We start from the raw sequence: 345017 nt of genomic DNA on the forward strand, positions 1-345017 counted from the left end.
TCATCACGGCGAAGCTCCGGCGGCGGGAAAGTTTCGTCTTCTCGTGGACCGACTCGCCGGGCGCCGGCAGCGGTCGCAGTTCGATCTGGGTCGATCCGAGCAGCACCCTCTACTACCGCTTCTACGGCAGCCGGATCCCGTCGATCAACCGTGTGTGGATCGAACGTCTGATGGCGTCCGCGAACAGCGGTGGGGGCCTCTACTTCACTCCGGAGCCGCCCGAGGGGAGATCGTGAGCCCGGTGCGCACCGCGGGAGCGGACACGGTGCTGCCCGGGCCGTAGGCTCGGAACATGGCAGCCCTCCGAACCCTGTACCCCGAGATCGAGCCCGACGAGATCGGCTTCCTGCCGGTCGGTGACGACCAGGAACTCTACTGGGAGACCTCCGGCAACCCCGACGGCAAGCCGGTCGTGTTCCTGCACGGCGGGCCGGGCGGCGGCACCAGCCCCGCGCACCGGCGCCTCTTCGACCCGGCGAAGTACCGCATCGTGCTCTTCGACCAGCGCGGCTGCGGCCAGAGCATCCCGCACGCGTCGACCTCGCCCGACCACCTCGCGTCGAATACGACCTGGCATCTGGTCGAGGACATCGAGAAGCTCCGCTCGCACCTCGGGATCGACCGCTGGATGGTCTTCGGCGGTTCGTGGGGCAGCACGCTCGGGCTCGCCTACGCCCAGACGCACCCTGAGCGCGTCACCGAGCTCGTGCTGCGGGGCATCTTCACGCTCCGGAAGCTCGAACTCGACTGGTTCTACGAAGGCGGGGCGCGGATGATCGTGCCCGACCTGTGGGAGCAGTTCGTGGCGCCCGTGGCGGCGTCGCCGCTTGTTCCGGATGATCGGGGGCACCTGATCCGCGCGTACCACCGGCTGCTGAACGACCCCGACCCGCGGGTGCACGTGCCCGCAGCCGTGGCGTGGTCCACGTGGGAAGCGTCGACGATCACCCTCCTGCCGCGCGCGGAGCTCGTCGCGCGGTTCGCCGAGCCCTCCTACGCGCTCGCGTTCGCGCGCATCGAGAACCACTACTTCCTGAACGGTGGGTGGCTCGACGAGGGGCAGCTGATCGCCGACGCCGGGCGGCTCGCCGGGATCCCCGGGGCGATCATCCAGGGCCGGTACGACCTGTGCACGCCCGCCGTGACGGCGTGGGACCTGCACGAGGCGTGGCCGGAGGCGTCGTTCACGCTGGTGCCCGACGCCGGCCACGCGTTCGACGAGCCGGGCATCCTCGACGCCCTCCTCGAGGCGACGGACCGCTTCGCGGCCTGACGCCGCCGCCCCGCGCCCCGCTCTCGCCGCGCCCCCGCACCCCCGCCCCCTCTCGCCGCGCGCCCTCGCGCCCCCGCGCCCAGCGCCCGCGCGCCCGCCCCGCTACTGTTTGTCGCTTCCGCTACGGCGCGCGCAGGCGCGGAAGCGACAAACGGGCGCGCTTCGACCTGCGCGCGCGAAAGCGGGGGCGGCCCGGGGGAGGGGCCGCCCCCGCGGGGGTGGTGCTGGGATGGTGCTGGGCTGGTGCGCGGGGCGGGTCAGCCGCCGATCGGGGTCGGGTCGACGGGGTTCGGCGGCACCGGCAGGGAGCCGTGGATCTGGTTCTGCGCCTGGCACTGGCTCGTGCAGTTGGTGGCGCCGGCCGAGAGCTCGATGGCGTCCTCGCCGAGCACGCCGCCGAGGCGACCGCCGGGCTGCACGATCCACTTCGTCACGGTGCCGGTCTGCAGGGTCTTCGTCGCGACCTGGGGACTGTCCTTGCCGAGCAGCATCTGGTGCGCGTTCGGGCCGGAGGTGACAGCGTCGACACCGTCGCCGAAGTTCACCTTGCCGGTGAAGGCGTTGACGAAGTAGAAGATGCCCGGGGCGAGGGTGTGCACGAACTCGACGGGGGCGGCGAACTCGGTCTCCATCTGGAAGATGCCGCCCTGCGCGCCATCCTTCGCCTGGATCTTGTACTTGCCGGCCGCGGTGGTGAACGTCACGACGAGCGTGTCGTCCTGCACCTGCAGTTCCTTGATGGTCGCGCCCGCCAACTGGGCGGAGGAGAGCGTGGGAACCTTGGAGGCGAAGATCGTGGTCGGCTTCGTGACCATCCGCTGGGCATCCGGAGCGCCGGTCAGCGTGTAGTTGTAGACGCCGAGGTTGGCGACCCGGATGTCGAAGCCGACGTTGATGCCGCGCACGGCGACCGTCGCACCGGGCTTCAGATCCTTCAGCTTGACGTCTTTGCCGGGAGCCGGGTTGTAGGTGGTGCCGGCGACGGTGACCGCGAAGTCACCGCCGTTCGCGCTCGTCTTGGCCTGGGCGGGAGCGGCGAACGCGAGAGACGAGGCGAGCACGGCGGCCGCGACGATCGCCGCCCTGCCGATGGTGCGCCTGGTGCGGGTGGGAGCCATGGGAGGGGCCTTTCGATCGGGGAGGGTGCGGAGGTGTGCTGTCCTCCGACTCTCCCCGTTCCCACCGGTGCCGGCAATCAGACCATGGTCGTAGTACCTCGCGCGGGGGCGACCCGACAGGGCTTCGGATGCCCGGGGTCGGGCGGCCCCGGGCATCCACCGACCGCGGCTCAGAGCTTCGCGACCCGACCCGACGGGAGCAGCAGGGCGACCAGAGTCGCCGCAGCGAGGGCTGCACCGCCGACGAACACCGCGGGGATCGCCGCGTCGACGTATCCGGTCGGGGTGAGCTGGCCGCCCGCGCCCGTGAAGACGGCGGTCAGCACGGCGATTCCGAGCGCCACGCCGATCTCCCGGAGGGTCGAGTTGGTGCCGGACGCCTTGGCCTGGTCGGCCGGGGCCATGTTGATGAGAACGGCCGACGATGACGGGGCGAAGACGAGCCCCATACCGATCCCGGTGAGCAGGAACGGCCCGACCATCGAGGCGTAGCTCGCATAGGCCGACAGGATGCTCGCAAGCCAGAGAATGCCGGCCGCCTGCAGCGCGAGCCCTGCCACGATCGGCGCACGGGTGCCGATGCGCGGGGTGATCAGGCCGGTGAGGGGGGCGACGACGAGGGGCGCCATCGTCCACGGCATGGTCATCAGGCCGGCTTCGAGCGGGCTGTGTCCCTGCACGATCTGCAGGAACTGGATGAGGATGAACACCGATCCGAAGATGCCGAAACTGAAGACCACGCCGACGATGTTCGCGACGCTGAAGCTGCGGTCGCGGAACAGGCGGAGCGGCAGCAGGGGAGCGGATGTGCGGGACTCCCACACGATGAACGCCGCGAGCAGCACGGCACCGAGCGCGAGCGACCCGACCACCTCGAGGCTCGACCAGCCCGCGTCGTTGCCGCGCACGATCCCGTAGACGATTCCGAGCACGCCGAGCCCGACGAGCGCGAGCCCCAGCACGTCGGCGCGGAGGCGCGCCCCGAAGGTGTTCGGCAGTGCCAGCAGCGCCAGCGGCACCGAGATGATGCCGATCGGAACGTTCAGCCAGAAGATCGCCTCCCAGTTGAACCCTTCGATGACGGCGCCACCGATCAGGGGGCCGAGTGCGACCCCGAGGCCGGAGACTCCACCCCAGATGCCGATCGCGAGCGGGCGGAGCCGCGTGCTGACCGACCCGACGAGCAGCGTGAGCGAGAGGGGCATGAGCGCCGCCGCGCCGACGCCCTGGAACGCGCGGCCGACGATGAGCATCCACGGATCGGTGCTGAGCGCTGAGAACGCACTCGCCGCGGTGAAGAGTGCGATGCCGAAGACGAACACCGACCGGCGGCCGAGCCGGTCGCCGAGGGCCACAGCCATCAGCATGAAGGTGGCGAACGAGAGGGTGTAGGCGTTGACGAACCACTGCAGTTCGCCGATCGAGGCGTTGAGGTCGGTGCGGATGACCGGCAGGGCGCTCGTCATGATGAGGTTGTCGAGCGTCGCCATGAACATCGGCAACGAGGCCGCGACGACCGCGAGCCAGATCGGGATGCGGCGGCGGGTGGTCGGCTGTGCGCCGAGGGGCGTGTCGGGGCGGGGTGCGGGGAGGGTCTGGGTTGTCATTGCCGGGCTCGATTCCGGTGGGAGGTGTGGGCGGGGGAGGTTAACTTATCGATCGATTACTTCGAAACTTTAGCTATCGACTGATAACATGTCAAACATGAATGTTGCAGTCACCGGAGCCGGGCATCCACCGCTCACCCGCATGCGGGGCGAAGACCGGCGGGAATCGATCCTGCAGGCGGCGATGCAGGTGTTCGGGGACCACGGCTACGTCGGGTCGACCACGGCGCAGATCGCCCGCGCGGCCGGTGTGAGCCAGCCCTACGTGGTGCAGACGTTCGGCACGAAGGAGGGGCTCTTCCTGGCGGTGATCGACCGGGCGCTCGACCGGCTGCTCGCAGCTTTCGTCGAGGTGGTGGAGTCGTCGGCTACCGTGTCGGCCGGCGCTGACGGTGCTTCGTCAGCTGACGGCGCGGCGCCCGAGGACGGCATGACGCTCGCCGGCCGGCTCGGCAGCGCGTACATCGACCAACTGAACGACCACGGCCTGCTGCTCTCGCTGATGCACGCCTTCGTGCTCGGAAAGGATCCGGTGATCGGCCCGGTCGGTCGCGCCGGGTTCATGAAGGTCTATCGGTACCTCAGGGATGCGGCAGGATTCAGCCCCGAAGAGGTGCGGATGTTCCTCGCTGAGGGCATGCTGATCAACACGATGGTCGGGCTCAGGATGACCGACGACATCGACTCGGATCCCGACGTGCGGCAACTCCTCGAGTGCTCGTTCGAGGGCAAGCTCGAGCAGGTGCGGGCGCTCTCCGGGGCGTAGGCGGGCCCGGTTTCGGGTGCGGCTTCGGGTGCGGGTGCGGATGTGCGCGGCTTATGAGTCGCCGGTGAGAGCGCTGCGCGCGCTGTCGGCCTGGCGCGACCCTGTCTAGGGTCGGATCAGGGCCGCTCGCGCTCCCGACGGCGGCCCGACTGGAGGAGAACCGATGCTCATCGCCACATGGATGCTGACCGCCCTGCTCTCGCGAGCCGCCTCAGGTGCTGAAGGCGGCGCCGATGCTGGCGCGGGTTCTGCTGCGGTGATCGTGACCCTCATCGCGCTCACCGTCGGCGCTGCACTCGCAGCGGTGGGCGCAGTGGTCGCGGTCGCCGTCTCCGTCGCGGCGGTTGCTGGTCGGTCTGCTGACGCGGCTGCGGTCAGTGCCGCTTCCCCGGCCTCTGGGCGCGCCGCCCTGGCCGCGATCGGCGTCGCCACCACCACCGTGGCCGGCGCCGCCACCGGTTCCGCGGCTGGTTCCGCCATCCCTGTCGGCCCCGCCATCCCCGCCACCGAGGCCGGCCCCGCGGCTGGTTCCGCCATGCTTGTCGGCTCCGCTGCCACCCCTGCCACCGCGGCCGGCCCCGCCACCCTCCCTGCTGCCGAGCCGCCACGCGTCGACATCGAAATGGTTATCGCCGCCATGGAACTGGCGTTCGCCAGCGAACCGAGCGTGAAGCCCGCCCATCTGGTTGCGTAGGCGACTGAGCAGCGACCGCACGGCGCGATACAGCGTCACCGACTACTTCCTCGACCGTCCCTCCGAACCCGGCGCCCGCCGCAGCAGCCAACGCCACCCCGCGTCGAGGGCATCGCTTCGCGGTCCGACCAGAGAGGCTCGGTGGCCGGCGCGCGGATGAGCAGCGCTGGCGATGTGGAGACAGAACGGGCCCCGCGGGAGCCTGCTTGGGCAGACTTCGCGGGGCCCTACCCGCGCCGTTCCTGTTCGGCGCGAGTCGGACGAGAGTGGAAGACCAGGGGCCCCGACCTTCCACTCTCAGATTGTCAGCTGCCGGATGCCGCACGCCGGCGGCGATTCGCGGTCAGGGTGAAGGCTGCGAAGCCGGCTCCCAGCAGAGCGAAGGCGAGGGTGCCCCACGGCACCAGTTGCGACTCCAGCGGTAGTCCTGTGTGGGCGAGTGTCGCAGTCGTTCCGGTGTCGCCGCGGCTCGCCGCTGTTGCTGCAGCCGTGGTGGCGGTCGTGGTCGGAGTGGTCGTCGGCTGCACGATCGGGCCGGCGTTGGGGCCGACCGAAGCACTTGCCAGATCGACCTGGGCGGTGGTGCCGTTCGGCCCGAGACCGATCCGGAGAGCCGTCTCTGTGAACGTTCCGGCCGTCACGTCACGGTGGTTGACGGTGAACTGTGTGAGGTTCCGCAGGGCGATGCCGAGCAGTCCTTGGAAGGCGCTACCCAGGTTCATCACAATGGGGTCGACGATGGCACGGGCGGTCGTGATGGCGAGCGTCAGAGCAGGCCTCATTCCCACAGGCACGCCCGGAATTGCGGCTGTCGCAGTGGCAAGGTAGTCGTTCGCCTCCCGCGTGATCTGGTTCGACACGGCAAGGGGGATGAACTGGGTCAGGTCGGTGTCAGCCGGGAGATCGTTCAGGTCGCTGGGGAGACCCGCCGCCTGAAGGTCCGCCGTCGTCAGCTTCATGGTGAAGTCGGCAGGGAAAGGATTTGAGGGGGCAGGGGCCCCCGCGGCCGCCAGCGCGGCGATGACCGCGTCGAGGGCGGGTCTGATGGTCGAGACGGGCGTCGCTACCAGGGGGCCGCCCACCGTCAGGCCGAGGGCTCCCAGTCGATACCCGCCCGACTGCGCGCCGGCTGCACTCTGGTCGGCGGAAGCCGAGAGCTCGACGAAGTCGGCCTTGAGAGCGACAGGATCGGTCACCGGGTTGCCCACGAGGAGCGTCGCAGCGCTGCCTGTGGTCGGGGTGCCGACGGGTCCGCCCCTCGTGAGGGCAGGCCCCGCGAGCATGACGACAGTGCTGGCGACCGTTCCCGAGAACGCCATCGAAGACCCGTCATTGTTCGCGCGACCGTACTGACCGACTGCGCCGAGCCTGACGACGCCCGCGTCACCGAACAGCATCGCCGTCCCCCCTGCACTGAGGGCCGTCAGCCCGCTGATCGCTCCGGCGTCCAACGGCCTGTCGACGATGACGTCGCCCGCTGCAGTGGTGTTGACGGCATCAGCGCCCTTCAGGGTGGGCAAAGAGTCGAGTATCGAGGTGGTGAGCAGTGACGTGGTGACGAGCCTGCCCGTGCCCTGCGAGACGATCGTCTGCGCGTTGGCCGATGCGGGAACAGCGAGTGCGAGAGTGGTTCCCATCGCGAGTGAGGCGGCGAGCATCCGCCGCCCTACCCGGAACCGTTCTCCGGATATGCGCGAGTGAGTTCGGCCGCGGGGTGGTGCATTCTTCACTGGTGTCCTCCATGTTCACCCCACTGCCGGGGGTTCAGAAGGAAGAGTAGCGCATTAATGACGAATCATCATTAAATACGTCGCTGAGGTCTGCGCGTGATGGTCAGGATGAGGATGCCCGCGACGAGGAGCAGAAGCCCGACGACAATCGAGGCCGTGAACTGCTCGTGCAGCAGCAGTACCCCGAGAACGGTGGCGGTGAGCGGTTCGACGAGGGTGAGGGTGGCGGCGCGCGACGCAGGCAGGCGGCGGAGCCCGCGGGCGAAGAGGGTGTAGGCCAGCGCGACGGTCACGATGGCCAGCCAGGCCGTGCTCGCTAATCCGCCCGGCCGCGCGAGCCAGCCGAGGTCTGTCGTCAGGAGCACCGGTGCCATGATCACGGCTGCGGCGCCGAAGGTCGCGCCCATCGCGGCGGTGGGGGGCCAGCCCCGGTCGAGCAGCAGTTTGCTGCTGAGGGCGTAGACCGCGTACGAGGCGCCGGCTCCGAGCGAGCCGAGCAGGCCCACGACGGTCACGGTTCCGGATGCCCCGCTCCCCGACTGGGCAGGACTCAGGATGCCCGACAGCACGGCCACGCCGGCCGCCGCCACGGCAGTCGCCAGGGCCCAGCGCAGCCCGGGCGCCTTTCTGCGGACGCCCCACTCGAGCAGGCCGGTGAGCACGGGTGCCGATCCGAGTGCGACCAGCGTGCCGACTGCGACACCGTTCTCGTGGGTGCCGGTGAAGAAGGTGGGCTGGTAAGCGGCGACCCCGATGGCGCCGACGATGACGAGTGCCAGGGCCGCGGCCGGAGAGCGTCGTCGCCCTGGCGCTCGCGGCGGTGCCGAGGGGGAATCGTCTGACGGAGCGCAGAGTTCAGTGCCGGTCACGCCGCCGCGACGGGTGCGGGCGGCGATCGCCAGTGCGATCAGGGCGAGAAGTGCCCCGCCGAAGACGATCCGCGCCGCTCCGAGGGAGAGCGCGCTTGCGTCGGCGGCGCCGAGGGCCTGGGCGGTGCCGGTCGTGCCGAAGCAGACTGCGGCTGCGACCACGAGGAGGGTCGCGGCCCGGGTGCCCGTGTTCAGCGAGCGGCCCGGACTGGTCATCCCCCGATTCTGGCACAGGGCGCGGCGCGGTCTGGCGGCCGGGTGTGCCCCGGGCCAGATGGGTTCCGGGACCGTTCAGCCAAGGGGCGCATATCGCGTCAGAACGAGGGGCTTGGAGCGATATGGGACCCTTTGAGCCTCCTCAACGCGCCACGGCGGTCGGGCGCGCGCGGCGCGCCGACACGATCCGCGCGACCAGTGTCACCACCACGACCACCACAGCCGCCACGAGCGCCGCCATGGCCACGGGCCGGGAGGGGAGCGATCCCGAGACGCGGGAGACATCGATCCAGACCAGTCCCCAGGCCAGCGACAGCATCGGGGCGACGCTTCCCCGGCTCCAGACGGCGACGAGCACGCCGACCAGACCCGCCACGGCGACGATCGTGATGCCCCAGGCTTCGGGCGACCATCCGAAGCCCGTGAAACCGGCGAACTGCAGGTACGACGTGAGATTCGCGGCCGTCGCGACGCTCACCCAGCCGAGGTACAGGCCGAGAGTGCCGTCGACGAGCAGGGTGCCGATGAGCGAGCGGCGGCCGAGACCGCGGGTCGCGATGGCGCGCGAGTATGCCCAGCAGAGCGCCACCAGAAGCAGCACGATCACCACCGCGCTGAGGGCGAGGAGGCCCGCCTGCACGCTGAGGATCCAGGCCGCGTTCAACACCAGGGTGAGCAGCACCGGGTAGCCGAGGCGGCGCTGGCGATCATCCGCTCGCTGCGCTGGGAGGAACTGCCAGATCGCGTACGCCACGAGGCCGAGGTAGATGACGCTCCAGATCGAGAAGGCTCCGCCCGCCGGTGCGAGCAGTGTCGCGTCGGCGCTGAGCGCGCCGCCCGCGGCCTCTGCGATCGGGGTGCCGCCGGCGGCACCGGATCCGATGAAGGAGCCGACGAGGGCAACGACCGCACCCACGGCGACGAGCACCTGGCGCAGGCGGTCGGAGGAGGGGGCGTGCTGACCCGATTCGAGGTGTGCCTCGTGTGACGTCATGCTCCTATTCCAGAGGCTTTCCCCAGGGAAAAGCAAGACCGCGCTGCCGGTCGGATCGCTGTGGGAGGATAGGAGTATGGCTGAAAACGGTGAACAGGGCGCGCCCATCATGGCGGGTAGCGACGACGCGACCAACGAGGAGAAGACGGCCGGAATCCTTGCCCAGACCCGGCAGGACTACGCTGGCCAACCCCTGACGGTCGTGCTGCACAACCTCCGTGAGCGGTTCGAGCAGGCGAAAGTCGAGACCGACGACATCACGCTCGCCCGTCTGGCGCACCAGATCTCCGACAGCTAGACCGGCCGGTGGTGGCCAGCCGGTCGCCACACCCCGGCTCCGGGCGTCCTCCCCCCGGAGCCTCGTCCCCCCCTCCGGTTTCGTCCACCCGGGCCCTGTTCCCTCCGGGTTCGGCCATACGTGTGATCACTTCGAGGTGCCCCGTCCCATGCTCAGTCCGTCGACCTGGCCCGGCTGGTTCCGGGGAGCTCTGCTCGTCGCCGCGTTCTTCGCGCTGTTCCTTCCCCATGTGGGGTGGCTCGCGACGCTCGCCCTGGTGGTCGCTGCGCTGATCTCCTTCCGTGCCTCGGCGGCTCTCCGCCAGGGCGACGAGCTTCTGCGAGCCGAGCTGTTCGAGGTTCCGGTGGGGGAGCCGGTCTCCACGATCGAGGTCGCGGTCGATCATCCGTTCGAGGTCTATGCCACCGACTACCACCAGGAGGGCATCCTCGCCGTCGTCGAGGCCCGAACGGCCCTCGCGGAACCCGACGAGCCCCTCTTCGCCTCGCTCGAACTCGAACCGAACAATCCGTTCGACACGAACGCGGTGCGCGTGGAGCTGCTGCTCTACTACGGATCCCAGAAGGTCGGCTACCTGCCGCCCGGACTCAGCCGCGACTGGGCCGCGCAGTTGCGCCCGCACATTCTCGAGGCGCAGCAGGTGATCGTGCCCGCGACGATCCTCGGCAGCGGTTCGAAGGGCGATCCGTGGCGGGTGCGGCTCGGCTGAGCGGCGGCTCCGGATGCCCGGGGCTGGCCGCTTGTGCGGTGCGGAGTGACGGGCCTGGCCGAGACCGGCTCCGGATGCCCGGGGCTGGCGCTTGTGCCGGGCCGATGCCGAGCCGGCCTCGGCCCATGCACCGGATGCCCGGGGCTCAGTCGCGCGCGCCGGCGAGCCGTGCGGGGTCGAGGTCGATCCGCCGCAGCAGCTGGGCGTTCGCGGCCACGATGATCGTCGACGCCGACATCAGGATCGCGCCCACCGCTGGCGACAGCACGAATCCGATCGGAGCCAGCACGCCGGCCGCCAACGGCACCGACAGCAGGTTGTAGCCCGCACCCCAGACGAGATTCTGGATCATCTTGCGGTAGCTCGCCTTCGACAGCTCGATCACCGAGAGCACCGCACGGGGGTCGCTCGAGACCAGCACGACGCCGGCGGACTCGATCGCGACATCCGTGCCCCCGCCGATCGCGATGCCGACATCGGCGCGGGCGAGTGCGGGTGCGTCGTTGACGCCGTCGCCGACCATCGCGACCCGGAGGCCGCGCGCCTGCAGTTCGGCGACCTTCCCGTCTTTGTCTTCGGGGAGCACCTCGGAGAAGACCTCGTCGATGCCGAGCTCTTCCGCGACCGCGTTCGCGACCGTGTGCGAGTCGCCGGTGATCATGGCGACGGTGACGCCGCGGGCGTGCAGTGCGTCGACCGCCTGGCGGGACTCGGGCCGGATGCCGTCCTCCAGCGCGAACGTGCCGAGCACCTGCCCGCCGCGGAGTACGTGCAGCACCGTGGCGCCGCGCTCGGCCCAGGCGGCGGTCTCGCGGGCGAGTCCCTCGGGCAGCTGGGTCCGCTCGGCGCGCAGCAGCGCGGGCCCGCCGACGCTCACCGTCTCCCCGTCGACGCTCGCCTGCACGCCGCGCCCGGTCAGCGAACGGAAGTCGCTCGCCCGGTACGCCGCGCTGTCGCCGGATCCAAACCCCGAAAGTTGTCGGTCTGCGGCGCCGATACCGGCAATTTTCGGGGTTTCGACTGCGGCGGGGGTGGCGGCGGCGCGCACGATGGCGCGGGCGAACGGATGCTCGGAGTCCGCCTCGACGGCGGCCGCGAGGGCGAGCAGCGTCTCGCGCGTCAGACCCGCGCCCGCGGGGGCGGAGTGGGCGGCATCCGGGGTCGGCGCCTGCGGCGCGGTCGGGAGCGCGCCCGCGGAGGCGGACGCGGGGGCGGCGACCGCGACATCCGTGACCGTCGGCTGGCCGAGCGTGAGGGTGCCGGTCTTGTCGAAGAGCACCACGTCGATGGTGCGCATGCGTTCCAGTGCGAGCCGGTTCTTCACCAGCACGCCCGCGCGGGCGGCGCGCTCGGTCGAGATCGCGATCACCAGCGGGATCGCGAGGCCGAGGGCGTGCGGGCAGGCGATCACGAGAACGGTGACGGTGCGGGTGACGGCGTCGTCGAGGTTGCCGACGAAGGCCCACACCACGAAGGTGACGATGCCGGCGGCTGCCGCGTAGTAGAAGAGGAGCGCCGCGGCGCGGTCGGCGAGGGCCTGGGCGCGCGAGGAGGAGTTCTGGGCGTCCGCCACGAGTCGGCGGATGCCCGCCAGCGCGGTATCGTCGCCGATCGCCGTCACGCGCACGCGCAGCGCACTGTCGGTGGCGACGGTTCCCGCGACGACACGGTCACCCGTCGTGCGTCGCACGGCTTTCGACTCGCCGGTGATCATGGATTCGTCGACCGCCGCCGTACCGTCGACGACGGTTCCGTCGGCGGGGATGCGCGCGCCGGAGCGCACGAGCACGACGTCGCCGGTCGCCAGGTCGCCGATGGGAACCTCCTCGGTGGCGGTGGCGGTGGCGGTGGCGGTGGCGGTGGCGGTGGCGGTGGCGGTGGCAGCGCCGGCGGCCGTGGCTGCACTTTCACCCGTCACGCGCTCTGCCGTGTCGGGGAGCAGGGCCGCGAGGGCGTCGAGGGCCCCGGATGCCGCACCCAGAGCCCGCATCTCGACCCAGTGGCCCAGCAGCATGATGACCACGAGCAGGGCCAGTTCCCACCAGAAGTCGAGGTCGAAGGAGCTGATCCTGAGGGTGGTGATCCACGAGGCGACGAAGGCCACGGTGATGGCCATCGCGATGAGGAGCATCATGCCCGGGCGGCGCGAACGCAGTTCGGAGAGGCCGCCGGTGAGGAACGGTGCCCCGCCGTAGACGAAGATGACGGTGCCGAGCACGGGGGAGATGAGGGTGGCGCCCGGGAAGTCGGGCACGGAGTAGCCGAGCAGCTGGCTGAACATCGAACTGAAGAACACGGTCGGCAGCGCGAGCACGAGGGTGATCCAGAACTTGGTGCGGAACTGCGCGGCGTGATCGCCGTGGCCCGCGTGCCCGCCGTGGCCCATGTGGTCGTGCCCGCCGTGACCGGCGTGGGCGTCGTGACTCGCGTGATCCATCTGGTCGTGGTCGTGCCCAGCAGGCGAGACGTGATCGTCGTGCCCAGCGTGTTCGTGCGCACCCGGAATGGTCATGTTCGCCCTTCGACCACTCCAGCATACCCCCCAGGGGTATCCGATGAAGGGCCCAAGACCGGACCCCGTGTGAGTTTCCACATCTTTTTCCCGCCCCGGCTCCGCCTCCGACGCGGGCGAGCCAGCATAATCAGAACGGAGAGGTGATTCGTGAGACTGCTGATTGTCGAAGACGAAGACGAGATGGGGCGCCTGCTGGTCAAGGGGCTCGTGGCCGAAGGCTACGAGGTCGACCGGGTGGCCAATGGTGTCGACGGTCTCATCTCGGTCAGCACCGAGACCTACTCCGCGGCGATCGTCGATGTGATGCTCCCGGGAATGTCCGGTTTCGAGTTCTGCCGCCACATGCGCGAGCAGAGCTCCTCCGTCCCCATCCTGCTGCTCACCGCCCGCGACGACGTCGACGACCGGGTGAAAGGTCTGGATGCCGGGGCCGACGACTATCTCACGAAACCGTTCGCGTTCGTGGAGCTGACGGCGCGCATCCGGGCCCTGCTGAGACGCGAGAGCGTCGGGCCGCAGCTCTCGCTCACGGTCGGTTCGCTCGTCGTCGACAGTCACAACCGCAAGGCGATCGTCGGGAACGCCACACTTTCGCTCAGCCCCAAGGAGTTCGACCTGCTGCGCCTGCTCGCCGGCCGGCCGGGCGTCACCATGAGCCGCACCGAGATCCTCGACGAGGTCTGGGGTCGCACCGAACACATCGACGCGAACGTCGTCGACCAGTACGTGAGCTACCTGCGGCGAAAGCTCGATCCGCTCGGCTCCGACGTGTCGATCGCCACACGCCGCGGTGTCGGCTACGGGCTCGAGGTCGCCGAGTGAGCCGCGTGGGCCGCGCCCGCCGAGTGGGCACAGCGGGCCGGTGACGGCGTGAGGCTCGCCCGACGCCTCTCCATCAGAGTGCGGCTGACCGTCGGCACCCTGGTCATCGCGGGGGTCTTCTTCGCGGGAACGGCCGTGGTCGTGCACCGGCAGGTCGACTCGATCCTCCGCAGCTCCTCGGTGATGCTGCTCGAGGGCGACCTCGCCCAGTACCAGCAGGAGATCGCCGACGGCCGATCGTCGAACCTCGACACCCCCGCCCAGGGCCAGCTCGTCGCGGTCATCGACCCGGTCGGGCGGGTGATGCAGTCGTCGCTGCCCGCCGAACTCGAGCCGCAGCTGTCGGCGCTCGCTGCTGCCGGAACCGCGGTGCAGGATGTTCGGACCCCCGCCGCGCGATACCTCGTCCTGGCCCGCCAGGTGTCGTCGAGCGATGGCGTCTGGAGTGTCGTGACGGCGCGCAATGAGGCGGCGTCGAGTCTCTCGCTCGACAACCTCACCCGCGCGCTGGCGTGGGGACTGGTCATCCTGACACTGCTCTTCGGGGTCGGGTCGTGGCTTCTCGCCTCTGCGGCACTCCGGCCCGTGTCGGCCATGCGGCGCACTGCCGAGCGGCTGACCGGCAGCGCCTCGGTGGAGCTTCTGCCCGTCGGCCCCGCGCACGACGAGCTGTTCTACCTCGCCAGCACGCTGAACGACCTGATCACGCAGCTGCGAGCGTCGGCCGACCGCGAGAAACAGCTCGTCTCGGATGCCAGCCACGAACTCCGCACGCCGCTCGCCATTCTGCAGACCCAGCTGGAACTCGCCCACCTCAGCACGGGTGACGCCGACGCGCTGCTCGGCGAGATCGAGTCGGCCGAACGCACGGTGCAGCGGCTCTCCGCGCTCGCGGCGAGCCTGCTCGAACTCACCCGGATCGAGGGGATGACCGCCCAGGAGACGACGACGTTCGACGATCTCGCCGAAGAACTCGCCGACGCGATCGACAGGGCCAGGCTGATCAGCATCGGCTCGGAGATCGTGGTGGACTACGAGGTGCTTCCGGATGGCACGGATGGCGGCGGCGAACGGGAGTCCGCTGCCGAGACTGTCACGGGGCCATCGCCGAGCGCTTCGCCCTGGCCGCCACCATCCCTTTCGCCGCCGACCGTGCCGCCAGCGACATCCACGCCCCCGGCCACACCCATGCCGCCGGCGGGGCGGTCGCGAAACGAGGTCTTCGACCTCTCCGGCCGGAGCTTCGGCCGGGTCGCGGACAACCTGCTCGGCAACGCCATCGTCGCTGTGAACGAGGCGGCAGGCCCGGGAACCGGATCCGTGCGGGCCACCCTCGCCCGCACCGCCGACGGCATCCGCCTCGAGATCAGCGACACGGGCCCCGGGATGTCGCCCGACTTCATTCCGCTGGCCTTCGACCGGTTCGCGCGCGAAGACGAGTCGAGGGGCGGAACCCGGCCGGGGTCCCGGGGGGCAGGCCTCGGACTCTCGATCGTGCTCGCCCTCGTCGCCTCGGCAGGCGGCACTGTTACGATGACGAACCGGCGACCACGAGGGCTGAGTGCCGTCGTCACCCTGCCCGCGTCGCGCGATCCCGCTCACCCGCCGGCGCCCGCAGCCGCCCCTTCCCCGCCCCCGCCCCCGCCCAGTCAGGACCAGAACGCGTGACCTTCGAATCGGCCCTGGCCGCAGTCCCCGGTGTGACGAACGCGCTCGGTGCGCTCACCGGAGTGAACCCGATCGACCCCAACACGGTCATCCAGAACACCGGGCCCTGGGCGCTCGTGGTGGTCTGCGCGATCATCTTCGCCGAGACCGGGTTGCTGATCGGTTTCGTGCTGCCGGGCGACACCCTGCTGTTCTTCACCGGGCTGCTGACTTTCACCGGCGTGATTCCCGTGCCGATCTGGCTCGTGGTAATCGTGATCTCGATCGCGGCCGTGCTCGGCGACCAACTCGGGTACCTGATCGGCTATCGAACGGGACCGCGCATCTTCGAGCGCAAGAGCTCCGGCATCTTCAGCACGAAGAGCGTCGAACGCACCCAGGCGTTCTTCACGAAGTACGGCGGGGTCGCCGTCATCCTCGCCCGCTTCATCGCAGTGGTGCGCACGTTCGCGCCCGTCGCAGCGGGTGTGGGCCGGATGCACTACCGGAAGTTCCTCCTCTACAACGCGATCGGCGGGGTGGGCTGGACCCTGCTGATCGTGCTGCTCGGTTACTTCCTCGGGCACATCCCCGGGGTCGCCGACGTCGTCACCCGGTACATCGACGTCGTTATCGGCGGAATCCTCGTGATCACGCTGGTCTCCGTGCTTGTCTCTGTGCTCCGCGCCCGCAGGGCGAACCGGGCGGAGAGCTGACACGATCTAAGCTCGTTCCATGGCCTCTTCTCCCTTCACTGTCTCCCAGGAACGCAAGATCGTCACCGAGCTCCCCGGCCCGAAGTCGAAAGAGCTGCACGCCCGCCGTCTGAAGACGGTCTCGCGCGGTGCGGGCACGCTCGCCGACATCTACATGGACCACGGATCGGGCGCCATCCTGGTCGACGTCGACGGCAACCAGATCATCGACCTGGGCTGCGGGATCGGCGTCACCACCATCGGCCACGCGCACCCGGCCATAGCCGCTGCTGCCGCCGCCCAGGCCAACAAGCTGACGCACACGCTGTTCACCGTGACGCCCTACGAGAACTACCTGCTGGTCGCCGAGAAGCTCGCCGAGATCACTCCCGGCGACTTCGAGAAGCGGTCGATCCTCGTGAACTCGGGAGCGGAGGCCGTCGAGAACGCGGTGAAGATCGCCCGCAAGTACACCGGTCGCCGGGCGATCGCCGCCCTCGACCACGCCTTCCACGGCCGCACCAACCTCACAATGGCGATGACCTACCGGCCGTGGCCGGAGCGTGCGGGGATGGGGCCGTTCCCCGGTGAGATCTACAGCGTTCCGACGAGCTACCCGTTCCGCGACCCTCAGGGCATGACGGGCGTCGAGGCGGCGGAGCGCACGATCGACTACATCAACACGCACATCGGGGCCACCGAACTGGCGGCGCTCTTCGTCGAGCCGATCCAGGGCGACGGGGGCATCGTCATCCCGGCCGAGGGCTTCTTCGAGACGCTCAGTGCCTTCTGCACCGAGAACGGCATCGTGTTCGTCTCCGACGAGATCCAGGCCGGCATCGCCCGGTCGGGCGCCTGGTACGCGATCGAGCACCACAACGTCGTCCCCGACCTGGTCACGAGCGCCAAGGGCATCGCCGGCGGCTTCCCGCTGGCCGCGGTCACGGGCCGCGCCGAGATCATGGACGCCGTGCAGCCCGGTGGCATCGGCGGCACCTTCGGCGGCAACCCTGTGAGCACTGCGGCGGCGCTGGCGGTCTTCGATCTCATCGAGAGCGAGAACCTGATCGAGGAGGCGAAGCGCGTCGAGCGGGCCTTCTTCGCTCGCATCGGCGACTGGGCCGAGCGTTTCTCGGTGGTCGGCGAGGTGCGCGGCAAGGGCGCCATGTTCGGCGTGGAGCTCGTGCATCCGGGCACCCGGAAGCCCAACCCCGAAGCGCTATCGGCGGTCATCACGCATGCGACCACGAACGGCGTGATCGTTCTGGATGCGGGCAGCTGGGACAGCGTGCTGCGCTTCCTGCCGAGCGTCGTCATCAGCGAAGCCCTCATCGACGACGCCGCGACCGTCATCGAGCAGGCCCTGCAGGCCCTCGAGCCGTAGGCCGCCGCGCGTCGCCCCGCGCCCCGCGGGCCTAGAAGCGGGCGGCTGAGGCCGCGTCGGTGACCACGAGCAACCCCGCCTGCTCGTATTCCTCGGCCAGGGCATCCGGGGCCGCCGCCGCACCCGTCACCAGCGCGTCGAACTCGCGGAGCGATCCGACGGTGCCGAGGTGCACCTGGCCGAGCTTGCTGCGGTCCGCGATGATCACCGCGCGGCTCGCCGACTCGAGCATCAGACGCTTCACCTGCGCCTCGGGCAGGTTGAGGTTCGTCACGCCGAGGGCCCCGTCGACCCCGTTGCAGCCGATGAACGCGAGGTCGGCGTGCAGCCCCCGGATCATCGACGACGCCAGCGGTTCGACGAGGGAGTGCTGCTGCGGGCGGAGCGTCCCGCCCGAGACGATCACGGTCAGCCGCCCCGCCACCACGCCCGGCTCCAGGGCCAGTGCGATGCGGAGCCCGTTCGTGATCACCACCACGTCGCTGAGGTCGCCCCGCGCCACGAGGGACTCCGCCACGGCGAGGGCGGTCGATCCCACGTCGAGCAGCACGCTCTGGCCGGGGCGCACGAGCGAGGCGGCCAGTGTTCCGATGGTCGTCTTCTCGGCCGTCGACGCCCCGATCGCCTGCTCCAGAGTCGGCTCGGCCTGCAGTTGGCGGCTCCGGATGACCGCCCCACCGTGCACTCGACGGATCGCCTTGAGGCGGTCGAGCTCGTCGAGGTCGGCCCGCACGGTGACGTCGGAGACTCCGAAGGTCTCGCCGAGCTCACCCACGCGGGCGAAGCCGCGCTCGTCGATCACGGCGAGCATCCGTTCCCGACGGAGCGCTGCGGGCAGTTGCTGGTCGTTCTCGGGGTCGGCCACGGTTCCATCGTGCTCAGCACCCGCAGATTTGTCAATAAGAAACCAAACACAACCAAAGACAATTCATAGGGCGATACACTAGCCTGATGACGGCGAAACGGCCGAGCAAGCTTGCGTATTCGAAAGAGGCGACATGCCCCCCTCCACGACAGGACCTGTCGAAGACCTCTCCCTCGTCGAAGGGCGCCCGATCCGCAAACGCCCGCACGTGCTGGCCGACGGTCGTGAGCTGATCTACTACGACGACGCCGACACCACGCTGGCGCCCGAACGCCTGCCCGACGAGCGCGACCTCGACCCGCGACCGCCCGTTGCGACAATGCGCCAGGACGTGCTCACCGGCGAGTGGATCTCCATCGCCGCCGCCCGCAACAACCGCGTCTTCCTGCCGCCCGCGAACCTCGATCCGCTCGCCCCGCAGGCTCCCGACAACCCGTCCGAGGTGCCAAGCCTCTACGACGTCGCCGTGTTCGAGAACCGCTCGCCCTCGTTCGGCCCCAGCCTGCTGGAGGCGGGTGAGACGCCGGTGCCCGAGGATTCCGGGATCGGGCTCGGCCGGTCCCGGGCATCCATCGGCCGCTGCGAGGTCGTCTGCTTCAGCCCTGAGCGCGAGGGCTCGTTCGGCTCGCTGTCGACCTCGCGGGCCCGCACGGTGATCGAGGCGTGGGCTGACCGCACCGCCGTGCTGAGCGCACTGCCGGGCATCGAGCAGGTGTTCCCGTTCGAGAACCGGGGCGAGCAGGTCGGCGTGACGCTCCACCACCCGCACGGCCAGATCTACTCCTACCCCTTCGTCAGCCCGCGCACCCAGCGCCTCGTCGCCTCGATCGAGAGCTACGGCCCGACACTGTTCGCCGACATCCTCGCGAGCGAGCAGTCGGGCGAACGGATGATCGTGCAGGGCGAACACTGGAGCGCCTTTGTTCCGTTCGCCGCCCGCTGGCCCGTCGAGGTGCACATCCTGCCGCACCGCCAGCTGCCCGACCTCGCCGCGACGACCTCCGCCGAGCGTGACGAGCTCGCCGTGCTGTACCCGCGCGTGCTGCGGGCGATCGACGGGCTCTACCCCACGCCGACGCCGTACATCGCGGGCTGGCACCAGGCGCCCGTGAACTCGCACCGCGACGACATCCGCCTGATGATGCAGATCACGTCCCCGCGCCGCGCCGTCGACCGGCTGAAGTTCCTGGCCGGCTCGGAGTCGGCGATGGGCGCCTTCATCGGCGACGTTCCGCCCGAGACCACGGCCCGCAACCTGCGAGAGAGCTTCGAGACCCATGACTGAGCTGCACCCCGACGCCGCGAACTCCGGCGACGCGAACCCCGGCGCCGCGAATTCCGACGCCGCGAACCCCGACGACGCGAACCTCGACGCCGCGCACCCCGACGCCGCCCTCTTCGCCGCCCTCGCCGCCGAGTTCGAGGCGCGCCACGGCAGCCGGCCGGCCGGTTTCTGGTCGGCACCGGGCCGCGTGAACCTGATCGGCGAGCACACCGACTACAACGAGGGCTTCGTGCTCCCGTTCGCGATCGACCGGCGTGCCGTCGTCGCACTCGGCCCGTCGGCTCCGGCCGGCGCATCGGACGTGACGGCCCCGGATGCCCGGCCCACCGCCCGCGTCTCGTCGACCTTCTCCGAGCAGATCGTCGAGCTGCCCCTCGCCGACCTCACCCCGGACGCCCTCGCCGACTGGTCGGCCTACCCCCTCGGCGTGGCGTGGGCGCTCGCCGAGCGCGCAGCCGCGACATCCGGAGCCGCGATATCCGGAACCCCCAGCGGCCCCGTGCTCCCCGGTTTTGCGCTGCACATCCACTCCGACGTGCCCATCGGCGCTGGCCTCTCGTCGTCCGCGGCGATCGAGTGCGCGACCGCCGTCGCCCTCAACGAGTTCTGGCAGCTGGGCCTCGACCCCGTCGAGCTCGCCCGCATCGGCCAGATCGCCGAGAACCAGGCCGTCGGCGCTCCGACCGGCATCATGGACCAGTCCGCCAGCATGCTCGGCCGCGCCGACGCGGCGGTCTTCCTCGACTGCCGCAGCATGAACACCGAGAGCGTCCCCCTCGGGCTCCACGCCGAAGACCTCGAGATCCTCGTGATCGACACCCGGGTCAGCCACGACCACGCCACCGGAGGCTACGCGAGCCGCCGGGCATCCTGCGAGGCCGCCGCAAGCGCGATGGGCGCCCGATCGCTCCGTGACCTGACGGTCGCCGACCTGCCGCGCATGCAGCAGGTGCTCGACGACGAGACCTTCCGCCGTGCACGGCACGTCATCACCGAGAACGAGCGTGTCGAAGAGACCGTTCGCCTGCTCGAAACGGAGGGTCCGCTCGCGATCGGCGCCCTGCTCGACGCCTCACACAGCTCGATGCGCGACGACTTCGAGATCTCCGTCCCCGAGCTCGACCTCGCCGTCGAGGTCTCCCAGGCGAGTGGTGCAGTGGGTGCCCGGATGACCGGCGGAGGCTTCGGCGGGTCGGCTCTCGCGCTCATCCGCCGCGACTCGAGGCCTGCCCTCGAGGCCGCTATTGTTGAAGCGTTCCGGGCCCGCGGCTTCGCGCGGCCGGACCTGTTCGTGGTCCAGCCCTCGGCCGGGGCCACCCTGAAAGGCCACCTCGATGACTGAGAACGACTACCCCACCGGCGAGCAGTTCGACCTGGTCTGGCCCGAGCACGGGGTGCCGAGCGCACACGCCGTCGTCACGTCGGTCGGGGCGATGCTGCGGGTGCTCGAGTTCGGCGGGGTGCCGGTCATCCAGGGCTTCGAGAAGGAGGCCGTGCCGCTGTTCTGCGCGGGCTGGATGCTCGCCCCCTGGCCGAACCGGGTGCGCGACGGGCTCTGGAACGACGAAGGCACGCCGCGGCAGCTGCCCCTCACGGAGCCGGGGCGCGGCAACGCGCTGCACGGCTTCCTGTTCGAGCAGCACCACACGGTGGTGCGTCGCACGGAGTCGTCGATCACCCTCCGGGCGAACATCCGGCCGACCGACGGCTACCCGTTCGCGCTGACCGTCGACACGACGTTCGCGCTGGCCGAGAACGCCCTGACGGTGACGCACGCGCTCGCCAACACGGGTGACCGCCCCGCGCCGGCCGCGCTCGGGGCGCACCCGTACTTCCGCATCGGTGACGTGCCGATCCCCGAGCTCACAGTGACGGTGCGCGCGGCGACCCGGGTGCTGGTGGATGACCGCCTGAACCCCACGGGCGCTGCGCCGGTCGCGGGCACGGCCTTCGACCTCTCTGCGGGCGCCGTCGTCGGAGGTCTCGACCTCGACACCGCCTACTTCGACCTCGAGGCGGGGGCGGACGGGCGCTACGTGCACACGATCGAAGCTCCGGATGCCCGCCGCATCGAGGTCTGGGGCGACGGGAACTACAGCCACGCCCAGGTCTTCACGACGCAGATCTTCCCGGTCGGCTCCGGACTCGGCTGGGCGATCACGGTCGAGCCGACCACGGCACCGCCGGACGCCTTCAACAGCGGTGTCGACCTACACCTGATCGAGCCCGGCGCCAGCTGGACGGCCTCGTGGGGCATCACCTACGTGCCCGCCTCCGGCGCTGCCGGCAGAACCCCTTCCGAGGAGACCGCATGACCTGGCTCGTGACCGGCGGCGCCGGCTACATCGGATCGCACGTCGCCCGCGCCTTCCTCGCCGCCGGCATCGAGGTCGTCGTCATCGACGACCTCTCCAGCGGACGGGCCGGCTTCGTGCCCGACGGCGTGACGCTCGAACAGGGTTCCCTCGTCGACAAGGCCTTCGTCGACGACGTGTTCGCGCGCTGGGCCTCGTCCGAGCATCCGTTGACCGGTGTCGTGCACCTCGCGGGCTACAAGTACGCGGGTGTCTCCGTGCAGAGGCCCCTGCACACCTACACACAGAACATCACCGCCACGGTGAACCTGCTCGAGGCCATGCACGAGACCGGTGTGCCCTCGATCGTGTTCTCGTCGAGTGCCGCGGTGTATGGCAACACGCCCGCCGAGTTCGTCACCGAGGAGACCGGCACCTCGCCCGAGTCGCCCTACGGCGAGACCAAGCTCATCGGTGAGTGGCTGATCGCCGACCAGGCCGTGGCGACGGGGCTCCGGCACACGGCGCTCCGCTACTTCAACGTGGTCGGGTCGGCCACGCCCGAGGTGAGCGACACGAGCCCGCACAACCTCTTCCCGCTCGTGTTCCGTGCCCTGCAGGAGGGGAAGACGCCGAAGATCTTCGGCGACGACTACCCCACGCCCGACGGAACCTGCGTGCGCGACTATGTGCACGTGGCGGATGTCGCGGCGGCGCACGTCGCGGCCGCCCGCAAGCTCGACGCGGGCATCCCGCTCGACGCCGCCTACAACCTCGGCAGCGGCTCGGGCGTCTCGGTGCGAGAGATCATGACGTCGATGGCGTCGGTCACGGGCATCCCGTTCACTCCGGACGTGCTGCCGGCCCGCCCCGGCGACCCCGCCCGCATCGTGGCATCGGGCGAGCGCGCGGCGCGCGACGTCGACTGGATGCCCGCCCACACCCTCGCGGACATGATCTCCTCGGGCTGGGCGGCGGCGCTCGCTGCCTCGCACTCACCCTCGTAACCAAAGGCGTTCGCGTGCCGCGCGGTCTACAGAGTGAGAAAGCGGGCGGGTTTCAGTGACGCTTAAAGTCCTCTCAAGATATTCACTCGATCGAGTCTTGTTTAATGAGTAAATATCGCTAATGATAGGATCATGAACAAATATCAAAAATTAGCAGCATTATTCCTTGTGACGGCGAGCATCGTTGGGGGCGGCCTCCTTCCTCAGGCAGCGAACGCCGAGGCGTCGGATGTTCTCGTCGGATGGGGAAACGGTGACTATGTCGAGTACCTTCCCGGGTACGAAAGGGTGGGTTCCAACGGCGCAAAGTTTGCCTTCCAGACCGACGGAAACGTTGTTCTCTACAGCAGTGCCGGCCGGCCTGTGTGGCAGTCGCGGACATATGGCCGCGGCGCGAGCAAGCTCAGCCTTCAGCTTGACGGAAACATCGTGGTCTATCGAGCGGACAACACTCCACTCTGGTCGGCCGGGGTGAGCAAGCATTTCAGTGGCTACTGGTCGCTTCGCCTGTCTGGAACTGGCGCGTCGCCGAGAATGACTGAGACCAACGAGAGCAGCGGATCCACAACGCATTGGCGTATCCCCTAGTCGGCATCCTGCCGAGGCGCGGCTGCGCGGGGGGTGGGCCGAGCCTGAACGGAGCGGCGGCGGGCTCGGGGTCTGACTGGCCGTAGATTGCTTGAGTGAGATTTGCTCACTATAGTGGACGAATGAAAACAAAACTCCGCGCGCTCCTTGCAGCGCCGCTCATCACCACCGCGCTCGTCGCCAGCGTTCTCGTGCCGCAGGCGGCCCACGCTGACGGAACCCTCGTCGAATACAAGTGGAGCTCCGACAGCGGGTTCGTCGAGTTCCCTGTCGGCGGGTTCTGGATCGAGTCCCGCACCGACAACTCCAAGCTGGTCTTCCAGACCGACGGCAACCTTGTGCTCTACACCGACGCGGGGCGGGCGACCTGGCAGTCTCGCACCTACGGTCGCGGGGCTGCGAAGATCAGCCTGCAGAGTGACGGCAACGTCGTGATCTACCGCGCGGACAACACGCCGCTGTGGGCGTCGGGAGTGAACCGATCCGTGCCGTCGGGCACCTGGGACCTGGTGCTGCTCGGCACCCCCTCGGCGCCCACCATCACCGAGCGCAACCGTCTCACCGGGTCGCGGGACTTCTGGCGCATCCCCTAGCCGTCCGCGCGCCCGCGCCCCGCCCGACCCCTCTTTGGCCGCAGCCCAAGGGACCCAAATCGTCCGCAATCTCAGCGGTTGGGACGATTTGGGTCCCTTGCCGCGAGGTCGGGCCCTGGTATGGGCGCGAGCGGCGCGGCGGCGCGGCGCGGCGCGGCGTCTGGCCGACTGCAAATTGTGTGAGTGAGATTTGCTCACTATAGTGGGCGAATGAAAACAAAACGCCGCGCGCTCCTTGCAGCGCCTCTTGTGTCCCTCGTACTTCTCGCTCCCGCCGTGCTGCCCCAGGCTGCGGATGCGGCCACATTCACGAATGGCCAGTACTCCTGGTCAGCCACCTCGGGCTACTCCGAGTTCACCCCCGGTGACTTCACTCTCGAATCCGGGGATTCGAAGCTCGTCTTCCAGACCGACGGCAATCTCGTGCTCTACAACTGGGATGGCAAGCCGCGCTGGCAGTCAGGCACCTACGGTCGCCACGCCGCCAAAGTGAGCTTCCAGAGCGACGGCAATGTGGTCGTCTATCGCGCGGACAACGTTCCGCTGTGGTCGTCGGGGCACGGTTTCTCGGGCCGTTCGGGCAAGTGGATCATGCAACTCACGGCAGTTGAGACCCCCGCCTTTGCCACCGAACTGAACTCCGAGACGGGTTCGCGTTCCTTCTGGAGAATTCCCTAGCAATAGGCGCAGGCGGGGCGTGGCGCTATCGAGCGGCCCGCGGGAGCGGGCGGGCGGGGGCGGGGCGGGAGGGCGTCAGCCCTCGACGGGGTCGGGGCTGAAGGAGCCCTGCCAGACGGCGTTCGAGCCGGACTCGCCGATCTGCACGACCTTGACGACGGTGCCGGTCGACACCACGAGGGCGACGACGATGGCCGCGATCGAGACCGCGAGCGAAGCGGTACGGCCGGCCCGCGAGCGGGGCGGGGCAGTGGGACGGATGCCCGGGGTGGCCGGCTGGGTGCCGGCTGCCGGGGCGAACGGGTCGTCGCCGTGCAGCAGCACCGAGCCGTCGGCCGCGAGTGGGCCGTCAGTCCCTGCGATGCCCGGGTTTTGGAACCCGGCAGGGACCGAGCCACCGGCGGCGGCTCGCCCCGGAGTTGCAGCCGCCGTGGCGTGTGCGGTGGCTGCCGAGCGCACGGCGTCCCCCGGAGCGGCCACGTGACGCTGCGGCGCCCCGGGCACCGTGCGCACGGCGGCGAACCAGCGGTACCAGACCCAGATCGCAGTCGCCACGACGAACTGGCCGACCGCCCACGGCAGGAGCGTATCGCCGAGCGCGACGTGCGCCTGGATCAGGGGGGTCGAGTTCAGCCGTTCCTCGAGCCACTCGCCGGCGTTCGTCGCGAGGGGCACGCTGATGAGCCCGATGAGGGCGACGACCGGGGTGATGACGCCGAGTTTCCGCCGGAACGCCGGCCAGACGGCACCGAGCACGGTCAGGAGGGCCGCGGCGGGCAGCACGATGACGACGACGTGCACCAGCAGGATGTGGAGGGGGAGTCCGTTGAACATGGGCGGCAGCTTTCTGTCGGCGTGGGGTGGGGAGCCGGGAGTGTGGCGCGGTGGCGTGTCAGCCCGCGACGATGGTGTCGCCCGAGACCGTCAGAGAGACGGGGGTGAGGCCCTTCTGGGCGGGCCCCCTCGTCACGTCACCGGTCGCCAGTTCGAAGGTCGACCCGTGGCAGGGGCACGCGAAGTCCGTCTTCGCGAATGCCACGGCGCAGCCCTGGTGCGGGCAGACCGAGCTGAACGCGACCACGGTGCCGGCGGTGGGCTGCGCGACGAGGATCTCCTGGCCGTCGAACGTGACCGTCGTGGCCTGGCCGACCGGCACGTCGGCGAGCTTTGCGATCTCCGCCCCGCCCCCTGCAGCGGAACCGGATGCCGCACCGCTCGGTGCCGTCGCAGAACCGGTCGTCGACCCCGTGGCAGCGCTGCCGCCCGACGTCGACGCGCCGGAGTCCGCCCCGCCCGTGCTGCAGGCGGCCAGCAGAAGGGTGCCGGCACCGACCACTCCCGTGGTTCCGGCGGTGAGGATGACGCGGCGGGTGACGGTCTTGTTCTCGGTCATGATGCTCCTGTTCGTACTGCGAGACGAGGGTGACTTGAGATACTGCTACCCGTACCTACGAGAACGCCCGGCGATCGGTTCACCATCGGGTGAACTTTTCTGAAGGTCATCTCGTATACAACAGTGCCAGAGGGAAACGGGAGGTGCGGCCATGGACGACCAGGCCACTCTGCTCCGCGAACTCCACGACCAGCACGCCCCCGCACTGCTGCGTTTCGTGGTGCGCCTGACGAACGACCGCCAGCTCGCGGAGGACGTGGTGCAGGAGACCCTGTTCCGTGCCTGGCGGAACCCCCGGGTGCTGCAGAACGCCGGCGTCTCCCCGCAGTCCTGGCTGTTCACCGTGGCGCGCAACCTCGTGATCGACGACTGGCGGAGCGCGCGGTCGCGCAACGAGATCGGCACCGACACCGTTCCGGAACGGGCATCCGCCGACCACACCGACCAGGTGCTCGAGGCGTGGCTGGTCTCCGAGGCGATCAGTGGGCTCTCCACGCCGCACCGGGAGGTTCTCGTGCATTCGTTCTACGGCCAGAAGACGGTCGCCGAGATCGGTGCCCTCCTCGGCATCCCGGAGGGCACGGTGAAGTCGCGGTTGCACTATGCGCTCCGTGCGGTCAGGCTCTCCCTGCAGGAGAAGGGGGTGACGAGATGAGTGCGAACGACGAAGGCTGGGCCGGTGGGGGTCGGGTCGATGAGCCCAGCGATCGCTTCCGCGACTGGGATGCCGCGTACGTGCTCGGCTCCCTCACGCCGGCGGAGCGTCACGAGTACGAGCAGCACCTGGCTGGCTGCGCCGGATGTCGCGCGGCGCTCGCCGACCTCGCCGGCATGCCGGGCCTCCTCGCCACGGTGTCGCCCGCGGAGGCGCTCGGCCTTCTCGACGAACCGGTGAGGGCGACCCCGTCGCCCACGCTCCTGCCCGCTCTGATCGCCCGGGCCGGTCGCGCGCGTCGGCGCCGACGCCTGTTCCAGGCTGTGGGCGCCCTGGCGGTGGCGGCAGCGGTCGCGGTGGCCCTCGTGGTCTCGTTCCAGACGCAGTCGCCCTCCTCGGTGCAGTCGCTCCCCGGGTCGACGGCTCCGTCCGGGCAGTCGGCGGATGACCGGCTGACGTTCACGGCTGAAGTGCAGAGTCCGCTGAGCGCTGTCGCTGTGCTGGGCGAGGAGCCGTGGGGCACCCGCATCGACTGGACCTGCACCTACGAGGGCCAGGCCGGTGACGGCGTCGAACGGAACTACGCGATGCTGGTCACGGACCGCACCGGGCAGGCCACGCAGGTCGCGTCGTGGATGTCGGGCCCGGGTACGACCGCGACGCCGACCGCCACCACGAGCATCCGGCGGTCGGACATCGCGGCCGTCTCGATCGTCTCGGGTGAGACGGGCACGGTGCTGCTGCGGTCGGTGCTGAAGAACGCGGGCTGAAGAACGCGGGCGGAGGAACGCGGGCTGACGCCTCAGGCGGGTTCCGGCACCGGCCAGGCCACACCGTTCACCACGGAGAGCGACCACCGGGCGGCGGCGTCGTCGTCCAGCAGGTGGCTGATGACGCAGTGCCCGGCGTTCGAGATCGATTCGATGGGCCCGCCGCTCAGCACAGAGAGGGTGAGCCGGATGAGCGTGCCGTGCGCCACGACGATGATGCGTGCCCCCGGGTTCCGGGCGACGACCCCGCGGAGTGCGATGGAGGCCCGTGCGGCGACCTCCTCCTCGGTCTCGGCCTCGAGGAATCCGCCCGGGATGCGGAGGGCACGGAGTTCGTCGCCGTCCTGCATGCCCTCGGCCCGGCCGTAGTGGCGCTCGACAAGCTCGGGGATCTGGCCGGTGACTTCGAGGCCGAGCTCGTGAGCGATGATCTCCGCGCTCTCCCGGGCGCGGGACAGCGGTGAGCACACCACGAAATCCCACTCCTGGTCGCGGAGCAGCGCGGCCGTGGCCCGGACCTGTGCCCGGCCGGTGTCGTTCAGGGGAACATCCGATCGACCCTGGATGCGCCGCTCCGCGTTCCAGTCGGTTTCCCCGTGACGGACGAGCGCAAGAGTGGTGGCATTCACCCACCCATTGTCCCACTTCTGGCGCGGACGGTGGAGGGCGTGGGCTCAGAAGAGGCCCCACTCGAGATCGTCCACGACCCGGCCGTACTCCGGGTCGTCGGTGAACGGGAACGCCTGGGCCAGGGGCCGCGCGCGGATCGTCGCCTGCTGCAGATCGTCGGAGCTCTCGGGGAGGTCGGCGGGTGGATCGGGTGTGGCGGACACAGTGCCCCCAGACGGCAGGCTCTTCGGATCCGGTCGGATCCTGGCGGCCGGGGTCTGGGGCGCGCTTTCGCTAGAACGCTAACACCGGGCCGCCAGCAGGGCCAGTGGAGCCGAAGGCCTTGACGGGAGTCAGAGGATGATGTCCCGGTTGACGACCTGCGCCGCCACCTGGCTGAGCGGGAGGCCCCGGGTTCGGGCGTGCGTGCGCAGGCGGGTGAACGCCTCATTCATGTCGATCGAGCGCGACTGGGCGATCACGCCTTTCGCCTGCTCGATCACCACCCTGCTGTCGAGGGCGCGCTGCAGCTGCTCGCGGGCCACCTCGCTCTGGCGGAGCGTACGCTCGTGCACGATGCCGATCGTGGCCATGTCGGCCAGGGCCTGGGCGGCTGCCGCGTCTTCATGGTTCAGCGGGCCGGTGCTCTCACGGAACAGGTTGAGGGCCCCCATGGTGAAGCCCCGCAACCGGAGCGGAACGGCGTGCACCGACAGGAAGCCCTGCTCGAGCGCGCCTTCGCGGAAAACGTTCCACTCCGTGCGCATCTCGCGGATGTCCGGGATGGAGACGACCTTTCCTGTCTCGTAGCAGGTGACGCATGGGCCGAGGCCGGCACGCAGCTGCAGGATCTCGAGCAGCCTGCTGCGCTCACTCGTCGCGGCGACGACTTCGAGCACGTCGTCCTCGTCGGCGAGCAGCAGGCCGGCCGCGGCGGCATCCAGAACGGTGGCGCAGGTGTCGACGAGGTTCTGCAGCAGGTCGACGACGTCGTACCCGACCACGAGAGAGTCGGCCAGCGACACGAAGGTCGAGGCGAGGAGACCTTCCCGCGACGCATCCGTCATCAGCTCTCGGCTCCGAATGCTCCGGGAGAGAAGTCGAGCCGACGGGAGACGACATCATGCGCGACGTCGCGGACGGTGCGCCCCGACGCGAAGGCGTGCGCCCGCAGCAGGAGCAGGGCATCCGGCGCCGGCACGTCGAGCTGGGCGATGATCATCCCCGTCGCCTGGTGCACCTGCTTGCGGGAGAACCCGGGGCTCGGGTCGCCATCGACCTCGAAGGCCTTCGGCGAGTCGTCGGCCAACACCCGGCGGAGCACCTGCCAGGCCGCCAGGCGAGCGAGGGCGGAGACATCGGCGACCTCGGTCTCGGACAGGCCGCGGGGTGTGCTCGAGTACAGATCGACCGAACCGACCTCCAGTTCCCCGAGCGAGAGCGGGAAGGCGAAAAGCGCTCCGATGTCGAACTCGCGGAGGGCCTCCATGAAGGCCGGCCAGCTGGGTCGGGGTTCGGTGGCGACATCCGCGTGGATGACCGGCCGACCGGTCGCGAGGGCGTCCCAGCACGGCCCCTCGCCGAGATCGATCTGCAGTTCGTCGATGCGTGCGACGGCCTCGTCGCTGGCGCAGATCGTGGCTACCCCCAGGCCGCTGCCGATCGTCGAGATGGCGGCACCGGTGACCGGGAGCACGCGGAGGAATGGCCGGCACAGGCTCTTCAGCCCGCCGTGCTCATCCCGCCCCTCATGTGCCGTCGAGATCTCCCGCAGGGCGTCTTCGAAGACTGTACGCTCGACCATCGCTCCCCATCGGCCTGACGCGGTGCCGGGCGCCCGCTTTCCCCCCAGCGTACTCCGCAGCTAGTCTGGAGTCCTACGAGGCATCCGAGGTCGTCTGGCGTCAGGCGGCAGCCGTCTCGGACCCCCGTCCACACCAGAAGCACAGCCAGAGGGAGACCCCATGCCAGAACTCTTGATCGGGCTGCTCGCCTTCATCACCGTGGGAACCGGCATCGTCGGTATCGCGGCCGGGATCGCGATGTTCAAGTCGCCCTACCGCCACTGAGCGACCAGCTTCCCGCGCTCGTGGCGCGGCTGAGGGCCGCGGGGTGCGTCTTCGCCGAAGACGAGGCCGCCCTCCTCCTGGCTGAGGCGCGGGATGCCGACGATCTCGAGGCGATGGTGAGCCGCCGGGTGGAGGGCGATCCGCTCGAGCACATCCTCGGCTGGGCCGAGTTCGCGGGGCTCCGGGTGCGGGTGGATGACCGGGTCTTCGTTCCGCGCCGGCGAACCGGTTTTCTGGCCGCGCTCGCGGTATCGGCGGCGGAGGCGGTGGGTGCGGTTCGCGGCACGGCACCCACCGTGCTCGACCTCTGCTGCGGATCCGGCGCCATCGCGCTCGTCGTGCAGACGCGCCTCCCGGGCGCGCTGGTGTTCGCGGCCGATCTCGATCCCGCAGCCGTGCGAAGCGCGCGCCGGAACCTCGCCCGCCCCGACCGGGTGTTCGAGGGGGACCTGTTCGAGCCGATCCCCCCGGAGCTGGCGGGGCGCTTCGATGTCATCGCCGCGAACACGCCCTACGTTCCCACCGAGGCGCTGGCGCTGATGCCGCCCGAGGCACGCCTGCACGAGGCGCGGCTCGCGCTCGACGGGGGCGGTGACGGGCTCGACGTGCAACGGCGCGTCGCCGCGGACGCCGCCCACTGGCTCGCGCCGGGAGGGCGGTTGCTGGTGGAGGTGAATGCGGCGCAGGTGCCGGAGGCCATCCGCATCTTCACGGCTGCCGGGCTCGACGCTCACGCGGAGAGTTCGGAGGAATTCGAGATCACCGTGGTGGTCGGTAGACTTTCGGACAGTATTTTGCAACACTTCTCAGTGACCACCGCTTTCTGAGAGACTCCTCAGGCAGCTTCCCGGTCGCACATGAATCAACAAGGAAGTTGGTCTCGGATGAGAAGAAAGAATCTGGGCAGGGTGCTCGGCCTCGGGCTGGCTGCGGCTTGCCTCGTCGGTCTGGTGGCGATGCCCGCCACGGCCCAGGCGGCACCCGCCGCAGCGTGGACGCCGAAGGTGGCCCCGCTCAGTACACCGTGGACGGCCGATGTGTCGCCCACGAACGCCCTGCCCGACTATCCTCGCCCGCAGCTCGCCCGGCCGAGCGTCGACAAGCCGAAATGGCTGAGCCTCAACGGTCTCTGGCAGTACGCCGGAACCGACGGCTTCACCCCGCCGGCCTTCGGAAAAGACCTCGCCGGCCAGATCCTGGTGCCGTACCCCACCGAGTCGGCGCTGTCGGGCATCCAGAAGCATGACGAGTTCATGTTCTACCGCAAGACTCTCGACGTTCCGAAGGACTACACGAACCACGACCAGCGCGTGCGGCTGAACTTCGGTGCGGTGAACTACGACGCGACCGTCTACGTGAACGGTACGCAGGTCGCCCGGCACACCGGCGGTTACGACGCCTTCAGTGTCGACATCACGGGCGCGCTCCGCGACAAGGGGCAGCAGGAGATCGTGGTGGCCGTGCATTCGCCGGTCGACGACGCGAACATCCCGGTCGGCAAGCAGCGCAACGACCCCGACGGGATCTTCTACACCGCAGCATCCGGAATCTGGCAGTCGGTCTGGCTCGAGCCGGTGGCGGCGACGAGTGTGGCCAGCTTCACGGCGACACCGGATGTCGCGTCGAGTTCGTTCGCGATCTCCACGACTCTGAACGGCGACCCGTCCCGCGCGAAGCTCACCGTCGATGTCTACGACGGCAAGAAGAAGGTCGCGAGCGGCCGGGCCGACGCCGGTGGCCCGCTGAAGATCACCGTGCCGAAGGCGCACCTCTGGAGCCCCGACGACCCGTTCCTCTACACCTTCAAGGTGAAGCTCGACGGGCAGGGTTCGAACGACGAGTTCGAGAGCTATGCGGGCCTGCGGTCGATCGCGGTCGCGAACGTCGACGGCAAGCAGCGCATCACGCTGAACGGCAAGCCGACCTTCCTGCTCTCGACCCTCGACCAGGGCTACTGGCCCGACGGCATCTACACGGCGCCGACGGATGCTGCGCTGAAGTTCGACATCCAGAAGACGAAGGATCTCGGGTTCAACACGATCCGCAAGCACATCAAGATCGAGCCCGCCCGCTGGTACTACTGGGCCGACAGGCTCGGGCTGATGGTCTGGCAGGACTCGCCGGCACTGCCGACGGGCCGGAACGGCTCGCTCAGCACCGCCGACAAGGCCAACTTCCGCGCCGAGACCGCGACTATGGTCGACCAGCTGAAGAACGTCACGTCGATCATCGGCTGGATCCCGTTCAACGAGGGCTGGGGCCAGTGGAGTGTGCAGGCGGCGTCGGATGTCGGCGCCCAGGTGAAGGCGCAGGATCCGTCCCGGCTCGTGAACGACCGGTCGGGCTCCAACTGCTGCGACACCCCCGGTGACCCGGGAACGGGCGACATCATCGACTGGCACCAGTACCAGGGCCCGGCGCTTCCCGCGCCGGACGCGAAACGGGCATCCATCGACGGTGAGCACGGCGGCCTGACGCTGAGCGTCGAGGGTCACACCTGGCCGACGGCGACCATCAACCCCTACGGGTCGGTCAAGGATGCCGCTGAGCTGAACGACAAGTACGTGGCCAACACGGCCGTGCTTCGCGACCAGGGTGCGCCCTACGGCCTGTCGGGTGCGGTCTACACGCAGATCACGGATGTCGAAGGTGAGCAGAACGGCTTCTTCACCTACGACCGCAAGGTCGAGAAGGTGGACGAGGCGCGCGTTCGCGCCGTGAACCTGCAGGTGATCGCGGCTGGTACCAAGCCGACGCCGCCCGCGCCCCCCGGAACACCCGGGACGGCCGGGGTGGACAACTACCGGTTCAACGAGACGTCGGGCGTGACCGCCGCCGACTCGGTGGGTGCTGCACCGCTCGGCACGAATCCGCTGACGCTCCGGAACGGTGCCGCCTTCGGCCCCGGACTCGACGGCAACGCGCTCGTGCTGAACGGCGTGAACCAGTTCGCCGAGAGCGCGAAGACGCTGATCCCGACCGAGAACACGAACTACAGTGTCTCGGCCTGGGTGAAGCTCAACGCGGCGGGCGATGCGTTCCAGACGGTGGCGAGTGAGGATGGGGACGCGAACAGCGCCTTCTTCCTGCAGTACTCGGGTGCCGACAAACGCTGGGCGTTCAGTTTCGCGAGCGTGCGTGCGCTGGCGAACACGGTCGGCGCACCGGTGCCGGGTAAGTGGTACCACCTGGTGGGCGTGCGGGATGTGACGCACTCGTCGCTGGCGATCTACGTCGACGGGACGCTCTCGGGCAGCGTGGGCATCCTCGGCGGCGGAGACAAGGGAACGGGCAACTTCGAGATCGGCCGCGGCAAGTTCGGCGGCAACCCGGTCGACTACCTCAACGGTTCGGTCGACGGCGCGAAGATCTTCGACCGCGCCCTCTCGGCCCCAGAGGTGGCGGCCCTGACGGCGGCCGGCCCCGGCAAGTAACCGCACCCCCCACCCCACCCCCCACCTCATCGAGTGGGCAGTTTGGGCCTCAAACCTCCGGTTTTAGGGCCCAAACTGCCCACTCGATGGTTTGTGGAGGGGGGGTCAGAGGGGGAGGCGCATGGTGGTGAGGTCGAGCCAGCGGCCGAACTTGATGCCGACCTCGCGCACGGTGCCGCAGTGCTCGAAGCCGAAGGAGGCGTGCAGGCGGATGGATGCCGCGTTCCCGGCTTCGATGTCTGCGACGACCACGTGGTAGTCGCCGGCGCGGGCGCGCTCGATCAGTGCGCCGAGCAGTTCACGGCCGAGGCCCCGGCCGGTCGCGTCTGGGTGGAGATAGATGGAGTCCTCGACAGTGTGACGGAAACCGCTCTTCGTGTGCCACGCGCTGAGGCTGGCATAGCCCAGCAGCTCGTCGCCCTCCACGGCCACCAGCACCGCGAAACCCTGCCGCCGGTGCGACTCCAGCCACCCCGCGCGCTCCGCCAGGTCGACGGGTTCGTCGGTCCAGATCGCGACGGAGTTCTCGATGGCGTCGTTGTGGATCGCGAGGATGGCTGGTAGATCATCCGGAGTCGCGTCTCGAATCTGCATGGTGCCTCCCGCCTGCAACTCTAGGGCGGAGGCCGGCCGAGCGGGATGCGGCCACCCGCCGGGCGGCGGGACGCCGTACATTTGAGGGGCGAGGTCGCGTCGGCCCCGCACGCGAGGAGGTGTGGCGTGGCAGGCAGGAGGTCGAGGCTCGGCGCGCTGTTCCGCCGCAACCGGCTCCCCCTTCTGCCGATCGACTCTGCCGTTGTCGCCCGCGCAGTGGACGAGGGTGTGCTCATCACCCGCCTCGCGCTCACGATGGCCACGAAGAACTTCATCATCGTGGGGTCGATACGGGAGGATCGGGCGTTCGACAGCGAGAGCGCGCGGGTGTTCGTGCGTTCTGAGCTCATCGACCTGGCGCTGGAGCAGGTCAGCTACGCGAGGCGCATGCGCGCAGAGTCCGCGACGCTAGTCGCGAAGAAGCGCAAGTCGGGCACGCAGACCGAGGAGGCGGGTGAGGAGCTGCGGCTGCTGACCCAGCGGCGGGTGACGTATTCGGCGCTGGCCTCTGAACTCACCCGGCTGCGCGGCGTTCCGAGCGTCGTCGACGAGGTCGTCGAGACGGCCAGGGAGAGTGCGTGGAGCGAGGTGCGCGCGAACGTCGAGGGGCGGCTCGACCGGGTGGCGGGTTCTGCGACTGAAGCCGACTACGCGCAGAAGCGGGCGGGGCGAATGATGGCCCTCCGCCACATCGACCTGCAGGCGCTCGGGCGCAACACTCCGGGCCGGGCGGCCCCGAAGCTGCGTTGAGTCGAGTCGACTCAAGTTTTTCGCGAACCCGGGAATGCGGCCCGGGGGTCCTACGTTGACATGAGTCGAGGGCACTCACGTTTCATCAGGAGGACACATGCCTAACACCCCAGACTTCACCGCAGACAACCAGAACGAGGGCAACTCGTTCGACGAGTTCCTGGCGCGCTACCTGCAGGGCGAACGCCAGGCGCAGGCCGGCCGCTCCATCGACATCAGCAGGCTGATGAGCCGCCGCACCCACGAAGTGCTCGCCGAGGCGGGCCGTTTCGCGCTCGAACACGGTCACAGTGAGCTGGATGCCCTGCACATCCTCCGCGTGATCGCGAGCCAGAACCCCGCAGCCGACGCCATCTCGCGCGTGGGAGCTTCGCCGTCGGCGATCGTCGACGCCGCTGAGCAGCGACTGCCGCAGACGACCGGTCGCATCGAGACCGCTCCCGTGCTGACGCAGTCGGCCCAGCGGGCGCTCTTCCACGCATACCAGGTGGCCCGGGCATCCGGCAGCACCTACATCGACCCCGAGCACGTCTTCTTCGCGCTCGTGATCAGCCAGGATTCACCCGCGGGCCAGGTTCTCGCAGCCGCGGGTGTGACGCCTGACGCGCTGCAGGCCGGGATGCGGGAGGGTGTCGGCCAGCCTGCCGACGGCGGAGCAACTGCTCCCGACGCAGGCGGTGCTGAAGCGACATCCGAGACCCCGATGCTCGACCAGTACGGCACCGATCTCACGCAGCTCGCCCGCGACGGCCGGCTCGACCCTGTGATCGGGCGTGCCGACGAGATCGAGCAGACCATCGAGATCCTGTCGCGACGCACCAAGAACAACCCCGTGCTGATCGGCGAGGCCGGCGTCGGCAAGACCGCGATCGTCGAAGGCCTCGCCCAGGCGATCGTGGACGGCGGCGTGCCCGAGGCCCTGCGCGAGAAGCGCGTCGTCTCGCTCGACCTGCCCGCGATGCTCGCCGGTACGCGCTACCGCGGCGACTTCGAGGAACGCCTCACGAAGACGATGGACGAGATCGCGTCGCACCGGGACGAGGTCATCGTGTTCATCGACGAGCTCCACACCGTGGTCGGCGCCGGTGGCGCGGGCGAAGGCGGTATGGATGCCGGCAACATCCTGAAGCCGCGGCTGGCACGCGGAGACCTGCACCTGGTGGGTGCGACCACGCTCAAGGAGTACCGCGGCATCGAGAAGGATGCCGCGCTGGAGCGCCGGTTCCAGCCTGTGCAGGTACCCGAGCCCTCCGTGGAGGACGCGGTGCTGATCCTGTCCGGGCTCCGCGGTGCGTACGAGGAGCACCACGGCGTCACCTACACCGATGAGGCGATCAGGGCATCCGTCGAGCTGTCGGCTCGTTATGTGACCGACCGGTTCCTGCCCGACAAGGCGATCGACCTGATCGACCAGGCCGGCGCGCGGCTGCGGCTCCGCCTCGGCAAGCGGGTGGATGCTTCGGCTCTGCTCGCGCACCTGGCCGAGCTCGAGGGGTCGAAGAACGCGGCCGTCGCCGCCGAGCACTACGAGGAGGCGTCACGGTTGCGTGACGAGATCGAGGGTGTGCACGCAGAGCTCGCGGCCCTCGGATCGCGTGCGAAGGGCTCCGCGGGCGCTGCCGCGTCGTGGGACGTTCCGGAGCTGGCTTCCGAGGCTGACGCCGCGGATGCCGCGGCCGTCGTCGACGAGAAGGAGATCGCTGCCGTGATCTCACGGGCCACGGGCATCCCCGCCTCCCGGCTCACCGAGGTCGATCGCGTGCGGCTCGCAGCCCTCGAAGAGGAGTTGCACGAGCGCGTGATCGGCCAGGACGACGCAGTGACTGTTGTCGCCAAGGCCGTGCGGCGCAATCGGACGGGAATGGGTGACCAGAACCGTCCGGTCGGCAGTTTCCTGTTCCTCGGCCCGACCGGCGTCGGCAAGACCGAACTCGCGAAGACCCTTGCGGGGTCGCTGTTCGGCGACGAGAAGTCGATGCTGCGCTTTGACATGAGCGAGTTCGGCGAGCGGCACACCGTGTCGCGGCTCGTCGGTGCCCCTCCCGGGTACGTCGGCTACGACGAGGCCGGCCAGCTCACGGAGCGCGTGCGCCGGAACCCCTACTCGGTCATCCTGTTCGACGAGATCGAGAAGGCGCACCCCGATGTGTTCAACCTGTTGCTGCAGGTGCTCGACGACGGGCGCCTGACCGACGGGCAGGGACGCACGGTCGACTTCCGCAACACGGTCATCATCATGACGTCGAACCTCGGTTCGGAGTTCCTGGCGAGCCGGGGCGGCGCGATCGGCTTCGTCGCCGACCCGACCGCCGGTGGCGGGTTCGGCAGTGACAAGGCGCTGCGGGATCGGGTCATGGGCAAGCTCCGTGAGGCGATGCGGCCCGAGTTCCTGAACCGGATCGACGAGATCGTGCTGTTCAGGAAGCTCGAGCAGCCGCAGTTGCGTTCGATCGTGCAGCTGCTGCTCGGCGCGACGCGTGCGCGGTTGGCATCGCGTTCGATCATCGTGACGGTGACGGATGCTGCGGTCGACCTGATTGCGGAACACGGCTACGAGCCCGAGTACGGTGCGCGGCCGCTCCGGCGGGTCATCCAGCGCGAGGTCGACGACCAGATCGCGGACCTGCTGGTGACGGGCGCGCTGTCCGACGGCGGCGCGGTGACGGTGGATGCTGTCGCCGGGTCGCTCGTCGCGACGGCTGCCCACGCCGCAGCGGCCGCCCCGCTGGCGGCCTGACCCCCGCGCCGCAGCTCGCCCCTCGCCCCCCTCGCGAAGCCCGGGCCCCCTCACGGGAGCCCGGGCTTCGCTGCGCCCGGTCGCGCCCAGCGGTTGCGCTGCGGTTTGTCGCTTCCGCGGGTGCGCGCGCAGGCGCGGAAGCGACAAACGTGCGCGGAACCGCGCGCGATTCGCCCGCGGCGCCGCGGGGCGGGGTCAGCGCGGAGTGGCGGGCTGCGTCGCCTTGGCGCAGTTGAGCAGGGCGGGGCCGGAGGGGGTGCCGTAGCTGTACTCCCACTGGAGATCCTGGGTGTACCCGGTCGTCGCGACCGTGGCGTCCGCCCCGAGTGAACCGTGCAGCCCCGTGATCTCGGGGGACTGCCGCACCTGCACCAGCAGCGTGTCCGAGGCGCCCGCGGCGATGGCGCTCGAGTTGTAGACGAAGGTCTCGCCTGCTTCGTACGGGTCCGCGGTCGGTTCGAACGACCATCCGTTGCTCGTCGACGACACAGACTCCACGGTGAGCCCGTCGGGCAGGCAGAAGCCGAGCAGGATGCCGACATACTCGCCCGGCGAGCTCGCGGGCAGCTCCGGCAGGCCGGTGAGCGTCAGCACGAACGACAGCACTGACGGATCGGTGCCCTGGATCGGGCCGGACTCCGCGAGCACGAGATCAGCACCGCTTGCGACGGCCGCCGGGGCCGCGACGGCCAGCGCCAGCACGGGCACGCCCCACGCGGCTGTCGCCAGCACGGTGCGTCGGCGGATGTCGCGGGTTGTCGTCGGCTCCATGCGCCAGAGTCTAGCGGGGCACCCCCGCAACCGGTTCCGCTGCGGTTTGTCGCTTCCGCACCCGCGCGCGCACCCGCGCTAGCGACAAACGTGCGCGTAACCGACGAAGTAGGAGCGGGAGGGTGCGCGGCGCGCGAGGGGGAGGCGTAAGCGCGAGGGGGGCGCGGCGGCGCGGCGGGGGTGGCGCGCGCACGGTGGCGGGGCCGGGGTCGCGCGAAGCGCGGCGGTGTCAGCGGGCACAGCGGCGCGGCTCGGGCGGCGCGGCGGGGGTGGTGCGGGCACGGCGGCGCGGCTCGGGCGGCGCGGCGGGGGTGGTGCGGGCACGGCGACGCGGCTCGGGCGGCGCGGGTGGCGCGGGTGGCGCGCGCACGGTGGCGGGGCCGGGGGTGGCGCGGGCTCGGCGGCGTCAGCGGGCACGGCGGAGGGGCACGCCGGCGGGGCGGAGCAGCGCGGCGAGGCGCGACGGGCTGTTCGCCCGCTGCCAGTCCCAGCGTCTCACCGACATCGGGAGTGCCCTCAGGCGGTCCTCCCGCACCTTCTCCTGGTAGACGACCTCGCCCGGGGTGGCCCTTGAGGTATTCGGGCTTGAGGTACTTCTGGCGGCCATCGATCTCCCCGACCAGCCGGATGCCCGGCCAGTGGAAGTCGGTCGCGCCGATGAAACCGTCGGCGTCGGAGAATTCGGACTGGAGTTCGGGCATCACGAGACCCGCAATCTGCATACTCACCCGGCTTGCCGATTCGGCCGGCGAGTCTGCCAGGTCGGTGCAGAAGTCGATGACCATCTCTGCGCGGTGCCTGCCCCGAGTGATGCCCGCGGCGTCGAGGCCAGCGCGCAGATGATCTTTCGTCAGACGGTCTCTCCGTTTGCGATGGAGCACATGGTCTGCCGAGGCGACCGCCGACCCAAAGGATGCGGAGGCGGCGAGATCGGCCGTCGTGCGCGCAACCGAGGTCACGAGCATCCCGTTCACCTCGACGATCTCGGCCGAGTCCAACCGGGTCGGATGGGCCACTGTACCCGCCCGGGAACGCCCACCCGACGTGCGTTCCATCAGTCGGTGGATGTCGCTCGGCCACGATCCGAGGATCGGCATCCCGTGCACGACCGCAGCCGACCAGTGCGACAGTATCGGGCGGGCGCCGGCTGCGATGGACGCTGCGCGGCAGAGCGCGAGGTACTGCTGAGCTTCGTCCATCGCACACCAGCTGCCTTCAGCGATAGACGTGCCGGGCCGGAGCCGACGGAGCGATCCTCGGGTGGCGGCGCGCGCGAGCTCGCGGCGGTGGCCCTCGGCGCGCTCCACCTCGCGAACGGTGGTGAGTTCGGGGTCGTTCGACATCGTCATGTTCCGACACTGGCCGAACGGCACCGCAACGCGGCAGCGCGCAGGGCTATCTGTGGACAACTCGCTGGTTGCTTCGTCCTGTGGACGAGCTCAGTCCTCGGGCAGAGGGGCCGCCAGGGTGATGACCGGAACGGACCAGGGATCGGGCGCGGCGAGGAGCCGACTTTCGACGTCGGAATCAGCCGGAGCGCCCGGGCCTGCCCGGGTCTCCTCGGAGCCCATGGGGCCTGAGTGTAGCCCCCCGCGAACGGGTCCCGAGCAGGCATCACCTCATCTTTCGGCGGACGCTGATCCCGCGACGGCCGGTCCCTGGACTCGGACGAGTGAGCACACTGCGGCAGGGCGCGGCGGGTGGCCCGCACCGGTGCCGTGACACACTGGGAACATGAGCTTCCCCGACGTTCCGCGCCGCGAACTGCTGGGGCAGGCCGTCGCCTCGGTGATCCGCGACCAGATCCTCCGGGGCGAGATCCACCAGGGGGAGCGGCTCGCGCTCGCGCCGCTGTCGATCAAGATGAACATGAGCATCACGCCTGTGCGCGAGGCGCTGCTGCTCCTGGCGCAGGACGGCTGGGTGGCCCACGAAGCCCACCGCGGTTTCAAGGTCTCACCCATCCGTCGGCAGGACGTGATCGACACCTACCTGATGTGGGCCTCCGCCGAGGGTGAGCTCTCGGCGCGCGCGGCCCTCAAACGGTCGGCTGCCGATGTCGAGGTGCTCCGGATGATCGACCAGCGTCTCGGCGAGATGGACGACCACCACACGGAGGCGGCGCTCGCGGTGAACTCCGAACTCCACGGCGCGGTGCACCGGATCGCCGATGCCCCGAAGCTCAGCTGGTTCTCGGATGCCGCTGTGCGCCTCGTGCCGCTGCGCTTCAACGATTCGTTCCCGTCGGTTCCCGGCTGGGCCGAAGTCAACCGCTACGGGCACACGCCCATCATCGATGCGATCGAGTCGGGGGACGAGCAGCGCGCCCGCGAACTGATGCACGCGCACTTCATGACCACGGCCACCCTGCTGCTCGAGCAGCTCGACCAGATCTCGTTCTGGGACGAGCCCCCCGCGGACGCCTGACCCCAGGCCGTCAGGCGGCCGCCACGGCGGCGCGGGAGTAGGCCTTCAGGTCGAAGGCGGGGTCGACGGCCTGGGCGGGGGTGAGGGGAAGGCGGTTGCCGAGGATGCGCCGCGCGGCGAGGTGGTCGGCCGTACTGTTGACGGATTCCACGCCGAGCAGGGTGTCACCGCGGAAGCAGAAGACCGAGAACTTGCCGGAGGCGGGGTCGCCTCGAGTGAAGGTGGTGGCCGCGACATCCACCATGCCGGCGATCTGCAGTTTGTTGGCGCCCTGCTGCGACCAGAACCACGGCAGCTCGACGTACTCGATGGGGGTGCCGGTGAGGGTCTTCGCCAGCACTTTGGCCTGGTCGACCGCGTTCTGCACGGATTCCAGGCGCGTCATCGTGCCGGTGTGGGCGTTGGGATAGCTGCAGCAGTCGCCGATGGCGTAGATGGACGGGTCGCTGGTGCGGAGGAAGGCGTCGACGACGATTCCATTCGTGACGGTGAGGCCCGCGGCATCCGCGAGCTCGGCGTTCGGCAGCACGCCGATGCCGACGACGACGATGTCAGCCGGGTAGACCTCGCCGCCCGCGCCGACGCCGGCGGTGACCCGCCCGCCGCCCGGCCCGCCGCCGCCCTGCAGCGCGACGATGCCCTCGCCCAGGCGGATGTCGATGCGCTCCGCCCCGTGCAGCCCGGCGAAGTGCGAGGACATCGGCGGCGTCAGCACGCGGCCCATGATGCGCTCGCCCTGTTCGAGAACGGTGACGTCGAGGCCGCGGGCGGCGGCTCCGGCCGCGAACTCGAGCCCGATGAATCCGCCGCCGACCACGAGCGCGCTGCGGGCAGAGGCCAGCTCTTCGCGGAGCTCCTGCGCGTCGTCGAGCGTGCGGAGGTAGTGCACTCCGGCCAGGTCCGCCCCCTCGATGGAGAGCCGGCGGTTGCGTGCACCGGTTGCGAAGACGAGCACGTCGTAGGCGAACACCTCGCCGGTGTCGGTGGTGACGGTACGGGCGGATCGATCGAGCGAGCTCACCGTGACCCCGGGGTGGAACGTCACGTCGAGTTCGCTGAAGAACCTGTCCGCCCGGAGCGGCAGAGCACTCGCGTCGGCTCCCTCGGCGATGAAGTCCTTCGAGAGCGGCGGGCGCTGGTAGGGCAGGTGCGTTTCCGAGGCGAACACGTCGATTGCGCCGGGGTATCCCTCGGCGCGCAGCGAGTCGGCGAGTTGGATGCCCGCCTGACCGCCACCCAGAATGACCACGCCCGCTGCGGCACCACGGCCAGCCCCGCCCGAGCCCGCCCCGCTCACGACGCCACCTGCGTCTCGGGCACATCGACCACGATCGCCGGGATGCGCGACCCCATCTTCAGCTGGCAGCCGAGCCGCGACCGCTCTTCGTCCCGCGGCGCGGCCGTCTCTTCGAGCATCTCCTCCTCGTCGTCGTTCGGCTCCGGCAGCTCGTCGAGGAACTCGGAGTGCACGTAGACGTGGCAGGTGGCGCACATGGCCTGCCCGCCGCATTCGCCCACGATGCCGTCGATACCGTTCATGACGGCCCCGCGCATGACGGTGGTGCCGGGTACCACGTCGACGACGTCGCGCGATCCGTTCGGGTGGCAGTAGGTGATCGTGGGCATGATTACTTCCGTCCCGTCAGCACGCGGGCGGCGTTGGTCACCATCATCTGGCTGATGCTCGCCTCGCTGACCCCGCGTTCGCGGATCGCGGGCAGGATGTTGTCGGAGATGTTGGCGTGGTGCCAGTTCGGCGCGACCCGGGAACGCCAGGACGGCGGGGTGTTGATGCTGAACACCCCGGCGTCGTGCGACAGGGTCAGACGGTCTTCGTAGCCCTCCTCGACGAGCTGCACCAGCATGTCGATGCGGTCGGAGTCGCGGAGCACCTGTTCCATGCCGAAGCGGTCGAGCCCGATGGTGGATCCGTTGTCCATGATCTCCTTCAGGTAGTCGAGGTCGGTCGAGTCGCCGCAGTGGCCGATCAGAACGTGTTCGAGCGGCACGCCGGCGTTCCGGAAGAAGGCCTGCTGGTCGCGCCCGGTGAAGTGTTCGACGTGGGTGTGCGTGCTGATCGTGCGTCCGGTCTCGTGGTGCGCGGCGGCGGCCGCGCTCATCACCCGCCCGACGCCCTCGGTGATGCCGTACTCGTCGGTCGCGATCTTGATCAGCTGCGCTTTCACGCCGGTGTCGCCGATGCCCTCGGTGATGTCGCGGATGAAGAACTCGGTGAGCGGTTCCGGCCCGTCGACCATCAGGCCCGGACCATGGGTGTTGAAGAACGTGGGGAGGTCTTTGAACGTGTAGAAGCCGGTTCCGACGACGATGTTGACGTCAGTGGCGGCTGCGACCTTCTGGATGCGCGGGATGTAGCGCCCGAGCCCCGGCACCGTGAGGTCGACGACCGTGTCGATGCCTTTCGCCTTCAGCGTCTGGAAGACCGCGACCGCCTTCGCGATCATCGGCTCCTCGCCCTCCCATTCCGGGTCGGGCCACTGCTGCTCGATCTCGGGGTTCTTCGTGAAGATGTGTTCGTGGGTGAGCGTCACGCCGAGGTCTTCGGCGGCGACGGGGCCGCGCACAGTTTCGATGGTCGTCATGTGAGGAGCACTTTCGTCGGTTCGTGGGAGGCGCTCGTCGGGTCGACGACGCCGTAGCTCTGGGGGGTGGATGTTCTGGCCGTCGCCAACGCGGACCGGATCATGGTCACGTCGCTGGCGACCGTCACCATGCGGAATCCTGCCGCCGACTGCCGGGCGGCGTTGCCGGTGATCGCCGCGACCTTGCCGGCCCGGCCACAGGCATCCTGGATCGAGGCGATCGCCGCGAGTTGTCGCGCATCGCTCGACTGCTCGACGCCGACCGGCAGCCCGCCGAGGCTCACCGCGAGGTCGGCCGGACCGATGTAGACCCCGTCGACGCCCGGGGTGTCGACGATCTCGGCGACGTTCGCCAGGCCCTTCGCCGACTCGATCATGACCAGGCAGAGAACCTGGGCATTGACCGTGGCCGGGTCGGAGCCGAGCCCGTAGACCGCCCGGAGCGGCCCCCAGCTGCGCTCGCCGTCGGGATGGTAGCGGCACGCCCGCACGGCCCGTGCCGCCGAGGCCGCGTCTTCGACCATCGGCACGATGACTCCCTCAGCGCCCGCGTCGAGGGCCTGCCCGATGAGGGCGGGGTCGTTCTGCGCCACGCGCACGAGCGGGGTCGTGGATGATCGTGCCACCGCCCGCAGCATGGTGAGCAGAGTGTCGGCCGAGGTCGTGCCGTGCTGCTGGTCGATGTAGAGGTAGTCGAACCCGGCCAGCGCGAACTCCTCGGCGATCTGGGCGCTGCCGAGCATGCAGGAGAGGCCGACGGCGGTCTCACCCGACGCCAGCACCTCCTTCAGTCGGTTCGTGGTGGTCACGGCAGTAGTCACAGCCGGTACCAGCTCCGGGCGGTCTCCGACATCAGCTTCGGTGCCATCGACGCCGGCACCACCTCGAGCAGCTTCTCCAGCTGGTCGTCGTGGCGGTGCGGGTAGTCCGTCGCGAACATCAGCAGGTCGTCCGACCCCAGCCAGTCGACGATGCGCTTGGACTGCTCGACCGTGCCGAGGTCGGAGGGCGCGACAGAGAACCGGATGTGGTCGCGCACGATCTCGAAGGGCAGGCGGTCCACCCACGGGGTCTCGCGGCGGAGGCCCTTCCACTTCTTGTTCATGCTCCAGCCCCACATCGGCACCCAGGTGAAGCCCCCTTCCATCACGGCGACCCGGAGCGTCGGGAACTTCTGGAACGTCCCCTCGAACACCATGCTCGTGAGCTGCGCCAGGTAGAGCTGCGTCTCGGCCGCGTACTCCTCGGCGTAGTAGGAGGAGTAGCCGGTGGGCGACGGGGCATCTTCGGTGGTGCCGCCCCACTGCAGGCCGACGACCAGGTCGTTGCGGGTCGCGGCCTCGTAGATCGGATAGAAGATGCGCTGGCCGTAGAGCCGTTCAGAGCGCACCGGCAGCATGACCTGCACGAAGCCCGGGTGCGAGCCGACGCGGTCGATCTCGGCGGCAGCCGCGAGAGGGTCCCGGGCCGGGATGACCAGGGAGGCCGAGAGGCGGGGGTCTTTGTCGAGCCACTCGGCGATGATCCAGTCGTTCACGGCGCGGGCGAGTGCGGGCGCCCAGTCGGGGTGACGCAGCGAGTCGATGCCGTAGTAGCAGTTGACGATGGCCTTCTCGACGTTCCACGGGTCGAGCAGGTCGGTCTGCAGCATCCGGAGCTTCGAGGCGGGTTCCTCGCCGTCGTGCCGCCATTCGGGGCGTGCGGTCGTGGTCGCGCCGGGCGGGTACGAGTAGCGCGGGCCGGTCGGGCCGTGCCAGCCGCGTTCCTCGGTGGCCTGCACCCAGACGGGCTCCATGTAGGGGAACAGCGACTCGATCGAGGGGACGTTCGCGTGCACGTCGATGTCGATGACGGAGCCGGTCCAGAGCTTCGTGCGGGGGGTGCCGGAGAGCAGTGCAGTCGTCATGGGGCGCTCATTTCTCGTTGGTGGTGGTGGTGTGTGCGCAGGCGGTCGGCGCCTCAGGGGCGCTGCCGGTGCTGCCGAGATTCTTGGCGCCGGATGCCCGGGGCTGGGCCTTCAGCGAGAGCACGATGTAGTCGGACTCCACCCCGACGTCGATCATCTCGGCCTTGTACGGCCCCTTGATGCGCCCGACCGCGCCGGTGTCGACCTGCTCAGCGACCGCCTCACCGGTCTCGATCGCGATCGCGAACGGGCGGGCGTGCAGGTTGTGCGGGTCCCAGTACGACTGGCCCGAGCGGATGTCGAACTCCCAGTTGTGCCAGGGGCACGTGACGATCGTGGCGCTCGGGTCGAGGCTGACGTTGCCGGGCCCGGTCGAGGTGATCTCGTTCACGATCTGGCCCTTCGCGAGCGGCCCGCCGAGGTGCGGGCAGCGGTTCAGCATCGCGAAGAACTCGTGCTTCACCTTGAAGATGCCGATCTCGCGGCCGTTGATCTCGACGAGCAGCCGGCCGTCGGCGGGGAAGTCGTCGACGCGGCCCACGACGAAGCGCTGCTGGCGCTTGGGTCGGTCCGTCGCGCCTGTCGCGGTGGTCGGAGCTGTTTCGGTGCTCACAGCGGTCGTCCTATCTGGTGAGGAGGTCGGGCAGTTCGGCGGCGGTGGGGGTCGGGGTCGGCGCGGATGCCCCGCTGAGCCACGACGGATCGAGGGCCGACATAGTGGTGCAGCCCATCAGCCGCATCGTGCGGATCATCTCCGCGCGGAGGATCTCGAGCACGTGCGAGACGCCGGACTGCCCGGCGACCGCGAGGCCGTACGACGGCAGCCGCCCGACGAGCACGGCTTTCGCCCCGAGCGCGCGGGCCTTGATCACGTCGCTGCCGCGGCGCACACCGCTGTCGAGGAGGATCTCGACAGCGTGTCCGACTGCGTCCGCGATCTGGGGGAGCACCGTCATCGTGGCGGGGGCTCCGTCGAGCTGGCGCCCGCCGTGGTTCGACACGATGATGCCGTCGGCGCCGAGAGCAACGGCCCGCCGGGCATCCGCCACCGTAAGAATCCCCTTGACGACCAGCGGGCCGTCCCAGTGGGAACGCATCCAGCGGATGTCGTCCCACGAGGGGGAGTGCGAGTCCTTGCCGGTGCGGGTCATCTCGGTGAGCTCCATCGGCTTGCCGTCGCTCGTGAGGTCGGCAGTGTTCGGCAGCTCGAACGGCATGCCGTCGCGCATGAAGCGGTAGACCCAGCCGGGCCGGGTGCTCATCCGCGGGGCCATCCGGGCGATGTTCTGCAGGTTGATGCGCATGTTGTAGCTGAACCCGTTGCGGAAGTCCTTCTCCCGGTTGCCCGCGACCGCCGTGTCGATCGTCGCGACGAGCGCGCCGAAACCGGCTGTCTGGGCCCGGGTGACGAGGGTCTGCATCGCCTGCTCGTTCGAGAACCGGTAGGCCTGGAACCACTGCTCGCCCGGCGTCTTCGCGATCTCCTCGAGCGAGTAGCCCGAAGCGGATGTCGCGACATGCACCGTTCCGGCTTCGAAGGCCGCGCGGGCGATGCCGAGGTCGCCGTCGGGGTGAACGAGCCGCATGCCGCCGCAGGGCGCGGTGAGCACGGGCATCGAGAGGTCGAAGCCGAGAACCGTCGTGCGGAGGTCGGGGTCGGGCACCCAGGTTGCGCCGTGCGGCGCCAGCGAGATGTCGCTGAATGCCTGCCGGTTCCAGTTCAGGGTGATCTCGTCTTCGGCGCCGCCGTCGACGTAGTCGAAGATCGCTTTCGGGAGCTGCCCGCGGGCGACGCGGCGCGCATCCGTGGCGTTCCGCACCGCGTCGAGCCGCCGCGCGGCCAGCCGCGTGGCAAGAGGGTTGATGAAGGGGGGCACAGGGATCAGAACTCCGTCGGGGAGGGCAGCCCGTGGCCGGGCTTCAGGGGCAGGTTGTAGAGCTTCGACGCGTTCTCGCCGAGGATGCGGCGGCGGCGGTCTTCGGGGAAGCTCTCGGGCACCGACTCGTAGGGCGAGTCGAAGTCCCAGTGCGGGTAGTCCGAGGAGAACATCAGACGGTCGGCGAAACCGGCGCTCTCGAACAGTTCGTAGACGCCCTCGGTCTGCTCGGGGTGCTCCGGCTCCTCGAGCGGCTGGGTACTGAACCAGAAGTGCTCCTTGAGGTAGTCGGAGGGCTTCCGTTCGAGATGGGTGAGCTCGTCGCGGAGCTTCTCGTAGGTCGCATCCAGCCGCCAGCTGTAGGGCACCACCCAGTCCCAGCCGAGCTCGAGGGCGGCGATCTTCAGCTTCGGGAAACGGTCGAAGGTGCCCTCGTACACGAAGCTCGGCACCATCGCGAGCGGCAGCACCGCGAACGCGGCGTGCATCTCCGAGTAGAAGTTCTGCCGGCCCGCACCCGTGGGTTGCCGGCCCATGCCGGGTACATGGAAGCCGAGCGGGATGTTGTAACGCTCGCAGGCCTCGAAGATCGGCCAGTAGCGGCGTTTGCCGATCGGGTCGGCGCCGGCCGGTGACATCAGCACCTGCACGTACTTGTCGCCGTTCGGGCCCTCCATGCAGCGCTCGATCTCCTCCGCGGCTCCCGGCAGGTCGCGGGCGACGGTGATGGATGCCCGGAACCGGTCGTCCGCGCCGCACCAGGTGTAGCCGAGCGCGTCGTTGTACGCGCTGTAGAGCGACATCGCCATCTCGTGCGGCATGTTCACGCCGCCGTTGGTGATGATGTACGCCTGCGGACAGGTCAGCACGACGGCGCTCATGTCGAACAGGTCGACGACCTGCTCGACCGCGAGATGCGGATCCACTCCGACCCGGCCGTTCTCGTCGACCGCGTCGAGCCGGTGCGTGAACTCGCGCTGGGCGGGGGAGACGCCGCCGCCGAACGTGCCGAGGCCGTACCGGCTGATGTAGTCCTTCCACTTCTGGGGGAGGTGCTCGGCGACCTGCGGGTCGGTCGGCACGGGCATCGGGTGGAAGTCGACGTCGATGACACCCAGCTTGCTGCCGGGGGCGCCGACCTCGGGTACGGTCTCGCCGGCGGTGGGGCGATCGGTGATGGTCACAGTGGTTCTCCTTACCTTGGGAAAAGCGGTCTAGACGAGCACATCTTTGGAGGTCTCCCGGGCGAACAGCACCGCGACCAGGGCGATCACGTTGACCAGCACGCTGAAGAGCACCACGTAGAGGGTGTTGGGAGCGCCGCCTCCGGCGATGAGCAGGGCGGAACAGATGAGCGGCGTCAGCCCGCCGACCGAGCCGGCGATCTGGTAGCCGAGCGATGCCCCGGTGTAGCGCAGGTGAGTCGGGAACAGTTCGCCGAGCCAGGCCGCCATCGGTGCGTAGCAGATCGCATGACCGACGCCGATGATCCCCATCGTCAGGTAGACGCCCGGGAGGCTGTGCGCGTTCAGCTGCTCGAACATGAAGAACGCACTCACCGCCTGCACGACAAGGCCGATCGTCACGACGAGCTTCCGGCCCCAGTAGTCGGAGAGCGCCCCGAAGATGGGCTGGCAGACGAACCCGATCGCCGCGGTGAAGAGCACGACGGTCGACATCTGCGAGGCGTTGAAGCCGACCAGCAGACCGTAGGAGGCCGCGAAGGTCGAGTAGACCGAGCTGATGGCGAACGGGCCGACGACCAGGCAGATCGCGATGATCAGCGCCTTCGGGTGCCGGAAGACCTGGATGATCGGGGCCTGCTGCTTGACCGTCCCGGTGGCTCCGGCGGCCGCCTTCTGCGCGGCGAGGAAGATCGGGCTCTCGTGGATGCCGAGCCGGATCCAGAGCCCCACGACGATGAGGATCGCCGAGAAGAGGAACGGCAGGCGCCAGCCCCACGAGAGCAGCTGGTCTTCGGGGAGCAGTGCGACCAGGGCGAACACGCCCGTGGCGAGCAGGATGCCGCCGGTCAGCCCCATCTGCGGAAAGCTGCTGGAGAGTCCACGGCGCTTCGGTGAGTGCTCCATGGCGATGAGCACGGCGCCGCCCCATTCGCCGCCGGCGGCGATGCCCTGGAGGAAGCGGAGGATGACGAGGATGACCGGCGCCGCCACTCCGATCTGGGCGTAGGTCGGCAGCATGCCGATGATCGTGGTGCCGATCCCCATCACGATGATCGAGAGCACGAGCATCCGCTTGCGCCCGATCCGGTCACCGAAGTGGCCCCAGATCGCGCCGCCGATCGGACGGGCGAAGAAGCCGACGGCCAATGTGGCGAACGCGGCGAGGGTGCCGACAGCAGGATCGACAGCCGGGAAGAAGATGCGCCCGAAGACGATGGCCGAGGCGATGCCGAAGACGTAGAAGTCGTACCACTCGATGAGGGCACCGACGAAGCTCGAGACGAGGACGCGTCTCACTTCTCTCGGCGAGGCCAGCTGGACGGCCTGTGGATCGGGTTCTGCGACCCCTACCGTTCCGTTCGGTGATTCATTCACAAAGATCCTCCGTTGCATCCGTGAGCGCCGCGTCATCGCGTCTAGGACACGCTACTTTTTATCTTTTATAAAATCAAGCGGACGGGCGGAAACGGTGCATGAGCGCGAAGCGCTAGGTTCGACGTATGCGGCTTGGCGTTCTCGACATCGGCTCGAACACGGTTCACCTCCTCCTCATCGACGCGCACCCGGGGGCCCGGCCGATCCCGTTCGGCTCGTTCAAACGGGCGCTGCAGCTGGTGGCATTCCTCGACGACGACGGGGCGATCGACGAGTCAGGGCAGCGGGAGCTCATCGACTTCATCACGGAGGCGGCCGCCTTCGCCCGCACGCACGACGCCGAAGACCTGCTGGCGTTCGCCACGTCGGCGATCCGCGAGGCGGCGAACGGCGAGGCGGTTCTCGCCCGCGTGTTCGCGGAGACGGGCATCCGGCTCGCCGAGCTGAGCGGGCCGGATGAGGCGGCGGCCACGTTCCTCGCCGTGCGGCGCTGGTACGGCTGGGGTTCGGGCAACATCCTGAACCTCGACATCGGTGGGGGATCGTTCGAGCTCGCCATGGGGGCGGATGAGCATCCGGAGCTCGCGTTGTCGGTGCCGCTCGGCGCCGGCCGGCTCACCTGGGACCACCTGCCGGGCAACCCGCCGACCGCGAAGAGCGTGAAGGCGGCCCGGCGGTACATCCGCGAGACGCTCGAAGAGCCCATCGCCGCGCTGCAGCAACTCGAGCCGGCGACCATCGTGGCGGCGACCTCGAAGTCGTTCCGTTCGCTCGCCCGCATCACGGGGGCGGCGCCGCGCGCGGCGGGTCCCTACGTGAAGCGCGAACTGCACCTGCGCGATCTGACCCTCTGGGCGAACCGACTGGCCGCGATGAGTGCGGCCGACCGGGCTGAGCTGCCGGGGGTCTCGGATGTCCGCGCGAAACAGATGCTCGCTGCGGCCCTCGTGGCGGAGGCCGCGCTCTCGGGACTCGGTATCGCGGTCGCCGAGATCTGCCCCTGGGCTCTCCGGGAGGGCCTCATCCTGCAGCGTTTCGACCAGCTGCGGGCGCTCTGACCGGCGTCTGCCCTGCCGCTGCCGCGCACGGATCGCGCACCGACTCTCCCGCGGAATGTCCGCTGGATTATCTCTTGGAAAGTCCGCTAGATTCTCTCTCGGACGGGGGTTCACCAGGCAACCCTTCCGGGCGTGCCTGACGGTGTCGGCACCCTTCGACCACAACGGAGCGGGGACGCCATGGGCGCGAGCAGGAACACGACCGGTATGAACGACGAGACGGCCGTCGACGGCGAGCGGAGCGGCCTCAGCCGCCGCGGCCTCCTCGGGCTGGCTGCGACCGGCGGGGTCGGCACGGTGCTGTTCTCAGGCGGAGCGGCATCTGCCGCACCGCTCGCGCAGTCGTCGAGCGCTGCATCGGCGTCGGCCGCCGCGGGCGCGGGTGCCCGGGGCGCTGTGGTCGCAGCAGACGTCGCACCGGTGAACGCCGGGCTCGGCTTCGACCCCGGCCTCACCCCCTTCCCCCTGCAGGACGACCTCAACTTCCAGACCCAGTTCAACTACGGCGAGTCCGCGTACGGCGCGGCCGAGGTGGGCGAGGTCGCCTCGGCCGTGGCCGTCGCCACCAAGGCGATGGAGGGTCTCACCTCAGCCGACCTCCCGGTCTACCAGCCCTACAACGACGCCTTCGAGGCTCTCGCGGTGCGCCTGGCGAAGGATGCCGACACCGACCTCGCCGCGGGCCGGTACGTCAGTGCGCGCTCGAAGTACCTGCGGGCCGCGGGGTACTACACGGGGGTGCTCTTCTTCGTGCTCGGCACCGACGCCCCCACTCGCGAGCCCGAGATCTACGCGTCGATGCAGCGCTGCTGGGCCGCCGCCGCAGCCCTGCTCGAACCGGTCTGGACGCGCGTCGAGATCCCGGCTGTCGTGCGGTTCCCGGATGCGGCGGGGAACCCGGTCGCGCAGAACGTCACGATCCCGGCGTACTGGGCCCGGGCATCCGGAACCGGAGCGAAGCCGACCGTCATCATCAACAACGGCAGCGACGCGCAACTGGTCGACACCTACGCCTACGGCGGTGCCGCGGCCCTCGAGCGCGGCTACAACGCGCTGATGTTCGAGGGACCCGGCCAGGGTTCGATGCTCTTCGAGAAAGACCTGCCCTTCACGCCGTACTGGGAGGACGTGGTCAGCCCTCTCGTCGACTTCGTCATCGCCCAGCCGGAGACCGACCCCGCGGCCGTGGCGCTCACCGGGTGGAGTTTCGGCGGCCTGCTCGTCCTGCGCGCCGCCGCCCACGAGCCCCGGCTGAAGGCCGTGGTCGCCGACCCGGTGCTGTACGACTGCACCCAGCCGTACGCGGCGCTGAAGGGGATCCCCGACGAGGACTACGTCTACTACTACAACAGCCTGCCGAAGACAGGTCTGCCCCCGGCTGTTGACCAGTCCCAGGCGCAGCTGCGCTTCCTGCTCAACAAACGGGGCGAGATCATGGGGCAGCAGTTCCACGCCCGCGCGCTCACCGGCCAGCCGATCTTCGATGTCGTCGAGCTTCTCGCCGCCTTCACGCGTTACAACGGCGACCAGGCGTTGTTCGGCCAGATCACGGCCCACGCGCTGCTGCTGACGTACGAGGCCGACACCTTCTTCGAGGGCCAGGCCGGCACGGCGGCCGGGTGGATGACCGGGGCGGCCTCCACGACCTCCTACGACTTCACGCACGAATCGGGCGCGGAGTTCCACGACGCCCCGATGGGACCGCAGGTGCGGAACGAGGTGGTGTTCGACTGGCTCGACGGGATCTTCGGTCACGCGCCGACGCCCCCCACGCCGCCTGCGCCCCCTGTGCCACCCGTTCCGCCGGTCAACCCGGCGGTGCCGGGCCACGGCGGTGCGGGAGCGGGTACCGTCAAGCCGGCGCTCGCCGCGACGGGGCTCGAGGCCGGGCCGGTTGCTGCGATCGCGACCGGGCTGGCGACGGCGGGTGCCGGAGCCGCGGTGCTCGCCTCCCGGTTGGGGGCGAAGCGCCGCTCCTCCTGACGGCCCGGCGCGGGCCGCTCTGCCGCATGTAGAGTGGAAGCCTGCCCGACCACGTGGTCCGGGGACGGTCAGGCGGGCACGCTGTGCAGTGCCGATCCGAGGCTTGAAACCTCCAGCATCTTCGTTTCTTCAGAAGCCTGGGGGTTTCTTCATGTCCGACGCACTCCGCCTGCCGAACAGGTGGCTCTCGCTCGCCGTTCTGGCGCTCACCCAACTCGTGGTGGTACTCGACGCCACCATCGTCACGATCGCGCTGCCGGATGCCCAGGCCGAGCTCGGCCTCAGCGATCTTGAGCGCCAGTGGGTCGTCACCGCCTACGTGCTGGTCTTCGGCGCCCTGCTGCTGCTCGGCGGCCGCATCGCCGACTACTGGGGTCGCAAGCGCGCGTTCCTCGTCGGGCTGCTCGGCTTCGGCATCGCGTCAGCCCTCGGCGGACTGGCGCAGAACGGTACCGAACTCGTGATCGCCCGCGGCCTCCAGGGCCTGTTCGCCGCATTGCTCGCCCCGGCGGCCCTCGCCCTGCTCACCGTCACCTTCGCCTCGGGCCGCGACCGCAACACCGCGTTCGCCGTGTTCGGCATCATCGGCGGCAGCGGTGCGGCCGTCGGACTCATCCTCGGCGGCGTGCTCACCGAGTTCACCAGCTGGCGCTGGTGCCTGCTGGTGAACGTGGTCTTCGTGATCCTCGGATTCATCGGCGGCATCCTGTACCTCCGCGAGAGCCGTGCCGAGGGCGAGAACCGTCTCGACATCTGGGGCGCAATCACCGTCACGCTCGGTCTCGGCTCGCTCGTGTACGGCTTCAGCCTCGCCGAAGACGGCTGGGGGTCCGCCAACACCATCGGCTTCCTCGCGCTCGGCGCGGGTCTGCTCGTGCTCTTCGTCGTCATCGAATCGCGGGTGGCGCAGCCGCTCCTGCCGCTCCGGGTCGTCGCAAACCGGGTTCGTGGTGGGGCGTTCCTCATGCAGGCGGTCGTCGGCAGCGTGCTGATCGGTGCCACGCTCTACCTCACGTTCCACTTCCAGATCGTGCTCGGCATGCGCCCGCTCATGGCCGGCCTCGCCAACGTCGCCATGACGATCGTCATCCTGCTGGTCGTGCCGTTCCTCACGAAGCTGCTGCCGACGGTCGGCCCGCGGCCGCTGCTCATCGCCGGACCGCTGGTCGGCGCGGCCGGCCTCTGGTACCTCAGCGGAATCACCCCCGGCGGCAACTACTTCACCGAAGTGCTGCCCGGGCTCGTGCTGCTCGGCATCGGCCTGTCGATGCTCTTCGTCACGCTGCAGAACCTCGCGCTCACCGGGGTCGCCCCGCATGATGCCGGTGCGGCGTCCGCCACGGTCAACGCGGCCCTGCAGATCGGCGGCTCGATCGGCGTCTCGGTGTTCACGGCGATCTACGCCGGCGTCGAGCAGCGCTCGCTCGAAACGGGCACCGACATGCTGGCCGCCTTCACCGACGGCTACTCCGCGGTGTTCATCGCGGCGGCCATCGCGATGGTGGCGGCATCCGTCATCGCCGTGATCTTCATCCGCGGTTCGAAGAGCGACCTGCTGCCGCAGAACGAGCACCCCGTAGCCGTCCACCTGGGCTGAAGTAACGACCGCCCACCACCCCATCGAGTGGGCAGTTTGGGCCCCAAATCTGCGATTTCAGGGCCCAAACTGCCCACTCGATGAAGGGGTGGTTGCCATCTGGTCGACACCGAGAACACGACACCGTCGATGTTCGTGGCCTTCAGCGTCGCCCACTGCGGATCGGTGAGCTCGTCGATCTCCCCGCCGAAGTACACGCCCGCGTTGGCGACCAGAACGTCGAGGGCGCCGAACCGCTCCACGGCGGCCGTGACGACGGCGTCGACGTCGGCCCGCGAGGAGATGTCAGCCGGCACGACGAGGGTGCGGGCATCCGGGAACCCGCCGACCGTCTCGGCGAGAGCCTCGGCGCGACGCCCGGAGACGACCACGTTGGCCCCGTTGTCACCGTCGGCGCACCCCGGCATGTCCCGGCGTGCGCCGACGGCGGCGGCGACTACTGCTGGATGAAGGCCAGCAGGTCGGGGTTCAAGACGTCGGCGTGCGTGGTCAGCATGCCGTGCGGGTAGCCCTCGTAGATCTTCAGGGTCGAGTTGCTGAGCAGTTCGTGCTGCTTCAGCGCGGCATCCTTGTACGGCACGACCTGGTCATCGTCGCCCTGGGTCACCAGCACCGGCACGGAGATGGCTTTCAGGTCATCGGTCTGGTCGGTCTCGGAGAACGCCTTGATGCCTTCGTAGTGTGCGAGCGCGCTGCCCATCATGCCCTGCCGCCACCAGTTGGCGATGACCGGCTCGGAGGGGGTGACGCCGTCACGGTTGAAGCCGTAGAACGGCCCGGAGGCGACGGCCTGGAAGAACTCGGCACGGTTCGCTGCCAGCGCGCTCCGGAAGTCGTCGAAGACCGAGATCGGGGTACCGTCAGGGTTTGCGTCCGTCTGCACCATCAGGGGCGGCACGGACGACACGAGGATGGCCTTCGCCACGCGCCCCTGCGGTTCGCCGTACTGGGCGACATAGCGGGCAACCTGGCCACCGCCGGTCGAGTGGCCGATGTGCACGGCGTTCCGCAGGTCGAGGTGCTGAACGACGGCATCGACGTCGCTGGCGTAGTGGTCCATGTCGTGGCCCGTGCCGATCTGGGAGGAGCGACCGTGCCCGCGCCGATCGCTGGCGATCACACGGTAGCCCTTCGCCAGGAAGAAGAGCATCTGGGCGTCCCAGTCGTCCGCTGACAGCGGCCAGCCGTGATGGAACATGATGGGCTGCGCGTCAGGGCTGCCCCAGTCCTTGAAGTAGATCTCTGCGCCGTCGTCTGTTGTCACAAATGCCACGATGAATCCTCCGTCGTCATGTCGAACCGAGCTGCCCCCGGAACGCCTGTCAGGTGTCATCGCTCCTCGCTGCGGCGAAGAGCGTGTCTCCAACCTAACGGCTGCGTCAGACTGGGGGAATGCTCCGAGAACTCTCCCTGCCGACCGCGCTCGAGACGCGCGACGGTTCGTTCCTGCTGCGGGATGCCCGGCCGACGGATCTCGCCGCGCTCATCTTCCTGATGTCGGATGACCCAATCAGCGCCGGCCGCGGCGATGTCGCCTCACCCGACGATCTGCAGCTCTACGCAACCGCTCTCGAACGGATCGCTGCTGACCCGTCGAACGCGTTGCTCGTCGTGGTCGACCGGTCGGACACCGTGGTCGGCACGATGCAGCTCACCGTGATTCCCGGCATGGCCCGCCGTGGTTCGACCCGGCTGCTCGTCGAGGCGGTCCGCGTTCAGAGCGCAGAGCGGTCGAAGGGCATCGGCGGGGCGATGATGCGGTGGGTCACCGACACGGCCGCTTCGGAGCTCGGAGCCCGGCTGGTGCAACTGACATCGGATGCCGCCCGAACCGAAGCACACCGGTTCTACGAACGACTCGGTTTCACCGGATCCCACATCGGCTACAAGTACAGCGTCGAAGTGGACGGGATCTGAGAGACCCGTTCTGGCCGCCAGGAGGCGGTCAGTCCTCTGACGGGCGTTGCCGCTGCTGCTTCGTCTCGGAACGTTGGCCTTTCGCGGCGAGCCGCCGGAGTTTCGACCCGCGGGTCGCTTTCGTCGGGCGGCGAGGGGCGGCATCCGGAGCCAGCGCATCAGCGACCATCTCGGCGAGCCGGGCCAGTGCGGTCTCGCGATTGCGCAACTGGGACCGGCGTTCCGAGGCTGTCACCGTCACCGCGCCGCCGACGATCCGACGCCGGAGCTTCGACAGGAGGATCGCCCGCTGGGTGTCGGTGAGGGCGGCCGAGCCGGCGACGTCCCAGATCAGTTCGACCCTGCTGTCGGACGTGTTCACGTGCTGCCCGCCCGGCCCGGACGAGCGCGAGAACCGCCAGCCGAGCTCAGACGACGGGATCGTCAGAGCGGGTGAAACGACGAGGTCCATTCACCCAGCGTGCCACGCACGGTGCCTGCCGTGATCACGGACGGCGGAGAGCCGCCGAAGGCACCTGCCAGAGGCACGCCTGCGCGCGGCACTCCCCCGGGTCAGTTGCCGCGGTAGGGCGAGAAGTCGGGCGGGCGCTTCTCGTTGAACGCGGTGATGCCCTCGAGGGCCTCGGGGGAGTCGCCGAAGAGGCGGAGGCTCGAGTACGCCATCTGCCCGATTCCGGCGAAGTGCTCGGTGTCGGTGTTGAACGACTGCTTCAGTACCTTCAGCGAGGTGGGGGAGAGGTTCAGGATCTCGTCGGCCCACTGCCGCACCTCGGCCTTCAGCTGGTCGGGTGCGACGACCTTGTTGATGAGGCCCCAGTTCTCGGCCTGCTCCGCGGTGTACTTGCGGCAGAGGAACCAGATCTCGCGAGCCCGCTTCTCGCCGATGATGCGGGCCATGTAGCCGGTGCCGAATCCGGCGTCGAAGGATCCCACGCGGGGCCCGTTCTGGCCGAAGATGGCGTTGTCGCTGGCGATCGTCAGGTCGCAGAGCATGTGCAGCACGTGGCCGCCGCCGATGGCGAACCCGTTCACCGCCGCAATCACGGGCTTCGGAACGTCGCGGATCACCCGGTGCAGGGATTCGACCTCGAACAAGCCCGACTCCGAGGGGCCGTAGTCGCCGGTCTCGGCCCGCTGCTTCTGGTCGCCGCCGGTGCAGAACGCCTTCTCTCCGGCGCCCGTCAGAGTGATGGCTCCGACGTCGTCGCTGCCCCAGGCGAGCTTGAAAGCGTGGATGAGTTCATCCACGGTGCGAGCCCGGAACGAGTTGTACCGTTCGGGTCGGTTGATGGTGATCGTGGCGAGGCCGTTGTCGACCTCGTAGAGAACGTCGGTGAATTCCATGTTCGCGGTGTCCTTTCGGGAGAGGGGCAGGTGGGGTGTAGTGAGGTGGGTGGGGCGGATGCCCGGATGGCGGCGTCGCGGTTCAGGCGAAGTCGGGGCGGCGCTTCTCCACGAAGGCGGCGATGCCCTCCCGGCCTTCGCCGTCTGTGAACAGCTTCGCGATCTCCGAGCGCTCGGAGGCGTTGCCTTCGGCCAGTGGCAGGTCGAAGGCAGCATCCACCGTCCGGACGACAGCTGCCTGGGCGGGTGCGGATGCCCGGGTGAGCGTCTTCGCGAGTGTGAGGGCCTCGGCCAGAGCCTGGCCCGGCTCGACGAGACGGTCGACGAGGCCGATGGCATGGGCATCCGGAGCAGTGACCTGCCGCCCGGTGAGCATGATGTCGAGCGCCCGGCCGCGACCGACGAGGCGGGGCAGGCGCTGTGTTCCGCCGGCGCCGGGAATCAGCCCGAGTTTGACTTCGGGCAGGCCGAACTGCGCGTCGCCGCCGGCCACGCGCAGGGTGCAGGCGAGGCTGAGCTCGAGTCCGCCGCCGAGCGCGACGCCCTCGATCGCCGCGATCGCCAGCAGCGGTGCGCCGGCGAGGCGGTCGACGACGGCCCGGAGGCGGTCGCCGTACGCTTCGAAGCCCTCGAAGTCGATGGAAGCCATGAGCTTGATGTCGGCGCCCGCCGCGAAGAAGCCCGGGATCGACGAGGAGATGACGATGACCTTGGCGGGCGCCCCCGCGTCGCCGGGAGCCGGGTCGAGTGCAGCGTCGAGCGCGGCGTCGAGCCCTTCGATGATCGCGGTTCCGAGGGCATTGGCGGGCGCGCTGTGCAGGTCGACCTGCAGGATGCCCGGGACCGCCCACTCCCAGCTGACCGCCTGTGTCGTGGTGTCTGTCATGGTCTGCTTCCCCTCTACGCCATCGTCAGGCCGCCGCTGACGGACAGCGTCTGGCCGGTGATGTAACCGGTGGCGTCGGAGGCGAAGAACACGACGGCTGCCGCGATGTCGCTCGGCTGGCCGAGCCGGCGCATCGGAACGGCGCGGGTCATGCCCGAGATGACCTTCTCGGCGTCGGCGCCCGACTGGTCGGCGAACTTCCGCAGCGCCGGGGTGTCGGTCGGACCCGGGCAGACCGTGTTCGCGGTGACGCCGCTCGTGGCGACCTCACGCGCGAGCGTCTTCGTGAAGGCGATGGTGCCGCCCTTCGCCCCCGAGTAGACGGCTTCGAGCGACGACCCGACCCGGCCCGCGTCGGAGCCGATGTTGATCACACGCCCCCAGCCCCGTTCGATCATGCCCGGTACGACGGCGTGCGTGACGCGCAGCTGGCCCTTGAAGTTGAGGTCGATGATCTTGTCCCAGAAATCCTCTGTGGTGTCGACGAAGTTCATGAAGTCGTCCCAGCCCGCGCAGTTCACGACGACCTCCACGGGGCCGAGCGCATCGGTGACGGCGGTGACCGCGGCGGCCACGGATGCGCTGTCGGTGACGTTCAGCGACACCGGCACGGCCTCGCCGCCGGCCGCGGAGATCTCGTCGGCGACGCCGGTGGCAGCCTCGACGTTCAGGTCGGCGACGGCGACGCGGAAGCCCGCCTCACCGAGTGCCAGGGCGATGCCCTTGCCGATTCCCGAGGCCCCGCCTGTGACGAACGCGACTCTGTTGCTCATTCTGATCTCCATTGATGTGTGGTGCGGGTGGGCGGTGCGGATGGTGCGATTGTGCGGCGGTGCGGTGGTGACTCAGTGGTCGACGAGCGTGCCCGTCCAGTCGACCGGCCCGGCGAGGATCGAGTGGCTGGTGAGCTTCCGCCCGAGCGTACTCTGCGCCTCCCTGGCCGCAGCGATCACCAGGTCGAGGTCGAGCCCGGTGTCGACCCCCATCTCCTCGAACATGCTGACCAGGTCTTCGGTGGCGATGTTTCCGGTCGAACCGGCCGGTACCGGGCATCCACCGAGCTCGCCAAAGCTCGACTCGAAACTCTCGCAGCCCGCTTCGAGGGCGGCGTAGGCGTTGGTGAGGCCCTGGCCACGGGTGTTGTGGAAGTGCGCGGTGAGTTCGACGCCCGGCAGCCGTTCGAAGGCCGCCCCGAAGAAGTCGGAGACGTACGCGGGGTTCGCCATGCCGGTCGTGTCGCCGAAGCCGATCTCGGTGGCGCCCATCTCGGCGAAGCGCTCGGCGAGGCCCAGCACGCGGTCGAGCGGGATCTTTCCTTCGTACGGGCACCCGAACGACGTGGCGATCACAGCGTCGAGCTTGAGCCCGGCATCCAGGATGCGCGTCGCCATCGCCTTGTCGTCGGCCATCGTCTGTTCGACGGCCCTGTTGATGTTCTTCAGGTTGTGCGTCTCCGAGGCACTGACGAAGATCGACGCCTCGTCGAAGTACTCACGAACGGCCAGGGCGTTGTCGAGGCCCCTGCTGTTCGGAATCAGCACCATGCGCGACACTGTCGACGGCAGGTGGATGCCCTTCAGCACCTCCACGCCGTCGGAGAGCTGCGGAATGACGTCGGGCCGCACGAAGCTGGCGACCTCGATGCGGGTGAAGCCGGCGCGGCCGAGCGATTCGATGAGCCGGATCTTGTCGGCGGTGGCGATCACCTCCGGCTCGTTCTGGAAGCCGTCGCGGGGGCCGACCTCGCGGATGACAACGCTGCTGGGTCTCCGACTGCTCATACTTCTGCCTCCTGTAGTCCACTGTTCATGCTGTCATCGCCGCCAGCCGGCCCGCGGCGCGTTCGAGCGACTCCCGGTGTTCGGGTGCCGCGACCTCGATCAGCCGACGGGCGCGTTCGGCGAACCCGCAACCGCGGAGGTGCGCCGCACCGTGTTCGGTGACCACCACGTCGACGTCGGTGCGGGAGGTCGTGACGGTGTCGACCGTGGGAACGATGGTCGAGTGCGACCCGCCGGTGGAGCGCACGGCGATGATCGACCGGGCACCGGAGGCGCTTGCGGCCCGCGAGAAGTCGGACTGGCCGCCCACGGCACCGATGTAGGTTCCGCGCCGCATCTCGGCGTTCACCTGCCCGCTCAGGTCGACTTCGATGGCCGAGTTGATGGAGACGAGCGACCGGAGGTGCGAGAGCGTGCGGGCGCTGTGGGTGTAACTGGCCGCACAGAACCGCACGGGCAGGTCGTCGAGCCGCTCGTAGAAGGCCGTGCTGCCGAGAGCTGCACCGGTCACGATGACCCCGGTGTCGATCTCCTTGCGGGCACCCGTGATGACGCCGCGGTCGACCAGGTCGGCGATGCCGTCGGTGATGAGGCCCGAGTGCACGCCCAACTCGCGGTGCCCGCGGAGGTCGGCGAGTACGGCGGCGGGCAGTGCTCCGACGCCGAGCTGGATGGTGTCGCCGTCCTCGATGAGGCCGGCGATGTGGCCGGCGATCGCGAGGTCGACGGGTGTGGAGACGGTCAGCGGCGCCTCGAGCAGGGGCCGGTCCGTGCGGATCGACGCGGCGAACCGCGACACGTGGATGCCTGCGCTACCGCTGGTGACGGGCATCCGTTCGTTGATCTCGGCGATGATCACGCGCGTGTGCTCGATCGCGTCCGCCGCGTAGTCGACGCCCACCCCGAGAGAGCAGATGCCGTTCTCGTCGGGGGGAGACACCTGCACGAGCGCGACGTCGCCGGGCAGTTCGCCGCGCGCGAACAGGTCGGGCAGGCCCGAGTAGTTCGCCGGAACCACTTCGAGCCGGCCCTCCTTGCTGAGGTGCCGCAGGTCGCCGAGCGCTCCGTAGGAGACGATGCTCAGTTCGGGGGGAGGGTTGCGGGTGATCCGTTTGTCGAAGGTGAGGCCGACGAAGGCGGTGACCGGGCCGATGTCGTGCAGCTGGTCGAGCAGAGCGTGCACGAGCGGCGTCGGTTCGGCGCTCGTCTGGCTCCACCAGATCTCGTCGCCCGCGTGGATCAGGCCGGTCAGGTCGATCATGAGTCGAGCCGCTGGATGAGCGTGGCCGTGCCGAGGCCGCCGCCGCAGCACATCGTGACGAGACCCAGTTCGACGTCGCGCCGTTCCATCTCGGCGAGGATCGTCGCGATCAGGCGCGAGCCGGTCGCCCCCACCGGGTGGCCGAGGGCGATGGCGCCGCCGTTCACGTTCACGCGGCTCATGTCGGGCTGCAGCTCCTGCTGCCAGGCGAGCACGACGGAGCCGAACGCCTCGTTGATCTCGATCAGGTCGATGTCGTCGATCGTGAGGCCGTTGCGTTCGAGGAGCTTGCGGGTGGCCGGGATCGGCCCGGTGAGCATGATGATCGGGTCGACGCCGACGGTGGTCTGGTCGAGGATGCGCGCGCGCACCTTCAGCCCGTGCTTCTCGGAGGCGGCCCGCGAGGCGAGCAGCACGCCGGCCGCGCCATCCGTCAGTGGAGACGACGTGCCCGCCGTTACCCGCCCGTTCTCGGAGCGGAACACCGTCTTCAGGCCGCCGAGCGTCTCGAGCGAGGTTCCGGGGCGCACACTCTGGTCGCTGGTGCGGAGCTGCCCGTCGAGCTCGAGCGGCACCATTTCCGCGTCGAACCGGCCGGCTGCGATCGCCTCGGTCGCGAGGGCGTGCGAACGGACGGCGAACTCGTCCATCTCCTCGCGACTGATGTTCCAGCGTTCGGCGATGAGTTCGGCGCTCTCGCCCTGCGGCACCATGTCGTAGAGGTCGAGCAGTTCGGCCGGCCACGCCTTGCCGTAGAGCTCCTCGATCTTGCCGACCGAGTTCATCGGCACGTGCGTCATGTTCTCGACACCGCCCGCGATGACGAGTTCGTGCATCCCCGAGGCCACGAAAGCGGCGCCCATGGCGACGGATGTCTGTGCCGACCCGCAGCGCCGGTCGACCACCACGGCGGGCACTTCGGGCGGGTAGCCGGCCTGCAGCCAGGCGTTCCGGCCGACGTTCCGCGACTGCTCGCCGAACTGTGCCGTGCACCCGATCACCAGGTCTTCGATGTCGTCTGGGGCCAAGCCGCTGCGGCTGAGCAGATCGGTGTACACCGCGCCGAGCATGACGTTCGGGTGCGTGCCCCGGAACCAGCCCTTCTCGGGGTTCGCCCGCCCCATCGGCGTGCGAACGGCCTCGGCGATGAGCGCTTCGCGGCCGGAGGAGATGAAGGGATTGTCGAAGACCATCAGATGACCGTTCCGCCGTCGACCGGGAGCACTTGCCCGGTGATGTACCCCGCGGCATCCGAGGCGAAGAAGACGAACGACTCGGCGATCTCGTCGGGTTGGGCCCAGCGGCCGAGCGGGATGCGCGCAAGTGTCAGGGCGGCGAGCTTCTCGTTGTCGCGGATGTTCTGGGTCATCGCCGTGGCCGCCAGTGGGGCGATCGCGTTGACCGTGATGGCGCGCCGGGCGAGCTCCTTGGCGAGCGACTTGGTGAGGCCGATGATGCCGGCCTTGGCCGCGCCGTAGTTCGCCTGCCCGATGGTGCCGACGATGCCGGCGGCGGAGGTCACGTTGATGATGCGGCCCGTGCCGTCGTCGGGCAGGTAGCCGAGGGCGGCCTTGCTGCAGACGAAACTACCCATCAGGTGGATGTCGACGACCCGGCGGAAGTCCTCTTCTTCGAGGTTCTTGAACATGGCGGGGGCGATCGCACCGGCATTGTTCACGAGAATGTGCAGCGTGCCGCCGGCCAGCGCCGCTGCGGCTGCGGCGGCCTCGGCGGCCGCAGCACTGTCACGCACGTCGAACGCGAACGACGAGGCGCTGAATCCGTCGGACACGATCGCGTCGGCGACCGCCGCAGCGGCATCAGCGTTCACGTCGGTGACGAGCACAGCGGCCCCGTTGCGGGCCAGAGCCCGCGAGACGGCAGCACCGATGCCACCGCCCGCGCCGGTGACCAGCGCCGAGCGCCCCGAGAGGATGCCCATCAGTAGCTCCGCGGCATGCCGAGCACGTGCTCGCCGATGTAGTTCAGCACCATCTCCTGGCTGAGCGGCGCGATGCGCAGCAGCCGTGCCTCACGGAAGTAGCGGGCCACGTGGTACTCCTCGGAGTAGCCCATGCCGCCGTGTGTCTGCAGGGCGCGGTCGGCGGCCTCGAAGCCGGCGTCGGCGCAGAGGTACTTGGCCATGTTCGCCTCCTTGGCGCACGGCAGGCCCTTGTCGTAGAGCCAGGTGGCCTTCCGCAGCATCAGTTCGGCGGCATCGAGGCGCGCGAGCGACTCGGCGAGCGGGAACTGGATGCCCTGGTTCATGCCGATCGGGCGGCCGAACACATGGCGGTCCTTGCCGTACTGCACCCCGGCGCGAAGGGCCGCGCGGCCGATTCCCAGCGCTTCGGCGGCCACGAGCATCCGTTCGGGGTTCAATCCGTCGAGAATGTATTTGAAGCCCGTGCCCTCGTCGCCGATACGGTCTTCGACCGGGATCTGCAGGTTGTCGATGAACAACTCGTTCGACGAGACGGCGTTCCGTCCCATCTTCTTGATCGGCCGCACATCGATGGCCGACCGGTCGAGGTTCGTGAAGAACAGGGTGAGGCCGTCGGTCTTCTTGGGCGAATCCTCGAACTTCGCGGTGCGCGTCAGCAGCAGGATCTTCTCCGACTCCATCGCCTTCGAGATCCAGACCTTCTTGCCGTTGACGACGTAGTGGTCACCGTCGCGCTTCGCGAACGTCGTGATGCGCGTGGTGTCGAGTCCGGCATCCGGTTCGGTCACACCGAAGCACACATGCAGGTCGCCGTTCACGATGCGTGGCAGGTTCTGCTGCTTCATCTCCTCGGATCCGTGCACGATCACGGGATGCATGCCGAAGATGCTGAGGTGGATGGCGCTCGCCGCGTTCATCCCGCCCCCGGAGGCGGCCACGGCCTCGATCAGCAGGCAGGCCTCCGTGATGCCGAAGCCGTGGCCGCCGTACTCCTCGGGGGTGGTGATGCCGAGCCAGCCGCCCTCTGCCATCGCGTCGTAGAACTCGGTGGGGAACTCCTTGTCGAGGTCTTTGTGCATCCAGTAGTCGTCGTCGAACCGCTTGGCGACATCGGTGACGGCGTCACGAATGGTCACCTGGTCTTCGGTGAGTTCAAAATCCACAATGACTCCGTTTCGCTTACTTGGACCTACCTTATCAAAGGACTGACCATTTAGGGTACCGGCAGAAGACCCAGCTCGTCGGCGATGCGTTCGTTCCACACCGCGGGGCTGCCGAAGAGCTCGTGGTCGAGCTTGGCGCGCTTGTAGAGCAGTTGCAGATCGTGCTCCCAGGTGTAGCCGATGGCCCCGTGCATCGTGAGGGCCGACTCGGCGGAGCGGGAGGCGGTGGCCGTGGCCTGGGCTTTGGCTGTCGCGGCGTGCAGCGATGATTCGGGCAGGCCGTCGTCGACGGATGCCGCTGCGTAGTACACGATCGAGCGCGAGGCCTCCTCGGCGACGAGCATCGTCGCGGCGGCATGTTTCATCGCCTGGAACGACCCGATCGCCGCGCCGAACTGGGTGCGCTGCCTGCTGTACTCCACTGAGAGCGCCAGCATGCGGGTGGCGGCGCCCAGGGCGTCGGCGGCGACCAGAACGGCGGCCCGCAGTCGGGCGTCAGCGAGAAAGGCGTCGGCATCGGCGTCGAGCTTCGTGCCCGCCGCATCCGCCAGGGTGATGTCGCCGGTCGAGCGGCTGCGGTCGAGCAGTTCGCCCGGCTCGATGCTGACTCCGGATGCGCCCACCTCGACGAGGTAGAGGGAGCCGCCGGCGGGCACGACGAGCAGCGTGGCCCGGTCTGCACCCAGCACCGTTCGCACCGTGCCGCTGATCCCGGCCTCTGTGGCGGTGAACGCTGAGGCGAACGCGGCACTGTCGGCCGCGACCGCCAGGGCCGTGGACCGGCCGTTCTCGACGACGTCTGCGGCGGTGGCCGGGTCGAGCGCCGGCAGGGCGAGCACCGTGGCGAGCCAGGCCGACGACGGCGCGGCGCGCATCGCCAGCTGCTCGGCGATCAGCGCGAGTTCGAGCAGCCCGCCGCCCTGCCCGCCCTGCTCCTCGGCCAACCCGACGCCGAGCCAGCCCGCCTCGGCCAGCGAATGCTCGAAGGCCGCCGGATCGGCGCTCTCGAGCGCAGCGCGCACCTGCTCGGGCGCAGCCGTGTCGCCCAGCCAGTCGGCCAGCGCCTCGACGAACATCTTCTGTTCTGCATCGACTTCCCACCGCATGGTGTTCCCTACTTCGTCTTCTGGTCGCCGACAGCGCGGCTGATCTCGTTCACGGCATCCGGGTTCTCGGCCCCTGACAGGTCGCCCTGGGGGAGCCCGAGCGCGGCTGCGCGCACGGCGCGGCGCATGATCTTCTGCGACCGGGTCTTCGGCAGTTGGCTGACGCGGCGCACCAGCGAGGGGGCGAACGGTTTGCCGAGCTCACTGGCCACCAGCGCGCGGAGTTCCTCGGAGACATCCTCGCTCGACGACGCCCGCGGAACCCAGAATGCCCACACGGTCTCACCCTTCGTGGAATCGGGCACGCCCACGGCGGCCGCCTCGACGACGGCGGGGTGCGTGATGAGCACGGACTCGACCTCGGCCGGGGCGAGACGTTTGCCGGCCACGTTCATCACATCGTCGGAGCGACCGAGGATGAACCACTGGTCGTCCTCCACGAGAGCGAAGTCGCCGTGGTGCCACATGCCGGGGAACGTGGTCCAGTACGCCTCGAGGTACCGGTCGTCGTCCTTCCAGACGCCGCGGGTCATCGCCGGCCACGGCTGCCGGCAGACGAGCTCGCCCACCTCGCCGCGCACCGAGTCTCCGTTCGCGTCGACCACATCCACGTCCATGCCGAGCGACGGCCCGCCGAGCGAGCAGCTGCGGATGGTCTCGACGGGGTAGGGCGCGAGGAAGGAGCCGCCGACCTCTGTGCCGCCCGAGAAGTTGATGATCGGAACCCGGTCGCCGAAGACGTCGACGGCCAGCCATTCGTAGGCGCTCGGGTCCCAGGGCTCGCCGGTCGAGCCGAGCACATGCACGCTCGACAGGTCGTAGTCGCGGAAGGTCGTCGAACCCGAAGCACGCAACGTGCGGATCAGTGTGGGCGACACCCCCAGCATCGAGATGCGATGGTTCTGGACGAGCGACCAGAGCCGGTCGATGTCGGGCACATCGGGCGAGCCCTCGTAGAGTACGAGCGTCGCGCCGTTCGCGTGGGTGCCGAAGATCGAGAGGGGCCCCATGATCCAGCCCATGTCGGTGATCCAGCAGAAGACGCCGTCGGCATTCACGTCGAACGAATAGGCGACCTCACTGGCCGTCTTCACGAGGAATCCCGCGTGCGTGTGCACGGCGCCCTTCGGCTTGCCGGTGGTGCCGGAGGTGTAGGCCAGCAGCAGCGTCTCGGTCGCCGGCAGCGCCACCGGTTCGGTGAGGGGCGTGGCGGCCAGGAGTGACTCCCAGGCCACGTCGGTTCCGGATGCAGCGCTGCCACCGCCGACGTTGGTGACGACCACTACGCGCTCGACGGTCGGGCACGAGGCGACGGCCTCGTCGAGCAGCGCTTTCATCTCCACCGTGCGGTGTCGGCGAACCGTTCCGTCGGCCACGATCACAGCGACCGCTCCGGCGTCCCGGATGCGCGCCGCGATCGCCGACGGGGCGAAACCGGAGAACAGCGGCACGATGATCGCGCCGAGCGAGGCGATGGCGTAGCAGGCGACCACGGCCTCGGGGATCATCGGCAGGAACAGCGCGACGGTGTCCCCGCGCTTCACGCCGAGCTCCCGGAGCCCGCCCGCCACCGCCGCAGCGCGTTCGGCTAGTTCGGCGTAAGTCAGGTTCGTGACGGTTCCGTCTTCGGCCTCGTGCGAGACGGCGATCCTTCCCGCGCCCACGTCGTTCTGCCAGCGCGTGAGGCACGCATCGACGATGTTGATCGTCGACCCGGTGAACCATTCGGGCCGCTCGATGCCGGCCGAGATGTCGATGACGCTCTCGTAGGGCGTGCGGAACGGGATTCCCAGGTCGGTCACGACCGCATCCCAGTACCAGCCCACGTCGGCCACCGACCGCGCGCGGAGTTCGGGCAGCGTCCCGATGCCGTGCGACCGGCCCAGGCGGGTGACGTTCGCATTCTCGATGTAGTCGGCGGTGGGCAGCCATTCGTAGACGGCCGGGTCGTGGCTCATTTCGCGCTCCGGGGCATGCTGAGCATCCGTTCGGCCACGATGTTGCGCTGGATGAACGTCGAGCCGCCTGCGATGGCGGTGCCGCGGGACTGGTAGGCGAGGCGCACCCACCGTGCCGTCTCGGGGTCGTCGGACTCCAGCGCGAACTGCCCGCCGAGCGGCGTCATCGAGAGCCGGAAGTCGGCGAGATCCTCCACCAGAGGGCAGAAGAAGAGTTTGCCGATGGAGGTCACCGGGCCGGGGGGCCCGTCATCCGTCGCCAGCGACACCACCCGCTGCCCGATCAGGTAGTGCGTGAGCGCGCGCCCGTAGAGATCGGCGACCGTGTCGCGCACCCGGGCATCCGCACCGAGCGGACGACCGGCACTGTCTGTCGCCTCGCGTACGGCGGTGACGATGTCGCGCACGGCGCGCTGGGTGTTGACCCGGCCGGTGGCGATCGCGACGCGTTCGTAGGCGAGCGTGCCCATGGCGACGGCCCAGCCGCCGTTCACCTCGCCGACCACGAGCTCATCGGGGATGAAGACGCTGTCGAGGAAGACCTCGTTGAACTCGGCCTCGCCCAGCATGTGGCGAAGCGGCCGGATGGTCACGCCCTCGGTGTCGAGGGGGAGGATGAAGAACGTGATGCCCTTGTGCCGCGGTTCGGTTCCCGTGCGGGCGAGCAGAATGGCGAACGAGGCGACGTGGGCGCGGCTCGTCCAGATCTTCTGGCCGGTGATCGACCAGCCGCCGTCGACTTTCGTGGCCTTCGTGCGGAGCGACGCGAGGTCGGAGCCGGCCTCGGGCTCGGAGAACAGCTGGCACCAGATCTCGTCGCCGGTCAGGATCGGGCGGAGGAACCGCTCCTTCTGCGCGTCGGTGCCGTAGTCGATGATGGTCGGGCCGGAGAAGTCCTCGCCGATCGTGTTCAGTCGTTCGGGGGCGCCGGCGAGGTCGAGTTCTTCGGCGAAGATGGCGCGGATGTTCGGGCCCTCGCCGCCCCCGCCGTACTCCTTCGGCCACGACAGTCCGGCGTAGCCGCCGTCGAACAGGGCCTTCTGCCACTGGGTCCAGAACGGGACCTTGGCCACCAGGTCGGCGGGCTCCGGCCAGGGCAGAGTGGGCAGCGTCGCCTCGATGAAGGCTCGGGCTTCGGTGCGGAATCGTGCTTCTTCGGGCGAATCCGACAGGTTCATAGATCATCCTCACGTCGTTCAGGTCCGATGTTACTATTGGTCAGACCAAAAGATCCAGTTCTGGAAGGCAGCGATGACCGGGATTCCTGTAGGCGGCGTCGTCGACACCGTCGAGTTCACCGTGGAGGCGGGCAAGATCCGCGAGTTCGCCCGCGCGACCTTCACCGAAGACCCCCGGCACGCGGCCGGTGAACTAGCCACGGCGACCCACTCGGTGGTGACGGGCCACTACCGCGACCAGCGCGGATTCGTGGCGCGCCTCGGCCTCGCCATCGAGCGCATCGTCGTAGGATCGGTCTCGTGGGAGTACGAACGCCCCCTCATCGCGGGCGACCGACTCGTGGCCACGCGCCGTGTCGAGGCCGACACCGTGCGCGAGGGCCGCACCGGCGCGATGCGTTTCGTGACTCTCGCCACGTCGTTCACGGATGCTGCGGGCGAGACCGCGCTCGTGCAGCGCGAGGTGCTCATCGAGAGGCCAGCGTCGTGACGGCCGGCACTCCGCTGGTGGCTCCGGATGCCCGGCGGATCGGCCCCGTGACGAGAACCGACATCGTGCGCTTCGCCGGTGCGGGCGGGGACTTCAATCCGCTCCACCACGATCCTGACGCCGCTCGCGCCGCCGGCTTCGACGATGTCATTGCCATGGGGCAGTTCCAGGCCGGCCTGCTGGCCGGTTACCTCACCGACTGGGTGGGGGTCGAGAATCTGCGCCGCCTGGAGGTGCGCTTCCGTGCGCCGGTGCGCCTCGGCGACGTGCTCGAGCTCTCGGCGACCGTCGGCGAGGCCGCCGACGGCCTGACGGCCGTCTCGCTCGTGGCGTCGGTCGGCGGCGTCGTCGTCGTCAGCGCCGAGGCATCCGTCGAGGCCCGCTGACCCGTTCGAAACGAGCGGCGCGTCAGCGCAGCGACCAGACCGGGTCGCGCTTCTCGCGGAAGGCCGTGACGCCCTCTTTCATGTCGTCGGTGCCGAAGGCATCGGCGAGCCTGCGCTGCAGAACGTCGAGCGCCTCGCCGAGCGGCAGGTCGCGGGTCGCATCGATCGCCTCCTTGCCGAGCCGCATCAACAGCGGCGATTTCGCAGCGATGCGGCGGGCCCACGCCAGCACCGCCGCGTCGAAGTCGGCATCGGGTACGACGCGGTTCACGAACCCGAAATCCCTGCCCTCCGCGGCCGTCACCAGATCGCCGACCATCATCAGCTCGTTGGCCTTCATGCGGTCGACGTTGCGGTAGATCAGCGCCGAGATCATGAACGGGAAGACGCCGACGTTGATCTCCGGGCATCCGAACCTCGTCGACTCCTTCGCGATCACCAGGTCGCAGGCGAGCGCCAGGCCGAAAGCGCCCGCGAGCACGTCGCCGTTCGCCGCGCAGACCACCGGCTTGCCGAGCGCACCGAGCAGCCGGTAGAGGCGCGGGAACCGGCCGAGCCCCTCGAACTTCTCGTCGGGGGAGCGGTCGTCGGCGAACGCCTTCAGGTCGCCGCCGGCCGAGAAGATCCGGTCGTGCGACGACGTGATCACCACCACCCGCACGGTGTCGTCGTCGCGGGCGGCCTCGAGCGCGGCGAGCAGCTGGTCCATCAGCTCGTCGCTCAGCGCGTTGCGCGTGGCAGGACTGTCGAGGGTCACGACGGCGATGCCCGGATCGGGCCGGTCGGTTCGCACGAGCGGGATGGTCATGGTGCCTCCTTGGTCATCGATTCTCTGGCGTCTCCGGTTCTGCGACGGGCGTCATGCTGCCGAGATGCCGCCGTTCACACTGATCGCCTGGCCGGTCAGCCGCCGCGCCGCCGGCCCGGCCAGGAACGCCACCAGGTCGCCGAGGTCGTCGGCATCCGGCACCCCGAGGTGCGCCGCCCGGGCGGCGCTCGCGAACAGTTTCGCACTGAACCCGTCTTCGGTGATGCGTGCCGTCGACGCCGTGCCGTGCACGAGCGACGGCGTCAGCACGTTCGCGCGGATCCCGTTGCGCTTACCCTCGATCGCGATCGTGCGGGTGAACATGATGATCGCCGCCTTGCAGGCCCCGATGATGGTCTCGCCGGGCGTGGCGGTCTTGCCGGCGTCCGACGCCACCGTGATGATCACGCCGCCGCGACGTTCTGCCATGTGGGGCATCACCTCGCTGACCATCTGCATGGCCGGCAGCAGCATCTGCTGCAGGATGCCGCCGATCGACGCGGTCGGGATGTCGCGGAAGAGCTCCGGCCGATTCTCGGCCACCGTCGAGACGACGAGGATGTCGACCCCGCCGAGCAGTTGCTCTGCCTCGTCGGTGATGCGGGCGGCTTCGGAGGCCGATGTCGCGTCGCCCTGCACGAAGTGGACCGTCGCGCCCGTCGTCCGGGCGAGTTCCGCGCGGGCAGCCTCGCCGCGCGCGGCGTTGCGGGCGACGATCACGATGCGCCGCACCCCGGCGAGCCCGAGCTTCCGGGCCGAGGCGAACCCGATGCCGGCCGAGCCGCCGACCACGAGCGCTCCGCTGTCAGGGAGGGACTTCGGTTCGGGCAGACCCGATCCGTCCCCGCTCACAGCGACACCGTCTTCGTCGCGAGGATCTCCTTCGAGATGATGTTCTTCTGGATCTCGGCCGTGCCGTCGGCCACCAGGTAGGCCATCACATCGCGGAACCGCTGCTGCAGCGGGAACTCCGCCGAGTAGCCGAGGTTGCCGTGGATCTTCATCGACGCCTCGATCGCATCCTTCGCGACCACCGGCGCCCACCACTTGCTCATCGACGCGAGCGACGTGTGCGACCGGTTCTCCTGCCGCAGCCAGAGGGCGCGGTAGCAGACCCACCGCGCGCCCTCGATGTAGGTGGCATGCTCGGCGAGCGGGAAGCTCACCCCCTGGTACTCGGAGATCGGCTTGCCGAACGTCGTGCGGATCAGCGCGTATGCCGCCGCCTCCTCGAGGCTCTGCTCGGCAGCCCCGAGGCACATCAGGCCGATCGCGGCACGCGAGAAGTCGAAGTGGTTCATCGCGACCTGGAACCCGCGGCCCTCCTCCCCGATGAGGTGGCTCTCGGGCACGAAGACGTCGTCGAGGTGGATCGACCCCCAGCCGAGCGGCAGGCAGCCCATGCCCCGCATGTGGTGCACCGACACCCCCGCCGTGCTCATGTCGACGACGAAGCAGCTGACTCCGGATGATCGTGCCGTGCCTTCTTCGCGAGCGTAGACGAGCGACGCGCTAGCCGTCATCGCCCAGCTGATCGCTGTCTTCTCGCCGTTCAGCAGCCACCCGCCCGGCACCCGTTTCGCCGTCGTGCGGAGGGCGCTGGCATCCGAACCGGAACCCGGCTCGGTGAGCGCGATCGCGAGGTTCTCTTCGCCGGCGATCACCGGCGGCAGGTAGCGCTCGCGCACCTCCTCGGTGCCGTGCAGCAGTTGCGCCCCCACGAGGCCGACCTGGATCGGTGCCGAGGCGAGGTTGACGTCACCGTAGGCGAGGGTCTCCGAGGCGATGCCGAGCAGCACGGGGTCGTCTTCGCCCGTTCCGCCGAACTTCTCGGGCAGGCCGATGCCGAGCACACCCAGGTCACCGATCTTCTTCAGCAGCGCGAACGGGAACTCGGTGCTCGCCGAGCGGGCCGTGTAGCCGGGCAGCAGCTCCTGCCGGGAGAACTCGGCGAGGGTCCTGCGGAAGCTCTCGTGCTCATCCGAGAAACTGAAGTCGAGCATCCGGTACCTGTTCCATTCTGCGCGGCACCGTCGCGCGCGCACCTCGATCCTCTCATATTGGTAGAATCATGCAAATGGTCAGTCCAATAAGGAGGCGCCTGTGCCTGTTGTGCGTTCGTATGCCGATTCCGCCGTGGTCATTGCCGGGGCGTCGTCGGGGGTCGGTCTCGCCTCGGCACTGGCGTTCGTCGATGCGGGCGTCACGCGCCTCGCCCTGCTCTCCCGCTCTCCGGAGCGCGGCGAGGCCGCCCGCGAACGGGTGCAGGCCCGGAACCCCGCGGCGACCGTCGAGTTCATTCCGGTCGATGTGGATGATCTCGCGGCCGTCACACGCGCCGTGGCCCTGGCCCACCAGAAGCTCGGCGGCATCGACGTTCTGGTCAGTTCGGTGACCTCGGCGTACCGGCCCGACCTGCTCTCGCGCATCGAGCCGTCGGACATCGCCGGGATCCTGACCGGCCAGGCGTTGCCGCCCATGTACCTCACCCGCACGGTGCTGCCGTACCTGAAGGAGCAGGGCGGCGGTTCGATCGTCCTGGTCGCCTCGGATGCTGCCAAGGTCGCCACCCCCGGAGAGTCGGTGCTCGGCGCCGCCATGGCTGCGATCGTGATGTTCTCGCGCACGGCTGCCATGGAGGCCAAGCGCGACGGCATCCGCATCAACGCCGTCACCCCGTCGCTGATCGCGGGCACGGCCACGGCCGCCCGGGTGCTGACCGACGGCTTCAGCAAGGCGCTCTTCGACAAGGCGGCGACGCTCGCGCACCTCGGTGTGGCCGAGGCGTCGGATCTCGCCGCCCTCATCGTCTTCCTCGGCGGCCCCGCCGCGGCGAAGATCACGGGCCAGGCGATCAGCGTGAACGGCGGCATCTCGGCGGCCTGACCGCCCGGGGGCCCGGCCGGGCTGCCCTCAGCGTCGTCAGCGCAGTTCGGCGATCCGCATCGTGAGCGCTCGCCGCAACGGCGGGATGGTGGTGAGGGCGCGGATGGCGGCATTTCGAAGCTGCCGGCGTCGAGGGCTCCGAATGGTCGCGACGCGGGTCATGCGATCCGTCAGCGCTACGACGCCTGCGGCAACGGGGCGGCGACGAGTCTCGTAGCCGTCGAGGGAGGCGGCGTCTGCGGAGCCGTCGATGACGGCGGCGAGGGTCGCCGCGAGGTCGGTGGCGTCCTGGATGCCCGTGTTCATTCCTTGACCGCCGGCGGGGCTGTGGACGTGCGCTGCGTCGCCGACAAGGAACACCGCACCCGACCGGTAACTCGACGCGAGGCGATGCGCGACGCGGAACCGGGAGGACCAGGCGATGTCGTGGACAGCTGATCCGCGTGGGCCGCGTTCGTCGAGCAGGCGTTGAACGTCGGACGAAGACGGATGCTCGGGCGCCACGTCGACCGTTGCCACGATGCGGTGCCGTCCGCCCGGGAGCGGCGCGACCACGACGAGGCCCTCCTGTGCGAGAAAGAGTTGCACCTCGTCGGCGGGGAGCGGCCAGCTCAGCGTGACGTCGGCGAGCACGAAGGACTGTTCGTAGTCGCTTCCCTCGAACCGGATGTCGGCGGCGTCCCGCACGCGGCTGTGCGATCCGTCGGCACCGACCACGAACCGGGCGCGGATGACCTCGGCCCGGCCGTCGTCGTGCATCACTCCGCACATCACCAGCTCGCTCTCTGTGTCGATGCTCTGCAGCGTCACCGGTCGTCGCACGGTCACGCCGAGCTCAGCCAGCCGGTGCTCGAGCAAGGCCTCGGTGCGCGACTGCGGCAGCATCAGGGTGAACGGGTAGGGCGTGGGCAGGCCGGAGAAATCCAGTCGTGCGAGCACGGCACCTCCGTCGCGCACGGTGAAGGTGGGAACCACGACCCCTTCGGCCATCATCCGCGACGTGACGTCGAGTGATGTGAGCACCTCCAGTGTGCGAGCGTGCACGACGGCCGCCCGGGAGGTGTTGGCACCCGAGGCGAGAGCGTCGATGATGACAACATCGACACCGGCCTGCGCGAGAGCGCATGCCGTGGTGAGCCCAGCGGGTCCCGCGCCGACGATGAGCACCTGCGTTTCGGTTGATTCAGACATCGATCGCTCCTTTCGGTCAACGCTTGTTGGCTGACCCGCAGGCGACTCTACGCCGAGACGAAGCCTTGGTCAACGCGCGTTGGCTAAGATGGCTTCATGCCGTCTCCCCTTCCAAAATCCGAGCAGGCCGCCCGTTCGCGGGCCCGGATTCTCAGCGCGGCCCGTGTGCGGTTCGCCGAGCAGGGATTCGAGGCAACCACGGTCCGGGCGGTCGCAGGAGACGCCAGCATCGATGCCTCGATGGTCATCCGTTACTTCGGCAGCAAGGCGGGCCTGTTCGCGTCGGCGACAGCCGTCGACCTCGGGCTGGCCGACTTCGCGCACGTGCCGCGAGAGGAGCTCGGGGCGACGATCGCGGCTCACTTCTTCGACCTGTGGGAGGAGGGGGGAACGGGCGACCCGCTCCGGGTGCTTCTCGCCTCGGCGCTCCGGGACACAGCCGCCGCGGAGCGGATTCGCAGCGTGTTCCTCGATCAGCTGCTGCCGAGCATCCATCGGCTGGCGCCGGAGGAGGCCGATTCGGCCGACACCCGGGCCGCCCTGATCGCCGCGCAGCTCCTCGGCTTCGCGCTGTGTCGCTACGTGGTGAGGCTCGACCCCATCGTCTCGCTCGATCGCGTCGGCGCCGTCGAGTGGCTCGGCCCCGCGGTGCAGGGGCACCTCGACGGGGTGCACGTCGATTCCTGAGTCGTCGTCAGCGCCCGGTGAACACCGCCGGGCGCTTGGCGAGGAAGGCCGCGAGAGCCTCGGGCATGTCCTCCGTGCGCGTGAGGAGGGCCTGGCCGCGGTTCTCGAGTTCCATGGCGGCGGCGTAGGAGGTGATCTCCGCGTTCGCCTGCATGGCCCGTTTCGACATCGCGATACCGGCCGGTGAATTGGCGCAGATGAGTTCTGTCATGGCGTCGACATCTGCCAGGAGTTCCCCTTCGGCGCTCACCGAGTTGACCAGCCCGATCCGTGCGGCCTCCTCTGCGCCGACGAGCCGGCCCGTGAAGGCGATCTCGGCGGCCAGGGCCGGGCCCACCAGGCGCGGCAGCAGCCACGACACCCCGAGGTCGCCTGCCGAGAGCCCGATCCGCACAAAGGCGGCGTTGAACCGGGCCGACGGGGCGGCGATCCGGATGTCGGCGGCCAGCGCCAGCGAGAGGCCGCCGCCCGCCGCCACCCCGTTCACCGCTGCGATCACCGGCACCTTCACAGAACGGATGCCCGACAACGCCCGCGCCGCACGCTCCTGCAGCTCGAGGAAGTCGAGCCCGGACATGACCGCGAGCTCACGGGCATCCTCGATGTCGTAGCCCGCGCAGAACGCCGATCCTGCTCCCGTCAGCACGAGCACGCGTGCCGTGCGGTCGGCCGTGACCGCTCGCGCCAGCAGTTCCAGCTCGTCGAACATCAGCGAGGTCATCGCGTTCAGCCGGTCGGGCCGGTTCAGTCGAGCGGTGACGACGCCTGCGTCGGATCGGTTCAGGTCAAGGGTCTCGAACTCTGGATAGCTCATGGTCCCCATGATATGGTCCCAGAAATTGTTTGGTCCAACAATTTAGGCCCCGTCACGCGCGGCGAGTGCTGATTTCTGCAGGAGTTGCAGCAGCGTGGCCCGGTCGGCTTCGCCGAGTGAGCTGAAGAGTTCGGTGAGAACGCCGCCCGCGATGGCGTGCCCGTCGTGGAGCACCTGGCGGCCATCGTCGGTGAGGGCGTGCTCGATGCGCCGCCCGCGTCCAGGGGTTCGCGCGATCAACCCTCGGTCATGCAGCCGATTCGCCAGCGTTCCGAATGCCTGATCGCTCTGGAATGTCGCTACAGCGAGGTCGTGACCGGATGCGCCGGGCATCCGATCGATCGCACGAAGGGCATCCCACTGCACGAGGGACACTCCGACGTCCTGCAGGGCGAGATCCATCGTGCGGTGGTTGCGGTACTGGGCACGCTTGATCGCCTGCCCGAGCACTTCCAGATCGGTCGTCATGGTGTTAGTGTATCAACACTCGTACATAAACATATTGAGATAGGTTGACCGTCATGACACCCACTCTCCCCAACGACTTCGAAGTAGTCCAGGCCGGCGACCCCACCACCCGCACCGCGCTCGTGCTGCACGGTGGTGGCGGCCCGCAGACCGTCGCCTCGATCGTGGGCCATCTCGCGCCCCCGTTCCACGTGCTCGCACCGACGCACCCGGGCTGGAACGGCACGTCCCGTCCCGACGACATCGCCTCGGTTGCGGCCCTGGCCTCCGCCTACCTCGACCTGCTCCGCGCGGAGGGCGATCGAGACGTGGTTCTCATCGGCTCCTCCATCGGCGGATGGATCGCCCTCGAGATGGCCGTGCAGGCGGCTTCAGACAGTTCGTACTTGGGCATCATCGGTGCCGTGGTCGACATCGATGGTGTCGGTGTCGTAGTCGACGGCGAACCCATCGCCGATTTCTTCGGCCTCGACGCCCGCGGACTCGCCGAAGTCGCCTGGCACGACCCCGACCGCGGCTACCTGGACCCCGATGGGCTCACAGGCCAGCAGCGCGCTGTGCAGAAGTCCAATGGCCAGACGATGTCCGTCATCGCTGGACGCGGGATGAGCGACCCGACGCTGCTCGCCCGGCTCCGTGCTATCGACGTGCCGACCCTCGTCGTGTTCGGTGAGAGCGACCGCGTCGTCACCCCGGCATACGGCCGCGCTGTCAGCGATTCGATCACGGCCGCGGAGTTCGTCGAGGTGCCCGCCGCCGGGCACCTGCCGCACCTCGAGAACCCCGAAGCGACCTGGGCTCTCATCGACCCGTTCCTGGCCCGGCTGGGTCGTCACTGACACGACGAGGGCGTCGATCTCGGTGTGGAGGGGTGGGGCTCCAAAGTCATCGGTCGCCTTGCAGATGATCTGCGATCAGCCTTTCCGGAGATGAAGGGATTCTCGCCGAGAAATCTGACCTACATGCGGACGTTTGCTGGAGCGTGGCCAGATCGCACAATTGCGCAACAGGCCGTTGCGCATTGCCGTGGGGGCACGTGACCGTTCTACTCGACCGTCTCAGTGATCAGTCTCTTCGTACGTGGTACTCCGAACATGCTATGACTCACGGATGGTCCCGAAACGTTCTCGAGCATCACATCAAAACGAAAGCTCACATTCGGTTCGAGGCAGCCACGACAAACTTTGCGAGTGTCCTAGACCCGGCTGACTCTGAACTGGCTCAGCAGATCACCAAAGACCCGTACGTCCTGGATTTTCTGGCGATCGGCAGTGGGCTGAGGGAACGCGAGATCGAAAAGGCGCTGGTAGAACGAATCATTGACACGCTCCGCGAGCTCGGCGATGGCTTTGCGTTTGTCGGCAAGCAAGTTCATCTCGAAGTCGCTGGCGACGACTTCTTCGTCGATCTGCTTTTCTTCCACGTCGAGCAGTTACGTTATGTCGTCGTCGAGCTCAAAACAGGAACCTTCAAACCCGAGTATCTCGGCCAGCTCGGCTTCTACTCTCTCGGATCTCAACGGACCTCGATCGGAGTAGCGAGCTACGACATGCTTCCGCCAGCTGTGCGAGCGTCGCTGCCCTCCGAAGCTGCTCTCGCCGAAGCGCTGAAGGCTGATTGACGCCGAGCGTTCGGCCATCTCGATGAGGAACATCGGTGGGCGTCGCGAAGAAGACTCCTTGCGAGAGTTCGCCTGGTTGAGCGCGCGCTGAGCGAAGTGGTGGTGGAGCTCGTTCTCCAGCGTGACGACGCCTTCGCCGAACGCGCCCTTGTTGGAGATCACGTAAACGTAGCCAGCGCGGATGTTTGCCGCTCTAAAGTCGTGGACTCTCGCGAGACTGCGCGAGATGAACAATTGTCATTGACGACGGGGCATGCCGCTGTAGTCTTGAAGCATGTCACTGTTGGAACGCATCGTCGTCGACCCAGAGATTGTGCATGGCCGGCCGGCCGTTCGTGGTACTCGGGTTCGTGTGACTGACGTTCTCTCGCTCCTGGCCTCGGGGGCGACCGAAGTCGAAATTCTCGAGGATTACCCGTATCTCGAGGCTGACGACATTCGGGCATGCCTTGAGTACGCCGCTGCGCAGGCTGATCACGCAATCCTGCTTGCTTCGTAGCCTGTGCGGTTTCTCGTTGACGCTCAGCTGCCGCCGGCGCTGGCACGCATGTTGTCTGCGCGCGGGCATCTTGCCGAGCATGTGACCGATATCGGCCCAGCCGACTCACCCGACCGGGATCTTTGGCTTTACGCGTTGGACCACAAGGCCGTGCTCATTACGAAAGACGAAGACTTTTCGAGCATGCTCGTGTTCGGCGGAGAAGCGCCGATCGTTGTCTGGATCCGCGTCGGCAACACGAGCCGCCGCGCGCTGATCGAGTGGTTCGAGCCGCTCGTCGACCGAGTCGTCGAGATGATTGAGGCAGGGAACGACTTCGTCGAACTTCGTTGACGCGGATGTATACCGCCAGCTGTGGAGCGAGACTCGAGTGAACGACGGTATTCCATTCAAAACGATAGAAGCTGATGAGTCTTCGTTATACGGAGGAGATCTCGGGATTGGTGTTGCAATCCTCGATACCGACGACGGGTTCCACGACCGTTGCTTCGTTGAACCTGCAGCTACCGCTTGAAGTCGTTCGAACGCGGTCGCTCTACCGAGGTCGAGCCTGGCTCATGGCATTGATGAGGTGACTCGAGAATGGCCTGCAACGCATCTCCAGTAATGCGTCCGTCAGCGATGAGATTCTTCAGCTCGTTTGCGGGATTCATAGTAGGTCTCCGATGTTCGGGTCGTCGTTCGAATCGCGAGCGTCTTCTCACTGCCGTCGAGGAATTTGCTGCTTCTGAACATCTCGTGCTCCAACGCTCGATGTGTGTGCTCAGGCCCAGATTCCCCCGCTGACCTTGCTTTGGGTTTACGCCCGGTCCGCCGAGGAGTCAAACTGAGGGGACAGGGGTCTGTTGTTGCGCCGTGGTGCGCTCGGCGCGACCGAAGGACGGCCGCGGCGGCGGAGGTGGCACACTGGGGTGATCCGGGCATCCGGCTACAGCACTTCGGACCGCGGCGTTGCACGACGACAGAACGTGTGACGCGGCCCCTCAGGAAGGACGCTCCATGCCTGCACCCTCCGATCTCTACGGTGTGCACTCCGAAGTCGGTCGGCTTCGCAAGGTGCTGGTCTGCGCTCCGGGCCTCGCCCATCGCCGCCTGACGCCGAGCAATGCCGACGATCTGCTCTTCGACGACGTGCTCTGGGTCGAGAACGCCCAGCGCGATCACGCCGCCTTCGTCGCCGACCTGCGGTCGAACGACGTCGACGTGGTCGAACTGCACGAGTTGCTGGCCGCCACGCTGGCCGTGCCGGGGGCCCGCGACTGGTTGCTCGATCGCAAGATCACCGCCAACGAGGTGGGTCTCGGGCTCATCGACGGCACGCGTGCGTTCCTCGAGAGCCTCGAGCCGCGCATCCTCGCCGAGTACCTGATCGGGGGGTTGTCGACGACCGATCTCCCGGGCGAGTACCGGAGCGGCGCCGTCTCGCTGGCGCGCGAGTCGACCGGAGTCGGTGAGTACCTGATGCCGCCGCTGCCGAACACGCTGTACACCCGTGACACGACCTGCTGGTTGTACGGGGGAGTGACGCTGAATCCGCTCTACTGGCCGGCACGGCACGGTGAAACGTTGCTGATGAAGGCGATCTACGACTTCCACCCCGATTTTGTGGGGTCGAGGGTCTGGTGGGGCGACCCGGAGAAGGACTGGAGCCAGGCCACTTTCGAAGGCGGCGACATCATGCCGGTCGGAAACGGTGTCGTGCTGATGGGCATGAGCGAGCGCACCTCCCGCCAGGCCATCACCCAGGTCGCGACGGCCCTGTTCGAAGCGGGGGCGGCCGAGCGGGTGATCGTCGCCGGCATGCCCAGGCTGCGCTCGGCCATGCACCTCGACACGGTGTTCACGTTCGCCGACCGCGACATCGTGACGCTGTTCCCGAACATCATGGATGCCGTGCACACGTTCACACTGCGACCCTCGGATGCCCTGGGGGGCCTCGACGTCACCGATGAGGGTTCGGCGGCCTTCGTCGATGTCGTCGCGGCGAGCCTCGGCCTGCCGAAGCTGCACGTCGTCGCGACGGCGGGCGACGCGTACGCCTCCGAGCGCCAGCAGTGGGACTCCGGCAACAACGCCGTGGCTCTCCGCCCCGGCGTGGTCTACACCTACGACCGCAACACCCAGACCAACGACCTGCTGCAGAAGGCCGGCATCGAGGTGATCCCGATCGTCGGCGCCGAGCTCGGTCGTGGCCGGGGCGGCGGTCACTGCATGACCAGTCCGATCATCCGGGATGCCGTCGACTACTGAGGTCGGGAAAACAGTCCGGCCCTCACTTCTGGGAAGCGAGGGCCGGACTGTTCGGGGTGGTTCTACTTCTTGAAGACGTCTTTGATGTCTTCGACTTTGCCGCGGGTCTGGCCTTTGGCCTGGTCGGCTTTGCCTTCGGCGACGAGCTCGTCGTTGTCGGTGACGTTGCCGACGGCTTCTTTGGCCTTGCCGGCGACGTTCTCGGCGGCGGCCTTGATCTTGTCTGCTGCACTCATGGGTTCTGCTCCTTTTGTGTTGTGGTGACGGGTGTCACCGGTGGGGGTGTTGTGGTGACGGGTGTCACCGGGGTGTGTGGGTCAGGCGACCCGGGTGGTGTTGCCGGCCATGGTGGTGCGGAGTCCGCTGACGATCTGGATGACGACTGGTGTCGTCTGGCCGAGCACGTCGTCCCATTCCGTGACCGCGCTGTCGATGAGTGTGCGGATCCGGACGGGTGAAGCACCCTTCCGGGCGTGGGCGGTGATCCGGAGCACGTTCTCACGGCGGACCCGGAACGCGACGACATCCACCGCGGCGATCTCGGGCTGCCGGGTGAGGGCGTCTTCGAGGACCTGGGCTGCGACTTTCACGTCGACTCGCAGGTCACCGCCGGTCGGGGTGTTCGCGGTGGTGTTCTGCCGGACGGTCAGAAGGGTCGTGGTGCGGCCCCGGCCCTGCCGGAGCACGAACCAGAGCAGCACGACGATCAGGATGACCGCGGCACCGGCGGTGGCCCAGAGGATCCACGGGTTCGCCTGGAAGGTGCCGTCGACCTGGTCGTTCGCAGTTCGGGCGCCGTTGCTGATCGGCTGCTGCAGGTCAGGAAGCAACGCCCCGACGGCCAGCACCGCACCCGCGGCGAGCACCAGCAGACCGATGATGAAGAGGAAGAGCCGGTTCAGGAAACGGTTCGTGGAGTTCATCAGGCGACCTTCCCCTTCTTCGACACGTGCAATGTTGAGCGGAGGGCCGGCCGGTAGTCATACGAGGCGACATCCTCAGCGACGGCGTCCTGGATCGCCTGCCGGTCAACGGCACGCCCCGAGGTGGGGGTGACATCGACCCGCACGGTGCGGGTGCCGACGGTGACGCGGACGTTGTCGGGGTCCACGTCGCCGGCGTAGCTGACGGTGCGGGCGATCGACTGGGCGATGACACGGTCATCGACCACCGCCGCTGTACGGTCAGATGCTGCGCCGCGACGTCCGCGGCGGCCCGGAGCGAACGAGACGACGATCAGCACGAGGCCGATGATCGCTGCGACCGCGCCGATCGCGACGAGCAGGGGTACCGGTGCCGATGCCGCCGACAGGGTCGACGACACGAGGGTCTCGGGTGCGAGGAGCAGCGGGGGCTGCCCGATCGCTGCGAGCACCGACTCCACACCGAGGTACGCGAGGCCGAGCATCAGGATGATCGCGATGGTGATCGCGGCCCCGGACCGCGGGGAATGCGATTCCCGCCTGACGATCCTCTTGTAGAGAGCGGGGGTGGTCATGACACTCTCTTCCGTTGGTTCAGTCGCACACCGGTGATGTGCAGGTCGATCTCCGTGATGGAGGTACCGGTCAGGGTCAGGCTCTGCTCCCGGATCGTGGACTGCGCCCTCGTGAGGCGTTCCACGATCGTGCCGGGCCGGCGCGCCCCGGTGCCGAGGGGTGCGACGTGGATCGGCGCACTCGCCGTCATAGTGAGGTCGCCCTCATGGTCGGAGAGGCTGACGGAGACGTCTTTCTCGTCGACGCCGAGCTGCTCCGCGGTGACGGCCGACACAACACGGCGCACAGCACGAGGAGCGATCACGTTCCGGCCGCCCTGGCCGTGACCGGCCGCCGTGCGACCGGATGCCGTGTTACCGGCCGCCGTGCGGTCGGCCGTCACCGCCGTGCTCACGACGACCGCCGCCCGCGGAGCGCGTCGGTGACGCCGCGGACATCGAGCTTGCCTTCCAGTACCCGGCCCACCGCGTAACCCACGGCCACGAAGAGGGCCACGAGGATCATGGCCCAGAAACCGAACGCCACAGCGGTCAGTCCGAGCACTGCGCCGATGAGCATCCCGCGGGTCGTGGGTGTCACTGGACGCGGCTCTCGGTCTCGGCACCACTCCTGTTGTCGTCGGAGGGGATGTACACGTCGGAGACGGTCACGTTCACCTCGGCGACCTCCATGCCGATCACTGTCTCGATCGCTTCGGTGATGCTGGAGCGCACGTCGTCGGCGAGGTCCTGCAGGGCGACGGGGTAGTCGGCGACGACGATGACGTCGACAGCGACCTGCTTCTCGCCGACCTCGACCCTGATGCCCTGGCCGCGGTCCTGCTGGTTGATCGCGGTACGGATCGCACCGATCGCACGCGCACCCGCGTTACCGAGGTCGTGCACCCCGGCGACCTCGCGGGCCGCGATACCGGCGACCTTCTCGACAACGCCATCGGCGATCGTGTTCTTACCCGTCGACACGCTGCTGTGCGCGGGAGACTTCGGGGCTGCGGTGGGGGTGATGTTCGTCATGCTGCTACTCCTGGATTCTGCGGTGAGCACCGACCGGACGGCCGGAACTGAGGGTGCCGCACCAACCCGGTGCGGGATGGTGTCGGCTACACAATTGAGACGTTCCGAGATTCGACTTCGTCACAAAATCTTTTTCTATTCGAATGCATCGTTCCGCCGGATTGGTGCTTGGACTACCCCAGAACGGGGTCTCCGAGGGACCCTCGATGGGGTCTCGCCGGCGCAAGGGCTACGCACGCCGTCAGGGATCCGGCTATATTCACTGGCACGGTCTCGCTCGCAGAAGCAAAAGCAAAAGCAAAAGCACGACCAGGAGCACGAGCAGGAGCCGGAAGAGGAAATGGGCGGGTGAGCGACACGAACGACAACGATCGGCTCGCGAACGCCGCCGACGCCACGCTCGCCTCCCGTGCCATGGACGGCGATGTCGTTGCCTTCGAGGTGCTCGCGCGGCGCCACGGACCCCTGATGCGCGTTTTCGCCGCCAAGCTGCTGGGCTCCGACATCGAATCCGACGACATCGTGCAGGAGGCATTCCTCACCGGATGGCGGAGCTTCGACGACCTCGGCGAGCCCGCCCGTGTGCGCAACTGGCTCATGCGGATCGTCTCGAACAAGGCGATCGACCGCATCCGGGTGCGGCGGGAACACGCGGATGTCGCAGACTGGGATCCGGCCGCACCGCCCTCCAGCGACCCGAGCCGGATCGTGGAGAACCGGCTCCAGCTGGACGCGGTCTGGGTTGCGCTCGATAAACTGCCCACCATCCAGCGACAGAGCTGGCTGCTGCGGGAGACCGCCGGTTTCACGTACAACGAGATCGCTGAGGCCCTCGACCTCCCCGCAGCGACCGTGCGGGGCCTCCTTGCCCGCACCCGGAAGTTCCTCCTCACCGAATTGGAGGCATGGCGATGACCGATCACGGCGACACACCCCTGCCTCACGACGCAGATGAGCTCATCGACGGTCACACGGTCGACGAGCTCGACGCGTACCTCACTGCCGGCCGCACGCCCTACGACCCGAGCATCGAGAACTCGGCCAGCTGCCTGCTGTACCTCTCCGCCCTGGAGCGTCTCCGCAACCGCTCGTGGCAGGCCCTCACGCGCGAAGCTGCCGACGGGCACGACCGCGACGAGCTGTGGATCACCGGCCTGCTCGACACCATCAAAGACGAGGTGCGCGCCGGTCGCGACATCCCGCTCCGCCACCCGGACCCGACCATCCGGTTGACGGTCACCGAGGCGGCCGTGCAGGGCCTGATCCGTGACGTGGCAGACTCTCTCGACGGTGTCATTCTCGGCCGCATCGTTCTCGTCGGCGACGTCACCCTGCCCGATGAACCTGTCGAGGTGCGGATGACCGTCGCCGCCGAGTACGGCCGGGACCTCGTTGCCCTCGCCGAGCGCTTGCGGCTCGCGGTCGCCCGTGCGCTCGACGAGCACACCGAACTCGTCATCGTCTCCATCGCGGTGACCGTCGAAGACGTGTACCGGGGGAGGGAGGAGGGCCGATGACCACCGATTCGGAGCTCGCGCGCTCTCTCACCGCTGCCGTCACGGCGATCCACGGCGTCACGGCGGTGTTCCCCGTGAGGGCGATCCGTCAGGCTGCGTCAGAGGGCATCGCCAGCGCTCTCGACATCCCGGCGCCCGACGTTGTGGTCGACGTCGCTCGCGGGGCAGACGCTGTGACGATCACCGCTCACATCGGGGCCTCGACCGGGCGGCCGACCCCGGAGACGCTCGCCGCTGCGGCCGATGCGCTCAGGGCTGCGGCCACGGCCGAAGGCGTCGAGAACAGCATGATCTTCGTCAAAGCGCGCCTGATCGCGAAACCCACGCCCCGATGACGGTGCGGATGGCCGTGACCAACGCGATCGGCTGGTCGAGCATCGGCGCGTGGCCCGTCTCGGGCAGCTGCGCGAAGAGCGCGCCGCTCGCCTCGACGATCGCGCGGGCCGACCCGTCCGTCACGCCGGTCTCGGCCCGCAGGTAGGCCAGCGGCCGGCGGAGCGCCCCGAACTGAGCCCTCAGTACCTCGCCGCCGAAGATGTTGCTGTCGAACTTCCAGCTCCAGCCGCCGGGCACCTCGGTGATGGAGTGGGTCGCGATGTGCCGGGCGACGTAGGGGAGCATCGACTGCGCCGGTACGGGGCGGAACCGTTCGATCATCCGCTCGGCGCTCTCGTACACACGCCGACGCACGGGCAGGAGGTCGTGCGACTCGATCGAGGTGAGCTCTCCCGGCGTGCCGACAGGGGAGTCGATCACGATGGCTGACCCGACGCTGGTGTCGGCGCGTGACGCGAGGTGTGTGGTGATCAGGCCGCCGAGGCTGTGCCCGACCAGGGTGAAACCGTCACCGAGGCCGGCGTGCCGCGCGACGGTGAGCACCTCTTCGCCCCAGGTCTCGACGCTGTACGTCGCGCGGTGCTCACTGTCGCCGTGGCCGGAGAGGTCGAGGGCGACGACCCTGCCATCGGTCGCGAGGAGGGGAGCGATGTGGTCCCACCAGCGGGAGTGCGCAGCGCCGCCGTGCACCAGCACTATGTTCCGCCGGCCGCGCTCACCCCAGGTGCGGTACCGGATGCTCGCACCTGCGACGCTCGTCTCGAATACTTCCGGGGCCTGGGCGAGGGCCGCCGTGAACCATCCCGGAACGGTAGTCGTCGCCTCGGTCGTTGTGCTCACTGCGTGCTCCTTCTGGCCGCTCGAATACTCGACACTTATGGTGACAAAATTGCAAAACTTGACAAACATCTGTCCGAGGCCCAGTCTAATGGAAGTTGTATTACGCCACTCTTTCGACGACGAGGCAGGGCTCTCGATGACCGATTTCCGTCTCCGCGGCTTTTCGCGGCTGCAGGCTGCCGCGCAGGACCCGATCGGCTACGCCAGGTCATGGAAGGCGCGCACCGGGCGCCCGGTGATCGGTTCGTTCCCCATGAACTTCCCCTCCGAACTCGTTCACGCGACCGGCGCCCTGCCGCTGATCGTGCAGGAGAGTCGTACGCCCATCACCGAGGGCCGGAGCCTGCTGCCGGAGTTCTACTGCAGCTACACGCGGAGCGTCGCCGACCAGGCCGCGGTCGGCGAACTCGACGTGTTCGACGCCTTCGTGCTGGCCGATCACTGCGTGCAGCTGCTCGGCGCCGCAGACGTCATCCGCTGGGCGAAGCCGGAGACGCCGATGCACTTCGCCCAGTTCATCAGCTCGATGGACGACCCGTGGAGCGGCGCCCAGGTGCGCGACAAGGTCGACGCGCTGCGGGTCGAGGTCGAGGAGATCGTAGGGGTGACGGTGACCCCCGAGGTGCTCGGGGCCAGCATCCGTCTGTTCAACTCCAACCGGCGGCTGCTGCGGGAGTTCTACGACCGGCGAAAGTCGGGGGCACTCCGCATCAGTGCGGGCGAGCTGCAGGTGCTGGTGAAGTCGAGCATGGTCATGGACATCGAAGAGCACACGAGCATCCTGAACGACATGCTAGACGGCCTCGACGTCGACAGCGCCGCCCCGGCCTCGCTGGTGCGGCTGCACCTCTCCGGCCACTTCTGCGCGCCGCCCCGGGTCGAACTGCTCGACCTGATCGAGGAGTGCGGCGTGCTGGTCGTGAACGACGATCTCTACCACGGCACCCGCTACATCTCGACGGATGTTCCCGAGACCGGCGATCCGTTCGACGCGCTGGCAACCTGGTACCTCGACCGCAACGTCTCGGCGCCCTGCGGCACCCGGGTGCAGCGGAACGTCGACTGGGACAGCTACCTCGTCGCCAGTCTCGAAGACAGCCGGGCCGACGGCGTCATCACGCTGATGGCGAAGTTCTGCGAGCCGCTGATGCTGTACTACCCGGAGCTCCGGCGGGTTCTGGATGATCGGGGCATCCCTGTGCTCCTCATCGAGACGGAGCATGAAGGGCTCGCGGCCGAGTCGGTGCGCACCCGCGTCGAGACGTTCGTGGAACGTATCAGCAGAAAGAAGGTAGCCGCATGACCCTCGAACTCCCACCCACCCGGCAGTCGCTCGACCTCTCGGCGACGAAGTTCATCACTCCCGAGAAGCCCGACAAGTCGAACCGTCTCGCCAGCACCAAGGCGGGCGGCAAGATGGTCGCCCAGTACTGGGAGAACATCTTCACGGCCAAGGAGCGCGGCAAGCACGTGGTCTGGTACAACGGCACGGCGCTGAACCCGATCTTCCAGGCGGCGGGGCTCGAATGGTGCCACGGGGAGGCGTTCTCGGCCAGGCTTGCGGCGATGCACCTCGAGGGCCCGGCCCAGGCTGCGGGCGAGGAGTACGGCTACATCGGTGAGCTCTGCTCGTACGCCCGCACCCACCTCGGCTGCGCCGTGATGACGCAGAAGGGCATCACCGAGAAACAGTCCGGCATCGTCGGCATGGTCGACCAGGACGAACTGGCCGCGAAGCTCCCCTCGCCCGACTTCTTCGTGAACGCCTACGCCGGCTGCAGCACGGGCCAGCAGTGGGACGCGATGACGTACCGCGTGTTCGGCAAGGAGTTCCCGCTCTTCAACGTCTCGCTGCCGATGATCTGGGGCAACAAAAAAGACTCCGGATACCTCCGCGGCAGTGAGTGGGAGAAGACGCCGCTGTACGTCGAGGAGCAGCTGAAGAAGCTCATCGAGTTCATCGAGTACCAGACGAAGACACCGTTCGACTGGGACGCGCTGTCAGAGAACATGTACTACATCAAGAAGGCCTCTGAGCTGCGGCTGGAGGCGATGGCGCTCTGCGCGGCCGCCCCGACTCCCGCCACCTACTGGGACTGGGTCGCCAGTATCGCGCCGATCAACTTCCTGCCCGCGAACCAGCTGCTGGTCGACTACTTCCAGGGCGTGAAGGACGAGATCGAGCAGCGCATCCGCGACAACGTCTCGGCCGTGGCGAACGAACGGTACCGGGTCTATTTCGACGGCATCATGAACTGGAACAAGCTCGGCTTCCTGACCCGCAAGTTCGCTGAGTACGACGTGGCGGTCGTCGCCGGCCGCTACACGCACGACTCGTTCTGGCAGGAACCCGACCTCATCGACCTCGACCGTCCGCTGCTCGGCATGGCCCAGCACTACCTGATCTGCCCGATCAACCACGGTCTGAAGATCATGGAGGAGCTGCTGCTGAAGCGCTGCGACGAGTACGGCATCGACGGTATCGCGTTCCATTCGACGCGCACCTGCCGCGCGATGACGAACCCGCAGCACATTCTGGCGCGCACCGCCGAGCGCGACCGCGGCATCAAGTCGTTCTTCTTCGAGGGCGATGTTGCCGACGCCTCCTTCTACAAAGACGAGTCGCTCGAGAGCGGCCTGGTCGCGATGCTCGAGTCGATCGACCAGCAGCGCTCGAAGGCGCGGGTGTGAGATGCGGGCGGTGGATGTCGCGGGCGGTGTGAGCGCGGTGGATGCCGCAGGCGCAGGCGCAGGCGCAGGCGCGGGTGCGGGCGACGGTGAGTGGTTCGTGATGGGCGTCGACCTCGGGTCGACCACGGCGAAGGCCGTCATCGTGGACAGTGGCGGCAGGATGGTCGCGTCGCGCGTCGTGCAGATGGGCGCCGTCAGCCGCGAGGGCGTGCGGGTCGCCATCGAGGCGTGCCTCGAGGATGCCCGGCTCACGCCCGCCGACATCTCGCGCACGATCAGCACAGGCTACGGCCGGCGGCTGGTGCCCTCGGCCGACAAGACCTTCACCGAGATCACCTGCCATGCCCGCGGTGCCGCTGCGCTTTCACCCGGAGTGCGCCTCGTGATCGACATCGGCGGACAGGACAGCAAGGCCATCGCCGTCGACGACGACGGCCTGGTCGACCGGTTCGCGCTGAACGACCGGTGCGCCAGCGGTACGGGCCGGTTCTTCGACGTGCTCTGCCGTGCTCTTGAAGTCGACCTCGACGAGGTGGCGGCGCTCGCGCTCGCGGGAGGAACCGACCTCGAGGTGAGCAGCATGTGCGCGACCTTCGCCGAGACGGAGGTGATCTCGTTGCTCGCGCAGGGTGCCGAGACCGCGGACATCTCGGCCTCGGTGCACCGCGCCGTCGCCGGGCGGACGCTCGGCCTGATCGCCCAGGTCGGCAAGGCCAGCCCCGTGGTGATGACCGGCGGTGTGGCGAAGAACCCGGCGCTGGTCGCGTTCCTCGAGGAGGCGCTCGGGCTTCCGCTCGAGGTGCTCGACGACCCGCAGATCGCCGGGGCGCTCGGCGCGGCCCTCATCGCGCGCGACGAGCACGCCGCGGCGCTGGCCGATGCTGCCGCTGCGCTGGCCGATGCCGCCGCCGCGCCCCTCCGGTTCGTCGCCGTCGCCGATGTCGGCCCCGAGAAGCAGGTGATCCCGGGCAACGCCGTCACGGCCCCGCACTGCGCCGACTGCGACGGCCACCTCGACTCGCACTCCCACCGCCCGGTCTCGGTCATCCTCCAGCTCGGCCCGGTCGGCCGCTGACGCCAGCAGTCAGACCGCCACCCGCCAGGCCGCCACCCGCCAGGCCGCCGCCCGGCCACGAGCCGACCGGGCGAACCGTAGGATCAGAATGTGACCACCGCAGCGAAAGCCGAGACCGCACCGCGGGAGCGCCGCGGCGGTCACGCTGAACTGGCCCGCGGAAGCTCCCGGTCGTTGCTGCTCACGGTGCTCGGCGAGCTGGTCTGGCACTCGGGCGTCCCTGCACGCACATCGTCGCTTCTGTACGTGATGAACGGGCTCGGCTTCGAGGAGAGCGCGGCCCGGCAGGCGATCATCCGCGGCGCGGACTCGGGCTGGATCGAGCCGCACCGGCACGGCCGCGAAGTGAGCTGGACCCTCAGCCCGAGCCTCGTGAAGACCTTCGAGGAGGGGTCGCTGCGGGTGGAGTCGCTCGGCGATCCCTTCGAGAACTGGGACGGTCGCTGGCTCGTGCTGCTGATCACCGTTCCGCAGGCGCTCCGCGCGAACCGCAAGCGGCTCTACAGCGACCTGGAGTGGGCCGGGTTCGGCAACCCCTCAGCCGGCGTTTGGCTGAGCCCGCACACGGAGCGGCGCGAGCAGGTGTCGGCGGTCATCCAGAGACTCGGTCTGACCGACGACACGATGTCGTTCCTCGGAGAGGCCGACAGGGTGGGCATCTCCGAACAGGACATCGTGCGCCGCGGCTGGGACCTCGACGCCGTGGCGCTCGACTACGAAGCCGCCTTCGAGGCTTTTCGCGATGTGCAGCCGAGCGACGGCGACGAGAGGCTGTTCACGCACATCCGCCTGCTGAGCGAGCTGCAGCGCTTTCCGTTCAGCGACCCCCAGCTGCCCGAGGCGCTGCTTCCCGACTGGATCGGCCGCCGCGTCACCCGCCACTTCCAGGCCCTCCGTGCGGCCTGGGCACCGGATGTGGCGGCCCGCTGGGCCGCCCTCAACGCGGCCTGACCCGCCGCGCCGCGCCGCGCGATTCAGCCGCCTGCGGAGACCGACTGCGAAGCGGCGCGTGAGACCGGCACCGCGCCCGTGGCCGGTGCGGCGGGCCGCGCCACGAGCTCGCCCGCGGCGATGCGGTCGAGCAGCACGAACTTCTGCACCTTGCCCGAGGGCGTCATCGGGTAGGCCTCGACGAAGAACCACTGGGTGGGCGTCTTGTGCGCTGAGATGCGCTCGCGGCACCACGCCTTCAGGCTTTCGGGCGTCGGCTCCGTCGACCCTGCCTTCAGTCGGATGACCGCGCCGACCTGCTCGCCCCAGCGCTCGTCGGGGATGCCCACGACGATGGCTTCGGCGACATCCGGGTGCGCGAAGAGCAGTTCCTCGATCTCCTTCGGGAACAGGTTCACCCCGCCGCGGATGATCATGTCCTTCACCCGGCCGGTGATCTTCAGGAACCCCCGGTCATCCATCGTGCCGAGGTCGCCCATGTGCAGCCAGCCGTCGGCTTCGATCGTCTCTGCTGTCTCCGACGGCATGTTGTAGTAGGCCAACATGTTCTGGTAGCCCCGGCACAGAATCTCACCCTGCTGCCCGATGGGAACGACCTCGCCCGTCTCGGTGTCGACGATCTTCACTTCGAGCTCGGGGAGCGGCTGGCCCACCGTGGTCGACTGGTCGGCCGCGGTGTCGCTGATGCGGGTCTGGCTGATGACCCCGTGCATCTCGGTCTGGCCGAACAGGATGCTGAACTGGCAGCCGAGCTCCTCGGTCACCCGCCGCACGAGAGCCTCTGAGACGGTCGCGGCTCCCGACCAGATGGTCTGCACGCTCGACAGGTCACGGGTGACGCGGTCGGGGTGTTCGAGCACGGCCAGCAGCATCGTGGGCACCATCAGCGAGTGCGTGCCGTGGTAGGTCTCGAAGAGTTCCAGTGTCAGGGCGGGGTCGAACGCCGGCATGACCACGTAGGTGCCGTGCACCGAGAGCGTCGCGAGTTCGGTGACCGCGCCACCCCCGATGTGGTACATCGGCATGCCGTTGATGCAGACGCCGCCGTCGGTCATTCCGGCGCGCTCGCCGACGAACGCCGCCTCGTTGACGATGCCCTTGTGGTGGAGGAGTGCGCCCTTCGGGAAGCCGGTGGTGCCCGACGTGTACTGGATCTGTACCGGATCCAGCGGTGCGACGACGGGGAACTCCCGGCCGGGATCGCCCGACTCGAGGAAGTCTGCCCAGTCGGAGAAGCTGATCAGCTCGCGGAGCTCGGGTGCCGCGCCGCGCACCTCGTCGATGATGGCGCGGAGGTCGCTGCCGCGGTACTCGTCGACGAAGAAGATCCCGACGGCACCCGACTGGGCTAGTACATACTCCAGCTCGTGCGCGCGGTACGCCGGGTTGATGGCGACGACGAGCATCCCGGCCATCGCGACGGCCTGCTGGAGGATCACCCAGTCGGCGGAGTTGGGAGCCCAGATGGCGATGCGGTCGCCCGGCTGGAAGCGGGCGAGCAGTCCGCGGGCCGCGCTCTCGGTGTCCCGCAGGTATTCGGCGTAGGTCCAGTGCCGGCGCGCGCCCGGATCGGGCTGGCCGTCGACCAGCGCGAGTCGGTCGGGTACGTGCGAAGTGGCCTCCCGCAGCAGCGCGGGCAGGGTCTGCTCGCGGATCCCGTCGCTCGCCTCGGAGGCCCAGCTGGAGAGAGTCAGGTTCGTGCTCAGGGCGTTCACTGTTCAGGCCTCCACGGGAAGGGACGCCAACTGGCGCAGTTCGAATTTCTTGACTTTGCCGGTCGCCGTCGTCGGCAGTTCATCGATGAAGATGATGCGCTCCGGGCATTTCGGAGGCGCGATGTGCCGCTCGTTCTGCAGATAGGCGGCCAGTTCGCCGATACTCACGCGTTCCTCGCCGGCCGGCACGATGAACGCGCAGACCTTCTCGCCCATCCGCTCGTCGGGCATCGACACCGCGGCGATGGCCTGGATGCCCGGATGGTAGGCCGCGTTCTCTTCGACCTCCCGCGCCGAGATGTTCAGCCCGCCCCGGATGATCAGGTCTTTGATGCGGCCGGTGACGCGGAGGTACCCGCCGTCGACCCGCCCGAGGTCTCCGGAGTGGAAGAAGCCATCGGGCCCGATCGCGGCGTCGGTCTTCTCGGGGTCGTTCCAGTAGCCGAGAAGCATCCCGGGGCTGCGGAAGGTGATCTCGCCCTCCTGGCCCTCGCCGAGTGCGACCCCCGCCTCGTCCCGGATTTCGAGGGTGACTCCGGATGCCGGCCGGCCGTCGGAGGTCAGGGCCTTCTCGCCCGGGTCGTCGTGCTGCATCGCGGTCACGATCAGGGCCTCGCTGTTGCCGTAGACGGGCAGTGCGAGACATCCGGGAAAAAAGGCGTGCCACTCGCGAAGCAGGGCTTCAGGGATCGGCGCCCCGGCGCTCGCCCAGACCCGCATGCTCGACACGTCGTGGGTCGGATCGGCTTTGAGCGCCGCCAACGCCATCTGCAGGAAGGGGGTGGCGCTCATGCTGACGGTCGTCTGGTACTCCGCGATCCGTCGCAGGCCGTCGTTCGGCTCCCACACGTCGACGAGGTGGATGGCCGCGCCGTACAACAACGGCAGCATGACTCCGGCAGCGAGCCCGGTGGCGTGCGTGACGGGCGTCGGCATGAACATGATGTCGTCTTCGGTGAGCTGGAAGACGTCGGTCGCGAGGCGCCGCGCTGTGAAGCTCATGGTGGCGAACGTGTGCTCGCAGCCCTTCGGCCGCGACTCGGTTCCCGAGGTGTAGATGACGGCGTGTGTGTCGTTCGAGGAGGGAAGTGGCCCGAGTTCGGCATCGGTGGGCACGTGGTCGCCGGCGATGAGGTCGTCGTAGGAGAGGGCCGACCCGGTCGTCTCTCCCCGCACGATGACGACATTCTCGAGGGCGGGAGTGGTGGCGCGGATATCCTCGATCATCGTCTGGTAGTCGAAGTGCCGGAAGTTCGCCGTGACGATCGACATCTTCGCGCCGGAGTTGTCGATGACGAACTTCACCTCGTCACCCCGGTAGACCGGCATGGTCGGTACCAGCACCGCGCCGAGCCGGGCGAGCGCGAGGTAGATGACGACGAACTCGTTCCAGTTCGGCAGTTGCACCTGCACGCGGTCGCCGTGGGAGATGCCGAGCTTCTTCAGCGAGAGCGCCAGGCGGCGGGACTGGTCGTGCAGTTCTCCGCGCGTCAGCGTGCTGTTGCGATCGGTGAGGGCGATGCGATCGGGCCCGTTCGTCGCCAGCTCATCGAGGTGGGAGGCGAGGCTGCCGGTGTCCCACTGCCCCGTGCGTTCGAAGTCGTCCACCTGCTCGGCCGTATAGCGGGTGTGCTTCTGAGTCGTGTTGTCTGTTGTCGTCATCGACCTGACCTGAGCCTTTCGTGAGGTGACAGCATTGTGCCTCGAGGGAAGAATAGCGCTTTGGTCAAACCATTGCAATGGTTTACCTTTTCTACACGATGTCGAGAACGACCTTCCCGATCGCCGTACCGCTCTCGAGGTGGGCGTGGGCTTCGGATGCTGCGTCCAGGGGGAAGACGCGATCGACGGGTGGAGGCGCGGCGGCCGTGCGGTCGAGCAGCGACAGGAGCCCCGCGAAGTCCTGCGGGCTACCCATCGAGGTGCCGATGATCTCGTGCTGTGCGAAGTAGAAGGGACGCACGGCGATGGTCGCGACATCCGAGCGCGAGGCGCCCAGGGTGACCAATCGGCCGCCGAGGCGGAGGGCGCGCAAGGACTCGGCCCAGGTGCCGACCGAGTCGAGCACCAGGTCGAACCCCCGGGCATCCGGCGTCAGCTTCCTGGCCTCCTCCGGCCAGGCCGGGTCGGAGTACAGCACCCCGTCGTCGGCGCCGGCCGAGACCGCCCGGGCGATCTTCTCCTCCGACGACGACGTGACGCTCACGTGCGCGCCGATGGCCGCGGCGAGCGAGACGGCCATGGTCGCGACCCCGCCGCCGGCACCCAGCACGAGCAGGTGCTCGCCCGCCTGCAGCCGCCCCCGGCTGAACAGTGCGCGGAACACGGTGACGCCGACGAGAGGCAGCGCCGCCGCCTCGTGCCAGCTGAGGCCGGGGGGCTTCGGCACCAGGCAGTCCTCCGGAACCGAGACGAACTCGGCATAGGTGCCGTGCTGGTGGTCGCCGAGGATCTGCCAGTCGGCCGCCGGTGCGTTCTCGCGCCGACCCCAGTGGAGCGACGGCAGGATCATGACCTCCTCGCCGGTGTCGACGCGGATGCCGGCACCGTCGGCGCCGGGCACGTGGGGGAGCGGCGAGGCGTACTGCCCGCGGCGCACGAGCACGTCGTGCCAGTTCAGCGCGGCGCACGTCAGGCGAACATCCACCCACCCCGGCTGCGGCAGCGGACGTGCCACCTCGCGCAGCTGCAGAACCTCGGGGCCGCCGAACTCGGTCAGCACCGCAGCGCGCATGGTCCCGGTCACACGCTGCGCTGCCCTTTGCTGGCTTCGGATGCGGCGGTGCTGGCCGCTTTCACATCGGCCCAGTCCTGGTCGGAGAGCGAGGTGAGACCCGCGAATGTGGCGGGTCCCGCGAGGCGCTGGCCGCCATCCATCGCGATGGTCTCGCCGGTGAGGTAGTCGCAGGCGTCGGAGAGCAGGAAGATCGTGAGCGCCGCGAGTTCCTCGATCGTGCCGACCCTCTTCATCGGCACGTCGTCGGGCTGGGTCGCGCCGATCGCGCTCGAACCGGTGGGGCTCAGCATCTCCCAGGCGTAGTCGGTGGGGATCGGGCCGGGGGCGAGCGCGTTCAGCCGGATGCCGTAGCGCGCCCATTCGACGGCGAGCGACATCGTCATGGCGTGCACAGCGGCCTTCGCCATGGCGGAGGGCACGACGAACGCCGATCCGGTCCACACCCAGGTGGTGAGCGTCGAGAGCACGGAGCCCGGGAGTCCCTCGGCGATCCAGCGCTTGCCTGCGGCGTGGGTGGTGTTGAACGATCCGTTCATCACGGTGGAGCTGACCGCCTCGAAGGCGCGGGCGCTGAGGCTCGCGGTCGGGGCGATGAAGTTGCCGGCCGCGTTGTTGATCACGCTGGTGAGCGGACCGTGCTCCGACCAGATGGAGCTCATCGCCTCGTCGACGAGCTCGGCCTTCCGAACATCCACCGCCTGGCAGAAGACGAGGCCGTCCCGGCCTCCGGATGCCTCGGCGGCCGACTCCTCGAGCACAGCCAGCCGGCGCCCCCAGAGGTGCACCTCGGCACCGTGATCGACGAGGTGGCGGGCGACGCCCCGGCCGAGCCCCGTGCCGCCTCCGGTGATCAGGATGCGCTTGCCCGCGAGAACGTCGGGGGCGAAGATGGATTTTCGTGCAGGGCTCATTCGTGGCACACCTTCGGGCTCAAGTTGGACATACCATATCAAAGGACCGACCTTTTAGGCCAGCGTTCTGGCTCCGGCCCGGCACAATGGAGGTATGCAGCCGTCTGACCTCATGCCCCAGCCCCACGATGATCTCGAACGCCGGCGGGCTGCCGCGCTCGACCTGGCTGAGGCGCTGAGGCAGGCGAACAGTGCCGCGGTGAGCACGGAGGCGACCGTCGAACAGCTCGAGAGGGCCGCCCTCATCGTGCGGGACGCCACGGCGGCCCTCGGGCAGTCGGTCCGGCCCCTCACGCGGGTCTCCGAGTTCGACGGGTTCCCCAGCAGCTCCCGGTTCTTCAGCCCGGTCAGCGGACCCGGCAGCCCGCTCTCGCCGCCTCTCTCCATTCGGGCGACGGCCGAGGGCGTCGAAGCGAACCGGTCGTTCGACCGGCGTTTCGAGGGCCCGCCCGGCCTCCTGCACGGCGGGATCTCTGCCCTCCTCTTCGACGAACTGATGGGGGTGGCCGTTCTGCAGGCGGGCCACTGGGCCATGACCGGCCAGCTCTCGCTCGACTACCGCCGCGCGCTGCCCCTCGACACCGACCTCACGATGACCGTCGCGGTGACCTCTGTCGAGGGTCGCAAGATCCGGGTCGGCGGAAGCATCGTCGTCTCCTCCGAACCCGACACGGTCTTCGTCACGGCGACCGCGCTCTTCATCAAGCCGCGGGAGTCGACGCTCGAGAGGTATTTTGGTCAAATGGTTTAATGGCCCTTCCATTTACGCGGGTTCGGGAGTTACCCTCATCGTGACCACTCGGGCAACGATGCCCAGGGTGGAGAACTGGAGACCGACAATGTCGTTTGAAACTCCCACCATCGAGTTGCTCGAACCCCGGCATGTGCCGAAAGACGAACTCGAACGAATCCTGGATCTGCAGCGCGCCGCCTTCCTCGCCGAGGGATTCGTCTCCGCCGCCGTGCGCCGCGACCGGGTCAGCCGGGTCGCGCTCACCATCCTCGACAACATCGACGCGATCTCGGACGCGGTGAGCCTCGACTACGGCTACCGGCCTGCGCAGCTCACCAAGGCCTTCGAGGCGACCTCCTGGCTGCCCGATGTGTTCGCGAACTTCGCGAAGCTCGACGACTGGATGAAGGACACCGAGGTTCCGGGCGGCTTCATCCAGCAGAAGCCGAAGGGCGTCGTCGGCGTCATCGGGGCCTGGAACTTTCCGATCATCCTCTCGTTCGAACCGGCCATGGCGGCGCTCCTCGCCGGCAACCGGGTGATGCTGAACTTCTCGGAGTTCCACGTGCGCACGGGCCAGCTGCTCGCAAAGCTCTTCGCCGAGAAGATCGACGAATCGGAGTTCGCCATCGTCACCGGGGATCTCGCCACGGCCCGATCCTTTGCCGAACTGCGCTTCGACCACCTGATGTTCACGGGTTCGCCCGGCGTCGGCAGCCTCGTGGCGCAGGCGGCCGCGAAGAACCTGGTTCCGGTCACCCTCGAGCTCGGCGGCAAGAACCCCGTCGTGATCTCGCACAGTGCCGACCTCGAGCTCGCCGCGCACCGCATCGCGGGCACGCGAGCGCTGAACAGCGGACAGATCTGCCTCTGCCCCGACTACGTGTTCGTACCGCGTGACCAGAAAGACGAACTCGTCGAGGGACTCCGCAAGGAGTTCGCGGCCCTCTATCCCGACTTCCTCGAGAACCCGGGCGTGGTCGCCATCGTGAACGACCGCAACTACGACCGTGTCGTCGGGCTCATCGACGACGCCGTCGACAAGGGTGCGACGAAGATCGTCGTGGCGCCGGAGAGCGAGCTCGGTTCGCTGCCGAACCGCGAATCCCGTCGCATCGCCCCGACCATCCTGCTCGACGTGCCCGATGAAGCGCGCATCTCGGGTGAGGAGATCTTCGGTCCGGTGCTGCCGGTGTACGTCTACGACGACATCGCCGAGGTCTCGCAGTATGTCGCTTCGCGCCCGACTCCGCTCGGCGCGTACTGGTACGGCGAAGACGACGACGAGTTCCGCGGCTTCCTGAACACCACGTCAAGCGGCGGCGTGACGCGCAACGACGGCATCACGCACGCTCTGCTGCTGGATGCGCCGTTCGGTGGGGCGGGCAACTCGGGCTCGGGTTCGTACCACAGCAAAGACGGCTTCGACACGTTCACCCACCGTCGCACGGTCTCGAACGTGACGGCCGAACGCGGTGTCTCCGACGGCCTCATCGGGCGTGCGCTCGACGACGAGCAGTTCAAGGGGATGATCGACCAGGTCATCTCCGATTCGGCCGACGCCTTCCGATCGAACCTTCTCTGAACGCGACGGGGAAAAGGAAGAACATCATGGAGACAACTGCAGCAGTCGTCCGCGCCGTCGACGGCGACCTCGAGTTCGAGACGGTGACGCTCGACGGTCCCCGCGCCGACGAGATCCTCGTCGAGCTCGTGGCCGTCGGGGTGTGCCACACCGACCTCGCCACCATCGCCGGTGCTCTGCCGTTCCCGATGCCCGGAATCCTCGGGCATGAGGGCAGCGGCATCGTGCGGGAGGTCGGTTCAGCCGTGACCAAGGTGAAGCCGGGCGACCGGGTGGCCGTGAGTTTCGCGAGCTGCGGTGAGTGCGCGGCGTGCCTCGCCGGAGAGCCCGCGTACTGCCACAGCTTCATGGCACTGAACTACGCGGGTATGCGGCCCGATGGATCGTCGGTCGCGTCGGACGCAGACGGGACGGTCGGAAGCAGCTTCTTCGGCCAGTCGACGTTCGCGCGGCACGCCATCACGAAGGAGCGGAACGTCGTTCTCGTGCCGGAGGAGTTCCCGCTCGAACTGGCGGGGCCGCTCGGCTGCGGCATCCAGACCGGGGCCGGAGCCGTCATGCGGAGCTTCGCGGCGCCCGCGGGTTCGTCGATCGTCGTGCTGGGCGGCGGGTCTGTCGGGCTCTCCGCTGTGCTGGGTGCGGTCGTGCAGGGCTGCAGCACGATCATCGTGGTGGAGCCGGTCGAGTCGCGGCGACAGCTTGCGTTGTCGATCGGAGCGACGCACGCGATCGATCCGGCTGCAGGCCCGGTGGAGGAGCAGGTGCGGGCCATCGAGGCGAATGGCGTCAACTTCGCGTTCGACACCACGGGCATCCCCGCGGTGCTCAGCTCTGCACTGAACGCGCTGGCGCCGCAGGGCACCCTGGGACTGGTCGCGATCCCGGCTGACCCGACCTCGGTGCTGTCGCTGCCGCTCATCCAGTCGATCATCCTGGGCGTCACGGTGAAGGGCATCGTCGAGGGCGACAGCGACCCCGACGTGTTCATCCCCGAACTGATGGCGCTGCACCTCGCGGGGAAGTTCCCGTTCGACAAGCTCATCACGAAGATGCCGTTCGACCAGATCAACGAGGGCATCGAGGCGCAGCACAATGGGTCGGCCATCAAGGTCGTTCTCGTCCACTAGCGGTCTGAGGGGACCCCTATCGCTCCACCTGCCCATTTGGGAGAGCGATAGGGGTCCCTTCGTCTGTTGTGGGGCGCGTCAGCCGAGCCAGTCCGTGAGGATGTCTGCCGCGTGCTCGCCGGGGCGGGGCGGGAGGGTGCGCCGGGCGGCGGGGGTGCGTCCGAGCAGCGGGGCGGGAGCGGGCTGGTGGAGACCGCCCTCCTGCTCGAAGCCTCCGCGCGCAACGACCTGCGGGTCGGCGCGCGCCTCCTCGAGCGTCAGCACAGGGGTCAGGCACGCGTTCGTGCCTTCCGCCGCGGCAACCCATTCGTCCCGGGTGCGGAGCGCCACGATGGCTGCGAACCGCTTCTTCAGGGCGAACCAGCTCTGGCGGTCATCCTGGGCGGGAACTGTGGCCGGATCGACCCCGAGCACCGCGAGCAACTCCGCGTAGAACGCCGGCTCGAGGGCGCCGACCGAGATCCACTGGCGATCGGCCGTCTCGTAGACCGCGTAGAAGGGGGCGCCGCCGTCGACGAGGTTGTCTTCGCGATCGGAGCTCCAGCCGCCCGTCTGGCGGTAGCCGTGGAACGCTGTCGCCAGCAGGGTCGCACCGCCGAGGATCGAGGCGTCGATCACCTGCCCGCTGCCTGACCGTTCGCGCTCCCAGAGGGCGGCCATGATGCCGAATGCCAGGAAGGTGCCGCCCCCGCCGAAGTCGCCGAGGAGGGCGAGCGGGATGGTCGGGGGTGCACCCTTCGCGCCGATCAGGCTGAGCGTGCCCGATATCGACAGGTAGTTGATGTCGTGCCCCACACGGCCGGCGTACGGTCCCGTCTGGCCCCAGCCGGTCATCCGGGCGTAGACCAGACGGGGATTGTCGGCCATCAGAACCTCGGGTCCCAGCCCCAGGCGCTCCATGACGCCCGGGCGGTTACCCTCGACCAGCACGTCGGCCGCGCCAGCCAGCCGCCGGGCCGTCTCGCGGTCTTCGTCGGTCTTCAGGTCGAGCGCGATCGAGCGGCGGTTGCGGTGCAGCAGCTCCTCCCGCGCGTCTCCGGCCGGGGTGACGGAGGCGAATGCTCCTCGGCGGTCGACGCGTACGACGTCGGCGCCGTGGTCGGCGAGCATCATCACCCCGAACGGCGCCGGCCCGATCGAACCGAACTCGAGCACTTTCAGGCCGTGCAGGGCCCCGGTCATCCCGTCATCACACCGTCTCTGCCGTGAAGCTCGCGACGAGCTGTCGCTTCATCACCTTGCCGCTCGCCGTCAGCGGCAGTGCTTCGACGAAGTTCACCTGCTTAGGCACCTTGTAGCCGGCGATGAGGGTGCGGCAGTGGGCGATGACGGCCTCTTCGGTGAGGTTCGCCGCGGGGTCGGCTACGACGAACGCGACGACACGCTCGCCCCACTTCTCGTCGGGGATGCCGACGACCGCGCTCAGCTGCACTCCGGCGAGCTGCGAGAGTGCCGCCTCGACCTCCGTGGAGTACACGTTCTCGCCGCCGCTCACGATCATGTCCTTCACCCGGTCGACGATGTACAGGTAGCCGTTCGCGTCGCGGTAGCCCGCATCCCCCGAGTGGTACCAGCCGCCGTCGAAGGCCTCGGCCGTGACCTCGGGCTTGTTGAAGTAGCCGGTGGTGAGGGAGGGCGACCGGATCAGGAATTCGCCGACCTCGCCGATCCCCACCTCGCGGCCTTCGGCATCCGTGACCCTGATGTCGATGAGAGGCAGCGGGCTGCCGCAGGACTTCAGCAACGTCTTGTCGTCGAGCTTGTGGTCGGCGGGCCGCAGGAAGGTGATGCCCGCCGCGGTCTCGGTGCCGCCGTAGAACTGCAGGAAGTCGCAGCCCATCTCGGTGATGGCCCGCTGGAGGGTGTGCGGGCTGATCGACGAGCCGGCGTAGACGACGAGTCGCACCGACGAGTAGTCGGCGCTCGCAGCGTCGGGGTGGTCGAGCAGCATCTGGATGACCGTCGGCACGATCGGCAGGAGCGTCGGCCGGTCGCGGGCGATGAGCTCGATGAGCTGCCCGGGGGTCGGCATCGGGTACACCGCGACGGCGGCCCCGTTGTAGATCGCCTGCAGCGACAGCCCGACGCCCATGGCGTGGAAGAGCGGCATCACCGTCAGCATGATGTCGCTCGCGGTGTAGTCGAACGAGGGCTCGAGGTGTTCGCTGAGGCGAAGGAACAGGTAGCCCTGGTGGGACAGCTTCACACCCTTCGGGATGCCCGTGGTGCCCGAGGTGTACATCAGGATCGAGGTCGACCACGGGTCGACCTCGATGCCGGGGTCGTCGGCGCTCGCGGCGGCCATCAGCAGTCCGAGCTCGGCATGCGCCGGGTCGGCGGCATCGAAACCGATGACCCGGCAGTCGAGACCACTCTGTGTGACGACGGTCTCGGCGAGCTCGCCGAACTCCCGGTCGGCGATCAGCACGGTGGGGGTGGCATCGACGAGCACGCTCGAGAGTTCGGGGGCGGCGAGCCGCCAGTTGAGCGGCAGGAGCGCGGCATCGGCCTTGTTCACACCGAAGAGCAGCTCGAAGTAGCGGGCGGTGTTCTTGCCGAGGAACGCGACGCGGTCGCCGCGGGCCACACCGAGCGCGAGCAGGGCGTTCGCCACCCGGTTGCTGGCCTCGTCGAGCTCGCGGAACGTCTGCGGTCCGTCGGCGTCGATGATCGCCGGGGCGTCGGGGGTCGTGCGCGCATAGTGGCGGGGGATGTCACCGAGCGTCTTGATTTCTGCGTACAACCACATGGGGATCTCCTTTGATCGTGGGTCAGTGGGTCAGTGGGTCAGTGGGTCGGTGTGCGGGTTCGTCCCGGTCAGGCGACCGAGATCCCCCCGTTGATGCTGATGGCTTGGCCGGTGATGCGCCGGGCTGCGGGGCTGGCCAGGTAGACCGCCATCGAGGCGAGATCAGACGCATCCGGCACCCCGAGGCTCGCGAGCCGGGCGGCCTTCTCGAACATCTTCGCGCTGAACTCCTCGCCGTCGATGAGGGCGGCGCCGGGCGTTCCGGCGATGAGCGACGGCGTCAGCACGTTGATGCGCACGCCCTCGCGTTTCGCCTCGACCGCCGCGGCCTTGCAGTACATGACGATCGCTGCCATGGCTGCTCCGATCAGGGTCTCGCCGGGAGTGGCCACCTTGGCGGCATCGGAGGCCACGATGACGATCGCGCCCTGCCCGCGCTCACGCATCCCCGGCAGAACGGCATGCATCAGGTGCAGCGGTGGCAGCATGATCTCCTCGATGCGGGGGCGCACCGATTCGATGGCGATCGTGTGCAGCAGGCGCGGCGGGTCGGACGGCCCGGTGGTGCTGACCAGCACATCGATCTCGCCGAGCAGCGCGCGGCAGGATGCTGCGGCAGCCGTCGCCTCGGAAGCGTCAGTGGCATCGACCCGCACGAAGTCGACAGCGGCTCCGGGAACGCGCGAGCGGACAGCCGCGACTGCGGCCTCACCGCGCTCGGCATTCCGGCCGAGCAGCACGAGACGCGCACCCTCTTCGGCGAACTGGCAAGCGGTCTCGAGGCCGACGCCGGCCGTTCCGCCGAGCACGACGACGCCCGCCGATGACGATCCTGGGGGCATCCTCATCTCCTTCGATGAAAGCCGCGATTCGTTTGACGCTATCGGTCAATAATCTTATTATTGGACCAAAGTGTCAAGGGAGACATCAGCCATGAGCAGTGCAGCCAGCAAGACCGACGCGGAGACCCCCGACGCGCAGGCACTCGACGCGCAGGCCGCCGAGTCACCCATCCTCTTCGAGGTCGCCGATGGGCTCGCCACGATCACCCTCAACCGCGCCTCGAAGTACAACGCCATGTCGATGGGCTTTGCGCGCAGCCTGTTCGACGCCGTCAGGCAGATTGCAGATCGGCCGGAAGTCGGCGTGGTCCTCATCGAGGCCCGGGGCCGCGCGTTCTGCGCCGGTGGCGATCTCGACGGCATCGCCGAGGCGACCGATCGAGAGGCCTACCTCACCGAACTGGCCGAGCAGCTGCACGGCGCGTTCGCCCTGCTCGACTCCCTCCCTGTCGTGGTGGTGGTCGCGGCCCACGGCGTGGTCGCCGGGGGAGGGGTCGGCCTGATGCTCGCCGGCGACCTCATCATCGCGGCAGACGACTGCACCTTCATGTCGGCCTACGAACGCCTCGGTTTCACGCCTGACTGCGGTGTGAGCGAGCGGCTCCCGGCCGCTGTCGGGGTGCAGCGTGCCCTGCAGTTCTCGGTGGGTGGCCAGAAGCTGACGGCGGCGGATGCCCTCGCCTGGGGCCTCGTCGGCGAGGTCGTCTCGCTCGCCGACGTCGACACTCGCGCCCGCGAGGTCGCGCACCGCGTTCTTGCGACGGCTCCGAGGGCGTTGGGGCGCACGCGGCAGCTGCTGCGGGCATCCGTCGACCGCCCCTTCGCCGAGAATCTCGACACCGAGGCGCAGACGATCATCGCGCTGAGCGCAGAGGCCGAATCGTCGGCACTCTTCGAGCGCGTGGCTGCAGCCCGCTCGGTGCGTTCGTGAGCGGCTACGGCTTCACCCCCACCGCCGACCAGCAGGAACTCGCCGACAGCGCCCGCGAGTTCGGGGTTCGCCGGCTCGCCCCGTTCTACCGGCAGCGCGAGCGGGAGGGTGCCTTCGACCGTGAGACCCTGCGCGAGATGGGGCGCATGGGCCTGTTCGGTATGGAACTGCCCGAGGAGTTCGGTGGCCTGGGCCTCGACGCGGTGAGCGCAGGGCTCGTGCTCGAGGCGCTCTCGGAGTCGGACTACAACATCGGCCAGCTCTCCGTGACGATGGCGCTCGCCGGCACGATCGTCTCCCGGTATGCCGACCCGTCGATCGCCAAGTACTGGCTCGAGGGCCTGGTCGCGGGAGAGCTGCTGCCCGCCATAGGCCTCACCGAACCGGGCGCAGGCTCCGACGCGGCCACCCTCACCATGCGGGCCGAGCGGGTCGGTGACGAGTGGGTGCTGAGCGGGGAGAAGAACTCCGTGACGTTCGCGAAGCAGGCCGCCTTCGCGGTGGTCTGGGCGCGCACGGGCACCGTGGAGAGCAAAGCGAAGGGCATCAGCGCGTTCCTCGTGCCGCTCGATCGCCCCGGCATCACCGCCACCGAATGGGACGACATGGGCGGCCGGTCGGCCGGCCGCGGCATCCTGCATTTCGACGGCGTGCGCATTCCGGCGAACCATCTGCTGGGCGACGAGGGCCGCGGGTTCATGCAGGTGATGCAGGGCTTCGACTACAGCCGAGCCCTGATCGGGCTCCAGTGCCTGGCGGTTGCGCGCATCTCGCTGGAAGAGACGTGGAAGGCGGCGGCCGAGCGGCAGAGCTTCGGCAAGCCGCTCACCTCCCACCAGGGAGTCTCGTTCCCGCTCGCCGAGGCCGAGGCGCTCGTGCACGCCTGCCGCCTGATGTGCCTCGAGACCCTCTGGCTGAAGGACAACGGGCTGCCGCACACCGAGGAGGCCGCCATGTGCAAGTGGTGGGCACCGAAACTCGCATTCGAGGTGGTGCAGACCTGCCTGCTGACCAACGGCCACGGCGGGTACTCGAGCGAGCTGCCCTACGAGCAGCGGCTGCGGGATGTGCTGGGGCTGCAGATCGGCGACGGCACAGCGCAGATCATGAAGCTCGTCATCGCCCGCCACCACGCCGGCCGCGAGACCAGCTGAGCCCGAGCCGGCCGAGGCCCGCCGGCTCCGCCCGAAACCACTGAACCTCACCCAGACGAGAGAGCGGCATCCGATGAGCAAAGTCCTTTATGAGAAGCGCGACCAGATCGCCTATATCACCCTCAACCGGCCCGAGGTGCACAACGCGATCGACCGGGAGACGGATGATCTGCTCTTCGACGCCTGGAACGAGTTCGACAGCGATCCCGACGTGCGCCTTGCGATCCTCACCGGCTCGGGCGAGAAGTCGTTCTGCGCGGGCGCCGACCTGAAGTCGCACATCGACCCGTGGATCAACGCCGGGCCCGAGCTCGGCCGGAGCGTGCTCGCCCGCGGATTCGCCGGGGGAATCACCCGGGGCCTGCACCACATCAGGAAGCCGATCATTGCGGCGCTGAACGGCTGGGTGATCGGCGGTGGCATCGAGCTGGCGCTGGCCTGCGACATCCGTGTCGCCAGCGACAACGTGCAGTTCGGCTTCTTCCACATGCGGCGCGGGATGCATTTCGCCGACGGCGGCATCGTTCGGCTCGTGAACACCTGCGGGGTCGGCATCGCTATGGAACTGGAGCTCATGGGCGAGCCGATCGACGTGCAGCGGGCCAAGGAGATCCACCTCGTGAACCGCGTGGTTCCTCAGGCGGAGCTGATGTCGACGGCCGAGGACATGGCGCGGAAGATCATCCGCAACCCCCGCGTCGCCGTGGAGTCGGCGAAGGAGACCATTCTCGAGGTCGTCGGCCGGCCGCTGGACGACCAGCTGAAGTTCGAGGCCCTCTACGGTTACTCGACCATGGGCGACCCCGAGATCGCCGCGAAGCGCGACGAGTTCCTCGACCGCCGCGACCAGGACCGAGCGACCAGCTGACCCGCGGGGCGCTGCCGGTGCGAACGGGCGAGCCTCAGCCGACGCGACGCCGAATACGAGGCCAAGCCAGCTGAGGCTCGTCCGTTCGTGCGGGGGGCGTGGGACCCGGGCGCTAGGCGAGGATGTCGGGGGCGGCCGCGCGGTGGAAGCCCGAGAAGGGGGTGTTGTGCGAGACCTCCTGGAGGTCCCACCAGCCCGAGCGGGCGTTCGGTGCGCCGCCGTCGACGCGGACGGTCGAACCGGTGATGAAGCTGGCCGCGGGGGAGAGCAGGAACACGATCGCGGCCGAGACCTCCGACTCGGTTCCGAACCGCTGCAGCGGGATGCCCCGCCAGACCTTGTTCTGGATGAACGCCGTGTGCTCGTCGTCGTAGGTGTCGAGCCCGCTCGACGCGATCGAGCCCGGGGCGACCGCGTTGACGCGCACGCCGGACTCCGCCCATTCGGTGGCGGCCGTCTCGGTGAGGGTGAGCATCCCGCCCCGCGAGGCAGCCGAGTGCGCGAATCCCGGCCAGCCGTTCGAGATGTCCGCGATCATGTTGACGATCGCGCCGCCGTTCTCGATCATCCACCGGTTGTAGACCTCGCGCATCACGATGAAGCCGCCCGTGAGGTTGCTGCGCACCACCGCCTCGAAGCCCTTCGTCGAGATCGTCTTCAGCTCGGCTTTGTACTGGCCGCCCGCATTGTTCACGAGGCCGTCGATGCGGCCGTGCTGCTGGAGGATCTCGTCGATCACGGTGACCACCCCCGCCTCGTCGCGGATGTCGGTGGCGTGCGTCGTGACGCTGCCGCCGTCTTCGGTGACCTCGGCGCGGATGCGGTCGAGCTTCTCCAGGCTCCGGCCGACGACGGCCACCGTCGCTCCGAGAGAGCTGAGTTCGTGCACGACACAGCGACCGATGCCGCTGCCGCCTCCCGTGACGACGACGGTCTGGCCGGCGAAGAGCCCGGGGGCGAAGACGGAGGTGTAGGGCATGGCTGAGCCTTTCTAGCGGTCGAGCGAGGGCTGGTAGGTGTAGGAGGCGCTCCGCGAGTGCGCGAACTCGAGGATGCCGATACCGGTGCGTCCGGCCCACTCGAACACGGTCATCCGGTCGGTCAGGGCGGTGTCGACCGAGCGCGGGGAGACCGATCCGTCGAGCGGGTAGACGTCGAACTCGACGTGGTCCAGGCCTCGCGGATGCCCGTGCTGGCCGCCGTAGCCGCCGCCCGACATGTGGCCGCCCTTCGCCGAGGCGTCGACGCCGATGCGATACATCTCGCCGCTCGCGGTGCGCACCTCGACGGTTCCGCCTTCGAGGTCGAGCTGGTCGGTGAAGCGCAGGTCGTGGCGCACGTCGACGATCTCGTCGAGTGAACCGCCGACGGGCATCACCGCGCCTTCGAGCAGCAGTCGCGCCTGAGCCCGATCCTCGACCAGAAGGAAGCCGATCGACCGATCGTCGAACTGGGCCTGGAACCAGAGGTGCAGCCCCTGGCCGCCCGACATCGTGCGCACCCCGCGCGACCGGTCGCGCTGGCCGTACCAGCCGTCGATGTCGAGGGTGACGCCGTCGAGCGATGCCGTGCCGGTGTAGTGGCCCGACTGGAAGAGGTGCTCGAACGACGAGGTCACCGATCCGTCGTCGCCCCGCACCGTGACGTCGCCCGACCAGGGGAGCGCTCGCGCCTGCCAGCTCGCGTCGAACTCGAAGCCCGTCTCGTTCGGGGCGAGCCGCAGGTGCCAACGCTCGAGCGGTTCGTCTATCGACCAGCTGAGGGGGCCGACTCCGGCGCCGTCCGTGGTGTCGAGTTCTGTGGAGAAGCGGAGGTTGCGCTGTTGTTCGGGCAGGGTGACGAGGGCGAACCCGTCGATGACGTTCCGGCCGGGGTAGAGTCCCGCGCCGACGATCACCGAAGGGGTGAGGGCGTCCCGGGGGTGCAGATTGAACATGAACCGGTCGAAGAACCGTTCCGGCAGACCGGTCTCGCCCGGCGTCACCAGGGCGTCGTGGAATCCGGTCGTGCTGGTGTGATCTTCCGGCATGATGCTCCTTCTCGGGGTGCGGGTCACGGGATGTGGATGCCTGCCGTCTGGTGCGCCGCCCGCAGGAACGACTCGACCTGGGACCGGCCCGCGTAGTAGTCGTCGCCGACACCGCGCTCAGCCCGACGCCGCCCGTACTCGTAGAGCACTGCGAGCTTCCAGAGGGCGAGTGTGGAGTACCAGGCGAGGTCGGTGAGGTCGCGTCCGCTGCGTTCGGCATAGCGTGCCGCCAGCTCGTCGCGGCACAGGTAGCCGGGCTCGAGCATCGCGGTTGCGAACTCCTCCGTGGGGGTGAGCTCGTTCGGCGACTCGGGCACCGACGCGAGGAAGTAGCCGAGGTCGAAGAGCGGGTCGCCGATCGTCGCGAGCTCCCAGTCGAGAACGGCGGCGACTCGGCCCGGGGCATCCGGTGCCAGCACCAGGTTGCCGAGACGAAAGTCGTTGTGCACGATCGCCGCACCCGATTCTGCGGGGGTGTGCTCGGTGAGCCAGAGCTGGATGCCCGCGAATTCGGCCGGCGGCGAGCCATCCGGTGCCGCCACCAACGCGGCCATGCGACGGAGGTGGCGCGCGTTGAATCCCTCGGGGCGGCCGGCGTCGGCGAGGCCCACCGACCGCCAGTCGACGCTGTGCAGGTCGGCCAGGGTGTCGATCATGCTCTCGCAGATGGAGCGGCGGGCTTCCGGTGTGTCGAGCGGCGACGGGGTCAGGGTGGTGACGACCGGGCCGTCGACCGCACTCATCACGTAGAGGGGCACGTCGAGAACGTCGCCGGCGGCCGCCGTCGCGAGCACCCTCGGCACGGGCACGGCAGTGCCGCCGAGAGCGTGCATGAAGCGGGCCTCCCGAAGCATGTCGTGGGCGCCGGGCGGCACCGGTGGAGGTGGAGGGCGCCGTACCACGACCCGCACCGTGCCGTCGGTGACGAGGTAGGTGAGGTTGGAATGGCCGTCGCCGATAGGGGTGCTGCTGACCGGCCCCGCGGTGATGCCTCGCTGTTCGAGGAACGTGGCCAGGGCGGCGAGGGTCTCCGGCGTCCACTGCCAGGCCGAGACGTCTTCGGACATCTTTCCCCCTCTACACCGTCGCAAGGTTTGGTATGACCAAATGAATGGCTGGACCGTAGCCTAGCAGAGCAGGGCGCGGCGGAGATCGAGCGGTCGAAGGGCGATGGTAAATTAGGTCAGACCATCAGGCCAGTCCGCGGCCTGTCTCAGGAGGAATCGTGACCGAAGCAGAGCCGATTGTGCCGGTGAAGCGTTCCCCGATCACCCTTGCGCCGATGAAAGTCTCCAAAGCATCGGATGTTCTTGCCAACGAACTGCGGGAACGCATCCTGACTGGGGAGTTCCCCGAGGGGGTCGGGCTGCCGGCCGAACGCGACCTGGTCACCCAGACGCACATGAGCCGCACGACGGTGCGTGAAGCGCTCCGCATACTCGAAGTGCAGGGGCTCATCCGCATCAAGGCGGGTCGCACCGGCGGTGCGTTCGTGCAGCGACCGGGCGAGGAAGCGATGGCCAGCACGGTCAACCTGTTGATCAGGGGCCAGCAGATCCGCCTCGCCGACCTGCTGGGCATGCGCGAAGCCATCGAGCCGTACTGCGCCCAACTCGCTGCGGCGAACCGCACCGACGCCGAACTGGAGTTGCTCGACGCCGCAGTGGCCGCCCTCACCGACGATGAGGGCCCGCTGTCGACGTTCCTCGAAGCGAACGTCGAATGGCACGTCCTGGTGGCCCGGGCCAGCCACAACAAGCTGCTCTCGGGGATGATGACGGCGCTGTCACAGGCGATCTACGCCGCCACCGACGACGAGCAGTTCGTCGACCTCGAGGTGCGCCACACCACCGCGCGGGCGCACGCCACCATCACGGCTGCCATTCGCGACCACGATGGTGAGGCGGCGGTGCGCCGCATGACGCGCCACGTGCACTCCTACGCCGCCGTGGTGCTCGGGGCAGACGAGGATCGCGAGATCGTCGTTCCCTGAGCCGATAGTTCCCTGAGCCGATAGTTCCCTGAGCCGATCGGGCGAACGGCGCCCGCGCCGGCGTCAGAACTGCCAGGGGTACGGTCCCCAGTCGGCTTCGCGCTTCTCGAGGAACGAATCCCGGCCCTCCACGGCCTCGTCGGTGCCGTAGGCGAGCCGGGTCGCCTCGCCCGCGAACAGCTGCTGGCCCACGAGCCCGTCGTCGACCGCGTTGAACGAGAATTTGAGCATCCGGATCGCCGTCGGCGACTTGCCGAGGATCGTGTTGGCCCAGGCGTACGCCGTCGACTCGAGTTCGGCGTGCGGAACCACCGCATTGATCGCGCCCATCTCATAGGCGCGCTGGGCGCCGTACTCCTGGCCGAGGAAGAAGATCTCGCGGGCGAACTTCTGGCCCACCTGCCGGGCGAGATAGGCGCTGCCGTAGCCACCGTCGAACGAGCCGACATCCGCGTCGGTCTGCTTGAAGTGGGCGTGCTCGGCGCTCGCGATCGTGAGGTCGCAGGTCACATGCAGGGAGTGCCCGCCGCCCGCCGCCCAGCCCGGTACGACAGCGATGACGACCTTCGGCATGAAACGGATGAGCCGCTGCACCTCGAGGATGTGCAGCCGACCGGTCGAATGCGTACCGTCTTTGTACTGGTAGCCGTCGCGGCCGCGGATGCGCTGGTCGCCGCCCGAGCAGAACGCCCACTTGCCGTCCTTCGGGCTGGGGCCGTTGCCGGTGAGCAGAACCACCCCGATGCGGGTGTTCTGGCGGGCATCCTCGAGCACCCGGAACAGTTCGTCGACCGACTGCGGGCGGAACGCGTTCAGCACCTCCGGCCGGTTGAAGGCCACCCGGGCGACTCTGCCGGCGGTGTCGTGGTGGTAGGTGATGTCCGTGAGGTCGGAGAAGCCGTCGACGGGCATCCACACGGATTCGTCGAACAGGTCGGAAACATTGGTCATGACGACAGCTTAGAACCGGCAGTCGGCACCGCGGTCTGGTGTGCGTGCCGCTGGTGCGGTGCCGGTGGTGCGCCAGTGGCGACCGGATGCCCGGCTCAGGTCCAGGCGCGGGCGGTGCGTTCGGCCCAGTACTGCTCGGGCGGTTGGGCCAGCGCGACCAGCGCGTCGTCGTCGGCGGCGGGCGCCCGTGCGGTGAGGTTCTCCCGCAGCTGGGTGCCGGTGACGGCCCCGGTGAGCACGATGTCGGCCCACGGCCGTGCCAGCGCCGCGCCGAGGGCGAGCCCCGCGAGCGGTTGGTCTTCCGCCGCCGCGAGGGCGGCCGCCTCCCCTTCTGCGCCGGCCTCACCTTCTGCGCCGGCCTCACCGGCTGCTGCCGCGGCGGCGGTCGCCGTTCCGCGCCCGACAGCTGCCCCGAGCTCCCCGCCGCGCGCCGTCAGGCGACCGTTCGCCAGCGCCTCCTTCACCACCACGAGCCAGTTCGCGTCGTTTGCTCGCGCCAGCGCGGCCCCCGCAGACTGCTCCAGCAGGTTCCACGTCGACTGCACCGCGCTGAACGGCGAATCGGGCAGGGCGAGGGCCGCGTCGATCACCGCGGACTGGCCCGGTCCGCTCGTCGAGAAACCGACCCGCACCCCGCTCGACGCGATCTCCCGCAGCCGGTCGAGCAGTGCACTGTCGCCGAGCGCGGGGCTGTCAGGCGTGAGCGAATGCACGAGGTACACGTCGGGCGCCCCGCCGAGCGCGTCGAGCGTCTCGGGCCACTGGGCCTCGAGCATCCGGAGGCTGTGGTCTTTGCGTTCCTGCACCGCGGCGTCCATGCGCCAGTCGCCCACGTACTCGTAGCCCCATTTGGAGCCGATCGTGAGCTCGTCGCGGCGCTCCGGATGCTCGGCGAGCCACGATCCGAGGAACTGTTCGGCGAACCCGTACGACCGGGCGGCATCGATGTAGCGGATGCCGAGCATCCACGCGCTCTGGAGCAGTCGGTGGGCGCGGCCGCGCATGGCCTCGACGGAGCGGTCGGCGCCGTCGCCGAGATCATCGCCCCGCCCGACCGTGATGTAGGCGGGCCGGCCGATGGCGGCGAGGCCGAGCCCGAGGCGGGAGGCGTTGACACTCATGCGTCCGACCCTACCCGCCCGCCCCCGCGATCTGCGGCCCGCGAGGGGACGCAGATCGCGCCAACCGGCCGGGGGCGGCACGATCTGGGTCCCTTCGAGCTCTGTTCGGGCATCCGGGGCGCGATCTGCCGCAGGAGCGCGCGAAACGCAACCCCCCTCGACCCGCCCCGCCGCCCGCGTAGCGTCGAAGTATGACCGATGACCAGTACACGTTCCAGGATCCCTCGAAGATGTTCGCCGACATCACCCCGTCGGCCCAGTACCAGGAGGGCGCGGGGCTCGACTCCGAGCTCGATGACCGCGCCGACCACGGCGAGAAGACGTACCGCGGCAGTGGCCGCCTCACCGGCCGCAAGGCCCTCGTCACCGGTGGCGACTCGGGGATCGGCGCCGCCGTCGCGATCGCGTTCGCCCGGGAGGGCGCCGACGTCGCCATCTCGTACCTCCCGGAGGAGCAGGAGGATGCCGCTCGCATCCTCGCCCTCATCGAGGAGACCGGCCAGAAGGGTGTCGGCTTCGCGGGCGACATCACCAGCCCCGACTTCGCGCGTGGCCTAGTCGCGGACGCCGTCTCCGAGCTCGGCGGTCTCGACGTGCTCGTGAACAACGCCGGCAAGCAGCAGTTCGTCGAAGACCTGCTCGATCTCTCCGACGAGCAGTTCGACGAGACCTACAAGACGAACGTCTACGCGATGTTCTGGATCACCAAGGCCGCGCTGCCGCACCTTGCGCCCGGTTCGTCGATCATCAACACGTCGTCGATCCAGGCGTACTCGCCGTCGGAGACGCTGGTCGACTACGCCTCGACCAAGGCTGCGATCAACACGTTCTCGAAGGCGCTCTCGCAGCAGCTCGCGCCGAAGGGCATCCGGGTGAACGTCGTCGCGCCGGGGCCGATCTGGACTCCGCTGCAGACCGCGGGCGGGCAGCCCACCGAGGCGCTGCCGACGGTCGGCGAGGAGACGCCGCTCGGCCGCTGGGGCCAGCCGTCGGAACTCGCGCCGGCCTACGTGTTCCTCGCGTCGGGCGAGTCGAGCTACGTGATCGGCGAAACCTTGCACGTCAACGGCGGCATGCCGACGCCCTGACGACCCCCGCGTCGCGCCCATCGAGTGGGCAGTTTGGGCCCAATAGACACGCTGTTTACGGCCCAAACTGCCCACTCGATCGGGGTGGGACGGCGTTGCGGCTCGCGCCACGGGCTAGGGGACAGGCGGCGCGTCGTACACGCGGATGCCCGCCGCGACCGCGGCCGCGCGGTACGCGGCCGCCAGCGTGTCCACCGTCGCGTGGGCGTTCAGCCCGCTGGGGTTCGGCACGACCCAGAGCGGCACTCCGCCGAGCAGTTCGGGCTGCCGGCCCTCGACCGCCTTCGGCCGCGCGAAGGCCTGGCGGTAGGCCGTGATGCCCAGCATCGCGACGACGGCTGGTGCGATCATCCGCACCCGCTCTTCGAGCCGGGCTGCGCCCTCGACCAGCTCGGCATGCGTGAGTTCGTCGGCGCGAGCGGATGCCGTCGCCACCAGGTTGGTGATGCCGACGCCGCGCTCCTCGAGGTGCGCGAGGTCATCGGGTTCGAACCCGTTCGACGCGATGATGCGGCGGTCGAGGATGCCCGCCCGGTACAGCGCCGGATAGAAACGGTTGCTCCCGCCACCGAAGTGCGCCTGCACAGCGACAGTGCGGAGTCCCGGGTTGATGCCGACGAAGAGCAGGCGCACGTGCGGCCCGATGAGGTCGGGCAGGGTGCCACCGTGGAAGGCGGCAAGGTCGGCGCGGGTGAACGTCACGGTCTCACGCTACGCGCCCGGCCCCGGCGCTGTCGTGCGCGATCGGCGCCGCGCCCATCCGCCCCTGCGCTCAGCCCAGGTCGGCTGCGTGGCTGTTGCCCGCATGATCGCCGTTCACGGCGTCGATCTGTGCCCACGTGTTGTAGCCGACCACGACCGAGAGCACGATGCCGAGCACGCTCAGAGCCGGTCGGATGCCCTGCAGATACCTGTTCATTGCGCCCTCCTTGGTTCCTTCCATCGTGGAGGGCGATCCTATGAGCCCTCGGTGAGCATGCTGGATGCTCGCTGGATGATTCGCAGCCGACTTCGGACGTATTCTGGAGCCATGGCCAGCGAACTCCTGCACGACGCCGAGCGGCACCGCTACTCCCTCCGCGTCGACGGCGCCCTCGTCAGCGCGGCGGACTACGTGCTCCGCGACAACACCATCTCCTTCAACCACACGTTCACCGATCCGAAACTGCGCGGCAAGGGGTACGCCAACGAGGTCGTCACCTACGCCGTCGACGACGTCGAGAAGAACACGAGCTATCGTGTCGTGCCGATGTGCTGGTATGTCGGGCAGTGGTTCGACGAGCATCCGGAGCGGGCCGCGCTGCTCGATCGCTGAGCCGCTCGCACCGGCTGTTCACTTCGCGGTCAACTGCGTGATGCCTGAGGCCGGGATGCTCTCCCAGGGATGACTGTGCGGTCTCCCGAGGAAGAGAGAATCATCGTGCCTGCACCCTGGCGTTTTCCCGTCAGCATCATTCTTGCCGCCGCCGTTCTGGCGTCACCGTTCGTCGGGCTGCAGGCGGCTTCGGCTGTTCCTCTCGCGACCAGCGTCAGAATCAACGAGGTCGAGTCGTCGGGCGGCACGCCGGGCGACTGGGTGGAGCTGGTGAACACGGCTGCTTCTGCGGTCGATCTCTCGGGCTACCTCGTGAAGGACAGCGACGACACGCACATCTTCACGATCCCGGCGAACACATCGATCGCGGCGAACGGGTATCTCGCGCTGGATGTGGAGACCGCCTACGGGCTGGGCGCATTCGATTCGGCCCGTCTCTTCGCCCCCGACGGCACAACTCTCGTCGACAGCTACTCCTGGACGGCGCACGCGGCGACGACCTACGGCCGCTGCCCCGACGGCACCGGCGCCTTCGTGACCACGCTCGCCTCGACGAAGGGCGCCGCCAACAGCTGCACGCCGACGGTCGCGGCCTCGGTCAGGATCAACGAGGTCGAGTCGAGTGGCGGAACCCCGGGCGACTGGGTCGAACTGGCGAACAAGGCGAGCGTCGCCCTCGACCTCTCGGACTACGTGCTGAAGGACAGCGACGACACGCACCTGTACACGATCCCATCGGGAACCTCGATCGCCGCGAATGGGTTCCTCGCGCTCGATGTGGAGACCGCCTACGGGTTGGGCTCCGCCGACTCTGCCCGCTTCTTCACGCCCGGCGCTGCGACGCTGATCGACTCGTACAGCTGGGCCGCCCACGCGGCGACGACCTACGGCCGCTGCCCCGACGGCACCGGCGCCTTCGTGACCACGGTCGCGCCGACGAAGGGCGCCGCCAACAGCTGCACCGTGTCGGCCGCTTCTGCGGTGAAGATCAACGAGGTCGAGTCCAGCGGTGGCACGCCCGGCGACTGGGTGGAGCTCAAGAACACGGCTGCTGCTGCGGTGGATGTCTCGGGGCTGGTCGTCAAGGACAGCGACGACACCCACGTGTTCACGATCCCGTCGGGAACGTCGATCGCCGCGAACGGGTATCTCGCGCTGGATGTGGAGACTGCCTACGGGCTGGGCGCAGCCGATTCGGCCCGCCTGTTCGGCACCGACGGCACGACGCTGATCGACTCGTACACGTGGACGGCGCACGCGTCGACGACGTATGGCCGCTGCCCCGACGGCACAGGCGCCTTCACCACGACCACGACCCCGACCAAGGGTGCGGCGAACGACTGCGCGCCGCCCACCCCGACCGGCCCGACGGCCGAGGCCTGGCCCGGCGCATCGGCGATCACCACGGCCGACCAGAACGGCGTGATCGGCGGCAACCTGAGCGGCCTCGCCTACGACCCGTCGGGCACGAGCGCCCGCGGCACGCTGTGGGCCGTGAAGAACGGGCCGAGCACGCTCTACAAGCTCAGCTACAACGGGTCGGCCTGGGTCTCCGACACCAGCGGCACGGGCGCCTGGTCGGCCGGCAAGGCCCTGCACTACACCGACGGCACGGGCGACCCCGACGCTGAGGGCGTCGCCTTCACCGGCGCCGGCCCCTCGGGCGGGGCGTTCGTCTCGACCGAGCGCAACAACAGCGTCAGCGCGGTCAGCCGCCCCTCGGTGCTGAAGTTCGACGCCACAGGCTCTGCGACCAGCGGTGCCACCAGCCTGAACGCCACCATGGAGTGGAACCTCACCGCCGACCTCCCGGCCGTGGCACCGAACAGCGGGCTCGAGGCGATCTCGTGGGTGTCGGATGCGTTCCTCACCTCGAAGGGTTTCGTCGACGAGCACACGGGCGCCGCCTACAACCCGGCGACCTACGCCGACCACGGCGACGGCCTCTTCTTCGTCGGGCTCGAGGCGAACGGCACCGTCTACGCCTACGCGCTGAACCAGGTGACTGGCGGCTACACCCGCGTCGCGACGATCGCGAGCGGTTTCACCGGCGTGATGGATCTCGAGTTCGAGCAGGAGACGAACCGGCTCTGGGCGGTCTGCGATGACACCTGCAACGGGCAGTCGGCGATTCTCGAGATCGCCTCGTCGGGTGCGAACGCCGGCCACTTCGCAGTGACCCACGTCTACGACCGACCGGCCGGCATGCCGAACTACAACAACGAGGGCTTCGCTCTGGCACCCCGGGCCGAGTGCGTGGCCGGGCAGAAGCCGGCCTTCTGGTCGGACGACACGAACGACGCGGGCTTCGCCCTGCGCAGCGGCTCGGTGAACTGCACCCCGATTCCCGACACGACCCCGCCGACCGTCTCCGGGTCGCTGGCCGGCCGCACCCTCACGCTCACCGCGGCAGACACCGGATCGGGTGTCGCGAGCATCGAATACCAGCTCGACGCCGCCACCGCGTGGGTCGCCTACAGCGCGCCGGTCGTGCTCGACGGCAGCGCCCACAGCGTGCGTTTCCGGGCAACGGATGTCGCGGGGACCGTCAGTTCGGTGCAAACACTCTCGGTTCCCGCGGCTGCTCCTTCGGGCATCCTGAGCATCGAGCCGCAGGGTGTGGCACGCACGATCGCGCCGGGCGGAACTGTCGCCGGGCTCGGCGCGCGTCTCGTGGATTCGACCGGCGCGGTCGTTGCGGGCAAGCCGGTGAAGTTCACGATCGCCGGGCCGGGCACCTTCGCCAGCGGCTCTCTCACGGTCAACGTGGTGACGAATTCGGCGGGTATATCGTTGACGCCCACCATCGTGAGCACGGGGGTCGGAACCATCACGGTGTCGGCCTCGCGAGCCGGATCGGCGACGGTCGCGCTCCCCGCGATCACGGTGGCAGCGCCGGCTCCGACCCTCACGGCGACCGTCTCGGCGACGACCGCGGTGGTCACGGGCAAGGTGTCGGTGACGGTTTCTGCCACGAACACGTCGGCCACCCCGGTGACGATCGTGCTGAAGACGAGCTACGGAACGAAGACCTTCGCGGGGGTCGCGTCCGGGCAGACGGTCACACAGACCTTCAAGTCGTACCTGTCATCCGTGCCGGCCGGGTCGGCGACCGCGGTGGTCTCGTCGGATGCCGGACAACGCAGCCTGTCGGCGGCCTACTCGGCCGCGGCGGCGGGCTGACCGGCGGTCTTCGGCCCGCACCGTCCACTCGCACGCGGCTCACACGGCCACCCGGCCACTCGGTTCACCCGGCCGCTCGGTTCACCCGGCCAGCCGGTTCACCAGAAGAGAGACACCATGAACAACGCACCATCGACCGAACCCGAACAGTTCCCTGGCGGCCGGACGCCCAGCCGCCGCGCGGTGCTCCGTACGGCAGCCTGGAGCGTGCCGGTCGTGGCGATCGCGGTCGGTGCTCCGGCCTTCGCGGCATCGGGTGGTGCTGCGACGATCACCGCGCCCGACCCGATGGCGGCCGACATCGGCGACTCGATCCCGCTGGTCTTCCAGATCTCCGAGAACGGTGCGCCGCTCGCGAGCGGCGTGCTGACGGTCGCCCTGAACGACGCCAGTGTTGTGTCCTTCGACCCGGAGGGTGAGGGCTACTCGAGCGCGACCCTGGCGTCGTACGTCATCACCGACGGCTACGCCCTGCCGCTGGTGATCGTCGGCTCACACGGCACGGTCTTCGGGTCGGCGACCGTCGGCGGCGTGACTACGTCGTTCACGGCGTCGATCCTCCCGAACTGACCGTCGGCGACCGGGAGCGCCGCGCGGCACCCCGAGCAGCACGCCGCCCACCACCAGCGCCGTGCCGATCGCCTCGCGTGGCCCGAACGGCTCCGCGGCGAGCAGGGTGCCGAGCAGCACGCCGGTGACCGGGTTGAGCAGGCCGACGAGGCCGACGGTGCCGGCCGGCAGGTGGCGGAGGCCCGTGAACCAGGCGACGAACGCCAGCGCCGTCGCCACGACGGTGACGTAGCCGAACGCGAGGGCGGCAGTGCCGTCGATCACCGGGGGACCGCCTTCGATGACCAGCGCAAACGGCAGCACGAGCAGCCCGCCGGCGATCAATTGCCAAGAGGTGATGGCCAGTGTCTTCTCGCCCACAGCCCATTTCTTCGTGAGTACGAAGCCGAATGATGACATCACCATCGCGGCCAGGGAGGCGAGCACCCCGGCGGGCTCGATCGCGGTGGTGCCGCCGAGTACCATCGTGCCCACGCCGACGAAGCCGAGCAGGGCTCCGAGCAGCGGGAGCAGGGTGGGCCGGTCCCTGAGCAGCGGCCAGGCGACGAGCATGAGCACGGCGGCGGAGGTCGCCATGATGGTGGACGCCACGCTCGACGGCAGCAGCTGAGACGCGACGTAGACCAGCACGAAGAACGCGCCGACGTTGAGGGTGCCGAGCACGACCGACTTCCACCACCACGAGCCGCGCGGGCGAGACCGGCTCACCGCGAGCAGGAGCAGTCCGGCCGGCAGGGCGCGCAGCACGGCGCCCCAGAGCGGATGATCGAGCGGCAGGAACTGGCGCGTCACGTAGTAGTTCGATCCCCACGCGACCGGCGCGATGGCGGTGATGAGCAACCAGTGCCAGCCGCGGGGGAGGGCGGGCATCCGTGAGCCTATAGCTTCCATGGAAGCCACTATAGCTTCCGGGGAAGTTATAGTGGAGTGTGCAGACGGATCGGGTTTCGGGCATCCAGGCGGAATGGCGGCGCGAGCGCCCCGACCTCGACGTGTCCCCGCAGGGGGTCATCGGCCGGTTGCACCGGCTCGCCGCGCATCTCACGTCCGAGCTGGCCGTCGTGTACGAGCGCCACGGGCTGGGCGAGGGCGAGTTCGACGTGCTCGCGGCACTGCGGCGGGCGGGGCATCCGTTCGAACGGGCCCCGGGGGAGCTCGCCGAGCACACGATGGTGACGACGGGGGCGATGACGAAGCGACTCGACAGGCTTGCTGCGGCAGGCCTCGTGGTACGGCGGGCCGCCGAGGGCGACGGGCGGCGTCGCGTGGTGGCGCTGACTGTTCGCGGCCGGGAGGTGATCGATGCGGCATTCACGGAGCACATGGCGAACGAGCACCGCCTCGTCGACCTCGTGCCCGCCGCCGACCGCCCCGCGCTCGAGGCGCTGCTCGCCGCCTGGCTCGCGCACTTCGAGGCGCCCTGACCCGCCGCGCGCCTCGCTCCTCCCGCGCTCCCGCGCCCGCGTCGAATCGATTCGATAGGACGCCAACTGCTCCAAAAGGTGATCTTCAGAGCAGTTCGGGTCCCATCGAATCGATTCGACGCCGCAGCGCAGCGGGAACGGGCGGGCACGCGACGGGGTCAGATGGCGAGGGCGCGCGGCGGGGGTCAGAGCGCGGCGGGGGCGCGTGACTCCTCGAGCGCGTGGGCGACGGCGGCGCTCACGCGCTCCTCCTCCGCGGCGGCACGCGACGCGGCGAGGCGGCGCCGCAGGCGGATGCCCAGCACGACCAGCGCTGCGAGCACGAGGATGACCAGCAGCAGCATCCACGGCACCGCCCAGCCCGACGCCGACGCCGTCACGGGGTCGAGGTCGGTCGTCGACCCGGAGGCGTCGATGACGACAGGCACGACGCTCGCCGAGGCGCCCAGCCAGAAGGTCCCGGGCACATCCCGCACGGGCACGGTCACGTTCCAGGTCTCTCCGGGGAGCAGCTGCGGGGGAGCATCCAGAGCACCCGCGTCGGAGGCGAACCAGCCGAACGGGCCGGCGACGGTCGCCGACTGCTGGCCGGAGAGCACCGCGTTGCCCGTGTTGTGGAGCGTGTAGCCGACGGTGGCGTCGCCGCCCGCGAACGGGTTGAGGCCGCCGTTCCAGTCGACGTGCATGTTCTCGACGGCCAGCGACGGTGCGAGGTCTCCGCCCACGCGGAGGGTGATCTTGATGCCGAGGCGACGGTCGACGTTGATGCCGTTCTCGGTTCCGGGCTGGGTGAGCGACGTGACGATCCCGCCCGAGTAGTCGCCCGGGGTCGCGTCGGCGGGCACCGTGAGGGTGAAGGGGAAATCGATGGTTGCGCCGGGTGCCACAGTCACGTGGTCGGTCGAGCCGGCCACCCAGGCGCCGACGCCGACCGACGGCGTTCCGGCCACGACCAGGTCGAACTGCCCGCTCTCGGTTGTGAACCCGTCGGCGGCGTACACCCCGAGGTCGACCGCCGTGTCGCCGTGGTTCGCCACGACGAGGGCGTCGTCGATCGAGGAGCCGGGGGTGATCGCGTAGTTGTAGCCGGTGCGCTCTGCTCCGAACTGGTTGGATGCCGTACGCACCGACCACGTCACCTCGTCGCCCTCGGCGTGGGCGATCCCGGCGGGCATCGCGATGACGCCGATGAGGGCGAGAGTGGCGACGGCCAGTGTCGCGAGGATGGCGCTGGGTGATCTGTGCACGTTCATGGTGTCCTTGAGGAGTTAAGAGCGAATGCCCGGTGGGGCGCATGCCGACGGGCACGCACCCCACCGGGGCCGTTCGGGTGCTGCTGCCTAGCTGCTGAGCGCGGTCAGCGTCAGGGTTGCGCGGTAGCTTCCCTTGTCGACCGAACCCGGGATCTTCAGATCCAGGTCGGCGCCGAGCTTCGCGGTACCGCGCTCGTGGCCCTGGTCGGCTGAACCGAGACCGCGGGAGACCGAGAGGCCCGTTCCGCCGTCGTAGCCGGACTGGATCGCGAGACCGGCATTGGCGCCGGCACCGGGCGTGACGACCTTCGGCGTCCAGCCGAGGTTCTTGCCCGAGAAGGTGGCGGTGCCGTCGCGGAAGTCACCGACCGAGGCCGAGATCGACCACGGTGACTGCGTGTGGCGGGTGTCCGTGACGGTGATCGGGTTGATCGAGCCGTTGGCCTCGAAGTACTGGCCGTTCTTCTCAACCGCGGTGCCGAGGTCGACGAGGCGGTTGCCGCCGTCGATGGTCCAGCCGAACTCACCCGGGGCGGCGGTCGGAACCGTCACCTGGATGTCTTCGCCGTTGCCGTGGTTGGGGTGGATGGCGACCGAGTCGACGATCGAGCCGACCGGCTGCGCGGCGGTGGCGCCGTTGTCCGGCCCGCACCACGGCACCTTGCCGAGCTCGACGGCAGCGTTCGGAACGGCGCAGGTGCCGCTTCGAACGGTCTGCACGGTGAGCTGGTCGGCCGCGACCGAGACCTTGACGTACGAGCGCACGTGCTCCTGGTTCTCGACCGAGTTGTACCAGTAGCTCGACGGGTTCAGCGGGTCGGCGCCGTTGCCGGCACCGCTCGTTCCGCTCGAGTCGGGAGCCGTGATGTCGTAGTACTTCGAGCCGGAGGAACTGTTGGCCGTGACGTAGATGACGCCGCCGGGGCCCGGGTAGACATCGTCCTGGCCGGGCTGCTCATCGGGGTTGGCCTTGGCGCCGTTCTTGATCTCGTAGCTCCGCGAGTAGCTGTGGTCGTGGCCCTGCAGAACGAGGTCGACGCCGAGGTTCGAGAACGCGGTCGGGTAGTCGGTGCGACGCACCTTGTTGTCCGAGTCCTTCGCGTGGTCGGCGGGGGAGTAGATCGCGTGGTGGTAGACCAGCACGGTGTACTTCGCCTCGGCCTGGTGCTGGTTGACGACATCCGTCACGTAGCCGATGTGGGCAGCGTCTCCGCCGCCACCCTGCGCAGTGGAGTAGCTGTTGCTGTTCAGGTCGATGAACAGAACATCCTTGTAGATGTACCAGTAGTCGCCACCCGAGGTGTTCGACGTCGGCTGGCCGTTGGAGTAGTACGCGGCCGAGCGGTCGGTGTTCGGCGTCGCGAGGTGCTGCTCGTAGGCCTTGCCGCCCACGTCGTGGTTTCCGATCGTGGCTGCGAAGGGAACCTGGCGCAGCTGGTCGGGCGCGAGGAACGAGTCCCACTGCGCCTCGGTGTTGGCCGTCTCGACCTGGTCGCCGCCCGAGACGAGCAGTTCGGCGTTCGGGTTGGCCGCGGTGGCGACGGCGAGCGTGTCAGCCCAGCCCGCGCCATCCTTCGCCACGTTGCCCGACGAACCGATCTGCGGGTCGCCGAGGAACAGGAAGTCGTAGTCGCCGTCGAAGCTCTGCGTCTTGAATGCGTACGCGCTCGACCAGTTGCCCTCGGAACCGACGCGGTACGAGTACGCGGTGTTCTCGCTGAGGCCCGAGATCGTGGCGTGGCGGTTGAATCCGCCGCTGGTCGCGATGTTCGCTGCACCGATGGCGGCGAACGTCGTCGCGCCGGCCGGGAAGGCGCCGGCGACGAGCGAGGCGGTCGGCGCGAGCTGAATCTGCTGGCTCGTGTCTGCCGAGGAGTACCACGACACGATGCGCTGCGATTCGTTCGCACCGACGCCGAGGACGACGCCGGTGAGGTTCGCGGTCTCGGCGGCCGAGGCGGAGGGGGCGGCGAAGCCGCTGCCGACCGAGACGCAACCCACGAGGGCGGCGGCGGTCAGGATCACGGCGGCGCGGTAGCGGGTGCGCCGCCGCCCTGCTGTGAATGCTGTGGGGGAGGACATGAGTCTTCCGTTCTCTTGGGCTCCCCGAGGGGAGCAGGTGGATGTCTTCACGGTTCCGCCCGGGGGTGAACGGCTGTTGAACGGATGTCGCTGGGGTAGTTGATCAAGCGCAAATACTCTGAGCCGATTCACATGATCGGTGCTGCTGTTTCACAGGTCGAGGAGCCGTTCGACGAACCAGATGAGCCCGAACACAGAAACGGCCACCGCGAGAGCTCCGGTGGCCCACAGCCCGATCCGCGGCTGGCGGCGACGCAGCAGTGCGAGCAGCGGGAACAGGGCGGCGATGATCGCGACCTGCACCGCCTCGATGCCGAGGTTGAAGACGAGCAGCGACCAGAGCAGCGTCCACGACCAGGGTTCGTCGATGCCGAGCGCCGACGCGAAACCGAGCCCGTGCACGAGCCCGAACAGGAACACCACCCCGAGGCGCAGCCAGCCGGCGCGATCGAGCCCGAGCGGTCCGCTCGATGCGTCGAGTTCGTTCGCCGCATCCCCCCGGCGCCAGAGCCTCCACAGGTACCACGACGCGACGACCGCGATCGAGAGGGCGATGATCGGCTCGATGATGCGCGCGGAGACCGAGATGACGCCGGTGGCGGCGAGGATGAACGTGACCGAGTGCGCCACGGTGAAAGTGGTGGCGGCGAGGATCACCTCCCGGAACTTGCGGGAGCCGGCGATGAGGGCGAGCAGGAAGAGGATGTGGTCGATGCCGGAGAGCAGGTGCTCAGCGCCGAGGTGGAAGAACTCCCAGAAGCGCTCGGCCGTGCTCTGCTCGGTCGAGAACGAAGGCTGATTCGAGTCGAGTGCGGCCGTGCCGGAGCGCTCGTCGATCTCGTAGGTGAGGATCGTCTTCGTGCCGGTGACGTAGCCCTCTGAGTCCGGGAACACCGAGCTTTCCACGATGTGGCCGTCACTCGTCGCCGCGCACTCCCGGTCAAAGGTGATCACGGCGTAGGGCACGCCCTGGTCGATGGTCTCGGTGATGTCGCCGACACGGTGCGGGATGCACGTGGTGCCGCCTGCCGTGACGCTGAACCTGCTCGAGAGGTAGTTCTCCACGCTCGCCGTGTGCGCCTCGAGCGCGGCCACCCGGGTCGAGGCGTCACCGTTCTCGAACGCGTCCGTTCCCGCTTGGAAAAGATCATCGTCGTGCTCGGCGTCGGCCGCCGAGACCACCAGGAGGTCGTATTCCAGCTGCAGTTCCGTGCGCACGCTTCCCGAGTCGGTGCGGCTGACATCGGCGTAGACGACCGACGAGAAACCGTGCGCGGAGGCGGCCCCTGCCGTGCCGAAGAGGAGGGCCCCGGCAAGGCCGGTGCCCGCGAGCGCCAGGACAGCGCCGCGGAGCATCGTGGAGGGGATACGGCTGGGCCGGTGTGGCATGGGTCTCCTTCAGTCGACTCTGAAGGCTGGCGTCCGACGGTGAACAACGTGAGGACCGCGAGAGAACGGGGGAGGAACTCTGCCCCGGGCAGGCCCGCCCCGGGCATCCGGTGCCGCAGGATGTGGAGGCACCTGCCTGCCCACACCCCCACCCCACCCGGAGGACGGATCACCTTTGCGCTCCCGCACCCGAGCCGCCGCACTGCTCACCACCTCTGCCCTCGCCGCCGTTCTGCTCGCGGGCTGCGCGGCCGGTGACGACTGGTCGGAACCCCACGACGCACCCACCGCTGTCGGCGCCCTCCGCGACGGATTCCTGCCGACGACGGCCCCGAGCCCGGAGGCGACCATCGCTCCGCTTCGCGATTCGTGGGCCGACGTGCATCCGTCCGCCGGCTACCGGGTCGTGCTGCTGACCGCGGGAGACGACGCACCGGCGGTCGCGTTGGCCGATGCCGTCACGGAGTGGGCGGCCGACGAGAAGGTCGACCTCCGCACCGTGCGGGCCGACGACGACCACGTCGGCGGGATCGTCGAAGCGATGGACCTGCACCCCGACCTCATCGTCTCGGCGGGCAACGACCTCATCGACGCGCTCGCGGCCGTCACGGCGAGCCACCTCGACCAGCAGTTCCTCGTCGTGGGCGCGGAGGTCGCGGAACCGACCGGCAACGTGACCGCCGTAGACTGGACGGGCGCGTCGTTCCGCGGCGAGGGGCTCGGGGCGTCGTCGACGTACGACCCGACGTCGTTCACCCCCGAGCGGTGCGCGTCGGCCGTGCGTGCCGGGGTCGCCTCCGTGCTGCACGACCTCACGGGCATCGTGCTCTGGCTCGACTGACCCGCACCGCGTCCCCGCGCGTCCCCTGCGCCCCCGCGGGTCCCCTCGCGCGCACCGCGCCCCCTGCGCCCCCGCGCGCGCCCTGCAACCCCGCGCGTCCGCGCGCGCCTCCTGCACCCCGCGCGTCCCCGCGCGCGCCTCCTGCACCCCGCGCGTCCCCGCGCGCGCCCTGCACCCCGCGCGTCCCCGCGCGCGCCGGCGCCACCGCGATGGCAAACGAGAGGACGCTAACTGCTCGAATTCGTGCCCGTCGCAGCAGTTGGCGTCCTTTCGAATCGATTCGACGACGCGCGCCGGCGGGTCAGCGGAGCTGGGCGCGCGCCGCGTCCATGGCTTCGAGCACGGCGAGGGTGTGCGCGTGCGGCATGAGCGGCGACTCCTGGAGGCCGGCTGCGACCGAGCGTTCGAGTTCGAGTGCCTGGAACTGCATACCGCGCGTGCCGTTCATGCCGCTGGCGGCATATGGCTCCCACGACTCGACGAGCCGGGCGGGCCGGGAGGCGTCATGGCGCTGGAATGCCGTCCACGCGAAGTACGGTGCGTCGAGATGGATCCACCCCTCGTCGCCCATGATCGACGCATCATTCGGACCCGGGTGCGCCATCGAGAACGACAGCGACGCGCCCGCATCAGGATAGCCGAGCAGCACCTGGGCGCCGAGGTCGACACCGGCGACATCCACCCGCCCCGCGGCCGCGATCGAGTGCGGTGTGCCGAGGAGGTCGAGCGCGAGCGCGAACGCATAGACCCCGAGGTCGAGCAGCGCGCCGCCGGCGAGGGCCGGGTCGCCGTGCCGCCCCGCCCTCGAGAGGTCGAGCTTCTGGTGGTGCGCCGTCGTGATCGCGCGCACCTCGCCGATGTCTCCCCGGGCGATGCGCTCCCGCACCGCGATCATCGTGGGGGTGAACCGCGTCCACATCGCCTCCAGCACGAACACGCCGGCCTCGCAGGCGGCCGCGAACACCCGGCGGGCGGATGCCGCATCCACCGTGAACGCCTTCTCGACGAGCACGTGCTTGCCGGCCGCGATCGCGAGCAGCGCCTGCTCGGCGTGGAAAGCCTGCGGGGTCGCGATGTACACCACGTCGACGCCCGGATCCGCGCAGAGCGCTTCGTACGAACCGTGCGCGCGGCCGATCTCGAAGCGGTCGGCGAAGGCCCGCGCCCGCCCTGTGTCGCGCGCGCCGATCGCGGTGAAGCGGATGCCCGCGGCCTTCGCATCGGCCGCGAAGACGCTCGCGATCTTTCCTGCGCCGAGGATTCCCCACCGCAGCCCTGTCTGCTGTTGAGAGCCCATGGCACCCTGTGTAGCACGATGTGCGCGCGGGGCGACGTGTGCTATCGTCCCTTTCAGGACATGTAACTGGTCACGCAGGCAGGATCCGAACGTCAGGCGAAAGTCGACGATCGGGTCCTTTTTTTGTGCCCGAAATAGCCCGAAATGGCCCGAAATGGCCCGGAATGGCCCGGAATGTCCCGAAGCGCACCGCTGCGCGAACCGGAAAGCGCACAGATGCGCGACCACACGAATCCACGGAAGGACTCCCATGGCCAGCAGCCAGGAAGAGGCGAAGGCGATCATCGCCGGCGTCGGAGGCACCGCGAACATCGCGGGCCTCACGCACTGCAGCACACGACTGCGGTTCACGCTCGTCGACGACAGCCAGGCCGATCTCGAAGCGTTGAAGAACCTTCCCGGCGTGATGAGTGCCGTGCAGAGCGGCGCGCAGACGCAGGTCGTCATCGGCAACGGTGTCGTCGGCGCCTTCAACGCGGTCGAGCGGGAGCGCGGCGGCAAGACCGGCGGCAACGCCGCGAACCGCGTGAAGCAGCCCCTCACCTGGCGCCGCGTCGGCGGCACGCTGATGGATTTCGTGGTGAGCATCTTCTCGCCGATCGTTCCGGCCATCGCCGGCGCGGGCATCTTCAAGTCGCTGCTCGTCGGTGCCGCGGCGCTCGGCTGGTTGCCCGCCGACTCGCAGAACTACAAACTGCTGGCGGTCATCCCGGATGCGGTCTTCGCGTTCCTGCCACTTCTCATCGCGTACACGACGGCCAAGAAGCTGAACGTGAACCGGCCGCTCGCGCTCGGTGTCGTCGCGTTCCTGCTCTTCGCGAACTTCTCCACCCTGATCAACGGGGAGGGTGGCGCAGCCCTCTTCGGCATCAAGGTGCAGGCCGTCGCCTACGCCTCGCAGGTCTTCCCGTCGATCCTCGCCGTGCTGCTGCTGTGGCCGCTCGAACGGTTCTTCACGAAGATCTCTCCCGGCCCGATCCGCGTGTTCTTCGTGCCTTTCATGTGCTACCTGATCGTCGGCCCGCTGCTCATGCTGGTTCTCGGCCCGGTCGGCTTCTGGCTCGGCTCGCTGCTGACCGGCGCGATGATCGGGCTCTACAGCCTGCTCGGCTGGGTCGCCGTCGCTGTTCTCGCCGCCCTCCTGCCGTTCATCATCGCGGTGGGCATGCACAAGGCGTTCATTCCCCCCACGATCGCCACGATGGCGGCCACCGGCCGGGACTCGTTCTACCTCGTCGCCTCGCTCGGCCACAACGCGGCGGAGGCCGGCGCGTGCTTCGCCGTCGCCGTGCGCACCCGCAGCAGTCGCCTCCGCGCCACCGCCATCTCGGCCGGAGTCTCGGCGATCTTCGGCATCACCGAACCCGCGCTCTACGGTGTGACACTCCAGAACCGCAAGGTGCTCCTCTCGGTGATGGCCGGCGCGTTCGCCGGTGGCGCCTACCTCGGCCTCACCGTCGTAGCCGGTTTCGCGGTCGTCGGCCCGGGGCTCGCGAGCTTCACGATGTTCGTGGATGGTGCCAACCCGATGAACCTCCTGAACGCCGCCATCGGCGCCCTCATCTCGGTCGCTGTCGCCTTCGTCATCTCGGCCGTGATCTGGAAGGATTCCACCTCCCCGACCATCCGAAAAGAACTCGAAGACGCTGCCGAGGGTGTCGCCGACGAGGACTTCCCGGCCGAGCTCGCCGAGCACTCGACCGGTACCGCCGCCCGGCACACCACCGCAGGGGCTCCGGATGCCGCACCGGCGTCGCTCGGCAGCTACGGCCTCATTGCGCCGCTGACCGGCACGGTCATCCCGCTCGCCGAGGTGAACGACCCCGTGTTCGCGGGCGGCATCCTCGGTGACGGCGTCGCGATCCGGCCGACCTCGGGCGGCGTGCGCGCCCCCATCGCCGGAACGGTGACCTCGATGCTCAACTCGAAGCACGCCATCGGCATCACCTCCGACGGAGGCGTCGAGGTGCTCGTGCACGTCGGCATCGACACGATGAAGCTGAACGGTGAGCACTTCATCACCCACGTTACCCAGGGCGACCGCGTCGAGGCCGGCCAGCTGGTCATCGAGGCCGACCTCGCCGCCATCGAGGCGGCCGGTTACGACACCACCACCCCGGTCGTCGTCACGAACTCCGACCGGTTCGCCGTCGTCGTGAGCACGCGGGGGAACGCGGCCGGGAGCATCAGCACGGGCGAACCTCTCGTCTCGATCACGGAAAAGGAGCTCGCCAGTGGCGTTGCCTGACGGATTCATGTGGGGCGGCGCGATCGCCGCGAACCAGGCGGAAGGCGCCTGGAAGGAAGGCGGTCGTGGCCCCGCCGTGACCGATGTGAACCGGTACCGGCCCGAGGCCGACCCGAAGCTGTACGCGATCCACCACCAGAACACGGTGGCGAGCATCACGGAGGCCATGAACGATGACGACGAGGTGTACTACCCGAAGCGTCGCGGCATCGACTTCTACCACCGCTACCCCGAGGACCTCGCGCTGTTCGCGGAGATGGGCTTCACGGTTCTTCGCGTCTCCATCGCCTGGACACGGCTCTACCCGACGGGTGAGGAGCTCGAACCGAACGAGGAGGGCGTCGCCTTCTACCTCGCGTTCTTCGAGGAGATGCGCCGCCTCGGCATCGAGCCGCTGGTGACCCTCTCGCACTACGATCCGCCCCTCGCGCTTGCGCTGAAGAACAACTGCTGGCTCGACCGTTCGACGATCGGCCTCTTCGAGCGCTTCGTGAAGACCTGCTACGAGCGCTTCGGGCACCTGATCACGTACTGGCTGAGCTTCAATGAGATCGACGGCATCATCCGCCACCCGTTCACCTCGGGCGGGCTGATCGAGGAGACCGTCGAAGGCAACTTCGAGGAGGCCTGCTACACGGCGCTGCACCACCAGTTCGTCGCCTCGGCCTCGGCGACCCGGATGCTCCGCGAGATGTGGCCCGATTCGAAACTCGGCTGCATGCTCACCATGCTGACCACCTACCCGAACACCTGTCACCCCGACGACGTCGTGGCGACGCAGGAGAAGGAGCGCCTGCTCTACCTCTGCACCGATGTGCAGGCGGGCGGCGCCTACCCGCGCCTCGCGCTGAACCTGCTCGAACGCCGCGGTGTCACCATCCCGTTCGCCGAGGGCGACGCCGAGCTGCTGGCCGAATACCCCGTCGACTTCATCAGTTTCAGCTACTACATGTCGATGACCGAGTCGGTCAGGCCGGATGCCGAGCGCACGCCGGGCAACACGATCCTCGGCGTCAAGAACCCGTTCCTCGAGTCGAGTGAGTGGGGCTGGCAGATCGACCCCATCGGCCTCCGCGTCTCGCTGATCGACCTGTACGACCGCTACGGCAAGCCGTTGTTCATCGTCGAGAACGGGCTCGGCATGCGGGACGAGGTGACCGACGACGGGCGCATCGTCGATCCGTACCGCATCGACTACTTCCGTGCGCACTTCGAGGAGATGATCACGGCGGTGGATGAAGGTGTCGAGCTCCTGGGCTACACCAGCTGGTCGCCGATCGACTTCATCAGTGCATCCACCTCCCAGATCACGAAGCGCTACGGTTTCATCCACGTCGACATGGACGATCTCGGGCGTGGGACAATGGATCGTCGGCGAAAGGACTCGTTCTTCTGGTACCAGAAGGTCATTGCGTCGAACGGAGCCGACCTGTCGTGAACACGCCACGGGTGTCGACGGAGATACCCATGCAGAGCATCAAGAAAGTCCTCAACTCCAGCGTCGTGCTCGTCGTCGACGAGCGCGGCGTGGAGCGGGTCGTGCTCGGCAAGGGCATCGGCTACGGCCGGAAGCCCGGCGAGCTCGTCGCCCCCGATGAGGCGCACCAGGTGTTCGTCTCGCTGCCGGAGGGCGACCACCGCAACCTGGTCGAGCTGTTCGCCGAGGTCCCTGCTGAGTACGCCGACCTGACCCGGTCGATCGTGCAGTTGGCGGAGGCGGCAGGATTCGAACTCGACCCGCACGTCTACCTCACGCTCACCGATCACCTGCACTTCGCCGTCGAACGCCAGCAGAAGGGGCTCGTGACGGTGAACCGGCTGGCCTGGGAGGTGCGCACGATCTACCCGCGGGAGTACGCGATCGGCGAGCGGGCGGTCGTACTGCTGCTCGAGCGTTTCGGAGTGCAGTTGCCGCCGGAGGAGGCGGCGAACGTCGCGTTCCACCTGGTGAATGCCGAGGTCGGCAACTCCGGGGTCGATTCCGTGCGGGTCGTGCAGCTCGTCAGCCAGGTCGCCACGATCGTCACGCACTCCACCGGGGTGCAACTGCACTTCGACGACCTGCACGGGGCCCGGTTCGTCGCCCACCTGCAGTACTTCGCGCAGCGCTTCTTCGCGGGCCGGCTCGCCACCAGCGACGACGACTTCCTCTTCACCAACCTCAGCTCGCGCTACCCCTCAGCCGTGCTCGCCGCCGAGCGGGTGCGGGCGCTCGTGCAGCAGGAGTACGACCAGACCCTGCCGAACGAGGAGATCGCGTTCCTCGCGCTGCACATCGCGCGGGTCGTCGCCGACTGAGCCACGCACCCCGGCCCGCCGGCCGCCGCGCCTCCCGCCTGCCCCCCCACCGACCGACTGCCCGACCATCCGACTTTCTCCCGACCTCCAGGAGTTCCATGACCGACAGCACCCTCCGCATCCACCTCGTGCGCCACGGGGAGACGCTCTTCAACGTGCGGCACCAACTCCAGGGCTGGTGCGACTCCCCGCTGACCCCCCGCGGGCTGCGGCAGGTCGCGGCGCTCGGTGAGTTCTTTCGGGGCATCCCGCTCGTCGCCGCCTTCTCGAGCGACCTCACCCGCACCCGGGCAACGACCGCGGGGGCGCTCGCCGGGCATCCTCACCTCACGGCCGAATGGATGCCCGCCCTCCGTGAATGGAACTTCGGCGGCTGGGAGGGCCAACCGAACCCCTCTCTCTGGACGCCCCTCTTCGAGGCCAGTGGCTACGTCTATGGAAACCGCGGGCACTGGGACGAACTCACCGTCGAGGGTCCCGACGCCGTGATCGACCAGGTCGCCGCGAGCGACCCGTCGGGGATGGCGGAGGACGCGGCGGCGGTCAACGCCCGGATGCGCGAAGCGGTCGCGGCGATCGAGGCGGTCGCGGGTGCCGTCACGAGCAGCGGGACGGATGGCGACATCCTGGTCGTCGCGCACGGGGCGGTGCTGCAGTCCCTCGTGCCGCTGCTCGTACCGGGCGGCCGCATCGCGCCGGGCTACCCGAACTGCGGCGTCACCACGGTCACCGTGTCGGGCGGGGTCGCGGTGCTCAGTGAGGTCGACGCGAGCTGTGCGCTGCTGGATGAGCCGGGGCCGGAGCTGGTGCTGCCGGGGGCGCTCGCGGGCTGACCGGCGGCTCGATCGACGGGCTGTGCCACCGACCAGCCCACCGACCGTGCCACCGACCGGCCCGCAGGTTGCGGCGCCGCTGCGGGCGCGACGAGCGTCTGCGCGAGCGACGCCCACAGGGCGCAGACCAGCACGACCACGATCGCCACCACGATCAAGGCATGCCGCGCCGCCTTCTCCCGCCACATCTCAGACCATCCCGAAACGTTCGGAGCGGATGGCGTCGGGGCGCACACCCTGCTCAGCGAGAACGTGCTCGACAGCATCCATCAGCGAATCGGGACCGCAGATGCAGAACGTCGAACCGGCAGCGACCTCCGGCAGGCGCGAACGGATGAAGTCGGCGTCGATGTGCCCCCTTGCCCCCTCCCAGCCCTCGCCGGGCCGCGAGAGCACGTGCACCACCTCGAGGTTCAGGCGCGGTTCGAGCGCGGTGATCTGGGCGAGGCACGGGATGCTGCCCTCGCTCCGGTTGCCGAGCCAGAGCTCGCACCGGCGAGAGTCGCCGCGGTCGGCGAGGGTCTCGAGCATGCTGAGCAGAGGTGTCACACCGACGCCGGCTCCGATGCAGACGATCGGGCCGGACTCGGGCAGCACGAACGCGCCGAACGGTCCGTCCACGAACATCCGGTCGCCCGGTTCGAGGCCGGCGACGTCGTGGCTGAACCGTTCCTTCGCCTTGATCGAGAAGGAGATGCGGCCGGGCCGCTCGGCGCTCGACGAGATCGAGAACGGGTGGTACGTGATCGCGAACGGGGAGCGTCGGGCCTGCAGCCACGCGAACTGGCCGGGATCGAAGTGGAACGCACCGGCGGTGCCGCGGCCGGGCGCGTCGTCGGCGGCACCCACATCCACTCGCCGGATGGTGATCGTCGTCACCTCGTCGACGTCGTGGTCGATGCTCTCGACCACCCACGGCTTCCGCCGCCGGAGCAGCGGCTTGACCAGCCGCACCCAGACGCCGAGCCCCACGAAGGCGGCGCTCAGAACGATCCAGAGCGTCTGCTCCCACCACTCGCGCACGTAGTACCCGACGAGCAGCACATGCAGCAGGGCGGTGACGACGACCGCCACCGCGAGCACCGCGTGCGTCGCCTGCCAGGCCTCGTAGCTGATGTGGAGCCGCTGGCGGAACACCGACAGCCCGATGATGACGAGAAGCAGCACACACGAGGCGACGGCGAACTTGGCCCGGAGCGGCGAGGTGAACACGTCGAGCAGGCCGAGGAACTGTGTGTCGACGACGAACAGGATGATCGGATGCGCGAACACGAACACCGTCGCCAGGTACGCCATCTGCCGGTGGAAGCCCAGCACGATGTCCATTCCGACCGGATGCACCACGGCGGCCGACCGCGCCGCCATGGCGAACTGCAGCCCGAACATCGACAGGCCCACGAAGCCGAGGGCCACGGAGAAGTTGATCCAGAAGCCGCGCCCCGGGTCGAGCCGGATGAGCGCCAGCGGCAGCGGAAGCACAACGATGAGCGTGTACAGGGCCACCCAGATCGCAAAGGCCCCGCGGGTGCGTCGACGCAGAACGGGTCGGCTCATCGGTCGGCTCTTCCCCTTCGGCCAGGCGACGTGGTGACGAATATTCTAAACCCCGGCAGGAGCGCCCCTAGAATCGGGATCGGGGGGAACGGCTCGAGGGAGGGGCGGCGATGACGACACTCGCAGCGATCGTGGCCCTCGTCGGCGTGGCCGTCGCGCTGGCCGCGCTGATCGTCCTGCACCTCGGGCGCCCCGGGCTCAGCCCCGTGCGCTCGGCCGTCGGCGAGTACGGCATCTCCGCCCGTCGCGGCAGGTACCGGGTCGCCACCATCGCGCTCGGGGTCGCGGCGATCTCCCTGGGGGTCGCGGTCACCTTCTTCCTCGCCGCGCCGAACCTGCTGGCGTTCCTCTTCCTTCTGCTGTCCGGTGTCGCGCGGCTCGTCATCAGCTGGGCCCCGATGGATGCGCCCGGCGCCCCTCGCACCGGCACCGGCCGCGCGCACACCGTGCTGGCGGCCCTCTTCTTCGCCTCGGCCACCGTCGCCGCGTTCCTCTTCACGGGCTCGTTCGTCGGCGATCCCGTCTTCGGATCGATCGCGGGGCTCTCGACGGGGCTCGCCTGGGCGATGGCGGCCCTCGGTGTCTTCGTGGTCGCAGCCGGCCTCATTCCGTCGCTCCGGCGGGTCTTCGGGCTGGCCGAGCGGCTGCTGTCCGCGGCGATCCTGCTCTGGATGACCGTGGTCGCCCTTGCCGTGCTGGTGCGCTGACGCGCCCCGGCCCCCCCGCCCGCATTCCCGGCCACCCCTGTTCCGCGCACTTTCGGGTCATCCGCGCCCTGGCGCGCAGGCGCGGATGACCCGAAAGGGCGCGCTTCCGCCTCGCGGATGCCACGGCGACTCGTCCGCGGGGATGAGATCCGGCCGGAGGGCTCGGCCTGCAGCATCCGGACCCCTAGCGTGAAGGCATGCTCACCGCGCTGAAAGCCCTCCGTCCCGCACTGCTGCCCGCCGTCGCGGCGGTCTTCCTGCTGCTCTGGATCATGGCCGAGGTGGGCCGGATGCACTCCGCCTCGTTCTACGCTGCCCTCGCGGCCTACGCCGTCGCGATCGGCTCCGCCCGCGCCTTCCCCCGGGTCGCGCTCGCGATCCTGCTCGTCGTGCCGGTCGCCCAGGCCGTCGGGTTGCTCGAACGGCCGCAGGCCACGACCTGGCCGATCGCTGGGGCGAGCATCCTCGTCGCCTTCGCCATCGCGACCCACGCCCGGCCGCGGATCCGGCGGGCCGGGCTGCTCGTCGTGGTGCTGCAGGCGGTGCTCCTCGGGTTCCTGCTCGTGTACACGGGGGACTGGCTGGACTGGGCCGGTGGGGGCCAGTCGGTTTCGCCGGACACGTACCTCCGGTACGCATCCACTCTCGCCGTATTGGGCGTGGTGTTCTGCGCGGCCGCCTGGACAGCAGGTTTCGCGCTGACCGTCAGCGCACGCCGGCGCGACGACAGGGCGCTGCTCGACGAGACCGAGGCCGAGCTCACCGCCGCCGGCTTCGAGCTGCGGAGCCTGGAGGAACGGGCGCGCATCGCGCAGGAGGTGCACGACGTGCTCGCCCACTCGCTCGCCGTCGTGGTGGCCGTGGCCGACGGATCCCGGTTCCTCCGCGAGACGAAGCCCGAGACGACCGACCGGGCCCTCCGCGAGATCGCCGACACGGCCCGCGCGGCGCTCGGCGACCTCCGCGGGCTGATCGAGGGGCTCCGCGATGAGACCCCCGACCATCCGCAGCCCGGGCTCGCCGACCTTCCGGCGCTGACGAGCCGTCTCGCCGCCGCGGGGATGCCCGTCGACGTGCAGCAGTTCGGCGCCCCGCAGGCGCTCACTCCCAGCAGGGATCTCGCCGCCTACCGCATCGTGCAGGAGAGCCTCACGAACGCGCTGAGGCACAGCGGCGCGCATCCGGTCGCCGTCGTCACCTTCACGTGGGAGGGGCCGGGGCTCGCTTTGGTGGTGACGAGCACGGGCGACGGGCTGCGCGCCGGGGCGGGCGACGGTGCTGGCGCCGGCGCTGGCGGCGGTGCGGGTGAGGGTGCGGGCGGCGGTGCTGGTGAGGGGGCGGGCGACGGCGCGGCGGATGCGCGGCCGCGCTTCGGGCTGCGCGGCATGGAGGACCGCGCGCGGCTCGCCGGCGGGTGGCTCACCGCCGGACTCGACGGGGGTGCCTCGGATTCCGACCCGGCGTACATCGTGACCGCGTACATTCCTACTGCGGTGCCGTCGGCTGGTGCGGGGGAGGCCGCCGCGTGAACCCGATCCGCGTGCTCGTCGTCGACGACCAGCGACTGTTCGTCTACGGCATCCGGATGCTCATCGAATCCCAGCCCGACCTCGACCTCGACCTCGTCGGCTCGGCGGCAGACGGCGCGGAAGCCGTGCGGTTGGTCGACGATCTTCGTCCCGATGTGGTGCTGATGGACATCCGGATGCCCGTGATGGACGGAATCGAAGCGACTCACCGCATCGCCCGGAGCGCCGGCGGTGTCGGCGGTGTCGGCGGTGTCGGCGGGGGCGCGGTGCCGCGCGTCGTCGTGCTGACGACGTTCCAGCGCGAGGAGGCCGTGTTCCAGGCGATGAAGCACGATGCCAGCGCGTTCCTCACGAAGGACGCGTCGCCGGAGACCGTTCTGGAGACGATCCGCTCCGTGCACGCCGGGGGCGCCGTCGTGCGGCCCGCAGAAACTCTTGGGCCCGTGCGGGAGTTCGGGGTGGCGGGACCCGTCGCGCACCCGGCGCACCCGGTGCATCCGGCGCTGGCCGCTCTCACTCCGCGCGAGCAGGAGATCTTCCTCCTCACCGCCAAAGGCCTCAGCAACAGTGACATCGCGGCGTCGGCGTTCATCAGCGAGACGACGACCAAGACGCACATCCGGAGCATCCTGTCGAAACTCGGCCTGCAGAGCCGTGTGCAGGTCGTCGTCTTCGCCTACGAGAACGGCTTGCTGAAGCTCTGAGCGCATGTGTACGCTGTTCACAAAACGTGACCCCGATCATCCGAGTCCCCGGAGGTTCCCATGTGCCGAAACATCCACACCCTGCACAACTTCGAGCCGGCGGCCACCGGCGACGAAGTGCACGCCGCCGCGCTGCAGTACGTGCGGAAGATCAGCGGCACCACCAAGCCCTCGAAGGCCAACGCCGAGGCGTTCGACCGCGCCGTCGCGGAGATCGCCCACATCACCGGCCACCTGCTCGAAGACCTCGTGAGCGCCGTGCCGCCGAAAGACCGCGAAGTCGAGGCCGCCAAGGCGAAGGAGCGTTCCGCCCGCCGCTTCGCGGCCGCCTGACGCCGCGCTCACGGGCTGCACCAGCGCTGCGCAAACGGCCGAACGGCCAGTGGGCAAAGAAAAAGCCTCACTCCCCGTAGAAGCCGGGAAGCGAGGCAGTGGCTCCGACCGGCATCGATCCGGTGACCTTTCGATTTTCAGTCGAACGCTCTACCAACTGAGCTACAGAGCCGAAGAGGTGAACCCCTCCAGAGGCCGAAAAACCCTTCCCGAGGGAAGGGCATTCGATCCTTTGCGACCCTGACCGGACTTGAACCGGCGACCTCCGCCGTGACAGGGCGGCGCGCTAACCAACTGCGCTACAGGGCCAAACTTATGAAATTGTTCTGTGTTGTAAAACAGTGCCGCAGGTAATACTAGCGGACATCGTTAGCTGGTACTGCGTGACCCCAACGGGATTCGAACCCGTGCTACTGCCGTGAAAGGGCAGCGTCCTAGGCCGCTAAACGATGGGGCCGTTTTGACAACTCAACGAGTATGCCACACGCGAGGCCCCCCTCGCCAATCGTCTGTCCGGAACGCACCGGCTGAGCAGCGTCTGTGCAGATGAAGGCCGTCGGCGTGGGAGCCGAAGCTCCCAGCGGGCCCGATTACTGTGGGCCCAAGCCCGGTGGTCGACGGATGCCCGCCCCCCACCTCACCCGACAGGACGAGTTCGTGACCGATCATCCCGCCACCTCGCACGCAGGCGCCCCGGCTGACCCCGCGAACCGACCTCGCCGCCGGCTCCGGGCGCTCGCGCAGGCCGCGACTGTCGCCTTTGCCCTCGTGCTCGGCGACGGGCTCGCCCCCGAGGCCGCCCGCGCTGTGGACTACCCGAGCTGGGAGGACGTTCTCGCGGCCCGCTCGAACGAGGCGTCGAAGCAGGGTGAGATCACGCGCATCCAGGGCCTGATCTCGGGGCTCGAGGCCGAGACCGTTGCGGCGCAGGCCCTCTCCGAGCAGCGCGGAGCCGAGTACGAGACGGCGCAGATCGCGTTCGACGAGGGTGTGCGGGTGAGCGAGGAGCTCGACGGCCGGGCGGGGGAGGCGACGGCGGAGGCCGCGGCATCCAGCAAGCGTGCGGGGGCTCTTGCCGCGCAACTGGCACGCTCCGGCGGTTCCAGCCTGTCGATCGCCCTGCTCGGCAGCTCTGGTGGCAGCGATACGGATGCTCTGCTCTACCAGCTCGGAGCCCTCAGCAAGCTCACCGAACAGACGTCCCAGATCTACGACCTCGCCGCCCAGAGCCGCAACAGCGCGGATTCGGTGGCGAGCCAGGCGGCGGTGGCGAAGACGGCGCTCGACGGTCTGCGGCTGGCGGCGGAGCAGGCGCTCGCCGAAGCGGCTGCGGCCCAGGCGGCCGTCGAGTCGATGCTCGCCGAGGAGCAGAGCCGCCGGGTGGAGCTGGCCGCGCAGCTCGACGTTCTGGTGTCGAACCGCACCGCGACGGAGGCCGACTACCAGGCGGGTGTCGTCGAGCGCGCGCGCATCGCGGAGGAGCAGGCGCGGGCCGAACGGGAGGCCCGGGCGGCGGCGGAGCGTGAGCGGGCGGCTCGGGGCGGCGGCAGCGGAGGTGGCAGTGGCGGCGGCTCGGGCGGGTCCCCGGCCCCCATCGTCGTCGGCCCCGGCGGGCAGGGTTGGAGCAGCCCGCTCCCGAACGCGCGGGTGTCGAGCGAGTTCGGTAACCGGTTCCATCCGATCGACGCGGTCTGGCGACTGCACGCCGGCATCGACCTCGTGAGCCCCGGCGGAACCTGCGGCGTGAACGTCTACGCGGCATCCGCTGGCACCGTGACCTTCGCCGGCTCGAACGGCGGCCTCGGCAACGCGGTCACCATCAACCACGGCGGCGGACGCACCACCGTCTACGGCCACAACACGTCCCTCGTCGTGCGTTCCGGCTGGAGCGTCGCGGAAGGCCAGCTCATTGCGAAGGCGGGCACGACGGGGGCGTCGACCGGATGCCACGTGCACTTCGAGACGCGCCTGAACGGCACGGCGCAGAACCCGCGCCAGGTGTTGGGGCAGTACGGCGCGGGCTTCTAGCCCCGCCCGCCCGCCCGCCCCGCCTGAGCGCGCGCACCGGTGCCCGAACGGACGAGGTTCAGCCGTCATGCGACCGCATAGCGCTCCGTGTCGGCCGAGGCTCGCCCATGCGGGCTTCTAGCCCCGCCTGGGCGCGCGCACCGGTGCCCGAACGGACGAGGTTCAGCCGTCACGCGACCGCATAGCGCTCCGTGTCGGCTGAGGCTCGCCCGTTGTGCCGTGCCGTGCCGTGCCGATACCGCAGCCACCCGTGAGGCGCGCGGTGGTGGCGCAACAGCGCCCATACGCGAAGGAGGGGACGAGCATCCGGTGCCCGTCCCCTCCTCCACAGGCGCAGCGTGGCGCCCGTTGTGCACAGAACCTAGTGCGCGCCCTCTTCGGCGAGCTTGGTGATGCCATTCTGGATGATCTGCTCAGCGTCAGCGGCCGAACCCCAGCCCTCGGTCTTGACCCACTTGCCGGGCTCGAGGTCTTTGTAGTGCTCGAAGAAGTGCTCGATCTCGCTGCGCAGCTGCGCCGGGATGCTGTCGACGTCGGTGATGTGCGCCCAGCGCGGATCCTTCGCCGGCACAGCGATGACCTTGGAGTCGATGCCGGCCTCGTCCGACATGTTGAACACACCGACCGGGCGCACCTTGACGCCGACACCCGGGTAGACCGGGTACTCGAGCAGCACGAGCACGTCGACCGGGTCGCCGTCGAGCCCGAGGGTGTTCTCGAAGAATCCGTAGTCGGTGGGGTAGACGAAGCTCGTGAAGAGCACGCGGTCGAGGTACACACGGCCGGTGACGTGGTCGACCTCGTACTTGTTGCGGCTCCCCTTGGGGATCTCGATGACGGCGTCGTAGCTGGCCATGGGCGGGTGCTCCTTCTGTGTGGTGTCTGCGTGCGGGTGCTGGTCAGAGTGCTGGTGCGGGTTCAGGTGCGCCGGTGGATGCCCGTCGGGCCGGTGCTCGCGTCGGCGACAGCGCCCAGCACGCTGGCGAAACTGCAATAACGTTACTGGATGCACCCTGCCGCCCGCCGCCCACGCCTCACTCCGGCCATGGCGGACGTTCGCCGGGCCGTGCGCGAGACGCTCCAGGCGCTGCCCGAGTCCCCCGCGGGCGCGGCTCTGGATGTCGCGGCTGCACCCCCGCGAAGCGCCCCTCCTCCCGCCGCTGCCGCTGGCGCCTCCACCGCGCCGCCCGCGCCCACCGCTGCGCCCCCCGCCCCCGCCGCCCCGGCGCCCGTCGCCGCGACCGCCGCCGCGACCGCCGCCGCCGCCACCCCCGCCGCCGCCGCTGCGCCGCCCGCGCCCGCCGCTGCGCCGCCCGCGCCCGCCGCCGCTCCCGATGCGGCGCCCGTCGCCGCCACGCCGCCCACCACGCCCGCGGCGCCGCTCGTGCTCGTCGCCCTCAGCGGCGGCCCGGACTCCCTCGCCCTCGCCATCGCCACCGCCTTCGAGGCGCCCCGGAACGGGTTCCTGGCAGGCGCCGTCGTGGTCGACCACGACCTGCAGGCCGGGTCCGCCGCCGTCGCCGAGTCCGCTGCCGCGCAGGCTCGTGAGCTCGGCCTCGACCCCGTGGTCGTCGTCCGCGTGCGAGTTGATCCTGCGAGCCCCGACGGCCCGGAGGCCGCCGCCCGCGCCGCCCGCTACGCGGCGTTCGACGAGGTACTCGGCGCACCGACCGGCGCCACCCGCATCCTCCTCGGCCACACGCTCGACGACCAGGCCGAGACGGTGCTGCTCGGGCTCGCGCGCGGCTCCGGGCCGTCGAGCCTGTCGGGCATGGCCGCCGTGAACGGAGCCTTCGTGCGGCCGCTGCTGGGCATCCGGCGCCAGACCGTGCACCAGTCGGTGGATGACGCGGGCCTGGTCCCCTGGCGGGACCCGCAGAACCTCGATCCGGCGTACAAAAGGGTTCGGGTGCGCGAGACCGTGCTTCCACTGCTCGAATCCGAGCTCGGGCCTGGCATAACGGAGGCACTCGCCCGCACGGCCGACCAGTTGCGCGAAGACGATCAAGCTCTGGATGCCCTCGCCGCCGAATGGGCGGCCGAGATCGTCGAGCACGCCGAGGCCGGCATCGCGGTCGATGTGCACGGACTGAGGGCGAATCCGCCCGCGCTGGCGCAGCGCATCGTGCGTTTCGTCGTCGCGTCGGAGTTCGGGGTGAACCTCAGTCGCAGCCAGACCCTCGCGGCCCTGCGGCTCGTCACCGAGTGGCGCGGACAGCTCGGGGTCGATCTGCCGGGCATCCGCGTCACCCGCGCCGGCGCGCAGCTCGTCTTTGCCCGCCGCTGAACCGCCCGCCCGCCCGCCGCTGACCCGCCGCACGCCCGCCGCACCCCGCGTTGCGGCGCCGCTCGCGCGGCCGGCCGCTGACGCGTGTGTACCTGCCGCCGGCCGCGCCCCGCGCTCGCACCGCCCCGCGCCCGCACCACCCTCCAACAAACCGCGCGGTGCGCACAGCTGCGCCGCGCCGGCCGGCTTTGCGCCCGGCGCATTCCTGCCCGGGAGGAGCTGAGTCGATCTGGCGCTCCATACGGCTCGGATCGCCCCAGCTCCTCCCGGGCGGTCTCCGCCGGTGGTTTCAGGCCGATTGGGCCTGCCGTGAGCCCGGCCAGCCAGCCCGGCCGGCCGCGGACGGCCACCTTCGGTAGGCTCGACGCATGGATTCCAGCGACGTCTCAGGCGACCTCACGAACGTTCTCATCACCGAAGCCGAGATCCACGCGAAGATCGCCGAGCTCGCGCGTCGCATCGAAGCCGACTACGCCGGGCAGGACGTGCTGCTCGTCGGCGTGCTGAAGGGCGCGGTCATGGTGATGGCGGACCTCGCCCGCGAACTCCGTCTGCCCATCACGATGGACTGGATGGCCGTCAGCTCGTACGGCACGAGCACCCAGTCGAGCGGGGTGGTGCGTATCCTGAAAGATCTCGACAGCGAACTCGAGGGGCGCACCGTGCTGATCGTCGAGGACATCATCGACTCCGGCCTCACCCTCTCCTGGCTGCTCGGCAACCTGCGGTCGCGCGGGCCGGCATCCGTCGAGGTGTGCGCCCTGCTCCGCAAGCCCGATGCCGTGCGCATCGAACTCGACGTGAAATACGTGGGCTTCGACATCCCGAACGACTTCGTCATCGGCTATGGCCTCGACTACGCGGAGAAGTACCGCAACCTGAAGGACATCGCCGTCCTCGCCCCCCACGTCTACAGCTGAACAAACGAGTGGGCGGTTTGGGCCCCAAAACCGGAGTTTTGGGGCCCAAACCGCCCACTCGATGGAGAAGCGCGCGGGCGCCGGGAGGCGCGCCGGGTCAGTGGGCTACGACGGGCTCCGGGAGGTCGTCCGAGGCCGAGGCGGGCGCCTTGGCGTTCGCCGAGACCGCGGTTCCGGATGCCGCGGGGGTGCCGGGCGCGGCGGCGACAGGCTTCCGGCGGAACAGCAGCACCGCGAGGATGCCGCCGAACGCGAAGAACCCGGCCCCCCACCAGTACGCCGTCGCGTAACTCGCCACCGCGGCATCCGCGGCCACAGCCGCCGACGCCGGCAGGTGCGACGCCACGTACCCGGTCGCAGCCGACGCGGCCAGCGTGTTGAGCAGTGCCGTACCGATCGAGCCACCGACCTGCTGGCTCGTGTTCACCATCGCCGAGGCGACCCCGGCGAACCGGCGGTCGACGCCGAGCGTCGCGGTCTGGATCGACGCGGGCATGATCGTGCCCATACCGAACCCGAGGATCATCAGCGGCGGCAGGATGTCGGCCGCATAGGTGCTCGTCGTGTTCAGATGCGTCAGGTAGATCATGCCGATCGCGCCGAGTGCCATGCCGATGGGCACAAGCACCTTGGGGCCGAACCGCGGCAGGAAGATGTTGTTGCCGAGCTGAGCCGCGAGAACGAGCATCAGGATCATCGGCAGGAACGACAGCCCGGTCTGGATGGGGGAGTAGCCGAGCGAGGCCTGCAGGTAGTAGGTCACGAACAGGAAGATGCCGAACATCCCCGCGCCCGCGATCAGTACCGACGAATAGGCGGCACCGCGGTTGCGGTCCAGGATGATCGCCAGCGGCAGCAGCGGATGGGCGGCCTTCCGCTGCCAGAGCACGAACGCGACCAGCAGTACGACGGCCGCGGCGAGGAAGCCCCACGTGAGCGGGGAGTCCCAGCCGTCCGTCTCGGCGTTCGAGAACCCGTAGACGAGGCTGAACAGTGCGCCGGAGACGAGGATGGTGCCGGGCACGTCGAGCTTCGGGCGCGGCCCTTCACGCTTGGCGTTCACCACGAAGACGACGGCGCCGATCACGGCGATGACGGCGATGAAGACGTTGATGTACAGGTTCCAGCGCCAGTCGAACCTCTCGGTGAGGAATCCGCCGAGCAGCAGGCCGATTGCTCCGCCGGCACCGGCGATCGCGCCGAAGATTCCGAAGGCACGCGAGCGTTCCTTCGGAATGGTGAAGGTCGTGGTGAGCACGGCGAGGGCCGTGGGGGCGAGGAGAGCGCCGAAAGCACCCTGCAGAGCGCGGGCGAAGACGAGCATCCCGAAGCTGTCAGCGGCACCACCGAGCGCGGAGGCCGCGGCGAAACCGATGAGACCGATGATGAAGGTGCGCTTGCGGCCGATGAGGTCGGAGACGCGACCGCCGAGCAGCAGCAGGCTGCCGAAGGCGAGGGAGTAGGCGGTGACGATCCACTGGCGGTCGCCGTTGGAGAACTGCAGGTCCGCCTGGGCGGCGGGGAGGGCGATGTTGACGACGGTGGAGTCGAGAACGACCATGAGCTGGGCGAGCGCGACGACGGTCAGCGTCCACCAGCGGCGGGAGGAGACCGCGACAGGCGCGGCTTGAGAAGTCTGGGACATGTTCTGAACTATATACGGTACTGTCGAGTATCGGAACCAATCAGTTCCTGAATTAACACTCACGTAACCTAGATGTCGCAGACAGCAGAAAGGAGCCGCAATGACGCTGCTCGAACCTGAAACCTCGGAACAGCTCGCAGAATTCCCGGTCCGGCCGGGGCGGAAGCGCGACCACACACGTGATCCCGAGATTCTGGATGCCGCACTCGCCGTGCTCGCCGAAACCGGCTACGACGGCATGACCATCGACATGGTCGCCGCTCGCGCCAAGGCAGGCAAAGCCACGCTCTACCGCCGCTGGCCGTCGAAGGCCGAACTCGTGATCGATGCGGTCGCCTGCATGAAGAAGGTCGACCTCGACCCGGCCGCTCTGCCCGACACCGGTACGCTCCGCGGTGACATGATCGCTATGATCAAGCCGCACTCGATCGAGGACAGCGAGCGCAAGATGCAGATCATGGCCGGCCTGATGTCGATGATCTCGCGTGCCCCCGAACTCGCCGACGCCGCGAACACCGCGATCATCGAGCCGCGTGCCGCCGTCAACCGGCTGCTCATGCGCCGGGCCGTCGCCCGCGGCGAGATCTCCGCGGACTGCGACATCGAGACCGTCGCGATGATCAGCCCCTCGATGGCGACGTACCGCACGCTCGTGCTGAAGAAGCCCGTCGACCGCGACTTCCTGGTCTCGCTCATCGACGGGGTCATCCTGCCGGCGCTCGGGCTCGGCGCGAAGCCAGCGCACGTCGAGCCAGCCGCAAGTTAAGCCCACGGGGAACACGCAGGCACCGTCCAGCCCGGCACGGGTAACCTTGCCGAGTACTTGGTGACCAGAAAGGTGCCGGCTTTGCCGCAAGAACCTAAAAAAGACATGAGCATCAGACGCATTTTCCGGTCTCCGATTCCCTACATCATCCTGGGAGCGATCGCCCTGTGGATCGGCTTCGGCCTGATCACCGGGTCGGGGTTCCAGCAGGTGTCGACGCAGCAGGGCCTGCAGTTCCTGAAAGACGGCAAGGTCTCCGAGGCCCTCATCATCGATGGCGAGCAGCGGGTCGACCTGACGCTCGCCACCGCCGACTCGAAGTACGGCGACAAGGTGCAGTTCTACTACGTGGCCCCGCGTGGCTCCGAAGTGGTGAACGCGGTGACCGCTGCGGCCCCGGCCGACGGCTTCAACGACCAGGTGCCGCAGACCAACTGGTTCCTCTCCCTACTCGGCATCCTCCTGCCCGTGCTGCTGATCGGTGCCTTCTTCTGGCTGATGCTCTCGGGCATGCAGGGCGGCGGCAACAAGGTCATGCAGTTCGGCAAGTCGAAGGCCAAGCTCGTCTCCAAGGACACCCCGAAGGTCACCTTCGCGGATGTCGCGGGCAACGACGAGGCCATCGAGGAACTCGAGGAGATCAAGGACTTCCTGAAGGACCCGTCGAAGTTCCTCGCCGTCGGCGCACGCATCCCGAAGGGCGTTCTTCTCTACGGCGCACCCGGTACCGGCAAGACCCTGCTCGCCCGCGCTGTCGCGGGTGAGGCCGGTGTGCCGTTCTACTCGATCAGTGGATCCGACTTCGTGGAGATGTTCGTGGGTGTCGGCGCCAGCCGCGTGCGCGACCTCTTCGAGCAGGCCAAGCAGAACTCTCCCGCGATCATCTTCATCGACGAGATCGATGCTGTCGGTCGCCACCGCGGTGCGGGCATGGGCGGTGGGCACGACGAGCGCGAGCAGACCCTCAACCAGCTCCTGGTCGAGATGGACGGCTTCGACGTCAAGACGAACGTCATCCTCATTGCGGCGACGAACCGTCCCGACATCCTCGACCCCGCGCTCCTCCGCCCGGGCCGCTTCGACCGCCAGATCGGCGTCGACGCCCCCGACCTGCAGGGTCGCAAGCAGATCCTCGAGGTGCACGGCCGCGGCAAGCCGCTGGCCGCCGGTGTCGACCTCGAAGTGCTCGCCCGCAAGACCCCCGGTTTCACCGGCGCCGACCTGGCGAACGTGCTCAACGAGGCCGCCCTTCTGACCGCCCGCTCCAACGCGCAGCTGATCGACAACCGCGCCCTGGATGAGGCTGTCGACCGCGTCATGGCCGGCCCGCAGCGCCGCACGCGCATCATGCGCGACAAGGAGAAGCTGATCACGGCCTACCACGAGGGCGGCCACGCTCTCGTCGCGACGGCGATGAACAACACCGACCCGGTGACGAAGATCACGATCCTGCCCCGGGGCCGTGCGCTCGGCTACACGATGGTTCTCCCGCTCGAAGACCGGTACTCGGTCTCGCGCAACGAACTGCTCGACCAGCTGGCGTACGCCATGGGTGGCCGCGTGGCCGAGGAGGTCGTCTTCCACGACCCGACCACGGGTGCGTCGAACGACATCGAGAAGGCGACCGACACCGCCCGCAAGATGGTCACCGACTATGGCATGTCCGCCAACGTCGGTGCGGTCAAGCTCGGCAGTGCATCGGGCGAGATGTTCCTCGGCCGCAATATGGGTCACGAGCGCGACTACAGCGACAACCTCGCCCAGCAGGTCGACGCCGAGGTGCGCGAGCTCATCGAGGCGGCGCACGACGAGGCGTGGAACGTGTTGAACGACAACCGCGACATCCTCGACCGCCTGGCGACCGAGTTGCTCGAGCACGAGACCCTCGACCAGCACCAGCTCGCAGAGATCTTCAAGGATGTTCGGCACATGCCGCCCCGTCCGCAGTGGCTCTCCAGCCAGAAGCGGCCCGTCTCGACGATCCCCCCGATCGACTTCCGGGCGGCGAAGGCCCCGATCGACCTCGGCAAGACCGATGGCGCGATCACGAGCGAGCCCGAGGCGGAACTGAAGCCCAAGCGCGCTCCGCAGGCCCCGCCCCGCCCGGCCACCGCGTAGGGCGGCTTCGGCGCTGTGGCAGTGGACAGGCGACGCGTCGAGGCTGCGGTGCGGGAACTGATCGCAGCCATCGGTGAGGACCCGTCGCGGGAGGAGCTCGAGAGCACTCCCCGACGGGTCGCCGAGTCGTACTCCGAGTTCTTCTCGGGCGTGGGGCGGGATGCCCGACTCGAGCTCGGCGAAACCTACCCGGTCGTTGCCGGGTCGGAGCCCGAGCCTGTGCTGCTGAGGGACATCACGTTCCGGTCGGTGTGCGAACACCACCTGCTGCCGTTCCGGGGCACGGCGCACGTCGCCTATGTGCCCGGGCAGCGGCTGGTCGGCCTCGGCCGCATCCCCGCGGTGGTCGACGTTCTCGCGAACCGCCCGCAACTGCAGGAGCGGCTGGGCGAGCAGATCGCCGCGACCCTCGATGAGGCTCTGGATGCCCGGGGGGTGCTCGTCGTGCTCGAAGCGTCGCACGGCTGCGTCACCCTCCGCGGACCGCAGCAGGCCGCAAGCACGACCGTCACCGTGGCGTCGCGCGGAACGCTCCGCGAGCCGGCCGCCCGTGCCGAGCTGATGGGGCTGATCGGGGGCCGGGCCGCTGCGGCGGCGACCGCCGCCGCGCCCACCACCACGAACACGACCCCGCACGAGGTGGCCCTGTGAGCGAGGTCGGGGCAGCCTTCTCCCGGCGGCGTCGTGCCGAGCGCAGCGAGCCCGTCACCTCGCCCACCTTCGCCGGGCTGCCCCGGGGTCGCACGCTGGTGATGGGCATCCTCAACGTGACGAGCGACTCCTTCAGCGACGGCGGGCGCTGGCTCCGCACAGAAGCCGCCGTGTCGCACGGGCTCGAGCTGGCTGCCGCCGGCGCCGACATCGTCGACGTCGGGGGAGAGTCGACGAGACCCGGGGCGCTCCGGGTCGCGCTGGCAGAGGAGCAGGCGCGGGTGCTGCCGGTCATCCGGAGCCTCGCCGAGCAGGGGGTGGCGGTCAGCGTCGACACGATGAACGCCTCCACCGCGCGGCTCGCCGTCGAAGCCGGGGCTCTCATCGTGAACGATGTGTCGGGCGCGCTCGCCGACCCGCAGATGACCGACACGATGATCGACCTCGCCGTGCCCCTCGTCGTCTCGCACTGGCGCGGCCACAGCGACGTAATGACCTCGCGCGCGACCTACAACGACGTGGTCGCCGACGTCGTGCGCGAACTCGAGTACCGCGTCGCGGAGCTCATCGTGCGCGGAGTGGACCCCTCGAACATCCTCGTCGACCCGGGCCTCGGGTTCGCGAAGAACTCCGAACACAACTGGAAGGTGCTGGGGCACCTCTCCCGTTTCACCGATTTCGGCCTGCCGGTCGTCGTCGGCGCCTCACGCAAGGGTTTCGTCGGCGAGCTCGTCGAAAAAGGAGCGCCGATGGATGCCCGGGACTTCCCCTCCGCGGTGATCGCCGCTCTCGCCGCCCAGCAGGGCGCCTGGGCTGTGCGGGTGCACGACGTCGCCCTGACGAAGTCCGCTCTCGTCGTGGCGGAAGCGTGGAAACGGGGTGCCGAGTGACGGGTGCGGTGCCGGCATCCAGTAATCTCACCAGAGTGCCAGACGAACTCGACTCCCTCACCCTGACCGGCCTGACCGTGCAGGCGAACCATGGTGTCTACGACCATGAGCGGCGTGACGGGCAGCCGTTCGTGATCGACCTGACGGTGTGGCTCGACACGGCCGCCGCCGCGGCATCCGACGATCTCGACCAGACCCTGAACTACGGGATCCTCGCGAAGTCGGTGCACGATGCTGTCGCGGCCGACCCGGTCGACCTGCTCGAGACGCTCGCTGAGCGAGTCGCCGGGGTGGCGCTCGCCTCACCGATCGCCGAGCGCGTGCGGGTCACCGTGCACAAGCCGGAAGCTCCCATCACGGTGCCGTTCACCGACGTGTCGATCACCATCACGAGGAGGCGCGCGTGAGGCGCGAGAAGCTGCGTGTGACCCTGCCCGCCGTCATCGCCCTCGGCAGCAACCTCGGTGACCGTGCAGAGACCCTCCGCGCGGCCATCGCCGAGATCGGGCAGCTCGACGGTGTCTGGGTCGACGAGGTGTCGAGCTTCTACGAGACCGACGCGCTGAAGCCCGAGGGCATCGACCTGGATGCTCCCGCGTACATCAATGCGGTCATCCTGGTGCGCTCAGCGCTGCCGCCCCACGAGCTGCTGCTCGCGCTGCAGGCCATCGAGGAGGCGCACGACAGGGTACGGGTCGAGCGCTGGGGCGACCGCACCCTCGACCTCGACATCGTGACGTTCGCGAGCCTCGTGCAGCACGACGAGACGCTCACTCTGCCGCACCCGCGGGCCTTCGAGCGGGCGTTCGTGCTCGCACCCTGGTACGAGATCGACCCGGGAGCCGAGATTCCGGGTCGCGGCCCCATCGGGCCGTTGCTCGCGGCCACCTACGAGAGTCCGCGGCTGTTCGCACGGTGGTCGTCGTGAGACGAACCCGTCCGCTGACGCTCGTGCTGCTCGCCGTCGTCGGAGGTTTCGCGGGCTTCGTCATCGAAGTCGGCCTCGCCTCCTCGGGGCGGCCCATCATCGCGCTTCCGCTGTCGCTCTCGATCACCCTCGTCGCAGCAGGCGCCATCGTCGTCTCGCTGGCGGTGCCCATCGCGCGGGCGATCCGCGGCACCAACCAGGCCCCGATCAACCCGTTCCGCGCGATGCGCGTCGCCGTGCTCGCGAAGGCGTCGAGCATGGTCGGGTCACTCATCGCGGGCCTCGGGGCCGGGGTGGTCGTGTACCTGCTGTCGCGCGCCGTCATCCCGGCCGTCGCCTCGCTCTGGCTGAGCATCGCGGGAGCCCTCGCGGGCGTGGTCTTTCTGGCCTGCGGGCTCGTCGCCGAGAAGCTCTGCACTCTGCCGCCCGACTACGGCGACCCCGATCGTCCGGAACCCCTGCCCGACCGCCGGCGGAGCTGACCGGATGACCGACGGCGGAGCTGATCGGATGACCGACGGCGCAGCCGACGGGGTGACCGACGGCGCAGCTGAGGTGCCCGGGTCGGCGGCGCCTGCGGGTTCGCTGGGGGCGCCGATCTCGCCCGTGACGCCCCCGGCCGCACCCACCGCGAAGTCCCGGCGGCTCGACTACGACGGGCCGTGGCGGCGCGTCAGCAGCAAGTACGTCGGCGTGGTGGTCGCCGAGTCGATCGTCACCGGGGCCGTGCTGGCAGCCATCAGCCTCTTCTTCGCGCTCGTCATCGGGGCCTGGTTCGGCTGGTGGATGCTCGGGGCTGCCGTCATCGTGACCATTGTGCTTCTCGTGGTGGCCCCCCGGCGGGCCCGCGCGATCGGATTCCAGCTGCGGACGGATGACCTGCTCTACCGGCAGGGGATCATGTTCTTCCGCATCGTCGCCGTGCCCTACGGCCGCATGCAGCTCATCGACGTGAACCGGGGGCCACTTGCGCGCGCACTCGGTCTCAGTGACCTGAAGTTCGTGACCGCCGCGGCGTCGACGGGGGTGTCGATCCCGGGGCTGCCGGAGGCGGAGGCCGACGAGCTCCGCGACCGGCTGGTGGCGCTGGCGGAGTCGCGCCGGTCGGGGCTGTGAGCGGGACGGGGGAGCCGGGCGCTGAGGCGCCCTCGCCCGCGTCGGACGCTCTGCCGGCGGCGCCCTCCGCCGCGCCTCCCGTTTTGCCGGCCGTGCCTTCCGCTGCGCCTCCCGTTCTGCCAGCGGCGCCCACTGCTGCGCCGCCCGCGGTGCGCCGTGCCGTGCAGCAGCTCACCGACGGGGAGTGGCACCGGCTGCACTGGGCGTCGCCGCTGCTGAAGGGCGGGATCGCCTTCGTCGCGATCCTCGCCTTCGTGCTCGCCAACCTGCGCGAGCGCCTCGTCGAGCTCGTCATCGGCCAGACCGGCGGTCCGGGCGGCGGCGGCCAGCCGGGCGACGGCACCGGGGGGCAGAACGGCGGCCGTTTCGACGGCGACCCGCTCAACGCCATCTATGAGACCGGCTTCACCGGTGTCGCCATCCTGATCACGCTCGGGGTGCTCCTGATCGCTGTCGCCCTGTTCGCGGTGGCGTGGCGGATGCACACCTTCCGTATCGGCACCGACGCCGTCGAGGTGCGGAGCGGCGTGGTCTTCCGCCACAACCGGCAGGCCCGGCTCGACCGCATCCAGGGCATCCACATCACCCGGCCGCTGCTCGCCCGCGTCTTCGGCGCGGCACGGATCGAACTGACCGTCGCCGGGCAGGATGCGAAGGTCGAGCTGTCGTACCTCGGCTCCCGGCAGGTGGACGAGCTCCGCCGTGAGCTGCTCCGGCGCGCGTCGGGGGTGCAGCGGGCGGAGGCGGCGGCGCGCGCGGAGGCGGCCGGCACTGCCACTGTCTCCGCCGGGACCTCAGCCGGAGCCGCCGGGACTACCCCCGCCCCCGGGACGGCCCCCGCCCCCGGAACGGCCCCTGCCGCCGGGACGGCACCCGACCCCGGGACGGCACCCGACCCCGGCACGGCACCCGACCCCGGGACGGCTCCCTCCCCCGGCGCGGCTTCCGCCGCCGGCGCCACCCCAGTCCACGGCGCGGCCCCCGCCCCCGGGACGGTACCCGCCGCTGAACAGGCCCGCGAAGCCGGCATCCTGAACCGGCGTGTGCACGAACTGTTGGGCCCGGAACTCGACCTCGACGCAGCACCGCCCGAGTCGGTCGTGAAGATCACTCCGCTCCGCATCCTCGGCTCGCTCGTCGTCAGCGAGTTCACCGTCGTGCTGCTGCTGGTCGTGGCGGCCCTGTTCTTCTCCACCTTCGTGCTGCACCGGTACTTCATCCTCTTCCTGCTGCTGCCCAGTGTGCTCGGTTCGCTCGGCTACTACGTGCGGCGTTTCTCGAAGGCGGCCCGCTACTCGATCGCCGCGACATCCGACGGCGTGCGCGTGGGGTACGGGCTGCTCAGCACCAGCAACGACACGCTGCCGCCGGGGCGGATCCACGCCATCGAGGTCACGCAGCCGATCCTCTGGCGGCCGATGGGATGGTGGATGATCCGGATCAACCGTGCCGGCCACGCCTCCGGTCGCGGTTCGTCGTCCGCGCCGCACACGCTGCTGCTGCCCGTCGGGCGGATCGCCGACGTCGAGAAGGTTCTGGCTCTGCTGCTGCCGGGACTTGCCGGCGCGGACACGCAGGGGCTCGTGATGGCGGGGCTCGTCGCCCGCGGGCGTGCGGCCACCGGATTCTCGCGGGCACCCCGGCGGGCGCAGTGCCTCCGCCCGTTCTCGTGGCGCCGCACCGGGCTCGCGCGCACTCACGACGCGGTGCTGCTCCGCACGGGGTTCTTCTGGCGGCGGCTCACCGTGCTGCCGCTTGCGCGCCTGCAGAGCGTGCGTGTCTCGCAGGGTCCGGTGCGGCGGATACTCGACCTCGCCGAGCTGCACTTCACCACGATCGCGGGGCCGGTGCGTGCCGAGCTCGGGGTGATCGATCGCGCGGCGGCCGTCGCGGTGTTCACGGATGTGTCGGCGGCGGCCGTCGAAGCGCTCCGCGCCGACGGCACCCACCGTTGGGCCGCCTGACGCCCCCCTCGGCCCTCGTGCCGCCCGCGCCCGCCCCTCCGCCCGCGTCCGGCCCGCCCCTCCGCCCACGTCCGGCCTCCCGCCGCCCGTTGCGGCGACAACGGACGAGCCTCAGCGAGCACGGTGCGCTCTGCGGCGTCGTCCCGGCGGAGGCTCGCCCATTTGTGCAAGGCCTCCTCGTCTGCCCCCCGCACCTCCGCCCGCGGCCACCCGCGTCCGGCCCGCCCGCAGCCCGCCGTCGCGACGAACGGACGAGCCTCAGCGAGCACGGTGCGCTCTGCGGCGCCCTGCCGGCGGAGGCTCGTCCATTCGTTTAGGGCGTCTCCGCCTCCGCCTGCGCCCCCCGTACCTCCGGCTGCGCCCGCCCTCCCGCAGCTCGCCGTCGCGGCGACAAACGGACGAGCCTCAGCGAGCACGGTGCGCTCTGCGGTGCCGTCCCGGCGGAGGCTCGCCCATTCGTGCTGGGCGCCTCCGCCTGCGCCCCCCGCACCTCCGCCCGCGGCCACCCGCGTCCGGCCCGCCCGCAGCCCGCCGCCGCGACAAACGGACGAGCCTTAGCGAGCACGGTGCGCTCTGCGGCGCCCTGCCGGCGGAGGCTCGTCCATTTGTGCAGGGCTCCCCTGCGGCGGCGTCAGGCGCCCTTGGGGGATACGGCCACTGGCGCCGGGCGGGCGCCCGACAGGCGGTAGAACAGGAACGGCACCGCCGACAGGAGGCAGCTGACCGCCGGCACGATCGTGATCGACAGGAAGATCGTGTTCTGCATCGCGGGCGTCACCTCCACCCCGCTCTCGTAGCCGGCGATCACGACGAACAGGCCGAACACCAGCACGGCCAGCGAGTTCATGATCTTCGACACGAAGGTCAGGGACGCGAACGAGATCCCGTCGTTCCGCACACCGGTGCGGGCTTCCGCGTCGTCGACGGCGTCGGCGATCATGGTCGCCTGCACCACCCCGAAGACTCCGAGGGTGAGCCCGGTGAGGAAGATGAAGACCGCCAGGGCGAGGATGCTCTGGAACCCGACGAGGTACATCGCCACGTAGAACACGGCCCCGGCGACGGAGCTGCCGACCATGAGGCGCCGTGCAGACATCCGGCGCAGCAGCATCGGCGTGAAGAACGACGCCAGAACCAGGCCGAGGATGATCGCGGCCCCGATGAACGTGAAGAGCCCCGCGTTGCCGTAGGCGATCACGACGAACACCGCGCCGCCCGCCTGAACGATGAACCGTCCGAAGCCGAGCACCGATCCGATCAGCACCATCAGCAGCGGGGTGTTGTGGAAGAGCTCCCCGAACAGCTTGCGGAAGGACAGACGCGGCGCCGCGACGGCCTGCGGCCGCTCCCGCCCGTACACGAAGGCGAACAGGTACAGCCCCATGCCGACGATCGCGACCAGGAAGACGGCCCGCGACCATCCGGCAGCCGTGGTCTGGTCGGCCGCGTCCGCCGAGGCGGGCGCGAAGCTCAGCGCCTGCGCGAGCCACGGCATGCCGAGCGTCGCGAGCCCGAGGGAGATGGCGCCGAAGGCTCGCACCCGCGAGATGACCCGGTTGCGGGCGACAGGGTCCGCGAACGCCGAGCCGATCAGCCCCCAGAGCGGCACATCGCAGACGGTGTAGGCGAACCCCCAGAGCACGTAGACGATGCCGAAGTAGACCAGCTGCGCGGGTTCGTCGATCGCCGGCACCGAGAACAGCAGCCCGGTCAGCACGGCGACGGGCGCCGCCGAGAACAGGATGAACGGGCGCATCTTGCCCCAGCGCGTGCGCGTCATGTCGATGATGCTGCCCATCACCGGGTCGCTGATCGCATCGAGGATCTTCGCGACCGAGATGATCGTGGTGACCACAGCGATGCCCGTGGTGGTGATGTGCGCGAACTGCAGCAGGTACACGAGCAGGAAGGTCGTGACCGTCGTGAGGATCGCGTTCTGCCCGAACCCCGCCACCACGATCGCGATGCCCTGCGTGCGGAGGGAGGGAGTGCGTGCAGCAGACGGCGCTGTCTGCGTGGTCATGTCTCAGCCTTCCAGGAGGATCGTCTTGATCTCGAACGGAGTGAACTCGAGCCGCGTGAGGTCGGCGATGCCGGTGGTGCGCTCGATCAGGTCGGTCTCGCTGGCCCGTGAGTGCCTGAGAGTAGTTCGGAGCGCCGCCCTCGCCGGTTCGCCCAGACTCTCGTAGAGCCGCACGATCACCCCGCGGCCGAGTTCGGCGGGCTTCAGGGTCTCGATCACGATTCCCGGATGATCGACCGAGGCCACGCTGTCGAACGAGACGCCCGGGGTGGTGATCAGCGGGTTGTTGAGGCGGTATCCATCGCGGATGACGTCGGCCAGGGCATCCGGAGCGAACGGACGGAAGGCGTACGTGAACGTGTGCGTGCCGCGGTCGGCAGTCTTGTCGGGGAACGTGGGGGAGCGCAGCAGGTTCAGGCTGATGAGGCCGCTCTTCGCCCGGTGCCCGTACTTCGCGTCGTTCAGCAGGGCGAAACCGCCGTCGGCGTCGGAGGTCGCGATCCACTTGTGGGCGCACACCTCGAACTGGGCCGTCGACGGGGCGTCGAGTTCGGTCGTTGCGCGGTCGATGTGCCCGAACTGGATCTCGCACTTCGCCACGGGCCCGAAGTGCGTCGGCCGGAAGTCGGCGCGCAGCATCCGGTGCGTCTCCTGCCAGTCGACGCGGGTCTCGAAGCGCACCAGTTCGCTGCTCGCCTCGAGCACGATGCGCTGTTCGACGGTGCCCCGTTTCCAGGTGAAGGTCTGGTTCCGGATGATCCGGGGGCCGTCGATCGTTGTGCTGACGCTCGACGGGCGGAGGGTCTGGGGCGTTCGCGCGGTGTACTTCTGGCCGATGTCCCAGGCGTCGAACGGCCACTGGTACGGGTCGCGGTGGAGGGTCAGGCGGTTGAGGCCACCGGCGGAGTGCTCTTCCCCGCGTGCGTCGAGGCAGGAGTCGATGGAGCCGTCGGCGGCGAAACGCAGGGTGAGGATGCCGTTGGCCATCGTGTCGGCGGTGTGGCGGAGCTCGGGGAAGGGTGGCGCGGTCGCGGCGGTGGTGGTGGCGGTGACGCCCGACGGGATCCTCGCGGCGGCGGTGGCGCCGGACGGGGCGGTCGCGGCAGCGGTGGTGGCGCCGGTCGGCGCGGTGACGCCCGACGGGGTAGTCGTCGCGGCGGTGGTGGCACCGGTCGGCTCGGTGACTCCGGTCGGCGTGGTGACGCCCGACGCGGCGTTGGTGAGGGGCACCAGCGGCGCGGCGGCGTACGGACCGACCTCGGCCCGGTACCAGCGGCCGTCGACCTCGAGGAACTCGTCCCGTGCGAACGACGTCAGGTTGATGGCGGAGAGGGGCGCCGGCGCGGCGGCCGGCGTGGCGGTGCGCGCGGGGGTGGCCGCCACATCCGGAGCCGCTCGCCCAACCGCCACCGCGCCCGGAGCGACCGCGCCCGGAGCCTCAGCGCCCGGCAGTCGCGCGACCAGCCCGGCGCTGTAGGCGTCGGCGGACGCCTCGATGCCCTCGTACGCCTCGACAGCCTCGCGGTTGACCCGCTCGATCGACGAACCGGGCAGGATGTCGTGGAAGTTGTTCAGCAGCAGCGCTCGCCAGTGCGGCTCGAGAACCACGGTGCTGTCGTCGCCGACCATCGCCGCCAGAGCCTCGGCCTCGTGGAGTTTCCGGCCGGCCAGGCGGTCGTGCTTCTTGATCAGGCCCTGCGTCGTGTAGGTGCCCTGGTGGGTCTCGAGGTACAGCTCGCCGGTGTGGGTGTGGGGGAGGTCATCCACCTTCCGTTCGAGCCCGCGGAAGAAGTCGCCGGCCGTGCGGTACTCCACCCGCGGCAGCCCGCGGAGGTCGTGCTCCCGCCCGGTGACTTCGAGGTGCACCTCGTTCGGGCCACCCCCGCCGTCGCCCGAGCCGAAGACGAGCAGCGCCGTGTTGATCGCCCGCTCGGGGTACTGCCTGAGCCCGGTGAGCAGGCCGTCGGCGGCACCGCGGCTGTTGTAGTCGCCCTCCGGCGGCATGTGCACGAGCACGCTCGACCCGTCGATTCCCTTCCAGACGAAGCTCCGGTGCGGGAAGACGGTGACCTTGTTCCAGGCGAGTTTGATGGTCTGGAACCAGTCCATCCCGCTCTTCGAGATGATCTGCGGCAGGTTTCCGCTGTAACCGAAGGTGTCGGGCAGCCAGCAGAGCCGGAGGTCCTCGTCGCCGAGCCCGAACTCCTCCTTCAGGAACCGCCGGCCGACGAGGGACTGGCGGATGAGCGCCTCACCGCCCGCCAGATTGGTGTCGGTCTCGACCCAGAACGAGCCCTGGAGCTCGATCCGCTTGTCATCGACGGCCTGTTTCACTCGTTCGTAGAGCGCGGGCTGTTCCTGCTTCATCCAGAGCAGCTGCTGCGGCTGGCTGGTGCCGTAGAGGTAGCCGTCGTGCTCCTCGATCGTGTTGACGGCGCGGATGTAGGTGCGCGCCGCCTTCCGGTGCGTCTCCCGGAGCGGCCAGAGCCACGCCATGTCGAGGTGGCCGTGACCGATTGCGCTGTAGACGAAATCGCTCTGGGAGCGCGCTTCGAGGGAGGGGGCGAGCGCGATCCGTGCCCCGCGCAGGTCGCCGGCGGCGAAGCGTTCGTACGAGGTGTGCAGGGCGCTCCGGATGCCCGTCTCGAGTTCTTCGTCTTCGGTCGCCCGGGCCAGCACCAGCAGCGTGAGGTAGTCGTAGTAGAGGGCGAACGCCTCGTCGTTGCGGGTCGCGATGTGGGCTCCGTGGTAGACACCGCGGCCGATCGCGTAGAGCAGGAGGCCGTTGTAGCTGACGTCGGCGAACAGCTCGACGGTGCCCTCGGCGTCGGGTTCGACGTGGTGGAGCGGTCGGTAGCGCGCCCCCGCATGCGGCAGGTCGCCCTGCAGGAACACGGTGCTGACCGAGTCGATCACCTGGCCGCCCGCGTCGTGCACGAGCGCTTCGCCGCGGATGCCGAGCATCACCACTGTGCGGGGATCGTCTCGCAGCTTTTCGGGGATGGTGCCCGTCAGTCGGAGCCAGGCGCAGTCGTGGGTGCGGCCCCACGAGGTTCCGGGGGCGGCCGGGGTGAAGGCAGCGCGGTCGAGGTCACCGAACGCGATCGGTTCGGGGGAGCGGATGATCTGCGCCTCGAGCGGCGCGACGACACTGTAGATGCGGCGGCGGATCCTTCGCAGCTTGAGGTAGTCGCCGGGCTCCGTGGCGGCGATCCCGAAGAGCCAGGTCACGAGGTTCGCCATGCGCGATCCACTCCCTCACAGGTGGGCCGCGGGGGCGTCGCTGCGGTGCGGCTCGCGGGGTGGCCAGTTTAGCGCGGGCGGGTTCGGCGCGGGTGGCGCGGCGGCCGGCCGTGTGAGGGCGGCCGCTGCCGGGTGCGTCAGCACAGGTCGGGCCGGCGGCGGGCGGCTGGCGGCCGCGGTCGCGAGAGGCTGGCGGGTGGCACCCCGCCGGGCGGCCGGCACTGTGCGCGGGCTGTGTGACACTGGTTCGCATGGCCTCACCGCAGCAACGTTCCGGACGACTCGGCATCGGCATCATCGGCGCAGGCCGGGTCGGGCCCGTGCTCGGGGCGGCGCTCGCCGGGGCCGGGCACGCGATCGTGGGGGTGTCCGCGGTGTCGGACGCGAGCCGCGACCGCGCCGAGGCGATGCTGCCCGGGGCGCCGATCCTCGAGATTCCGCAGCTGATCGAACGGAGCGAGCTGGTGCTGCTGGCGGTGCCCTCCGCTGAGCTGGGGGCGCTCGTGGAAGGGCTCGCGAACGCCGGTGCCTGGCAGGCGGGGCAGCTGGTCATCCACACCGCTGCGCAGTACGGGATCGGGGTTCTCGCGCCGGCGCTCGCCGCGGGGGCGATCCCGCTCGCGATCCACCCCGCGATGAGCTTCACCGGGTCGAGCATCGACATCGCGCGCCTCGCCGGAGCCTACTTCGCCGTCACTGCCCCCGCCCCGGTGCAGCCGATCGGGCAGGCACTCGTGGTCGAGATGGGCGGCGAGCCGGTGATCGTCGCGGAGCGCGACCGGGCGGCCTACGCGGACGCGATCGAGACCGCCACCACGTTCTCGAGCTCGATCGTGGACCAGGCCACGGGCATCCTCGGCGGCATCGGGTTCGGGTCGCCGGGCCGGTTCCTCGCCCCTCTCGTGCGCTCGAGCGTCGAGAACGCCCTGCAGCGGGCCGTCGGCCCCGAGGACTCGCTCGGCCTGCCGCTGGGCTCCTAACCCCGGCGCCCACCTGCCCCCTCCTCCGCGCTCCCGCGCCCGCGCGAATCGATTCGAGAGGACGCCAACTGCTCCTCCAACGCGGTTTCGGAGCAGACAGCGACACATCGAGTCGATTCGACGACAGGGTCGGGCAGCAGGAGGAAGTGCAAGGGCCGCGGCCCAACACGGGTAACATTCTGGGGGCGCACCGAGTGCACGAGCATCCGGAGCACGGTTGGCCCACGCGGAGAACCACGTCCGCGCAGTAAAGGAGATCCAGTGCCGACACTCGCTGTCACGATCGCTGAGGTGCGCGCACGGATCGCCGCCGCGAAGTCGGATGCCCGGGTGCGCGGTGCGGCCGAACCGACCGTCGCCCTCGTGCCGACGATGGGCGCCCTGCACAAGGGCCACCTCGCGCTGGTGCAGCGGGCCGCGGAGGTCGCGGACATCGTCGTCGTGTCGGTCTTCGTGAACCCCCTGCAGTTCAGCGAGTCCGAAGATCTCGACCGCTATCCGCGCGACCTCGACGCCGACCTCGGTACCCTCGCCGGCGACGCCGCCGGTGCCGGCGCCATCGTGTTCGCCCCCGCAGCGGGCGAGATGTACCCCGACGGCAAGACGCAGACCAAGGTCACGTCCGGCAACGTCGGCAACCTGCTCGAAGGCCGCAGCCGGGCCGGGCACTTCGATGGCGTGCTCGTCGTGGTGTCGAAGCTGCTGAACATCGTGCAGCCCGATTTCGTGCTGTTCGGGCAGAAGGATGCCCAGCAGGTGTTCGTCGTCAGCCGCATGGTGCGCGACCTGAACATCCCGGTCACGGTCGAGGTCGTGGAGACGGTGCGGGAGGATGACGGGCTGGCCCTCTCCAGCCGCAACCGTTTTCTCGACGAGCGTGAGCGTCTCGCGGCCCGGGTGCTCTCGCGCACCCTCGAAGCCGCAGACTCGGCCGCCGACGGAGGCATCGACTCGGTGATCGCGGCGGCGCAGTCCGCGGGCATGGGCGAGCCGCTCGTCGACCTCGAATACCTCAGCGTGGTGAACCCGACGACGTTCCTCCCCGTCGACGACGGCTACCACGGCAAGGCGATCGTGCTGGTCGCGGCCCGCGTCGGCGCCACCCGCCTCATCGACAACGAGACGGTCTACCTCGGCGGTTGACCGGTTTCGCCGACGATGATCCAGTAGCCGTGCTCCTCGGAGGAGACGGCCGAGTAGTGCACGCCGTCCTCCGAGAGCGCAACGAATTCGTCGATCTGATCGCTCGGCAGAAGAGTCTCGGGGGTCAGCATCACTCGGGCCCAGCCGAGATCAGGGCCATCCGTCGGCACGGAGATGAGAAACGAACCGTCGGCCGCCACCACCGCCAGCTCGCTGGACAGGGCCAGCCATTCGCGGTGGGCCGCCGCGCGCGCCTCTGCGACTTCATCGGAGGGGATCATCCGCAGGGGCACGACGGACGAACTCGCCATCAGCCGCCAGACGTTCCGCTCGGCAGGAAGGGCTGGACGGTGGCCCGCGCCGTCCGTGCCATCCGTACCGCCCGCGCCGAGTTCGGTGAGGAGTCGCACCCCGCTCGCCTCGAGCTGCTTCCGCCGGAGAGCCGACCGTGTCGCGGGTGTGGTGAAGATGAGCCGCAGCTCCTGACGCTCGGACATATCTGATCAATGCTCAGTATAGCCGAACGGGACGTCTACCGTGCCCGCGTAAACTGGGGGCGACTTTCGAGGAGCGCCCGACCCCATGACTGAACATCCCAAGCACGCCCAGCCCGAGCAGCCCGCCGACGCGATCGACCTCGCCGCCGTGAAGGCCGCCGAGGAGCAGGACGCAGAGGCCGCCGCAGCGGACGCCGCCGCGAACGAGCAGCAGGTCATCCGCATGGCGAAGCGGGAGCGGATGCTCGAGACCGGCCTCGAGCCGTACCCCGTCGGTGTCGCGGTCACCACGACGATCCCGGCCGTGCGCGCACAGTACGGCGAGCTCGCGGCCGACGAGACCACGGGCGAGATCGTCGGCCTCGCCGGGCGGATCGTGCACCTCCGCAACACCGGCAAGCTGTGCTTCGTGAGCCTGCAGTCGGGCGACGGCACGCGCATCCAGGCCATGGTTTCGCTTGGAGCGGTGGGGGATGAGTCACTCGCCGCCTTCAAGGAGTTCGTCGACCTCGGAGACCATCTCTTCGTAAAGGGCGAGATCATCTCGAGCCGCCGCGGCGAGCTGTCGATCATGGTCTCCGAGTGGAGCATCGCGTCGAAGTCGCTCCTGCCGCTGCCGAACCTGCACAGCGAGCTGAACGAGGAGACGCGGATGCGCAGCCGCTACCTCGACCTCATCGTGCGCGACGACGCACGGAAGATGGTGCGCACCCGCGCCGCGGCCGTCGCCAGCATGCGGAAGACGTTCGCCGACCGCGAGTTCATCGAGGTCGAGACCCCGATGCTGCAGACCATGCACGGCGGAGCGGCGGCCCGCCCGTTCTCGACCTGGAGCAACGCGTTCGACACGGAACTCTTCCTCCGCATCGCGCCGGAGCTGTTCCTGAAGCGCGCCGTCGTCGGCGGCATCGACCGGGTGTTCGAGATCAACCGCAACTTCCGGAACGAAGGCGCCGACTCGACGCACAGCCCCGAGTTCGCGATGCTGGAGGCCTACGAGGCGTACGGCGACTACAACACGATGGCCGAGCTGACGCAGACGCTCATCCAGAACGCCGCGATCGCGGTGGCGGGCGGCACGACGGTGACCTGGGCCGACGGCACCGAGTACGACCTGGGAGGCGACTGGGACCGCATCAGCATGTACGAGTCGCTGAGCGCGGCCGCAGGCATCCAGATCACGCCGGCCACCACGATCGACGACCTGAAGGCGCTCGCCGACCGCGAGGGCATCGAGATCCACCTGCCGAACCACGGCAAGTACGTCGAAGAGCTGTGGGAGCACTTCGTGAAGGGTTCGCTCGTCAGGCCGACCTTCGTGATGGACTTCCCGCTCGAGACCAGCCCCCTCACCCGCGCGCACCGCAGCATCCCGGGCGTCGTCGAGAAGTGGGACCTCTACATCCGCGGATTCGAGCTCGCGACGGCGTACTCCGAGCTGGTCGACCCGGTCATCCAGCGTGAGCGCTTCATCGAGCAGGCCCGTCTCGGCGCGGCCGGCGACGACGAGGCGATGCGGCTGGATGAGGACTTCCTCCGTGCGCTCGAATTCGGGATGCCGCCCTCCGGCGGCCTCGGCATGGGCATCGACCGGCTGCTGATGGCGTTGACGGGCCTCGGGATCCGCGAGACGATCCTGTTCCCGCTGGTGAAGTAGGGTCCGGTTCCGGATGCTCGCCAGCACCGCGGCCGACTGACAGGTTCGGCAGGTATCCTTCAACCACGATGAATGACGTGATCCTCGCCCTGGGCGCCCTGCTTCCGACCGTGGCGATCGGCCTGCTGTTCTGGTTCGTGATGCGCGCGATCATGCGCTCCGACAAGAGCGAACGCAAGGTGCTCGCCCGTATCGAGGCCGAAGAGCGGGCGAAGCGCGGCCTGTAGCCGAATCGGCCGCTCCCTGCGCGGCCTGTAGCCGAATCGGCCGCTCCCTGCGCGGCCTGTAGCCAGCACACCCCCTCCGAACCGATACGGTAAGAGGTGGCAGGTCGGCAGGCGAAGGGAGCCCCTCATCAGCGGAGTCCAGATGACGGAGATCGTCATCGTTCTGCTCTTCCTCTTCGATTTCGGGGTTCGAGTCACAGCGATCATCGTCGTGCCCCGCAACCGGCGGCCGAGTTCGGCGATGGCATGGCTGCTCGCGATCTTCCTGATCCCCTACCTCGGCCTGGTCGTCTTCCTGCTGATCGGCAGTTACAAGCTGCCGAAGAAGCGGCGTGAGAAGCAGCAGGCCATCAACGACTTCATCATCGAGACGACGGAGGGCATCGAGCAGGTCTCGAACGATCATCCGTGGCCCGCCTGGCTCCGGTCCGTTGTCGAGCTGAACCGCAACCTCGGCGCGATGCCCCTCGTCGGTGGCAACAAGGCCCGCCTGATCGGGGACTACTCCCAGTCGATCGCCGAGATGACCGCCGACATCAACCAGGCCACGAAGTTCGTGCACTGCGAGTTCTACATCATGTCGTACGACTCGGTGACCGCCGACTTCTTCCTGGCGCTCGAGAACGCGGTGAAGCGCGGCGTGATCGTTCGGGTGCTGCTCGACCACGTGGCATCCTTCCGGTCGCCCGGCCACCGCAGGACGTTCCGCAAGCTCAGGCAGATCGGCGTTTCCTGGCATTTCATGCTTCCGGTGCAGCCCCTTCGTGGCAAATGGCAGCGCCCCGACCTCCGCAACCACCGCAAAGTGTTGGTGGTGGATGGCCGGGTGGGCTACATGGGTTCGCAGAACCTGATCGACCGGAGCTACAACAAGCGCGTGAACCGCCGCCGCGGCCTGCAGTGGCAGGACCTGATGACGCGCGTGCAGGGCCCGATCGTGAACGGGATCAACGCGATCTTCATCACCGACTGGTACAGCGAGACGAACGAACTGCTCGTGCGCGAGACCGAGGCCATCACCCCCGGTGTCGTCTTCGAGTCGGAGGACGCGCTCGACTGCCAGATCGTGCCGAGCGGCCCCGGGTTCGATGGCGAGAACAACCTGCGCCTCTTCCTCGCGCTGCTCTACTACGCCCAGAAGAAGATCATCATCACGTCGCCGTATTTCGTGCCCGACGACTCGATGTTGTACGCGATCACCACGGCCTCCCAGCGCGGGGTCGAGGTGCAGCTGTTCGTCTCCGAGATCGGCGACCAGGCGCTCGTCTATCACGCGCAGCGTTCGTACTACGAGGCGCTGCTGCGTGCGGGCGTGCAGATCTGGATGTACAAGGCCCCGTACATCCTGCATGCCAAGCACTTCACCATCGACGACGAGGTGGCGGTGATGGGGTCGAGCAACATGGACATCCGCTCGTTCCAGCTCAACATGGAGGTGTCGATGATGGTGCGCGGGTCGGCTTTCGTGCAGCAGATGAGAGCGATCGAGGACGGCTACCGGGCATCCAGTCGCGAACTCACGCTCGCCGAATGGGAGCGCCAGCCGCTCCGCTCCACCGTGCTCGACAACCTCGCCCGCCTCACTTCCGGCCTCCAATAGCACCCCGGGGCGGTCAGGGGAGGCGGGCGATGAGGGCGAGGAGCGCGGTGTAGAAGGCGGGGGCATCCACGGTTCGGGCGTAGAAGATGTTGCGGGGCAGGTCGGTGATCTGCCACCAGTCCGCCGCGAGCATCCCCATCGTCAGTTCGCTCGAGATCTCGACCCGTGCGTTGATCTGCCGCCCGCCGAACAGCTCGGGGTGCAGGCAGTAGAGCGGCACGACGGGCCCGTGCAGTGGTGCCCCGTCGGTGCCGTACTTCGCCAGGTCGAACGTCTCCGAGAAGGTGAGCAGAGCATCCACCACCCGGCCGCACTGGTTGCCGAGCGCCGAGAACCGGTCGAGCCGCTCGCGGGTGTTGTGGAGCTGGTGCGTCACGTCGAGGGGCAGCATCACGATCGGAACCCCGCTCCGCAGCACGATGTCAGCCGCGTGCGGGTCGACGTAGATGTTGAACTCAGCGGTCGGCGTGATGTTGCCGACCTCGAAGTACGCCCCGGCCATCATGACGATCTCGCGGATGCTCGCCGCAATGTCGGGCGCCTCGACGAGCGCCACGGCCAGGGTCGTCATGCTGCTGAGCTGCATCACGGTGACCGAGTGCGGCTCGGCTGCCCGCAGGTGCCGGATGATCGCCTGCACCCCGGGCTCATCGGACGGCTCGAGGCGGGGTTCGTGCAGCGGGTAGCCGTCCATCCCTGTCTCGCCGTGCACATGCGCCGCGGTGACGAGCTCGCGCACCAGGGGTCGCGGGCATCCACGGTGCACGTGAATGCCCGTTCGCCCGGTGAGCTCGACGACCTGCAGGATGTTCCGCACGGTGCGGTCGAGTGTGGTGTTGCCCGCGCTGCCGACGATCGCCAGCACCTCGAACTCCTCGGGTGAGGCGAGTATGACCATGAGGGCAGCGGCCTGCTCCTGGCCGGGGTCGGTGATGACGATCGTCGGTCGCATCACGGGGCCGAAGGGCTGTCGATCGTGATGCTGCCGTCGATGATCGACGCCTGGAGGGCATCGATCTCGCCCTGCAGGGCCGGGTCGACCTTGCTCTCGAAGTCGTGGAACGGAGAGATGGCCACGCCCTTGTTCGCGAGGGTTCCGACGAACGCGGTGTTGTCGAAGCTCCCGGCGGCGTCCTTCTCGATCACCGAGGAGATCGAGAGCGGCATGTCGCGCGCGATCGAGGTGAGGAACAGGTCGGCGTCGGTCGGGTCGCTGACGGCCATGTCGGTGTCGACGCCGAGCAGCGCCTCACCCTTGCCCGAGTCGCGGATCGCGGCGACCGTGCCCTGGTAGATCGGCCCGCCGACCGGCAGGATCAGGTCGGCAGCCTGCTCGATGAAGCCCTGGCTGAGCACCTTCGCGGCGTTGATGTCGGTGAAGTTGCCGGTGAACGCGCCCTGCTGGGTGGCGAAGTCCCAGCCGAGGATCTTCACGGACTTGCCCTTGTCGGCGTTGTACTTGGCCACGCCGAGCGCGAAGCCGTCCATGTAGAGCGTCACCGGCGGAATCTGCGCCCCGCCGTATGTCGCCACGATGCCCGACTTCGAGTAGCTCGCCGAGGCGTAACCGACGAGGTAGCCCGACTGGGAGGTGTCGAACACGATCGACTTGACGTTCGGCAGCGTGATCGAGGTGTCGTCAATCATCAGGAAGTTCACGTCGGGGTTCGCCGTGGCGGCAGCCTTGGTCGCGTCGGCGAGCAGGTAACCGGTGGCGACGATGGTCGTGCAGCCCTGGGCGACGAGGCTGTCCATATTGGGCTGGTAGTCGCTCTCGCCCTCCGACTGCACCTTCACGTACTTCACGCCGAGCGCGGTCGCCGCGTCGGTGACGCCCTGGAGGCCGAGCGCGTTGAACGACTTGTCGTCGAACCCGCCGGAGTCGGAGACGATGCAGGGCAGAAAACCGTCGGTGACGGTCGGCGCGGCACTTCCGGCGGCGGCGGTGGTTCCGGTCGAGGCGGGGGCGGATGCGCAGCCGGCGAGCAGCAGCGCGGCAGCGGCCAGGGCGGCGGCGCCGGTCGAGAGCCGGCGGGTGGTGGTGTTCATGTGGTTCCTCCTGATGGTGGGCTGTGCGGGTGTGGATGGTGCGGGATGGGATGGTGCGGGCGGTGCAGGTGCAGGCGATGCGGGCGGTGCGGATGGCGCGGGTGGTGCGTCCGACGTCATCGCGGCGTCTCCACCCAGGCGTAGATCTCCCAGATGTAGCCGTCGTGATCGACGAAGTAGGTCGAGCGGGCACCCCACTCGAAGACCTGCGGGGGCCCGGATGCGACCAGGCCGAGGGCTCTGAGCTCGGCAGCGAGGGCATCCACCTCGGGTCCGGTCTCGAGCTCGATCGCGAGCATGACGTGCCCACCGGCGCCGCCGGAGGCGAGGGCAGCGACCGGCGCGCCCGATCCGCCGTGCAGCACGATGGTCAGCTCGACCGCTCCCGCGCCGAACGTCATCGAGTCGGCACCGGTGCCGGTCACGGCGAATCCGAGCGCGCCGAGGAACGCGGCCGACCGCGCGAGGTCGGTCACAGCGAGGGTGGCGGCGGCGAGCCGGCTCTGCCCGGTGGGCGAGGGCTTCCGGATGATCGTGAACCCGTCGGGGTCGGTGAGAGTATCGCGCGCCGCGCCCGGCAGTTCGAGGGTGACGGTGAACGGCATCCCGGAACCTGTCGGATACGCCGCGCCCACGGTCTCGGCGATGCTCCACTCCTCCCACAACGCGAGGCGTGCCCCGTCGCCCAGCCGGAAGTCGGCGAACCGCACATTGCGCATGCGCGGCTCGAGCGCGACCTCGCCCGAGTAGAACGCGTCGGCGCGGTCTATGTCGGCGACCACCAGGCAGATGTCGTCGATCCTCATCGGGAACCCTCCTCCTCGGGCCAGGAGCCCTGCTGCACGCGGTCGTACACCCGCGTGATCGCCTCGCTGTAGGCGCCGCGGTTCTGGGCGACGGTCTGCCGGTGACCGGCGAGGTACTCTGCCGCCAGCTCCCGGAACTCCGCCAACACGGCCCGCTCGTCGATCCGGGTCAGCCGGCCGTTCTCCACGACCCGCTCGCCGTTCACCCAGACCTCGGCGATCGAGGAGCCGTTCTCGCTGAACACCAGCTGCCGGGCCGCATCGTTCAGCGGGGTGAAGTTCGTGCTGAGGGTGAGGTCGAACACGACGAAGTCGGCGCGCTTGCCCACCTCGAGGGAGCCGATGGTCTCCGCCTGGTGGACGGCCGCCGCACCTCCGCGCGTCGCCGCCCGGAGCACCTCGTCTGTCGACGGCCAGGCCGCGAAGTCGGGGCCCGACACGGTGTGCAGCAGGGCCGCGGACCTGACGGTGTCGAGCATCCGGAGCGAGTCGTTGCTCGCGGTGCCGTCGGTGCCGAGAGCAACGGTGGCGCCCGCGTCGTGCAGCCCGCGCCAGGCGAAGACGCCGGAGCCGAGCTTGAGGTTCGAGACCGGGTTGTGGATGATCGTGGCCGGCGACTCTCCGAGCATCCGGATGTCGCCGGCGCCCAGCCAGATCGCGTGGGCGAGCGCGGTGCGGTCGGTGAGCAGCCCGAGGGTCCTGAGGTGCTCGACGATCGTGGTGCCGTACCGCTCGCGGCCCATCACGGCCTGCAACCGGGTCTCGAGCAAGTGCAGGTGCAGCACGGAACCGTGTTGGCGGGAGAGGTCGTCTGCCGCCAGCAGCAGCTCGTCGGTGCTCCGTTGCGGGGCGCTCGGCGCGATCGCGTACGACAGCCGCCCGCCCGCGCGGCCGTGCTGCGTGCGGAAGGCCCGCTCACTGAAGTCGACGAACGCGTCGATGAGCTGCCGGCTCGGTGGCATCGCTCGGCGGGAGGCGGCGATGCCCTCCGCCGACAGGAGTTCGGTGGAGAACGGCAGCCGGTCGGCAAAGGCGACGTCGGCGATGCCGCCGGTGCAGGTGGCGCGGATGCCGATGTCGTCGTAGGCGTCGAAGACGGCCGCGAGGGTCTCCTCGGTCTGCGCCGGGAGTTCGCCGACATCGTCGAGCACGGCCGTCGTGCCACCCTTCAGGGAGTCCATGGCGGCGACGAGGGTGCGGAGGTAGACCAGCCGCGGCGACATCGGGGCGACGCCGCTGATCGGGTAGGTCTCGAGGGTCCAGAGTTCGAGGGGGAGACGCTCGCTGGTGCCGCGGAACAGGGACTCCCAGGAGTGCATGTGCGCGTTGACGAGGCCGGGCACGATGAGGAGGCCGGTCGCGTCGACGACCTCGCAGTCGGGGTTGGCGTCGGAGGCGGTGCTGGCGCCGGGGGCGGCGCTGGCGATGCGGGCGGGGCCGTCTGCGGTGGCTGTGGCGGCGGTTGCCGTGCCGGGCGCAACGACCGTGCCCCTGTCGCCGACCGCGACGATCGTGTCGCCGTCGACGAGCAGGTCGCCGCGGAAGACGGCGCTCGAACGCGCGTCGTCCATGGTCATCAGCAGGGCATTCCGCCAGAGGGTCTTCATGTGTTCCCTGCGCCTTCGGGCGCGGTTGAGAGACCCCGGTGAAGGGGTCGACGAATAAGGATCGGGTGCGGTGATGGCGTCAGCGGTGGTGTCCGGCTGCGGATGCCGCTGCGGGAGGGGTCAGCCGGTCATCCGGAGACCCGCAGCGGGCAGCGCGGCTGCTGGCGCCCAGGGGAGTGCGGCGGCGAGGCCCGGAGCCGGCGGCAGGTCGAGCGGGCGACCGGCGGGGCGGGAGGCCTGCCGAGTGGGCAGCCTGCCGGGTGAGCGACCGGCGGGCAGACCTCTCCCGCGGTGCGGAGCGGCTATCTGCCGAGCGAGAAGACGGAGACGTTGTGCGCTCCGCTGCGACGGCGCAGGCAGAACCAGGGCAGGAACCCTCTGGTTGCCGAATCGGTCGTCATAGCGGCAACGGTAGCGCGCGAATGTGACGCGCAGATTTCGCGGCCGCTACAAATCGGTTTCGCGTCGGCCGCCGCCTTCTCTCAGCCCAGAACTCCCCAGTCGATTGCCGCGGGGGGCCGGGGCCGAGGAGGGGGGAGTGGGCGGTCAGTCTCGGGGGCGGAGACGCACCGACGGGAGTTCGGGCGCGGGCAGCGGCGCGCCCTCGTGTTCGCGCGTTGCGCCCGCGACGCGCGCGGTGAAGAGCTCCTCCGTGCCGGGCGGCGGCGGCCCGCCGACCCCGACCGCCTCGGACTGCCAGGCAGCTCGGTACCCCACCACTTCGTCGTGGCTCCGTCCGACGAAGTTCCACCACATCAGGATGCTCTCACCGAGCGGTTCGCCTCCGATGAGCAGCACCCGCACGGGCGCGTCGCCCGCCTCGAGCCGGAGGGTGCGGCATCCGGTCGCGAGGTAGGCGAGCTCGTGCGCCTGCACGGTGGTCGTCGCATCCGGCCCGCCCGTCGCACCGGGCCCGCCCGCAGCAGCCGGCCCGCTCGCCGCCTCGGCCTTCGACCCCCGGATGCCCACCGCGCCCGAATCGACCAGAACCCCGTATTCGAACCCGTCGTCGACCTCCAGCACCACCACCCCGCCCGCCGGCAGATCGAGCTGCGCCGCCAGGAGCGGGCTGAAGACGGTGGCGTCGGCCGTGAGGCCGGCCAGCGTCCCCATGAACACCTGCACGGCCGCATCACCGAGCTGCACCCGACGGGACGCCTGGCTCTCGAAGGCGGGGGCCATCTTCCGCGAGCCCTCCGGCAGTGCGACCCAGAGCTGCGCCCCGTGCAGAACGTCAGTAGAAGGCGTCGACACTTCGGAGTGGCTGATCCCGCGCCCGGCGGTCATCAGGTTGAGCTCGCCCGGGCGCACGATGGCATGGCTGCCCACGCTGTCGCGGTGCTCGATCTCGCCTTCGAACAGCCAGGAGACGGTCTGCAGACCGGTGTGCGGATGCGGCGGCACGCGCATTCCCCCCGACGAGGCGACCGGCTCCGGCCCGTAGTGGTCGAGGAAGCACCAGGCCCCGATCAGGCTGCGTTTTCTGCTCGGCAGGGTGCGGCGCACGGTCATCGCGCGCGGTCCGCCGAGCGGCACCTCGCGCGGCGTGAGGATCTCGATGCGCGGGCTCTTGCCAGCATCACCGTTCGAGCATTCGAGGATCTCGGCGGGGTCGGATTCGAGATTGCTCACGAACGCAGTTTATGCGTCGGTAGGACCGTTGCAGTGTGATAACTTTCGAGGGGCCGCGGGGCGGCACACAGCTGTGCATCAGGGGGAATCATGAAGAAGTTCACTGCGGTCATCGCCGCCATCGTCATCGTCGGTGCGGGGTTCGTTGCCACGCCGGCCTACGCCGCAGAGTCGCCGGATCCGCGCCCCGAGGTCGCCACGGTCGCGCCTCCCGTCGAGGTCACGCCACCTCATGCGCGCGAGATCCAGGCTCACACGCCCGCCCAGGCTGATGCCGGTGTGCAGGCTGCCCCGGATGCCGCGAGCGATGCGTCGATCTACGGCCAGGTCAGCGACGCCGACGGGTTCGTCAGCGGGGTCATCGTCACGGCCTTCCAGTTCGACGCGAAGGGCAAGCTGACCTTCCAGAGCGCGAGCGTCACCACCGATGGCACGGGCGCCTACACGATCGAGGGTCTCGCCGCAGGCAACTACTGGCTCGAGTTCGAAGAACACCGCAACCCCGACATGCCGTCGTGGCAGTGGTGGGGGTCCGACACCTTCAACCCGTACGGCAACTGGTTCACAGTGCCGGCGCACGCGGGCGTCCGCACCGACTTCACCCTCGCCGACCTGGCCGGCGTGAAGGGTTCCGTCACCTGCGAGACCTGCGCCGGGGCACCGGATCCCAGCCTCGTCACCATCTATGTCGGGGCCTACAACGGTTCGACCGACACCTACGACTTCATCGACTCCGAGCATCCGGGTGCCGACGGCAGCTTCGGGTTCGACTCGCTGTTCCCATTCGACGACTACCGCATCTTCGCCCGCTACACCGGCACCGGCCCGTTCAACGAGTACTCGAACTCCGAGCAGTTCGCCATGACGGCCGACACCTTCGCGGCGACCAGCGTGAACATCACGCGACACGTCGACCCCGTCTCCGGCATCCGGCCGTCGGTCAACTCCAACGTGAACGCGTTCTACTGGGACTACCTCACCCGTCTCCCCAGCTCCTCCGACGTGTCGTTCTGGGGTGCACAGATCCAGCGCGGGGCGAACCTGAGCATCATCGCAGCCGGCTTCGTGTCGAGCGACGAGTACCGCTACATCCGGATCGACAATGCGTACCGCACGATCCTCGGCCGTGAGCCCGACGCCGCGGGCCGCCTGAACTGGCTGACCGGCATGCGCGGCGGGGTGCTCACCACCGACGACATCGAGACCACCTTCTACGCCTCTGACGAGTACTACCTCCAGCACGGCAACTCGAACCGCGGTTTCACCGAGGCGATCTACCGCACCCTGCTGGGGCGCGACGGCACCTCGAGCGACTACGACTTCTGGAGCAACCTCGTCGTCAAGAACGGCCGGTCCTGGGTGATCCACCAGTTCTGGGACTCGCAGGAGACCATCAGCGCCCGCGTCTCCGGCATGTACAAGCTCTACCTCGGTCGCACACCGGATGCTGCGGGGTTGGCGAACTGGGTCGGAATCGCCCTGCAGATCGGCGACTCAGGGCTTCGCGCGGGCCTCAGCGGCAGTGACGAGTACTTCGTGCGTTCGCAGTTCCGGTTCCGCGAGGAGTGAGTCGCATGGGCGGTCGGTTCTTCGCCGGGGGCGCCGGTCGCCGGATGATCGCGGCCGGCGCGGGCTTCGCCCTCGTCGCGTCGGTGCTGGTCGTGGCGGGTCCGGCTGTGGCAGGTGAGGCTGCGGAGCTCCCGCGCGCCGCTCCGGTTGCAGCTGCCCAGGCCAGCGTCGTAGCCGCGTCACCTGCCCCCACCGCGCCGCCGCTACAGCCGGTGTTGCACCCCCTCGCCGTCGAGCCGGGTCCGGCGGAGGGCTCCGCTGCCAGCCCGTCGTCATCCGATCGCGGCGCCTCCCCACAGGCCGTCGGGGTCGCGGCCTCCGCCATCACGGGAACGCTCAACTACGCGGAACGTGACGGCGGTCCGGAGGTCCTCCCGGGAGCAACGGTCACGGCCATCCGGTTCGCCGCCGACCAGTCGGTGCTGTTCCAGAAGTCGGTGACCACGGCCGACGACGGCACGTTCGCGCTGACAGGCCTGCCCGCAGGCGACTACTACGTCGAGTTCACGGCGGCGGTGGACGGCGAGCCTGCCGCGAGCGATTGGTACGGATCCACTTCGCTGAACCTCTACGGCACGGTCATCCGCCTCGCCGACTCGACAGAGCAGCGCATCTACGGCTTCTTCAGCCGGGCATCCATCATCACCGGACACATCAGCTGCGAGCAGTGCGACAGCGCTCCCGACCCGGCCGACGTGACACTCGAACTCACCGCGAGCCACCCCGATCCGATCGGTATCGCCACGGTGAGGCCCGAAGCCGACGGAAGCTACACCTTCACACTTCGGACCAGCGAACTCTGGGGCGGTTTCGCGATCTACGCGCTCTACAGTGGCAGCGAAGATCTGTCGGCCGTGTCGCAGAATCCACGCGTGTTCCCCGAATACGGCGGCACGGCGGAACAGGATCTCCTTCTGGCACGGGATGTGCAGGTGCAATGCTCGAACGTCGGCACGGTGCCGTCGGTGCACGCGCTCTACTGGGACTACCTGCACCGGTCGCCGACCGAGTCGGATGTGCGTTTCTGGTGCTATCCCGCCGCCCGAGACGGGCTCGGTGTGATCTCGGCGAGCTTCGTGAACAGCGACGAGTACCGGCTGATCCGTATCGACAACGCCTATCGCACGATCCTCGGCCGGGCTCCGGACGCCGGCGGGCGACTCGCCTGGCTGCACGGGATGCAGGGCGGCGTGCTCAGCACCGACGACATCGAGACGACGTTCTACGCCTCGGAGGAGTACTTCCTCCAGCACGGCGGCACGAACACCGGCTTCGTTGCGGCTCTCTATGCGACGCTGCTGCACCGCTCGGGAACGGCGTCGGAGTACGCCTTCTGGGCGAAACTCGTGACCCAGCACTCCCGCGCCTGGGTGGTCGCGCAGTTCTGGGACTCGACCGAGACGATCAGCGAACGGGTCTCGTCGATGTACCAGCTCTACCTCGGCCGGATCCCCGACCCCGGAGGCCTCGACAGCTGGGTCTCCGTCGCCCTGCAGGTGGGCGACTCCGGTCTCCGCGCGGGTCTCACCGGCAGCGGCGAGTACGCCTCCCGGGCCGAATACCGTTACCACGAGGTGAACTGAGGATGCCCGGAAGGAAGCTGCCCGTGACGAAACTCATCCTGCGTGCGGGGGTCGCTGCTCTCGCGACAGCCGCGCTGGCTCTCGGTCCGCTGGCGCCGGCCTGGGCATCCACACCGACGCCGACACCGGTGCCCGTGCCGACACCGACGCACACGGCCCCCGACAATCCCTGGGCCTCCGAACCGGGCACCGGCCAGATCCTCGGCAATGTGTACACGACGGTCGCAAGCAATCCGTGGGTGCAACAGCCTGTCGCTGGGGCGACGGTCACGGCTTACACGATCAACTCCGCCGGGAAGGCGACCGCTCAGGCCTCGGTCCTGAGCGGTCGCACGGGCGACTACCTCTTCACGAACCTCCCGGCAGGCACCTACTATCTGAAGTTCGACAAGCTGCCTGCCTCCGCCGGCCGTGTTCCCCAATGGCTGATGCAGACCGCACTCGCCCCGCACGGCCGGAGCACCGCCGTCGCCGATCAGGCGTCCGTGCAGGAATACGCCGAAGAGCTGCGGATCCCTATCGTCTTCTCGGGCTCGGTGAGCTGTGAGCTCTGCACCGCACCACCCGACCCCGCGACAACGAGTGTTGAGCTCTGGGCATTGGACTACGGCACCACGATGACCCGGCTGCAGGCCGTTCGCCCCAGCGCTGCGGGGCGGTACTCCTTCGCGAGCGTGTTCCCGGCGGCGAACAGCTACGAGGTGCATGTCGTCTACACAGGTCGGGACTCCTTCGCGAAGCTGTCGAGTGTCTATGTGGGCTACGCCCCCGGGTCGACGTACCCGCTCGACCTCATCGAGGCCCGACAGGTGTCGAAGGTGGCGGGTGTGGACCCCTTCTTCGTGGCGCAGCTGCACGCGAACTACGCCGACTTCCTGCACCGTGCCGCGACCGATACGGATGTCGCCAACTGGTCCCGAGCGTCGGAGGGCTACGACGGCCGGGCGGCCTATCTGATCGCGACCAGCGATGAAGCCAGACTCATCCGGATCGATGCGGCCTATTCGAGCATCCTGAACCGTACATCCGATGCCGGTGGGCGGCTCAACTGGCTGAACGCGATCAGGTCGGGTGCGCTCCGGGCGGACGACCTGTTCATCTCGCTCTACGGATCCCAGGAGTACTTCCAGGCGCACGGCGGTACGAACACCGGATATGTCGCCGCGCTCTACAAGGCGCTGGTGGGCCGGACCGGAACGCCCTCGGACTGGTCGTTCTGGGCGGCACAGATCGCCCAGCATGGGCGGGCGTGGGTTGCCGGCCAGTTCTGGAACACTCCCGAGGCGACGCTGGTGCGGATGCAGGCGGACTACACCTACTTCACCGGGTCCCCCGCACGGGGCGACGAGATCGACGAGCAGCTCACCGAGCTGGCAGTCTACGGCGAGGAAGAGTTCCGTGCGAGTCTGGCCACCAACGGCCGGGCGACGCTGCGGTACCACGTCGGCTGAGGCCGCGCTCCGCAGGAAGTATCTGCTCACGGCGAACAGAGCAGTTTCCCGGTGGCTCCGTCGTTAACATTTATCTACCGGTTACCGTCACTGCCCCGGTGCCTGAGGAGTCAGCATGTTTGAGAGATTTACCGACCGTGCCCGTCGCGTCGTCGTTTTGGCCCAAGAAGAGGCCAAGATGCTCAACCACAACTACATCGGCACTGAGCACATCCTGCTCGGGCTGATCCACGAGGGTGAGGGTGTCGCTGCCAAGGCGCTCGAATCCCTCAACATCTCGCTCGACGCCGTGCGCGAGCAGGTGCAGGACATCATCGGCCAGGGCCAGCAGCAGCCCACCGGCCACATCCCCTTCACGCCGCGTGCGAAGAAGGTGCTCGAACTGTCGCTCCGCGAGGCGCTGCAGCTCGGCCACAACTACATCGGCACCGAGCACATCCTGCTCGGGCTCATCCGCGAGGGCGAGGGTGTCGCAGCCCAGGTGCTCGTGAAGCTCGGCGCCGACCTGAACCGCGTGCGCCAGCAGGTCATCCAGCTCCTCTCGGGCTACCAGGGCAAAGAGGCGGTCGCCGTCGGCGGCAACGACCAGGCACCCGACAAGGGCTCGCAGATCCTCGACCAGTTCGGGCGCAACCTCACGCAGGCGGCGCGCGACAACAAGCTCGACCCGGTGATCGGGCGCGAGAAGGAGATCGAGCGGGTCATGCAGATCCTGTCCCGCCGGTCGAAGAACAACCCCGTTCTCATCGGTGAGCCGGGCGTCGGCAAGACAGCGGTCGTCGAGGGCCTCGCCCAGGCGATCGTGCGCGGCGACGTTCCCGAGACCCTGAAGGACAAGCAGCTCTACACGCTCGACCTGGGCTCACTGATCGCCGGTTCGCGGTACCGCGGTGACTTCGAAGAGCGCCTGAAGAAGGTCACCAAGGAGATCCGCACCCGCGGCGACATCATCACCTTCATCGACGAGATCCACACCCTCGTCGGCGCCGGTGCAGCCGAGGGCGCGATCGACGCGGCGTCGATCCTCAAGCCGCTGCTGGCCCGCGGTGAACTGCAGACCATCGGTGCGACCACGCTCGACGAGTACCGCAAGCACTTCGAGAAGGATGCGGCGCTCGAGCGCCGGTTCCAGCCCATCCAGGTCGCTGAGCCGAACCTGCCCCACACGATCAACATCCTCAAGGGGCTCCGCGACAAGTACGAGGCGTTCCACAAGGTGTCGATCACTGACGGCGCCATCGTCGCAGCGGCGAACCTCGCCGACCGGTACGTCGCCGACCGTTTCCTCCCCGACAAGGCCATCGACCTGATCGACGAGGCGGGCGCACGCCTCCGCCTCTCGATCCTGTCGGCCCCGCCGGAGCTCCGCGAGTTCGACGAGCGCATCGCGACCGTCCGCGGCCGCAAGGAGGCTGCGATCGAGGAGCAGGACTTCGAGAAGGCCGCGTCGCTCCGTGACGAGGAGAAGAACCTCCTCGGTGAGCGCCTGAGGCTTGAGAAGAAGTGGAAGTCGGGCGACGTCAAGGCGTCGGGCATCGTCGACGAGGGGCTGATCGCCGAGGTGCTGGCCCAGGCCACGGGCATCCCGGTCTTCAAGCTCACCGAAGAGGAGTCCTCGCGGCTCATGTTCATGGAGAAGGCGCTGCACGAGCGCGTCATCGGGCAGGAGGAGGCCATCGCGGCTCTCTCCCGCACGATCCGCCGCACGCGGTCGGGCCTGAAAGACCCGAAGCGCCCCTCGGGCTCGTTCATCTTCGCCGGCCCCACGGGTGTCGGAAAGACCGAGCTCGCCAAGGCGCTCGCCGAGTTCCTGTTCGACGACGAGAACGCGTTGATCTCGCTCGACATGAGTGAGTACGGCGAGAAGCACACCGTCTCGCGGCTGTTCGGTGCCCCTCCCGGGTTCGTCGGCTTCGAAGAGGGTGGGCAGCTCACCGAGAAGGTTCGCCGCAAGCCCTTCTCCGTGGTGCTGTTCGATGAGATCGAGAAGGCGCACCCCGACATCTTCAACTCGCTCCTCCAGATTCTGGAAGAGGGCCGGTTGACCGATGGCCAGGGCCGCGTGGTCGACTTCAAGAACACCGTGATCATCATGACCACCAACCTCGGTACGAAGGACATCACGGGATCGCCGATCGGCTTCCAGTCGCAGACGAACGTGTCGACGTCGTACGACCGCATGAAGGGCAAGGTGAACGAGGAGCTCAAGAAGCACTTCAAGCCCGAGTTCCTGAACCGGGTCGACGACACGATCGTGTTCCCGCAGCTGTCGAAAGAGGAGCTGCTGCAGATCGTCGATCTGTTCATCGGACGCCTCCGCGACCGCCTGCTCGACCGCGACCTCACGATCGAGCTGTCGGTTCCGGCCAAGGAGCGCCTCATCGAGGTCGGGTTCGACCCGTCCCTCGGTGCCCGTCCGCTCCGTCGCGCGATGCAGAACGAGGTCGAGGACAGGCTCTCCGAGCGCATCCTGCAGGGCGAGCTCAACGCCGGCAATCACATCAACGTGGACTTCGTCGACGGTGAATTCACCTTCAAGACGATCTCTCCCGAGCCGCTCGCGGCGATCACCGCCGAGGGTGCTGGCGCCGTCTCGATCGACAAGATCTAGCGCGGGCCGGGCCCAACCCGCCCGCTCCCGCACTCGAAGGGCCGTCCACTCCGGTGGGCGGCCCTTCGCCCCCCCCCCGTCCCTGCCCTCCTCGCCGCCCCCAACCTCGCCCCCATCCTGAATCGAGTGGGCGATTTGGGCCCCAAAACGGCCGTTTTGGGGCCCAAGCCGCCCACTCGATTGACAGGGTGGGGCGGGAAGTGCGAGGCGGGGGCGCGGGACGGGGCGAGGGCGCGGGACGGGGTGGGGCGGGCGTTTTTGGGATCAGGGATGGGTGCGGGAGGATGGAGCATGACCGAGACGACGCCCGCAACCTCCAACGCCGCACCCGCAACGGGGACGGGCGTGGGCGCGAAGCGCGGCAGCGTCACGGTGCGACGGGCTCGCACGAGCGATGTGCCGTGGATCCAGAAGCTCACCGAGCCGCTGGTGCAGGAGCGCGTGCTGCTCGGCAAGGACTCCGTCGTGCTCTACGAGGCGGTGCAGGAGTTCCGCATCGCCGTCGACGAGCACGGCACCCCGGTCGGCTGCGGCGCGCTGCACGTCTTCTGGGAAGACCTGGGTGAGGTGCGCACCCTCGCCGTCGACCGGGAGTACCTCGGCAAGGGTGTCGGCCATGCGCTGCTCGAACGCATCGAGGCGGATGCCCGGGAGCTCGGCCTCAGCCGCCTGTTCTGCCTCACGTTCGAGGTCTCGTTCTTCGAACGGCACGATTTCGTCGCCTCGCCGCTCTCGCTCGTCGCGCCCGAGGTGTACGCCGAGCTCGTGCGCTCGCCCGATGAGGGTGTAGCCGAGTTCCTCGACCTCGCCCGTGTGAAGCCGAACACCCTCGGCAACACGCGCATGCTGAAGCACCTCTAGCGGTGGCGGCAGTGGCGCCGGAGCCTGAGCACGTGGCCGGTTCACCCGGCGGGCCGGTCGCCCCCGGGCATCCGGTGCCGTACCAGGTGTGCGTCTGCTACCTGCTGCGCGAGCGAGCGGATGGTCGAACCGAGGTTCTGCTCGGCCGGAAGCTCACCGGGCTGGGCATCGGCAAGCTCGTCGGTCCGGGCGGCAAGATCGAGAAGGGGGAGACCGCGGTCGAGGCCATCGCTCGCGAGATCGAGGAGGAGACGGGCATCCGTGTCGCCGCCTCCGACCTGCACGAGGTCGGCTTTCTCGACTACGAGTTTCCGCACAGGCGCTCGTGGAGCCAGCAGTCGACCGTGTTCACGGCCATGCGCTGGGAGGGGGAGCCGGTCGCGTCCGACGAGCTCGCGCCGGAATGGTTCGCGGTCGACGCGATCCCGTTCGAGCTGATGTGGGACGACGCGAAGCACTGGCTGCCCGGCGTTCTCGCAGGCGGCAGCGTGCGCGCGTGGTTCTCGTTCGCGCCCGACAACGCGACCGTCGCCGAGAGCGACCTCCCACTCGCCTGAAGCGCCGCCCGCTCGCCTGCCGAGCGGCGAGGCGCCGCCAACGCGAGCGGGCCCGGCGCCCGCCCTCCCGCGATGGGAAGCGCAGGCGCCGGGCCCGCAGGGCGCCGAGCGGCGGGGATCAGGCGTTGACGGCCGAGGTCTCCTTGGCGTCGTCCTCTTCGAGCGAGTCGACCGGCTGCTCCGTCGCACGCTTCGGGTTCTTCGCCACGATCACGAGCAGCGCCGTCCCGACGGTGCCGATCAGGATCGCCAGCACGTAGAGGAACGGCAGGCCAACGAGGGGCGTCACCCAGATTCCACCGTGCGGGGCGCGGAGCATGGATCCGGATACGGCGACCAGGCCACCGGTCACGTGTGGGCGCGGAGGAACCTCACGAGGTCGTCGGTGGCGCGCCGGGAGACGGCCATGATGCGGGGGTAGGTGACCCAGCCGTGGGTCGCCTCCGGGTAGACGTGGACCTCGGTCAGCACCCGTGCTTCTACGAGGCGTTCGGCGTAGCGAATACCCTGGTCACGGAGCACATCGTGGGCCGCGAGCTGTACCAGCGCGGGCGGAAGTCCGCTCAGGTCTTCGGCGCGGAGCGGGGCCGCCCGGGCATCCGTACGCACCGGATCGGCGGGGTCGTCGCCCAGGTAGAGGTCGAAGAACCGGCGCATGTCCGTTTGGTGCAGAACGGGTTTCTCGGCGTTCTGGCGCATCGACCGGTCATCGAGATCGGTGTCGGTCACCGGGTAGATGAGGCCCTGCGCGCCGATCACCGGGCCGCCCCGGTCGCACGTGAGGAGGGTGAGCACTGCGGCGAGGTTGCCGCCCGCGCTGTCGCCGAAGACGGCGAGCCGGCCGGGGTCGCCGCCGAGGCTGCGGGCGTTCTCGGCGGCCCACTCGAGCGCGCTGTACGCGTCGTCGACAGCGGCGGGGAACGGATGCTCGGGGGCGAGCCGGTAGTCGACCGCGATCACGATGGCTCCGAGCTCGGCCGCTACCTGGCTCGGCAGCCAGTCGCACATATCGAGCGCGCCGAAGAGGGTCCAGCCGCCGCCGTGGAAGTAGAGGGCGACCGGGAGGGTCGAGGTGTCGCGGGTGGCCGGGGCGGCGGCGGCGGTGGGCGGGGCGCTGCGTGTGGGTCGGGTGGGCGCGGGGCGAGCGCGTGCGGTGCGAGCGGGCGCGGTGCGAGCGGGCGCGGTGCCCGGTTTCGGCCGGTAGATGCGCACGGGCAGGTCCCCGGCGGGAGTCGGGATGGTGCGATCATCCACCAGCACGCCCCGGTGCCGCGCGCCGAACAGCAGGCGGCGGGCGAACGCGGGCACGTGCTGCATCGTCTGGTTGTGCGCGATGTCCTTCGGCGTCATGGTGGCGACGTGCATGGAGGGGAAGCGGTCCATCACCCGGCCCCAGGCGAGCACGCGGCGGGGGATCGCGGTCATCGGCTGTGCTCGCGGGCGGGTGTGCCGGCGGTGCTGCGGCCGCTGTCGCCGCCGCGGCCCCCGCGGCCGCCGCTGCCGCCGCGGGGGCCGCCGCCGCTGGTGCCGCCGTGGGTGCCCGCGCCGCCGCCGCCCACATACCCGCGGTCGTCTGTCAGCCGGGGTGACCGGGGGACCTCGCCCGATGCCACTCCCGCGCTGAACACCGACAGTGCCACATCGCTTCGGCCGAGGGACAGGCGCTTCCGCAGCAGTCCGTGCGCGAGCGGCGAGTCGATGAGTTCGGAGTGCGGCGAGACGACGAGGCCGAGCGTGTGGGCGTGCAGCCACAGGCGTTGCAGCACGCGTCCCGCCTCCAGGGCGTCGGGTTCCGAGACGCCGATCCGGCTGTCCATCGCGGCCGTGGTGCGCGGGCCGTCATCGAGCGCGGCCAGCCGGGCGTTCGCGACCAGCACCAGGTGCGTCGCCGACTCTGGGTCGCTCTCGCTGAGCGAGAGGGCGAGCGGGCGCAGGGTGCGCGCCCGTTCGAGCGACTCGGCGGCGCGGCCCACCACCCCGGCTGCCCCCACGAGCGGGTTCTGGATGCGCCGCCACCGCGTCGCGGGCGCAGCGAGCCGGGCCAGCGGGGCCGGGATGCCGAGCATCGCGTCGGTCATCCCGTCACGGGTGTAACGCGGATGGGCGGGGTCGAGCCGCAGCCACTGCAGAAGCTCCTTCGCCACACTCGGGCGCGACGCCGTGAACGCGATGCCGAGCCGGCTGAGGTACGCCATCGCCTTGTCGTCGAGCCGCCGGAGGGTGAGCCACGGCGGCAGGTCGACGTCGCTGAGCGTGTCCCAGGTGGCCGGATGCCCGACCAGCCGGCCCCGGAAAACCGCCCTGTCGCGCACGTCGGCGGACGTGAAGGGGTGCGCGCGGTGCGCCGGCGCGGTGCCGGGCGGGGTGCCGGTGGAAGCGGCGGGGGTGGGCAACGCGGTGCCGGGCGGGGCGACAGGTGGCAGGGAGGTGGAGCGCACAGATCCGGTGGCGGGCGGAGTCCCTGTAGGTGGGGGCGGGGTGCCGGCCGGGGTGCCGGTGGGGACGAGGCTGACCCGCAGCACGGGGCGTGCGCCGTCGGCCGGGCCGGTCAGCGGGAGTTCCTCGAGCCGTTCGAGCTGGGCCAGGGTTTCGACGCGGGTGTCGAAACCGGCCTCCGCGGCGCCGATCGCGAAGCTCTCGACCCAGGCGCCGAGCGCGAGCACGACGTCACGGAAGCTCGGATCCCCCGCAGGCAGCGTGCGGCTCGGCACGACGCACACCTCGATGGCTGCGCCACCTGCGTCGGCGCCGCTGGCCGCACCGCCACCGCCGGACGCACCGCCGGACGCGCCATCGCCTGCCGCACCGCCATCGGCCGCGCTGCCTGTCGCGCCGGCGACGGCATCCCCGCCACCTCCGACGATGTGCGGCGACCACGGCTGCGTGTTGTGCGGCGACGGCGCGCGTCCCGCCAGCGTGATCAGGCTCGCGAGCAGGTCGGCGGTGGGGTGGTCGGTCACGGGGTGGCTCCCTCGGATGTGGGCGGTGGCGCGGCGGGCGGTGGCGCGGCAGCGGTGGGCCGCGCGGCGGTGGTCGGCGGAGGCGCGACGGCACCCCGGGCATCCGCTGAGTCGCCTGCGGCGGCAGCCCGGGCATCCAGAGCCTGCCCCTGCTGCAGCGGGCGCCGGTAGAACGTGTAGCCGTGCAGCGTCCGCCCGCCGAAGCGTGCGAACTGGGCTGTCGAGGCGGGGTTATCGCGGCCGACGTAGGTGCTCCGGAGCGCGCGGTACCCGCCGGCGACCAGGTTCGCCTGCAACTGCCGGCTCAGCAGGCTGAGGATGCCCTGCCCCTGCCGCTCGGGATCCGTGCCTTGGATCACGAGGATCGCCTCGCGGCGGTACCGACCACGCGTCAGGAGCAGCTGCACCTGGTGGAGCGGCCCGAGCCGACCGCCGACCCGCTGCACGAACTCGGTGATGTCGGGTACGACGAGCACGAACGCCACCGCCCTGCCCGACGCGCTGTCGCGGGCGAGCAGGAGCAACTGCTCGTCGAGCAGGAACGTGAGGCCGTCGGTCGCCGAAGCCATCTCGGCCGCGGAGATCTCGGTGTAGTACGGCAGCTGGGCGAACGACGCGTTGAGGAGAGTGAGCAGTTCGGGCACGAGCCGCTTCATTTCACGCTTCGAGCCGTGAGCCAAGGTCAGGCCGGCGGCCGCCCATTCGGCGGGCGTCGGTTCGGCTGCCGGGGCCGCGCCCATTTCGACGAGCCAGGTGTCGGCCTCGCCCCAGCGCTCGAAACCTTCCGCCTCGTAGACGATCGGCACGAATTCGTCGTTCCAGGCGGAGTCGACGAACCCGCGCTCGCCGAACCCGGAGGTGATGACGCCTCCGGCCTGGTTGGGCAGCAGCGAGACCGGTCCGAAGAGGGCGTCGGCGGAGCCGCCCGACCGCGCGCGTGCGCGCCGGTCGAGTTCGGCGAAGAGCGCGCTCGCCGCCTCCCCGTCACGGAACTCGGTCGCCCCGAACAGCTGCAGCCGCTCGCCGAATTTTGCGTCGAGCCGCCGGTCGGTGTGGGAGGTCGTGCGGCCGACGACGGTTCCGCTGCTGTCGCGGGCGAGCAGCAGGTCGATGGGCTCCGGATGCGGGCTCCGCCCGGTGAACCACGACCGGATGCTCGCCTCCAGCAGAGGCACCGCGAGGTTCCGCGGCTGGAGGCCGAGCGGCATCGCGATGAACTCGTCGAGTGCGGCGCGGGTGCTGACCTGCTCCACGGTGACGGTCACGGCGCCTCCCCATCGGCGCGTGGCGCGGGTGGCTCCGGGGCGCCGGGCGCCGGGGGTGCGGGGGTGGCGGGCGCCGGGTGTGCCTGGGCTGCGGTGGGCGCCGGAGGTGTGCTGTCCTCGGGAGCCACCGCGTTGTCGGCAGGTGCCTCGCCCGGCGCGAGGTGCAGGCGGATGTAACCACCGGTGCCGTTCCTGGTGTCGCGGGTGATCCATTGCATGAGAGTGCGGTGGGCCGGAAGCCTGGCGAATGACAGGAGATCGTCGCGCGTGGCGAAGAAGGCGAGGGTTCCGAGGGTGAAGGGCGGCTCCCAGTACACCGTGTGCCACACGTAGCCGCGGAGCGTCTGCATGCGCGCCACCATCGGATACCACGTGCGTGACAGCTGCACGAGCGCCCGCGGGCCGCGGTACTTGGTCGCCCCGATGAACATCGCGCGGGCATCCGTCACCGGTATCCCGCCCCCCTGCTCCTGAATCGAAACCCCGAAAGTTGTCGCTCTGGCTCGCGGATACCGACTACTTTCGGGGTTTCGATCGGCCGTGGCCGTGGCCGTGGCCGTTCCCGTGGTCGTGGGCCGGGCGACGGGCGGGCCGGCGGAGCCGCGCGCGGCCTCGACCGAGGTGGGGGTGAAGGTGGGGATGTGCGCCATCACGTTGCCTTCCGCGCGCCAGACGCCGTTGCTGTACCCGCTCGGGTCGGCGGCGAGTACGGCCGTGGATGTCGCGGCCCCCGTCCCCGCTCGGCCGAGTGCCTCGGTGGCGGTGTGGGCGTCGCGGGCGGTGGCGAAGCACGCGACGACACCCTGCGAGAACCCGCGGCGCGTGAACCGCTTGGACCAGATGTGGCCGTCCGCGCGCTGAAGCGCCGTGGCGATCTCGCCGGGGGACAGGGCGGATGCCTCAGCGCGGCCCCGCGACCCGCGGGCGACCTCCACCACGACCATCGCCTCGGCCTGCCCCTGCTTCGGCGCCCGCGAGAAGTCGGTGGTCCTCATGGCCCCTCGGCGCCCGCCGCGCCGCCCGCGGCACCGCTGCCACCCGCGGCACCGCCGGCACCCGCCTCGCCGCCCGCGGCACCGCCGCCCCCCGCAGCGCCACCCGCGGCGCCCGCCGCGCCACTCGCACCGGCTACCGGCGCGGCACCGCCGCCGCCCGCCGCACCGCGGTCCGCGGCATCCACCAGGTACACGTTCTTGATCTTCGACGACCCGTGCTCGAACACTCCCGTGCCGTGGTCGTGCACCTCGACGCGCACGTCGGCGGCCGTCGGATCCTCCTCGAGCGACTGGGCGATGTCGCGCGAGACGCTCGCGAGGTGGCGGAGCACGCCGGCGGCCGACGCCTCGCGCAGGGCCTGCCGGTCATCCGGAGCCAGCGAGGCACCGGCGCGCAGCTGCAGGTGGATGACCGGCCGCTGCTCGAGCCCGCCGATGTCGAGCAGGCTGAGCTTGAACGACTCGATGTTCGACGCATAGGGATTGTCGAGGTACAGACCGTTCTCCACGTCGATCGGATAGATGTTGGCCCCCATGTAGGAGATCGTGGAATCTTTCCGCCCGAAGAGCAGCACGAACGGCAGCTTCATGCGCTGCGAGGAGAACGCCCGCTCGAAGGCGAGTGCAAGACGCGGGAACCGGCCCACGAGCGCCTGCATCTCGGGGAACGTCACGATCGCCGCCTCGTCACCGATGTTGTAGCGCACCTTCGGGCTCATGATCGCGGTCGAGTTGAGCGTCACGAGCAGTTCGCCCTCGGCGGTGGTCTCGAGGTAGGTCTCGAGCGGGTTGTACTGGAACACCATCGGCGTGCGGTCTTCGCCCTCGCCGAGCACGAGCTCGCGCAGATCGGCGTTCGCCACGAGGCTCCGGCGCAACCACACCGAGAGGTCGCTCTCGCCGGCCATGCCGATCGTGAGGTCGGAGGCGCCGTACCCCGAGTAGACCCGCACGAACCGCTTCTCGATGTAGTCGCGGAGCCCCTCGGTGAGCGCTTCGCCGCCGACGAAACCGTTGAGTTCGTGGGCGTCCCAGTCGAAGCCGTCGGCGTCGAGGCGATCGCGCAGGTGCTTCAGGAAGGGTGGGTAGGCGCTGACGAGATAGGTGTAACCCGGCCCGAAGTGCGCGAGAGTGTCGACGATCTTGTCGATGTCGGGCCCGGTGTTCTTCACCATCGCCACCTTCGACATGGCAAGACCCGTGTTCGTTCCGGTGGCCCACGCTCCCATCGAGAAGGCGTTGATGCAGAACAGCCGGCGGCTGCCGAAGAGCAGGGTGATGTAGCCCGCCACGTTCTTGTGCACCGTGTCGAGTTCGTCTTTCGAGCGCATCCAGTTGTAGGGGGTGCCGCTCGAACCGCTCGACTCGTCGACGACGGTTCCAATGGTGACGATCTCACCGTTCCAGCAGCGATCCTCCTCCGAGAAGCGGTCGACGTACTCCTTCTTCGACGTCGGCTGGTACGACGACAGGTTCCACCAGTCGAAGACGAAGTCGTGCTCGTCGAGGTAGCGGCGGTAGGCCGGTACGTCGAGGTAGGCCTGCTGGCAGATGGCCCAGGCGTTCCAGCGGGCGAAGCGTTCGAACGACGGGTGGTAGTGCCGGGCGGTGAAGCGCCACAGCACAGGGTGCAACCGGTAGACCCCGTAGAAGGCGGTGACGATCGCCGTCGAGAGGCGCAGCACGGCCTGCCGGAGCAGCCGAGTCGGGCGCGGCGTGGGGCGGCTCAGCCTGGACAAGCGATCTCCTCCCGGGGATGCCGCGTCGATCATCCCCGGGAACAGTCTAGGCGGTCAAGCCGCGTCAAGCTGAGAATTCGTCACCGCTCGATCGCGCTCGCAGAAATCCTAGGCGAGACCGAGTTGCTGCAGCATCCCGAGCTGGTCGCTGCTGCCCCAGCGTTCGACCATCTTGCCGTTCTCGAACCGGCTGATCTGCAGGCCGCGGAAGGACACACTGCGGCCGGTCGCGTCGTGGCCCATCAGCGGGCCCTGGTGGGTGCCGGTCGCCGTGTAGGCGAAGGACACGTCGGTGTCATTTGCGACGAGCCTCTCGACCTCCAGCGCAAAGTCGGGGAAGGCCGTGACGAGCTCGGTGAACAGCGCCTTGTAGCCTTCAGGGCCGGCGACCTGGCCGGGGCCCGGGTCGTTGTCGACACAGTCGGCCGCGACGAGGTCGTCGAACGCGGCGAAGTCACGGTTGTTCACCGCTTCGCCGAACTTCTGCTGCACTTCGATGTTGGATTCCTCTGACATGTCGTTGCCTTTCTGTCGCGGGGTACACGTCCGTGCCCCGTTCCGAGACTATGTTCACGGCCCGACTCCAGGCAGAGGGTTGCGCGGGGGCGGGGAAACCGACAGCCTCCGGGACCGGCGGGCCGGTCATCCACCGCACTATTCTGGAGACGACGGACGCAGCACAGCCTGCCGGTCGGAGGAGATCACGATGGTGTTGAACGGTGTCGGAGTCGGACGATCGGTCGCCGTGGGGCCGACGCTGCGGATGCCCGAACCCCTCTCCGAGCCGGTCGACGAGGTCGCCACAGAGCCGCAGCAGGAGGCGTTCGCGCGCGTGCAGGCCGCCCTCACTGCCGTCTCCGAAGACCTGTCGGCGCGGGGTGAGAAGGCCGGCGGGCAGGCGCAGGACGTGTTGAACGCCCAGGCGCTGATGGCCGCCGATCCGACCATCGTCGAAGACATCGAGGCCCGGCTCGGCGACGGCAAGACGGGTGAGCGCGCCGTATTCGAGGCCTATGCCGGCTTCCGCGACCTGCTCGTGCAGATGGGCGGCTACATGGCCGAACGAGCCACCGACCTCGACGATGTCTCCCGCCGCGTGATCGCGCAGCTGAGGGGCGTGCCGGCGCCGGGCATCCCCGAATCGGACGCCCCGTTCATCCTCGTCGCCCACGACCTCGCGCCCGCAGACACGGCGCTGCTCGACCTCGGGAAGGTGATGGGGTTGATCACTCGCGAAGGCGGGCCGACCTCGCACACCGCGATCCTGGCCCGGTCGAAGTCGATCCCCGCAATCGTCGGGGTGGAGGGTGCCGAGAACCTCGCCGACGGCACCCTGGTGGTTCTGGATGCCGCGGCCGGCACCGTCGACACGTCGCCTTCAGAGGCCGATGTTCTGGATGCCCGGCAGCGCATCGCCGAACGCGCCGCCCTCGCGGCGGCCCCGCTCACGCCCGGTGCGCTCGCCGACGGAACCCCGGTGCCGCTGCTCGCCAACCTCGGCTCGGCCGACGGTGCCGCCGAGGCGCTGGCGGCGGGTGCGGAGGGTGTCGGGCTCTTCCGTACCGAGTTCCTCTTCCTCGACGCGAGCGCCGCGCCGACGGTCGAGGAGCAGTACGTCGAGTACGAGCGGATGCTGCGCGCCTTCGTCGGCAAGAAGGTGGTCGTTCGCGTGCTCGACGCCGGCGCGGACAAGCCGCTGAGCTTCCTGAACGATGCGCCGGAGGAGAACCCGGCGCTCGGGCTCCGTGGCATCCGGGCGCTGCGGGCGAGCGAGCAGATCCTCATCGACCAGCTGACGGCGCTCGCGCGGGCGGAGGAGGCGGTGAACGGCGCCGGTGTGCTCGGGGCTGGGAGGCACGGCGGGGGTGGTGCGGGTGAGCGAGTCGACCTGTGGGTGATGGCCCCGATGGTGGCCGACGCCGACGACTCCGAGTACTTCACGACCGTCGCCCGGGAGCTCGGTATCCAGGTGGCTGGAGTGATGGCCGAGGTGCCCTCCTCCGCGCTCGTCGCCGACCAGATCTTCGAGACGGCCGACTTCGTCAGCATCGGCACGAACGATCTGACGCAGTACACCCTCGCGGCCGACCGCCTGCTCGGCTCTGTCGCGAACCTGCAGGATCCGTGGCATCCGGCCGTCTTGAGGCTCGTCGGGATGCTCGGCCGGGCCGGCCGTGACGCCGGCAAGCCGGTCGGGGTGTGCGGCGAGGCCGCGGCGGATCCGCTGCTCGCGGTGGTGCTGGTCGGACTCGGCGTCACCTCGCTCTCGATGACCCCGGCCGCGATCGCCGACGTGCGGGCGGAGCTTGCACGGCACACGACCGTGGAGGCGGAGGCGCTCGCCCGGGCGGCGCTGAAGGCGACCTCGGCGTCGAGGGCCCGCACCGCGGTCAGCCGGCTCGCCGCCGCGAACGCGGTGGGCTAGGGAGTCTCGCGGTCAGCGATTCTCCTGCACGCCGACGGCGTTTCGCGGCTCGCCCACGGCCGTTTCGCGGGCTCGCCCAGCGATGACACGGCCCTGTCAGACGCGACAGGTACCCTTTCCCCATGACCACCCCGCGGCCCCGTCGACACTCGCCGAAGGTGTACCGCCGGCGGCGGGCCGTCCTGCTGCTGGGGCTGCTGGCGGTTGTCGTGGTCGTGCTGCTGATCATCCTGAAGCCCGGTTCCGGCAGTGGTTCTCCGTCGGTCGGCAACCAGCAGGCGGCTGTGCCGAACGCGTCGACCTCGCCGACCGGTGGTTCGGCACCGGATGTCGCGGGCGCTGCCGCCCCGGAAGCCGCCGCCGGCGCGGCCACCGACGGTGCAGCGACCGACGGTTCCGCCGCGTGCGCCGCCGGGAACATCACCGTCACCGCCATCACCGACGCGAGCAGCTACGCAGCCGGTTCCCTGCCCCAGCTGTCGTTCAGCATCGTCAACACCGGATCCTCGCCGTGCACCATCAACGCCGGCACCTCGAAGCAGGTCTACACGATCACCAGCGGTACCGAGGTCTACTGGCTGTCGACCGACTGCCAGAGCGACCCATCCGACACCCCCGCGATGCTTGAGCCCGGTGTCGTCGTGACGTCGACGCCGTTCGCGTGGAACCGCGTGCGCTCTTCGCCGTCGACGTGCTCAGGCACCCAGGCCGCCGTGCCCGCAGGCGGCGCCTCGTACCACCTCACGGTCTCGGTCGACGGCATCGCCTCGGCGGCGACCACCCAGTTCATCCTCACCTGACGCTGGGCCCCTGACCCACCGCGCCACGCGCTTGAGGGCGAGGTGCCCGGTCGCCCGAGTCCCCGTGGGAACGGGGGACTCAGGCGGCCTGAGAAGGGCCGACTCGGTGCTAGGAACACCGTGTGAGCCAGCAGCAGATTTCGGGCTGCGTCTCTACCATATTCCCCCCATCGCTGCGGAGGCCATCACCCAAAAAAGGGGGGACCCGTACAGGGGTGACACGCCGGTAGGGCTGCGTGCTGTACAAAGGTAGGGACAGCGAAGAGCAAGTTTCGGGTTGCTCGAGCTGATCGGGTGGGGTTTTCCGGCTGCTGTCTGCTAGGAACAGGCGACAGTCGGCCCCCGCCGCGGCGCGGCCGCTGTGTACTCCCAGGGGCCGCGCCGTCCTCGTTCTGACGGAACACCTCAAACGACTGGATGGATCTCAGGATGTCGGGGGGAGGGGGATGGCGCACCGCAGCCAGCTGTTGCGGTGGATGACTCCCCAATCGATGTCGTGGCCGTGCTCGCGGCACACGTCCAGAGTCATGGGCGTGCCGCGGTGGGACAAGGTGAGTCGTCGCGTCGCGGGTTCTGCGCAGTCGTCCATCCCACAGCGCTCGGTGTCGTCGGAGACAGGCCCGGGAGGGGTCTCGGCCGCTGGTGCGGCAGGGGTCGTCGGTTCGTGTGCGCCTGACATGGATCCCGCCTTCTCCGTGGTGTGGGATCTTCGTCGCGAAAACCCCGGGTGCCGGATCACTGGGTGAGGTGAGGGCGTGCGAGCTCCTTGTGGGAACAATCAGTACAATATGACATATTAATACTCTGGTTTACCAGCCAGAGCCTCTCATTCGGCAGAGAGCGTTCATCCGTCGCGGTTAGCATCACGGTATGTCCACAGCGCGCCCTCGCAGACCGGCTTCCCCGCATGACCAGTTGACGGGGGGCGAGGGCTCCCTGCTCGAGGTGTCGACGGCCCAGGGCCTCGCCCGCGGCATCCGGGAGCACGGCGTCGAGACGTGGCGAGGGCTGCCGTACGCGCGGCCTCCCGTCGGCGAACTGCGGTTCCGGGCACCGTTCCCGCCCGAGGCCTGGCATGGCGTACGCGATGCGAGCCGTTTCGGGGCCGTCGCGCCGCAGTCCCGCGAGGGCAACTTCATCGGCGCAGCGAAGAACGCGCCGATGAGCGAGGACTGCCTCACGCTCAACGTGGTGCGACCGGCAGGCTCGCGGATGCCCGGGGCCGACGATTCCGGGCATGCAGAGCCTCTGCTGCCGGTGATGGTGTTCGTCCACGGCGGCGCGTACAGCGTCGGGTCTTCCGCTGAGGTGCCGCACAACGGGGACACGCTCGTACGCCAGGGGAACGTCGTCTACGTGAGTATCAACTATCGCCTCGGAGCGCTCGGATTCCTCGACTTCACGGCGTATTCCACACCGGAGCGCACGATCGAGAACAATCTCGGTCTGAAGGACTGTGTGGCTGCCCTCGAGTGGGTGGCGGCGAACATCCGCGCGTTCGGAGGTGACCCTGACCGTGTGACCCTGTTCGGGGAATCGGCCGGCGCAAACGCCGTGACAACGTTGATGACGGTGCCCCGGGCATCCGGACTCTTCGCTCGTGCCATCGCGCAGAGCTCACCGACGAACGCGGTGTATCCGCCATCGCAGACGAGGCTGTGGGCGTCCGAGTTCGTCGAGCTGCTGAGCGCCCGCGTCGCGAACGACAGCGTGGAGAACACGAGTGCCGAGGATGCCGGCCAGTTGCTCGTGTCGGCTGACTGGCATGACCTCATTCGCGCGACGGATGCCCTCACGACGACCGCGCCGGACCTTCATCCCGGCACCATCGCACTGTGCCCGGTGATCGACGGCGACTTCCTGCCCGAACGACCGCTCGATGCGTTCAAAGCCGGGCGGGCGCATCCCGTTCCACTCATCATCGGCACGAACGACCGCGAGGGGTCCCTGTTCAGCGGGCGGCTCGACATTCTCGCGACGACGCCGAAACGGATCCGGGCGATCTTCTCGAACACCAAGAAGAAGGCGCGGAAAGCGATCAAAGGAGAGTACCCGGGCCTGCCGGCAAAGCGTGCGGCAGCGGACTTCGGCGGCGACTACGCGTTCTGGTACCCGACGGTGAAGGTGGCGGAGCGGCACGCACGGTTCGCGCCGGTGTACTTCTACCGTTTCGACATCGCCCCGCGGCTGGTGCGGCTCGCAGGGTTCGACGCGACCCACGGACTCGAACTCTTCGCGCTGTTCGACCGGATGGGTGGGGCCTTCGGGCGCACGATGACGGTGCTGGGTGGGCGGCGGGCGTTCCTTGCGGCGGGGGCGCGCATGCGCGAGTACTGGGTGAGGTTCGCGTACACCGGGTCGGTGGGTGCCGGCGGCGTTCCCGGCATCGCGAAGAGCGTGATCGAATGGCCGCTCTATGACGGAGAATCTCGTCAGACGCTCGTCATCGACGAGTCGGACCGCATCGAACGGGACCCGCGAGCCTCCCGCCGCCTGGCCTGGCAGGCCTTCGTGCCGCACGTGTGATCCCTCCCGCCCCCGCCCGGATCCGCGGCGGGAAGGGCGTGAAGTGGCTGGTCCCGACCCGGACGTGGCCGCGCGTGGCCGGACGTGGCCGGACGTGGCCGGACGTGGCCGCGCGTGGCCGCATGGCACCCTCGCGGTCCGAAGGGACCCGAATCGCGGCATGGCGGTCACGTTCGGACGATATGCGTCCCTTCGCCCGCGCCTGAAGGCGCGCGGGTTGCGCGCGGGGCAGAGGCGGCGCGGGGTAGAGGCGGCGCATAGTGCGCGGGTGCGGGTGCGGATGCGCGGGGCCGGGGGGCGGAACGGGGGTGCGGGCGCAGCCGTGACGCGGGCGTGATCGGGACCGGAAGCGCGGGGCCGGCCGGGCGGACCGCCGGCTGGGTGCCCGAGGTCGACGACTCCTACGCCGCCTCGAAAGCCGTCGAGAACGCCTGGCGGATGCTTGTCTGGCCGGGGCCGAGGATGTTCGTGAAGCCCAGCCGGCGCGCCTCCGTCGCGCGCAGGTCGCTCGACGTCACCGGACGCACCTCGCCCGCGAGACTGATCTCCCCGAAGGCGAGGAAGTTGTGCGGCAGCGCCCTGTCGTTGTTGGCGGAGGCGATGGCCAGCGCGATCGCGAGGTCGGCCGACGGGTCGGTGAGCTTGACCCCGCCGACCGTCGACACGTAGACGTCTTTGTCGGAGAGCTTCACCTTCAGGCGCCGCTCGAGCACCGCCAGCAGCATTGACACCCGGGAGGAGTCGACGCCGTTCGTCACCCGCCGCGGGTTCGGTGCCGTCGTCGCCACGACGAGCGCCTGCACCTCGACGGGCAGCGCGCGACGGCCCTCGAGCGCGACGGTGACGCAGGTGCCGCTGACGGCTTCTACCCCGCGGCTGAGGAACAGCCCGCTCGGGTCGGGTACCTCGCGGATGCCCTCGCCGGTCATCTCGAAGCAGCCGACCTCGTCGGTCGGGCCGAACCGGTTCTTGAGCGTGCGAACGAAGCGCAGCGCGGTCTGCCGGTCGCCTTCGAACTGGCAGACGACGTCGACCAGGTGTTCCAGCACGCGCGGCCCCGCGATGGAGCCGTCTTTCGTGACGTGCCCGACGAGCAGCACCGGGAGCGACCGCTCCTTCGCCACGCGGATGAGCGCCGACGCAACGGCCCGCACCTGTGTGGGGCCGCCGGCGGCCCCCTCGATCTGTGAGCTGCTCACGGTCTGCACCGAGTCGACGATGACGAGGTGCGGCATGACGGCGTCGATCTGGCCGAGGATCGTGGCGAGATCGGTCTCGGCCGCCAGCATCAGTGTGGGGGAGAGGGATCGGGTTCGCTCGGCCCGCATCTTGATCTGCCCGACGGACTCCTCGGCGCTGACGTACAGCACCCGCAGGTGTTCCTGCGCCGCGCGCGCGGCAACCTCGAGCAGCAGGGTCGACTTGCCGACACCCGGTTCGCCCGAGAGCAGGATCGCCACCCCCGGCACGAGCCCTCCGCCCAGCACGCGGTCGAACTCGGTGATGCCGGTCGCCCAGTGCATCGCCGCATCGGTCTCGATCTCGGTGATCGGCCGTGCGATGCTCGCCTGGTCGATGTTGACGGCGCGCACCTGGCCCTGCAGCCCGGTGGACTCCGCCGCGGAGACGACGGTGCCCCACGCCTGGCACTCGCCGCAGCGCCCGGCCCAGCGGAGGGTCGTCCACCCGCACTCGGTGCACTTGAAGTTGCTGAGGGGTTTCGTCGGCATGCCCCAACCCTAGGCTGGGCCACCGACACTCCCGGGAGCCGCGGCGGAACCGGTGGAGAAACACGAATGCCCGCCCCCTGTGGAGGAGACGAGCATCCAGAACCCGGAAAGGGCAGCGTGGGTTACGCCTCGGGATCGACCGGGTCGGCGAGCTTCTTGCCCTGCGACGCGAGCGTGGCGGAGCGTTCGGCCAGGCGACGACGCACCTCGGCCTGGGCGTCTTCGATGACCTGCGGGTCGAGGGGCGGGTTCACGTTGTTCGATGCACCGTGGTACTTCTCGATGTAGGCGTCGAGCTCGGGGCCCGACTCCCACGATGTGATCAGGCAGTAGCGCGGCTCGGGGCCGACCTGCCAGACAGCGTGCCAGAAACGCTGGGTGTCGACGATGACCTGCGCACCGGCGGGAAGCGGGATGCGCACCTCGGTGTCGGGATTGAAACGGTCTTCGCGAAGGATCAGCACCGACGACGGGTCATCCGACAGGTTGAAGAAGCCCCGCACGATCCATCCGGTGCCCTCGGGGTTCAGCCGGTTGTTGTCGTCCTGGTGCAGGTTGTAGATGGCGTTCGTGTAGTCGTTCGGCTGCAGTTCGATCACGCGGCAGCGGCCGATGTTCGCACCCGGCTCCTCGGCGCGGGCCTTCAGGATGGGCGCGACATCCACATTCGCCTGCACCCAGACGCCGTCTTTGTCGGTGCGCGGGGGCGTGTGGTTCCAGAACCCGTTGCACTCCATCTCGCCGAACGCGCTCGCGAGGGGGGCGAAGCGGGTGACGCCGGATGATTTCCAGTCGACGAACTCTAGGTCGAGCCATTCTTTCGGGTCGGCGGCCTGGTCGTAGGAGTCGAGGACGACGTAGCCCTTTTCCGCAAAGGCGGCCGAGGTGATGAAGCTCATTTGGGGAAATGTGCCCTTCTTGTCAGAGACCGAGCGCGTTTGTACAGGGTCCGGTAAGGCGAGCCTAACACTCGGCGCCCGCCGCGTTCCGGGGAATCCGGCCCCGTCACAGAGTGGGGAATCGTCGGAAGACTTCTGTGTCTGCGACGGTGTGCCGCTGCCCGCCAGAGAGCACGATGTCACCCCCGTCGACCGTCAGCTGGGTCGAGTGCGCGGCGAGGGCGGCGAACTTCGAGGCTCGCTGGGGGCCGAGCGGTACGACGACGTCGCTCCCACCAAAGGGTGCATCCCCGTCCCAGTCGGCGACCACCCTATAGAGAGGTATGCCCGTCGCCTTCGACACCGCGACGGCGGCGTCGTGCATCCGCACGTGGTCCGGATGCCCGTACCCACCCCTCTCGTCATAACTGACCAACAGGCGCGGCGCTACATCCCGCACTACGACGAGGATGTCATCGACGATCTCGTCGATCGGGGCGAGGCTCAGTGCGTCGAAAGGAGCGTCGTCGGCCGCAACGGCCGTGCCGTCAGGACCCCACTGCATGCCCGAATCGGCATATATGCGAGGGGCCGACCCGACGGCCCGCGCGCTGTGCGCCTCCGTCGATGCCCCGGCCCCGAGGAAACGATGGTCGGCGACTCCGAGCGCATGCATCGCCGCTGCGAGTTCGGTGACGCGGACTCCGGCGAGTTCCGGGGTGCCCTCCAGAGACTTGAGCGGCCCCGGCACCACCTCTCCACGCTCACCGCGTGTTCCGGTGACGAGTACCACGCGACATCCATCCGCCACCAGCCGTGCCATCAGCCCGCCGGTGGCTAGCGTCTCGTCGTCGGGGTGGGCGTGCAGCAGCACCACGGATGCCCCGGGGTGGCCTTCGAGTTCGGGGAACAGCATGCCTCTAGCGTATTGCGCCCGCTTAGGGGATGCCGCGGCGGCGATGGGCATCGGGCCGCACGGCGGCGGCGCGCTACCCTTGGGGGATGGCATCCCGCATCCAGGTCGACGTCAGCCGCGTGTATTCGGCGAAGCGCGACACGTATGCCCGCGTCAACACGATCGGCACGACCGGCGTGCGTCCGTTCGTGCTGGTGCCCGGGATCGGTGTCTCCTCAACGTACTTCGAGCGACTCGCTCCGAACCTGAACGAGTTCGGCCCGGTGCACGCCCTCGACCTGCCCGGCTTCGGGGGAGTGCCGCACCCGGACGACGCCATGACGATCCGCCAGTACGCCGACCTCGTGGGCAAGGTCATCGACGACCTCGCGTTGAACGATCCCGTCATCGTGGGGCACTCGATGGGCACGCAGATCGTCAGCGACCTTGTCTCACGCCGGCCGGAGATCTCGACGGTGGTGCTGATCGGGCCGGTCGTGAACCGCCATGAACGGTGGATCGCCCGCGCAGCCGTCCGCTTCCTCCAGGCCGCCTGGCATGAACCGTTCAAGGTGAAGTTCCTCGCGATCAGCGCGTACGCGCTCTGCGGCTTCAAATGGTTCTCGCGGATCCTGCCGAAGATGATGTCGTACCCGATCGAGAGGGCGCTGCCGAACATCCAGGCGCACACGCTCGTGATTCGCGGCGAATTCGATGCGGTTGCGCCCCGGGACTGGGTCGAGGAGGTCGGTCGTCTGCTGCCGAACTCGCGACTCTGGGAGATGCCGGGCGCCGCGCACTCGGTCATGCACGCGCACGCCGAAGAAGTCGCACGGCTCTGCGTCGAGCACGCGGAGCAGGCGACGAGTGGTGAGCCGCTGCGCGACTCCGACACCCTGCGCGTCTACGACACCGATGCCGACGACATTCCCGATGCGCCGCCGCCGGTGTCGGTTCCGGATGCCCTGGCCGCCGTCAAAGGCCGCCTGGTCGAATCCGTGGGAATCGCGCGCGGCGACGACGATCTGATCGCGCGCGGCAAGACACAGCACGCTGAAGCAATGGAGCAGGCCGGTGATGCGTCGCGCGTGTCAGCCTCGGAGCGCGAGCGCGTCGGCGAAGAGGCGCGCGCGGCGGCAGCGGCTCGCGGCGAGACGGGCCCGACCAGCGGCACCGACTGACTCACCCGGGCTCGATTGGCGCGCCGTCTCAGGGTGCCGTAAAGTATCCCCCGGTACCGTGTCCGAGCGGCCGAAGGTGCAACTCTCGAAAAGTTGTGTGCTTGAAAGAGCACCGTGGGTTCAAATCCCACCGGTACCGCCAACCAAGACCCCCTGACTTTCCAGCAAACAAGCGGAAGTCAGGGGGTTTTTGCATTCCCGCTGACCTGATCCGGCAACGTATTGGCAACATCCGATGAGTTCTTCGCGTGATCGAGCGCCGTCGCAACAGCATCAAGATCGTCGTCAAACAGGTCTGCGTAGGTATCCAGGGTCATTGCTGCAGACGCGTGGCCGAGCATTCTTTGCACCGCCTTCACGTTCGCGCCGGCGCTGATCGCAAGGGAAGCGGCCGTGTGCCTGAGGTCATGCACAGTCACCCGATCGAAGGACTCATCTTGGGCCTGAGTCCGCTTGACCGCAGCGGTGAACCAGCCGCGCAATGAGTGCGGAAGGTGCATGTAGTTGACGCCGTCTCCGAAGATGAGTTGCGTCCGATCTTTCCCCTCGCAAAGGCGCGCTAATGGATTGGACAGGAAGGCCGGGTACGGAACGGATCTCGAGAGGTGAGACTTTGGCGTCCCCACGATGATCTTGCCGCTAACTCCTACCGCGTTCTCCGACACCTGAGCACGCCGCCTGAGGGTGTCGAGGTCGCCGACACGAAGTGCTGTCGCCTCGCCCCACCTGAGGCCCGTGTAGGCAAGGAACAGGACCATGGTGCTGTTCTCTCGTGCGTTGTCGGCCAACGCTTGCACCTGGTCGTGAGAGAGGTATACCCGCTTCTTGCCGGTCTTGCGAGGGAGGTTAACCCCTCGTGCAGCGTTTGCGGTGACCCGCCGATCGCGGACTGCTACGTCGAGGATTCCAGCGAGGACTCCGTACGCTCTCAGCACAGTCGTCGCACCCTTGGCCCGGCTCATCTCAGACACCCATGTCTGAATCTGACTGTGCCGGATCTCACCGACGGACCTCGCGCCCCAGACAGGTTCGACGTACAGCCGCCACGCGATTTCGACCGGTCGATAGGAAGAGGCCTTGAGCTGCGTTTGTGAGGCGAGCCATTCGGCGCCCAATTGGGAAACGGTGGAGCGGGCGGCAGCAGCGTCGATGAACTCGCCGCGGTTCTTTGCGTTCTCCACCGAGTGTAGGAACTGCTCCGCTTCACGCTTCGTCTTAAAACCGCGCTTCTGAGCCTGAGCGTGATCAGGCTTCCGGTAGAGCACTCGGTATCGTTTGCCCGCGGCCGACTCATACGGATAAACGCTCCCCATCAGATTGCGGTCTCGTGTGCTTCTGCTGGATCCCATCCCACTGCGGCAAGAGTGCGCCGAGCATCGGAGTTGTTCAAGAGTTCCTGCCAAGACGTCGCATAGGCCTGGATCCCGTCGAATAGCGCAAGTGATTCAAATATCACGGACTGAGGCACCCGGGCGCCGTCGCTGTTCGCCGCCCAAGCAGTGGGGTGCTCTGCGTATCGCCGAACTGCATGGACGTACTCGTCTCGAATCGCCCTCAGAGCGCGCATACTGTCGGCCATATCAAACAGCTCTTCCCCGAAAGTCCTGCCTGCCTCCTTGACGTTGTTTGCAAGGGACTCGGGGGAATCAGGGAATCGATCTGCCAGCGCCTCGACAGGAAGTCCAACCAGACTCGCGAGCTCGACGCCCTCCCCGACCGTGACTCGCCTTCTACCGTTCTCAATCTTGTAGACGGTCTGCTGGTGAAAGTCGTAGTTGCGCATAGACATGTGACGCGCAACATCGTCTTGGGTCAGCCCCTTGGCCTCACGAGCGACTCGAAACATCGAGGCGAAGGCTTCGTCGCCGCTTTCAAATATTCGTTCGCTGTCATTTGCCATGGGCCCACCCTAACCAACTTGGCGTGCGAAAAGCCATTCAGATAATTCTTTCTGGTGTTTTACCCCTCCAACAGACCCCACCTGTGCAAGACTTATGGTGTTAGAAATACCGATTCCGAACACCAGAATGGAGACCCGATGACAATCCCGCTCACTTCGCGACTTATCGCGGATCAGCCCGAGTACCTTTCGCCCGACGAAGCAGCCGCGATGATCCCTGGGATGACCAAAGGCGCACTCGCCGGCTTGCGATTCACCGGCAAGGGTCCGAAGTATCGCAAGCCGACTGCGAGAACAGTCATCTACGAGAAATCCGAAGTCATCGAATGGATCGAAGCAAGTGCCAGGCGTGGGACCGCTCAGGACGCCGTCGCCTAAGCGCCATCGTGACCAATTTCGGCCGAGCTGACGCTGCGCTCGACTACAACTCCTTGACTTACCGGGACCAGACGGGAGAGCGCGCCATGCGCAACCTCGCCCCTGGCCAGTACCAAATCACTCACGAGAGCGGCTTGCGCTTCTGGATCGACGCAGATGAACTGCGGCCGCTCCTGAGCCAGTGCTACGTGACCGAATCCCGACGCAGCGGCTACCAGCGGCTGCACCTCAAGAAAAATGCCCCCGAATCTGCGTCAACAGACCGAGGGCAGCAATCCCAACCGAACACTCACGAACCGAAGGAATGACAAGATGTCAACCACTATTCTCGCACACCGCCCCACCGTGCAACTCGTCAAATACGTTCCCGTGGCCGAGTTCGAAGGAAAGATCTACAAGAACGGCCAGGCAATCGGCGAGTCACTGTGGACGCGCTCCTACGATGCTGATGGGCTCGAGTTCGAACACACTGTCGCGGATGAGACAGCAAAGGCCCTCCTGCGCGGATGGGTGGGTGACAGCATCACTGACGATGCCGGCACCCACGTCTTCGACGGAAGATACTCGGCTGAGGAGGTGGTCGAGATTGATGGGGAACGTATGGTGCGCCTGCAGTTGTGGGGCTGGTATCCCTGCCCCGACTTCGAATGGTGCGTCGGACACCAGGCGCACGGCAGCGTACTTCCGCTCACGGAGCTTGTGCACGAGCGCCGCCTCGGTGTCATCCAAGATCTAGGCTTCGCTCCCACTGCCTGCCAGCAGAGCGGGGTGGAGGCTTGGGTGCAGCAGGAGGGCGAGACGGGCACTCCCTTTCTGGGCGTGGACATCACGGTCGATCGAAGCTTCGCGCTCGAAGACATCGCACCGTTCGTAGCAAGTCTTCGCTCGGTCGCCGACAAGCTCGAACGAATGAAGTCGGCCGTCTCCCTGGCGGGCATCGGCGCCGATCTCGCGACGATCTAGAGGCACCTCGACAACAGCCCCAGCAGCGGGCGCAAAGGCACTCCATCCGGGGTGCCTTTTGTCGTACCCCGGGCAACAACTTCACAGAGGTAGAAAGGCCAAGAATGGCTGACGCAAGACTCAATTCTCAATGGCTCAACCATCCGCGGTTCGATGACCTGTCTGATGCTGCCTGGCGAGTGTTCACGGGCGCTCTCATGTGGTCCAACGGCCGAGGCACTGACGGTCATGTTCCCACCCGCTACGTGCGTCTACTGCACCCTGACGGGCCGCAAGCCGACGCCTGCAAAGAGATCGAAGAGGCTGGTCTTTGGGAGACGGCCGTGGACGGCTATGTCCTTTTTGGATGGGCCGGTGACCTCGGTCAGTCGACCGCGGCGCAGGTGGAGCAGACGAAGGAGAACAATCGGCAGCGTCAACAGCGTTTCCGAGATGAGCAAGCCAAGCGGGCATCTGAAATCACTCCGAAGTCTCGCCCTGTGGGTGACGTAACGCGTTACGGAACACGTGATGAAACGGCATACGTAGGACAGGACAGTGATAGGACAGGCTCAAGTTCAAAGCCGGTCTCGAAGCACCCCAAGCCGCCGCCTGTCAGCGATGAAGAGTTCGACAGGTTCTGGGATCACTATCCGCGCAAACAGGCTAAAGCCGTCGCGCGAACGGCCTTCTTGAAAGCTCGAAAGACAACGTCGCTCGAAGTGCTGCTGAACGGCTCGCAGTCATACGCGCTCATGAGCATCGGCACCGATAAGTCGTATCTCAAACTTCCTGCCGGCTGGCTGAACGATCGCCGTTGGGAGGACGAAAGCCTTCCAACCGTCCCATCGCGACAGACGCCTGAGCGATACACGCAAACATTCGCCCCAAGCCAGGGAGCGATCACCCTCGATGAGACGTACTGCCCCAAACATGCGGGCTACCCCATCACGCCATATCGACCCTGCGCAGCGTGCGCTGAAGTTCCTGAAGGGAATCCATTTTGAGAGACAACAGTGAGATCGACCGCGGCGTGCGCTGCGAAAGCCACGTCGGCGAAGCCTTTCCTCCCCGATGCCGCGACTGTGTAGAGCTATCAGCCGATAACGCGTCTGCTGCGGCACCCGTGGTGCCCCTACACGAGTGGGACTGCTCAAACGGAATCCACAAGCCCGACGTCGGCGGATGGTGCGTTCTCTGTGGCGCTGGGGGTGCAGCATGAGCCTCCTCACCAGCGCGCAGACGCAGGAGATCGTCGTGAAGCTTGTGCAAGCCCACCTCGAACACACCGCCGGCAACATGTTCCACGAGCTCGTCACCGAGTGCGTCGGAGAGACCCCATTTGAGACGCTGCAAAACGTTTCCAGTGTCGCGACGGCGGCCATCATCCACATCAGCTACATCCTGACCATCCCAGGGGGGCAGGGGACGGCCGATGCCCTCCACATCCTCTCAATGGCACCTATGTGGGCTGCCCTCAACGACATAGAGCAGGAGATGCCGCGTGAGTGACAATCGACAGACCGGCCTCGGGCCGACGAAACGCGTGCCGTGGATTCCGCTCACCGACACCGAGATCACCCGGGCGAAACAACGGGCCATGCTCGCCGTGGACGTCGACCAGGCGTTGACGTGGCACCAGACGATGCTCGACCTCATCGCCGAGGAACTGGACGACCAGGACTTCACCACCAGGCGAATGACTGCGCTCACGATCTCCAACCGTGAACGGAAACGAGCGCAGGCCCGACTGCACTACAAGTTCGACCCGAGACGCCGCAAAGCGAAGCTCATTTCCGCCGACATCGCTGCACTGCGCGCGAAGATGGAGAACCAGGCCAAGCTCTGGCGCGAACGATTCACACCCGAGGTCATCGCAGCCACCGCAGCCGCCGTCGAGCGCCCCGCAACACCCAAGCCGAGGGTTCGCCCGTCTACGCGTAAAGCCCCCGTTAGGCGGGAGCCTATGGATGAGCCAGCCGTATTCACCCGGACACTCGACGGCATCGACCCGATCGACATCCGCATGATCAAGGCCGATACCAGACTCGACCTCGAGAGCGCCACCGACGAGATGGTGAAATCCGCCTACCTCGCCAAGGGCACGCCGGCCGATGTGGCCGACCAGTACGTCGCCCTCCTGAACGGGGCGAAGTCATGACTGCGTTTCGCGTACCTGCGCGTCACGCGCGCGCGAGCAGCGTGAAGGCGAATGTTCACTGCCCGATCTTCATGTACACGCGTAGCGCGCGCGAGGTTCCCAAAAGGGCTTGTACTGAGACAAGCGGACCGTTTGGCCGGGTTTTGCAGTACACGCGTGTCACGCGGGCGCGCGCGCATGGTCTCGACCGGTCGACTGGTCGATTGAGTGCATTGACTGGTCAGCATCAACTCATCGGGGGTGTCTGGTGAGCGAGTTGGACGACTTGTTGCGTGGGGAGGTGGCGGAGTATGTCCGTCAGTTGTTGTTGCGTCAGGCGATTCAGCTTCAGAAGAGTGGGCGACCGGTTCATGAGGAGATTGTGAACCCGGTGGCTGCTGCGTTGAAAGTGGCTTCGGGACGGCCGATAAGCGGGTCCGTGGTGTCTTCGTTTGTACGGGCCAGACCAGAACCGAGTGGGACGGCGTGGATCACAGCGCAGGCTGCTGCGTTGAGCATCCATCGGTCTGACCGTCAAGTAAGGCGGATGGCTGCTAGCGGCGAGATCATCGCCCGCCGAGTTGGTGGCCACTCGTGGCAGATCGATCCTGAGTCGCTTAGGAACGTGCAGGCAAGGAAGCTGACGGCTCCGATCGAATAGGTGCCCTGCCCCGGGTGAGTTGGGCACACCCGGGGCGGACCGTCCGTTTGCGGACGCCCCCTCTGCAGAGTGTGGGAAGCGGCATGTGGCCGCGCATTCTGACTTGGAGAACCGCATGACCGACTCGAACCCCACCCCTGCCCCTGAAGATGTGACCCAAGCGGACGTCGATGCAGCAGAAGCCGCAGCGAACGCCGCAACCGCTCTCGTTGCCGAGCTCGAGGGCCGAGTCATTGAAGGCGATGAGACGGTAACGCCCGACGACATCACCGCCCAGGAAGGCCGGTCTCGCTTCGCCCGTCTGTTCGTGGAGGGTGTTCGGCGTAGGGCCGAAGAGTCGAAGGTCGCGCGCCGTCTCAAGGCGCTCGAAGGACTGCGGGAGGAGATCGAGCTTTACGCGACCGGCAGCGGTCTTGAGTTCGCGACGTTGCTCCGCGCGGTCAAGTCGGCCGAGGAGGCCTTCACCTCGGCCGTGCAGAACCACAACGAGAATGTTCGCGGGTGGTATGTCAAGGCCGAACGGCTTGGCGCTTCCGTCACAGATGGTCGGCCGATGCCGCCGGCAGAAGACGGACGACTCGCGCTCGGGCGCAAGGTCGGAGATCTGCATGTGGGACGCCGTTGGCTCTCCCACGTGGACGAGGTGCAGTTCCTTGAGACCTCCCGAACCACTTCCTCCCCCGACGCTCTGTTCTCGGAAATTGAGGCGATCGATTCTGAAGTCCCAGAGTCCAACGCCTCGTACTTCTATCGCGGCAGTGGCGGTGCAGTGATCGCAATGGATCACCCGGCGAACGCTGATGAGATCGCGAACGGTGCGCTGGTGCAGATCTCGCGGAAGGACGCGTGGGGCGAGTGAGCGTCGTGCAAAAGAACGAGGTATGGCTGAAGGATGCCAGCCCGCAGCAGATCAGTGACGCGTACGACAATGGCGAGCTCGACTTCGCTACAGGTACGGTGCGGAACGCCGCGGGCCGGCCGATCACTGAGCCACCTATGGCTGACGCGGACTACGCCGCGGAGCTCGGCATTACGGTCGAGGAGTACGGGCACATCAACAGCCTCGATGTGATCGAGAAGATTGTCGCCCATCACGAGAAGTTCGGTTTCCAATGACGACCGAGGGCCCCACCACTGTTGCGACCATCCAGGGCATCCTCGACATGGACCGTTCGCGGTGGATTGCTGCGATCGCGGCGACCCGTGAGGATGCGCAGTCGCTTGAGCAGATCCGGCCGACTGTCCGGGTGGACGCGAACGTTTCCGAGGCTCTCGCGGCGATCGAGTCCGTCCGTGCCGCTGAGGCTGGTCTTGGGGGGAACTCCACCGGCATTGCTGTTGGCGGGTCGGGGCCGTCCGCGGCGGATGTTGCTGCGACTGCGGCGCAGACCGCTGCGGAACGCCGCCACACGGACGCGGCACGCGACTCCGCCGTGGCTGAAGTTGCTTTGGATGCCGCGCAGGAAGCGTCCACGAACTCTGCTCTCGAAGAGGCAGCAGCGCAGGAGACCGTCGCGAGGGCGACGAACCGTGCGAACACGGCGCACGCCACGAACGGTTCCCGTATCGGCAACATCGTCCTCGCGGTCGCCGCTCTTCTCCCTATGGCGGTCCCTCTCGCCGCTGGTGCGATCAGTATCGCTGGTGCTCTCGGAATGATGGGCGCCGCTGGTGTTCTTGCCATCGCGGGCATCAAGGCTCAGATGCAGCAGGGCACCGCGGCGGGCGCGGAATACACGACCGGTCTTGGTCGTCTGAAGAGCATGCTCTCCACGCTCACCGCCACCGGCGCTGTCGCGATGATCGACAACTTCCGGTACTCGGTCGAGATCGCCAACGCGTCCATGCCGACCCTGACCCGGGAGACCGCAATCTTCGCGGGCCTCGCCGGTCACGCCGGCAACCAGCTGTTCCAGGGCGTCCTCACGTCCATCCGCATCATGGAACCGCTCCTCGTCACCGCAGGGCAGTACGTCGATGCTCTCGCGGTGAAGTTCAACCTGTGGACGTCAGACGGTGGGCTCGAAAAGTTCACCGGCTACGCACTCGCCACCCTCCCGACCGTTGAGAGGGTGCTTGAGGCGGTCAGCGGCGCTGTTCTCCACATCCTTGAAGCACTCGCCCCCATGGGTGGTGTTGGGCTCACCGTCCTTACTGCGGTATCCAATGTCATCAGCCTTATCCCCGTGGATGTTCTCGGCGCCCTCATCACCGCGATCGTCTGGGGAACCGTCGCGTTCAAGGCGTGGGCGTTCATCGTCCCCATGATCGAGGGCATCAAGCTCTCCCTCGCCTCTCTCGGCACCACCGCCGAAGTGTCCCTCGGTCCGATCGGCTGGATCATTGCCGGCGTCACCGCCCTCGCGGCAGTGTTCGTCTCCGTTGCGGCCTCGCAGCAGCAGGCAACGGAAATGCAGCAGGGTTACACGCAGGCCGTAACTGCTGACACCGGCGTGATTGGTGACAACATTCGCGCTCACGCGGCGAAGCAGTTGCAGGATGCTGGTGCGTTCGATATCGCCCAGAAGATGGGCATTTCCCTCGCGCTCGTGACGGACGCGACGCTGGGCAATACTGCTGCGCAGCGCGAGTTCAACGACGCAATCAACCAGCAGAAAGCGCCACTGCAGGCGATGATCGATAACAGCGATACCCTCACGGGTGCGCAGTGGGCTCAGTACGACGCAATCAACAGCCTCTCCGGCTCTGTCTACTCCAACAATGGTGCGATCGCCGACTCGATCAAGTTCTACAACCAGAACCAAGAGGCCATCGGGGGCGCAACGATCGCAACGAGAGAGCAGAAGTCTGCACTCGAAGCCAGCGCCGCGGCGGCGGGCGTCTCCGTGGCCGCGTACCTGTCGGTCCTCAACGGGCAGACGGACATGAAGTTGCAGACCGACAAGACCACCGCGTCGATGTACCTGCAGAACGATGCTGCGGGGCTTCTGAAGCAGTCCCTCGACCTCCTCAACGGGAAGTCGATCTCCGCAGCTCAGGCGCAGAACCAGTTCGACTCGCAGATCGCGAACATGTCCACTCATGTGAACGCGGCCGGCAATGAAATCAACCGGGCTGACACTCTCATTGACGGCTACACGGCGTCGGCGGTGAAGAACCGTGGGGAGCTCATCAACCTCACGTCTGCGGCGCAGGCGAACGCTCAGGCGTTCCGTGACAACGGCGGATCCGCTGAAGAGACGAAGAAAAAGCTCGAGGACATGAAGCAGTCGATCATCGACAACGCTGTGGCCCACGGTGAGGATGCAAGCCAGGTTCAGGGGTTCCTCGACAAGATCTTCCAGATTCCTGCGGAGATCCCACCGACGAAGCTCGACGTCGACACTGCGGCAGCGCAGGTGAAGATCGATGCGTTCAATGCTGCACTCGCTATCGCGAAGGCGAACCCGGTCATCAACGTCACGATGACGACTGATCAGATCACCAACAAGGTCACGAAGGACCAGGCAGACTTCGTTCCCGGCAACGGGTCGCTCCTGCAGAAGGCCTCTGGTGGCACTGTCGGTGGTTCGGGTTCATCCTCGGTCGATTCGCAACCGCACCTCCTCGCACCAGGTGAGGAGGTTGTCTCCAACCAGCAGGGGCAGGCGTCAAGGTATCGGTCGATCCTGAAGCAGATCAACGCCGGCCAAGCGCCGACGCTGCCTTCGATGGGTGCTGCTGGGACACTCCCGGGTTCCAGCGGGATGCAGGCGCAGGCGTCACAGGCGGGGGCAATAGATCAGAGCAGGGTCTACAACAACACCTTCAACGTTACGGGTGTCTCAGACCCGCATGAGGCCGCTGTCATCGCACGCGACATGATGAACCACGAAGCTAGAATGCACTCCGCGAACTAGAGCTGCTCGAAAAGATCGTCGGGCAGACCTAAAAATATGGGGCTTCTAACTTCGCCCATAAAAAGAGCCCCACACCACTGATGGGTATGCGGTGTGGGGCTCTTGACTGTTCCGGTGAAACTACTGCGAAGGCGAGTAATTGCCCAGTATCCAACCAGACACCTCGGATAGTCTGCCTCTCCAGAGTCCGTCCCTGAGGACTTCTGACCCGTTCTCGACCTGCGCGTTCATCAGGTGGATGTAATTGCGCCGAAAATTGGGCAGGTTAGCGTCTTCACGTCCCTTCGCGAAGGCCTGAGCCGCAGTTTCCCGTCTCTCCCACAGCTGTGTCAGCCCTTCAGCCACCACGGTTGAAGATGGTGCGATCAAATCCGCAAGTCGCTTCTGGAATTCGGGTCGGGTAATCATAAGTCCAGACACCACAGTGCCTGCGAAGCTGAGAGTGATGCCCACAGACGCTCCGACATGCTCATCGTTCAGCCCGAGGAACACATTCATCAGGTCCTCGAGGATGAGGTCATGCGGGCTGAGTTCTTCTCTTGTGGGCTTATCCGGATCCACGTTGATGTCGTACTTTTCGGTTGATTCTTCAAGAGTGTCCGGTTGGTCTGACATGAGTTGATTCCCCTTCGTGATTGACGCCGCAAGCGTAGCCGCACTTGATCGCTAGGGGGTGACACAGTAACGCGCGAGTCACACCCCCCCCCGTTGTGGGGACTGCGCGACTTTGCGTAAAGCGGTCACACTGGGCTGCTGAGATTTGGCAACCGAAGTGCTCTTCCGGGGGGAAACAAATGGGGCGGGATTGGATAAGACTTCGAGTCATCTTCCTTGCGGTTGCAGGACTCTTCGGGCTGACGCTGTTTGCGGTCACGACTCTCCAGTTGTCTGTGGATGGTCACACTTTCACGGTTCTCGCGGCCGCGGTGATAGTCGCAGGGGCTCTCACTGCCTACTGGGCAATCTCGTTCCGCTCCTACATTCGTAAGTCTGAGTTGCCAAGTAAACACTTGCGTGAGTCTCCGTCGCAGATTCCGCTCGATGAAGTTGAGAAGTTGGCTTCATCGGATGGCACGATGGTCATTGAGGGGCAGCACGTGCTTCTTTACGTGGGCTGTTTGGTAACACCAAAGCAGCACTTTTCCCGAATTTCAGAACATGTTGAGTCCTATCACCGGTCGATACTGGTTCGATCAACGTTCAATCTGAAAATGCAGGGCGCCGAGTTCACTCAATCGAAATCTGACTCCACAAGCCAGTTGGCCCTACTGATTCCCCTGCTTCTGCCGAAGAAGGGATCCCTTCAGGACGGATTGAAAATAACGGACGGAAACGGCAAGCGAATTCCGACAGTCGACTCCCATAGTCAGTATGTCTATGCAGCAGCCGTTTTACGCTTCCTTGTAGGGCTCATGTCGACTGTCGCGCTTGATGAATACCTAGGCAACGGCAGACGGTTAGAGAACCGCGTGTGGGCAGTCATCGTGGCCGACAAGCCAAGCACCAAAGAAGTTGACGAACTGGTGCAAGATCTCTCACGACTTCCGGTGGACCCGCACCTTGAAGTTCTGATGAAGTTGTTTGTAGGCGTAATTCAAGAACTGGCCAATTTTCATCCCATTTCGATTGCCGTACCCGTCGCTGTGGCCTCGGAAGTCAAGTGGCCGGCGTCGACCCGATACGTCCTCGAGCGTCGCTTCATTCCAGAGACTGAGCCGCCGCCCGACAACAACATTGGACGGATCCAAAGGTCGTTGTTCTTTGACAGCGTCCGGCTCGCGTTTGGTGTACGGATCAATCGAATTTATTTCCCGCTGACTTCCGCGTATCGGACTCGTAGCTACCATCTCGAGGTGGAGGGTCGGGACGGCACTTTCTTTGCAGGAGAAGAGTTCATCGCGCCACATTTGGAACCTGGCGAAAAGCTTCAATTCGGGGGTGGACGTCAGCCGCGTCAAGGTCAAAGGCGCTCTCACGTTTACATGAAGAGCGTCACGGGGAAGAGCGGGATGTACTACGCCGCCAGGTTCTTCGAAAGGGCTCCGGGTAGTTTCGCTGGCCTCACGATCGCGTCGATCGTTTCAACAACTGTTGTTGCGGTGCTTTGGGCGGTTCATGCAACCGACTTGGCGACGGAGGGAACTTTTCAAACGAGTGGGTTTATTCCAGCGTTGTTGACTGTCCCAATTGCTATGTCGGCCTTCCTTGGGCTGGATTCGGATAATTCGAAGCGTCATCCGAGTCTGGCCAGCAGAGTCGTTTCCTTCGGGGTGATCGTAATTAGCTTGGGTGCATTCGTTGTGTCCCTGCTTGAATCTGGGGAGATTGACGTGCCGACCATCGTGTGGCACTCGTTGCTGTGGGCAAGTGTTGCGGTGACGCTCGGTTCGCTCTTAAGTTGGACACTTAGGCTTGCCGTAGAAAATCACTTCGTTCGTGAACAAAACGGGTAGATAATGGCTATCAACGGAGGTATAACTCGTGGCTATTAGGGTTTATGAGTACAGCGAGAACGTCCCAACCCAATTCAAGTGGGGTCTCGGCTCAAGGGTGAGCGGCGCTGAAGGTTCCACCGGTCAAGATTTCTCGGAGTCTGACTGGGATAGTTTCGAGGCAATAGTCCAGGCCGACGCGCAGCGAAGCCAGTCGCCGACGGTGAGACAGCTGGACGCCCCTACTAACTAACGTAGCTGTTCGAAGCCATCGTTGGCGGGCCAAGGTCGGCCTTCGTCCGGCTGCCATCAAGGTCGCGGGACATCTCCCGCGTCCACACCATTCCGGGTTCCTCTCTCGAGCGTCCCGGCCGACTAGGTTGCACCATAGACGAGCGCACCGACAGCGGGCTACGTTCACCGTATGGACGAGTTAATATGCATGGTCAACCAGTGCGGTGAACCGCCCACCAGCAAGCTCATTGTGAATACATCCGGCTTGCAGATGGTCTATATCGTCTGCTCAGAACATGACCATGCCATTCGCGCTGGGGCGATGACAGCAGAACCCACTGAGCCGACCCGCGGTCTCGTCGGGCCTGCTCAGTAGGCTGTGGCGCATGTACCTCAACGCGGCTGAATGGACCGACAGTCTTAGCTCAGTGCCTGGGGCATTTATCGGCGCGATCGTCGGCGGGAGTATCGGCGCTCTCGTAGCCTGGCGGTCATTCGCAGCCCAGCGGAGAGCCTTCGCTAGTGACAGGGCCCAGGAGCTTGCGGAACGCGCCGAGGAAAAGTCGAAGCAGGACTACAACACTCTTAGCAAGACCAACAATGATCGTCAGGCCGCAAGGCGAGATGTTCGCTGGGGCGTTATGGAGCGCCTGCATGAGCGTATAGATGCGATGGTGCTCGCAGTCATCGACGGGGATGAATCGGCGATGGACTCGGCCCGGCTCCGATTCAACATCGACGGGCGGCGGTGGGCGCTTTCATGGACGGGGGAGGACAGCGACATCGCCCAGAACTTCGTGCGTCAGGAAGTGGCAGAGTTCTGGCGGCAGACACGCGTCTACGCACGGTTGCCTGAGGGCCGGCGGCGCGCCGAAGCTCGCACCCAGCTACTTCTGCAGATGCAGGCTCTCGATGAGCGGCTATGGGTATGGCACGCTAGCGACGGCGTGAGAACCGGAATCCTCATGATGAATTGGGAGGACTACGCCGCGAACCACCTAGAGGAGCGACCCTACGTAGTCGATGATCCGGATAGCGAGCCGAAGTGGGGTAATGACTACCAGCCCCCGACTCGGAGCCGTCAACCTCGAAACGGCACCTGAACTTTCCTCGTTGGCGTGTTGTCGCGAACAAAGCCTCTCAGTATTGACGGTTACGCTGCCTCCATGCCACGTCGAGAGCTCGCAGTCAGGCAAGGTCAGATCTGGGCGTACCGCGAGAGCGCGGAATCGCCCCTGGTGCCGGCCCATATCGTCAACCAGCCCACTCACTACGAGGGCGAGATCATAATCCGACTCGTCAACTCCCCGGAGCGAGGACTCATCACCACGGTGGCGCAGTTCTCGTACCCTTGGCTCGATTGCCGTGTGTCAGCAAATATGAATACCGCTCGACGCACAGCACCATGCCGTGTTCGAAACCTTCACGAGCTATTCGGTGTTTCTCATCATCGCTTCTAGACTTCCCATCGCGTTACTGAGCCGTGCTCCTGCACGCTGCGATCGGTAGGCACGTGTCATCTCGGTGGTGGAGTGGCCAACGATTTGCCTGATGATGTCTTCCGGCATCCCGGACTCGTACATCAGATCGACGGCGGAGTGACGGCCGTCGTGCAGGCGCATGTCCGGGACGCCCGCCGCAACCAGTAGGGCGTGCCATTTGCGGGACTGGACGCCCGGGTCAATCGGAGCTCCGTTCTTCTCATGCCAGACCAGCCCGTGCGGGTTCGGACCCTCGTCTGCAGAGATGTGGTCGTTCATCAGTGCCTTGAGTGGTTCGATGAGAGGAATGAGTCGCGCGCCCGCAACGGACTTTGGACGGGTCAGCCAGAAGCCTCCCTGCAGGTAACGGCACTCCCAATCAGCCGGCGCAACGACGCGACGCGACGAGCAGTCGGTGCCGCGGATTCGTCCACACGTGTCGCCACAGCCATGCTGCCAGGGGAGGCGCTGAAGCTGCCACGAGACCTCCAAGAAGTCAGAGACTCGAGAATGTTCGAGCCCCAGGAGTTCGCCCTGTCTGGCGCCCGTGAGGAGGACGGCGACCCACAGCGATTCGAGCGGGTCACCCGTCGCCGCGGCAATGACCCGCCGGCACTGCTCGACCGTTAGGGCGCTGTTCCGATTGATAGCACGACGGGGAGAGTCCACCAGTTCGGCGACGTTCCGGGGAATGATCTCCTCGCGCACGGCGTACTTCAGCGCGACCGACAGGATCCGGTACGCCTGAGCTGACGTTGTGGACGAACGGCCGTCCGAAATGATCGCCGCGTCAAGGCCTCGGACATCCGACGGCTTCAGCGCCACAAGGGGAATGTCTCCGATGTGCGGCACGATCTGCTTCGTTATGACGGTCCGGTAGGTGGCGGCGGTCTTCGGCCGTATCTTGCGGGTTGCGATGGTCCTGAACCACTCATCGAGCCACTCCGCGACCGTAGGATGACCGACCGACCGTCTCGCCAGGTCGTATGCCTCTGCGGCCAACTTGGACTCGACCAAAAGACCCCCTAGCTTCGCGCGTACGACAGCCTCTGACTTGGACCTAGCGGCCCGACGTCGACGTTTGCCGTCGGACGAGCGTATAGAAACGACCGCGTTCCACCTGCCCTGCCCGTCCCGATAAACCGATCCGGATCCATACTCCCGACGCGGGATAGAGGCCGGTTCGAACGTGTCTGCCTGATCCCATGGGACTTTCAACCGGGTGGGCGGGATCCACTCAGTCTGGCCCTCGAACTCATCGGTAACGAACTCGACCTTCACTCGTTCTGGCAACCTTCGACCGAGCGTGTGGACAATCACCTCGACTGCTCCTCGCTTCGAATCGAAGTAGACCCACCGCTCGCCAACGGTCAGGTCAGCAATCGTCACCATCGGGGGCGATTCTTAACCATGGCGGGGTGATCTCTCGGACTGGATAGCGCCGCCGTAGCCACCCAAACTGAGATGTAGCGCGCCTCGGACGTGACTATCGCAAATACGAAGCGAGGCTCGGTTACCCGGAAGCCGATCACGACCCGAGGCTCTTCATCAGGTCTGTTCAGCGCGGGGCACTTGCCGCCGTCCATGTGATCGAACCTAGCAGACGCGCCAAAGCAGCTTTGGCAACAGAATGGCAACAAGTGGCGCAAATCGAGCCCAATCATCGGCCTATCCAGATGGGCGGAAATTGGGCTAGATGATGGGATTAGATGAGGTTCGTGCGTGAGAGTTGGGACCGGATTGGGGTTCAAATCCCACCGGTACCGCCATCAGAAAGCCCCCTGAATCCCTGTAAAAACGCGGATCCAGGGGGCTTTTACTGTGTCAGGCGAGCGTAGCTCCCAACAAAAACCCAGCACTTGCTTTTCCACGGGCAAATGTCGGTGACTCATCGTCGAGCCGACGAGTGCAGGGATGGCCTCATCGAGCAGGGGCAGGTTCTGGTCGGCGATATCGACGACCTCGTGCCGTGCCGCGGTGCGGTTCGCGGCTTGCTCGTTCACCAGGTGACCTGATCGAGGAGAGGGGCGGACCGATCGACCCGCCCCGGGGGTCTGGTGGTGCTACCTGCCTTCGGCTTCGCGAGAGACGGGCGCCCACTCGGCCCACTCGGCGAGGCGCTGCCGGTATGGCCCGAGCCCTGCTCGCGCATAAGAGGGAGCACCGCCTGGGTGACGTTGAAGACGCCGAACAGGTTCGTCTCCAGCTGGTCGTGGAGCTGCTGCTGTGTGATCTCCTCGACGGTGCCGAAGAGTCCGTAGCCAGCGTTGTTGATCACGACGTCGAGCCGACCAAAGGTGTCGTGCGCGGCCTTCACTGCCGCGTTCACTTGGGCGCGGTCGGTTACATCGAGCCGCAGCGGCAGAACGGCGTCGCCGTACTTCTCGCCCAGGTCGCTCAGGGGCTCATGATGCTCCTCCAGTGCGTGACGTCTCTCTGACGGCACAGACCTGCAGGGATATGACGGTACGACCGTCGATCAGATCGCCGCCGCCGCGGGCATGTCCAAGCGCACATTCTTCCGGTACTTCCCGTCGAAGGATGACCTCGTGATCGGTAAGTACGACCTCTTCGCTGATCGAATGGCCGAAGCGTTCGACGAGCGACCAGTGGACGAGCCGGTGTGGTGCAGCGCGTCCAGCAACTCCTGATCGGCCGCGTCGCGAGCTACCTCGATGACGCAATGTCGACGATTCATGTGGGGCGCGGCCCAAGCGCCTAGTGGCAGGAATTCGAGGCTGGGTTGGTGGTGGTTCGGTTGGTCATGATCTGGTCGACTGGGCGCTCGGGATGGCTGGTAGTTTGGGAGTTCGAGTACTAAGACGGGATTGGGGACACTCAATGGCGGAGGTTCGCGGGGTGTCGCTCGGTCCGATTCAGGTTCCCCGGGCATCCGATGTGCTCGCCACCACTCTTCGGGAACAGATTCTCAGCGGGCAGTTCGCCCAGGGCGAGGCCCTGCCGAGTGAGCGCGAGTTGATCGAGTACACGCAGATGAGCCGCACGACGGTGCGCGAGGCACTGCGGATGCTGGAGTCCCAAGGGTTTGTCGAGATGCGCACGGGCCGATCAGGAGGTCCGTTTGCGCGGCGCCCTGGCTCGCAAGCAGTCGAACAGTCGGTGAGATTCGCCATCCAGGGCGAACAGACGAGTGAGACGCGCCTACGCGAGACGCGGCAGGGTGTCGAACCGGCCTGCGCCGGGCTGGCCGCCAAGTACCGCACCGACGAAGATCTGGTGCGCATCGATGCGGCGACGGCAGCTGTCGATGTAGCGGCAGCAAGCGGATCGGCCGAAGCCTTCGTGCTCGCCAAGCTGGAGTGGCACCTCGCCGTCTCAGTGGCAAGCCACAACAGTCTTCTCATCGGTTTTTTCAAGGCGCTGGCGACCTCGATCCATGAGATGGCCGACGCCGGCACGCTCACCGACGATCTCATCGCCCAAACGGCAGCCCACCACGGTCCAGTTGTCGAAGCGATCCGGGCGCAGGATGTTGCGGCTGCCGAAAGCTTCATGCGGTCCCACATCATGGCAGATCGCCACACCTGATCTGCAAGAAACGCTCGACGTTTATCGAGTTCAAAGTGATAATGGTTAGACCAAATAAGACGAAGAGGTCCCATGGTCACCACCAGTTCCCCCACCAGCGAACGCCCTGTCGGCGCCGATGCGATAGCTCGGCTGCTCCGCCCGAGACGCATCGCGATGGTCGGTGCGAGTGATGGCAACCTCTTCTCGAGGCGGGCGTTCGCCCAGTACGAACGGATCGCGGAGCAGCCGATCGCCATCGTGAATCCACGGAGCCCGATCGTGCACGGCGTCGAGACAGTCGCCCGGTGCCAGGACGTGGAAGGGGGAATAGACCTCGCGCTGATGCTCACTCCGCAGCGGTTCACCATCGCCAGCCTCAGGGATGCGGCCGAGGCTGGCGCCAGCGCAGCCGCGATCATGAGTCAGGGCTGGGCGGAGGAAGATGAAGACGGCCGGGTCAGGCAGGCGGAGCTGGTGGCCGTGGCCGAGCAGCTCGGAATCACCCTTCTCGGGCCCAACCACCTCGGCTTCGTCAACCTGTGGGACCGCTCGGCAGCGACGGCCCTCGGTTTGAACCTCCCAGCAGAACCCGGCGCGTTCGCGCTCGTGTCGCAGAGCGGTGCCGTCGGCTCGTCCCTCGTGGGCTATGCCTCACGTCACGACGTGAACTTCAGCTTCGTCGTCACCACCGGAAACGAGGCAATGGTGTCGATCGCGGATGTGGTCGACTACCTCGTCGACGACGAGCACACCAAGGCGATCGGTGTGTTCGCGGAGACGATCCGGAAACCGGCGACGTTCATCGCTGCTGCACGTCGCGCCGCAGAGCTCGGCAAAGCGATCGTCGTGCTGAAGGCCGGATCGAGCGAGCTGGCGGCGCGGACCGCCCAAGCCCACACGGGTGCCCTCGTCGGCGACGACCGGGTGATCGACGCCATGCTCCGCCAAGAGGGCGTGATCCGGGTGCGCACCCTGGAAGACCTTGTGACCATCGGCAACCTGTGTGCACACACCGGCCCCCTGAAGAAGAGCGGGGTCGCAGTGCTGTCGGTCTCGGGCGGCGCCTGCGACCTCATCGCCGACCGTGGCCAGGAGGTCGGGCTCGACCTGCCCGCCCTGTCCGCGTCGGCTTATTCGCGTCTCGCCGAGGTGCTGCCACCGTACGGGCATCCGCAGAACCCGCTTGACGTCACAGGTGGAGCGCTTGCGAAGCCGGAGGTGTGGCGGCGTGGCATCGAGGTGATGGCAGATGAACAGGAGATCGGGTTCGTTGGAATCGTGACGTCGCTGCCGACCTCCGGCGAGCCGCAGCGGGACATGACCTTCCAGGTCGTCGGTGAGGCGCTGAGGGAGACGGGGCTGGCCGGGGCGATCTTCCCCCAGCTCGACCAGGACCAGTCGGAGTATGTGCGCCAGGTCAAAGCCGCCTCGGGTATCGAGAACGTGCTGCCGAGTGTCGATCGTTTCACCGTTGCCGCTGCGGCACTCTCGCGCTGGTCGACGTGGTTGCGCGAACGTGTCGCGCCGGTGGGTGCTCATGAGGCGGATGCCACTTCGGCTCGGCTCGCCTCGTTGGTCCCGGGCGCCGCTGTCAGCGAGTACTCCGCACGGGGGATCGCGATCGCCGGGAACGTGCCATTGGTTCCCGCCAGCCTGGCGACCGACGCGGCCGAGGCGATTGCAGCGGCCCGCGACATCCAAGGCCCGGTCGTGCTGAAGATCTGTTCGGCCGAGGTCGCCCACAAGACCGAGCTGGGCGGAGTTCTGCTCGACGTTGCGGGTGACGACGCAGTCGGAGCAGGCTTCGAGGCTCTCACCGAACGGGCCCGGCAGGCGGGCGTGAACCTTGAGGGTGTGCTGGTGAGCCCGTTCAGAAAGGGCGGGATCGAACTGCTGGTGGGCGTCACGCGGGACCCTGACTGGGGGTTGGTTCTGGCCGTTGCATTCGGGGGTGCGCTGGTGGAACTTCTCGATGACAGTGCGCTTCGCCTGCTCCCGGTCTCGCGCGCCGAAGTGCTTCGGATGCTCGGTGAGTTGCGCGGATCGCGACTGCTGTCCGGGTTCCGCGGTTCAGACGCGGTCGATCTGGACCAGGTCGCAAACGCGGTCGTCGCGATCGCCGACACGGCGCTCGCGCTCGGGCCCGATCTGGAGTCGTTCGAGGTGAATCCCTTGCGGGTCTCCGCGGATGCAGTCGAGGGTCTGGACGTGCTGATCACGGTGCGAGCCTCATCGTGAGCCCCGCGACACCCGACTTGCTGGCACCACGGGGCGTCCCGCTGTCTAGCGTTCGGTGAGGAGTGCTGACCGAAGTCGGTCGGCCGTGCCCGCTTCGAGCCCGCCCCGCTCCGAGAGGTAGGCCTCGACCGAGCCGTACCTCTCATCCACGTCGGCCAGAGCCCCGGCGAGGGCCCTCCGCGGGGTCTCGAACATCGGTCGCACCTGTTCGACGGTGAGCCCGTGGCGAGCGAAGAGCGCTGTGTACTCCAGCACCCTGTCGGGTCGCCTCCGACCGGTCTCCTCGTAATCGGAGAGAACGTCGTCCCGCGCCACGCCCAGAAGGTCGAGCACCATCGCGATGAGCACACCCGTGCGGTCCTTGCCCGCAGAGCAGTGCACCAGCACCGGCGCCCCAGCGGCGTCGGCGATCGCCGCGACGCCGGTTGCCAGTTCGACGGCGCGACCGGCGAGCATGGACCGGTAGTAGAGCTCCATGTCGTCGACTGTGAACAGGTCCCGGGTGCCGGCCAGCACCGCCTTCATCAGGTCAGTCGAACTTCCGGGTGCCCCGTCGTCGATGGGGATCTCGACGTAGAGCGTGCCGTCTCGAACCCAGCGCGAGGGGCTCACGTTCTTCTCCGGCACCGACCGCAGGTCGATGACAGCCGCCAGGCCGAGCAGTGCGACACCCTCGTCGACAGCCTCTGTCCAGGTGGCGTTGGACTCGTTCGGGCTCGTGTCCGTCAGTAACTCGGCGCGGTACAGTCGACCGGGTGCGACAACCGCACCGCCAGCAGCCACCGTGCCGCCGAGGTCGCGGAGGTTCTGCACGCCCGCGATCACGGTGTCACCATCACGCGGAGGACATCGCCGGACTGCTGGCGCACGGCGGCGTTCGCCAGTGCGTCGAGGTTGACGACATCATCGATGAGCGGCGCGAGCTTCAGGCGCCCGCCGCGCCAGAGGTCGATCATCCGCGGCAGGTCGCGCTTCATGTCGGAGGAACCGTAGAACGTTCCGCGGAGCGTCTTCTCGGCGTGGAAGAGCTCGAGCGCGCTGAACTCGACCAGATCGTCGGCCTTTCCCGCCCCGACGACCACAACGCGGCCACCGCGGCGCGTGGCATCCCATGCTGAGCGGATGGTGCTCGAATGCCCGACGGCGTCTATCGCCACATCGAAGCCGACGGGATCGACGGATGCCCGGAGTTCGTCATCGTCGGGAGCGAAGGCGACGTCGGCGCCGAGCTCGGTGGCCAGGTCCCGTCGCCTCTGCTGCGGATCGATCGCGACGATCCGGGCGGCGCCGGCGATCCGGGCTCCCTGTATGGCGCTCAACCCGACCGCCCCGCAGCCGACCACCAGCACCGTCTCACCAGATCTGATGCGTGCTGCGTTCAGCGCAGCACCGAGTCCGGTCGGCACCGCGCAGCCGAGCAGCGCAGCCTCTTCGAACGGCACATCGTCGGGCAGCGGGAGCACCGCATTCTCGGGAAGGACCGCCTCCTCGGCGAACGTGGCAGTGGACATCCCGGCGACTATGGGTGTGCCATCGGCGGCCTGGATATCGGCCGGCCCCTCCTTCTGGTCGCCGGCGCTCCGCCTGTGAGCACAGATGTAGGTCTCCCCGCGCGTACAGAAGTAGCAGTGACCGCACGGCGGCACCCAGGTGATGACGACGCGGTCGCCGACCCCGACCGACGACACCCGGCTGCCCACCGCGATGATCTCGCCGGCGCCCTCGTGCCCGAGCACGACAGGGAACGCCTGCCCGAACGAGCCGTGCGCGAGCGAGATGTCGGTCTGGCAGATGCCGGCCGCGCGGATGCGCACGACGACGTCATCGGGGCCGGGATCGCGGTGCCGCACCTCGCTGACCTCGAAGCCCGATGACGGCGACCAGGCGACCGCCGCCTTCATGCGCGCACCACGGGGCCCGAGGCCACGTTCACAGCCGCGTCCGCGCCCGTGCCCGCATCGAGGATCGGGTCGCCCAGCACGGCCTTGATCTCCACGAATTCGTCGAGCGCGAACACTCCGAGCTCGCGGCCCAGACCCGAGCGCTTGTAGCCGCCGAAGGGCGATACCGGCAGCGCGGGGGTCCGTACCCCGTTGATCCGAACCTGGCCCGCACGGATCTGCCGGGCGACAGCCGAGGCCTTCCCCGGATCGGCCGACCACACCTCGGCGGAGAGCCCGTACTCACTGTCGTTCGCCAGCGTGACGGCGTCAGCCTCTCCGTCGTAGCCGAGAACCGTGAGAACGGGGCCGAACACTTCGTCGACCGCGATGCGCGAGTCCCGCGACGCATTCGACACGATCGCAGGGGAGATGAAGAAGCCGCGGTTCCAGCGGTCCCGCTCGCCGCCGGTCACAATGCGTGCGCCCTGCTCGGCGGCATCCCCGAGGAATCCCGACACGATGTCGCGTTGTGCAGCGGAGACCATCGGCCCCATCGTGGTCGACTCCTTGGTGGGGTCGCCGATGACGTACGATTCTGCAACCCGGGCAGCGATCTGGGCGGCCTCGTCCGTCCGTTCCCGGGGTACGAGCAGACGGGTCGGCGCGTTGCACTTCTGGCCAGCGTTGACGAAACAGTTGCGAACGGTGGTCTCGACGGCGGTCTGCAGGTCGGCGTCGGCGAGCACGATAGCCGGTGACTTGCCGCCGAGCTCCAGCGTCGCCCTCACGATCGCGTCTCCCGCCACGGCGCCGATATGACGGCCCACCGCGAGCGAACCGGTGAAAGTGACGACCTCATACCCGCGCGACTGCAGAAGAGCCTCGCCGAGAACGGAGCCGCGGCCGGTGACCACGTTGACGACGCCGCGCGGGATTCCTGCCTCATCGCACAAGGCTGCGACGAAGAGTGCGGTGAGCGGCGTCAGTTCGGCCGGTTTCAGGATGATCGAGCATCCGGCAGCCAGTGCCGGAGCGAGTTTCGTGATGATCTGGTGCACGGGAAAATTCCACGGAGTGATCGCGAGGACCACACCGGCTGCCTCGCGCACGATCGAACTCCCCGCGCCGTCGCGGCGGTCCCAGGGGTACTCGCGCGCGATCGCGGCGGTCGAACGCAGCACCCGCACCGGAAGATCCACCTGGCCGGCCCGGGCATCCCGGATGGGCATCCCGATCTCGGAGGTCGCGATCGCTGCCAACTCCGCGCCGTGGCGCTCCATGGCATCTGCAATGCGATCAAGTGCGTCCGCGCGATCGGAGACAGAGGTACGGGACCACGTCTCGAAGCCGCGCCTGGCCGCGGCGAGTACCGACTCGACGATCTCGGCGCCGACGCTCGCCACCGTCGCGATCGTCTCCTCCGTCGCCGGATTGACCACTGCCGCCGTGGCGCCGTCGACCTCACGGAACGAGCCGTCGATGAACACGGAACGCTCCGGAAGTGTGATGGCCGTGACTCTCTGCGGCATCGTGGCGGTCATCGCTGAACGATCCGCACAGGCACCGACGACCAGCCACGGAACAGGTTGTTCCGCACCCGCACGGGTTCGCCGGTCAGTTCGAAGTCGATCCGGCGCGCGCGCTGCTCCCCGAAGTACGAGCGCAGTTCGGCGCGGGCGAGGTGGGTGCCCAGGCAGAAGTGCACTCCCCACCCGAAGGTGATGTGCTCGTTGGGCGTGCGGGTGATGTCGAAGACCTCCGGATGCTCGAACACCTCCGGATCGCGGTTGCCGGCCGCGAACCACAACACGACCTTGTCGCCCTCCTGGACTTCGCTTCCGCCGATCTCATGGGTGACGGTCGCTGTGCGCCGCATCGCCGCCACGGGGGAAACGTAGCGGAACATCTCCTCCACAGCCGTCGGCAGCAGGGACTCGTCGTCGATGACCCGCTGCCAGGTGCCGGGATTCTCCGCCAACGCGATCGTTCCGCCCGAAACCAGGTGACGAGTGGTCTCGTTGCCGGCTGCGACGAGCACAACGTAATAGGCCGCCAGTTCGTCCCAGGTCAGCGGAGAGCCGTCCTTGCTGCCGTTGACGAGGATGCTCACCAGATCGTTGGTCGGCTCGGCCCGCCTCTGGTCGCTCAGCCAGCGGAAGTAGTCGAACAACTCGCTCCGGGTCGTCTCGAGCGCAGAGGAGTCGACCTGGTGGTCGGGATCGGAACTGGTCAGTCGATTGGTCCAGTCGACCATCCGGGGCGCGTCGGCCTCATCGACTCCGAGCACCCGTGACAGCACGAGCATGGGGAGCTTCGCGGCCACGGTGTCGACGAGATCGAACTCACCGGCCGCAACCGCATCGTCGAAGAGATGATGGGTGGTCGAGGCGATGACCTCGTTCCACTGCTGGATCTTCACGGCACGAAGATAGGGAACGGTGATCTTCCGAAGTGCAGCATGCTCCGGGTCATCCATGTTGTGCAGGCTGGCTTTGCCGTGTCCCTCCACCTTGCGGTCGAAGATCTGGGTTCCCTGCGCCGAACTCAGGCGCTCGGGGTCCGCAGCAGCGTCCCGGATGTCCTGGTAGCGAGTGAGGCTCCAGAACCCCGGTCCGTTGTCGTTCGCATCCTGCCAGTGCACCGGATCGGCGGCACGCAGGGCCCTGAACGTCGAGTCCTGCCGCCCTTCCGTATAGATTCGCGAATCCATTAGGTCCAGCGCTGGCGGCAGCGCCGTGGGTGTGATCGTCATCGAACCTCCTTGTTCTTCGGCCACGCATCGGACGATCATCGATTGATGGTTGACCGATGCGCCGAAGCAAAGTACGTTTTCAGTCAACCATTGAAATGCTCAGACCACAATGTTGTGTGAGGGAATCGTATGACGTCCACGAGCGTGCTTGAACCGGGTCGCCCGACGCGCGAGATATTCTCGTTCGACCACGACCATGGGTGCCCGGGCAAAGACCTTGCGCACCTGCTCGGTGGGAAGGGCGCTGGGCTCGCCGAGATGACCACTGCACTCGGCATCAATGTGCCTCCCGGGTTCACGATCGCCCTCCCGGTCTGCCGCCAGTACCGTGAGACCGGTTGGCCCGACGGGCTCGACAGGGAGGTCGAGCAGAACATTGCCCGGCTCGGTGACGTGCTCGGCCGGCGATTCGGAGATCCTGTCGATCCCCTCCTGGTCGCGGTGCGGAGCGGCAGCCCGATCTCGATGCCGGGCATGCTCGACACGGTCCTGAACCTCGGCATCACCGACGAGACAGTCGAGGGACTCGCTTCGGTCTCCCGCGACGAGCGGTTCGCATGGGACAGCTACCGTCGTTTCCTGCAGATGTTCGGCACGACCGTTCGCGACCTCCCCGCCGACTCCCTGCCGGCTGCCCCGGCGGGATCCGACATCCCGAGCCTCCGCCAGCACGTGAGGGACCTCAACGATGCCATCGCCCAGCAGAGCGGCAACGCGGTGCCACAGGAGCCGTTGCAGCAGTTGCGAGAAGCCGTCGAAGCGGTCTTCCGATCGTGGGACTCGGTGCGCGCCGTCGCCTATCGCGAGCACGAGAAGATCGATCCGGATCTCGGCACGGCAGTGAACGTGCAGGCGATGGTCTTCGGCAATCGCGGCGGCATTTCGGGTACCGGGGTCGCGTTCACGCGCGATCCGCGCACAGGTGCAGCAACTCCGTACGGCGACTATCTCCCGAATGCACAGGGAGAGGATGTGGTCGCCGGGTCTGCGCGCACTCTTCCCCTCGATGCGATCGCGGACATCGACAGCGGCCTCCATGCCGAACTCGTGAGGGTTCTGCGCAGGCTCGAGATCCATTACCGCGACCTCTGCGATGTGGAATTCACGATCGAAAACGGCAGACTCTGGTTCCTGCAGACCCGTGTCGGCAAACGCGGAGCACTCGCTGCTGCCCGCATCGCCGTCGACCTGGTGAACGACTCCCAGATCGCTCTCAGTCACGATGAGGCCGTCTCCCGCGTCTCGCGCGAACTCCGTGAGCGGGCCCGCGCCGAGTTGCACGAGCACGACGAGACGGATGCCGGCGAGGACGCCTGTTTCGGTGTCGGCCTCGGCGCCTCGGGCGGTTTCGCGACCGGCCGCGCCGTCTTCAGTTCGCAGGCGGCCCTGGCGGCGAACGATCCCGTCATCCTCATCAGGCCCGAGACCAGCCCGGAAGACGTGGTTGGAATGTCGGTCGCTGCCGGGGTGCTCACGACCGCGGGAGGGCTCGTGAGCCACGCAGCCGTCGTTGCCCGCGGCTGGGGCGTGCCTGCTGTGGTCGGCGCCCACGATCTGAAGATCAGGGACGATTGCCTGTTCGCTCCGGATGGCCGGCGGATCGGGGTCGGCAGCGAACTGACCATCGACGGAGCCTCCGGGCGAATCTGGATCGGGGCCGTCGTGCCGATTCCCGTCGATGCAATCGAATCGCCCGCACTGGCGCTTCTGGACGAATGGGACTCGCACACAGACGCTGACGCGCGAGTGGAACATCCACAACTGAAGGCTGAGGAGACCCGATGAAGATCATCGTAGACCGGGACAGATGCACAGGGCTCGGTAACTGCGAGGCGCTTGCTGCGGAGTACTTCGAGGTCGACGAAGACGGATCGCTCACCGTGCTCCGCGAAGACATCGATGCGGCCGATCTGGGTCTGGTTGAAAGGGCCGTTGCCGGCTGTCCCATGGCCGCACTCCGAATCGAGGCCTGACGTGGACCTGACGCCCGAACACGTCGTCGTCGTCGGTGCATCACTTGCCGGCCTCCGCGCCGTCGAGGCCGCACGCCGGCTCGGCTTCCCGGGCCGCCTCACCCTTGTCGGCGACGAGGAACACCTTCCCTACGACAGGCCTCCGCTCTCGAAGGAGTACCTGGGCGACCTTCCCGGTGTCGCTCCCATGCTGGCAACGGCGGAAGACCTCCGCGAACTCGACGTGGAGCTGCTGCTCGGAGCCCCGGCCGAGGCCCTCGACCTCACTGCCCGAAGCCTCCTCATCGGCGGAGAGTCGGTCGCATACGACCGGCTGCTCATCGCCACGGGCGCGACCCCACGCCGACTGCCAGGCTCCGAAGGCCTGAGCGGCGTCTGCACACTCCGTGGCCTCAGTGACGCCATCCGCATCCGGGCCGCCTTCGACGCCGGCGCCCGCGTCGTGGTCATCGGCGCCGGTTTCATCGGGTCGGAGCTCGCCTCCTCCGCCCGCGCCCGCGGGCTGGACGTCACCATCGTCGAAGCCCTCACGACCCCGCTCGTCCGGGCCGTCGGAGCCGGTGCCGGAGCGGCGCTCAGCGCCCTGCACGAGCGCAACGGCACCGAACTGCTCTGCGGCGTGGGCGTGGAGGGTCTCGAACAGCAACGAGGCGCGGTGACCGGCGTGCGACTGGCCGACGGCCGACTCCTGCCGGCAGACCTCGTGATCGTCGGCATCGGCGTGGTTCCTGCAACAGGATGGCTGGCCGGATCGGGTCTCGAGTTGGAGAACGGCATCGTCGTCGACGAGACACTCCGCGCGACAGCCGACGTGTGGGCAGCGGGCGATGTCGCGAGATGGATGAGTCCCGACTTCGAGACCCTCCTGCGCCTCGAGCACTGGACCAACGCTGCCGAGATGGGTGCCCATGCGATGAAGAACCTCCTGGACCCCGAGGCGGCCGAGCCCTATCGGCACATCCCCTACTTCTGGTCTGACTGGTACGGTCACCGGATCCAGTTCGCAGGTGTGCCCACCGGCGAACCCGAGGTTGTGACCGGTTCGTGGACGTCGGATGAATTCGCTGCTCTCTATCACGACGGTGATCGTGTCGTCGGGGCCCTCACTCTCGACCGGCGCGGCGACATCATGAAGTACCGCGCCATGATCGGTCGCCGAACGTCACGGCGCGAGGCGCTGGCATTCGCCGCTTCGCGCCGCCAGCCGATCGTCGCGGCGGCCGGCTGAGCCGATCGTGCACCTGAAGAACCTGAACAACCTGAACAACCTGAACAACCTGACTAACCCATCCCCTGTGTCAACGAAGAAACTGGAGGAACCGGAATGACGAATGTGATTGAGACCTCGCCCTCTGTGGAATACGAGGTCGTCGGCAACGGGCAGACCGTCTACGAGTCGCCCGATCCTGTCGAAGGAGTCGCCCAATGGCTGGAGACTCCCGAAGACGTGATGGCTTTTGTGGCTCGCGACGACGTGAGCGACGTGATCGTCATCGTGCGAGGAGGAACGACGACGTTCCTGACGATGGCCCTGAACGCGGGCATCCGCGGAGTCGTCACCCTGCAGGGAGCTCCCGAGAGCCACCTCGGCATCCTCTGTCGGGAATACGGCATCCCGGCCGTGATGTCGGTCTCTTTCTCGAAGGGCGTGCGCACCGAACGCGGCGAGGTCGTGCCGGCAAACGGAGTGCGTCTGCGCCTCGACGTCTCGACCAGGCCGAGCGGCACCGTCAGCGCCACCACCGATGCACCGGTCGACGATTCCGAAGTGGTGTCGGCGGGACCGGGAATGTCGCCGGAGCAGCTCGCGCAGATCATGACCCTCCTCGAGAAGTTCGGCGGCGTCGTTCCCCACGGTTCCGAGGGCGATGCGATCATGCAGGCCGAGATGAGCACGAAAGTGCTGTACGTCGACGACGACGAGGACCTCCGGCGCGACCTCACCCGCGAGGAAGTGAACGAGGCAATCCGCTACTACACCTGGAACGAGTGGGATGCTCTCGCCGCCCGCGCCACCGAGGGTGAGTCGGGACTCATTCCCCGCCAGGAGTACGAGGCCACCGGCATCGCGAGCTGCTGGTTCACCCACCCGACGTGGCTCCGCGCCATCGAAGACAGGGTCGGCATCGACGGGATGATCGAGATCGGCCGGGTCGGTCGCCGTGAGATCGGCAGCAAGATCAACATGCTCCACCTCTGGGCGATCGCCTGTGCCCCCAGCTTCGGCCGGGGAATCGCGCTCGAACTCGGCCTCCACGACCTCGACTTCCGGGCCGACCGCATCCGCGACACCTTCGGGATCGTGCGGCGCATCTACAAGGGCCTCTGGGAGTCGGGACCGATCCTGACCTCGATGAAGGAGTACAAGGCCGAGGTTCTCGACCGCGACTGGATCGATCGTTTCGAGGCCGACAAGGTGTCTCTCGCCGACGAGGAGAGCCGCCAGGCCTTCCAGCGCTACAACGGGGCCGCAGAACTCATGGCCTTCCTGCTGCACTTCGACAATCGGCTGGGTGTCTCGGACCACGGGCCCTACCCGCTGCCCGACGGCGGATTCGTGCTGGTGCGCGACGCGTTCCTCAACGAGCCCGCCTGGTCGTGGAACAACCCGGACTCCCCGCTGCCCTGGTCGGTGACCACCGCGTTGTTCTTCCCGGCAGGTACCCCCCTCGATGTGCAGGTCGTCGACATCTCGACGGTCTTCACCACGCCCGCGAACTACCTGCCCTACGTCTCCGACGTTGCGGTCTACACGCGTCCCACGTGGGATGCCCCGATGGACACGATCACGAAGCTCGACTTCGAGGGGATGCGCAAGCTCCGGGCTGACTGCGAGACCGAGTCGGCCGCGCTGTACGGGCGCATTGCCGCGATGAGCAAGCGTGAGAAGGTCGAGGCGGGAGCACTGACGTACTCGGCCGGCTTCGTGATCTCGGTCGCCCGGGCATCCGGGATGTACGACGAGCTGGTGCGTGACTACGGTCTCACGAAGATCCACCCTGTCATCGCCGCCTCGTACGACACGATCGTGAGCGGAGTGGCTTCGGAGATGATCCCGCGGCTGTTCCTGACCGGATCGTGGGGTAACCCTGTGCCGGAGAGCGCCCGGGACGAGATCGCGGCCGGCGATGTGCCGGTCTTCGCGGTGCTCCACGCCCTGGCGGTGCGCGGATTCGCCACCGCCGAGCAGGTCGCCGATTCCTCGGGAGTGTCGCTGGCGGAGGTTCAGGCGATTCTCTCAGCCGAGGTCGAGGCGTCGCACGCTACTCTCGCCCGTGACGTGCTCTACGCCCTGACCGGCACGGGGAGAGGCAAATACCTGCTGCTCGGCGAGGTGTCGATCGACGGCGAGACGCGGGAGAGGGTCAGTGTCGAGTACGAACGCTTCCTCGCACCGAACGCCGTCTTCAAGCAACTCGCCTCCGACTGGCAGACCGGGAAGCCGGCAGATGCCGTCGACAGGCTCAGCGACGTGCACTCGACCGCGCTCGACATTCTCGGCGGCCTCACGGCGATCGATGGCCGGTTCGACCGGTACTCGGTGCGACTGACGGGTGCCGCCGACCGGTTCCGCGGGGGTGACGAGAGCGCCCTCACCAAACCGATGTCGGAGTCTTATCACGACATCTGGATGGAGCTGCACGAAGACCTGCTGGCCACGACGGGACGCGAGCGGAACGAGGCCGACGGCTAGAGCCCACGCGGGTGGTGTTCCGCAATCAGGCGCCCCGTAGCAAGAGTGAAGAAGATTCTCCAGACGAAAGGTACGGAACAATGTCGTTCAGCTTAGATCCGGAAGTGGCGGAAGCTCTCGCCCCACTGTTCGCAGGAGGCACCGATGCGGAGCCTCCTGCTCGGGGAGATGTCAAGACCCGTCGCGCCACTGTGGAAGCCATCCAGGCGATGACGTCGGCCGCCCAGCCGACTCCGCGTGATGTTGAGAGCACGGATTTCTTCACGACTGCTGCGGATGGCGCGCAGATTCTGCTCCGGTGGTACCAGAGAACGGGCAGTCAACTCGCATGCAGGCCTGGTGTGGTTGCACGATCATGCGCAGGACCTCGGTGTCGATCCGTCGAGGATCGCCATCATGGGCGACAGCGGCGGAGGTGGCGTGGCGGCAGGGCTCGCAATCCATGCCCGCGACAACAGTGGACCCGCCATTGCGAGGCAGATCTTGATCTACCCCATGCTCGACGACCGCAACGTCGACCCCGACCCCGAGCTCGTACCGTTTGCGACGTGGTCCTACGATGACAACTTCACGGGGTGGAACGCCCTACTCGGCGACCTGCGGGGCAGCGATGAGGTACCAGCGTCGGCCTCACCGTCGCGAATCGTCGATCCGGCAGGTCTTCCTCCTGCGTATGTGGAGGTCGGCGAGCTCGACATCTTCCGCAACGAGGACATCGAGTATGCACGCCGCCTCAGCGCGGCAGGCGTCTCGACGGAACTGCACGTGCACCCCTCTGTGCCACACGCCTGGGAGACTTTTGCCTTCTCCGGAGCGGTGGCGAAACGCTCCGCCGAGGACAGGATCCGGGTCATCTCGTCATTCTGAACCGAGCACCAGAAGGTGTGATCTGTGGCGGAATCGCCGCCGCCACAGACCGGGACGCTCCGGCCCGGTGATCGTCAGCTGCTGAGTTCGAAGAACCGAGCGATCTCCTCGACGGAGATGATGCCATCCGACGTTCGACCCATGATCCACGGCCCTGCCTTGCGTCCCGGGATCACATGTCCGCCGCCGTGGATGGTGAACAGGGCGACGGATGGCTTTCCGGGTGACCTGAAGTCGGTTCGCTCAACGCTGGTACGTGTGTTGGAACCCGCGGGCCCGAGGGATGTCACGCCGTCGGTGTCGATGCCGTTTCGCGCCGCCCAGTATCTGGCGGTTTCGGGGGCTGACATTCCCAGCCCTCTGGGCCGGAATCCGAGAATGCTTGCCATCCCGCCTTCGTAGGGAACGTTGGGGTCCTTGGTCCCGTGGATCAGAAGTACCGGCATCGGGCTGACGACATCGGCGGCAGGCTTGAAATTCTCGAGTGCTGGCTGGGTTGCGCCGATCATCGCTATCCCGGCCAGGAGTTCGGGTGCTTCGTGGGCGAGTCGGTTCACCATTTGACCACCGAGTGAATACCCGACCGCGAAGACTCGCGTCGGATCAGCCTCGCCCGAGTTGACCAGTCCACTCACGATCGCCTTGAGGAACGCGACGTCGTCATACCCTTCCACTCTCGCGGCGAAGTTGGTGGAGATTCGCGCATCGTTCCAGTGTTTCCTGTAGCCCCCGGGATACACGACGATTGCCCCGGCTCGGCTCGCGAGCACATCGAAGCCCGGCTCAGTGAATTGCCTCACGATCTCCGGTGTCTGATTGGACCCATGCAGAACCAGAACAAGAGGCGACGGGTTGTCACAGATGATTGGGCGCGTGACCAGATAGCGGCGCTGTCGACCATCCACGACGATTGTCTTCTCTTCGGTGATCGTTGTCAGGATCTCGGACATAAGTCCTATTCAAGACCTCCTGATGGGGGATCGCGACCACTGACTGTCAGGTGTCGAGCGTCAGCGGCTGGAGACGGAGGCCCTGATCGAACCGTCTGCACCCTGAACCCTCTGGGCGAGAAAGGTGGAGGAGCCCTGAACCCGCTGCGTTGCGTTCGCTGAGAGTTCTGATGGGCTCGTGGATCGGGGGTTGAGCAACCACGCTCGGCCGGTCGCCGCCACGGCGCCAAGGCAGGTCAGGAGGATCTGATCGGCTATCTCTTCGCTGATGTGTTCCCGTGTCTGGGTTGAAGCGATGACTGAGACCACCGGTCGAAGGTCGTCACCCGCCCGGCTCAGTTCACCGATCTGCCATTCGAAGAGGTGCGGATTCTGCCGGATCACCTCGAGGCGATCCTTCGCGCTGGGCGATGCCCCCACGGCTCTAGTCAGCACGTCGACGAGGAAATCGACAACCTGTCGGGCAGTGCTGGCACCCAAGCCGGCGCTGGCGGCAGTCACCGCGTGCTCAGCAGCGGCCTGAATGTGTCCCGTCTCCACCCCGACGAGCGCGAATTCTTTCGACTCGAAATAGTTGAAGAACGTGCGGGCGGACACATCGGCTTCACCGGTGATCGCTTCGACAGTCGCCCCGTGGCAGCCCTCCCGCAACGCGACTGTTATTGCCGCTTCACGCACCCGGGCCCGCATTGCATTCTTCTTCCGTTCTCGAAGGCCCGGCATCGACAGCGCGGGCGCGAGGGAAGAATCATCATCCACAGGGAGTCACCGCCCCTTCTCGTTACTTGACATCAAGCAATCAAACAACAATGATTGATCTTCGTCAACCATATTTGCGGGTGCACCGTGGCATCCCCCTCATATCCTGGAGCATTCTCGATGTCACATTCCGCGACCGACGTCGCCTCTCTCGACAGCGACACCGTCGTCCCGATGAGCCACCGCCAAGTGCTGGAAGCCCTTTCGGGGCTGCTGCTCGGCATGTTCGTGGCCATCCTGGCCTCGACCGTCGTCAGCACGTCATTGCCCCGCATCATCTCTGATCTCGGCGGCGATGAGAGCTCCTACACCTGGGTCGTCACGTCGACCCTGCTTGCCACGACGGTCTCGACACCCATTTGGGGCAAGCTCGCCGACCTCTTCAATCGAAAGCTGCTCATCCAGCTGTCTCTGATCATCTTTGTTCTCGGTTCTGCTGCTGCCGGGTTCTCGGAGAACACGGGCACCCTCATCACCTTCCGGGTCGTTCAGGGCCTCGGCGCCGGCGGTCTGACGGCGCTCAGCCAGATCATCCTCGCCGACATCATCAGCCCGCGTGAGCGGGGTCGCTACGGCGGCTACTTCGGCGCCGTGATGGCAGTCGGAACCGTCGGCGGCCCGCTCATCGGCGGTCTTCTCACCGACAGCCTCGGCTGGCGCTGGAACTTCTTCGTCGGAGTGCCGTTCGCCGTCGCAGCGATCATCCTCCTCCAGGTCACGCTCAAACTACGCACGCTGCGTAAGCGGAAAGTCTCGATCGACTACCTCGGTATCGCCACCATCGCAGGTGGTGTCTCGCTGCTCCTGATCTGGGTCACCCTTGCGGGTAAGAACTTCGACTGGATCTCGCCGACTTCGCTCATCATGGTCATTGGCGCCGCCGTTCTTCTGGTGGCCACGGTGTTCGTCGAACTCCGCGCCAAGGAGCCGATCATCCCGATGACACTGTTCAAGAACCGAACGTTCACGCTCGCCGTGGTCGGATCGATCTCCGTCGGTATCGCCATGTTCGGGGCGACCGTGTACCTCGCCCAGTACATGCAGCTGGCCCGCGGAGCGACACCGACCCAATCGGGTCTGCTGACCATCCCCATGATCGCGGGCCTGCTGCTCTCGTCGACGTTCGGCGGCATCCTGATAACCAAGACCGGCAAATGGAAGCCGATCATGGTCATCGGGTCCATCGCGCTCGTCGTCGGCCTGGCTCTGATGGGAACGATCCAGTACGACACCCCCTACGTCATGGTCGCGATCTACATGTTCGTCACAGGCGCCGGCGTCGGCGCAGTGATGCAGAACCTCGTTCTCGTCGTCCAGAACACCACGGAACCCCGGAACATCGGTGCAGCCAGCGCGGGTATAGCCTTCTTCCGGTCCCTCGGCGGTGCACTCGGCGTGTCGGTGCTCGGTACCGTCCTCGGCAACCGTGTCGCCTCGCTGATCGCCGACAAACAGATCGACCTGGGTAAGGCGATCGCGGCGCTCGGCGACAGAGGTGCAGCCGTCGCAAAGGAACTGGCCAGTGGCACCATCCCGGCCGTGAGCAGCCTCCCGGACGGTGTTCGCCAACTCATCGAATCCGCGTACGGCCAGGCGGTCGCGAACATCTTCCTGATCGCGTCGCCGATCGCTCTGCTGTTGGTGTTGGCCGTCATCTTCATGCCGAACAAGCCCCTCACATCCAAGACAGTCGCCGAGCGGGACACCGACGGCGGGGCACTCGGCGGAGCTGCAGAAGACGTCGCCGGTATCGGCGCGGTCGACCTCACCGGGCCTATCAACACGACACCCGGCCACGCCACGACAGAAAGATCGGGTGGGGCACAGGCGGGAGCCCGTCATTCCCGGTCCTGAGACGACGCTCGACCACTCCCCGGCCGCCGCAACACCTGAGGCGGCCGGGGTAGCGGGCCGGGTCGATCGTCTTGAACAACAGTTCGCGACCCTGTTCGACTCCTATCGGCAACGCCTCCGTCAGCAAGCCACCGCGATCGACCCCGCCCTGCAACCCTCCGGTTACCGCACGGTGTTGGCCCTCATCGCGAACGGGCCCAGCAAAGCCGGCCCCCTAGCCGATGCCCTCGGCTTCGACAAGAGCGTCCTCAGCCGACAGCTGCATCAACTCGAAGGTCTCGGCCTGGTGTCTCGAGCTCAGGATGTCGATGACGGCCGGGCCGTCATCCTCAGCGCCACTCCCTACGCGATGTCTCAGATCCAGTCGATCCGCGGATCTCGGAGAGACGAATTCCGGACCAGGTTGTCACGCTGGGATGAAACCGATCTCGACACCCTCAGTCGTCTTCTCGGCAATCTGGCACTTCTCTGAGCAAACCGGCGAGCGTCATCGCAGCGCAGATGCCGACGGCGACCGTGCATGGACGCAATCCACGCGGAGGAGAACGAGTCACCGCGTCGGAATGTTACGGGCGCCAACTTGCGAAGTCATCTCGGAGACGATTACAGTCCAAGTCATCGCAGCACGACGCGAAGCCTTGCGCCCAGGATGAATTCCACCGGGCACGCGCTGCGGCTCCCTGACAACCTCTTCAGCGGGCCGCTCTGGCCCGCCCGAAAAAAGATCGGTCTGTGCCCGAACGATGACAACTGTGACGTTCTCTCTTGAGAGCACCAGATTCGACGAGGACTATCGCCCTCGCAGCGATACGCGCACCACGACCAACTTCGCCAACCTGGCGCGGGGGGAGAATCGCGAACAGAACCTGCGGAACACGTTGAGGATGATCGACAGCCGCTTCAACGAACTGGCTCACTGGGGCAACGAGAACGGGGACCGATACTCGATCGAACTCGACATTGTCTCTGTGAGCGTGGCAATCGACAGCGACGGCGAGGTGAGTGGCGACGCGATGCCGCTGTTCGAAGTGTTGCAGACGACTATCGTCGACCAACGCTCCGGTGAACGTGTCCAGGGCATCGTGGGGAACAACTTCTCGTCGTATGTGCGGGACTACGACTTCAGCGTTCTGCTTCCCGCACGCAGCGGGAGCCCCTCCACGACTCACCTGCCGGACGATTTCGGAGTTCTGCACGGAAACCTGTTCAAGGCCTTTCTGCGCTCCGACATTTACGCGCAGAACTTCTCCAAGCCGCCCGTCATCTGCCTCAGCGTCTCGACCAGCAAGACGTACCAGCGCACAGAGAATCGACACCCCGTCCTGGGCGTCGAGTATCGACAGAGCGAGTACTCGCAGACGGACTCCTACTTCGGGAAGATGGGGTCACGTGTGCGCTTCTTCCTCCCCCCGAACAGCAAGGCCCCTCTGGCCTTCTACCACTTCGGTGATCTGCTCGGTGAGTACAGCGACCTCGAACTTGCCGCCACGATCGGCACGATGGAGACCTTCCAGAAGATCTACCGACCGGAGATCTACAACGCCAACACCGCCGCAGGCGCGTCGTACCAGCCGAGTCTGGCGAATGCGGACTACTCGCCGATCCCGATCGCCTACGACCGCGAGGAACGCAGCCGACTGGGACTCGAGCAGGGCAGGTTCGCCGAAGAGCACTTCGTCATTCCGCACAAGGCCGCGCTCGAAGAGTGGTCGAAAGACTTCGCGGTCCATCAGCTCGATCCGCAAGGAGAACGATCATGAGCAAGCTGCTTCCCACATCCACCGCCGGCAGCCTGCCCAAGCCTTCGTGGCTTGCAGAGCCCGAGAAGCTCTGGTCGCCCTGGAAACTCGACGGTGACGAGCTGGCAGAAGGCCGGCAGGATGCCCTCCGACTGTCTTTGGCGGACCAGCAACGGGCGGGCATCGACATCGTGAGCGACGGTGAGCAGACCCGCCAGCATTTCGTCACCACCTTCATCGAGCACCTCAGTGGAGTGGATTTCGAGAACCGGAGGACGGTCAGGATCCGCGACCGCTACGACGCATCGGTACCCACCGTTGTCGGCGCGGTGACCCGCGAGAAGGCGGTCTTCGTCGACGACGCCCGGTTCCTCCGAGGCCAGACGGACCAGCCCATCAAATGGGCCCTGCCCGGGCCCATGACCATGGTCGACACTCTCTACGACGCTCACTATGGGAGCCGGGAGAAGCTGGCCTGGGAGTTCGCCACCATTCTCAACCAGGAGGCGAGAGAACTGCAGGATGCGGGCGTCGACATCATCCAGTTCGATGAGCCCTCGTTCAATGTCTTCTTCGATGAGGCGAACGACTGGGGCGTGGCCGCGCTGGAGAGGGCAATCGAAGGGCTCGCCTGCGAGACGGCGGTGCACGTCTGTTACGGTTACGGCATCAAAGCCAACACCGACTGGAAAGAGACCCTCGGGGCGGAGTGGCGTCAATACGAAGCGATCTTTCCGAGGATCCAGGCCTCGGACATCGATATCGTCTCGCTCGAGTGCCACAACTCGCACGTGCCCCTGGACCTGATCGAGCTCATCCGGGGCAAGAAGGTGATGGTCGGTGCCATCGACGTGGCAACCACCGCCGTCGAGACACCCGAAGAGGTCGCCAGCACTCTGCGGAAATCGCTGCAGTTCGTCGACGCCGACAAGCTCTACCCTTCGACGAACTGCGGCATGGCGCCCCTGCCCCGAGGTGTTGCCCGCGCCAAGCTCGCCGCACTGGGTGCGGGGGCAGAGATCGTCCGAAGAGAGCTCTCGTGAGCACCTTCCGAAGTGGTCAGCCCCAGAAGGCCCGCACGGTTTCGGCGACGAGACCGGCCTGACGCCGACCGGCCTCCGCTGAGGCGCGGCGGGTGTGCATCAGCAGGGGGTTCTCTCCGAACGCGAGGGTGCTTTCTTCGTCGGCCTGCACGACGAACACCTCGCTGGTGCCCCGGAGGGTGTCGATGGTGGCGGGCAGGGTCGGCCCCATGCCGCTGACTGCGGGCTCGGGGGAACAGGCGATCACCAGGATGCTCGCGCAGTCCGCGGCGACGTCGGTGTTCGCCGAGGAGCGCATGCCTCCGTCCATGTAGGGATGACCGTCGATCGTGATCGGTTTGAACACTCCCGGCACGGCGCAGCTGGCGGCGACCGCCCTCGCGAGTTCGGCATCCGAGTCGCGGTCGAAGACGGTGAAGTGGCCGGTCTCGGCGTCGACGGCGGTGATGCGCAGTTCGCCCTCCGGCCATTCTGTGCCGGGCAGCAGAGGCGCGATGCGGGCGAGGCTTGCTGTGTCGTCTGACCGTTGGTAGTCCTCGAGGGCGAGTTCGCCGATCGTGCGCCTGGTGGCCGCTTCGCCTTCCGTGCTCGCGATGCCGGCCATGATCACCTTCATCGTCCGGGACAGGTCGCGGTCTTCCGCGCCCTCGGGCGCCGGGTCTGCGAGAGGCCGATCATCGTCGCTGTCGGCCAGGAGCGAGGCGTAGGTGGCATCGAGTGTTCCGGCGCGGAGGTTCACGCCGACGACCGAGCCGGCAGACGTTCCGACGACCACGTCAGCGCTCTGCAGATCGATGCCGTGCTGCAGCAGACCGGTGAGGAGCCCGGTCTCCCACGCGATGCCGGCGACACCGCCTCCGCTCAGGACAATGGCGCGGCGTGCGCCGCTCTGCTCGGATGTGGTGTCTTCGTCGCTCATGCTTGAACGCTACTCCACCCGTGAACCCTGCTGCCGGCGAGTGCAATGGTGCCCCCAGAATGGGTGTCAGCGCCGCAAACAGGCCAAATTGTTTACTTAAGCGACGACGGGCGGTGGGCTGGCCGCAGATTTCCGGGAGATCGGCGTCGCCTGATCGAGCGGAGCCGGTGCGACGAGAGCTGTCGGGGAGCTGAGCATGAGCCACCGCATCGAATAGTGCACGCAGAGATATCCGTAGATCTCCTGGCGGACGCCGACGGGCATCTTGGAGCGGAGCGTGATCGAGCTGCTCGACCGATGCGCCCGGAACTCGTCGAATGCGCTGGCAAGGTTGCGATGCTGTGAGATGAGGGCCGACAGGTCTTTCGGGGTCAGAAGCGAGGGGTCGGCGATGGTCGTCACGAAACGACGCCGTCCACCGTCGCGAAGGCGGGTCTCGACAACTCGCACCTCTAGCGGGGAGGTGACCGAATCGGAGATGGCGTGCTGCGGCAGGTGGGACATGAACGAGCCGTCGGGGAGCGGGCGTGAATTCGGGAGTTCTGCGGTCGCGGGGGCTTCCCAGAGCAGCTGCGCGCCCGTGGCAGCGGCGACCCGCCATGCCTCTGACGAGAAGCTGCCTGGCCCCGCTATCACGAGGGATTCGGGGCCGATCCGCGAGAGGAAGTCCATGGTCGCCCCCTTGTCACCGTCTGCTCCTTGCACGGAAGCGCCGATCACTGCCCCGGAAGCGATCTCGGTGAGGCCGAGGACCAGGGCGGCGGGCGAACCGGGGAGGGAAAGGTCGGCCGTCTGGCGCCGGCCGAATTCGCGGCTGTTGGCCTCTGTGTCGGGGATGTCGATGAGCACGCTGTCGATGCCCAGCACGCGCCAGGAGTGGTGGAAGCCGTCACCGCCCTCGGTCAGCGGGCGGGCGACGCGGTCGAACAGCTGCTGGATGGGTTCCCATCCCAACCTCTGCCGAGCCTTGTAGAGGGCCGCTTTCGTCGGAACGGGCCACGACTGCGTCCATCCTGACGACCACGCCTGCCCGTCGACCAGGAGGCGGATCACTTCGTCGTACGAGGAATGGGAGAACAACGCGAGCCCGAGCACGTAGTAGACCACGATGCGAGAGGGGAGTAGCCGGCTGCGTTGTTGCACGCGCCCGAGGTCTGCGACGACCTGGTCGACGACGTCGGGCGGGAAGACCCGTGCCAGCATGGCGAATGCGAGGTGGTCTGAGAGCCGACTGTCGCTGTCGGGCTTCGTCCATCCGGCTCGGGGCATGGAAGTGATCGTACCAATCTCGGCTTTAAGTAAACGATTATGTGGCCGCCGTGTATGGTGTGCGGAAGAGGCCAAATCGGCAAACTCTCACAATCCAGGGGACACACTTCATGACGCTCAGCGACGCCGAAAACAGCACTCACAGCACAGCCAGGCGCACGCGCCACGCCCTTGCCCGCGGCCTCGCAGTCGTCGCGGCGACGGCCGGCCTCGTGGCCGCCAGCAGCCTCGCGGCGAACGCGGCTGAGGACACCGGCAGCACCGACGGGCACGTCGCCGTCTCGACCGCGATCTCGCTCACCGGGCTCACCAGCGACTTCACCCTGACCGGCGTTCCCGGTGCAACGGCTTCCGAGCCCGATGCCGTCGCCTTCACCGTCGAGACGAACAACCTCGCAGGGTATTCCGTCACCGTGCAGGCCGCCACCGCGACCCTCGTGGCCGACACCGCGGGCAACACCGACTCGATCCCGATCGGCGCCCTCCGCGTCAGCAACTCGGCTGATGTGCTCACACCGGTGAGCAATGCGGCCACGGTCCTCGTCCACACCCAGGGCACCCGCTCCGCTGAGGGCGGCGACGACCTGACGAACGACTACTCCGTCGCTATCCCGTTCGTGAACAGCGACACCTACTCGGTGACGCTGAACTACATCGCAGCGACCCTCTAGGTCGACATCCGCATCCTTGGTTTCTCGATGACCACTCGACGTGCACGCGGCGGAGCTCTCGCCGCGTGCACGCTCGTTGCTCTGCTCCTGGCCCTCGTCGGCACAGCGTCTCCGGCCCTGGCCGACACCGCGACGCCAGCAGCCACCCCCACCCCGACCCCGTCGCCCACCCAGACGACGACGTACAACACGCTCCCCACCCCGTTCTCGCTCACAGTGAGCCCCACCCGCCTGGCCCTCGGTCCGGCCGATGCGGGCACCGACCACGCGATCAACGTGGTCAACCGGGGAGAGGATGCCCTGCACATCGACGTGCAGAAACAGAGCTTCGTCGGGGCCGCCGACGGCAGCCTCGCGTTCCAGGCAGACGCACCGTATTCGGCGATCGACTGGGTCTCCGTCTCACCGGCGTCTTTCGATGTGCAGCCCGGTGCCGCCCAGAGTGTCTCGGTCTCCGTCGATGTGCCCGCGAACGCCGACCTGGGCGACCACCAGGTCGCCCTGGTGTTCCTTGTTCCTGCCGGCACGGATGGCTCGAACATCAAGATCAACCGTGGAGTGGGCACGCCCGTCTACATCACGGTTCCCGGCCCTGTCGACGACACTGTCACCGTCAGTGACCTCGCTGCCCCGGGCTTCTCCGCAGGAGGTCCCGTCGACGTGACGGCGTCCGTGCAGAACGCCGGCACGGTTCATCGCGATTTCCGAGGGGACAGCGCGTTGGCTCTCGCCGGCGCATCGACGGACTTCACCGACTTCACCGTCGCCCGCGGTTCGGCGCGAACCATCAGTGCAACCTGGACGCCCCCGCTGATGTGCATCTGCAACATCAGCACGGCAATCACCAACGCAGACGGTGTCTCCACGAGCGAGTCGGTGCAGGTCATCGTCTTTCCCGTCGTTCCCGCTGCCGAGCTTGTCGGTGGCCTCCTGCTCGTCGTCCTGCTGCTCGTCTTCGCCCGTCACCAATATCGCAAGGGTGTTCGGCTTGCCGCAGAGCGATTGACCTCCGACAGCAGCGGAGATGTCTAGACACGCCAGGCCCCGCGGTCGGGCCCTGGCGATCATCGCCGCCATCGCCCTCGCGGTCTCGACCGTTGTCGTCGTCACACCTTTGTCCGCGACGGCCGCCGGTACCGTGCTCTTCCAGAACAGCTTCGCCAACCGCACGGTCGACGGCACAGGCTCGGTGACCGTCCCGACGCCGACGAACGGCACCAACGCCATCTGCCTCACGGCGAGCGGCAACAGCGCGACCCTGCCCCTGCTCTCGTGCCCGGGCACGAGCGACGCACAGGGTGCGGGAAAACTCCGCATGACCAACGCGACGGGGAACCAGATCGGCGGAGTGTTCGGCGAGACGAGCTTCCCCACCTCGAACGGCCTCGACGTCACCTTCAACACGTACCAGTGGGGAGGCGGCAGCGCCGATGGTATGGCCTTCATGCTCAGCGCGATCGACCCGGCCAACCCTGCTGCCCCCACGGCCATCGGCCCCGGTGGCGGCTCACTCGGCTACAGTCCCGCCGGTTCGGTCAAGGGTCTGCCGAACGCCTATCTCGGGGTCGGCCTGGACGTGTTCGGAAACTTCAGCAGCACCGGATTCCAGGGCACTGGATGCACGAATGTGCCGAACATCACGGCATCCGTCGCCGGCGCCGTCGTGGTGCGCGGCCCCGGCAACAACCTCGCCGGGTACTGCGGGCTGACCACCACCTACACCGGATCGCCGTCGTCGAGAGTGGCGCTCCACACGTCGACGCGTGCGGCATCGGCCGTACCGGTGCAGGTGCTCATCAACCCGACCTCCAGTGCGTTCGCCTCGACAACCGGCGTCTCGGTCGATGCCGGCACCTACAAAGTTGTCGTCACGCCGGTCGGGGGAGCGACGAAGACGCTCACCGGGCCGTTGCCGACGGTGGCGGCGGGCGTCTACCCCTCGACGAGCTGGCTCAACTCGGCCGGGGTTCCGCGCCAGCTCGGCTTCGCCTTCGTCGGTTCCACGGGTTCGGTGACCGACAACCACGAGGCCTCCGACGTCAAGGTGCTCACCTTCAACCCGGTTCCCCAGCTCAGCGTCGCCGGCACCAGTTTCAGCGCCGCGAACCCCGCTGTGGGCGCGCCGGTGACCTACAGCGTCGCCACCGGCGTGCAGGTGGGCGCGAACGAGACGAGCCCGATCTCGATGACCATGACGACACCGGCCGGGGTCGTTCCGGTGGGCGCCTTCGGTTCCGGATGGTTGTGCGGGTCTCCGAACGCACAGACGGTGACCTGCGTCACAACGGCCTCGAGTTTCGCCAATGGCACAGCCCTGCCCACCATCACTGTCGTCGCCATCGTCACGAGCGCCAGCATGACCGCCGCCACCGTGCAGAATGCATCGACTGCCCGGGTGTCGTCGATCGACGCCAACCCCGACACCGATTCGATCATGACGGCGGGAACCCTCCCGAGCGCACCGTCGGTGACGTCGGTGAGCCCCACGATCGGAGCGATCTCGGGGGGCGGCTCGCTCACCGTCAGCGGCACCTCCCTCACGGCAGCGACAGCCATCGAGATCGGCACGGCGGCCGAGCAGGGTGCCGCGACGCCCGTCGTGCTGCTTCCGTGCGCCAGCGGGCCGGCCGCCGGGTGTTTCACGGTCAGCGGCAACACGCTGGTCATCTCGTCGATGCCCGCCCGGGCATCCGCTGCCGGCGTCTCTGTCACCGTCGTGACGCAGGGGCTGGCGTCTGCCGCGACCTACGTCTACGCCTCCGCGCCCGCGACACCGGTCGCACCCACCGCGACGGCCGGCACGACGAGCGCCGTGGTGAACTGGGTCGCCACGGCGACGAACGGCAGCGCTCTCACCACCTACACCGTGGTCGCCTACCTCGGAACGACCGTCGCGTCGACCGTCGTCGTCGATGCCGCCCAGCTGACCCGCACGTTCACGGGCCTCACGGTGGGCGGGTCGTACACGTTCACCGTGGCCGCGACGAACGCCTACGGCACGTCGGCGGCGAGCCCGAAGTCGACAGCGGTTGTTCCGTACACCGTGCCCGGTGCGCCGGTGATCTCGGCCGCGACGGCCGGCGACTCGTCGGCGACCCTGACCTACAGCGCTCCGAGCAACGGCAGCAGCGTCATCACCGGGTACACCGTCACCCCCTACCTCGGCAACACCGCGCAGGCCGCCCAGGTCTTCACGGGCACGGCGACGACGCAGACGGTCGTGGGCCTGACCCCGGGCTCCGCCTACACCTTCACGGTGGCGGCCCAGAATGCTGCCGGAACCGGTGCGGCTTCGGCCCGTTCCACCGCCATTACCCCCAACCAGTCGCCGTCGCTGACCTTCGCCGCACCGCCCGCGGGCGAGGTCGGCGTGGCCTACTCACGCACACTGACCGTGACGAACGGAACGTCACCCTTCACCTGGTCGGTGAGCGCCGGCACGCTGCCGCCGGGGCTGACACTCGGAGCGACGACGGGTGTGCTCGCCGGAACGCCGACGACCGCCGGCAGCTACACCTTCACCGTGCAGATCGTCGACGCCAGCGCCCAGACCGCCAGCAGGTCCGTCACGGTCGTGATCGCAGCAGCACCGAGCATCGCGTTCGCCCCCACCCCGGGTGAGGTCGGCGTCGCCCTCAGCCAGCAGCCCGTGCTCTCGGGGGGCACGGCCCCGATCGTCTGGCGGGTCGCCGCGGGAAGCCTGCCGGCTGGAGTCACCCTCGACGCGGGAACGGGCCTGCTCAGCGGAACCCCGACGGCGTCGGGCACGTTCAGCCCCACCCTCACCGCCACAGACGCCTTCGGCCAGGTCGCCTCCAAACAGGTCACGCTCGTCATCGTCGCCCTGCCGACCCTCACCTTTGCCGCGCCCGCAGCGGGGCAGGTCGGTGTCGCCTACTCGACGTCGTTCGACGTGACGGGCGGAACGCTCCCGCTGGTCTGGTCGATCGCCGCCGGAAGCCTCCCCACCGGTCTCACGCTCAACCCGAACACTGGTGTGGTCTCTGGCACCCCGACGACCGCCGACACGAGCACCCTCACCGTGTCTGTCGTCGATGCGAACGGCCAGTCCGCGACGCGGGGAATCAGCATGGTGATGAGTGCCGGCCCGCTGGTGATCACGGTGAGCACCAACGTGGCGTCGGCCGTGCCGGGCAGCGCCGTCGCCTACACGATCACCGCAGCGAACACGTCGACCACCGCCTTCTCCTCGGTGTCGTTCAGCAATCCCCTCGCCGCCGTTCTCGACGACGCCACCTACAACTCGAACGTCTCGGCCAGCAGCGGAACGCCGAGCTTCGCCTCCAACACCATCGCGTGGACGGGCGCCCTCGCTGCCGGCGCGACGGTGACCCTCACGTATTCGGTCACCGTGCGTTCGCCCGACACGGGCAACAAGATCCTGTCGAGCGCCGTCACCTCGCCGACCCTCGGCACCAACTGCGCCACAGGCGGTACGGATGCCCGGTGCAGCTCGATCGTCACTGTACCCGGGCTCACCATCGTGAAGACCGCCGACGCGGCATCCGTCGTTCCGGGAGCCACCGTCAGGTTCACCGTCACCGCCACCAACTCCGGTCAGACGGCCTACCCGGCGGCGACGTTCAGCGACCAGCTCGCCGGTGTTCTCGACGATGCGGCCTACAACGCCGACGGCACCGCAACGTCGGGCGCCGTGTCGTACGCGAGCCAGGCGCTGACCTGGACGGGCGCCCTCGCCGTCGGGGCGAGCGCGACCCTGACCTACTCGGTGACGGTCGCCAACCCCGACACCGGCGACCGGGCACTGACCGGCTCGGTGGTCTCGGCGTCGGCGGGGAGTTCGTGCCCCGCGGTCGGTGCGGCTCCGCAGTGTTCGACGTCGGTCGCCGTGACCGTACCCGCACTCGCGCTCACGACGCATGCCAGCACCGCGACGACGACGCCGGGTGGCGCGGTCACGTACACCCTGACCATCGCCAACACGGGCCAGACGCCCTACCCCGCCACGACGACAGCCACCCTCGCGCTCGCCGGGGCACTCGACGACGCCACGGCCGGCACGCCATCGGTCGTCGGCGGCGGAACCGCTGCCATCGACACCTCGACCGGGAACCTGTTGTGGACGGGGGGACTGGCGCTGGGGGCGACCGTGACGGTCACCGTTGTTCTCACCGTGCGCACCCCCGACAGCGGCGACAAGACGATGACGACACTCACCACGTCGCCGGCGGCAGGATCGGTCTGCCCGGTCGGCGGCTCGAGCCCAGCCTGCGTGACCACAGTGCAGGTGAAGATCCCAGCGCTCTCCATCGCCACGGCCGCCGATGTCGCCCACACGACGCCGGGTTCGGTCGTGAACTACACCCTCTCCGTCTCGAACACGGGCCAGACCCCGTACCTCGGAGCGACGGTCTCCGACGAGCTCGCCGGTCTGCTCGACGACGCCGTCTCTGCGAACGATGCGGCCGCGTCGACCGGCTCGGTCTCCGTTTCCGGCACCGTTCTGACCTGGACGGGCGATCTGGCCGTGGGCGCGACCGCGTCGATCACCTTCAGCGTCACCGTGTCGAGTCCCGATACCGGCGACCGCACGCTCACGACACTCGTGCGGTCGACCACGACCGGCGCGAACTGCGTGGCCGGAGTCACCGGGCCACCGTGCGCCACGAGCACAGTCGTGCTGATCCCCACTCTCGCCTTCGCCAGTTCGTTCGACTCGACCACGACGACACCGGGGTCGGTCGTCAGCTACACGGTCACGGTCACGAACACCGGAGAGACCGCCTACTCGGGCGCAGTGGTGACGGTGGACCCGTCGGCCGCGCTCGACGACGCGACCTACAACCGCGACGCGGCCGCATCGGCGGGCGCCCTTCTCGTCGCGGCGGATGGCACGGTGGCGTGGACGCTCAGCCTGGCGACGGGGGCGAGCGCCACGGCGACGCTCACCTTCACGGTCGGTTCTGCGGTGGCGGGGGACCGGTCGCTGTCAGTGCGCGTCGCGTCGGAGGCCCCCGGCAGCCTCTGCCTTCCCGCCAGCGCGAACGCGTCGTGTGTCGCGACGACGTCGGTGCTGCTGCCGGCCCTCACCCTGACCACGTCGTCGAACACGGCGACGGTCAACCCGGGAGGCACCGTGGTCTACACGGTCACCGCAGAGAACACCGGGGAGACCGCGTACCCGGCCGCAGCATTCAGCGACTCCCTCGCCGGTGTGCTCACGGATTCCACGTTCGACTTCTCCTCCGCAAGCGCGACCCGGGGAACGCTCACCTACACCGACCAGGTCCTGGCATGGACGGGCGCTCTCGGCATCGGACAGACAGCGACGATCACCTACTCCGTCGTCGTTCTCGACCCCGATCCCGGCGACAAGCAACTGCGCCACACCGTCTCGTCGTCGACCGCCGGCAACAACTGCTTCACCGGAAGCACCGATGCACGCTGCAGCAGTGCCGTCAGTGTTCTCGTGCCGAGCCTCACCGTTCTCGCGACGGCGAACACCGCCAGCACGGTGCCCGGGGCATCCGTCGGCTACACCGTCACCGTCACGAACTCGGGGCCCACGGTCTTCCCGTCGGCACGGGTGACCGACTCGCTCGCCGGTCTGCTCGACGACGCGAGCTACAACGGCGGGGTCACCGCCGACATCGGGGTGGTGATCGCCTCGCCGACCGAGCTCATCTGGAGCGGAGCGCTCGACCCCGGCCAGGTCGCGACGATCACGTTCTCGGTGGTCGTGAACGCGGCCGACAGCGGCGACGACCTGCTGCAGAACTCCGTGAGTTCGACCTCCTCGGGCAACAACTGCGCAGCTGCACCGGATGCACGGTGCCAGGTCGTCGTGCCCGTCGCCCGTCTCGTTCTGTCGCAGAGCTACTCGCAGCCGACGGTCACACCCGGTTCCCTGCTCACCCTGACGGCCGTCTTCGTGAACACCGGGCAGGTCGCCTACAACTCCATCACGGTCGACAGCCTGAGTGCCGACACCGTCGACGATGCGCTGCCCACGGGCGACCAGACGGCGACGTCGGGCACCCTCTCGCTCACCGCGACCGCGATCGAGTGGACGGGCAGCATCCCGATCGGCGGAACCGTGACGGTGACGGGAACCCTGCGGGTCGCCGACCCCGACACCGGCAACAAGACGATCACGGGCACGGTGCGTTCCACGGCTCCCGGCAATACCTGCCCGCCCGGCGGCACGGATGCCCGTTGCACGTCGCTCGCGACGGTTCTGCTGCCCGGCCTCACCGTCTCCACCACCGCGAACGCCACCGCCGCGCTTCCCGGCTCGACGGTCGCCTACACGGTGACGCTCCAGAACACCGGCCAGACGGCGTACCCGACGGCAGCCGCGACGGTGCCGCTCGCGGGTGTGCTCGACGACGCCGACTACGCCGCCGATGCCTCGTCGACCAGTGGGTCGGTGCAGTACTCGGGTTCGACGCTCAGCTGGGCAGGACCGCTGGCCGTCGGCGCGACGGTGACGATCCAGTACAGCGTCACCGTCCACGCCGCCGGCACCGGCTCCGGCGACAAGACGATGGTCACCCGGGTGACCTCGGCCAACGTCGGCAGCACCTGCCCCGCGGCGAGCGGCAACGCCGCCTGCGGAACCACGGTTCTCGTTCTCACGCCCGCGTTGACGATCGTGCAGACCGCCGACGCGGCATCCACCACCCTCGGCACGACGGTGGGCTACACCGTCACGGTGACGAACAGCGGCCAGACCGCCTACAGCGGCGCCTCGTTCGCCCTCGACCTCGCCGCGGTGCTCGACGACGCGACATTCACCGCCGGCAGCCTCACCGCCACCCGTGGCAGCGCCACCCTCAGCTCCGGCGTCATCACGTGGAGCGGCGGCCTCACCCCGACCCAGGCGGCGACCATCCACTACTCCGTCGCGGTCAACAACCCCTCGACCGGCAACCGATCGATGGCCAGCAGTGTGGTGTCGCCGACGGTCGGCAGCAACTGTCCGTCAGGGAGTACGGATGTCCGGTGCAGCAGCACCGTCCCGATCACCGATTCCGTGAGCCTGACCTTCACGTCGACTGCCACCGTGTCATCGACGGTGGTGGGTGCGACGGTGCAGTACACCGTCACGGCCGCGAACTCGAGCGCGACCTCCCAGCCGGCGACCTTCGCCGACGCGCTGGCGGGAGTGCTCGACGATGCCGTCTACAACTCCGATGCCACGGCGACGACCGGCAGCGTCGGATTCTCGGCGTCGACACTCACCTGGTCGGGCACCCTTGCTTCCGGAGCGACGGCGACCATCACGTACTCGGTGACGGTCGGTGCCCTGGGCGCGGGTGACCACGTGCTCTCGAACCGGGTGAGTTCGACGTCGATGCCGGCCAGCAACAACTGCATCGCGGCCAGTGCCGACCCGCGTTGCGTCACCGCGGTGCCCATCGCCGCCCTGCTCATCCAGCAGCACTACACCGAGACGAGTACGACGCCGGGGTCGCTCATCCATCTGTCGGCCACCTTCACCAACACGGGCGGCTACGCCTACACGGGCATCACGATCGTCTCGCCGAGTGCCTCGACGGTCGACGATGCGCTGCCGAGCGGAGACCAGACGGCCAGCTCCGGCACGCTCATCCTGAGTGCGACGTCCATCTCGTGGACCGGCAGCATTCCGGTCGGCGGCACGGTCACCGTGTCGGGCACCCTGACCGTGAAGAACCCCGACACGGGTGACCGCCTGATCTCGGGCACGCTCAGCTCGACGGCGCCGGGCAGCAACTGCCCGGCGGCGGGCACCGATCCGCGCTGCACCGCCACGCTGGCCGTGCTGCTGCCCGGCCTCACCATCAGTCAGAGCGCGAACGCTTCTGTGGTGATGCCCGGTTCGACGGTCACCTACAGCGTGAGCATCCACAACTCGGGGCAGACGACCTACTCGAATGCCACCGTCGCCGATTCTCTGGCCGGTGTGCTCGACGACGCGACGTACCTCGGTGACGCCGCAGCGAGTGCCGGCGCCGTGACCTTCGACAGCCCGACGCTGACCTGGGTGGGTTCGTTGGTGCCCGATGCGACAGCCACCATCACGTACTCGGTGAGGGTCAACGACCCCGATCTCGGTGACAAGACGATGATCAACCAGCTGGCGTCGAGCGACGTGGGCAGCAGTTGCCTGCCGGCCACCGCGAATGCCGCGTGCCGCACGTCGCTCGTCGTGCTCACTCCGGCGTTGACGATCGTGACGTCGACCGACTCGAGCACCTCCGCGCCGGGAGAGACCGTCGTCTACACCGTCACAATCGCGAACACCGGCCAGGTCGACGCAGCCGACGCCGTGCTCACCGCCAGCCTCGCGGGCGTGCTCGACGACGCCGTCTACGCGGGCGGGATCACGGCGACGGCGGGAACGGCGACAATCGTCGCCACCACGCTGGCCTGGCACGGCCCCCTCGCCATCGGTGCCGAGGCGACGATCAGCTACGCCGTCGTGGTCGGAGCGGGCACCACGGGCGACAGCGTGCTCTTGCAGCGCGTCGTCTCGACCGACTCCGGGAGCACCTGCCAGATCGGTTCGATCGACACGCGCTGTGTCACCAGTGTCGCGATCGCACGCCTGCACATCGTAAACGTCGCCGACGTCGACACGACGTATCCGACCGGTGTTGTCGCCTACACGGGCACGTTCACCAACACCGGCCAGGTGCCGTACATCGGCATCTCGGTCTCCACCAGTTTTCTCGACTCCGCCGACGATGCGACCTACAACGGTGATGCGGGCGTCGACTCCGGCAGCCTGCTGCTCACTCCCGAGACCGGGCAGATCGTCTGGACGGGAGACATCCCTGTCGGCGGCACGGTCGTTCTGACGGGGTCGGTGACCGTGAACAACCCCGACCTCGGCGACCTGGTGATCGGCTCGAGAATGACGTCGACCGCGGCGGGCAGCAGTTGCCTCACGAGCGAGCTGCCCGGATGCTCGAACCGCGTCGCCGTCCTGTTGCCGATTCTCAGCATCTCGACGACGGCCGACAGCGGCACCACGTCGCCCGGCGCCACCGTCACCTACACGACCACCGCGACCAACACCGGCCCGACGGTCTACACCTCCGCACGCGTCACCGACAATCTGGTCGGCGCGCTCTCCGACGGTGTCTACAACGCCGATGCGTCGTCGACCAGTGGCAGCGTCAGTTTCAGCGGCACCCGACTGTCGTGGGTGGGTGATCTCGCTCTCGGCCAGAGCGTGAGCATCACCTACAGCATCACCGTCGACGATCCCGACCTCGGTGACCGCATCCTCGCGAACGCCGTCACCTCGTCGGAGCTCGGAAGCACCTGCGCCCCAGGAACCACGAACCCGCTGTGCGCGACCGAGGTGATCGTGCTCGTGCCGGAGCTCCTGCTCACCGTCACCGCCGACACCGAGACGACCGTGCCGGGCGGCGTCGTCGGCTACACCGTCGCGATCGCGAATGCCGGGCAGACCGACTACACGGCCGCCGGGGTCGTCGTCGACCTGTCGGGGGCGCTCGACGACGCCACCGGTCCGGATGCGCTGACCGCCACTCGCGGCGATGTGCAGTCGTCTGCCACGGGGATCCAGTGGAACGGCGACCTCGCGGCGGGGCAGTCCGCGATCATCCACTATTCGCTCACGGTGGCCGACCCCGACGTCGGCGACCGGGTGCTGGCGACCAGTGCCAGCACGACGGCGGCCGGGGGCGACTGTTCGGCATCCGGAGCCTGTGCCAACACGGTGACCGTGCTGATTCCCGGGCTCGCGATCGCCGCGTCGACCTCCACCGCCAGCACGACCCCCGGCGGCACGGTCGTCGTCACGATCGCCGTGACGAACACCGGCCAGACCGCGTACACCAGCGCAGACTTCACGTCGTCGCTCGCGGAGGTCGTCGACGACGCCCAGCTGAGCGGCCCGGTGTCCGCCACTTCGGGAACAGCGAGTGTCTCCGACCAGACGCTGGACTGGGCGGGCGCTCTCGCCCTCGGCCAGATCGCGACGATCAGCTACACCGTGGTCGTCGACGACCCCGACACGGGAGACCGGACGCTGGCGAGCTCGGTGGTCTCGGGGTCCCCCGGCAGCACCTGCCCTGTCGGCGGCGACGACCCGGCGTGCGCCATCTCGGTCACGGTGCTGATTCCCCAGCTGACCGTCGTGAAGACAGCAGACACGCCCAGCACCCAGCCGGGCGGGGTCATTGGATACACCATTCTCGTCTCGAACAGCGGCCAGACCGCCTACACCGCCGCCACCGTCTCCGACTCTCTCGCCGGAGTGCTGACCGACGCCGACTACAACCTCGACGTCGTGGTCGCCGGCGGTGGAACCCTCAACTACACCGCCCCCACCCTGGCCTGGGCCGGCGATCTCGCCGTAGGCGCTTCCGCGCGGATCACCTACTCGGTCACCGTGAAGGATCCCGACCCCGGGGACAAGCTCGTCACGAACACCGTCGTCTCGGCGTCGCCGGGCAGCACCTGCCGTCCCGGTGCGACGTCGGCCGCCTGTTCCACCGTCGTGCGGGTTCTGGTGCCGGACCTAGAACTGCGCACCACGGCCGACAGCAGCACCGTCGTCGCCGGCAGCTCAGTGCACTACACGATCACCGTCACCAACACCGGGCAGACCGCCTACGAGCCGGCGACGGTCGTGGCCCCGCTCGGCGGGATGCTCGACGATGCGACCTATAACGCCGACGCGACAGCCACCGGCGGCGACGTCTCCCTCTCCAGCGACGGTGCCGCTCTCGTCTGGGTCGGCGCCGTCGACCTGGCCGGCACCATCACAATCACCTTCTCGATGACCGCCGATCTTCCCGCGACGGGCGACCACGTTCTGGCCGGCACTCTCACGTCTCCGAGTGCAGGTGCGTACTGCGCGGCTCCGCCGGGCCCCGGATGCTCGACCACCGTCGCGGTGCTGATCCCGTCACTCTCCATCAGCAAGACCGCGGACCAGGCGACGGCGGTCGCCGGCTCATCCGTGGTCTTCACCCTCACCGCCACCAACACGGGCGAAGCCGACTACGCCGACGCCGACCTGCACGATTCGCTCGCCGGCGTGCTCGACGCCGCCGCCTACAACAACGACGCTTCCGCCACCACAGGCTCGGTCGGCTTCAGCTCGGGATCGGTCCAGTGGCACGGGGCATTGGCCCGCGGAGCCGTCGTCGTGGTGACCTACTCGGTCACCGCCCTCATCGAGGCCCCCGAAGACGCTGTACTCGTCAACGCCGTCACGTCGGACACCGTCGGCAGCACCTGCGTCGACGGGAGCGTCGATCCGGCGTGCTCTGTCACCGTTCCCGTCGCCGCCCGCAGCATCAGCATCTCGGGCCTGACCTCGTCGTTCACGCTGACCGGTCTCCCGAACAGCACGGTCACGAAAGACGGTGCTGTCACGATGACCGTCGACACGAACAGCAACGGCGGCTACCTCGTCGCGGTGCAGTCGGAATCACCCGTGCTCACCCCCCTGGCGGTCTCGAATGCTGAGACGATTCCGCTCGCGAACCTCGGCGTCAGGGCGAGCAGCTCGTCCGTCTTCGTACCTCTTGCGATGACCCCCTTCGTGGTCGCCGACATCACACACGCCTCGGCGCCGGGCGGAGACGGCGTCAGCAACGACTACCGCGTCGACATCCCGTTCGTCCCCAGCGACACCTATTCGGGCACGCTGACCTACATCGTCAGCGCTCAATGACCCCTGAGCGACTATCCGCTCACGGACAGTGCGGGTCACTTGGGATACTAAATGGTCAAGCCACCCACTCAATCGGCTCTCAGATAGCCTGATTTGCAGGGTGTGCGTTATTCTTAGCACAATGGAAACCTGCCGGAAACAGCATCTGGGATACAAATTAAGTATCCCCGCGGAACCGGCTCTCGGGTCCGCCTCCTACCTCACCTGCTGGGAGCTCCATATGACTGCTGTATCCCGCCCCACCCTCGCACCTGCCTCCGGCCACTCTGTGGCAACCGTCCTCGACTCGATCGGCTTCACCCGCGCCCAGTTCTGGATCTTCATGCTCATCCTCGCCGGGGAGTTCTTCGACACGCTCGAACAGAACTCCGTCGGCGCCATGGGCACGAACATCAAGAACTCCCTGCAGATCGGCGACTTCCAACTCACCTCGATCAACACCGCGACGGTGATCGGTGGTCTGATCGGCCGGCTCCTCGCCGGATACCTTGCCGACAAGTACGGTCGGCGGTTCGCGCTCAGCCTGAACCTTCTGGTCTACTCCCTCGGCGGCCTGATCAGTGCGCTCTCCGTCAACTACGAGATGCTGCTCGTCAGCCGGCTCATCGTCGGCATCGGCATCGGCGGCGAATTCATGATCGGCATCGTGATGATCTCGGAGATGGTCGCGACAAAGTACCGCGGCACCGCGATCGGCGCGATCAACGTCGGAGCCGGCGGCCTCGGCAACTTCATCTCCTACGGACTGTTCCTGCTGCTTCTCGGGCCCCTCGAGAGCCCGCTCGGCGGCGCCGACACGGTCTGGCGCTGGTCATTCGTGATCCTCGCCGTTCCGGCCCTGTTCGTGGTCTTCTACCGACGACGTCTGCCCGAGACCCCCCGGTTCCTCCTCTCGAAGGGCCGGGTGGAAGAGGCGAACCGTTCGCTGGCGATCCTCGCGTCGAACACCCTGAAGTACACAGGAGCTCGCCCGCCGGTCGAACTCACCCCCGAAGACCTCCCGCCGGTGAAGATGTCTGCCTCACCCACCGCGGTATTCAGCCGCCCGGTCATCCGGCGCACTGCAGCACTCGGAATCGCCTCCTGGATGGCTTTCGGCTCGCAGGTCACCCTCAACTTCCTGATGCCGACCCTGCTCGTGGAGCGCGGCTACTCCGTGGCTGAGAGCCTGCTCTACACGATGATCATGAACGTCGGATCGCTGCTCGGCGCGACCACCGCGGCGCTCATCGCGGGACGGGTCGGTCGCCGTACCGCCGTTGGCGCCGCCGGCGTGCTGGGCTGCCTCACAGCGCTCGCCTTCGCCGGGTTGGGTGACAGCACCGGCGCGATCCTGGTGCTCGGCGCCCTGTTCCAGTTCTTCACGATGGTCACCAACACGACCCTCGCGGGTTGGACCGCTGAAGTGTTCCCGACGAAGATCCGCGCATCCGGTGCGTCTATCGTCAACGGAATCGGCAACATCGCCGGCGCCGTGATGCCCTTCCTCGCCGTCGCCCTCTACGGTTCGTTCGCGTTCGCCGGCGTCTTCGGGCTCGCCGCCGTCATGTACGCCATCCTCGTCATCGCTTCACGGTTCGCACCAGAGACCCGGGGCCGCTCACTCGAGGACGTCAACGAGAACGCCATCGCGCAGGCCGCCGCCACACACTGAACCACCCACGATCCACCCCGCCCCGGTGCTGCACTCTGCGGCACCGGGGCGGACACAGAGAAAGAAGAACCACATGGACACCCTGAAGATCTCCGCCACCGCCAACGGTCTGAACTACCTCCCCGAGTACGTCGCCGACGTCGGCGGCATCTTCGCCGCAGCGGGACTCTCGGTGACGGCGACGGCATGCGACCCCTGGACCGGTGTGCTCGACGACCTCGACTCGGGCGCCGCCGATCTGGCACTGGGCGGTCTCTGGGTGCCCGGAATGTACGCAGGAATGGATCGCCGACTCACCGTCGTCGGTCAACTCAACAATGCCTTCCCGATGACCATCGTCGCCCGGACCGCCACAGACCCGATCAGCCTCGACTGGCTGGCCGGGAAGGTCGTGCTCGCCCCGGGCGCGGGCGGCAGCGCGCCGTTCGAATTCACCGCGGGTCTCATCCGCAAGGCGGGCCTGGATGTCGCGGCAACCAGGTGGGTGCGCGACCTGTCGACCGCCATGCTGATCGAGCTCTACCGAGGCGGCCTCGGTGATGCGATCATCCTCGACCTGGTCTCAGCTGAGGAAGTCGTCGCCGCCGGCCACGGAACCATCGTCTTCCGTCACCTCGACGCCGGCGTGATGCCCAACAGCGTCTACTACGCCCGCACCGAACGCGTCGAGGAACTCGCTGACCGCACCGCACGCTTCGTCGGTGCGATCGAGACGGCCATGAAAAAGATCACCGCCGGCGACGCCGACGCCGAGATCGAAGCCGTGCTTGCCTCCCGCTTCTCCGGCCGCGACCCGGTGCTGCTTCGCCGGGCTGTCGACGAAATGGCCCGCGGGGGAGTGTGGGACACCACCGTCATCGACTCCGACGCCTCCGACCGGTGGATGCGCATCCTCACCGACGCGGGCCTCATCGTTCGCGCCCCCTCCCTCGCCGAGCTCACCGGGAGCCATGCGGTGGGCGCCGTCTCGTGACCCTCCTTCTCAGCGCGGAGCAGATCGCCGGCCTGATCGGTGACGTCGACGTGACGGAGGCCGTCGAGGCAGTGTTCACCGACCTCGGTTCGGGCGAGATGACCCAGCCCGCCCCCGTCACCCTGACCGGGGCAGACGACGGCATCTTCCTCCCGATGGTCGCCCGGTCGGATCGGCTCGGTCTCGTCGCGGTCAAGCTGATGGCGGACATCCCGCAGAACGCAGGCCGGGGACTGCCGACGCAACGTTCGACCATCCTCGTCTCGTCCGTGCTCACCGGCGAATGTGTCGCCGTGCTCGACGGGGGGATCATCACCCGTTTGCGCACCGCTGCCGCCTCCGCTGTTGCCACCCGGCAGCTCGCCCGGCGGGACAGTCGTGTGCTCGGCCTCATCGGGGCCGGAAATCTGGCGACGGAGCACGTTCGCGCCCTAAGGGCGGTCTCCTCGCTCAGTGAGGTCATCGTCTGGTCACGCTCAGCCGCGACCGTCGAGCGGTTCCTGCACAGCCTGGACTCAGACATCCGCGGCACCACAGTCGTGGCCGAGAACCCGCAGACCGTCGCCGAGAACTGCGATGTGCTCTGCACCCTCACGCCATCGGTCGAGCCGATCGTGCGGGGGGCGTGGTTGCAGGCCGGCCAGCATGTCAACGCTGTCGGTGCCAGGCCCCGGCCCACGCACCGCGAGCTCGACGGCGCGGCGATGGCCGCCGGCACCCTGTTCGTCGACAGCGCTGCGACCGCGCGAGCGAAATCCGGCGACCTGTTGCAGGCCATCGCGGACGGGTCGCTGAGCGTGGAGACCCCGCTGCGTGAGCTCGGCGACGTCATGGCACGCACAGCCACCGGGCGCACGTCGCGCGACGAGATCACCGTGTTCGACTCCGTCGGACTCGCAGCGCAGGACCTCGCGGTCGCTGCCCGGCTGATCGACCTCGCGCGTCTGCGCGGCGCGGGGTCCGACATCCACCTCTCAGCGGCCGCTCTGGCGAGCACGGTCGCGGCGGTGACCGTATGACGCGCATCGCCGTCGTCAACTGCAACACGACCGAGACGATGACGGAGACCGCGGCCGCCCGGGCGCGTCTCGCGGTGGGCCCGGGCACCGAGATCGTCGCGGTCACCCCCTCGTGGGGCGTCGAGTCGGCCGAGGGATGGTACGACAGCTTCATCAGCGCTGCCGCAGTCCTCCACACCCTCGAGCAGCTGCCCGATGACATCGACGGGGTCGTGATGGCCGGGTTCGGTGAGCACGGCAGGGAAGGCGCGCGCGAACTGCTCGACATCCCCGTCGTCGACATCACCGAGGCATCCGCGCACCTCGCCCTGATGCTGGGCCGCCGCTACGGAGTCGTCACGACGGTGGCCCGCGCTGCGGGCCAGATCGAAGACAGCCTCACCGCCGCGGGGCTCATCGCGCACTGCGCCGCGATCGAGAGCACCGGGCTCGGTGTGCTCGAGCTCGACGCCGATCCGATCCGCACCGCTGAGGCGTTCGTGACCGCCGGGGAACGCGCGATCGCACGCGGCGCAGAGGTCATCTGTCTCGGCTGCGCGGGGATGGCGGGCCTGGAGGACTTCGTCGGATCCCGGCTGCCCGTTCCCGTCGTCGACGGGGTCGCAGCCGCTGCGGCTCTGGTCGAGACCCTCATCCGCCAGCGCCTGACCACCAGCAAGATCGGAAGCTACGCACGCCCGCTGACCAAAGCGCGCAGCTGGCCGGCCGGGTGACCGTGTTGAATGGGGGGATCGCCATCGAAACGGAGCCCTACATGACCCTCGTCGAACCAGAGGAGTCACTGTCGAGCCAGACCTACCAGACCCTTCGCCGGCAGATCATCCTCGGGCACTACCCGCAAGGATCCCGGCTCGTCGAGGCCGCCCTCGCGACCGAGCTGAACGTCTCGCGTCTTCCCATTCGTGAAGCTGTACCCCGCCTCGCCAACGACGGGTTCGTGCGGTCATTGCCGCGCCGGTCCTCGCGGGTCTTCCAGTGGACCACCCCCGACATCGTCGAACTCTTCGACGTGCGTCTCAGCCTGGAGACACTCGCGGCGCGTCTCGCGGCCCAGGCCGTCGCCAGGGGGGCTTCCCTGCAGCCCCTCCTGGACGCGATCGACGCCGAACATGCGGCGCTCGACAGCGAAGACTGGCTCGAGGTCGCCGAAACATCGACCGTAGTGCACGAGGCCATCGTCGAGATCGCCGGCAGCGCCCTCCTCGGCTCGCTGATGCGCGCCGTCAGTGGACGGATGACCTGGCTGTTCTACCTGACCAGCAACCGCGACCAACACCAACAGTCCGACGAACACCACGGCCTCCTCGACGCCATCCGCGCCGGCAACGACCGCCTCGCCGAATCGATCGCCTTCACCCACATAGAAAAGGGCCGTGCGCCGTCACTGGCCATGCTCGACGCGTCGTGATCAGCGCGCCACCGTTGCTGCCTACGGGAAAAACGGTGTGGCGGTTTGGAGCGTTGCCGTGTCGTACGCTCGGAGGAGCCCGATGCGTGCGCGAGGGTTCACGTGTGCCACCGGGGCCAGGATGGGCGGGAGACCTGTAGTGCTGAAAGTGCTCAGCTACAACTTGTGGCACGGTCGTGCCCAACGCGAACTGGAGTCGCTCATCACGACTCACTCTCCCGACATCCTCTGCGTTCAGGAAGCCTACTCATCGAGCCTGCCGACCCGGCTCGGCGACCTGACTCTGGCATCCGGTACGACAGGCAACCGTCTGGCTGTGGCGCTGTACGTGCGCTCAGACCGCTTCGTCGTCGAGGCGGCAGCGAAGGTCAAGCTGTCCATTTCACGGCATGACCGACTCGTCGGCGGAACCGATCACCGACTGGTCACAGCGCGAGTCCATGACACGCAGACCGGTCGGCGCCTGGTCGTGGGATCGTTCCACGGCACGCCGTTCACGGACTCCAATGCGTTCCGGCGCCTGCAGGTGGACGACGCCCACGAAGCTCTCCGGAGGCTGGGTCCCGGCCTGCCGACGGTGATGGCCGGCGACTACAACCATCCCATCCTGCTCAGCATGCTCCGCCGCCACCTCAAACGCCGCGGCTTCACGGTGGCGCGCACCGCCACCAGCACCTTCCACAAGAACCGGAGCCTCGTGCGGGGCAAGTTCGACCTCGCCACCATCTCCGGGTTCGAGGTCAGCCGCGCCGAGGTGCTGCCCCGCGGAGCATCGGATCACCGGCCGGTGCTCTTCTCCTTCGAGTACGCCCGCTGAGCCGGCCGACCTGACACGAGAGCACCAGCCGACGACGCCGATCACATCGGGACGGCGGATAGCATTGGTACCTATGCTCGCCGCCCACACCGTCGATTCTGCCGCCACCGCCCCCACCGTCGAAGATGTGCTGGCGCGGCTGGGCACCGGGGAGGCGCTGACCGCCGCAGAGGCCGAGGCGCTGCTGCAGGCGCGGGGCGCACAGCTCGACGTGTTGCTGGCCGAGGCCGGGCGCCTCCGCGATGTCGGCCTCGAGCGCGCCGGGCGCCCCGGTGTCATCACGTACTCCCGCAAAGTCTTCATCCCGCTCACGCATCTCTGCCAGGACCGCTGCCACTACTGCGTCTTCGTGCAGTCGCCCGGCAAGCTCGAACGGGCCGGCATCGCGCCCTTCCTGTCGGCCGACGACGTGCTGCAGATCGCGCGAGAGGGGGCCGCGCTCGGCTGCAAGGAGGCGCTGTTCACGCTCGGCGACCGCCCCGAGAACCGCTGGGCGGCGGCGCGCGACTGGCTCGACGAGCACGGCTACGAGTCGACGATCGACTACGTGCGGGCGATGTCGCAGCTGGTGCTCGACGAGACCGGGCTGCTGCCCCATCTGAATCCCGGCGTGATGACGTACGCCGAGCTGGAGTCGCTGAAGGCCGTGGCCCCGTCGATGGGCATGATGCTCGAGACCACGGCGACGAGGCTCTGGGCCGACAAGGGTGAGGCGCACTTCGGGTCGCCCGACAAGGATCCGGCCGTGCGGCTGCGGGTGCTCGACGACGCGGGGCGGGCGAAGATCCCGTTCACGACCGGTGTGCTGTTCGGCATCGGGGAGAACACCGCAGAACGGGTCGATGCGATGTTCGCCATCCGGGCATCCGCCGCCCTGCACGGGCACGTGCAGGAGACCATCGTGCAGAACTTCCGCGCGAAGGACTCGACCGCGATGATGTCGACGGGTGACCTGGCGACCGACGAGTATGCGGCGGCGGTCGCTGTGACGCGGCTGGTGCTGGGTCCGGATGCCCGGCTGCAGGCCCCGCCGAACCTCACTGATGCAGCGGAACTCGCCCTGCTCATCCGTGCCGGCATCGATGACTGGGGCGGGGTGAGCCCGCTCACGCCCGACCACGTTAACCCGGAGCGGCCCTGGCCGCAGATCGACGAGCTCGCGCGGCTCACCGCCGCCGGTGGGTACACGCTGCGCGAGCGGCTGACGGCGCACCCGCACTACATCCGGGAGGGCGGGCCGTGGTTCGACGCGGCCGTGCTGCCGGCCGTGCGGGCGCTCGCCGGGGTCGACGGGCTCGCCCGGGAGGAGGGTGTGCCGGTCGCGCCGCCGGGGACCGCGACGCGTGGCCGGGCCGCGACCGGCCCTGCAGGCTCGACGCGTGAGCTGCCGTTCCCGGTGCCGCACGCGGCCGTGCGGTCGGTGGTGTCGCTGGCCCTCGAGCGGGCCGAACGCTCTCCCGGCACGCTCGGCGACGGCGACTACGCGGCCCTGCTGCGAGCCACGGGGGACGAGCTCGACGCGCTCACCGCGCTCGCCGACGGCCTCCGCCGCGCCCGCTTCGGCGACACCCTCTCCTACGTGGTGAACCGCAACCTCGATTCGTCGCTCGTGCGCGCAGACCGCCCAGACGAGCACGTGCAGGCGTCTGGCGCACTCACCCTCGATGAGCTGGGCGACCTCGCAGACGAGGCGCGGATGCTCGGGGCCACCGAGATCTGCATGCAGGGCGCCGCGCATCCGGAGCTCGGCCCCACGGCGTACGTCGATCTCGTACGCGCCGTGACGTCCCGCCAGCCGGAAATGCACCTGCACGGCTTCCGCCCGGTCGAGCTCCTCGACGGCGCTGCGCGGGCCAGTCTCGCCCTGCCGGACTTCCTGGCTGCGCTGGTCGACGCCGGGCTCGGCTCGGTTCCCGGCACCGGGGCCCGCATCCTCGACGACACGGTTCGGCAGACGATGACCGGCGGCCGCGACATCCGCGTCGACGCGTGGGTCGACGTCATCACCGCCGCCCATCGCGCCGGTCTCCGCTCGACAGCCACGATGATCTACGGCCACGTCGAGACCGCGGCGCAGGTCGTCGCCCACCTCCGTACGCTCATCGCCCTACAGCAGCAGACCGGCGGGTTCACCGAGTTCATCCCGATGCCCTTCGTGCCGGCCGAGCATCCGGCCATGCCCCCGCACCTCGCCGGGCGCGGGCCGAATCTCCGCCGGTCGCGGGCGGTGCACGCGGTGAGCCGGCTGCTGCTCGACGGGCACATCGACCATCTGCAGGCGGCGTGGACGAAGCTCGGCCCCGCGGGCGCCCGCGCCGTGCTGAACGGTGGTGCGGACGACCTCGGCGGCGTGCTGCTCGACGGTGCGCTCCGACCGGATGCCGGGGCCGAGCAGGGCCGCCAGCTCACGACGGACGAGGTGGCCGGGTTCGCCCGCGACCTCGGCCGCACGTCGTGGCAGCGGTCGACGCTGTACACGCCCGCCGGCCCGTGACGGTGACCAGCGCCCCAGCGTCCGCCGCAACCGCAGCTGCGACCGCGACCGCAGCCGGGGCCACCGAACACGTGGACGTGCTGGTCGTCGGCGCCGGGTTCGCGGGCCTCGGCCTCGGCATCCGCCTCGCCCGGGAGACGACCCACACGTTCGTCATCGTCGAGCGCGCAGACAGCGTCGGCGGCACCTGGCGTGACAACACCTACCCGGGCGTCGCCTGCGACATCCCCTCGCACCTGTACTCGTTCTCGTTCCGCCAGAAGCCGGACTGGTCATCCGTCTATGCGCCCGGCGCCGAGATCCGCGCGTACCTCGGGGAGTGCGCGCGGGAGGAGGGCCTGCTGCCGCACCTCCGCCTCGCCACGGAGCTGCTGCACGCCCGGTGGAGCGACGACGACGGGCGCTGGCACGTCAGCACCACCGGCGGCGACTTCACCGCCCGCGCCCTGGTGACCGCCGCCGGGCGGCTGTCGGAGCCACGGTTCCCCGCCATCGACGGGCTCGACACCTTCCCCGGCCCGCGTTTCCACACCAGCCGGTGGAACCACGACGTCGACCTCACGGGCAAGCGGGTCGGCATCACCGGCACGGGAGCCTCCGCGGTGCAGGTGCTGCCCGGGGTCGCTGACGTCGCCGCCGAGGTTGTCGTGTTCCAGCGCAGTGCCCCGTACGTGGTTCCGCGGCACGACCGCGACTACTCCGAGGCCGAGAAGACGGCGTTCGCGGGCGACCCGCAGCTGCTCGACGATTCCCGCAGCGAGATCTTCCGGCGGGCGGAGGAGACGTTCCCCAGCCGCCTCGGGCGGGAACCCCAGCTCGGCGCGCAGCGGGCACTCTGGCGGAACCACCTCGAGGCGCAGATCGCCGACCCTGCGCTCCGGGAGGCCCTCACCCCCGACTACGAGATCGGCTGTAAACGCGTGCTGGTCTCGAACGACTACTACCCGGCGCTCGGTCGCCCGAACGTGTACCTCGAGAACGCCGCGCTCACGTCGTTCGACGGGCGCACCGCGACCGCGTCGAACGGGCGCAGCCACGACCTCGACGTGCTCGTCTTCGCGACCGGGTTCCACTCCACCCGCCAGCCCTACGCTGACCGCATCGCGGGCCGCGGGGGCGAGCTGCTGAGCGCGCACTGGGCGAACGGGATGACCGCTTACGCCTCGACCGTCGTGCACGGTTACCCGAACCTCTTCATCATCGACGGACCGAACGCCAGCCTCGGCCACAACTCGGCGATCCACATGATCGAGACGCAGCTCGCGTATGTGCTCGGAGCGCTCGAGCATCTCTCCGGGCATCCGGATGCCGCACTCGACGTGCGCGCCGACGCCGAAGCCGCGTACACCGACGCCATCGACGCGGCTGCCGCAGAGACCGTCTGGCTCACCGGGGGCTGCCGCAGCTGGTACGTGGACGACCGGAGCCGGCGCCTGACGCTGCTCTGGCCGGGGTACGCGCTCACCTTCCGGGAAGCCAACGGGCGCTTCGACGCGGCGCCCTTCGGCTGAGTACCGGCGGTGACGCGGCGCCCTTCGGCTGAGTATCGGCGGTGACGCGGCGCCCTTCGGCTGAGCGTCGCGCGCACCCCGACGAACCGCCGCGGAGAGCGGGCCGAGCTCAGAGCGTCGGGCTCCGGCCGGCGTCGGGGAAGCGGTCGTTGAGGAAGCGGCCGTTCAGCAGCAGGGCTTCGGCGTCACCGCGGACGGCGGCCTCGTGCATCCGGGAGACCGCGCGTTCGAGCACCTCGAGCTGGGTGAGCAGCGCGCGGTCGGGGGTGCCGCCGTCCGGGTAGACGTGGCTGCGAGCCCACTCCGTCGGCAGGGCGAGATAGGCCCGCAGGGTGTCGGGGAGGTAGACCGTGGCCGTGCGTTCGGCGAAGGCCTTCGCCTCCGGGTCGCCCGTCACCCTCGGCAGCGTGTCGAGCAGCAGCTCGACAATGCGTGCGGTGGATGTCGCGGCCGCCGCCGGGAGCGCGCCGCGGAGTTTGAACGGCAGGGTGCGGAGATCGGCCAGCACGGTGTCGTCGCTGACGCTGACCGTGGGACCGGAGACGGAGATGCCGAGTTTCTGCAGGGCGGCCGCGCCGGCACCGGTGTCGGCGCTGTCGACGGGCTCTCCGGCGAGCACGGCCAGCCGCAGGGCGAAGACCTCGAGCCACTCCCGGAGCGGCTGGCTGCGCTTCGAGATGACGATCCCACGCACGACCCGCCGGGTCTCGGCGGCGTACTCCCCGGCCGGCGAGCAGGTCAGCTCCATGACGGAGCCGCGGGTGACGAGCGAGACCGCCGTGATCGAGCCGTCGCGCCCGATGAGGCGGTCGGTGAGGGAGCGCTGGCGCACCACGGTGAGCGCTGACGCGGCCACCTGGTGGGGGAGCCGGCCCCTGGCCGCCTCGACCAGCCCGCCGAGGAACCCCTGGGGATCGTCCATGGCGAGTACCTGCTCTGACATGCCCTGAGTTTAAGCGCGTTCGGTGTGGATTTCGCCGTGTGCGGCGGGGTCAGGCGGCGGCGACGCCGTGCCGACGGATGCCGCGGGCCGCGATGAGCGCGCAGACGGCCATCGCTCCGGCGACCGCGACGAGCAGCGCCCCCATCGGTGTGACGGCCGTGAGCGCGGCGAGGATCGCGGGCAGCAGGAACCCGGCGTAGGTGAGCGAGTAGTACACCGCGGTCAGGCCGGCGAGGTCGTCTGGCGTCGCCATCGCCTGCACGGCGGTCAGCCCCGACACCATCGACAGACCGTAGCCGATCCCGAACACGGGAGCCGCGAGGAGCACGGCCCAGACCTGCTGGGAGAGGGAGGCCGGGATGAGCAGCAGCGCTCCCGCGGCGATGAAGAGCACGCCGACCAGACCGGCGCGGCCGCGGAGCGCCCGGAGGATCGGCCCGGAGACGAACTGCGTCAGCCAGCCGAAGCTGAGCGTGATCACCGTGACCAGGGTCGCGAATCCGACGGCGAAACCGGGCACGGCGCCGCCCACGAGGCTCGGCCCGACCGCGAACGCCAGGGCGGGCGCCGCGAAGACCCACGGTGCCAGCGGCAGCACCACGCCGACGAAACGGGCGCGCGCCCGTTTCGGGATCCGCAGGTCGCCGACAAGGCTCGGCTGTCTGACTCCCGGCATCCGCACCCCCGCCTTGCGCGTCTCGACGGCCCGGAGGAGGGCGACCAGCGCCGCAAGGCTCGCCGCGATCTGCACGACATACGGCAGCACCGACGGCAGCGGAGCGAACTGGGCGAGGGCTCCGCCGACACCCGCGCCACCGCCGAATCCGATCGTGAGCACCGCGGATGCCCGGCGGGCCCCCGCCTCGGCACGGCCGCCCCGCACCGACAGCTCCTTGATCCACGACGTGCCGACGACCATGCCCGCGGCCACGCTCAGCCCGCACACGAAACGCCCGGCACAGAGGCCGGCGAGGCTCGAAGCGGAGCTCGCCAGGATGATGCTCCCGACGATCCCGAGGGCGACACCGACGAGCAGAACAGGCTTTCGCCCGTACCGGTCCGACCATGCACCCGAGAGGGCGAACCCCGGCACGATGCCGATCACGTAGACGGCGAGCAGGATGTCGACCTGCACCTGGCTGTAGCCGCTCTGCTGCCGGTAGAGCTGCAGCAACGGGAGAAACTGGTTGCCGCCCCAGCAGAGCACGATCACAGCGGGTGCGACGAGGAGCCAGGCGCGGGCTCTGCTCGCTTCGGGATGTTCGCGGGTCACTGAACCCACCCTAGGCCTCGCCGGCCCGCCCGGGGTCAGGCCCCGACGGGCACCTTCAGCTGCCCCGTCTCCGTGCTCTCCGGGCCGGCACCATCGCCGAGGGCGGTGCGTTCGAGCTTGGCGCCCTCCACGTCGACGTCGGGGGTGATGCGGTCGAGCCAGCGCGGCATCCACCAGGCGGCCTCACCGAGCAGGTGCATCGCAGCCGGCACGAGCAGCAGGCGCACGACGAACGCGTCGACGAGCACCCCGATCGCGAGGCCGAAGCCGATCACCCGGGCCTCGACGAGATCGCCGAACACGAAGCCGCCGAACACCGAGATCATGATGATGCCCGCCGCGATCACCACGGGCCGGGCTGTGCGGAGACCGGCATTGACCGCCGGGCGCGCCGCCATGCCGTGCACGTGCGCCTCGCGCATGCCCGAGGTGAGGAAGAGCTGGTAGTCCATCGCGAGCCCGAAGATGATGCCGATGAGCAGGATCGGCAGGAAGCTCAGGATCGGGGCGGGGTCGTGGATCCCGAACAGGAAGCCGAGCCAGCCCCACTGGTACACCGCGGTGACCGCGCCGAACGTGGCGAGCACGGTGAGCAGGAACCCGGTGGTCGCGACGAGCGGCACGGCGATCGACCGGAACACCAGGATCATGATGAGGATCGAGAGGCCGAGCACGATCACGAGGTAGACCGGCAGGGCATCCGCGAGTTTCGCGGAGATGTCGATGTTGATGGCTGTCAGCCCGGTGACCCCGAGGGTCACGCCGAGCGAACTGTCGACGCTCGCCGAGAGGTCGCGGAGGTCTTTCACGACCTGTTCGGTACTGGCGGCCGACGGGCCCTCGGAGGGGATGACCTGGAAGATGACGGTGCGGTTGTCGGTGGATGCTCCCGCCGGTGCCGCCGCGACGACATTCTGGACCGTCAGGAGCCGGTCGGCGACATCCGCCTCGAGGCTCGTCAGCGCGGCGTCGTCGGCGACCGTGGGCAGGTTCGCGACGACGATGATCGCGCCGTTCACACCCGCTCCGAAAGCGTTGTCGATAGCGGTGTACGCCTTGTACTCGGTCGATTCGGTGGGCTGGGACTTGCCGTCCGGCAGGGCGAGGCGCATCGAGAGCGCGGGGATGGCGACGATCAGCAGGGCGATGATGCCGGCCGCGAGGATGAGAACAGGGTGCCGGGTGGCCAGGGTGCTGCTGCCGGGGGCGCCCTTCTTCGAGCGCCCGTCGCGCCCGGCGGCGGCGCCACCGGTTCTGCCGACACGGCCAGCGACATGCTCACCGACATGCTCCGGTGCGGCGTGCTTCTTCGCGCCGAGGGCGGCGCGTTCCTTCTTCGGCAGCACCCGGAGCCCGGCGAGCGACATCAGCGCCGGCGTCAGCGTGAGCGCCACGAGCACAGCGATGGCGACGACGACGGCGCCTGCCGTGCCCATCAGCCCGAGGAATCCGATGCCCGTCACATTCAGCGCGGCCAGCGCGATGATCACGGTGATGCCGGCGAACATCACGGCGTTGCCCGACGTTCCGTTCGCGAGGCCGATCGACTCGCGGAGCGGGATCCCGTCCCGCAGCTGGCGCCGGTGCCGGTTCAGGATGAACAGGGAGTAGTCGATGCCCACAGCCAGGCCGAGCATCAGTCCGAGGGTGATCGTGGCCGACGACATCGAGACGACACCCGAGAACGCGAGCACCCCGAGCGCGCCGACGCCCACTCCGATGAACGAGGAGACGAGGGGCAGGCCGGCGGCGACCAGCGTTCCGAGCATGACGAACAGCACGATCGCGGCGATCAGGATGCCGATGATCTCGCCCGCGCTGACGCCGATCGTGATCGAGGTCATCGACGAGGAGTAGTTGACATCGACGCCCGGGATGGATGTTCCGTCGATGGCGTCGACGGCGGCCTCTTTGGCTTCGGGGGTGACATCGGCGGTCGGCTTGTCGAACACGACGGTCGCGACGGCCGTGGAGTTGTCGGTCGACACGGTCTGGATCTTCGCGGCGGCGTCGAGCAGACGCTGGCCGGCGTCGGCCTTCGCCTGGTTCGCGGCGAGCTCGGTCTTTGCGGTGTCGAGCGTGGCCTGCTGCTGGGCGAGCTGGTCGGCCGCTCCGGCGGGGGCGCTGTCTCCCGCTGCCGTGAGCTGGGCCTTCGCGGCGTCGAGCTGCTCTTGGCTCTGCTCGAGCTGCGTGCTCCCGGCGCTGAGCTGGGTGGCGGCATCCGCGAGTTGGGCTGCCTGTGCCTGCCGGTCGGCCTCGGTCTGGAACGGGTTGATGCTGGAGCTGACGCCCGCCGTGCCGTCGGCCGCGGTGAGGGCCGCGGTGATTCCGGCCTGCTGTTCGGCCGTGAAGGCCGAGCCGTCGGAGGTCGTGAAGACCACCTGGCCGGTGCCACTGTCGGCCTCGGGCAGCGACGCCTGCAGCTGGTCGGCGACGTTCTGGGCTGGAGTGCCGGAGATGGCGAACGTGCTGGCGAGGGAACCGCCCGCGACGGCGAACGCACCGCCCGCACCGGCGACGACCACGAGCCAGATGGCGATGACGATCCAGGCCCGTCGTGCTGCGGCGAGCCCGAGTCGTTGGAGGAGTGTGGCCATGAGGAGGGTGCCTCTCGCTGTGTGCGGATGGAGTTCTGCCGGGCATCCGCGAACCGCAGGGCGCTTCTGACCGGCCCACACTGCTGGCGGACCACGATGTCTGAGGAGACCCTACCAAAACGCAACGTAACGTAATTGTGGATTGACTGGGAAGGTAGCCTCGGGGCGTGGAGAGAGCCGGACGCAGACGAAGTGAAGATGCACGATTGGCCGTGCTGCAGGCGATGAGGGAACTCGTCGCCGAGCAGGGGTACGCCAGAGTGACGATTGAGGGGATCGCGGAGCGTGCCCACGTCGGCAAGCCGACCATCTACCGCTGGTGGCAGTCGAAGAACGCCATCCTCGCCGAGTGCGTGCTGAGTGGTGACGTGCTGCCGACGCCGGTGGCGACGGACTCGCCCACTGGGGCGCGGTACGACGCGATCGTGTGGTTCCGCGCCGTGCTCGTCTACATCGATGACAACGCGCCGCTGCTCCGCGGGCTCGTGGCGGCCGCCTACGAGGATGCGGCCATGTCCCAGCAACTCGAGACGCACCTCGCCGAACCGATCGCGGCGGCCCTCCGGGAGTGGGTGGGCGGGCTGGCCGATGGCGAGGGTGGGGGTGGCGGCGGCATCTCGGGCCAGGCGCTCGCCCAGCTGGTGCACGGCACGATCCTCTACCGCCTGGCCCGGCCGCCCGGTTCGGGGGACGATGCGAGCGAAGAGGTCTTCGAGATCCTGATGGCCAGGCTGGGGCGCATCGGCGACTGATTTCACCATCTGGTCTTGACACACCGTTATTCAGCGATATATCTTTAACACATCGCCGAATAACGGTGACACTCTCTAGAACCAGAAAGGTGGACGCACTCATGCGCACCCACAATCAACATCATCACGATCATCCGTCCGACAACAGCGAATTCCGCGGCCAGCCCTTCGGCGGCCGAGGCTTCGGTCGAGGCGACGGCTTCGGCCCCGGCGCAGGCTTCGGTGCCGGCTTCGGTCCTGGTGCCGGCTTCGGCGGCTTCGGACCGGGCTTCGGTCCCCGCGGCCCGCGTCGCGCCGGCAAGGGCGACGTTCGCTCGGTCATCCTGTCGCTTCTCGCAGACGGCCCCTCGAACGGGTACGGCCTGATCAAGGCCATCGCCGAACGCACCGGCGGCACCTGGCGCCCGAGCCCCGGCTCGGTCTACCCCACCCTCCAGCAGCTCGTCGACGAGGAACTGATCGCCTCCAAGGGTGACGGTCGGCGCACCGAGTTCGAACTCACCGACGCGGGCCGCGCCTATCTCGAAGAGCACGCTGAGGAACTCAAGAAGGCCTGGGAGGCGACTCCCGGTCGCTCGGCCGAAGACGCGGCCTTCCACGAGAGCGTCGCGAAGCTCGTCGGTGTCGTGCAGCAGTTCCGTCACGGAGCCACTGCGGCACAGCGCCAGGCCGCTTCCGAGAAGCTCGACGAGGCGCGTCGCGCGCTGTACCTCATCCTCGCCGACTGAGACCGGTCGGTCCACCCGGCCATCGGGCCAGACCGGCGGGTCGGCCCAATGGCCCGTCGGCCCGTCGGCCCGGCGGGGCTCAGCCGCCGGCGAAGGCCGCCGCGATGTCCGCCTCGATCGACTGGGCGAGGAGCTCCTGCCCAGCCGCTGTCGGGTGCACGTCGTCGTCCTGCATCAGGTCCGGCCGGCCGGCCAGCGGCTGGCCGATGTCGACGAAGGTCGCTCCGATGGCGTCCGCAGCGCTGTGGATGTCGTCCGTCGCCTCCTGCAACTCATCGGGCGGCGACTCGTCGCCCCAGAACGCGCTCAGCGCGATGATCTGCGCATTCGGGAGCGCAGCCCTCAGGGACTGGACGGTCGACATCGTCTGCGCTTCGAGGTCCCCGCTGTCGACACCGAGGTCGTTGTTGCTCGCCGCGATGATGACGATCGACGGATCGAGTTGCACGGCGAGATCGGCCTGCGTCTGGAACGTGTCATCCGCATCGCCGGGCTGCACGAAGCCCGTTCCATCGTCGGCGAGATCTGTCAGCTGCCACCCATTCCGGCTGGCGAGCCGTTCCGGCCAGGACTGACTCGGGTCGTCGAGCCCGTGGCCGGACATGATCGAGTCGCCGATCGCCACCACCACGGGAGCGGGGGCTTCGGGCGGAGCGCCCGCCTGGGTGGCTGTGCCTTCGCCCAGGCCGGGGGAGATGCCCGCGGGGGCCAGCTGTTCCGGGGCCAGGGGGGCGAACGGTGTCACGTCTCTCGTCGTCATCGGGGCTGGGTTCGGCGTGGGGACCGATGACGGTGCTCCCGCCCCGGGCACTGTGCCGGCCGATGTTCCGCCGGCATCCTGTCCGTCGGAGGCGGGCGCGCTCGCGCCGGCGGTCCCCTCCGCCGTGCCCGCCGTGCCCGCCGGCCCTGCCGGGGGTGAGGGTGAAGGGGAGGGGGCCAGGATCGCCTGGGTGAGCGCGCCCGGTTCGTACGACGAAGTCGACCCGTGGCCCGCAACGGGCAGGGCGACCAGCAGAATCCCGAGCACGCCGGCGCAGGCGACGACCCCGACGACCCGGCCCCGTCTGCTCACCTCTGCCACCCCTCGCGGTCTGCGCTCTGGCATTCAACGGTACGCGGAGCCGGCCCGGTCGTAAACCTACGATATGTAGGTTTACGACTACTGACTGTAGGCTGGCTTCATGGCCCGCCAGAATCTCACCCGCCGCTCGGTGCTCGAGGCCGCCGCCGACCTCGCCGATCGCGATGGCTTCGACGCGATCTCGGTCTCGCTTCTCGCCCGCACCCTCGGAGTGCAACCCGCGAGCCTCTACTCCCACGTGCGCGACCGCGCCGCGGTTCTGGATGGCGTGCACACCCTCGCTCTAGGAGAACTCGCCGACCGGATCGCGGCGGAGATCGCCGGCCGCTCCCGGCGCGACGCGCTCGTCGGCATGATCGGTGCCTACCGTGGCTTCGCCCGCGACAGACCCGGACGGTGGGATGCGCTGCAGCGGCCCGCCAACGCCGAGACGGTGCAGTCGGGGGAGGCCGCCCGCCTCGTGGAGCTGACCTGGGCCGTGCTTCGCGGCTACGCGCTGCCCGACGCCGAACTCGTGCACGCGACCCGGCTCGTCGGCGCGACCATCAACGGCTTCCTGTCGCTCGAACGCGTCGGCTCCTTCGGCCATCGCGCACCCGACACCGAGGTCTCCTGGGCGCGCGCCGTCGACGTGCTCGACGCCGCGCTCGCGGCGTGGCCGGTGCCGGTGCCCACCGCCGCCGCCGCCGATGCGCCACCCGCACCCGCGCCCGGGGTGCCTCTGCGCGCCGCCGCGACCATTCCCGCGAGCGGCGGCCCCGCGACATCCACCGCCCGCACCAGCACACCCGCCACCTCTGAGGAGCCTCAGTCATGATCACCACCCCCTTCGCGATGGACATCGTCCGTGGCGCCGCCGAACTCGAAACCACCCCGCGCGGGGTGCGCCCCCACCGCCTGCCCGCGTGGGTGCGCGATCAGTTCCCCGACCCGCAGCTGCTCTCCCGCGAGATCCAGCCCTCGGGTGTGCGGATCGTCTTCCGCACGGCCGCCGCGCGGATCGAGCTCCGCTCCCACTCCACCCGCACCGCCTTCGCGGGGGCCGACCGGGCCCGCGGATCCATCGACAGCTACGTCGACGGAGCGTTCTGGGCGCGCGACGAACTCGGCGGCGGTGACGCCACGGTCGTCGACCTGCTGGCCGGCTCCACCACGCAGCTCAGCGGCGCGGCGCACACGACTGTCGTCGACCGGATGCCCGCCCGGGACAAGCTCGTCGAGCTCTGGCTGCCCCACAACGAGTCCCTCGAGCTCCTCAGCCTCGAGTCTGACGGACCGCTGGCGCCGAACCCCGATCATCCACCCGTCTGGATGCACCACGGCAGCTCGATCAGCCACGGCTCGAACGCCACCGCCCCGAGCGAGATCTGGCCGGCCGTCGCTGCGCGCCGGGGCGGTGTCGACCTGCTGAACCTCGGATTCGGCGGCAGCGCCCTCGTCGACCCGTTCATGGCGCGGGTCATGCGCGACACCCCAGCCGACGTCATCAGCGTGAAGCTCGGAATCAACGTGGTGAACTTCGACGCGATGCGCCTGCGGGCGTTCGTGCCGGCCGTGCACGGGTTCCTCGACACGATCCGCGACGGGCACCCGACGACGCCCCTGGTGCTGGTCTCGCCGATCTTCTGCGGCATCCACGAGCACACCGCCGGGCCGGGGGCGATCGACCCGTCGAGCCTCGGAACCGACCAGGTGCGCTTCCTCGCGAAGGGCGTGCCGGGCGATGAGGCCGAGGGGCGGCTCACGCTGTCGGTGATCCGCCGGGAGCTGCGGTCGCTGGCCTCGCGGCGCGCCGCCGACCCGAACCTCTACTTCCTGGAGGGCACCGATCTCTACGGGGAGGCCGACGCCGAGAGTCTGCCCCTCGCGGATGCGCTGCACCCGGGCCCGGAGGCGCACCGCCTCATCGGCTCCCGTTTCGCCGACTACGCGTTCGCCCCCGGCGGCCCCTTCGCCTGACGCCCCGCGCCACCCGCCGCCCCGCCGTCCCCACTTCCCTCCCGCCGCCGCGCGGTCGCGGCGTGGCTCAGAATGCGCTGCAGTTTGTCGCTTCGGCGCGTGCGCGCGCATGCGCGGAGGCGACAAACGTGCGCGGAAGTCCGGACGTGGCTCCCCGGTGCTGGCCGGGGAGCGGGGGGCGGGGGCGGGCTAGAGGCCCTGCGCGAGGCGGTAGTACGCCTGGTTCCAGCGCACCTCGTTCGCGAAACCCTTGAGGGTGGTGTCGGCGTCGATCGTGAGGAGTTCGGTCTTCGCGATGGCGGCGAAGTCCTCGAAGACCTCGATGCCCACGGCCGTCGACATCACGGTGTGGTGGGCTGCGCCCGCCGTGAGCCAGGCCGCAGCCGAGACCTGGAACGAGGGCGCGGGGCGCCAGACAGCGCGGCCGACGGGCAGGTTCGGCAGCGGGGCGCGCGGCTCCACGACCTCGACCACATTCGCCACAAGGCGGAAGCGGTCGCGCATGTCGCTCAGCGCGACTACGACGGCGGGGCCGGGGTCGGCCGTGAAGACCAGTCGCACCGGGTCCTCTTTTCCGCCGATGCCGAGCGGGTGGATCTCGAGCGTCGGCTTGGCCGTGGTGAGCGAGGGGCTGACCTCGAGCATGTGGGCGCCGAGGATGGTCTCCTGCCCTTCGACCAGGTCGTAGGTGTAGTCCTCCATGAGGGAGGCGCCGCCGGGAAGGCCCGCGCCCATCACGTTCGCCGCGCGCACGAGGATGGCCGTCTTCCAGTCGCCCTCTGCGCCGAATCCGTAGCCGTCGGCCATCAGGCGCTGCACAGCGAGACCGGGCAGCTGCTTGAGGGCTCCCAGGTCTTCGAAGCTCGTGGTGAAGGCGCCGAAGCCGCCCTCCTCGAGGAACGACCGCAGACCGAGTTCGATGGCTGCGCCGTCGCGCAGGGACTGGTGGCGCTCGGCGCCCGCCCGCAGTTCGGGAGCAACATCGTAGAGCTCTTCGTATTCGGCGACGAGGGCGTCGATCCGGTCATCCGGAACTGCCGCGACGGCGTCGGCGAGATCGTTCACGCCCCAGGTGTTGACCTGCACACCGAAGCGGATCTCGGCCTCGGTCTTGTCGCCCTCGGTGACGGCGACGTAGCGCATGTTGTCGCCGAAACGCGCGAGTTTCAGCGTCTTGACGGCCTGCCAGCCGGCGGCGGCGCGCGACCAGTCGGCGATCTGGGACTGCACCAGCGTGTTGGTCGCGTGGCCGACGACGGTCTTGCGGGCGACGCCCAGGCGGGTCTGGATGTAGCCGAACTCCCGGTCGCCGTGCGCGGCCTGGTTGAGGTTCATGAAGTCGAAGTCGATGTCCGCGTAGGGCAGCTCGACGTTCGCCTGGGTGTGGAAGTGCAGCAGCGGCTTCTGCAGGGCCTCGAGGCCGGAGATCCACATCTTCGCGGGGCTGAAGGTGTGCATCCAGGCGATGACGCCGATCACGCTGTCGTCGGCGTTGACGTCGAGGGCGGAGCGGCGGATTGATTCGCTGTCCTTCAGCACCGGCTTCCACACGATCTTCACGGGTATGCCTGCAGAGGCATGGAGCGTGTCGACGATCTGCTGGGACTGCTCGGCGACCTGGCGGAGGGTCTCCTCGCCGTACAGGTTCTGGCTGCCGGTGAAGAACCAGATTTCGAAGGGGTCGAGGGTTGTTTCGAGGGTGCTCAATTCAGTGATCCTGTCGGTTCTTGTCCGTAGACGTTCTGGTAGCGGTTGAAGAGGGAGTCGATGGATGCCGGCTCGATGGGCTGCGGTTCGCCGAGCAGGCGGGTGAAGAGCACCGTGCGTGCAACGTCTTCGACCATGACGGCCGCCTTGACGGCGTCGCGGGCATCCTTGCCGATCGTGAACGGTCCGTGGTTCTTCATCAGCACGGCTCGCGAGCGGTGCCCGGACAGGGTCTCGACGATGCCGCGCCCGATGGAGTCGTCGCCGATGATCGCGAACGGGCCGATCGGAACCTCGCCGCCGAACTCGTCGGCCATCGCGGTCGTGACGCAGGGGATCGACTCGCCGCGCGCGGCCCAAGCCACAGCGTAGGGCGAGTGGGTGTGCACCACACCCCCGACCTCGGGCATATGCCGGTAGACGTATGCGTGTGCAGCAGTGTCGCTCGAGGGGGAGCGGTCGGAGCCCGGCGTACCCGGAACGACGTCGCCGTCGAGGGTGCAGAGGATCATGTTGTCGGGCGTGAGCTCGTCGTAGTCGACGCCGGAGGGCTTGATTACGAACAGGTCGGCGCCGGGCACACGGCCGGACACGTTGCCGCCCGTCCACATCACGAGGCCCCAGCGCACGAGCTGGGAGTGCAGAGCGGAGACCTGCTCGCGCACGCGCGTGATCTCGGCGGCGTGCGCCTCGAGGTCGGCGGGGGTGGCGTGAGTGGCCGGGGTGGCGGGTGCTGAGGGGGTCGCGGGATCTGTCATGGGCTTCCTTCGGGTGGAGGGAGGTGGGATGGCCGGGGGCGGTGGATGTTCGGGGGTGAAGCCGGGGCGGTGGGTGGGTGTTCGGGGGTGAAGCCGGGGCGGTGGGTGGATGTTCGGGGGTGAAGCCGGGGCGGTGGGTGGATGTTCGGGGCCGACGCAATCGCCGGCGCCGAGCGGCCCCCGCCCGCGGCTGGCGTCAGCGGAGGCGCTCGACGGCGACCTGCTCGACGGCGAGGCCGGCGCGGTAGCGCTCGAGGTAGCTGGCGAAGCCAGCGACGTCGAGTGGATCGGGTTCTGCCGTCGTGAAGTCGGTGCCGGCGAAGACGTGGTCGCGGAGGTAGGCGTCGAGGTCGAGCCCCGTGCCGCGTGCGGAGGTGGGGTCCGAGGTTCCGTCTGTTGCAACGCCGGTGCCCGCGGCCGAGCCGTCGCCTGCCGAAGCGCCCGCTCCCGCGCCGACGCCGGTGCCCACGGCCGAGCCGTCGCCTGCCGAAGCGCCGGCTCCCGCGCCCGCGCCGCCGCCGCCGACGGCGGCCCGCGCCGACACGTACGCCGCCAGAACCGCGATCCCCCACGCCCCGCCCTCGGAGGCGGTCTCGGTGACCGTCACCGGAGCATCCAGCGCCCCCGCCAGGAACCGCTGTGCGACCCCGGCCGTGCGGAACATGCCGCCGTGGGCGAACAGTTCGTCGATCGCGACGCCCTCCGCGGCGAGCACGCGCATGCCGAGGCTGAGGGTGCCGAAGACCCCGTAGAGCTCGGCGCGGATGAAGTTGGCCAGGGTGAGGCGGCTGTCGGGCGTACGCACGATGAGCGGTCGACCCTCCTCGAGCCCGGCGATGGGTTCCCCGGCGAGATGGTTGTACGCCAGGAGCCCGCCGGCATCCGCCTCGCCCGTGAGGGCCTCGCGGAACAGCGTGTCGAAGACCGCGTCGTTGTCGAGCGGGGTGCCCGCGGCGGCGGCGAAGCGACCGAACATGGCCGCCCAGGCGGCGAGCTCGCTGGCCCCGTTGTTGCAGTGCACCATCGCCACCGGGTCGCCGGCCGGCGTGGTGACGAGGTCGAGTTCGTGGTGCACCTCGGCGAGAGGATGCTCGAGAACGACCATCGCGAAGATCGATGTTCCGGCGCTGACGTTTCCGGTGCGCGGGGCGACCGATCGCGTCGCGACCATGCCCGTGCCGGCGTCGCCCTCCGGCGGGCAGAGCACGATGCCGGGCCGGAGTGCCCCCGTCGGGTCGAGCAGCCGCGCGCCGTCGGAAGTCAGTTCGCCGGCCGGTTCACCCGCGACCAGAACCTCCGGCAGCAGTCCGGCGACAGACGCACCGGGCACCCGGCCGTCGGCCAGCGCGTCGTAGCGTTCGATCAGAGCGGCGTCGTAGTCGTTCGTGCGGGAGTCGATCGGGAACATGCCCGACGCGTCGCCCACCCCGAGCACGGTCCGGCCGGTGAGACGCCAGTGCACGTAGCCGGCGAGGGTTGTGATGTGCCGCACGTCGGGAATGTGCGGTTCCGCATCCAGAACCGCCTGGTGCAGGTGCGCGATCGACCAGCGCAGCGGGATGTTCACCCCGAACGACTCGGTGAGCTCCGCGGCTGCGGGCCCGGTGGTCGTGTTGCGCCAGGTGCGGAACGGCACCAGCAGGTCGCCGGCTTCGTCGAACGCGAGGTAGCCGTGCATCATCGCCGAGATACCGATCGCGCCGAAGCTGGTCGGCAGCACGCCGTGGCGCGCCTGCACGTCACTCACGAGGCCGGCGTACGCCGACTGGATGCCCGCCCAGACGTTCTCCAGAGAGTATGTCCAGCGGCGGTCTGTGAACTCGTTGTCCCATTCGAAGCTGCCGACAGCGAGCACATCGGAGGGGTCGTCGCCGACCAGGCAGGCCTTGATGCGGGTCGAACCGAGTTCGATGCCGAGGGTGGCCCGGCCACTCCGAATGGCGTCGGCGGCCGTGGTGTCGGCGGCGCTCGGTGTGGGGGCTGGGCTGGGCTCGGTCATGTCGCAAAGACTCCTTCGGCTCCGATGTGATCGATCACATGAGAGTGTACGTCATCGGGGCGGTGGATGCCCGCACAATCAGTTCCGGATGCACGGACGGCAGCGCCTCGCTCTCCCCGAGCAGCAGGGCGACCGCACGGCGCCCGGCTTCGGCGAGGTCCTGGCGCACTGTGGTGAGCGCGGGCTGGTAGTACGCGGCCTCCGGAACGTCGTCGAACCCGACCACACTCAGCTGGCTCGGAACGGCGACGCCGGCGCCCGCGGCGGCGCTCAGCGCACCCAGCGCCATCTGGTCGTTGCCCGCGAAGATCGCGGTCACGCCTCGCGCGATCAGCCGGCTGGCGGCGAGGTGACCGGATGCCGCACTCCAGTCGCCGATCTCGATGTCGTTCGCGTCGATGCCGTGCTCGGCCAGTTCAGCGCGGAACCCGCTCAGCCGCTGCGCGGCGTCGACCCAGTCGGCCGGCCCCGCGATGTGCCCGATGCGGCGGTGCCCGAGTAGCACGAGGTGGGCGGTGGCGAGCCGGGCGCCGATCACCTGGTCGAGCGTGCCGCCGCCGTCGGCGCCCAGCGCCTGCAGGGTCACGTACGGAAGAGTGATCGCGAGCCCCGCCAGCGCCTCGAGCACCTGCGTCTGCGGGGCGACCACCACGAGCCCCTCTGCGGAGAGGTCGGCGAGGTGCCGCACAGCCTCGTCGACCGAACGCGGGTCGAGGCCGTCGGCGTTCGCGATGGTGACGCTGTAGCCGCGGCTCCGCGCGGCGGCCTCGACGGCCGCGACGATGGAGGCCGGCCCGTACTCGCCGCTCGACGTGGACAGCACCCCGATCATCCGGGACCTGCTCGACGACAGCGCGCGGGCGGCGGCGTTCGGGCGGTAGTCCAGCTCGCGCATCGCGTCGAGCACGCGCTGGCGGGTCTCCGCCCGGAGGCTCGGATGATCGTTCAGCACCCGCGAGACCGTCTGGTGTGAGACACCCGCGACCTTGGCGACGTCGAAGACGCTGGCGGCGCGCGGCTTCACGGTCTCGCGGGTGGGATCGGCGGTCATCCTCCGATTATCGCGGTGTGCAGCAGTCGACGTTCGCCATCGACTCCGGAAAAATTGTCGCTCTGCGGGCCGCATACCGACAACTTTCCGGTTCTGGATGTCTCCACCGGCGCGTAGCGCCACACTGGGACCATGCAGAACGAGCACAAGCCCAGCCGCCCGGGAGACACCGCCTACCGGGCCGTCTTCGATGCGGTGATCACGTTCTCGAACGAGGGTGGGCTGCAGGCCCAGGTTTTCGTGTCGACGTGCCCGGCCCGGATGTCAGCGCCGACGAGGTGGGGCGGCTGTTCGTGACGTCGCTCGACCTGCTCATGACGGAATCCGCGGTGGTGAGCAACCTGCGGATCATCGAGGAAGCGCACAAGGGCACGCGCGGCGGGCCGAGCGACCCGCAGCGCTGAGGGTGGGAGCGCGCCGCGCCTCAGCCGGCGGGCCGCGAGAAGAGGTTCACGACGTTGCCGTCGGGGTCGCGGAAGAGCGCCGACCGGTTCCCCCACGGCATGGTCGACGGCTCGAGCACGACGTCGTCGAGCGAAGAACGCAGCCGCGCGAACTCGGCGTCGACGTCGGAGACCAGGAACTCGATGATCACGGAGTTGTTCTGGCCGGGGCGAGGAGCCGCGTCGCCGAGCATCGCGACCGTCGCCGTGCTGCCGATCGCGAGCACGCCCGTCGCGGTGCGGAACTCGGCGAAGACGGGGGCCGGTCGCACGGCCGTCACCCCTGTGACCCGCTCGTAGAAGGCCGCGAGGCGGTCGACGTCGTCGGTGATGATCCGGATGGAGGCGAAATCCATGGTGATCCCTTCTGCCGGGTCACCGTGACCCGGTGCCACCATCCTGCGCCGGACCACCGACAGCCGGCCGGTCGACATCCGGCCAGCCGGTGGCGGAACCCGCGACATCCACTCCACCGGCAGCCGGCCGACCGGGAGCCGGCAGACCGGGAGCCGGCCCGCCGGGAGCCGGCCGGCCGACAGCCAGCCCGCCGCCGACGGCGGAACCCGCGACATCCGCCCCACCGCCCCCCGGCGCCGCGAGCGGGAGGCTGCAGACGAACACCGCGCCGCCCAGCCCCGGCACGGGGTCGGCGCAGATGAGGTTGCCGCCGTGGGATCGCAGGATCCCCCGCGCGATCGGCAGCCCGAGGCCGGCCCCGCCGCCCGATGCGTTGCGGGCGGAGTCGAGGCGCACGAGCCGGTCGAAGATGCGTTCCCGGTCGGCTGCCGGAACCCCCGGCCCCTGATCGGTGACCCAGATGCGGGCCGAACCGTGACCCGCCGAGACAGTGATGCGCACGGGCCCGACGCCCCCGGTCATCCGTGCCGCGTTGTCGACGAGGTTCGCGACGACCTGGCTGAGGCGTTCGGCGTCGGCCTCGACAGTGACGGAGGTGGGCGGAATCGAGGCCCCGAGGTCGAGCAGCGGCCGCCGGATCCGCTGCCGTTCGACCTCCGCCTCGACCAGCGCGCCGAGGTCGATGGGCATCCGTTCGAGCACGAGCCCCTGGTCGACCCGGGCCATCATCAGCATGTCGTCGATCAGCCGCGACGCCCTGGCAGCCTCCCGCACGACGTGTGCGGCCAGGCGTTCGCGTTCGCTCCGGTCGACGGATGCCCGCACCAGCGTGTCGGCCGCCGCCTGCATTCCGGCGACCGGTGTGCGCAGTTCGTGCGCCGCATCGCTCACGAACGACCGCACCCGCGCTTCCGCAGCGCGGGCCGCACCCTCCGCGCCCTCGACACCGTCGAGCATCTCGTCGAAAGCGTCGGCCACCCGGCCGATCTCCGTGCCGGGCCGCGTCGGTCTGAGCCGCCGGCCCCGGTCGCCGCGGGCGATGTCCCGGGCCAGCGCTGTCATCGACTCCAGCGGGCTGAGCGACCGGCGAACCACGAGCACCAGCGCGGCAGCGGCGGCTAAAAGGAAGGCGGCCGAGGCGCCGACGAGGATGAGCCGCAGCTGCTCGACCGTCTGTTCGACGTCGCTGGCGTCCGCTGTCAGGGTGAGGGTGCTGCCGTCGCTCAGCTCGGATTCGAGGGTGACGATCTGCGCATCGGACGTCAGGATGCTCGACGCCGTGATGCTCGTGGCGGCGGTGCCGGTCGTGGCCGCGGTGCCGGGTGTTGCAGAGGTGCCGGGCGTGGTCGGGTCGGCGTCCGATGCCGAGCCGCCGGTCGCGGTGCCGGGTGTGGTCGGGCTGGCGCCCGATGCCGAGCCGCCGGTCGCGGTGCCGGGCGAGGTGGCGCTGCCGGGTGTGGTCCCTCCGGCGCTCGGCGTCGAGCCGCCGGCGGCGCCGGGGTCGGCCGTCGAGCCGCCGGTGCTGCCGGAGGTGCTGGAGTTGCCGGTGCTTCCGGATGCGCCGCCTGCCGCGGCGGGGGCGAGCGGCGACGGCGCTCCGAGCGGGCCGAGGCCCGCCGCATCCGGACCCCGTCGGAGCTCGTCGGGGGAGGGCCCGGCGACGACCGAACCGCCGTCGGGGCTTCGGATCAGCACCGAGACCCCCTGGGCGGAGAGCCTGCTGGCGAGATCGTCGTTCGACACGGTGCCGATCAGGGCGGCGGCGGCCGAGGCGCGGTCGCGGAGGCGATCCTCGAGCTGGGACCTCAGGCGGTCGCCGAGTACGAGTTGCACGGTGAACCCGAGCGCGACCAGCAGCACGGTGAGGAGCGCGAGCACGGAGAGCACGGTGCGCGTGCGGAGCGATCCGGTGCGGAGCGCGGGCGACGGAGACGGCGACGCCGGCGGCGCGCCACTGTCCTGTGCGCCGCCGGCCAGGGCCGATGCGGGAGGCGCGCCGCCGCTTCTCCCCGCACCGGCCGCGGGCCGCGCTGATCCTGAAGGATGCGCGCCGCTCATGCGCTCAACCGGTAGCCGATGCCGCGCACGGTGTGGATGAGCCGCGGGCCGTCGCCGTCCATCTTGCGCCGGAGGGAGCTCAGGTGCACCTCCACGACATTCGCGTCGATGTCGTCGTACCCCCAGACCTGGGTGAGGATCTGCGTCTTCGACAGCGTGCGTCCCCGGCTCTCGGCGAAGAACCTCAGCAGCCGGAACTCGGTGGCCGTGAGATCGAGGGCTCTGCCGGCGCGGAGGGCGCGGGCGCCGTCGACGTCCACCACCAGGTCCGCCACCTGGATGACGGCCGGGATGCGCCCCCGGCGCCGCAGCACGGCCGTGACCCGGGCGATGAGCTCGGCCATGGCGAAGGGCTTGGAGAGGTAGTCGTCGATTCCAGCTGAGAAACCGCGGAGCCGGTCATCCACTTCGTCGCGGGCGGTGAGCATCATGACGGCGCAGTCGCTGCGGGACCGCACGGCGGAGGCGAGCGCCAGGCCCGACCGGCCGGGCAGCATCCAGTCGACGAGAAGGAGGTCGGGGAGGAACGAGGCGAGGTCATTCTCGAGCGTTTCGCCGTCCTCGCGGGCGGTGACGGTGAAGCCTTCGTGGGTCAGTGCGGCCGCGGTGGAGACGCGCAGGGTCTCGTCGTCTTCGATGAAGAGGATGCGGGCGGGGGAGGTCATTGCTGAAAGGTACGACAGGCGACCGTCCGCTTTCTGGGTGTCGGCTGGAGGTTGGCTGTACTTAACGCAAGCTTCAGTTTCGGTTCGGAGAGTGGGGTCAAACGAAAGGAAACCCTCTCATGTCAGATCTCAACACCTTCTTCATTCCCGAGGACCCGAACACTCCCGAGCCGCCCCGGCGCCGGTCGATCGGGCGGCGGGTCGCGATCGGAGTCGCCTGCGGCGTGGTCGGGCTCGGCCTGGTCGGCGCGACGGCCGCTGTGGCCGTGCAGGGCGGGCAGGCGCCGATGCAGAACGTGTCGGCCGCCGCGTCGACCGCGTCAAGTGCGCCCAGCGGCGGTGCGGGCGGATCCACCGCGCCCGCGCTGCCGACCGCGACGGGTACCGCGGCGCCGGCCGCTCCCTCGGCGACCGATGCTCCGGCAGCTCCAGATGTCGCGGCCACCGGTGCTCCGACGGCTCCCGCCGCGCCCTCAGACGGGGCGACCCCGCCCGCGCCCGCCGCAGGACGTGCCGGGCCCGCCGCAGCCTGCGGCCCGGCCGGTGCCACGCCGCCCGCCCCTGGCGCGGAGGGTGCGCCGACCCCGCCGACACCGGGCGCGGATGGCGCGCCGACCCCGCCGACCCCGGGCGCGGAGGGCGCCCCCACCTCGCCGACCCCGCCGACCCCGGGCGCCGATGGCGCGCCGACCCCGCCGACACCGGGCGCGGAGGGCGCCCCCACCTCGTCCAGCGAGGCGCCGTCGACCGACGCCCCGACCGGATCCTGACCCACCCACCCCCACCCCCACCCCCACCCCCACCCCACTCCCCAACCCACCCCACCGCGCCCCCACCCAAACGAAACCCCGAAAGTTGTCGGTATCCGCGTCGCAGAGCGACCACTTTCGGGGTTTCGATCGGGGTGAGGCGGGTCGTGGGCGCGAATGTGGGGCGGGAGGGCGAAGTGCCCAGAACTCAGACGTACGCTTGAACGATGAACCGTCCTACTGTGGCAACGGTCGGCGAGCTCCGGGCATCCGGACATGCGCTGAAATCGCTGCGTGCCGAGATCCGTGACAACCTGCTCGAAGCTCTCCGCGAGGGCCGGGACCCGTGGCCGGGGCTGCACGGGTTCGAGTCCACTGTCATCCCGCAGGTCGAGCGGGCGCTGATCGCCGGCCACGACATCGTTCTGCTCGGTGAGCGCGGCCAGGGCAAGACGCGGCTGCTGCGCACGATGTCGGGGCTCCTCGACGAGTGGTCGCCGGTCATCGACGGATCGGAGCTCGGCGAGCATCCGTTCGACCCGATCACCACCGAGAGCCAGCGTAGAGCGGCCGACGAGGGCGACGACCTGCCGGTCACCTGGCGCCATCGGAGCGAACGCTACTTCGAGAAGCTCGCGACCCCCGACACGAGTGTGGCCGACCTGATCGGCGACGTCGACCCGATGAAGGTCGCCGAGGGCCGGAGTCTCGGCGACCCCGAGACCATCCACTTCGGGCTGATTCCCCGCAGCCACCGCGGCATCGTCGCGATCAACGAGCTGCCCGACCTGGCAGAGCGGATCCAGGTCGCGATGCTGAACGTGATGGAGGAGCGCGACATCCAGATTCGTGGGTACGTGCTGCGACTGCCGCTCGACGTGCTTGTCATGGCCAGCGCCAACCCCGAGGACTACACGAACCGCGGGCGCATCATCACGCCGTTGAAAGACCGGTTCGGGGCCGAGATCCGCACGCACTATCCGACCGAGCTCGAGGATGAGGTGGCGGTGATCCGGCAGGAGGCCGAACTGGCGGCCGAAGTGCCCGACTACCTCGTCGAGATCCTCGCGCGGTTCACCCGGGCCCTCCGCGGTTCGAGCGCCGTCGACCAGCGGAGCGGCGTCAGCGCCCGGTTCGCCATCGCGGGAGCCGAGACGATCGCGGCTGCGGCCCTCCACCGCCAGGCGCGGCAGGGCGAGGCCGAGGCCGTTGCCCGGCCGATCGACCTCGAGACGGCGGTCGACGTGCTCGGCGGCAAGATCGAGTTCGAGTCGGGCGAGGAGGGGCGGGAGGATGAGATTCTCGAGCACCTGCTGCGGACGGCGACGGCCGAGACGGTTCGGGCGCACTTCCGCGGCATCGACTTCGGGGTTCTGGTCGACGCGCTCGAGAGCGGCATCATGGTGACGACGGGGGAGCAGGTCGCGGCGCGCGACTTCCTCGTGGGGCTGCCGTCGCTCGGCGAGAGCGAACTGTACGACGAGATCTGCGACCGCCTGGGAGCAACCAATGACGGCCAGCGTGCTGGCGCGATCGAGCTCGCCCTCGAAGGTCTCTACCTCGCCCGCAGGGTGAGCAAGGAGTCGGGCGGCGGCGAGGCGATCTATGGCTAGAGCGAACCGGCGCCTCACGCGAGGCTCCCGGTACTCGAAATACGACGGCGGGCCGGATCCGCTCGCGCCGCCGGTCGACGTGACCGAGGCGCTCGACGCCATCGGCAAAGACGTGATGGCCGGGTACTCGCCCGAGAATGCGATGCGCGAGTTCCTCCGCCGCGGCGGCCGCGACCAGGCCGGACTCGACGATCTCGCCCGGCGCGTGGCCGAGCGGCGCCGCGAACTGACGCAGAAACACAACCTCGACGGCACCCTTCAGGAGATCAAGGAACTGCTCGACCGTGCCGTGCTCGAGGAGCGCAAGCAGCTCGCCCGCGATGCATTGATGGATGAGGGCGACAGGGCCCTTGCGGAGATCCAGCTCGACAGCCTGCCGTCGTCCCCGTCGGCGGCGGTCAGCGAGCTGAACGACTACCGCTGGCAGAGCGCCGAGGCGCGCGCCGACTACGAGAAGATCAAGGACCTGCTGGGCCGGGAGATGCTCGACCAGCGTTTCGCTGGCATGAAGAATGCCCTAGAGAATGCGACCGACGAGGATCGCGCCGCCATCACCGAGATGCTCGGCGATCTGAACCAGCTGCTCGACGCCCACAAGCGGGGTGAGGACACCCCCGAGCAGTTCGCTGAGTTCATGGCGAAGCACGGGCAGTTCTTCCCCGAGCAGCCGGAGAACGTCGACGAGCTCCTCGACGCGCTCGCCGCCCGCGCCGCCGCGGCCCAGCGCATGCGCAACTCGATGACCCAGGAGCAGCGCGACGAACTCGACGCGCTCGCGGCCGAGGCGTTCGGGTCGCCCGACCTGATGGAAGCGCTGTCAGAGCTCGACGGTCAGCTGCGCGACCTCCGCCCCGGTGAGGACTGGAACGGTTCCGAGCGGATGGACGGACAAGACGGCCTCGGCCTCGGCGACGGCACCGGCGTCTTCCAGGACATCGCCGACCTCGACGGCCTGGCCGAACAGCTCTCCCAGTCGCAGAACAGCTCGCAGCTCGACGACCTCGACCTCGACGCGCTCGCCCGGCAGCTCGGCGACTCGGCGGCAGTGGATGCCCGAACCATCCAGCAGCTCGAGAAGGCCCTCCGTGACAACGGTGCACTCAAGCGCGGAACCGACGGCACCCTCAAACTCACGCCGAAGGCGATGCGGCAACTCGGCAAGGCGCTGCTGCGGGACGTCGCCGAGAAGCTGTCGGGGCGCGGCGGCAACCGTGACGTGGGACAGGCGGGAGCTGCGGGGGAGCGCTCGGGGGCGACCCGGGAGTGGGCGTTCGGCGACACTGAACCGTGGGACGTCACCCGCACCATCACGAACGCGATCACCCGCACGGCCGGCGAGGGCCGTTCGGCTCTGCGCGGGGTGAGCATCCAGATCGGCGACGTCGAAGTGCAGGAGACCGAGGCCCGCAGCCAGGCCTGCGTCGCCCTGCTCGTCGACACGTCGTTCTCGATGGCGATGGATGATCGCTGGGTGCCCATGAAGCGCACGGCCCTCGCGCTGCACACCCTCATCACGAGCCGTTTCCGCGGTGACGACCTGCAGCTGATCGGCTTCGGCCGGCACGCCGAGGTGATGGACATCGAACAGCTCATCGGTCTCGACGCCAAGTGGGACAAGGGCACGAACCTGCACCACGCGCTGATGCTGGCTAACCGGCACTTCCGGAAGCACCCGAACGCCCAGCCGGTGCTGCTGATCGTCACCGACGGCGAACCCACCTCGCACCTCGAACCCGGCGGCGAGGTCTACTTCAGCTATCCGCCCGACCCGCTGACCGTCGCGTACGCGGTGCGGGAACTGGATGCCTCGATGAGGCTCGGCGCGCAGACCTCCTTCTTCCGGCTGGGCGACGACCCCGGCCTCGCGCGGTTCATCGACTCGATGGCACGGCGCGTCGGCGGCTCCGTGGTGGCGCCGGAGGCCGACGACCTCGGCGCGGCCGTGGTCTCGTCGTACCTCGGATCGCGGGGCGGCACGCCCGGCGCGGGCGGCAGCGCCTCACCCGACGACTTCGGCGGCATGTTCGGCCGCGGCTGGGGCCGCTGGTAACGGCCGCGCGTTCCCGTCCATTTCTCGAGGAATCCTCGGAGTATGATGCTGGGAGAAGCGCCCACAAGGGCGCCCGCAGACAAGGTCGCCCGCAGCCAAGGTCGCTTAAAAGCAGAACCCCGGTCGTGTGATCGGCCCTCCGAAGAGGACTACAGGGACGGTTCCGGGGTGTTCCAAACAACCTTAGGAGAGGGCGAGGGAATGGTCAAGTCGGTGTCCTCGTCCTTCTGCAGTAGGCACTTCAGTCCAGCCCGACTCGAGCACTACCTCGCTGAGTGTGGTGGAGATCTGTCGGCAGCGATGCGGCTCTACGAGTGGAATGCAGAATTGTCAGCAGCGTTCTGGGAGTCGCTGAGCTTTCTGGAAGTCGCCCTCCGCAATGCGATCGATCGTGAGATGACGTCGATTCATGCCAGGAAGAGCCGCAGTGGCCACTGGATCTTCGACGATGCGCTCGAGCTGGGCCGGGATGCAGGAGGGCCGAGCCGGCATAGACAGCCCTACCTCGACGTTTCGACAGCGATCAGACGGGATCGTTCCAACGGAATGCCAATCAGTCCCGGGCAGGTCATCTCTGAGCTTCCCTTTGGCTTCTGGCACCAGATGGTGTCAAAGCGCCAGTCGTTCCTTTGGCCCGACCTCGCCGCGGCGTTCCCGAACAGTCCGCGTCGCAGTCAGGCGCTCGTGCATGACCCCGTGTCGCGCCTAAGGACCTTCCGCAATCGCATCGGTCATCACCACCGCATCTGGTCGATCGACAGCGCCGGTCGCTACGCGGACCTTTTGGTTGTGGCCGGCTTTCTCGATGTCGACCTCAGGGACTGGGTCGAATCCCGCTCCCGAATCCCTCACCTGATCGCGTCAAGGCCGTAGCGCCTCCGTGCCTACCCCGCGTGGTGCCGAGCTGAGCGGGAACGAGACCTACGGGCCGCCGAGCCAGTGGTCGATGCGGTGGTGGTCGGGCGCGAAGCCGTGGTCGACGCCCCAGAGCACGGCCTGAGTCCGGCTGGACACGTCGATCTTGCGGTAGATGCTTCGGATGTACGACTTGACCGTGTTCGGGCTGAGATAGGTGAGCCGGGCCACGTCGGCGTTGTTCTTGCCCTGGGTGATGAGCGCGAGAATCTCCGACTCGCGGTCGGTGAACCCCTCGTGCCGGCCGGGCCAGTCGAGCCCGAGAGCGCTGCCCGCCCGTTTCGGCGGGTCGCTGATCACCGTTTCGCCCGCGTGCACCGATTCGAGCGCCGCGACGAGGTCCCGAGCCGGCAGGGTTTTCGAGAGGTACCCGTGGATGCCCTGCCCGCGTGCGCTGTCGACGAGCTCGGGCTGGAAGTTCCAGGTGTAGACGACGACCCGGCTCGCCCGCGGATTCTTCACCAGCCCGCGCAGTTCCTGATGGTCTGATTCGGGCTGGGCGAACGAGTCGTACAGCACGATGTCGACTTCGTCACTGAGATCCGCGTTGGCGTCGATCTCGCACACGAGCACGCGATCGCGGTAGCGGTCGAACATGTGGGCGAGCCCGGTGAGTACGACGTCGTAGTCGTCGACGAGGGCCACCCGGATGGGTCTGGCCGCCGCTGTCACGCTCATGAGATGAGACTAGCGCGCATCCGGCAGCAAAAGACCACCCCTAGGGGTGTCGCGCCCCACCTCTGGGGCTGGTTCGCTGATACCAGCCGTTCAGACGAGCGGTGTGAAGCGCAGAACTGCGCACGATCAAAGGATGCACATCATGCTCGGTCTCATCATCAGCCTCATCGTCGTCGGCCTCATCGCTGGCGCGCTCGCCCGCCTCATCGTTCCGGGTCGCCAGAGCATCTCGATCCTCATGACCATCGTGCTCGGTATCGTCGGGTCGTTCGTGGGCGGGTTCCTCGGCTTCCTGATCTTCCAGCACGACCCGATGGACGGCTTCTTCCAGCCCGCCGGCATCATCGGCTCGATCATCGGCGCCGTCATCGTGCTGGTCATCTACACCCAGGTCGCCGGCCGCCGCTCGGTCAGCCGCTAACGATCCGGCGCGCGGTGCGGATGGACGGAGCTGGGGCGACACGGTTCTGCATGCCAGGCCACGTTGTCTGAGCTTCGCCCGTTTGTGCTCGGCGGAAGGGGCGAGAGGGGTCGTTGCGCCCCGTGGCCGGGGGTGTGGTCGCGGGAGGCCCAACACTTTCGCGGGCGGGGACGCTGTGCGGATGGGCGGAGCAGGGACGACGTGGTGCCTCAAACAAGGCCACGTTGTCCCACCTCCGCCCATTTGTACACAGCCCGCGCCCGCCCGAGGTCAGCCCCTTGGGGCGCGCGGGGCGCGCGCCTACTCGAGCAGCTTGCCGCCCACGGTGACCTCCTCGCGCATCAGCGCCGCGATCTCCTCGGGGATGGCTGGGATCGGCTCGCGAGTGATACCGCTTGGCGACCAGACGAGGTTGACCTGCAGCCCCGGGTCGAGCTCGGGGTAGTCGCTCCGGTTGTGGCAACCACGCGTCTCGCGCCGTTCGAGCGCCGCCTCGAGGGTGGCGCGGGCCGCCAGCGCGGCCGACCGGAGGTCGAACGCGTGGGCGAGGTCCTGGTACCCAGCGATGTCGGGGTGCACCCCGATGTCGCCCATCCGCGCCTCGATCGTGTCGAGTTCGGCGAGCCCCGCGAGCAGCCCTTCCTCGTCACGCACGACGCCCGCGTACTCGGTCATCGTGTTCCGGATGGCGCGCTGCAGCGCGCGCACATTCTCGGGACCGTCACTCGCGAGCAACGCGTCGATCTCGCCCCGCGCGACGGCGACCGCCGCGGCCGACCGGGTCTGGGCATCCAGAGCAGCGGAGTACGACGCCGCAGCCTGCCCGACGATCCGCCCGAACACGAGCAGCTCGATCAGCGAGTTGCCGCCGAGCCGGTTCGCCCCGTGCAGCCCCGACGAAGCCTCGCCGATCGCGTAGAGCCCGGGAACGTCGGTCGAGTGGTCCTCGGGACGCACCCAGACGCCGCCCATCGAGTAGTGCGCGGTGGGCGCGATCTCGATGGGATCCTTCGTGATGTCGAGCATCTGCAGCTCGAGCATGGTCTGGTAGACGCGGGGCAGCCGGGTCATGATCGTCTCGCGGGGGAGGTGCGAGACATCCAGCCACACGCCGCCGTTCGGCGTGCCACGACCTTCCTTGATCTCGGTGTAGCAGGCCAGCGCGACGCGGTCGCGGGTCGAGAGTTCCATGCGCTCGGGGTCGTAGCGACCCATGAAGCGCTCGCCGAGGCCGTTCCGCAGGATGCCGCCCTCGCCGCGCGCCGCCTCGGAGATGAGCGTGCCGGCCGCGTTCTCGGGCTCGATGATGCCCGACGGATGGAACTGCACGAGCTCGGGGTCACGCAGTCGCCCGCCGGCCTCGACCGCCAGACGGAACGAGTCACCCGTGTTCTCGTCGCGCCGGGAGGAGGTGCGACGCCAGATGCGGTTGTGCCCGCCGGCGGCGAGGATGACGGCGTCGGCATGGATCAGGTAACGCGTGCCGTCTTCGACGTCGAAGCCGTAGGCGCCGAACACCGCGCCGTCGTCGTTGACGAGGATCCGGGTGACGTACACCGTGTCGAGGATCGGCACGTTCAGCTGCGCCGCCCGATTGACCAGGGTGCGCTGGATCTCGAGACCGGTGTAGTCGCCCGCGAAGGCGGTGCGCCGGTAGGTGTGCGCCCCGAAGAAGCGCTGGGAGATGCGCCCGTCGTCCTCGCGCGCGAACGGCATGCCGTAGCGCTCGAGGTCGTGGATGCCCCGGGCTGCGCCCGAGGTCACGATCTCGACGGTGTGCGGGTTGGCGAGCAGGTACGACTCCTTGAGGGTGTCGGCGGCGTGCTGCTGCCAGGTGTCGTCGGGATCCATCGTCGAGAGGGCGGCATTGATGCCGCCGGCCGCGAGGGAGGTGTGGGCATCCGACTTGGAGCGTTTGCCGAGGGCGAGCACGTCGACCCCCGCCTCGGCGAGTTCGATGGCGGCGCGGAGGCCGGAGCCGCCGGTTCCGATGACGAGGACGGTGGTGGAGAGCTGTCGTTCTGTGGGACTCATGACTCCACGCTATGCAGGTGTGAACGATTACTCCAATGCATATTCTCGCTCGCTATGATGCGTCTAGGCTATGCATGTGAACCTCGAACAGCTCCGCAGTTTCGTCGAAGTGGCGCAACGCGGCAACTTCACCCGCGCCGCCGAACACCTGCACCTCGCCCAGCCCTCACTGAGTCGCCAGATCGCCACCCTCGAGCAGGATCTCGGTGCCGAACTCTTCGCCCGGGCCCGCGGCGGCAGCACCCTCACCGTCGCCGGCGAGTCGCTGCTGCCGCTGGCCCGGCGGATGCTCGCCGACGCCGACTCGGTGCGTCGCGAGCTCGCCGAACTCGCTGGCCTACAGCGCGGGCGGGTGCGCCTCGGCGCGACCCCGACCCTCTGCATCAGCCTCGTCGCGGAGGTGCTGAGCACCTTCCACGCCGCGCATCCGGGGATCGAACTGCACCTCTCGGAGCACGGCTCCCGGCGCCTCCTCGACGAACTCGCCGCGGGCGAACTCGACCTCGCGCTCATCACCACCTCGGGCGCGGCTTCCGCCGACCGGTTCACCGTCAGCCCGCTGCTCGCCGAGGAGCTGGTCGTCATCTCCTCAGCCGCCGCCCCGCCGCTCACCGCTCGTGCCAGTCTGCGGCTCACGGATGTCGCGGCCCTCCCGCAGATCGTCTTCAGTTCGTCGTACGACCTCCGGGCGACGACCGACGCCGCCTTCGCCGCGGCCGGCCTCCGCCCCGAGGTGGTGCTCGAAGGGGCGCAGATGGATGCCGTGCTGAGGTTCGTCGAACGCGGGCTCGGCGTCGCCATCGTTCCGGCCATGGTGCTCATCGATCGCCCCGGACTCCGTTCCGTGCGGCTCACCGCGCCCGCGCTCAGCCGCACGATCAGCCTCGCCCGCCCCGCGGACGCCCGCCCCACCGCCGCGGTCGCCCTCATGCAGCGCACCATCGCGGCCACGGCCACGGCCTTCGCCGCCCGCGCCGGCGCCACGATGCGCCTCGCCGCTCCGCCCGCCGCGGGCTCCTGACGCCCGCCCTCGCGCCCTCGCGCGCGCGGGCTCCTGACGCCCGCCCCCGCCCCGTCGCCCCGCCCGCCCGCCTGCCCGCCGCCCCGCCGGCGAGTGCGTTCGGTTCTGCTGAGCGCGACCGGCCTGCGAGCCGCCCTCGGCATGAACGGCCGCACGCAGTGGCGCGGGCGCCCTGACGGGGGCCCTTCGGTGGTTGTGCTGCCCGGGGATAATCGAACAGTGCCTGTGACTCGTGTCCGACCTGTCGATGTGGCTGAGCTGCGCGGATTCCTCGCCGAGGTCGACCTCACCCTCGCGGGTCTCGACGCCCCGACCGTGCGGCTGTGGGTCGACCGCGACGCGTCCGGCGTGATCGTCGGGAGCACAGGCTTCGAGCTGAGCGCCGACGGAGCGCATGCCCTCATCAGGAGCGTCGCGGTGCGGCCCGGCATCCGGAACACCGGCGCAGGCACGCGACTGGCCCTGTTCGCGCTGGCTGAGGCCGAGGCATCCGGAGCATCGACCGCGTGGTTGTTCTCCCGCCGGTCGGGGCCGTTCTGGCAGAAGCTCGGCTTCGAGCCGGCCGACCGGGATGCACTGGCGGCGGCGCTGCCCGACACGCACCAGGTGCGCCTGTTCGCTTCGACAGGGCAACTAGCCCGGGAGGCGGCATGGTCGCGTCAACTCGACGGCGCAGGCCGCTGACCCTCCAGGCGGGAACGACGAACGGGAACGAAGAACAGGAACGACGAAGGGGCCGCCGAACTTCCGTTCGACGGCCCCTTCTCCTGGTGCGCTGGGACTACTGCGCGTTGTTCCGCGCGGCGCGTCGGCGGGTCACGAGGAACGCCGATCCGAGCGCCAGCATGATCGCAGCGAGGACGCTGATGCCGGTCACTTCGAGGCCGGTGTGGGCGAGGCCGCCGCCCGTGCCCGAACCACTGCCCGAACCCGAACCCGAACCCGAACCCGAGCCCGAACCGCTGCCGTTACCCGGAGTCGGTGCCGGTGTGGCGGTCGGAGTGCCGGCCGCAGCCTGAACCGTGAACGCGATACGGGCTTCGCTCGAAGCGCCGTCGATGCTCTGCGTGACGACGAGCTCGTTGGCACCGACCTGCACGGCGGAGCCGAGCACGAGGCTCCACTCACCGTCGATGACCTTCGTGGTTCCCTGTACGGGGACGCCGTTGATCTTCGCGCTGATCGTGGCGCCAGTGATGCCGGTTCCTGTCGCGTTGGTCGGCTTGTCGGCGTTCGCGACTGTCGAATTGTTGGTCGGCGAGGTGATGCCGGCCTGGGCCGGGATAACGCTGAAGACCGAGGTCGCGACCGGTGAGGTCTGGCCTTCAGCCGACTGGGTCACATCGATCGAGTAGACCGTTCCGTAGCTGAGGTCGGCCGGGACGCTCCAGTTGCCCGAACCGTCGACGGTGTCGGTGCCCTGGACATCACCCTTGACGGTGATCTTCGTTCCGGGGGTGCCGGTACCGGTGACCTCGGTCAGCGAGGTGACGACGGAGGATCCGTCTGCCGGGCTGGTGATGACCGGAGCCTTCAGGGGCACGGGAACGACCTTGACCGAGAAGGAGGCCTTCGAGGAGGTGTTGAAGCCCGACTTCGCCTGCGCCGTGAACTCGTAGGTGCCGAGGGCGCTGGGCGCGGGGAATGAGAAGGTTCCGTCGGCGTCTGCGTCGACGGTGAACGAGTCGCCGTCCTTCGGGTCGATGGTGACCGTCGAGGAGGCGGGTGCCGTGCCCGAGATGCTCGCGCCGCGCTCGACGTTGCCACCGTCGGCCGGGTTGGTGAGGGCCGGGGCGGAGATCGAGAGCTTCACGGTGTAGCCGTCGGTGTGGGCGAGGTCGTTCTGCAGGTCTGATGCCCACATGAACGCCGGGTCAGATCCACTGGCCGGCGATCCGCCGCTCAGGATGCCGACAGCCTTGCTGCCCTGGAAGACCGCTCCGCCGGAGTCGCCGTGGTCGGCGACGAGTGCGCTGCCGAAACCGTAGACGATACGTCCACCGACGTTGGCCCAGCCGTCGACGATGTCGACGGTGGCTCCATCGGTGTAGCCGGTGGTGCGACCCGACTTGGCGACAGCCTTGCCGACCTCAGGCGCACCAACGGAGGTGATGGTCTTCGTCGACTTCGAAAGGTCTTCCGACGCAGCGGTGGTCCAGTCGGTCACCTTGGGCAGCGTGGTCAGATCCTCGTTCGTCAGGTCGATCACCGAGATGTCGATCGAGTCCTTGTTGTTCTTGCCCTTCGTGTTGCCGATCCCGCCGTACTGGGAGAAACCGAACGTGCCGAGAGCGGAGACGATGGCGAAGTCGGACGATGCGCCGCCGCCGGCCTCGTCGCCACTCGGAAGCGTGAGGTAGGTGTCGGTGGCCACACCGTCGGAGGTGCAGTGGCCGGCACTCAGGACCGCGGGCTTGCCGGCCGGGGACCAGGCGGAGAAGCCGATCGAGCAGGCCGAGCCTGCTGCCGGGGCATCGGGGTCGTCGGGCACGAAGTATCCCGCCCCACCGACGACATCATCGGTGGAATAGTCGGTGAGCGGTGCGCCGACCGACTTGACGACGACGTTGTCGAACCGCGCGTCGAAGGCGTCGAGTCCGTCTGAGGAGTCGCTGCCGGCGACCTTCACGACAACCACGTTGCCGGAGGCATCGCGCCCGACGGCCTGGATGGCCGGATCTGAGAGCAGCGCCGCGGCCTGCTCCTGGTAGGCGTCTCCGCTGACCGGTGCCGGGGTGGCGGCGGTGTTCGCGAAGGCGGCGGGAGCGGCGAGCAGGCCGCCGAGGCCGAGAGACGCCGCCGCGACGATTGCGAGCGGCCGTCCGAGACGGTGTGATCTGTGCTGCATATTGAGTTGATTCCCCCTGCTGGTGGTTCTGATGGATCCGGCGGAACTCCAGTGGCCCCCCGTGGAAAAGGCCCGCAACGAGTGCAGGCCAGACTCCGACCCTAACGGCTTCTGTGAGAGTTCACAAGATTTCCACAGAGAGGTGCGATAGACCCGGCAACATGACGAAACACACGCCGCGTTCCCTCTTCGGCCCCGTTCTCGCCGCTCTCTCCGGTCTCGCACTCGTCTCCCTGCTGGCCGGTTGCTCCTCGTCGGCATCGTCGCCGGGGGCCGACGGAGGGGCCTCCGGCACGTCGATCTCGATCGTCGGAACCTGGGGTGACCAGTCACCGCGCCAGCCCTACCTGGTCTTCGACGAGGATTCGACGGTCGCGGGAAACGACGGGTGCAATTCGCTCGGATCCACCTACGAACTCTCCGGCGACACTGTCACCTTCTCCCGCACGACGTCGACCATGATGGCCTGCATCGGCGTCGATTCATGGCTCTCCGCAGTGAGCACGGCTGTGGTCACCGGCGACACGATGACGGTCCGCAACGAGAAGGGCGACACCATAGGAACCCTCACCAGGTCTGCCTGAGTCCGGGTACCGGCGCCGCGGGGTCAGCGGGACGCGGGCACGCGCGCCGGGAGCGCCGCGAAGAGGCGGTCGAAGACCACGCGCCGGTCGAACTGCAGCGCGTATTCGCGCGCCCGCCCGGCCCACTCCGAGCGCTCGTCGGGTGTCGTCTCGAGGATGGCGCGGTCGAGCGCCCGCGCGATCGCGGCCGGATCCTCCACGGGCACGATGAGCGCGTGATCGCCGATGGCCTCGCCGATCCCGCCCGTCAGGGTGGTGATCACCGGGCCGCCGCCCGCGAGCATCTTCTCCGCCAGCGCGATGCCGAACGTCTCGACGAACTCCGGGCGGGGCTTGGACGGCAGCACGAAGGCGGCGCAGCCGGCCATCAGGTACGGCTTCTCGGCGTCGCCCACGTCGTCGAGGAAGACGATCTGGTCGGCCAGCGGCGACTGCGCGGCGAGGGTCATCAGCGCGGGGGCCTGCGGTCCGCGGCCGGCGATCACGAGCATCCGCCCGGCGTGCGCCCTGCTCTGCTCGAAGCCCGCGATGAGGTCTTCGACACCCTTGGCCTCGGTGAGGCGGGAGAGGAAGAGCACGTAGTTGTCGCGGTCGAGTCCTCGCGCCTCGAGAACGTCCTCGATCACCCGGTCGTCGAGGTTCGAGTACCGGTCGGCGTCGATGGCCGGGTACGAGACGGTGATGCGGCGGCGGCACTGCTCGCCGAACCGGGTGCCGTACTGGGCGTCGACCCGCTCCGCCTCGCTGATGATGAGCTCGCGGGTGTAGTCGGAGACGGCGACGCAGTGGTCCTGGCTGAGGTAGCTGGAGAGGATGTGCGCGGCGGCGCCCAGCCGGCCCTCCTCGACGGCGGTGCGCACGACGTTGGTGACGTCGGAGCCGACCGCCTCCGCGATCGTGGTCACGTTCACCGGGAGGCCGGTGCTCCACGCGGCGCGCATCGCGTCGGAGACCGCCAGGGTGTGCGGGCTGAGGTAGAGCGACAGGCAGACGGTCGGTACGCCGTCGGTGAAGAGTTCGATCAACCGGCCGGTGATACCGGCCAGGAACCGGCCATCCGGAACCTTGTAGTCGCCGACGGGAGCCGGACGGTCGACGAAGATGCCCGGGCTGTAGGGCAGCACAGAGTCGAGCGGCTTCAGCGGCAGGCCCGCGCGTTCGAGCGTCTCGATGGGCCAGGTCACGATGCGAACCTCGTCGAATCCGCGTTCGAGGGCGGTCTCGGCGATGTTGCGTGCCTCGACCGAGTGGCCGCAGATCACAGGATCGGCCCGTACGACGATGACGAGACGGTTTTCGGTGGTGACCATGTTCACTCCTGGAGGGTTGCGAGGGGGAGGGGCCGGTTGGCGGGCGAGGCGGGGACATCGGGGGCGGAGCCGATGGTGTCGGAGGGCGGCAGGTCGGTGGCGCCCCAGTCGCCGGGCTCCGGCCCGAGCACGAGCACGAGTTCGCCGCCGCGGTGCAGGTCGGTGGCGCGGATCCACGACCGCGACAGGGGGTCGTCGTTGAAACGAGCCGACTGCACGTACTGCACGGGTGGGGCCTGATCATCCGGAGCCGGTTCGACGAACCCTTCCGTGCGGATGGTGAAGGTGTTCGCACCCAGCCGGATCGACGCCGCCTGAAAGGAGGGCGCGTTCACCAGGAAGAGGTTCTGCCCGGCGACCGGGAACAGCCCGAGCGACGCCCAGACGTACCACGAGCTCAGGCCGCCCGAGTCGTCGTTGCCCGGCAGGCCGCCCCGCCCGGTGCCGTACATCTGGTGGATCACGTTGTGCACCACCTCGGCCGTGCGATCGGGCCGGCCGGCGTAGTGGTACGCCCACGGGGCATCCATGTCGGGCTCATTGTTGAGTCCCTCGAACCGGCCGAGGGCGTACCCGGCAAGCAGTTCGTCGGCCTGCGGCCGCAGCCCCGGTTGGATGACCGGCGGGGCCCCGAACCCGAAGAAGTCGTCGAGCTGCCGCACGAAACCCCCCGCACCCCCGCTCAGCGCGATGCGCGACGCCATGTCGTGCGTCAGCCGGAACGAGTAGTTGTAGAGCGTTCCCTCGTAGTAGGTGCTCTCCTTCAACAGACCGGATGTCTCCTCGAAGGCGTTCCGCCAGCGTGTCGCCAGTTCGGCGAACTGGCCGGCCAGCGCGGTGTCGCCCACGTGCTTCGCCACCTTCGCCGTGCACCAGTAGCCGAACGCGAGGTCGAGGGTGTGGGTGATCGGATGGGTCACCCCGCGCTGCAGGAACTCCTCGCCGTAGGTGCGCCGCAGGTCATCGGACATGTGCACCAGGGCGCCGTCCCAGTCGATGCCGGGCAGCCCGAGCTGGCAGAGGTCGGCGAGGAAGGTGTGCGCGAGCGCGCTCGCCTGGCGGGAGAATCGGTCGCTGCCGCGGGCCATCCGATAGCCGATCGGGAAGTTGCCCTCCTCCTCGCAGATCGTGATGAGCGCGTTCGCGAGCTCGACCGCGCGCTCGGGCACCAACGCCGTGAGCAGGGGGAGCTGGGTGCGGTAGATGTCCCACATCGTGGAGATGTCGAAGGCGAACGCTCCGTCGGCCGGCCAGAACGGGCTCTCGTTCGGAGCGAGGCACGGCTTGATGAGGGAGTGGTAGAGCGCGGTCGAGAAAATGGCGCGGCGCTTCTTCGAGGGGGTCTCGACCGTGATCAGCTTGAGGTGCTTGCGCCAGGTCTTCTGGGTGCGCTCGCGGCGGGCGTCGAACCGCGACTCGGCGCCGCCGCCGGTGCCGCCGGTGCCTCCGCCGCCCCCGCCGCCGACATCATCGAGCAGGTTCTGCCTGGCCTGCTCGACACCTCGCAGGCTGAACCCGATCCGGAGCTCGATGACGTCGCCCGGCTCGCTCGGGCCGGCCCACATCAACCCGAACGGGCGGAGGGTGGTCGGCCGGATGTGGTCGAAGTCGAGGCGGGTGCCGCCGGGCATCAGGCGGCGGTCGTACCAGAGCATCTGCCGCCACTGCGGGGTGTCGCACTCGATGTAGACCGAGAGGGGTGCGCCTTCGACCACGATCTGGCCGGCGGCCCGGCCGATGCCGACCGACTCGAGGTGGGCGCGGAGCGGCAGGGTCGAACCGTACGGGATGCCGAGGCCGCCCTGTGAGAAGTCGACTACGACGCGGGCGTTCCGGTCGCGCGGGAAGGTGTAGCGGTGAACGGCGCTCTTGGGCCCCACGGTGAGCTCGGCGGTCACCCCGGAATCGAGCGTCGCGGAGTACCAGCCGGGTTCCGCCTGCTCGTCGCTCAGCTGCCAGGTGCGGCCGAGCACATCCAGCGGCTCGACCATCGGCGTCACGCGGAAGTAGTTGTAGTACTTGCGGATCGCCCCCGTGCCTGACTGCTGGAAGTGCGTGAAACCCGACGCGAGCTGGGTGCCGTGGATGGTCGACGGAACACCCTCGAGGGAGAGGTCGAAGCGACCGTATCCTGTCGGATACCCGCCCGAGTAGGCGCAGGCCGACACCATCCCGAGCGGATGCGTGGCGCCCGGGTGTGTGTTGCCGATCTGCGGCTTCGGCCACCACCAGGCCGCGGCCAGGCCCGTCACGGGAGGGAGCGCGGTCGGCTCGGTGCCGATGAACGGATCGACGTGGTCGATCATGCGTTGCCCCCGGGTTTCATGGTGTGACGCTAGGCAGGCTGTGCGACCGGGGCGTTGCAGAGAGGTGAATGCGGGGCTAACGGATGGGGCCCCGCGGGTGCTGGCAGCTCCGGGACGGCTCGAAGCTGGAGATCCGCTGAGTCTTCCTGTCGTCCACGTTTCCTTCATGTTTCGTACGGTCCCTGTTCGTGTCGACAGGTCACTCTGCTGACTGAACCTCACTGCCGTCGTCGCTGGGGTGCGGATCCATCCCCATTTCGATCGAGGAACTGTGCCATCCACCCCCTACATCGCGTTCACGGAGTTCCTCTCCCGTGCCGACCGCGCCCTGAATGGATGGTCGGGGTTCCGCGAGCACGTGCGGAGCGGTGCACGGGCGATGGCCGCGCTGACGGGTGAGACCCTGCCCCGCTCGTTCGATCCGCGGCTCGCTCCTCTGGCGGAGAACGCAGGACCCGTCTCCCCGCCGTTCACCGGGGGGATCTGGCGGCTCCTCGCGCTGAACAACCGGGAGATCGCGCGGAGTCTCTTCCTCTACGAGTCCGCGTCGGCCGCGAGCGAGCACGTGCGGAAGCTCCAGCGGAGTTCCGACGACATCGAGGTGCACCTCATCCGGGGCCCGGTCTCGATGCAGCACGGCTGGTATGCGACCCTCGACAGCGTTGCCGTCATGTCGTGCGGGCGCTGGTACCCGGCCGCGGGGCTCTGCCACGAGTCGGCGGTCTACAGCGTGACGGCGCTCCGCACTGCGCGGGTGACTCCGGATGTCGCGGCCACCGCCGCGCGCACGCTCGCCGCCCGGGCCGCCGACCGTGCTGCTGCGCGTGCGCGGAGCCGCGGAGGGGTGAACGCGTGACGGTGCGGGGCGGGACCGGCCTCTGCGGGCGAGACCGGCAGCTGTGCCGGGCGTTCCCGCGCCGTCCTGTCGTTCTTGCGGGGACGCCGTGATCCGGGCGCTGATCGGCGGGGGCACTCTGGTGCTCGCGGCGTGCCTCGTGGTCGGTGCTGTCGCGGAGCCGCCGCGCGGTGCGCCAGCGCGGTTCGCGGCGAACAGCGTGGAGCTGCCCGCCGGGGCGGCAGCCGGGGCCCCGGCCGCGGGGGAGCCGGAGCCCGCGGGGGCGGTGGTTCCGGTCGCGGGGGAGTCCCAGGCCACGCCGACTTTGCCCGCGACCGCACCGCAGGCCGAGCCCGCCGCCCAGCCCGCGCCCGCCGCCGGGTCTACCGCCCCGATGACGGGCGACGCGGCACTGGTCGATCCTGGCTGGGCGTCTGCCGTGGCCGTCCGCACGGGCATCCCGGTGCGCGCCGCGGTCGCCTACGCCGGCGCGGCGCTCCGCCTCCGGGCCGAGCAGCCCTCCTGCCACCTCGGCTGGAACACGCTCGCCGCGCTCGGCGAGATCGAGTCCGCGCACGGCACCCACGGAGCATCCGGGATCGACGAAGGCGGCACCGCCCGCCCGCCGATCTTCGGCCCCGACCTCGACGGGAACTCCTACGCGAACATCCCCGACAGCGACGGCGGGGCGCTCGACGGATCGTCGGGCGGCGACCGGGCGATGGGCCCGCTGCAGTTCATCCCGTCGACCTGGCAGAGCTGGGGTGCCGACGGCAACGGTGACGGCGTGGCCGACCCTCAGCAACTCGACGATGCGGCGCTCGCGGCCGGGCACTACCTCTGCAGCTACGGCGACCTGTCGACGGTGTCGGGCTGGCGGGCATCCGTGTTCGCCTACAACCACCTCGACACCTACGTCGACGCCGTGGCACGCACCGCCAACACGTATTCCGCGCAGGCGGGCTGAGCGATGGATGCCCGCCCCACCGGTCTCGTCTCCGACCGTTTCGAGCTGGCCGACCTGCTCGGCAGCGGCGGCTCGGCGTCGGTGTTCGTCGCACTCGACACGGCGACCGGCGACAGGATCGCGTTGAAGGTGCTGCACCCGCACCTCTCCGGCTCCGTCGCCGCGCGGGAGGCCTTCTTCGTCGAAGCCCGGGCAGTCGTTGCGCTCCGGCACCCGAACATCGTCGGCGTGCTCGACTTCGGGGTGCACGAGGGTGCAGGCGAACCGCTGGCCTGGATCGCGCTGGAACTGGCCCCGGGCCTGACCCTCGCGGAGCACGTGGAGCGATTCGGGGCGCTGCCCTGGCGCGACGCACTCGCGATGGCGGACCGGGTGCTGCGCGCGCTCGAAGCGGCGCACGCTGCAGGGGTGGTGCACCGTGACGTGTCGCCGGCGAACGTGATCCTCGGGCCGGGCGGCGACATCCGGCTGGTCGACTTCGGGCTGGCGGACGCGGCCGGCCGGCCGACGCTCGCGTCGGACATCCTGCGGACCGTGCCCGAGCCGCCGACGAACGTGCTGCCTGTCGCGTCGGCGGATGGCGCGGACGCCGCGGATGCGGAGGGTGCGGAGCGACGCTCGGCGCCCGTCCGCGGTGCTCCGGCGCCGGTTCTCGGCGTGCTCGGCAGCGCGAACTACATGTCCCCGGAGCAGGCGCAGGGCCTGCCAGTCGATGAGCGCGGCGACCTCTACCAGGTGGGGGCCCTGCTGCACTTCGCGCTGACCGCCCAGCCGCCGTTCGTGCGCCCGACGGTGACCGGCGTCATGCGAGCGCACGTCTCCGCGCCGCCCGCCGTGCCCTCGGTGCTCCGCTCCGGCGTCCCTCGCGGTGTCGACCGGCTCGTCGTGAAGGCGCTGCTGAAGGATCCGGCCCAACGTTTCGCGTCGGCCGGGGCGATGCGCGCGGAGGTGGTGGCGCTCGCCGCCCGCCGGAGCCCGGTCGCTGGCCCGGCGAGTCCGGTGGCGGCTGCTCCGTCGGGAGACAGCTCAGGGCGCGTCGCTGCGGTGACTGTGGCCGCCCCCAGCCGCGCGGCCCGTCCGGCGGCTGCCAGCCCGGTCGGTGCCGCTGCCGGCGCTGCGGCCACGGTGGTCGGTGCCGCCGCCCCGACCGCCCTGCCCGCCGCGGCCGGCGCCCCGCCTACCCCGACCGCCCTGCCCGCCGCGACCGGCGCCCCGCCCACCCCGGTCGCGCTGTCGCCCCTTCCCCCCGCAGGCGGCACCTCCGTGCGCGGAATCGTCGTCGCGGCCGTCGTCCTCACCGCCACCGTGGTGGCCGTCGCCTGGACGCTCTCCCTCGGAGCCGCCCCCAGCTCGACCAACGCCGCACCGCAGCCCGCCTCGACCTCGAGCGTCGACCCCGCCGCTGCGCTCACCTCCGCATCGCCGGGGCCTGAGACATCCGCGGCCCCTTCCCCCACTCCGAGCGCCGCTCTGTCGCCACCGCCCGTGGCGGTCGCCCCCGTGACCGTGGCGGTCCCCCCGGTCGCAGGTGTGGACGTCTCGATCGCGCAGGGTCTGATCACCTCGGCGGGCCTGGCCGTGGGCACCATCTCTCCGCGCGATTCGCCCTTGCCGCGCGGTACCGTGCTGTCAAGCGCACCGGATGTCTCCACCGCCGTCCAGGCGGGCACCCGTGTCGACCTCGTGGTCGCCTCAGGCTCCAACGCCGTGCCTCCCGTCGCAGGGCTCACCCAGCAGGATGCGGTGTCCCGCCTCCAGGCCGCAGGCTTCGCCGTCGCAGTGACGACGCGCACCCAGCAGGGCGCGCCGGCCGGCCTGGCGCTCTCGAGCGACCCGCCCGAGTCCACCGTGCTCACCCTCGGCATCGTCGTGACCCTCACCGTGGCGGTGGCCCCCCAGTCGACAAGCACCCCTGTTCCCACCGCCCCGGGCTCGACCGTCCCGCCGACGACCTCGGCCACCCCGATCCCGCGCCAGCCCTAGGGAACGGTCGCTCGGGCCGCCGAAGGGACCCGAATCGCGCCAAACGCATTCCAGCGGAACGGTATGGGCCCCCTGGGGCGCCGTCCGGCGGGGTGCGGGGCAGAGCGGGGGCGGGGGCGCGGGGGCGCGGGCGGGGCGCGCTGATCATTCCGCGTCCACCCCTTCTTCAGGCGGGCGGCCCCGGCCGTTCACGTGGCCGCATGAACATCGATCTGTTGTGATCCGCCCGCCCGGGGCGTGCTCGGGCGGAGGTGGTGTGACGTGGCTGACGACAGAGCCTTCGAGTCGCTCACCGACCTGCACGATGCGCTGAACCGGCCCACCAGTGTGAAGGTTCCCGTCGAGCGGGTGTTCGCGCCCGAGGTGGGCGGCGAGATCTTCGAGGCGACGAAGAGCAGGGGCCCGCGACATCCGGCCGCCGCCACCCGGACCGACCGGAGCACCCAGACCGACCAGCCCGAGCCCGCGAACCACCGCGACGTCGAGAAACGGTCGCTGCGCTCCAAGCCGTCCCGCTCAGACTCAGTCTTCAAGGGCGTCTCGCTCACGGCCGGCATCACCACCGTCAGCATCATGCTCGCTGTCGGCCTCTTCCTCTCGCTGCGTGCCAGCGACGCGTTGCAGGTCTCGGGCATCAACTTCCTGCTCGAACAGCAGTGGTCGCCGGAGACGCAGCAGTTCGGCATCGCCTCCGTCATCTTCGGCACGTTCACGATCGCGATCATCGCGATGTTCGTGGGGGTGCCGCTGGCTGTCGGGACGGCCCTGCTGCTCTCCGAGGTGGTGCGCGGACCGCTCCGCTCCTTCCTGGTCTCGCTGGTCGACCTGATGGCGGCGGTACCGAGCGTCGTGTTCGGCCTCTGGGGGCTGTTCTTCCTGCAGGCCGCCGTCATCCCGGTCTCGGCCTGGATCTCGACGTACTTCTCCTTCATCCCGATCTTCGCGGTCGAAGACGCATCGGGTGCCCGCCTGACCGAGGCCAGCGCCTTCACGTCGAGCGCGTTCATCGCGGGGATCGTGGTCGGCCTGATGGTCGTGCCCACCCAGACCTCGGTGATGCGGGAGGCGTTCTCGCAGGCGCCGATGGGGGAGCGCGAGGCGGCGTTCGCCCTCGGCTCCACCCGGTGGGGCATGATCCGCACGGTCGTTCTGCCGTTCGGGCGGGGCGGGATGATCGGGGGCATCATGCTCGGCCTCGGGCGCGCGCTCGGCGAGACGATCGCGGTGTACCTCATCATTTCGCCGATCTTCACGATCAACTGGGAGGTGCTGAAGACCGGCACGAACTCGGTCAGCGCCCTCATCGCGCTGCGGTACGGCGAGGCCAGCCAGTTCGGGCTCTCGGCGCTGATGGCTGCCGGACTGGTGCTCTTCCTGATCACTCTGGTCATCAATTTCACGGCGTCGTCGATCGTCGCCCGGTCGCGCTCCGGCGCCGAGACGAGCTGAGCCCGGCCATGTCGATCACGACCCTCGAACGTCCCGCGGCCGAGAACGACGGCGACGGAGACGACGGCACCGGCTCCGGCGTCGGCACCGATGCCGCCCGCGCGACCGTCGCCGGCGGCGAAGCACCCGCCGCACCCACCCGCATCCCGTCGAAGGAGGGTGTCGAGGTCGGCCCGCGCCGCCGGCTCCGCGAGTCGACTCTGGATGAACGTTTCAACATCCTCGGCGCACTGGTCGCCGGCCCCACCGTCGCCACCCTGCTCTTCGGCTGGTTCACACCGCTGACCGGTCCGATCGGCTGGGTCGTGGTCGCGTTCCTCGCCTTCATCGGGTTCTACATCCTGCTCGTCTCGCTCCGATCCGACCGCGAGGAGGTCAAGGACCGGGTGCTGACGGTACTGCTGATCAGCGCGGGCACGATCCTGTTCGGTGCGCTCGCGTTCGTCGTGGTCTACGCGGTGGGGCGCGGATCCGTGGCCCTGCCGCACCTCAACTTCTTCACCCAGACGATGGAGCTCGCGGGTCCCCTCGACGGGCTCGACGTCGGCGGGATCTCGCACGCGATCGTCGGCACGCTCATCCAGATCTCGATCGCGCTCGCCATCACGATCCCGCTCGGCATCACGACGGCCGTCTTCCTGAACGAGATCGGCGGGAAGTTCGCCCGGTTCGTGCGAACGATCTCCGACGCGATGACCGCGCTGCCCTCGATCGTCGCCGGGCTGTTCGTGTACGCGGCGATCATCCAGCTCATCACGCACCAGCGCTCGGGGTTCGCGGCCTCGCTCGCGATCAGCGTGATGATGCTGCCGATCATCATCCGGGCCTCCGATGTGGTGCTGCGGCTGGTGCCCGGCAACCTGCGCGAGGCGTCGTACGCGCTCGGTTCGACGCGCTGGCGCACGGTGTGGAGCGTCGTGCTGCCGACCGCCCGCTCGGGTCTCGTGACCGCGGTCATCCTCGGCACGGCCCGCGGCATCGGCGAGACCTCGCCCGTGCTGCTGACGTCGGGCATCACCGCGGTCATGAACCTGAACCCGTTCTCGGGCCCGATGATCTCGCTGCCACTCCAGGTGTTCGACTTCGTGAAGTCGCCCGAGCCGAACATCATTGCGCGCGGGTTCGGCACGGCCGCGGTGCTGATCCTGCTCGTACTGCTGCTGTTCGTGATCGCGCGGCTGATCGGCGGCAAGGGCCCCGGGCAGCTCAGCGACCGCCAGCGCCGCCGCGTCGCCCAGCAGTCGGTGGATGACCTGCAGCGCATCGCCGCCCGCAATCACCTGCTCACCCCTTCCCCCGCCCCCACGACCCAGGAGTCGTCACCGTGACCCCGCGCATCCGTTTCCTCCGCACCCTCGGTGCCGCCCTCGCCTTCGTCGTTCTCGTGATCGGGATCGGCGGCGGTGTCACCGTGCCGAGCGCCTCGGCCGAGATCTACCTGCCCATCACCGGCAGCGGGTCGACCTGGTCGCAGAACGCCCTCGACCAGTGGCGGAAGAACGTCGCCGCGAACTACGGCATGACGGTCAACTACTCCGGCAACGGCTCGTCGGCCGGGCGGCAGGACTTCATCAGCCAGTCGGTCGACTTCGCGGTGAGCGAGATCCCGTTCCAGGCGAAGCCGGAGGACCAGTCCGCGCCCGAGGTGCCGACGAGCGGCTACGCCTACATGCCCATCGTGGCTGGAGGCACGTCGTTCATGTACAACCTGAAGATCGGCGGCAAGCGGGTCACGAACCTGCGCCTCGACGGCGACGTCATCTCCAAGATCTTCACCGGCGTCATCGTCAACTGGAACGACCCCGCCATCGCCGCAGACAACCCCGGTCTCGCGATGCCCGACAAGCCGATCGTGCCCGTGCTCCGCTCCGACGGATCGGGCTCGACCGCGCAGTTCACGCTCTGGATGTCGAAGCAGCACCCCGATCTCTGGAACGCCTTCTGCACCTCCGTCGGCCGGGATGCCCCCTGCGGTCTCACTTCTCAGTACCCCGGCTTCGGCAACGCGAAGCTGCAGAGCGGATCGCTCGGCGTGGCCGGCTACGTCAGCCAGGACTACGGAGAGGGCGCTATCACCTACGTCGAGTACTCGTATGCGCTGAAGTCGGGCTTTCCTGTCGCGAAGGTGCTGAACAACGCCGGGTACTTCATCGAGCCGACGGCGCCATCGGTGGCCGTGGCCCTCGTTGGTGCCCAGATCAACAGCGACCTGACGCAGGTGCTCGACGGGGTCTACAACAACGCCGACCCGCGCACCTATCCGCTGTCGAGCTATTCGTACATGATCCTGCCCACCGAGACCAACAAGATCTTCACCGCCGAGAAGGGCAAGACGCTCGGGGCCTTCACGAGCTATCTGCTCTGCGAGGGGCAGCAGCAGGCGCAGCAGCTCGGCTATTCGCCCCTGCCCCTGAACCTCGTGCAGGCGGCCTCCGACCAGGTGAAACGCATTCCGGGCGGGCCCGCGGGCGGTGTAGACCTCGCCAGTTGCAACAACCCGGCGCTGCAGATCCTCGACACGGCACCGCAGCCCGCTGACTGCGACAAGCAGGGCGCCAACCAGTGCACGACGGGCACAGCGGGTGCGGTCGTCGACACTCCGGTGACCGGATCGGGTTCGGGCGGCAGCGCGGCCGCGGCCCCGGGCGCCGGTGGTGGCGCGGCCGCGGTCGCTCCCACGGCGGAGGCCGCGGCGGCTGCTGCCGCTGCCGTGTCTGCTGCGGATCCGGCGGCCGCGGCCGCTGCTGGGGCAGCGGCATCCAACACCGCCGTCTACGACGCGAACGGCGCGATCGTCAGCGGGAACGCCGGGGCAGGCGCCTCCGTCGCGGTCTCGAAGCCGTTGACCCTCGCCGACCAGCCCTTCGGTCCGCAGCAGATCGTGATGATTGCCGCCGGAGTGCTGCTGCTGCTCGCGATCGCCCTACCGCCGTTCGTGTCGCGCCGTCTGAAGCGCAGCCGCTAGACGACCGCCCCACACCCCTGTTGGCCCCTGAAGAGGGGGCCTGGAACCCCCGGAATCATGCGGATCCCGGGGGTTTTCGGCTGCGCGCGGCAACGCCGCCCGGGCCAGCCCCAATGCGAAATGTCGGTGGGAGCACTCGTTCCCCGCGCGTTCATCTGGGGGCCACCATCCGCCCATATTTTTTCCACGTTCCCCTTTCAAACCGCTGGCTTCCAGCATGGAGTTCCCTGTGCCCTCTTCCCCTCGTCACCGCAGCAGCTACAGTTCGCCCCGGCGCACCTGGCTGCTCTCCGGAGTCACCGGCGTCGTCGTCGGACTCTCGGTCGGTGCGATCGTCGCCCTGTCTGGCGTGGTGCTGCCGAGCGGGACTGCGCACGCCGACGATTCGTCGGCCGTGACCGTGAAGGCCTCCGACCAGGATGTGGACATCGCTGACGCTCCGGCACCCGACCTCGCCGTGACGGTCTCGCAGACCCGCGGCCTGGTCTCTCAGGGACTCACGATCTCGTGGACGGGCGGGAAGAAGTCCGAACTCCCCTCCACGATCACGGGCGGGGCGGACTTTCTGCAGATCGCCCAGTGCTGGGGCGACGACCCCGCGTCGAGCACGCCGTCGCCCGACCGCACGACCTGCCAGTACGGCGGATTCTCGAGCCCCGGCGCCTCGCGCGACAGCTACCTGAGCAGCATCGACGACGTCGCGCCTGAGGACATGGACTACACCGTGCCGTCGACCAACTTCGCGGTGCCGACGTACACGTCGATCCCGTTCCGCGCGGTGACCGGCGAGACCGTCGCGTCGGTGAAGGACGGGCAGCACAACGAGAGCGTCGACGTCAATCAGAACCCGTTCTTCACGAAGTACACGACGAATGAGGTCAAGTGGATCGGGTCGAGCGACGAAGGCACGGGCAGCGCCAAGTTCGAGGTGCAGACCGCGCTTCAGGCGCCCGGCCTCGGCTGTGGTGCCCCGATCACGGCGGCCGACGGCACGAAATCGGGTCGTGGCTGCTGGCTGGTGATCATCCCGCGCGGTGAGAAAGACCCGGGAAGCGCCGGCATCGACCAGTCGGGGTTGTTCTACGACACCTGGAAGCACCGGATCGCGGTCAAGCTGACCTTCAACCCCCTCGGCGTGAACTGCCCGATCGGTGCCGCTGAGCGCCCGATCGCCGGCAGCGAGCTTGCGGCGGCGGCTGTCGCCTCCTGGCAGCCGGCCCTCTGCAACGCCGACGGAGGCGCGGTCTACTCGATCAGCACGGGGGCAGACACCGACGCCGCGCTCGCCGCCAACGGAACGGCCGTGGCTCCGCTCGCCCTCACCTCCTTGCCCCTGCCGGCCGAGGCCAGTGGCGGGGTCGACAACCTCACCTACGCACCCGTCGCGTTGGGAGGACTGTCGATCGGCTTCGCCGTCGACCGGGTGCCCTCCACCGTCGAAGGCACCCCGCAGAAGGTCATCGATTCGGCGGGCCTGCCGTTCTCCTCCCTGAAACTCACCCCGCGGCTCGTGGCGAAGCTCCTGACCAACTCGTACATCGATTCGCTGCCGACCGGCGCCGACCGTTCGCACGTCGGCTACAAGAGCCCTGCGGATCCCGGCAAGAACGCGCGCAATGTGACGCTGGATCCCGACTTCCTGGCGATCAACGATCCCGAGTGGAAGTACATGAACGTGATCAGCCCGTCGGTGGCCGACCTGCTGGAGCCGCAGGGGCGGTCGGATGCCGCGACCCAGCTCTGGAACTACGTGCTCTCCGATCCCTCCGCCGTCGCCTTCCTGAACGGCGAGCCCGACGAGTGGGGGATGATCGTCAACCCGTGGAGCAGCACGAGCGACGAGGTCGTCCAGACCGTCAACAAGGACGGGAAGGGCCTGGTCCTGCCGCGCGACAGCTTCCCGAAGACCGATCCGATCGACCAGGCGGCGACCGACAACGGCGGGGAGGTCAACCTCGTCACCTGGCGGCCCTACGTCAACGACCTCGACAGTTCGGCCTACCTGACCCTCCGCGGTGACGGCCAGACTCTCGGCTTCTGGAACCCCACAGCGGCCACGCCCAAGTACGACAAAGCGGTGCGGAGTCTCCCCGGCCAGCAGAGCGTGCTCGGGCTGACCGACACCTCCTCGGCCGCCCGATACCAGGTGGTCTCGGCGGAGCTCCAGAACCCGGCCGGATCGTTCGTGGCGCCGACGGTCGATTCTCTGACGGCGGCCGCCGCTGCCATGACGGCGAACGCGTCGCAGTCGCAGGTCTACACCTTCGACCCGAAGAGCGAGGCGGCGAAGGCGGCCCCGACCGCCTACCCGCTGGCCATGCCCGTGTATGCGGCGGTGAACCGCACCATGGACGACGCCGACCTCCGCAAGGACTTCGCCGCGTTCATCCGCTACGCCGCAACCGACGGCCAGAGCCCCGGCGACACCCTCGGCGAACTGCCGAGGGGGTATGCGCCGATCCCGTCGGGCTGGGAGGCCCAGGCCCTGGCCGCCGCCGACATCATCGAGTCGGGAAGGCTGCCGGACACCTCCACTCCCGCCGCGACCCCTGCCCCCGCGGCGGGCACGACGGCCCTCACCCCGGCGCAGGTGCAGGCCGGTGTGACCGTGTCCCGCCCGGTCGGCGCTGTCTCCGGCGCCGTTCCCGCTGCGGCGATCATCTCGGCGCCCGAGACGACCGTCGACCCGACGGGTGCGGTGGCCGCACCCCTGCTGGGACCGGCGACGCCCGCCGACCCCGCGGGCGGCCCCATCTCCGCCGCCGTGCCCGCGAGCGTGCTCGCCGGACTCGGCGCCGCTGGTGCGGTGCCGTTCCTCTCCCGCATCAGGAGGCGCACCTGATGCCCACATTCTTGGAACCCGTGACGACCGGCGACGACTGCCGGCCGCACACCAAGTCGAGACGCCGTGACTGCGGATGCTCGGTAATCACTCCCGAAAAAAGGAATCGCACCCCGTGAGAATCACCAAAGTTGTTGCCGTCTGCGCAGCAGTTGGCGTCGCCGTTGCCGGCATCGCATTCGCAGCCCCCGCGTACGCGGACCCCGTGTCGAACAGCTACACGCTGGTCGGCTCCGACACCCTCCAGGACGCGGCCAACGCTCTCGCGAACGGAACCACCGTCACCGGTTCCGCCGTTCGCGTGACCGCCTCCGGCAACACCATCGGCTCGTTCGACGCCTTCGGCTCGAACTCGATCCAGACCAAGAACTCGGGAACCTACTTCGCCCGCCCCGCGGGCTCGGGTGACGGCGTCAAGGCCCTCAGCCGTTCGATCGACGGTGCACCGTTCTCGGTCTCGGGCAACCCGACTCCCGCCAAGGCCATCACGGCCCAGGTCGACATCGCCCGTTCGTCGAGCGGCCCCGGCGCTGCGGCCAACACCAGCGGTGTGCTGCAGTACTTCCAGTTCGGTCGCGACGCCGTGTCGTACGCCTACAGTGGAACCGGCATCGACCAGCTCACCAAGGCCCAGCTGACCGCGATCTACAACTGCTCGCTCACCAGCGTGAACGGTGTCGACGTCACCCCCGTGCTCCCGCAGTCCGCTTCGGGAACCCGCAAGTTCTTCCTGTCGGCCATCGGTATCACCACGCCCGGTGCGTGCGTCGTTCAGCGCGGCGATGCTGAGAACGATGGAACTGTTCTCGTCAACACCGGCGAGCTCATCCCCTTCTCGGTCGCCAGCTGGGTCGCCCAGAGCAATGGTGCCGCGCAGGACCGCACCGGCACCGCCCGTCTCGGCAGCGCTGAAGGCACCACCGTGCCGTTCACCGGAGCCGACGGCAGCTACGTTCCGAACCCGACCTACTACGCAGACACCACCTTCGGTCGCGACACCTACGTCGTCGTCGAGGCTGCCCGCGTGAACCCGTCGAGCCCGAAGTACGACCCGGCTCTCGCGGCTCTCGTCGACCCCACCAAGTCGAAGAGCCTCACGAACTTCGGTTCGGGCCCCTCCACGTCGGGTGCTGTGAAGACCAAGTTCGGTTTCCTCGCTCCGTCGACCACCGTTTCGATCCGCGCGAACGCCTCCTAGTCGCGCACCCCACACAGAGAATCTGAAAGGCACACCAGAAATGTTGCGTAAGAACGCACTCCGCATCGCCGCCATCGGCGTTGCCGCCGCGTCGCTCGTCGGCACCTCGGCCTTCTCGGCCGCCGCTGCCACCTCGAACGGCTCAGACGCCATCTACTACCTGTACGACTCGGGTACTGAGGCGCTCATCGCTCCCGGCCACGTCAACCTGTGGGACGACGACCTCGTCGGCTCCCCCAGCGCCACCGACGCCCGTTCGCTGTTCAGCTGCCCCGACGACGCGGAGTCGGTGCAGACCTTCATCTCGCCGGTCGGCCAGGAGAAGGTGCGCTCCGCGTGGGTCACCTACGCAGATGGTGGCTTCAAGCCCGGGACCAAGCAGATCCTCGAGCCCGGCGCCAACCTCGGTGCCCAGGTGCTGGGTTCGCCCGGCGCCGGTTCGGTCAAGGCTGCCGGCGGCAACTACAGCGTCGGTTTCGCCTGCGAGAAGTTCAACAACGTTGCCTTCGCGTCGGCCGGTATCTGGTTCGCTCCGATCTCGGTGACCGCCGGTTCGGGTGACTGGACCTACCAGCTCTCCGACACCGTCGCACCGCCTGCTCCGGCGAGCGGTTCGTTCGACCAGACCATCCAGGCGACCACCATCGCCGGTGTCGACGGAACCCTGAACCTCGTCGCACCCGCGTCGGCCACCACCACCCTCGGTGCGGCCACGCTCGTCGGCGGCCAGTCGACCTCGACCGGCGACCTCGGCAAGTTCACCGTGCAGGATGGCCGCGTCGTCACGCACAAGGGCTGGACCGTCACCACGCAGGTCACCGATTTCGCCAACGCGTCCGACGCCACGGTGACGATCCCGGCTTCGCAGCTCACGGTCACGCCGAAGGTCGCCACCGGCGCCACGCTGCCCACCGGTGTGACCCTGTCCGCTCCGTTCGCGGGTGGATCCACCCTGACGGCGTTCGCAGCGGCCGGCAACACCGCGGCGATCGCGTCGACCGACTTGGATGCAGGCCTGAAGTTCGTCGCTCCCGGCGACAAGCCGGCCGGCACCTACACGGCGAAGATGACCATCACCCTCGCCTCGAAGTAGCACTCCGCACCACAGAACGACGTGCAGGAGGGGCCGTGCAGACGGCCCCTCCTGTTCACGTCCGGTTCACGCCTTGACCTGCTGCCCGCAAACCTTCTTTGGATGAATGTACTGTGCCCGAAAAGACCGCTCTCCCCCTGACGATGAAGCGCCTCGTCTCCCTTGTTCTCGCCGCGCTCTTCCTCGCGCTGGCGATGGTCAGTGCCACGACCGCCCAGGCCGCACGGGCCGATGACGAGTCCGGCATCTCCGGTGCACCCTCCGACGGATCGAGCACCGACGACCGCTCGCGGTTCAGCTACAAGCTCTCTCCCGGCCAGCAGATCAGCGACGACTATCTGGTCAAGAACACCGGGACCATCCCGCAGACCATGAAGGTCTTCGCCACCGACGCCTACAACACCGATGACGGCTCCTACGGCCTGCTCGACACCGACGCTGCCCCCACCGACGCGGGCAGCTGGGTGTCGTTCGCCGACGGTGCCAAGCAGCTCGAGATTCCGCTCGCCCCGGGAGCGAGCCAGGTCGTGCCCTTCACGATGACCGTTCCGGCGGATGCCTCGCCCGGCGACCACGCGGCCGGGATCGTCATCTCGGTGCTCTCCACCGACGGCCAGGTGCTGGTCGACCGCCGAGTCGCAACCCGCCTCTACGCCCGCGTCGCCGGAGCACTGCAGGCCGCACTCACCGTCAGCAGCATCTCGGCCTCCTACGACGCCCAGCTGAACCCCTTCGACGGAACGACCACCGTCACCTACACGGTGCGCAACAACGGCAACATCGCGCTCGGTGCGAATGCGGTCATCGGAGTGAACACCTACCTCGGCATCGCAGCGGGCACGCTTCAGCGCGCGGAGCTCGCGGAGATGCTGCCGGGCAGCACGCGCACCCTCTCGGTGCAGGTTCCGGGAGTCGGCCAGCTCGGCTACCTGAACCCCTACATCAGTCTCGCTCCGACCATCGACGCCGACGCGCAGGATCCGGGGCCGCTCGCCACCGTCGACCGCGACACCGTGACCGTGGCGATGCCGTGGTGGTTGGTCATCCTGCTCGTGATCGCCGCCCTGGTCTTCTTCTTCCTGCGCTGGCGGCGTGCCCGCGACGCGAAGAACGCTGTCGCGTGGGCCGAGTACAGCGAGGCTGAGGCCCGCCGCAAGGCCGCTGAGCAACCGGTGGCTGCAGGGTGAGCGGTTCCGGATCCCGTCTCGCAGCCACGCTCAGCGCGCTGGTGCTCGTCGCGTTCGCCGGCGCAGCCCTGCTGGGCTCGAATGCTGCGTTCGCCGACACCGCGTTCACCGACGACACCGGCGGGGTCGGCATCACCGTGACGGTCTCGCCCGCGCCCACCGCTCCGGGCGCGGTCGGCTCGCCCGCGGTACCCGGCTCCGCATCATCCGGAACCGGCACAGGAACGGTCTCGAACCCGTCCCTCCCGGGCGTCGGCGTCACGGGCGTCACGGGCAACACGGTCGTCACCGGCGGAGCGAAGGCGTCGGCTCCCGTGCCTGCCGCCGACGAGTTCGACCTCGGCGGCATCGTCTTCGTCAGCGGGGTGACGTCGGGCTACGGCTGGAGCATCAACCCGCTCGGCGGTGACTCGCACGCGGAGTTCACCGTTCACAATGTGTCGCAGTTCACCTTCGACGGCACGGCCGGCTTCCAGCTGGTGGGCCCGTTCGGGAACGAGATCGCGCGTGTCGACGGCATCCGCATCGACCAGCTGAAGCCCGACGAGTCGCGGGTCATCGAGGCGACGCTGACGGGCCTCGGGCAGTGGACGTTCTTCACCACGCACGCGACGTTCACCCCGCCGGAGAATGTCGGCGGAACCGCGCTGTCGTCGATCACGCGCGACGGGTTCCTGTTCGTGCTGCCGTGGTTCCTGCTCGTGCTGCTGATCGTGGCGGCCGGGGCGGTCAGGGTGGTCACGATCATCCGCACCCCGCCGGCAGGCGCAGCCGCAGCCGCGGCCGCAGCGCCCTCCGCGGCACTCGCGACAGAGGGCAGCGGGGGAGTGGTGTGACCGCGGTCATCGAGGAGCCGGCCGCGCCCGTCGACGCTCCCACCCGGGGAAAGGTGCCCCGGGTTCCGCGAACGGCGAAGGCCCCGAAGCCGCCGAAGCCGCCGCGCGTCCCCCGGCGCCCGCCGCCCTCGACCCTCGGCCCGCCCCCGCCGCCCAGCCCGGTGCAGATCGTGCTGCGCGGCGTGCTGCTGCTCATCGCCGCCATGCTCTTCGCGTTCGCCGCGAATCTCATGGTGCTCAGCCACGTGCAGCACTTCGTGGCCCAGCAGCAGCTGATGAACGAGTACCGCGTGCAGCTCACGGCGGGCACCGCCCCGGTGAGCGAGGCCACCTTCGACGAGTCGCTCGTCGCGGACGGGGCACCGGTGGGCGTCATCGACATCCCCTCGATCGGCGTGCGCGAGGTCATCTCCGAGGGCAGTTCGGCCGACATCCTGAAGAACGGGCCGGGCCACCGCCGTGACTCTGTGCTGCCCGGGCAGGCCGGCATCAGCACCGTGATGGCGCGGTCAGCGGCCTACGGCGGACCGTTCTCGCGCATCCAGGAACTCGCACCCGGCGACAAGCTCTCCGTGACCACCGGGCAGGGCGAACAGCAGTTCGAGGTCGTCGGCGTGCGCTACGCGGGCGACCCCGTGCCGACCTTCAAGGGCGGAACGAGCCGGCTGACCCTCATCACGGCGCGGGGCCCCGCGTTCATCCCGACCGGCATCGCCTATGTGGATGCCCAGCTCACCAGCGACGTGCAGCCCGCTGGCAAGCGGCAGACCACCTACCTCGCGCTGCCGACGGTCGACCAGGCGATGGCCACCGACACCAGCACCGCGTGGGCGCTCGTCTTCGCCCTGCAGTTTTTGCTCGTCGTCGAACTCGCCGCCGTGTGGGCTTTCCGCCGCATCGGAGCGCAGAAGACGTGGGTCGTGTTCGCGCCGCTCTCGATCCTCTCCGCCCTCTTCGTGGCCAACCAGCTCGCCCTGCTGCTGCCCAACCTGCTCTGACCGGGACCGGCCCGCCGGTCATCCACCCGCCCCTCACAGAAACGACTCGCCATGCCCGACGCCCAGCCCTCCGACGAGACCACGCAGGTCCTCCCCGTCTCCCGGCGCGCCCGGCGCGAGCAGACAGGCCTGCTCGAACGGGCGCCCCTGGCAGGCCTCGAGGCGCGCAACATCTCCGCCTGGTTCGGCGACCACCAGGTTCTGGACCGAGTCTCGCTCGACATGCCCGCCGGCGTCATCACGTCGCTGATCGGGCCGTCGGGCTGCGGCAAGTCGACGTTCCTGCGCATTCTGAACCGGATGCACGAACTCGTGCCGAGCGCGAGCCTCGCCGGTGAGGTGCTGATCGAGGGCACCGACATCTACGACCCGGCGCGGAAGCTGGTGGATGCCCGGAAGAGCATCGGCATGGTCTTCCAGAAGCCGAACCCGTTCCCGGCGATGTCGATCTACGACAATGTGGTCGCGGGGCTGAAGCTCACCGGCACGAAGGTGGGGCGTGACGAGCGCGACCAGCTCGTCGAGAGCTGCCTCATCAAGGCGGGGCTCTGGAACGAGGTGCGGGATCGCCTCCGTTCCCCGGGCGGCGGCCTCTCGGGCGGCCAGCAGCAGCGGCTCTGCATCGCACGCTCCCTCGCCGTGACGCCGCAGGTGCTGCTGATGGACGAACCGTGCTCCGCCCTCGACCCCACCTCCACCCGGGTGATCGAGGAGACCATGCTCGAACTCGTCAACGACGTCACCATCGTGATCGTGACGCACAACATGCAGCAGGCGCAGCGGGTCTCGACGCAGTGCGCGTTCTTCCTCGCCTCGCAGGGCCAGCCCGGCGGCATCGTGGAGCACGGCGACACCGAGGCGATGTTCGGCGACCCGATCGACTCCCGCACCTACGACTACGTCAACGGCGTCTTCGGCTGACCCGCGCACGCCCTGCCCCGCGTCGAATCGATTCGATGGGTCCCTAACTGCTGCGGCGACGGCTCTTGCGAGCAGTTGGCGTCCCATCGAATCGATTCGACGCAGCCGTGGGGCGGGGTCAGTGGAACTGCGGGATGATCAGGTAGAGGCTGTAGAGCACAGCTGCGACGCCGATCGCGAGGCAGGCGTAGCCGCCGACGGTGGCGGCGAGCGGGCGCGCCCCACGGGTGCCGCTCACGACGGCCCCATCGTCGCCGGTGTCGTCGGGCGAACCGGCGGAGAGCAGGCGGAGTCCGAGGGCATAGAACACCACGATCCCCACGGCCGCAGCGAAGGAGATTCCGAACACGAGCGCGAAGGCGCCCCAGTCGATACTGATCATGAGCTACGCCTTCCGATCCGCGAGCGGTCGGCCGCCCGCATCCTGAGCACCCGACGAGTCGCTCTCGTCGACCTCGTTCACGTTCTCGTGCGTCACCGGGTGGCGGCGCGCGAGAACGAAGATCCCGCCTCCGATGACGAGGGCCAGCACCGCCACGATCACGAGACCGACGGTGCTGGTGGATGCCGCCCAGGCCGCGAGACCGCCGACGATCGCCGCGGCCGGCAAGGTGAAGACCCAGCCGAGCGCGATCTTGCCGACGACGTTCCAGTGCACGCGGGCGAGCCGCTTGCCGAGACCCGATCCGACCACCGCACCGGAGGTGACCTGCGTGGTCGAGAGGGCGAAGCCGAGGTGCGACGAGATCAGGATGGTCGCCGCCGAACTCGTCTCGGCCGCGAAGCCCTGGGCGGGCTGCACGTCGGTGATGCGCTTTCCGACGGTGCGCATGATGCGCCAGCCGCCGAGGTAGGTGCCGAGGGCGATCGCGAGCCCGCAGGCGCCGATCACCCAGAGCTGCGGGCCGGTGTTCGAATCCTGGTAGCCGGCTGCGATGAGGGTCAGGGTGATGACACCCATCGTCTTCTGCGCGTCGTTCGTGCCGTGCGCGAGCGAGACGAGTGAGGCCGAGACGGTCTGGCCGTGCCGGAAGCCGCGATCCGATCCGCGCACCCGCGCCTGCCGGGTGATGCGGTAGGCGGCGAACGTCGCGACGAGCGCGACGAGGCCGGCGACGAAGGGGGAGAACAGGGCCGGCAGCACGACCTTCGAGAGCACCACCCCGAAGTCGACGGAGTTGACGCCCGCCCCGATGATCGCGGCCCCGATCAGGCCGCCGAAGAGCGCGTGGGTGGAGCTCGACGGCAGCCCGAGGTACCAGGTGCCGAGGTTCCAGAGCACGGCGCCGACGAGGCCGGCGAAGATCATGGTCGGCGTCACCTGGATGCCGCCCTGACCTTCCTTGATGATGCCCTGCGAGATGGTCTTCGCGACCTCGGTCGAGAGGAACGCGCCGACCAGGTTGAGCACGGCCGAGATGAGAACGGCCACCTTCGGTTTCAGGGCTCCCGTCGCGACCGAGGTGGCCATGGCGTTCGCGGTGTCGTGGAACCCGTTCGTGAAGTCGAAGACGAGTGCGATGACGATGACGAGGGCGACTGTGACCAGTACGTCCATGGATGAACCTCCTGTCGTGACCGGGAGGCGGGCTGCTGGGCGGCGACGTCTTCCCTGAGACGACGGTAGGAGCCCTCGGTTAACGCGGTGTGAACACCGGCGGATGTCTCAGCGGAACGGCACCGGGATGCTCGACGACGACGCCCAGGTTGTCACCGTCCGCACGCCGGGAAGACGGTTCTGGATGTTCGCCTCGAGGCTCGCGCAGCGCACCTCGAAATCGTTCCTGCTGTCAGCGACGACATCGAATCGCATCAACCGCGGTTCGCTCGTGACGAGCACGGTGCCGACGCCGGTGATCACCACGAGCATCTGGCTTCCCGAAAGCAGCAGGTGTTCGTGGTGCCTGCGGAGGTTCTGCGCGAGCAGGGGCAGTGCGCGAACGGACTCCGGGGTGCGGAGTGTTCCTGTCATGGCCAGCATGGTCCGACTCTGCCGGTGGCAGGTGGCGCGCAGGTGAACGGAAGCTGGGGACCACCTGTCAGAGCTGTTACCGATCTGTTACATCTGCGGTCGGTCGGGTGATGAAGAGGCGGTCGAGAAAGTCTGCCGTGCCCGCGATCGTCACCCGGTCGGTACCGAGGTCGAGGGCCGCCGCCGCCCAGGCCCGGTGGGGGTCGTCGATGCGGAGCACCGGAACGGTGCCGCCGTCGACGAAGATGCGGTCGTGTCGGCGACGCATGTCCGACACCCAGTGCGTCGTTCGCAGCAGTTGCTCCTCCCACGGGGAAGTGGCGCCACCGCGTTGCGGTACCGGCACGCGCAGCCGATCGTTCCGCACGAGGTAGGACACCGCGTGCTCGGTGAGGTCGGACCGGGCACCGTCGAGGCGGGCATCCGAGACACCGACGCTCGGCACACGGCCCGTGCGGATGGACGCCGAGGATGGTCGCCGACCATGCATCCGCGCGCCCGCGTAGAAGACTTCGAGCCGAACCGGGCTGCCGGGGCCGAATGTGGCGCGCATTCCCGAGGGGGGCAGTCCTTCGCCGGGCGCGACAGTGAGTGCGGGGCGCGTTCTGCCCAGTCGGCGGAGCGCCTCTGCGCTGTACGGAACGTCGGGGTCGGCCGCTCGACCGAAGAGGGCCTCCGCATGGGAGATTTCGGGAGCAAACCTTTCATCCGACAGGCGAACCAGTTCTTCGAACAGCGATTTGACCACCTGAAAACTGTACTACTGCGACATCCCAGCGGAGCGAGCCCGCAGCGGCCCCAGGCCGACCTCCTGACCGCCTGCAGACGCCGCGCACTCACCCGCGAGTCGACCCGGCGCCGAGCTCGGCCGAGAGCTGCTCGGCGATCTCGGAGACCAGTCGCCCCGCGGCATCCAGGTGTCGGCCGAGGCGTGCTTTCGGCGCGCTCACATTGATCGCGGCGACGATGTTGCCCCGGAAATCGAAGACCGGTGCCGAGACGCCGACGACCCCCATTTCGAACTCTTCATCGACGCTCGCGAATCCGCGGCGACGGATGCGGCCGATCTCCGCCAGAAGGCTCTCGAAATCCGTGATCAGCGGGTTGCCGCCCTGGGCAGCTGGTGCAGGAGGAAGCCCCGCGGAGGGTGCGACCACGGGGGCGACAGGCCCCGTCACAGCGCGGTCGTTGCCGTGTCGGTCGTACCAGCCCCGGATGTCGGCATCGTTCCAGTCGCTGATCAGCACCCGGCCGGCCGACGTCATCCAGGCGGCCACGCTGACGCCCTCCCAGGCGATGCCGCGGAAGGCGTGTTCGCTGAGCTGGCTGCTGAGCGTGAGCACACTGTCGCCGCGCAGCACGCAGAGGTGGGCTGTCTCGTGGGTGGCCGAGACCACGCGGCGGAGGAAGGGCACGGCCTCCCGCACGAGCCGGGACTCGAGGGTGCGGGCAGCCAGCGCGTAGAGCTGGTAGCCGAGCCGGTAGGTGAGGGTGGCGGGGTCGCGGGCGACGAGGCCCGCGTCGGCGAGGGTCGCGAGGGTGCGGGACACCTGGCCCTTGTCGCGGCCGACGAGTTCGGCCAGGCGCACGACCCCCAGCCCGCTGGATTCCTCGGCCTCGGGGGATCCGAGCACCTCGAGCAGTTCGAGGTCGCGGCGGAGGCCGGCGGAGTTCCGGCGAGGGGTGGGTGCGGCATCCATTCGCCCACCGTAGACCCGTGGTTGGCATATGCACAACAGCTGTTGCGCAAAAGAACACCGCGCCCGTAGTGTCGACGTGTCGCACCGACCTCCACGACCTCGTGGCGGTCACCACTCAACGAAGAGCAAAGGAGCTGTGCGTTCATGACCGGATTCGACTTTCCGGGCCTCCTGGCCTTCTGGGGAAAGCGTTACGACGACATTCTGGGGCTGATCGGCGAACACCTGCTGGTGGTCGCGGTGGCCCTCCTGCTCGCCACCATCCTCGGTGTTGGGATCGGGCTGCTCGTCTGGAACAGCCCCGTCGGCCGTTCGCTGGCCGTCACCAGTGCCGCCGTGATCCTGACGATCCCCTCGCTCGCCCTCCTGGCGGCGATGATCCCCCTCTTCGGGCTCGGCTGGGTGCCCACGCTGATCGGTCTGACCCTGTATTCACTGCTGCCGATCATCCGGAACACGGTCGTCGGCCTCCGCGAGGTGAGCCCCGCGATCATGGAGTCGGCCACAGGGATGGGGCTCTCGCCCGGGGCGGTGCTGCTGCGCATCCAGCTCCCCATGGCGTGGCCGGTGATCGTCACCGGCGTGCGGGTCGCGGCCCAGCTCACGATCGGTATCGCGGCGATCGGCGCCTACGTCGGCGGGCCGGGCCTCGGCCAGATGATCTTCCAGGGCCTCAGCTCGCTCGGATCGAAGAACGCCCTCAACTACGCACTCACCGGCACCCTCGGTGTCATCGTTCTGGCCCTCATCGTCGACGGCCTGTTCACACTCATCACGAAAACGACCACCTCGAAGGGATTGAGGGCCTGACATGACCGACCCCACAACGGACACCGGCGGTTCCCGCATTCTGGGCGGACGCGCCACCGAGGCGACCATCCGCACCACGACCACCATCACCACCGTGAAGAACACCAGCGGTGCGCACATCGAGCTGAAGAACGTGAACAAGGTCTACGGCGAGCAGACCGTGCCCGCGGTCGAGAACTTCTCGATGGACGTCGAACCGGGCGAGCTGATCATGTTCGTCGGCCCGTCCGGCTGCGGCAAGACCACCACGATGAAGATGATCAACCGCATCATCGAGCCCACCTCCGGGTCGATCACGGTCGACGGGCGCGATGTGCTGTCGCTGAACCCGAACGAGCTGCGCCGGCACATCGGCTACGTCATCCAGCAGATCGGCCTCTTCCCGCACATGACGATCGCCGAGAACATCTCGGTCGTGCCGAAGCTGCTCGGCTGGTCGAAGGAGAAGACCCGGAACCGGGTGGATGAGTTGCTCTCCGTGGTGCAGCTCGACCCGAAGACGTTCGCGGACCGCTACCCGAAGCAGCTCTCCGGCGGGCAGCAGCAGCGCGTCGGAGTGGCACGGGCGCTCGCCGCCGACCCGCCCGTGATGCTGATGGACGAGCCGTTCGGCGCGACCGACCCGATCACCCGCGAGAAGCTGCAGGTGGAGTTCCTGCGCCTCCAGGAGTCGATCGGCAAGACGATCATCTTCGTGACGCACGACTTCGACGAGGCGGTCCGGCTCGGCGACCGCATCGCGGTGCTCAGCGACCGGTCGAAGATCGAGCAGTTCGACACCCCCGCGAACATCCTGCGGGCGCCGGCCAACGACTATGTCGCCTCGTTCATCGGGCACGGGGCTGCGCTCAAACGTCTCGCGCTGATTCCGCTCTACGACGCCCTGCTCGGTCGGGCACCGGATGCCCGGGGGAGCGCGACACTGCCGGAGACCGATTCGCTGCGGGACGCCCTCGACCTGCTCGTGCTCACCGGACTGCCGGCCATCGGGGTCACCGACGCCGGCGGGAAGGTCGTGGCATCCGTCACCGTCGACCAGATCTCGGCCGAACTCGGCGACGACGTGCCCGACGGGATGCCGGGGGCGCGCTCATGACGTTCGAGGCGGTGATCGAGCGCGACGTGAGTGTCGCCCCCGCCGAGCTCGGGGTGCGCCGGGCCCGGTTCTGGACGCTCCGGCGCATCGCCACCCCGATCGTGATCCTGCTGGTGCTGCTGGCCCTGTTCGTCTGGATCCAGACCCTCGAGATCGACTCGATCATGGCGCGCACGCTGAACGTCGACTACATCCTGCTGCGCACGAGGGAGCACCTCGAGCTGACGTTCATCGCTTCGGCGCTGGTGGCCGTGCTGGCGATCCCCGCGGGCATCGTGGCCAGTCGCACGAGGTCGCGGATCCTGCGCGGCACGATCCTGACGATCGCGAACATCGGACAGGCGACGCCGGCCATCGGCTTCATCATCCTGCTCGCGATCATCTGGCAGATCGGCTTCCAGACCGCGCTCATCGCGCTCGTGGCGTACTCGTTCCTGCCGGTGCTCCGGAACACGATGGTCGGTCTCTCGCAGATCGACGCCAGTGTCACGGAGTCGGCGCGCGGGATGGGCATGACTCCCGGCCAGGTTCTGATGCGCATCGAGCTGCCGCTCGCGGTTCCGGTGATCCTCGCCGGTCTCCGAACGTCTCTCGTGTTCTGCGTCGGGGTCGCCACGGTCGCCACCTTCATCGACGCCGGCGGTCTCGGCGACATGATCGTCAACGGGCTGAAGCTGCAGCGCTTCCCCGTGCTGATCACCGGAGCCGTGCTCGTCTCCTGCATCGCCCTGCTGATCGACTGGCTCGCCAGCATCGCCGAAGACCTGTTGCGCCCGAAGGGCGTCTGACCCTCTCCCTCACCACCCCTCACCACCTCTCCCACACAGAAAGAGCACCATGAACACCAAACGAACCACAGGGCTCCTGGCCGTCCTGGCCGTCGGCGCACTCGCCCTCACCGCCTGCGCGGGGGGAAGCAGTGCCGCTTCCTCCTCGGGCAAGGATGACGAACTCGCCGGGCTCTCCGGTGACATCGGAGCGAAGGACTTCTCCGAGCAGTACATCCTCGCGAACATCACCAGCCAGCTCTTCAACGCCCACGGCGCCGACACCAAGGCCAACACGAGCGTCGTCGGGTCCGCCAACGTGCGGGCCGCTCTCGTCAGCGACCAGTTCCTCGGCTACTGGGAGTACACCGGCACGTCATGGATCACCTACAACAACAACACGACCCCGGTGCAGGGCGAGCAGGCCCAGTTCGACGCCACCAAGAAGGCTGACGCCGCCAACGGCATCGCGTGGCTCGATCCGGCACCGCTGAACAACACCTATGCCTTCGCGATCCTCTCCGACAAGGCGAAGGAGCTCGGCGTCACAAAGCTCAGCGACATCGCAAAGCTCCCTGTCGCTGAGCAGACGTTCTGCATCGAGAGCGAATTCTCGACCCGCGACGACGGCTGGCCCGGCGTCAAGAAGGCCTATGGTCTGGATGCCGTACCCGACTCGAACGTCGCGCTGCTCGACACCGGAGTGATCTACACGACCACGGCGAAGGGCGACACCTGCAACTTCGGTGAGGTCTTCCAGACGGACGGCCGGATCCCGGCTCTCGGGCTGACCGTGATGCAGGACGACAAGTCGTTCTTCCCGGTCTACCAGGGTGCGTTCACTGTGAAGCAGACCACGCTCGACAAGTACCCCGGCATGGCCGACGTGATCGCGCTCGTCTCGAGCAAGCTCACCACCGAGGAGATGCAGAAGCTGAACGCCAAGGCCGATGTCGACGGTGACGACCCCGCCGACATCGCGGAGGAATGGCTGACCGAGCAGGGCCTCATCTGATGACGGGCCTCCAACTGGGCGAGAGCTTCATCGGCGATGGCGTGAATGCGGCCCACGTCAACACGGTCTTCGGCGACCGCGAAGGCCCCGCCGGTGTCGCCTGGGCCACGGCCCTCGCGACGCCGAGCGCCGGCCACGTGCCGTTCGTGACGGTGCTGCGGCCCTCCCTCCCGGTGAAGCCGCTGACGCTCTTCGTCACCAAGTCGGCCCCGGCCTCGGATGAGCACGGTCTGCTCATCTGGGGCCCGGCCCAGGCCGGCATCGCCGCCGGTGTCGCGGATGCCCTGGCCGACGGCATCGTCTCCCGGGAGCAGGCAGACAGCCACGCCATCATCGCGGCGGTCTGGGTGAACCCCGGCGCCGACGATGCGGAGCAGGTCTACGAGAACAACCGGCTCTCGGTGCGCACCGCCCTCGAGAACGGCGCGCGGCTGCTGCCGTCGACCGACGATGTGATCGCTGCCCGCGACTCCGCCACCAACCCGTTCTACACACCGAAGGCCAGAGCCACATGAAGATCACCGAGATCCGCCTCACGCGGATGGTGCTGCCGTTGGATCCGCCGTTCAACGCCGCCTGGGATCCCGAACCCCGTCGCCAGTTTCCCGCGACGCTGGTCGAGGTCTTCACCGACGAGGGCGTCACCGGAGTCGGATCGGGTGACACGATGGACGGCTTCGACGCCTACCGGGACCTCTTCATCGGAACCGACCCGCTGCAGATCCTGAACCAGGTGCGCCGCATCGAGACGATCAACTTCCACGGCGGCCGCTACTGGCCGCTCGAGGCCGCGCTCTGGGACATCATCGGCAAGGTCGCGGGACTCCCGGTCAGCGTGCTCTTCGGCGGGGCGCGCGACCGGCTGCCGGCCTACGCCTCGTCGGGGGAGCTGAAGAGCCCCGAAGCGCGCGCCGAATCGGCGCTCGCCGCCCGCGAGCTCGGCTTCCGCGCAATGAAGATCCGCATCGCCCGGAATGCGCTCGCCGAGGGCGTGGAGGCGGTGCGCTGCACCCGTGAGGCCGTCGGGCCCGACTTCGACCTGATGGTCGACCTCAACCAGATGTGGCGGATGTCGGGAGACATCGACGCAGCGCTCCCGCTCGCCCGCGTGCAGCAGGTCGCCGCCGAACTCGTCGACCTCGGCGTGCTGTGGCTCGAAGAGCCGCTGCCCCAGGTCGATGTCGCCGGCGCGCAGCGCGTGCGGGCCCAGACGGGCATCCAGATCGCCGGCGGGGAGATGGTGCGGTCGCTCCCCGAGATCATGGCCCTCATCGAGCAGGATGCCTTCGACATCTACCAGCCCGACGTCGCCCTCGCGGTGGGCATGCACCGCGCCCGCCAGGTCGCCGAGTCGGCGAACCTCCGTCACCGCGCCTTCACCCCGCACACCTGGAGCAACGGGCTCGGCCTGCTGGCGAACCTGCATGTCGCGGCGGGTGTGGATGCCGGGCCGTACCTCGAGTTCCCTTTCGACCCGCCGGGCTGGACCCCGGAGCGGCGCGACTTCTTCATGGAGCCGCTCATGATCGACGCGCAGGGCGACCTCGTCGTGCCGTCGGCACCGGGCCTCGGCGTCACGATCGACCGCGAGGCCGTGGCCTGCTACACCGTCTGACCCGCACCCGCCCACTCCCGCCCTTCTCCTCTACAGAAAGCACTCATGACCGACTGGATCGCGGCCGCCGCCGCACTGCGCCCGGAGACCCGGCTCTTCGTCGACGGGGAGTTCCGCCCGTCGAGCAACGGGGGGACCTTCGACACGATCGCGCCGCGCGACGGGATGGTCTTCGCCTCCGTCAGCTCTGCGAACGAAGAGGACGTCGACCGCGCCGTGCGCGGCGCTGCCGCCGCCTTCGAGAGCGGCGTGTGGTCCCGCGCCGACCGGCGTACCCGCCAGGCCGTGCTGCTTCGGCTCGCAGACCTCATGCTCGAGAACCGCGAGGAGCTGGCACTGCTCGAGTCCCTCGACTCCGGGCATCCGATCGGCGACGCGCTGAACGTCGACGTGCCGAACGCCGCCCGCACCGTGCGCTGGTACGCCGAGGCGCTCGACAAGGTCTACGACGAGATCGCTCCGACCCCGGAGAACGCGCTCGCCCTGGTGAGCCGCGAACCGCTCGGTGTGGTCGGGGCGGTCGTGCCGTGGAACTACCCGCTGATCATCACGGCGTGGAAGATCGCGCCGGCGCTCGCGGCCGGCAACTCGGTCGTGCTGAAGCCCGCCGAGCTCACGAGCCTGTCGGCCTTGAAGCTCGCCGAGCTGGCCGCCCAGGCGGGGCTTCCCGCGGGCGTGCTTCAGGTCGTGCCCGGGCTCGGCCGGCAGGCCGGACAGGCGCTGGGGAGACATCCACAGGTCGACAAGATCGCCTTCACGGGGTCGCCCGCCGTCGGCCGCGGCTTCCTCACGTATGCGGGGGAGTCGAACGGCAAGCAGGTCTCGCTCGAACTCGGCGGCAAGTCGGCCCAGCTCGTGCTCGCTGACGTCGAGGACCTCGATGCCTGCGCGTCGGCCGTCGCCTGGGGCATCTTCTACAACGCCGGCCAGACCTGCCACGGGGGCAGTCGGCTGGTGGCGGATGCCCGGGTGCACGACGAGCTGGTCGAGAAGGTGATCGCCGTGGGGTCATCGCTCGTGCAGGGCGACCCGCTCGACGAGGGCACCCAGCTCGGCACGATCGCGAGCAGTGTGCAGCTGGATCGGGTTCTCGCGTACACGGAGGTCGCCCGCGCAGAGGGCGCGACCGTGCACGGCGGTGGGCGTCTCCGCCCGGAGGGGCTGGGCGACGGCTACTACGTCGAGCCCACGGTGTTCGACCACGTCGACAACTCCTCGCGCATCGGGCAGGAGGAGATCTTCGGGCCCGCGCTCTCGGTCTCGGTCGTGGATGGCGCGGCTGAGGGGGTGCGGGTGGCCAACGAGAGCGCCTACGGCCTGGCCGCGAGCGTCTGGACGAGCGACCTCCGCACCGCGCACCGGGTCGCCCGCGATCTGCGTGCCGGAACCGTGTGGGTCAACACCTTCGACGTCGCCGACGTCATCACCCCGTTCGGCGGTGTGAAGCAGTCCGGCGCGGGCCGCGACCGCTCGCTGCACGCCTTCGACAGCTACACGTCGCTGAAGACCACCTGGATCGACATCGCTCCGGGTTCGAACTACTGACCACTCTTGAGAAAGTGACTGAAATGACGAACACCCAGCCGACCACCGTCGGCTTCATCGGCCTCGGCAACATGGGTTCGGGGATGACCCGCAACCTGCAGGCAGCGGGCTTCCCGCTCGTGGTGAACGACATCCGGCGGGAAGCGGCGGCCGAGCTGATCGCGGGCGGGGCGACCTGGGCCGCGACGCCCGCGGAGGTTGCTGCAGCCAGCGACGTCGTGATCACGATGCTGCCCACCCCGCGGCACGTCGACGCCGTCGTGAACGGGCCCGCGGGCATCCTCGCCGGCATCGCCGACGGCGGAACCTGGATCGACATGTCGACCTCGGTGCCCGACGTCGCGAACCGGGTGCGGGTCGACAACGCCCACCGGGGCCTCCACATTCTCGACGCACCCGTGTCGGGCATGTCGGTGGGGGCCGCGACCGGGATGCTGCAGATCTTCGTGGGCGGCGAAGCAGCCGATGTCGAGCGCCTGCGCCCGGTCTTCGAGGCGATGGGCGACCCCGAGCGCATCCTTCATGTGGGGGCTGCCGGAACGGGGTACGCCGTCAAGCTGATGATCAACCAGCTCTGGTTCTCCCACCTCGTCGCCACCGCCGAGGTGCTGGCGATCGGTGTGAAGGCCGGCGTCGACCTCGAAGTGCTGCGGAAGTCCCTGGTGGCGAGCCCCGCGAACAGCAACTTCGTCGAGAACGATGTGCTGGGCATCCTCGACCACGGGGACTACGACGAGGGCTTCGCCATCGCGCTCGCCTGCAAAGACCTGGGGCTCTCAATCGACCTCGCACGCTCGGTCGGTGTGTCGGCCGAGCTCTCCGGACTAGTGGAACAGATCTACCGCCGGGCGAAGGCGCAGTATGGCGACCTTGCGGGCGAGATGACGCCCTTCAAGCTCTACGAAGACCTCGCCGGAACCGAGCTGCGGCGAGAAGTGTCGGTGCCCGCATGAGCATCCTGCCTGCCCAGAACGTCGCGCTCAGCGACATGGAACTCGACCTCGACCCCAAGCCGTTCGCGCGTTTCGGGCGCGGCCGGGTCGCCGAGGTCGGCGCGGTCACCGCAGCGACCGGCGCGACCAGCGCCCTGATCGTCACCGACGCCTTCCTCGCGGCCTCGCCCGTCGTGGCCGCCGTGCGTGCATCGCTCGAAGCGGCGGGCATCGCCGTGACCGTGTATGGAGGAGTCACGCCGAACCCCACGACGACCTGCGTCGATGAGGGAAGCGACGTGGCCCGGGATGCCGGCATCGAGGCTCTCGTCGCCGTCGGCGGTGGTTCATCGATGGATGCCGCCAAGGGAATATCGCTCGGCGCGGTCAATGCCAATCGGGGCATGGAGCTCGACTACCGCAATGAATTCGCCAGTGACGCCCTGCCGATCATCGCCGTGCCCACCACCGCCGGAACCGGCGCCGAGGTGAACGCCTTCGGAGTCGTCACCGACGTCACCGAGCACCGCAAGTTCTACGTCGGCTCGAACAGCGCCCTCGCCCGTGCGGCGGTGCTCGACCCCGACCTCACCGTCGGGCTGCCCCCGAAGGCCACGGCGGCCACGGGGATGGATGCTCTCACCCACGCCCTCGAGTCGTACCTGTCGCTCCGCCCGAACCCCTACAGCGACGGCATCGCCCTCCAGGTGATCTCGACCGTCGCCGACCACTTGCCCCGCGCCGTGGACGACGGCAGCGACATCGAGGCGCGCTCCCAGCTGCTGCTGGCGTCGCACATCGCGGGCGTCGGCTTCTCGCACACCGGCCTCGGGCTCGTGCACGGCATCGCGCATCCGCTCGGCGGCCGATTCGACATCCCGCACGGGCTCGCGCTCTGCATCGTGATCGAGCGGGTGCTGCGCTACAACCTCAGCGTGCGGGGCGAACGCCTCGCGCGAGTGGCGTTCGCGCTCGGGGTCGGCGACAGCCGGGCATCCGAAGCAGACAACGCCGAAGCGGCGATCACCGCCGTCGCCGCGCTCGCCCGCCGTGTCGGCATGACCGCCACCCTGTCGTCGTTCGGCGTCACCGCCGCAGACCTCCCGTCGCTCGCCGCCGACACACTGGCCGACGCCGTCACCATCAACAATCCGCAACAACCCGGTGTCTCTGACATCGTCGCCATTCTGGAGGCCTCGCTGTGAGCCGCGCACTCGTCACATCCACACCCACCCCCGAGGATGAACAGCGGCTGATCGACTCCCTGCCCACCGGGCTGTTCATCGGGGGCGAATGGCGCGCCGCGAGCGACGGCGGCACGTTCGACGTTCTCGACCCGTCGACCGGGCTCGTGCTCACGTCGATCGCGAGTGCGACACCCGCCGACGGTGCAGCCGCTCTGGATGCCGCGGCCGACGCCCAGCGATCCTGGGGCCGCACGGCACCGCGCGAGCGTGCCGAGATCCTCCGGCGTGCCTTCGAAGCCGTGACCGAACGTGCTGACGACTTCGCCCTTCTGATGACACTCGAGATGGGCAAGCCCCTCGCCGAAGCTCGCGGCGAGGTCGCCTACGGAGCCGAGTTCCTGCGCTGGTTCTCCGAGGAGACCGCGCGCATCGCGGGCCGGTTCGCCATGGCCCCCGACGGCAACAGTCGGCTGCTCGTCATGAAGCGGCCGGTCGGGCCGAGCCTGTTCATCACACCGTGGAACTTCCCGCTCGCGATGGCCACCCGCAAGATCGCCCCGGCCATCGCAGCGGGCTGCACCATGGTGCTGAAGCCGGCGGCACTCACCCCGCTCACCGCACTGCTGTTCACCCAGGCGCTCGCCGAGGCCGGGCTGCCCGCCGGCGTGCTGAACGTCATCCAGACGACTTCCGCCGGCGCAGTGACCGGTCCGCTGATCCAGGATCCGCGGCTCCGGAAGCTCTCGTTCACCGGCTCGACCGAGGTCGGCCGGCGGCTCATCGCGGATGCAGCGCACCAGGTGCTGCGCGTCTCGATGGAGCTCGGCGGCAACGCCCCGCTGCTGGTCTTCGACGACGCCGACCTCGACAAAGCGGTCGACGGCGCGATGCTCGCCAAGATGCGGAACGGCGGCGAGGCCTGCACGGCGGCCAACCGCATCCTGGTGCAGCAGGGCGTCGCGGCCGAGTTCTCCCGCCGGCTCGTCGAACGGATGGCCGCCCACACCGTGGCGCGCGGAACGGATCCGGCGTCGAAGACCGGCCCGCTCGTCGACGAGGGCACGCGGGACAAGGTCCACGAACTCGTGACGTCGGCCGTCGAGGCGGGTGCGACCCTGGCGCTCGGCGGTCGCGCGGTGCCGGGTGCCGGCTACTTCTACGAGCCGACCGTGCTCACCGACGTGCCCGGTGGTTCGCGCATCCTGAATGAGGAGATCTTCGGGCCGGTCGCCCCCATCGTGACGTTCGAGACGGAGGAGCAGGGCATCCGGTTGGCGAACGCCACCGAATACGGGCTGGTCGCCTACGCCTTCACACGCGACCTCAACCGTGGACTGCGGCTCGCCGAAGAGCTCGAGGTGGGGATGTTCGGACTCAACACCGGCATCGTCTCGAACCCCGCGGCTCCGTTCGGCGGCGTGAAGCAGTCGGGAACCGGGCGGGAGGGTGGCATCGAGGGCATCGAGGAGTACCTCGAGACGCGCTACGTGGGAATCGCCGACCCGTACGCGGTGTAGCGGCGGTTCACCTCCCGTCCACCTGCGGCCGGGAGGATGGCCGCATGGTCGTTGCTGCCGCACAACCGAACGTCGTCCAAACCGCTCGTGGACTCTGGCTGTCGGCCGCACTGCTCCTCGTGTCTGGCCTCGCCGAAGTCGCGGCCGCCTGGAACCGGTGGCGGCCCTGCACCGTGGCCTACGACGACGACGCCGCCTGCGCTGCCGCCGAAGACCACCTGCACGACTATGCGATCATCTCGGAGCCATTCGAGGCGATCACTCTCAGTGTGGTCGTGGCGTCGATCGCGTCGGGGCTCACTGGCATCTTCTGGCTTCAGCAGGCGCTCCGGGCGACGGCCCGGCGCGGAGGGCTCCCGCGGGTCCGCGTGTTCGCAGGACTGGCAGGAGCCGTGTCGCTGCTCGTGGGTTGGCAGCAGCTGGTCGCGACGGTCACGGATTCGCTGTGGGGTGTGCTGCCCTACCGTGACGGCCTCGTTCTCGCGTTCGTCGCCGCCGCAGCGCCGCTCGTGGCGGCCCTCGTGCTGGCCGGCGCATCGCGGGGGATCGCGCGGCTGCCGTGGCTGATCCTCGCCGTGGGCGCGGTGCTCGGGGCTCCCATCGTCGAGTTCCTGCTGCTCATCCCGTTCTCGAGCTCCCACGACTCACCCATCGGCACCGGCTACCTCCACGGCGGAGCCCTCCTGCTCGCAGCCGTCGCCTTCGCGTGGGTGGCGGCGACGGCCCGCCGTTCTGCGGACTCACTGCCCACTGTCCTTCGTTCGGCGGACTGACAGCGCGCTCGCCGGGCGGGTAGCGTCGAGCGCATGACCACCCGCCCGCTCACGTGGAGACGTTCGCTCGTCTCCGTGGTCGTCGCGCTGACCGCGGGGGTCGCGGCATCCGTCGGCTGCACGGCAGTCGGGTCGTCGCTGGCCCGGGGCGTCGAGTCGTCGGACTCGACCCCGTTCGCGGGCCTCGGCTACCTCCTCCTCGCCGGGGCGATCGGATTGTTCGCCGGGTATCTGCTCGCGATCGTGGGCGTTCTGCTCGGCACCGTCGGCCGGGTGGGCGGCGGCCGGTTCACGCTGGTGTTCGCGGGGGTGCTCACGGTCATCCTCGCCGTCTTCGTGTTCAGCCAGGGGATCGGCAGCCTCTTTCTCGCGGCCCTGCCCGATGCGTCGCCGCTGAACCTCGTAGCCGTCGCGCTGGCGCCGCAGCTCTGGGTGCTGCCCGCGGCCGCGACCAGGCTCGTGCGGCCGCGGTGGTTGCTCGTCGTCAGTGCTGCGGGCCTCGCCGCCGCGCTGGTCATCGGGTCGGTCAGCGCTTTCGCCGGCCAACAGCAGCAGTCCGCTCTGAACTCGGCCTACGACGGGCCGGTCTACGCGCCCTCGACCTCGCCCTCGTCCCCGCTCGCCGGCTTCCACCTGCGCGGTGTCGAGCTGCCGAACGGCTACGCGACCTACGACGGCGCGGTGCTGGTCTCGCTCTCGTACGTGAGCCCCGGGCCGGGATCCGATGCCTCGGGCGACCGCTACTACGACCTTGGTTTCAGCGCGACGCACAACCCCGACGCGTGCCCGTCGACCCCGACCTACAGCTCGTGCACCGAGGTCGGCACAGCGCTCGGCGCGCCCGTACGCCGTAGCGAATCATCCGGCGACTACCTCATCGAACTGCCGCGCGGCGCGGTGACCGTGACCGGTTCGCTCACCCCCGCCGAAGCACTGACGGTTCTGGATGACCTGCAGCCCTCCACGGTCGACGCCGTCTCACGACTGCACGTCACCACCCCCTGACCGATACATGCGGGGGCGCGCCGCGAGCCCGGGGCGCGGCGCGGGGGCCGGTCAGGCGCGGGGGCGGGCGTTCTCGCCGCGCTCGTAGACCTCGGATGCCGGACCGACGATCTTCGCATCGGGGGCTCCCACGAGCTCGACGTCCTTGTTGGCATAGTCGAAGAGGTTCAGTACGTGACGCATCGCCTCCAGGCGGGCGCGCTTCTTGTCGTTGCTCTTCACGACGGTCCACGGGGCGTCGGCCGTATCGGTCTGCTCGAACATGGCCTCCTTCGCCTCGGTGTAGGTGCCCCACTTGTCGAGGGAGGCGATGTCCATCGGCGAGAGTTTCCACTGCCGCACGGGATCGACCTGCCGGATGGCGAAGCGGGTGCGCTGCTCGTCGGCCGACACCGAGAACCAGAACTTCACCAGGTCGATGCCGTCGCCCACGAGCATCCGCTCGAAGGCCGGGGCCTGGCGCATGAACTCCTCGTACTGCGCGTCGGAGCAGAAGCCCATGACGCGTTCGACGCCCGCCCGGTTGTACCAGGAGCGGTCGAACAGCACCATCTCGCCGGCGGCCGGCAGGTGCTTCACATAGCGCTGGAAGTACCACTGGGTCTGCTCACGCTCGCTCGGCTTCTCGAGTGCAACGGTTCGGGCGCCGCGGGGGTTCAGGTGTTCGGTGAAACGCTTGATCGTGCCACCCTTGCCCGCGGCATCCCGCCCCTCGAAGACGATGACGAGCCGGCGACCCTCCGCTTTGATCCAGTTCTGCAGCTTCAGCAGTTCGATCTGCAGCAGGCGCTTGCGGGACTCGTACTCGGCCCGGTCCATGCGTTCGTCGTAGGGGTAGCCCTCACGCCAGGTGTCGACGGCGATGCCGTCGCGTCCGAGCAGCACCGGGTCGTCGTCGTCGGTGTCGAGCACGGTGAAGCCGAACACGTCGTCGAGGTCGGGCGCGGTGGCGTAGCGGGTGTCGGGGCCTTCTGGGATGGTCACGGTGCGAGAGTATACGGAACCGCGTCGACGTTCAGGTGTCCAGCGGGGGAACAGTGCTATCGGGGTGCCCTGCCAGGTTCGATTTTCTGAATCCTCCACCAATCGTTGCGGGGGCGGCCAGCGACCCCTTGCGTGCACAATGGGTGCATGACACCGACCGATGAGACGGAACGCGGGGACTGGCTGCGGGCGCGGCTCGGCCGGTGGGGGACCGTGGGCGGGGTTGCCGGCACAGGGTTCGAGGCGTACCTGCGGGTGCTGCATCCGGTTCCCGTGGACATCGACAGCGTGGGCGTCGGGATCCATGACATCGACGGTGACAGTTTCGGCGCGGGCGGACTGACGGTACCGCATGCGGCCGAGTGGTCCTGGCGGCAGGTCGCCGCCCGCAGCGGGGGAACGATCCACCCGCTGGTGCAGTGGAACGCCCTCACAGACCGTGCCTCCGACGGCTCCGGCGGGCTCGCCTTCCCCGGCCCGGACGGATCCGTACGCGTGTCAGCTCCGCCGACCGGGCGCCTCGCGCCCCACCTGCTTGCCGCTCTCGTGCCGGCGCTCGCCGCGGCGACGACGGCCGACGGGATCACGGTCGCCGTGTGGAACGGCTGGGGCATCCCCGGCCTCGACGTCGGCGAGCAGCTCGCATTGCCGGGCAGGGACTACGTGCTGAGAGCCGGATCCCTCCACGAACTGGCAGACCCGGACTGGCCCTGGCATGCCGGGATCGCCTGGCGGGAACCGTTCGAGGGCCCCATGCCCCAGCTCATCTGGCCAGACGACCACACCTGGCTGGTCGCCTCCGAGATCGACTGGGACTCCACGATCGTCGCAGGTCCCCGCGTCCTCATCGACGCCCTCCTGGCGCTCCCCGCCATCGAGGCGCTCGAACTCCGTGAGTCCGACAGCCTCATGTCGGACTCCGACCACCTCAACCCTGGGACAGGCTTTGCGGGCTGACGACCCGGTCTGCCGACGCGTGTTCAGGCGACGCGGCGGATCCGGTTCTCCGGGGCCGGCACACTGTTTTCCATGACGACGTAGCGCCCTGTCGCCGGGTTCCGTACAACCGTCTTTCCAGATCGACGGAGGTTTGCGGCGGCCCTCTCGGCCAACTCTTCAGCGAGCTCGTGCGCTCTTTCGCTGTACCTGCTCATGTCCGCCACCGTCTCCTCCGCTTCTGGACCGGCACCTTCGAGTCAAGAATAACGTTCGCGACTCCGATTGCCATCTCGTTGTCTTCATCCCGTGACCATGGCGCGTCGATGAGTGCCCGGAGCACGGAGAGTCCCATCTCTGAGTCGCCCTGAGCGGTGCTCACCGACTTTTCGCATGCCCAGGTGAATCGGCCCCACCATTGCGAACGATCGTCTGCAAACTGTTTCTGGTCTCGATCGAGTCGGGAATTGTGAAACGCGATCCATGCCGCCACTCCTGCACCCATGACCGCCAGGCTGCCGCCGAATCCGGCCGATACGACGAACTGGCCCCACCACTGTCCGTCTGGGTACGGGGGCGGAATCGCGCGTCCTATGATCGTGCCAACAACGGTGCAGACTACTGCACTCGGCCATGACCACTGAGGGGCCGGCGCGGGCGGGAGGGGCTGCGGCGACGCGCCGCTCAGGGGGTGCGGGGTGCGATCACCCGGCGGGCGGCTTCGATGGCGGATGCCCGGGCGGTCTGCGCGGTGAGCGACTGTGCCTCATCCGGATGCCGCACCGGCGACTGCGCCCAGGCGAGGCCGAGCGAGAAGAGGATCTGCATGAGCATCTCCGGCTGCCAGTCCGGATCGACGGTCCCGATGCGCTGGGCCTCGCGGAGGGCGGCGAGTTTGCCGTCTGGCCCGGAGAGGCCCTGCGGCGGGTTCAGGACGAAGCCGTCGAGCCGCGCCCAGGTGATCATGCGGTGATGCGCGGGGGTGCTGAGGGCGTGGTCGAAGACCGCGCCGACGAAGGCGGACGGGTCGGCCGGATCGATCGTGGCGGATTCGAAGAACTCTGCCGTGTCGAGGTTCAGCACGGATTCGAACAGGGCCTGCTTGTCGGCGAAGTACGCGTAGAGGCGCTCTTTGCTGGCGCTCGCCTCCTTCGCGATGCGGTCGATGCGCGCGCCGGCGAGGCCGTAGGTGGCGAATTCGACCCGGGCGGCATCGAGAACACGGGCCTTCACAGATTCTGACGTCGAACGCATGACTCCATTCTACACCGAACGAACCGGTTCGTTTGACTTTCGGAATTCGCGAATCTAGACTCGACAGCACTTCCCCACCCGCGACGCCGCCTCCCGAAGGCGGCTTTTCCCATTCCAGGAGCCCGAATGATTTCCAGGAGTACTGATGTCTGACACGGCACCGCCCCTCAACCGGTCGGCAGACGCACCGAACGCATCCACCGAACCCTCCGAGTCGGCCGTCGACCCGGGGCATCCGAATCGCCGTTGGGTCATGCTGGCCGTCGTCGCTCTGGCCCAGTTGATGGTCGTGCTCGACGGGACCATCGTGAACATCGCGCTGCCGGCCGCCCAGATCGACCTGGGGATGAGCGACAGCGACCGCAGCTGGGTCGTCACGCTGTACGCCCTCGCCTTCGGTTCGCTGCTGCTGCTCGGCGGGCGCATCGCCGACTACTGGGGCCGCAAGCGCTCCTTCATCGTCGGGATGATCGGCTTCGCGGCCGCGTCAGCGCTCGGCGGTTTCGCCGTGTCGGGCGAGATGCTCCTCGTGGCGCGGGGGCTGCAGGGGGTCTTCGCCGCCCTGCTCGCCCCTGCGGCGCTGGCGCTGCTCTCGGTGACGTTCCCGAAGGGTCGTGAGCGCACGCGAGCGTTCGCGGTGTACGGCACGGTCGCCGGATCGGGCGCTGCAGTCGGCCTGCTGCTCGGCGGGGTGCTCACCGAGTACCTGAGCTGGCACTGGTGCCTCCTCGTGAACGTGCCCATCGCGCTCGTCGCGATCATCGCCGCTGTTCCGCTCATCAGGGAGAGCCGCGCCGACGGTGACACGAAGTACGACATTCCGGGAGCGGCCCTGATCACCGCGGGTCTCGCGTCGATCGTCTACGGCTTCTCCCGTGCCGAACTCGGCTGGGTGCGCGTCGACACGATCGGATTCCTGGCGCTGGGTGTTCTCCTCGTCGCCGCATTCATCTGGTGGGAGGGACGGTCGAAGAATCCGCTGCTGCCGCTGCGGGTCATCCTGAATCGGGTGCGCGGCGGGGCGTACCTCACCAGCATGCTCGTCGGGGCGGCCCTCCTCGGGGCGCTGCTCTACCTGACGATCTACTTCCAGCTCGTGCTCGGCATGACGGCGCTGCAGTCGGGGCTGGCGTCGTTGCCGATGGCCGGGTCGATCATCCTGGGCGCACCGATCGTGACGAAGCTGCTGCCGCAGGTCGGGCCGCGTCTGCTGATGACCGTCGGCCCCCTGTTCGCCGCGGCCGGCCTGTTCTGGCTGTCGGGAATCACCGTCGACGGAAACTACGCGGCGCAGGTGCTCCCCGGCCAGATCCTGCTCGGTCTCGGGCTCGCCCTGGTCTTCGTACCCATGCAGAACGTGGCCCTGTCGGGCATCGAGCCACGTGATGCCGGAGTTGCCGGAGCCGCGCTCACCGCCACCCAGCAGATCGGCGGATCCATCGGAACGGCCGTCTTCACGGCGCTCTACGCCGCAGTGGTCGCCTCAGCAGCTCCGGGTTCCAGCCCGTTCGCCGGGTTCGTCGACGGCTACTCGACCGTGTTCCTGGCGGCGGGGGTCGGGGTACTCATCGCCGCTCCGATCAGCTGGTTCATGGTGAAGGTGCCGCGGAGCGGGTTCGCCGCCGACCCGGAGGCTCTGCACGTCGGCTGACAGGCGTACCGCGGCGACCGGATGCCCGTGAACGGTCGGGGCCGGATGCCCGTGAACGGCCGGGTCTGGATGCCCGTCAGAACAGGGGCCACGGCACCGCAGGCATCTGCCCGCGGGGGCCGGGGAACTTCCCGGTCTGGAGCAGCCGGTCGCAGCGTTTGCGGAGTGCCCGCCGTTCCCGGTCGGTGATCAGCTCCACAAGCGCCTCGCCGAGCGTCCAGTCGAGGTCGTCGCGCACGCGCTGGACTCCTTCGAGTTCTGCGGGCAGCAGCTCGTCGCCGATGAACCCCCAGAGCACGGTACGCAGCTTGTGCTCCTCATGGAACGTGAGGCCGTGGTCGACTCCGTACCGGTGCCCGCCCGGCATCGGCAGGATGTGGTTGCCCTTCCGGTCGGCGTTGTTCGTGACCACGTCGAACACCGCCATCCGGCGCAGTTCGGCTGAGTCCTCGTGGATGAGGGACACCGGATGATCGTGCTCGTCACGCCCGTCGAACACGTGACGCCAGCCCGTCTCCGGCATGGTGCCCCAGGAGACGAGGTCGACGGCATCCTGCGCCTCGTCGACGTCCTGCCAGAGCTGCAGCATTCCGGGGCCGAGCGGACCATCGCCGAGCCAGGTGCGCGGGACCACATTCCAGCCGAACGACTCGGAGACGAGGTGCGCGGCGACCTCCCGGTGCGCGAGGTTGCCGTCGGGGAAGTCCCAGAGCGGCTTCTCGCCCGAGATGGGCTTGTAGACGACGGTGAGGTCGCCCAGCTGGGCGAGGAACGTCGCGTTCGAGGCCGTCGTGATCCGACCGGTGAGCTCCAGCTCGCCATCCGACGGAAGGGCCCCGCTCACGGTCAGAAGCTGCCGGGCAGCACGCAGGTGTGACCCTCGGGGTCGATCGGTGTGCCGCAGAGCGGGCAGAGCGGGCGGCCGGCGCCGACGATCTCGAGGGTGCGTTTCGCGAAGGCCCGGGCTGTGCCCACGGGGATGCGGACGACCATCATCTCCTCGGGTTCGAAGACGCCCGGTTCTGTCGGGTCGCCGAGGCCGAGGGAGTCGTCATCGTCATCGCCGTCGATCATCGGGAACGCCTCGATGACGACCTGCAGCGTCGTCGGGTCCCAGCCGAGGCTCATCGTGCCGGTGCGGAACTGCGTATCGACCGGCTGCTCGAGCGGATCGTTGTCGACGAGTTCGACGGGGGTGGCGTCGGGGATGCTGAGCGGATTGCCGTCGGCCGACATCAGTTCGTCGAGGATCTCCTCGATCTTCTCCGCGAGCACCGCGGACTGCTCCTTCTCGAGCGAGACGGTCACGATGCGGGATCCGGTGCGCGCCTGCAGGTAGAAGGATCGGGCACCGGGTTGGCCGACGGTGCCGACGACGACCCTGTCGGGCCAGTCGAAGCCATGGACGATGGTGGGCATGCAGCCATTCTAAGCGCGGCCGGGCGGCGCTTCCGCCCTGCCCGGGTCGCAGTGCGGGCCTACTCGGTGCCCGCTCCGCCGCCGACCGCCGCCTCGGTGGGGGGAGCGCTCGCGGCGAGCCAGGAGAGGTCGCCCGAGTCGGTGTTCGTCGAGACGACGTCGGGCCGGTTCGCCCCGTAGCGCACGATCGAAATGGATGCTGGACCCACGTTGATCCGTTGGAACAGGTCGAGGTGCATTCCGAGAGCATCCGCCAGCACCGACTTGATGATGTCGCCGTGGCTCACCGCGACCCACACTGCTTTCGGGCCGTGCTCGGCCTCGAATTCCGCGTCGAGCCGGCGGATCGCCGACACCGAGCGCGCCTGCATCTGTGCCAGCGACTCGCCGCCCGGGAATACCGCAGCCGAGGGCTGCGACTGAACGACCGACCAGAGCGGCTCCTTCGCCAGGTCGCTGAGTTTCCGGCCCTGCCAGTCGCCATAGTCGCACTCGGAGAGGGCCTTCTCGATCTGCGTGGGCGGCTCGCCCTGCTGAGCCGAGAGGAGGGCGCGGGCGGTCTGCCGGCAGCGTTCGAGCGGACTCGACACGACGGCGACCACGGGAACCGCGGCGATCCGGGCAGCTGCCCGGGCTGCCTGTTCGATCCCGACCCGGTCGAGTCTGACTCCGGCGGTGCGGCCCGCCAGCACTCCGGTGGCGTTCGCGGTGGTGCGGCCGTGCCGCACGAGGAGGACTGTGGCCATGCCTACAGCCTAGACACCACCGGGCGGGGTGCGGTGCTGTTCGTGGCGGCGACCCAGCCGGCTCGGTGAGTGTCGGCTTCAGTCGCCCGGGGTGTCGTCGCCACGCAGCGACGCCACCGTGGCCGTCATCGCCTCCGTGGCATGCGTCAGCACGTCGATCTTGTGCTCGGGGGTGGAACTGTGTTCGAGGGTGAGGGCGGCCCGGGCCGTCTCGAGGTAACGATCGGTCACCCACGATGAGGCCTCGATGCCCGCGGCGGTCAGCTCGAGGTGGAGGCTCCGCCGGTCATCCGGATTCGGGATGCGGTGCACGAGGCCGAGCTTCTCGATGCGGTCGATCATCGCCGTGGTCGCACCGGTGGTGAAGTTGAGGCTCGCTGCGAGTTGCTTCGGCGTCACAGTCTGCGCGTCGGCGATGAACATGAGCGCGTAGTAGTCGGTCTGGGCCAGACCGAGGTGCCGGGCGAAACTCGATTTCAGATGGCGGTGCTCTGTGTCGAGCTGGTGCAGAGCCGTGAGAAACTGCCGCACCGCAGTCTCGCGCACGGCGAGTTTGCGGGGGCTTGTTTCAGAAATTTTTTCATCTCCTCTGAGAAGAGCCATGATTTTACCTCAGTCCTGGGCCTTCCGCTAGGAACAGAAGGGAAGCTTCGATTTTAGGCCGCAGCCCGGCTGGCTCGCGTCCCCCCAAAAGAGGGTATTGAATCTATAGCCAAGTTACTTCACAATAAAGGTGCTTGCCAATCAAGTAGATCCCATCGGGTGTTCTATGGGGCAACACTCCAATCATTTCTCACCTAGGGGTCATCCACATGTCTTCACACGCTTCGGTTTCCAAGGCCAAACGCCTCCGCTTCGCACCCATCGCCGTGATCGCGGGTGTCGCCGGCGCAGTTCTGCTCTCGCTGAGCCTCACCGGCACCATGTCGGGCTTCGTCGCCAGCATCACCAACTCCGCGAACACGGCCGCCACCGGCGCGCTTGTCATGCAGGAGCAGAACTCCGGTGTCACCGTGACCTGCCTCAGCACCGACGGCGGCTCGGTCTCGACCAACGCGGCCACCTGCGCCACGATCAACAAGTTCGGCGGCAGCACCACCATGACGCCGGGCAACACCGTCACCACCCCGATCACCATCAAGAACATCGGCACCGTCGCGGCGACCACCTTCACGCTCACCCCGGGAGCCACCTGCACCCAGAGCAACTCGGGCACGCTGAACGGCACCGCCACCGACCTCTGCTCGAAGCTCAACGTCGTCATCACCTCCGGCGCGACCACCGTGTTCAGCGGCACCGCTGCAACCCTCGCCGGAGCAACCGCCGCTTCCTTCACCATGCCTGCCGCCCCGGCCGCCGGTGCCAGCATTCCCTTCTCCTTCGCTGTCACCCTCGCTTCGACCGCGGGCAACACGTACCAGGGCCTGCAGGCCTCGGTTCCGATGACCTGGAGCTTCAGCAGCTAGTCACCGTCCGAACCGTGTCGCGGGCAGCCCGAAAGCATCAGGGCCGTCCGCGACACGCATGTCACCACCGCGCTCCACCATGTGAACCGAACCGATCGCAACAGTCTGAAGAAGGGAGAGTCGCATGACACTCACCTCCGTCAGGCCGAGAGGCGCCCACTCCGGCCCCCGTCGCTGGACCGGGCGTCGCGCACCCCTTTCTCTGCCGGTGCGCATCGGCCTCGCAGCAGTCGCGACACTGCTGTCGAGCATCCTGATCGCTGCTCTGCTCTTCTTTCTGGCCGGCGGGCGCTGGTTCATCGTGCAGACGCCGTCGATGGGCGAGACCGCGCCAGTCGGCACACTGATGCTCACGACGCCGTCGCTCCACACTGCCGTCGGGGACATCATCACCTTCCACCCGCCGACCGCGCCGAACGAGACCTTCACCCACCGGGTCATCGCGATCACCGACCAGGGCATCTCGACGCAGGGTGACATCAACGGTGCGATCGATCCATGGATGCTCGCACCAACCGACATCATCGGTGAAGCCGCGGTGATCCTCCCTGCGGCCGGGTGGTTCGTGAAGGCGTTGCCCCTCGTGGCGATCGGTGCCGCACTGGTCTGGCTCGTCTCGTCGATGTTCCGGACGGCGGCCCGGCGATCGGCTGTGAGGATCGCCGGCTTCTCGTTCGTCGTCGCGGCGGCGGCCTACATCCTCCGCCCGCTGATCGGCGTCGTCGTGCTCAGCACCAACGCGGACGAGACGGGGGCGCATGCCACCGTCGTCTCGACGGGCATCCTGCCGATCCGGGTGCAGGCCGTCGGGGGCACCAGCGCCGACCTCGTCACCGGGCAGGTCGGCAGCCTGGACATTCCGAGCCTCGTCGACTCGAGCCAGTACCACCTGTCTTCGGCGCTCAACATGTCACTGGTCGGCTGGATCGTACTCGGAGCGATCTGCGCGCTTCCCCTGCTCTGGAGCATCATCGTCGGGCTTCCGGCCGAGAACGAGGAGTTCCCCGCGTGACGCGCCACTCGGGCATCCCCGGGGCGCACGCGGCACCATCGTCGCGGTCGTTCGGGCGCCGGGGCTGGCGCGGAATCGTCGGGGGCGGCCTGCTCGCCGCCCTCCTCGCCACGACCTGCGTGCTGACGGCGCTGACGCCCGGCACGAACTCGGCCTACGTCGCACGGATCACCAACTCGGTCGACACTGCGGCGACAGCACCGTACTTCACCTGCGCGGCGGCCTACGCGGCCGACAAGTCGAACGCACTGTTCCAGTACCCGTTGACTGAGGCGACGGGTGCGACGACGGCGCTCGACGTGTCGGGCCGGACGGCGAACGGAAACTACCAGGGGTCGATGACGAGAAGCACCACCACCCCCATCTCCTGCTCGCGCGACACGAACAGCGCCTATGTGCTGAACGGCACCACAAGCTACCTCTCGACGCCCACCCAGGTCACGACGCCGGCGACGTTCACCCTTGAGACGTGGTTCAAGACCACCGTCGGAGGAGGCAAACTCGTCGGCTTCGAGGCCAACCAGACCGGCACATCCAGCGTCTACGACCGGCACGTCTACCTGAACCCCACGGGCCAGCTCATCTTCGGCACCTACAACAACGGACTCCAGACCATCACGAGCCCGCTCGACTACGACGACAACCTGTGGCACCACGTCATCGCCACATTCTCGGCGTCGACCGGCATGAACCTGTGGGTCGACGGTAAGAACGTCGCGGCCAACGCGACCTATACGACGGCAGAGGCGCACGCTGGCTGGTGGCGTTTCGGCGGCGGCAACCTCAGCGGTTGGCCCACCCCGGGCGCGACCGGTTTCTTCACGGGGTCGATGCGGTACGCGGCGGTCTACACAGTGGTGCTGAGCCCGGCGACGATTTCGAACCACTACGCCGCAGGGCGGTAGGGGGCGCGTTCCGCTCGCAGTGTGGATGCGCCGACAACGACAGTCTCAGACAGTTCCCGGTTCCTCGTCGCGATTCGGGTTCTGAATGCCGATGAGGGAGACGATACCTCCGGCGCCGAAGAGGAGTGCGGCGACGAACGAGACCCGGTGGAAGCCCGCGAGATCAAGCACGGCGCTGCCGGCAATGAGGCTGGCAAGGGCGACAGCGATGAGCCCCGCGACGCGCGAGACCGCGTTGTTGGTCGCCGAAGCGATCCCCGATCGTGAGGGGTCGATGGCGCCGAGGATGGCGGAGGTCAAGGGTGCAACCGTGACAGCCATGCCGAGACCGAAGACCACGATTGCTGGGAGAACCTGGCTGAGATAGTTCGCGCTTTCATCGAAGCGCAGCATCAACAGGAATCCGGCGGCCGCGAGCAGAGGCCCGACGGTCATGAACAGCCGCGGTCCGAATCGGCTCGAGAGCCTCCCGAAAAGTGTCGACAACCCGATGAGAAGCAGGCTCGTCGGGATCATCGCGAACCCTGCCTCCGTCGCGCTGTACCCGGCAACCTGCTGGAGGAAGACGGCGATGCTGAAGAATCCGAGAGAGAGCGCCCCGTAGATGAGGAAGGTCGCAAGGTTCCCTACGGAGAAGTTCCGTGAGCGGAAGAGTTCCAACGGCAACATCGGTTGCGCGGCCCTCCGCTCGTGAAAGAGGAAGCCGCCGAGCGCGACCAGACCGATGACAAGGGGCACGAACACTATCGGAGAGCTCCAGCCGAAGTTCGCCTGTTCGATCAGCGCGAACACCGGCAGTCCCAGGGCGACGACGCCCAGTGCCGCCCCTCGCACGTCGACCTTCACGCCGGGCCGGCGGTGGTGGTCGGGCTCGAGCTTGGCGAGCAGAATGACGGTTATGGCGATCGGGAGCACGTTGATGCCGAACACGAAACGCCACGAGAGCTGGTCCACAAGGACCCCGCCGAGAATCGGGCCAGCAATGTTGGCGACGCTTGTGAACGCGGTCCAGGTGCCGATCGCGCGACCCTGTGATGCGCCGGAGAAGCTCGCAAGGATGATGGCCAGCGATGACGGAACAAGTAGGGCGCCGGCGATGCCCTGAAGAGCCCGCGACACGATCAGGAATTCGATCGTCGGCGCGAATGCGCACAACAGCGAAGTGACGCCGAAGCCGAGCAGGCCGGCCCGGAGGATCTTCTTGTGGCCGAAGACGTCCGACAGGGAGCCGGCGAGCAGGATGACAGAGCCGAGCGTGATGAGATAGGCGTCGACCACCCATTGCTGGGACGACAGTTCCCCGCCGAGCTCACGGCTGATCGCGGGGAGTGCCACGTTGATGACGGTCGCGTCGAGAAACGAGACGAACGCCGACAGAATTGCCACAGCGAGAACGAATCGCTGCGCGGTGGTCATCTTCTCGGCCATGAGGCAAGTCAAGTGCATGCGGCATGGCCTGCGCGACGCCTCACGCCTCCGCCGCCCGGAAAACCCCTTCCGTATTCGGAACTCGAATACCGGCATCGGAAGTTTGCATCCCGACGGGATACGATCTTTGTTCGGCGTGGTGGTGGAAAGGCGTTTCTCATGGGACGAGTCTCGAAGGCCGAGCAGGAGCGCCACCGGGAGGAGATCCTCGACGCGGCGGCTCGGCAGGTCAAAGAGCTCGGCCTCGACGGGGTGACCATTCCGGGTGTGATGTCTGCGGTTGGACTCACACGGGGGGGCTTCTACGGACACTTCTCGTCGAAAGCCGACCTTGAAGCGCGCGCTGTGGAACGAGCTTTCGACGTGCAGTCGCGCACCTTCGCCACGGTCGCTCGACATCACCCGGGCGATCACGACGCGGCCCTCGGCGAGATCGTCGATTTCTATCTCTCCGACGTCCATCGTCGCCAGCTCGACCGCAGTTGCCCGATCGCGGCACTCAGCGCCGACGTGGCTCGGGAGCCCGATGATTCTCCTGCGCGCACTGCCTACGCGGCCGGGCTGACCGAGAATCTGAGTCATCTGACCGGTCTTGCCGAGCCGGAAGGTGTGGTCCCGTCGCCGAGTCAGCGGGCGGACACTCTCGTGACGATGGCCACCGCAGTCGGCGCGATAATCATCGCGCGGGCTGCGGATGGCCATCCCATTGCGGATGAGATTCTCGCCGCGGTGAAGGTGGCGTTACGGTGAGTCGGTTACCGGCTGTAGTGAAGTGCTGCGTCGATGATGACCCCGGTGACCTGGAGGGGCTTCGCGATCATTGCGAGGTGAGGTGAATTCGCCTCCGTGACCTTTCCATGGGCTCGCGCGGCCATGACCTGCTGCTCGGCGGGGGGCAGTACCTTGTCAGCGGTGCCGATGAAGAACCAGCTGGGGATGGTCTTCCACGCCGGTGTGCCTGAGAACGGGGTACCGAGCGCACCGAGCGTGATCGGGCTCTGGCCTGCAGCCAGAGTCTTCGTCACGGTCGAAGGAAGACTCGCGGCGAAGATCGCCTTGTACTGGTCCGTCTTGATGTAGCTGTCGTAGAGGGCCTGGGGCGCGTCGGGCGCGGGCAGGACGAAATCGAACACCGTGGTCGGATTGGCGACGTTCAGGAGCGAACCCGGCAACACATTCGTCAGTTGCTGCGCCGATTCACCGTTGTCGGGTGCGTACCCGTCGATGTAGACGAGAGCCTTGACGTCAGGGTCGTTGAGGCCCGCGCCCGTGATGACGACACCGCCGTACGAATGGCCGACCAGGATGACGGGGCCAGACGTTCTCTGGTTGATGAAGTCCGACACCGCCTTGGTGTCTTCGACCACGCCGCGCAGAGGGTTCGGCGCGACCAGCACGGTGTACCCCGCGAGCTGCAGGGCGGTGGTCACCGGCGCGAAACTGGAACCGTCGGCCCAGGCACCGTGCACGAGCACGATCGTGGGTTTCGGGCTCACCGAGGCAGAGACGCCCGCCTGCGAGTCCAAGGGTGCGGCGCTTGCGACTGAGAGCTGACCGGGGATGACGACTGCAACAACTGCAATCGCCGCGGCGAACAGACCGGCCCATCTGAGACGGGCATTTTTCTGGGTGCGTTTCATGTGCACGAGTATGGTCTCCGAAGGCTCTTCGGAGGCATCAGTTATGTGCGGGAACCGGTCACAGAATGCATGACAGAAAGTGCTGACCTCTGCTAGCGGTGTTCAGGGCTGCGCGTTCAGGAGGGGTCGACCGTCTGATGGTAGAGACCGGCGAGTTCGACTCGGGAATGCACCCCCAACTTGATGAAAGCGAAACGCAGGTGAGCGTTCACGGTATGGGGTGAGAGTTTCAGCTGCTCGGCGACCTGGCGGTTGGTGAGGCCCTGAACGATCAGAGAGGCCACGGCCCGTTGAGCCGTGGACAACGTCGACCAGGCATCGGTGCCGGACGGCACCTCGGTCTCGGGCGGCGCGCCCAGGTTGGCCAGTCTCTTGGTGATGCGCTTCTCCTCGTGGAAGGCTCCGGCTTCGGCGTAGAGCTTCAGCGCCGTCTTGAAGTGATCGATTGCCGTCGTCGAATCGTGGCCCACATTCATCCGTCCGAGGTCCTCCAGGGCTGAGGCCAAGACAATCGGCCGATCGATCGACTCCAGCAACACGACGGCCTTGAGCATCAACCCCCTGTCGTCTGAGAGGAGGGCTCGGGCATGCATTGCCGTTGCACGGAGAATGGGGAACGGTCGGTTCTCTGCGGCGCGAGCCTCCGCGAACGCGACCATGGTCGTCGCCGCTCGGCGGTGACCTGTTCGAAGGGCCATCCTCACGAACACGACGTCATCTGCAGCATCAGTCGAGCCGGAGAAGTACGGCCCGGGAAGGCCGAGGCGATCGAGCACGGGGAGGGCCAACTCGATTGCCGTTTCCCATTCGCCGTACCATCCAGCGATGAGCGATGCGAGCCAGGAACCGGTGTTCCGAATGCGCGCTGCCTCGTCGCGGGACATCCGTTCAGCGGACACCCGGTGGGTGTTGATGGCCTCGACGTCGCCTTCGTAGAGGGCAACGCGAACGAGAGTGTAGATCGCAGTGATGTCGGCGAAATTGCCGGGACCCAACTCGTCGACCATCTCCAGCAGCGCCTGGGCTTCGACGCCAGCGTCCGCAAGCCGGCCCGCGTCAAGAAGAACGCGTGCCCTCGTCATGATCCACAGCCTGAGTCCGCCACCCTGCCGTAGCCGCGTGGTCTCCTGGATGCCGCGATCGGCTTCCCGGAGAGCGCTGCTGATGTCGCCGGCACTGACATACATGAAGCTGATGAAGATCGCTTCGTTGGCCGCAGTACGGTACCTGGTCTGCGCAAGATCCGCGATGATCATGGCTTCGTGAATCGACGCGAACGCCAGTTCCCATTTTCCGCCGTAGAACTGTCGCGACGCGCGGGCCGTGGCAAAGGTAGCCAGAACGGCGAGGTTCTCCGGCGCGGCCGTCGTCAGGTCCACGGGGCGCTGCACCTCGGCGGTCATCAGCGTGTTCAAGGCGAGTTGCGCCTCGAGGTTCTGCCTGGTCGCTTCGGAGATGCCGGGTAGGGCCAAAGCGATGGTTGCCTGCTTGACCGCCTCCGAGAAGGAGAATTGGCTCGACATCCTGGTGACGCTCAACCGGAGCAGTGCTTCTTCCTCGCCGGATGCGACACCCGACAATTCTTTGTCGATGAGTCTGCGAGCGTGCGTGGCCTGGCCGGCCTGCCAGAGGTACGTTGCTGCCTCCGACACGATTTCCGCGCGGTCCGGATCTCGGCCGGGAGAGAGCTCCAGCGCTCGGACGGCCAGATCGGCTGCCGTGGAGGGCGTCAGGGAACTCAGCTGGCGAGCCGCGCTCCGAAGCACAGAGACGGCGTCCGAGTCGCCGGGCTGGGCGCTTTCGGCAAGCATCGTGGCGACTTCGATCACGTTGCCCCCACGGGCCAGCTGAACGTCGATGACCTTCCGCCGAAGAATCCGGTGTGCGGTTGCCGGGACTTCCTCTTCGATGATCTCCCGGAACAGGTCGTGGGAGAAGCGCAGGTCGCCGATGTCGAGGAGAAGTCCTGCATCGACAGCTTCACGCACCGGGCCGATGAGATCCCCGACGCTGACGTCGAGCATCTCGGCCAACACTTCCAACTCGAAGGTTCGCCCGATGACGGATGCGACCTCCAACGTCTGCCGACACCGGGCGGACAGGGCGCTGACCCGGCTTTTCACCGACTCTCGAAATCGCTGCGGCACGGCAGAGCCGATGAGCCGGGCAACCCCGCCGTCAGACGCAATGAGGCCTTCGTCCACAAGGCCACCGAGGAGTTCGAGGACGTACAGCGGCAGGCCTTCAGATTGAAGGACCGATCGGAGCATGCGTGCATCCGGTGTGGCTCCGACGACGTCGTGCACCATGCTCGCGACCGCGCTGTCCGACAGGGACCCGAGCGTCAGGAGGTTCTCTCCGATATCGCCGTACCGCTCGAAGACGCTGGTGATCCTGCTGGCCTTCATGGCGCTCTGGCGAACCGCGACGACCCACAGGATGGGCGAAGCCGAGAGGCGCAGAGGCAATGTCTTCAGGGCGAGGAGCGTGGCGTCGTCGCACCATTGCAGATCGTCGATGACGATCACCATCGGACCGTCCAGAGACGCTCGGTCCAGACCATCCTGCAGCTCCTGAAGGATCCAGAATCTGTTCTCCGGATTCGATTCAAGACTTGCGAGTTCATCTTCGGCGAGCAGCTCGACCCCCGCTGCCTCCATTCCCACCAGGAGCGGTGCGAAGGGAGTCAGGTGGCCCTCTGGATCGCCCGATCCGTAGAAGTATCGGGCGCCCGACTGCAGAGCCAGCCCCTTGGCGTCTTCAAGCAACCGTGTCTTTCCGGAGCCAGGCTGACCTGAAATGACGAGCCAGCCGCCTTGCCCGCCGACGACAGTGTCGATGGCCCGGCCGATCGTCGCCAATTCCACGTCTCGACCTCGGGTGGGCAGAACCCTTCGTGCGCGACCACCGTGCGCCTGTGCTGACTCGCTCAATCGGACCTGGGCTTCGTTCGGATAAAGCTTTTAGATGTTGTTCAACATGATTAAAATGACTGTACCCTCTTGCCCGCAGATCCGCTGGGCAGCGGGTACCTAGCACGGACGTGCTACCTCCGGGCCAGGGCGGTCGCGTCACGAGTTCACGGCAGTTGCTACTCGCTTCACAAATAACGTGAATGTGTCATGCGCGGGCGGCGTCGGCCTCCCTACGGTGAAGACGTGACTGGAATCCGAACCTCAGCTGGCGATACCTGATGGATCTCCGCGGCCTCGAAGCCGTCGTTGCAGTCAACGATTGCGGTTCATTCTCAGCAGCAGCACTGGCCCTCTTCATCTCCCAGCCGGCGCTGACGAGAAGAGTGGCACTGCTCGAACGAGAACTCCAAGCCAAACTCTTCACCCGGACGGCTCGAGGCGTGTTCCTGACAGAGGCCGGAAAAGCCGTGATCGAGCCGGCAGAACGAGCGCTGCGCGACGCACAGGATGTTCTCCGGGCGCTCCACCCCGTGCCAGACAGGCCGCCTGCCCTCCTGCGACTGAGCGCCGCCACCAACTCCGGAATGGAACGGATCGGCCGGCTCATCGCCCGCTTCCACGATGACCGACCCCTCGTCGATGTCGAATTCGCCTCGGCCGAATCCACCGCAGCGGCAGTGTCTGCGCTCGAAGAAGGCAAGTGCGATCTCGCGGTCGTCGACCAACCTGTCAGGTCGCAGACCCTCACCGTGACGAATCTGTTCCAAGACGACTACCTCGGAGTCTATGCACCCCGTGGGGGCGAGAAGGCGGGTGGAATCCAGATGGCGACGAGGACCATCGTCGAAGGCCGAGCCCTCGTGCACCTCCCGGAATCGCTTCATCCGCACCAACCCGGAAAGCAATTGTTCGACATGGTCGGCGTCGAACCGGCATCCACCATAAAGACGCATCATCCCGAGCTGTTGGTGTCGATCGCGCTGGCCGGTAGAGCAGTGGCGGTTGTGCCGCGGAATGTCGCTCTGGCCGCCCAGGCGGCCGGAGCCTGCGTGATCGAGCCCCCCAAGCCGATCACGCGCACGATCGGACTGGCGAGTGACCGCAGCGAGAACTCGATCGCCACGTCTCTCTTTCTCCGGCTGGCGGTCGCGGAATTCCCCCACAGTGCTCCACAACATCTCAGAATCAGGAATCAATCATGAGCGTGTCCACTCTGCTTGTCACCGGGGCCAACGGGTCGACCGGGTTCGCCGCCGTTCAAGCTCTGAGCGGTGGTGGACACACCATCCGTGCGCTCGTACACCGCGACGATGAACGCGCAGACAGGCTCAGAGAACTCGGTGCGCAGATCGTCGAAGGGGATCTGCTCGACATCGACAGCGTGCACGCTGCCCTCGACGGAGTCAGCGCTGCATACTTCGTCTACCCTGTTCAGCCGGGCCTCATCGACGCCACAGCCTACTTCGCCCAAGCTGCGACCGAGACAGGGGTGCAGGCCATCGTGAACCTCTCGCAAAGAACGGCCCGCCGGGATTCGGGCAGCCACGCAGCCCGCGACCACTGGATCGCCGAGCGGGTCTTCGACTGGTCGGGTGTGCCCGTCACGCATCTGCGGCCGACACTGTTCGCGGAATGGCTCCTCTACGACTTCGCGCGACAGGGAGTCATCGATCACGATGTGCTGGCACTCCCGTTCGGCGATGGACAGTTCGCGCCGCTCGCCGCCGCCGACCAGGGCAGGGTGATCGCCGCGATCCTCAGCGACCCGTCACCTCACGCAGGAAAGACCTACTTCCTGAACGGCCTCACCGTGATGAATGGCGAGCAGATAGCCGCTGCCCTCGGTGAGGGGATCGGGAGGCCCATCCGCTACGTTCCCGTACCCATCAGAGACTTCCAGGCTGCGGTCACCGCAATCCCGCG

309 protein-coding genes, 4 tRNA genes and 3 pseudogenes (1 of these 316 only partly in view) are annotated in these 345017 nt (G+C 68.5%); 175 read left to right on the forward strand and 141 right to left on the reverse strand.

What is annotated here, in order from left to right; translation table 11 throughout:
• Together FB464_RS17280 and pip are read left to right on the forward strand one after the other, a co-directional pair.
• Positions 1–236, forward strand: the 3' portion of a protein-coding gene (locus FB464_RS17280) for a DUF7882 family protein (RefSeq protein WP_116415930.1). Its footprint begins 76 nt before the window's first position; 236 of the gene's 312 nt are visible here — the last part of the coding sequence; its start codon lies beyond the left edge, outside the window; its stop codon occupies positions 234–236.
• Between the two features lie 56 nt (positions 237–292).
• The gene (gene pip / locus FB464_RS17285; RefSeq protein ID WP_116415929.1) at positions 293–1273 is read left to right on the forward strand and encodes a prolyl aminopeptidase; all 981 of its coding nucleotides are present in this window, start codon (positions 293–295) and stop codon (positions 1271–1273) included.
• 257 nt (positions 1274–1530) lie between these two features.
• Here pip and FB464_RS17290 read toward each other — a convergent pair whose 3' ends face one another.
• Both FB464_RS17290 and FB464_RS17295 read right to left on the reverse strand, forming a co-directional pair.
• The gene (locus tag FB464_RS17290) at positions 1531–2391 is read right to left on the reverse strand and encodes a hypothetical protein (RefSeq protein WP_116415928.1); all 861 of its coding nucleotides are present in this window, start codon (positions 2389–2391) and stop codon (positions 1531–1533) included.
• Positions 2392–2561: 170 nt separating this feature from the next.
• Positions 2562–3998, reverse strand: coding sequence for an MFS transporter (locus FB464_RS17295; protein ID WP_116415927.1), 1437 nt, complete (start codon positions 3996–3998; stop codon positions 2562–2564).
• 97 nt (positions 3999–4095) lie between these two features.
• Here FB464_RS17295 and FB464_RS17300 point away from each other — a divergent pair, with 97 nt between their 5' ends.
• Positions 4096–4764 (forward strand): TetR/AcrR family transcriptional regulator, encoded by a 669-nt coding sequence (locus FB464_RS17300; protein WP_170151988.1) that lies wholly within the window; start codon positions 4096–4098, stop codon positions 4762–4764.
• A gap of 163 nt (positions 4765–4927) precedes the next feature.
• Positions 4928–5458 carry a hypothetical protein gene (locus tag FB464_RS19915; protein ID WP_170151987.1) on the forward strand — a complete coding sequence of 177 codons (531 nt, stop codon included), beginning with the start codon at positions 4928–4930 and terminating at the stop codon, positions 5456–5458.
• A gap of 305 nt (positions 5459–5763) precedes the next feature.
• On the opposite strand, the gene FB464_RS17310 is transcribed toward FB464_RS19915, so the two are convergent.
• From FB464_RS17310 to FB464_RS17320, 3 genes are all read right to left on the reverse strand, one after another.
• On the reverse strand, positions 5764–7116 hold the full coding sequence (locus FB464_RS17310; protein WP_116415924.1) for a choice-of-anchor G family protein: 1353 nt from the start codon (positions 7114–7116) through the stop codon (positions 5764–5766).
• 143 nt (positions 7117–7259) lie between these two features.
• Entirely contained in the window at positions 7260–8273 is a 1014-nt protein-coding gene (locus tag FB464_RS17315) for a DMT family transporter (protein ID WP_116415923.1), read from the reverse strand.
• A gap of 142 nt (positions 8274–8415) precedes the next feature.
• Positions 8416–9267 (reverse strand): tryptophan-rich sensory protein, encoded by an 852-nt coding sequence (locus FB464_RS17320; RefSeq protein WP_116415922.1) that lies wholly within the window; start codon positions 9265–9267, stop codon positions 8416–8418.
• A 76-nt stretch (positions 9268–9343) separates the two neighbouring features.
• On the opposite strand from FB464_RS17320, the gene FB464_RS17325 reads away from it, so the two are divergent.
• Positions 9344–9565, forward strand: coding sequence for a hypothetical protein (locus FB464_RS17325; RefSeq protein WP_116415921.1), 222 nt, complete (start codon positions 9344–9346; stop codon positions 9563–9565).
• 148 nt (positions 9566–9713) lie between these two features.
• Positions 9714–10274, forward strand: coding sequence for an HIRAN domain-containing protein (locus FB464_RS17330; protein WP_116415920.1), 561 nt, complete (start codon positions 9714–9716; stop codon positions 10272–10274).
• Between the two features lie 145 nt (positions 10275–10419).
• Here the strand turns inward: FB464_RS17330 and FB464_RS17335 are convergent, their stop codons facing one another.
• The gene (locus tag FB464_RS17335) at positions 10420–12786 is read right to left on the reverse strand and encodes a heavy metal translocating P-type ATPase (RefSeq protein ID WP_170151986.1); all 2367 of its coding nucleotides are present in this window, start codon (positions 12784–12786) and stop codon (positions 10420–10422) included.
• Positions 12787–12936: 150 nt separating this feature from the next.
• Here FB464_RS17335 and FB464_RS17340 point away from each other — a divergent pair, with 150 nt between their 5' ends.
• From FB464_RS17340 to FB464_RS17355, 4 genes are read left to right on the forward strand one after another with little or no spacing between them, the layout of a single operon-like run.
• Positions 12937–13611 carry a response regulator transcription factor gene (locus FB464_RS17340; RefSeq protein ID WP_116415919.1) on the forward strand — a complete coding sequence of 225 codons (675 nt, stop codon included), beginning with the start codon at positions 12937–12939 and terminating at the stop codon, positions 13609–13611.
• A 48-nt stretch (positions 13612–13659) separates the two neighbouring features.
• On the forward strand, positions 13660–15279 hold the full coding sequence (locus tag FB464_RS17345; protein WP_142206749.1) for a sensor histidine kinase: 1620 nt from the start codon (positions 13660–13662) through the stop codon (positions 15277–15279).
• Positions 15276–15974 carry a DedA family protein gene (locus FB464_RS17350; RefSeq protein WP_246093123.1) on the forward strand — a complete coding sequence of 233 codons (699 nt, stop codon included), beginning with the start codon at positions 15276–15278 and terminating at the stop codon, positions 15972–15974. Before FB464_RS17345 ends, FB464_RS17350 begins: the two co-directional genes overlap by 4 nt.
• 19 nt (positions 15975–15993) lie before the next feature.
• Positions 15994–17337 carry an aminotransferase class III-fold pyridoxal phosphate-dependent enzyme gene (locus FB464_RS17355; RefSeq protein ID WP_116415917.1) on the forward strand — a complete coding sequence of 448 codons (1344 nt, stop codon included), beginning with the start codon at positions 15994–15996 and terminating at the stop codon, positions 17335–17337.
• A 31-nt stretch (positions 17338–17368) separates the two neighbouring features.
• Here FB464_RS17355 and FB464_RS17360 read toward each other — a convergent pair whose 3' ends face one another.
• Positions 17369–18202, reverse strand: a complete 834-nt coding sequence (locus FB464_RS17360; protein ID WP_246093124.1) for a DeoR/GlpR family DNA-binding transcription regulator — start codon at positions 18200–18202, stop codon at positions 17369–17371.
• A 133-nt stretch (positions 18203–18335) separates the two neighbouring features.
• Here FB464_RS17360 and galT point away from each other — a divergent pair, with 133 nt between their 5' ends.
• The 7 genes from galT (at position 18336) to FB464_RS17395 (ending at position 24647) form a co-directional block, all read left to right on the forward strand.
• The gene (galT, locus tag FB464_RS17365) at positions 18336–19487 is read left to right on the forward strand and encodes a galactose-1-phosphate uridylyltransferase (RefSeq protein WP_116415916.1); all 1152 of its coding nucleotides are present in this window, start codon (positions 18336–18338) and stop codon (positions 19485–19487) included.
• Positions 19480–20829, forward strand: coding sequence for a galactokinase (gene galK / locus FB464_RS17370; RefSeq protein ID WP_116415915.1), 1350 nt, complete (start codon positions 19480–19482; stop codon positions 20827–20829). The genes galT and galK overlap by 8 nt, the downstream gene beginning before the upstream one ends.
• The gene (locus FB464_RS17375; RefSeq protein WP_116415914.1) at positions 20822–21802 is read left to right on the forward strand and encodes an aldose 1-epimerase family protein; all 981 of its coding nucleotides are present in this window, start codon (positions 20822–20824) and stop codon (positions 21800–21802) included. The genes galK and FB464_RS17375 overlap by 8 nt, the downstream gene beginning before the upstream one ends.
• Positions 21799–22788 (forward strand): UDP-glucose 4-epimerase GalE, encoded by a 990-nt coding sequence (gene galE / locus FB464_RS17380; protein WP_116415913.1) that lies wholly within the window; start codon positions 21799–21801, stop codon positions 22786–22788. The genes FB464_RS17375 and galE overlap by 4 nt, the downstream gene beginning before the upstream one ends.
• Before the next feature lie 132 nt (positions 22789–22920).
• Entirely contained in the window at positions 22921–23376 is a 456-nt protein-coding gene (locus FB464_RS17385) for a hypothetical protein (protein WP_116415912.1), read from the forward strand.
• A gap of 122 nt (positions 23377–23498) precedes the next feature.
• Complete coding sequence (locus FB464_RS17390; RefSeq protein WP_116415911.1) at positions 23499–23969, forward strand: hypothetical protein; 471 nt, start codon at positions 23499–23501, stop codon at positions 23967–23969.
• A gap of 210 nt (positions 23970–24179) precedes the next feature.
• Positions 24180–24647, forward strand: a complete 468-nt coding sequence (locus tag FB464_RS17395) for a hypothetical protein (protein WP_116415910.1) — start codon at positions 24180–24182, stop codon at positions 24645–24647.
• A 75-nt stretch (positions 24648–24722) separates the two neighbouring features.
• On the opposite strand, the gene FB464_RS17400 is transcribed toward FB464_RS17395, so the two are convergent.
• A complete protein-coding gene (locus FB464_RS17400; RefSeq protein WP_116415909.1) occupies positions 24723–25481 on the reverse strand; it encodes a DUF2231 domain-containing protein in 759 nt (252 codons plus the stop codon).
• Between the two features lie 58 nt (positions 25482–25539).
• On the reverse strand, positions 25540–26040 hold the full coding sequence (locus FB464_RS17405) for a QcrA and Rieske domain-containing protein (RefSeq protein ID WP_116415908.1): 501 nt from the start codon (positions 26038–26040) through the stop codon (positions 25540–25542).
• 151 nt (positions 26041–26191) lie between these two features.
• On the opposite strand from FB464_RS17405, the gene FB464_RS17410 reads away from it, so the two are divergent.
• Together FB464_RS17410 and FB464_RS17415 are read left to right on the forward strand one after the other, a co-directional pair.
• On the forward strand, positions 26192–26695 hold the full coding sequence (locus FB464_RS17410; RefSeq protein WP_116415907.1) for a sigma-70 family RNA polymerase sigma factor: 504 nt from the start codon (positions 26192–26194) through the stop codon (positions 26693–26695).
• Positions 26692–27465 carry an anti-sigma factor family protein gene (locus FB464_RS17415; protein ID WP_116415906.1) on the forward strand — a complete coding sequence of 258 codons (774 nt, stop codon included), beginning with the start codon at positions 26692–26694 and terminating at the stop codon, positions 27463–27465. The genes FB464_RS17410 and FB464_RS17415 overlap by 4 nt, the downstream gene beginning before the upstream one ends.
• 32 nt (positions 27466–27497) lie before the next feature.
• Here the strand turns inward: FB464_RS17415 and FB464_RS17420 are convergent, their stop codons facing one another.
• The 4 genes from FB464_RS17420 to FB464_RS17430 all read right to left on the reverse strand — a co-directional run bounded on the left by FB464_RS17420 (position 27498) and on the right by FB464_RS17430 (position 29878).
• Entirely contained in the window at positions 27498–28094 is a 597-nt protein-coding gene (locus FB464_RS17420; protein ID WP_116415905.1) for a histidine phosphatase family protein, read from the reverse strand.
• Between the two features lie 45 nt (positions 28095–28139).
• Positions 28140–28298, reverse strand: a complete 159-nt coding sequence (locus FB464_RS19920) for a hypothetical protein (RefSeq protein WP_170151985.1) — start codon at positions 28296–28298, stop codon at positions 28140–28142.
• Between the two features lie 129 nt (positions 28299–28427).
• Positions 28428–29141 carry a GAF and ANTAR domain-containing protein gene (locus FB464_RS17425; RefSeq protein WP_116415904.1) on the reverse strand — a complete coding sequence of 238 codons (714 nt, stop codon included), beginning with the start codon at positions 29139–29141 and terminating at the stop codon, positions 28428–28430.
• Positions 29141–29878, reverse strand: a complete 738-nt coding sequence (locus FB464_RS17430; RefSeq protein WP_116415903.1) for a GAF and ANTAR domain-containing protein — start codon at positions 29876–29878, stop codon at positions 29141–29143. Before FB464_RS17430 ends, FB464_RS17425 begins: the two co-directional genes overlap by 1 nt.
• Before the next feature lie 285 nt (positions 29879–30163).
• Here FB464_RS17430 and FB464_RS17435 point away from each other — a divergent pair, with 285 nt between their 5' ends.
• Both FB464_RS17435 and FB464_RS17440 read left to right on the forward strand, forming a co-directional pair.
• Positions 30164–30970: a putative protein N(5)-glutamine methyltransferase gene (locus FB464_RS17435; protein WP_246093125.1), complete on the forward strand. Its 807-nt coding sequence runs from the start codon at positions 30164–30166 to the stop codon at positions 30968–30970.
• Positions 30971–31027: 57 nt separating this feature from the next.
• Complete coding sequence (locus tag FB464_RS17440) at positions 31028–33577, forward strand: LamG-like jellyroll fold domain-containing protein (protein WP_116415901.1); 2550 nt, start codon at positions 31028–31030, stop codon at positions 33575–33577.
• A gap of 105 nt (positions 33578–33682) precedes the next feature.
• On the opposite strand, the gene FB464_RS17445 is transcribed toward FB464_RS17440, so the two are convergent.
• Complete coding sequence (locus FB464_RS17445) at positions 33683–34171, reverse strand: GNAT family N-acetyltransferase (RefSeq protein ID WP_116415900.1); 489 nt, start codon at positions 34169–34171, stop codon at positions 33683–33685.
• Between the two features lie 126 nt (positions 34172–34297).
• Here FB464_RS17445 and FB464_RS17450 point away from each other — a divergent pair, with 126 nt between their 5' ends.
• Both FB464_RS17450 and FB464_RS17455 read left to right on the forward strand, forming a co-directional pair.
• A complete protein-coding gene (locus FB464_RS17450) occupies positions 34298–34921 on the forward strand; it encodes a hypothetical protein (protein WP_116415899.1) in 624 nt (207 codons plus the stop codon).
• A gap of 97 nt (positions 34922–35018) precedes the next feature.
• The gene (locus FB464_RS17455; protein WP_116415898.1) at positions 35019–37658 is read left to right on the forward strand and encodes an ATP-dependent Clp protease ATP-binding subunit; all 2640 of its coding nucleotides are present in this window, start codon (positions 35019–35021) and stop codon (positions 37656–37658) included.
• Between the two features lie 195 nt (positions 37659–37853).
• Here FB464_RS17455 and FB464_RS17460 read toward each other — a convergent pair whose 3' ends face one another.
• Both FB464_RS17460 and FB464_RS17465 read right to left on the reverse strand, forming a co-directional pair.
• Positions 37854–38429, reverse strand: coding sequence for a hypothetical protein (locus FB464_RS17460; RefSeq protein WP_116415897.1), 576 nt, complete (start codon positions 38427–38429; stop codon positions 37854–37856).
• A 406-nt stretch (positions 38430–38835) separates the two neighbouring features.
• The gene (locus tag FB464_RS17465; RefSeq protein WP_142206750.1) at positions 38836–39036 is read right to left on the reverse strand and encodes a hypothetical protein; all 201 of its coding nucleotides are present in this window, start codon (positions 39034–39036) and stop codon (positions 38836–38838) included.
• Between the two features lie 332 nt (positions 39037–39368).
• Here FB464_RS17465 and FB464_RS17470 point away from each other — a divergent pair, with 332 nt between their 5' ends.
• A complete protein-coding gene (locus tag FB464_RS17470; RefSeq protein ID WP_116415896.1) occupies positions 39369–39617 on the forward strand; it encodes a hypothetical protein in 249 nt (82 codons plus the stop codon).
• Positions 39618–39868: 251 nt separating this feature from the next.
• Here the strand turns inward: FB464_RS17470 and FB464_RS20475 are convergent, their stop codons facing one another.
• Complete coding sequence (locus FB464_RS20475; protein WP_281279792.1) at positions 39869–40000, reverse strand: hypothetical protein; 132 nt, start codon at positions 39998–40000, stop codon at positions 39869–39871.
• Between the two features lie 163 nt (positions 40001–40163).
• Here FB464_RS20475 and FB464_RS17475 point away from each other — a divergent pair, with 163 nt between their 5' ends.
• Positions 40164–40856 (forward strand): GntR family transcriptional regulator, encoded by a 693-nt coding sequence (locus FB464_RS17475; RefSeq protein WP_116415895.1) that lies wholly within the window; start codon positions 40164–40166, stop codon positions 40854–40856.
• A 10-nt stretch (positions 40857–40866) separates the two neighbouring features.
• Here FB464_RS17475 and FB464_RS17480 read toward each other — a convergent pair whose 3' ends face one another.
• Genes FB464_RS17480 through FB464_RS17520 form a run of 9 tightly spaced genes read right to left on the reverse strand, consistent with a single transcriptional unit; the run spans position 40867 to position 49803 of the window.
• The gene (locus tag FB464_RS17480; protein ID WP_211327417.1) at positions 40867–42153 is read right to left on the reverse strand and encodes an NAD(P)/FAD-dependent oxidoreductase; all 1287 of its coding nucleotides are present in this window, start codon (positions 42151–42153) and stop codon (positions 40867–40869) included.
• A complete protein-coding gene (locus tag FB464_RS17485) occupies positions 42150–42482 on the reverse strand; it encodes a 2Fe-2S iron-sulfur cluster-binding protein (RefSeq protein WP_116415893.1) in 333 nt (110 codons plus the stop codon). Before FB464_RS17485 ends, FB464_RS17480 begins: the two co-directional genes overlap by 4 nt.
• Positions 42483–42484: 2 nt before the next feature.
• Positions 42485–43459: a phosphotriesterase family protein gene (locus FB464_RS17490; protein ID WP_116415892.1), complete on the reverse strand. Its 975-nt coding sequence runs from the start codon at positions 43457–43459 to the stop codon at positions 42485–42487.
• Positions 43456–44268, reverse strand: a complete 813-nt coding sequence (locus FB464_RS17495) for an HpcH/HpaI aldolase family protein (RefSeq protein WP_116415891.1) — start codon at positions 44266–44268, stop codon at positions 43456–43458. Before FB464_RS17495 ends, FB464_RS17490 begins: the two co-directional genes overlap by 4 nt.
• Positions 44269–44276: 8 nt before the next feature.
• A complete protein-coding gene (locus FB464_RS17500) occupies positions 44277–45365 on the reverse strand; it encodes an amidohydrolase family protein (RefSeq protein WP_116415890.1) in 1089 nt (362 codons plus the stop codon).
• A gap of 7 nt (positions 45366–45372) precedes the next feature.
• Positions 45373–45978 carry a Rieske (2Fe-2S) protein gene (locus FB464_RS17505; RefSeq protein WP_170151984.1) on the reverse strand — a complete coding sequence of 202 codons (606 nt, stop codon included), beginning with the start codon at positions 45976–45978 and terminating at the stop codon, positions 45373–45375.
• Between the two features lie 10 nt (positions 45979–45988).
• Entirely contained in the window at positions 45989–47242 is a 1254-nt protein-coding gene (locus FB464_RS17510; RefSeq protein ID WP_170151983.1) for an alpha-hydroxy acid oxidase, read from the reverse strand.
• Between the two features lie 5 nt (positions 47243–47247).
• Positions 47248–48426 (reverse strand): amidohydrolase family protein, encoded by a 1179-nt coding sequence (locus FB464_RS17515; protein ID WP_116415888.1) that lies wholly within the window; start codon positions 48424–48426, stop codon positions 47248–47250.
• Positions 48427–48456: 30 nt separating this feature from the next.
• A complete protein-coding gene (locus tag FB464_RS17520) occupies positions 48457–49803 on the reverse strand; it encodes an MFS transporter (RefSeq protein WP_211347325.1) in 1347 nt (448 codons plus the stop codon).
• 125 nt (positions 49804–49928) lie between these two features.
• Here FB464_RS17520 and FB464_RS17525 point away from each other — a divergent pair, with 125 nt between their 5' ends.
• The 3 genes from FB464_RS17525 to FB464_RS17535 all read left to right on the forward strand — a co-directional run bounded on the left by FB464_RS17525 (position 49929) and on the right by FB464_RS17535 (position 54441).
• Positions 49929–50861 carry a Ppx/GppA family phosphatase gene (locus FB464_RS17525; protein WP_116415886.1) on the forward strand — a complete coding sequence of 311 codons (933 nt, stop codon included), beginning with the start codon at positions 49929–49931 and terminating at the stop codon, positions 50859–50861.
• A gap of 132 nt (positions 50862–50993) precedes the next feature.
• Positions 50994–52844 carry an alpha/beta hydrolase family protein gene (locus FB464_RS17530; protein ID WP_142206751.1) on the forward strand — a complete coding sequence of 617 codons (1851 nt, stop codon included), beginning with the start codon at positions 50994–50996 and terminating at the stop codon, positions 52842–52844.
• 151 nt (positions 52845–52995) lie between these two features.
• Entirely contained in the window at positions 52996–54441 is a 1446-nt protein-coding gene (locus FB464_RS17535) for an MFS transporter (RefSeq protein WP_116415884.1), read from the forward strand.
• 119 nt (positions 54442–54560) lie between these two features.
• Here the strand turns inward: FB464_RS17535 and FB464_RS20335 are convergent.
• Together FB464_RS20335 and FB464_RS17545 are read right to left on the reverse strand one after the other, a co-directional pair.
• Positions 54561–54848: pseudogene (locus FB464_RS20335) on the reverse strand (SDR family oxidoreductase); the annotation flags it as partial.
• A 29-nt stretch (positions 54849–54877) separates the two neighbouring features.
• Entirely contained in the window at positions 54878–55714 is an 837-nt protein-coding gene (locus tag FB464_RS17545) for an alpha/beta fold hydrolase (protein WP_116415882.1), read from the reverse strand.
• Between the two features lie 119 nt (positions 55715–55833).
• Here FB464_RS17545 and FB464_RS17550 point away from each other — a divergent pair, with 119 nt between their 5' ends.
• A complete protein-coding gene (locus FB464_RS17550) occupies positions 55834–56358 on the forward strand; it encodes a GNAT family N-acetyltransferase (protein WP_116415881.1) in 525 nt (174 codons plus the stop codon).
• A 28-nt stretch (positions 56359–56386) separates the two neighbouring features.
• Here FB464_RS17550 and arfB read toward each other — a convergent pair whose 3' ends face one another.
• From arfB to FB464_RS17610, 12 genes are all read right to left on the reverse strand, one after another.
• Entirely contained in the window at positions 56387–56809 is a 423-nt protein-coding gene (arfB, locus tag FB464_RS17555) for an alternative ribosome rescue aminoacyl-tRNA hydrolase ArfB (protein ID WP_116415880.1), read from the reverse strand.
• Positions 56810–56910: 101 nt separating this feature from the next.
• Positions 56911–57702 (reverse strand): enoyl-CoA hydratase-related protein, encoded by a 792-nt coding sequence (locus FB464_RS17560; protein ID WP_116415879.1) that lies wholly within the window; start codon positions 57700–57702, stop codon positions 56911–56913.
• A gap of 82 nt (positions 57703–57784) precedes the next feature.
• Positions 57785–58588, reverse strand: coding sequence for an enoyl-CoA hydratase/isomerase family protein (locus FB464_RS17565; protein WP_116415878.1), 804 nt, complete (start codon positions 58586–58588; stop codon positions 57785–57787).
• A gap of 14 nt (positions 58589–58602) precedes the next feature.
• A complete protein-coding gene (locus FB464_RS17570; protein WP_116415877.1) occupies positions 58603–59361 on the reverse strand; it encodes an SDR family NAD(P)-dependent oxidoreductase in 759 nt (252 codons plus the stop codon).
• A 72-nt stretch (positions 59362–59433) separates the two neighbouring features.
• Complete coding sequence (locus FB464_RS17575; RefSeq protein ID WP_116415876.1) at positions 59434–60369, reverse strand: hydroxymethylglutaryl-CoA lyase; 936 nt, start codon at positions 60367–60369, stop codon at positions 59434–59436.
• Positions 60370–60394: 25 nt separating this feature from the next.
• Entirely contained in the window at positions 60395–61630 is a 1236-nt protein-coding gene (locus FB464_RS17580) for an acetyl-CoA hydrolase/transferase family protein (protein ID WP_116415875.1), read from the reverse strand.
• On the reverse strand, positions 61627–62823 hold the full coding sequence (locus FB464_RS17585) for a thiolase family protein (RefSeq protein WP_116415874.1): 1197 nt from the start codon (positions 62821–62823) through the stop codon (positions 61627–61629). Before FB464_RS17585 ends, FB464_RS17580 begins: the two co-directional genes overlap by 4 nt.
• Positions 62823–63572 carry an SDR family oxidoreductase gene (locus FB464_RS17590; protein ID WP_116415873.1) on the reverse strand — a complete coding sequence of 250 codons (750 nt, stop codon included), beginning with the start codon at positions 63570–63572 and terminating at the stop codon, positions 62823–62825. The genes FB464_RS17585 and FB464_RS17590 overlap by 1 nt, the downstream gene beginning before the upstream one ends.
• Positions 63572–64738 carry an acyl-CoA dehydrogenase family protein gene (locus FB464_RS17595; RefSeq protein WP_116415872.1) on the reverse strand — a complete coding sequence of 389 codons (1167 nt, stop codon included), beginning with the start codon at positions 64736–64738 and terminating at the stop codon, positions 63572–63574. Before FB464_RS17595 ends, FB464_RS17590 begins: the two co-directional genes overlap by 1 nt.
• Positions 64739–64788: 50 nt before the next feature.
• The gene (locus tag FB464_RS17600) at positions 64789–65844 is read right to left on the reverse strand and encodes an acyl-CoA dehydrogenase family protein (protein WP_116415871.1); all 1056 of its coding nucleotides are present in this window, start codon (positions 65842–65844) and stop codon (positions 64789–64791) included.
• An 8-nt stretch (positions 65845–65852) separates the two neighbouring features.
• The gene (locus tag FB464_RS17605; RefSeq protein WP_116415870.1) at positions 65853–67802 is read right to left on the reverse strand and encodes an AMP-binding protein; all 1950 of its coding nucleotides are present in this window, start codon (positions 67800–67802) and stop codon (positions 65853–65855) included.
• On the reverse strand, positions 67799–68980 hold the full coding sequence (locus FB464_RS17610) for an acyl-CoA dehydrogenase family protein (RefSeq protein ID WP_116415869.1): 1182 nt from the start codon (positions 68978–68980) through the stop codon (positions 67799–67801). Before FB464_RS17610 ends, FB464_RS17605 begins: the two co-directional genes overlap by 4 nt.
• A gap of 73 nt (positions 68981–69053) precedes the next feature.
• Between FB464_RS17610 and FB464_RS17615 the strand changes: the two genes are divergently transcribed.
• Entirely contained in the window at positions 69054–69470 is a 417-nt protein-coding gene (locus FB464_RS17615; RefSeq protein WP_116415868.1) for an FAS1-like dehydratase domain-containing protein, read from the forward strand.
• The gene (locus FB464_RS17620; protein ID WP_116415867.1) at positions 69467–69856 is read left to right on the forward strand and encodes a MaoC/PaaZ C-terminal domain-containing protein; all 390 of its coding nucleotides are present in this window, start codon (positions 69467–69469) and stop codon (positions 69854–69856) included. The genes FB464_RS17615 and FB464_RS17620 overlap by 4 nt, the downstream gene beginning before the upstream one ends.
• 22 nt (positions 69857–69878) lie before the next feature.
• Here the strand turns inward: FB464_RS17620 and FB464_RS17625 are convergent, their stop codons facing one another.
• Genes FB464_RS17625 through FB464_RS17635 form a run of 3 tightly spaced genes read right to left on the reverse strand, consistent with a single transcriptional unit; the run spans position 69879 to position 72667 of the window.
• Entirely contained in the window at positions 69879–70664 is a 786-nt protein-coding gene (locus FB464_RS17625; RefSeq protein ID WP_116415866.1) for an enoyl-CoA hydratase/isomerase family protein, read from the reverse strand.
• 51 nt (positions 70665–70715) lie between these two features.
• Positions 70716–71516 carry an SDR family NAD(P)-dependent oxidoreductase gene (locus FB464_RS17630; RefSeq protein WP_211327414.1) on the reverse strand — a complete coding sequence of 267 codons (801 nt, stop codon included), beginning with the start codon at positions 71514–71516 and terminating at the stop codon, positions 70716–70718.
• A complete protein-coding gene (locus FB464_RS17635; protein ID WP_116415865.1) occupies positions 71513–72667 on the reverse strand; it encodes an acyl-CoA dehydrogenase family protein in 1155 nt (384 codons plus the stop codon). Before FB464_RS17635 ends, FB464_RS17630 begins: the two co-directional genes overlap by 4 nt.
• 100 nt (positions 72668–72767) lie before the next feature.
• Between FB464_RS17635 and FB464_RS17640 the strand changes: the two genes are divergently transcribed.
• On the forward strand, positions 72768–73550 hold the full coding sequence (locus FB464_RS17640; protein WP_116415864.1) for an SDR family NAD(P)-dependent oxidoreductase: 783 nt from the start codon (positions 72768–72770) through the stop codon (positions 73548–73550).
• Positions 73551–73586: 36 nt separating this feature from the next.
• On the opposite strand, the pseudogene FB464_RS17645 reads toward FB464_RS17640, so the two are convergent.
• Positions 73587–74744, reverse strand: a pseudogene (locus tag FB464_RS17645) (FAD-dependent oxidoreductase); the annotation flags it as partial.
• A gap of 93 nt (positions 74745–74837) precedes the next feature.
• Between FB464_RS17645 and FB464_RS17650 the strand changes: the two are divergent.
• On the forward strand, positions 74838–75428 hold the full coding sequence (locus FB464_RS17650; protein WP_116415862.1) for a TetR/AcrR family transcriptional regulator: 591 nt from the start codon (positions 74838–74840) through the stop codon (positions 75426–75428).
• Between the two features lie 7 nt (positions 75429–75435).
• Here the strand turns inward: FB464_RS17650 and FB464_RS17655 are convergent, their stop codons facing one another.
• A complete protein-coding gene (locus tag FB464_RS17655; protein WP_116416726.1) occupies positions 75436–76242 on the reverse strand; it encodes an enoyl-CoA hydratase/isomerase family protein in 807 nt (268 codons plus the stop codon).
• Between the two features lie 42 nt (positions 76243–76284).
• The gene (locus FB464_RS17660; protein WP_116415861.1) at positions 76285–76710 is read right to left on the reverse strand and encodes a MarR family winged helix-turn-helix transcriptional regulator; all 426 of its coding nucleotides are present in this window, start codon (positions 76708–76710) and stop codon (positions 76285–76287) included.
• Between the two features lie 53 nt (positions 76711–76763).
• On the opposite strand from FB464_RS17660, the gene FB464_RS17665 reads away from it, so the two are divergent.
• The 6 genes and pseudogenes from FB464_RS17665 to FB464_RS17690 all read left to right on the forward strand — a co-directional run bounded on the left by FB464_RS17665 (position 76764) and on the right by FB464_RS17690 (position 81080).
• Positions 76764–77549 carry an alpha/beta fold hydrolase gene (locus FB464_RS17665; protein WP_116415860.1) on the forward strand — a complete coding sequence of 262 codons (786 nt, stop codon included), beginning with the start codon at positions 76764–76766 and terminating at the stop codon, positions 77547–77549.
• A gap of 24 nt (positions 77550–77573) precedes the next feature.
• A pseudogene (locus tag FB464_RS20625) lies at positions 77574–77809 on the forward strand (DUF1016 N-terminal domain-containing protein); the annotation flags it as partial.
• A complete protein-coding gene (locus tag FB464_RS17670; protein WP_246093208.1) occupies positions 77810–78331 on the forward strand; it encodes a PDDEXK nuclease domain-containing protein in 522 nt (173 codons plus the stop codon).
• Between the two features lie 274 nt (positions 78332–78605).
• Positions 78606–78830 carry a DUF433 domain-containing protein gene (locus tag FB464_RS17680; protein WP_116415859.1) on the forward strand — a complete coding sequence of 75 codons (225 nt, stop codon included), beginning with the start codon at positions 78606–78608 and terminating at the stop codon, positions 78828–78830.
• Between the two features lie 3 nt (positions 78831–78833).
• The gene (locus FB464_RS17685) at positions 78834–79163 is read left to right on the forward strand and encodes a DUF5615 family PIN-like protein (protein WP_116415858.1); all 330 of its coding nucleotides are present in this window, start codon (positions 78834–78836) and stop codon (positions 79161–79163) included.
• Between the two features lie 666 nt (positions 79164–79829).
• On the forward strand, positions 79830–81080 hold the full coding sequence (locus tag FB464_RS17690) for an arginine deiminase (RefSeq protein WP_116415857.1): 1251 nt from the start codon (positions 79830–79832) through the stop codon (positions 81078–81080).
• Positions 81081–81142: 62 nt separating this feature from the next.
• Here the strand turns inward: FB464_RS17690 and FB464_RS17695 are convergent, their stop codons facing one another.
• From FB464_RS17695 to FB464_RS17720, 6 genes are all read right to left on the reverse strand, one after another.
• Positions 81143–81316 carry a CsbD family protein gene (locus tag FB464_RS17695; RefSeq protein WP_116415856.1) on the reverse strand — a complete coding sequence of 58 codons (174 nt, stop codon included), beginning with the start codon at positions 81314–81316 and terminating at the stop codon, positions 81143–81145.
• An 81-nt stretch (positions 81317–81397) separates the two neighbouring features.
• Entirely contained in the window at positions 81398–82003 is a 606-nt protein-coding gene (locus FB464_RS17700) for a hypothetical protein (protein WP_116415855.1), read from the reverse strand.
• A complete protein-coding gene (locus FB464_RS17705) occupies positions 82003–82578 on the reverse strand; it encodes an Asp23/Gls24 family envelope stress response protein (RefSeq protein ID WP_116415854.1) in 576 nt (191 codons plus the stop codon). Before FB464_RS17705 ends, FB464_RS17700 begins: the two co-directional genes overlap by 1 nt.
• Positions 82575–82973 (reverse strand): hypothetical protein, encoded by a 399-nt coding sequence (locus tag FB464_RS17710; protein WP_116415853.1) that lies wholly within the window; start codon positions 82971–82973, stop codon positions 82575–82577. Before FB464_RS17710 ends, FB464_RS17705 begins: the two co-directional genes overlap by 4 nt.
• A complete protein-coding gene (locus tag FB464_RS17715) occupies positions 82970–83158 on the reverse strand; it encodes a DUF2273 domain-containing protein (RefSeq protein ID WP_116415852.1) in 189 nt (62 codons plus the stop codon). Before FB464_RS17715 ends, FB464_RS17710 begins: the two co-directional genes overlap by 4 nt.
• Positions 83155–83592 (reverse strand): Asp23/Gls24 family envelope stress response protein, encoded by a 438-nt coding sequence (locus FB464_RS17720; protein WP_116415851.1) that lies wholly within the window; start codon positions 83590–83592, stop codon positions 83155–83157. The genes FB464_RS17715 and FB464_RS17720 overlap by 4 nt, the downstream gene beginning before the upstream one ends.
• A gap of 348 nt (positions 83593–83940) precedes the next feature.
• Between FB464_RS17720 and FB464_RS17725 the strand changes: the two genes are divergently transcribed.
• The 3 genes from FB464_RS17725 to FB464_RS17735 are packed head-to-tail and all read left to right on the forward strand — an operon-like array spanning position 83941 to position 85444.
• On the forward strand, positions 83941–84507 hold the full coding sequence (locus tag FB464_RS17725) for an RNA polymerase sigma factor (protein ID WP_246093126.1): 567 nt from the start codon (positions 83941–83943) through the stop codon (positions 84505–84507).
• Positions 84504–85109: an Asp23/Gls24 family envelope stress response protein gene (locus FB464_RS17730; protein ID WP_147306539.1), complete on the forward strand. Its 606-nt coding sequence runs from the start codon at positions 84504–84506 to the stop codon at positions 85107–85109. The genes FB464_RS17725 and FB464_RS17730 overlap by 4 nt, the downstream gene beginning before the upstream one ends.
• A complete protein-coding gene (locus FB464_RS17735; RefSeq protein ID WP_116415849.1) occupies positions 85106–85444 on the forward strand; it encodes a hypothetical protein in 339 nt (112 codons plus the stop codon). Before FB464_RS17730 ends, FB464_RS17735 begins: the two co-directional genes overlap by 4 nt.
• Here FB464_RS17735 and FB464_RS17740 read toward each other — a convergent pair.
• Positions 85407–86285, reverse strand: coding sequence for an alpha/beta fold hydrolase (locus FB464_RS17740; protein ID WP_170151982.1), 879 nt, complete (start codon positions 86283–86285; stop codon positions 85407–85409). The genes FB464_RS17735 and FB464_RS17740 overlap by 38 nt on opposite strands.
• Before the next feature lie 136 nt (positions 86286–86421).
• On the opposite strand from FB464_RS17740, the gene FB464_RS17745 reads away from it, so the two are divergent.
• The 4 genes from FB464_RS17745 to FB464_RS17760 all read left to right on the forward strand — a co-directional run bounded on the left by FB464_RS17745 (position 86422) and on the right by FB464_RS17760 (position 91002).
• The gene (locus FB464_RS17745) at positions 86422–87588 is read left to right on the forward strand and encodes a 2-hydroxyacyl-CoA dehydratase subunit D (protein ID WP_211327413.1); all 1167 of its coding nucleotides are present in this window, start codon (positions 86422–86424) and stop codon (positions 87586–87588) included.
• Positions 87585–88976 carry a 2-hydroxyacyl-CoA dehydratase subunit D gene (locus FB464_RS17750; protein WP_116415847.1) on the forward strand — a complete coding sequence of 464 codons (1392 nt, stop codon included), beginning with the start codon at positions 87585–87587 and terminating at the stop codon, positions 88974–88976. Before FB464_RS17745 ends, FB464_RS17750 begins: the two co-directional genes overlap by 4 nt.
• Before the next feature lie 10 nt (positions 88977–88986).
• A complete protein-coding gene (locus FB464_RS17755) occupies positions 88987–90051 on the forward strand; it encodes an acyl-CoA dehydratase activase (protein WP_211327412.1) in 1065 nt (354 codons plus the stop codon).
• A 90-nt stretch (positions 90052–90141) separates the two neighbouring features.
• Positions 90142–91002, forward strand: a complete 861-nt coding sequence (locus FB464_RS17760) for a PaaX family transcriptional regulator (RefSeq protein ID WP_116415846.1) — start codon at positions 90142–90144, stop codon at positions 91000–91002.
• 23 nt (positions 91003–91025) lie between these two features.
• On the opposite strand, the gene FB464_RS17765 is transcribed toward FB464_RS17760, so the two are convergent.
• The 4 genes from FB464_RS17765 to FB464_RS17780 form a co-directional block, all read right to left on the reverse strand.
• Positions 91026–92717, reverse strand: a complete 1692-nt coding sequence (locus FB464_RS17765) for an AMP-binding protein (protein WP_211327411.1) — start codon at positions 92715–92717, stop codon at positions 91026–91028.
• Between the two features lie 3 nt (positions 92718–92720).
• On the reverse strand, positions 92721–94379 hold the full coding sequence (locus FB464_RS17770; protein WP_116415845.1) for an AMP-binding protein: 1659 nt from the start codon (positions 94377–94379) through the stop codon (positions 92721–92723).
• Between the two features lie 91 nt (positions 94380–94470).
• Positions 94471–95463: a quinone oxidoreductase family protein gene (locus tag FB464_RS17775; protein ID WP_211327410.1), complete on the reverse strand. Its 993-nt coding sequence runs from the start codon at positions 95461–95463 to the stop codon at positions 94471–94473.
• Entirely contained in the window at positions 95460–96365 is a 906-nt protein-coding gene (locus tag FB464_RS17780; protein WP_116415844.1) for an SDR family oxidoreductase, read from the reverse strand. Before FB464_RS17780 ends, FB464_RS17775 begins: the two co-directional genes overlap by 4 nt.
• Positions 96366–96459: 94 nt before the next feature.
• Here FB464_RS17780 and FB464_RS17785 point away from each other — a divergent pair, with 94 nt between their 5' ends.
• From FB464_RS17785 to FB464_RS17795, 3 genes are all read left to right on the forward strand, one after another.
• Positions 96460–97116, forward strand: a complete 657-nt coding sequence (locus FB464_RS17785) for a PaaI family thioesterase (protein ID WP_116415843.1) — start codon at positions 96460–96462, stop codon at positions 97114–97116.
• Between the two features lie 88 nt (positions 97117–97204).
• Positions 97205–98683, forward strand: coding sequence for an aldehyde dehydrogenase family protein (locus FB464_RS17790; protein WP_170151981.1), 1479 nt, complete (start codon positions 97205–97207; stop codon positions 98681–98683).
• A 26-nt stretch (positions 98684–98709) separates the two neighbouring features.
• On the forward strand, positions 98710–99810 hold the full coding sequence (locus FB464_RS17795; RefSeq protein ID WP_116415841.1) for an NAD(P)-dependent alcohol dehydrogenase: 1101 nt from the start codon (positions 98710–98712) through the stop codon (positions 99808–99810).
• Between the two features lie 78 nt (positions 99811–99888).
• On the opposite strand, the gene FB464_RS17800 is transcribed toward FB464_RS17795, so the two are convergent.
• The 3 genes from FB464_RS17800 to FB464_RS17810 all read right to left on the reverse strand — a co-directional run bounded on the left by FB464_RS17800 (position 99889) and on the right by FB464_RS17810 (position 103401).
• Positions 99889–100992, reverse strand: coding sequence for a CaiB/BaiF CoA transferase family protein (locus tag FB464_RS17800; protein ID WP_116415840.1), 1104 nt, complete (start codon positions 100990–100992; stop codon positions 99889–99891).
• 7 nt (positions 100993–100999) lie between these two features.
• The gene (locus FB464_RS17805) at positions 101000–102559 is read right to left on the reverse strand and encodes a long-chain-fatty-acid--CoA ligase (RefSeq protein ID WP_116415839.1); all 1560 of its coding nucleotides are present in this window, start codon (positions 102557–102559) and stop codon (positions 101000–101002) included.
• A gap of 68 nt (positions 102560–102627) precedes the next feature.
• Entirely contained in the window at positions 102628–103401 is a 774-nt protein-coding gene (locus FB464_RS17810; protein WP_211327409.1) for an SDR family NAD(P)-dependent oxidoreductase, read from the reverse strand.
• A gap of 91 nt (positions 103402–103492) precedes the next feature.
• On the opposite strand from FB464_RS17810, the gene FB464_RS17815 reads away from it, so the two are divergent.
• The 3 genes from FB464_RS17815 (at position 103493) to FB464_RS17825 (ending at position 106354) form a co-directional block, all read left to right on the forward strand.
• Positions 103493–104332 carry an enoyl-CoA hydratase/isomerase family protein gene (locus tag FB464_RS17815; protein ID WP_116415837.1) on the forward strand — a complete coding sequence of 280 codons (840 nt, stop codon included), beginning with the start codon at positions 103493–103495 and terminating at the stop codon, positions 104330–104332.
• Complete coding sequence (locus FB464_RS17820) at positions 104329–105486, forward strand: acyl-CoA dehydrogenase family protein (RefSeq protein ID WP_116415836.1); 1158 nt, start codon at positions 104329–104331, stop codon at positions 105484–105486. The genes FB464_RS17815 and FB464_RS17820 overlap by 4 nt, the downstream gene beginning before the upstream one ends.
• Before the next feature lie 73 nt (positions 105487–105559).
• Complete coding sequence (locus FB464_RS17825; RefSeq protein WP_116415835.1) at positions 105560–106354, forward strand: enoyl-CoA hydratase/isomerase family protein; 795 nt, start codon at positions 105560–105562, stop codon at positions 106352–106354.
• 112 nt (positions 106355–106466) lie between these two features.
• On the opposite strand, the gene FB464_RS17830 is transcribed toward FB464_RS17825, so the two are convergent.
• Genes FB464_RS17830 through FB464_RS17840 form a run of 3 tightly spaced genes read right to left on the reverse strand, consistent with a single transcriptional unit; the run spans position 106467 to position 109450 of the window.
• Complete coding sequence (locus tag FB464_RS17830) at positions 106467–107333, reverse strand: SDR family oxidoreductase (RefSeq protein WP_116415834.1); 867 nt, start codon at positions 107331–107333, stop codon at positions 106467–106469.
• A 12-nt stretch (positions 107334–107345) separates the two neighbouring features.
• Positions 107346–108383, reverse strand: a complete 1038-nt coding sequence (locus tag FB464_RS17835; protein ID WP_116415833.1) for an Rv3169 family protein — start codon at positions 108381–108383, stop codon at positions 107346–107348.
• Between the two features lie 23 nt (positions 108384–108406).
• A complete protein-coding gene (locus FB464_RS17840) occupies positions 108407–109450 on the reverse strand; it encodes a phosphotransferase family protein (protein ID WP_116415832.1) in 1044 nt (347 codons plus the stop codon).
• Positions 109451–109608: 158 nt separating this feature from the next.
• Here FB464_RS17840 and FB464_RS17845 point away from each other — a divergent pair, with 158 nt between their 5' ends.
• Positions 109609–110376 carry a FadR/GntR family transcriptional regulator gene (locus tag FB464_RS17845; RefSeq protein WP_211327408.1) on the forward strand — a complete coding sequence of 256 codons (768 nt, stop codon included), beginning with the start codon at positions 109609–109611 and terminating at the stop codon, positions 110374–110376.
• Positions 110377–110439: 63 nt separating this feature from the next.
• Here the strand turns inward: FB464_RS17845 and FB464_RS17850 are convergent, their stop codons facing one another.
• Both FB464_RS17850 and FB464_RS17855 read right to left on the reverse strand, forming a co-directional pair.
• Positions 110440–111327: a 1,4-dihydroxy-2-naphthoyl-CoA synthase gene (locus FB464_RS17850; RefSeq protein ID WP_116415831.1), complete on the reverse strand. Its 888-nt coding sequence runs from the start codon at positions 111325–111327 to the stop codon at positions 110440–110442.
• A gap of 95 nt (positions 111328–111422) precedes the next feature.
• Entirely contained in the window at positions 111423–112448 is a 1026-nt protein-coding gene (locus FB464_RS17855; protein WP_116415830.1) for an aldo/keto reductase, read from the reverse strand.
• A gap of 191 nt (positions 112449–112639) precedes the next feature.
• Between FB464_RS17855 and FB464_RS17860 the strand changes: the two genes are divergently transcribed.
• The gene (locus tag FB464_RS17860; protein ID WP_116415829.1) at positions 112640–113536 is read left to right on the forward strand and encodes a glucose 1-dehydrogenase; all 897 of its coding nucleotides are present in this window, start codon (positions 112640–112642) and stop codon (positions 113534–113536) included.
• Positions 113537–113650: 114 nt separating this feature from the next.
• Here the strand turns inward: FB464_RS17860 and FB464_RS17865 are convergent, their stop codons facing one another.
• Positions 113651–114238, reverse strand: coding sequence for a mismatch-specific DNA-glycosylase (locus tag FB464_RS17865; protein WP_116415828.1), 588 nt, complete (start codon positions 114236–114238; stop codon positions 113651–113653).
• 70 nt (positions 114239–114308) lie between these two features.
• Entirely contained in the window at positions 114309–114455 is a 147-nt protein-coding gene (locus tag FB464_RS19925; RefSeq protein WP_170151980.1) for a hypothetical protein, read from the reverse strand.
• 111 nt (positions 114456–114566) lie between these two features.
• Here FB464_RS19925 and FB464_RS17870 point away from each other — a divergent pair, with 111 nt between their 5' ends.
• The 3 genes from FB464_RS17870 (at position 114567) to FB464_RS17885 (ending at position 118604) form a co-directional block, all read left to right on the forward strand.
• Positions 114567–114851, forward strand: a complete 285-nt coding sequence (locus FB464_RS17870; protein WP_116415827.1) for a GNAT family N-acetyltransferase — start codon at positions 114567–114569, stop codon at positions 114849–114851.
• Positions 114852–114956: 105 nt separating this feature from the next.
• Entirely contained in the window at positions 114957–118034 is a 3078-nt protein-coding gene (locus FB464_RS19930; RefSeq protein ID WP_211327407.1) for a lamin tail domain-containing protein, read from the forward strand.
• A gap of 117 nt (positions 118035–118151) precedes the next feature.
• Positions 118152–118604, forward strand: coding sequence for a hypothetical protein (locus tag FB464_RS17885; RefSeq protein ID WP_116415826.1), 453 nt, complete (start codon positions 118152–118154; stop codon positions 118602–118604).
• Here the strand turns inward: FB464_RS17885 and FB464_RS17890 are convergent.
• On the reverse strand, positions 118527–119474 hold the full coding sequence (locus tag FB464_RS17890) for an EamA family transporter (RefSeq protein ID WP_116415825.1): 948 nt from the start codon (positions 119472–119474) through the stop codon (positions 118527–118529). The genes FB464_RS17885 and FB464_RS17890 overlap by 78 nt on opposite strands.
• 59 nt (positions 119475–119533) lie before the next feature.
• Between FB464_RS17890 and FB464_RS17895 the strand changes: the two genes are divergently transcribed.
• A complete protein-coding gene (locus FB464_RS17895) occupies positions 119534–120028 on the forward strand; it encodes a MarR family winged helix-turn-helix transcriptional regulator (RefSeq protein WP_116415824.1) in 495 nt (164 codons plus the stop codon).
• Positions 120029–120213: 185 nt separating this feature from the next.
• Here FB464_RS17895 and FB464_RS17900 read toward each other — a convergent pair whose 3' ends face one another.
• From FB464_RS17900 to FB464_RS17910, 3 genes are all read right to left on the reverse strand, one after another.
• Entirely contained in the window at positions 120214–121275 is a 1062-nt protein-coding gene (locus FB464_RS17900) for a COG1361 family protein (RefSeq protein ID WP_246093127.1), read from the reverse strand.
• Between the two features lie 93 nt (positions 121276–121368).
• Positions 121369–123363: a purple acid phosphatase family protein gene (locus tag FB464_RS17905; RefSeq protein ID WP_116415822.1), complete on the reverse strand. Its 1995-nt coding sequence runs from the start codon at positions 123361–123363 to the stop codon at positions 121369–121371.
• Positions 123364–123513: 150 nt separating this feature from the next.
• Complete coding sequence (locus FB464_RS17910) at positions 123514–124752, reverse strand: HupE/UreJ family protein (protein ID WP_211327406.1); 1239 nt, start codon at positions 124750–124752, stop codon at positions 123514–123516.
• Positions 124753–124927: 175 nt separating this feature from the next.
• Here FB464_RS17910 and FB464_RS17915 point away from each other — a divergent pair, with 175 nt between their 5' ends.
• Entirely contained in the window at positions 124928–125593 is a 666-nt protein-coding gene (locus tag FB464_RS17915) for a type 1 periplasmic-binding domain-containing protein (protein WP_116415821.1), read from the forward strand.
• Between the two features lie 301 nt (positions 125594–125894).
• Here FB464_RS17915 and FB464_RS17920 read toward each other — a convergent pair whose 3' ends face one another.
• Positions 125895–126890, reverse strand: coding sequence for a Gfo/Idh/MocA family protein (locus FB464_RS17920; RefSeq protein WP_170151979.1), 996 nt, complete (start codon positions 126888–126890; stop codon positions 125895–125897).
• Positions 126891–127140: 250 nt separating this feature from the next.
• On the opposite strand from FB464_RS17920, the gene FB464_RS17925 reads away from it, so the two are divergent.
• The 4 genes from FB464_RS17925 (at position 127141) to FB464_RS17940 (ending at position 132269) form a co-directional block, all read left to right on the forward strand.
• Complete coding sequence (locus tag FB464_RS17925; protein WP_116415819.1) at positions 127141–129138, forward strand: beta-glucoside-specific PTS transporter subunit IIABC; 1998 nt, start codon at positions 127141–127143, stop codon at positions 129136–129138.
• Positions 129125–130576, forward strand: a complete 1452-nt coding sequence (locus tag FB464_RS17930; RefSeq protein ID WP_116415818.1) for a family 1 glycosylhydrolase — start codon at positions 129125–129127, stop codon at positions 130574–130576. The genes FB464_RS17925 and FB464_RS17930 overlap by 14 nt, the downstream gene beginning before the upstream one ends.
• 29 nt (positions 130577–130605) lie before the next feature.
• Complete coding sequence (locus tag FB464_RS17935; protein WP_116415817.1) at positions 130606–131436, forward strand: PRD domain-containing protein; 831 nt, start codon at positions 130606–130608, stop codon at positions 131434–131436.
• A 98-nt stretch (positions 131437–131534) separates the two neighbouring features.
• A complete protein-coding gene (locus tag FB464_RS17940) occupies positions 131535–132269 on the forward strand; it encodes a histidine phosphatase family protein (protein ID WP_116415816.1) in 735 nt (244 codons plus the stop codon).
• Between the two features lie 189 nt (positions 132270–132458).
• Here FB464_RS17940 and FB464_RS17945 read toward each other — a convergent pair whose 3' ends face one another.
• Positions 132459–133823 carry a ferredoxin reductase family protein gene (locus tag FB464_RS17945; protein WP_116415815.1) on the reverse strand — a complete coding sequence of 455 codons (1365 nt, stop codon included), beginning with the start codon at positions 133821–133823 and terminating at the stop codon, positions 132459–132461.
• 110 nt (positions 133824–133933) lie between these two features.
• Between FB464_RS17945 and FB464_RS17950 the strand changes: the two genes are divergently transcribed.
• From FB464_RS17950 to FB464_RS17965, 4 genes are all read left to right on the forward strand, one after another.
• A complete protein-coding gene (locus FB464_RS17950; RefSeq protein WP_116415814.1) occupies positions 133934–134530 on the forward strand; it encodes a DUF998 domain-containing protein in 597 nt (198 codons plus the stop codon).
• A 197-nt stretch (positions 134531–134727) separates the two neighbouring features.
• The gene (locus FB464_RS17955; protein ID WP_116415813.1) at positions 134728–136059 is read left to right on the forward strand and encodes a sensor histidine kinase; all 1332 of its coding nucleotides are present in this window, start codon (positions 134728–134730) and stop codon (positions 136057–136059) included.
• A complete protein-coding gene (locus tag FB464_RS17960; RefSeq protein ID WP_116415812.1) occupies positions 136056–136763 on the forward strand; it encodes a response regulator in 708 nt (235 codons plus the stop codon). The genes FB464_RS17955 and FB464_RS17960 overlap by 4 nt, the downstream gene beginning before the upstream one ends.
• Before the next feature lie 60 nt (positions 136764–136823).
• On the forward strand, positions 136824–137096 hold the full coding sequence (locus tag FB464_RS17965) for a DUF2277 domain-containing protein (protein WP_116415811.1): 273 nt from the start codon (positions 136824–136826) through the stop codon (positions 137094–137096).
• 99 nt (positions 137097–137195) lie between these two features.
• On the opposite strand, the gene FB464_RS17970 is transcribed toward FB464_RS17965, so the two are convergent.
• The 3 genes from FB464_RS17970 to FB464_RS17980 all read right to left on the reverse strand — a co-directional run bounded on the left by FB464_RS17970 (position 137196) and on the right by FB464_RS17980 (position 137553).
• Positions 137196–137268 (reverse strand) — tRNA-Phe (locus FB464_RS17970).
• 63 nt (positions 137269–137331) lie between these two features.
• A tRNA-Asp gene (locus tag FB464_RS17975) sits at positions 137332–137405 on the reverse strand.
• A 75-nt stretch (positions 137406–137480) separates the two neighbouring features.
• A tRNA-Glu gene (locus tag FB464_RS17980) sits at positions 137481–137553 on the reverse strand.
• A gap of 200 nt (positions 137554–137753) precedes the next feature.
• Between FB464_RS17980 and FB464_RS20480 the strand changes: the two genes are divergently transcribed.
• Positions 137754–139124: a peptidoglycan DD-metalloendopeptidase family protein gene (locus tag FB464_RS20480; RefSeq protein WP_281279796.1), complete on the forward strand. Its 1371-nt coding sequence runs from the start codon at positions 137754–137756 to the stop codon at positions 139122–139124.
• 361 nt (positions 139125–139485) lie between these two features.
• Here the strand turns inward: FB464_RS20480 and FB464_RS17990 are convergent, their stop codons facing one another.
• Complete coding sequence (locus FB464_RS17990) at positions 139486–139980, reverse strand: inorganic diphosphatase (RefSeq protein ID WP_116415809.1); 495 nt, start codon at positions 139978–139980, stop codon at positions 139486–139488.
• A gap of 528 nt (positions 139981–140508) precedes the next feature.
• Here FB464_RS17990 and tilS point away from each other — a divergent pair.
• Both tilS and hpt read left to right on the forward strand, forming a co-directional pair.
• Positions 140509–141411, forward strand: coding sequence for a tRNA lysidine(34) synthetase TilS (gene tilS, locus FB464_RS17995; protein WP_211327487.1), 903 nt, complete (start codon positions 140509–140511; stop codon positions 141409–141411).
• A 368-nt stretch (positions 141412–141779) separates the two neighbouring features.
• A complete protein-coding gene (gene hpt / locus FB464_RS18000; protein WP_116415808.1) occupies positions 141780–142331 on the forward strand; it encodes a hypoxanthine phosphoribosyltransferase in 552 nt (183 codons plus the stop codon).
• 97 nt (positions 142332–142428) lie between these two features.
• On the opposite strand, the gene FB464_RS18005 is transcribed toward hpt, so the two are convergent.
• Entirely contained in the window at positions 142429–143976 is a 1548-nt protein-coding gene (locus FB464_RS18005; RefSeq protein ID WP_116415807.1) for an MFS transporter, read from the reverse strand.
• 100 nt (positions 143977–144076) lie between these two features.
• Here FB464_RS18005 and FB464_RS18010 point away from each other — a divergent pair, with 100 nt between their 5' ends.
• The 9 genes from FB464_RS18010 (at position 144077) to FB464_RS18050 (ending at position 152409) form a co-directional block, all read left to right on the forward strand.
• Positions 144077–144742 (forward strand): TetR/AcrR family transcriptional regulator, encoded by a 666-nt coding sequence (locus FB464_RS18010; RefSeq protein WP_116415806.1) that lies wholly within the window; start codon positions 144077–144079, stop codon positions 144740–144742.
• A 105-nt stretch (positions 144743–144847) separates the two neighbouring features.
• Positions 144848–146860, forward strand: a complete 2013-nt coding sequence (gene ftsH / locus FB464_RS18015; protein WP_116415805.1) for an ATP-dependent zinc metalloprotease FtsH — start codon at positions 144848–144850, stop codon at positions 146858–146860.
• Between the two features lie 15 nt (positions 146861–146875).
• Positions 146876–147511 (forward strand): GTP cyclohydrolase I, encoded by a 636-nt coding sequence (gene folE, locus FB464_RS18020; RefSeq protein WP_116415804.1) that lies wholly within the window; start codon positions 146876–146878, stop codon positions 147509–147511.
• Positions 147508–148401: a dihydropteroate synthase gene (gene folP / locus FB464_RS18025; RefSeq protein ID WP_342780747.1), complete on the forward strand. Its 894-nt coding sequence runs from the start codon at positions 147508–147510 to the stop codon at positions 148399–148401. Before folE ends, folP begins: the two co-directional genes overlap by 4 nt.
• Positions 148402–148436: 35 nt before the next feature.
• Complete coding sequence (folB, locus tag FB464_RS18030) at positions 148437–148808, forward strand: dihydroneopterin aldolase (RefSeq protein ID WP_116416716.1); 372 nt, start codon at positions 148437–148439, stop codon at positions 148806–148808.
• Positions 148805–149329, forward strand: coding sequence for a 2-amino-4-hydroxy-6-hydroxymethyldihydropteridine diphosphokinase (gene folK / locus FB464_RS18035; protein WP_116415803.1), 525 nt, complete (start codon positions 148805–148807; stop codon positions 149327–149329). The genes folB and folK overlap by 4 nt, the downstream gene beginning before the upstream one ends.
• Positions 149326–149811, forward strand: coding sequence for a DUF3180 domain-containing protein (locus FB464_RS18040; protein ID WP_170151977.1), 486 nt, complete (start codon positions 149326–149328; stop codon positions 149809–149811). The genes folK and FB464_RS18040 overlap by 4 nt, the downstream gene beginning before the upstream one ends.
• 4 nt (positions 149812–149815) lie before the next feature.
• Positions 149816–150445, forward strand: coding sequence for a PH domain-containing protein (locus tag FB464_RS18045; RefSeq protein WP_246093128.1), 630 nt, complete (start codon positions 149816–149818; stop codon positions 150443–150445).
• A 92-nt stretch (positions 150446–150537) separates the two neighbouring features.
• Positions 150538–152409, forward strand: a complete 1872-nt coding sequence (locus tag FB464_RS18050; RefSeq protein WP_142206753.1) for a PH domain-containing protein — start codon at positions 150538–150540, stop codon at positions 152407–152409.
• A gap of 631 nt (positions 152410–153040) precedes the next feature.
• Here the strand turns inward: FB464_RS18050 and FB464_RS18055 are convergent.
• Both FB464_RS18055 and FB464_RS18060 read right to left on the reverse strand, forming a co-directional pair.
• A complete protein-coding gene (locus FB464_RS18055; RefSeq protein WP_116415800.1) occupies positions 153041–154432 on the reverse strand; it encodes an MFS transporter in 1392 nt (463 codons plus the stop codon).
• Positions 154433–154435: 3 nt separating this feature from the next.
• A complete protein-coding gene (locus FB464_RS18060) occupies positions 154436–157675 on the reverse strand; it encodes an alpha-mannosidase (RefSeq protein ID WP_116415799.1) in 3240 nt (1079 codons plus the stop codon).
• 251 nt (positions 157676–157926) lie between these two features.
• Between FB464_RS18060 and FB464_RS18065 the strand changes: the two genes are divergently transcribed.
• Positions 157927–158655: a Rossmann-like and DUF2520 domain-containing protein gene (locus FB464_RS18065; RefSeq protein WP_116415798.1), complete on the forward strand. Its 729-nt coding sequence runs from the start codon at positions 157927–157929 to the stop codon at positions 158653–158655.
• A 261-nt stretch (positions 158656–158916) separates the two neighbouring features.
• Positions 158917–159798 carry a pantoate--beta-alanine ligase gene (panC, locus tag FB464_RS18070; RefSeq protein WP_211327405.1) on the forward strand — a complete coding sequence of 294 codons (882 nt, stop codon included), beginning with the start codon at positions 158917–158919 and terminating at the stop codon, positions 159796–159798.
• On the opposite strand, the gene FB464_RS18075 is transcribed toward panC, so the two are convergent.
• Positions 159783–160295 (reverse strand): hypothetical protein, encoded by a 513-nt coding sequence (locus FB464_RS18075; protein ID WP_116415797.1) that lies wholly within the window; start codon positions 160293–160295, stop codon positions 159783–159785. The genes panC and FB464_RS18075 overlap by 16 nt on opposite strands.
• Positions 160296–160380: 85 nt before the next feature.
• Here FB464_RS18075 and lysS point away from each other — a divergent pair, with 85 nt between their 5' ends.
• From lysS to cls, 3 genes are all read left to right on the forward strand, one after another.
• The gene (gene lysS, locus FB464_RS18080) at positions 160381–161952 is read left to right on the forward strand and encodes a lysine--tRNA ligase (protein ID WP_116415796.1); all 1572 of its coding nucleotides are present in this window, start codon (positions 160381–160383) and stop codon (positions 161950–161952) included.
• A gap of 68 nt (positions 161953–162020) precedes the next feature.
• Complete coding sequence (locus FB464_RS19940; RefSeq protein ID WP_170151976.1) at positions 162021–162179, forward strand: hypothetical protein; 159 nt, start codon at positions 162021–162023, stop codon at positions 162177–162179.
• Between the two features lie 142 nt (positions 162180–162321).
• The gene (gene cls / locus FB464_RS18085) at positions 162322–163779 is read left to right on the forward strand and encodes a cardiolipin synthase (protein WP_116415795.1); all 1458 of its coding nucleotides are present in this window, start codon (positions 162322–162324) and stop codon (positions 163777–163779) included.
• Between the two features lie 13 nt (positions 163780–163792).
• On the opposite strand, the gene FB464_RS18090 is transcribed toward cls, so the two are convergent.
• The 5 genes from FB464_RS18090 to FB464_RS18110 all read right to left on the reverse strand — a co-directional run bounded on the left by FB464_RS18090 (position 163793) and on the right by FB464_RS18110 (position 169873).
• Positions 163793–164731: a nucleoside hydrolase gene (locus FB464_RS18090; RefSeq protein WP_211327404.1), complete on the reverse strand. Its 939-nt coding sequence runs from the start codon at positions 164729–164731 to the stop codon at positions 163793–163795.
• Entirely contained in the window at positions 164731–165828 is a 1098-nt protein-coding gene (locus FB464_RS18095; RefSeq protein WP_116415793.1) for a BMP family lipoprotein, read from the reverse strand. The genes FB464_RS18090 and FB464_RS18095 overlap by 1 nt, the downstream gene beginning before the upstream one ends.
• A 116-nt stretch (positions 165829–165944) precedes the next feature.
• A complete protein-coding gene (locus tag FB464_RS18100; RefSeq protein WP_116415792.1) occupies positions 165945–166634 on the reverse strand; it encodes a VOC family protein in 690 nt (229 codons plus the stop codon).
• Entirely contained in the window at positions 166631–168241 is a 1611-nt protein-coding gene (locus FB464_RS18105; RefSeq protein ID WP_116415791.1) for an amidohydrolase family protein, read from the reverse strand. Before FB464_RS18105 ends, FB464_RS18100 begins: the two co-directional genes overlap by 4 nt.
• Before the next feature lie 546 nt (positions 168242–168787).
• Positions 168788–169873, reverse strand: a complete 1086-nt coding sequence (locus tag FB464_RS18110; protein WP_116415790.1) for a pirin family protein — start codon at positions 169871–169873, stop codon at positions 168788–168790.
• Positions 169874–169963: 90 nt separating this feature from the next.
• Here FB464_RS18110 and FB464_RS18115 point away from each other — a divergent pair, with 90 nt between their 5' ends.
• The 6 genes from FB464_RS18115 to FB464_RS18140 all read left to right on the forward strand — a co-directional run bounded on the left by FB464_RS18115 (position 169964) and on the right by FB464_RS18140 (position 178505).
• Positions 169964–171442 carry a DUF4214 domain-containing protein gene (locus FB464_RS18115; protein ID WP_116415789.1) on the forward strand — a complete coding sequence of 493 codons (1479 nt, stop codon included), beginning with the start codon at positions 169964–169966 and terminating at the stop codon, positions 171440–171442.
• Between the two features lie 5 nt (positions 171443–171447).
• Positions 171448–173025 carry a DUF4214 domain-containing protein gene (locus FB464_RS18120; protein WP_116415788.1) on the forward strand — a complete coding sequence of 526 codons (1578 nt, stop codon included), beginning with the start codon at positions 171448–171450 and terminating at the stop codon, positions 173023–173025.
• A 23-nt stretch (positions 173026–173048) separates the two neighbouring features.
• A complete protein-coding gene (locus FB464_RS18125; protein WP_142206754.1) occupies positions 173049–174476 on the forward strand; it encodes a DUF4214 domain-containing protein in 1428 nt (475 codons plus the stop codon).
• Positions 174477–174591: 115 nt separating this feature from the next.
• Complete coding sequence (locus FB464_RS18130; RefSeq protein WP_211327403.1) at positions 174592–177087, forward strand: ATP-dependent Clp protease ATP-binding subunit; 2496 nt, start codon at positions 174592–174594, stop codon at positions 177085–177087.
• 291 nt (positions 177088–177378) lie between these two features.
• Positions 177379–177948 (forward strand): amino-acid N-acetyltransferase, encoded by a 570-nt coding sequence (locus FB464_RS18135; RefSeq protein ID WP_116415786.1) that lies wholly within the window; start codon positions 177379–177381, stop codon positions 177946–177948.
• 32 nt (positions 177949–177980) lie between these two features.
• Positions 177981–178505 (forward strand): 8-oxo-dGTP diphosphatase, encoded by a 525-nt coding sequence (locus FB464_RS18140; RefSeq protein ID WP_170151975.1) that lies wholly within the window; start codon positions 177981–177983, stop codon positions 178503–178505.
• Positions 178506–178623: 118 nt separating this feature from the next.
• Here FB464_RS18140 and FB464_RS18145 read toward each other — a convergent pair whose 3' ends face one another.
• The 7 genes from FB464_RS18145 to FB464_RS18175 form a co-directional block, all read right to left on the reverse strand.
• On the reverse strand, positions 178624–178794 hold the full coding sequence (locus tag FB464_RS18145; protein ID WP_170151820.1) for a hypothetical protein: 171 nt from the start codon (positions 178792–178794) through the stop codon (positions 178624–178626).
• Between the two features lie 59 nt (positions 178795–178853).
• Positions 178854–179930, reverse strand: coding sequence for an alpha/beta hydrolase (locus FB464_RS18150; protein ID WP_116415783.1), 1077 nt, complete (start codon positions 179928–179930; stop codon positions 178854–178856).
• Positions 179927–181465, reverse strand: a complete 1539-nt coding sequence (locus FB464_RS19945) for a hypothetical protein (protein WP_170151974.1) — start codon at positions 181463–181465, stop codon at positions 179927–179929. Before FB464_RS19945 ends, FB464_RS18150 begins: the two co-directional genes overlap by 4 nt.
• Positions 181462–182730, reverse strand: a complete 1269-nt coding sequence (locus FB464_RS18160; RefSeq protein WP_211327402.1) for a hypothetical protein — start codon at positions 182728–182730, stop codon at positions 181462–181464. The genes FB464_RS19945 and FB464_RS18160 overlap by 4 nt, the downstream gene beginning before the upstream one ends.
• Complete coding sequence (locus tag FB464_RS20035; protein ID WP_211327401.1) at positions 182727–183725, reverse strand: hypothetical protein; 999 nt, start codon at positions 183723–183725, stop codon at positions 182727–182729. The genes FB464_RS18160 and FB464_RS20035 overlap by 4 nt, the downstream gene beginning before the upstream one ends.
• Entirely contained in the window at positions 183722–185464 is a 1743-nt protein-coding gene (locus FB464_RS18170) for a phenylacetate--CoA ligase family protein (RefSeq protein ID WP_211327400.1), read from the reverse strand. Before FB464_RS18170 ends, FB464_RS20035 begins: the two co-directional genes overlap by 4 nt.
• A 108-nt stretch (positions 185465–185572) precedes the next feature.
• Positions 185573–185980: an ester cyclase gene (locus tag FB464_RS18175; protein ID WP_116415782.1), complete on the reverse strand. Its 408-nt coding sequence runs from the start codon at positions 185978–185980 to the stop codon at positions 185573–185575.
• A 190-nt stretch (positions 185981–186170) separates the two neighbouring features.
• On the opposite strand from FB464_RS18175, the gene FB464_RS18180 reads away from it, so the two are divergent.
• Together FB464_RS18180 and FB464_RS18185 are read left to right on the forward strand one after the other, a co-directional pair.
• Positions 186171–187889: a phosphoenolpyruvate--protein phosphotransferase gene (locus FB464_RS18180; RefSeq protein WP_116415781.1), complete on the forward strand. Its 1719-nt coding sequence runs from the start codon at positions 186171–186173 to the stop codon at positions 187887–187889.
• 122 nt (positions 187890–188011) lie between these two features.
• Positions 188012–188689 (forward strand): hypothetical protein, encoded by a 678-nt coding sequence (locus FB464_RS18185; protein WP_116415780.1) that lies wholly within the window; start codon positions 188012–188014, stop codon positions 188687–188689.
• A gap of 424 nt (positions 188690–189113) precedes the next feature.
• Here FB464_RS18185 and FB464_RS18190 read toward each other — a convergent pair whose 3' ends face one another.
• Complete coding sequence (locus FB464_RS18190; protein ID WP_142206755.1) at positions 189114–189368, reverse strand: hypothetical protein; 255 nt, start codon at positions 189366–189368, stop codon at positions 189114–189116.
• Positions 189369–189559: 191 nt separating this feature from the next.
• On the opposite strand from FB464_RS18190, the gene FB464_RS18195 reads away from it, so the two are divergent.
• Positions 189560–191215 (forward strand): carboxylesterase/lipase family protein, encoded by a 1656-nt coding sequence (locus tag FB464_RS18195; protein ID WP_116415779.1) that lies wholly within the window; start codon positions 189560–189562, stop codon positions 191213–191215.
• Between the two features lie 401 nt (positions 191216–191616).
• On the opposite strand, the gene radA is transcribed toward FB464_RS18195, so the two are convergent.
• From radA to FB464_RS18210, 3 genes are all read right to left on the reverse strand, one after another.
• On the reverse strand, positions 191617–192945 hold the full coding sequence (gene radA, locus FB464_RS18200) for a DNA repair protein RadA (protein WP_116415778.1): 1329 nt from the start codon (positions 192943–192945) through the stop codon (positions 191617–191619).
• A 122-nt stretch (positions 192946–193067) separates the two neighbouring features.
• A complete protein-coding gene (locus FB464_RS18205; RefSeq protein ID WP_116415777.1) occupies positions 193068–193844 on the reverse strand; it encodes a hypothetical protein in 777 nt (258 codons plus the stop codon).
• A 106-nt stretch (positions 193845–193950) separates the two neighbouring features.
• On the reverse strand, positions 193951–194739 hold the full coding sequence (locus FB464_RS18210) for a PIG-L family deacetylase (protein ID WP_116415776.1): 789 nt from the start codon (positions 194737–194739) through the stop codon (positions 193951–193953).
• 86 nt (positions 194740–194825) lie between these two features.
• Here FB464_RS18210 and FB464_RS18215 point away from each other — a divergent pair, with 86 nt between their 5' ends.
• Positions 194826–195899: an alpha/beta fold hydrolase gene (locus FB464_RS18215; RefSeq protein WP_170151973.1), complete on the forward strand. Its 1074-nt coding sequence runs from the start codon at positions 194826–194828 to the stop codon at positions 195897–195899.
• 52 nt (positions 195900–195951) lie between these two features.
• Positions 195952–196041 (forward strand) — tRNA-Ser (locus tag FB464_RS18220).
• A gap of 37 nt (positions 196042–196078) precedes the next feature.
• Here FB464_RS18220 and FB464_RS18225 read toward each other — a convergent pair.
• Positions 196079–197164, reverse strand: a complete 1086-nt coding sequence (locus FB464_RS18225) for a tyrosine-type recombinase/integrase (RefSeq protein ID WP_246093129.1) — start codon at positions 197162–197164, stop codon at positions 196079–196081.
• Between the two features lie 47 nt (positions 197165–197211).
• The gene (locus tag FB464_RS18230; protein WP_116415773.1) at positions 197212–197799 is read right to left on the reverse strand and encodes a helix-turn-helix transcriptional regulator; all 588 of its coding nucleotides are present in this window, start codon (positions 197797–197799) and stop codon (positions 197212–197214) included.
• Positions 197800–197937: 138 nt separating this feature from the next.
• Here FB464_RS18230 and FB464_RS18235 point away from each other — a divergent pair, with 138 nt between their 5' ends.
• From FB464_RS18235 to FB464_RS18275, 9 genes are all read left to right on the forward strand, one after another.
• Positions 197938–198177, forward strand: coding sequence for a helix-turn-helix transcriptional regulator (locus FB464_RS18235; protein ID WP_116415772.1), 240 nt, complete (start codon positions 197938–197940; stop codon positions 198175–198177).
• 8 nt (positions 198178–198185) lie between these two features.
• A complete protein-coding gene (locus FB464_RS18240) occupies positions 198186–198485 on the forward strand; it encodes a hypothetical protein (protein ID WP_142206756.1) in 300 nt (99 codons plus the stop codon).
• Positions 198486–198489: 4 nt separating this feature from the next.
• Complete coding sequence (locus FB464_RS18245) at positions 198490–199140, forward strand: hypothetical protein (protein ID WP_116415771.1); 651 nt, start codon at positions 198490–198492, stop codon at positions 199138–199140.
• A gap of 104 nt (positions 199141–199244) precedes the next feature.
• Entirely contained in the window at positions 199245–200126 is an 882-nt protein-coding gene (locus FB464_RS18250) for a hypothetical protein (protein WP_142206757.1), read from the forward strand.
• Between the two features lie 211 nt (positions 200127–200337).
• A complete protein-coding gene (locus FB464_RS18255) occupies positions 200338–200631 on the forward strand; it encodes a hypothetical protein (RefSeq protein ID WP_116415769.1) in 294 nt (97 codons plus the stop codon).
• Positions 200624–201280: a hypothetical protein gene (locus tag FB464_RS18260; RefSeq protein ID WP_116415768.1), complete on the forward strand. Its 657-nt coding sequence runs from the start codon at positions 200624–200626 to the stop codon at positions 201278–201280. The genes FB464_RS18255 and FB464_RS18260 overlap by 8 nt, the downstream gene beginning before the upstream one ends.
• A 755-nt stretch (positions 201281–202035) precedes the next feature.
• The gene (locus tag FB464_RS18265; RefSeq protein ID WP_116415767.1) at positions 202036–202779 is read left to right on the forward strand and encodes a hypothetical protein; all 744 of its coding nucleotides are present in this window, start codon (positions 202036–202038) and stop codon (positions 202777–202779) included.
• A complete protein-coding gene (locus FB464_RS18270) occupies positions 202776–203036 on the forward strand; it encodes a hypothetical protein (protein WP_142206758.1) in 261 nt (86 codons plus the stop codon). The genes FB464_RS18265 and FB464_RS18270 overlap by 4 nt, the downstream gene beginning before the upstream one ends.
• Positions 203033–205780 carry a hypothetical protein gene (locus tag FB464_RS18275; RefSeq protein WP_116415765.1) on the forward strand — a complete coding sequence of 916 codons (2748 nt, stop codon included), beginning with the start codon at positions 203033–203035 and terminating at the stop codon, positions 205778–205780. Before FB464_RS18270 ends, FB464_RS18275 begins: the two co-directional genes overlap by 4 nt.
• Positions 205781–205900: 120 nt before the next feature.
• Here the strand turns inward: FB464_RS18275 and FB464_RS18280 are convergent, their stop codons facing one another.
• Positions 205901–206395: a hypothetical protein gene (locus FB464_RS18280; RefSeq protein ID WP_142206759.1), complete on the reverse strand. Its 495-nt coding sequence runs from the start codon at positions 206393–206395 to the stop codon at positions 205901–205903.
• 179 nt (positions 206396–206574) lie between these two features.
• On the opposite strand from FB464_RS18280, the gene FB464_RS18285 reads away from it, so the two are divergent.
• Both FB464_RS18285 and FB464_RS18290 read left to right on the forward strand, forming a co-directional pair.
• Complete coding sequence (locus FB464_RS18285) at positions 206575–208233, forward strand: hypothetical protein (RefSeq protein WP_116415764.1); 1659 nt, start codon at positions 206575–206577, stop codon at positions 208231–208233.
• Positions 208234–208832: 599 nt separating this feature from the next.
• The gene (locus FB464_RS18290; protein WP_116415763.1) at positions 208833–209549 is read left to right on the forward strand and encodes a hypothetical protein; all 717 of its coding nucleotides are present in this window, start codon (positions 208833–208835) and stop codon (positions 209547–209549) included.
• 327 nt (positions 209550–209876) lie between these two features.
• On the opposite strand, the gene FB464_RS18295 is transcribed toward FB464_RS18290, so the two are convergent.
• From FB464_RS18295 to FB464_RS18305, 3 genes are all read right to left on the reverse strand, one after another.
• The gene (locus FB464_RS18295; protein ID WP_116415762.1) at positions 209877–211319 is read right to left on the reverse strand and encodes a site-specific integrase; all 1443 of its coding nucleotides are present in this window, start codon (positions 211317–211319) and stop codon (positions 209877–209879) included.
• Positions 211320–211696: 377 nt separating this feature from the next.
• Positions 211697–211930, reverse strand: coding sequence for a hypothetical protein (locus FB464_RS20040; RefSeq protein WP_211327399.1), 234 nt, complete (start codon positions 211928–211930; stop codon positions 211697–211699).
• The gene (locus FB464_RS18305; RefSeq protein ID WP_246093130.1) at positions 211927–212373 is read right to left on the reverse strand and encodes an SDR family NAD(P)-dependent oxidoreductase; all 447 of its coding nucleotides are present in this window, start codon (positions 212371–212373) and stop codon (positions 211927–211929) included. Before FB464_RS18305 ends, FB464_RS20040 begins: the two co-directional genes overlap by 4 nt.
• A gap of 4 nt (positions 212374–212377) precedes the next feature.
• On the opposite strand from FB464_RS18305, the gene FB464_RS18310 reads away from it, so the two are divergent.
• The 3 genes from FB464_RS18310 (at position 212378) to FB464_RS18320 (ending at position 215696) form a co-directional block, all read left to right on the forward strand.
• The gene (locus FB464_RS18310; RefSeq protein WP_116415761.1) at positions 212378–212578 is read left to right on the forward strand and encodes a TetR family transcriptional regulator; all 201 of its coding nucleotides are present in this window, start codon (positions 212378–212380) and stop codon (positions 212576–212578) included.
• A 208-nt stretch (positions 212579–212786) separates the two neighbouring features.
• Positions 212787–213476 carry a FadR/GntR family transcriptional regulator gene (locus FB464_RS18315; protein ID WP_170151972.1) on the forward strand — a complete coding sequence of 230 codons (690 nt, stop codon included), beginning with the start codon at positions 212787–212789 and terminating at the stop codon, positions 213474–213476.
• Positions 213477–213548: 72 nt separating this feature from the next.
• A complete protein-coding gene (locus FB464_RS18320) occupies positions 213549–215696 on the forward strand; it encodes an acetate--CoA ligase family protein (protein ID WP_211327398.1) in 2148 nt (715 codons plus the stop codon).
• A gap of 45 nt (positions 215697–215741) precedes the next feature.
• Here FB464_RS18320 and FB464_RS18325 read toward each other — a convergent pair whose 3' ends face one another.
• The 4 genes from FB464_RS18325 to FB464_RS18340 are packed head-to-tail and all read right to left on the reverse strand — an operon-like array spanning position 215742 to position 220331.
• The gene (locus FB464_RS18325; RefSeq protein WP_116415759.1) at positions 215742–216521 is read right to left on the reverse strand and encodes a tyrosine-protein phosphatase; all 780 of its coding nucleotides are present in this window, start codon (positions 216519–216521) and stop codon (positions 215742–215744) included.
• Entirely contained in the window at positions 216518–217597 is a 1080-nt protein-coding gene (locus FB464_RS18330) for a zinc-binding dehydrogenase (protein WP_116415758.1), read from the reverse strand. The genes FB464_RS18325 and FB464_RS18330 overlap by 4 nt, the downstream gene beginning before the upstream one ends.
• The gene (locus tag FB464_RS18335; protein ID WP_116415757.1) at positions 217594–219120 is read right to left on the reverse strand and encodes an aldehyde dehydrogenase family protein; all 1527 of its coding nucleotides are present in this window, start codon (positions 219118–219120) and stop codon (positions 217594–217596) included. The genes FB464_RS18330 and FB464_RS18335 overlap by 4 nt, the downstream gene beginning before the upstream one ends.
• Positions 219117–220331, reverse strand: a complete 1215-nt coding sequence (locus FB464_RS18340) for a cytochrome P450 (protein WP_116415756.1) — start codon at positions 220329–220331, stop codon at positions 219117–219119. Before FB464_RS18340 ends, FB464_RS18335 begins: the two co-directional genes overlap by 4 nt.
• 129 nt (positions 220332–220460) lie before the next feature.
• Here FB464_RS18340 and FB464_RS18345 point away from each other — a divergent pair, with 129 nt between their 5' ends.
• The 5 genes from FB464_RS18345 to FB464_RS18365 all read left to right on the forward strand — a co-directional run bounded on the left by FB464_RS18345 (position 220461) and on the right by FB464_RS18365 (position 226865).
• Positions 220461–222116 (forward strand): PEP/pyruvate-binding domain-containing protein, encoded by a 1656-nt coding sequence (locus FB464_RS18345; protein WP_116415755.1) that lies wholly within the window; start codon positions 220461–220463, stop codon positions 222114–222116.
• A complete protein-coding gene (locus FB464_RS18350; protein WP_116415754.1) occupies positions 222113–222304 on the forward strand; it encodes a ferredoxin in 192 nt (63 codons plus the stop codon). The genes FB464_RS18345 and FB464_RS18350 overlap by 4 nt, the downstream gene beginning before the upstream one ends.
• A 1-nt stretch (position 222305) precedes the next feature.
• Entirely contained in the window at positions 222306–223532 is a 1227-nt protein-coding gene (locus FB464_RS18355) for an NAD(P)/FAD-dependent oxidoreductase (protein ID WP_246093131.1), read from the forward strand.
• A 96-nt stretch (positions 223533–223628) separates the two neighbouring features.
• Complete coding sequence (locus FB464_RS18360) at positions 223629–225998, forward strand: PEP-utilizing enzyme (RefSeq protein ID WP_116415752.1); 2370 nt, start codon at positions 223629–223631, stop codon at positions 225996–225998.
• Positions 225999–226274: 276 nt separating this feature from the next.
• Positions 226275–226865, forward strand: a complete 591-nt coding sequence (locus tag FB464_RS18365) for an alpha/beta hydrolase fold domain-containing protein (RefSeq protein ID WP_211347326.1) — start codon at positions 226275–226277, stop codon at positions 226863–226865.
• Between the two features lie 74 nt (positions 226866–226939).
• Here the strand turns inward: FB464_RS18365 and FB464_RS18370 are convergent, their stop codons facing one another.
• On the reverse strand, positions 226940–227815 hold the full coding sequence (locus FB464_RS18370; protein WP_116415751.1) for a CE1 family esterase: 876 nt from the start codon (positions 227813–227815) through the stop codon (positions 226940–226942).
• A gap of 60 nt (positions 227816–227875) precedes the next feature.
• Positions 227876–228574: a TetR/AcrR family transcriptional regulator gene (locus tag FB464_RS18375; protein ID WP_211327396.1), complete on the reverse strand. Its 699-nt coding sequence runs from the start codon at positions 228572–228574 to the stop codon at positions 227876–227878.
• 120 nt (positions 228575–228694) lie between these two features.
• Between FB464_RS18375 and FB464_RS18380 the strand changes: the two genes are divergently transcribed.
• From FB464_RS18380 to FB464_RS18395, 4 genes are all read left to right on the forward strand, one after another.
• Positions 228695–230428, forward strand: coding sequence for an MDR family MFS transporter (locus tag FB464_RS18380; RefSeq protein WP_425472437.1), 1734 nt, complete (start codon positions 228695–228697; stop codon positions 230426–230428).
• Positions 230391–230900, forward strand: a complete 510-nt coding sequence (locus FB464_RS18385; protein WP_170151971.1) for a MarR family winged helix-turn-helix transcriptional regulator — start codon at positions 230391–230393, stop codon at positions 230898–230900. The genes FB464_RS18380 and FB464_RS18385 overlap by 38 nt, the downstream gene beginning before the upstream one ends.
• A 271-nt stretch (positions 230901–231171) precedes the next feature.
• Positions 231172–232188 carry a putative oxygenase MesX gene (locus FB464_RS18390; RefSeq protein WP_116415749.1) on the forward strand — a complete coding sequence of 339 codons (1017 nt, stop codon included), beginning with the start codon at positions 231172–231174 and terminating at the stop codon, positions 232186–232188.
• Positions 232185–233210: a methionine synthase gene (locus FB464_RS18395; RefSeq protein WP_211327395.1), complete on the forward strand. Its 1026-nt coding sequence runs from the start codon at positions 232185–232187 to the stop codon at positions 233208–233210. Before FB464_RS18390 ends, FB464_RS18395 begins: the two co-directional genes overlap by 4 nt.
• A 16-nt stretch (positions 233211–233226) precedes the next feature.
• On the opposite strand, the gene FB464_RS18400 is transcribed toward FB464_RS18395, so the two are convergent.
• Entirely contained in the window at positions 233227–234129 is a 903-nt protein-coding gene (locus FB464_RS18400) for a patatin-like phospholipase family protein (RefSeq protein WP_116415748.1), read from the reverse strand.
• Between the two features lie 96 nt (positions 234130–234225).
• Positions 234226–235398, reverse strand: a complete 1173-nt coding sequence (locus tag FB464_RS18405) for an IS4 family transposase (protein ID WP_116415747.1) — start codon at positions 235396–235398, stop codon at positions 234226–234228.
• 110 nt (positions 235399–235508) lie between these two features.
• On the opposite strand from FB464_RS18405, the gene FB464_RS18410 reads away from it, so the two are divergent.
• From FB464_RS18410 to FB464_RS18460, 11 genes are all read left to right on the forward strand, one after another.
• Positions 235509–236069 (forward strand): hypothetical protein, encoded by a 561-nt coding sequence (locus FB464_RS18410; RefSeq protein ID WP_211327394.1) that lies wholly within the window; start codon positions 235509–235511, stop codon positions 236067–236069.
• Between the two features lie 27 nt (positions 236070–236096).
• Positions 236097–237101 carry a COG1361 family protein gene (locus FB464_RS18415; protein ID WP_116415746.1) on the forward strand — a complete coding sequence of 335 codons (1005 nt, stop codon included), beginning with the start codon at positions 236097–236099 and terminating at the stop codon, positions 237099–237101.
• On the forward strand, positions 237094–248754 hold the full coding sequence (locus FB464_RS18420) for a DUF7927 domain-containing protein (RefSeq protein WP_116415745.1): 11661 nt from the start codon (positions 237094–237096) through the stop codon (positions 248752–248754). Before FB464_RS18415 ends, FB464_RS18420 begins: the two co-directional genes overlap by 8 nt.
• 220 nt (positions 248755–248974) lie before the next feature.
• Positions 248975–250408 carry an MFS transporter gene (locus FB464_RS18425; protein ID WP_246093132.1) on the forward strand — a complete coding sequence of 478 codons (1434 nt, stop codon included), beginning with the start codon at positions 248975–248977 and terminating at the stop codon, positions 250406–250408.
• 73 nt (positions 250409–250481) lie between these two features.
• Positions 250482–251381, forward strand: a complete 900-nt coding sequence (locus tag FB464_RS18430) for an ABC transporter substrate-binding protein (protein WP_116415744.1) — start codon at positions 250482–250484, stop codon at positions 251379–251381.
• A complete protein-coding gene (locus FB464_RS18435; RefSeq protein ID WP_116415743.1) occupies positions 251378–252400 on the forward strand; it encodes an ornithine cyclodeaminase family protein in 1023 nt (340 codons plus the stop codon). Before FB464_RS18430 ends, FB464_RS18435 begins: the two co-directional genes overlap by 4 nt.
• Positions 252397–253113, forward strand: a complete 717-nt coding sequence (locus FB464_RS18440; RefSeq protein WP_116415742.1) for an aspartate/glutamate racemase family protein — start codon at positions 252397–252399, stop codon at positions 253111–253113. Before FB464_RS18435 ends, FB464_RS18440 begins: the two co-directional genes overlap by 4 nt.
• Positions 253114–253154: 41 nt before the next feature.
• Positions 253155–253808 (forward strand): GntR family transcriptional regulator, encoded by a 654-nt coding sequence (locus FB464_RS18445; RefSeq protein ID WP_116415741.1) that lies wholly within the window; start codon positions 253155–253157, stop codon positions 253806–253808.
• A gap of 148 nt (positions 253809–253956) precedes the next feature.
• Entirely contained in the window at positions 253957–254625 is a 669-nt protein-coding gene (locus FB464_RS18450) for an endonuclease/exonuclease/phosphatase family protein (RefSeq protein WP_170151970.1), read from the forward strand.
• A 73-nt stretch (positions 254626–254698) separates the two neighbouring features.
• Positions 254699–257119, forward strand: a complete 2421-nt coding sequence (cofG, locus tag FB464_RS18455; protein ID WP_116415739.1) for a 7,8-didemethyl-8-hydroxy-5-deazariboflavin synthase CofG — start codon at positions 254699–254701, stop codon at positions 257117–257119.
• Complete coding sequence (locus FB464_RS18460; protein WP_246093133.1) at positions 257080–258630, forward strand: flavin-containing monooxygenase; 1551 nt, start codon at positions 257080–257082, stop codon at positions 258628–258630. Before cofG ends, FB464_RS18460 begins: the two co-directional genes overlap by 40 nt.
• A gap of 109 nt (positions 258631–258739) precedes the next feature.
• On the opposite strand, the gene FB464_RS18465 is transcribed toward FB464_RS18460, so the two are convergent.
• From FB464_RS18465 to FB464_RS18475, 3 genes are read right to left on the reverse strand one after another with little or no spacing between them, the layout of a single operon-like run.
• Positions 258740–259573, reverse strand: a complete 834-nt coding sequence (locus FB464_RS18465) for a hypothetical protein (RefSeq protein ID WP_116415738.1) — start codon at positions 259571–259573, stop codon at positions 258740–258742.
• A gap of 49 nt (positions 259574–259622) precedes the next feature.
• On the reverse strand, positions 259623–260846 hold the full coding sequence (locus tag FB464_RS18470) for an MFS transporter (protein WP_170151969.1): 1224 nt from the start codon (positions 260844–260846) through the stop codon (positions 259623–259625).
• A 35-nt stretch (positions 260847–260881) separates the two neighbouring features.
• Complete coding sequence (locus FB464_RS18475) at positions 260882–263443, reverse strand: MMPL family transporter (RefSeq protein WP_116415737.1); 2562 nt, start codon at positions 263441–263443, stop codon at positions 260882–260884.
• Positions 263444–263655: 212 nt separating this feature from the next.
• Here FB464_RS18475 and FB464_RS18480 point away from each other — a divergent pair, with 212 nt between their 5' ends.
• Positions 263656–264195 (forward strand): TetR/AcrR family transcriptional regulator, encoded by a 540-nt coding sequence (locus FB464_RS18480; protein ID WP_246093212.1) that lies wholly within the window; start codon positions 263656–263658, stop codon positions 264193–264195.
• A 101-nt stretch (positions 264196–264296) separates the two neighbouring features.
• On the forward strand, positions 264297–264923 hold the full coding sequence (locus FB464_RS18485; protein ID WP_116416704.1) for a PadR family transcriptional regulator: 627 nt from the start codon (positions 264297–264299) through the stop codon (positions 264921–264923).
• A gap of 79 nt (positions 264924–265002) precedes the next feature.
• On the opposite strand, the gene FB464_RS18490 is transcribed toward FB464_RS18485, so the two are convergent.
• The gene (locus FB464_RS18490) at positions 265003–265995 is read right to left on the reverse strand and encodes an SGNH/GDSL hydrolase family protein (RefSeq protein ID WP_142206760.1); all 993 of its coding nucleotides are present in this window, start codon (positions 265993–265995) and stop codon (positions 265003–265005) included.
• Positions 265996–266104: 109 nt separating this feature from the next.
• Between FB464_RS18490 and FB464_RS18495 the strand changes: the two genes are divergently transcribed.
• Positions 266105–266821, forward strand: coding sequence for a TetR/AcrR family transcriptional regulator (locus tag FB464_RS18495; RefSeq protein WP_116415735.1), 717 nt, complete (start codon positions 266105–266107; stop codon positions 266819–266821).
• Positions 266818–267963, forward strand: coding sequence for an SGNH/GDSL hydrolase family protein (locus FB464_RS18500; RefSeq protein WP_116415734.1), 1146 nt, complete (start codon positions 266818–266820; stop codon positions 267961–267963). Before FB464_RS18495 ends, FB464_RS18500 begins: the two co-directional genes overlap by 4 nt.
• A 189-nt stretch (positions 267964–268152) precedes the next feature.
• On the opposite strand, the gene araA is transcribed toward FB464_RS18500, so the two are convergent.
• From araA to FB464_RS18520, 4 genes are all read right to left on the reverse strand, one after another.
• Positions 268153–269670 carry an L-arabinose isomerase gene (gene araA, locus FB464_RS18505; RefSeq protein ID WP_116415733.1) on the reverse strand — a complete coding sequence of 506 codons (1518 nt, stop codon included), beginning with the start codon at positions 269668–269670 and terminating at the stop codon, positions 268153–268155.
• A complete protein-coding gene (locus tag FB464_RS18510) occupies positions 269667–270428 on the reverse strand; it encodes an L-ribulose-5-phosphate 4-epimerase (protein ID WP_116415732.1) in 762 nt (253 codons plus the stop codon). The genes araA and FB464_RS18510 overlap by 4 nt, the downstream gene beginning before the upstream one ends.
• 196 nt (positions 270429–270624) lie before the next feature.
• Positions 270625–272427: a xylulokinase gene (locus tag FB464_RS18515; RefSeq protein WP_116415731.1), complete on the reverse strand. Its 1803-nt coding sequence runs from the start codon at positions 272425–272427 to the stop codon at positions 270625–270627.
• A 34-nt stretch (positions 272428–272461) separates the two neighbouring features.
• Positions 272462–273478, reverse strand: coding sequence for a LacI family DNA-binding transcriptional regulator (locus tag FB464_RS18520; RefSeq protein WP_116415730.1), 1017 nt, complete (start codon positions 273476–273478; stop codon positions 272462–272464).
• 248 nt (positions 273479–273726) lie between these two features.
• On the opposite strand from FB464_RS18520, the gene FB464_RS20350 reads away from it, so the two are divergent.
• Positions 273727–273882 carry a hypothetical protein gene (locus FB464_RS20350; RefSeq protein WP_246093134.1) on the forward strand — a complete coding sequence of 52 codons (156 nt, stop codon included), beginning with the start codon at positions 273727–273729 and terminating at the stop codon, positions 273880–273882.
• Positions 273883–273902: 20 nt separating this feature from the next.
• Here FB464_RS20350 and FB464_RS18530 read toward each other — a convergent pair whose 3' ends face one another.
• The 3 genes from FB464_RS18530 to FB464_RS18545 are packed head-to-tail and all read right to left on the reverse strand — an operon-like array spanning position 273903 to position 277001.
• On the reverse strand, positions 273903–274277 hold the full coding sequence (locus FB464_RS18530) for a VOC family protein (RefSeq protein ID WP_116415729.1): 375 nt from the start codon (positions 274275–274277) through the stop codon (positions 273903–273905).
• Between the two features lie 19 nt (positions 274278–274296).
• Entirely contained in the window at positions 274297–276336 is a 2040-nt protein-coding gene (locus FB464_RS20355) for a HAMP domain-containing sensor histidine kinase (protein ID WP_246093135.1), read from the reverse strand.
• On the reverse strand, positions 276333–277001 hold the full coding sequence (locus tag FB464_RS18545) for a response regulator transcription factor (RefSeq protein ID WP_116415728.1): 669 nt from the start codon (positions 276999–277001) through the stop codon (positions 276333–276335). Before FB464_RS18545 ends, FB464_RS20355 begins: the two co-directional genes overlap by 4 nt.
• Positions 277002–277120: 119 nt before the next feature.
• Here FB464_RS18545 and FB464_RS18550 point away from each other — a divergent pair, with 119 nt between their 5' ends.
• The 4 genes from FB464_RS18550 to FB464_RS18565 all read left to right on the forward strand — a co-directional run bounded on the left by FB464_RS18550 (position 277121) and on the right by FB464_RS18565 (position 282286).
• Positions 277121–277771: a hypothetical protein gene (locus tag FB464_RS18550; protein ID WP_116415727.1), complete on the forward strand. Its 651-nt coding sequence runs from the start codon at positions 277121–277123 to the stop codon at positions 277769–277771.
• A gap of 206 nt (positions 277772–277977) precedes the next feature.
• Positions 277978–279363 carry a MoxR family ATPase gene (locus tag FB464_RS18555; protein ID WP_116415726.1) on the forward strand — a complete coding sequence of 462 codons (1386 nt, stop codon included), beginning with the start codon at positions 277978–277980 and terminating at the stop codon, positions 279361–279363.
• Positions 279356–281413 carry a vWA domain-containing protein gene (locus tag FB464_RS18560; protein ID WP_116415725.1) on the forward strand — a complete coding sequence of 686 codons (2058 nt, stop codon included), beginning with the start codon at positions 279356–279358 and terminating at the stop codon, positions 281411–281413. Before FB464_RS18555 ends, FB464_RS18560 begins: the two co-directional genes overlap by 8 nt.
• Before the next feature lie 327 nt (positions 281414–281740).
• Complete coding sequence (locus tag FB464_RS18565) at positions 281741–282286, forward strand: hypothetical protein (RefSeq protein WP_246093136.1); 546 nt, start codon at positions 281741–281743, stop codon at positions 282284–282286.
• 48 nt (positions 282287–282334) lie between these two features.
• Here FB464_RS18565 and FB464_RS18570 read toward each other — a convergent pair whose 3' ends face one another.
• Positions 282335–283006, reverse strand: a complete 672-nt coding sequence (locus FB464_RS18570; protein WP_116415723.1) for a response regulator transcription factor — start codon at positions 283004–283006, stop codon at positions 282335–282337.
• Positions 283007–283148: 142 nt separating this feature from the next.
• Here FB464_RS18570 and FB464_RS18575 point away from each other — a divergent pair, with 142 nt between their 5' ends.
• A complete protein-coding gene (locus tag FB464_RS18575; RefSeq protein ID WP_116416702.1) occupies positions 283149–283427 on the forward strand; it encodes a GlsB/YeaQ/YmgE family stress response membrane protein in 279 nt (92 codons plus the stop codon).
• Positions 283428–283727: 300 nt separating this feature from the next.
• Here FB464_RS18575 and FB464_RS18580 read toward each other — a convergent pair whose 3' ends face one another.
• A complete protein-coding gene (locus FB464_RS18580) occupies positions 283728–285461 on the reverse strand; it encodes an FAD-dependent oxidoreductase (RefSeq protein WP_116415722.1) in 1734 nt (577 codons plus the stop codon).
• Between the two features lie 70 nt (positions 285462–285531).
• Between FB464_RS18580 and FB464_RS18585 the strand changes: the two genes are divergently transcribed.
• Together FB464_RS18585 and FB464_RS18590 are read left to right on the forward strand one after the other, a co-directional pair.
• Positions 285532–286482 carry a LysR family transcriptional regulator gene (locus FB464_RS18585; protein WP_116415721.1) on the forward strand — a complete coding sequence of 317 codons (951 nt, stop codon included), beginning with the start codon at positions 285532–285534 and terminating at the stop codon, positions 286480–286482.
• A gap of 219 nt (positions 286483–286701) precedes the next feature.
• On the forward strand, positions 286702–287166 hold the full coding sequence (locus FB464_RS18590) for a GNAT family N-acetyltransferase (RefSeq protein ID WP_246093137.1): 465 nt from the start codon (positions 286702–286704) through the stop codon (positions 287164–287166).
• Positions 287167–287263: 97 nt separating this feature from the next.
• Here FB464_RS18590 and FB464_RS19955 read toward each other — a convergent pair whose 3' ends face one another.
• Entirely contained in the window at positions 287264–289330 is a 2067-nt protein-coding gene (locus FB464_RS19955) for a S1 family peptidase (RefSeq protein WP_170151967.1), read from the reverse strand.
• Positions 289331–289491: 161 nt separating this feature from the next.
• On the opposite strand from FB464_RS19955, the gene FB464_RS18600 reads away from it, so the two are divergent.
• Positions 289492–289914, forward strand: a complete 423-nt coding sequence (locus tag FB464_RS18600) for an META domain-containing protein (RefSeq protein WP_116415720.1) — start codon at positions 289492–289494, stop codon at positions 289912–289914.
• Positions 289915–289937: 23 nt separating this feature from the next.
• Here the strand turns inward: FB464_RS18600 and FB464_RS18605 are convergent, their stop codons facing one another.
• Together FB464_RS18605 and FB464_RS18610 are read right to left on the reverse strand one after the other, a co-directional pair.
• A complete protein-coding gene (locus tag FB464_RS18605; protein ID WP_116415719.1) occupies positions 289938–291224 on the reverse strand; it encodes a glycosyltransferase in 1287 nt (428 codons plus the stop codon).
• 2 nt (positions 291225–291226) lie between these two features.
• Positions 291227–293530: a glycoside hydrolase domain-containing protein gene (locus FB464_RS18610; RefSeq protein WP_116415718.1), complete on the reverse strand. Its 2304-nt coding sequence runs from the start codon at positions 293528–293530 to the stop codon at positions 291227–291229.
• A 271-nt stretch (positions 293531–293801) separates the two neighbouring features.
• Here FB464_RS18610 and FB464_RS18615 point away from each other — a divergent pair, with 271 nt between their 5' ends.
• From FB464_RS18615 to FB464_RS18675, 13 genes are all read left to right on the forward strand, one after another.
• Complete coding sequence (locus tag FB464_RS18615) at positions 293802–294386, forward strand: hypothetical protein (RefSeq protein WP_116415717.1); 585 nt, start codon at positions 293802–293804, stop codon at positions 294384–294386.
• A gap of 88 nt (positions 294387–294474) precedes the next feature.
• Positions 294475–295332: a lytic transglycosylase domain-containing protein gene (locus FB464_RS18620; RefSeq protein WP_246093138.1), complete on the forward strand. Its 858-nt coding sequence runs from the start codon at positions 294475–294477 to the stop codon at positions 295330–295332.
• Between the two features lie 3 nt (positions 295333–295335).
• Positions 295336–297315: a serine/threonine-protein kinase gene (locus tag FB464_RS18625; protein ID WP_116415716.1), complete on the forward strand. Its 1980-nt coding sequence runs from the start codon at positions 295336–295338 to the stop codon at positions 297313–297315.
• Between the two features lie 261 nt (positions 297316–297576).
• On the forward strand, positions 297577–298764 hold the full coding sequence (gene pstC, locus FB464_RS18630) for a phosphate ABC transporter permease subunit PstC (RefSeq protein ID WP_246093139.1): 1188 nt from the start codon (positions 297577–297579) through the stop codon (positions 298762–298764).
• Between the two features lie 8 nt (positions 298765–298772).
• A complete protein-coding gene (pstA, locus tag FB464_RS18635) occupies positions 298773–300092 on the forward strand; it encodes a phosphate ABC transporter permease PstA (protein WP_116415715.1) in 1320 nt (439 codons plus the stop codon).
• Entirely contained in the window at positions 300089–301729 is a 1641-nt protein-coding gene (gene pstS, locus FB464_RS18640; protein WP_116415714.1) for a phosphate ABC transporter substrate-binding protein PstS, read from the forward strand. Before pstA ends, pstS begins: the two co-directional genes overlap by 4 nt.
• Positions 301730–301958: 229 nt before the next feature.
• A complete protein-coding gene (locus FB464_RS18645) occupies positions 301959–304571 on the forward strand; it encodes a hypothetical protein (RefSeq protein ID WP_142206761.1) in 2613 nt (870 codons plus the stop codon).
• Positions 304572–304686: 115 nt separating this feature from the next.
• Positions 304687–305769, forward strand: coding sequence for a hypothetical protein (locus FB464_RS18650; protein WP_116415712.1), 1083 nt, complete (start codon positions 304687–304689; stop codon positions 305767–305769).
• Between the two features lie 40 nt (positions 305770–305809).
• A complete protein-coding gene (locus tag FB464_RS18655; protein WP_116415711.1) occupies positions 305810–306862 on the forward strand; it encodes a hypothetical protein in 1053 nt (350 codons plus the stop codon).
• A gap of 113 nt (positions 306863–306975) precedes the next feature.
• On the forward strand, positions 306976–308049 hold the full coding sequence (locus tag FB464_RS18660; protein WP_116415710.1) for a WxL protein peptidoglycan domain-containing protein: 1074 nt from the start codon (positions 306976–306978) through the stop codon (positions 308047–308049).
• Positions 308046–308885, forward strand: coding sequence for a hypothetical protein (locus tag FB464_RS18665; RefSeq protein WP_116415709.1), 840 nt, complete (start codon positions 308046–308048; stop codon positions 308883–308885). Before FB464_RS18660 ends, FB464_RS18665 begins: the two co-directional genes overlap by 4 nt.
• Entirely contained in the window at positions 308882–309883 is a 1002-nt protein-coding gene (locus FB464_RS18670; protein ID WP_246093140.1) for a sortase, read from the forward strand. Before FB464_RS18665 ends, FB464_RS18670 begins: the two co-directional genes overlap by 4 nt.
• Positions 309884–309934: 51 nt before the next feature.
• Positions 309935–310804, forward strand: a complete 870-nt coding sequence (locus FB464_RS18675; protein WP_116415708.1) for a phosphate ABC transporter ATP-binding protein — start codon at positions 309935–309937, stop codon at positions 310802–310804.
• Positions 310805–310922: 118 nt separating this feature from the next.
• On the opposite strand, the gene FB464_RS18680 is transcribed toward FB464_RS18675, so the two are convergent.
• The 5 genes from FB464_RS18680 to FB464_RS18700 form a co-directional block, all read right to left on the reverse strand.
• Positions 310923–311186 (reverse strand): hypothetical protein, encoded by a 264-nt coding sequence (locus FB464_RS18680; RefSeq protein ID WP_116415707.1) that lies wholly within the window; start codon positions 311184–311186, stop codon positions 310923–310925.
• A 3-nt stretch (positions 311187–311189) separates the two neighbouring features.
• Positions 311190–312362, reverse strand: a complete 1173-nt coding sequence (locus tag FB464_RS18685) for an inorganic phosphate transporter (protein ID WP_116415706.1) — start codon at positions 312360–312362, stop codon at positions 311190–311192.
• Positions 312363–312470: 108 nt separating this feature from the next.
• Positions 312471–312785 (reverse strand): hypothetical protein, encoded by a 315-nt coding sequence (locus FB464_RS18690; protein ID WP_116415705.1) that lies wholly within the window; start codon positions 312783–312785, stop codon positions 312471–312473.
• A 67-nt stretch (positions 312786–312852) separates the two neighbouring features.
• Positions 312853–313524, reverse strand: coding sequence for a hypothetical protein (locus FB464_RS18695; protein WP_142206762.1), 672 nt, complete (start codon positions 313522–313524; stop codon positions 312853–312855).
• 88 nt (positions 313525–313612) lie between these two features.
• Positions 313613–314476 (reverse strand): IclR family transcriptional regulator, encoded by an 864-nt coding sequence (locus FB464_RS18700; protein WP_116415703.1) that lies wholly within the window; start codon positions 314474–314476, stop codon positions 313613–313615.
• Between the two features lie 144 nt (positions 314477–314620).
• Here FB464_RS18700 and FB464_RS18705 point away from each other — a divergent pair, with 144 nt between their 5' ends.
• From FB464_RS18705 to FB464_RS18760, 12 genes are read left to right on the forward strand one after another with little or no spacing between them, the layout of a single operon-like run.
• A complete protein-coding gene (locus FB464_RS18705) occupies positions 314621–315286 on the forward strand; it encodes an ABC transporter permease (RefSeq protein WP_116415702.1) in 666 nt (221 codons plus the stop codon).
• A 1-nt stretch (position 315287) separates the two neighbouring features.
• On the forward strand, positions 315288–316382 hold the full coding sequence (locus FB464_RS18710; protein WP_116415701.1) for an ABC transporter ATP-binding protein: 1095 nt from the start codon (positions 315288–315290) through the stop codon (positions 316380–316382).
• Positions 316379–317170: an ABC transporter permease gene (locus FB464_RS18715; protein WP_116415700.1), complete on the forward strand. Its 792-nt coding sequence runs from the start codon at positions 316379–316381 to the stop codon at positions 317168–317170. Before FB464_RS18710 ends, FB464_RS18715 begins: the two co-directional genes overlap by 4 nt.
• A 49-nt stretch (positions 317171–317219) precedes the next feature.
• Positions 317220–318164, forward strand: coding sequence for a glycine betaine ABC transporter substrate-binding protein (locus FB464_RS18720; protein WP_116415699.1), 945 nt, complete (start codon positions 317220–317222; stop codon positions 318162–318164).
• The gene (fae, locus tag FB464_RS18725; RefSeq protein WP_116415698.1) at positions 318164–318679 is read left to right on the forward strand and encodes a formaldehyde-activating enzyme; all 516 of its coding nucleotides are present in this window, start codon (positions 318164–318166) and stop codon (positions 318677–318679) included. The genes FB464_RS18720 and fae overlap by 1 nt, the downstream gene beginning before the upstream one ends.
• Positions 318676–319779: a mandelate racemase/muconate lactonizing enzyme family protein gene (locus tag FB464_RS18730; protein ID WP_116415697.1), complete on the forward strand. Its 1104-nt coding sequence runs from the start codon at positions 318676–318678 to the stop codon at positions 319777–319779. The genes fae and FB464_RS18730 overlap by 4 nt, the downstream gene beginning before the upstream one ends.
• 45 nt (positions 319780–319824) lie before the next feature.
• Positions 319825–321324, forward strand: a complete 1500-nt coding sequence (locus FB464_RS18735; RefSeq protein WP_116415696.1) for an aldehyde dehydrogenase — start codon at positions 319825–319827, stop codon at positions 321322–321324.
• Positions 321321–322277 carry an NAD(P)-dependent oxidoreductase gene (locus FB464_RS18740; protein WP_246093213.1) on the forward strand — a complete coding sequence of 319 codons (957 nt, stop codon included), beginning with the start codon at positions 321321–321323 and terminating at the stop codon, positions 322275–322277. Before FB464_RS18735 ends, FB464_RS18740 begins: the two co-directional genes overlap by 4 nt.
• Positions 322274–323461: an iron-containing alcohol dehydrogenase family protein gene (locus FB464_RS18745; RefSeq protein ID WP_116415694.1), complete on the forward strand. Its 1188-nt coding sequence runs from the start codon at positions 322274–322276 to the stop codon at positions 323459–323461. Before FB464_RS18740 ends, FB464_RS18745 begins: the two co-directional genes overlap by 4 nt.
• Positions 323458–324960, forward strand: a complete 1503-nt coding sequence (locus tag FB464_RS18750; RefSeq protein WP_116415693.1) for an NAD-dependent succinate-semialdehyde dehydrogenase — start codon at positions 323458–323460, stop codon at positions 324958–324960. Before FB464_RS18745 ends, FB464_RS18750 begins: the two co-directional genes overlap by 4 nt.
• A 44-nt stretch (positions 324961–325004) precedes the next feature.
• The gene (locus FB464_RS18755) at positions 325005–325733 is read left to right on the forward strand and encodes a hypothetical protein (protein ID WP_116415692.1); all 729 of its coding nucleotides are present in this window, start codon (positions 325005–325007) and stop codon (positions 325731–325733) included.
• Between the two features lie 33 nt (positions 325734–325766).
• Positions 325767–326738 carry a hypothetical protein gene (locus FB464_RS18760; RefSeq protein ID WP_116415691.1) on the forward strand — a complete coding sequence of 324 codons (972 nt, stop codon included), beginning with the start codon at positions 325767–325769 and terminating at the stop codon, positions 326736–326738.
• 51 nt (positions 326739–326789) lie between these two features.
• Here the strand turns inward: FB464_RS18760 and ppk2 are convergent, their stop codons facing one another.
• Positions 326790–327716 carry a polyphosphate kinase 2 gene (gene ppk2, locus FB464_RS18765; RefSeq protein WP_246093214.1) on the reverse strand — a complete coding sequence of 309 codons (927 nt, stop codon included), beginning with the start codon at positions 327714–327716 and terminating at the stop codon, positions 326790–326792.
• A gap of 153 nt (positions 327717–327869) precedes the next feature.
• Here ppk2 and FB464_RS18770 point away from each other — a divergent pair, with 153 nt between their 5' ends.
• Positions 327870–328679 carry a hypothetical protein gene (locus tag FB464_RS18770; RefSeq protein ID WP_170151819.1) on the forward strand — a complete coding sequence of 270 codons (810 nt, stop codon included), beginning with the start codon at positions 327870–327872 and terminating at the stop codon, positions 328677–328679.
• 663 nt (positions 328680–329342) lie between these two features.
• Here FB464_RS18770 and FB464_RS18775 read toward each other — a convergent pair.
• Positions 329343–329912: a TetR/AcrR family transcriptional regulator gene (locus FB464_RS18775; protein WP_116415689.1), complete on the reverse strand. Its 570-nt coding sequence runs from the start codon at positions 329910–329912 to the stop codon at positions 329343–329345.
• Between the two features lie 145 nt (positions 329913–330057).
• On the opposite strand from FB464_RS18775, the gene FB464_RS18780 reads away from it, so the two are divergent.
• Positions 330058–331563, forward strand: a complete 1506-nt coding sequence (locus tag FB464_RS18780) for an MFS transporter (RefSeq protein WP_116415688.1) — start codon at positions 330058–330060, stop codon at positions 331561–331563.
• A gap of 76 nt (positions 331564–331639) precedes the next feature.
• On the opposite strand, the gene FB464_RS18785 is transcribed toward FB464_RS18780, so the two are convergent.
• The 4 genes from FB464_RS18785 to FB464_RS18800 all read right to left on the reverse strand — a co-directional run bounded on the left by FB464_RS18785 (position 331640) and on the right by FB464_RS18800 (position 334259).
• Positions 331640–332407 carry an SCO1664 family protein gene (locus tag FB464_RS18785; RefSeq protein ID WP_116415687.1) on the reverse strand — a complete coding sequence of 256 codons (768 nt, stop codon included), beginning with the start codon at positions 332405–332407 and terminating at the stop codon, positions 331640–331642.
• A 2-nt stretch (positions 332408–332409) separates the two neighbouring features.
• On the reverse strand, positions 332410–332982 hold the full coding sequence (locus FB464_RS18790; protein ID WP_116415686.1) for a DUF3090 domain-containing protein: 573 nt from the start codon (positions 332980–332982) through the stop codon (positions 332410–332412).
• 59 nt (positions 332983–333041) lie between these two features.
• Entirely contained in the window at positions 333042–333728 is a 687-nt protein-coding gene (locus tag FB464_RS18795; RefSeq protein ID WP_116415685.1) for an MSMEG_4193 family putative phosphomutase, read from the reverse strand.
• Between the two features lie 78 nt (positions 333729–333806).
• Positions 333807–334259, reverse strand: a complete 453-nt coding sequence (locus FB464_RS18800) for a MarR family winged helix-turn-helix transcriptional regulator (RefSeq protein WP_170151966.1) — start codon at positions 334257–334259, stop codon at positions 333807–333809.
• 281 nt (positions 334260–334540) lie between these two features.
• Here FB464_RS18800 and FB464_RS18805 point away from each other — a divergent pair, with 281 nt between their 5' ends.
• From FB464_RS18805 to FB464_RS18815, 3 genes are all read left to right on the forward strand, one after another.
• Positions 334541–335194, forward strand: coding sequence for a hypothetical protein (locus FB464_RS18805; protein WP_116415683.1), 654 nt, complete (start codon positions 334541–334543; stop codon positions 335192–335194).
• 124 nt (positions 335195–335318) lie between these two features.
• Complete coding sequence (locus FB464_RS18810) at positions 335319–336206, forward strand: S26 family signal peptidase (protein WP_142206764.1); 888 nt, start codon at positions 335319–335321, stop codon at positions 336204–336206.
• Positions 336203–337111, forward strand: a complete 909-nt coding sequence (locus tag FB464_RS18815; protein WP_246093141.1) for a LamG domain-containing protein — start codon at positions 336203–336205, stop codon at positions 337109–337111. The genes FB464_RS18810 and FB464_RS18815 overlap by 4 nt, the downstream gene beginning before the upstream one ends.
• A gap of 45 nt (positions 337112–337156) precedes the next feature.
• Here the strand turns inward: FB464_RS18815 and FB464_RS18820 are convergent, their stop codons facing one another.
• Entirely contained in the window at positions 337157–338539 is a 1383-nt protein-coding gene (locus tag FB464_RS18820) for a DHA2 family efflux MFS transporter permease subunit (protein ID WP_246093142.1), read from the reverse strand.
• A gap of 159 nt (positions 338540–338698) precedes the next feature.
• Here FB464_RS18820 and FB464_RS18825 point away from each other — a divergent pair, with 159 nt between their 5' ends.
• Positions 338699–339289: a TetR/AcrR family transcriptional regulator gene (locus FB464_RS18825; RefSeq protein WP_116415681.1), complete on the forward strand. Its 591-nt coding sequence runs from the start codon at positions 338699–338701 to the stop codon at positions 339287–339289.
• A gap of 5 nt (positions 339290–339294) precedes the next feature.
• On the opposite strand, the gene FB464_RS18830 is transcribed toward FB464_RS18825, so the two are convergent.
• Positions 339295–340179: an alpha/beta fold hydrolase gene (locus FB464_RS18830; RefSeq protein ID WP_116415680.1), complete on the reverse strand. Its 885-nt coding sequence runs from the start codon at positions 340177–340179 to the stop codon at positions 339295–339297.
• 116 nt (positions 340180–340295) lie between these two features.
• The gene (locus tag FB464_RS18835) at positions 340296–343046 is read right to left on the reverse strand and encodes a helix-turn-helix transcriptional regulator (RefSeq protein WP_170151965.1); all 2751 of its coding nucleotides are present in this window, start codon (positions 343044–343046) and stop codon (positions 340296–340298) included.
• 326 nt (positions 343047–343372) lie between these two features.
• On the opposite strand from FB464_RS18835, the gene FB464_RS18840 reads away from it, so the two are divergent.
• Together FB464_RS18840 and FB464_RS18845 are read left to right on the forward strand one after the other, a co-directional pair.
• Positions 343373–344296 (forward strand): LysR family transcriptional regulator, encoded by a 924-nt coding sequence (locus FB464_RS18840; protein WP_116415678.1) that lies wholly within the window; start codon positions 343373–343375, stop codon positions 344294–344296.
• Positions 344293–345017, forward strand: a 725-nt coding sequence (locus FB464_RS18845; RefSeq protein WP_142206765.1) for an NmrA family NAD(P)-binding protein, incomplete at its 3' end; no start/stop codon positions are given. The genes FB464_RS18840 and FB464_RS18845, both read left to right, overlap by 4 nt.

This window comes from Subtercola boreus (genome assembly GCF_006716115.1).
Taxonomy (GTDB): Bacteria; Actinomycetota; Actinomycetes; order Actinomycetales; family Microbacteriaceae; genus Subtercola; species Subtercola boreus.

Bases quoted from the DNA above. Each gene is read 5' to 3' on its own strand.
- FB464_RS18430 (WP_116415744.1), top strand. From the start codon at position 250,482: ATGGACACCCTGAAGATCTCCGCCACCGCCAACGGTCTGAACTACCTC.
- FB464_RS17400 (WP_116415909.1), bottom strand. From the start codon at position 25,481: ATGTTCAACGGACTCCCCCTCCACATCCTGCTGGTGCACGTCGTCGTC.
- FB464_RS17590 (WP_116415873.1), bottom strand. From the start codon at position 63,572: ATGGGCATCCTCTCGGGGCGCTCGGCGCTGGTCACCGGCGCGGGCGGT.
- FB464_RS17395 (WP_116415910.1), top strand. From the start codon at position 24,180: ATGAAAACAAAACGCCGCGCGCTCCTTGCAGCGCCTCTTGTGTCCCTC.
- FB464_RS18830 (WP_116415680.1), bottom strand. From the start codon at position 340,179: ATGAAACGCACCCAGAAAAATGCCCGTCTCAGATGGGCCGGTCTGTTC.
- FB464_RS18280 (WP_142206759.1), bottom strand. From the start codon at position 206,395: ATGTCAGACCAACCGGACACTCTTGAAGAATCAACCGAAAAGTACGAC.
- FB464_RS17315 (WP_116415923.1), bottom strand. From the start codon at position 8,273: ATGACCAGTCCGGGCCGCTCGCTGAACACGGGCACCCGGGCCGCGACC.
- FB464_RS17375 (WP_116415914.1), top strand. From the start codon at position 20,822: ATGACTGAGAACGACTACCCCACCGGCGAGCAGTTCGACCTGGTCTGG.
- FB464_RS17800 (WP_116415840.1), bottom strand. From the start codon at position 100,992: ATGACCGGGGCCCTGCACGGCCTGAAAGTGCTCGAGTTCGGTTCGATC.
- FB464_RS17830 (WP_116415834.1), bottom strand. From the start codon at position 107,333: ATGCCCTACACCTCCGTCTTCGCCCCCGGGCTCTTCGCCGGCCAGACC.
- FB464_RS17570 (WP_116415877.1), bottom strand. From the start codon at position 59,361: ATGAGCAACAGAGTCGCGTTCGTCACAGGCGGGGCCTCGGGAATCGGC.
- FB464_RS18400 (WP_116415748.1), bottom strand. From the start codon at position 234,129: ATGAGCGACGAAGACACCACATCCGAGCAGAGCGGCGCACGCCGCGCC.
- FB464_RS17955 (WP_116415813.1), top strand. From the start codon at position 134,728: ATGCTCACCGCGCTGAAAGCCCTCCGTCCCGCACTGCTGCCCGCCGTC.
- FB464_RS17925 (WP_116415819.1), top strand. From the start codon at position 127,141: ATGGCCAGCAGCCAGGAAGAGGCGAAGGCGATCATCGCCGGCGTCGGA.
- FB464_RS18250 (WP_142206757.1), top strand. From the start codon at position 199,245: ATGGCTGACGCAAGACTCAATTCTCAATGGCTCAACCATCCGCGGTTC.
- FB464_RS17605 (WP_116415870.1), bottom strand. From the start codon at position 67,802: ATGAGCCACGACCCGGCCGTCTACGAATGGCTGCCCACCGCCGACTAC.
- FB464_RS18075 (WP_116415797.1), bottom strand. From the start codon at position 160,295: ATGTCCGAGCGTCAGGAGCTGCGGCTCATCTTCACCACACCCGCGACA.
- FB464_RS18675 (WP_116415708.1), top strand. From the start codon at position 309,935: ATGCCCGACGCCCAGCCCTCCGACGAGACCACGCAGGTCCTCCCCGTC.
- FB464_RS18345 (WP_116415755.1), top strand. From the start codon at position 220,461: ATGACGTCCACGAGCGTGCTTGAACCGGGTCGCCCGACGCGCGAGATA.
- FB464_RS18150 (WP_116415783.1), bottom strand. From the start codon at position 179,930: ATGACCGCGATCCCCCGCCGCGTGCTCGCCTGGGGCCGGGTGATGGAC.
- FB464_RS18520 (WP_116415730.1), bottom strand. From the start codon at position 273,478: ATGACCGCCGATCCCACCCGCGAGACCGTGAAGCCGCGCGCCGCCAGC.
- FB464_RS18410 (WP_211327394.1), top strand. From the start codon at position 235,509: ATGACGCTCAGCGACGCCGAAAACAGCACTCACAGCACAGCCAGGCGC.
- FB464_RS17385 (WP_116415912.1), top strand. From the start codon at position 22,921: ATGAACAAATATCAAAAATTAGCAGCATTATTCCTTGTGACGGCGAGC.
- FB464_RS19955 (WP_170151967.1), bottom strand. From the start codon at position 289,330: ATGCAGCACAGATCACACCGTCTCGGACGGCCGCTCGCAATCGTCGCG.
- FB464_RS18445 (WP_116415741.1), top strand. From the start codon at position 253,155: ATGACCCTCGTCGAACCAGAGGAGTCACTGTCGAGCCAGACCTACCAG.
- FB464_RS18440 (WP_116415742.1), top strand. From the start codon at position 252,397: ATGACGCGCATCGCCGTCGTCAACTGCAACACGACCGAGACGATGACG.
- FB464_RS18755 (WP_116415692.1), top strand. From the start codon at position 325,005: ATGGTCGTTGCTGCCGCACAACCGAACGTCGTCCAAACCGCTCGTGGA.
- FB464_RS17940 (WP_116415816.1), top strand. From the start codon at position 131,535: ATGACCGACAGCACCCTCCGCATCCACCTCGTGCGCCACGGGGAGACG.
- FB464_RS18500 (WP_116415734.1), top strand. From the start codon at position 266,818: ATGATCACCACCCCCTTCGCGATGGACATCGTCCGTGGCGCCGCCGAA.
- FB464_RS18825 (WP_116415681.1), top strand. From the start codon at position 338,699: ATGGGACGAGTCTCGAAGGCCGAGCAGGAGCGCCACCGGGAGGAGATC.
- FB464_RS18055 (WP_116415800.1), bottom strand. From the start codon at position 154,432: ATGACCACGCAGACAGCGCCGTCTGCTGCACGCACTCCCTCCCTCCGC.
- FB464_RS18655 (WP_116415711.1), top strand. From the start codon at position 305,810: ATGTTGCGTAAGAACGCACTCCGCATCGCCGCCATCGGCGTTGCCGCC.
- FB464_RS17950 (WP_116415814.1), top strand. From the start codon at position 133,934: ATGACGACACTCGCAGCGATCGTGGCCCTCGTCGGCGTGGCCGTCGCG.
- FB464_RS18005 (WP_116415807.1), bottom strand. From the start codon at position 143,976: ATGTCCCAGACTTCTCAAGCCGCGCCTGTCGCGGTCTCCTCCCGCCGC.
- FB464_RS17465 (WP_142206750.1), bottom strand. From the start codon at position 39,036: ATGGCCGCCAGAAGTACCTCAAGCCCGAATACCTCAAGGGCCACCCCG.
- FB464_RS18760 (WP_116415691.1), top strand. From the start codon at position 325,767: ATGACCACCCGCCCGCTCACGTGGAGACGTTCGCTCGTCTCCGTGGTC.
- FB464_RS17850 (WP_116415831.1), bottom strand. From the start codon at position 111,327: ATGACCAATGTTTCCGACCTGTTCGACGAATCCGTGTGGATGCCCGTC.
- FB464_RS19940 (WP_170151976.1), top strand. From the start codon at position 162,021: ATGAATGACGTGATCCTCGCCCTGGGCGCCCTGCTTCCGACCGTGGCG.
- FB464_RS17660 (WP_116415861.1), bottom strand. From the start codon at position 76,710: ATGACGACCGATCTGGAAGTGCTCGGGCAGGCGATCAAGCGTGCCCAG.
- FB464_RS18790 (WP_116415686.1), bottom strand. From the start codon at position 332,982: ATGCCCACCATCGTCCATGGCTTCGACTGGCCCGACAGGGTCGTCGTC.
- FB464_RS17920 (WP_170151979.1), bottom strand. From the start codon at position 126,890: ATGGGCTCTCAACAGCAGACAGGGCTGCGGTGGGGAATCCTCGGCGCA.
- FB464_RS17810 (WP_211327409.1), bottom strand. From the start codon at position 103,401: ATGCCCCCAGGATCGTCATCGGCGGGCGTCGTCGTGCTCGGCGGAACG.
- FB464_RS18685 (WP_116415706.1), bottom strand. From the start codon at position 312,362: ATGGACGTACTGGTCACAGTCGCCCTCGTCATCGTCATCGCACTCGTC.
- FB464_RS17615 (WP_116415868.1), top strand. From the start codon at position 69,054: ATGACCGGGATTCCTGTAGGCGGCGTCGTCGACACCGTCGAGTTCACC.
- FB464_RS18130 (WP_211327403.1), top strand. From the start codon at position 174,592: ATGTTTGAGAGATTTACCGACCGTGCCCGTCGCGTCGTCGTTTTGGCC.
- FB464_RS17355 (WP_116415917.1), top strand. From the start codon at position 15,994: ATGGCCTCTTCTCCCTTCACTGTCTCCCAGGAACGCAAGATCGTCACC.
- FB464_RS17300 (WP_170151988.1), top strand. From the start codon at position 4,096: ATGAATGTTGCAGTCACCGGAGCCGGGCATCCACCGCTCACCCGCATG.
- FB464_RS18245 (WP_116415771.1), top strand. From the start codon at position 198,490: ATGTCAACCACTATTCTCGCACACCGCCCCACCGTGCAACTCGTCAAA.
- FB464_RS17750 (WP_116415847.1), top strand. From the start codon at position 87,585: ATGACCCTCGAACTCCCACCCACCCGGCAGTCGCTCGACCTCTCGGCG.
- galT (WP_116415916.1), top strand. From the start codon at position 18,336: ATGCCCCCCTCCACGACAGGACCTGTCGAAGACCTCTCCCTCGTCGAA.
- FB464_RS18690 (WP_116415705.1), bottom strand. From the start codon at position 312,785: ATGCTGGCCATGACAGGAACACTCCGCACCCCGGAGTCCGTTCGCGCA.
- FB464_RS17610 (WP_116415869.1), bottom strand. From the start codon at position 68,980: ATGAACCTGTCGGATTCGCCCGAAGAAGCACGATTCCGCACCGAAGCC.
- FB464_RS18175 (WP_116415782.1), bottom strand. From the start codon at position 185,980: ATGTCAGAGGAATCCAACATCGAAGTGCAGCAGAAGTTCGGCGAAGCG.
- FB464_RS18840 (WP_116415678.1), top strand. From the start codon at position 343,373: ATGGATCTCCGCGGCCTCGAAGCCGTCGTTGCAGTCAACGATTGCGGT.
- FB464_RS18210 (WP_116415776.1), bottom strand. From the start codon at position 194,739: ATGCTGTTCCCCGAACTCGAAGGCCACCCCGGGGCATCCGTGGTGCTG.
- FB464_RS17935 (WP_116415817.1), top strand. From the start codon at position 130,606: ATGCAGAGCATCAAGAAAGTCCTCAACTCCAGCGTCGTGCTCGTCGTC.
- FB464_RS20355 (WP_246093135.1), bottom strand. From the start codon at position 276,336: ATGAGCGGCGCGCATCCTTCAGGATCAGCGCGGCCCGCGGCCGGTGCG.
- FB464_RS18230 (WP_116415773.1), bottom strand. From the start codon at position 197,799: ATGGCAAATGACAGCGAACGAATATTTGAAAGCGGCGACGAAGCCTTC.
- FB464_RS17805 (WP_116415839.1), bottom strand. From the start codon at position 102,559: ATGTGGTTGTACGCAGAAATCAAGACGCTCGGTGACATCCCCCGCCAC.
- FB464_RS18180 (WP_116415781.1), top strand. From the start codon at position 186,171: ATGGTGTTGAACGGTGTCGGAGTCGGACGATCGGTCGCCGTGGGGCCG.
- FB464_RS17655 (WP_116416726.1), bottom strand. From the start codon at position 76,242: ATGAGCTATCCAGAGTTCGAGACCCTTGACCTGAACCGATCCGACGCA.
- FB464_RS17680 (WP_116415859.1), top strand. From the start codon at position 78,606: ATGTCACTGTTGGAACGCATCGTCGTCGACCCAGAGATTGTGCATGGC.
- FB464_RS17600 (WP_116415871.1), bottom strand. From the start codon at position 65,844: ATGCGGTGGGAAGTCGATGCAGAACAGAAGATGTTCGTCGAGGCGCTG.
- FB464_RS18065 (WP_116415798.1), top strand. From the start codon at position 157,927: ATGGCCTCACCGCAGCAACGTTCCGGACGACTCGGCATCGGCATCATC.
- FB464_RS17565 (WP_116415878.1), bottom strand. From the start codon at position 58,588: ATGACAGACACCACGACACAGGCGGTCAGCTGGGAGTGGGCGGTCCCG.
- FB464_RS18570 (WP_116415723.1), bottom strand. From the start codon at position 283,006: ATGAGCGTGACAGCGGCGGCCAGACCCATCCGGGTGGCCCTCGTCGAC.
- lysS (WP_116415796.1), top strand. From the start codon at position 160,381: ATGACTGAACATCCCAAGCACGCCCAGCCCGAGCAGCCCGCCGACGCG.
- FB464_RS18475 (WP_116415737.1), bottom strand. From the start codon at position 263,443: ATGGCCACACTCCTCCAACGACTCGGGCTCGCCGCAGCACGACGGGCC.
- FB464_RS18600 (WP_116415720.1), top strand. From the start codon at position 289,492: ATGACGAAACACACGCCGCGTTCCCTCTTCGGCCCCGTTCTCGCCGCT.
- cofG (WP_116415739.1), top strand. From the start codon at position 254,699: ATGCTCGCCGCCCACACCGTCGATTCTGCCGCCACCGCCCCCACCGTC.
- FB464_RS17575 (WP_116415876.1), bottom strand. From the start codon at position 60,369: ATGAGCAGTCGGAGACCCAGCAGCGTTGTCATCCGCGAGGTCGGCCCC.
- FB464_RS17670 (WP_246093208.1), top strand. From the start codon at position 77,810: ATGACTCACGGATGGTCCCGAAACGTTCTCGAGCATCACATCAAAACG.
- FB464_RS18730 (WP_116415697.1), top strand. From the start codon at position 318,676: ATGAAGATCACCGAGATCCGCCTCACGCGGATGGTGCTGCCGTTGGAT.
- FB464_RS18550 (WP_116415727.1), top strand. From the start codon at position 277,121: ATGTCAGATCTCAACACCTTCTTCATTCCCGAGGACCCGAACACTCCC.
- FB464_RS18795 (WP_116415685.1), bottom strand. From the start codon at position 333,728: ATGGCCACAGTCCTCCTCGTGCGGCACGGCCGCACCACCGCGAACGCC.
- FB464_RS18215 (WP_170151973.1), top strand. From the start codon at position 194,826: ATGGCATCCCGCATCCAGGTCGACGTCAGCCGCGTGTATTCGGCGAAG.
- FB464_RS20475 (WP_281279792.1), bottom strand. From the start codon at position 40,000: ATGGGCTCCGAGGAGACCCGGGCAGGCCCGGGCGCTCCGGCTGATTCC.
- FB464_RS17730 (WP_147306539.1), top strand. From the start codon at position 84,504: ATGACCGATCACGGCGACACACCCCTGCCTCACGACGCAGATGAGCTC.
- FB464_RS17840 (WP_116415832.1), bottom strand. From the start codon at position 109,450: ATGTCCGAAGACGTCTCGGCCTGGCAGTGGACGCCGGAGACCCTCGCC.
- FB464_RS18360 (WP_116415752.1), top strand. From the start codon at position 223,629: ATGACGAATGTGATTGAGACCTCGCCCTCTGTGGAATACGAGGTCGTC.
- FB464_RS17785 (WP_116415843.1), top strand. From the start codon at position 96,460: ATGCAGCCGTCTGACCTCATGCCCCAGCCCCACGATGATCTCGAACGC.
- FB464_RS18340 (WP_116415756.1), bottom strand. From the start codon at position 220,331: ATGACGATCACACCCACGGCGCTGCCGCCAGCGCTGGACCTAATGGAT.
- FB464_RS18680 (WP_116415707.1), bottom strand. From the start codon at position 311,186: ATGATCAGTATCGACTGGGGCGCCTTCGCGCTCGTGTTCGGAATCTCC.
- FB464_RS18390 (WP_116415749.1), top strand. From the start codon at position 231,172: ATGACAACTGTGACGTTCTCTCTTGAGAGCACCAGATTCGACGAGGAC.
- FB464_RS17425 (WP_116415904.1), bottom strand. From the start codon at position 29,141: ATGACGGATGCGTCGCGGGAAGGTCTCCTCGCCTCGACCTTCGTGTCG.
- FB464_RS18185 (WP_116415780.1), top strand. From the start codon at position 188,012: ATGACCACCCCGCGGCCCCGTCGACACTCGCCGAAGGTGTACCGCCGG.
- FB464_RS18135 (WP_116415786.1), top strand. From the start codon at position 177,379: ATGACCGAGACGACGCCCGCAACCTCCAACGCCGCACCCGCAACGGGG.
- FB464_RS18295 (WP_116415762.1), bottom strand. From the start codon at position 211,319: ATGGTGACGATTGCTGACCTGACCGTTGGCGAGCGGTGGGTCTACTTC.
- FB464_RS18575 (WP_116416702.1), top strand. From the start codon at position 283,149: ATGCTCGGTCTCATCATCAGCCTCATCGTCGTCGGCCTCATCGCTGGC.
- FB464_RS18190 (WP_142206755.1), bottom strand. From the start codon at position 189,368: ATGTCAGGCGCACACGAACCGACGACCCCTGCCGCACCAGCGGCCGAG.
- FB464_RS18625 (WP_116415716.1), top strand. From the start codon at position 295,336: ATGGATGCCCGCCCCACCGGTCTCGTCTCCGACCGTTTCGAGCTGGCC.
- FB464_RS17735 (WP_116415849.1), top strand. From the start codon at position 85,106: ATGACCACCGATTCGGAGCTCGCGCGCTCTCTCACCGCTGCCGTCACG.
- FB464_RS18735 (WP_116415696.1), top strand. From the start codon at position 319,825: ATGACCGACTGGATCGCGGCCGCCGCCGCACTGCGCCCGGAGACCCGG.
- FB464_RS17815 (WP_116415837.1), top strand. From the start codon at position 103,493: ATGAGCAGTGCAGCCAGCAAGACCGACGCGGAGACCCCCGACGCGCAG.
- FB464_RS17780 (WP_116415844.1), bottom strand. From the start codon at position 96,365: ATGAGCCCTGCACGAAAATCCATCTTCGCCCCCGACGTTCTCGCGGGC.
- FB464_RS18710 (WP_116415701.1), top strand. From the start codon at position 315,288: ATGACCGACCCCACAACGGACACCGGCGGTTCCCGCATTCTGGGCGGA.
- FB464_RS18745 (WP_116415694.1), top strand. From the start codon at position 322,274: ATGAGCATCCTGCCTGCCCAGAACGTCGCGCTCAGCGACATGGAACTC.
- FB464_RS17665 (WP_116415860.1), top strand. From the start codon at position 76,764: ATGACACCCACTCTCCCCAACGACTTCGAAGTAGTCCAGGCCGGCGAC.
- pip (WP_116415929.1), top strand. From the start codon at position 293: ATGGCAGCCCTCCGAACCCTGTACCCCGAGATCGAGCCCGACGAGATC.
- FB464_RS17945 (WP_116415815.1), bottom strand. From the start codon at position 133,823: ATGAGCCGACCCGTTCTGCGTCGACGCACCCGCGGGGCCTTTGCGATC.
- FB464_RS18720 (WP_116415699.1), top strand. From the start codon at position 317,220: ATGAACACCAAACGAACCACAGGGCTCCTGGCCGTCCTGGCCGTCGGC.
- FB464_RS17440 (WP_116415901.1), top strand. From the start codon at position 31,028: ATGAGAAGAAAGAATCTGGGCAGGGTGCTCGGCCTCGGGCTGGCTGCG.
- cls (WP_116415795.1), top strand. From the start codon at position 162,322: ATGACGGAGATCGTCATCGTTCTGCTCTTCCTCTTCGATTTCGGGGTT.
- FB464_RS17790 (WP_170151981.1), top strand. From the start codon at position 97,205: ATGTCGTTTGAAACTCCCACCATCGAGTTGCTCGAACCCCGGCATGTG.
- FB464_RS17290 (WP_116415928.1), bottom strand. From the start codon at position 2,391: ATGGCTCCCACCCGCACCAGGCGCACCATCGGCAGGGCGGCGATCGTC.
- FB464_RS17550 (WP_116415881.1), top strand. From the start codon at position 55,834: ATGCTCCGAGAACTCTCCCTGCCGACCGCGCTCGAGACGCGCGACGGT.
- hpt (WP_116415808.1), top strand. From the start codon at position 141,780: ATGGATTCCAGCGACGTCTCAGGCGACCTCACGAACGTTCTCATCACC.
- FB464_RS18805 (WP_116415683.1), top strand. From the start codon at position 334,541: ATGTCTTCACACGCTTCGGTTTCCAAGGCCAAACGCCTCCGCTTCGCA.
- FB464_RS18265 (WP_116415767.1), top strand. From the start codon at position 202,036: ATGACCGACTCGAACCCCACCCCTGCCCCTGAAGATGTGACCCAAGCG.
- FB464_RS18560 (WP_116415725.1), top strand. From the start codon at position 279,356: ATGGCTAGAGCGAACCGGCGCCTCACGCGAGGCTCCCGGTACTCGAAA.
- FB464_RS18775 (WP_116415689.1), bottom strand. From the start codon at position 329,912: ATGCGTTCGACGTCAGAATCTGTGAAGGCCCGTGTTCTCGATGCCGCC.
- FB464_RS18350 (WP_116415754.1), top strand. From the start codon at position 222,113: ATGAAGATCATCGTAGACCGGGACAGATGCACAGGGCTCGGTAACTGC.
- FB464_RS17825 (WP_116415835.1), top strand. From the start codon at position 105,560: ATGAGCAAAGTCCTTTATGAGAAGCGCGACCAGATCGCCTATATCACC.
- FB464_RS18285 (WP_116415764.1), top strand. From the start codon at position 206,575: ATGGGGCGGGATTGGATAAGACTTCGAGTCATCTTCCTTGCGGTTGCA.
- FB464_RS18405 (WP_116415747.1), bottom strand. From the start codon at position 235,398: ATGCCCCGAGCCGGATGGACGAAGCCCGACAGCGACAGTCGGCTCTCA.
- FB464_RS18780 (WP_116415688.1), top strand. From the start codon at position 330,058: ATGTCTGACACGGCACCGCCCCTCAACCGGTCGGCAGACGCACCGAAC.
- FB464_RS17585 (WP_116415874.1), bottom strand. From the start codon at position 62,823: ATGGTCTTCGACAATCCCTTCATCTCCTCCGGCCGCGAAGCGCTCATC.
- galE (WP_116415913.1), top strand. From the start codon at position 21,799: ATGACCTGGCTCGTGACCGGCGGCGCCGGCTACATCGGATCGCACGTC.
- FB464_RS17335 (WP_170151986.1), bottom strand. From the start codon at position 12,786: ATGACCATTCCGGGTGCGCACGAACACGCTGGGCACGACGATCACGTC.
- FB464_RS18235 (WP_116415772.1), top strand. From the start codon at position 197,938: ATGACAATCCCGCTCACTTCGCGACTTATCGCGGATCAGCCCGAGTAC.
- FB464_RS17625 (WP_116415866.1), bottom strand. From the start codon at position 70,664: ATGACCATCCCGCTCGTGCGAACCGACCGGCCCGATCCGGGCATCGCC.
- fae (WP_116415698.1), top strand. From the start codon at position 318,164: ATGACGGGCCTCCAACTGGGCGAGAGCTTCATCGGCGATGGCGTGAAT.
- FB464_RS17720 (WP_116415851.1), bottom strand. From the start codon at position 83,592: ATGACGAACATCACCCCCACCGCAGCCCCGAAGTCTCCCGCGCACAGC.
- FB464_RS17705 (WP_116415854.1), bottom strand. From the start codon at position 82,578: ATGACCACCCCCGCTCTCTACAAGAGGATCGTCAGGCGGGAATCGCAT.
- FB464_RS18555 (WP_116415726.1), top strand. From the start codon at position 277,978: ATGAACCGTCCTACTGTGGCAACGGTCGGCGAGCTCCGGGCATCCGGA.
- FB464_RS18700 (WP_116415703.1), bottom strand. From the start codon at position 314,476: ATGGATGCCGCACCCACCCCTCGCCGGAACTCCGCCGGCCTCCGCCGC.
- FB464_RS17525 (WP_116415886.1), top strand. From the start codon at position 49,929: ATGCGGCTTGGCGTTCTCGACATCGGCTCGAACACGGTTCACCTCCTC.
- FB464_RS18335 (WP_116415757.1), bottom strand. From the start codon at position 219,120: ATGACCGCCACGATGCCGCAGAGAGTCACGGCCATCACACTTCCGGAG.
- FB464_RS18465 (WP_116415738.1), bottom strand. From the start codon at position 259,573: ATGTCAGAGCAGGTACTCGCCATGGACGATCCCCAGGGGTTCCTCGGC.
- FB464_RS18820 (WP_246093142.1), bottom strand. From the start codon at position 338,539: ATGGCCGAGAAGATGACCACCGCGCAGCGATTCGTTCTCGCTGTGGCA.
- FB464_RS17320 (WP_116415922.1), bottom strand. From the start codon at position 9,267: ATGACGTCACACGAGGCACACCTCGAATCGGGTCAGCACGCCCCCTCC.
- FB464_RS17745 (WP_211327413.1), top strand. From the start codon at position 86,422: ATGACCGATTTCCGTCTCCGCGGCTTTTCGCGGCTGCAGGCTGCCGCG.
- FB464_RS18060 (WP_116415799.1), bottom strand. From the start codon at position 157,675: ATGGCGAACCTCGTGACCTGGCTCTTCGGGATCGCCGCCACGGAGCCC.
- ftsH (WP_116415805.1), top strand. From the start codon at position 144,848: ATGAGCATCAGACGCATTTTCCGGTCTCCGATTCCCTACATCATCCTG.
- FB464_RS18045 (WP_246093128.1), top strand. From the start codon at position 149,816: ATGACCGACGGCGGAGCTGATCGGATGACCGACGGCGCAGCCGACGGG.
- FB464_RS17430 (WP_116415903.1), bottom strand. From the start codon at position 29,878: ATGGTCGAGCGTACAGTCTTCGAAGACGCCCTGCGGGAGATCTCGACG.
- FB464_RS17330 (WP_116415920.1), top strand. From the start codon at position 9,714: ATGCTCAGTCCGTCGACCTGGCCCGGCTGGTTCCGGGGAGCTCTGCTC.
- FB464_RS18090 (WP_211327404.1), bottom strand. From the start codon at position 164,731: ATGCGACCGACGATCGTCATCACCGACCCCGGCCAGGAGCAGGCCGCT.
- FB464_RS18810 (WP_142206764.1), top strand. From the start codon at position 335,319: ATGACACTCACCTCCGTCAGGCCGAGAGGCGCCCACTCCGGCCCCCGT.
- FB464_RS17835 (WP_116415833.1), bottom strand. From the start codon at position 108,383: ATGCCGGAAGATCACACCAGCACGACCGGATTCCACGACGCCCTGGTG.
- FB464_RS17795 (WP_116415841.1), top strand. From the start codon at position 98,710: ATGGAGACAACTGCAGCAGTCGTCCGCGCCGTCGACGGCGACCTCGAG.
- FB464_RS17415 (WP_116415906.1), top strand. From the start codon at position 26,692: ATGAGTGCGAACGACGAAGGCTGGGCCGGTGGGGGTCGGGTCGATGAG.
- radA (WP_116415778.1), bottom strand. From the start codon at position 192,945: ATGCCGACGAAACCCCTCAGCAACTTCAAGTGCACCGAGTGCGGGTGG.
- FB464_RS18100 (WP_116415792.1), bottom strand. From the start codon at position 166,634: ATGAGGATCGACGACATCTGCCTGGTGGTCGCCGACATAGACCGCGCC.
- FB464_RS18580 (WP_116415722.1), bottom strand. From the start codon at position 285,461: ATGAGTCCCACAGAACGACAGCTCTCCACCACCGTCCTCGTCATCGGA.
- FB464_RS17490 (WP_116415892.1), bottom strand. From the start codon at position 43,459: ATGACGACCATCGAAACTGTGCGCGGCCCCGTCGCCGCCGAAGACCTC.
- FB464_RS17445 (WP_116415900.1), bottom strand. From the start codon at position 34,171: ATGCAGATTCGAGACGCGACTCCGGATGATCTACCAGCCATCCTCGCG.
- FB464_RS17695 (WP_116415856.1), bottom strand. From the start codon at position 81,316: ATGAGTGCAGCAGACAAGATCAAGGCCGCCGCCGAGAACGTCGCCGGC.
- FB464_RS18275 (WP_116415765.1), top strand. From the start codon at position 203,033: ATGACGACCGAGGGCCCCACCACTGTTGCGACCATCCAGGGCATCCTC.
- FB464_RS18415 (WP_116415746.1), top strand. From the start codon at position 236,097: ATGACCACTCGACGTGCACGCGGCGGAGCTCTCGCCGCGTGCACGCTC.
- FB464_RS18495 (WP_116415735.1), top strand. From the start codon at position 266,105: ATGGCCCGCCAGAATCTCACCCGCCGCTCGGTGCTCGAGGCCGCCGCC.
- FB464_RS17295 (WP_116415927.1), bottom strand. From the start codon at position 3,998: ATGACAACCCAGACCCTCCCCGCACCCCGCCCCGACACGCCCCTCGGC.
- FB464_RS18290 (WP_116415763.1), top strand. From the start codon at position 208,833: ATGTACCTCAACGCGGCTGAATGGACCGACAGTCTTAGCTCAGTGCCT.
- FB464_RS18585 (WP_116415721.1), top strand. From the start codon at position 285,532: ATGCATGTGAACCTCGAACAGCTCCGCAGTTTCGTCGAAGTGGCGCAA.
- FB464_RS18530 (WP_116415729.1), bottom strand. From the start codon at position 274,277: ATGGATTTCGCCTCCATCCGGATCATCACCGACGACGTCGACCGCCTC.
- FB464_RS17485 (WP_116415893.1), bottom strand. From the start codon at position 42,482: ATGCCCACGATCACCTACTGCCACCCGAACGGATCGCGCGACGTCGTC.
- FB464_RS17870 (WP_116415827.1), top strand. From the start codon at position 114,567: ATGGCCAGCGAACTCCTGCACGACGCCGAGCGGCACCGCTACTCCCTC.
- FB464_RS17500 (WP_116415890.1), bottom strand. From the start codon at position 45,365: ATGACGACTGCACTGCTCTCCGGCACCCCCCGCACGAAGCTCTGGACC.
- FB464_RS18095 (WP_116415793.1), bottom strand. From the start codon at position 165,828: ATGAACACCACCACCCGCCGGCTCTCGACCGGCGCCGCCGCCCTGGCC.
- FB464_RS17890 (WP_116415825.1), bottom strand. From the start codon at position 119,474: ATGCCCGCCCTCCCCCGCGGCTGGCACTGGTTGCTCATCACCGCCATC.
- FB464_RS17475 (WP_116415895.1), top strand. From the start codon at position 40,164: ATGAGCTTCCCCGACGTTCCGCGCCGCGAACTGCTGGGGCAGGCCGTC.
- FB464_RS17560 (WP_116415879.1), bottom strand. From the start codon at position 57,702: ATGGAATTCACCGACGTTCTCTACGAGGTCGACAACGGCCTCGCCACG.
- pstA (WP_116415715.1), top strand. From the start codon at position 298,773: ATGTCGATCACGACCCTCGAACGTCCCGCGGCCGAGAACGACGGCGAC.
- FB464_RS18370 (WP_116415751.1), bottom strand. From the start codon at position 227,815: ATGTCCGAGATCCTGACAACGATCACCGAAGAGAAGACAATCGTCGTG.
- FB464_RS17770 (WP_116415845.1), bottom strand. From the start codon at position 94,379: ATGACGACAACAGACAACACGACTCAGAAGCACACCCGCTATACGGCC.
- FB464_RS18330 (WP_116415758.1), bottom strand. From the start codon at position 217,597: ATGAAGGCGGCGGTCGCCTGGTCGCCGTCATCGGGCTTCGAGGTCAGC.
- arfB (WP_116415880.1), bottom strand. From the start codon at position 56,809: ATGGACCTCGTCGTTTCACCCGCTCTGACGATCCCGTCGTCTGAGCTC.
- FB464_RS18605 (WP_116415719.1), bottom strand. From the start codon at position 291,224: ATGGTCACCACCGAAAACCGTCTCGTCATCGTCGTACGGGCCGATCCT.
- FB464_RS18010 (WP_116415806.1), top strand. From the start codon at position 144,077: ATGACGCTGCTCGAACCTGAAACCTCGGAACAGCTCGCAGAATTCCCG.
- FB464_RS17535 (WP_116415884.1), top strand. From the start codon at position 52,996: ATGTCCGACGCACTCCGCCTGCCGAACAGGTGGCTCTCGCTCGCCGTT.
- FB464_RS17700 (WP_116415855.1), bottom strand. From the start codon at position 82,003: ATGAACTCCACGAACCGTTTCCTGAACCGGCTCTTCCTCTTCATCATC.
- FB464_RS17650 (WP_116415862.1), top strand. From the start codon at position 74,838: ATGCCGTCTCCCCTTCCAAAATCCGAGCAGGCCGCCCGTTCGCGGGCC.
- FB464_RS18395 (WP_211327395.1), top strand. From the start codon at position 232,185: ATGAGCAAGCTGCTTCCCACATCCACCGCCGGCAGCCTGCCCAAGCCT.
- FB464_RS17410 (WP_116415907.1), top strand. From the start codon at position 26,192: ATGGACGACCAGGCCACTCTGCTCCGCGAACTCCACGACCAGCACGCC.
- FB464_RS17690 (WP_116415857.1), top strand. From the start codon at position 79,830: ATGCCTGCACCCTCCGATCTCTACGGTGTGCACTCCGAAGTCGGTCGG.
- FB464_RS17390 (WP_116415911.1), top strand. From the start codon at position 23,499: ATGAAAACAAAACTCCGCGCGCTCCTTGCAGCGCCGCTCATCACCACC.
- FB464_RS18105 (WP_116415791.1), bottom strand. From the start codon at position 168,241: ATGAAGACCCTCTGGCGGAATGCCCTGCTGATGACCATGGACGACGCG.
- FB464_RS17325 (WP_116415921.1), top strand. From the start codon at position 9,344: ATGGCTGAAAACGGTGAACAGGGCGCGCCCATCATGGCGGGTAGCGAC.
- FB464_RS18255 (WP_116415769.1), top strand. From the start codon at position 200,338: ATGAGCCTCCTCACCAGCGCGCAGACGCAGGAGATCGTCGTGAAGCTT.
- FB464_RS18205 (WP_116415777.1), bottom strand. From the start codon at position 193,844: ATGAGCTTCATCACCTCGGCCGCCTTTGCGGAAAAGGGCTACGTCGTC.
- FB464_RS18120 (WP_116415788.1), top strand. From the start codon at position 171,448: ATGGGCGGTCGGTTCTTCGCCGGGGGCGCCGGTCGCCGGATGATCGCG.
- FB464_RS18515 (WP_116415731.1), bottom strand. From the start codon at position 272,427: ATGACCGAGCCCAGCCCAGCCCCCACACCGAGCGCCGCCGACACCACG.
- FB464_RS18365 (WP_211347326.1), top strand. From the start codon at position 226,275: ATGGCGCGCAGATTCTGCTCCGGTGGTACCAGAGAACGGGCAGTCAAC.
- FB464_RS17855 (WP_116415830.1), bottom strand. From the start codon at position 112,448: ATGAGTGTCAACGCCTCCCGCCTCGGGCTCGGCCTCGCCGCCATCGGC.
- FB464_RS18380 (WP_425472437.1), top strand. From the start codon at position 228,695: ATGTCACATTCCGCGACCGACGTCGCCTCTCTCGACAGCGACACCGTC.
- FB464_RS17455 (WP_116415898.1), top strand. From the start codon at position 35,019: ATGCCTAACACCCCAGACTTCACCGCAGACAACCAGAACGAGGGCAAC.
- FB464_RS18485 (WP_116416704.1), top strand. From the start codon at position 264,297: ATGCGCACCCACAATCAACATCATCACGATCATCCGTCCGACAACAGC.
- FB464_RS18770 (WP_170151819.1), top strand. From the start codon at position 327,870: ATGACACCGACCGATGAGACGGAACGCGGGGACTGGCTGCGGGCGCGG.
- FB464_RS17990 (WP_116415809.1), bottom strand. From the start codon at position 139,980: ATGGCCAGCTACGACGCCGTCATCGAGATCCCCAAGGGGAGCCGCAAC.
- FB464_RS17910 (WP_211327406.1), bottom strand. From the start codon at position 124,752: ATGCCACACCGGCCCAGCCGTATCCCCTCCACGATGCTCCGCGGCGCT.
- FB464_RS18425 (WP_246093132.1), top strand. From the start codon at position 248,975: ATGACTGCTGTATCCCGCCCCACCCTCGCACCTGCCTCCGGCCACTCT.
- FB464_RS18115 (WP_116415789.1), top strand. From the start codon at position 169,964: ATGAAGAAGTTCACTGCGGTCATCGCCGCCATCGTCATCGTCGGTGCG.
- FB464_RS17635 (WP_116415865.1), bottom strand. From the start codon at position 72,667: ATGCTCGACTTCAGTTTCTCGGATGAGCACGAGAGCTTCCGCAGGACC.
- FB464_RS18610 (WP_116415718.1), bottom strand. From the start codon at position 293,530: ATGATCGACCACGTCGATCCGTTCATCGGCACCGAGCCGACCGCGCTC.
- FB464_RS17965 (WP_116415811.1), top strand. From the start codon at position 136,824: ATGTGCCGAAACATCCACACCCTGCACAACTTCGAGCCGGCGGCCACC.
- FB464_RS17905 (WP_116415822.1), bottom strand. From the start codon at position 123,363: ATGTCCTCCCCCACAGCATTCACAGCAGGGCGGCGGCGCACCCGCTAC.
- FB464_RS17310 (WP_116415924.1), bottom strand. From the start codon at position 7,116: ATGCTCGCCGCCTCACTCGCGATGGGAACCACTCTCGCACTCGCTGTT.
- FB464_RS20035 (WP_211327401.1), bottom strand. From the start codon at position 183,725: ATGAGGACCACCGACTTCTCGCGGGCGCCGAAGCAGGGGCAGGCCGAG.
- FB464_RS18420 (WP_116415745.1), top strand. From the start codon at position 237,094: ATGTCTAGACACGCCAGGCCCCGCGGTCGGGCCCTGGCGATCATCGCC.
- FB464_RS17885 (WP_116415826.1), top strand. From the start codon at position 118,152: ATGAACAACGCACCATCGACCGAACCCGAACAGTTCCCTGGCGGCCGG.
- FB464_RS18705 (WP_116415702.1), top strand. From the start codon at position 314,621: ATGACCGGATTCGACTTTCCGGGCCTCCTGGCCTTCTGGGGAAAGCGT.
- FB464_RS17460 (WP_116415897.1), bottom strand. From the start codon at position 38,429: ATGGAGCCGACGACAACCCGCGACATCCGCCGACGCACCGTGCTGGCG.
- FB464_RS19925 (WP_170151980.1), bottom strand. From the start codon at position 114,455: ATGAACAGGTATCTGCAGGGCATCCGACCGGCTCTGAGCGTGCTCGGC.
- galK (WP_116415915.1), top strand. From the start codon at position 19,480: ATGACTGAGCTGCACCCCGACGCCGCGAACTCCGGCGACGCGAACCCC.
- FB464_RS18545 (WP_116415728.1), bottom strand. From the start codon at position 277,001: ATGACCTCCCCCGCCCGCATCCTCTTCATCGAAGACGACGAGACCCTG.
- FB464_RS17860 (WP_116415829.1), top strand. From the start codon at position 112,640: ATGACCGATGACCAGTACACGTTCCAGGATCCCTCGAAGATGTTCGCC.
- FB464_RS19915 (WP_170151987.1), top strand. From the start codon at position 4,928: ATGCTCATCGCCACATGGATGCTGACCGCCCTGCTCTCGCGAGCCGCC.
- FB464_RS17580 (WP_116415875.1), bottom strand. From the start codon at position 61,630: ATGATCGACCTGACCGGCCTGATCCACGCGGGCGACGAGATCTGGTGG.
- FB464_RS18715 (WP_116415700.1), top strand. From the start codon at position 316,379: ATGACGTTCGAGGCGGTGATCGAGCGCGACGTGAGTGTCGCCCCCGCC.
- FB464_RS18195 (WP_116415779.1), top strand. From the start codon at position 189,560: ATGTCCACAGCGCGCCCTCGCAGACCGGCTTCCCCGCATGACCAGTTG.
- FB464_RS17405 (WP_116415908.1), bottom strand. From the start codon at position 26,040: ATGACCGAGAACAAGACCGTCACCCGCCGCGTCATCCTCACCGCCGGA.
- FB464_RS18320 (WP_211327398.1), top strand. From the start codon at position 213,549: ATGGTCACCACCAGTTCCCCCACCAGCGAACGCCCTGTCGGCGCCGAT.
- FB464_RS18510 (WP_116415732.1), bottom strand. From the start codon at position 270,428: ATGACAGATCCCGCGACCCCCTCAGCACCCGCCACCCCGGCCACTCAC.